General features: G+C 63.7%; 297 protein-coding genes, 5 pseudogenes and 3 riboswitches (1 of these 305 running past the window's edge). Of the genes and pseudogenes, 129 read left to right on the top strand and 173 right to left on the bottom strand.

Translation table 11 applies throughout. The features are described from left to right. Window positions 1-159 precede the first annotated feature (159 nt). Window positions 160-1,248, bottom strand: a complete 1,089-nt coding sequence (locus P3T18_RS16975) for an acyltransferase family protein (protein WP_429301065.1) — start codon at window positions 1,246-1,248, stop codon at window positions 160-162. Between the two features lie 238 nt (window positions 1,249-1,486). Continuing rightward, window positions 1,487-1,711 (bottom strand): annotated as a pseudogene (locus tag P3T18_RS16970) (alpha/beta fold hydrolase); the annotation flags it as partial. Window positions 1,712-1,928: 217 nt separating this feature from the next. On the opposite strand from P3T18_RS16970, the gene P3T18_RS16965 reads away from it, so the two are divergent. Continuing rightward, a complete protein-coding gene (locus P3T18_RS16965) occupies window positions 1,929-4,172 on the top strand; it encodes a TonB-dependent receptor (RefSeq protein WP_429301064.1) in 2,244 nt (747 codons plus the stop codon). Window positions 4,173-4,549: 377 nt separating this feature from the next. Continuing rightward, window positions 4,550-4,897: a DUF4148 domain-containing protein gene (locus tag P3T18_RS16960; RefSeq protein ID WP_429301063.1), complete on the top strand. Its 348-nt coding sequence runs from the start codon at window positions 4,550-4,552 to the stop codon at window positions 4,895-4,897. A gap of 29 nt (window positions 4,898-4,926) precedes the next feature. Here P3T18_RS16960 and P3T18_RS16955 read toward each other — a convergent pair whose 3' ends face one another. The 3 genes from P3T18_RS16955 to P3T18_RS16945 form a co-directional block, all read right to left on the bottom strand. After that, window positions 4,927-5,943, bottom strand: coding sequence for an aldo/keto reductase (locus tag P3T18_RS16955; RefSeq protein WP_429301062.1), 1,017 nt, complete (start codon window positions 5,941-5,943; stop codon window positions 4,927-4,929). Window positions 5,944-6,015: 72 nt separating this feature from the next. Next, on the bottom strand, window positions 6,016-7,266 hold the full coding sequence (locus P3T18_RS16950) for an ABC transporter substrate-binding protein (protein WP_429301061.1): 1,251 nt from the start codon (window positions 7,264-7,266) through the stop codon (window positions 6,016-6,018). 120 nt (window positions 7,267-7,386) lie between these two features. After that, window positions 7,387-8,631: a DUF1479 domain-containing protein gene (locus P3T18_RS16945; protein ID WP_429301060.1), complete on the bottom strand. Its 1,245-nt coding sequence runs from the start codon at window positions 8,629-8,631 to the stop codon at window positions 7,387-7,389. 413 nt (window positions 8,632-9,044) lie between these two features. Between P3T18_RS16945 and P3T18_RS16940 the strand changes: the two genes are divergently transcribed. The 3 genes from P3T18_RS16940 (at window position 9,045) to P3T18_RS16930 (ending at window position 12,691) form a co-directional block, all read left to right on the top strand. After that, entirely contained in the window at window positions 9,045-9,977 is a 933-nt protein-coding gene (locus P3T18_RS16940; protein ID WP_429301059.1) for a hypothetical protein, read from the top strand. Window positions 9,978-10,275: 298 nt separating this feature from the next. Continuing rightward, complete coding sequence (locus P3T18_RS16935) at window positions 10,276-11,847, top strand: phospholipase D family protein (RefSeq protein ID WP_429301058.1); 1,572 nt, start codon at window positions 10,276-10,278, stop codon at window positions 11,845-11,847. Between the two features lie 82 nt (window positions 11,848-11,929). Continuing rightward, on the top strand, window positions 11,930-12,691 hold the full coding sequence (locus P3T18_RS16930) for a hypothetical protein (RefSeq protein ID WP_429301057.1): 762 nt from the start codon (window positions 11,930-11,932) through the stop codon (window positions 12,689-12,691). 67 nt (window positions 12,692-12,758) lie between these two features. On the opposite strand, the gene P3T18_RS16925 is transcribed toward P3T18_RS16930, so the two are convergent. The 6 genes from P3T18_RS16925 to P3T18_RS16900 form a co-directional block, all read right to left on the bottom strand. Next, window positions 12,759-13,091, bottom strand: coding sequence for a hypothetical protein (locus P3T18_RS16925; protein WP_429301056.1), 333 nt, complete (start codon window positions 13,089-13,091; stop codon window positions 12,759-12,761). Window positions 13,092-13,202: 111 nt separating this feature from the next. Next, on the bottom strand, window positions 13,203-13,886 hold the full coding sequence (ligK, locus tag P3T18_RS16920) for a 4-carboxy-4-hydroxy-2-oxoadipate aldolase/oxaloacetate decarboxylase (RefSeq protein WP_429301055.1): 684 nt from the start codon (window positions 13,884-13,886) through the stop codon (window positions 13,203-13,205). 2 nt (window positions 13,887-13,888) lie between these two features. Further along, a complete protein-coding gene (locus tag P3T18_RS16915; protein ID WP_429301054.1) occupies window positions 13,889-14,914 on the bottom strand; it encodes an amidohydrolase family protein in 1,026 nt (341 codons plus the stop codon). 96 nt (window positions 14,915-15,010) lie between these two features. Next, complete coding sequence (locus P3T18_RS16910) at window positions 15,011-16,321, bottom strand: MFS transporter (protein WP_429301053.1); 1,311 nt, start codon at window positions 16,319-16,321, stop codon at window positions 15,011-15,013. Beyond that, complete coding sequence (locus tag P3T18_RS16905) at window positions 16,314-17,180, bottom strand: IclR family transcriptional regulator (protein ID WP_429301052.1); 867 nt, start codon at window positions 17,178-17,180, stop codon at window positions 16,314-16,316. The genes P3T18_RS16910 and P3T18_RS16905 overlap by 8 nt, the downstream gene beginning before the upstream one ends. 372 nt (window positions 17,181-17,552) lie before the next feature. Continuing rightward, window positions 17,553-19,643, bottom strand: a complete 2,091-nt coding sequence (locus P3T18_RS16900) for an ATP-binding protein (RefSeq protein ID WP_429301126.1) — start codon at window positions 19,641-19,643, stop codon at window positions 17,553-17,555. A 278-nt stretch (window positions 19,644-19,921) separates the two neighbouring features. Between P3T18_RS16900 and P3T18_RS16895 the strand changes: the two genes are divergently transcribed. From P3T18_RS16895 to P3T18_RS16875, 5 genes are all read left to right on the top strand, one after another. After that, a complete protein-coding gene (locus P3T18_RS16895; RefSeq protein ID WP_429301051.1) occupies window positions 19,922-20,494 on the top strand; it encodes a TetR/AcrR family transcriptional regulator in 573 nt (190 codons plus the stop codon). A gap of 198 nt (window positions 20,495-20,692) precedes the next feature. Further along, window positions 20,693-21,574, top strand: a complete 882-nt coding sequence (locus P3T18_RS16890) for an NmrA family NAD(P)-binding protein (RefSeq protein ID WP_429301050.1) — start codon at window positions 20,693-20,695, stop codon at window positions 21,572-21,574. A gap of 34 nt (window positions 21,575-21,608) precedes the next feature. Then, window positions 21,609-22,370 carry an SDR family oxidoreductase gene (locus P3T18_RS16885; protein WP_429301049.1) on the top strand — a complete coding sequence of 254 codons (762 nt, stop codon included), beginning with the start codon at window positions 21,609-21,611 and terminating at the stop codon, window positions 22,368-22,370. Between the two features lie 56 nt (window positions 22,371-22,426). Further along, window positions 22,427-23,170, top strand: a complete 744-nt coding sequence (locus tag P3T18_RS16880; protein WP_429301048.1) for a GNAT family N-acetyltransferase — start codon at window positions 22,427-22,429, stop codon at window positions 23,168-23,170. A 213-nt stretch (window positions 23,171-23,383) separates the two neighbouring features. Continuing rightward, window positions 23,384-23,554, top strand: a complete 171-nt coding sequence (locus P3T18_RS16875) for a hypothetical protein (protein ID WP_429301047.1) — start codon at window positions 23,384-23,386, stop codon at window positions 23,552-23,554. 90 nt (window positions 23,555-23,644) lie between these two features. Here P3T18_RS16875 and P3T18_RS16870 read toward each other — a convergent pair whose 3' ends face one another. The 8 genes from P3T18_RS16870 to P3T18_RS16835 all read right to left on the bottom strand — a co-directional run bounded on the left by P3T18_RS16870 (window position 23,645) and on the right by P3T18_RS16835 (window position 34,727). Continuing rightward, complete coding sequence (locus tag P3T18_RS16870; RefSeq protein WP_429301046.1) at window positions 23,645-24,559, bottom strand: ABC transporter ATP-binding protein; 915 nt, start codon at window positions 24,557-24,559, stop codon at window positions 23,645-23,647. Window positions 24,560-24,595: 36 nt separating this feature from the next. Further along, entirely contained in the window at window positions 24,596-25,567 is a 972-nt protein-coding gene (locus P3T18_RS16865; protein ID WP_429301045.1) for an ABC transporter permease, read from the bottom strand. Beyond that, window positions 25,554-27,017 carry an allophanate hydrolase gene (atzF, locus tag P3T18_RS16860; protein WP_429301044.1) on the bottom strand — a complete coding sequence of 488 codons (1,464 nt, stop codon included), beginning with the start codon at window positions 27,015-27,017 and terminating at the stop codon, window positions 25,554-25,556. The genes P3T18_RS16865 and atzF (P3T18_RS16860) overlap by 14 nt, the downstream gene beginning before the upstream one ends. Beyond that, window positions 27,014-30,649: an urea carboxylase gene (uca, locus tag P3T18_RS16855; RefSeq protein WP_429301043.1), complete on the bottom strand. Its 3,636-nt coding sequence runs from the start codon at window positions 30,647-30,649 to the stop codon at window positions 27,014-27,016. Before uca ends, atzF (P3T18_RS16860) begins: the two co-directional genes overlap by 4 nt. Continuing rightward, window positions 30,646-31,302, bottom strand: a complete 657-nt coding sequence (locus P3T18_RS16850; RefSeq protein WP_429301042.1) for an urea amidolyase associated protein UAAP2 — start codon at window positions 31,300-31,302, stop codon at window positions 30,646-30,648. Before P3T18_RS16850 ends, uca begins: the two co-directional genes overlap by 4 nt. Window positions 31,303-31,313: 11 nt before the next feature. Then, window positions 31,314-32,069: an urea amidolyase associated protein UAAP1 gene (locus tag P3T18_RS16845; RefSeq protein WP_429301041.1), complete on the bottom strand. Its 756-nt coding sequence runs from the start codon at window positions 32,067-32,069 to the stop codon at window positions 31,314-31,316. 57 nt (window positions 32,070-32,126) lie between these two features. After that, window positions 32,127-32,284, bottom strand: a riboswitch (guanidine-I (ykkC/yxkD leader). Window positions 32,285-32,745: 461 nt separating this feature from the next. Further along, window positions 32,746-33,795, bottom strand: a complete 1,050-nt coding sequence (locus P3T18_RS16840; protein WP_429301040.1) for an isopenicillin N synthase family dioxygenase — start codon at window positions 33,793-33,795, stop codon at window positions 32,746-32,748. Window positions 33,796-33,815: 20 nt separating this feature from the next. Beyond that, window positions 33,816-34,727: a sugar phosphate isomerase/epimerase family protein gene (locus P3T18_RS16835; RefSeq protein WP_429301039.1), complete on the bottom strand. Its 912-nt coding sequence runs from the start codon at window positions 34,725-34,727 to the stop codon at window positions 33,816-33,818. 223 nt (window positions 34,728-34,950) lie between these two features. On the opposite strand from P3T18_RS16835, the gene P3T18_RS16830 reads away from it, so the two are divergent. From P3T18_RS16830 to P3T18_RS16820, 3 genes are all read left to right on the top strand, one after another. Next, window positions 34,951-35,319, top strand: coding sequence for a MarR family transcriptional regulator (locus P3T18_RS16830; protein ID WP_429301038.1), 369 nt, complete (start codon window positions 34,951-34,953; stop codon window positions 35,317-35,319). An 83-nt stretch (window positions 35,320-35,402) separates the two neighbouring features. Continuing rightward, window positions 35,403-35,536, top strand: a riboswitch (guanidine-I (ykkC/yxkD leader). 260 nt (window positions 35,537-35,796) lie between these two features. Continuing rightward, complete coding sequence (locus P3T18_RS16825; protein ID WP_429301125.1) at window positions 35,797-36,768, top strand: ABC transporter substrate-binding protein; 972 nt, start codon at window positions 35,797-35,799, stop codon at window positions 36,766-36,768. A gap of 231 nt (window positions 36,769-36,999) precedes the next feature. Next, entirely contained in the window at window positions 37,000-38,043 is a 1,044-nt protein-coding gene (locus tag P3T18_RS16820) for a rod shape-determining protein (protein ID WP_429301037.1), read from the top strand. Between the two features lie 47 nt (window positions 38,044-38,090). Here P3T18_RS16820 and P3T18_RS16815 read toward each other — a convergent pair whose 3' ends face one another. The 14 genes from P3T18_RS16815 to P3T18_RS16750 all read right to left on the bottom strand — a co-directional run bounded on the left by P3T18_RS16815 (window position 38,091) and on the right by P3T18_RS16750 (window position 53,217). Beyond that, a complete protein-coding gene (locus P3T18_RS16815) occupies window positions 38,091-38,867 on the bottom strand; it encodes a GntR family transcriptional regulator (RefSeq protein ID WP_429301036.1) in 777 nt (258 codons plus the stop codon). A 34-nt stretch (window positions 38,868-38,901) separates the two neighbouring features. Continuing rightward, a complete protein-coding gene (hpxZ, locus tag P3T18_RS16810; protein WP_429301035.1) occupies window positions 38,902-39,288 on the bottom strand; it encodes an oxalurate catabolism protein HpxZ in 387 nt (128 codons plus the stop codon). A 2-nt stretch (window positions 39,289-39,290) separates the two neighbouring features. After that, on the bottom strand, window positions 39,291-39,986 hold the full coding sequence (locus P3T18_RS16805; protein ID WP_429301034.1) for a cysteine hydrolase family protein: 696 nt from the start codon (window positions 39,984-39,986) through the stop codon (window positions 39,291-39,293). Continuing rightward, entirely contained in the window at window positions 39,983-41,686 is a 1,704-nt protein-coding gene (locus P3T18_RS16800; RefSeq protein ID WP_429301033.1) for an ABC transporter ATP-binding protein, read from the bottom strand. Before P3T18_RS16800 ends, P3T18_RS16805 begins: the two co-directional genes overlap by 4 nt. Window positions 41,687-41,688: 2 nt before the next feature. Next, entirely contained in the window at window positions 41,689-42,381 is a 693-nt protein-coding gene (gene biuH, locus P3T18_RS16795) for a biuret amidohydrolase (protein WP_429301032.1), read from the bottom strand. A 61-nt stretch (window positions 42,382-42,442) separates the two neighbouring features. Further along, window positions 42,443-43,369: an ABC transporter permease gene (locus P3T18_RS16790; protein WP_429301031.1), complete on the bottom strand. Its 927-nt coding sequence runs from the start codon at window positions 43,367-43,369 to the stop codon at window positions 42,443-42,445. Beyond that, window positions 43,362-44,477, bottom strand: coding sequence for an ABC transporter permease (locus tag P3T18_RS16785; protein ID WP_429301030.1), 1,116 nt, complete (start codon window positions 44,475-44,477; stop codon window positions 43,362-43,364). Before P3T18_RS16785 ends, P3T18_RS16790 begins: the two co-directional genes overlap by 8 nt. A 53-nt stretch (window positions 44,478-44,530) precedes the next feature. Further along, window positions 44,531-45,628, bottom strand: a complete 1,098-nt coding sequence (locus P3T18_RS16780) for a BMP family ABC transporter substrate-binding protein (protein ID WP_429301029.1) — start codon at window positions 45,626-45,628, stop codon at window positions 44,531-44,533. Window positions 45,629-45,677: 49 nt separating this feature from the next. Next, window positions 45,678-47,522: an allophanate hydrolase gene (gene atzF, locus P3T18_RS16775; RefSeq protein WP_429301028.1), complete on the bottom strand. Its 1,845-nt coding sequence runs from the start codon at window positions 47,520-47,522 to the stop codon at window positions 45,678-45,680. A gap of 200 nt (window positions 47,523-47,722) precedes the next feature. Continuing rightward, window positions 47,723-48,487: a TetR family transcriptional regulator gene (locus P3T18_RS16770; RefSeq protein ID WP_429301027.1), complete on the bottom strand. Its 765-nt coding sequence runs from the start codon at window positions 48,485-48,487 to the stop codon at window positions 47,723-47,725. A 111-nt stretch (window positions 48,488-48,598) separates the two neighbouring features. Further along, window positions 48,599-49,516, bottom strand: a complete 918-nt coding sequence (locus P3T18_RS16765) for an ABC transporter permease (protein ID WP_429301026.1) — start codon at window positions 49,514-49,516, stop codon at window positions 48,599-48,601. Further along, on the bottom strand, window positions 49,513-50,613 hold the full coding sequence (locus P3T18_RS16760; protein WP_429301025.1) for an ABC transporter permease: 1,101 nt from the start codon (window positions 50,611-50,613) through the stop codon (window positions 49,513-49,515). The genes P3T18_RS16765 and P3T18_RS16760 overlap by 4 nt, the downstream gene beginning before the upstream one ends. Continuing rightward, on the bottom strand, window positions 50,610-52,238 hold the full coding sequence (locus P3T18_RS16755; RefSeq protein WP_429301024.1) for an ABC transporter ATP-binding protein: 1,629 nt from the start codon (window positions 52,236-52,238) through the stop codon (window positions 50,610-50,612). The genes P3T18_RS16760 and P3T18_RS16755 overlap by 4 nt, the downstream gene beginning before the upstream one ends. 1 nt (window position 52,239) lies before the next feature. Further along, on the bottom strand, window positions 52,240-53,217 hold the full coding sequence (locus P3T18_RS16750) for a BMP family protein (protein WP_429301023.1): 978 nt from the start codon (window positions 53,215-53,217) through the stop codon (window positions 52,240-52,242). Window positions 53,218-53,426: 209 nt separating this feature from the next. Between P3T18_RS16750 and P3T18_RS16745 the strand changes: the two genes are divergently transcribed. From P3T18_RS16745 to P3T18_RS16735, 3 genes are read left to right on the top strand one after another with little or no spacing between them, the layout of a single operon-like run. Continuing rightward, on the top strand, window positions 53,427-54,227 hold the full coding sequence (locus tag P3T18_RS16745; protein WP_429301022.1) for a cysteine hydrolase: 801 nt from the start codon (window positions 53,427-53,429) through the stop codon (window positions 54,225-54,227). Next, window positions 54,224-55,450, top strand: a complete 1,227-nt coding sequence (locus tag P3T18_RS16740; protein WP_429301021.1) for an amidase — start codon at window positions 54,224-54,226, stop codon at window positions 55,448-55,450. The genes P3T18_RS16745 and P3T18_RS16740 overlap by 4 nt, the downstream gene beginning before the upstream one ends. Before the next feature lie 10 nt (window positions 55,451-55,460). Beyond that, entirely contained in the window at window positions 55,461-57,062 is a 1,602-nt protein-coding gene (locus P3T18_RS16735) for a gamma-glutamyltransferase family protein (protein ID WP_429301020.1), read from the top strand. 15 nt (window positions 57,063-57,077) lie between these two features. Here the strand turns inward: P3T18_RS16735 and P3T18_RS16730 are convergent, their stop codons facing one another. Genes P3T18_RS16730 through P3T18_RS16720 form a run of 3 tightly spaced genes read right to left on the bottom strand, consistent with a single transcriptional unit; the run spans window position 57,078 to window position 59,374 of the window. Beyond that, window positions 57,078-57,668, bottom strand: a complete 591-nt coding sequence (locus P3T18_RS16730; protein WP_429301019.1) for a flavin reductase family protein — start codon at window positions 57,666-57,668, stop codon at window positions 57,078-57,080. Between the two features lie 15 nt (window positions 57,669-57,683). Then, window positions 57,684-58,412: a GntR family transcriptional regulator gene (locus tag P3T18_RS16725; protein WP_429301018.1), complete on the bottom strand. Its 729-nt coding sequence runs from the start codon at window positions 58,410-58,412 to the stop codon at window positions 57,684-57,686. After that, a complete protein-coding gene (locus P3T18_RS16720) occupies window positions 58,409-59,374 on the bottom strand; it encodes a polysaccharide deacetylase family protein (protein WP_429301017.1) in 966 nt (321 codons plus the stop codon). Before P3T18_RS16720 ends, P3T18_RS16725 begins: the two co-directional genes overlap by 4 nt. A gap of 372 nt (window positions 59,375-59,746) precedes the next feature. Between P3T18_RS16720 and P3T18_RS16715 the strand changes: the two genes are divergently transcribed. The 9 genes from P3T18_RS16715 to P3T18_RS16675 all read left to right on the top strand — a co-directional run bounded on the left by P3T18_RS16715 (window position 59,747) and on the right by P3T18_RS16675 (window position 68,810). Further along, window positions 59,747-60,805 (top strand): ABC transporter ATP-binding protein, encoded by a 1,059-nt coding sequence (locus P3T18_RS16715; protein ID WP_429301016.1) that lies wholly within the window; start codon window positions 59,747-59,749, stop codon window positions 60,803-60,805. 112 nt (window positions 60,806-60,917) lie between these two features. Beyond that, window positions 60,918-62,213, top strand: a complete 1,296-nt coding sequence (locus tag P3T18_RS16710) for an ABC transporter substrate-binding protein (protein ID WP_429301015.1) — start codon at window positions 60,918-60,920, stop codon at window positions 62,211-62,213. Between the two features lie 131 nt (window positions 62,214-62,344). Next, window positions 62,345-63,259, top strand: coding sequence for an ABC transporter permease (locus tag P3T18_RS16705; protein ID WP_429301014.1), 915 nt, complete (start codon window positions 62,345-62,347; stop codon window positions 63,257-63,259). Between the two features lie 2 nt (window positions 63,260-63,261). Continuing rightward, on the top strand, window positions 63,262-64,167 hold the full coding sequence (locus P3T18_RS16700) for an ABC transporter permease (protein ID WP_429301013.1): 906 nt from the start codon (window positions 63,262-63,264) through the stop codon (window positions 64,165-64,167). 158 nt (window positions 64,168-64,325) lie between these two features. After that, window positions 64,326-65,384 carry an LLM class flavin-dependent oxidoreductase gene (locus P3T18_RS16695; RefSeq protein WP_429301012.1) on the top strand — a complete coding sequence of 353 codons (1,059 nt, stop codon included), beginning with the start codon at window positions 64,326-64,328 and terminating at the stop codon, window positions 65,382-65,384. A gap of 114 nt (window positions 65,385-65,498) precedes the next feature. After that, on the top strand, window positions 65,499-66,020 hold the full coding sequence (locus P3T18_RS16690; protein ID WP_429301011.1) for an SLATT domain-containing protein: 522 nt from the start codon (window positions 65,499-65,501) through the stop codon (window positions 66,018-66,020). A 286-nt stretch (window positions 66,021-66,306) separates the two neighbouring features. Next, on the top strand, window positions 66,307-67,077 hold the full coding sequence (locus tag P3T18_RS16685) for a DUF4118 domain-containing protein (RefSeq protein ID WP_429301010.1): 771 nt from the start codon (window positions 66,307-66,309) through the stop codon (window positions 67,075-67,077). A gap of 3 nt (window positions 67,078-67,080) precedes the next feature. Then, window positions 67,081-67,968, top strand: a complete 888-nt coding sequence (locus P3T18_RS16680; RefSeq protein ID WP_429301009.1) for an alpha/beta hydrolase — start codon at window positions 67,081-67,083, stop codon at window positions 67,966-67,968. A 26-nt stretch (window positions 67,969-67,994) separates the two neighbouring features. Further along, window positions 67,995-68,810 (top strand): MipA/OmpV family protein, encoded by an 816-nt coding sequence (locus P3T18_RS16675; RefSeq protein ID WP_429301124.1) that lies wholly within the window; start codon window positions 67,995-67,997, stop codon window positions 68,808-68,810. On the opposite strand, the gene P3T18_RS16670 is transcribed toward P3T18_RS16675, so the two are convergent. Beyond that, the gene (locus tag P3T18_RS16670) at window positions 68,807-69,565 is read right to left on the bottom strand and encodes a YceH family protein (RefSeq protein WP_429301008.1); all 759 of its coding nucleotides are present in this window, start codon (window positions 69,563-69,565) and stop codon (window positions 68,807-68,809) included. The two genes, P3T18_RS16675 and P3T18_RS16670, sit on opposite strands and share 4 nt — an antisense overlap. Before the next feature lie 216 nt (window positions 69,566-69,781). On the opposite strand from P3T18_RS16670, the gene P3T18_RS16665 reads away from it, so the two are divergent. Both P3T18_RS16665 and P3T18_RS16660 read left to right on the top strand, forming a co-directional pair. Next, window positions 69,782-70,354 carry a helix-turn-helix domain-containing protein gene (locus tag P3T18_RS16665; protein ID WP_429301007.1) on the top strand — a complete coding sequence of 191 codons (573 nt, stop codon included), beginning with the start codon at window positions 69,782-69,784 and terminating at the stop codon, window positions 70,352-70,354. 6 nt (window positions 70,355-70,360) lie between these two features. Continuing rightward, window positions 70,361-70,897 (top strand): GNAT family N-acetyltransferase, encoded by a 537-nt coding sequence (locus tag P3T18_RS16660; RefSeq protein WP_429301006.1) that lies wholly within the window; start codon window positions 70,361-70,363, stop codon window positions 70,895-70,897. A 26-nt stretch (window positions 70,898-70,923) separates the two neighbouring features. Here the strand turns inward: P3T18_RS16660 and P3T18_RS16655 are convergent, their stop codons facing one another. Both P3T18_RS16655 and P3T18_RS16650 read right to left on the bottom strand, forming a co-directional pair. Further along, window positions 70,924-71,322 carry a PaaI family thioesterase gene (locus tag P3T18_RS16655; protein WP_429301005.1) on the bottom strand — a complete coding sequence of 133 codons (399 nt, stop codon included), beginning with the start codon at window positions 71,320-71,322 and terminating at the stop codon, window positions 70,924-70,926. A 228-nt stretch (window positions 71,323-71,550) separates the two neighbouring features. Then, on the bottom strand, window positions 71,551-72,183 hold the full coding sequence (locus P3T18_RS16650) for a LysE family translocator (RefSeq protein WP_429301004.1): 633 nt from the start codon (window positions 72,181-72,183) through the stop codon (window positions 71,551-71,553). Between the two features lie 737 nt (window positions 72,184-72,920). On the opposite strand from P3T18_RS16650, the gene P3T18_RS16645 reads away from it, so the two are divergent. Beyond that, complete coding sequence (locus P3T18_RS16645) at window positions 72,921-73,148, top strand: BON domain-containing protein (RefSeq protein ID WP_429301003.1); 228 nt, start codon at window positions 72,921-72,923, stop codon at window positions 73,146-73,148. 2 nt (window positions 73,149-73,150) lie between these two features. On the opposite strand, the gene P3T18_RS16640 is transcribed toward P3T18_RS16645, so the two are convergent. From P3T18_RS16640 to P3T18_RS16625, 4 genes are all read right to left on the bottom strand, one after another. After that, the gene (locus P3T18_RS16640) at window positions 73,151-74,317 is read right to left on the bottom strand and encodes an acetate/propionate family kinase (protein ID WP_429301002.1); all 1,167 of its coding nucleotides are present in this window, start codon (window positions 74,315-74,317) and stop codon (window positions 73,151-73,153) included. Window positions 74,318-74,329: 12 nt separating this feature from the next. Then, window positions 74,330-76,723, bottom strand: coding sequence for a phosphoketolase family protein (locus tag P3T18_RS16635; RefSeq protein WP_429301001.1), 2,394 nt, complete (start codon window positions 76,721-76,723; stop codon window positions 74,330-74,332). Window positions 76,724-77,193: 470 nt separating this feature from the next. Then, window positions 77,194-77,400 carry a hypothetical protein gene (locus P3T18_RS16630; protein ID WP_429301000.1) on the bottom strand — a complete coding sequence of 69 codons (207 nt, stop codon included), beginning with the start codon at window positions 77,398-77,400 and terminating at the stop codon, window positions 77,194-77,196. A gap of 57 nt (window positions 77,401-77,457) precedes the next feature. Beyond that, complete coding sequence (locus P3T18_RS16625; protein ID WP_429300999.1) at window positions 77,458-77,580, bottom strand: hypothetical protein; 123 nt, start codon at window positions 77,578-77,580, stop codon at window positions 77,458-77,460. Here P3T18_RS16625 and P3T18_RS16620 point away from each other — a divergent pair. The 3 genes from P3T18_RS16620 to P3T18_RS16610 all read left to right on the top strand — a co-directional run bounded on the left by P3T18_RS16620 (window position 77,579) and on the right by P3T18_RS16610 (window position 78,737). Beyond that, window positions 77,579-77,788 (top strand): hypothetical protein, encoded by a 210-nt coding sequence (locus P3T18_RS16620; RefSeq protein WP_429300998.1) that lies wholly within the window; start codon window positions 77,579-77,581, stop codon window positions 77,786-77,788. The genes P3T18_RS16625 and P3T18_RS16620 overlap by 2 nt on opposite strands. Window positions 77,789-77,907: 119 nt before the next feature. After that, window positions 77,908-78,033 carry a hypothetical protein gene (locus P3T18_RS16615; RefSeq protein ID WP_429300997.1) on the top strand — a complete coding sequence of 42 codons (126 nt, stop codon included), beginning with the start codon at window positions 77,908-77,910 and terminating at the stop codon, window positions 78,031-78,033. 137 nt (window positions 78,034-78,170) lie between these two features. Then, window positions 78,171-78,737, top strand: a complete 567-nt coding sequence (locus P3T18_RS16610; RefSeq protein WP_429300996.1) for an ankyrin repeat domain-containing protein — start codon at window positions 78,171-78,173, stop codon at window positions 78,735-78,737. A 130-nt stretch (window positions 78,738-78,867) separates the two neighbouring features. Here the strand turns inward: P3T18_RS16610 and P3T18_RS16605 are convergent, their stop codons facing one another. From P3T18_RS16605 to P3T18_RS16585, 5 genes are all read right to left on the bottom strand, one after another. Beyond that, window positions 78,868-79,572: an HAD family hydrolase gene (locus tag P3T18_RS16605; RefSeq protein WP_429300995.1), complete on the bottom strand. Its 705-nt coding sequence runs from the start codon at window positions 79,570-79,572 to the stop codon at window positions 78,868-78,870. 15 nt (window positions 79,573-79,587) lie between these two features. Further along, on the bottom strand, window positions 79,588-80,652 hold the full coding sequence (gene gnd / locus P3T18_RS16600; protein WP_429300994.1) for a phosphogluconate dehydrogenase (NAD(+)-dependent, decarboxylating): 1,065 nt from the start codon (window positions 80,650-80,652) through the stop codon (window positions 79,588-79,590). 347 nt (window positions 80,653-80,999) lie between these two features. Next, a complete protein-coding gene (locus tag P3T18_RS16595; RefSeq protein WP_429300993.1) occupies window positions 81,000-82,322 on the bottom strand; it encodes a sugar efflux transporter in 1,323 nt (440 codons plus the stop codon). Between the two features lie 186 nt (window positions 82,323-82,508). Further along, window positions 82,509-83,024, bottom strand: a complete 516-nt coding sequence (locus tag P3T18_RS16590) for a hypothetical protein (RefSeq protein WP_429300992.1) — start codon at window positions 83,022-83,024, stop codon at window positions 82,509-82,511. Window positions 83,025-83,112: 88 nt separating this feature from the next. Next, window positions 83,113-83,409 (bottom strand): DUF2628 domain-containing protein, encoded by a 297-nt coding sequence (locus tag P3T18_RS16585; protein ID WP_429300991.1) that lies wholly within the window; start codon window positions 83,407-83,409, stop codon window positions 83,113-83,115. A 218-nt stretch (window positions 83,410-83,627) separates the two neighbouring features. Here P3T18_RS16585 and P3T18_RS16580 point away from each other — a divergent pair, with 218 nt between their 5' ends. After that, window positions 83,628-83,948, top strand: a complete 321-nt coding sequence (locus P3T18_RS16580) for a thioredoxin family protein (RefSeq protein ID WP_429300990.1) — start codon at window positions 83,628-83,630, stop codon at window positions 83,946-83,948. A 37-nt stretch (window positions 83,949-83,985) separates the two neighbouring features. Further along, the gene (locus P3T18_RS16575) at window positions 83,986-84,405 is read left to right on the top strand and encodes a secondary thiamine-phosphate synthase enzyme YjbQ (RefSeq protein WP_429300989.1); all 420 of its coding nucleotides are present in this window, start codon (window positions 83,986-83,988) and stop codon (window positions 84,403-84,405) included. Between the two features lie 35 nt (window positions 84,406-84,440). Here P3T18_RS16575 and P3T18_RS16570 read toward each other — a convergent pair whose 3' ends face one another. The 3 genes from P3T18_RS16570 to P3T18_RS16560 all read right to left on the bottom strand — a co-directional run bounded on the left by P3T18_RS16570 (window position 84,441) and on the right by P3T18_RS16560 (window position 88,280). After that, window positions 84,441-85,463: an alpha/beta hydrolase fold domain-containing protein gene (locus P3T18_RS16570; protein ID WP_429300988.1), complete on the bottom strand. Its 1,023-nt coding sequence runs from the start codon at window positions 85,461-85,463 to the stop codon at window positions 84,441-84,443. A gap of 265 nt (window positions 85,464-85,728) precedes the next feature. Next, a complete protein-coding gene (locus P3T18_RS16565; protein ID WP_429300987.1) occupies window positions 85,729-85,980 on the bottom strand; it encodes a hypothetical protein in 252 nt (83 codons plus the stop codon). A 146-nt stretch (window positions 85,981-86,126) separates the two neighbouring features. Then, complete coding sequence (locus P3T18_RS16560) at window positions 86,127-88,280, bottom strand: ATP-binding protein (RefSeq protein ID WP_429301123.1); 2,154 nt, start codon at window positions 88,278-88,280, stop codon at window positions 86,127-86,129. Window positions 88,281-88,634: 354 nt separating this feature from the next. On the opposite strand from P3T18_RS16560, the gene P3T18_RS16555 reads away from it, so the two are divergent. From P3T18_RS16555 to P3T18_RS16530, 6 genes are all read left to right on the top strand, one after another. After that, window positions 88,635-90,188 (top strand): FAD-dependent oxidoreductase, encoded by a 1,554-nt coding sequence (locus P3T18_RS16555; RefSeq protein ID WP_429300986.1) that lies wholly within the window; start codon window positions 88,635-88,637, stop codon window positions 90,186-90,188. 124 nt (window positions 90,189-90,312) lie between these two features. Beyond that, window positions 90,313-90,501, top strand: coding sequence for a hypothetical protein (locus P3T18_RS16550; RefSeq protein WP_429300985.1), 189 nt, complete (start codon window positions 90,313-90,315; stop codon window positions 90,499-90,501). 150 nt (window positions 90,502-90,651) lie between these two features. Continuing rightward, window positions 90,652-91,851 carry an HlyD family secretion protein gene (locus P3T18_RS16545; protein ID WP_429300984.1) on the top strand — a complete coding sequence of 400 codons (1,200 nt, stop codon included), beginning with the start codon at window positions 90,652-90,654 and terminating at the stop codon, window positions 91,849-91,851. An 87-nt stretch (window positions 91,852-91,938) separates the two neighbouring features. After that, complete coding sequence (locus tag P3T18_RS16540; RefSeq protein ID WP_429300983.1) at window positions 91,939-92,229, top strand: DUF4148 domain-containing protein; 291 nt, start codon at window positions 91,939-91,941, stop codon at window positions 92,227-92,229. 61 nt (window positions 92,230-92,290) lie between these two features. Next, window positions 92,291-93,904: a DHA2 family efflux MFS transporter permease subunit gene (locus P3T18_RS16535; RefSeq protein WP_429300982.1), complete on the top strand. Its 1,614-nt coding sequence runs from the start codon at window positions 92,291-92,293 to the stop codon at window positions 93,902-93,904. Window position 93,905: 1 nt separating this feature from the next. Continuing rightward, entirely contained in the window at window positions 93,906-95,543 is a 1,638-nt protein-coding gene (locus P3T18_RS16530; RefSeq protein WP_429300981.1) for an efflux transporter outer membrane subunit, read from the top strand. 33 nt (window positions 95,544-95,576) lie between these two features. Here P3T18_RS16530 and P3T18_RS16525 read toward each other — a convergent pair whose 3' ends face one another. The 3 genes from P3T18_RS16525 to glgX form a co-directional block, all read right to left on the bottom strand. Next, window positions 95,577-97,610 (bottom strand): AI-2E family transporter, encoded by a 2,034-nt coding sequence (locus P3T18_RS16525; protein WP_429300980.1) that lies wholly within the window; start codon window positions 97,608-97,610, stop codon window positions 95,577-95,579. 65 nt (window positions 97,611-97,675) lie between these two features. Then, a complete protein-coding gene (locus tag P3T18_RS16520; protein ID WP_429300979.1) occupies window positions 97,676-97,855 on the bottom strand; it encodes a DUF2934 domain-containing protein in 180 nt (59 codons plus the stop codon). Window positions 97,856-97,998: 143 nt separating this feature from the next. Next, a complete protein-coding gene (gene glgX, locus P3T18_RS16515; protein WP_429300978.1) occupies window positions 97,999-100,215 on the bottom strand; it encodes a glycogen debranching protein GlgX in 2,217 nt (738 codons plus the stop codon). A gap of 309 nt (window positions 100,216-100,524) precedes the next feature. On the opposite strand from glgX, the gene P3T18_RS16510 reads away from it, so the two are divergent. Next, window positions 100,525-100,881 (top strand): PRC-barrel domain-containing protein, encoded by a 357-nt coding sequence (locus P3T18_RS16510; protein WP_429301122.1) that lies wholly within the window; start codon window positions 100,525-100,527, stop codon window positions 100,879-100,881. A gap of 154 nt (window positions 100,882-101,035) precedes the next feature. On the opposite strand, the gene P3T18_RS16505 is transcribed toward P3T18_RS16510, so the two are convergent. The 3 genes from P3T18_RS16505 to P3T18_RS16495 form a co-directional block, all read right to left on the bottom strand. Continuing rightward, complete coding sequence (locus tag P3T18_RS16505) at window positions 101,036-101,476, bottom strand: response regulator (protein ID WP_429300977.1); 441 nt, start codon at window positions 101,474-101,476, stop codon at window positions 101,036-101,038. A 483-nt stretch (window positions 101,477-101,959) separates the two neighbouring features. Next, window positions 101,960-103,633 carry an ATP-dependent DNA ligase gene (locus P3T18_RS16500; protein WP_429300976.1) on the bottom strand — a complete coding sequence of 558 codons (1,674 nt, stop codon included), beginning with the start codon at window positions 103,631-103,633 and terminating at the stop codon, window positions 101,960-101,962. Then, complete coding sequence (locus P3T18_RS16495) at window positions 103,630-104,766, bottom strand: ligase-associated DNA damage response exonuclease (RefSeq protein WP_429301121.1); 1,137 nt, start codon at window positions 104,764-104,766, stop codon at window positions 103,630-103,632. Before P3T18_RS16495 ends, P3T18_RS16500 begins: the two co-directional genes overlap by 4 nt. Window positions 104,767-105,022: 256 nt before the next feature. On the opposite strand from P3T18_RS16495, the gene P3T18_RS16490 reads away from it, so the two are divergent. The 5 genes from P3T18_RS16490 (at window position 105,023) to P3T18_RS16470 (ending at window position 111,513) form a co-directional block, all read left to right on the top strand. Continuing rightward, complete coding sequence (locus P3T18_RS16490; protein WP_429300975.1) at window positions 105,023-105,922, top strand: YihY/virulence factor BrkB family protein; 900 nt, start codon at window positions 105,023-105,025, stop codon at window positions 105,920-105,922. A 152-nt stretch (window positions 105,923-106,074) separates the two neighbouring features. Beyond that, window positions 106,075-106,902 carry an alpha/beta fold hydrolase gene (locus P3T18_RS16485; RefSeq protein WP_429300974.1) on the top strand — a complete coding sequence of 276 codons (828 nt, stop codon included), beginning with the start codon at window positions 106,075-106,077 and terminating at the stop codon, window positions 106,900-106,902. Window positions 106,903-106,915: 13 nt separating this feature from the next. Then, the gene (locus tag P3T18_RS16480; RefSeq protein ID WP_429300973.1) at window positions 106,916-109,246 is read left to right on the top strand and encodes a PAS domain S-box protein; all 2,331 of its coding nucleotides are present in this window, start codon (window positions 106,916-106,918) and stop codon (window positions 109,244-109,246) included. Beyond that, a complete protein-coding gene (zapE, locus tag P3T18_RS16475; RefSeq protein WP_429300972.1) occupies window positions 109,236-110,288 on the top strand; it encodes a cell division protein ZapE in 1,053 nt (350 codons plus the stop codon). The genes P3T18_RS16480 and zapE overlap by 11 nt, the downstream gene beginning before the upstream one ends. A gap of 139 nt (window positions 110,289-110,427) precedes the next feature. After that, entirely contained in the window at window positions 110,428-111,513 is a 1,086-nt protein-coding gene (locus P3T18_RS16470; RefSeq protein ID WP_429300971.1) for a hypothetical protein, read from the top strand. Between the two features lie 104 nt (window positions 111,514-111,617). On the opposite strand, the gene tkt is transcribed toward P3T18_RS16470, so the two are convergent. The 3 genes from tkt to P3T18_RS16455 form a co-directional block, all read right to left on the bottom strand. Next, complete coding sequence (gene tkt / locus P3T18_RS16465; RefSeq protein ID WP_429300970.1) at window positions 111,618-113,702, bottom strand: transketolase; 2,085 nt, start codon at window positions 113,700-113,702, stop codon at window positions 111,618-111,620. A 328-nt stretch (window positions 113,703-114,030) separates the two neighbouring features. Then, entirely contained in the window at window positions 114,031-114,519 is a 489-nt protein-coding gene (locus P3T18_RS16460) for a cupin (RefSeq protein ID WP_429301120.1), read from the bottom strand. 188 nt (window positions 114,520-114,707) lie between these two features. After that, entirely contained in the window at window positions 114,708-115,025 is a 318-nt protein-coding gene (locus P3T18_RS16455) for a hypothetical protein (protein WP_429301119.1), read from the bottom strand. Window positions 115,026-115,260: 235 nt separating this feature from the next. On the opposite strand from P3T18_RS16455, the gene P3T18_RS16450 reads away from it, so the two are divergent. Continuing rightward, window positions 115,261-115,497 (top strand): hypothetical protein, encoded by a 237-nt coding sequence (locus P3T18_RS16450; protein WP_429300969.1) that lies wholly within the window; start codon window positions 115,261-115,263, stop codon window positions 115,495-115,497. A 63-nt stretch (window positions 115,498-115,560) separates the two neighbouring features. Here P3T18_RS16450 and P3T18_RS16445 read toward each other — a convergent pair whose 3' ends face one another. Further along, window positions 115,561-115,806 carry a DUF6723 family protein gene (locus tag P3T18_RS16445; RefSeq protein ID WP_429300968.1) on the bottom strand — a complete coding sequence of 82 codons (246 nt, stop codon included), beginning with the start codon at window positions 115,804-115,806 and terminating at the stop codon, window positions 115,561-115,563. A gap of 244 nt (window positions 115,807-116,050) precedes the next feature. Between P3T18_RS16445 and P3T18_RS16440 the strand changes: the two genes are divergently transcribed. After that, on the top strand, window positions 116,051-118,426 hold the full coding sequence (locus P3T18_RS16440; protein WP_429301118.1) for an FdhF/YdeP family oxidoreductase: 2,376 nt from the start codon (window positions 116,051-116,053) through the stop codon (window positions 118,424-118,426). Window positions 118,427-118,469: 43 nt separating this feature from the next. On the opposite strand, the gene P3T18_RS16435 is transcribed toward P3T18_RS16440, so the two are convergent. Further along, on the bottom strand, window positions 118,470-119,600 hold the full coding sequence (locus P3T18_RS16435) for a porin (RefSeq protein ID WP_429300967.1): 1,131 nt from the start codon (window positions 119,598-119,600) through the stop codon (window positions 118,470-118,472). 457 nt (window positions 119,601-120,057) lie between these two features. Here P3T18_RS16435 and P3T18_RS16430 point away from each other — a divergent pair, with 457 nt between their 5' ends. Beyond that, on the top strand, window positions 120,058-121,281 hold the full coding sequence (locus P3T18_RS16430) for an AAA family ATPase (RefSeq protein ID WP_429300966.1): 1,224 nt from the start codon (window positions 120,058-120,060) through the stop codon (window positions 121,279-121,281). Between the two features lie 27 nt (window positions 121,282-121,308). After that, window positions 121,309-123,075, top strand: a complete 1,767-nt coding sequence (locus P3T18_RS16425) for a cobaltochelatase CobT-related protein (protein WP_429301117.1) — start codon at window positions 121,309-121,311, stop codon at window positions 123,073-123,075. A gap of 21 nt (window positions 123,076-123,096) precedes the next feature. Here the strand turns inward: P3T18_RS16425 and P3T18_RS16420 are convergent, their stop codons facing one another. After that, window positions 123,097-123,930, bottom strand: a complete 834-nt coding sequence (locus tag P3T18_RS16420; RefSeq protein WP_429300965.1) for a class II glutamine amidotransferase — start codon at window positions 123,928-123,930, stop codon at window positions 123,097-123,099. Between the two features lie 49 nt (window positions 123,931-123,979). Next, a complete protein-coding gene (locus P3T18_RS16415) occupies window positions 123,980-124,657 on the bottom strand; it encodes a MarC family protein (RefSeq protein WP_429300964.1) in 678 nt (225 codons plus the stop codon). A 349-nt stretch (window positions 124,658-125,006) separates the two neighbouring features. Between P3T18_RS16415 and P3T18_RS16410 the strand changes: the two genes are divergently transcribed. The 3 genes from P3T18_RS16410 to glgA all read left to right on the top strand — a co-directional run bounded on the left by P3T18_RS16410 (window position 125,007) and on the right by glgA (window position 128,620). Further along, a complete protein-coding gene (locus P3T18_RS16410) occupies window positions 125,007-125,222 on the top strand; it encodes a DUF3311 domain-containing protein (protein WP_429300963.1) in 216 nt (71 codons plus the stop codon). Beyond that, entirely contained in the window at window positions 125,219-126,691 is a 1,473-nt protein-coding gene (locus tag P3T18_RS16405; protein WP_429300962.1) for a sodium:solute symporter family protein, read from the top strand. Before P3T18_RS16410 ends, P3T18_RS16405 begins: the two co-directional genes overlap by 4 nt. Before the next feature lie 306 nt (window positions 126,692-126,997). Continuing rightward, on the top strand, window positions 126,998-128,620 hold the full coding sequence (glgA, locus tag P3T18_RS16400) for a glycogen synthase GlgA (protein ID WP_429300961.1): 1,623 nt from the start codon (window positions 126,998-127,000) through the stop codon (window positions 128,618-128,620). 13 nt (window positions 128,621-128,633) lie between these two features. Here the strand turns inward: glgA and P3T18_RS16395 are convergent, their stop codons facing one another. Continuing rightward, window positions 128,634-129,470 (bottom strand): phytochelatin synthase family protein, encoded by an 837-nt coding sequence (locus P3T18_RS16395; RefSeq protein ID WP_429300960.1) that lies wholly within the window; start codon window positions 129,468-129,470, stop codon window positions 128,634-128,636. Window positions 129,471-129,706: 236 nt separating this feature from the next. On the opposite strand from P3T18_RS16395, the gene P3T18_RS16390 reads away from it, so the two are divergent. Beyond that, complete coding sequence (locus P3T18_RS16390) at window positions 129,707-129,913, top strand: DUF1289 domain-containing protein (protein WP_429300959.1); 207 nt, start codon at window positions 129,707-129,709, stop codon at window positions 129,911-129,913. A 9-nt stretch (window positions 129,914-129,922) separates the two neighbouring features. On the opposite strand, the gene P3T18_RS16385 is transcribed toward P3T18_RS16390, so the two are convergent. The 5 genes from P3T18_RS16385 to P3T18_RS16365 form a co-directional block, all read right to left on the bottom strand. Next, window positions 129,923-131,065, bottom strand: coding sequence for a diguanylate cyclase domain-containing protein (locus P3T18_RS16385; RefSeq protein ID WP_429300958.1), 1,143 nt, complete (start codon window positions 131,063-131,065; stop codon window positions 129,923-129,925). Further along, complete coding sequence (locus P3T18_RS16380) at window positions 131,025-131,756, bottom strand: hypothetical protein (RefSeq protein ID WP_429300957.1); 732 nt, start codon at window positions 131,754-131,756, stop codon at window positions 131,025-131,027. Before P3T18_RS16380 ends, P3T18_RS16385 begins: the two co-directional genes overlap by 41 nt. A 319-nt stretch (window positions 131,757-132,075) precedes the next feature. Beyond that, window positions 132,076-132,432, bottom strand: a complete 357-nt coding sequence (locus tag P3T18_RS16375) for a cupredoxin domain-containing protein (protein ID WP_429300956.1) — start codon at window positions 132,430-132,432, stop codon at window positions 132,076-132,078. A gap of 51 nt (window positions 132,433-132,483) precedes the next feature. Beyond that, complete coding sequence (locus tag P3T18_RS16370) at window positions 132,484-133,419, bottom strand: metallophosphoesterase family protein (protein WP_429300955.1); 936 nt, start codon at window positions 133,417-133,419, stop codon at window positions 132,484-132,486. A 167-nt stretch (window positions 133,420-133,586) separates the two neighbouring features. Beyond that, window positions 133,587-134,408 carry an aldo/keto reductase gene (locus P3T18_RS16365; RefSeq protein ID WP_429301116.1) on the bottom strand — a complete coding sequence of 274 codons (822 nt, stop codon included), beginning with the start codon at window positions 134,406-134,408 and terminating at the stop codon, window positions 133,587-133,589. Window positions 134,409-134,694: 286 nt separating this feature from the next. On the opposite strand from P3T18_RS16365, the gene P3T18_RS16360 reads away from it, so the two are divergent. Then, window positions 134,695-135,780 (top strand): TIGR03118 family protein, encoded by a 1,086-nt coding sequence (locus P3T18_RS16360; protein WP_429300954.1) that lies wholly within the window; start codon window positions 134,695-134,697, stop codon window positions 135,778-135,780. 39 nt (window positions 135,781-135,819) lie between these two features. Here P3T18_RS16360 and P3T18_RS16355 read toward each other — a convergent pair whose 3' ends face one another. From P3T18_RS16355 to P3T18_RS16340, 4 genes are all read right to left on the bottom strand, one after another. Beyond that, window positions 135,820-136,794: a hypothetical protein gene (locus P3T18_RS16355; protein ID WP_429300953.1), complete on the bottom strand. Its 975-nt coding sequence runs from the start codon at window positions 136,792-136,794 to the stop codon at window positions 135,820-135,822. Window positions 136,795-137,151: 357 nt separating this feature from the next. After that, entirely contained in the window at window positions 137,152-138,516 is a 1,365-nt protein-coding gene (locus tag P3T18_RS16350; RefSeq protein ID WP_429300952.1) for a sigma 54-interacting transcriptional regulator, read from the bottom strand. Window positions 138,517-138,667: 151 nt separating this feature from the next. Then, entirely contained in the window at window positions 138,668-139,822 is a 1,155-nt protein-coding gene (locus tag P3T18_RS16345; protein WP_429300951.1) for an epoxide hydrolase family protein, read from the bottom strand. Window positions 139,823-140,044: 222 nt separating this feature from the next. Beyond that, a complete protein-coding gene (locus tag P3T18_RS16340) occupies window positions 140,045-141,190 on the bottom strand; it encodes a porin (RefSeq protein ID WP_429300950.1) in 1,146 nt (381 codons plus the stop codon). A 544-nt stretch (window positions 141,191-141,734) separates the two neighbouring features. Here P3T18_RS16340 and surE point away from each other — a divergent pair. Beyond that, the gene (gene surE, locus P3T18_RS16335) at window positions 141,735-142,514 is read left to right on the top strand and encodes a 5'/3'-nucleotidase SurE (RefSeq protein WP_429300949.1); all 780 of its coding nucleotides are present in this window, start codon (window positions 141,735-141,737) and stop codon (window positions 142,512-142,514) included. A 27-nt stretch (window positions 142,515-142,541) separates the two neighbouring features. Here surE and P3T18_RS16330 read toward each other — a convergent pair whose 3' ends face one another. Further along, window positions 142,542-143,555: a hypothetical protein gene (locus P3T18_RS16330; protein ID WP_429300948.1), complete on the bottom strand. Its 1,014-nt coding sequence runs from the start codon at window positions 143,553-143,555 to the stop codon at window positions 142,542-142,544. Between the two features lie 326 nt (window positions 143,556-143,881). After that, window positions 143,882-144,793, bottom strand: a complete 912-nt coding sequence (locus P3T18_RS16325) for a DMT family transporter (protein ID WP_429300947.1) — start codon at window positions 144,791-144,793, stop codon at window positions 143,882-143,884. Window positions 144,794-145,075: 282 nt separating this feature from the next. Between P3T18_RS16325 and P3T18_RS16320 the strand changes: the two genes are divergently transcribed. Beyond that, the gene (locus tag P3T18_RS16320; RefSeq protein ID WP_429300946.1) at window positions 145,076-147,397 is read left to right on the top strand and encodes a PA14 domain-containing protein; all 2,322 of its coding nucleotides are present in this window, start codon (window positions 145,076-145,078) and stop codon (window positions 147,395-147,397) included. Window positions 147,398-147,583: 186 nt separating this feature from the next. Here the strand turns inward: P3T18_RS16320 and P3T18_RS16315 are convergent, their stop codons facing one another. Beyond that, on the bottom strand, window positions 147,584-149,599 hold the full coding sequence (locus P3T18_RS16315; RefSeq protein ID WP_429300945.1) for a glycoside hydrolase family 3 N-terminal domain-containing protein: 2,016 nt from the start codon (window positions 149,597-149,599) through the stop codon (window positions 147,584-147,586). 265 nt (window positions 149,600-149,864) lie between these two features. On the opposite strand from P3T18_RS16315, the gene P3T18_RS16310 reads away from it, so the two are divergent. Further along, entirely contained in the window at window positions 149,865-150,929 is a 1,065-nt protein-coding gene (locus P3T18_RS16310) for a helix-turn-helix domain-containing protein (protein ID WP_429300944.1), read from the top strand. Between the two features lie 134 nt (window positions 150,930-151,063). After that, window positions 151,064-151,648 carry an alpha-ketoglutarate-dependent dioxygenase AlkB family protein gene (locus P3T18_RS16305; protein ID WP_429300943.1) on the top strand — a complete coding sequence of 195 codons (585 nt, stop codon included), beginning with the start codon at window positions 151,064-151,066 and terminating at the stop codon, window positions 151,646-151,648. A gap of 135 nt (window positions 151,649-151,783) precedes the next feature. Here the strand turns inward: P3T18_RS16305 and P3T18_RS16300 are convergent, their stop codons facing one another. The 3 genes from P3T18_RS16300 to P3T18_RS16290 form a co-directional block, all read right to left on the bottom strand. Continuing rightward, on the bottom strand, window positions 151,784-152,419 hold the full coding sequence (locus P3T18_RS16300) for a carbonic anhydrase (RefSeq protein WP_429300942.1): 636 nt from the start codon (window positions 152,417-152,419) through the stop codon (window positions 151,784-151,786). A 364-nt stretch (window positions 152,420-152,783) separates the two neighbouring features. Next, on the bottom strand, window positions 152,784-153,116 hold the full coding sequence (locus tag P3T18_RS16295; RefSeq protein WP_429300941.1) for a DUF4148 domain-containing protein: 333 nt from the start codon (window positions 153,114-153,116) through the stop codon (window positions 152,784-152,786). Between the two features lie 187 nt (window positions 153,117-153,303). Next, window positions 153,304-153,567 (bottom strand): DUF1488 domain-containing protein, encoded by a 264-nt coding sequence (locus tag P3T18_RS16290; RefSeq protein WP_429300940.1) that lies wholly within the window; start codon window positions 153,565-153,567, stop codon window positions 153,304-153,306. Between the two features lie 203 nt (window positions 153,568-153,770). On the opposite strand from P3T18_RS16290, the gene P3T18_RS16285 reads away from it, so the two are divergent. Continuing rightward, a complete protein-coding gene (locus tag P3T18_RS16285; RefSeq protein ID WP_429300939.1) occupies window positions 153,771-155,264 on the top strand; it encodes an MDR family MFS transporter in 1,494 nt (497 codons plus the stop codon). Between the two features lie 40 nt (window positions 155,265-155,304). Here P3T18_RS16285 and P3T18_RS16280 read toward each other — a convergent pair whose 3' ends face one another. Both P3T18_RS16280 and P3T18_RS16275 read right to left on the bottom strand, forming a co-directional pair. After that, window positions 155,305-156,459, bottom strand: coding sequence for an alpha/beta hydrolase family protein (locus P3T18_RS16280; protein ID WP_429300938.1), 1,155 nt, complete (start codon window positions 156,457-156,459; stop codon window positions 155,305-155,307). Window positions 156,460-156,461: 2 nt separating this feature from the next. After that, window positions 156,462-157,355: an AraC family transcriptional regulator gene (locus tag P3T18_RS16275; RefSeq protein WP_429301115.1), complete on the bottom strand. Its 894-nt coding sequence runs from the start codon at window positions 157,353-157,355 to the stop codon at window positions 156,462-156,464. A gap of 299 nt (window positions 157,356-157,654) precedes the next feature. Between P3T18_RS16275 and P3T18_RS16270 the strand changes: the two genes are divergently transcribed. Continuing rightward, complete coding sequence (locus P3T18_RS16270; RefSeq protein ID WP_429300937.1) at window positions 157,655-159,169, top strand: rhomboid family intramembrane serine protease; 1,515 nt, start codon at window positions 157,655-157,657, stop codon at window positions 159,167-159,169. An 82-nt stretch (window positions 159,170-159,251) separates the two neighbouring features. Here the strand turns inward: P3T18_RS16270 and cobM are convergent, their stop codons facing one another. Genes cobM through cbiE form a run of 4 tightly spaced genes read right to left on the bottom strand, consistent with a single transcriptional unit; the run spans window position 159,252 to window position 163,087 of the window. Further along, on the bottom strand, window positions 159,252-159,980 hold the full coding sequence (cobM, locus tag P3T18_RS16265) for a precorrin-4 C(11)-methyltransferase (RefSeq protein WP_429300936.1): 729 nt from the start codon (window positions 159,978-159,980) through the stop codon (window positions 159,252-159,254). Between the two features lie 43 nt (window positions 159,981-160,023). Then, window positions 160,024-160,764: a cobalt-precorrin-6A reductase gene (locus P3T18_RS16260; protein WP_429300935.1), complete on the bottom strand. Its 741-nt coding sequence runs from the start codon at window positions 160,762-160,764 to the stop codon at window positions 160,024-160,026. Next, entirely contained in the window at window positions 160,761-161,849 is a 1,089-nt protein-coding gene (locus P3T18_RS16255; protein WP_429300934.1) for a cobalt-precorrin-5B (C(1))-methyltransferase, read from the bottom strand. The genes P3T18_RS16260 and P3T18_RS16255 overlap by 4 nt, the downstream gene beginning before the upstream one ends. Beyond that, complete coding sequence (gene cbiE, locus P3T18_RS16250; RefSeq protein WP_429300933.1) at window positions 161,849-163,087, bottom strand: precorrin-6y C5,15-methyltransferase (decarboxylating) subunit CbiE; 1,239 nt, start codon at window positions 163,085-163,087, stop codon at window positions 161,849-161,851. Before cbiE ends, P3T18_RS16255 begins: the two co-directional genes overlap by 1 nt. Window positions 163,088-163,182: 95 nt before the next feature. Then, a riboswitch (cobalamin riboswitch) is annotated at window positions 163,183-163,383 on the top strand. A 93-nt stretch (window positions 163,384-163,476) separates the two neighbouring features. On the opposite strand from cbiE, the gene P3T18_RS16245 reads away from it, so the two are divergent. Genes P3T18_RS16245 through cobJ form a run of 4 tightly spaced genes read left to right on the top strand, consistent with a single transcriptional unit; the run spans window position 163,477 to window position 168,108 of the window. Further along, window positions 163,477-165,027, top strand: a complete 1,551-nt coding sequence (locus tag P3T18_RS16245) for a precorrin-3B synthase (RefSeq protein WP_429300932.1) — start codon at window positions 163,477-163,479, stop codon at window positions 165,025-165,027. Next, window positions 165,020-165,646: a precorrin-8X methylmutase gene (locus tag P3T18_RS16240; RefSeq protein ID WP_429300931.1), complete on the top strand. Its 627-nt coding sequence runs from the start codon at window positions 165,020-165,022 to the stop codon at window positions 165,644-165,646. Before P3T18_RS16245 ends, P3T18_RS16240 begins: the two co-directional genes overlap by 8 nt. Beyond that, on the top strand, window positions 165,647-166,378 hold the full coding sequence (locus P3T18_RS16235; RefSeq protein WP_429300930.1) for a precorrin-2 C(20)-methyltransferase: 732 nt from the start codon (window positions 165,647-165,649) through the stop codon (window positions 166,376-166,378). It begins immediately after the preceding gene. Then, entirely contained in the window at window positions 166,366-168,108 is a 1,743-nt protein-coding gene (gene cobJ / locus P3T18_RS16230) for a precorrin-3B C(17)-methyltransferase (protein ID WP_429300929.1), read from the top strand. Before P3T18_RS16235 ends, cobJ begins: the two co-directional genes overlap by 13 nt. A gap of 28 nt (window positions 168,109-168,136) precedes the next feature. Here cobJ and P3T18_RS16225 read toward each other — a convergent pair whose 3' ends face one another. The 3 genes from P3T18_RS16225 to P3T18_RS16215 form a co-directional block, all read right to left on the bottom strand. Then, window positions 168,137-168,967: an alpha/beta hydrolase gene (locus tag P3T18_RS16225; RefSeq protein ID WP_429300928.1), complete on the bottom strand. Its 831-nt coding sequence runs from the start codon at window positions 168,965-168,967 to the stop codon at window positions 168,137-168,139. A gap of 93 nt (window positions 168,968-169,060) precedes the next feature. Next, window positions 169,061-171,685: an AAA family ATPase gene (locus P3T18_RS16220; RefSeq protein WP_429300927.1), complete on the bottom strand. Its 2,625-nt coding sequence runs from the start codon at window positions 171,683-171,685 to the stop codon at window positions 169,061-169,063. Continuing rightward, complete coding sequence (locus P3T18_RS16215) at window positions 171,682-172,824, bottom strand: metallophosphoesterase family protein (RefSeq protein WP_429300926.1); 1,143 nt, start codon at window positions 172,822-172,824, stop codon at window positions 171,682-171,684. Before P3T18_RS16215 ends, P3T18_RS16220 begins: the two co-directional genes overlap by 4 nt. 9 nt (window positions 172,825-172,833) lie before the next feature. On the opposite strand from P3T18_RS16215, the gene P3T18_RS16210 reads away from it, so the two are divergent. Next, window positions 172,834-173,046, top strand: coding sequence for a hypothetical protein (locus P3T18_RS16210; protein ID WP_429300925.1), 213 nt, complete (start codon window positions 172,834-172,836; stop codon window positions 173,044-173,046). 153 nt (window positions 173,047-173,199) lie between these two features. Then, window positions 173,200-174,480 (top strand): DUF445 domain-containing protein, encoded by a 1,281-nt coding sequence (locus P3T18_RS16205; RefSeq protein ID WP_429300924.1) that lies wholly within the window; start codon window positions 173,200-173,202, stop codon window positions 174,478-174,480. Window positions 174,481-174,493: 13 nt separating this feature from the next. Here the strand turns inward: P3T18_RS16205 and P3T18_RS16200 are convergent, their stop codons facing one another. Beyond that, window positions 174,494-176,593: a TonB-dependent receptor gene (locus tag P3T18_RS16200; RefSeq protein WP_429300923.1), complete on the bottom strand. Its 2,100-nt coding sequence runs from the start codon at window positions 176,591-176,593 to the stop codon at window positions 174,494-174,496. A gap of 382 nt (window positions 176,594-176,975) precedes the next feature. On the opposite strand from P3T18_RS16200, the gene P3T18_RS16195 reads away from it, so the two are divergent. The 3 genes from P3T18_RS16195 to P3T18_RS16185 all read left to right on the top strand — a co-directional run bounded on the left by P3T18_RS16195 (window position 176,976) and on the right by P3T18_RS16185 (window position 181,087). After that, entirely contained in the window at window positions 176,976-178,943 is a 1,968-nt protein-coding gene (locus P3T18_RS16195; protein WP_429300922.1) for an AI-2E family transporter, read from the top strand. A gap of 192 nt (window positions 178,944-179,135) precedes the next feature. Then, window positions 179,136-180,830, top strand: a complete 1,695-nt coding sequence (locus tag P3T18_RS16190) for an FAD-dependent oxidoreductase (protein ID WP_429300921.1) — start codon at window positions 179,136-179,138, stop codon at window positions 180,828-180,830. 41 nt (window positions 180,831-180,871) lie between these two features. Further along, window positions 180,872-181,087, top strand: a complete 216-nt coding sequence (locus P3T18_RS16185; protein WP_429301114.1) for a hypothetical protein — start codon at window positions 180,872-180,874, stop codon at window positions 181,085-181,087. 53 nt (window positions 181,088-181,140) lie between these two features. On the opposite strand, the gene P3T18_RS16180 is transcribed toward P3T18_RS16185, so the two are convergent. The 3 genes from P3T18_RS16180 to P3T18_RS16170 all read right to left on the bottom strand — a co-directional run bounded on the left by P3T18_RS16180 (window position 181,141) and on the right by P3T18_RS16170 (window position 184,219). Next, complete coding sequence (locus tag P3T18_RS16180; protein ID WP_429300920.1) at window positions 181,141-182,124, bottom strand: 2-dehydropantoate 2-reductase; 984 nt, start codon at window positions 182,122-182,124, stop codon at window positions 181,141-181,143. A 28-nt stretch (window positions 182,125-182,152) separates the two neighbouring features. Further along, on the bottom strand, window positions 182,153-182,956 hold the full coding sequence (locus P3T18_RS16175) for a class II aldolase/adducin family protein (protein ID WP_429300919.1): 804 nt from the start codon (window positions 182,954-182,956) through the stop codon (window positions 182,153-182,155). A gap of 63 nt (window positions 182,957-183,019) precedes the next feature. Continuing rightward, window positions 183,020-184,219 (bottom strand): amino acid aminotransferase, encoded by a 1,200-nt coding sequence (locus P3T18_RS16170; protein WP_429300918.1) that lies wholly within the window; start codon window positions 184,217-184,219, stop codon window positions 183,020-183,022. A gap of 139 nt (window positions 184,220-184,358) precedes the next feature. Here P3T18_RS16170 and P3T18_RS16165 point away from each other — a divergent pair, with 139 nt between their 5' ends. Further along, complete coding sequence (locus P3T18_RS16165) at window positions 184,359-185,288, top strand: LysR family transcriptional regulator (RefSeq protein ID WP_429300917.1); 930 nt, start codon at window positions 184,359-184,361, stop codon at window positions 185,286-185,288. Window positions 185,289-185,337: 49 nt separating this feature from the next. On the opposite strand, the gene P3T18_RS16160 is transcribed toward P3T18_RS16165, so the two are convergent. The 8 genes and pseudogenes from P3T18_RS16160 to P3T18_RS16125 form a co-directional block, all read right to left on the bottom strand. Then, window positions 185,338-186,075 carry a helix-turn-helix transcriptional regulator gene (locus P3T18_RS16160; RefSeq protein WP_429300916.1) on the bottom strand — a complete coding sequence of 246 codons (738 nt, stop codon included), beginning with the start codon at window positions 186,073-186,075 and terminating at the stop codon, window positions 185,338-185,340. Between the two features lie 169 nt (window positions 186,076-186,244). After that, window positions 186,245-187,381: a hybrid sensor histidine kinase/response regulator gene (locus P3T18_RS16155; RefSeq protein WP_429300915.1), complete on the bottom strand. Its 1,137-nt coding sequence runs from the start codon at window positions 187,379-187,381 to the stop codon at window positions 186,245-186,247. 9 nt (window positions 187,382-187,390) lie between these two features. Continuing rightward, a complete protein-coding gene (locus P3T18_RS16150; RefSeq protein ID WP_429300914.1) occupies window positions 187,391-188,053 on the bottom strand; it encodes a chemotaxis protein CheB in 663 nt (220 codons plus the stop codon). A gap of 9 nt (window positions 188,054-188,062) precedes the next feature. After that, entirely contained in the window at window positions 188,063-188,908 is an 846-nt protein-coding gene (locus P3T18_RS16145) for a CheR family methyltransferase (RefSeq protein WP_429300913.1), read from the bottom strand. 19 nt (window positions 188,909-188,927) lie between these two features. Continuing rightward, entirely contained in the window at window positions 188,928-192,527 is a 3,600-nt protein-coding gene (locus P3T18_RS16140; protein ID WP_429300912.1) for a response regulator, read from the bottom strand. Window positions 192,528-192,791: 264 nt separating this feature from the next. After that, window positions 192,792-194,957 (bottom strand): annotated as a pseudogene (gene katE, locus P3T18_RS16135) (catalase HPII); the annotation flags it as partial. A 109-nt stretch (window positions 194,958-195,066) separates the two neighbouring features. Beyond that, window positions 195,067-195,909 (bottom strand): MipA/OmpV family protein, encoded by an 843-nt coding sequence (locus P3T18_RS16130; RefSeq protein WP_429301113.1) that lies wholly within the window; start codon window positions 195,907-195,909, stop codon window positions 195,067-195,069. Between the two features lie 392 nt (window positions 195,910-196,301). After that, window positions 196,302-196,826, bottom strand: a complete 525-nt coding sequence (locus tag P3T18_RS16125; RefSeq protein WP_429300911.1) for an Lrp/AsnC family transcriptional regulator — start codon at window positions 196,824-196,826, stop codon at window positions 196,302-196,304. Between the two features lie 171 nt (window positions 196,827-196,997). Between P3T18_RS16125 and P3T18_RS16120 the strand changes: the two genes are divergently transcribed. Continuing rightward, window positions 196,998-198,014 (top strand): 1-aminocyclopropane-1-carboxylate deaminase, encoded by a 1,017-nt coding sequence (locus P3T18_RS16120; protein ID WP_429300910.1) that lies wholly within the window; start codon window positions 196,998-197,000, stop codon window positions 198,012-198,014. Between the two features lie 75 nt (window positions 198,015-198,089). Here P3T18_RS16120 and P3T18_RS16115 read toward each other — a convergent pair whose 3' ends face one another. After that, window positions 198,090-198,983, bottom strand: a complete 894-nt coding sequence (locus tag P3T18_RS16115) for a LysR family transcriptional regulator (protein ID WP_429300909.1) — start codon at window positions 198,981-198,983, stop codon at window positions 198,090-198,092. Window positions 198,984-199,114: 131 nt separating this feature from the next. Here P3T18_RS16115 and P3T18_RS16110 point away from each other — a divergent pair, with 131 nt between their 5' ends. Further along, window positions 199,115-199,840 carry a pirin family protein gene (locus tag P3T18_RS16110; RefSeq protein ID WP_429300908.1) on the top strand — a complete coding sequence of 242 codons (726 nt, stop codon included), beginning with the start codon at window positions 199,115-199,117 and terminating at the stop codon, window positions 199,838-199,840. A gap of 121 nt (window positions 199,841-199,961) precedes the next feature. Here the strand turns inward: P3T18_RS16110 and P3T18_RS16105 are convergent, their stop codons facing one another. The 4 genes from P3T18_RS16105 to prpR form a co-directional block, all read right to left on the bottom strand. Further along, window positions 199,962-201,116, bottom strand: a complete 1,155-nt coding sequence (locus P3T18_RS16105; RefSeq protein WP_429300907.1) for an alkane 1-monooxygenase — start codon at window positions 201,114-201,116, stop codon at window positions 199,962-199,964. Window positions 201,117-201,495: 379 nt separating this feature from the next. After that, entirely contained in the window at window positions 201,496-203,085 is a 1,590-nt protein-coding gene (gene ahpF / locus P3T18_RS16100) for an alkyl hydroperoxide reductase subunit F (protein WP_429300906.1), read from the bottom strand. Window positions 203,086-203,236: 151 nt separating this feature from the next. Continuing rightward, window positions 203,237-203,800: an alkyl hydroperoxide reductase subunit C gene (ahpC, locus tag P3T18_RS16095; protein ID WP_429300905.1), complete on the bottom strand. Its 564-nt coding sequence runs from the start codon at window positions 203,798-203,800 to the stop codon at window positions 203,237-203,239. Window positions 203,801-203,936: 136 nt separating this feature from the next. Next, entirely contained in the window at window positions 203,937-205,907 is a 1,971-nt protein-coding gene (prpR, locus tag P3T18_RS16090) for a propionate catabolism operon regulatory protein PrpR (protein WP_429300904.1), read from the bottom strand. Window positions 205,908-206,165: 258 nt separating this feature from the next. Between prpR and P3T18_RS16085 the strand changes: the two genes are divergently transcribed. From P3T18_RS16085 to P3T18_RS16075, 3 genes are all read left to right on the top strand, one after another. Next, on the top strand, window positions 206,166-207,050 hold the full coding sequence (locus tag P3T18_RS16085; protein WP_429300903.1) for an isocitrate lyase/PEP mutase family protein: 885 nt from the start codon (window positions 206,166-206,168) through the stop codon (window positions 207,048-207,050). A 362-nt stretch (window positions 207,051-207,412) separates the two neighbouring features. Beyond that, window positions 207,413-208,852 carry an MFS transporter gene (locus tag P3T18_RS16080; protein ID WP_429300902.1) on the top strand — a complete coding sequence of 480 codons (1,440 nt, stop codon included), beginning with the start codon at window positions 207,413-207,415 and terminating at the stop codon, window positions 208,850-208,852. A gap of 26 nt (window positions 208,853-208,878) precedes the next feature. Next, window positions 208,879-209,319 carry a GNAT family N-acetyltransferase gene (locus tag P3T18_RS16075; RefSeq protein ID WP_429300901.1) on the top strand — a complete coding sequence of 147 codons (441 nt, stop codon included), beginning with the start codon at window positions 208,879-208,881 and terminating at the stop codon, window positions 209,317-209,319. A 25-nt stretch (window positions 209,320-209,344) separates the two neighbouring features. Here P3T18_RS16075 and P3T18_RS16070 read toward each other — a convergent pair whose 3' ends face one another. Next, window positions 209,345-210,208, bottom strand: a complete 864-nt coding sequence (locus P3T18_RS16070) for a 2OG-Fe(II) oxygenase (RefSeq protein ID WP_429300900.1) — start codon at window positions 210,206-210,208, stop codon at window positions 209,345-209,347. A gap of 83 nt (window positions 210,209-210,291) precedes the next feature. Then, window positions 210,292-210,771 (bottom strand): nuclear transport factor 2 family protein, encoded by a 480-nt coding sequence (locus P3T18_RS16065; protein ID WP_429300899.1) that lies wholly within the window; start codon window positions 210,769-210,771, stop codon window positions 210,292-210,294. A 332-nt stretch (window positions 210,772-211,103) separates the two neighbouring features. Between P3T18_RS16065 and P3T18_RS16060 the strand changes: the two genes are divergently transcribed. Both P3T18_RS16060 and P3T18_RS16055 read left to right on the top strand, forming a co-directional pair. Next, entirely contained in the window at window positions 211,104-211,778 is a 675-nt protein-coding gene (locus P3T18_RS16060; RefSeq protein WP_429300898.1) for a hypothetical protein, read from the top strand. A gap of 182 nt (window positions 211,779-211,960) precedes the next feature. Continuing rightward, window positions 211,961-213,325, top strand: coding sequence for a DUF2325 domain-containing protein (locus P3T18_RS16055; RefSeq protein ID WP_429300897.1), 1,365 nt, complete (start codon window positions 211,961-211,963; stop codon window positions 213,323-213,325). Window positions 213,326-213,355: 30 nt separating this feature from the next. Here the strand turns inward: P3T18_RS16055 and P3T18_RS16050 are convergent, their stop codons facing one another. From P3T18_RS16050 to P3T18_RS16040, 3 genes are all read right to left on the bottom strand, one after another. Next, window positions 213,356-213,766, bottom strand: coding sequence for a winged helix-turn-helix domain-containing protein (locus P3T18_RS16050; RefSeq protein ID WP_429300896.1), 411 nt, complete (start codon window positions 213,764-213,766; stop codon window positions 213,356-213,358). 51 nt (window positions 213,767-213,817) lie between these two features. Beyond that, window positions 213,818-214,462 carry a nitrogen fixation protein NifQ gene (locus tag P3T18_RS16045; RefSeq protein ID WP_429300895.1) on the bottom strand — a complete coding sequence of 215 codons (645 nt, stop codon included), beginning with the start codon at window positions 214,460-214,462 and terminating at the stop codon, window positions 213,818-213,820. A gap of 81 nt (window positions 214,463-214,543) precedes the next feature. Then, the gene (locus P3T18_RS16040) at window positions 214,544-215,032 is read right to left on the bottom strand and encodes a molybdopterin-dependent oxidoreductase (RefSeq protein ID WP_429300894.1); all 489 of its coding nucleotides are present in this window, start codon (window positions 215,030-215,032) and stop codon (window positions 214,544-214,546) included. A 244-nt stretch (window positions 215,033-215,276) separates the two neighbouring features. Here P3T18_RS16040 and P3T18_RS16035 point away from each other — a divergent pair, with 244 nt between their 5' ends. Further along, window positions 215,277-216,152, top strand: coding sequence for an extracellular solute-binding protein (locus P3T18_RS16035; protein WP_429300893.1), 876 nt, complete (start codon window positions 215,277-215,279; stop codon window positions 216,150-216,152). A 4-nt stretch (window positions 216,153-216,156) separates the two neighbouring features. After that, on the top strand, window positions 216,157-218,028 hold the full coding sequence (locus P3T18_RS16030) for an ATP-binding cassette domain-containing protein (RefSeq protein ID WP_429300892.1): 1,872 nt from the start codon (window positions 216,157-216,159) through the stop codon (window positions 218,026-218,028). Between the two features lie 99 nt (window positions 218,029-218,127). On the opposite strand, the gene P3T18_RS16025 is transcribed toward P3T18_RS16030, so the two are convergent. The 4 genes from P3T18_RS16025 to P3T18_RS16010 all read right to left on the bottom strand — a co-directional run bounded on the left by P3T18_RS16025 (window position 218,128) and on the right by P3T18_RS16010 (window position 222,455). Continuing rightward, window positions 218,128-219,570: a nicotinate phosphoribosyltransferase gene (locus P3T18_RS16025; protein ID WP_429300891.1), complete on the bottom strand. Its 1,443-nt coding sequence runs from the start codon at window positions 219,568-219,570 to the stop codon at window positions 218,128-218,130. A 99-nt stretch (window positions 219,571-219,669) separates the two neighbouring features. Next, window positions 219,670-220,710 carry a bifunctional nicotinamide-nucleotide adenylyltransferase/Nudix hydroxylase gene (locus tag P3T18_RS16020; RefSeq protein ID WP_429300890.1) on the bottom strand — a complete coding sequence of 347 codons (1,041 nt, stop codon included), beginning with the start codon at window positions 220,708-220,710 and terminating at the stop codon, window positions 219,670-219,672. Window positions 220,711-220,888: 178 nt separating this feature from the next. Next, window positions 220,889-222,091, bottom strand: a complete 1,203-nt coding sequence (locus P3T18_RS16015) for an AAA family ATPase (RefSeq protein WP_429300889.1) — start codon at window positions 222,089-222,091, stop codon at window positions 220,889-220,891. 58 nt (window positions 222,092-222,149) lie between these two features. Beyond that, window positions 222,150-222,455: a hypothetical protein gene (locus P3T18_RS16010; protein WP_429300888.1), complete on the bottom strand. Its 306-nt coding sequence runs from the start codon at window positions 222,453-222,455 to the stop codon at window positions 222,150-222,152. Window positions 222,456-223,962: 1,507 nt separating this feature from the next. Between P3T18_RS16010 and P3T18_RS16005 the strand changes: the two genes are divergently transcribed. From P3T18_RS16005 to P3T18_RS15995, 3 genes are all read left to right on the top strand, one after another. Further along, a complete protein-coding gene (locus tag P3T18_RS16005; RefSeq protein WP_429300887.1) occupies window positions 223,963-225,402 on the top strand; it encodes a sigma 54-interacting transcriptional regulator in 1,440 nt (479 codons plus the stop codon). 195 nt (window positions 225,403-225,597) lie between these two features. Then, window positions 225,598-227,298, top strand: a complete 1,701-nt coding sequence (locus P3T18_RS16000; RefSeq protein ID WP_429300886.1) for an MFS transporter — start codon at window positions 225,598-225,600, stop codon at window positions 227,296-227,298. A 276-nt stretch (window positions 227,299-227,574) separates the two neighbouring features. Then, the gene (locus tag P3T18_RS15995) at window positions 227,575-230,247 is read left to right on the top strand and encodes a mechanosensitive ion channel family protein (protein WP_429300885.1); all 2,673 of its coding nucleotides are present in this window, start codon (window positions 227,575-227,577) and stop codon (window positions 230,245-230,247) included. Window positions 230,248-230,301: 54 nt separating this feature from the next. Here the strand turns inward: P3T18_RS15995 and P3T18_RS15990 are convergent, their stop codons facing one another. The 8 genes from P3T18_RS15990 to P3T18_RS15955 form a co-directional block, all read right to left on the bottom strand. Continuing rightward, window positions 230,302-232,581, bottom strand: coding sequence for an ATP-dependent DNA helicase (locus P3T18_RS15990; RefSeq protein WP_429300884.1), 2,280 nt, complete (start codon window positions 232,579-232,581; stop codon window positions 230,302-230,304). Beyond that, the gene (locus tag P3T18_RS15985; RefSeq protein WP_429301112.1) at window positions 232,578-234,407 is read right to left on the bottom strand and encodes a VRR-NUC domain-containing protein; all 1,830 of its coding nucleotides are present in this window, start codon (window positions 234,405-234,407) and stop codon (window positions 232,578-232,580) included. Before P3T18_RS15985 ends, P3T18_RS15990 begins: the two co-directional genes overlap by 4 nt. Before the next feature lie 106 nt (window positions 234,408-234,513). Continuing rightward, window positions 234,514-235,098, bottom strand: a complete 585-nt coding sequence (locus P3T18_RS15980) for a LutC/YkgG family protein (RefSeq protein ID WP_429300883.1) — start codon at window positions 235,096-235,098, stop codon at window positions 234,514-234,516. Further along, entirely contained in the window at window positions 235,085-236,476 is a 1,392-nt protein-coding gene (locus P3T18_RS15975) for a lactate utilization protein B (RefSeq protein ID WP_429300882.1), read from the bottom strand. Before P3T18_RS15975 ends, P3T18_RS15980 begins: the two co-directional genes overlap by 14 nt. Then, window positions 236,473-237,216 (bottom strand): (Fe-S)-binding protein, encoded by a 744-nt coding sequence (locus P3T18_RS15970; RefSeq protein ID WP_429300881.1) that lies wholly within the window; start codon window positions 237,214-237,216, stop codon window positions 236,473-236,475. Before P3T18_RS15970 ends, P3T18_RS15975 begins: the two co-directional genes overlap by 4 nt. Window positions 237,217-237,459: 243 nt before the next feature. Next, window positions 237,460-238,206: a FadR/GntR family transcriptional regulator gene (locus P3T18_RS15965; protein ID WP_429300880.1), complete on the bottom strand. Its 747-nt coding sequence runs from the start codon at window positions 238,204-238,206 to the stop codon at window positions 237,460-237,462. Between the two features lie 148 nt (window positions 238,207-238,354). Further along, entirely contained in the window at window positions 238,355-239,578 is a 1,224-nt protein-coding gene (locus P3T18_RS15960; protein WP_429300879.1) for a pyridoxal phosphate-dependent aminotransferase, read from the bottom strand. Window positions 239,579-239,756: 178 nt separating this feature from the next. Beyond that, window positions 239,757-241,244, bottom strand: a complete 1,488-nt coding sequence (locus tag P3T18_RS15955; RefSeq protein ID WP_429300878.1) for an RNA polymerase factor sigma-54 — start codon at window positions 241,242-241,244, stop codon at window positions 239,757-239,759. 532 nt (window positions 241,245-241,776) lie between these two features. Between P3T18_RS15955 and P3T18_RS15950 the strand changes: the two genes are divergently transcribed. Continuing rightward, entirely contained in the window at window positions 241,777-242,115 is a 339-nt protein-coding gene (locus tag P3T18_RS15950) for a BON domain-containing protein (protein WP_429300877.1), read from the top strand. A 225-nt stretch (window positions 242,116-242,340) separates the two neighbouring features. On the opposite strand, the gene P3T18_RS15945 is transcribed toward P3T18_RS15950, so the two are convergent. Next, window positions 242,341-242,793 (bottom strand): PA2169 family four-helix-bundle protein, encoded by a 453-nt coding sequence (locus P3T18_RS15945; protein WP_429300876.1) that lies wholly within the window; start codon window positions 242,791-242,793, stop codon window positions 242,341-242,343. Between the two features lie 348 nt (window positions 242,794-243,141). Here P3T18_RS15945 and P3T18_RS15940 point away from each other — a divergent pair, with 348 nt between their 5' ends. Then, complete coding sequence (locus P3T18_RS15940) at window positions 243,142-243,390, top strand: hypothetical protein (protein WP_429300875.1); 249 nt, start codon at window positions 243,142-243,144, stop codon at window positions 243,388-243,390. A 98-nt stretch (window positions 243,391-243,488) separates the two neighbouring features. On the opposite strand, the gene P3T18_RS15935 is transcribed toward P3T18_RS15940, so the two are convergent. The 4 genes from P3T18_RS15935 to P3T18_RS15920 form a co-directional block, all read right to left on the bottom strand. Further along, entirely contained in the window at window positions 243,489-244,067 is a 579-nt protein-coding gene (locus tag P3T18_RS15935) for a hypothetical protein (RefSeq protein ID WP_429300874.1), read from the bottom strand. Window positions 244,068-244,099: 32 nt separating this feature from the next. After that, window positions 244,100-244,444 carry a DUF1488 domain-containing protein gene (locus P3T18_RS15930; protein ID WP_429300873.1) on the bottom strand — a complete coding sequence of 115 codons (345 nt, stop codon included), beginning with the start codon at window positions 244,442-244,444 and terminating at the stop codon, window positions 244,100-244,102. Further along, complete coding sequence (locus tag P3T18_RS15925; RefSeq protein ID WP_429300872.1) at window positions 244,441-245,010, bottom strand: DUF4142 domain-containing protein; 570 nt, start codon at window positions 245,008-245,010, stop codon at window positions 244,441-244,443. Before P3T18_RS15925 ends, P3T18_RS15930 begins: the two co-directional genes overlap by 4 nt. Before the next feature lie 279 nt (window positions 245,011-245,289). Then, window positions 245,290-245,628 carry a chemotaxis protein gene (locus tag P3T18_RS15920; protein WP_429300871.1) on the bottom strand — a complete coding sequence of 113 codons (339 nt, stop codon included), beginning with the start codon at window positions 245,626-245,628 and terminating at the stop codon, window positions 245,290-245,292. 263 nt (window positions 245,629-245,891) lie between these two features. Between P3T18_RS15920 and P3T18_RS15915 the strand changes: the two genes are divergently transcribed. Beyond that, window positions 245,892-247,121 carry a DNA topoisomerase IB gene (locus P3T18_RS15915; RefSeq protein ID WP_429300870.1) on the top strand — a complete coding sequence of 410 codons (1,230 nt, stop codon included), beginning with the start codon at window positions 245,892-245,894 and terminating at the stop codon, window positions 247,119-247,121. A 22-nt stretch (window positions 247,122-247,143) separates the two neighbouring features. Here the strand turns inward: P3T18_RS15915 and P3T18_RS15910 are convergent, their stop codons facing one another. Together P3T18_RS15910 and P3T18_RS15905 are read right to left on the bottom strand one after the other, a co-directional pair. Then, the gene (locus P3T18_RS15910) at window positions 247,144-247,380 is read right to left on the bottom strand and encodes a hypothetical protein (RefSeq protein WP_429300869.1); all 237 of its coding nucleotides are present in this window, start codon (window positions 247,378-247,380) and stop codon (window positions 247,144-247,146) included. Window positions 247,381-247,514: 134 nt separating this feature from the next. Further along, complete coding sequence (locus P3T18_RS15905) at window positions 247,515-247,805, bottom strand: hypothetical protein (protein ID WP_429300868.1); 291 nt, start codon at window positions 247,803-247,805, stop codon at window positions 247,515-247,517. 233 nt (window positions 247,806-248,038) lie between these two features. Here P3T18_RS15905 and P3T18_RS15900 point away from each other — a divergent pair, with 233 nt between their 5' ends. From P3T18_RS15900 to P3T18_RS15850, 11 genes are all read left to right on the top strand, one after another. Beyond that, on the top strand, window positions 248,039-248,566 hold the full coding sequence (locus P3T18_RS15900; RefSeq protein WP_429300867.1) for a PRC-barrel domain-containing protein: 528 nt from the start codon (window positions 248,039-248,041) through the stop codon (window positions 248,564-248,566). A gap of 172 nt (window positions 248,567-248,738) precedes the next feature. Then, window positions 248,739-249,161, top strand: a complete 423-nt coding sequence (locus P3T18_RS15895) for a DUF3175 domain-containing protein (protein ID WP_429300866.1) — start codon at window positions 248,739-248,741, stop codon at window positions 249,159-249,161. A gap of 88 nt (window positions 249,162-249,249) precedes the next feature. Then, on the top strand, window positions 249,250-250,566 hold the full coding sequence (locus P3T18_RS15890) for a cation:proton antiporter (protein ID WP_429300865.1): 1,317 nt from the start codon (window positions 249,250-249,252) through the stop codon (window positions 250,564-250,566). A gap of 275 nt (window positions 250,567-250,841) precedes the next feature. Next, a complete protein-coding gene (locus P3T18_RS15885) occupies window positions 250,842-253,748 on the top strand; it encodes a bifunctional glycoside hydrolase 114/ polysaccharide deacetylase family protein (protein ID WP_429300864.1) in 2,907 nt (968 codons plus the stop codon). Continuing rightward, on the top strand, window positions 253,723-257,706 hold the full coding sequence (locus P3T18_RS15880; protein ID WP_429300863.1) for a tetratricopeptide repeat protein: 3,984 nt from the start codon (window positions 253,723-253,725) through the stop codon (window positions 257,704-257,706). Before P3T18_RS15885 ends, P3T18_RS15880 begins: the two co-directional genes overlap by 26 nt. A gap of 105 nt (window positions 257,707-257,811) precedes the next feature. Continuing rightward, window positions 257,812-258,378: a penicillin-binding protein activator LpoB gene (locus P3T18_RS15875; protein WP_429300862.1), complete on the top strand. Its 567-nt coding sequence runs from the start codon at window positions 257,812-257,814 to the stop codon at window positions 258,376-258,378. 73 nt (window positions 258,379-258,451) lie between these two features. Beyond that, window positions 258,452-259,933, top strand: a complete 1,482-nt coding sequence (locus P3T18_RS15870; RefSeq protein ID WP_429300861.1) for a PelD GGDEF domain-containing protein — start codon at window positions 258,452-258,454, stop codon at window positions 259,931-259,933. Then, window positions 259,917-261,113, top strand: a complete 1,197-nt coding sequence (locus P3T18_RS15865) for a sugar ABC transporter permease (RefSeq protein WP_429300860.1) — start codon at window positions 259,917-259,919, stop codon at window positions 261,111-261,113. Before P3T18_RS15870 ends, P3T18_RS15865 begins: the two co-directional genes overlap by 17 nt. Window positions 261,114-261,123: 10 nt before the next feature. Continuing rightward, window positions 261,124-262,740 (top strand): GT4 family glycosyltransferase PelF, encoded by a 1,617-nt coding sequence (pelF, locus tag P3T18_RS15860; protein ID WP_429300859.1) that lies wholly within the window; start codon window positions 261,124-261,126, stop codon window positions 262,738-262,740. Window positions 262,741-262,760: 20 nt separating this feature from the next. Beyond that, complete coding sequence (pelG, locus tag P3T18_RS15855) at window positions 262,761-264,131, top strand: exopolysaccharide Pel transporter PelG (protein WP_429300858.1); 1,371 nt, start codon at window positions 262,761-262,763, stop codon at window positions 264,129-264,131. Window positions 264,132-264,143: 12 nt separating this feature from the next. After that, complete coding sequence (locus P3T18_RS15850) at window positions 264,144-264,713, top strand: FUSC family protein (protein WP_429300857.1); 570 nt, start codon at window positions 264,144-264,146, stop codon at window positions 264,711-264,713. A 44-nt stretch (window positions 264,714-264,757) separates the two neighbouring features. Here P3T18_RS15850 and P3T18_RS15845 read toward each other — a convergent pair whose 3' ends face one another. Further along, window positions 264,758-265,729 carry a cupin domain-containing protein gene (locus P3T18_RS15845; RefSeq protein WP_429300856.1) on the bottom strand — a complete coding sequence of 324 codons (972 nt, stop codon included), beginning with the start codon at window positions 265,727-265,729 and terminating at the stop codon, window positions 264,758-264,760. 114 nt (window positions 265,730-265,843) lie between these two features. Between P3T18_RS15845 and P3T18_RS15840 the strand changes: the two genes are divergently transcribed. Then, window positions 265,844-266,194 carry a carboxymuconolactone decarboxylase family protein gene (locus tag P3T18_RS15840; protein WP_429300855.1) on the top strand — a complete coding sequence of 117 codons (351 nt, stop codon included), beginning with the start codon at window positions 265,844-265,846 and terminating at the stop codon, window positions 266,192-266,194. Window positions 266,195-266,359: 165 nt separating this feature from the next. Here the strand turns inward: P3T18_RS15840 and P3T18_RS15835 are convergent, their stop codons facing one another. After that, window positions 266,360-267,409, bottom strand: a complete 1,050-nt coding sequence (locus tag P3T18_RS15835; protein ID WP_429300854.1) for an aldo/keto reductase — start codon at window positions 267,407-267,409, stop codon at window positions 266,360-266,362. Window positions 267,410-267,666: 257 nt separating this feature from the next. Here P3T18_RS15835 and P3T18_RS15830 point away from each other — a divergent pair, with 257 nt between their 5' ends. Further along, entirely contained in the window at window positions 267,667-272,199 is a 4,533-nt protein-coding gene (locus P3T18_RS15830) for a DEAD/DEAH box helicase (RefSeq protein WP_429300853.1), read from the top strand. A gap of 250 nt (window positions 272,200-272,449) precedes the next feature. Further along, window positions 272,450-274,453, top strand: a complete 2,004-nt coding sequence (gene pdeR, locus P3T18_RS15825) for a cyclic di-GMP phosphodiesterase (RefSeq protein ID WP_429300852.1) — start codon at window positions 272,450-272,452, stop codon at window positions 274,451-274,453. A 74-nt stretch (window positions 274,454-274,527) separates the two neighbouring features. On the opposite strand, the gene P3T18_RS15820 is transcribed toward pdeR, so the two are convergent. The 3 genes from P3T18_RS15820 to P3T18_RS15810 form a co-directional block, all read right to left on the bottom strand. Next, entirely contained in the window at window positions 274,528-275,415 is an 888-nt protein-coding gene (locus P3T18_RS15820) for a crotonase/enoyl-CoA hydratase family protein (protein ID WP_429300851.1), read from the bottom strand. 429 nt (window positions 275,416-275,844) lie between these two features. Next, window positions 275,845-276,984 carry a malate/lactate/ureidoglycolate dehydrogenase gene (locus P3T18_RS15815; protein WP_429300850.1) on the bottom strand — a complete coding sequence of 380 codons (1,140 nt, stop codon included), beginning with the start codon at window positions 276,982-276,984 and terminating at the stop codon, window positions 275,845-275,847. A gap of 28 nt (window positions 276,985-277,012) precedes the next feature. Further along, window positions 277,013-278,476: a M20 family metallopeptidase gene (locus P3T18_RS15810; RefSeq protein WP_429300849.1), complete on the bottom strand. Its 1,464-nt coding sequence runs from the start codon at window positions 278,474-278,476 to the stop codon at window positions 277,013-277,015. A 260-nt stretch (window positions 278,477-278,736) separates the two neighbouring features. On the opposite strand from P3T18_RS15810, the gene P3T18_RS15805 reads away from it, so the two are divergent. Further along, window positions 278,737-279,048: a superinfection immunity protein gene (locus P3T18_RS15805; RefSeq protein ID WP_429301111.1), complete on the top strand. Its 312-nt coding sequence runs from the start codon at window positions 278,737-278,739 to the stop codon at window positions 279,046-279,048. A 36-nt stretch (window positions 279,049-279,084) separates the two neighbouring features. On the opposite strand, the gene P3T18_RS15800 is transcribed toward P3T18_RS15805, so the two are convergent. The 3 genes from P3T18_RS15800 to P3T18_RS15790 all read right to left on the bottom strand — a co-directional run bounded on the left by P3T18_RS15800 (window position 279,085) and on the right by P3T18_RS15790 (window position 282,040). Continuing rightward, entirely contained in the window at window positions 279,085-279,357 is a 273-nt protein-coding gene (locus P3T18_RS15800; RefSeq protein ID WP_429300848.1) for a DUF2158 domain-containing protein, read from the bottom strand. Window positions 279,358-279,864: 507 nt separating this feature from the next. Further along, window positions 279,865-281,337 (bottom strand): MFS transporter, encoded by a 1,473-nt coding sequence (locus tag P3T18_RS15795; protein ID WP_429300847.1) that lies wholly within the window; start codon window positions 281,335-281,337, stop codon window positions 279,865-279,867. Window positions 281,338-281,368: 31 nt separating this feature from the next. After that, a complete protein-coding gene (locus P3T18_RS15790; protein ID WP_429300846.1) occupies window positions 281,369-282,040 on the bottom strand; it encodes a TetR/AcrR family transcriptional regulator in 672 nt (223 codons plus the stop codon). Window positions 282,041-282,363: 323 nt separating this feature from the next. Between P3T18_RS15790 and P3T18_RS15785 the strand changes: the two genes are divergently transcribed. The 5 genes from P3T18_RS15785 (at window position 282,364) to P3T18_RS15765 (ending at window position 288,442) form a co-directional block, all read left to right on the top strand. Continuing rightward, window positions 282,364-285,543, top strand: coding sequence for a bifunctional diguanylate cyclase/phosphodiesterase (locus tag P3T18_RS15785; protein WP_429300845.1), 3,180 nt, complete (start codon window positions 282,364-282,366; stop codon window positions 285,541-285,543). A 308-nt stretch (window positions 285,544-285,851) separates the two neighbouring features. Then, complete coding sequence (locus P3T18_RS15780) at window positions 285,852-286,319, top strand: DUF3331 domain-containing protein (protein ID WP_429300844.1); 468 nt, start codon at window positions 285,852-285,854, stop codon at window positions 286,317-286,319. 158 nt (window positions 286,320-286,477) lie between these two features. Then, a complete protein-coding gene (locus P3T18_RS15775; protein ID WP_429300843.1) occupies window positions 286,478-287,467 on the top strand; it encodes a zinc-dependent alcohol dehydrogenase family protein in 990 nt (329 codons plus the stop codon). Window positions 287,468-287,512: 45 nt separating this feature from the next. After that, window positions 287,513-288,109 (top strand): hypothetical protein, encoded by a 597-nt coding sequence (locus tag P3T18_RS15770; RefSeq protein WP_429300842.1) that lies wholly within the window; start codon window positions 287,513-287,515, stop codon window positions 288,107-288,109. 54 nt (window positions 288,110-288,163) lie between these two features. Further along, entirely contained in the window at window positions 288,164-288,442 is a 279-nt protein-coding gene (locus P3T18_RS15765) for a DUF4148 domain-containing protein (protein ID WP_429300841.1), read from the top strand. 40 nt (window positions 288,443-288,482) lie between these two features. Here P3T18_RS15765 and P3T18_RS15760 read toward each other — a convergent pair whose 3' ends face one another. Next, on the bottom strand, window positions 288,483-288,827 hold the full coding sequence (locus P3T18_RS15760; RefSeq protein ID WP_429300840.1) for an ABC transporter substrate-binding protein: 345 nt from the start codon (window positions 288,825-288,827) through the stop codon (window positions 288,483-288,485). 174 nt (window positions 288,828-289,001) lie between these two features. On the opposite strand from P3T18_RS15760, the gene P3T18_RS15755 reads away from it, so the two are divergent. Both P3T18_RS15755 and P3T18_RS15750 read left to right on the top strand, forming a co-directional pair. Next, on the top strand, window positions 289,002-290,378 hold the full coding sequence (locus tag P3T18_RS15755; RefSeq protein ID WP_429300839.1) for a TIGR00366 family protein: 1,377 nt from the start codon (window positions 289,002-289,004) through the stop codon (window positions 290,376-290,378). A gap of 174 nt (window positions 290,379-290,552) precedes the next feature. Further along, window positions 290,553-291,722, top strand: a complete 1,170-nt coding sequence (locus P3T18_RS15750) for a porin (protein ID WP_429300838.1) — start codon at window positions 290,553-290,555, stop codon at window positions 291,720-291,722. 117 nt (window positions 291,723-291,839) lie between these two features. On the opposite strand, the gene P3T18_RS15745 is transcribed toward P3T18_RS15750, so the two are convergent. From P3T18_RS15745 to P3T18_RS15735, 3 genes are read right to left on the bottom strand one after another with little or no spacing between them, the layout of a single operon-like run. Continuing rightward, entirely contained in the window at window positions 291,840-292,139 is a 300-nt protein-coding gene (locus tag P3T18_RS15745; RefSeq protein ID WP_429300837.1) for an AtuA-related protein, read from the bottom strand. A 1-nt stretch (window position 292,140) separates the two neighbouring features. After that, complete coding sequence (locus P3T18_RS15740; protein ID WP_429300836.1) at window positions 292,141-293,499, bottom strand: acyclic terpene utilization AtuA family protein; 1,359 nt, start codon at window positions 293,497-293,499, stop codon at window positions 292,141-292,143. A 25-nt stretch (window positions 293,500-293,524) separates the two neighbouring features. Next, a complete protein-coding gene (locus P3T18_RS15735) occupies window positions 293,525-294,829 on the bottom strand; it encodes a CitMHS family transporter (protein WP_429300835.1) in 1,305 nt (434 codons plus the stop codon). Window positions 294,830-294,928: 99 nt separating this feature from the next. Here P3T18_RS15735 and P3T18_RS15730 point away from each other — a divergent pair, with 99 nt between their 5' ends. Continuing rightward, the gene (locus tag P3T18_RS15730) at window positions 294,929-295,828 is read left to right on the top strand and encodes a LysR family transcriptional regulator (protein WP_429300834.1); all 900 of its coding nucleotides are present in this window, start codon (window positions 294,929-294,931) and stop codon (window positions 295,826-295,828) included. A 9-nt stretch (window positions 295,829-295,837) separates the two neighbouring features. On the opposite strand, the gene P3T18_RS15725 is transcribed toward P3T18_RS15730, so the two are convergent. Both P3T18_RS15725 and P3T18_RS15720 read right to left on the bottom strand, forming a co-directional pair. Continuing rightward, on the bottom strand, window positions 295,838-296,692 hold the full coding sequence (locus tag P3T18_RS15725; protein WP_429300833.1) for an isocitrate lyase/PEP mutase family protein: 855 nt from the start codon (window positions 296,690-296,692) through the stop codon (window positions 295,838-295,840). 92 nt (window positions 296,693-296,784) lie between these two features. Then, on the bottom strand, window positions 296,785-297,210 hold the full coding sequence (locus P3T18_RS15720) for an OsmC family protein (RefSeq protein WP_429300832.1): 426 nt from the start codon (window positions 297,208-297,210) through the stop codon (window positions 296,785-296,787). Window positions 297,211-297,573: 363 nt separating this feature from the next. On the opposite strand from P3T18_RS15720, the gene P3T18_RS15715 reads away from it, so the two are divergent. After that, a complete protein-coding gene (locus P3T18_RS15715) occupies window positions 297,574-297,897 on the top strand; it encodes a DUF4148 domain-containing protein (RefSeq protein ID WP_429300831.1) in 324 nt (107 codons plus the stop codon). A 21-nt stretch (window positions 297,898-297,918) separates the two neighbouring features. Here the strand turns inward: P3T18_RS15715 and P3T18_RS15710 are convergent, their stop codons facing one another. Beyond that, window positions 297,919-298,473 carry a carboxymuconolactone decarboxylase family protein gene (locus P3T18_RS15710; RefSeq protein ID WP_429300830.1) on the bottom strand — a complete coding sequence of 185 codons (555 nt, stop codon included), beginning with the start codon at window positions 298,471-298,473 and terminating at the stop codon, window positions 297,919-297,921. A gap of 40 nt (window positions 298,474-298,513) precedes the next feature. After that, entirely contained in the window at window positions 298,514-299,866 is a 1,353-nt protein-coding gene (locus P3T18_RS15705; protein WP_429300829.1) for an aspartate aminotransferase family protein, read from the bottom strand. A 494-nt stretch (window positions 299,867-300,360) separates the two neighbouring features. Between P3T18_RS15705 and P3T18_RS15700 the strand changes: the two genes are divergently transcribed. Both P3T18_RS15700 and P3T18_RS15695 read left to right on the top strand, forming a co-directional pair. Continuing rightward, a complete protein-coding gene (locus tag P3T18_RS15700) occupies window positions 300,361-300,645 on the top strand; it encodes a hypothetical protein (RefSeq protein ID WP_429300828.1) in 285 nt (94 codons plus the stop codon). Window positions 300,646-300,829: 184 nt separating this feature from the next. Continuing rightward, a complete protein-coding gene (locus P3T18_RS15695) occupies window positions 300,830-301,798 on the top strand; it encodes a DUF5655 domain-containing protein (protein ID WP_429300827.1) in 969 nt (322 codons plus the stop codon). Between the two features lie 120 nt (window positions 301,799-301,918). Here the strand turns inward: P3T18_RS15695 and P3T18_RS15690 are convergent, their stop codons facing one another. Further along, window positions 301,919-302,773 carry a MurR/RpiR family transcriptional regulator gene (locus P3T18_RS15690; protein ID WP_429300826.1) on the bottom strand — a complete coding sequence of 285 codons (855 nt, stop codon included), beginning with the start codon at window positions 302,771-302,773 and terminating at the stop codon, window positions 301,919-301,921. Window positions 302,774-303,653: 880 nt separating this feature from the next. On the opposite strand from P3T18_RS15690, the gene P3T18_RS15685 reads away from it, so the two are divergent. Further along, entirely contained in the window at window positions 303,654-304,391 is a 738-nt protein-coding gene (locus P3T18_RS15685) for a hypothetical protein (protein ID WP_429300825.1), read from the top strand. Between the two features lie 129 nt (window positions 304,392-304,520). On the opposite strand, the pseudogene P3T18_RS15680 reads toward P3T18_RS15685, so the two are convergent. The 5 genes and pseudogenes from P3T18_RS15680 to catA form a co-directional block, all read right to left on the bottom strand. Further along, window positions 304,521-305,202 (bottom strand): annotated as a pseudogene (locus tag P3T18_RS15680) (SDR family NAD(P)-dependent oxidoreductase). Continuing rightward, window positions 305,199-306,221 (bottom strand): benzoate 1,2-dioxygenase electron transfer component BenC, encoded by a 1,023-nt coding sequence (benC, locus tag P3T18_RS15675; RefSeq protein WP_429300824.1) that lies wholly within the window; start codon window positions 306,219-306,221, stop codon window positions 305,199-305,201. Before benC ends, P3T18_RS15680 begins: the two are co-directional and overlap by 4 nt. 61 nt (window positions 306,222-306,282) lie before the next feature. After that, the gene (gene benB, locus P3T18_RS15670; RefSeq protein ID WP_429300823.1) at window positions 306,283-306,771 is read right to left on the bottom strand and encodes a benzoate 1,2-dioxygenase small subunit; all 489 of its coding nucleotides are present in this window, start codon (window positions 306,769-306,771) and stop codon (window positions 306,283-306,285) included. After that, complete coding sequence (locus tag P3T18_RS15665) at window positions 306,768-308,126, bottom strand: Rieske 2Fe-2S domain-containing protein (protein ID WP_429300822.1); 1,359 nt, start codon at window positions 308,124-308,126, stop codon at window positions 306,768-306,770. Before P3T18_RS15665 ends, benB begins: the two co-directional genes overlap by 4 nt. A gap of 98 nt (window positions 308,127-308,224) precedes the next feature. Next, window positions 308,225-309,172: a catechol 1,2-dioxygenase gene (catA, locus tag P3T18_RS15660; protein ID WP_429300821.1), complete on the bottom strand. Its 948-nt coding sequence runs from the start codon at window positions 309,170-309,172 to the stop codon at window positions 308,225-308,227. Between the two features lie 176 nt (window positions 309,173-309,348). Here catA and P3T18_RS15655 point away from each other — a divergent pair, with 176 nt between their 5' ends. Next, the gene (locus P3T18_RS15655; protein WP_429300820.1) at window positions 309,349-310,272 is read left to right on the top strand and encodes a LysR family transcriptional regulator; all 924 of its coding nucleotides are present in this window, start codon (window positions 309,349-309,351) and stop codon (window positions 310,270-310,272) included. A gap of 69 nt (window positions 310,273-310,341) precedes the next feature. On the opposite strand, the gene P3T18_RS15650 is transcribed toward P3T18_RS15655, so the two are convergent. Then, complete coding sequence (locus tag P3T18_RS15650; protein WP_429300819.1) at window positions 310,342-312,621, bottom strand: amylo-alpha-1,6-glucosidase; 2,280 nt, start codon at window positions 312,619-312,621, stop codon at window positions 310,342-310,344. A gap of 363 nt (window positions 312,622-312,984) precedes the next feature. Continuing rightward, a complete protein-coding gene (gene gltA / locus P3T18_RS15645) occupies window positions 312,985-314,283 on the bottom strand; it encodes a citrate synthase (protein ID WP_429300818.1) in 1,299 nt (432 codons plus the stop codon). 403 nt (window positions 314,284-314,686) lie between these two features. Here gltA and P3T18_RS15640 point away from each other — a divergent pair, with 403 nt between their 5' ends. After that, window positions 314,687-315,088, top strand: coding sequence for a hypothetical protein (locus P3T18_RS15640; RefSeq protein WP_429300817.1), 402 nt, complete (start codon window positions 314,687-314,689; stop codon window positions 315,086-315,088). A 4-nt stretch (window positions 315,089-315,092) separates the two neighbouring features. Here the strand turns inward: P3T18_RS15640 and P3T18_RS15635 are convergent, their stop codons facing one another. The 3 genes from P3T18_RS15635 to P3T18_RS15625 all read right to left on the bottom strand — a co-directional run bounded on the left by P3T18_RS15635 (window position 315,093) and on the right by P3T18_RS15625 (window position 318,005). Beyond that, window positions 315,093-315,881, bottom strand: a complete 789-nt coding sequence (locus P3T18_RS15635) for an alpha/beta fold hydrolase (RefSeq protein WP_429301110.1) — start codon at window positions 315,879-315,881, stop codon at window positions 315,093-315,095. Between the two features lie 222 nt (window positions 315,882-316,103). Then, window positions 316,104-317,156 carry a rod shape-determining protein gene (locus P3T18_RS15630; protein ID WP_429300816.1) on the bottom strand — a complete coding sequence of 351 codons (1,053 nt, stop codon included), beginning with the start codon at window positions 317,154-317,156 and terminating at the stop codon, window positions 316,104-316,106. A 189-nt stretch (window positions 317,157-317,345) separates the two neighbouring features. Continuing rightward, window positions 317,346-318,005, bottom strand: a complete 660-nt coding sequence (locus tag P3T18_RS15625; protein WP_429300815.1) for an alpha/beta hydrolase — start codon at window positions 318,003-318,005, stop codon at window positions 317,346-317,348. Between the two features lie 190 nt (window positions 318,006-318,195). Here P3T18_RS15625 and P3T18_RS15620 point away from each other — a divergent pair, with 190 nt between their 5' ends. Then, complete coding sequence (locus P3T18_RS15620) at window positions 318,196-319,773, top strand: DHA2 family efflux MFS transporter permease subunit (protein ID WP_429300814.1); 1,578 nt, start codon at window positions 318,196-318,198, stop codon at window positions 319,771-319,773. A gap of 50 nt (window positions 319,774-319,823) precedes the next feature. Here the strand turns inward: P3T18_RS15620 and P3T18_RS15615 are convergent, their stop codons facing one another. Further along, window positions 319,824-320,207, bottom strand: a complete 384-nt coding sequence (locus tag P3T18_RS15615) for a cupin domain-containing protein (protein WP_429300813.1) — start codon at window positions 320,205-320,207, stop codon at window positions 319,824-319,826. A 2-nt stretch (window positions 320,208-320,209) separates the two neighbouring features. Next, the gene (locus tag P3T18_RS15610) at window positions 320,210-320,800 is read right to left on the bottom strand and encodes a LysE family translocator (protein WP_429300812.1); all 591 of its coding nucleotides are present in this window, start codon (window positions 320,798-320,800) and stop codon (window positions 320,210-320,212) included. A gap of 102 nt (window positions 320,801-320,902) precedes the next feature. Between P3T18_RS15610 and P3T18_RS15605 the strand changes: the two genes are divergently transcribed. Next, a complete protein-coding gene (locus P3T18_RS15605; protein ID WP_429300811.1) occupies window positions 320,903-321,793 on the top strand; it encodes a LysR substrate-binding domain-containing protein in 891 nt (296 codons plus the stop codon). Between the two features lie 83 nt (window positions 321,794-321,876). On the opposite strand, the gene P3T18_RS15600 is transcribed toward P3T18_RS15605, so the two are convergent. Both P3T18_RS15600 and P3T18_RS15595 read right to left on the bottom strand, forming a co-directional pair. Then, window positions 321,877-322,299, bottom strand: a complete 423-nt coding sequence (locus P3T18_RS15600; protein WP_429300810.1) for a YybH family protein — start codon at window positions 322,297-322,299, stop codon at window positions 321,877-321,879. 184 nt (window positions 322,300-322,483) lie between these two features. Beyond that, window positions 322,484-322,840, bottom strand: a complete 357-nt coding sequence (locus tag P3T18_RS15595) for a BON domain-containing protein (protein ID WP_429300809.1) — start codon at window positions 322,838-322,840, stop codon at window positions 322,484-322,486. Between P3T18_RS15595 and P3T18_RS15590 the strand changes: the two genes are divergently transcribed. Then, complete coding sequence (locus tag P3T18_RS15590) at window positions 322,839-323,114, top strand: hypothetical protein (protein WP_429300808.1); 276 nt, start codon at window positions 322,839-322,841, stop codon at window positions 323,112-323,114. The genes P3T18_RS15595 and P3T18_RS15590 overlap by 2 nt on opposite strands. Window positions 323,115-323,294: 180 nt before the next feature. After that, window positions 323,295-323,870, top strand: a complete 576-nt coding sequence (locus P3T18_RS15585; protein WP_429300807.1) for a hypothetical protein — start codon at window positions 323,295-323,297, stop codon at window positions 323,868-323,870. 6 nt (window positions 323,871-323,876) lie between these two features. Here the strand turns inward: P3T18_RS15585 and P3T18_RS15580 are convergent, their stop codons facing one another. The 6 genes from P3T18_RS15580 to P3T18_RS15555 form a co-directional block, all read right to left on the bottom strand. Beyond that, window positions 323,877-324,134 carry an RNA recognition motif domain-containing protein gene (locus tag P3T18_RS15580; RefSeq protein WP_429300806.1) on the bottom strand — a complete coding sequence of 86 codons (258 nt, stop codon included), beginning with the start codon at window positions 324,132-324,134 and terminating at the stop codon, window positions 323,877-323,879. Window positions 324,135-324,188: 54 nt separating this feature from the next. Next, a complete protein-coding gene (locus tag P3T18_RS15575) occupies window positions 324,189-325,895 on the bottom strand; it encodes a SulP family inorganic anion transporter (protein ID WP_429300805.1) in 1,707 nt (568 codons plus the stop codon). An 86-nt stretch (window positions 325,896-325,981) separates the two neighbouring features. Further along, a complete protein-coding gene (gene ppk2 / locus P3T18_RS15570; protein ID WP_429300804.1) occupies window positions 325,982-326,797 on the bottom strand; it encodes a polyphosphate kinase 2 in 816 nt (271 codons plus the stop codon). A 27-nt stretch (window positions 326,798-326,824) separates the two neighbouring features. Further along, on the bottom strand, window positions 326,825-328,267 hold the full coding sequence (locus P3T18_RS15565; RefSeq protein ID WP_429300803.1) for a TolC family protein: 1,443 nt from the start codon (window positions 328,265-328,267) through the stop codon (window positions 326,825-326,827). A gap of 2 nt (window positions 328,268-328,269) precedes the next feature. Then, the gene (locus P3T18_RS15560) at window positions 328,270-329,403 is read right to left on the bottom strand and encodes an HlyD family secretion protein (RefSeq protein WP_429300802.1); all 1,134 of its coding nucleotides are present in this window, start codon (window positions 329,401-329,403) and stop codon (window positions 328,270-328,272) included. Then, complete coding sequence (locus P3T18_RS15555) at window positions 329,403-330,047, bottom strand: DUF3302 domain-containing protein (RefSeq protein WP_429300801.1); 645 nt, start codon at window positions 330,045-330,047, stop codon at window positions 329,403-329,405. The genes P3T18_RS15560 and P3T18_RS15555 overlap by 1 nt, the downstream gene beginning before the upstream one ends. Window positions 330,048-330,480: 433 nt before the next feature. Between P3T18_RS15555 and aspT the strand changes: the two genes are divergently transcribed. From aspT to P3T18_RS15530, 5 genes and pseudogenes are all read left to right on the top strand, one after another. After that, complete coding sequence (aspT, locus tag P3T18_RS15550) at window positions 330,481-332,172, top strand: aspartate-alanine antiporter (RefSeq protein ID WP_429300800.1); 1,692 nt, start codon at window positions 330,481-330,483, stop codon at window positions 332,170-332,172. A gap of 53 nt (window positions 332,173-332,225) precedes the next feature. Next, window positions 332,226-333,875: a bifunctional aspartate transaminase/aspartate 4-decarboxylase gene (locus tag P3T18_RS15545; RefSeq protein ID WP_429300799.1), complete on the top strand. Its 1,650-nt coding sequence runs from the start codon at window positions 332,226-332,228 to the stop codon at window positions 333,873-333,875. Between the two features lie 264 nt (window positions 333,876-334,139). Continuing rightward, on the top strand, window positions 334,140-335,048 hold the full coding sequence (locus tag P3T18_RS15540) for a PadR family transcriptional regulator (RefSeq protein ID WP_429300798.1): 909 nt from the start codon (window positions 334,140-334,142) through the stop codon (window positions 335,046-335,048). A gap of 71 nt (window positions 335,049-335,119) precedes the next feature. Further along, window positions 335,120-335,941 (top strand): siderophore-interacting protein, encoded by an 822-nt coding sequence (locus P3T18_RS15535; protein WP_429300797.1) that lies wholly within the window; start codon window positions 335,120-335,122, stop codon window positions 335,939-335,941. 105 nt (window positions 335,942-336,046) lie between these two features. After that, window positions 336,047-336,181, top strand: a pseudogene (locus P3T18_RS15530) (MFS transporter); the annotation flags it as partial. A gap of 489 nt (window positions 336,182-336,670) precedes the next feature. On the opposite strand, the gene P3T18_RS15525 reads toward P3T18_RS15530, so the two are convergent. From P3T18_RS15525 to P3T18_RS15510, 4 genes and pseudogenes are all read right to left on the bottom strand, one after another. Then, the gene (locus P3T18_RS15525; RefSeq protein ID WP_429300796.1) at window positions 336,671-337,018 is read right to left on the bottom strand and encodes a helix-turn-helix domain-containing protein; all 348 of its coding nucleotides are present in this window, start codon (window positions 337,016-337,018) and stop codon (window positions 336,671-336,673) included. Between the two features lie 1,286 nt (window positions 337,019-338,304). Beyond that, window positions 338,305-338,706: an IS66 family insertion sequence element accessory protein TnpB gene (tnpB, locus tag P3T18_RS15520; protein WP_429301109.1), complete on the bottom strand. Its 402-nt coding sequence runs from the start codon at window positions 338,704-338,706 to the stop codon at window positions 338,305-338,307. 5 nt (window positions 338,707-338,711) lie between these two features. Next, window positions 338,712-338,942, bottom strand: coding sequence for a hypothetical protein (locus P3T18_RS15515; RefSeq protein WP_429301127.1), 231 nt, complete (start codon window positions 338,940-338,942; stop codon window positions 338,712-338,714). A gap of 55 nt (window positions 338,943-338,997) precedes the next feature. Beyond that, window positions 338,998-339,042: pseudogene (locus P3T18_RS15510) on the bottom strand (hypothetical protein); the annotation flags it as partial. 530 nt (window positions 339,043-339,572) lie between these two features. Here P3T18_RS15510 and P3T18_RS15505 point away from each other — a divergent pair. Beyond that, window positions 339,573-340,331, top strand: coding sequence for a type IV toxin-antitoxin system AbiEi family antitoxin domain-containing protein (locus tag P3T18_RS15505; protein ID WP_429301108.1), 759 nt, complete (start codon window positions 339,573-339,575; stop codon window positions 340,329-340,331). A gap of 266 nt (window positions 340,332-340,597) precedes the next feature. Here P3T18_RS15505 and P3T18_RS15500 read toward each other — a convergent pair whose 3' ends face one another. Continuing rightward, window positions 340,598-341,272: a hypothetical protein gene (locus P3T18_RS15500; protein WP_429300795.1), complete on the bottom strand. Its 675-nt coding sequence runs from the start codon at window positions 341,270-341,272 to the stop codon at window positions 340,598-340,600. Between the two features lie 967 nt (window positions 341,273-342,239). On the opposite strand from P3T18_RS15500, the gene P3T18_RS15495 reads away from it, so the two are divergent. After that, window positions 342,240-342,923 (top strand): hypothetical protein, encoded by a 684-nt coding sequence (locus tag P3T18_RS15495; RefSeq protein ID WP_429300794.1) that lies wholly within the window; start codon window positions 342,240-342,242, stop codon window positions 342,921-342,923. 1,030 nt (window positions 342,924-343,953) lie between these two features. Here the strand turns inward: P3T18_RS15495 and P3T18_RS15490 are convergent. Then, window positions 343,954-344,214 (bottom strand): hypothetical protein, encoded by a 261-nt coding sequence (locus tag P3T18_RS15490; RefSeq protein WP_429300793.1) that lies wholly within the window; start codon window positions 344,212-344,214, stop codon window positions 343,954-343,956. Window positions 344,215-344,742: 528 nt separating this feature from the next. On the opposite strand from P3T18_RS15490, the gene P3T18_RS15485 reads away from it, so the two are divergent. The 4 genes from P3T18_RS15485 to P3T18_RS15470 form a co-directional block, all read left to right on the top strand. Further along, window positions 344,743-345,186, top strand: coding sequence for a hypothetical protein (locus P3T18_RS15485; RefSeq protein ID WP_429300792.1), 444 nt, complete (start codon window positions 344,743-344,745; stop codon window positions 345,184-345,186). A 364-nt stretch (window positions 345,187-345,550) separates the two neighbouring features. Then, on the top strand, window positions 345,551-345,982 hold the full coding sequence (locus P3T18_RS15480) for a hypothetical protein (RefSeq protein WP_429300791.1): 432 nt from the start codon (window positions 345,551-345,553) through the stop codon (window positions 345,980-345,982). A gap of 1,183 nt (window positions 345,983-347,165) precedes the next feature. Then, window positions 347,166-348,509 carry a DNA (cytosine-5-)-methyltransferase gene (gene dcm / locus P3T18_RS15475; protein WP_429300790.1) on the top strand — a complete coding sequence of 448 codons (1,344 nt, stop codon included), beginning with the start codon at window positions 347,166-347,168 and terminating at the stop codon, window positions 348,507-348,509. 46 nt (window positions 348,510-348,555) lie between these two features. Next, window positions 348,556-348,869, top strand: partial view of a hypothetical protein gene (locus P3T18_RS15470; protein ID WP_429300789.1) — the 5' end (the start) only. It continues 775 nt past the right edge of the window; 314 of the gene's 1,089 nt are visible here — the first part of the coding sequence; its start codon is at window positions 348,556-348,558; the stop codon falls past the right edge of the window.

Raw genomic sequence — 348,869 nt, 5'->3', positions numbered from 1 at the left:
CTTTGGGGTGCCCCTGTGGGCTTTGGGCGCCCCACACCCAAAAAAAAAACCCGGCGGCTATACACCCAAAAAACGGGGGGGGGGCGGTTTCCGCCCCCCCCCCCCCCACGCCGCTTTTTTGCTGTGTTGCTGCATTCCTGCATTCGCCAGGCTGCGATCTCACGCAACCGTGGTCCGCTCCGCCATCCAACGATCGGCGCGACTCGTCAACCAGCGGCCCGCCGAACGATTCAGCGGACGTTCCAGCAGACGGTGACAGGCGAGACCCACGAGCGCCGATCCCGCTACCGCCACCACGTAGATCGCATCGCCAGGCAACGCGTGCTGACGGTCGGCCACCTGAAGCAGTTTCATGACGAACGGCAGCGTGAGGACGTGCGTCAGATAGATCGAATACGACGCGTCGCCCAGGGTGCTGAGCACGCTGCTCCAGCGAATTTTCGTTTCGAGCGCGAGCGCGACGAGGACGATGGCCAGCGCCGGGAGGCCGGACACGAAGGGTCGATTCCCCTCGCCCGGCGTGGGCGCCCATAGCACCAGAAGCGCGATCACGCCGGCCAGTATGACGAGCGCGGTCGACAGCGAAATCCGCTTGCCCCGGGCGTAATACGTGCCCACGCAGCACCCGGCGACGAACTCCAGCACGATCGGATTCGTGTAGAACATGAACGCCACGCCCGAGCCGTGCGCGAGCCGCAGTAGCGAAGTGAAGCAGAGAAACGCCGCGACGGCGACGAGCGGGCGACGTGTCACGCACATCGCTGCCGCAAACACGAGATAAAACCACGCCTCGTAATTGAGCGACCAGCCGACGAACAGCAGCGGTTCGATAAATCCCGCCCAGTTCAGCGAAGGGACGAACAGGAACGACGTCACGACATGCCAGAGGCTCACGCGCGTATTGCCGATCTGCCAGTGCGAAAACACCAGTGGCAGAATCGCGAACGAAACGACGAACACGGCGGTCAGCACCCAATACAGCGGCACGACCCGCGCAATACGCGCGGTCATGAATTTGCCTGCTGAACGAAAGCCCGGCGGCTCGCCATAGCTCACCATCGCAATGACGAAACCGGAGATGACGAAGAAGACATCGACGCCGCGGTCGCCATAACGCGAGATCGACGAGAAGAAGTGGGAGGTCCAGCCGTAGAGGGCCACGTCGCCCGCCGCGTGAAAGCCCACGACCGCCAGCGCCGCGAGCGCGCGAAGCACCTGAATGGATTCGTATCGCCGGGTTGTCGTCATTTCTCACCGATGAAATGTCTGGACGTATGCGATCCCGCTCTCTGCCAAAGCCGAGAAGCAACGCGAACAGGGTGTGATCACGGAGCAGGCGGAGAGCACGTCACGTCGCCACGAACCTGTCGGGCGCGGCACGATGTTTCGGCCTGCTATGCGTTTATCGGTCGTCTGGCTCCTGAAAGCAGTTCGATAAAAAGGGGCGAACCGTGCGTTACGTTCACGCAAGCGCGAGACTATCCCGTCAGTATTGCAACGGATATCGCGCTGGCCGATGCCGGAGAAGGGATGGCGCGACGAGGCAGGGTTTGCCGCGCGGCGTCGGCGGTGAAATGGCGTCCGCCACCACCTTCGGCTGGCTCACCATCGGCACGTGGCTCGACTCGACGTGCGTGACGGTCGCACCGATCTCCTTCGCCATCGCGTCCTGCATGCGCGGGTCGATCATGTGGTCGTGCTCCGCCACGACGCTCAAAGCGTCGAGCATGGGTTTGATCTGATCCCGTCTGCAATAGTCGTTTACATATTCATTTCCATTCATTACAATCCGCATCAACTCAAATGAGAACGGAACTCATTTACACTGCATAAGATTCTAGTTCTTCGTGTGGGAATCACCGTACGGCGCCGTTCTGACGCTGTCCGGGACACGCGCTCCCGTTTCTTTCACTTCGCCTTCATTTTCTATGTCCGCCTTTCTGAAGACGCGGCCGCGCTTGCTCGCGTCCGTCGCAGCCGTGTATTGCTCCAGCTTCCTGATTCCCGTCACCGCTGCTGCCGCCGATGCCGCCGTCGCGCAGTCCGGCACCGGCGCCGAAGCGTCAGCGACAGCAACTGCCGGCGCGACCTTGCCTGCCGTGGTCGTGACGTCGTCGTCCGATCTTCAGACCAAAACCGTGCCATCGTACAAATTCACCGCGCCGCTGCTCGACACGCCGCGCTCGGTGACGGTGATTCCCGAGGAACTCATCAAGCAGACCAACGCGACGACCTTCGCCGACGCCCTGAAGACCGTGCCGGGCATCACCTTCCTCGGCGGCGACGCGGCGGCCAATCCGTCGGCGGACCGTCCGGTGATTCGCGGCTTCGAATCGCGCAACTCGATTTTCGTGGACGGCATGCGCGACGACGGCGTGCAGAATCGCGAGACCTTCGACATCGAACAGATCAACGTGATCAAGGGACCGGACTCGGTGTATGCCGGTCGCGGCGCGGTGGGCGGCAGCATCGACATCGTCACCAAGACGCCGAAGAACGAGAACTTTATCAACGGCAGCGTGGGTGTCGGCACCGACAGCTACAAGCGCATCACGCTCGACGCCAACCACAAGTTCGGCGACGACGCCGCCGTGCGCCTGAACGTACTCGGCCACGATGCCGATCAGGCCGGCCGCACCGACATCTACAGCCGCCGCTGGGGTGTCGCGCCTTCGGTTGCATTCGGCCTGAACAGCCCGACCACCGTCACGCTGAGCTACTACCACCTGAACAGCTACGACATGCCGGACTTCAGCGTGCCGTTCCGCTCGACGGGCGGCACGCCGGCCAATGCGGATCGCGGCCAGTTCTTCGGCCTGAACAACCGCGACTACCGCCGCGGCCAGACCGACACCGGCGAAGTGCGCGTCGAGCATCGCTTCTCGGACAATCTGAAGCTGAAGAACACCACGATGTTCGGCCGCTCCACACTCGATTACATCGCCACCAACCCACAGTTCCAGAGCGCCAACTCGAACATCCTGAGCCTGCAGGCAAAGAGCGGCAAATACGCCACCAACAGTCTCGCCAACCAGACCGAACTGACGGGCAAGGCGACCCTGCTCGGCATGCAGCACACGCTGACGGGCGGCGTGGAATTCAGTCACGAAAAGAGCCTGTATGAGGGTTATCTGGTGACCGACAGCAAGGGCAACAACATCCGCTCGGGTGGTCCCTGCTCGGTCGCGTACAACTGCACCACCTTGTACGGCGGCTGGAATCCGGACAACCCGTGGACCGGCAGCGTGCTGCTCAACGGCGACAAGAGCTTCCCCGGCGCCGCCACGCACACGCAGACGAATATCGCCTCCGCGTATCTGTTCGACAGCGTCAAGCTCACCGATCAGTGGCTGTTCAACGCGGGGCTGCGTTTCGACCGTTACGACGTCACCGCCATTCAGGCCGGCGCACGCGATCTGACCAACAACGCGAATCTGTTCAGCTACCAGTTCGGTCTCGTGTTCAAGCCGGTGCAGACGGTGAGCCTCTATGCGTCGTACGGCACGTCGGCCAATCCGCCGGGCGCGAACGCGGGCATCGGCGGCGGCAACGATCAGCTCACCGCCACCAACCAGAACCTCTCGCCGGAACGCGCGCGCAATATCGAAGTCGGCGCGAAGTGGGACGTGCTCGATCAACGGTTGTCGCTCACCTCGGCACTGTTTCAGACGGACAAGACCAACGCGCGGGTCAGCGACGGCCTGGGCGGAACCGTCAACGCCGGCGAGCAACGCGTGCGCGGCGTCGAACTCGGCTTTGCCGGCAATCTGACGAACAAGTGGAGCGTGTTCGGCGGCTACTCGTATCTCGACGCGATCACGATCGACGCGGGCGCCGCCAGCCCGACCGCATCGGGTCTGCCGATGGTGATGGTGCCCAAGCACAACTTCACACTGTGGACGTACTACAACGTGTTGCCGAAGCTGTCGATCGGTGGCGGCGCGACGATTGCCAGCCTGACGTACGCGTCGGTGGCGGCCACCTCGCGCAAATGGACGCCCGGCTATGCGCGATTCGACGCGATGGCCACCTATCGCGTTTCGAAAACCGTCGATCTGCAGTTGAACGTTCAGAACATTTTCGACAAAAAGTACTTCTCCAGCGCGTATCCGATCTACGCCACCTGGGCGCCGGGTCGTTCGGCCATGCTGACGCTGAACTTCTATCAGTGAGTTCGAGGTAGCGCCCGTTTCGACTCATGATCTGCAACGCGACCGCTCCGGCGGTCGCGTTTTTTATTCCCCCACCCAACATGCGATGTTTTTGCAACACAGTGTTGTGGCAGGGTATCTGCACGATTTCACGGAAGGGGTTATATTGAGGCTGTCTCCTCCGTGTCTCCTCCTGACATGGACTCAGCCCGCCCTCGCGCGGGCTTTTTTTTTACCGCGCACGGACGAATCCGGTCCGCGGCATTGAACGACATCGAGCAACATTGATTTCCTGAATCAGTCATTTACCCCGCACATCCCGGCTTCTAGACTAAAGGCATACGTGACGGACAAACCTGCCCGTCACCCCGCAAAAAACAATTGTCGGAGGTGTCATCATGAAATCGCTCATCAACGCCGTTGCGCTCACACTCGCTCTCGCCGCACCGCTTGCCGCGTTTGCTCAATCGAACCAGCCCGCGAACCAGCCCGTCACGCGCGCCCAGGTGCGCGCGGAACTGATCCAGCTGGAAAAGGCCGGCTATAACCCCGGTATCGCGAACAACGACACGTATCCGGCAGAGATTCAGGCCGCCGAGGCACGCGTCGCGACGCAGAATTCCGCGGCGCAAACCGATACGTCCGGTGTGGGTGGTGTGGCGAGCGGTTCGGCCGCGGTCGGCGCGCACAAGTACGTTCCTGAAGCCGATCGCAAAGGCCCGCGTTCGATTTATTTCGGGCAATAAGCCTGGTCTACCAACGCAACCAGTCAGCGCTATGACGGCGTGGGCGCGTCTTCCCGGATCAATCCGCGACGCTTCAACTCGGTCCAGAACGGCGCGGGAATCTCCGTACGGAAGGTGTGAAGATTGTCCTCGAGTTGCGCGACGGTTCGCACGCCGGGAATGTTCGTCGGGATGGCAGGATGGCCGAGCACGAATTGCAGCGCAGCGGCCTTCAGCGGCACGGCAAACTCGCGGCACACCTGCTCGATCTGGCGCACGCGCTCCATGACCGGCTCCGGCGCAGGCGCATAGTTGTACTTCGCGCCCGGCACCGCGCCGGTTGCGAGAATGCCGCTGTTGTAGCCGCCGCCGAGTATCACCGAGACCTGTTTCTCTTCGCACATCGGCAGGAAGCCGTCCAGCGCATCCTGTTCGAGCAAGGTGTAGCGGCCGGCCAGTAGCAGACAGTCGAAATCCTGGCGGCGTATTGCGTCATAGGCGATCTGCCATTCGTTCACGCCGACACCCACCGCCTTCACCACGCCCTCGTCGCGCAATTTCAGCAACGCTTTCGACGCGCCCGACATCGCCGCCTCGAACATCTCGGGCTGGCGTTCGCCGTGCGTAAAAACATCGATGTCGTGGATCAGTGCGATATCGATATGCTCCAGCGCGAGCCGCTGAAGACTGTCCTCGATCGAACGCATCGTGCCGTCGTAGCTGTAGTCGAATACCGTTTCGAAGGGCAGCCCGTCCACCCACGGCGCAAAGTCAATCTCGGCGCGTTTGCGCGGCTTCAGCAGCCGTCCGACCTTGGTCGACAGCACGAACTGGTCACGCGGATACCAGCGCAGCGCCTGCCCGCAGCGCGCCTCGCTCAGGCCGTGGCCGTACATCGGCGCGGTGTCGAAGTAGCGCACGCCCGCGTCCCACGACGCTTTGATCAACGCAGCCGACTCTTCCTCGCTGATCGGCCTGAAGATGTTGCCGATCGGCGCGGCGCCGAAACCCATTACCGTCGTTTCAAGTCCCGAACGCGGCCACTTACGCTTTGCTACCGGATCCATACCTCTCCTTTTCGTTTCGTGTAGTGCGCGGCTGGACGCCTGCGCGCCCAGCTCGAGGTGACAACGTGCGCGTTATTTGACCTTTGCCGCCGCGGCCAGCTTGCGCACGCCCTCTTTCGGGTCTTCGTTCGAGTTCATGAAGTTCGTGACGGCATCGGTGATGGCCCCGGCCGTGACGGACGACTGCAGTTCGCCAAAGGCCAGCGACGGCAGAAACGAGCCCGCCTTGATGGTGGCCTGTTCATCGGTGCGCGATTTCTTGCCGCAACTGTCGAACTTGTCCATCGGCACATCGAGCCGTACGGGAATCGAGCCTTTATAGAGGCTGAACTGCTCCTGGAAGTCGGGCGACATGATCGTCTTCGCGAGCGCGAGCTGTCCTGGCGTGGCGTCCTTCTTGCCGTTCTGCTGGAAGAACACGAACGAATCCACGGTGTACGTAAATGCGTTCGACGTGCCGGGCGCGGCGGCGCAGACATAGTCGGTGTCCGCCTTCTTGCTCGCGTTGGCGAACTCGCCCTTGGCCCAGTCGCCCATGAACTGCATGCCGCCCGAGCCGGAAATCACCATGGCGGTCGCGAGATTCCAGTCGCGGCCGTGATAGCCGTTGTCGAAGTAACCGCGAATCTTCTGCACGGTCTCGAACACCTGCAACATTTGCGGCGAGGTCAGCGTCTTCTGATCGAGATCGACCAGCGCCTTGCGATAGAAGTCCGCGCCTTGCGAGAGTACGACGGTTTCCCAGATGGTCATGTCCTGCCACGGCTGGCCGCCGTGCGCGACGGCGGTGATGCCGGCCGCGCGAAACTTGTCGGCGAGCGCGAAGAATTCCGGCCACGTGGTGGGCGGCGTGCCGCCGACCTTGTCCAGATCGGCCTTGTTGATCCATAGCCAGTTGATGCGGTGAATCGAGAACGGCGCGGCGACATAGTGGCCGCCTGCCTTCATGCCGTTGTCGATTTGCGGCGGCAGGTGGGCTTTCCAGTCGGTGGCCGACTGGTCGATGGTCACGAGCGAGCCTTGGTCGGCCCAATCGCGGATCAGCGGGCCCTTGATCTGCGCGGCCGACGGCGCATTGCCCGAAATGACCTGCGTCTTGAGCGCCGTCATGGCGGCCGCGCCCGCGCCGCCCGCAATGGCAAAATCTTTCCACTCGTAGCCCTGCTTGTTCATGTCGTCTTTCAGCACGCGAATCGCTTTCGACTCGCCGCCCGACGTCCACCAGTGCAGCACCGAAAGCTGTTCCGCCGCCGACGCAGTGTGCGCGGCGCCGGCAGAGAACAAGGCAAGCGCCCATGCAATCGATGTCAGTGATTTTTTCATTGCAGTCTCCGGATTCTGATTTTTAAATCGGACGGTCCGTACGTTGCATGATGCAAGACGATGCAACGACCGGACATGCCGTTGTGATGCAGGCGAAGCGGGAAAAGCAGGAACGCAGCGCTACAGATCGAAGCCGAGTTGTGCCTTGCCGAGCGGCGTCAGATCGTCTGCGGTCGCGCGGCCGGTGAAGTCGACTTCGAAATGATCGGTCGGGAAATCGGGCGGACTTTCGCCTTTGAGAAAGCTCGGTAATTGCCGCTTCAGATAGGCGTCGTTTTTCGCGCATGCCGGCGCCGAGGCGATGTACATCACGTTGCTGTAGCCCGCGCCCTTGTGCTCGTCTTCGACGGCATGAATCACGTCGCTGTGCCAGAACACGGTGTCGCCGGCCTGCATCTGCGGAATCGAGGAAAGCGCCTCGAACAGCGGCGCATGAAATTCCGGCTTGATCGACAGTGCGCGGCCGGGCATCGCGCCGCAGAGGTCGTCGTCGGCCACGTCGTCCTGCAGTGCGCGCAACAGAATGTAGGCCATCGAATTCGCGATCGGCACGAGTTGCAGCGTGCCGTCGCCGGGACCTTGCGGCGTCAGCGCCGTCCAGCCCTGAAACGTGCGGAACATCGAGCACACGGCGGGCGAGGCGATCTCTTCCACGTCGGGGCGAAACGCGGCGTCGAAGGGATCGTAGTCGCGCCAGTTGCCGGCGAAAACATGCCGGTACACCTTGCGAAAATTGCTTTCTATCCAGCGCTCGACCGAGCCGCCGTCGCAATGCGCCGACAGCCCCAGCGACGCCGAACCCGGCGGCCGCCGCCGCAGACGGTCGGCGTAGGCCGGCACCCGCGCCGGATCGAAATGCACGCGCCCTTCGCTCTCGCTGCGCCAGAGCCGGTTGAGAAACACGCGCGCCGCCGTGAGCGAGGCCGACTGCCGCGCCAGCACCTGCGGCTTCGACCAGTACACGCCATAGATCTGCGGTTTGCTCGACGCCAGCTGGCCGAAGTACTTGTCTTCGGCGCGATGTTCGAGACGTGTGTCGAGATCGTTGCGCTCGACATAACGGGCGATGTCGTCGTCCCACGTCTCGACGAGTTTGCGCGGAAACACATTGCGGATCACGCAAGCGCCGCGCGCTTTCACCACGTCGATCTGCGCGCCGGTCACGCGTTGTTCGGTGATGTCGGAGAACTGGATTTCGGGGATCACGTCTTCGCCGCGAGCGCGCTGGGCGGCGATCCGCTTCGCTTCGGCGCCGATCGCCGCTTCCACTTCCGCGAAGACCTCGCGATAGTTCGGCAGCGCCGCGCGCAACTCTTTTTTGGCCTGCCGGATGGCGCCCGGCAAGTCGTCGATTTTCAACGCCATGATTGTCTCCGTTGCGGCTTTGATATGCCACGAGGATATGACGCGCGTGAAAATCGTGGTGATACTATTCCGGCAATTGTTTTGCGTATCCGGCCATGAAAAACGTCGTGGCGAATGCGTCGGGTCCTGGCCATGCTCTCGCTCTGCGGCGTGGTTGTGTGCAGTCGTGCTGCCGTCGTGGTTAACCCCTTTAGGGCCGACCGCCTGACGAAACCCCTCTTTCCCGCTCCCGCTTCTTGCTGTTCCTCACGCGGCGTCCCTTCGCGTACCTCCCTCTGCCGCGGCACGAGAAATGCGTCTTTGCAGACGATTCATCCAGCAGGACGTCGCTGCACTGCCGCAAGAATCGCCGCCCGAACCCGGACAGCGAAGCTCGCGGCCAGCGCCGCAATTACAGGTTATGGAGGCATTCGATGAACACGACGAGAGAGGCGGCGGCCTATGCGCTGAACCAGGACCCCGCGCTGCTGACGGACCGGCACGAGCCCGCGTTGTCATGGGCGGCGATCTTTGCGGGCGGCGTCGGCGCGGCGGCTTTTGCGCTCATTCTGTTGACCCTCGGCACGGGCCTCGGCCTGACGTCCATCTCGCCGTGGTCGTCCGCCAGTTCGAATGCCAAGGCGTTCGGCTTCGCGGCCGTGGTGTGGGTGTGCGTCACGTCGATCCTGACCTCGGGACTCGGCGGCTATCTGGCGGGCCGCCTGCGCCGTCGCTGGCTGCTGGCCGACCTGGACGAAGTGCATTTCCGCGACACGGCACACGGTTTCCTGAGCTGGGCCGTGGCGACGATCCTGACCGCCGCCGTGCTGAGTTCGGCCGTCTCGGGCATCGTGCGCGCGGGCGGACAAGCCGCGGCGGCATCGGCCGCGGCCGGCGGCGCCGTCACCATGACGAGCATGCAACGCGGCAATGCAGCCGCTGAAATCAATACGTGGCCGCTCGGCTATTTCATCGACTCCCTGTACCGGATGCCCGCAGGTGTCGCCGCCGCAACGGGCAACATCGCGCCGGCCATGAACGACATACCGCGTGCGGAAACGGCGCGCATTTTTCTCAACAGCGCCGCTAGCGGCGCGCCACTCTCGCCGGAAGACACGGCCTATCTGAGCCAGCTGGTGGCGCAGCGCACCGGTCTTGCGCCCGACGCCGCCCAGGCTCGCGTGACGACCACCTATACGCGCCTGCTCGACAAGATGAACGCGCTCGATGCCGCGGCGAAAAATGCCGCCAACGAAGCGCGCAAAGTGACCATCGGCGCGTCGCTATGGCTGTTCGTCTCCCTGCTGATGGGCGCATTCACGGCGAGCCTGATGGCCACGCATGGTGGCCGGGTGCGCCAGCTCTGATACGGACTCCACACACTTCTTCACCACGCGACTTCATCCACGCGAATTCACTCACTTGAGGCAGGAGGCGGTTATGCGCTCGATTCTTCTTTATATGCTCGGTGTTCCCATTCCCATCATCATTCTGATCGCGCTGTTCTGGCATTGAGCGGTTGAAGTCGTGACATCGGGCGCCGGTGAATGCCGGCGCCCGATGCGCGACGAATCTTTGTCGCAATCTGGTTGCCACTGTCAGGCATTCTGGCTAATGTACGCCAATGAGGTAAACACGACACCCACCTGGCGCGGCGATCGGACAATGAAAATATTTCGCACTCTTTGCGCTGTATTTCTATTCTCGCTGCTCGGCGCCTGCGCGAGTCTGCCGCCGCAAACCGGGCGCACCGAAACCCATGCACCGACCGACACCGCCGATACCCAGCTCGGCGCGGCCTTTGCGCCATCGGAGGCGCAACACCCCGACCAGAGCGCGTTTCACCTGCTGTCGACCGGCGTGGATGCGCTGCTCGCGCGCATCGTGCTCGCCGAGGCCGCGCAGCGCACGCTCGATCTGCAGTACTACATCTGGCACGACGACCTGACCGGCCGGCACCTTGCCAATGCCGTGCTGGCCGCCGCCGATCGCGGCGTGAGAGTTCGCATTCTGCTGGACGACCTGGGCACCGGCGCCGACGACCGCGTCCTGCTCGCCATCAGCTCTCATCCCAACATCGAGATACGGCTCTTCAATCCGGTGGCGAGCCGCACCTTCAAGAAGCTCGGTTCGGCGCTCGAATTCAGCCGCATCAACCGGCGCATGCACAACAAGTCGATGATCGCGGATAACCAGGCGGCCATTCTCGGCGGCCGCAATATCGGCGACGAATACTTCGGTGCGTCGAGCGAGGTCGAATTCGGCGACCTCGACGTGCTGACCTACGGCCCGGTGGTGCACAAAGTCTCCAATGCATTCGACGAGTTCTGGAACTCACAAGCCGCCTATCCCATCGCCAACCTCACCGGCCACCCGGCCGACCCGGACGCCTTGCCCACCTATCGCGCGAAGCTCGCGGCCTTCGTGGCCAGTCAGAGCAATTCGCCCTACGTGACCCGGGTGCGGCAGCGCTTCGCCGATACGCTGGCCGCGCACGAAGCCGATTTTTCCTGGGGCAAGGCCACCCTGCTCTACGACGACCCAGGCAAGATCACGCGCGCGCCGGACGACAAGCAAGGGCATCTGCTGACGCAATTCGAAGTGCTCAAGATCCAGCCGGCGAAAGAAGTGCTGATCATCTCGCCGTATTTCGTGCCGGGCAAAAAAGGCGTGGCGTGGATGCGCGCGCAGACCGAACGCGGCGTGAAGGTGACGGTGCTCACGAACTCGCTTGCCGCCACCGACGTCGCAGCGGTTCACGCGGGCTACCAGCGCTACCGTCAGGATCTGCTCGACGCCGGGGTGCGTCTCTACGAACTGAAGCCGACTCAGGACAAAGACGACGATGGCGATCACGATGGCGAGAAAAAGAAGAAATCGATTCTCGGTTCGTCGAAGGCTTCCCTGCATGCGAAGACCTATGTATTCGACCGTAGCAGCATCTTCATCGGCTCGATGAATCTCGATCCGCGATCGATTACGTTGAACACGGAAATCGGCGTGTATTGCGAAAGCGCGCCGCTTGCTGCGAAAGTGGTCGACGGGCTGGAACCGAAGCTCGACCAGATTGCGTGGCGGCTCGAAAACCGTACCGACGCCAATGGCCGCACGCGCATCGTGTGGATCGATACGGCGCCCAACGGCAAGATCAGCGAACTCGACGAACCCGGCGTGTCGGGCATGAAACGCGTCGGCATCTGGTTTCTCGGACTGCTGCCGGTCGAGTCCCAACTGTAGCCGCGCCGGCACGGCGAAAAAACGCGAGCCTCCGCATGCCTTCGCATGCATCGGCGTAACGTGGAAAACAAAGGAGCCGCGCATGGCGCAACTCACCGATCACCCGCTGATCCTTTTCGTGTTTTCGCTCGTTCTGATGTCGGCGATGGCCTGGCTCGGCGCGACCTGGCTACGCCGCGCCCGGCCGCTCAGCGACGACATGCGCGAAGATTTCGGCGTCGTGCAATCGGCCACCCTCACCCTGCTCGCGCTCGTGATCGGCTTCAGTCTTTCGATGGCCGTGGGACGCTACGATCAGCGCAAGAATTACGAAGAAGAGGAAGCGAATGCGATCGGCACGGAATTCATCCGCGCCGATTTATTGCCGTCCGCGCAGGCCGCCGAAGTGCGTTCGTTGCTGACGCAGTATCTTCAACAGCGTATCCAGTTCTATCAGGTTCGCGACGCCAGGCAACTCGACGAGATCAATGCCGCGACCGGTCAGTTGCAAACGCAGTTGTGGGCCGCCGCGAGCGGAGGCGCGAAGACTCAACCCAACCCGGTCACGGCGCTGGCCGTCGCCGGCATGAACGACGTGATCAACACGCAGGGTTACACGCAGGCCGCCTGGTGGAATCGGATTCCGCAAGCCGCCTGGGTGTTGATGCTAGTGATCGGGGCGTTCGCCAATCTGCTGGTCGGCTATGGCGCGCACAGCGACAGCGCGAGGAATCGCTTTCTGCTCATCATGCCGATCGTGATGGCGCTGTCGTTTGCCTTGATCGCGGATATCGACAGTCCGCGCAACGGCGTGATCCGCGTGGTGCCGCAAAATCTGATCAGCACCGCGCAGTCCCTGCATTGAACGGTGACTGCGCGCTTATTGGCGTGACCTAGTGGCGAGACTTATTGGCGTGACTTAGTGGCGTGACTCATTGAAGCCACTTCCGGACGTCTTTTTCCCATGCCGGGTCGCCGCAGCCTTGCGGGTTTTCGGGGCCGAGCACGGTAATGTAGCCTTTGCTTTTCATGCACGATTCGTACGCGCGAACCTTCGAGCACCGATCCGCGCCCGCATTCTTCGAGACCGCCTTGCATTGCGCAATGGTTCTGTCCATGGGACCGAAGTCCATGTCGCTCGCCTGATTGAGCATCGGCGCGTCGGCGCCGGACGCGGAAAACTCCACCGGACCGGTCTGCGCGCAAGCGCCGAGCAACAACACCGCCCACGCACCAACCAAAGAAAGACGAACACGTGTGCTCATGGAACGACTCCCGCGTTGAAGAGATCGATCCATCATAACCGGGCGCACGCGCTTTCAGCGGCGTTTCGCGCATTCGCAAAGGGCGAAACGCCGCGCGGGCGTCTTTCAGACTCAATCGACGTAGCGCAGTCCCAACGCCTTCAGCGGCTCGCGCATCTTGTACATGTCGAGGCCGAGCACACCCGATGCAAGCGTGGCGCGCTTGGCGGCCTCGTTCGCTTCGCGCGCGCTGGCTTTTTCGAGTGTTTCGAGTGCTTTCGCCGCGGGCACCACGGCCACGCCGTCCTGGTCCGCCACCACCACGTCGCCCGGCGAGACGAGTTCGCCCGCGCAGACCACCGGAATGTTCACCGAACCGAGCGTCGACTTGATGGTGCCTTTCGCCGAGATGGCGCGGCTCCAGACCGGAAAGCCCATTTCCTGCAGCACGCTCACGTCACGCACGCCGGCGTCGATGATGAGCGCCCGCGCGCCACGCGCCTGAAAACTGGTGGCCAGCAGGTCGCCGAAATAGCCGTCCGTGCATTCTGCGGTGACCGCCGCCACGACCACGTCGCCGGGTTGAATCTGCTCGGCCGCGACGTGCATCATCCAGTTGTCGCCGGGATGCAGCAGCACCGTGACCGCCGTGCCCCAGGCGTGCGCGCCGCTGTAGATCGGCCGCATGTACGGTTTGAGCAGGCCGGTGCGGCCCATGGCTTCGTGCACGGTGGCGCTGCCGAGCGCGCCGAGACCGTCGGCGACGCGGCTGTCCGCGCGTGCGATGTTGCGATACACGACTCCGAGTTCGTACATGATTACCGTCCTTGTGCTTTGAGGGTTGCGTCGAGACGCGGGTAGACACGCCGCGCGTTGCCTTCGTAGATCTTGTAGCGTTGTTCCGGGTCGATGGACGCCGCTTCGACATAGCGCTTCGTATCGTCGAAATAGTGGCCGGTCTGCGGATCGATGCCGCGTACCGCGCCGATCATTTCGCTGGCGAACAGGATGTTGTCCACGGGGATCACGTTCGTCAGCAGGTCGATACCCGGCTGGTGATAGACGCAGGTGTCGAAGAAAATGTTGTTCAGCAGATGCTCCTGCAACGGCGGCTTCTTCATTTCCTGCGCGAGGCCGCGGAAGCGTCCCCAGTGATACGGCACCGCGCCGCCGCCGTGCGGAATCACGAAACGCAGCGTCGGGAAATCGCTGAACAGGTCCGAGGTCAGGCATTGCATGAACGCGGTGGTGTCCGCGTTCAGGTAGTGCGCGCCGGTCGTGTGGAAGCAGGCGTTGCAGCTCGTGCTGACATGCACCATCGCGGGAATGTCGTACTCCACCATCTTTTCGTAGATCGGATACCAGTAGCGGTCCGAGAGCGGCGGGCTGGTCCAGTGACCGCCGGACGGGTCCGGATTCAGATTGATCGCCACGTTGCCGTATTGCTCGACGCACTTCACGAGTTCGGGAACACAGGTGGCGATGTCCACGCCGGGACTTTGCGGCAGCATCGCGGCCGGCACGAAGTTCTCGGGAAAGAGCTGGCTCACGCGATAGCACAGTTCATTGCAGATCGCGGCCCACGTGCTGGACACGTTGAAGTCGCCGATATGGTGCGCCATGAAACTCGCGCGCGGGCTGAACACGGTCAGGTCGAGGCCGCGTTCGCGCATCAGGCGCAACTGGTTGGCCTCGATCGACTCGCGCAGTTCGTCGTCGCTGATGTGCAGCTCGGAAACCTTCGGGCTTTCCGCGGGATTCGCGATGCCGGCGATCTGCCGGTTGCGCCAGTTTTCCAGCGCTTTGGGAGCGGTCGTGTAGTGACCGTGGATGTCGATAATCATGGTGTCCTCGAATCAACCTGAGCGCCGGTGGCAACTCGTCTAAATACGATTGGTGCGGTATGCCGTGCCATCCGCGGCACGACCTGTTCGCCTGGCCTAGTGGCCGGTTGCGCTGTCCGCGCGGTTGCCCGGCATCGGACCGGCGCTTTCGTTCGTGGCGGGCGTGGACGTCGCGTCGACATGCGTCAGATCGCGGCCGCGCGTTTCCGGCAGCATCAAGGCGGCGATCACCACGAGCAGATACGAGAAGCACGCGCACAGACCCATCGCCGCGCCGAGTTCGAACTTCGCGCTCAGCACGCCGACCATCGCGGGCATGATCGCGCCGATGGCGCGGCCCGCGTTGCCGCAGAGTCCCTGCGCCGAAGCACGGATGCGCGTGGGGAACAGTTCGGCGATATACGCGCCCGTGCCTGCCGCCGTGCCCGATTGCAGCGTGCCGAGCACGAAGCCGAGTACCAGCGTGATCGGCAAGGTGATCGGTGCGAGCGTATAGACGGCCACCGCGATTGCCTGAAGGCACGCAATCACGATGAACGTGCGGCGCCGTCCGAAGCGGTCCGCCATCCAGCCGTTGAGAAACGCCCCGGCGAAGGAGCCCAGAATGTTGATGGCGAGATAGCCGCCCACGTTCGTGATCGACAGATGCAACGCCAGTTTCAGATACGCCGGCAGCCACGTGATCATCACGTAGTTGCCGCCGTAGATGCCGAACGTCAGCAGGATCGCCTTGAAGGTGGTGACGCGTGTCGAACCGTCGAAGACGGCCCAGATGCTCGGGCGATCGGCCGCATGTTCGCGAAGGTTCTGCGCGAACACCGGCGCTTCTTCGATATGACGGCGAATCCACAGCACGAGCAGAGTCGGCAGCAGGCCGATTGCAAACAGCACGCGCCAGGCCAGCGACGGTTCGAGCGTGCTGAACAGCAGCGTGGACAGCAGCACGGCCACGCCATAGCCGATCGCCCAACCGGCCTGCAACGAGCCCACTGCCCGGCCGCGCACCTGCGGGCGGATCGTCTCGCTGATCAGCACGGCGCCCACCGCCCATTCGCCGCCGAAGCCGAGTCCTTGCAAACCGCGCGTCACCATCAGTTGCCAGAAGGAGTTCGTGAAGGCGGACAGCAAGGTGAACGCCGAGAACCACAGAATCGTGATCTGCAGGATGCGCACGCGGCCGTAGCGGTCCGCGAGAATGCCGGCAATCCAGCCGCCGAGCGAGGCCATGATGAGCACCGTCGTGCCGAGAATGCCCGCTTCGCCGCGCGTCATGCCCCACAACGCGATCAAGGTGGGAATGGCGAGCGCGTACATCTGCGTGTCCATCGCGTCGAGGCCCCAACCGCTGAAGCACGCCCAGTAAGTGCGCTTCTCGGGCTTCGTCAAATCGCTGTACCAGTTAAACATGTTTCTTTTCCTCAGACTTTCCGCGCGACGCGGTTCGTTCGGACTGCGCGACGGGCAGCGCAATTTGCGCGCTGTCGACAGCCTGGGTGGGTTCGTTCGTGGCCGCGGCGGCAGCAGCCGCGGCAAGCAAGGGCGCGGCATTGCCGCCTAGCGCCGTGGTCACACGCGCGGCAACTTCCAGCAGACGCGGACGGTAACGCTCCATTTCGGCGAGACCCATGCGCGTGGCCGGCCCGACGATTCCCAACGCGCCGACCAGTTCCTGCCCGACCCGGAACACGGGCGCCGAAATGCCCGAGGTCTCCGCATCGCGCTCGCCGATCGACAGGTACACGTAGCGCTGACGGATCTCGTCGTAGGGCGCGCCGGGCGTGCCGGAAAACGCGAGGATCACGCGGCCGCCCGCGCCGCGTTCGAGCGGTTGCACGTCGCCCGGATGCACTTCGGCGCGAATCGAGTGACGCGAAGCGATGCGATACAGGCAGACCCGGTGATCGCGCTCGCGCACGTGGAACGAAACCGCTTCGCCCGATTCCTCGCTCAACGACTTCATGGCGGGTAGCAGCACGTCGCGCAGATCGAACCCGGCTTCGTACACCGCGCCCAGATGCATGACCGAGGAGCCGATGCGGTAGCGCCCGTCTTCCATGCGGATCAGGAAATTGTGATGACACAGCGCCTGGGCGAGCCGCGACAGCGTGCTCTTGTACAGGCCCGTGCGGACGGAAAGCTCGGTGAGCGTGAGCGGCGGGTCGTCACGGCGAAACGCGAAAAGAATCGATGCGGCGCGATCGAGAACGTCGTTGCCGCTCGGTGTGACGCCTTGCGGCGTGCGCACGCTCTCGGCATTACGGGGCATGCTAGTCTCCTTACTGTTCCATCTGATGGAACTGATAATCACTGGATGGAACAATACTATTATGGCTATCCGGCGGCTGTCAAACGCGGGCGCATGGGGAAGTTGGAGAAATGCCTTGATGAACGGGCTGGGAAGCGGGCTGGGAAGCGGGCTGGGAAGCGGGCTGGAGAGGCGGCTTTGTCAGCGCCAGAAATGGGCTGGAACGGCCTCAGCGCAGGCTTTGCAAAAAGCGTGCAGTGAGGCGTTGCGCAGACGTGCGCAGCCTGTGTCAGGCAGACGGCGCGAAGTCGCCGGCGCGTGGGTCGGTCGAGCGTCGACGGTACGCGCCACATCGACGCGCGACACCGTCTCCGCTCAGAGCATTGGGGACAATCAGGACGAAGCGTCGACCATTTCCCGCACGCGCGCCGAGAAAGTTTCCAGTGCGAACGGCTTGGTCATGACCTGCATGCCGGGTTCGAGATGACCATTGCCGATGATCGAGTTTTCCGCGTAACCGGTGATGAACAGCACCTTCAGCCCCGGCCGAGTCTGACGTGCGGCGTCCGCCATCTGACGGCCGTTCATGCCACCCGGCAGCCCGACGTCGCTGACCAGCAGATCGATCCGGACATTCGATTGCAGCAAGCGCAGACCCGCCACGCTGTCGGCCGCTTCGATCACGGTGTAGCCGAGTTCTTCCAGCACGTCGGTGATCAGCATGCGCACGCTGGGTTCGTCGTCCACCACCAGAATCGTCTCGCCCGCTTCCGTGCCGGCAATGGGCGAATCGGCGTCGTGGTCGAGCGTTTGCGAGTCGACGTCGCCGTAAAAGCGCGGCAGATAGATGCACACCGTCGTGCCCTGACCCACCTCCGAATAGATCCGCACCTGCCCGCCGGACTGCTTGGCGAAGCCGTAGATCATCGAGAGCCCGAGCCCCGTGCCCATGCCCATCGGCTTGGTGGTGAAGAACGGATCGAAGGCCTTGGCGATGACATCCGGCGACATGCCGGTTCCGGTGTCCGTCACGCACAGCGAGAGGTATTGCCCTTCCGGCATATCGTGACTGTGCGCGGCGCTGCGGTCGATCCACTTGTTGGCGGTTTCGATCGTGATGCGCCCGCCGTTGGGCATCGCGTCGCGCGCGTTGATGCACAGGTTCAGCAGCGCATTTTCGAGTTGCCCCGCGTCGACCAGCGCGGGCCACAAACCGGCCACGCCGATGGCTTCGACCTTGATGCCGGGCCCGACCGTTCGCTGGATCAGATCGGTCATGCCGTTCACCAGTGCGTTGACGTCGGTGGAACGCGGATCGAGTGTCTGCCGCCGCGAAAATGCCAGCAGCCGGTGCGTCAAGGCGGCCGCGCGGCGCACCGCGCCCTGTGCGGCCACCACGTATTTGTCGACGTCGGCCAGCCGCCCCTGGCTCAGCCGGATGCTCAACAGCTGGAGTGAACCCGACACGCCGGCCAGCAGATTGTTGAAGTCGTGCGCGAGGCCGCCGGTGAGCTGACCCACCGCTTCCATTTTCTGCGCCTGCCGCAGTTGCTCTTCGGCGCGCATCAGTTCCGCCGTGCGCTCGATCACGCGCTGCTCCAGCGTGTCGTTCAACGCGCGCAACGAGGCGGCGGCCCGGTCACGCTCCGCTTCGACGGCGCGGCGCTCTTCGACGTCGAGCAGCACGCCCGGAAAACTGAGCGGCGTACCGTCCGGTCCGTGATCGACCCGCCCGTTCGCTTCGATCCAGTAATAGCGGCCGTCGGCGCGACGCACGCGATACTGGTGCGCATAGTGGCCGCCGCGCTGGATGACGTCGCTGATCGCGTGGATGAGGCCGCCGCGGTCGTCGGGATGGACGTTGGCAATGACTTGCGCGAGGCTCAGACCGTCGCGGCCTTGCGCCGGATCGAGGCCGAACACGTGTGCAAAAGGTTCGTCGACGGTGAAACGGTCGTTGGGCAAATCCCAGAACCATGTGCCGATGATCGCGCCCGCCGCGAGCGCGAGTTGCACGCGCTCGCTGTTCACGCGTGCGAGCGCCTCGCTGGCGCGCAACGCCTCCTCGGCTTTCTTGCGCGCCGAGACATCGCGAAACAGCACCGACACCTGCCGCAAGCTGGCCGGCTCGACGCGCGCCGCGGAGACTTCGATATGTCGACCGGCGGTCAGGAAATATCGTTCGAAACGGATCGGCTCGCCGGTTCGCAATACGCTGCCGTACAACTCGATCCAGCGGTCGGCTTCGATGGGATCGATCTCCCGCAGCGTTTTGCCGACCACGCCGGCAATGCCGGTATGCCGCTCGTAACCGGGATTGGCTTCGGTATGAACATAATCGCTGAGCGGACCGTGCGGACCGTCGAAGAATTCGATGATGCAGAAGCCGTCGTCGATTGCGTTGAATAGCGCGTGATAGCGCGCCCGCTCCGCTTCGGCGGTGGTCGCAATGTTGCGGCTTTCAAAGTCGGGAGCGTGGTTCATTCCGGTCATGGTCGAATCGGGTTTCGTCGCGGCGGTGCAGATCGAGGCGGGTGCGCGGCGGGTCATACTGTTTTTGCGAGCCGACCCGCGCGGCGAACACCATAGCCGCGCCTGCGTCTCGCTGCAAGCGGCACGACACGCTCGCAAGCCGCAGGCCTGCTCCGCGCGGCAGCCGGAATGTTTTGCGGCGTGGTTTTAGCACCGCGCTCGAACGGGCTTGCATTCCTTTTAGATGTCGACTAACATCTAATTAAGCGATCTGACGGAGCGACGCAATCATGAGGAAGTCCAAAGTAGAAACGGCTGAAACCCGGCGCCGCATCGTCGATGTCGCGGCGCGCGAGTTTCGCGCCAACGGCATCCACGCCATGGGCCTGAACGACCTGATGGCGCACTCCGGCCTGACACGCGGCGGCTTTTATCGCCATTTCGACTCCAAAGAGCATCTGGTGGCCGAGGCGTGCACGGCGGGTATCGCCGGCATGATCGGACAACTGGAAGACGCCGCTCGCGAAGCCGACGAAACCGAAGGCTTCCGTTCGATCGTGGACCGTTACGTCGGCGCCGGGCATCGCGACAACATTTCCGGCGGCTGCCCGCTCGCGGCAATGGGCAGCGAACTGGCGCGCGGCGACGAGAACACCCGCGCCGCCGCTTCGCAAGGTATCGACGATCTGGTCGACATGCTGGCAAAGCGACTGGTGCGCGAGCATCCCGACACGGCTCGCGCGGACGCCACGTTTGCCCTCGCCGCGATGGTCGGCGCGGTCACCCTCTCCCGCATCGTGGCGCAGCCAGAAGCTTCGGTCGCGCTGCTCGAGTGCGTGAAAGAACATCTCGATTCGTTGTAATTCAAGGCACTGAATTCAGTTTGATTTCAGTCTGGTCGTTCAGCTTCGACGTTCAGGCCTGCAATCTCTCGCAGCAAAATGTGTATATGCACTTTAAGTGTTGGTAGCCGTCGGCAACGAACCTCAGCGTCATGAACGGCAGCGGCAAAAACCTCCGCATTCCCGGCGAAAACCCTTTCACAACGGAGTCTCGACATCATGCAAGCACGCAAACTTCTGGTCACCGCCGCTGCCGGCAAAACCGGCGTTCATACGGTCCGCAATCTCATCGAAGCCGGTCACGAAGTTCGTGCACTGGTGCGCAAGGAAGACGAACGCAGTGCGGCGCTGCGCGAACTCGGCGCTGAAATTTTCGTCGGCGATCTGCTCGACCACGACGACGCGATCCGCGCGACCGACGGCATGTCGGGCGCTTATCTCTGCTATCCGGTGAGTCCGGGTTTCATTCAGGCCACCGCATATTTCGCCGACGCCGCGCGACGCGCCAAGCTCGATATCGTCGTCAACATGTCGCAGATTTCGGCGCGCGAAGACGCAAAGAGCCACGCGGCGCGCGATCACTGGATCGCCGAACGCGTACTCGACTGGTCTGGTGTGCCGACGGCGCATATCCGCCCCACCTTCTTCTCCGAATGGCTGGTTTTTCCGTGGGTGCGCGACGGCATCGTGAAGGAAGGCAAGATCGCGCTTCCCTACGGTGAGGGAAGCCACGCGCCGATCAGCGCGGACGATCAGGCGCGTGTGATCGCCGCCATCCTCGCGCAACCGGCCGACCATGCCGGCCAGACCTACACGCTGGTCGGCCCCGTCGAGCTCGACCAGAAACAGATTGCCGGCGTGGTCGGCAAGGTGCTCGGACGCGACGTGAAATACACCCCGACGAGCATCGAGGCGTATCGGGATCATCTGCACAAATACAAGCTGCCCGAATTCATGATCCAGCATTTCGAAGAGGTGGCGATCGATTACCAGAACGGCGTATTCGCCGGCACCAACGATCACGTCGAAAAAATCACCGGCCAGGCAGCGCAGACGCTCGAAGCGTTCGTCGAAGCGAATCGCGCGGCTTTCGCAGCCTGACTGTCACCCGAACTTTTAAAAGGGAGTACCTGAAATGAAGCTCAGCGGAAACACCATCTTCATCACCGGCGGCACCTCGGGCATCGGTCGCGGTCTGGCCGAAGCCTTTCATCGCAAGGGCAACAAGGTCATTATCAGCGGACGCCGCAAGGCGTTGCTCGACGAAGTGGCGCGCGCCAATCCCGGCATCGATACCGTGGAACTGGACGTCACCGATCCGGCGCAGATCGCGAGCGTGGCCAAGGCGCTGATCGAGAAGTATCCGGCACTCAACGTCGTGATCAACAACGCAGGCATCATGCCGTTCGACGACGTCGCCGGTCCCCTTGACGACGCGCAGGCGCTGCATTCCATCGACACCAACCTGCTCGGACCGGTGCGTGTCAGCGCTGCGTTCGTCGAGCACCTCAAGCGTCAGGCGGACGCGGTGATCGTCTACAACAGTTCGGTGGTAGCCTTCATCCCGATGGCGATGTCGGCGCTGTATTCGGCAACCAAGGCGGCAATCCACTCGTACGCGCTGACACAGCGCTTCGCGTTGCGGCAAACTTCCGTGCGCGTGCTGGAAATCACGCCGCCGTGGGTGGACACCGATCTCATCTACAAGAGCGGCGACCCGCGCGCCATGCAACTCGAACCGTTCATCGAACAGACCATGACGCTGCTCGAAACGGCCACGACCGAAGTGGTGGTCGAATCCGCGCGCCAGTTCCGCGACGGCGCGGGTCCGAACGAACACGGTTTCGTGGACTACTTTAACCAGATGCTGATCGACAATCCGCTGCCGGCACCCTGACTCGCATACTTGCCACGTCTCGACAGCACCACTGCCACGATAGAACCGGAACCGCCATGACCTCATCCGAAACGACGCATCCGATCGACGCCGACCTGATGCTCTCCAATGTCATCTGGAACTCGCTGACGGGCGCGCACGCGAGCGCTGCCGAAGGCTCGGGCGAGGTCCGGCGCTACCGGTCGGAATTCGCGCCGTTCGCCGCGGCGCGCGATTACACGCCCGACAACGTGGCCGCGCTCGCGCGCATGCTTGCGCCCGACGAACGCCTGACGCTCTTCACGCTCGAAAAGCCCGTCACGCCGCCGGGCTACGACGTCGTTCGCGAGGCGAGCATCATCCAGATGATCGGCGCACGCCGGTTCGAGGCGCCGACCGACGCGAGGATCGTCACGCTCGATGCAGGCGACGCCCCGGACATGCTGAAACTCGTCGAACGCACCGACCCCGGCCCGTTCCGACAACGCACACATGAACTCGGGACGTTCGTGGGCATTCGCGTAGACGGCGAACTCGTCGCCATGGCGGGAGAACGCATGAAGGCGGGCAGCTATGTGGAACTCAGCGCCGTGTGCACGCTTCCCGACTGGCGCGGACGCGGCCTCGGCACCCTGCTGATGACGCACCTCGCGGTCGCGATGCAGCAGCGCGGCGAGACGCCTTTCCTGCACGTGCTTTCAGGCAATCTGCCCGCGCTGCGTCTGTATGAAGAACTCGGTTTTCAACGTGCGCGCGTTTTTCATCTCACCTCGTTCGCGGCGAGCGTCACAACCACGGCCACGGCCACGGCAAGCCGATAAAGCCGCGCGGCGGCAGCCAGGCGCGAAAACTGCTCCTGTTCGATTCGATGTTCTTTTCATGCCTGCTCGCGCGTGCCGTCACTGGCCGCCGCCGCAGGCTTTCGCAACGGATGGACCCGGGTATTCTGTGGAAAACGGTCGCGCGGTAAAGCAGTAAAGTTTTCCAGAACCGGTAACCCGTTCCCATCCGCCGAATCGATTAGGAGAAAAACGATGACCCTGCTCATTTACCTCGTGGGATGGATCATTCTGATAGGCGGCGTGTGCTGGGGCCTGGTCGCCATGCACGTTGCCCAGCACACGATCGGCATTGTCGCCGTCATCATGCTCGGCGTCGCGGTGATTACCGGCGCGACGCGCGTGCGCAGCCGCGACCGGTCGTAGCGCACGAACGGATGCCCATGAACGCGCGCCGCGCATTGCGAAGCGCGCGTTCATGCTCAAGCACGTTTTCATCCACGCGATTTACACGCGTCATTCCACATCGTCCCCCACGCTCGTCATGCGGATCATGTGCGGCTTGACCACGTCGTCCTCGTCGTCGCGCGGCGCGCTGGGCGGATGAATCAAGGCTTCGAGGCGCGCCTTCGTCGCGAGAAACTCCGCTGACGTGACCTGCGAATAATCGCGCGGCCTCGGCACCGGCACTTCGATCAGTTCCTGCACCTCGCCCGGATTGGCCTTCAGCACCAGAATACGGTCGGCGAGAAAAATCGCCTCGTCGAGATCGTGCGTGATGAACAGCACCGTCACGTCGATGTTGCGCCAGATGTCGAGCAGGTGCGTCTGCATTTTCGCGCGGGTCTGCGCGTCCAGCGCGCCGAACGGCTCGTCCATCAACAGGATGCGCGGACGGTTGGCGAGCGCACGCGCAATCGCCACGCGCTGCTTCATTCCGCCCGACAACTGATGCGGATAAACGTCCGCAAAACGGGTGAGACCGACCAGATCGAGCCATTGCAAGGCTTCGCGCTCGGCGTGCAGATTGCTGTGGCCGTTCATCTTCAGACCGAACATCACGTTCTTTTTCACGGTCAGCCACGGAAACAGCGTATAGCCCTGAAACACCATGCCGCGATCGGCGCCCGGCCCTTGCACCGGCTGGCCGTCGAGCAGCACGCTGCCGCTGGTCTGCGCCTCCAGCCCCGCGAGAATGCGGATCAGCGTGGACTTGCCGCAGCCGGACGGCCCGATCACGCACACGAACTCGCGCCGGTGCGTTTTGAAATTGATGTCGTTCAGCGCCGTGCATTCGCCCTGCGGCGTCTCGAAACGCTTGCCGAGCCCGCGCACTTCGAGAATCACCTCGCGCGCCTTGAGCCGGTCGAAGCGCTCACGTACCGCTTCGGACTGGATGAGGTAAGACGGAACCGGTTGCGGATTTAACATGATCGAATTCCCTGAATACGGTGCAGTGCGAACTCTCTACGCCTTCAGCGTACGGTCCCACGGAAACAGCTTGCGGCCGAGATAGCCGAGCACGATATCGGTGCCGAGTCCGATGATGCCGATCATCATGATCGCGGCGTAGACGTTCTGAAAATGCTCGTAGCGCGCCTGCTGCGTGATGTACCACGTGATGCCGGAACTCGTGCCGACCAGTTCTGCGACGATCAGATACGTCCATGCCCACCCGAGCAGAATGCGCTGATCGCGGTACAGGTCCGGCAGAATGCCTGGAATGACGACGTGCGTGAGCAGCTTGAACTTCTTCGTGCCGAGCGTCATGGCGGCTTCGAACAGGCCGTATTCCAGCTTGCGGGTGGTGTTCGCCACGATCAGCACCTGCTGGAACAAAGTGCCGATCACGATGATCGCGATCTTCGGGCCATCGTAAATGCCGAGTATCGCCACCATCAGCGCACCGAACGCAGGTGCCGGCAAATAGCGGAAAAACTCGAAGAACGGCTCCTGCAGACGCGCAATCGCGCTATACGTGCCGCACACGATGCCGACCGGCACGCCGATCAGCGACGAAATCAGGAAGCCCCAGAAAATCACCTGAATGCTGTGCCAGAGACTCTGATGCAGCCAGACACCGTCACGCGAAGCGGGCGGCGTGGTGAACGCCGTATAGAACGCGCCGAGTACTTCGTGCGGCGCCGGCAGATAGACCGGGTTCACCGGTTCGCCGACCGGCAGCGCCGTGTGCGCGTCTTTCGCGTGTGCGAGTTCGTCGGCGAATACGTCTTTATCGACGCGCATGCCCGGCTGAAAATAATCCACGCTGCCGGGACTCGCGATCAACACCTGCGGATGCCAGACGAACGGCACGTAGCTGACGACGCACCACACCAGCAGTGGCAGCAGGAACGAGCCGGCGCCCAGCAGCCACTTGCCGCGCGTCGAGAGTTCGCGACGCACCGCGAACCATTCGGTCTTGTTAGCGACGTTCATACGATGCCCCTACGTGTGGTTCAGTCGACTCCAACGCTTCATCGCGTGCTTCATTTCGCGCTTCATCTCGCCCTTCACCCAGCCAGGCCCGCGCCAGATCGAGCAGTCCCGCATCCTGCTGCGCGCGTCCCACGAACGTGATGCCGAACGGCAGCCCCGCATGCCGTCCGCTCGTGCAGACACCGGCCGGCACCGCCAGCGCCGACAGATCGAGCAAATTGACGAAGTTCGTGTAGTAGCCGAAACGCGAATTCACGCGGATCGGATCGGCCTCGAGTTCGTCGACCGTCGCGGTTGTCGCGGACGTAGGCGTGACGATCGCGTCGATGCGTTGCCACACGCTCGCCGTCTGCATGCGCAGCACCGCCAGCCGGTCGAACGCGGCGAAGGCATCCGCGGCATTCCAGCGTGCCGCGCCGCCGATGATTTCGCGGATCACGGGATGCAGCGCGTCTGCCTGCGTTTCCACGAACTCGCGGATCGCCGCGAGCCGCTCGGCCACCCAAGGTCCCTCGTACAGCAGACGGGCGGTGGCGAGAAACGGCTCGAAGTCGATCTCGACCAGCTCTGCACCGGCCGAACGCAAACGCGTGAGCGCGGCGTCGAATGCCTGCGCATACGAGGTGTCGCCGAAAAATTCGAGCTGGCTCGCACGCGGCACGCCGAAGCGCACGCCGCGCAGCGAAGGCTCCGGCGAAAGCGGACCGCCGGATGCATCGAACGCACGCGCATAAGGATCGTTCTGCGCCACGCCATGCGCCGCGTCGAACACACGCTGCGCGTCGTTCACCGAGCGCGCGAAGATCGACACGCAATCGAGCGACTTGCACGCCGGCACCACGCCGAGCGTGCTCAACACGCCCTTGGTCGGCTTCAATCCGATCAGGCCGTGAAACGCGGCAGGCACGCGGCCCGATCCGGCGGTGTCCGTGCCGAGCGAAAACGCGGCGAGACCGAGTGCGACCGACACCGCCGACCCGGAACTGGAACCACCCGACGCATAGCGCGGATCGAGTGCGTTGCGACACGCGCCGTGCGGCGAGCGCTGACCGGACAAGCCGGTCGCGAACTGGTCGAGATTGGTCTTGCCGATCGGAATCGCGCCCGCCGCAATCAGACGCTCGACCACGGCCGCGCTTCGATCGGGCGTGTAGGCGAAAGCGGGACACGCCGCCGTGGTCGGAATGCCGGCGAGGTCGATGTTGTCCTTGATCGCGAACGGTACGCCGTAGAGCGGCAACGACGCCGCGTCGCGGCCTTCGAGCGCGCTCACGTACGCCATCATCTCGGCAAGGCTCAGCGGACGAATCCAGGCATGATGCGGGTCGTCGCCCGAGGTGCGCGCCGCAATCGCTTCGACCAGTTGCGCGGGCGTGAGACTGCCGTCGCGATAACGCGTGTGCAGGGCATCGATCGACATGGTGTCGAACAGATCGTCAGCGGAGTTCATTTGCACGTCGCCTCCTCGTTGGTATGGGCAGCATTCGCGGCATCGGCGCCAGCCGAGGCACGCATCACCATCAACCGTTGACCGGCGATCACCGCCGCGCCCGGTGCGCATTCGATCGTTTCGATCACGCCGTCTTCCATCGCCTCCACCGACACCTCCATTTTCATCGACTCCACGATCGCCACGGTTTGCCCCGCGCTCACCGGCTCGCCTTCGCCGACCAGCAGTTTCCACACGCTGCCCGACACGTCCGCGACGATGCCGAGCTGGCCCTCGACAAGACTCTCGTCAGCAGCCTGAACCGTGGACGCCGCCGCGTCGCTGCCGGGTTCGCCCACGTACTCCGCGTGACCGGCGGCGGCCCAGCGTTCGCGCTCTTCGTCGAACGCGGCCTGCTGTGCATTCTTGAACGCACCGATGGATTGCGCTTCTTCCTGCAGGAAACGGTTGTACGCGCCGAGATCGAATACCGACTCCTCGATCTTCAGACTCGCGCGTCCCGCGACAAAGTCCGCGCGCAATTCGGCCAGCTCCGCCTCGCTCACTTCGTAAAAACGGATTTCGTCGAAGAAACGCAGCAGCCAGGGTTTGCCCGCTTCGAATTCGCGCGTGGTGCGATAGCGATTCCACATCTGCACCGTACGGCCGACGAACTGATAGCCGCCCGGCCCTTCCATTCCATACACGCACAGATAGGCGCCGCCGATACCGACCGCGTTTTCCGGCGTCCACGTGCGCGCCGGGTTGTATTTGGTCGTAACCAGCCGGTGCCGCGGATCGAGCGGCGTCGCCACGGGCGCACCGAGATAGACGTCGCCGAGACCCATCACGAGATAACGCGCGTCGAACACGATGCGCTTCACGTCGTCGATGCTGTCGAGCCCGTTGATGCGTCGAATGAACTCGATATTGCTCGGGCACCACGGCGCATCGGGCCGCACGGATTGCATATAACGTTCGATGGCGATGCGCGTGGACGGATCGTCCCATGAAAGCGGCAGATGAACGATACGGTTCGGCACGCGCATGTCGGCCACCGCCGGCAACTCGCGCTCGGCCTGCTGAAGATGCGCGAGCAGGCTGTCGTGCGGCAGCACGCGCGGATCGAAATGCACCTGCAACGAACGGATACCCGGCGTGAGATCGATCATGCCCGGCAGACGGTGCGCGTCGAGCCAGTTCATCAGCGCATGCACGCGAAAGCGCAGATTCAGGTCGAGTACCAGCGGGCCGTATTCGATCAACACGTTGCGGTCGCCGGAGCGCCGATAGACCACGCCGGTGCCCTCGCCCGCCGTGGGATCGCGATACAGCACGCAGTCGTGCACGTCCTGCGCTTCGTGCGCTTGCCGTTGCGGCGCGGCGGCAAGTGCGGGTGCAACTGCAGCGGCCGGCGCGAAGCGCACCGTGTCGCCCGGCCGCAATTGCCCGAGTTTCCACAACTCGTCGCTCGTGACCGTCACCGGACACACGAAGCCGCCCAGACTCGGACCGTCCGGCCCGAGTATCACGGGCATGTCGCCGGTGAAATCCACCGCGCCGACCGCGTAGGCATTGTCGTGAATATTCGAAGGATGCAGCCCGGCTTCACCGCCGTCGGTACGCGCCCATTGCGGTTTCGGGCCGATCAGGCGCACGCCCGTCCGGCTGGAGTTGTAGTGCACCGTCCAGCGCGTGTCGTAGAGCATCGCGATATCGTCGCGCGTGAAGAAATCGGGCGCGCCGTGCGGACCGTCGAGCACGCCGAGCGTCCACTCGTGCGTCAGGTGCGGCACGCGCGCCGGGTCGAGTTGCGCGCCCGCCTCACCACGGCCGGCGTCGGCCGCGAGATGCAACACGTCGCCCTTGCGCAGGGCACGGCCCGCGTGTCCGCCGAACTGGCCGAGCGTGAACGTGGCCTTGCTGCCGAGATAGTCCGGCACCTGCAGGCCGCCCCGGATCGCCAGACAGGCGCGCATCCCCGCGCCGGTCACACCGCCGAGTTTGAGCACGGCGCCCGCCGCAGCCCGCGTCACCTGCCAGGGCACGACCGGCTGACCGTCGAGCTTCGCGGCGAATGTCGCGCCGCCGAGCACGAACAGCGTGGCCGTATTGAAGCGCAACGTCGCGCCGACCATCGCGCATTCGAGCGCGGCAGCGTCGGCGGGATTGCCGAGCAGTTCGTTGGCGAGACGGAACGAGAGATCGTCCATCGGCCCCGACGGCGGCACGCCGATGTCCCAGTAGCCGAGCCGTCCCGGTGTCTGCTGCACGGTGGTCTGCACGCCGCCGTCGAGCACGTCGATGGTATGCGGCGCGAACACGAAGCGCGACAGAAACGCCGTGGTCTGCTCGCCGCGCGCGAAGGTGGCCGAGCCGGCAATCGCGCGCAGATAGTCGAGGTTGGTCTCGATGCCGTAGAGTTGCGTATCGTCGAGCGCGGCGCGCAAGGCGGCGAGCGCGGCCTCGCGCGTCTCGCCTTTTACGATGATCTTCGCCAGCAGCGGATCGTAAAACGCGCTGACTTCGGTGCCGGCATCCACCCATGTATCGACGCGCGCGCCCGTTGCGAACGCAACATGTGTCAGCACTCCGGCGCTCGGCTGAAACTGCTTGTGCGGATCTTCCGCGTACAGACGCACCTGAATGCTCGCGCCACTGGAGGCCGGCACCAGCGTATCGAGCGGCGCGAGGTCGCCTTCGGCCTGGCGGATCATCCACTCCACCAGATCGACGCCGGTCACTTCCTCGGTCACGCAATGCTCGACCTGCAGGCGCGTGTTGACTTCGAGAAAATAAAAGCGGCGCGTATCGGCATCGAACACGAACTCGACTGTCCCCGCCGATTCGTACTGCACCGCTTGCGCGAGACGCACGGCGCTCGCATGCAGTTCGACACGTTCGGCTTCGCTCAAACCCGGCGCGGGCGTTTCTTCGATCACCTTCTGATTGCGGCGCTGCACCGAGCAGTCGCGCTCGCCGAGCGCGATCACATGGCCGAGGCCGTCGCCGAAAATCTGCACTTCGATATGCCGCGCGTTCTCGACGAACTTCTCGATGTAGACGCCGGCGTTCGCGAAGTTCGCCTCGCCCAGACGCGCAACCGACGCATAGACGCTCTCGAGTTGCTCCGCGTCGCGGCACAGCGACATGCCGATACCGCCACCGCCCGCCGTGCTTTTCAGCATCACGGGATAACCGATCGCTTCGGCCTCGCGCAAGGCCGTGGCCACGTCAGGCAGCAAACCCGTACCGGGCAGCAGCGCCACATGGTTCGCGCGGGCAATCTCGCGGGCCGTGTGCTTGAGGCCGAATTCGAGCATCTGCGCGGGGCGCGGCCCGATGAAGCGGATGCCCGCGTCCGCGCAAGCTTGTGCAAAGGCCGCGTTCTCCGACAGAAAACCATAGCCCGGATGCACGGCGTTCGCGCCGCTCGCGCGCGCCGCGTCGAGAATCGCCGCGCTGTTCAGGTAGCTGCCGGCCGCCACCGCCGGCCCGATGCAGATGGCTTCGTCGGCGAGCATCACGTGCATGGCGTGACGGTCGGCTTCCGAATAGACCGCCACGGACGCAATGCCGAGACGTTTGAGTGTGCGGATCACGCGGCAGGCAATTTCGCCGCGATTGGCTATCAGGACTTTGTCGAATTTCATTGGGCGTCCCAGATGGTGAGTCGTACCGGCGTCGGGTTGTAGCCGTTGCACGGATTATTCAGCTGCGGACAGTTCGAGATGAGCACAGTGACATCCATCTCGGCGCGCATTTCGACGTATTTGCCCGGCGCGGAGATGCCGTCTTCGAACGTCAGCTTGCCGAGCGGCGTAACCGGGACGTTCATGAAGAAGTTGATGTTGCTGACGATGTCGCGCTTGCCCAGTTGCGTGCCCACGCCGCACGTGCAGTGCGTGATCGCGTGCAGGAAGCTGTCGCGGCAACTGTGCATATGGCGTTTGTCGAGCGCATAGCGCACCGTGTTGCTTTCCGCCGCACACGCGCCGCCGAGCGTATCGTGGCGTCCGCACGTGTCGGCGACGATCGTGAGCATCGGCTTGCCGAGGTTCGACATCAGCACGCTGCCGGCCGAGAGATACAGATTGCGTTGCGCGCGGATCGTGTCCTGCGCGCTGTAGCGTTCGAGCGGATCGGCGCTGTTGTAGAACAGCGTGTCCACCGCCTGATTGCCTTCCAGGTCGAGAATGCGGAACAGTTGTCCACGTTTGACTTCATGCAGCCACGGCTCGCCCGAAGGCAGCGTGAGGTCGTAGACCGCGTGACGGACGTCGAGTTGGCTTTCGATAACAGGCATCGCGGGTCTCCTTAAACGAACAGACGATCGGTGTTGATAAAGCCGCGGCCGTTTTCGGCGCAGGCGCTGCGGCACGGATCGTCGGAAGGCACGGACTCGTTGCCTGCATAGGCGCGATACGCGATCAGCTTCACAGGGCGCGGCGCGTAACCGGATGCGGGATCGAGCGGATGCGGCGCGGTGGAGAACGCCGCGAGCGTGTCCATTTCGAAGCGCAGATCGAAGGCGGCGCCGGCCGGCGAATGGCCGGATACGAAGTCGAGCGCGCCGTCTTCGCCGATGGCGAGTTTGCTGAAGAAGTTGATGTTGGCGACCAGGTCGCGCGCGCCGAGACCATGCTTCGCGAGTTCGAGCAGCAGACTGTCGCGGCCGTTGCGGATCATCGCGTTGCGATGCTGCTGATAGCGCGCTTCGCCGTATTTTTCGGCGAACAGATCAGCGTCGCCGATGCCGCCGAGCGGATCGTGCCAGCCCACCGTGTCGGCGGTGATCGAGGCCATCACGCGGCCCATGTCCGAATACAGCACGTGAGCACGCGTCAGATGCGCGGTGTGCTGCGCTTTCAGCGTGTCGGCCATGTTGTAGCGTTCGAGCGGTTCGTCGTGACGGTAGAACACGGCGGACAGATTCGCGCCGCCCTCGATATCCACCACACGCAGCGCCATGCCACGGCGAAGAACACCGGACCAATGCGTACCGGCGGGAATCAGCGTTTCCCACAGCACGTGCGGGATTACGGGAAGATCGACTGGGAGTTGCGTCGACATGGAGGCTCCAGGTATCGGTTGGGAATAAGCATGAGAGGGCGATTGACCGACATCGCGACCTCCCGGGCTTTTATCCCTCCGTGGAGCCTCGCCGGCGCCTTGAAAGAAGGTGAACGGCAAGACCGGATTGCTCTCGGACCAGACATCGTGCGCGGTAGCGAGCTTGCCTCAGCACACTCGATAACGCGACGACCGGAACCCTAGCGATCCTGAAGATGATGCAAATTACTTCGCACCTCTCGCTGCGTAGCTAAGCGAGTTGCGTGCCAGCACTTTGCGTATGGCGCGCAAAGTGCTCTGAAACAAGGTGTCCCGCGCCATTTCCCCTGCCCGGCCAGTCTTCTTCGAGCGTGGCTGGCGCATCACGCAAGCGGCAAGGAAGCACCATATGAAGGCGCAACGGCACCACGATAGGGCTCGCAGTCGCATCATCGAAGCGCTGTGTTGCCGCTGCATATGACCTGGTCACGATGGCACGGTGGTTGCAAGTTCAAACATCACTGCCCTCACGTCCATCGTTCGACCATGCCCACGCTCGCCACGCTTCGCCGCACGCTTTACGCACTCATGTCCGCGCGTTTTATCGAATTGCAGAAACAGAAACGCCGCCCCTGATGCGCGCATCGGCGGGCGGCGTCTTGTAATCGGCACGTAGCCGGCATGTAGCCGGAAGGCGTTACGCGATGCCGGCGTAACGTGCCTGCTGGCCGAAGCTCGCGAGATCTTTCGAACCGTCCGGCAGAACCAGTTCGCCCCTGGCGAGCCGCTCCTTCAGATAAGTGAAGCTCTGCGCCGTCTGTGCGAACAGATGGTCGCCCGCCGACACCGGCGGATACTTCGCCAGCGCTTCAGGCGTGGCGAATTGCGGTAAAGGCTCGACGACCGTGTGGTAATCGCAGGCGAAAAACAGCGGGAACGAATAGCGCTCCTGCTTCACCTTGCGCACCCGGTGCGAAGTCGCCACATACGTGCCGCCCGTCCACACTTCCAGCATGTCGCCGATATTCACCACGAACGCATTGTCGATCGGCGGTGCGTCGATCCACTTGCCATCGCCGTTCATCACTTCGAGACCGGGCGCCGTGGGCAACAGGATCGTGAAGCACTCGTAGTCGGTATGCGCGCCGATGCCGGGCCGGTCTTCCGCCGACGCGTCGAGCGGATAGTGAATCAGCCGCAACTGGCTGGGCGGCTTCGAGAGGAACGCGTCGAAATGCGTTTCGGGCAAGCCGAGCGCGAGCGAGAAGCCGCGAAACAGCGCGCGGCCGAGTTCGATCGCCGCCTGATAGTAAGAACCGATATCTTCGCGAAAGCCCGGCTGATCCGGCCACTGGTTCGGCCCGAGCATCGGCGTCCCGGCTTGCACGTCGGGGTCGTCGGCGGGCAGATCGCGTCCGGTGTCGAAGGCTTCCTTGCGGTCGCGCTTGCCGCTCGCGAACACTTCCTCGCCTTCCGGCACGTAGCCGCGATGCGCGCGCGACTGTCCGATGTAATAGCGCATTTTCCAGTCGTCCGGCGCGGCGAAAAAACGCTGTGCCTGATCGATCAGCGCCGCCTGCTGCGCACGCGTGACCTGATGACCCGTCACGTAGAAGAAGCCGGCGTCGCGGGCCGCGCGATCCAGTTCGCGGGCGGTCGCCAGGCGCTGGTCCAGGTCGCTGCTGAACAGGCCGCTGACATCGACGATGGGCAGACGGTCGAAACTCGTGTGGCTCGATGAATTCATGATGGGTTCACCCTTCTCATTCAGGCCTGTTGCGATTCGAAGTGCGGCACCATGGCCGGCTCGCCCACGGATGGACTCGTTGCGGCCGCGAGAAAGCTCGCAAAATGGCGGCGTTCTTCACGACCCATCCACGTGTTGATTTCCCACAGATCCGCCACCGGCGCCCCCGTAAACGGCAGGGTATGCAGATAACCGTCGGGACCGAACTCGGGCGTCATCGTGGTGGTGGTGTAGCCGTTCGCGATCTGCGCGGTCCACAGCGCCTCCCACATGCGCTGATGCGAGGCCAGACAGTCCGCGTACTCCGGCGCGGCCGGATGCGGCACCTGCGGACCTTGCGGAAAGCCGACGCGGCCATGCACGTGATGAGCCCGCGGCGCGAGTTCGAGTATCGTCTCCCATTCGCCGCCCGCTCCGTCGAGCAGACGTTCGCAGACATTGACCCAATGGCTGAAGTCGCAGGTCAGACGAAGCTCCGGCACGGCGCGCACGACATCGCGCGTGATCCACGGATTGAAGAACGAGCGGCCACGGTGCGTCTCGAAGCTGCAGATCGCATCGTGCTTCGCGGCAATCTCGACGGCGCGCGCGAAGAAACCGGTTTGGGTCGCAAGAGGCCACGCGTCGCAACCCGCCATCACGTTGAAGAAGCGCGGCGCGAGCGGCTTGCCCCAGACGATCTTCGCTTCGAAGTCGCGCAGGTGATCGTCGGGCGTGGCCGAGCGGTCGGGCACATAGCTCCCTGCCGTGGTGATTTCGGCAATGAAACCGAGTCGCGCGTCGGCGATTTCCTGCGCGAATGTCTCACGCGCGGCGCCACTAGCGGGCACCGGCGCCTCGATGCCGTCGAATCCGGCTGCCCGCACCAGCGGCGCGGCGTCGCGCGGTCCGCCGTCGAATCCCCAGAACGTCTTGAACAGTTCGAATTTCATCGCTTCCACCTTTTGCATGTCACATTGCATTTAAATTTGCATGCAAATCAACATCTGAAATTACATGTAAATTTGCATGCAATAGTACATGTTAGCTGCAGGTGTCAATAAACTTTCCGGAAGATTGCACGTATCATGGCGCGACGCCCATCTGGTTTGATTTCGCCCATTTCCGGCCAGACAGGCACTCAAACTGTGCATCCCTCCTCCTCGTGGTGAATCGATGAAGAAGAAACTCGCGCGCAATAAAGGACAAGCCGTCGCGCGCGCCATTCTCGACATGGACTGGCAATGGTCGGCGCATTTCGCCGATCTCGGTCTCGCCGACCTGAACTACAGCGACCTGTTCTGCCGCATGTGGATGGACGACGAAGCCGCGTTCGCCAAGACCGCGCTCTACGAGTTCATGCCCGGCGTGAGCCGCCGCACGGCGGTGCGCTACGTGCAGGATCTGATCGACGGCGGCTGGTTGCTGGAGAGCAGTTCCGAGCTGGATCGCCGCATCAAGCAGGTGAGTCTCGCCGCGCCGATCGCGGAACGGCTGGAGCAATTTCTGGCCTTCGTGCATCACCGGTTCGCGGCACTGGACTGACGCGCCGCGCCGTGAAAACACACGGGCATCGCATTGGCATACTTCTCGCTCTGCTTTTTACCGAGAGGTGCGGCAGCGTCGCATCTTAGGGATGCTAGGGTTCCGGTTCGCGAGAATGTCTGGTCCGAGAGCAGCCCGGTGTGCCGGTCAGTCGGGTTCATAAAAACATGAACGCGGCGGGCGGCGCACTACACGGCGGGACAAAAGCCCGGGAGATTGGCGATAGCGATAGCTGTCGTGCCTCTCCGTGGCCGGCGTTTGTTTCCCGCAGATTCGAAGCGGTCTTCGCACAGTTCAGCGCACGTCTGATCTCGCGGAACCCGGTCATGTTGTTTTATCGCGCAGTCGCCGCGCGGTCCAACTCAACTATCGCAATTGACCGGTCTCCTGGAGAAAACGATGAAACGCCTGCATGCCGCCTCGCCTGTCCGCACGTCCCTCAAAGCATCCGCTTCCGCCCTTCTGCTGCGCAACTTCATGACGAGCGCCGCCGCGGCGCTCGCGCTCGCCGCCACCTTTGCCGCAGCGCCGGCGCAGGCGGCCGCGCCGCTCGCCATCGGCTATAGCGACTGGCCCGGTTTCGTCGCGTTTCAGGTGGGAATCGAGAAAGGCTGGTTCAAGGAGGCTGGCGTCGACGTCAACTTCCAGTGGTTCGATTACTCGGCCTCGCTCGACGCCTTTTCAGCCGGCAAGCTCGACGCGGTCGGCGCCACCAACGGCGATGCGCTCGTGACCGGCGCGAGCGGCGCGAAAAACGTCATGGTGCTGCTGACGGACTACTCCAGCGGCAATGACATGATCGTCGCCAAGCCGCCGATCCGCACGGTCGCCGCGCTCAAGGGCAAGAAAGTCGGCGTCGAAATGGGTCTGGTGGATCATCTGCTGCTCGACACGGCGCTCGAAAAGCACGCGTTGAAGGAATCGGACATCACGCTCGTCAACGCCAAGACCAACGAACTGCCGCAGGTGCTGGCCTCGTCGGGCGACATCGCGGCCGTGGGCGCCTGGCAACCGAACGCCGGCGAAGCGCTCAAGCGCGTGCCGGGCGCGCGGCCGATTTTCACGTCCGCCGACGCACCGGGCCTGATCTACGACGCCATCACGGTCAACCCGGTCAGCCTGCAAACGCGTAAGGCGGACTGGGCCAAGGTCATCAAGGTCTGGTATCGCTGCGTAGCCTACATCAACGACCCGAAGACGCAACCGGACGCCGTCAAGATCATGTCGGCGCGGGTCGGCCTCACGCCGGAGCAGTATCTGCCGCTGCTCAAAGGCACGCATCTGCTGGACGCCGCGGCCGCGAAGAAAGCCTTCGTGAAGGGCGACGGCCTCGACTCGGTGTACGGTTCGAGCATGAACGCCGACCGCTTCAACGTGCGTAACGCGGTGTACAAGCAGTCGCAGAACGTGAGCGCGTATATCGATCCGGCGCTGACCAATGCGCCCTGAGCGAGCCAGCTGAACACGGTTGAGGAGACGGCCGCCCGTCTCCTTGCCTATCCTTTCCCCGCCTCGACTCCTTCCCTGCGGCCGCCCGCGCTACATTTCGTTACCGCGTTCCCTACCCCTTAGCTGTTATTCTTCCCTCTCTCCGACCCGCCCTGGGTCGACCGCCGCCTGCGCGCGGCGTTTCCGGGCGGCGCGTTCGCGCGCCCGGCATCAAGCGATACAGGAATTTGCATGTTCGGTTTTCTGCGCGGTTATTTTTCCAACGACCTGGCCATCGACCTCGGCACGTCCAATACGCTCATCTATATGCGCGGCAAAGGCATCGTGCTGGACGAGCCGTCCGTGGTCTCGATCCGTCAGGAAGGCGGTCCGAACGGCAAAAAGATCATTCTTGCCGTCGGCAAGGAAGCAAAGCAGATGCTCGGTAAAGTGCCGGGCAACATCGAGGCGATCCGCCCGATGAAAGACGGCGTGATCGCCGACTTCAACATCACCCAGCAGATGATCAAGCGCTTCATCCAGATGGCGCATGAGTCGCGCATGTTCGCGCCGTCGCCGCGCATCATCATCTGCGTGCCGTGCGGCTCCACCCAGGTCGAGCGTCGCGCGATCAAGGAGGCCGCACACAGTGCGGGCGCCTCGCAGGTCTATCTGATCGAAGAACCGATGGCCGCCGCCACCGGTTCGGGTTTGCCGGTCTCGGAAGCCACGGGTTCGATGGTGGTGGATATCGGCGGCGGCACGACCGAGGTGGGCGTGATCTCGCTCGGCGGCATCGTCTACAAAGGCTCGGTGCGCGTGGGCGGCGACAAGTTCGATGACGCGATCGTCAACTACATTCGCCGCAATTACGGCATGCTGATCGGCGAGCAGACCGCCGAGGCCATCAAGAAGGAAATCGGCTCCGCCTTTCCGGGCTCCGAAGTCAAGGAGATGGAAGTGAAAGGCCGCAACATGTCGGAAGGCATTCCACGCAGCTTCACGGTGTCGAGCAACGAAATTCTCGAAGCGCTCACCGATCCGCTCAACCAGATCGTCTCGGCCGTGAAAATCGCGCTGGAACAGACGCCGCCCGAACTCGGCGCGGACATCGCCGAGCGCGGCATCATGCTCGCGGGCGGCGGCGCCCTGCTGCGCGACCTAGACCGTCTGCTCGCGGAAGAAACCGGTTTGCCGGTGTTCGTCGCCGAAGCGCCGCTGACCTGCGTGGTGCGCGGCTCGGGCATGGCGCTCGAGCGCATGGACAAATTCGGCGGCGCGTTCTCGTACGAGTAAGCGCCAAATCAGCAACTCGCGGCCGCGCCGCGCTCAGGAGACCGCGCTCAGGAGACGAACGGCAGCTTGCTGTCGCGCGCGGCGGCCAGCATGGAGAGCGTGATCTTGCGCACTTCGAGCTTGCTCTGCGTGATGTGAGCGCGCAGCAGGATGATCGCTTCGGTGGCGCGGTTGCGTTCGATCAGATTCAGCATGGTGGAATGCTCGTCGTATGTGGCGCTGGTGCGGTGCGGCTTGAGGAAGTCGAGCCGCCGCACGATGCGGATGCGCTCGGTCACTTCGTTATGCACCCGCAGCATTTCGGCATTGCCGGTGGCCGCCACCAGTTGACGGTGAAAGTTTTCGTCCATGCCGAACATCTTCACCGGATCGCTTTCGCGCTGCGCGGCCTCGACGCACCACACCGCCTTCAACGCTTCGAGCGCTTCGTGGGCAATCTCGCTGCCCGCACCCAGCCGCTCCACCGCCGCCACTTCCAGCACGATGCGCAAGTCGTAGAGTTGGTCGAGTTGATCGAAGTTGATCGGCGCGACTTTCCAGCCGCGCCGGAAACCGACTTCCAGATAGCCCTCGCGTTGCAGACGGAACAGGCCGTCACGCATGGGCGTGCGCGACACGCCGTAATGCTGCGCGATGCCGTTCTCCGAAAAGCGGTCGCCGGGAAAAAGGCGAAAGCTGAAGATGTCGCTCTTGAGTTGCTGATACACCTGCTCGGCCAGCGGATTGGCCGCGGCCGGCCCGGACGCCGCGGAAGCAGCGGATGCCGCCGCCTGCAGTCCTTGGCCCGCGGGTCGTTCCAGCAGATTGGTCGGCGCGTCGTTCATAGTGCCCAGGTCCTTTTTTCTTATTATCGGCGTTTCACGGCGCGGCGATAAGACTCACGTGAGCGGCAACGATTTTCCAGCCCTCGTCGGGGCCGAGCCGCGCCCACGTCTGCATCTGACGGCCGACGAGCGGCGTGGCGTCGCTGGTGAATTCCGTGCTGACGGTCGCGAAGTCCGTGCCGAAGGTGGTCACCACGGTGCGATGCAGCGTGCGCGACTTCGGCACCGGCTCGCACTGCTCGCGCCAGGCGCGGATCGCCTCGCCGCCGTGCTGGATTTCGGCGATCCCGTAGCGCACGGTTTCCGGCGTATGCCAGAACAGCGCGTTCATGGCGGCCACGTCGTTGTCGACGAGCGCGCGTTCGTACTCGACGAACGCCGCCTGCACTTCTTTCACTACTTCCGGTCGATTCACTTCCATGCTCAGGATTGTCCGTCGAGTGGCTTGAGAGAGGAAAACGGCGCCGTCCAGCCGACGATGCCGCCTTGCGAGCGCACCATGTCGAGCGTGGCCTGTTTGAAGGCCGGAAAATAGCTCGCGGTGGCGTCTTCGATCAGCAGGCTGTCGTAGCCGCGGTCGTTGGCTTCGCGCATCGAGGTCTGCACGCAGACTTCGGTGGTCACGCCAGCGAAGAAGAGATGCGTGATGCCGCGCATCGCGAGTTCTTCGCCGAGCCGCGTGGCGTAGAACGCGCCTTTGCCGGGCTTGTCGATGACGAGTTCGCCGGCAACCGGCGCGAGCGCGTCGATGATCGCATTGCCCGGCTCGCCGCGAATCAGGATGCGGCCCATCGGTCCGTGATCGCCGATACGCGTATCCGGTGCGCCGCGCGCGTGCTTCGCAGGCGGGCAGTCGGACATGTCCGGCGCGTGCGATTCGCGCGTATGCACGACGAGCCAGCCGTGGCGCCGCGCAAAATCGAGCAGCGCGGCAACGGTCGGCACGATCTCCGCGAGCAGCGTGACGTCGTTGCCGAGCGATTCGCCGAAGCCGCCCGGCTCGATGAAATCGCGCTGCATGTCGATCACGATCAGCGCGGTTCGCGCAGGGTCGAAATGGAATGGGCCCGGCTGCGCATCGATGCTGAGCGTGCCGGGTTCGAGCGAGGTATTCGTCATCCAGTCGTTTCCTTGAGCGCTTTATTCGAAACCGTGGCGGGCGCGTCACCGTTCGCGTCACCGTTCGTCTCACCGCCAGCATACTGCGGCGCGGAGGTCTCGCCGCCGTGTCCCGCCATGTGCTGTCCTAGCACGGTGCGTTCCGCGCACGCCGCCGGGGTTTCGTAGACGAGTTCGCCCTCGGCGATCACCATGATGCGGTCGGCGAGTTCCAGCAGTTCGTCGAGGTCTTCGCTTACCAGCAGCACCGCCGCGCCGGCATCGCGCGCGGCCATCAGGCGCGCATGAATGTCGGCCACGGACGCGAAGTCGAGTCCGAACACCGGATTCGCGACGACCAGCACGTCCACCGGCTGGCCGAGTTCTCGCGCCAGCACGGCACGCTGCACGTTGCCGCCGGACAGCGTGCCGATGGCCCGCTCCGGCGCGGGCGGCCGCACGTTGAATTCGCCGATCAGCTCGACGGCGCGCGAGCGCATCGCGCGACGATCGAGCCACCAGCCGGCACGCCGCAGCGGAGCGCGGTCGAAGTCGCGCAAGGCGAGATTCTGCGCCACGCTCATGCCGGCCACGCAGGCGTTTTTCAGCGGCTCCTCGGGAATCGCGAACAGGCGCCGCCCGGTCATTTCCTCACGCGTGGCGCGATAGGGTTTGCCGGCCACCTGCATCTCGCCCGCCTTCACGCGCCGCTGACCGACCAGCGCTTCCACCAGTTCCTTCTGCCCGTTGCCGGAGACACCCGCGAGGCCGAGAATTTCGCCCGCGCGCACGGCGAGCGTAGCGTTCTTCACGGCCATATGACCGCGATCGTCTTCGACGGACACGCCGTTCAGCGCGAGACGCACCTGCGCAGTTTCGTCGACCGGTTTGCGCGCGAGTCGCTCCAGCGTGGCCGCGGCCATCGCGGAAGCCGCTTCGGCGTCAGCAACGGGCGCGGCGGTCACGGCCGTGGCGTTGGGCGAAACCACCGTGCCCATCATCCACGCGGCGAGTTCGTCGCGGCTCGTGCCGGCGACGGCGCTGGTGCCGACCTGCCGCCCTTTGCGCAACACGGTGACGTCGTCGGCGTAGGCCATTACTTCGCGGAACTTGTGCGTGATCATCAGCACGGTCAGCTCACCGCGCGTGGTCAATGCGCGCATCAGGCCGAGCACTTCGTCGGCTTCCTGCGGCGTGAGCACCGAGGTCGGTTCGTCCAGAATCAGAAAACGCTGACGCAGATAAAGCTGCTTGAGAATTTCGAGCTTCTGCTTTTCGCCCGCGGCGAGCGTGGACACCGGAGCGTCGAGCGGCAAGCGGAACGGCATGCCCTGCATGAATGCGTCGAGCGCGGCGCGTTCGGCCGCCCAATTGATTTTCCACGGCAGACGGCCGCGCGCGAGCAGCAGGTTTTCTTCCACCGACAGACCGGTCGCCAGCGTGAAATGCTGATACACCATGCCGATGCCGAGCGCCTGCGCGTCGCGCGGTGAAGCGATGTGGACCTCGCGGTTGTCGGCGGCGATCTGGCCGTCGTCGAGCACGCCGTAGCCCACCAGGCCTTTGACGAGCGTGCTCTTGCCCGCGCCGTTTTCGCCGAGGAGCGCGTGTATCGTGCCGGGCGCCACCTTGATCGAGACGCCGTCGAGTGCGCGGAACGCGCCGAACGATTTGCTCGCGTTCAGCACTTCCAGGCCGAGTGCCTTCGGTGCGCTCGACATGATCAGCCGCCCAATGTCTGCAGCAAGGCGCCGGAGTCGGACACCGTGCCGAACACGCCGCCTTGCATCGTGATCATGTGCAGCGCGGCGTCGTGGTTGCCTTTGTCGGTGGCGCCGCAGCAGTCGGCCAGCACCGTGCATTCGAAGCCGCGGTCGTTGGCTTCGCGCATCGTCGTGTGCACGCACACGTCCGTCGTGATGCCGGTGAGAATCAGATTGACGATGCCGCGCGTGCGCAGGATCAGTTCGAGGTCGGTCGCGCAGAACGAGCCCTTGCCCGGCTTGTCGATCACGATTTCGCCGTCGAGCGGCGCGAGTTCGTCGATGATCTCCCAGCCCGGTTCGCCGCGCACGAGAATGCGTCCGCACGGACCGTCGTCGCCGATGCCCACGCCGTCGGTGCCGGCGCGGCGGCTGCGCCAGCGTTTGTTGGCGGGCAGATCGGAGAGATCGGGGCGATGTCCTTCACGCGTGTGGATGATCGTGAAGCCCTGCTCGCGCATTGTCTTCAGCACGCTTCTGATCGGCTCGATCGGCGCGCGCGTGAGCGAGAGGTCGTAGCCCATCTTGTCGACGTAGCCGCCGTGACCGCAGAAATCCGTCTGCATGTCGATGATCACGAGCGCCGTGTTCTCCGGGCGCAGGTTGCCGTCGTACGGCCACGGATAAGGTTTCGCTTCGACGAATCGGTTCATGGTGGTGGAGTCCTCGTTGAATCTCTTCAATGCATGGAATGAGACGTTCGGCGTTCGGCGCTTAACGGGTCAGGCTCAGTTCGCCGGGCGCGCCGGCCAGGGTGCGATCCGGACGGCAATTGACGATCATGATCAGCAGCGTGAGCACGTAAGGCGCGGCGTTATAGAGGTAGTAGCCGCTCGTCACGCCCACGGCCTGCAATGCGGGGCCGAGCGCGCCGGCCGCGCCGAACAGCAACGCGGCCCAAAGGCAGCGCAACGGCTGCCACCGCGCGAAGATCACCAGCGCCACCGCCATCAGCCCTTGCCCGCTGGAGAGTCCTTCGTTCCAGCTGCCGGGATAGACCAGCGACAGATACGCGCCGCCCACGCCGGCGAACACGCCGCCCAGCGCCGTCGCCGCGATCCGCACGCGCGTGAGCGGATAGCCCATTGCCCGCGCGGTCTCGGCGTGATCGCCGACGAGCCGCAACACCATGCCCCAGCGCGTATTGCGCAATCCCCATTGCAGAACGAAGGCGAGCACCACGCCGATCACGAACAGCAGGTTGATATGCAGCGCGTTGTGCAGTTGCGGCGACGTGGTCCACGTGCCGAGATCGATGAACGGCAGCATCGGCGCCTGCGGCTCGATGAAGGGCTTGCCGAGGTAGAACGCGAGGCCGGTGCCGAGCAGCATCAGCGCGATGCCGAAAGCGATGTCCGAGACGCGCGGCAACGAACACACGAGCCCGTGCAGACAGCCGAGCAGCAGGCCGACGAGGCCGGCCGCGAGCACGCCCAGCCACGGCGAGCCGCTCAGGAACGCGCCCGCGTAGCCGCTCATCGCGCCCGACACGAGAATGCCTTCGAGGCCGAGATTCACACGGCCGCCCTTCTCCGTCAGACACTCGCCGAGACTGACGAACAGATAGGGCGTGCTGACGCGGATCGCGCCGGCGAACAGCGAAAGCAGCAGGATAACGATGGGCGAATGCATATCAGGCATGGGTCTGCTCCAGTTGCACAGGACGGTCCGCGAGCGCCGCGGCCTGCAATGTCACGCGCCATGCGGCGATGCGTCCGCCGAGCGCTTCCCACGCGAGCAGGTTGGCGAACAGCAAGCCTTGCAGGACGAGCGTGGTGGCATCCGGCAGATCGAGACGGCGTTGCAGCAGACTGCCGCTCGCCTCGATACCGCCGATCATCAGCGCGCAGGCGACGATGGCGAGCGGATTCTGACGCGCGGCGAAGGCCACGAGAATGCCGGCGTAGCCGTAGCCCGCGAGCAGCGACGCATTCGCGCTGCCCTGCACCGCGGCCACTTCGAACATGCCGCCGAGACCGGCCGCCGCGCCGCCGAGCACACAGGCCACCAGCGCGAGCCGGTTCACCGGCAGACCGACGAGGCGCGCCGCGCGATTGCTGCCGCCCACCACACGCATGGCGAACCCTTGGGTGCTGAACTTGACGAAGACCCACGCCGCGACACACGCCACCACGCCCCAGAACAGACCCCAGTGCGTGTCGAGACCGGGAATCGAGCCGATCATCATCGCGTCGGGAACCGGCAGCGTGGACGGCTTGTTCAGACTCGCGGGATCGCGCAACGGTCCTTCGACGAGATGCTTGAAAAGCGCAATCGCGATATACGACATCAACAGGCTGCTGATCGTCTCGTTCACTCCGCGCCATTGCCGCAGCGCGCCCACCGCGCCGATCCACACGCCGCCTGCGAGCATGCCGGCCAGCGCCATCAGCGGCGTGGCGACGAGCCACGACGCGCCATGCGGCAGCATCTGCGGGACGATGGCCGCGCACATGCCGCCGAGCGCGAGCGCGCCCTCGCCGCCGATCACGATCAGCCCGACCTGCGCAGGCAACGCCACGCACAACGCGGTCAGCATCAGCGGCGCGGCACGCAGCAACGTGCTCTGCCACGCGAACGACGAGCCGAACGCGCCCTGGAAAATCAGCCCGATCGCGTCGAGCGCGGGCTGGCCCTGCACCAGCAGGAACAGTGAAAACAGCAGCAGCGTGCCGAGCACCGCCAGCGCGGTAGGCAGCGCGGGCAGGAGCGAGAGCATCACTCTCGCCGTGGGGACATTGGGGCGCATCGCGGCTCCTTCGTTCATGCACATTCATGCCGGCGCGCGCGCCGGCCACTTCGTCAGATCTGGCCGACCACACCCGCCACCAGATAATTCATGCTTTCGAGCGTGTAGTCCGTTTGCACGTGGCTCGCACCCGACGCAATCGCGACGCCGCCCTTGTTGTCCTTCATCGGGCCTTTGAAGATCACGAAATTGCCGGCCACCATGCTGCTTTTGATGGAGTCGGCGTTCTGCTTCGCGGCGGCCGTGACCTTCGCGCCGTACGGCGACATCTTCACGAAGCCTTCCTTGAGGCCGCCGCGCAGCACGTTCGGCTGCGGCGTGCCGGCTTGCGCGCCCGCCACGAGCTGCTTGTAGGGCGTCGCCCAGTCCCACTCCGCGCCGGTCAGATAACCCTTGGGCGCGAGCGCCGCCTGGCTCGCGTGATAACCGCAGCTCATCGCGCCGCGCTTCTCCGCCGTTTCCACCACCACCTTCGGGCCGTCCACGTGACAGGTCAGCACGTCGCAGCCCTGGTCGATCAGGCTGTTGGTGGCTTCCGCTTCCTTGACCGGCATCGACCAGTCGCCGGTGAAAATCACCTGCGTGGTGATCGACGGATCGACCGACTGCGCGCCGAGCGTGAACGAATTGATATTGCGCAGCACCTGCGGAATCGGTTTGGCTGCCACGAAGCCGAGCTTTTTGCTCTTCGTCATATGACCGGCCACGACGCCGTTCAGGTACTGGCATTCGTCGATATAGCCGAAGTAGCTGGTGATGTTCGGCGGGTTGCCCTGCTTCCACAAACCGCCGCAATGCGCGAACCGCACCTTCGGATATTTGGCCGCCATCTTCAGCACGTGCGGATCGAAGTAACCGAACGAGGTCGCGAAAATGAGCGTCGCGCCGTCCTGTTCGATCATCGCTTCCATGGTCTTCTGCACGGCGATGGTTTCGGGCACGTTCTCCTCTTCCACCACTTTCACATCCGGCATCTTCTTGATGACGGCGGCGGCTTGCGCCTGCGCCTGGTTGTAGCCGTAGTCGCCGCGCGCGCCGACGTAGATCACGCCGACGGTGGTCTTCGGTGCGGCGAACACGGACTGGATCGGCACGATGTTGCCGAGCGTCAACAGGCTGGCGCTCTTGATGAAGGTGCGGCGGCTGGTCATGTTGTCGGTTCCTGATAAAAGTTGGGTCGTGTGTGGGGGATGGCGGGTGTCAGCGTTTCAGGCTCTCGAGATACGCGAGCCAGCCGCCGAACGAAGTGATCTCGGTGGCTCCACTGGTCGCGTCCACGGCCGCGGGCTCGCAGATGAAGCCTTTCACCGCGCGGCCGTCAGCGAGTTGCAGCGTGCCGATGCCGAGCGGCGCGGGCACGTCCAGCACGAACTGGCCGAAGGTGCGCAGCGGCACGTCCCACACCTCGACGGCGATCGGGCCGCCTTGCGCTTCGTTCGCGCGCACGAGGCCGGGCTTCGGCGGTTGCGTGTTGGCCAGCGCGTACAGGCGGTAGTCCGAGGCGGTGTGCGTGGCCTTCACGAAACGCGCGCCGGCTTGCTGAAGCTGCCAGTTCAGCGGCTGGCCGCGCAGATGCGCGCCCACCACCGCGAGCTCGACGCTGGCTTCGTTGAAGGGCAGCGGCTCGATGGCGTTCGTTGCACCATGACGCGACGTGTCGCAGTCCCCGTCGTTCGCACTGGTCGTGCTGAACAGCGCCTGGATCTTCGCGCCGAGTTCGGCCAGACGCCGGTCGGCGCCGCTCGGCGCGATCAGCGTGATACCGGCGGCGAGACCGTCGGCGCGGCGCTGACACGGCACGGACAGCGCGCAGAGATCCAGCAGATTGACGAAGTTCGTGTAGTACCCGAGCTGGCTATTCAGCTCGACCGGATTCGCCTGCACGTCCGCGATCAGCGGATGGGTCGGCGTGGTCGGCACGATCAGCACGTCGATACGCTCGAACAGCGCTTCCGCCTGACGCTTCAGATCGGCCAGCGCGTATTGGGCGTTGAAGGCGTCGGCGGCGCTATAGGCGTCCGCCTTGCCGATCACGGTCGCGACGACCGGATCGATCGCGTCGCGTTGCGTGTCGAAAAATTCGCCGATGGCCGCGCGCCGCTCGGCCACCCACGGACCGTCGTAGAGCAAGGCCGACACCTGCCGCAGCGGCGTGAAGTCGACGGCCTGCGCTTCGGATTGCAGATGCGTGAAGAGCGTGTCGAGTGTCGCGGAAAACGCCTGGCTCGCGACGGTGTCGTCGAAAAATTCGAGGCGCTCCGGCACGCCGATCCGCGGATTGCCGCGCGGCAGACCGAGGCTCGCCACCTTGCGCGAGTAGCCGTCGAGCGCGTCGAAGGCGGCGATTTCGCTGAGCACGCGCCACGCGTCGTGAACGTCGTGCGCGAAGATGGAGATCGTGTCGAGCGTGCGGCAGGCCGGCACCACGCCGCGTTTGCTGACGAGTCCGAGCGACGGCTTGAGTCCGACGAGTCCGTTGAAGCCGGCCGGCACGCGGCCCGAACCGGCGGTATCCGTGCCGAGCGAAAACGCAACGCTGCCGAGCGCGACCGCCACGGCCGACCCCGAACTGGAGCCGCCCGAGACGCGCAGCGGATATTCGCTGTTGCGCACCGCGCCGAACGGCGAGCGCGTGCCGACGAGACCGGTCGCGAACTGATCGAGATTGGTCTTGCCGATCAGGATCGCGCCGGCGTCGATCAGACGCTGCACGGCTAAGGCCGAGACGTCCGGCGTGTAGCTGAACGCCGGACACGCCGCCGTGGTCGGCATGCCGGCAACGTCGATGTTGTCCTTGACCGCGAACGGCACGCCGAACAGCGGCATGCGCGCGAACACGGCGTCGCCCTGCCCGGCATGGAGAGCGTCGAGCGCGGCGGCACGCGCCGCAATGTCGGCGGCCGGCACGCGCGCGATCCAGACTTCGGGGCGATCGGCGGCGTCGATCCGGGCGAGCGCGGACGTGACGACCTCGGTGGACGTAAAGCGTCGGGAGGCATAGCCGTCGAGCAGACCGCCGACCGTTAAAGGTGAAGAAATAAGCACTGGCATTTCCTTGAGTTCAATCTTGAATACAAGTTTGAGCCCAACTAAGCAGAAGCTATGCCAGTTGCGTATCGCAGACGAAAAAACAGCGCGAAAGCCTTGCTGCACAAGGCTTCATGAGATGAAGACCGGAACGTTGCGCGGACAACGCGCGCCGCTTCGCCGCGTTTGCGATGGTGCAGCGCTCACCAACTCGGGGCCTAGACGCCCCGCTTTGAGACCGCGCGCGGCGACGGCGCAACCTGGCCCGGCAGCGCGGCTGGCGAAGCGCCCGCCACCACGAACGCGCGCACCATTTCGTGCGCCTGCTGCTTGTGATCCTGCTGCCATGCGTCGGCGAGCATGTCGGTATTGAAAATGCGCGACAACGTATAGGCGTTCGACTTGTGATACGAACACAGGCTCACCAGCGCAACGTAGAGGTGCAGCGGGTCCATGCCGTGGCGCAGCGACCCGTCGGCTTCGCCGCGCGCAATCACCGAACTCAGCAGCACCAGCAGCGGCGAGGACATTTCCGGAATCGTGCTCGACCGCTTCATGACCCGCGCGCGATTCAGATTTTCGAACGACAGCAGCTTCGACAACTCGGGATGCGTGGCGAAATGGCCTTCGATGAAATCGTAGAGTTGCACGATGGCCGTGACCGGTTCGATCTTGTCCACGTCGAATTTGAGGCGCAACTCCGCTTCGCGCAATCGCCCGAGTACGAACTCCAGCACTTCCAGATAGAGCGCTTCCTTACCGCCGAAGTAGTGATAGATCATCCGGATATTGACCTTCGACCGGCTCGCGATGGTTTCCACGCGCGCGCCGCTCAAACCTTTGTCCGAAAACTCGGCAATCGCAATTTTGAAAATGCGCTGACGCGTCGCGGCCGCGAGTTTCTGGCGCTGCGTGGTGTGTGCGGCGGGTGCAGCCGGCACAGCGGTGGCGGCGGCAGTCGAACGGGCGGAGACACGTGTCATATCGTTTGAAGACCTGAAGCGTTGACGTCAGCGGACCCGGCAAATGCAGCAGATGCAGCGGACACCTTCGGCAGCCGGTTCGACCGCCATTGTATGCGCGGCATTCTGCGCTTACCGGCGGAACGGTTGCGTGAGCGCAAGCGGCGCGGTTTGCCGGCCGATCAGCCCCGCCACGGCAACCAGCGCGAGCAGATAAGGCAGCATCACCAGCAGCGCAGTCGGGACATGCACGTCGATCAGCGGCAGCTGAAACTGCAGCGCGCTCGCCGCGCCGAACAGCAGACACGCGCCCACGGTGCGGCCGATTTTCCAGTTGCCGAAGATGATCGCCGCGATCGCGAGATAACCCGCGCCGCTCGTCATGCCTTCGGTGAAGGTATGAATGTCGCCGATAGAAATGAAGCAGCCCGCCGCGCCCGACATCACGCCCGAAAACAGCACCGCGCCGTAACGCAGCCTGGTGACCGAGAGGCCGGATTGATCGACCGAGCGCGGCGCCGCGCCGACCGCGTGCAGCGCCACGCCGAGCGCCGTGCGACGCATCACGAACGAGGTGCCCAGCAGAATGGCGACGCCGAGATACACGAGCCATACCTGGTGGAATACCGGTTCGCCGATCACCGGAAGCGCGCCCAGACCCGGCGGCGACCAGCGCGCCAGTCCCGGAATGACCGCGCTCGACCGTTCGCCGAACAGTTCGCGGTACGCGAGTGTCGTCGCGCCGAGCGCAAGGATGTTGATGCCGATGCCCGTCACGATCTGATTGGCGCGCAAGGTCACGCTCAGGAATGCCTGCAGCAACGCGATCGGCAACACGCCGAGCATGCCGATGGCGAGACCGAGTGTCGCGTTGCCGGTGGCCCACGCGCCCGCCGCGCCGAGAAATGCGCCCGTCAGCATCATGCCTTCCACGCTCATGTTGAGCACGCCGGCGCGTTCGCTGATGAGTTCGCCCGTGGACGCCAGCATCAGCGGCGCAGCAAAGCGAATCGACGAGCCCACGAATACCGCTGCGAATTCCGCGTTCATGCCCGCGCTCCTTTCGGTTCCAGCCACAACGAGCCGCCCGCCAGCGCGACGATCACGATGCCCTGCACCACCAGCACCAGCGCCGACGGCACGGAGGCCACCATTTCCATATTGATGCCGCCCGAGCGCATGAAGCCGAACAGCAACGCCGCCGCGCACACGCCCGTGATCGAGCCGCGCGCCAGCAGGCCGACCACCAGGCCGTCGAAGCCATAACCGGACGAGAAGCCCGCCTTCAGCGAATACTGGTCGCCTTGCAGCATCAGCGCGCCGGCGAGGCCGCCGAGTGCGCCCGCGAGTGCCAGCGCGCCGACGATCGTCGAGGTGATGGGCATGCCGGCGCGGCGCGCGGCCACGGCGTTCAACCCCACCGCGCGCAGATGCATGCCGAAGCGGCTGTACACGAGCACGACCGCCACGGCGAGACACAGCACGACGGTGACCGGCAAGCCAATATGCAGCCCGGTCGAACTCGCGCTCGCCAGCAGCGGCAGCTTCGTCGTATCGGGAATGTCCAGTGATTCCGGCAAGGTCGCGGCGTTACTCATCGGCTGACGCAACAGCGCTTCCGATTGCACGCACCAGTACAGGAACCAGACGGCGATGAAGGTCAGCAGCAAGGTGCTGATGACTTCGTTGGTGCCGGCGCGCGCTTTGAGCCAGCCGGGAATCGCGCCCCAGGTCGCGCCCGCGAGCGCGGCCGCCAGCATCGGCACGACGAACGGCAGGCCGAGCGGCAGATGCGCGACATGGCCATACAGACTCACGGCGGTCGCGGCAATGCCGCCCATCGCGATCTGCCCTTCGCCGCCGACATTGGTCAACTGCGCGCGGTTGGCCAGCACGAAGCCGCTGCCGACCAGCGCGAACACGAGGCTGCGATTGATCGACGCGCCGATCGCATAGGGCGAGCCCCAGGCGCCGTCGGCGAAGGCGGCCAGCGCGTCGCCGAGCGGCACGTGCACGAGCGCGATCAGCGCCAGCGCCGCCGCGACGGCGACGAGCGCGGCGCCCGCCAGCACGGCGGCGGTTCGCACGCGTTGCGAGCCGCGCCACGAAGCGCGCGGGACGGAAGGAATCGAAGTGGTGGGAGTCATGCTGTCTGTCCTGCCATCCAGGCGCCAATGCGCTCGCGTTGAAGAGTGAGTTGCGCGGGTTGCGTGCGCTCCGGCACGCAGCTGCCCATGATGCGTCCGCGGTACATCACGAGGACGCGGTCGGCCACGGCCAGCAGTTCGTCGAGTTCCGACGAGATCAGCAGGACGCCCACGCCGTCGTCGCGGGCGGCACGAATGTGGTCGTACACCGCCGCCACCGCGCCCACGTCGAGGCCGCGCGTGGGTTGCGCGGCCACCAGCACTTTGAGACCGTCGAGCGTCAGTTCGCGCGCCAGCACGGCCTTCTGCTGATTGCCGCCGGACAGGCCGCGAAAGGCGACATCGGGGCTCGCCGCACGCACGTCGAAACGTTGCATCAGCACGCGCGCGTCGCGCCGCATCGCACGGCGGCGCATGAAACCGCGCCGCGCGTAGTCGTCGAGACGGTTCAGAAAAAGGTTTTCGGTGAGGCTCATGTCCTGCACGCAACCTACTGCGTGACGGTCTTCCGGCACGACGCCGACGCCCGCCTTCGTCAGTTCCTGCGGCGCGGCCTGCGTGCAATCGGCGCCCTGCACGAAGAAGCGTCCCGCGCTGGCTTTCTGCATGCCCGCGAGGACCGCGCCGAGTTCGCTCTGACCGTTGCCCTCCACGCCCGCAATGCCGACGATCTCGCCACGGTTCACCACCAGCGTGCACTCCGCGAGGCGCGTGACACCGTCGGCGTCGCGCACGCTGAGTCCGTCGATCTGCAGGGCTTCGTCGGCGAGCGGGCGGCCATAGGGCGACGCGCTGCGGGACGCGGCCGCTGTTCCGCCGGATGCGACGCGCAGCGTCGCCGCTGGCTCGTCCGTTTGCCCCGGCCGCTGGATCATCGCGCGCACCAGCGCATCGACATCGGCGGACGGCGTGGCCGATCGCGCGACCACGCGCCCGCTCTGCAACACGGTGGCACGCGTCGCGATGCGACGGATTTCCGCCAGCTTGTGCGTGACCAGCACGACCGCGCAACCGCGCGCCACGACCTTCGCGCAGGTGTCGAGCAGCGCGTCGATCTCGGCGGGCAACAACACGGCGGTCGGTTCGTCGAGTACGAGCAGACGCGGCTCGCGGATCAGACACTTGACGATCTCGACGCGCTGTTTTTCACCGACGGACAGATCCGCTACCCGCGCGTCCGGATCGAGCGCGAGTCCCAGTTCGGCCACCAGCGCGCGCACGCTTTGCGCCTCGCGCTTGCGGTTCAGCACGCCATGCGAGCGGCCGAGCAACAGGTTGTCGAGCACGCTCACGTCTTCGACGAGACTGAAGTGCTGATGCACCATCGCAATGCCGTGCGCGAGCGCGTCGCGCGGACTTTGCGGCCGATATGACTCGCCGTCGAGCCACATCGCGCCGGCGTCCGGCTGATGCACGCCGAACATCACGTTGCAGAGCGTGGATTTGCCCGCGCCGTTTTCGCCGAGCAGACAATGCACCTCGCCCGCGAAAAGTTCGAGCGACACATCCTGCAAGGCCTGAAACGCGCCGAAGCGTTTGCCGACGCCGTCCATGCGCAACACGGCCACGGCGGCGGAACCCGCGACGGCCTGCGCCACGGCGGCGGGAGCGGAAGTCGCGTCCATATCAGCCTTCGGAGACCTTGATCTTGCCGCTTTCGATGTCCTGCTCGATCTGCTTCAGTTTGGTCGACATCTCCGGCGTCGGTTTGCACACCACCATGTCCGACGCTTTCGGGCCCATCGCGAGACCGAAGGCCTTGTAGCCCGGCTGCCAGGTGCCGGCCGCCATCTGGTCGATCGCGTACTGCACCTGATAGCCGACACCGGTGATCGAATAGGCGATATACAGCGGGTCGGTGCCGCAACGGTCCGTGTAGCTGCCGATCACGTGTGTGTGTTTCTCGTTGGCTGCCTGTTCCATGCCGCGCAAGCCGAGATTCAGGATGTGATAGTGCACGTCCGCGCCCTGCGAGATCGCTGCGAGCGTCGCTTCCTTCGCTTTCGACACGTTGTCGAAGTCGCCGGTATAGCTCTCGAAGTACTTGATCTTCGGATTGATGGAGCGCGCGCCGTTGCCGAATTCCTTGCCCGCGTTCACGATCGACGGAATCTCCATGCCGCCGACATAACTCACCGCGCCGTTCTTCGACAGCATGGCCGCCGCCGCGCCGGCCACGTAGGCAATCTCTGCCTGCTTGACGTCATAGCCCGCGACGTTCGGCGGCATGTCCTGCCCCTTGTTGCCGCCGACGATGGCGAACTTCACGTTCGGAAAGCGTTTGGCGATCTTCAGCACAGAAGCCTGGGTCTGTCCGCCCACGCCGATCACCAGCTGGTTCTTCGACGCCAGATTGGTGAGCGCCTGTTCCATGTCGGCGTAATTGATGTTCTCGATCACCTGCGTCTTCAGTTTCGGGCCGAGTTCTTTCTGTGCGGCGACGAGGCCGTCGTAGCCCGACTCCATCCAGCCCTTGTCCGACTTCGAACCCGGAATCAGCACGCCGACCTTCAACAGATCGGCGGCGACGGCGTGGACCGCGCCGGTCGCGGCAGCGAGTGCGACAACACAGGTGGCGAGAGCTTTGAACTTGACGATCGACATTCTGGCATTCCTTTTGCGTTGGATTTGGGTAAGTAGGTTATTCATGAACGAAACAGATGCAACTTCGATGCCATGTCGATTGGCTGGCCCGCGAAACGCGTCGTTCAAACCTGCTGCTTCCCGCCGCACGAATGCCCTTCATGCCATGCATGACGGCCTCGCGGCGGGACCCTGTTCAGCGCGCAACGAAACACTACGGAGATCGACGGATGAAACAGCACGACGCTTACGGCACAAGCGTTCCCGGCCAGTTGGGCCGCGACGGCAGGCCTCGCTGGAGCGCGAGCGACACGCTCGTGGACATGTCGTTGCCGGCGCCCGCGCCGGTCGTCGCGACCTTGCCGTGCGAGCCGCAAAACGTGCGGATCGATCTGCGCAGCACCGCGATCGTGGTGATCGACATGCAGAACGACTTCTGCACCAAGGGAGGATGGGTTGCCCAGATTGGGGGCGATTTCGAGCTGGACCGCAAGCCGATTGCACCATTGCAGCGCCTGCTGCCCGCGCTGCGTCAAAGCGGCGTGCCGGTGATCTGGGTGAACTGGGGCAACCGTCCCGACTTGGCGAACATGCCGCCGAACCAGTTGCATCTCTATAAGCCGAAAGGCGCGGGCACGGGACTCGGCGAGCCGCTCGCAAGCAACGGTGCGCACGTGCTCGAAAAAGATTCGTGGGCGGCGGCGGTCGTCGACGAACTCGCGCCGCTGCCCGAAGACATCTGCGTGGACAAATACCGGATCAGTGGCTTCTGGGACACGCCGCTCGACAGCATCCTGCGCAATCTCGGCATCCGCACGGTGCTGTTCGCCGGCGTGAATACCGATCAGTGCGTGCTGCATTCGCTCACCGACGCCAACTTCCTCGGCTACGGCTGCGTGCTGGTGGAAGACTGCTGCGCCACCTCGTCGCCGGACTTCTGCACCGAAGCAACGGTATGGAACGTGAAGAAGTGCTTCGGCTTCGTGACGGACTCGGAGCGGATTGTCGCGGCGCTGGCGGACGCGCGATGAGCGCCTTCGTTCCAGGGCCGCGCGTGCAGGTTGCGGCAAGCGCGCGCGGACCGCTCGACGGCTTGCGCTTCGCAGTGAAAGACCTGATCGACGTCGCCGGCGTGACGACCGGCGGCGGCAATCCCGACTGGCTCGCGAGCCATGCGTCGGCGAATCGCCATGCGCCGTGTGTCGAGGCGCTGCTCGCGGCCGGCGCCGCGCTCGACGGCAAGACCATCACGGACGAACTCGCCTACAGCCTCGAAGGCGCCAATCATCACTACGGCACGCCGCTCAATCCGCGCTGGCCGCATGCGCTGCCGGGCGGCTCGTCGAGCGGATCGGCCTCGGCGGTTGCGAGCGGCGCAGTGGATGTCGCGCTCGGCACGGATACAGGCGGCTCGGTACGCGTGCCCGCCGCGTTTTGCGGACTCTGGGGCATGCGCCCGAGTCACGGCGCGATCTCGCTCGACGGTGTGCTGCCGTTCGCGCCGTCCTTCGATACGGTGGGCTGGTTCGCGCGTTCCGTGGACCAACTCGCCGCCGTGGGCGAGGTGTTGCTGCCCGCTTCATCGCACGATGCGGCGTCCACGGCGAGCCGGCCGCCACGTCTCGTGCGGGTTGACGATGCGTTCGCCCTGCGCGCACGCAATGAACCCGACGACGCCCGGCGTCTCGCCGCGCTCGCGCAATCCATCGGCGCCACGGCTTCCATCGACGTATTCGGCAACGACGCCGCGCGCTGGCTCGCGTGTTACCAGCACGTGCAGGATCTGGAGATCGAGGCGACGCTCGGCGACTGGATCTATTCCGTGCAGCCGCATTTCGGCCCGTCGATTGCGAGCCGTTTCGCGCGACTCGATTCGCTCGACCGCGACCAGGCGAGCGCATGGCTTGCGATCCGGCAGGCACTGCGCGTCTCGCTCGATGCCCTGCTCGACGACGGCACCGTGCTCGTCATGCCGACCACGCCCGTCGCGCTGTTGCCGAAAGACGCCACGAACGACGCGATCGGCCGCTTCTATCAGGACGCCTTGACCTTGAACGCGATCGCCACGATCGGCGGCCTGCCGCAGATCACCCTGCCCTTTGCCGAAGAAATCGACGAAATCGATGAAATCGACCGGCCGCTGGCGCTCTCGATCGTCGGCGCGCGCGGCAGCGACCGCGCGCTGCTGCAGCTTGCACGCGAGCTTGCCGCACGGCATCCTTTCGCTCAACCCACGACACCCGATGTCCGCTAGCGGAGCCTCGATGCAGAATCAGACACTCGCGGACCGTACCGGCGGCATGGTCACCAGCCCGCATGCCCTGGCGAGCGCAGCGGGGCTCGACGTGCTGCGCGCCGGCGGCAATGCCATCGAGGCGGCGATCGCCATCGGCGCGGCGCTGTGCGTGACCTATCCGCATTTCACCGGACTCGGCGGCGACGCCTTCTGGGTGATCGGCGATCGCAGCGGCATGCTGCGCACCTTGTCGGGTGTCGGGCAGGCCGCCTCGGAACTGCCCGCGTTCGACGGGCCGATTCCGTTGCGCGGCGCGCGTGCCGCGCTTACCACGGCGGCCACGGTGGATACCTGGCAACAGGCTCATGGCATCAGCGAAACCTCGTGGAACGGCCAACGTACGTGGGCCTCGCTGTTCGAGCATGCGATCCGTCACGCAGCCGAAGGCTTCGCGGTCACGCCGTCGCAGCATTTCTGGCAGACGCTGCGTGCCGCCGAACTGCGCGATCTGCCCGGCTTCGCGGCCACCTTCGCACCACACGGCCGCGTTCCCGAGATCGGCGAACGCTTCGCGCAGTCCGCGCTCGCACGCAGTCTCGAACGCATCGCGCAGTATGGCGCACGGGAGTTCTACGAAGGCGAACTGGCGCAACGGATCGCACATGGCTTGCATGCAGCGGGCTCGCCGCTCACCGCAACCGATTTGCGCCGCACGCGCGCGCGCGACGAAGCGCCGCTGCGGGTCGCATATCGCGGCGGCGAACTGGTCAGCCTGCGTCCGCCCACGCAGGGCGTGACGACCTTGCAGATCATGGGCGTGCTGGATCGTTTCGACCTCGGCGCGATCAGCGAAGGCAGCGCCGACTATTACCACCTGCTGGTGGAAGCGGTGAAATGCGCTTTCGTCGACCGCGATCGCTTCGTTTGCGATCCGGAGTTCCATGCCGTGCCGGTCGACGACATGCTCTCTTCCGCCACGCTCGACGCCCACGCCCGCTCGATCGACACGCAGTCGGCCCGCGCCTGGCCGCACGTGTTCCGACCCGGCGACACGGTGTTCATCGGCGTGACGGATCGCGAAGGCCGTAGCGTGAGCGTGCTGCAGACGGTGTACTTCGACTGGGGCAGCGGCGTGGTGGCCGGCGATACCGGCATTCTGTGGCACAACCGCGGCGCCTCGTTCAGCACCGATCCTGCGCATCACAACGCCGTGCAGCCTGGCAAGCGTCCGTTCCACACGCTCAATCCCGGCATGTATCTGAAAGACGGCCGGCCGCGTCTGCTGTTCGGCACGCAGGGCGCCGACGGTCAGCCGCAAACGCTCGCCGCCATTCTCACGCGCCTGATCGACTACGACATGGACCCGCTCACCGCGTTGGCGCGTCCGCGCTTTCTGCTCGGCAAAACCTTCTCCGATACGCGCGACGCCCTCAAACTCGAAGCAGACGCGGGTGCCGACGTGTTCGCCGAACTGGCCGCGCGCGGCCACGAGGTGAGCGCGATCGCGGCACAAAGTCCGCTCGCCGGACATCCCGGCGTGATCCGTCTCGACGACGACGGCTCGGCTTGCGGCGCGCACGATCCGCGCAGCGACGGCCGTGCCTTCAGCGTGAACGAGGAAGCCGCTTAATTGGCGCCGGGCTACTCAACCCAGCGTAAAGCGGTCGCGCGTGGTGACGTAGTCGCTCGCGCCGAAGCGGCCTACCGGAAAGTAGTGCTGCAAACGCACGCGCCAGGTCTCGGTGTCGATCAGTTCGTCGCGCGCATGGAGCCGATGCACGCGGCCGATGAAGATTTGCCGGCTGCTCGTCTCCAGCGTCTCCCAGATGGTGCATTCGAACGCGACGGGCGCCTCGGCGATGCGCGGCGGCGCGACGTGCGAACTCGGCACCGGCGTGAGTCCCACCGCCGCCAGTTCGCTCACGTCGGGCGGCAGACGCTCGCCGCAGCGATGCATCTTGTCGGCGATGGCTTCGTCCGCGAGATGCACCACGAACTCGCCCGTGCGAACGATATTCACCGCCGTGTCCTTGAGCGTGCCGTCCGCCACGCGATTCACGCTAATCATCACGATCGGCGGTTCCTCGCCGAGCATGTTGAACATCGAGAACGGTGCTGCGTTGACGGTCCCGTTCGCGTTCAGCGTGGTGACGAGCGCGATCGGACGCGGCACGATCAGGCTCGCCATCAGTTTGTAGCGCTGGTATTCGGTGATCGCTTCGAAATCGATTTCCATGTGTCAGGGCCCGCTTCAGGTGACGTAATCGGTGATGCCGAGCAACTGGCCGAGACTTTTCTCGCCGCGCATCCGCGACGTCTCGATGCGCTCCTCGATGTGACGCAGATGCGCTTCCATATGCGCCATTGCGCCGGCGGCGTCGCGCGCTTCCAGACAGTCGACGATCGCCGCGTGCTCCGCATGCTCGCAAGGCGCGTTGCCCGGCGCCTCGTACACGCCCACGATCAGCGAGCAGCGCGAGACCAGTTCCTTCAGATAGTTTTGCAGGATCGAATTGCCCGCGAGCGCGGCGATGCGCATGTGAAAACTGCTCGCGAGCGTCGCCCACGAAGGCTGGTCGAAACGATGCATCGCCTCGTGTTCGTCGGCGAGTTGCTGGCGCAGCACCTTGAAGTCTTTCGCGCTGGCACGCTGCACGGCGAGTTCCACCAGCATGCGCTCGACCGAGCGGCGCGCCTCGAAAATCTCGCGGGTTTCTTCCGGCGTCGGCTGGGCGATCACGGCGCCCTTGTTCGGGCGCAGCACCACGATGCCGTCGTAAGCGAGCTTTTCCAGCACGCGGCGCACCACCGCGCGGCCCACGCCGAACAACTGGCACAACTCGGGTTCGGGCAGCTTGGTGCCGGGTGTCAGACGATGATTCAGCACGCCGTCGAAAATGGACTGATAAAGACGCGCGTCGGCATCGGCGTCTTCCTTGAGCGTCTTTCTCGCGGTGACCGCGCCGGCTTTCGCGTTCATGCGGCCACCTCGCGCAGCACGCCGTCGCGCTCCAGCACGTCCATCTGGTCCGCGATCGCGCCGGGCGTGGTGATCCAGACTTCGCCGCGCGCACGCGCCGCCGCGATATGTTCGAGCGCGCGGCGCAGATGACGCAGCCGGTAAGGCTGTCCCACCAGATACGGATGCAGCGCGATGCCCATCACGAGCGCCTGAGGCGCGGTGCCGCGATTGGCCTGCTCCAGCATTTCGTCGAACTGGTCCACGATCATGTCGGCGAATGCGCGGCCGTCCATATGCCGGCCGACCATCATCGGCAGATCGTTCAGTTCCTGCGGATAGGGAATCGACCACAGCGGGCCGCTGCGCGTTGCCATGCGTACGGGACGGTCGTCGTGACACCAGTTCAGCGTATAGCGGTAGCCGGTTTCCGTCAGCAGATCGGGCGTGAGATGCGACTCGGAGATCCACGGCGACAGCCAGCCGCCCGGCGCGACACCCGATTCCTCGGCAATGCGTTCGCGGCAATGCAGGAGCAATTCACGTTCGCCCGCTTCGTCCAGATCGCTCTGACGGTGCGCGTTGGTGTGGCCGTGACCGATCAGTTCGTCGCCGCGCGCCACGCATGCGGCGATCAGCTCCGGACAATGATCGTAGAGCGCGGTGTTGATGAGCGTGCCGGCCGGCATGTCCAGTTGATCGAACAGTTCGATGCAGCGCCATGCGCCGACGCGATTGCCGTACTCGCGCCAGCTGTGATTGAGCACGTCGGGCTGCGGCGAAATGGGACCGAGCGCGGCGCCGAGTCCTTCGCCGAAGGCAAAGTGTTCGATGTTGAAGCCGAGATACACCGCGAGCCCGGTATCGCCCGGCCAGCGGAATGCGTCGGCGTCGGTGATCGGCCGGTACGCAAAACGCCCGTGCGTGGCGAGCGGTTGATGCGCGCGGTGCGCTGCCGCGGGCCTGTTGCGTGTGTCGTTCATGTCAGTCGTTCAGATCGATGAGCGGTGGAAGACGAAAAGCATTCGTGCGCGTCTCGCACCGTCAGCTCATGAACCGGGATGGCCGGATCATGCCCCGAGTCGGGTCGAAGACGCACCGCGATCGCGCAAAAGAAAAGCCTTTGATTGCCGACGATCGATGCCACGGATCGTTTGCAATATGTGAGCCAACTCGTCGACGTTAGCTACGACGGCGTGTTATCGAAACTCGAACGTCGTGGCGCGGCCGATGGCACATGTCTTGCATTTGCCTCGTGCTCATCGGGCAGCGCGGCATGAGTAACGGCATCGCCGATTGCTGCGCATGCCGACCGCACGCTTTCGCCACGCGCCGTTCACGAGGACAACGCCGTCATGATTCAGCCTGCTTCAACCGTGCTCGCCACCCAGGCCGCCGACATCGAACTGGTCCACGTATCGAAGCAATACGGCGAGGCGCTCGCCGTCGACACCATCGACCTGCGCATCGCCGGTGGTCAGTACTGCTGTCTGCTCGGGCCGTCGGGTTGCGGCAAGACCTCGACACTGCGCATGATCGCCGGTCATGAATCGGTCAGCGAAGGTGACATCCTGATCGCCGGGCGCAACGTCACGCGAGCCGAACCCGCGGCGCGCGGCACCGCCATGGTGTTCCAGAACTACGCGCTGTTTCCGCACCTGAGCGCACTGGACAACGTCGCGTTCAGCCTGAAGATGCGCGGTGTCGCCAAAGACGTGCGCAGAAAACGCGCCGCCGAGTTGCTGGAACTCGTGGCGATGTCCGCCTACGCCGAACGCAAACCGGCGCAACTCTCGGGCGGCCAGCAGCAGCGCGTCGCCCTCGCCCGCGCGCTGCTCAATCAGCCTGGTTGTCTGTTGCTCGACGAACCGCTCTCCGCGCTCGACCCGTTCCTGCGTGTGCAGATGCGCGCCGAACTCAAGCGCTGGCAAAAAGAACTCGGCATTACTTTCGTGCACGTGACGCATTCGCAGGAAGAAGCCATGGCGCTCGCCGATCTGGTGGTAGTGATGAGTCACGGCAAGATCGAACAGAGCGGCACGCCGCATGAAGTCTTCAATCGCCCGCGCACGGAATTCGTGGCGCGCTTTCTTGGCGGTCACAACGTCTTCAATACGAACGGCCGGCTCTTCACTGTCCGCGCCGATCATCTGCGCGTAGTGCCGCATGGCGTGACGCCGGTTCAGAACGCGGCGGGCGAAGGCAGCCTCACGCGTATCGGCGGCGTGCCCTGCACCGTCCGCGAAGCCGAATACCAGGGTACCCATCTGCGCATGACGCTCGACCCGCTCGACGGCTCGCCCGAACTGATCTCGCTCGTCAGCGACGGCGATTACGACCCGGCGAAGCTCGGTCCCGACGCCCGCGTGGTGGTGTGGTGGAACGAGCAGGACGCGCATCCGCTGGCGGCGTGAGTTTTTCATCAAGGCGAGCGCAGTCCGGCATCGCTGCCTATAAAAAGCACGCCTGTCAGTTCGAGGCGAAAGTCAACCGCGAATCAACCGCGATTCAACTGAGGAGAATGCAATGAGTGAAGCGAACGGGAGCCCGGCAGCGGTCCCATCCGACGTGAAGGAAAAAGGCCTGTCGCGCCGCACGTTCATCAAGGGCGCGGTGGCGGCCGCCGGCATTGCCGGTTTTCCGTACGTTCACGCGCAGGAGAAAATCACGCTGCGCTATCTCGGCACCGCCGTGAATCAAAGCGCGGACATTGCGAAGAAATTCAAGGAAGACACCGGCATCGACATCCAGTACGTGCCGGTCACGACCGACGATGTCGCCAAGCGCATCATCACCCAACCCAACTCGTTCGATATCGTCGATACCGAATACTTCGCGCTCAAGAAGCTGATTCCGGCGGGCACGCTGGCCGGCATGGACGCCAAACGTATCAAGCTCGCTGACAAGATCACGCCGGTGCTCACGCGCGGCGAGGTGAACGGCAAGAAGATCGGCGATCAGGGCACCGCGCCGAAGAAGGTGATGTTCCTCACCGGCCCGCGCTCCACGGAATTCTCCGCGACACCCACCGAATGGATGACGCTGATTCCGACCACCTATAACGCGGACACGCTCGGCATTCGTCCCGACCTCATCAAGCGTCCGATCGACAGCTGGGCCGAACTGCTCAATCCGCAATTCAAGGGCAAGGCGGCGCTGCTGAACATTCCCGCGATCGGCATCATGGATTCGGCCATGGCGATCGAGGCGATGGGTCACATGAAGTACGGCGACAAAGGCAACATGACGAAAGCTGAAATCGATCAGACCATCAAGATTCTGATCGAGGCGAAACGTGCCGGGCAATTCCGCGCCTTCTGGAAAGACTTCAATGAAAGCGTGAACCTGATGGCGTCCGGCGAAGTGGTCATCCAGTCGATGTGGTCGCCGGCCGTGACGAAAGTGCGCACCATGGGCGTGGCCTGCAAGTTTCAACCGCTCAAGGAAGGCTATCGCTCGTGGGCATCGGGTTTCGGCTTTCCGCGGTCGCTGCAGGGCAAGAAGCTCGACGCCGCGTATGAATTCGTCAACTGGTTCCAGGACGGCTGGGCCGGCGCTTATCTGATGCGTCAGGGCTACTATTCGGGCGTGCTCGAGACCGCCAAATCCCATATGCAGCCCTACGAATGGGATTACTGGATCGAAGGCAAACCGGCCGCGCAGGACATCAAGGCACCGGACGGGCAGCTGCTCGAAAAAGCCGGCACCGTGCGCGACGGCGGTTCGTACAACCAGCGCATGGGCGCGATTGCCTGCTGGAACGCCGTGATGGATGAAAACATCTACATGGTGCAGAAGTGGAACGAGTTCATCGCGGCCTGACGGCGCGCGTATGACAGGTTGCCGGCGCAGCGTGTTCTCTGCGCTCCGCATGCATCACGCGCGCCGGCAGCGCCAGCCCCCGTCGCGACGCCGCCTGTGCGTCGCGCAGTATTCGTGACGATATTCCGCCCATGGCAACGATCGATCTTCCTTCGCACACAGAAGCGGCGCCCGCCCGGCATCGGCGCGCGCCCGCCTGGCTGCAGGCCACGCCGCTCTCGCTGACGTTCCTGCTGTTTTTCATCGTGCCGCTTGTCATCACGTTGATCGTCAGCTTCTGGGACTTCAACGAATATCAGATCATCCCGGCCTTCACGCTGAAAAACTACGCGGCGATCTTCAACGGCTGTTCGTCCATGACGGACGTGTGCGTGACGTTCAAGACGTACTGGTCGACGCTGAAGTTCTGCGCGATCGTGTGGACCGTCACGCTGCTGCTGGGTTTTTCGATCGCCTATTTTCTCGCCTTCCATATCCGCACGACCAGCATGCAGACCGTACTGTTCCTCGTCTGCACGATTCCGTTCTGGACCTCGAACGTGATCCGCATGATTTCGTGGATGCCGCTGCTCGGGCGTAACGGTCTCGTGAATCAGGCGCTGCTCGGCGCGCATCTGATCGACCAGCCGCTGGAGTGGCTGCTGTATTCGAATTTTTCCGTCGTGCTCGCCTTCGTGCACCTGTACACCTTCTTCATGATCGTGCCGATCTTCAACGCGATGATGCGCATCGACCGCTCGCTGCTCGAAGCGGCACGCGACGCGGGCGCGAGCGGCTGGCAGGTGATACGCGACGTGGTCCTGCCGCTGTCGAAGACCGGCATCGTGATCGGGTCGATCTTCGTCATCACGATCGTGATGGGCGATTTTCTGACCGTGGGCGTGATGGGCGGCCAGCAGATCGCGTCGGTGGGCAAGATCATTCAGGTGCAGACCGGCTACCTGCAGTTTCCCGCCGCGGCCGCCAACGCCATCATCCTGCTCGCCGTGGTGCTGATGATCGTGTGGGGTTTGACGCGAGTGGTCGACATTCGCAAGGAGCTTTGACCATGCAGACCACTCGACTCAAACATCGCGAGCATCGTCCGGCGAGTTTTTACTGGCTCGCCCTGCTGTTCGGTCTGTTCGTGCTGTTTCTGTACGGACCCGTCATCACGATTTTCATCCTGTCGTTCCAGGGTCCGGAAGGCGGCCTCACGTTTCCGATGCGCGGCGTGTCGCTGCACTGGTTCGCGGCGCTGCGCGACGGCGTGGGCGACGTCGACATCTGGGGCGCGTTCGGGCGTTCGGTGCGGCTCGCGCTCGCCGTCACGGTGTTGACGGTGGTGTTTTCGGTGGCCGCCGGGCTCGCGTTCCGCCGCCGTTTTCGCGGCGATACGGCCGTGTTCTACGTGTCGGTGGCGAGTCTCATCATGCCGTCGATCATCGTGTCGCTCGGCATCGGCCTGACGTTCCGCCTGCTCGATAACGGCGTGAAGTATCTGGCCGCGGCATGGGGCTATCAGTCATTCGCCGACACCTATACCACCTCGATGGGTCTCTTCACCTCGGCACTCGGCGCCCATCTCACGTGGACCTTGCCGTTCGGTCTGCTGGTGATGTTCGCGGTGTTCAACCGTTTCAATCCCGCTTACGAGGAAGCCTCGCGCGACCTGGGCGCCACGCCCTGGCAAAGTTTCCGGCATGTCGTGCTGCCCATCATCGGACCGTCGGTGGTGGGCGTCGCGATGTTCGGCTTCACGCTGTCGTGGGACGAAATCGCGCGCACCTCGCAGGCTATCGGCGACCAGAACACGTTGCCGCTCGAATTGCAGGGGCTCACCACATCCGTCACCACGCCGGTGATCTACGCGCTCGGCACGATGACCACGGTGCTCTCGCTCGCGGTCATGGGCACCTGCCTCGGACTCGTCGGCCTGTTGCGACGCCGACGCGCGGCGGCGGCCCTGGCGTAGCGCAAAAACGCCGGACGCCCGATGCAACGGCACCCGGCCAAAGCTCGATTTCATCGATCGATATAGGCAGAAATTGGAACACACGGGCGGCGCATCGCTCATCATTCGAGGTTCGATGCGCATGCCAATAACGCTTTACGTGTGGAGATTTCCGCTTCATGTCGACTCTGTCACCCCGCTTCGGCGTCTGGGCGCTGGTTCACGGCAGCCGCGCCGCCTTGCAGGACCCCGACGAACCCTACGACGCTTCGTGGGCCCGCAATAAAGCGCTCGTGCTCGAAGCCGAACGGCTGGGCTACGACTCCGTGCTGGTCGCGCAGCACACCGTCAATCCGCACGATCCGGAGCGGGACCAGCTCGAAGCGTGGACCGCCTCGGCCGCGCTCGCGGCGCTGACCGAACGCATCGAGATCATCGCGGCGATCAAGCCTTATCTGTATCACCCGGTCGTGCTCGCGAAGATGGCGCAGCAGATCGAGCACATCAGCGGCGGCCGTTTCGCGCTCAATCTCGTCAATGCATGGAACCGGCCGGAACTGGAACGCGCGGGCATCGGCTTCGCGGAACACGACGCGCGCTATGCATACGGACGCGAATGGATCAGCGTGGTCGACTCGCTTCTGCGCGGTGAACGCACGCGCTTTCACGGCGAGCACTTTCATGTCGACGATTACCTGCTGCGCCCCGCCGATCCGTTTCGCGAGCGTCCACGCATTTACGTGGGCGGCGAATCCGAACCCGCGCGCGGCCTCGTGGCCGACAAGGGCGACGTGTGGTTCATCAACGGCCAGCCTCTGGCCGATGTCGAGGCGCTGATCGCCGACGTCGCGGCGCGCCAGCGGCCCAGCGGGCACGCGCCGCTGCGATTCGGGTTATCGGCCTTCGTGATCGCACGCGAAACCGCCGGGCAAGCCGAGCGTCACCTCGACCATCTTTTCACGCTCGCCGCGAAGGACACGCCGTTGCGCGCCCAGCAGAAAGCCAATACCGACCCGAAGGCCGTGATGTTCCAGACCTTCGCGCAAACGCCGCGCGTCGGCTCGAACGGCGGCACGGCGGCCGGACTGGTGGGCGACTACGACACGGTGGCCGAGCGCATTGCCGCGTTTCATCGTGCGGGCATCGAATTGTTCATGCTGCAATTCCAGCCCTTCGAAGCGGACATGCGCCGCTTCGCGCAGGAAGTGATTCCGCGGGTGCGGCGGCTGCTCGGTTGAGTCATTGTGTGCCGGTACGCGTGTGGATCTGCACGCGCTGACCGCGTGCGGCCTGTGGCAAAGTATCGGCGAGTGCGTACGCAACGTTCGCACACCTGCCCAGCCGACGCACCCATGACGAACCCGACCACCGCCTACGCGCCGCCCGTCGACGAAGACCAGCTTCTGCTCAAATGGATTCGCCGCGCGCGCGAGTCCCAGATGAGCCACTACGACATGGCGGATCTGCTCTCGTCGCGCGACCGCCGCATCGGCTGGCTGGCCACCGCGCTGACGGCCTTCGTCGGCACCGCCGTGTTCGCTTCGCTCAATGAAGCCACGGTGTCGCCCGCCCTGCGGATTTTTGTCGGGCTGGTGAGCGTAACGGCGGCGGTCTCGTCGGCATTGCAAACCTTCCTGCGCTACGCTGAGCGCGCCGAAAAACATCGCGCGGCCGGAGCGCGCTACGGCGCCGTGCGCCGTCGCCTCGAAGCCGTGTTCTCGGGCGACCGCGACGCGCGCGACGGCCACTACCTCACCGCGATTCGCGACGAACTCGACCGCCTCGCGGAAGACTCGCCGAACGTGCCGCCCGAGGTGTTCTACCGCACCCAGCGCACGCTGTCGGGCGAGCGGGAACGCGACGCCGGTGTGTGACCGCTGCGTGATGCGCTGCCGCTACCTGCCTCGAACCGCACCTTAAGCGCCGCTTAAGCCAGCGTCGCGCACAATCTCCCAAACGCGCCCGGACGCATACGTTTGCGCCGTCTGTCGGCAGATTTTTCCGCTCGCCGTTCCAAACCGGCGTTCGTTAACAATTCGCCACGTATTTACATTTTCCCTGGGTTGAGCTTGCGGTGGCTTATGGTATCGTCGGCCCTGCTGATTACCGCTTATTACAAAACGCTCGCTTGGGCACGCATCAAGGCTCCCTCTAAAGATCATGCAAGTCCAAAATGCCCGTCGCTGGGCACCTCGGGGAACGCGCGCCTGGATTACCGCTGCTGCGGCATTGGCGATTGCGGCCGGCGTGCGTCTGCTGCTTCATCCCCTGATCGGCCCGATCATGCCAGGTACGGCGTTCTGTATCGCGGCCTCGCTCATCGAATACTTTTTCGGTCTCGCGCCGGCGCTCGCCGTGATGCTGGTCGGCCTGGGTCTCGCCGACTATCTGTTCGTCCCGCCCTACGCCACCATCGACGTCTTCAATCGCGCCGATGTCATCCTGATCTTCTCGTATCCGATGGTGACGCTGTTCATCATCGTCCTGATCGAGCGGCTGCGGCGCGCGCAATTCCGCGCGGAACTGATCGCGTCGGTTGCGCAGTCGCGGTATGAAATGCTGCTGCGCCACGACAACGAGCGCATGATCGCGCGCCGTGCCGTCGACGAAACGCATCGCCTGCTGCGCCATATCTCGCACCACAACAAGACTTTCGTGTTCATCCAGGCGCTGGAGCGCAACGCACTGCACGCCGCCAACGACAACCCCTTGCCCGGCGGCCTGCCGCGTCTGCCGAACCAGATCGAACCCGGTCCGCGTTTCGCGGACGTCGATCCCGACGATATCCAGCGCCTGAGCAAGGCGCTGCTGCCCGGCAGTCATCGCGCGCGCATCACGGGCAGCGACGGCACGCCCAGGCTGACCGATTGCGTCTGCGAGCGTTTCACGACCCACGCGGGGGATTTTCTCGTGCTGCGGATTGGAGACTGAACCATGGCCCAACCCAGCCAGATTTTCCTGCCCGGCGACGGCCACGCGGTCCTGATGCTGCACGGCCTGTCGAGCTCGCCGCTCGAATTGCGCTATCTCGCGCGCTTTCTGAACGCGGAAGGCTTCACCGCCTGCGCGCCGCTTTTGCCCGGCTACAGCGCGGGCTCCCAGGAAGCGGCCATGGAGGCGTGGCTCGACGCCGCCGTGCGCGAGTACGACGCGCTGGCCGCGCGCTTCGAGCGTGTGTCGATCTGCGGACTGTCGATCGGCGCGGCGCTCGCGCTGGCACTCGCCCATCGGCGGCCGCAAGCGCAGTCGCTCGTGCTGCTCTCCCTGACCCTGTCGTACGACGGCTGGGCGATTCCCTGGTATCGATTCCTGCTCAATCTCGCGTACTACACGCCGCTGCGCAAACGCTGGCGTTATCGCGAGGAAGAGCCGTTCGGCCTACGCAACGAAGCACTGCGTGCGAAAATCGCCCGCGCCATGCAACGCAGCGATTTCAGCGAAGTCGGCCCCTCCACCATTTCCCTGCCCGCCCTGCATGAAGCCAGCCGGCTGGCGGCCAGCGTTCGCACGCTGGTGCGCGACATCACCACGGATTGCCTGATCGTGCATGCCATCGACGACGAAACCTCGAGCCCGCGTAACGCGCGCTTCGTGGCGAGCAATATCGGCGCGGCGTTTTTGCGCACCATCTGGCTGGACGACTCGTATCACATGATCACATCCGACAACGAACGCGAGATCGTGGCGCGCGAAACCGCGCTGTTCCTGCGCGAGAGCGAAGCGGCACGCAGCGCCGACGACGGCGCGCGGCAACCCGTGGTATCGAAAGCGCTGGCGCGCCGGCTCAGGCAGCTCGCCACCCTCGGCAAGGAGCACGCATGATGTTCAGGTGGACGCGAAGCCGGGTCATGAAGACGGCCCGGCCGCCGTTGCTGGTCGTCGCGGGCGCATTGGCCTTGTGCGCGGCACGCGGCGCACATGCCGACGATACCGCTGCAACCGCTGACACGGCCTCGAACACCGCGGCAAGCAGCGAAAGCAAGTGGAAGATCGGCATCGGACCGGGGCTCGTCATCACGCCCAAATATCCGGGCTCGCGTCAGCTGAGCTATATCCCGTTTCCCGCGCTCGACATCTCGTACGACGAGCGGATTTTTTCGCAAGGGCCCGACGTGCTCGGCATCAACGTGCTGCGCGGCCCCGCGTACCACGTGGGCGCCGCACTGAGCTTCGACTTCCAGAGCCGCGACGAATCGGACGATCCGCGTCTGCACGGTCTTGGCGACGTCAAGGGCGGCCCGAAGCTGAAGCTTTTCGCGGACTACACCTGGTGGGCGTTCACCGGCTCGGTGGCGCTGTATCAGGACATTGCCGGCCACCATCAAGGCACGACCGTCATGACCGATCTCGTCGCGTCGGCGCCCGTCGGCGGCTGGCTGTTTTCGGTCGGCCCCGGCTTCACGTGGGCCAACGGCACCTACACGCGCACGTTCTTCGGCGTGTCGCCGCAGCAGAGCGCGGCGTCCGGTCTGCCCACCTACTCGACCAGTTCGGGTATCCGCGACATCCACATGAACGCCGTGGTGAGCTACGACTTTTCGAAGCACTGGAACGGTTCGGTGGCCGCCACCTTCGGGCGGCTCGAACACGACGCGGCGAACAGCCCTATCACTGAAAAGCGCTTCGAACTCAACACGCTGGCTTCGGTGAATTACCGCTTCTAGTCTTCGCGACCGGCTTCGCCTGCTTCGCCCGCAGCGCCGGACTCATCACCGGCTGCCTGCGGCGAAGGCTCGAAGTCGATGCCCAACTCACGCGCCATGCGCGCGACCATCGCCTGCAGCCGCGTCACTTCGCCGGCGAGCCGTTTCTGCTCGGCCCTGATCGCCTCGAACTCCGACAACGGCACGCTCTGCTCCTCGCCGCTTCCCGCTGACGCGAACTCGCTCGCGCTGACCTCGCCGCACAGCAAGTGCATCCAGCGATGCTCGCGTTCGCCCGGCGTACGCGCGAGCTTCACCACACGCGGCGGATCGTTGGCGGCCAGTTCGTCCAGAAACGCCTCTACCGACGAAATGTCCGCGAAACCGTGCAGACGCGCGCTGTTCAGACGCAGCTCCGCCGCGGTCTGCGGGCCGCGCAGAAGCAAGGTGGTTAGCAAGGCGCCGGATTGACTCGGCAGGCCCAGCACGCGGTTCATGTTCTGTTCGAAGCGAGGCACGCGACTGCTGCTGCCTTCGAAAACGAGGCTCAGCCGTTTCAGGCCGTCGATGGCGGTGAGCACTTCGGCCTCGGTTGCGTTCATGACCGGCGCGCGGCCGGTCTTCTGGTTGCAGCCCAGGGTCAACGCGTTCAGTGACAAGGGATAGCTGTCCGGTACGGTGTGCTGTTTTTCGACGAGCACGCCGAGCACGCGTCCTTCGAGCAAGGTCAGCGCGCGGATCGCGGGACGGGAGGAAGCGTCGGTGGTGGTATTCATGGGCGGTTCTTCGATGATGTCGCGGCCGGAGCCGCCAGTCTCGTGTGTGATTGGTGTGGTGTGGGCAAGGTGTGAGAAAGGCTCGCCTTGCCTAATTTGGCCTGACCCGGCACGTTCGGCCGTGGCCTGCCGAGGGTGGACATCATCATAAACGGCGCCGGGCCCAATTTTTGTTTCCTGTTGACCTATTCCCATATTCGGGATAATTTCCCTTTTATGGAAAATCAAATCAACGACGACGACACTATCGACCGTCGCATCGCCCAACGGCTGCGGTCCTTGCGCGCCGAGCGCAACTGGTCGCTCGACGATCTCGCGCGGCTGAGCGGCGTGAGCCGCGCCACGCTTTCGCGCCTCGAAAACGCCGCCGTGAGTCCCACCGCGAGCGTGTTGGGCAAGCTGTGCGTGGCGTACGGCCTGCCGATGTCGCGCCTCATGCGCATGGTCGAAGACGGTTTCGCGCCGCTCGTGACGCGCGACGCGCAGCCGCTGTGGAGCGACCCCAGCGTCGGCTTCCGGCGCCGGTCCGTGTCGCCGCCCGCGCGCGCGCTGAGCGGCGAAGCGCTGGAATGCGAACTCGATGCCAACGTGCGTATCGATTACGACGCCTCGCCGCGTCCCGGCCTCGAACATCATCTGATCCTGCTGGAAGGCAGGCTGCAAATCACCGTGGACGGCGCGGCCCACGACCTGCAACCCGGCGACTGCCTGCGCTATCAGCTCTTCGGTCCGAGCGCCTTCGCGACATTCGCCGACAGCCCGGCCCGCTACCTTCTTTTCATCGTGTGAACCAGCATGAGCCACCTTTCGATCACGACGTTTTCCGCCGACGACCTCGCCCTCCATCTGCGCGAATTCGGCGCCTTGCTGCTCGCCTGCGTTCACGACGGCGCGAGCGTCGGCTTCGTCATGCCGTATAGCGTGGACGACAGCGAGGCGTTCTGGCGCGACAAGGTGCTGCCTTCACTGCGGGACGGCGCACTGGTGCTGTTCGTCGCGCGTCTCGGCGACGCGATTGCCGGCACCGTGCAACTCGATTACGACACCATGCCGAACCAGCGCCATCGCGCCGAGGTGCGCAAGCTGCTCGTCCATCCCGACTTCCGGCGCCAGGGTGTGGCGCGCGCGCTGATGGTGGAACTCGAACGCCGCGCGCATGCTTTGCAGCGCAGTCTGCTCACGCTCGATACGCGTACCGGCGACAAGGCCGAGCCGCTCTATACCGCGCTGGGTTTTCAGACCGCCGGCGTGATTCCGGGTTTTGCGCGCGGCACGCACGACGATAGCCTCGACGCCACCACCATCATGTTCAAGGCGCTGAGCGGGGCTTAGGCGGTTGTGCGCGGGGTGAGTTCGCGTCAGTTCGACCGGGAGTATTTGAAGGTGCCTTGCGCGCTGGCGATCAGCAGCGTGTCGTCGACCCAGGCTTCGCCGCGCGAAAAGAAAATCGAGCGGCCCTGTTTCTCCAGAAAACCTTTGGCGGTGACGACAGCGCCGAGTCCTTTGTCGAGATAGTTCGTGGTGAGCGAGAGCGTGAACGCGTGCCGCGCAGGCTGCCCCGCGGGCGCGAATAGCCCGGCGTAACCGGCGGCCGCATCGAGCAAGGTGGCGATCGCGCCGCCCTGCAATACGCCCTGGCGGTTCAGCTTGCTGGCATCGATCGGCATGCGCAGTTCCGCATAGCCGTCGCGCCATTGCGTCAGGCTCACACCGAGCGATTCGAGAAACGGATTGTCGATGGAGAAACCGGTGGACATGGGCGAGTTTTCCTTGTTCGGGATGCGACTGCGTTTGTGTTTTTGGTTGTGCTTCTTTTGCGTTTTTTTGCGCTTTTTTGCGCTTCTTTTGCGATTCTGTTGTGTTTGCGGCTGTGGTTGTAACCGCAGCTTGTAATCGCGCTTTCCGCCGCGTTCGCTTGAATGGCGGCCGCGGCTTTTCGTGTCGGTTTTTCGTGTCGGTTTTTCGTGTCGGCTTCTCGTGCCGGCTTAGCGCCGCGAATCGAACGCGATCCGCACGGCCAGCCCCGCCAGCACCGTGCCCATCAACCAGCGCTGCACTTGCAGCCACACCGGGCGCCCAGCGAGAAACGCGGCGATCGAACCGGCCATGGCGGCGATCAGCGCATTGATCGTCACGCTGATGACGATCTGCACGCAGCCGAGCGCGATGGATTGCGACAGCACGCTGCCGTGTCCCGGCGAAATGAATTGCGGCAACAGCGACAGATACATCACCGCGATCTTCGGATTCGCGAGGTTCGTGACGAGGCCCATCGTGAAGAGCTTGCGACGGCTGTCGTGCGGCAGGTCACGCACCTGGAACGGCGAACGTCCACCCGGCTTGACGGCTTGCCACGCGAGATAAAGCAGATAGAGCGCGCCGCAAAAACGCAGTGCGTCGTAGGCATACGGCACCGTGAGCAACAACGCCGTGATGCCGAATGCCGCGCAGAACATGTAGAACACGTAGCCCAGCGCCACGCCGCCGAGCGAAACGAGCCCTGCGCGGCGTCCCTGACACAGCGACCGCGAGATCAGATAGATCATGTTCGGACCCGGCGTGAGCACCATGCCGAGGGAGACCAGGCCGAAGGCCAGCAGCGTTGTGATGGTGGGCATGGGGTTTGGGCTCCGCGGTGGTGAGCGGTTGATGGTAGCTGAAGTTGGGAAAGTTTACCTGCGGTTGGCTTTTTTTTGCCTGCGGTGGGGGTGTCTTTGTTTGCCTGCGGCGGTGGTGTCTCTGTTTTTATTGGTTTATTAGCGTTGCCCCTGTGCGGGGCGGCACTTACTTTCTTTGCCGCGGCAAAGAAAGGTAAGCAAAGAAAGCCGCTCACACCGCTAATGCTATTCGTTATCGGTGGCACTTCTTTGCGGCGGTGGCCCCGGAGCGTCCGGCGCGTCGCGCACTCCGCGTGAGTGACAAGGCCGTCATCAGTTCCGGCGGCGCTTCGCGCGCCGAGGGGCACATAAAGGGAAACCGAAGGTTTCCGTTGAGCATCTCGCCGAGGCAAAGCCGACGGCTCCGCTAACGGAAAACGAAGTGAGTGGTTTGTTGAAGTACCGCTCCGGCGCGCGCAGCGTCGCCGGAACGGATGACTGCTGTACCACTACGGAAAACGATCCACGGTCGGCCCTATCGGTCTCCACTCCGTGTCGTTATAAGAGATGCCCGCTTAGGGTTAGCGGTTTGAGCGGCTTTCTTTGCTTACCTTTCTTTGCCGCGGCAAAGAAAGTAAGTGCCGCCCCGCACAGGGGCAACACCAATAAACCACCAAGAAAAAAAAGCACCGCCCGCCAGCAGGCAAAAAAACTCCTAAACTAAAACACCCACCGCCCAATCGAAACACGAAAAAAACATGCACCCCTACTCCGACACCCGCATCGCCACCGAGGCCGCACGGCGTCTCGCCTGGGACGCCGCCATCCCCCGCGACACCATCACCCTGCACGTCGCCCACGGCAACCTCACCCTCAGCGGCGAACTCGCCCGCGACGCGCAACACACGGCCATGCTCGAAGACGTCACCCGCCTGTTCGGCGTGACCCGCGTCACCGACCGCACCACCATCAAAGCGAAAAAGTAAGCTCACCCCGAAGCGCCGCCATCCAGCAAATCCCGGCAATGCCTCGCGATCTGCTTTTCTTCCTCGGTGTGGATCACCCGCACTTTCCCCGCCGGATCGTTCTCGCGTAAGCCAAGAAACGCCAGTCCCTCGCAGATGCGTTTGCGCACCTCGGCGCTGTGTTCGCCGATCCCGCCTGTCAGCACCAGCAGATCGATGCCACCGAGCAACGCGGCATACGCGCCGATCGTTTTTCGCACTGCGCTGGCGAAAACCTCGATGGCGAGCGCGGCATTCGCGTCGCCGGCAGCGGCACGTTTTTCCAGCGCCTGCATATCGCTCTCGCCATCGGAGTAGCCGCTCAGTCCGCTCTCGCGATTCAGCATCGTTTCGAGCGCGGCGGCGTCGAGTTTCTCGACTCGCATGAGATACAGCAACACGCCCGGATCGAGATCGCCGCTGCGTGTGCCCATGGGTACGCCGCCGGTCGGCGTCATGCCCATGGACGTATCGACGGACTTGCCTTCGTGCAGCGCGCACACGCTCGATCCATTGCCCAGATGCGCGAACACCGCGCGCGGCGGCAGGTCCGCGCCGAGTCGCCGTACGATCGATTCGTACGACAGCCCATGAAAGCCATAACGGATCACGCCGGCCTCCACGTAGCGGCGCGGCAGCGGCAATTGCGCGGCACGCGGCGGCAGCGTGGCGTGAAAGGCGGTGTCGAAGCAGGCGAAATGCGGGACGTCGCCGAAAATCTTCATGGCCTCGTCGATCAGTGCGAGCGCCGGCGGAATATGCAAGGGCGCAAAGTGCACCGCCTCGCGCAGACTCTGCAAAACCTCCGGCGTCAAACGCTGATGCGCGCGCAGATGCGGCCCGCCATGCACGACACGGTGTCCCACCGCCGCCGGCTGCGCGTAGTGCCGCTCGTCGAGCAATTGCGAGAGCTTCTTCAACGCGTCGGTTTGCGACTCCAGCACATGATCCTGCTTCACCAGCACCTGCCCGTCGGGCGAGCCGATGCGCAAGCTGCCGTCGGGCCGCCCGATGCCTTGCGCGCTGCCTTCGAGCAGCAGCGTTTCGTCGCCATCCACCTGCGTAAAAATGCCGAATTTCAACGACGACGAACCGCTGTTCAACACGAGTATCGTCGGCGTCTGCCCGGCCGTTGGGCTATCTGTCTGCATGGCGCGCCTCGCTCAAGCCTTCCACGTCCAGTTGCGGATTTCTTCCTTGTCGATCCCTTCGGTATACGCGTAATCGAGATGCTCGATGATCTGCCCGCGCAGCCATTCCTTCGTATGATCGCCGACCCCGCGTAAAGACGGCACGCGGTCGATCACGTCGATTGCGAGCGAAAAGCGGTCCACCTGATTGATGATCGCGAGTTCGAGCGGCGTGTTGATGTTGCCTTTCTCGTGGTATCCGTGAACGTGCAGATTATCGTGATTGGTACGGTTGTACGTGAGTTTATGGACCAGCGAAGCGTACGAGTGGAAGTTGAAAATCACCGGCTTGCTAGTGGTGAACAGCGAATCGAAATCGCGATCCGACAGTCCGTGCGGATGCTCGTGCTCGGGCATCAGACGGAACAGATCGACCACGTTGACGAAGCGGATCTTCAGGTCCGGAAAACGTTCCTTGAGAATCTGGACCGCCGCCAGCGCTTCCATGGTCGGAATGTCGCCGGCGCAGCCGATCACCACATCGGGCTCGACGCCCTGATCGGTCGACGCCCAGTCCCAGATGCCGATGCCTTTGGTGCAATGCGTGACCGCCGACTCCATGTCGAGGTACTGCAAATGCGGCTGCTTGTCGGCGACGATCACGTTGACGTAATCGCGCGACCGCAGGCAGTGGTCGCCGACACTGAGCAGGCAGTTCGCGTCCGGCGGCAGATAAATACGCACGACGTCCGGGCTTTTGTTGGTCACCACGTCGAGAAAGCCGGGGTCCTGGTGAGTGAAGCCGTTGTGATCCTGACGCCATACGAGCGACGTAATCAGCAGATTGACGGACGGCACCGGTTGCCGCCAGCCGAGATCGCGCTTGGCTTTTTCGAGCCATTTGGCGTGCTGGTTGAACATCGAATCGATCACGTGGACGAACGCCTCGTAACTCGCGAACAGCCCGTGGCGGCCAGTCAGCACGTAGCCTTCGAACCAGCCTTCGAGCGTGTGCTCGCTGAGCATTTCCATCACGCGACCGTCCACGGAAAGCTCGCCGCCGTCGGCATCGCTGGGTTCGGTTTGCGCGAGCCACGTTTTCTCCGACGCTTCGTAAATGGCCGTGAGCTTGTTGCTGGCGGTTTCGTCGGGTCCGAACACGCGGAAGTTCGTCATGTTCCGGCGCATCACGTCGCGTAAAAACGTGCCGAGCACGTCGGTGGGCGACGTGTACGAGGCCGCCGGTTTTTTTACGGCCACTGCATAGTCCTGGAAGCGCGGCATGTCGAGCGTCTTGCACAGCAGACCGCCGTTCGCGTGCGGATTCGCGCTGATGCGGCGTGCGCCCTGCGGCGCGAGTTCGCGCAACTCTTCCACGAGCCGCCCGCTCTGATCGAACAGCGACTCGGGCTCGTAACTGCGCAACCAGCTCTCCACCAGCTTAAGACTCTTGCTATTCGTGACGGGGTCGAGCACCGGCACCTGATGCGCGCGCCACGAACCTTCCACCTTGTGGCCGTCCACTTCCTTCGGCCCGGTCCAGCCCTTCGGCGAGCGCAGCACGATCATCGGCCAGCGCGGCCGCGTCGCGTCGTTGTTGGCGCGCGCATGTTGCTGGATGCCGCGAATTTCATTGATGCATTGTTCGAGCGTGGCGGCCATCTGCTGATGCATGACTTCCGGATCGTCGCCTTCGACGAAATACGGCCGGTGACCGTAGCCGGTCAGCAATGCTTCGAGTTCTTCGCGCGGAATGCGCGCGAGGATGGTCGGGTTGGCGATCTTGTAGCCGTTCAGATGCAGCACCGGCAGCACGGCGCCGTCGCGAATCGGATTGAGGAATTTGTTCGAATGCCAGGACGTGGCGAGCGGGCCGGTTTCCGCTTCGCCGTCGCCGATCATCACGGTGACGATCAGGTCGGGATTGTCGAACGCGGCACCGTAGCCGTGCGAGAGGCTGTAACCGAGTTCGCCGCCCTCGTGAATGGAACCGGGCGTCTCGGGCGTGCAATGCGAACCGATGCCGCCGGGAAACGAGAACTGACGGAAAAAGCGCCGCATGCCGGCTTCGTCTTCGCTGCGGTCCGGGTAGATTTCCGAGTAGTGCCCTTCGAGATAGCAGTGCGCGAGCGATGCCGGCGCACCGTGGCCGGGACCGGCCAGATAGATCATGTTCAGATCGTGCAGCTTGATGAGCCGGTCCAGATGCACCAGCAAAAAGCTTTGACCCGGGTCCGATCCCCAATGCCCGAGCAGACGGTTCTTGATGTGTTCGGTCTTGAGCGGTTCGCGCAGCAAAGGATTGTCACGCAGATAGATCATGCCGGCCGACAGATAATTGCAGGCGCGCCAGTAGCGATCCATCTTGCGCAAGGTGTCGGCATCCAGTGTGGTGGGCGGGGTCGAACGTGAAGCTGCTTCGGCCATGGCGTCACTCCTCGAAAAGGACTGTCAGGCTGGTTGGCGGGTGGTGCAGCGAAGTCTTGCGGTGGTCAGGGCGAATACGGGTAATGCGTGTGCCGTCAGCGCGAAAAATGCGGCTTTGCGCTGTGCTGTCATGCGTGTGACACGAGGCGGGTTTAGGCACGGCGCGCGCGGCTTTCGACATACGGTGTCGGTCGTCAGCAGTGTGACAAAGTGGCCGCCGCATGGTTCGAGGCAATCGTACAACGCTTGATCTGGATGCGGGTGGCAAGTTGCCGCAATCGCGCCAGTGGCTTCGTCACGCATGCGTGGCGCGGGTGACGAATGGCGCGCTTGGCGCGAATGGCTCGGACAGTCGAGCGGCGCGTTCTTACGCGCCCTGCCCTTTGACGTTACTGCGAAGATTGAAAACCGGGCGGACACCTTCCGCAGTTAGCGATGCCTGGGTCATGTCATTGGGCGCGAATTTTGGCTTACTCCATCGCCTTGTCGTCGCCATGCGGCGGACGATAACGCCACTTACCCGCGCTCGGGTCGTTGCGGGCGTCGTCCTGTATGCGCTGTTCTGCGCGCTCGTCGTCGGCGCGACGGAGTTCCGCGCGCCGGTCGCGCACGGCTGCAGGCGTGTCCGCATGACGCGGTTGCGACGGCAGTGCCCGCACAGAAGTTGATCGATTCATGGCTATTCCCTTTATTGCACCGGCGAGTGTCGATGCTTCACGATGGAAGTTGAAAAATCAGCGCTTTTTACCCGACCAGCGCGGGTCCGGTCGGCGTGTGAAACGGTATTGGCGCAGATAAAACGAGGCTGCGACGAGGGCCGTCACGCCGCCTACGATGCCCCAGATTGCGGATGTCATGATTGTCCTTGTCTCCGTTCGTTATTTTTCCCAGGCGCGCGGCACGATGCAGTTCGCGTTGCGCGAGGCGACACTGGCCCATCATGCGCCTAATCGGCCGCTGCGTCTGTTTTGCTTTGGGCACCAGCGGGCGGCGACCAGCTGCAACGCCCGGCTCGCGCGGCAACCCATGCCGTTCCCCACGACCTGTTCGCGCAAATACGATTAAGCTATGGCGGCTGCGTGCGCGATCGCGGACCGCATCGGCCAGTCTTGCCCTGCTTCAGCCTGCTCTACATGCTTTACTTGCTTCATCACTAACCAAACCAACAGGAACGAACGGCCACCATGTCCTCCCCCAGCCGCCTCAAGGCGCTCATCGTCCTTCTTCTGTCGTTCGTCTTGCTGTTCGTCGGCCTCGCGGTCACGATCGGCGTGTTCGGGTTGCTGGTCAAACTGTTCGGCTCGCTCTGACGCTTGAGCCGTCGTGATCCCGGCGCACGCCGGCAGCGGGCACGCGCCGTGCAGCGCGTGTATCCTGACCAATGTCGAACGCACCGCGCAGGCGGCGCAGCCCGCGGCCTATTACAAGGAGGTGCAAGGAAATGACCATGAAAGACCCCGCTGACGCATCCCAGGCTGCTGGAAAGCCAGACGCCTCGCAGATCGACCCGGAACTGCTCGAACTAGCGCAACAGGTCTTCGATCTCGCCCGGACCGGCGACGCCACCATGCTGGCCGCCGTGATCGAAAAAGGCGTACCGCCCAATCTGCGCAACGACAAGGGCGACAGCCTCGTCATGCTTGCGAGTTATCACGGTCACGCGGATGCCGTGCGCACCCTGCTCGAACTCGGCGCCGATCCCGACCTGCGCAACGACAATGGGCAGACGCCGATTGCGGGCGCGGCATTCAAGGGCTTCGACACCGTGATCGAAACGCTGCTCGCGCATGGTGCCAACGTGGAAGGCGCGTCGCCGGACGGCCGCACGGCCCTGATGATCGCGGCGATGTTCAACCGCACGGCGATCGTCGACCTGTTGATCGAACACGGCGCAGATCCGGCCGCGCGAGATGCGAGCGGCGTCACCGCACTGGACGCCGCCGCGAGGATGGGTGCCGGCGACACCGCCGCCCGCCTGAAAACGCTGGCAGGTGGAATCAGCGACGGTGGCTGAAATCGCAGCGAACGCGGCGGCGGGAGTCGGGCGCGGTTTCTAATGCCGTTGCAAAGAGGGCTTCAAGCGCGGCGGCAAGCGCGCCATCCACACGCGCCGCCGCAAACAGCCAACGAGCCAACGCGCCGCCTCAGGCGCCGCCGCTCAAACCTTGATTGAGCAGCAGATCCACGTCGATCTCCGCAAGCTCGCCAATCCGCTCGACGGTGATATCCGACGGTGGATTGGCGGCGATCTCTTTCGGATCGAAAGCGTAGTGCCCCTGGCGCGGAAAAACGGTCGTGAGGTTTTCGCCCCACGCCTTTTTCATGGCCGTCAGAATGCGCAGCTTGTCGTCCACCATGACGTAATGCCGCGCCGGGTAGCATTCCTTGACCTGATCGAGCATCAGTTCCTTGTGGATGTAGATCAGCACCCGGCCGCCGACCTCTTCCCACAAGCCCGAACGGGAAATCTTGCGCGGCTGGAACACCACGTCGCCGTCGGAGAGGATGACGGTGGGACCGCGCTTGCCCAGATGCCGCAGCGTATCCAGCGCGCCGGGATAAAGCCGGTTCGCGAACGGATAGTCGATCAGGAAGGCCGAGATGGTCAGCAGGTTCGTGTCGCGCGGATGCTCGTGACGGTAACGCTGCAGTGCGCCGAGGTAGTCGGCGTAACCCAGTTCGCCGCGTAACTGCTCGAAAATTTCCCAGTAACGCGCGCTGTTTTCCGCGCCGAACTTCTGCAGCATGTGCGCGCGCAGATCTTCCAGCACATGGTCGTTGTCCAGCAAGGTGTTGTCGCAGTCGAACAGGAAGACGACTTCGTGAGGTGCTGCCTTCGTGGCATCCATGGCGGTTCCCATACGTTAGCTTTTCGGCCCGGCCGATCCGCCTGCCGCGTTCGGACCCGCAACCAGCGTGGCCGCTTTCTCGACGTGTCCGCCGAAGTCATGCCGCATGGCGGACAACACGCGGTTGGCGAAATCCGCCTCGCCGCGCGAGCTGAAGCGCGCAAACAGCGCCGCGCTCAGCACCGGCGTGGGCACGCCTTCGTCGATGGCCGCCGCGATCGTCCAGCGCCCTTCGCCGGAATCCGACACGCGTCCGGCGTAGTTCGCCAGATCGGCGTCGTTGACCAGCGAACCCGCGATCAGGTCGAGCAGCCACGAGCCGATCACGCTGCCGCGCCGCCACACCTCGGCCACTTCCGCGAGATTCAGATCGTATTGATAGAGTTCCGGGCGACGCAGCGGCGACGTTTCGGCGTCCACTTCGCGGGCATGCTTGCCGGCGTCCGCGTGATGCAAGATGTTCAGACCTTCCGCGTAGGCGGCCATGATGCCGTACTCGATTCCGTTGTGGACCATCTTCACGAAATGGCCCGCGCCGTGCGGGCCGCAGTGCAGAAAGCCCTGGTCGGCCGTGCCGGCATCCGCGGCGCGGCCCGGCGTGGCGGGCGCCGCACCGGCGCCCGGCGCCAGCGTCGAGAAAATCGGCTGCAGCCGCTGCACGACTTCCGGCTCGCCGCCGATCATCAGGCAATAACCGCGCTCACGGCCGGCCACGCCACCGCTCGTGCCGACGTCCACGTAATGCAGTTGCAGCTTCGCGAGATCGGCGCTGCGGCGGATGTCGTCGTGATAATAGGAGTTGCCGCCGTCGATCACGATGTCACCGGGCTCGAGCAGGGGCACGAGTTTCTCCAGCGTGGCGTCCACCACCGCGGCCGGCACCATCAGCCAGATGGCGCGCGGCTTGTCGAGTTGCGCGACCAGGTCTTCGAGCGACGCGGCACCCGCGACGCCCTCCTGTTTCAGCTTCTCCACCGCTGCCGGCTGCACGTCGAAAGCGATGCAATGCTGACCGCCCTTTGTCAGACGCCGCACCATGTCGGCACCCATGCGTCCCAATCCAATCATGCCTAGCTGCATATCTCGCTCCGGAAATTGCGTCGATGCGCTGATCGATTCTGTTCGTTGTACTTCGGCAATGCGCGTTCACTTTAGCGGCCGCCGCTCGTGTCCGTCGGACACACGGTAGCAGCGTATTGCTCGCTTTGCAGTGGAACGGACATCATGACGCGCAGCGTCGTCCCTCACAGCGACGATACGCTCTATTGCAGAGGTTTTGCAGCGCCGGAAGTTCCGCGCCGACGCCGAAACCCGGCAACAGATCACACTTGCGCGACGGGAAACCGCGTTGACTGACACTCCGCTTACATCGACGGCATGTCGGCCGTTGCGAACGGACGTGCATTCACAGGCATGCGCTGATGCGCTCAACGCGCCCTGGTCCGCAAGCGCGTATAACGTTCGATCGCGAAGCGCCGCACCGCACGCCACATCAACGGATAACGATAACCCGGCACGGCGAACAGGACCAGCGCGCACAAGGCCAGCAGTCCGCAGAACAGGAACGTGCCGCGATAGCTGAAGGCTTGCACCAGCAAACCCGACAACACGCCGGAAAGAATCGAGCCGACCCGCGCCGCGTTGAAAAAGAGCGCGGTGGCGCGTCCGGGCGACGCCGGCATCAGGTCCTGCACATAGGTCATGCCGAGGCAGGACGTGACGGCGACCACGAACGCGTTGAGCATCTGCATCGGGATCAGCACGTGCACACCGCCCGCCATCGACATCGCCACGAAATACACGGCGTGCACCGCCGCGCAGGCCGCGAGCCAGTTCGGCTTGTGCAGCGTCGACGACTTCGCGCCGAGCGCGAGCATCATCGGAATCTCGGTCAGTGCGCCGAGCCCGAGCATGACCGACACGTCCAGATGTGTGCCGTTCAGGCCGTGCACGATGTAAAGCGGCAGCACGATCATGGTGGCGTTGGCGGCCAGGCCGAGCAGCGTGAGCGCGGCCACCGCGCGACGGATGTCGTTGGGCGAGGCGACGCCGGGCAGGTCTTCGTGCGCGTCTTCGCCGGGCGCCGTGAGCGGCGGCACGGTGATCGACGCCGACGGCTCCGACGCGGTGTCTTCCACGGTGTGATCGCCGAGATGGCCTTGCGGCTCGCGCATGCGCCAGACGATGGTGGCGCACGCGCCGAAGCTCGCCGCGGCAAACAGGAACAGCCCGTAGAAGCTCGTGCCCGCGAGCACCAGCGCGCCCACCGACGGACCGAACACCCACGCCGCCGAGAGGATCGTGCGCAAGGTGGCGCTGGCGAAGGCGCGCTCCGCCGGGTCCGGCACCGGCAACGCCGCGCGGCTGAACGAAAACACCATCGAAATGGCCGAGCCGCCCGCACCGATAAAGACGATGCCGACCACCAGCAGCAAGCGGTAATCACGCACCACGCATAAAGACAGATAGCCGAGCGCGGTGGCGATGAGCGCCGCGAGCAGCAAGGGACGATGCCGCCCGCTGCGGTCGCTCCAGCGTCCGGCGAAGGTGCTGGCAAGCACGCCGCTGGCCGCGATCAACGTCATGAAGACACCCAGCCTGAACGGCGTCATGCCGGCGCGTTCGACGCCGAACAGCGACAGATACGGAGCGGTGAAGGACATGGCCACGCCGAGCATGAGGGTGGCGGCGGCCAGCGGCTTGAAGCCGGGAATGCGTAACAGGTCGAAAAAACGCGAAGTTTTCAACACGGGTGGCGGTGGGTCAGGGAGAGCGGGCCCGCGCGACGCTGCCGCGTCGCCGGGCTTCGTAGCCAGAGTGACCGGGGCATTATCGGCCTAGCTTGCAGGCGCGTAAACCCACGCGTCGCTGTCCCATATTCACGGCGCCCGAGGCGTCCATCGGCACGCTGTTCGTACGACGCCGAGGGAGGCGCATCATTTGCCGTCCGTGGCGCGCATCTTCTGCGCCTGTTCCTTGTAGTCGTACGTCGGATAGAACTCGGTGCGATAGCCGCCCCACGCAGTCGTTTCGATCGCGCGGTTGACTTCGCGCAAGCGGCTGGCGGGAACACGCAACGTCACCACCTGACCGACGCCCATCATCACGTACCACGACACCACTTCGATACCCGGCGGCGGGAAGGTCTTGAAGAAGCCCTGCTCGCGCAGCTGGTCGTTGATCTTCGGTAGCGGCTTGGATTCGTCGTGACGCAGGAAGATGGTGAGCAGGAAAGTATCCGACGGCGCGGACGCCGCCGACCCCGCCGACGCTTCGGCGGGTGGCGCGGCCACCGGTTCGGCCGCGCGCGCCGTAGACGTCAGCGACGCCAACGACGCAAGACAGAACAACGCGCTGAATGCCACGCCCGTCAGATTGCGGCGGACAAGGCGTGTCGGTGACAGTCGGACTGCGGGTCGGACGGCGGGTCGGACAGCGGCAACGATCGGCATGAATGGACTCCCTCGGGTCAGCACGTGGAACGACGAAACATTGTTCGCGAGCGCAAGCGGACAGCCATCCGCGCACCCGCGTGAGCCGTTATAGAACGGTGTAGCCGCGTTTTTCAAGTGTCCAGCGATGCCACTGGTTGCCATACTGGCCGCAGGCATAACCGAACAGCACGGACAGCACGAGGCCGATGATGTCGCCGGCCTCGCCCCACAGTCCGGTGAAAAACAGCAGCACGTTGATGGCCAGCATCACGAAGGCCGCAAACCACATTTTCTTCGACAGCGCCCAGACGAAGCCCAGCAGCAGCGCGCCCCAACTGAAGCCGACGCTCACTGCCACGGTTTCATCCTTGTCCGGATGACGCAGAAAAATTCGCTCTCCCATTTCCTTCCCAACATAGCGGTTAGCGGCGCGTCGCGCGCCGATGGCGATGTTTAACACAGCGCGGCGGTAAAAGGATGGAAATTGGTCGCGGCTGACGGCGTCCGGCCTTAGCTGCTAACCTTGATGCCAGGTTATGCGTGGCATGGGCATGACGGCCGCGCGACGACATCACGAGATGGTCACGATAGAACATTGATCCAGAAGACAAAGGAGCCTTCATGGCAACAGCTACCGCCTACTCACCCACCGCCCCCTCGCGCGCCGAGGTGGACGCACTCGCGGGCGCGACCGTGCTCGAATTCGGCACCGACTGGTGCGGCTACTGCCAGGGCGCGCAGGCTTCCATTACGCAGGCCTTCGAACCGCACGCACAGGTTCGTCATCTGAAGATCGAAGACGGGCCGGGCCGTCCGCTTGGCCGCTCGTTCAAGGTCAAGCTCTGGCCCACGCTGATTTTCTTGCGCGACGGCCAGGAGGTTGCGCGCGTGGTACGCCCGGCCAATGCCGGTGAGATCGTCGAAGCGTTTGCCGCACTCTGAGCGCGCGTGCGCTCTGCGTGAATTTTCTAGAACCATCATGCGACAAGCCATTCATCATCTGAGCATCAAGGCCCGCGCTCGCGGCCTCGTCGAATTCACCGATGAAGTGCGCCGCTTCGTCGGCGAACAGGGTATCGACACCGGCCTGCTGACCGTGTTTTGCCGGCATACGTCCGCGTCACTGCTGATTCAGGAAAACGCCGACCCCTCGGTGCGCCGCGATCTGGAGCGCTACTTCGACAGCCTCGCGCCCGAAGACGCCGAGCGTTACGAACACGACGCCGAAGGTCTCGACGACATGCCCGCCCATCTGCGCACTGCGCTCACGCAAGTGCAGCTTTCGATACCGGTCGAACATGCCTGCCTCGTGCTCGGCACCTGGCAAGGCCTGTATCTGTTCGAGCATCGCCGGCATACGCAGCATCGCGATATCGTGCTGCATCTGATCGGCGAATGAGCCCATGCTGTGCGGCGGGCGTCGTCGCGTGAATCTTAAAGCGGCGCCGCGCCGAACGCCTGACGCTGCGCGAGCGACACGAAGGCCTGCGCGTCGCGCGCGGCCTGCACCACCGCAGCCGTGCCGAAGAATTCGTGCGTTGCGCCGCGATAGTTGCGATGCTCGACCGGCACACCGGCCACCTGTAATTTGTGCACGAGCTTTTCGCCGTCCGAACGCAGCGGATCGATACCGGCGGTGACCACCACCGTAGGCGGCAAGCCCGACAGATCGGCACTCACTACATCGATCAACGGACTCGTCAGGTCGTTTCTGTCGTTGATCACATTTTCGACGAACCACAGCATCATGGCCTTGTTCAAGGGCTTCGCGTTGCGATTCTCCTCATAGGATATCGACACGATGTTGTTGCTGACCACGGGATAGATCAACGCCTGATGCATCGGCAAACGGAAGCCGGCATCGCGCGCGCGAATCGACACGTTGATGGCGAGATTGCCGCCCGCGCTCTCGCCCATCACCGCTATCTGCGACGGAACGCCGCCGAGAATCGCCGCGTTGTCGACGACCCAACGCCATGCCGCGAATGCGTCGTCATGAGCGGCCGGCAAGCGATGTTCCGGCGCCTGCCGATAGTGCGCGGAGACCACCAGCGCCCTGCTTTGCGCAGCCATCGAGCGCGGCGTCGCGTCGTAAGTGTCGAGATTGCCCATCACCCAACCGCCGCCGTGAAAATACAGAATCACGGGAAACGGACCTTCGCCCTGCGGCGTATAAAGACGCGCCGGATTGCCGCCCATCGCGCCGGGAATCACGAAGTCCTGCGTGCGCACGGCTTCCAGTTCGAGCGAAGGTCGCGCGCTGAATGCCGGATCGGTCATCAGTTTTCTGACGGCGTCCGCGATGGTCGGCTGTTGCCGCGCTTCTGCCACCGTGCAACGTGCGATCGGTTTCGGCTCGAGACTTTTCAGTGCGTCGAGCACCGCTTTCATGTCGGGATCGGCATGCCCGGTTGGATCCAGACCGACCATACCTTTGAGCGTATCGCCGAGTGTCATGACAGACTCCTGATAGCGGTAAACACGACACCATGAAACGCTCTGCGCTGCTCATTCGACGGTCGTGCATGCCGTCGAAATTCAGCAAGCGCTATACCCGTTTGATGCCAGGTGTGCGGCTTTCACGTTGGGCGGAAAGCCGCGTCACGACTGGGATTCGTCAGTTGATAGCGGCACGTCGAAGCATCCACAGATGCACCGAACAAAATGAAAACGCGGCGCCTGAAAATCCAGGCGCCGCGTTCTGATTTCAACCTCACGACTTTTATTGCGTGGTCGTCGTGCCGCTGTCCATCGCGGGCTTTTTGGTTTTCGAGTGATGCATTTTTTTCGACTTCGAATGCGCCATCGCACCGGAAGCCTGCATGTCGCCGCCCTCGCGGGTTGCGCCGGCGTTCGTGCCGCCATTCGGATCGTTACCGGCAGGACCACCGCCGCCACCGCCGGCACCCTGGGCCATGGCGAGCGACGAAGCGGCAAGCAGCGTGGAAATAACCAAAGCGTTTCTGATTTTCATGACGTTCTCCTGTCCGATAAGAGGTGGGTCGCATCGACCGGCCGCGCCAGTTCTGCAGACCTTATCCACTTTTCAGCAAGCACTGTGCCGCAAACGCCCGAACGACTGAAACAGACCGGAGAAAGAAGAATCCACCATCACGCCGCTTACGGTTCGCAAGCTACGAGAGCATGAAGTTCGTCGATGTTGAAGGGTTTGGCGAGTATCGCCACACCGAGACGGCGGGCGCGCTCGAGTTCATCGGCATAGCCGGTCATGAGCGCGATCTTTTGCGCGGGCCAGGCGCTCTTCACCTTTTCCGCAAGGTCGATACCGTTCAGCTTGCCCGGCATCTGGATATCGGAGAGCACGAGTTCGAAGGTCTCGCCGGAACTCAGTACGTCGAGCGCCTGGTCGGCGGTAGGTTCGTGCCGCACTTCGCAGCCGAATGTTTCCAGCACGGCCGCCACGCCTGCCGCCACGTCCTCGTTGTCTTCCACCAGCAGCACCACACCGGCGGTGCCCGGCACGGTTTGCCGCACGTTGTCGAGTTCCGGCGCGCTCGCCTTCTGACGTTCGTGATAACGCGGCAGATAGAGCCGTACTGTCGTGCCGCTGCCCGGCACGCTGTCGATCTTCGCCGTGCCGCCTGCCTGCTCGCACATCGCGAGCACTTGCGCGAGACCGAGACCCGTGCCCGATCCGCGCAGTTTGGTGGTGAAGAGCGGTTCGAACGCGCGACGCGCCACGGCTTCCGGCATGCCTTCACCGTCGTCCGAGCAGGCGATCAGCACATACTCGCCGTCCGGCAACAGCGTGTCGCTGCTGACGAGCCGATTGTTCTGGCAGCGGATCACGAAGCGGCCGCCGCGCGGCATGGCATCGCGCGCATTGACCGCGAGATTCATGATGGCGAATTCGAGGTCGGTGGGATCGGCCAGCACCTGCCAGACTTCGTCGACCATATGCAAGGCCATTTCCACGTTGTCGCCGAGCGCTGCGTCGATGAGCGGCGCGGCGGCGGGCAACCATTTGGCGAGATCGACGGCTTCCTGCTTGAGCGGCTGCTTGCGCGCGACACTCAGCAAACGCCGCGTCAACGACTCCGCCGTCGCGGTGGCGCGCTCCACCGCGAGCACTTCTTTTTCGAGGTTGTTAAAGCGTTTCAGGCGCGCGAGTTCCGTATTGGCGGACACGACCATCAGCAGATTGTTGAAGTCGTGCGCCACGTTGGCGACCAGGTTGCCGAGCGCGCCCATGCGCTGCAATTGACGGCTCGACGCTTCCGCCGAGAGACGCATGGCGACTTCGCCCTGCCAGCGCTCCCACGCGCGCCGTTCGGCCTCGAGTTGGCGCATCGAGTACACCACCAGCAGCCAGATCGCCAGACACGGCACCGCGGTCAGCGCGGCGATCAAAAGGAAGTGACTCCACCAGGCGCTCGTGATCGAACTGGTTGCGTAGGCGCTCATCACGTAAAGCGGATAGTCGCCGACACGGCGAAACGCCAGCAGACGCTCCACGCCGTCCACGGAAGAATGCAGGCGGATGTGACCGAACAGCTGTTTGTCGCGCAATGCTTCGATAAACGCGCTTTGCGGCGTGGGCTTCGCGCCCTCCGGCCAGGCCGGATAACGCACCAGCAGACTGCCGTCCTGCCGGTAAAGCCCGAGTGCGAGCGACGTGTCGCCGTTCGTGAGTTCGCGATAGAAACGCGCGAAGTATTCGTTTCGCAGCGCCACCGACACCGCGCCGAGGAATTGCCCGTTTGCGCCGGAACGTCCGATGAGCGTGTTGAATACTTTGGTCTGCGACAACGGCCCGAACATCGCCAGCGAAAAATACGGCTGCGGGCGCATGGCGCGCGCCGACGTGAAATCTTCGCGCTGACCGATCGAGAGCGCGGGCGCCGGATAGGTCCGGCTCGACACCAGCAGATTACCCGTCGAGCCGAGTACCGAGATGGACGCCACCTGCGGAAAATCGCCACCGATTTCCCGCAAGCGGTCATGCAAGGCTGCTTCGTGTGCGCGAACCTCGCCGTCGTCCTGATAGCCCAGCAATTCGATGACACGCGAAGCCATCTGCTGGTTCAGGTCCAGCACCTTGACCGCCTGCTCTTCCGCGACGCGCGCAAGCCGGTCGATCATATCGTTCGAATCGGCAATACGGCGCTGGTAATCGAAATAGCCGTAACCGGCGAGACACGCCAACGGAAATGCGATCGACACGACGAGCACGATCAGCAGCATGCGCCGCGTTGCCGCGAAGTTGCGCGTCGGCATGGGGAAATCGACTGCGACACGTTCCGCACGCTGCACGGTCACGATCTCCAAGAAAGAAAAGTAAGGGTAACGGGTGGCTTTTTCATACCGCGCGATGAGATGGCGCGCCGCGTCACAGGTTTGTTCGTGCGCCAATTCCCTTTTCACCCGGAATTTACCGCACTTCTGCGCTTCTCCATAGCGCGCATCGACATGACAACGCTTTCTGCTCGATTCGTACGCGTGTTTGGCGGCTTGCCGGCGGACCCTTTCTCTCGGGCACATGAATTGCTGACGCAGCGCATGACCTCGCGGCCTGCGCTCTGCTGCGCCGCCGCGAAAGTTGCAAACGCAGCCAACTCACGCGTTGAACGGCAAGGCTCACCTTACAGTCTCCGAAGAAGGATCATCATGTCGACTTCCGCCCGACCCGTTGCCCGACTTTCGCAATTGCGAACAGACCGCGCCCTACGTGTCGTCGTGGACGACGAGAAGATCCTGCTCGTGCGCGTAGGCGATACCGTCCACGCTTACAGCGCCGATTGTCCGCACGCCGGCGCGCCGCTCGAAGAAGGCGCGCTGTGCAACGGCCGCATCATCTGCCCGTGGCACAAAGGCACCTTCGACGCCGCCAGTGGCGCGGTGCTCGAACCGCCGCCGCTCCTCGCGCTCGACCGCTATCCGGTGGTCGTCAGCGGCGACGAGGTGATGGTGACGCCCGAGAAAACGACGCAACCGGTACGGCAGGCATCGTCACGCGAACCGCATTACGTCGTGATCGGCGCGGGAGCGGCGGGCGCCGCCGCCTGTGCCGCGCTGCGCGAGTTCGGCTTTGCCGGCCGCCTCACCCTGATCGGCGCGGAAGCGCACGCGCCTTACGATCGCACCGCCCTCAGTAAATTCGTTCCGTCTGGAGAAATGACGCCGGACGACGTGCCGCCGCTACTCCCTGAAAACTGGTACGAGCATCACGACGTGGAGCGTGTGGTCGCGCGAATCACGCGGCTCGACGTGCCCAAACGCAAGATTCACCTTGAAACAGGGGCCGAACTGCATTACGACACCGCGCTGCTCGCCAGCGGCAGCACACCGAAGACCCCGCCCATTGCCGGATGCGAACTCGGCGGCGTGCACGTGCTGCGCAGCCTGGACGACGCCGCTTCGCTCGTCGAGGCCATCGGCGATTCCGCTCCGTCAGCCACCCAGGTCGCCATTCTCGGCAGCAGCTTTATCGGACTCGAAACCGCATCGGCGCTGAAAAAACGCGGCGTTACTGTGACCGTCATTTCACCGGAAACCGTGCCCTTCGCCAAACAGTTCGGCGAACGGGTGGGCGCGATGTTCCGCCATCTGCACGAAAGTAACGGCGTGCGCTTCCGGCTCGACAGCAAGGTGTCGTCGCTCGAAGGCGAGGAAGGCAACGTCCATCAGGTCATGCTCGACAACGGCGAGCATATCGACGCCGACATCGTGCTGCTCGGCACGGGTGTCGCGCCCGCCACCGGATTCGTCGAAGGATTGCCCTTGAACAAGGACGGCGGCGTGATCGTGAATGCCGGCATGCAGGCGGCGCCCGGCCTCTACGCCGCCGGCGATATCGCCGTGTTTCCCTTGCATGAAGACCTCGAACCGGTACGTGTCGAACATTGGCGGGTCGCCCAGCAACATGCGCGCGTAGCAGCGGAAAACATGTGCGGCGCGCGGCGTCGCTACAACGGCGTGCCGTATTTCTGGACCTACCACTTCGGCAAGAACTTCGAGTATCTCGGCCACGCGAGCGAATGGGACGACGTGGTGATCGACGGCGATCTCGATCGCCAGCAATTCGTCGCGCTCTACGTGAAAGACGACAAAGTGGTCGCCGCGCTCGCATGCGAACGCGAAGCGCAAACCGCGCGGCTCATCGAAGCAATGAAAGATGGCCTGAACGTTGCACGCGCGCTTGAAATCGTCAAAACCGCTTGAGTCGCGCGACTTTTTCACACGCCTTGCCGCGTCATTCATGCAGGAATTCATACGCACGTTGCAAACAACCTGAACACACGAGACGGCCCGCGCGAATCCGCGCCAGACGCAAGGAGAAAACGCCATGAGTGATAGCAAAGAGAAGCATCCGCACGGCAACAAGTCGGAAAAGCAGATCGACAGACAGGTCGAGGACAGCTTCCCCGCCAGCGATCCGCCGTCGACCGGCGGCACGACGAAGATCGTCCCCGACAAAGACGACAAGGCGAAGGACAAATCCGGCTCGTCGAACCAAAAACCAGCACATCACTAGCGGCGCGCCGCCTCCAGTACGCAATACCTGGCAAAGCAATAAGCCATAAGCAGGAAGCAATAAGCAGCGCGCAACCGAAACGAAGCCGCCCGCCGGGCGGTTTTTCTCCGCCATCGCATCACGCATCCGGAACGACGGGAACGAATCGCCATGTCAGACGAGACCGCCTCCGCTCAGGAAGAGCACGATCAGGACGATCGCAACGAGAAGCAGAATTCGAGGGAAGAAGAAAGCAGCGGCAAGGACAGCAAGGACGATAAAAGCGGCAAAGGCGGCGACGACGACGGTAACGGCGCACAGGGCAAAAAAGGCAAAGGCCCCGGCAAGAAGCCGCTGATCATCCTTGCAGTGGTAGTGATTCTGCTCGCCATCGTCGCTTTCATCTGGTGGTTCGCCACCCGCAACGAAGTCACGACGGACGACGCTTACACCGACGGCAACGCCATCACCATGGCGCCGAAAGTGTCCGGCTATGTCGTGCAGCTTGCGGTCAACGACAACGTCTTCGTGCACAAAAACGATCTGCTGGTGGTGATCGACAAGCGCGACTATCAGGCGCAGGTGGATCAGGCGCAGGCGCAGGTGGGTCTCGCGAAGGCGCAGTTGAATGCCGCGCAGGTGCAGCTCGACATTGCGCGCGTGCAGTACCCGGCGCAATACCGGCAGGCCAGGGCGCAGACCTCGTCGGCGGAAGCCAACTTCCGGCAGGCGCAGGCGGCGTACCAGCGTCAGCATGCCGTCGACCAGCGCGCCACCTCGCAACAGAACGTCGATACCGCCGACGCGCAACGTCAGTCCGCGAGCGCCAGTGTCGAACAGGCGCGCGCCCAGCAGCAGACGGCGAGCCTCGTGCCGCAGCAGATCCGTCAGGCCGAAGCCGCCGTCGAAGAGCGCCGCCAGCAGGTGCAGCAGGCCGAAGCGCAACTCGAACAGGCGCAGCTGAACCTCTCCTATTGCGAAGTGCGTTCGCCGTCCGACGGCTGGATCACGCGCCGCAACGTGCAGCTCGGCACGTTCCTGCAGGCCGGCGTATCGCTGTTTGCGATCGTCACGCCGCAAGTGTGGGTCACGGCGAATTTCAAGGAATCGCAACTGGAGCGCATGCGTCCCGGCGACAAGGTGAAAGTGGAAGTCGACGCGTATCCGAAGCTCGATTTACGCGGCCACATCGACAGCGTGCAACTGGGCAGCGGCTCGCGCTTCTCCGCATTTCCCGCAGAAAACGCCACCGGCAACTTCGTGAAGATCGTGCAGCGCGTGCCGGTCAAGATCATCATCGACGACGGTTTGCCGCGTGACCAACCGCTCGGCCTCGGCCTGTCGGTCACACCGAAGGTGTATCTGAAATGACGATACGCATTCAACGCTACAAGACGCGGCTACGGCACGCCGCATGCTACGGAATCCTTCATGAAGGCAACACACAGGGAGGCCATCATGAACCGGAATTTACGCCGTCACGCGAGCCATGGCGCTCGCACTTTCATGCATCTTTTTGCGGCCTCGCTGCTCACCGTTGCCGGGGCTCATCTGGTGCAGGCGCAAACTCAGGCGCCCTCGCAAAGTACCACCACGCGCGCGCAGACCAAGGCCGAACTGAAGACGCTGGAGAAGAACGGCTACGAGCCTTCCGCACAAGATCCGCATTATCCGGACGACATCCAGAAGGCGGAGAAAAAGGCCTCGGCCGGCAAGGGAGCCAGCGGACCGATGGTGAATCCGCAGTAAACTTTGCGCCCGTCAACGCACGCGGCGCGCTCCTCACGACATGTCGTGAAAAGGCGGCGGCATGACTGCAGCCACCGCCGATCATGGTAGTAACAACGGTAATGGAAAAAGCGGCGATTCCAGCTGGAAGCCTGCGGCGAATCCCTGGCTGATTGCCATCGTCGTGACGCTGGCCGCGTTCATGGAAGTGCTCGACACCACCATCGTGAACGTGGCGTTGCCGCACATTGCCGGCACCATGTCCGCGAGTTACGACGAAGCCACGTGGACGCTCACCTCGTATCTGGTCGCCAACGGCATCGTCTTGCCGATCTCGGGTTTTCTCGGCCGTCTGCTCGGCCGTAAGCGCTATTTCCTGGTCTGTATCGTTGCGTTCACGATCTGTTCGTTCCTGTGCGGTATTGCCACCGATCTCTGGCAACTGATTATTTTCCGCATTTTGCAGGGCTTTTTTGGCGGCGGCCTGCAACCGAATCAGCAATCCATCATTCTCGACACCTTTCCGCCCGAACAACGCGGGCGCGCATTCTCGATTTCCGCCGTGGCGATCGTCGTGGCACCCGTGCTCGGACCGACGCTCGGCGGCTGGATCACCGATAACTTTTCATGGCGTTGGGTGTTTCTGCTGAACGTGCCCGTCGGCGTGCTGACCTCGCTCGCCGTCATGCAACTCGTCGAAGATCCGCCGTCGAAAAAGAAGGGCGACAGCAAGGTGTCGATCGATTACATCGGCATCACGCTGATTGCCGTCGGCCTCGGCTGCTTGCAGGTGATGCTCGATCGCGGCGAAGACGACGACTGGTTTTCGTCCACCTTCATTTGCGTGTTCGCCGTGCTCGCGGTGGCGGGCATCGTGGGCGCGACCTTGTGGCTGCTTTACGCGAAAAAGCCGGTGGTGGACATACGCTGCCTGAAAGACCGCAACTTCGCGCTCGGCTGCGCGACGATCGGCGCATTCGCGACCATCCTGTACGGCAGCGCGGTGCTGGTGCCGCAACTCGCGCAGCAGCAACTCGGCTACACCGCCATGCTGGCCGGCCTCGTGCTTTCTCCGGGCGCGGTGCTCATCACGCTGGAGATTCCGATCATCAGCAAGCTGATGCCCTATGTGCAGACGCGCTTTCTGGTGGCAACGGGCTTCGCCCTGCTCGCCTGCGCACTCGCCTATTCGCATCTGCTCGTGCCGGATATCGACTACGACACGCTCGTCAAGATGCGCAGCGCGCAGTCGCTGGCAATCGGTTTCCTGTTCGTGCCGATCACCACGCTCGCGTACTTGACGGTGCCACCGAGGCTGAACGACGACGCGTCCGCGCTCTTCACGATGTTCCGCAACGTCGCGGGGTCGATCGGTATTTCGCTTTCCACCGCGCTGATTCGCGAGCGCACGCAGGCTCGCATGGCTCACCTGTCCGAACACATGTCCACGCTTTCGCAGAACTACAACGACGCCGTGCAGCGCAGCGCGCAGACCATCGCCGAGATGACCGGCGTACCCTTCGCGCAGGCCATGCAAACCGCCACGGGACGCATGTACACCACCTTCATCTCGCAGTCCACGATACTCGCTTACGTCGACGTGTTCGCGATTCTCGCGGTGTTCTGCGTGCTGTGTATTCCGATGACGTTCTTCTTTTCGCCGGTCAAAGCCGCCGGCGGCGCAGGAGGACATTGACATGCAAAGCACCCTGTTCAAACCGGCACTCTCCGTGCTGACGCTCGCGACGCTGCTCGCCGCGTGCAGCGTCGGGCCGGATTTCAAGCCGCCGACAGCCGACGTGCCGTCGCAATGGCACGATATAAACCATAATGCGCGCCAAAACACCGCCGCCGCCGCGACGCCTGCAAGCGGCACGGCTCTCGCGCCCGCGCGAACGGTCACGTCCGTGCCGACGCTCGACACCGATCCCGATCCGCGCTGGTGGCGCAACTTCAACGATCCGACCTTGAACGCGCTGGTCGATCGCGCGGCGCGCGGCAATCTCGATCTGCAGGAAGCCGTGCTGCGTATCGTGCAGGCGCGCACGCAGGTGCAAAGTGCGGCGGCACAAGGCTTGCCGAACGTGCGCGCCACCGGCAGCTATCAGCGCGAACAACTCGGCATCAAGGGCTTTCTCGAATCGGACGACGTGTACGGCAAGGTCAACCAGCTAGGCGCACCGGATTCGCCGATCAACGCCATTGCGCCGGGTGCGGGCGCGACCTTGCAGAACGGCGCGAACAACGTGCTGAATCAGCTCACCGCGCCGGTCAATCTCTGGCAGGCTGGATTCGACGCTTCGTGGGAACTGGATCTGTTCGGCCGGGTGCGACGCTCGGTCGAATCCGCGCAAGCGCAAACCCAGGTTGCCGTGGAGAGCCGCAACGACGCACTGCTCTCGCTCGAAGCGGAAGTCGCGCAGACCTACCTGCAATTGCGCGGCGCGCAGGTATTGCAAGGCGTCACGAAAAATCTCGTGGACGAGCAGCAGGAAATCGTCACGCTCACGCAGAGTCAGGCGAAAGTGGGCCTCACGAGCGAACTGGATCTGAAAAACGCCACCGCGCAACTGGCGCAAACTCAGGCGCAGTTGCCGCAATACGAGCAGCAGATCGCGCAGGCGCTCAACGCGCTGGCCTATCTGGTAGGCGAGGCGCCCGGCGCGCTCGAAGCGGAACTGTCCACTCCCGCCGCCGTGCCGCCCGTTCCGCCGACCGTGCCCGTCGGCGTGCCGTCGACGCTCGCGCGGCGGCGCCCCGACATTCGCCGCGCCGAAGCAAATCTGCATGCGGCGACGGCGAGCGTCGGCGTCGCCGTGGCGCAGTTCTATCCCGACGTCTCGCTAACCGGGCAAATCGGCACACGCGCGACCAATGCGAGCGACCTGTCGCGCTGGTCGCATCTGTTCTATTCGTTCGGGCCGAGTATTTCGCTGCCGATTTTCCAGGGTGGCGCGCTGGTATCGAATCTGCGTCTGTCGAAAGCACAGGAAGCGGAAGCGGCGCTCGACTATCGCAAGACCGTGCTGCTCGCGCTGCGCGACGTGGACAACGCGCTAGTGGTGTATCGCACCGATCAGGCGCGGCGCGATTCGCTCGCGCAGAGTGTGGCCGAGCAACAGGACGCGTTCCTGCTCGCTCGGGACAGCTACAGAAAAGGCATCACCAGCTTTATCAACGTGCTCGACGCCGAACGGCAACTGGCGCAGGCGCGTCAGCAATACGCGCAGGGCACCACGCAGGTCAGCACCGATCTGGTGTCGCTGTACAAAGCGCTAGGCGGCGGCTGGCAGGAGACACCGGGCGAAGCGGCGACGTCATCGAACGGCGGCTGAGCCGCTGATTTATTGCGAGGCCATATGGGTCGGTTAACCGTTGGCGACAACGAGGTCCTTGCTGACGATTTCGCCCGCGCCGATATCCTGACCAGCTCCCGCGCGTCGAATCCGCTGGCACGCGTGCAGCATGTCCTGCAAGGAACTCGCGTACACCTCCGCGCCGATCGCAGTCTGCAGATCTGTGCTCCATTTGTCGGTATCCTGCGCGACCCATAGTCCTACCACGATGGACGCGTGCGGCAAGCGCGCCCGCAAGCGCTTGACGAGATAGCGCAGGTGCGAAGGAATGCCGTCGATCTGCAGATAAAAAATGCACACGATGCCGACATCGCTCGCATCGAGATTCTCGATCGACGCCCGCGACGCCGCTTCGTGCGGCAAGGCGCGCGCCTCGAAGCCATGCTTGCCGAGCACCTGCAACAGGATAGTCGTGGCGAGCGCATCGAGCGGACCGCGGCCGGGAATGCATAGCACGCGGCCCGGCGGCTTCCCGCGTAGTTCCGCATGGTGGTCCGCCAGTTGCGGTTCGACGGGCGCAGGTTCCGCAGGCGGAATTGCCGCCGCTTCGGAGCCGGATTCGGCAGCGGTGGGCTCCAGTGCGCTCAGGTTGTCTTCGGCGGGCTCGCGCATCGGCGCGCGATCGTCGTAACTGTCCAGTCCGTCCACGAGATCGTTGGTGGTGGCTTCGATGCGCGCGAGTTGCGCCGAGGTGACGCTGCCGCGCAGCACGTCGTTCGCGGCGAGTTGCAGACCCTTGAGCGCCACTTCGTCGTAATACGCGGAGAGCGAGCGCTCGCGCAACAGCGCCTCGGCCTGCTCGATCGCCTCGTCGGGATCGCCGGCCAGCGCGCGCTGATAGAAGTTTTCGACGGGCGTGAGCGCGGGCTGATCGCCGAGCAATACGTCGAGAAATTCGAGCCGCCGCACGTGTCGCCCGAGAACGAGCAGACACAAGGTCAGCGGTGTGGACAGGATCAGGCCGATCGGCCCCCAGATCCAGCTCCAGAAAATGGCCGCGACCACCACCGAGAACGGTGAGAGTCCAGTGCTGCGTCCGTACAGCAGCGGCTCGACCACCTGCCCCACCAGCACTTCGACACCGATGAACAAGGCCACCGACCAGATCGCCATGCTCCAGCCGGGACTGACCGCGGCGGCCAGCGCCGTGGCGAGCGTGGCGGAAATCCAGATACCGACATAAGGCACGAGCCGCAGAAAGGCGGCGAGAATGCCCCACAGGATCGGACTCGGCACGCCGATGAAATAGAGCCCCACGCCGATCACCACGCCGACACCCGCGTTCACGCCGAGTTGCGAAACGAAATAGCGGCTGAGGCGCCGCGCGGCTTCGTCCATCACCGTGGTGGTGCGATGCAGATCGCGCGAGCCGAACAGGCGTATCGCGCGGTCGCGCAGATCATCCCGTTGCAGGAGGATCACCACCATCACCACGAACACGATGAACGAAGTTTCCAGCGGACTGATGGCCGGCGACAGGACACGCCGCGCGAGTTCGAACGGCGTCGGCACCGGTTCGCGCACTTCGACCGGCACGGCGGCGGGCGCGTGCGTGGCCGAAGCCGCAGTCGAGGTCGCATCGCGTGACGGCACCGGCTGTGGCGGCTCGACTGTGGCACGCTGGAACGCCTGGCCGGCCGCGCCGGCGAGCCGGTTGAGCTTGCTGATGGTGAGGTTATGCGCGGCGTCCACCTTGCGTTCGATGGTGGCCTGATAGCGCGGAATGCCGGCCGCCAGTTCGGTGAGTTGCGTCGCGATCACCGCGCCCGCAATCACGATGACGGATATCGAAACGAATACCGCGGCAAACACCGAGGCGACATGGCCGATCCGGAACCGGCACATCCAGTCCGCGAGCGGTGCAACCAGAAAACTGAGCAGCACGGCCAGCGTGATCGGAATCAGCACGGCACGCGCGAAATACAGGCACGCCACCACCGTCACGCCCACCGCGAGCGCGACCAGCGTGTCGATGCCGAACGCGGCAGGCGGCGCCTGGATGCGAGCGGCGGGCCGTGTCACGCGTGGTTCGGGAATGTCCTTCATGGAGGCTGCATTGCTGCGATGTCGGCTGCGATGTCGGCTGCGATCAGTGGGGTCATGAGTCGCGCTTACCGCTTGCCTGAACCGTCGACCGGGCCACTCTCGACAGGCGGCGCTTCTTTCTCGATCTCCGCGCGGGCCTGTTCCCAATACTCGTCCGGCGTGCCTTTCGGTTCACTCGCCTGCTCCCACAGGTAGTAAGCGCGCGTGCGAATCTGCTCGTCGAGAGACGTGTTGTCCTGTTCCATTTGATCACCCCAGATGGGAGACGCTGAATGAGAGCCTGCACGGATGAAGGCCGCTGGTGTCATCATCGCGCGCCGGATACGTGAAGCATCCGGCGCGCGACGACGCTGACCATCGAGCAAGCGCTATTCCCGCACAGCGCGCTTTACTTGCCCGCCGAACCGTCGCTTTCGTCTGAGGTGAGTTGCTCTTCGAGGCGGTCGAATACGCGCTGCGTCGCACGGCTCGGCGCTTCGAGTGCGAACAGCAACAGCGAGCGGCCCGTGACCTGATACGCGTCACCGGACTGGAATTGCGGCAGCTCTGCGCGCACCGGCATATTGGTGTCGAGCAGACAGGTCCACACATCGCCGTCGGGAATCTCGGGCAAGGTGAAATTGACCACGTCGTGATGCGCGTTGAACACCAGCAACAAGGTGGCGTCGGAAGCCGGACGGCGAATGCCGGAGGCCTGGGCGCGGCCGTCGATCACCAGACCGAAACAGCGCATGGAAGCGTCCGCCCACTGCTCGTCCGTCAGATCCTTGCCGTCCGGCGAAAGCCAGCGCGCGTCGGTGACATCCAGCGCCTCGTTGTACTCGCCGGTGAGAAAGCGTCCGCGACGCAGCACGGGCAGACGATGCCGCAGCGTGGTGAGATTCTTGACGAATTCCGTGAGCGCGCGGCCGTCGTCGTCGATACCGTCCCAGTCGACCCAGCTGATCTCGTTGTCCTGACAGTACGCGTTGTTGTTGCCCTGCTGCGTGCGGCCGAATTCGTCGCCCGCGAGTATCATCGGCGTGCCTTGCGAAAGCAGCAGCGTGGCAAGCAGATTGCGCTTCTGACGTTCGCGCTGCTGGCGGATATCGGCGTCGTCGGTCGGGCCTTCCGCGCCCATGTTCCATGACTTGTTGTCGGAGTGACCGTCCTTGTTGTCTTCGCCGTTGGCCGTGTTGTGCTTGTCGTTATACGAGACCAGATCGTTGAGCGTGAAGCCGTCGTGCGCGCAGATGAAATTCACGCTGGCCCACGGACGCCGGCCACGATGATTGAACTTGTCGCCCGAGCCGGTCACGCGGGTCGCGAGATCGGCCACCTTGCCTTCGTCGCCTTTCCAGTACTCGCGCACGGTATCGCGAAAGCGGTCGTTCCATTCCGCCCAGCCCGGCGGAAAACCGCCCACCTGATAACCGCCGGGACCGCAATCCCACGGCTCGGCAATGAGCCGCACGCTTTCAAGCACGGGGTCCTGGCGGCAACTGTCGAGGAAACCGCCGCCCTCGTCGAAGCCGTGGGTTTCGCGGCCCAGAATCGTGGCGAGGTCGAAGCGGAAGCCGTCCACCTTCATCTCCGTCACCCAGTAACGCAAGCTGTCCGTCACCATCTGCAGCACGCGCGGATGCGAAAGATTCAGCGTATTGCCGGTGCCGGTATCGTTGATGTAATAGCGCGGCTCGTCCGGCATCAGGCGATAGTACGAAGCGTTGTCGATACCTTTGAAGGAGAGCGTCGGTCCGCGCTCGTTCCCTTCGGCGGTGTGGTTGTACACCACGTCGAGAATCACTTCGAGGTTGTTGTTGTGAAAGCGGTCCACCATCTCCTTGAATTCGCCCACCGAGTCGGTCGACGAAGCAAAGAAGCGCGGATCGGCAGCGAAGAAACCGATGGTGTTGTAGCCCCAGTAGTTGGTGAGACCTTTGTCGAGCAGATAGCTGTCGTTCACGAAGGTCTGCACCGGCATCAACTCCACCGACGTCACGCCGAGGTTGCGGATGTAATCGAGCACGACCTGCTGGCCGAGCCCCGCGAACGTGCCGCGCAGGTTCTCCGGCACATCCGGGTGACGCTTCGTGAATCCGCGCACGTGAGTTTCGTAGCAGATCACGCGGTCCCACGGCAACGCATTGCGCTCCGGATGCGACCATGAAAAGTTTGCATCGACTACCTTGCACTTCGGCACGAAGGGCGCGCTGTCGCGTTCGTCGAACGACAGATCGCCTTCTTCGGAATCGAGCGTATAGCCGAAAATCTCCGGCGCCCATTTGAGCTCGCCGATGTGCGCCTTGGCGTACGGATCGAGCAACAGTTTGTTCGGGTTGAAACGGTGACCCTTCTCGGGCTCGTAGGGACCATGCACGCGATAACCGTACACCGCGCCCGGCTTCAGATTCGGCACGTACACGTGCCAGACTTCGTCGGTGTATTCCGGCAGTTCGATCCGTTCTATTTCGGTCGTGCCGGTTTCGTCGAACAGACAGAGTTCAACCTTGGTCGCGTTGGCCGAGAACAACGCGAAATTGACTCCGCTTCCATTCCATGTCGCGCCGAGCGGAAAAGGCGTTCCTTCGGCAATGCGCGTTGCGTAACTGGCCTGGTTGGACATAGTGCTTCCTGTTGTGTGTTCGGCAGAGGGAGAGATTCGATGGCAGGTCATGAAGACCCGCGGGGCCAGCGTAGATAGCAAAATCCGGTCCCGGCCGTGCGCGTGCTACCGAACGGCACGTTCAACGCTCACGGCACGGCACTTGCAACCGTCTTTATTGGAAGCCGGCGGTGCTATGCCGCCTCGCGACGTGTAGCGCGTGGCATCGAGCGACGCGCGCCGCCAGAACATTCGACAACACTGGGAGAAAACACCATGGCCACGATCACTGCCAAAACCCGTCCGCTGATTGCGGCAACCCTCTTTCTCATGACACTCGGCGCGCAGACGGCGAGCTACGCACAAGGCGCGCCGCAAGCCATCACCGAAAAACGTACGGACGTGGTTCAGCTGGCGAGCGGTTATCGCGCGTCGAAACTCAGCGGCGTAGACGTGTACAACCGGAACAAGGACACCATCGGTACGCTGGACGATCTGATCGTCTCGCCGGGCGGCGACCGCGGCACCTATGCGATTCTTTCCGTGGGCGGTTTCCTCGGCATGGGCAAGCATCTGGTCGCCGTGCCGTTCAACGATCTTCAGGTGAACAACCGGAAAGTCGTATTGCCGGACGCGACCAAGAAATCGCTCGAGGCGCTACCTGAATTCAAATATGCGCCGGACTGAGTGACGGCGTTCCGATGACCCTGTGATGACGGGACGTGCGCGATGAAACTCGCGCACGCGCTTGTTACGAACGCCAACTCATTGGCGTAAAACTATTGGCGGAAAAACGCTAGACGTTAAGCACATTTTTCAAACGACACGGCATTCCGCCGCATCACGATGGACCTTCCGCATGCACCGCCGCGGCCGATTCGAGCACGCGCAGCAGACGCTCCGGCGTCAGCGGTTTTGCGCAGTGCGCGTCGAAGCCCGCCGCCCGTGCGCGAGCGCGGTCGTCGCGCGAAGCGAATGCGGTGCAGGCCACCAGCAACATATGTTTCGTCGACGGATTCGCGCGCAGGCGACGGGCGAGTTCGAGCCCGTCGATGCCCGGCATCTTGATGTCCAGCAGCACCGCAAAGGGCTGCCACTCGCAGGCCATGCCACATACCTCGAACGGATCGTCCAGCGCGCGGCACTCGAACCCGTCGGCGTCGAGCAGCATCTGCAGCGCGTCGGCCGCCTCGCGATAGTCGTCCACCACCAGCACGCGGCGATGCGATGCCATGGCGTACTGGATCGGCCGCCATACCACGACGTCTTCGTTGTCATCCATTCCGTCGTTCAACGTCACCCTATTCTCCTGATGGGCCGCGTTTGGGCACCGGGGCGAATACGCGCAAGATTCGCTCCTGGCGAATCGCCGGCGTCACTTTCATCCCAGGTGTTTTATTCGACCCGTGCTTCGGCGTCGCGCCTGGCGTGCGGCGCGTGCCGTCCTGCCGTCGTGCTGTCGTTGTGCTGTCTTCGTTCTGCCGTTGTAGGTGCGCCGCCGCGGACGCTTCATATGTTTCGCTTCATGTCTCTATATAGCTCAGGCTGCGCGTGCGCGCCTGCTGGTTTATGCCCATGGACGGCGCGCGAAGAGCCGGAAGAAAGCCTTCGCGACGCGCCGTCATGCCGCTCAAACGCACACCTGGCGTGCGCGCCGCCCTCGTGGCGTGCACGCGGGACGCGGCGCCGTTTATCTGCCACGAAATAAACCCTGGTATGCCGGATATGACGTAATGATTTTCTTAAAGCGCCACGCGTCTGCGGGTTATCCCGCACGTTCGTCGAGGAAGCCTTTGAGCATTGCGAGGGTGTCGGCCGCTTCAATCGGCTTGTCGGTGCGCCAGCGCAGCATGCGCGGAAAACGCACGGCCACACCCGACTTGTGACGCGGACTCGCCTGAATACCCTCGAAGCCGATCTCGAACACGAGGGTGGGTGTCACGCTGCGAACGGGACCGAACTTTTCGATCGTGGTCTTGCGGACGATCGCATCGACCTGGCGCATCTCTTCGTCGGTGAGGCCGGAATACGCCTTCGCAAACGGCACGAGCGTGCGCACGCCGTTCGCTTCGTCCCAGACGGCAAACGTGAAATCGGTGTACAGGCTCGCGCGCCGGCCGTGACCGCGCTGTGCGTAGAGCAGCACGGCATCCACGGCGTAGGGGTCGATCTTCCACTTCCACCACGTACCGGAGGCCTTGGTGCGACCCACGCCGTACATCGAATCGCGCTCTTTCACCATGAGCCCTTCGACACCGCGCGCGCGGCTCTCCTCGCGCAGCGCCGCGAGCGACTGCCAGTCCGGCGCGCTGACGAGCGGCGACACGCGCAGCAGGTCGGCCGCCAGCGTGCCGTCGAGCGACACCGCCAGTTGCTCCAGCTGCGCGCGCCGGTCGGCGAGCGGCGTCATACGCAGGTCCTTGCCGTTCGCTTCAAGCAGATCGTAGGCGAGCAAGGTCGCGGGTGAATCCGCGAGAATTTTTTTCGTCAGCGTTTTGCGCGCGATGCGCGGTTGCAGCCGCGCGAACGGCAATGGCGCCGGCTCGCCGGGCTCCCACGCCAGAATTTCTCCGTCGATCACGCTGCCGTCCGGCAACGCCTCGCCCAGCGCGGCCACTTCCGGAAAGCGATCGGTGATCAGGTCCTCGCCACGCGACCACAACCACACGCGGCCGCCGCGTTTGACCAGTTGCGCGCGAATGCCGTCCCACTTCCATTCGATCTGCCAGGCCGACGGCTCGCCCAGCGTCGCCGGATCGGCCTGCAAAGGATGGGCGAGAAAGAACGGATACGGCAAACCGAGATCGCTCTCGTGCGGCTGGTTCGGCTGCGCGTCTTCGCCCTGCGCCTCGGGCGCGATCAGACGCAGATAACGCGCGGCGCTCGGCGTCTGACGCGAGTCGGTCCACCCCACCATGCGTTGCGCGATCCGCTTGTGATCGACACCCGCCACTTCCGCGAGCGCACGCACCACCAGTTGCCGCGCCACGCCCACCCGGAAACCGCCGCCGATCAGCTTGGTCAGCAGAAAGCGCCCGCTCCAGTCGAGTTCGTCCCAGTAGCCGAGGAGACGTTCGCGCAATGCCTCGGGCGCGACGCCTCGCAAGGTCAGCACGCGTTGCTCGATCCACTGTGTGAGACCGAGTTCCGAGTCGCGCTGCGCAGGCGGCAGAATGTGTGCGATGGTCTCGGCCAGATCGCCGACGGCGTGATACGACTCTTCGAACAACCACTCCGGCAGGCCGGCGCGCTCGCGGGCGATTTCGCTGAGCAGCCGCGTCGGGACCGACTGGCGCGGCTTGCCGCCCGCCAGAAAATACGATGCCCACGCCGCGTCTTCCGGCTCGGCCGCCGAGAAATAGCTCGTCAGCGCGGCGAGTTTGTCGTGCGTGGACGTGGTCGCGTCGAGCGCGGTGTAGAGGGCGGCGAAACGTTTCATAGACGGCCCGGCGCTTCTTCGTCCGCCGCGCTGCGCTCGTCTTGCGCGAGGCGCTCCTGCGCGGCCTGGGTTGCCTCGGTTGCCTCGGTTGCGTCTTTATCCGCCACGGCGGATTCGTCCGCGCCGGCGGCATCCGCCTCGACGGTGTCATCGCCATATTGCGTCTCGAATGCGCCGGCTTGCAGCCCTTGCTCGCGCAACCAGCGCACCATCGGTTCGACCGAACCATGAGTCACGATGACACGCGTGGCTCCCGTCGACTGGATCGCCGTTTGCAGGCTGGGCCAGTCCGCGTGATCCGACAGCACAAAGCCGCGATCGACGCCGCGCCTGCGTCGTGCGCCACGCAGACGCATCCAGCCCGACGCGAAGGCATCGCTGTAGTCGCCGAAACGCTTGAGCCAGGCGCTGCCCTGCGCGGACGGCGGCGCGACGATCAACGCCTCCCTGAACACGGCCTTGTCCTTCACGGGGATTTCGCTGACCGGCCGCACCGCCGGCAACGGCACGCCCGCCTCGCGATACGCGCGATTGAGCGGCTCGACCGCGCCGTGGCAGAAGATCGGACCGATGCCCGCGTCGACGCTCGCCAGCACGCGCTGCGCCTTGCCGAACGAATAGCAGAACAGCACCGACGCACGCCCTTCGCTCGCGTTGTGACGCCACCATGAATCGACGCCGTCGAACACCGTTCGCGGCGGGTCCCAGCGATAGATCGGCAGTCCGAAGGTCGACTCGGTGATGAACGTGTCGCAGCGTACGGCTTCGAAGGGTGCGCAGGTCGGGTCGTCGTCGAGCTTGTAGTCGCCCGAGGCGACCCACACCCGGCCCGCGTGCTCGATCCTGACCTGTGCCGAACCGAGCACGTGCCCGGCGGGATGCAAGGAAACCACCGTCTCGCCGATTGCGAGCCGCTCGCCGTAGCGCAGCGTTTGCAGCGAAATGCCGGGTAGGCGCGACAGCAGCACGTTCGCTCCCGCCTCGGACGCCAGATAATGCCGATGACCGAAGCGCGCGTGGTCGGAATGCGCGTGGGTAATCACGGCCCGGTCGACCGGCCGCCACGGGTCGATGTAGAAGTCGCCCGGCGGGCAATACAGGCCTTCGGGCCGTGCAACGACGAGGTCGGCCATCTCGGAGTCGAAGTTCAAGGCTGGCGCTTTCCGCTGGACGGATGAGTGGGCTTGCGAGTGGATTTGCCGACGCGTCGGCGTGGTTTATAGAAATGTGCAAAGCAAACCGCATTCCCGTCTGGCTGCTGAGCCAAACGCACGGAATTGACGCACCTCATTTGTGACCTTGGCTGCTTTCTTGCTACACCCAAAGCGTACGCGCTGACGATCGGGGCCGCATTCCCTCGCGACCCATGAAAGCGCCGTGAGATCCGCCATGGAAACCATTCTCGACGCTCACATGCTGAACGTAGCACGGCATCCGGGCACATTTTTCCTGCAAACGCTGAAGGCTTTTCGCGCCAATCAGGGTCTGCTGCTGGCCGGCGCGGTGGCGTATTACGCCTTGCTCTCGATCGTGCCATTGATGATCCTCATCGTGATCGTGCTGTCGCGGCTGGTGCCGCAGCACGTCTTGCTCGGCGCGCTCGGGCATCTGCTGCAGTGGCTGGTGCCGGGCCAGTCCACCGCGCTGGTCCACGAACTCGCCAACTTTCTGGCGCATCGCGCCGTGATCGGCTGGGTGTTGCTCTTGACGATGATCTTCTTCAGTTCGCTGGCCTTCACGGTGCTGGAAAATGCGATGTCCCTGATCTTCGTGCATCGGGTGGTGGTGCGGCGGCGCCATTTTCTGCTGTCGGCGCTGCTGCCGTATTGCTACATCCTGTTTCTCGGCGTGGGCATTCTGATCGTCACCTTCGTATCGAGCGGGCTCGAAGCGGTCGGCGCCGAGGGCGTGGACCTGTTCGGCCTGCACGTCTCGTTGCAGGGACTCTCGCGCGTCGTGCTGTATCTGCTCGGCCTCGCCGGCGAAATTTTCGTGCTCACGTCGATCTATATGGTCATGCCGGTCGGCCGGCCGTCGCTCAAACTGGCGCTGCTCGGCGGCGTGGTGGCCGCAGTGTTGTGGGAAATCACGCGGCACGTGCTGGTCTGGTATTTCGCCACCCTCTCGCAAGTCAGCGTGGTCTACGGCTCGCTGACCATGGCGATCGTCATCCTGTTCAGTCTGGAATGGCTCGCCACCTTGCTGCTGTTCGGCGCGCAGGTCATCTCCCAGTACGAGCAATTCGGTCTCAAGGATCAGCAAGCCGTTCAGCCGATCAGAACCGGCTGAACGCGCCGTTTTTTTCTTCATGCACGGCGCGTTGCCGGATTCCTGGGGCTCCGTGGCACCACGCCACGCCTCGGGGCCAGACTGCGGTAACATTCAGCAGATGCCGGGCGCGGCGCATCCCGCCTCGCCTCCGGCACGCTTCTGGATATCCGATGAGCATCGCGCAGCGCAACAACATACGTATGACGGGCAGCGGCACGCGCGCCGCCAAACGCACCATGGTGATGGCGCACGGCTTCGGCTGCGATCAGACCATGTGGCGCTACCTGACACCGGCGTTCGAACACGACTACCGCATCGTCACGTTCGACCTGGTCGGCAGCGGTTCTTCGGATCTGTCCGCGTACGATGCCGGCAAGTACAACTCGCTCGAAGGTTACGCGGCCGACCTGATCGAGATCGTCAACGAAGTGACCGACGCTGACGCACGCGAACCGGTGGTGTTCGTCGGCCATTCGGTTAGCGCAATGATCGGCCTGATTGCCGGCGTGCGGTCGCCCGGCCTTTTTGCCGCGCAGATCATGGTGGGACCGTCGCCCTGCTACGTGAACGACGGCGACTACATCGGCGGCTTTTCCCGCGCCGATATCGAAGACCTGCTGAGCACGCTCGAAGGCAACTATCTCGGCTGGTCGAGCACCATGGCGCCGGTCATCATGGGCGCGCCGGATCAGCCCGAACTCGGCGTCGAACTGACCAACAGCTTCTGCCGCACCAATCCCGAGATCGCCCAGCATTTCGCACGCGTCACGTTTTTGTCCGACCACCGCGACCTGCTGCCGCGCGCCACCGCGCCCACGCTGATCCTGCAAAGCAGCGACGACATCATCGCGCCGTGCTCGGTGGGCGAGTACATGCACCGTATGATGCCGGCGAGCACCCTGAACGTTATCGAGAACACCGGCCACTGTCCGCATCTGAGTTCGCCCGCCGCGAGCGCCGCAGCCATCTCGGCTTTTCTCGGCACATTGAGTCTGTAACGCGATGCACAGCATGGACACGCCCATACCGTCTTCCGATGCCTTGTTCGAGCACGCCGCGTGCGGCCTGCTCGTCGCTCGCGACGACGGTTTGATCCAGCGCGTCAACGCCACCTTGTGCGGCTGGCTCGGCTACGCGCCCGGCGAACTGGCCGGCGTGCGGCAGTTGCAGTCGCTGCTCACGGCGGGCGGCAAGGTGTTCTATCAGACGCACTGGGCGCCGTTGCTGCAGATGCAGGGTTCGGTGGCCGAGATCAAGCTGAACATGGTGCACCAGGACGGTCATATGGTGCCGATGCTGCTCAACGCCGTGATGCGGCGTCACGGTGACGCGAGCTACCTGGAAGTGGCCGTGCTGATCGTGGCCGACCGCCATAAGTACGAACAGGAACTGCTGCTCGCGCGGCGCAACGCCGAGGCGTCCGTCGCGGCGCACCGGTTGGCGCAGAAAGAACTGCAGGAAAGCCGCGACATGCTCGGTCTCGCCATGCGCGGCGCGCGCATGGGCGCGTGGTCGCACGATCCGCGAACCGGGCAATTCGAATGGGGCCGCGAACTGGAAGCGCTCGCAGGTTACGCCGAAGGACACTTCGCCAGCGCGCCCGGCGGCTTCTTCGCGCTGATCCATCCGGCGGACCTGACGGCACTGAACGAAGCCGTCGATCACGCGGTGGAAACCGGCGACGACTACGTTGCCGAGTTCCGCTTCCTGCACGCGAGCGGCGACTGGTGCTGGATGGAAGGCCGTGGCCGCGCCACGTACGATCGCAACGGCGAGCCGACCATGATCTTCGGCCTCGGCATCGACATCACCGAGCGCAAGGAAGCGCAAACCGCCTTGCGGCGTCAGGCGGCGATTTTTGAACATCTGAACGACGCGATCGTCATCACGGATCTGCGCGGCAACATCACCGACTTCAACGTCGGCGGCGAGCGCATGCTCGGTTATCGCACGCGTGAAATTCTCGGCCGGCCGATCTCGATGTTCCATCCGCCCGAAGACGCCTTGCGGGTGCGCCGCGAAGCACTCTCCGCCCTCGCCGCCGAAGGCACCTGGCGCGGCGAATTGACCTTCGTGCGGCGCGACGGCTCACGCGGCGTCTGCGAAACGGTGGTCAAGCCGCTCGCCAACGCGCGCGGCGATATTTACGGCGCGGTGAGCGTGAGCCGCGACATCACGCGACGCAGACGCGCCGAGCAGCAGTTGCAGCGTCTGAATCTCGAACTCTCCAAAGCCGACCGGCGCAAGGACGAGTTTCTCGCCACGCTTGCGCACGAGTTGCGCAACCCGCTCGCGCCGATGCGCAACGTACTCGAAATACTGCGCCTGAAGGAATTCGCCGATCCGCAGCTGAACTGGTCGCGCGACGTGTTCGACCGTCAGTTGCAACACATGACGCATCTGGTCGACGATCTGCTGGAGGTGTCGCGCATCACGCAAGGCAAGCTCGAATTGCGCAAGCAGCGGCTGGAACTGGCGCGCGCGATGCAATCGGCCATGGAGTCGGCGCGGCCGACCGTTCAGGCGTCGTCGCATCATCTGAGCGTGACCTTGCCGCGCGAGGCGCTCTATCTCGACGCCGATCCCACGCGCTTGTCGCAGATGATCCTGAACCTGCTGAACAACGCGGCCAAATACACGCCGCCCGGCGGCGACATCGCGCTCACGGCGGAACGCGAAGGCAACGAGGCGGTGATCTCCGTGCGCGATTCGGGCATCGGCATTCCGCGCGAACACCTGGCGAGCGTATTCGAAATGTTCTCGCAACTCGCGCCGGCGCTCGAACGCTCGCAAGGCGGACTCGGCATCGGGCTCGCGCTGGTGCGCGGCCTCGCCGAACTGCACGGCGGCAGCGTGGCCGCATTCAGCGCCGGACCCGGCAGCGGCAGCGAATTCGTCATTCGTCTGCCGCTCGCGCAATCGGCGCTCGTGCCGGAAGACGACGCGCTGCCCGACGCGCCGCACACAGCCGGACTTCGAGTGGTCGTGGTGGACGACAACGCCGACGCCGCCGAAAGTCTCGCGATGGTGCTGGAACTCGAAGGCCACCAGTTGCGCACCGCCGGCGACGGTATCGCCGGACTCGAACTGATCCGCGAGTTCGCGCCGCATGTCGTGATTCTCGACATCGGCCTGCCGCTGCTGAACGGCTACGAAGTGGCCCGCCAGATTCGCAGCGACGACAACAACGCCGGCATTCTGCTGATTGCCGTGACCGGCTGGGGACAGCAGCAGGACAAACAGAGCGCCGAATCGGCCGGCTTCGATCACCACTTCACCAAACCGGTCGACCCGCGCGAATTGCAGCGCGTGTTGAACCGCGCCAATGTTCATGCCCGATGAAGCACGCGTAGTCGAACACCTGGCCGCGCGCGGCATCGCGCCCGACGCCAGCCAGCAACAGGCCATCGCGGCGCTCGTCGCCCTGCTTGCGGGCCGTGACGACAAACAGGCCGCGCCGCGTCAGGGCGTGTATTGTCACGGCCTGCCTGGTCGCGGCAAAAGCCTGGTGGTGGATACCGTATTCGAACTCGCAACCTGCTCGAAACGGCGCCTGCACTTTCATGAATTCCTGCGCGAGATCAATCGGCGGCTCGTCAACGAACCGCGCGGCGACGACCGTCTCGGCTCGGTGTCGAAGCAATGGCTGGACGGCGTCACGCTGCTCTGCTTCGACGAATTCCACGTGCACGACATTGCCGACGCCTTCCTGATGGGCCGCTTTCTCGACACGGCGCTCGAACTCGGCGTGCGTATCGTGCTGACATCCAACTACGCACCCGACGCCCTGCTCTCCGATCCGGAATTCCACGAGCGTTTCTTGCCCACCATCGAACAGATCAAGCGCGCGTTCACCGTGATCCATTTCGACGGCGCGCGCGATTACCGTTTCGGCGGTGAAGACGCCGAACTGCCGCATTTCTTCGCGCCGCTCGACGTGGCGGCCGAGGCGCTCAAGGCAATCTTCGAACGCTACGAGGGCAGCGAGAGCCTGCAGCCCGTCACGCTCACGGCTGCGGGCCGTCCGCTTGCCGCGCGCGCGGCGGGCGCGGCCCTGATGTGGGCGGATTTCGACACGCTGTGCGTGGCCAGTCGCTCGCATCACGACTACCTCGATCTGGCGCACGCGTGGCACGGCCTGATTCTCGACAATCTGCACACCGCGTGGCTCGCGACGTCGCACACCTTGCAGCGCTTCATCTGGCTCGTCGATATTTTTTACGATCGCAAGCGTGCGCTCTTCATCGGCTCGGACGCGCCGATCGAAGCCGCGCTCAACGGCCTGGAAGGCGCGCACGATCTGTCGAGAACCTTGAGCCGGCTGGCGGAAATGCAGTCGCGCGCCTATCGCAATACGCTCGACGGCAGCCTGAACGTAGCCTGAACCTGGTCTGAACGCAGCGGACAAACCGGCCGCAACGGCAAGGTAAGCGAGGTCGGCTGGCGGGCACCGGGTATGCCCCCTGCTACTCCGAAGCGGGCCCATTCTTCAGACGGATTGCTGCTGTCCGCTCCTTCTTGCCATGATCAGAACTGCTTCAGTTGCCGCAGCGCTTTGCGCGGCGTGCCTTACCTCGGCCTGCGTGCATATCGGACCGAGCCGCCTCAAGGCCGACCAGGTCGACTACGCCCGCGCCCTCGGCGACGCGAAAAAACGTGAAATTCTTGCCGCCGTGGTGGGACTTCGTTACGGCGACGCCCCCGCCTTTCTGACTGTCAGCAATATCATCGCCGCCTATTCCTTCGACGCGAGCGGCGGCGCCACGGCCAATGCCGGCTCGGGCAGCCAGCCGAGCTATGCGCTCGCCACCGGCAGCGTGTCCTATTCGAATCACCCGACCTTCACCTTCACGCCCACCACCGGCGACGCCTTCGCTTCGGCTTATATCCGTCCGCTCGCGCCGTCGCTCGTCTTGCCGCTTGCCGAAGGCGGCATTCCCATCGACCTGTTGCTGCGGATCACCGCGCAATCGGTGGGCGGACTGCAGAACGGCAATGCGCTCGGCGGCGAAAACAGCGCGGGCGCGCCGGGCTTTTTCGAACTGCTGCAGGCGTTGCGCCGTCTGCAACTCGCGGGCGAACTCAATGTGGAGTCGCGCCAGGCCGACAAGAAAACCGGCGTGATGGGCGTCTATCTGGTGATGGGCGCGACCACCAGCGGCGACTCGCCGCAAACCGCCGCCGACCTCGCGAGCGTGCGCAAACTGCTGCGCCTGTCGAACAGCACGCGGACTTACGAAATCGTCTACGGGCCGTCGTCGCCGTCGAAAAAAGGCGACAAGATTCCGATGGTGACGCGCTCGGTGCTCGGCATCCTGACCGACCTCGGCGCGCAGGTGCAAGTGCCGGTCGAGCGTATCGACGACGGCTCGACCAAACCGACGGTCGGCCTGATCGGCGGCGAGACGCGGCCCACGATCATCGTGCATTCGGGCAAGCAGCCGCCCAAGCAGGCTTATGTGATGGTCGCCTACGGACCGTCGGTGTACTGGGTGGACCGCAACGACTTCGACTCGAAATATGCGTTCACGGTGGTGCAGAATCTGATGGCGCTGGCCGAAGCCGATACGAGCAGCAAGGCACCGGTCGTGACGATTCCGGCCAACTGATCCGGCTGATTATCGAGTCTCGCGATTACGCATTGCGCGTCACGCGTTGAATAGAAAACAGCCGGCGTCTGAAAGACCGCCGGCTGTTTTCGTATTGCGCCCGACTACTCCCTGGTGGTCTTCGTCTTGGCCCGCTCGATCTGCTGTTTCGCCGCTTCGTACACGTGCTCGGGCGTGAAGCCGAATTTCTTCTTCAGATCGGACAGCGGCGCGGACGCGCCGAAGGTATGCATGACGATCTGTGCGCCGAGCCGTCCCACATAACGGTCCCAGCCGAGCGAAGCGGCCTGCTCGACCGCCACGCGTGCATCGATGTCGTTGGGCAATACAGATTCCTGATATGCCTCGTCCTGACGCTCGAACAGATCCCACGACGGCATCGAGATCACGCGCGCCGCGATGCCTTCGCCCTTGAGCTTTTCATACACCTCGACGCAAACCGCCACCTCGCTGCCCGTGGCCATCAGCAGCACTTGCGGCTTCTGACCGTCGGGCGCGTCGGCCAGGACATAGGCGCCTTTGCGCACACCTTCGGCCGCGCCGTAGCGCGTGCGGTCGAAAGTGGGCAGCGCCTGCCGCGACACCACGATGCACGACGGACGCAGCGGCTGCGTCATCGCCACACGCCACGCCTCGCCTACTTCGTTGGCATCGGCGGGACGCAGCACGGTGAGGCCGGGCACGCCACGCAGCGAAGCCAGCTGTTCGATCGGTTGATGGGTCGGGCCGTCTTCGCCGACGCCGATTGAGTCGTGCGTGAAGACGAAAATTGCCGGCACCTCCATGATCGCGGAGAGGCGGATCGGCGGCTTCATGTAGTCGCTGAAAATCAGGAACGTGGAGCCGTAGGCGCGTAAATTCGACAGCACCAGACCGTTCACCGCCGCGCCCATGCCGTGTTCGCGAATGCCGAAATGCAGGTTGCGGCCGCCGTAGTTGTCGTGCTCGAAACTGCCCGCACCCTCGAATTTCAGATCGGTCTTGGTGGACGGCGACAGATCCGCCGCGCCGCCGATCATCCACGGCACCCGTGCGGCAATCGCGTTGAGCACCTTGCCCGACGATTCGCGCGTTGCGACGCCCTTCGCGTCGGCCGGGAAAGTCGGGATGTCTTTGTCCCAGCCCTCGGGTAATTCGTGCGCCTCGATCTGGGCGAATTCGCGCGCGAGGTCCGGATACTTTTTCGAGTACGTGTCGAGTTTTGACTGCCAGTCGGCGCGCGCCGATTTGCCGCGCGCCCCGACGCCTTGCGCAAAACGTTCGCGCACGCCGTCCGGCACGTAGAAGAATTTGTCTTCTGGCCAGCCGTAGAATTTTTTCGTCAGCGCCACTTCTTCCACGCCGAGTGCTTCGCCGTGCGCGGCGGACGTGTCCTGCTTGTGCGGCGAACCGTAGCCGATGATGCTGTTGACCACGATCAGCGTAGGCCGGTCGGTGATGCTCTTCGCTTCGACGAAGGCCGCTTCGAGTTCTTCAGCGTTATTGGCGTCCTTGACGTGCAGCGTGTGCCAGTTGTAGCCGCGAAAACGGCTCTCCACTTCGTCGCTGTAGGCAAGATCGGTATGGCCTTCGATGGTGACGCGATTGCTGTCGTAAATCCAGATCAGGTTCGACAGTTTCAGATGCCCGGCGAGCGACGCCGCTTCGTGCGAAATGCCTTCCATCATGCAGCCGTCGCCGCACAGCGCGTAGACGCGATAGTCGAACAGCGGTGCGTCGGTCTTGTTGAAGTGAGTTTCGTACCAGCGCGCCGCCATCGCCATGCCGACGCTATTGCCGAGCCCCTGGCCGAGCGGCCCGGTGGTGGTCTCCACGCCGGTCGTCATGCGGTATTCGGGGTGACCCGGCGTCTTGCTGTCGATCTGACGGAAATGCTCGATATCGTCGAGCGAGACGGCGGGCGAGCCGGTCGGCTTGCCGTCATGGTCGACGGCCTTCACGCCCGCGAGATGCAGCACCGAGTACAGCAACATCGAAGCGTGTCCCACCGACAGCACGAAGCGGTCGCGATTCGGCCACAGCGGCTCGTCCGGGTCGTAGCGCAGATGGTTCTGCCACAGGTGATACGCCACCGGCGCGAGCGCCATCGGCGTGCCGGGGTGGCCGGAATTGGCTTTCTGCACGGCGTCCATCGATAGCGTGCGAATGGTGTTGATGCAGAGCTGATCGAGGGCGGGATCGTTTTGCATGAAGACACTCCTTTGATTCGGCGGTTGAAGACATCGCAGGGCGCGGTGAAAAACGCACCCTGCGAACCGTGTTCTGATGGAAGAACGCATGAGCAAACGCAGCCGACCCGACGATGATGCGCCGAAGCGCGCGTTTGTGCACTGGGCGTTACATTGCGCGGACCTTGCACTTCCGGGCTCGTCGCAGCTAACTTTCGGGCAGCTTGCGGCGATGGGTGGAAGCGGGCCGATCAGGCCTTACTGTGGGTCTGATTTGTGACTTGATCGTGGCCAGCTTCAGGCTCGTTCGGTGGCTCGTGCGCCGAACGCTGCGTGCAACAAGCCTACGTCAGACGGCCGTCAACCAGTTTTCGACAACCGGTCCGTGCGCACCGTCGACCGGATCGGTCGCGGGGAACGGCAAGGCCTGCATCGCGGCGAGTTCGTCGGGGGTGAGCGCATCGCGGCGGATGTCCCATTGCTGACCGGCGGGATAGCCGCCCACCACCTTGAAATGCCGCTCGAACGATTGCAGACAATGACCGGTTCCCGCCGGCAGCAGCAGCGCGTCGCCGGCCGACAGGCTGACGACGCGGCCGCCCGGTCCACCCACGATCACCTCGGCCGCGCCCGCGGCGATGCCGAGTACTTCGTGCGCGGTCGAGTGGAAATGGTGATAGTCGAAAATGCCGTCGCGCCATTGCGGCGGCCAGCCATTGTTGTCGAACAGAATCTCGAAGGCCGCGGCGAGGTCGCCGCTGTCCGGCACCAGCGCGTGCCGATAAATCACGACCGGCAAGCGGCTGTTATTCGGCACCCAGTCGTGCGGTGTCAGCATGAACACTTCGTAAGTGGCGTGTTTCGTCGGCAGACCGGGACCGTCCGGGCCGTGGTGAGCAAAGCTTTTTGCGAAGCCTTTCGCGAAGCCATGCTTCGAATCGTTGAACATATCGTGCTCCTGTGCGCCGCGAGTGAACCTTGCGGTTTAACGGCTGTGGCGGCGGTGTTGTCCTGCGAGGGCCGTGTTCAGTCGTGGCCCTTCTGCTGCGACTCGCGTCCCCCGCCTCCCGGCGGCTCGGCATGCGCGCCGGTGCCGAGCGGCACCTCGGCAGTCTGAGCGGGACGCTCGCTGGAGCGTGGCGGATTCGTCTGGACATCCACGCCCGTCTGCTCCACGGGTTCGATACCGAGCGGACTCGGCTCGACGTAATGCGTGCCGCTCGGCTTGTTGCGCGCTCGCACTTCATCGTCGATGGCAACCGTGCGCGGTTCGCTTGCGCTCGCGTTACTGGCGGCCGTTTCGTCATGACTTGCGGGGGCAGCGCTCGCGCTGCCTGAGTGCATCGACTCGTGCGTGGATTGGTTCATCGGTGCGGCGCGGGTGTCGCTTCGATCGTCTTGCATGAGGCTTCTCCTGTGAGGGCCTGGTGAGGCAATTCATAAAGAGCAGCAAAAGCCGGGCCCTCTCCCGACGCAGCGTGCCAAAACACCACCGCAGCCCACTGGGCATGCGGGTTGCGCGCATATCGGATGAGGCCCGGCTGAAGCTCCGAATTCACTTTGTAAAAAGGAGAGCATCATGACGATCACCACCATTCGCGTATCGGATACCGAAGTGCAGGTCGAGCGGACGCTGTACCAGTTCGCCAACACGGGCGACGCCGACGCTTTCCAGCGCTGTCTCGTCGACACGTCGATCGACAGCTGTTACCGCAATCACCCGCCTCTCTCCGCGCGACCCACCGTACCCGACGAACAGCCGGAAGATCCGGCGCGCGGCAGCACGATCTCGCCGTCGCTCGGCGGCATGCCTTGAATATGTCGATGTGGTGAGCGGCGGCTGGGTCATCGATTTTCCGCCCACCCCGCGCGCACTAATTCATTTCTCCGGCGCCGCTCGATCGGCCGCGACGATCTCGCGGCCATAGTCGATCGCGGCGCGGCGCGCTTCGTCGGCGGTGGCGTACGGACCGATTTCCGGCGCGCCGTCGAATGGAAACAGGATCTTGCGATCCCACTTGCGCACGACCTTCAGGCCACCTACATATCGGCCATCGCCGGTTCCGTGATAGCTGGCGAAAATTTCGAAGTCGTCGTCCGCTACATCGGCCTTGTGTCGCGCCATTTGATATCCCTTATCCCTGTGATGACTCAATGCTCGAGCATTGCCTATGCAAGATGCCGAGCAATAGCCGTTCCCACGCGGGCATCCCCGTGCCGCGCGCGTCGGCGGCCACCCGCGGAATCGCCGCGAATGCCTGTGCGCCAACAGGCCTGGTAATTGCGCACAGTGGCGCAAGGCATCGGACCGGACATCGGCTGATGAATACAGCCCAACCGCAGGAGTGCAAATGAGCACCGAATTCGACATGGAGCGCGACGTGCGTAGCGACACGCGCAATGACACGCCCGCCAACACCGCAAGCGAACTCACCGCCCCGCTGAAGGCGTACCGCAATGCCGCCGGTGGCTGGGGGTCCATCAGGGCGGTTGGCGCGATCCTGCATCACGAACACGTCGCGCTGAATGGCAGCCGGATTCTGTCGCAGCAAAACAAGCCTGGCGGCTTTGCATGCGTGAGCTGTTCATGGGCCAAGCCGGCCGATCCGCATCTGTTCGAGTTCTGCGAAAACGGCGCGAAAGCCACCGCGTGGGAAATCACCAGCAAGCGCGCCGAGCCGGAGTTCTTCGACGCTCACACGCTCACCGAACTGCTCGGCTGGAGCGGACTCGAACTCGAATCGACCGGCCGTCTGACTACGCCGATGCGCTGGGACGCCGCCACCGACCGCTATCGTCCCACCGCTTGGGAGCAGGCCTTCAAGGAGATCGCGAAGGAATTGCAGGGCATGTCGCCCAACGAAGCGGTGTTCTATGCGTCGGGGCGCGCGTCGCTGGAAACGTCGTATATGTATGCGCTGCTCGCGCGTCTGTATGGCACCAACAATCTGCCCGACAGTTCGAACATGTGCCACGAAAGCACCTCGGTCGCACTACCGCAGACGCTCGGCGCGCCCGTCGGCACCGTGCAACTCGACGACTTCGAGCACACCGACTGCATGTTCTTCTTCGGCCACAACACCGGCACGAACGCGCCGCGCATGCTGCATCAGTTGCAGGACGCGCGCAAACGCGGCGCGCAGATCATCACCTTCAATCCGTTAAAGGAACCCGGCCACCTGCGTTTCGCGAATCCGCAATCGCCGCGCGACATGCTCACGCCCGCCGACACGCGCATCAGCACGCAATACCATCAGGTGAAGATCGGCGGCGACGCGGCGGCCATCGCGGGGCTATGCAAGCGGCTGATCGAGTGGGACGACGAGGCGCAGGCCAACGGCACGGCGCGCATACTCGACGCCGCGTTCATCGCCGAACACACGCACGGCTTCGAGCAATTCGCTGCGGCCATGCGGGCCATCACGTGGGACGAGATCGAGCTTCACTCGCAACTCAGCCGCGACGCGCTCGAAGCGGCCGCCGCCGAGTATGCGAAAGCCAGGGCAGTCATGGTGTTGTACGGCATGGGCATCACGCAGCACCGCAGCGGCGTGCATAACGTGCAGATGCTGTCGAATCTGCTGCTTCTGCGCGGCAATATCGGCCGGCCGGGCGCGGGTATCTGTCCGATACGCGGACACTCGAACGTGCAGGGACAGCGCACTGTCGGCATCACGGAAAAACCGGAACTCGCGCCGCTCGACAAGCTGAAAGAACTCTATGGTTTCGAGCCGCCGCGCGATAAAGGACTCAACACAGTCGAAGCGTGTCAGGGCGTGCTCGACGGCACGGTCAAAGCCTTCATCGGACTCGGCGGCAATTTTCAGGTGGCGATTCCCGATCATCACGTGATGGACCCGGCCTGGCGCAAGCTGCGTCTGACCGTGCAGATCGCCACGCGACTCAATCGCAGCCATCTGCTGCATGGCGAAGTGGCGTATCTGCTGCCCTGCCTCGGTCGTATCGAGATCGACAGCCAGGCGAGCGGTGAACAATGGGTCAGCGTGGAAGACAGCACCGCCTGCGTGCACGGCTCGCATGGACTCGCGAAGCCGGCCGGCGACATGTTGCTGTCGGAACCGGCCATCGTGGCGGGTCTTGCCAAAGCGTTGCTGCCGCGCAATCCCAACGTGGACTGGGATGCCTGGGTGGCGGACTACGGCGCGATCCGCACGGCGATTGAGCGCACCTATCCCGACCAGTTTCGCGACTTCGACACGCGCATGCGGCAACCCGGCGGTTTTCATCGACCGGTACCGGCATGCCGGCGCGAGTGGAAAACCGACAGCGGCAAGGCCAATTTCATCGTGCCCGACACGCTCGACGAAGACGCCGATATGCCGGCGCACGGCGCCGACGTGCTGCGCCTGATGACCACGCGCGGCGACAGCCAGTTCAACACCACGGTGTACGGTCTCGACGACCGCTTCCGCGGCGTGCACGGCACGCGCAACGTCCTGCTGATGAACGCGGGCGATCTCGAACGGCTAGGTTTCGCGGAAGGCGACGCCGTCTGCATCTCAACCGTCGCGCACGACGGCGTGCTGCGCGAACTGGACGGCATGCGCGTCCACGCCTACGACATTCCGCACGGCTGCATGATGGGCTATTACCCGGAATGCAATGCGCTGATCCCGCTCGCGCATCACGCCAAGGCGAGTTTCGTACCGGCGTCGAAATCGATTCCGGTACGTTTGCGCAAGTCGGTCAGGGCTGATACGGCGGTCGAGAAAACCGCCGCCTGACACCCCGCGCAAACGTCCGGATCAGACCGGCATCAGACCCGCATCAGAACTGATGCAGCATGCCGAAATACGCGCCGGTTTGCGATTCGCCGGCCAGCGGACTCGTGTTGCTGGTCGCATCGCGCGGCGACGCTTCCAGCGAGAAGTTCGCGTTGCCGCTGTTGCGCACGTAGCCGACCGTGCCGTACAGGAAGGTACGTTTGGACAGGTTGTACGTTGTGCCGAGCACGTACATGGTGGCGTGGCCGGCCGGATCGTGGGCGGCATCGCCGCCGCCGTCGCCGACCTTGATGTAGTAGCCGCCCGCCGTCACCGCCCAGCGCGGCAGGAAGTTGTAGGTTGCGCCGAGCCAGTAGTGATCGGCCGAGTCGGCGACGCCCACGGGCGAATCCGGCGCGGCGTAATGCGTGTAGGCACCCTGGATTTTCACGTCGTCGAAATGCACGTTGGCGCCGAGGAAATACTCGCGCGAACTCTGGAAGATGTTGCTCAGGCGTCCGTTGCTGTCGCGCAGTTCGTCGTAGATGCCGCGCACGTCGAAGAGCGTCGAATGGTACGTCAGCATGATGCCGTCGGAGCGGCCGTATTCGCCGTTCGCGCCGCTGTTGAATGCGCCGGGCTGATTGCCGAACGCATACTGGCCCTGGACGTCGAAGCCCCACAAGGTCGGGCTGTGATATTCGATGTTATTGCTGGTCTGCTGCCAGTTGCGGCCACGCACGAGCGAAGCCGACGAGAACGCCTGCTGCACGAAGGGATCGAATTCCCATACGCCGTCGCTGTCGATGAACAGATTGCGGCCGGCCTGCAAGGTACCCCACTGATCGCTCTTGAGTCCGGCAAACGCGCGCCGCGACCAGAGCCGGCCGCCGCTCGTGGTGCCGTTCATGATCTGCAGACCGGTTTCGAGGTTGAAAATCGCCTTGAGTCCGCCGCCGAGATCCTCATTGCCTTTCAGGCCGAGCATGCTGGTGCCCCAGTCCCCGCCTTCCGCGCTCCAGCGGCCGGACGTGCCGCCCGCCCCGTTATTGATGTGATCGAGGTATTCGATACCGGCATCGAGACGGCCGTACAGCGACACGCTGGTCTGGCCGTACGCGATCGAACTGGTGAGCGGGCTCGCTAACGGACTTGCAATGGTCAGCGCTGCAATCAGTTTGGTAGGTAGTCTCATTGTTCTTTTGCCGTGAATATTCTTATGCTGCGGTCATGGGCCGGGCCTGAAGCGCGACGCAAAGCAACGCGCGCAAGCGGACACGAGCAGCCGCAGCGTGTCGAACTATAGGGGATCGCGGCGGCCTCACCTATCCATTCGGCGCAATAACCTTTTGCTTACTGTGTACTCGACATCGAATCGAGCGGATGAAACGACGCTTCACCTGAAGCGGCACTGGAGGAGAACGAAAGCAACTCAAGATAAGATAGTCCGTGATGCGGACTTTGGCGAGGCCGAACCCGTCGAATGAAGCGGTTGGATCGAATGGGCGCTGCTTCGATGCGGTTCATTCACGCGCTCAGTCGAGCAGCAGGTTAAGCGCCCGGTTAGCCGCCAACTTAACCAACCGATCAGGCGCACGAATAACCGGCTACCGCTTCACCGCGTATTTTGCCCATCGACATTTCCCGTTGCCATGACCACGCCCGAACTGACCGAAGACGAGAACCTTGGCCTCTACCAGCGCGCCACCGAACGAGGCGCGGAATGGTGGCGCGTCAGCGTGGCGGACCGGCCTGAGACCTATCGGCTCGAACATGGCATGGGCGACGGCCGGGGCGCGGCGGTGGATATCGATCTGGTGGTGGACGCGGAGAACCTGCGCGCCAAGCTGAAAAAATGGCGCCGCGAAGGTTTCGCGATCGACTCGGGCGACACCCCGAACGACCTTGCCTCGGCCGCCCGCATCGCGTTCATGCCGGAGTTGCAGCGGCTCGCAGCGCAGGCCGCGGCGGCGGCTTCGCACCGGCATGCGCAGCAGGCGCAGCCCACCGTGCGCATCGGCCATGTCGAGGTGCCGTGCGGCGTCGACAACCCGCTCGTGCCGCGCATCAATCCCGCCTATCTGTTCTCCGAACGCTTCAACGACATCGTCGAGGATATCGTGGAGAACCGGCGCGTCATGCTGATCGGCCACACCGGCGCCGGCAAGACGAGTCTGATCGAACAGGTCGCGGCGCGCTCGCATCACGGCGTACTGCGCTCCAATATGAATGGCCAGACCACGGTCGGCGATTTCGTCGGTTTCTGGACGGTCAAGGGCGGCGAGACGTTGTGGGTGGACGGCGTGCTGCCGAGCGCCATGCGCGAAGGGCTCTGGCTGATCGTCGACGAAATCGATTTCGCCGAGCCGTCCATACTCGCCGCGCTCACCGCCGTGCTCGAACCGCAGGGCCGCCTCGTGCTGAAAGAGAAAGGCAACGAGATCGTGGCGCCGCATCCGGCCTTCCGCCTCTTCGCCACCGCCAACGCGGTCGGCGCGATGGGCCAGTTCCGTCATCTGTATCAGGGCGCCAATCTGATGAACGAGGCGTTTCTCGACCGCTGGCGCGTCTATCTGCTCGACTACCTTTCTCCCGCCGAGGAAACCGACGTGCTGGTGCGCACACTCGCGCCGCACATGACGCGCACGCTCGCCGCCACGCTCGCGGCGATCGCCGCCGACTGCCGCGCGGCCTTCGCGCGCGAGGATCTGTCGAGCGCGTTTTCGACGCGCCGTCTGCTCGACTGGGCCGAACTGATGCTGCGCACCGGCGACCCCGAACGCGCCGCCGCGCCCGCGATCTACGCGAAGGTGAGCCCCGAAGACGCCGCGCTGATCCGCGGCATCATTCGCCATCACATCGCGCCGGCTGCCTGAGCCGGGACCGCGCGCGTCATGGGAACGATGCATCCGGCCCGCGATACGCGGGGCTTCGCGTTCGAATCCACCTTGAGCAAGGTGGCGCGCGTGCTCACCGGTCAGTACGGCGTGACAGTGGCGTTCAGTCCGGACGGGCCGCGCGTCGAACCGGGCCGCATCGTGATTCCGGATTACGCGCTGAACAGCGGCGAATTCGAGAGCGAGGTCGGGCGCGACGTGCTGATCGGCTATCTCGATCTGCTGGTGGCGCGGGCACGCTATTCATCGCTGACGCAACTCGACGCGCTGCCGGCAGACGTCACGGCGAAGCTCGCACAGGTGGTGGAAGACCGCCGCGTGTGCACGCAACTGCTCGACGCGTATCCGGGCGCGCGCTGGTTCGTCGCCCGCCTGCGCGAGCACGCCGCCGCGCAGGCACTGCAACGCTGGCCGAAGCTGCACTGGCGCGACCGGCTGGTGTGGCTGGTGGAGCGCACGCTGTGGAACGAGACGCCGACCTCCGTGGAGGCGAGTCACTCGCTGCTGGCCGCCCTGCACGCCGCCCAGGACCTGCTCGGCGAGGCGCGCGCCAGCGCCTCGACCGCCCAGAGCATCGCGGCGGCGCAGGCGCTGGTGGCGCGAATCCGGGCGCTGTCGGCGGGCGAAGCGAACAGCATGATGTTCACCGCCGACCCGATCGAGGACATCGAAACAGACCTGGCTGCGTTTTCCGCTGAGACCGAACCCGTCGATGACGCCGATGCACGTTCCGCTGACGACGCCGCCGCGCCCCCGTCCGGCGAGAACGGTGGCGCGCAATCCGACGACGCCGTCGGCATGGGCCGCTCGCCGGCGGGCGCGCAGCCGTCTGCGGCCGATCAGGACGGTCCGGCAAGCGGCAAAGGCGCGGCGCAACCGGGCGCGCGTGCGCGGCTGTCGGTTGCGCTCGCCACCGAATTCGACCAGATCGCCGACCTCACCGGCCAGGGCGACGCGCAACGCTGGCGGCAACTGCGCGCGCAGGCCCGCGCCGACACCGCGCCGCTCAAGGAAAAACTCGAACGCGCGCTCAGCGCCGACGAGCGCACACGCTGGCGTCGCGAACAGGAGCGCGGCGAAATCGACCGCGCGTCGCTGGCGAAACTCGCCACCTCGCCCGGCTATCGCACGCCGTTTCGCACGCAACGGCCGTCCAAGGGACGCGACGTGGCCGTGAGCCTGCTGATCGACCGCAGCGGTTCGATGGCCGGGCGCAAGATCGAACTCGCGCGGCTCTGCGCCACGGCGTTATGCGACGCGCTCACGCAACTCTCCTTCGATTGCGAAGTGCTCGGCTACTGTTCGCTCGAATCGGCGCCCATGAAAGCGTTGTATCAGCGGCAACTCGCGGCGGGCGCCGATTTGCGGCGCTACAACCGCTTCGTCGAACGGCTCGACCTGAAGGTCTACAAGCGCTTCGGCGCGACGGACATAAGCGGCATCGCGGAGATCGACTGCGGCCACGAGAACCCCGACGGCGAAGCGCTGGCGTGGGCCGCCACGCGGCTCGCCGATCATCCCGCCGGACGGCGCATCCTGATGGTGTTTTCGGACGGCTATCCGTCCACCGGCGACGGCGACCCGCAGGTGTTGCGCAGCGACCTGCGCGAGCGCGTCGCGGCAATCGGCAAGCGCGGCATCGAACTGGTGGGCATCGGCGTGCTCACCGACGCGGTGGAAGACTTCTATCCGCACAACGTGGTGGTGAGCCGCCTCGCGGAATTGCCCGCCACCGTGTTCTCGGTGCTCAGTTCGATGCTGCTCGCGCGCTGAACGCGGCCTGGCGGGTCGAACTCAGGCCGCCTTGGGACTGAACGCGTACTGCTCGATCACGCCGTCGCGCGACACCACGACCGTGCTTTCCGGAATCTCTTCCCACCAGCCCGGCAGATCCGCGAGCGGCTCCGAGAGCACCAGAAACGCGTTCTCGCCCGCGGCGACGATGCGCGGATCGTCCGGATACAGTTCGTGCAGATGCCGGAACGAGGTGCTGTGAAAAAGCGAGCGCGACTGCCCTTCGCTCGAATACCGCACCGCGACGATCTGCTCGCCGTCGGTGGCGCAGACGGTCATGTTCAGCGGATCGGCGATCTCGTAGCGCCGCCCGGTTTCCTCGACGAACGCCACCATCCGTTCGAGCGCGGTGACGGGCGCCAGCTCCAGCCCGAACGTGAGCGCCAGAAAAAACAGCACCTCGGAATCGGTCGAGCCTTCAAGCGAAGGAAACAGTTCGGGGTCGATCGCCAGCATCAGGTCGCGGCGCACTTTCGGGAAGTCGCGCACCAGTCCGTTGTGCGCGAACAGCCAGCGGCCGTAGCGGAACGGATGGCAGTTGGTTTCCTGCGACGGCGTGCCGGTCGCCGCGCGAATGTGCGCGACGAACATCGGGGCGCGGATCGCCCGCGCGGCCTCGCGCAGATTGCGGTCGCTCCATGCCGGCTGAATGCAGCGATAGCGGTACGGGATGTCGGTCGGATGACCGTACCAGCCGATGCCGAAGCCGTCGCCGTTGGTGGTGGTGTGGCCGAGCCGCGAATGCAGGCTCTGGTCGATCAGCGAATGTTTGGCGTTGAACAGCACCGTTTCCATCTGTATCGGATTGCCGGTATACGCGAGCCAGCGGCACATGGGTTCTCTCCAGTCGAACGTACGCGGACCCGATACACGGTGCGGCAGCCTACTTGACCACCGGCTGCATGGTCGCGATCGGGATCAGAAATTCGGAGAAGCCGGTCAGCATGATCTGCACGCCGATGCACAGCAACAGGAACGACGATACGCGCATCGCGACCTTGGTGCCTTCCACGCCGAGATATTTGGCGAAGATCACCGCGCGGCTGTAGATCAGGTAGACGGTGGCGGCCACCGCCAGCGAAATCACCACCGAAGCGATGCTCGACAGCACGAACGCCGACAGCTTGTGCGTGCGGTTCGCCGTCAGCGCAATCGCGGTGGCGATGGAACCGGGCCCGGTGGTGAGCGGAATGGTCAGCGGGAAGAACGCGCGCGACATCGCGTTGTCGGCGTCCACGCGCTTGACGGCCGGCTGCTCGGCCGGCTGGGTGTCCGGCGCATTGAGCATCTGCCAGCCGCCCACCGCCACGGCGAGCCCGCCGCCGATGCGCAGCGCCTGCATCGAAATGCCGAAGAAATGCAGGATCGGCGTGCCGATGAAGAACGCCACCAGCAGCACGCACATCACGTTGATGGCGATTTTGCGCGCGAGCGCGGTGCGCTCCTCGGTGGTGAGCGAAGCGGTCCGGTCGAGAAAAACGAAAGCAATGCCGATTGGATTGATGATGCTGATCAACCCGGTAAAGCCAAACAGGATGTCCGAGATCAGGCTATCGACCATATGCGATCCGTGAGCGTTTGCGCAGCGTGCGCGGAATGTGCGGAAGGTGCCGGAGGTGCCGTTCGCGTGGTGTGATGATATCGCGTCGCGGCGCGCGGACCCCGATAAAGCACGCCGTTCATACGCATGAAGATGGCAAGCTGCGTTGCACGGCACAGGCTCCCCGCATTTCTCCAACGCCCTTGCCGCACGCTGCGGCGCAGCAAGCGCGGCCGGAAAGATGCGTCCGCAACTTTCGGAAAGCCTACATAATTTTGACTTACTTTACGTGACCGAAGCATCAGGCATACAGTGCCCGTCGAAGCTGCACTTTCAACGAGACGTACTCACCGGTTCGAGGAGTTGCCCCATGTCGCTTCGTTTGCTCGCCGTGCTGCCGTTCATCGGCATTCTGCTCGGTGTCCCGTTTGTCAATCGTGTCGAGCCGCTCGTGCTCGGCATGCCGTTCGTGCTGGCCTGGATCGTCATGTGGGTGGTATTGAGTTCGATCATCATGGCGATCGTTTACCGTCTTGACCCGTCCAACCGTCAGATCGCCGTCGAAGGCGAGGAGGCCCGCTCATGAGCGCACTGGTCATCATTGCCGCGGTCACGCTGTTTGCGCTGTACCTCGGGGTGCGCGCGCGGCGCGGCCACGACATGAGTCTCGAACAATGGACCGTGGGCGGCCGCAGTTTCGGCACCGCCTTCGTGTTCCTGCTGATGGCCGGTGAAATCTATACGACCTTCACCTTCCTCGGCGGCAGCGGCTTCGCATATGGCAAAGGCGCGCCGGTCTACTACATTCTCGCGTACGGCACGCTCGCCTACATTCTCTCGTACTGGATGCTGCCGCCGATCTGGCGCTTCGCGAAGAGCCACCGGCTGGTGTCGCAACCGCACTTCTTCACCCGCAAATACGATAGCCCCGCGCTCGGCACGCTGGTCGCGCTGGTCGGCGTGGCCGCGCTGATTCCCTACCTCGTGCTGCAACTCAAGGGGCTCGGCATCATCGTGGCGACGGCTTCGTACGGCGCGATCTCGTCGACGGCGGCCGTGTGGATCGGCGCGGCGGTGGTGACGGCCTACGTGATCGTCTCCGGCGTGCGCGGCTCGGCGTGGAACTCGGTGGTGAAGGATCTGCTGATCCTCGCGATCGTGCTGTTCCTCGGCATCTACCTGCCGTTGCACTACTACGGCGGCTTCAGCGACATGTTCCATGCCATCGACACCGCCCGCCCCGGCTTCCTGACCTTCCCGGCCAAGGGTTCGAGCGTGACCTGGTTCCAGTCGACCGTGCTGCTCACCGCGCTTGGCTTCTTCATGTGGCCGCATACGTTCGGTTCGATCTTCACCGCCAAGGACGAGCGCATTTTCCGCCGCAACGCGATGGTCCTGCCGCTCTATCAGCTGATCCTGCTGTTCGTGTTTTTCGTCGGCTTTGCGGCGACGCTGAAGGTGCCGGGCCTGAAAGGCGGCGACATCGACCTCTCGCTGTTCCGCCTCTCGCTGCAGACGTTCGACCCGTGGTTCGTCGGCGTGATCGGCGCGGCAGGCATTCTCACGGCGCTGGTGCCGGGCTCGATGATTCTGACCTCGGCGTCCACCCTGCTCGCCAACGACGTGTATCGCGGCATGATCAACCGCAATGCCTCCGACGCTTCCGTGACCGTGCTCGCGCGAATTCTCGTGCCGGTGGTGGCGCTGGTGGCCGTGGGCTTCACGCTGCACGGCGGCGAGACCATCGTGGCGCTGCTGCTGATGGGCTACAGCTTCGTCACGCAACTGTTCCCGGCCGTGATCTGCAGCCTGCGTCCGCATAACCGGGCCACCAAGCAAGGCGCGTTTTGCGGCATCGTGGCGGGTGTTGCCGTGGTGGCGATCACCACCACCATGCACACGAGCGTCGGTCAGCTGATGCCGTTCCTGCCCGACACGCTCAAGGACGTGAACATCGGCTTCCTCGCGCTTGCCGTGAACGTGATCGTGTTCGTCGCGGTCAGCGCCGTGACGCGCCCGGCTCCGGCCGAACAGACGCACGCCCCGGTTCACTGACCAGCCGGCCGCTCCGGCGGCCGGAATGCAGAACGCGTCCCGAACGGGATGTTCCTCGCGCCAGCCGGCGCCGGAACATCCCGTTTTTCTTGGTAGAGGAAAACGTCAAATCTACACACGAATGAAAAATCCGCTTCCCGGCGGTCGGCGGCATTAAGCGTTTTCCCTGCATTGCGCCGCACCACAAAAGGCGCGAAACGCACTGCGCCGAAAATGCTCCCTCAGGCACACCCCTTGCTGAACTTCCACGTCAGCCCATCCCACCGCACTGTGCAAGTGCAAAAAACCCACCGCCTGGGGGCCGCTTTGTCACTCAATGTTCTGCTGGTCGCTTCCGAAGCCCTGCCGCTTGCCAAGTCCGGGGGCCTCGGCGATATGGTCAGCGCCTACGCCGCCGCCCTGCGCGATGCCGGCGTCGAAGTCTCGATTCTGATGCCCGCCTATCCCGCCGCGCTCGAACGCGCCGAGGGGCTAACGCCCGTCGCGCGTATGACGGGCCTGCCGGGCGGCGACGCCAGACTGCTGCGCGCGCAGATGCCGGACACGGGTATTCCGGTGCTGCTCCTGCAGATGGATCACCTGTTCGCGCGTGAAGGGCTCTATCGCGATCCGCAAGGACACGACTACCTCGACAACCTCACACGCTTCGCTTCGCTTGCGGCGGCCGCCGCCCGCGTGGCGCGTGGCGTGCGCGGCGTGAAGCGCCCCGACATCGTGCACGCGCACGATTGGCATGCAGGGCTCACGCCGCTGTATCTGCGCCTCGCCGGTGTCGCCGCAAAAAGCGTATTCACGATTCACAACCTTGCGTTCCAGGGCAATCATCCGCTCGCCATGGGCGGCTGGATCGGCGTGCCGCCCGAGTTGCTGGCGCCCGCCCTCTCCGACGAACGCAGCATCGAGTTCTACGGCTCGCTCAGCATGATGAAGGCGGGCATCGTCCACGCGGATCGCGTGAGCACGGTCAGCCGGCGCTACGCCCGCGAGATTCTCACGCCGCAGTTCGGTCACGGCATGGAAGGCGTGCTGCAGGCGCAGGCGGGCAAGCTGTCGGGCATCGTCAACGGGATCGACACGGCCACGTGGAATCCCGCCACCGACCCGCTCATCGCGCGTCCCTATTCCGTCGACGACACCGCCGGCAAGCAAGCCTGCAAGCGCGAACTGCAACAGGCGTTCGGCCTCACGCGCGACCCGTTCGCGCCGCTGGTGGCAATCGGCAGCCGCCTGACCGAGCAGAAACTCGCGGACGTGGTCGTTCACGCGCTGCCGGAACTGCTCGACCGCCATCCGCGTCTGCAATTCGCGATTCTCGGCCAGGGCGAACGCGGCCTCGAAGACGCATTGCGCGAACTCGCGGCCCAATGGCCAGGCCGTGTCGGCGTGCAGATCGGTTATGACGAAGAACGCGCGCACATGCTGCACGCGGGTGCGGACATCCTGCTGCACGGCAGCCGCTTCGAGCCGTGCGGACTCACCCAGCTTTACGCAATGCGCTACGGCACGATTCCGGTGGCCTCGCGCGTCGGCGGTCTCGCCGACACCATCATCGACTACGCGCCGCACGAAGGCCGTCGCACCGACACCGCGACCGGCTTCCTGTTCGACGGCGAGCGTCCGGAAGCGGTGATTTACGCGCTCGGCCGCGCGCTCGACGCTTTCGTTCAGCCTACGTCATGGCATGCGCTGCAGCGCAACGCAATGAGCCGCGATTTCGGCTGGGCCGCATCGACCGCGAACTATCTGGAGCTATACGCCGAGCTGGTCGACGCCCGCCCGGTTCCGCGCGACACCCGCGTTCGCAAGACAGCGGCGCGCGCGCGTTCGGAAGGCACGGCAGCGAGCGCGGCCGCAGGTGCTGCGGCGCGCCGGCTTCGCGCCGAGGATGGATTCGCGGCAGCGGGCGCCGAGATGGCGCGCAGCGCCTGATCGACGCGTTCGGTCAGGGCGTGCCCTTGCCGACGATCACGATGCCGCGTGAAATACCGCTGACGCTGTCGGGCGCCAGCGCGCCGGCGTAGAGCTGCGCCATCGGCACCCACACGGCGGGATATTTGTAGCGCGCCACGTCGAGCAGCAGCGCGCTGTCGGTCGCGGCGTCGTACGCGCCAAGCGGCGACCAGTGGCCGCCGCCCGTCTCGCCGATCTCCACACGCCGGAAATTGACCAGCGCAAAGCGATCGCTCTGCGCGGTGGTCGTGCGAATCAGGTCGCGAAACTGGGCGAGCGTCAAATCCGCTGCGTGGTACTTCGTGACGGTAACGGGAAACGCCGCCAGCGCCGCGCTCAGCTGGTCGAGCGTCATGCCTTCCTGCGACACCCGCGCGGCCGTCGCCACCTTCGGATCGACACCGCGAAAGAAGTCTTCCTGCGAGTAATACGGAAAGTCCGGATATTGCGTGGATGGCGGACGGCGCACGCCCAACGCGTTGAGCACCATCACGGACGTCGCCACCGAACAGTAAGCCTGGTTGCGCTGCGTTTCGAAGTACTGCGAGAGCGGCCAGTACGACTGTTTGTCGCCGGCGTTGAGCAGACGCGTCTGTCCCGCCGGTTGCGTCAGGGCCACGAGATTCGGCGGCACCGCGAGCGGGCCTTCGTTCGGCTGCACGGCGCTGGGCGCATCGCCGTGAAGCGCTGTCGGAGTCGCGCTGACCGGCTGGCCGGCCGTGGGCGGCATGGCGGTGCATGCGGTCACAGCGAGGCTGAAGGCCCAGGCGCCGACAATGGCGCCGAAGCGGCCGCGCCGCGCCAGGTTGATCCACGAATATGCCGACATCGAACCCTTCCGTATCATGAGCATCCTGATCACGCGTGCCGTGCGCGATGACGTCTTCACGCGTCGCGCTTCGTATCGCCCCGCAGCAGACAGGCACGCAGGCATCGGATTTTTAACACGAAACTAAAGGGCGCGTGAGAAGCCGCACATGCGACGCCGGCCGCCCTGCTCACGCCGGGCATTGCGATATACTCGCGCGCTTGCCGCCAGGCACCCACCACACGACCACCTCATCAATGACCGTTCAATCGCCCTGCATCGACATTTGCAAACTCGATGGCACCACGGGTCTATGCATTGGATGCCTGCGCACCCGCGACGAGATTCGCGAGTGGAAAAACGCGGCCGACGAACGGCGGCTCGAGATCATCGGCGAAGCCGCCGCACGGCGCGAGAAACTGACGCCCGGCGCGCTCCCGCAACAGACTACGCAAAACACCTGAGCGCACCGTTTACTGCGCGCGCGTGACGAACGCATAACCGTTCTTGCCGTTGCGCTTGACGTGGTACATCGCGTCGTCGGCCGCGGCCACCAGCCGTTGGTAATCCTCGACGAGATCGGGGAAACTCGCGATGCCGACACTGGCGCGCACGGTCTGGATCTGCATCTGTTCGTCGGTGCGCACCACGCACTCGATCAACCGTTGCGCAATCTCGGCAAGTTCCTCCTGCGTCGAAAACTCGCGTACCAGCACGGCGAATTCGTCGCCGCCGATACGCGCCACCACGTCGCTCTTGCGCACGGATTCGCGGAAGCACCGCGAGACGCCAATCAGAAACTCGTCGCCGAAACGATGCCCGAGCGTGTCGTTCACCTGCTTGAATCCATCCAGATCGATATAGAGCACGGCGATCTTGCGTATCGTCGCGCTGGCCGACCGCCGCAGCGCGGCTTCTTCCAGCGCGGCGAGCAGCATGCGGCGGTTCGGCAAACCCGTCATCGGATCGTGCAGCGACGCGTATTCGAATTCGCTCGACTGTCCTTTGAGCAGACGGGTGCGGCGCGCGTACATCGCCAGCGCCATGAAGAGCGTGCAGAACACCAGCGCCGCGAGCGCGATCAGCGTATCGGCGACATGCGCGATGCGCTGCCGTGCGTCGGCGTTATCGGCATCGCGCCGCGCTCGCCAGTAAGCAGTGATCGCGCCGAGCGCGGCGCCGGTCTCCGTGAGATCGGCCTCGGCACCGAGTACGCGCGGTGCAACCGGCGGCGCGCCAAACGGACTTGCGCCGATGATCGCCGCCAGCGACTTGATGCGATTCGCCAGTTCGACGCGCGACTGCCGATAGCCGTCGGCAATCGCCGCGTTCTCGTGCGGCAAACGTTGCCAGATGCCAGCGAGTTCATGGGCGCTTTGCGCGCGGTCGGCCGCTTCGAGCACAAGGCCCGCGTATTCCTGCTTGATCTGATCGGAGAAGATCGTTCTGATCTGCAAGGCCACGTACAGCAGACCGATGACGAGGCACAACAGCGAGGCGCCGGCGAGCGCAGTGGGACCCGGCCTCAGCCGCGTCGCGAGGTGGCGCGCCCGGACGGCGCGCGCGGCCCGTGGCTCAGGAGTGGGAGTAGATATCTTGCTGGCTTTCGTTGCCATGCTGCCGGTAATTTGCGCGGCGGAAGAACGACCCTACGCGCGCGAACAAACTGCCTTTACGGCGCTGCGTGGCGGTCTGCGCCCGGGAATTCTGCGCGCCGAGCCGCGCGTCCTGGCGATTGCGCCCGCCCTGCGCCTGCTGCGTGGTGGAATCGGCAGAGCGGTTGGCGCGGCGGAGCGGCTGATTCGCGCGGTCCGCGTCGTGGTCCACATTACTGGCTGGCGCGGCGTCGGTTGTTTGCGCGTGAGACGCCGCGGAACGGGTGACTTCGCCGGTCCACGAGGCGTGGGGTTGTCCGCGCTCGTTATCCGTCGACGTGGATGCGTCGACGCCGGCCGCAACGGGTTTGCCGGTGGACGTCGGCACCATCGCGTAATTCGCAGAAGCCGCGGGCGCCGGGCGCGTGAAAGCCAATGTAGTCTGACCGCTGGACGCAACCGGTGGCGTGGCGGCGAGCGCGAGACGCGCATTGGACATCGCTTCGGCGTAAGCGCGCTGATCGTGATTGAACCAGACGCCATAAGCGACCGTGCCGATCACGCCGAACGCCAGTGCGCCCGTGGCGGCGAAGCACAGCGCCAGCCGTCCGAAACGCCGCGACGCGAACGCGGCATCGTTTTGCGCACCGGGCACGCGTTCGGGCTCCGGGCGGTCTGAAGGCTTACTGGGAAAATCGGGTTCGCTGGCCATCGAAATACCCTCCGGAATCCTCACATCCGCCATGCCGGCAGACTTTTTGTCGGACGAATTCCGCTTAAATGCGAGAACGTTGAGAGAATGTAACTCGCCGGGAGCCGGCCCACAACTCGCCGCTGCATGCTTTAAACAATGCTTAGACAAGACGGCCCGGCTCGGGCTTTTTTCAGACGATACAACGCGACGACGCGCATCCGGACGCGCAACAAACGCGCCCGGATGGCACAAGACGTTTTACTGCCGGTTTGAAACGGTCAATCGAAGCGACCGCAGACGCAGCCGCTTTCACCAAGTATTTTGCTTACCGTTCTAGCTACTGCACAGTAATCGTTTCCTTCATATTCGGGTGAATGCCGCAAAAGACTTTATAGACGCCCGGCTTGTCGAATTTGTACTCGTACGTATCGTTCTGGTCCAGTGCCGTCGAATGAAAAATGCCTGCGTCGTTCACCACGGTATGCGGTTCGCCGTCCAGGTTCTTCCACGTGACGGTCGAGCCCGCCTTGATGGTCATAGCCATCGGCATGAACATGAAATTCTTGATCGTGACCGCATTGGGCGATTCGGCGTGCGCCATGGAAAAACCGGTTGAAGCCGCAACGAAAACCGAACCTGTCAGCACGAATCGAAGCGCGCGCCGAACAGTGTCTTGAAGGGAATTATTTTGCATGACTAATCTCCTGCCAGTGACGATGATCTGAAAACGTGAAGTGTCGAGCGCTTAGACGAGCGTGGTGTCGGCCAGCGTCGCCTTGAGCGGATGGCTTGCGATGCGGATACTTGTCACACCGAGCATCTTTGGCAGTTCGTCGCTTGCCACGGTCAGCGGACCGGGGCCAGGGCCGTTGCCGGCAGTCGGTTGGGGATAGGCAGTCGAGCGCGCGGTGTGGAAGGTGATATTGCCTTCCACCTTCGAGACGATCTGGTGAATGTGCCCGTTCAACACCGTCACCGACCCAAAGCGCTTCAGATAGCTCATGGCCTGTCCGGCGTCGCCGGTGCCCCAACCCCACGGCTCGTAGATCGTCCACATCGGCATATGGGCGAACACCACGATCGGCGTGCTCGACGAGCGGCCTTTCAGATCGTTTTCGAGCCAGGCGAGTTGTTCGTCACCCAGGCCGCCGAGGCCGTTGGGCTTGAAATGCATCACGTTGACCAGCGCGACGAAATGCACGCCGTTGTGATCGAAGCTGTAATAGCCCTTGTTGTCCGAGGCTTGCCCGAAGCGTTTGAAGTACTCCGTGCCGGGCCCGTCGGTCACGTCGTGCTCGCCCGGAACCGTATGAAGTTCCGTGATGTTCAGGCCGCCGAGCAACTGCGCCGCGAGGTCGAACTCCGATGCCTTCGAGAGATGCGTGATATCCCCCGTATGCAGCGTGAGCGCGGGTTTGACCGGCATCGCGTTGACGTATTCAATCGTCTGTTTGAGCGTGCCTGCCACATCGGGATTGGCTTCCTTGTTGAAGCCGATGTGCGAATCGCTGATCTGCAGGAACAGTGGCGTGCCCGTCATGGGCTTCGTCTCGGCCGCGAAGGCGAGATCCATGGGCGTGAGAATGCCGCCCGCGAGCATGAAGAGCGTGCCTGTCCCGCCGAATGCGAGACACTTGAGCGCGCCGCGGCGCGAGGCGTTGAACGAATCTTTTGACGACATGGCTGGTCTCCCGGCTTAAGTTTGCCGCTGGCGTGGTAGCGGTTAGCAGGGATGACTGGCGTGGCAGAAGTTTTATTCCCGGTTTGTTCCAGGTTGTTTTGCCAGGTGTTTTGCCACGCTTCGATTCAGGTTTCTTTCGCGGCCCAGGCCAAACCAGACCTTGAGGTCTAGCCGGCTACCGCGGCAACGATCCGCTCGCACATCGCCCGGTCCGGCAGCGCACCCGAACCGGCCCGCACATTGTCCGCCATGTATTGCGGACGACCCGTGCCCGGAATGACCACGGTCACGGCCGCTTGCGCGAGCACGAACTTCAGAAGAATTTGCGCCCAGCTCGTACAGCCGATTTCCTCGGCCCAACCGGGCAACGGCGTTTTCGCGACCCGCGCGAGCAGCCCACCGCCGCCGAACGGCTGATTGATGACGACGCCGATACCGAGGTCGGCCGCGAGCGGCAGGATGCGCTGACCGGCGGCGCGGTCGTCGGCGGCGTAATTGATCTGCACGAAGTCGGGTTTCTGACTGCGCATCACGGCCTCGACTTCGCCGAATGCACTCGACGTGTAGTGCGTGATGCCGATATAGCGGATCCGGCCGCGTGCTTTCCAGTCGCGCAATGTCGATAACTGCGTACGCCAGTCGAGCAGATTGTGGACTTGCATCAGATCGATGCGAGGCTGCTGGAAACGTCGCAGGGATTCTTCCATCTGCGCGATGCCGGCTTCTTTTCCTTCGGTCCACACCTTGGTCGCGACGAAGGCCTTGCTGTGCGCATCGAGCCGCGTGAGCAGCGTACCGGCCACCTCTTCCGACGACCCATACATCGGCGACGAGTCGATCGCCGAGCCGCCCGCGCCGAACAGAATGCGCAGCACGTCGGCGAGTTGCGCCTGGGCGGCGGCATCGGTGCCGACATCGAATGTGCGCCAGGTGCCGCAGCCGATCACGGGCAGACGTTCGCCCGTGGATGGAATGACGCGTTGCGACATGCGCGGCAACGGCGCGGCCTCGCTGGCGGCGCTGGCGGTGCGCGTCTGCGCATGAGCAACGCCGAACGGCAGCGCGAGCGTGACACCGGCCGCCCGCAGAAAGCGGCGGCGTGTGTCGCGGTGAGCATCGCCGTGCGCGGGATCGTGCGCATGGTCGTGATTCGGGATTGCCATCGAGTGTCCTCCCTGTGTGTGACAGAAATTTGTTTTGCCGCGAGGGAATAAAGCCGCCCGGCCGCACGTTCAAGTATCGCAACGACCCACGGTCAGACAAAGGAGTGCGGCCATGAATTCCATGCTTAAGGTATTGAGCGCCCTCGCGTGCGGAGCGGCGCTGACGACGCTTGCCGCGTGCGGCGGCAGTTCTGACACGCTCAACGCGCAGTCCTTCACTTCTACCATGCTGGTCTCGGATGGCTCCGTCCCCGCGGCGCATACCGACGCCAACCTGAAAAACGCCTGGGGCGTCGCATTCAATCCTAAAGGCTTCGTCTGGGTAGCGGACAATGCGACTTCGGTCGCGACGCTTTACGACGGCAACGGCGTTCCGCAGTCCTTGATAGTAAGCATACCGAATGGAAATGGCGGCGCCGATAATCCCACGGGAATCGTGTTCAACGGCAGCACGGATTTTACGGTCACACAGGGTGGAAAATCGGGCGTGGCGGCGTTCATCTTCGCGGGCGAAGGCGGCGCCATCACCGCGTGGGCGCCGACCGTGCTGCCCACCACCGCCGTCATCATGGCCGATAACGGCGCGAGCGGCGCCGTGTACAAAGGGCTCGCGCTCGCCAGCAACGGCACGGCGAACTTTCTGTACGCGACCGATTTCCACAACAACCGGATCGACGTGTTCGACCGGAATTTTGCCAAGGTTTCGCTGCCCGGCAAGTTTCAGGATCCATCGCTGCCGGCCGGATTCGCACCGTTCGGCATTCAGGCCATCGGCTCGAAGCTCTTCGTGACCTACGCGCAACAAGATAGCGCCGCGCACGACAACATCGACGGCGCGGGTCTCGGTTTCGTGGACGTCTTCGACACGAGCGGCAACCTGTTGCAGCACTTCGCCTCGGCGGGTCCGTTGAATGCACCGTGGGGAATTGCGCAGGCGCCGGCCAATTTTGGCCGTTTCAGCGGCGACGTACTCATCGGCAATTTCGGCGACGGCACGATCAACGCGTTCGATCCGTCGAGCGGTCAGTTCATGGGCGCGGTGAATCTGTCGAACGGCAAGACCTTCGTGCAACGCGGACTATGGGGCATCGCGTTCGGCAACGGGCTGAGCAATCAGCCGGTCAACACGCTATTTTTCGCGGCCGGCCCCAACGCGGAACAGAACGGCGTGTATGGACGCATCGACGTGAAGATGTAGCAAAGCGGGCGCGAGCCAGAGTCGCCACGTAGACCGCGCTCAGCTCTTCACGCCGCGCATCGCGCAAACCGACCATGTCGCGAGTCGCTCGACGCTCAGCCAGCGTGCGATGCGCTTGAGCGCGTGACGCACGCGGCCACGCCAATGCGCCACGCGCATCCGTCGCCAGAAACGTTCGGGGACGAACTCGGGAAAGCGCGCTTCTTTTTCCAGCAAGGCTTTACCGCCTGGCAGATGCACGAACGAGCAGCAGCGGAACCAGCGCACGTCGCGATAATTATTGCCGGGCCAATGCCGCCCCACGGCCTGATAGGCGCCCACTTCGATCAGCGTCTGGCCCTCGTCCACCAGGACGTTCAGCGCGGCAGAGATGAACGCTTCGTCGCCGTGATGACGCAGGCGCTGGCTTTCGCGCACGTAGCGCGCGTAGAACTCGCGCGCGCGCGGCACCAGCCGTCGCAAGGCGGCGGGCGTGGCGAGCAGAAACTCGCCGCCATACCAGCGCGGATTTCTCAGCGTGCGTCCAGCGACGATTTCGAGGTCGCCCACCACGCGCTCGCTGCCGTACGCGGGAAACACCTGATCGGAGATGTCGAAGGCCCCGAAACCGGCCTGCGCGCATCGCTCCAGCAGGTCGCGTGCGAGCGGCAGCAGCGCCACCATATCGGCGTCGAGCAGCAACAGCATCGTGTCGGCGGGCAACGCCGCGGCCAGCTGGTCCATCAGCGCCAGCTTGAAATGCGCGGCATAGAACGGCGTGTCCTTGGGCAACTCGATGGTTGCGGTCAAGGTCATCAGCGCGGGCCGCTTCTCCGGCGCGAGCGCGGCAAGCCGCTCGGCGACCAGCGCGGGCGCATTGGTCATGATGGTGAGCGCCGGCATTTCCACACGGCGCAAACTGTTGTTCAGACAGATCGCCTGATCGACGTACGACAGCGGGTCGCGATTGGTCGAGTTGTCACCCGGGCTCGCATCGACGTCGACATAAACCAGCGTGCAAGGAAAAAGATTCACGTTGCTCCTCAGCAGTCGTCGGAGACGGTTCGCTCTTAGCTGGCGCTGCCGTGACCTCTGGGGACGGATCTACATGTTCTTGCGTGGTACAAGCTGTGCCGCGGTTCGCGCACGATGGCGTCTCTCCCGAACCGGGAATGCTGATCTGCGGCGATGGCGTCGGACGAACCGGGGCGCAGGCATCAGGTATGCGCTATCGTTTCACGTCTTAGCATTGCCTTTCCGCCAAAACTAAGCGAGACGCTACGCGTACGCCGACGATGCGCTTTCGGCCGGTCGAAGTTACGCGGCCGCCAACATGACTCCGGCAGGCCACAGCAGAACTTACCTTGCCGCGCGCCGCCACGCGCGCGCTTCTCACAGTTCGGCTTCGCCGTCGTTGCCGGCACGCACGCCATGCGCGCTGAGCAGACGGTACAGCGTGGTCCGCGAGACGCCGAGTTCGCGCGCGGCGTCGCCGGGACGCCCGCGATGCCGCAGCAGTGCAAGCTCGATGGCCTGCCGTTCCGCGGTTTCACGCGCCTGAGCGAGCGTGAGGGGATTCGACGCGGCGTAATTCGACAGTTCGAGATCGTCCGCCGAAATGGTGCGCCCCTCGGACATCACCATCGCGCGGCGAACGCGGTTGATCAGTTCCCGCACGTTGCCGGGCCAGTCGTACTGATGGAGCGCGGCGATCGCTTCGGGCGAAAAACCGTACAGGCGGCGGCTCGCGTCCTTGCGATAGCGCTCCAGCGTGTACAGCGCGAGCAGTTCGATGTCCTTGCCGCGCGCGCGCAACGGCGGCTCGTCGATCCGCAGCACGCACAGCCGGTGATACAGGTCGGAGCGGAAGCGGCCGTCGTCGATGGCGGCGTCGATATCCACGTGCGTCGCCGAAATGATCCGCACGTCGACGTCGATCGAGCCGTTGCCGCCGAGCCGGTCGATCGTGCTCTGCTGCAGGAAACGCAGCAGGCTCGCCTGGCTTTCGAGCGGCAGATCGCCGATTTCGTCGAGAAACAGCGTGCCGCCGTTGGCCGCTTCCACGCGTCCGATGCGGCGCTGATTCGCCCCGGTGAACGCGCCGCGCTCGTAGCCGAACAACTCGGACTGCAGCAGATGCGGCGGAATCGCCCCGCAGTTGATGGCGACGAACGGCGCGTTGCGACGCGGCGAGCCCGCATGAATCGCCGCGGCGGTCAGTTCCTTGCCCGTGCCGGATTCGCCCGAGATGAACACGGGCGCGTCGGTCACGGCAATTTTGCGTATCGAGCGGAACAGCGCGAGCATGGCGTCGGATGCGCCGATCATGCTGCCCTCGGCCGCCGACGTATCCGGCTGTTCCGGCACGCCGAGCGAGATCATCCCGCAGGCGTGCCCAACCGTATCGACGATGCGTGCGTACGGCGCGGGCAGCGTGACGTAGTCGAAGCAGTAATCGCGCACGAGCCGGCGTATCGCGGGATTGTCGAGTTCGGACGCGGCCGCCATCGCCACCCAGCCGATGTTGGGCAGCGCGAGACAGGCTTCGAGCGCCGCCACTTCGCGCGTCTCAAACACGCTCGACAGATCGATCAGTCCGCCGGCCGGCGCACCGCTCTGGAGCGTTTGACGCAGGTCGCGAATCGACCCAACCACGTCGATGGTCCAGTCTGCTGCCTGAAATGCGGCCAGCACTTCAGGCAAAGGATCGCGCGTGAGATACACGACGCGCCGCGTAGGGGCCTTGATGTTATGCATTATTTTTAGACTCTCCTGGAAGGCCTGCGTCCGGCGCGCAATGCGCCAACGCCCTTCCCCGAAATCGAGCGCCGATGATACGCGGCGGCATGCTCGTCAGGTTCCCGCCTGACGATATTTGATCTTTGCCGCGAGGCGCGGCCGGCTGGCTTCAATGCCGCAGCGGACGGAAAAAGCGGCGTATCTCGGCGGCCAGCAATTGCGGCTGCTCCATCGCGGCGAAGTGTCCGCCACGCGGCATGTCGGTCCACTGCGTGACATCGAAAGTGCGCTCCAGCCAGGAGCGCGGCGGATGATTGATCTCCTTCGGAAAATGCGCGAAGCCGACCGGCGGCCGCACCCGTTGTCCTTCGGCGAAACGCATCGGCTGCAGGCGGTTTTCCCAGTACATCTGGATCGCGGGGCCGATGCTTTGCGTGTACCAGTAAAGCGAAATATTGGTGAGCAGGTCGTCTTTCGAAAACACGCTTTCCACGTCGCCGCCGCAATCGCTCCAGGCGCGAAACTTTTCCGCGATCCATGCAGCGAGTCCCGTGGGCGAATCGTTCAGCGACGCAGCGAGCGTCAGCGGCCGGGTGGCGTGCATGTGCGCATACGCGCCCTCGAGCGCGGCCCAGTCGTTTTTTTCCTGCAGATAGCGCGCTTCGTCCGGCGTGAGCGGACGAACCGCCGCGCCCTCGGCGGGCTCGTAGGAACTGGGCAGAAAGTTGAGATGAATACCGTCGACGCAATCGGCGTGGCGCGCGGCGAGCGCGACCGACACACCCGCGCCGAGGTCGCCGCCTTGCGCGCCGAAACGCGTGTAGCCGAGACCGCGCATCAGCGCCGCCCATCGATCGGCAACCTGGAACGCCGACATGCCGGCTTGCGCGGGCGCGGCCGACAAACCGAAACCGGGCAGCGACGGCACCACCACGTCGAACGCATCGGCCGGATCGCCGCCGAACGCGGCGGGATCGCATAGCTGGTCGATGAGTCCGTAGAACTCGAAGAACGAACCCGGCCAGCCATGCGTGACGACGAGCGGATAAGGCGCGGGCCCGGCGCCGCGCCGATGCACGAAGTGAACCCGCTGTCCGTCGACTTCAGCGAGGTATTGAGGCTGGCTGTTCAGGCCGCGTTCCGCGGCGCGCCAGTCGAACTGATCGGCCCAGTAGGCAACCAGCTCACGCAACCATGCCGGGTCGATGCCCTGCTCCCAGGCCGGCGCGGGTGTGGCCGGCGCCCAGCGGGTTTGCTTGAGGCGGCGGCGCAGGTCGTCGATATCGGCGTCCGGCACGGCAATCTGAAACGGCTCTGTCTGCATGGCACTCGTCCCGGCCCGTGTGATGGATAACGCGCTATTCCGTCTGGCGCTTATTGCTGCCTCTATGGCTGCTTCTATTGCTGGCTCATGTTCTTGCGCATGGTACAGAATAAGCGCGCTCACGGCATGCGGGCTGCACGAATAACAAAAAGCCCGCAAATTGCGGGCTTTTCTGTGCTTCCCTGTGCTACGGGCAAAGCGCGACGCGTGGTGTCGTTACACTCAGAAGCGGTGACGGATACCCACGGTGCCGACCACCTGCGAATCGGTCGACGAGGCGCTCACGCCGACGATGTCGGCCGTAATGCCCGAATTGCCGGTGCTGCCGACGTGCTGGTAAGCCGCTTCAGCATAGACGTCGGTCCGCTTGGACAACGCGTAGTCCGTTTGCAGCGTGATCTGATGGTACTTCGGGCTCTCGCCGTCCAGACGCGCGTCGGTGAACGTATAAGCGCCCGACACCGTCCACGCCGGCGACAACGCGTAGCGCGCGTTGACTTCGTAGTTGGTGAAGCGCGCGCTGCCGCCCGTCAGCGTGACGCCGTTCGTCTGGCCCGATGCGCCCGAACCGATCGACGTAGCGTTGTTCAGCTGGGTTTGCGTGAACACGAGGCCGACGGTTGCCGGGCCGAACGCGTAGTTGACGCCCGCGCCATACGTGCGCTGACGGCCCGCGTTGAAGGTGGAGTCGCCGGTTGCGACCGCGCCGCTCGTGTTGGTGGTCGAGCCGCCGCCGTTCAGTTGCAGGTAGCCCGCCGCGAAGTTCAGGCCGCCGAACGTGTACGACGCACCCAGGCTGTAGGCGCGGCTATCCGCGAAGCTGCCCGCTGCATTCGAAAAGCCGTACAGCGCGCCGAACTTGAAGCCGCCGTAATTGACGCTCTGGAACTTGACCGCGTTGTTGATACGCACCGAGTTGTTCAGGTTGTCGTTGTCGTACGGATGCGAGGCGAGCGTGCCGCCGTATTGCGTGCCGTTCAACGCCAGCGGCGCGAGATTGTCGACGAGACTGTCGTACTGACGGCCGAGCGTGACCGCGCCGTACTGGTTGCTCGACAGGCCGACATACGCCTGACGGCCGAATTCGCGGCTGTTCTGGCCCAGCTTGCCGGTCGAGAGATTGAAGCCGTTTTCGAGCACAAAAATCGCCTTCAGGCCGTTGCCCAGGTCTTCCGAACCACGCAGGCCCCAACGGTTGCCGTTGAGAATGCCGCTGGCCTGCTGGAAGTTGCTGCTGCCACCGGAGTTGCTGGTGTAGGTCAGGCCGGTGTCGATCAGGCCATACAACGTGACCGAGCTTTGTGCGTGGGCAACGCCGGCGGCGCCGAGCAGAGCGAGCGAGAGGCCCGACAATACGATCTTTTTCATTCAGTTTTCTCCTAATCCGAATAGCGATTGCTATCGAGCGGCGGAGAATATCCGACAAAGCAAAAAACAGTTTTTCAGTTGATTACGACGTTGTGTTTTAGCGACGCGAACCGATTTTAACTTTCAGTTCATTTCACGCCGGCCGGAAACCCGGAAAAAATGGCGAGCAGAAATGAAATGGGGCGTGTTCCTCTCGCGAACACGCCCCAAGTGCCTGATTTCAAGCCCCTCTCGGAGAGCCAGACCGGCGCAGAATAACATGCCGGTTTAATCTGGACAACGCGAATAAAACAATTTATTGTTTCACCAGGTTGCCACGCGGAATTAATCGTAATATCAGGTCAGATACTCAAACACATTCAGGCGCATTATTTCCGTCAATGAAAATAATCGTTGCGGATATCAAAAGAAAGCCGCACTTGCAATATCGCGCAATCTGATATGCGAAAAGCCGCACCGCGTCGATGCCGAGTTGAAACCCGGCTTCGCGGCAATCGCCGGATAATGCAGGCTCCTGTCCTTACCTGAAGAGGAGATCGCTGCGATGTCAGCCTACGAATCCAAAGTGCCGCGCGTGTTATTGACCAACGACGACGGTATCGACGCACCCGGCCTCGCCGTACTCGAAGCCGTGGCGGCCGAGATCGCGCACGAAGTCTGGGTGGTCGCGCCCGAGCACGACCAGAGCGGCACATCGCATTCGATCAGTCTGCACTCGCCGCTGCGCGTAAGCCGCCAGGGCGAGCGCCGTTTCGGCGTCGTGGGTACGCCCGGCGATTGCGTCGTGATGGGCGTGCGTCATCTGATGCGCGAGACGCCGCCCACGCTGATCCTGTCGGGCGTGAATCGCGGCGGCAATCTCGGTGTCGAGACCATGTTTTCGGGCACCGTCGGCGCGGCCATGACGGGACTGCTGCTGGGGCTGCCCGCGTTCGCGCTGAGCCAGACCTTCAGCAACCGCGACAACGTGCGCTGGGACACCGCGCGTGCGCTCGCACCCGGCGTGATCCGTCAGTTGCTCGCCATTCACCACGACGCGCCGACCTGCCTGAACATCAACTTCCCCGACGTGGAGGCCGCCACCGCAGGTCCGCTAACACCGACGCGCCAGGGCGTCGGTCTGGTGGAAAGCATCGAGGTGCTGCCGCAGGTCGATCCGCGCGGCCTCGACTATCACTGGCTGCGTTTTCAGCGCGGCGCTCGCGTCAACGATCCCGACACCGAAACGGCCGTTGTCGCGTCGGGGCGCGTCTCGGTCACGCCGCTCGCGTTCGACCGCACGGACGAGCCGACCTTCGCGCGCCTGGCGGCCTCGCTGAAGTAGTCGAGCGCCAGGCGTCGGCGCGCAGACTCAGGGCCGCGACGGAATGACGAGACTCGGCGCGCCGCCGGGTCCGGCAGGATTCGGGTTACCGAAGGCCGGCAGGCTGCCGTCGCTGCGCGCGCGCACGATTTCCGCACGGACCTGCGCACGCGTTTTCGGTCCGCCGTCGGTCCTGACTGCCGTGCCGCCGGCCGGATCGTTTTGCGCCAGTTGCGAAAGTTGTGACGGGGCCGGCGCGATCGACGGCGCAGGCGAAGCCTGAGCGGTCAGCGTCGACTGGTTGCGCGAGCCCGTTGTTTCAACAGGCGCGGGCGAATTCGTCACGGCCGGACCATTCGACGCGGCCGGCGCGTTGGCTTCGCGCGACACCACTTTCATCGGCGCCGGTGTCGAGGCCGGCGCGCTCGCCGTGAGCCCGGCACTCATGCCCGCGGATTTCATGCTCCATTGGTTCGTCGCCGTTGCAACGGTTGACGGCTCGGACCGGTTTTTCGCCACGGTCGACGTGCGGCCCGACACTTCGCGTACCGCCGGCTGATTGCCGCCGCGCGATCGGCCATGCCTCGTGGCGGCGTACGCGCCGTCCGGCTTTGCCGCCCTGTTGGCCGTTCTACTCGCGCCCTGCGCAGCGCCGCTGCCGTTTCGCTTGCGGCCGACGTCGGTGGTCGCGCGCTGCGCGCTCTGTCCGCGCACCGCCACTTCCTTCTGCAAGGACAGCACCTGAGCATCGTTCCTGTGTGCGGATGGCACGGCATCCAGTTGCTTTTGCGCGGCAACCACATCGTTGCGCTGCAAGCTCGTGCGTGCGGCCTGAATTCGTGCGGCGGCTGCGTCGGCGTGATTGTCAGCCACGGCGGGCCCGGCACTCACCGACCCGCTGATGACATCACCGCGCGTCCGGTAAGCCGACGCGTCGCTGCGCTCGATGCCGGGTTCATCGGCCGACAACCATGGCCGGCCCGCCTGCGAAACGTACGCAGCAACGGCCAGCGTGCCGGCGATACATCCCGCGAAGACCCTCTTCCTTGCTTCGTCATGCATGACGTCTCCCTCCCATAGCGTGAACACGCGCATTCTTCGATATGGCTGGCGTGCCCGGAATCGCCGGAAGGTTGGCGCGTCGATCGGAGAGAATGAACGGCCGCCGATCAGGCGCGCGCAACGGCCGCGAGTTTGGGCCGCGGGCGGGGCCCGCTAACAGGGTTGTACGAGTCGATACGCGTCGTGGATGCGCAAGATGCCAGCGCGTCCGATCCAGCAGGGATGAATGTCCGAAAAAGCCAGCTTCGCGGACCTGATTCGCCATTCTTATGATTATTGTTCGGCATCCGAAGCAATACGTCTAACCTGATGCGCCTCGCGCACGCTTAAACCAGCGGCCCCTCGGGCTGCTTGCCACGCATCGCGACCGCGATCGAACTGCCGACGATCAGCGCGATCCCCAGCAACGCCACCGCGCCAATCGTCTCGCCCCACGCGAGATAACCGAACAGCGCGGCCCACACGATGCTCGTGTAGTTGTACGGCGCGAGCGCGCCTGCATCGGCTTCGCGAAAGGCCATGGTCATCAGCAACTGGCCGGCGGTGGCGAACACACCGAGTAAAGCCATCACGCCCAGCGCGCCGGGCGACGGCGTTCGCCATGCCAGCAACAGGGTCGCGCCGGTCACGACCAGACCGACGCTCGTGAAATACAGCACTGTCGTGCCGGAATCGTCGGTGGCGCGGATGCGCTTGATCTGGATGATCGACAAGGCGCCGAACAGCGCGCTGGCGATCATCAGCACGGGCCCGAGCCAGTGCGTCGCACCGCCACTCGCCGCGCCGCCGGGACGCACGACCAGCAACACGCCGACGAATCCGATCGCCGCGGCCATCGCGTCGCGCGGCTTGAGCGTCTCCTTGAGCAGAAGCGGCGCGAGCACGATCACGAGCAGGCTCTCCGAGTACACGATCGACACCGCCTCGCCGAGCGGCAGATAAGGCAGCCCCGCGAAAAAGAGCGCCGACGCACCCAGCAAGGTCAGCGCGCGCAAGGTTTGTCCGCGCACATCCAGTTGCGCGAACCGCTGACGCAAGGGCTTGCCGCGCAGGCAGACGGCGAGCGCCGGCAACAGTCCGAACAGCATCCGGAAGAACGTCACTTCGTTGGCCGGATAGTCGAGCGCCACCGATTTCGCCAGCGCATCGACGAGCGCGAAACAGAACATCGAAACGAGGATCAACGCGATGCTGCGCAGCGGCACGACCCGGTGGCGAACGGCAGTGACTGGTTGCATGAAGACCCGAAGGAATCGCATCGGGCGACGTCTGAGTCGCGCGACACGGTCTGGTTGAGCAGAAACCGGATTATGCCCGGCGAGCGGCCGACCCACCGACCCACTGCACCTTTCTGGCGTTTTGCACCAAGTCGGGTAAGTACCGATACTGCTTACCGGAAGTAATAATATTATTCATACCGATTTCCGCCTTTCCCTAAGCCGATGCGCAAGACATCGGCTTTATGCTGATTTAATAATAATTATGACCATCTATTAAGCGGGGACATCAGGAGATGACAGGTGCGCAATTACCTTGTGCTTGCGGCGCTCACGATGCTGGGCGCTTGCGGCGGCAATGACGGTTCACCGGACGTAGCAGGATCAGCCAATAAACAGGTCGCCGCGGTGGATGCCGCCGCATCGTCGGCCGCTTCATCCGCGGATCTGGCGGCGGCGTCGGCCGCGGACGCCGCCAGTGTGCAGAGCGAATTCAAGGCCGCGAAGGCCATCCCGCTCGGCATGAAGACGACGACCCCGCCGCTCGTCATCGCGGACCCCACGCTCAATCTCGCGGCCTACACGCCGCCGCCCTCGCCCACGCCCGTATCGACCACGCATCTCGCGTTCGGCGACTTCACCAACTACCTCGCGCCCGGTTCGACCAACGGCTGGCGCGCCGGCGCAACCGCCTCGAGCATCACGATCGACCCGCCCGCCACCAACGGCACCGGCGCGGGCGACAAGACCGTGGCGCTCGCCAGCACCTACGCAACGGCCTCGTACGAAGCCGACGTGACCGTCAGCGCGCCGGTCGGCACGGGTGCGGCCAACGCAGGGTTCATCGTGCGCACCACCAACCCGACCGCCGGCGGCCCCGACAGTCTGACCGGCTATTACATCGGCCTCGATACCGGCTCGCACATCCTTCAGGTCGGCCGGCAGAACAACAACTGGACCAACTTCATCGCCTATCCGATGAGTTCGATCGTCGGCGGCAGCACCCATCACCTGAAGGTCACCACCAGCGGCACGGCCCTCACCGTCGACTTCGACGGCCAGCGCGTGATCAGCGTGAACGACGCCACCAACGCCCTGCCCGCCGCGTTCCAGTCGGGCAGCTTCGGGCTGCGCCGTTTCGGTGTGGGCGCCACTTTCAGCAACATCACGATTCACACGTATCCGACCGTCAAATCGCCGAGCTTCGATTTCTCGAAGGTGGTCGGCGCGGTCTATACGCCGTCGAACGCCGTGAATGCAATCGACTTCTGGGAGAACTACGACCCCGAGATCGTCAACCGCGAACTCACGTACGCGCAGACCTACGGCATGAACACCATTGCGGTGTATCTGCACTATCTCGTGTGGGCCAACGATCGCGTGGCATTCCTGAGTAAATTCGAAAACCTGCTGAAGATCGCCGCGCGCCACGGCATGAAAGTCTCGCCGATCTTCTACGACGACTGCTGGAACCCGACGCCGGCCTACGGTCCGCAACCCGCACCGGTCTGGGGCGTGCACAACAGCCAGTGGGTGCAGTCGCCGGGCACGCCGGTCGAGCAGGCGTATTTCCAGCCGACCTCGGCGAATCCGAACATTACCTACAAGGCCAGTCTCGCCAACTACATCACGGATTTCGTCGCGCCGCACCGCAACGACCCGCGCATCATCTTCTGGGAACCGATGAACGAACCCGGCTGTAGCGGCAACGGTTCGCTGCAGGAAACGCGTGCCGTGATGATGAACGATGCACGTATCGCCATCATCAATGCCGGCGCGACGCAGCCGATCAACTCGCCGCAGGTGCAGGAAGACGAAGGCTCGTACTTCTCCGACTTCTACGCCTTCCATCCGTATGGCAACCCGTACACGGGCCCGGTAAACGGCAGCAATGTCAGCGCGCTGAATTCGGAAACGCTGCAACGCGGCTTCACGGGCACGGCGGGCCAGACGATGCCGGGCATCGTGGCGAACTACGGCGGCACCACCGGCTTCATCGTGTGGGAACTGATGATCGGGCGCACCAATACGCGCTTCCACTGGGGACAGGTGCCGAGCGCGCCCGCCACGGTAGAACCGGCCACGCCGTTCCAGGGCACCATCTATCCGGACGGCCATCCGTGGCAGACCTCGGAAACGCAGGCGCTCACGGGCGGCTTCAACGTCAAGCTGCCGGTGTTGCAGGTGGGCTATTACAACGATTCGAGCTTTGCCAGCGCACCGGTCAAGACCTCGATCACGCCTTTGATCGACTTCGATCTCAACACGGAACGCGGCACCGATTCGCCCGACGCGTCGGCGGGTGTCAATGCAAGCGGCTACGGCGTGCGCTGGACGGGCGCGATCGAAGCCGACACCACCGGACTCTATACGTTCTCGATCGATAGCGACAACGTGGCGCGTCTGTGGATCAACGGCGTGAAGATCATCAACAAGAAGACGGCGTCGCAATCCACCGTGAGAGGCAGCACCTGGCTCACCGCCAAACAGCGCGCGTCGATCAAGGTGGAATACGTGCACGGCACGGGTCCGGCCAGCATGCATCTGTTGTGGTCGAACCCGCTCGCGAAGAATCCCAACGCACTGCGCATCGTGCCGTCGGACTCGCTGGTGACGTCGAACTGAGCGTGCTTCACGCGTAGTTCACGCGCGGTTCACCCAGGCGGCTAGCCGTCGAAGCATCGCGCGGCGCACAGCGAAGGCATGCTGTGCGCCGCGTTGGTGTTTCGGCCTCTTCAATGACGGCGCGCGCGTCGAATCCGACGCCGCGCTTCACGCACCTTCATTCACCACCGGGTTGATCGCCCGGCCTCAATAACTCAGGCCATATCCGAACGGATACAACGGATGCGCGGTGTCGTGCGGCACATCGGAGAGTTGCGCCTCGACCTCGGCCATCGACGAAGGCAATTCGAACGGCAGCTTGCCTTGCGGCGTGCCCTTGCCGGTCAGCACGTCGAACAGCGCCGTATCGCTCGCGCCGAAGTTGGCCAGGATGGCGGTGGCCTTGTCCTGCACATTGGTCAGAATCGCGGGGCGGTCCATATACACCGAGACGATCGACTTCGGCGCGGCGGCCGCCTGCTTGATCGCTTCGTAATCGGCATTGCCGTCCACGAACGCCAGGCTGCCTTCGTGCTGCATCGAGCCGAACATGTAGTTCGGATGCAGTGTCTCGTAGGGCGTGCTCACGCGCAGAATCGCGACGTCGGCGGCTTGCGGCGTGCTCACGACCTGATAACCGTACTGCTGCGCCACGGCCGGATCGATGCCGTACAACCACACTTTCTTGCCTGCGGCGGCCATCGGCAACAGCTTGCCGTTGTTCTGCAGCAGCACCATCGAACGGCGTTGCGCGTCGAGCGCCTGAGCCTGGAAATCGGCATTGCCGACCAGTTTCGCCGCCGCACTCGCGTCCACGTACGGATGCTCGAACAGACCTTGCTGGAATTTCTGCAACAGCACGCGATACGCGGACTCGGTCAGACGCGCTTCCGGCAGCAGCCCCTGATTCACGGCCTGAATCAGCAGGCTCGGATCGTCCTCGCCGCCGAACTGGTCGATGCCGGCATCCACCGCTCTCACGAAGCGCTGCAAACGGGTGGCGCTTTCCATGCCCCACGGCATGCCCAGCCCGACGAATGACGGCGATCCGGACGACACGCCGTTTATGCAGTTCGTGTCGCAATCGGCCGCGATCAGCCAGTCGGACACGATCAGGCCTTTGAAGCCATACTTGCCGCGCAGCAGATCGGTCAGCAACGGCTTGTCGTAGGCTGCGCCGACCTGTTCGAGCGCGATGCCGTCGATCGTCACCGGAGCGTCGGGTTCGGAATACGTCGGCATGACCGAACCCGCGTTGGCGGCGAATGCGCCTTCGAACGGCTTCAGGTGATAGGCAAAGTCGTTGCCCGGATAGGTGGCGTAACGGCCGTAGTAGTTGTGGCTGTCGAACCCCGATTTCTGCGCGCCGTAGCCCGCCCAATGCTTCACGACGGCCACCACGCCGTTGGACTGAACGCCGTTGCTGCCGCCCTGAAAGCCTTCGATATACGCCTGAACCTGCGCGCGCGTCAGAGCGGCATCTTCGCCGAACGTGCCGTTGATGCGCGCCCAGCGAGGCTCCGTGGCCACGTCGGCTTGCGGCGACAAGGCCACGGTGATGCCCACGGCGCGATACTCCTGGCGCGCGATGTCGCCGAACTTGCGCGTGAGCGCGGCATCGCCGATGGCCGCGAAGCCCAGAGTCTCGGGCCACTTCGAAAAGCCGCTGTCGCCCGCGCTCGCGCCGAGCACGTACTGGAAGTGGTTGCGCGGGTCCGAACTGATCGACACCGGAATGCCGAGCCGCGACTGTTCGGCCAGCGTCTGTATCTGGTTGTACTGGTCCGCCATGGTGCCCGCATCGGCACTCATGCGCGTGATGTACGTGCTGATGTTGCGTCCGTTGATCTGCGTCTTGAGCGCGGCCATGTCGTACGCGCTGCCGGTGCCCGCGCCGGTGGTGTCGTCGAGCACGGGCGCGGTGCCGTGCATCATCAGGCCGGCCTTCTCGGCGAGCGTGAGACGGTTCGCGAGGTCGCGCGCGCGAACGTCGGCGCTCAGGCGCCAGTCCTCATACGGTTCGAGCTGGCCGCTTTTGTCCATGTCCTTGAACTTGAGGCCGTCCTGGCTGATGAGGTTCAGCGTGGTGTAGCCGAAGTCGGGCTGCGCGACGGACGGCGTGAGCGGATCGTTGCTGCCGCAGGCGAAGAGGCCGAGCGCGAGCGCGGTGCCGGATGCCGCCAGTGCCGATTTGCGCATGACGGGCCGTGATGGAAGATGCATCCATGTCTCCTGGAATCGGGTTGTTTTGAGGTACGTCGCAAGCACGGCGAAACAGCCTTACAAATAGCCGTACGGCACTTTACCGACCCGTTTCCATCGACGTTTTACCGTCGGGTGCAGCTTTTATCTTCGTGGTGCGCGGCGCGTAAGGCGGCGCAAGAAAACTCGAACGGCATGCGAACCTTACGGCAAGCTATCGCAATTCCCGATGGCGCGAGCGGACCCGCCTGTCCATCATCGTGCGACGTCCGTCCTTCCCGAGCTCATGTCAAACAGCATGCCGGCGCGCTTTAGCGGCCATGGCCGTACCGTTTCGAATCGCATAGCCGCATTCGCCTTCGACGCCGCCGAACGCGCGGGCGTCTCGCCACACGTGTTCAGCGCCCGCACCGGCATCAACGCCTCGGAATTGCGCGAACGCGATGGCCGTATCGACGGCGTGCGGCATCGGCGCGTGGTCGAATTGATGGCGCAGGTCGGGCCGGTGGCGCGCGCCGATCCGAACGAGGCGCACACCCTCTTCCCCGACTTCCCCGTGCTCGGCAACCTGTGTCTGAATGGGCGCACGTTGCGCGAAGCGCTCGAATCGTTCCACACGTTTCGTCCGCTGATCGGCGAGTTCGATTTCCTATGTTTTCGTGAGACGCCTGAGCACGCGCAGTACGAGTACATCGCGGAATTTGCGCCAGGCAACGGCTTTCAGGCGCTCGCCAACTTTCAGGTGCTGGCGAGTCTGGTGCGCGCTTACGATGTGACGCGACGCACCGTGTTTCATGTTTCGCTGGTGGGTAGCGCGCTGCCGAGGCCGCACGATCCGGGCGAATTTTTCGGCGCGCCAGTGCGTTACGACGCCGACGCGAACCGGCTGCAATTCTCCGCCGCGCTGCTGGACGTGCCGTTCATCCAGCACAACACGGCGCTCGCACCTTTCCTGCATCAGCAGGCCGAGCATGAACTGCGGCGCATCCGACACGCGCACCGTTTTTCCAGTAGCGTCGAGCGGCTGATCGGCGAGATTCTCGGGGACACCGCGGACGAACGTCACACTTCGGCCACGCTGCTCGCACGGCTTTGCGAGCGTCTCGACACGTCGCGCTGGACCTTGCACCGTCAGTTGCAAACCGAGGGGCTGCATTTCACGGAACTCGAAGCACGCGTGAAATTCCGCGAAGCCTGCCGTCTGCTCGGCGAGACGCATTCGAGCCTTGCGCAGATCAGCGACCAGCTCGGCTTCTCGTCGCAAAGCGCCTTCACACGGTTTTTCCGCAGCCGGCATGCGTTGCCGCCGCTCGCCTTCCGGCAGCGCACGCAAACCCAAAACACTGTATAAAAACACAGTATAATGGGTGTCCGGACAGCGCCGGGCTTCCGCGGGATTAGCGCATGGTTTTAGCGTGCTTCTGGCACGCCTCCACGCGCGCTTCCGCGTGGTTAGCGCCGGCTGTCGATCCCCGAAAGGCCGGCATGTTTGAGTTACAGGACACCTTGTTTGCGCCCGAACCGCTCCCGGTCGTGACCGACGCGGAAGGCGGTATCCGCTATCTGCCGGAATCCATTGCGGCGGAGTCGGCTCGGCGCTGGTTCGAGGAGGCATTGCGCAATGTCGGCTGGCTGAGCCAGCAGCGCATGATGTACGAGCGGGAGGTCGCCGTGCCGCGCCTGCTCGCCACGTTCGCGCGCGAGTCGGCGGATTTGCCCGCGCCGCTCGGCGAGGCGTTCGAGGTGGTGCGCGACTTGATCGGCGCGCCGTTCAATCGCGTCGGCCTGAATCTGTATCGCGACGGCCACGACAGCGTTGCGCCGCATAGCGACAAGACCGAGCGCCTGATACCCGCCCAGCCGATCGCCATCGTGTCGCTCGGCGCCACCCGACGCATGTCGATCCGGCCGAAAACCGGCGCTGCGCGAACCGTGCACGTCGATCTGGCGGCGGGCAGTTGCCTCGTCATGAGCTATGCGTCGCAGTTCACGCATCTGCACGGCATACCTAAAACGCCGGGCGTGAGCGAGCCACGCATCAGCCTCGCATTTCGCTGCTTCGAGGCTTGAGTCGGACATCACGCGGGCGGCTGGATTTCAGCGAAACTTCAACCGCATTTCGACCACGTTCCGACCAGACAGCAACTCGATCGCGACTGGTTAGCAGCGAGTTCAGCCCGCTTGCCGCGTCTCGCCCGCGGAGAATCACACGGCGTAAATCTCGGGATGCTCGAGCAATGGCAGGAACTCGCCGGTACGGCCGTCCAACGCCAGCATGCCGCCGCTTTCGATATCGAAGAACCAGCCGTGCAATTGCAGCGTCTTGTTGGCAATGCCCACGGCCACCGACGGATGCGTGCGAATGTTCGACAACTGTGCCACCACGTTCTGCTTGACCATCGCATCGAGCCGCGCGCGATCGGAATCGTAGGTGCGCGATTGATTGATCGCCTTGGCGGCGTCGGCGTGACGCAGCCAGCCTGCCACGGCCGGCAAGTGCTCGAGGTTCGTGCAGCGGGTGATCGCCGTCATCGCGCCGCAATCGGAATGGCCGCAGATCACAATGTCGCGCACGCCGAGCACCGCCACCGCATATTCCACGGTTGCCGACACACCGCCCGGCTCCGGTCCGTACGAAGGCACGATATTGCCCGCGTTGCGAATCACGAACAGCGCACCCGGCTCGGCCTGCGTCAGCAATTCTGGCACGACGCGGCTATCCGAGCATGTCACGAACAAGGTGCTGGGGCTTTGCGCGGTCGACAGACGCTTGAACAGCGCAATCTGCTGCGGATACACGTCGCGCTGAAAGCGGATGAATCCTTCGATGATGTCCTGCATGGTTTTCCTATGCGGTTTGGTAGCCGATCGGCGTTGTCCTGTTCTCATGCATTGCGCGATCCCACGATGGCGAACACGTCCACGCGCAATGCGGTTCGCATCGCGGAATTCTACGCCGGGCTCGCACGCGTGAAAACCCGCCCGCCTGCGCACGCAGCCGTACACGAGCCACGCACGAGCCGCACCGCGTTACGCCATGCCGCATAAAAAAAGCCCCGGCTGTCACCAGCCGGGGCCAACTCTCTCGCTCGCACACCGGAAACCGTGCGTGCCCGAGCACTGTATCGAGCCCGGTCGATCCGATCTATATCGCGTGGTGGAAGAGTCCTTTCCACCTCAGCGGATGCTTGTGGTCATGCTGTGCTCAGTGTCCATACATGGCGAACCAGTCCGCGGCCGAGACGGCGGGACGGCCCGTTTGCGAGGCGCCAGCCGCGCTGCCGCCGTAACCGCTGGTTGCCGCCGCGCCGCCGTTGGCCGCGAGCGCGCTGCGTGCCGCCACACGTGCCTCGGCGGCCTGAATGGCTTCGGGATAATGCGCTTCGTCGCCGTCGCCTACGCGATAGCCGGCCTGTTGCAACTCTTCGAGTTCGGCGCGCACCTGGGCACGCGTGGTATGCGAATGGGATTGTGCAAAGACCGTCGCCGAAGCGGCAAGCGAAGCAACGATGACAACAGCCTTGATGAACGACTTCATGGTGAAACACTCCGGAAATTGACAGTTTTCGCGGTGCATTCAGCGAATTTCGCTGCGCTGCAACCGATGAACCCAGTCTAGGCGCCGCGCGGTCATCGAAAAACGGCCGCGCGGCGAAAGGAGTGTTGTTGGAGATAGAAAAATGAGCGAACTACGTCAGAAAAACGCGAGAAAGACGCGTGCCGGCTTAACCGCGGAAGTCCCCCGACTCCAGTTCCACCGACTTCCCGCCGTTCTTCTCCAGCACTCGCCGCGTAGCATTTTCAATCGTCGCGCGGTTCGCTTCGAACGTGCCGACGAGATCATGCGCAGACGGTCCGTCGTTGCCGAAATGGTTGTTCAACGCATCGAGCGACACACTGCACCAGACATCGGCTCCATCCACGCTGGCTTCGAAGGCAACGCGCGCTGCCGCGACTACTTCACGGCGTCCGGTGAATTCGATCCTCATAGTTCCTCCGTCTGTTAAAAGTAGGGTTTCTGCCGCAAACCCCGTGCCACGTTCACGGCCAGGGCCGAGCATGAAATCCGTGCAGGGTGCATACTCGACGTCTGCCGCAGCAGACGGCCGCGCCAATGCATTGCAAATTTCGCAACGCCATTTGCACCGCCCGGCGCACATGACACAACAACATCCTAATCCTATTGTTCCCCATGTCACGCAATCCGCAATCGTCGCGTCATCTCGTCATCGCCGCCGTCATGGCTTCGATGGCGATGGTCGCCATCGAAGCCACCATCGTTTCCACCGCCATGCCGCAGATCGTCGCGCAACTCGGCGATCTGCATCTGTATAGCTGGGTGTTTTCGTCGTTCCTGCTCACGCAGACCGCGATGACGGTGGTATTCGGCAAGCTCGCCGATCTGTACGGCCGCAAGCCGATCGTGCTTGCCGGCATCGCGATCTTTCTGGTCGGCTCGATACTGGCCGGCTTCGCCTGGTCGATGCCCGCGATGATCGCGTTCCGTCTGATCCAGGGTGTGGGCGCGGGCGCGATCCAGCCGGTCACGCTCACCATCGTGGCGGACCTCTATCCCGCGCGCGAACGCGGCAAGGTGCAGGGTTATCTGGCGAGCGTGTGGGCGATTTCGGCGGTGCTCGGACCGATGGTCGGCGGCTTCATCATTCACAACATGTCGTGGGCCTGGATCTTCTGGATGAACGTGCCGATCGGTCTCGCGTCGGCGGCCGGCTTCATCGCGTTCCTGCGCGAATCGGAACGCCACGCCCGTCCGTCGATCGACTTCGCCGGCGCCGCGCTCTTCATGGCCGCGATCGCCGCGCTCATGACCGCCCTCACCTTCGCCGGCGACGACGACATCGCCCGCGCGAGTGCGGCCGGCGGCGCCTTCCTCGTGTGTCTCGTGCTGTTCGTCCTGCAGGAGCGCCGCGCCGCCGAGCCGATGATTTCCTTCGCGCTGTGGAGCCGCCGTCCGATCGCCGCGTGCAACGGCGCGACACTGCTCGCCGGCATGATCCTGATGGGCGCCACCACGTTCCTGCCCATGTACGTGCAGGGCGTGCTGCATCGCTCTCCGGTGGTGGCGGGACTCGCACTCACCATGATGATGGTCGGCTGGCCCACCGGCGCGACGCTCGCCGCCAAGTCGTTTCACCGCATCGGCTTGCGGCGCATGCTGATCGGCGGCAGCGCGTTCGTGCCGCTCGGCGCGGTGCTGCTGCTGTTTCTCGCACCCGGCGGCTCGCCGCTGATCGCGGGCTTCTCGTCGCTCATCATGGGCTTCGGCATGGGCACGTCGAGCGTGAGTTCGCTCATGCTGATCCAGGAAATCGTGCATATGGACGAACGCGGCAGCGCGACGGCGTCGAATCTCTTTTCGCGCAATCTCGGCAGCACGCTCGGCGCGACGCTGTTCGGTGCCGTGCTCAACTTCGGGCTGAGTCATTCGAAGGGCGTGGCCGTCGTGACGTCCGATCAGCTGAAATCGCTATTGCAGAATCAGGCCGCGGCGCTGGGCAACAGCGATGCGATCCGCTTCGTGCTGCATCAGTCGCTGCATCTCACTTTCGTGTCGCTGTTCGCGATTGCGATTTTCGTGGTGGTGCTGTTGTGCTTCGTGCCGCCGATCAGCATCGGTCAGGACAGGACGATGCCGCTCGAAGCGTTGTCGCCGCTGGAAGATTGAGCGCGCGCGGGCGGCGCTCGGCGTGTCACAGTAACGCGCTTCAATGCAGCGTCGCGCCGAAGAAATCGCGCGCCAGTTTCGCCGTCTGCGCCTGGATCGCCTCGCGGTCCACGCCGGGATCGTCCTTGCAGATCGTGGCGAGATGGTGGAACGCTCGCGGGAAGCAGGGGTCGAGAAACGTGTAGTGCGCCGCGCCCGGCAGATAAACGACATCGGCGCCGGGCAGCAACGCGGCGATCCGCCGGATGTTGGTGTTCACCGGCGCCGTCACGTCCGCCGTGCCGGCCAGCAAGGTGACGGGAATCGTCACCTGCGCGAACGAATCGGTATCGAAGGCTTCGCCGAGCGCGGGCGCAATGGCGAACACGGCTTTCACACGCGGATCGCGATACGACGCCCCGGCCCGGGCGCGAGACGCCCTGGTTTGCGGCGATAACGTAGCGAGCGTCGGCGTGCGCGCCTGGTCGCCGGTCAGACGGGCTTTCTCCGGCGGATGACAGATCGCGTCCGCCGCCGGCGACGCGCAGAAGCGTTCGAGCGAGGCCGCGTCGGTGCGCGCGCCGGCCAGTTCGAGCACGGTATAGCCGCCCAGCGAAAAACCCAGTCCGCCGATTCTCTGCGGATCGACATGCGGCCCGAGTTGCGGGTCGGCGAGTATGCCGTCGATCACTTCGCTGGCGTCCGTGGCACGTTCCCACCAGAGCATGAAGCCGTCCTGCGTCAGCGGCTCCAACGCATTGTTGCCCGGATGATTCGTGCCGGCCACGATGTAGCCGTCGGCCGCGAGCGAGGCCGCCAGCCAGTCGAGACTGTCCGCGCTGCCGCCCGTGCCATGCGAAAGCACCAGCAGCGGATAACGCGCCTGCGCGGCGGACACCGGCGCATCGACGGCAGCGGGATGTCCATGAAACAGCGGCCGACCCGGCGCGCCGATGTCATGCGGCGCCTGCGGCACATCGGCATCGACGGGATACCAGACCTGCGTGACGAGCGCTTCGGTCTTCGCACCGCGCCAGTGACGCACGGCAGCCGGATGAAACACGCGCGCGGTCTCGCCGACGTGCCAGCGCGCCGCGTCGGCGGAAGCCGATTCGGCAGAAGCAGCGGACGCAGCAGAAACCGCCGGCACCGGCAGACACGCCGACGCACACAGCGCCGCCACACACGCGGCGGCCCTCCAGCAATCACGAAGCATGGTCATTCCTCGCGGATAGGAATCAGCAGATCCGTCACGCACTCGTGCGGCACGCCCGCAACGCAATGATTGCGGTACAGCTCGAGCGCGGGACGGCTGTCGCGGATGAAGCCGCTGTGCGGGAGCCAGCCCTGATACAGCGCGCGAAACGTGGGGGCGATCAACGCATACGGGCCGACCAGCCGGTGCGCCGCATACAGGCCGCCTTCGAGCCGCAACGACTCGACACCCGTGGGCAGTGTTCCATCCGGACTGGCCGCAGCACCCGTTGCCGCAACACCCGCGATATAGCGAAACCGCTCGCGCGCCTGCGGATCGCGTACGCAGATGCCGATACGCTGACCGTCGTCGGCAAGCGGCGTATCGCGCAGCAGATGGATCAGATCGCGAAAACTTTGGCCGATCGTGGCGACCGGTCCTTCGTGGCGCAAACACAGCACGTCGAGCGGCGCGACCTCGGTGAGTTCGACGCGCGGCAACACATGATCTGGCGCTTCGGGTGAGGTCGGCCCGCCAGCCGGTTGCGTGTCGTCCAGCGGCGCGGCCAGATGCTTCTGACGCGCCCTGAACTCGCTCGGCGTCACGCCGGTAAAACCGCGAAACGCGCGCGCGAAGGCTTGCGGACTGTTGTAGCCGGCGTCGTGCGCAACCGTGGTGACGGACGCCGCCGCGTCGGTCAGACGCTGCGCGGCTTGCGCGAGACGCAGGCTTTGCACGGTCTCCACCACGCTTTCGCCGGCCAGTGCACGGTAGATGCGGTGAAAGTGATACGGCGACAGATGCGCCACTTCCGCCAGGCTGTCGAGCGTATGCGGCGCGCCGGGCTCGATCAGGATCGCCTCGATCACGCGAGCGATCCGTCGACGGTAATCACGTTCGGTGCTGGGCTTCATCATCGCACTAGGATAGCGGCCTCGCGGCCGGAAAACGGTGCAGAGCTTGCCAATTTCGCCGATCGGCCGCTTCGTGACTTTCACCGTCAGCATCGTGGCGCCGACCCCGGCTCGCAAGACCGTCTGCGCTCAGCATTCAACGCTTCGACCGATAAGCGCTTGAATTTGGCGGCCAGGCGAATCAGAATGTCGCGACGCCCCCGATGCGTCATCCCAAGAAAAAATAGAGAGAAGGCGATCATATGGATCGTATGCAACCCATCCTGGCAGCGCCGGGCCACGCTGCAGGAGCGTCCCCGTTCGTGGACCGGCAACGCGCGCCCCACTTCGCGCTGCGCTACTCGATCAAACCCGCCAGGAAGCCAGGCCTGTTCTCCGCCAGTCGCTATGCCTGGGGCATAAAAGGCGAGCTGTCGTTTTCCGATCATGACATGATCCTGCGCCGCTCGGACAACGGCGCGCAACGCAGCATTCCCGGCGACCAGATTTTCGACATCGCCGTGGCCGACCAGACGCTTTCATTCGATGTGCATACGGAACACGGCGAGGTCGAACGCGTCGTGCTGAGCCTGCGCAGTATCGAAGACATGCGCGGCATCGTCGAGTTGATGCCCGTGCGCATGACACCCGAGTTCGCGGCCGCGCGTGTCGCGCTGAACACCTTCAAGGACCGGCTCGCCGCCGTCACGCCGAGCACCTGGGTCACGCATACGCTGATCTCGCTTAACGTTCTGGTGTTCCTCGCCATGGCCGTGACGGGCGCCGGCCTGCTGCGCGTCAACACGCTGAGCGCGCTCGCATGGGGCAGCAATCTCGCCGGCTTCACGCTCGACGGCGAACCGTGGCGTCTTCTCACTGCCGCGTTCGTGCATTTCGGCCTGATGCATCTGTTCTCCAACATGATCGTGCTGTACGCGCTGGGCCGCACTACGGAGCGTCTGTACGGCAATCTGCGTTTTCTCGCGCTCTATGTATTCGCCGGCCTGACCGGAAGTATCGGCAGCCTGCTCGCGCATCCGGCGCTCAACAGCGCGGGCGCGTCCGGAGCAATCTTCGGTGTAGCAGGCGGTCTGCTGGTGTTCGTGCTGCGGTTCGGCCGCGAATTGCCGCCGTCGATCGCCGCGCGCAATCGCACCGCCATGTGGGCCTTCATCCTTTTCAACCTGTATGGCGGCCTGCATCAGCATGCCGCCACGGGACAGGTCATCGACAACGCCGCGCATGTCGGCGGATTGCTCGGCGGCATGCTGATCGGCGTGCTGCTGGCGAGACCGCTCGATATGCAGGCGCGCGCGCAGCATTCGCGCAGGAGCGCGATCGTGTCATGGGTTGCCGCGTGTGTGACGCTTGCCGCTCTCAGCTATCCGCTGCTGCACTTCAGCGCGGAAAAGCGCGAGGAAATCGCGTTCAGCAGAGTGCTCGCGGATGTGAGCGCGGCGCAACGCACAGCACGGGCCGATCAGCTCGAATTCAGCCATATGCGGCTGCGCTCGCAGCTTGAGCGAGATGCGTTGTCCAACCGGTTGATCGTCGAGGCGGTGCCGCAGTGGGACGCGCTGCATGCCGCGGTGGAGAACACGAAACTGCCCGCCGGCTCGCCGCGCGAACCGTTCCGTCAAGCCCTGCTCCGCTATCTGGACGACAACCGGCAGCTCGACCGCTCGGTGGCACTGATACTTTCGCATACGAAGGATGTCGACGCGGAAACCCTCGCCCCGATACGCGCGCTGATCAGCGACGCGCATGTCCAGGCTGACCTGATGAAAAAGCTCGGCCCGAAGCTGTACGCCGAGCAGAACGCCGTGCCGGTCCTGTAGCGGCCGGCCTTCCTTGAACAGGCGGCTTCTGCACGGCCGACGCCGCGAGGCGCCGGTGTCACCGTCGCTGTGACTGCGAAGATCAGAGGTCTTTCGCGTACAGCGTCGAATCGGCGAAACCTTCGGCGGCCAGCACGCGGCCAACCAGAATCAACGCCGTGCGTTCGATGTTGCTCGGCTGCACGCGCGCCACGATATCGTCGAGCGTGCCGGTGATCTTCTCCTCGTCCGGCCAGCTGGCGCGATAGATCACGGCGACCGGACACGCGCCGCCATAATGCGGCCGCAATTCGTCGACGATACGCGCCAGGTGCCGCACGCCGAGGTGAATCGCCATGGTCGCGCGATGACGTGCGAGGTCGGCGAGTTGCTCGCCTTCGGGCATGGTCGTCTTGCTCGCGAATCGCGTGAGTATCAGCGTCTGCGAAATCTCGGGCAACGTGAGTTCGCAGCCGAGCGCCGCGGCGCAGGCGGCGGTTGCGGTCACGCCCGGCACGATCTCATAGGGAATGCCCAGCTCGCGCAAACGGCGGATCTGTTCGCCGATCGCGCCGTAAAGCGACGGGTCGCCGGAATGCACGCGCGCGACGTCCTGACCTTTGCGATGCGCGTCGCCGAGCAAAGCAACGATCTGATCGAGGTCGAGATCGGCCGTGTTGACGACCTGCTGCGCGTTGTGTCCTTCAAGCACCGCAGCGGGCACCAGCGAACCCGCGTACAGGATCACCGGGCAAGTGCGCACGAGACGCTGTCCCTTCACCGTAATCAGCTCCGGGTCGCCGGGACCCGCGCCGATAAAAAACACCGTCATTGCCTGACTCCGTGATTCGTTTCGATCGCTTTTCAGCTTCGCTTCATGCTTGAGAAAACTCGCCGAGCGCCTGCAAAACTTCGGACACCTGTGCGAATTCGCGGTCCACGTCCGGCAGCACGGGACGGCGCAACATCACCACCGGCAAGCCCAGTTCGCGCGCGACCTCGAGTTTCGCCTCGGTGGCGCTGCCGCCGCTGTTCTTGCTCACCACGACGTCGAAGGCTTCTGCGCGGAACAGCGCGCGCTCGCCTTCCAGCGTGAACGGCCCGCGCGCCGCGAGAATGCGTGCGCGTGAGTTGCCTTCTTCATGATCGAGACAGCGCACGGTCCAGAACTGATGCGGCGGAATCTCGTCCAGATGCGCGAGCGGTTCACGGCCGAGCGTGAAAAGCGGCTTCGCGAAAGGCGCAAGCGCGCCGCTGAGTTCGGCCCAATCGCCGACCATGCGCCAGTCGTCGGCGGCCTGCGGCTGCCATCCTTCGCGACGCAGCGCCCAGCACGGCACGCGCGCCGCGCGGCTCGCGTGCACCGCGTTCGCGCTGATCTGCGCGGCATACGGATGCGTGGCGTCGATCACGAGACCGATGCGCTCCGCTTCGATATAGCGCGCCATGCCATCGCTGCCGCCGAAACCGCCGACGCGCACCGTGCAACGCAGATCGTCCGGCACCTTGCCCAGCCCGGCGAGACTGTACACGTGCCCGGGCCCAAGCTGGCGCGCGATCTTCAGCGCGTCGCCGGTGCCGCCCAGCAGCAGCGCGCGTCGTGCCTGACGCATCATCGCGCCCGTCCGATCAGCGTGCCGGCGCGGTCGATCGCAAACATCTCGATCTCGACCTGCGGCGGCACGATGTCGCGCGCCACGGCAAGCGCGTGAGCGCAGACGATATCGGCGAGCGGCACGTTGCGCGCGTGTGCCAACGCCACGGCTTGCTGGCTCGTGTTCGACCCGCGAATGGCCTGCTGCAGGTCGGCGTCGGCGCCTTCCTGTGCAGCCCACGACGCCAGGCTGTCGAGGTCGATGCTCGAATGACGGCTGTGCAGATCGAGATGGCCGGCAGCGAGCTTGCTCAGCTTGCCGAAGCCGCCGCACACGCTCAGGCGCTCGACCGGCGCGCGCTTCATGTGCTTGAGCACCGCGCCGACGAAGTCGCCCATCTCGATCAGCGCGATATCGGGCAGACCGTAGTGCGCGCGCATCGCATCTTCGCTGGCGTTGCCGGTGCAGGCCGCGAGATGCGTGTAACCGTTGGCGCGCGCGACGTCGATGCCCTGGTGAATCGACGCGATATACGCCGAACACGAAAACGGCCGCACGATGCCGGTGGTGCCCAGTATCGACAGGCCGCCGAGTATGCCCAGCCGCGGGTTCATGGTTTTCAGCGCCAGCGCTTCGCCGCCCTCCACGCCGACCGTGACTTCGAAGCCGCCCGCGTAGCCGTGCTCCGTTGCGAGTTCGGCGAGATGTTCGGTCATCATCCGGCGCGGCACGGGGTTGATGGCCGGCTCGCCGACCGGCAAGGTCAAGCCCGCGCGCGTCACCGTGCCGACACCCGGTCCCGCGCGAAACACCACGCCCGGTTGCGGCAGCAAACGCACGCGCGCGAACACGACGGCGCCATGCGTGACGTCGGGATCGTCGCCGGCGTCTTTCACGGTGCCGGCTTCCGCGCCATCGTCGGTGCGTCGGCAGAACACCAGCGGCATCGGCACGAGTTGCCCCTTCGGCAACACGATTTCCGCCACGTCGCTGACCACGCCCGCGAGCAGCAGACGCGCCGCCGCGAGCGAGGTCGCAGTGGCGCAACTGCCGGTCGTGTAGCCGCTGCGGAGCGGCGCGGGCTGTTCGGGCGTTTCGTCGCGCATTACGGTTGCGGGGAAGAATCGGCGTTCGGCGCGGCGGCCGGTTTGGTGACGTCCAGCAGCGTGATCGGCAAGGCCTGACGCCAGGTATCGAAGCCGCCGAGCGGCTGCGCTTCGGCCAGCGCTATACGTGTGAGCGTGCCGCCATGCCGCTCGCGCCACGCGGCCAGCGCCGACTCGCCCTGCAAGGTGACGGCATTGGCGACCAGCCGGCCGCCTTCGCGCAAGCTGGCCCAGCAGGTGTCGAGCACGCCGGGCGCGGTCGCGCCGCCGCCGATGAACACCGCGTCCGGCACGGGCAGGCCGTCCAGAGCGTCGGGCGCGCGGCCGGCCACGAGTTGCAGACCCGGCACGCCCAGCGCGTCGCGATTGTGTTCGATGAAACGCTGCCGCTCCGAGTTGGCTTCGACTGCGATGGCGCGGCAGGTGGGATGCGCGCGCATCCATTCGATGCCGATCGAGCCGCTGCCCGCGCCCACGTCCCACAGCAGCTCGCCCGGCGTCGGCGCGAGGCGCGCGAGCGTGATGGCGCGCACGTCGCGCTTGGTCAGCTGGCCGTCGTGACGAAAGGCGTCGTCGGGCAAGCCGGCGGTGAGCGGCAGACGCGGCGCGCCCGCCGTGTGACGGCATTCGAGCGCGATCAGGTTCAGCGCGGCCGTTTCGCCGGCCGACCATTGATCGGCGCGGCCGTCGACGCGGCGCTCCGAATCACCGCCCAGATGTTCCAGCACGATCATGCGCGTCGCGCCGAAGCCGCGCGCGTTCAGCCATTCGGCGAGCGCCGCGGGCGTGCGGCCGTCCGCGCTCAGCACGAAAATGCGCGCGCCGTCGTGCAGATACGCGTTGAGCGTGGGCAACGGACGGCCCACCAGCGACACCGTGGCGACGTCCTGTAACGGCCAGCCGAGCCGCGCCGCCGCCAGCGACACCGACGACGGCGCCGGCAATACGCGCAACTCGCCCGCCGGCAATTGCCGCGCGAGCGTCGCGCCCACGCCGAACAGCATCGGATCGCCGCTCGCCAGCACGCACACCGGTCCCGCTCTCTCGGCCAGCAAGGGCGCGAGATCGAACGGACGCGGCCATGCCGCGCGTCGCGCAGCGAGCCGCGCCGGCAGCATCTCCAGATGCCGCTCGCCGCCATACACCACCGACGCCTCCAGCAAAGCACGCCGCGCGGGCCTTCCCAAACCGGCAAAGCCGTCGTCGCCTATGCCCACCACTGTCAGCCACGCCGGCATGCATCCATCCTCGTTCCGTAACGTCAAAGTATCTCTAAATAAAGCGCTGTGCCGCGCTGGTCAAAGCGTCCAAGCTCGTTGTGCTGTTCGAAAAAAGGCATAATACAGCCGCCGGTGCCCTTCGGGGCCGAAGAGGGAACACAGCGTCACTGTGGCTGCCCCCGCAACTGTATGCAGCGAGTCCGCCTGCGCTCCGCGCCACTGGTTGCATCGCGATGTCGAATCGCGATGACCGGGAAGGCAGCGGCGGACCACGACCTGCGAGCCAGGAGACCTGCCGGCCAGACTGTTCGTGCCAGCCTACATCGGGCGGGGTGTACCGATGCCGCAGCCATGCCCGCCTTGCGGGCGGCTCGGGCCGTCGCGCGACGCTCAACCCGGTGTCCGTCTTGAATCCAGCTGCGCCCTCCACTACCCGATCCGACGCTGCGCTCGCGCCGCGGCCCTCGGCATGCCCGGGGCTGCTGCGCATCGTGTCGGCGCGCGACGGCGGCATCTGCCGGATCAAGCTGGCCGGCGGCGTGCTGAGCGCCGCGCAGGCCGAAGCGGTCGCCGCTGCCAGTGAGCAGCACGCAGCCGGTGTCGTGGAAGTGACGAACCGCGCCAACCTGCAGATACGCGGGGTGCGCGAAGGACACGAAAGCGCGTTGATCGACATGTTGCTGGATGCGCAGCTTGGCCCGCTGTCCGGCTTCACCGCAGCCGCCGACGACGTGCGCAACGTCATGCTCAGTCCGCTCGCCGGACGCGATCCGGCTTGCCTGTTCGACACGCGCGACCTGTGCGCCGACCTGCTCGCCTTGCTGCAAGGCGATGCGCGCTTCGCGGCGCTGTCGCCGAAATTCGCGTTGCTGCTCGACGGCGGCGAAGCGCTCGCGAGGCTCGATCATCCACACGATATCTGGATCGCGGCCACGCCAGGCGAAGACGGCGTGCGCTTCGTGTTCGGTCTCGCGGGTGGTCCGCCGCCGGCTACGCGGCGCGATCCTGACTCGCGCGACGGGACGCCCGTGAAAGCTACCGGTCGGCTCGGGCAAGACTGCGCGCCGGATTGCAACGTCGTCGCCGCCGTCATGAATCCGCGCAGCGCCGCGCTCGTTGCCGTCCTGCCGACGCAAGTCGTGGCTGTCGTTCGCGCGTTGCTGCACATGTTTCTCGATCTCGCACCGGTTGACGCAACGCGCATGCGTCACCTGCTGGCGACCCATGCGCCGGACGCGCTTTTACAACACGCCCAGCGTTACCTCGATTTTCCTTTGACACACGACCCCGCGCTCGCCACCTGGCAACGCGCCACGCCAGTTGACGCCACGCTTCGTCTGGGCGCGCATCCACAGCGCGCGGCCGGCGAATTGCACAGGTGGCACATGCGTCAAAGGTGGCACGTCGGCGGTCAGCCGCCGCTCGGACGCCTCGACGCCGCCGCCTTGCGTGGCCTCGCCGCGCTGGCGCATCGTCACGGCGACGGCACGCTGCACATGACGCCGTGGCAAAGCGTGCTGCTGACCGACGTCGCGCGTGAGTCGACAGGCGCCGTGCTCGACGCGTTGCAAGCACTCGGTCTCGCTTGCGATGCCGGCGATCCGCTCGCGCGCGTGATCGCCTGCGCAGGCTCGGCCGGCTGCGTCAAAAGCCACGCCGACACCAAGGCCGACGCGCTGCGCGTGGCAGCACGGCTGCCCGACGGCGTCGAAGTCCACCTGAGCGGCTGCTCGCGTTCGTGTGCGGCGGCGGCTTGCGCGCCTTACACACTGCTGGCCGTCTCACCCGGCATGTATGACCTTTATCGCCGCGACACATCGCCGGGCGAAGCCTCGCTGGGCGACACCTCGCCGGGCGACGCTTCGCCAGATTTCGGCGCATCCGTCGCGCGGCAACTCACGATCGAACAGGCTGCCGCCATGCTCGAACAACTGGCCCGGAGCCCTTTAGATGCTTGATTACATTCGCGACGGTCAGGAGATCTATCGCCAATCCTTCGCGACGATCCGCGCGGAGGCCGACCTCGCGCGCATTCCCGCCGACCTCGAAAAACTCGCGGTGCGCGTGATTCACGCGTGCGGCATGGTCGACGTGATCGACGACCTGCAGTTCTCGCCGGGCGCGGGCGCAGCGGGCCGCGCCGCGCTCGCGCAAGGCGCGCCGATTCTCTGCGACGCTGGCATGGTCGCGCAGGGCATCACGCGCGCGCGGCTGCCCGCCGATAACCCGGTGATCTGCACACTGACCGATGCCGACGTGCCCGCGCTCGCGCGCGAACTCGGCAACACCCGCTCGGCCGCGGCGCTCGAATTGTGGCGCCCGCATCTCGCCGGCAGCGTCGTGGTGATCGGCAACGCGCCGACCGCGCTGTTCCATCTGCTCGACATGCTCGACGCCGGCGCGCCCAGGCCCGCGCTGATTCTCGGCTTTCCGGTCGGCTTCGTCGGCGCGGCGGAATCGAAAGCGATGCTCGCCGCCGACAGCCGCGGCGTGCCGTTCGTGGTGGTCAACGGACGACGCGGCGGCAGCGCGATGGCGGCTGCCGCGGTCAACGCGCTCGCCACGGAGGTCGAGTAAATGACGGTGCAAGGACGTCTGTTCGGACTCGGTGTCGGTCCCGGCGACCCGGAACTCATCACGCTCAAGGCGCTGCGTCTGCTGAAGGCCGCGCCCGTGGTCGCGTACTTCGTGGCAAAGGGCAAGAAAGGCAACGCGTTCAGCATCATCGAGGCGCATCTGCACGACGCGCAGCAGCATTTGCCGCTGGTCTATCCGGTGACCACCGAAGCGCTCGAACCGCCTTTGTCTTATGAGGCGATCATCGCGGACTTTTACGACACCGCCGCGCAAATCGTGGCCGGCCATCTGGACGCAGGCCGCGACGTCGCGGTGATCTGCGAAGGCGATCCGTTTTTCTACGGCTCGTATATGTATCTGCACGACCGGCTCGCCGCGCGCTTCGAAGCCGAGGTCGTGCCCGGCGTGTGTTCGATGCTCGGCGGCGCGGCGGTGCTCGGCGCCCCGCTCGTGTATCGCAACCAGAGTCTCTCGGTGCTGTCGGGCGTGTTGCCCGAAGACGAATTGCGCCGTCGTCTCGCCGACGCGGATGCCGCCGTCATCATGAAACTCGGCCGCAATTTCGACAAGGTGCGGCGCGTGCTCGGCGAACTCGGTCTCGCCGGACGCGCGCTTTACGTGGAGCGCGCGACCATGGGCAACCAGCGCATCGTGCCGCTCGCGGAAGTCGATCCGATGGCGTCGCCGTATTTTTCGCTGCTCGTGGTGCCGGGGGAAAAATGGCAAGGCTGACGCCGCCCGCCATCGTGATTCTCGGCGCGGGCGCGCTCGACACGGCGCGGCGCATCCAGAGCCGCTATCCCGGCGCTCAGGTGCACGCACTGCAGGGGCGCGTCGAGGCCGACGTGCCGTATCACGAACTCGGCGCGCATCTGCGCGAGTTGTACGGGCGCGGCGTGCCGGTGGTGGCGTTGTGCGCAGCGGGCATCGTGATCCGTTGCCTCGCGCCGTCGCTGTCGAACAAAGGCGCGGAGCCGCCGGTGCTCGCGGTCGCGGAAGACGGCAGCGCGGTCGTGCCGCTGCTCGGCGGTCTCGCGGGCGTCAACGTGATGGCGCGCGAAATCGCCGCCGCGCTGGCCGTGAGTCCGGCGATCACGACCAGCGGCGAGTTACGCTTCGGCACCTGCGTGCTCAATCCGCCGGACGGCTACGCACTCGCGGATATCACGCAAGGCAAGCGTTTCGTCTCCGATCTGCTGGCGGGCGAAAGCACGCGTATCGAAGGCGAAGCGCCCTGGCTCGACGAGGCACAGTTGCCGCGCTCGGCGTCGGCGCGTCTCGCGATTCGCGTCACGCCGCGCGCATGGAGCGGTCGCGAAGACGAACTCGTGATCCATCCACGCAGCGTGGTGGCGGCGCTCTCCATGGCGCGTGCCGGCAACGAACCGTCGGCAGGCGCGCAACTCGTCGACCGGGTACACGCGGCACTCGACGCGCACGGCCTTGCCGCGCTCTCGCTCGCCGCGCTGCTCGCACCGGCCGACTGCATGCCGGAACCCGCGCTGGCCGACGCCGCCGCGACGCTCGGCGTCCCGCTGCGCTTCGCGCAAACCCGTCCCGAAGACGGCGAACCGCCGAGCAATCTGCTGCATGCCGCGCTGCGCATTCCCTACCAGACGCTGCACGACGACGCCCACACCGGTGTCGCGCTGGCACTCGCGCCGCTCGCCATCGACGCCGCGACGATCGGCCAGGGGCGCGGCCGGCTGACCGTGATCGGTCTCGGTCCCGGTAGCGCCGGATTGATGGTGCCGGACGCCCGCGCCGCGCTCGACCAGGCCACCGATATTCTCGGCTACGACACCTACGTGAAAATGGCCGGCCCGCTGCGCGCCGATCAGCGCGTGCACGGCACCGACAATCGCGAGGAAATGCAGCGTGCGCGCCATGCCTTCGAACTGGCGAGCGCGGGACGCTCGGTGGTAATGGTGTCGTCGGGCGATCCTGGGGTGTTCGCGATGGCCGCCGCCGTGCTCGAAGCGCTCGACGAAAGCGGCGCCGATCACCCGCACTGGCACACCGTCGAACTCGCGATTCTGCCCGGCGTGTCGGCCGCCATGGCGACCGCCGCGCAAGCCGGCGCGCCGCTCGGACACGACTTCTGCATGCTGTCGCTCTCCGACAATCTGAAGCCGTGGACGATCATCGAAAAGCGGCTCGAACATGCGGCCGCGGCCGATCTGGTGATGGCCTTCTACAACCCGATTTCGCGCGCGCGGCCCTGGCAACTCGATCGCGCGCTGGAGATCGTGCGCGCGTTCCGCACGCCCGCCACGAAGGTCGTGCTCGGGCGCGACATCGGCCGGCCCGGCGCCACGCTGCGCACGGTCACGCTGGGCGAACTGCGCTCGTCCGACGTGGACATGCGCACGATGGTAATCGTGGGTTCGTCAACGACGCGCAGTTTTTCGCCCGACGGCGGCCGGACCGAATGGGTCTATACGCCGCGCTGGTACGAGTGAGCGTTCCAGGCGCGACTAACGACTGAGCCTACCCGCGCGGCCGCATGGCTTGCACCAGCGCCTGCATCTGTATGCCGTCGGGCCGCGCGAGGTCGTCGAGAATCGTGAAGTGATTGCAGCCGGCGAGCGGCACGAACTCGACCGGCTCGCCCGCCTCGCGGCACGCCGCCGCATAGTCGCGCGAATGCCGGACCAGCTCCGGCAATTCGGCCGTGCCGACTGTCACCGTCATCGGCACGCCACGGCCGATATGCCGCATCGGACTATAGGCTTCGATCTCGGCTGCACTGAGTTGCAGCTTCTCGTTGAGCCACGATAGCGCGATCGGTTCGAGGTCCACCAGCGCACTCACCGGCATGGCGTGCACCACCTGCTCGTGCGCGCGATACAGCGCGCTCAGCTGGCCGCCCGCCGAATGTCCCGCGAGACACAGCGGCGTGCGCGTGCCGAGCCCGTCGCGGTCGGCGGCAAGCGCCGCCAGCAAGGCGTCGATTTCGCCGACGATCTGCGTCATCGTGGCTTGGGGCGCCAGCGTGTATTCCGCGAGCACGACATTGAAGCCGCAGCCGAGCGGCCCGCTCGCGACGAAGGCGAAATCTTCCTTGCTGCGCGCCTGCCAGTAGCCGCCGTGAATGAACACGAACGTCGGCGCATCCGGCTGGCCGCACGGCAGCCAGTCGTAGCGCTGACGTTCGAGCGGACCATAGGCGATGTCGCGGCGATTCGGCACGCCGGCGTACAACTGCGCGCTGCGCTGCTGAAAGCCGAGCATGCGCTCGGCCACGTCCGCGACCGCCGCCACGTTGTCGTAGGCGGCCCGCAGCGCCGTCTGGTCCATGCCGCGATAAAGCTCAGTCATGCTGTTCCCCGCTTGCTGGTTTGTGCCTGGGTTATGCCTGGGTTATGCGTGCTCATGCCCGCCCGAAAGATCGGCGCGTGCCGTCGAACACGCTCACGCCGCGACCTTGAAATCGTCGATGGCCCGCTGCCTGACGCCCAGATCGTCCCATAGCTCCGGATGGCAGGTGAACACGAGAATCTGATGCCGCGTGGCGGCGTCGATCAACGCGCGCTTGATGGCGTCGCGCCGCGCGGCGTCGGTGTGCACGGCGGCGTCGTCGAGCATCAGCAAGGTGGGACGTCCCGAGGCTTGCAGCAGGTCCGCGTACGCGAGACGCGTGAGAATGCCCAATTGCTCGCGCGTGCCGAAGCTGAGTGCCTCCAGCATGTCGGCGCGACCGTGACGCTCCAGTGTCGCGGGACTCAGATCGTCGCCCAGCGCGATCGCGGACTGCGGGAAAATCCGCTTCAGATAATGGCCCAGCCGTTCGGTCAGGGGCGCGCGCAATTGCGCGACCGCCGCATCGCGTTCGTCGACGAGCACGTCGTCGAGCAGACTCAATGCGCCCGCGCGCAGACTGAGTTCGTCCTTGCGGCGCGTGGCCTGTTCGAGCGACGCCTGCACCGTGGCGAGGCGTTCGCCCAAACCCGACGCGCCCACCGTTTCGAGCTGACTGCGCAATTGCGCGATGCGCACCTGGCGCTCGTGCTGTTCCTCGCGCGCGAGTTGCGCCGAGTCGCGATAACGCTTCGCTTCGGCGGCGGGATCGTCGAGACGCGCGGCATCCAGTTCGCGCTCGCGCACGTCGAGCTGCTTTTTCAGCGCATCGAGCTGAACGCGTTGCTCGACGATTTTCGACTGCCACAGCGCCCGGTCGCGGCGAAAGACTTCGTCGTCGAGTTGGGCCTGCTTGCGCCGCACCTGATTCTCCAGCGACTCCGTATTGGCCGTGGCGGTGGACTTGCGCTCGGCCGCCTGCACCAGCGTCTGACGCGCGGCTTCCAGCGCGTCGCGCGCGATTCCGGCGTTGCGGCGCGCCTCGTCGACCGGCATCGCGGACGACACGTCGGGCAGCGCCGCCAGCCGCTCGTTCGCGGTCTGCAGACGCGCGGCGACCGAGGCCGACGCGGCCCGCAGCGCATCGATACCTTGCGGTGCGTGCACCTCGAGAATCTTCGCCTGGCTTTTCTGCTGCGCGACGAGCGTCTTCCACTGCTCGTGCCGCGCCTCGGCGTCGCCCAGCGACGCGACGCCCAAGGTCTGCAACAGTTGCGCATGCTGGGTGTCGAGCGCGGCGAGTTCGGCGAGGCGCGCGGGCAGATCGGAGACGCCTGGAATCACGCGCAATTCGCCGAGTTCGCCGAGCCCGATACGCTTGGCCTCGTCGACGCGCAACACGCCCTCGCCGGTCAACGGCGTGTCGTCCACCGTGACGCGTCCGTCCAGGCGATATTCGATGCGCGTCATCGCGGCGTCGGTGCGGGCGCGCAGCACGGTCAGTTCGGCGTCGAGCGTTTGCAGGCGTTTGAGTTTCGCGACGTCGATTTCGAGCGACGCCGCCGCGCGGGTCGCTTCCAGCACGGCTTCGTTCGCCGACGCCGCAGCGGCGATCGCCGCCTCCAGACGCTCGCTCTCGGTGCGGTGCAGACTCAGTTGCGCGCGCAGGTCAGCGGCGCTCACGGCTGCGTTGGCCAGCTCCAGCGCGCGGTTGGCGTCGGCGAAAGCCTGTTCGAACTGCGTCACGCTGGCTTGCGCCTGAGCGTGTTCGTTATGCAGCGACACGACGCTGCCGCGCGCCGCGTCGAGTTGCGCTCGCTCACGCGCCACGGCGGCTTCGAGTTCGTTCGCGGCCTGCTCCCGCTGCAAGGAAAGCGCGAGTTCGGCGTCGCCCAGTTTCACGGACTGCGCGAGGCCCTGCAGGCTGCGTTCGAGTTCGGCGGCGGCGTCGGCGCGTTGCTGCGCCTGCACGGCTTTCTGCTCGTGAAGCTCCCACGCGCGCTTGCGCTGCGCGTCTTCGAACGCCTCCTGCTGGGTGGCCAGACGCGCGATGTTTTCCTCGAACTGCACACGCTGCGCTTCGAGTTCGTCGCGCTCGGTGGTCAACGCGGCGAGCGTCTGTTCGGCTTCGGCAAGCGGCCCGGTGGATTTCTGCGTGCGCGCCGTGAGCAACTGCCGCAACTCGCGCTGCACGGCGGCGATCAACGCGTCCTCGCCGGCCGACTCGGCGCCGCCCGACAATTGCGACAACGCGTCGCGCAGATATTGCGCCGCGTGGCCGGTGGAATCGCGCATCTCCTGCGTGCCGCCCTGCTGTACCCACAGCAGACCGGGCACCCCCGCGTCGGCCGGCTTGAGCGCGCCGCGTGCCGCACGCGAAAAACCGAGCAGCGCGGCGAGCCGGTCTTCGGCCTCGTCTTCGCCGAGCACCGTTTGACCGATCTTCAGTTCGCAGCGTTGACGCGTGACGAACTGCTTCGACAGACGGCATGCGGCGCCGTCGAGTTCGAACGTGACTTCCACCGACGGCTGTCCGCTCGCCTTGCCCCACGGCAGCAGGTCTTTCAGATGCGAGGCCTTGTAGCGTTCGAGAAACACCGCGCGCACCGCTTCGGCGATGGTGCTCTTGCCGGCCTCGTTCGGGCCGGTAAACAGATTGAGTCCGGGCTGCAGATCGTCGATGACGATGCGTCCGCTGAACTGCTTGAATTCCTGAATCGCAATACTTTGCAGCTTCATACAGACCTCGCTTCGCGCGGCATGTCACGTTGAAAACGGGCCAGCAGCAGCAAGGCTTCCGCCGCGCGCCTGACCTGTTGCGGATCGGCCTGCGGATCTTCCTGCAAGCCACGCAGACGCGCCACCACCTTGGCGAGATAGCCGCTCTGCGCGCCGAGTCCGGCGAGATCGTCGGCGGTGGGCAGCACCTGCAGGCCGCTCAGATCGACGCGCAGCGCGCGCACCCGCGCACGCGCTTCCTCCACCGCCACGTGGATCGCCTCGGCCTCGGCCAGCGCAGTCGTGCCGCCGACCGCGAGGCGCAGCACGTCGCGGTCACCGAGCGCGGCGAGCCGCTGCCGGAGCGCGTCCACGTCGGTCGGCACGGAGATCGTTTCTTCCCAGCGATGCCACTGGTATTCGCCGATCCGCACCGGCTCGACCACCGGCAGCGCGCCGGCTTCACTAATCGTCACGTCCAGCGTGAAGCCCGGATCGTTGCCGCGAAAGCGGTCCTGCTCGTGCGTGCCGGCATACCAGGTGCGCTCGTCCACTCGCAGATGACCGTGCCAGTCGCCGAGTGCGAGGTAATCGAGACGCGCGGTGGCCGCGCGCGTCGGCGCGATCGGGTTCGACGAATCGATACCTTCCTGAAGAATGCCGCTCACGCTGCCGTGCGCGAGGCCAATGCGGTGATAACCCGGCGGCGACTCCGCTGTGTCGAAGAATGCGGTGGTGTCGTCGTACGTGATGCGCTGCGTGAGCGGCGCGCACAGAACGGCGGCCTGGCAGGCGTCGAGCAGCAGCACGCCGGGCGTGAGCGCGAGCCGCACGTTCGGCGTCACGCAGTTCAGACGCTGCGCGCGGGTCCAGACGCTTTCCACCAGCGCGGCGTCGTGATTGCCGGGCAGCATGATCCATGCGCCGGAAAATCCCTGCATGGCGCCGAACAAACGGCGAATCACCGTGTCCGAGACGGTTTGCAGGTCGAACACGTCGCCGGCAACCAGCACGGCGTCGACCTTGCGAGCGGCGGCGGCTTCGGCGATCCGGCGCACGGTGTCGAGGCGCGCCTGCGCGAGATGCGCGGCTTCGTCCGGCTCGAACTGGCCGAATTGCGTGCCGATCTGCCAGTCCGCGGTGTGCAGAAACCTGATCACTGTGCCTCCATGGCGTTCAATGGCGTGTTGTTGGTTGGCAAGCTGCGGGTGCGGGCTAACGTGATTCACACGCCGGGTTTTGCCCGATGCCCGCGAATCACGCTCACCCTGCAGCCGAGAGCAGGATGTTACCGTGCCGGCATCATGGTCGCCGCGCCAAACGTCGACAAGGCGGCAAAGATCGCAGCCGGCAACGTGACAAAGACCTTAACCGCCGCATGACGCATCGTGGCGATGGCGGCGCTACACTCGCCTCTGCGAAGTTCGGCCTGCTTCTTTGGCCTGCTTCATCGGCTTCTTGCGCAGCGCAGCACGCGCAATGCCGCCGCTTTGCCCGATTCACCGTAGCAGCCGCCGCAAACCATGCCACCGCCCATGACCAAAGCACTCGAACTGAAGAAGGCCAAACGTACTCCGCTCCTGCTCCTGCTGGCTGCCGCCTGCGTGTTCGTCGTGACCGCGTTCATGCCGCGCGGCGTGTGGGTCGACGGCGTCAAGGCGGTGGCCGAGGCCGCCATGGTCGGCGCGCTCGCCGACTGGTTCGCGGTGGTCGCGCTGTTCCGTCGCGTGCCGATTCCGGTCGTGGCACGGCACACGGCCATCATCCCGAAGAACAAGCACAAGATCGCCGACAACCTCGCGGTGTTCGTGCAGGACAAGTTTCTCGACGTGCCCTCGCTGGTCGGTCTCATCAAGAAGCACGATCCCGCGCAAAGCATCACGGCATGGCTCACGCAACCGGCCAACACGGCGCGTCTGGGCGACTACGTGGTCAAACTGACGGGCGGCATCCTGGAGTTGACCGACGACGTCCGCATTCAGGTGTTCATCAAGGACGCGTTGCGCGACGTGCTGGCCAAAGTGGATCTGTCGCAATCCATGGGTTCGATTCTCGACACGCTCACCAAGGACGGCCGTCATCAGGAACTGCTCGACGCGGGTATCGGACAGGTGGTGAATCTGCTGGGCGAACCGCAGGCGCGCGAATTCATCGCGGCGCGTATCGTCGACTGGGTGAAGAGCGAATACCCGAAAATGGAAAAGATTTTGCCGTCGGCGTGGCTGGGCGAAAAAGGCGCGGAAGCCATCGCCAAAGCGGTCAATCGCATGCTCGAACAGATCAGCGAAAATCCCACGCACGAGTTGCGTCAGAAATTCGACGAGGCCGCGCAGAAGCTGATCGTCAAACTGAAAAGCGACCCGGCGTTTCTGCAGAAAGGCGAGGAACTCAAGCGCTATCTGGTGGAAGGCGACGCGCTCAGCAGTTACGTGAAGGACATGTGGGGCGATCTGCGCGCGTGGCTCAAGCGCGATCTGGAAAGCGCCGACTCGGCGCTGCACGCGCGCGTGATGGCGATGGGTCAGTGGGTCGGCCGCGAACTCTCGAACGATCCGGCCTTGCGCCAGTCCCTGAACGACCATCTCGAAGACGCGGCGCGCTCGATGGCGCCGGACTTCGCCCAGTTCCTTACGCGTCATATCAGCGACACGGTAAAGAACTGGGACGCACGCGAGATGTCGCGGCAGATCGAGCTGAACATCGGCAAAGACCTGCAGTACATCCGCATCAACGGGACGATCGTGGGCGGCTTTATCGGCCTGCTGCTCTATGCGAGTTCGCAACTGTTCGACCTGCTGCGGCTGCATATCGGCTGAGGGCCGTGCGCGTTCAGAACGTGGTGCGCAATCCCACCATCACACTGCGTCCGCCTTCGGGCGCGATGTCGCGCACCACGGAACTCGCGTAGCGAATCTCCTGGTTGGTCAGATTGTCGCCGCGCACGAACGCGAGCCAGTTCGTCACGCCGACGCGGAAGTGGTACGTCAAGGTCAGACCGAGCGACGTATAGCCGTTGGTGGGCTCGTCGTTATCCGGCACGCGATGCTGCGCCCACGCATGCACGACCTCGGCGCGCGCGCCGAACGGACCGTAGCCGTAATCGGCGGCGAGCGTGGCGCGCAGCGGCGCGATGCGCGGCAGCGGGTCGCCTGTTTCGACATTGCGTGCATGCGTATAGTCGCCGAGCAGTTCCACGTCCACCCGATGCGCGCCCTTCTGGAACACGCGCCACTTCGAATCGAATTCGAGCCCATAAAACTCCGCCTTCACGCCGCGATAAACCGCTTCGTTCAGGGCGTCGTCGGTGCCGGCGGGGACCGGCTGATCGCTGTCGTCCACCAGACGGCCGGTGTTGAACTCGGTCAGATAGTTCTTGAAGCGGCTATAAAAAACGCCCGCGCTCGCCTTGTTCGGACCGCTTGCGTAGCGCAACGACAGGTCCGTTGAAATGGCCTTTTCCTTCTGCGCGTTGGCATTGCCGATCAGATACTGGCCGGTGGCATCGTGCGGTCCGTTGGCGTACAACTCGTAGAAGGTGGGCGCGCGTTCGATATACGCGACATTGCCCGCCACCGACCACGCCGGCGCCAGCTTGTAGAGCGCACCGAGCGACAGATTGCCCGCCGTGAAATCGCGCGTGCTCGCGCCTTCGAAGCGTTCGTTGCCACCGGCGTTCGGGTCCAGCCGCGTGTATTCCAGGCGACCGCCGAGGCTCAGTTTCAGCGCATCATTCACGGCCCATTCTTCGAGCGCGAACAGCGCGGCGTTGTTGGTTTCGGTGGTCGGCACCAGCGCTTCGTCACCCAGCGCGGAGAACGTGGCTTGCGAGAGTTGCACGCCGAACACGCCTTCCAGCGGACCGAGTTTCGCGTGCGTGGCCTCCAGACGCGCTTCGTAACCGTGATTCTTGAACGTGGTGCCGGTCACGCCGTCGTCGATTTCCTTGTGCTCGTAATCGGTGTAGCCGAAGTCGAACTTGAGCTTCGTGATCGGGCCTTGCAGATTGCGCACTTCCGACGCGAAATTCAGGCGCTGCTGGCGCATCTGCAGACGCACCGTATCTTCCGCCACCGAGCCATAGTTCGACTGAAAGCCGCTATACGAGAGGCCCGCGTAGCCGTCGGCCCACGTGTAGGACGCGCCGGCCGAGCCGCCATGCGAACGGCCGTCGCTATTGGGGATGCTGCCTTCGGGTTGCGCGGCGTCGGGGCCGTCGATGGCACGTTGCTGCGCGGAATGCGCGAAGCCCGGAATGCGCAGATCGCTGGTGGTGCGATCGAATGCGTCGACGTGGAACGCGAACTGGCCGTTGCCGCCCTCCACTTCCGCGGCGCCCGCGCGCGCGGAGTTGGCGCCGCCATAACGCGCGTCGACCGCGCCGGTCACGCCGGTGATCGCTTCGCGCGGGATGCGATTGTCGATCGTATTGACCACGCCGCCGATCGCGTTGCCGCCATAAAGCAGCGCCGCCGGTCCACGCACGATTTCCACGCGTTCAATCGACAGCGGATCCTGCGGCACGGCATGGTCGTACGAGAGCGACGAGGCGTCGAGCGCGCCCACGCCGTTCTGCAGGATGCGGATGCGGTCGCCGTCCATGCCGCGAATGATCGGCCGGCCGACCATCGGCCCGTACGTAGTGGTGGACACGCCGGGCAGACCGTTGAGCGTTTCGCCGAGCGAATCGGCCTGCCGCACGCTGAGCGCGTCGCCGTGCAGCGAGGTGCTGGGCATGACCGTATCGGTGTCGCCGAGCGGATTGCCGGTCACGAAGACGGGTGCCAGCGTGGGCGCGCTGGTGGTGTCGCTGCCGGCTGCCGCGGCGGGTGCATCGCCCTGCGCGTGCGCCAGTGCGGCCCACAAGGCCAATGAAAGCGGCGAGAGCCGGACGATCCGCGCGCGGCGGCGATTTCCCCTGGTTTTGAGCATGACTGTTCTTATCGATACGTCGCCGAGCGACGGGAAACGCATAATATGTTATAACATAACACTCATGCAAGACCCTTTGTGTTTCGCGGTCACCGTCGCCGTCGAATGCGGCGCATTGCACGGCGCCTCCGGCGCGTCCAGAGCCGATTCATCAGCACGCCTATCTAATCCACTCGCGCGTCACGTCCGGAAAAACAGCCGCGCACGTCGCCTTTTTACAAACGGCAAGCCGCAGTAAGACACCGAAAACCCGCCACCCTGCGCTGGGACGCCTACAATTCAGGCATATGAATTGCTGGTGCGTTTCTCTGCCCGCCGCGCGGCCCCTCCTGCCGTGAGTCCGCAGCCACGCGCCGGCGCCACTACCTCGGAAAGTCTGCCCATGAAAATCTCGCTACCGCCGCCGCACGGACGGCCGAACCGCGTTTACCCGCCGGGTACGCCCAGTCTGCATGGTTTGGCTTCCGTCATCACCGGCGTAGTCGTGGTGTGCGCGCTTTATTTCGGACGGGCGGTGCTGATCCCGATCACGCTCTCGGTGCTGCTGAGCTTCCTGCTCGCGCCGCTCGTGCAGGCCTTGCGGCGCTTGCACATGGGTCAGCTGCCATCGATCTTCATCGCCGTGCTGTTCGCGCTGGCCTCGCTGCTCGCGGTCGGCGCGCTGATCGGCGCGCAACTCGTGCAACTCGCGGGCGACTTGCCGCAATACCAGGTGGCGATCGAACAGAAGATCGAGACGGTGCAGGAGAAAACCGTCGGCCGCGCCGACTCGCTGATGAGCCGCGCCGCCGCCACCTTGCAGCGGGTCGCGCCGACCAAGCCGAATCCGCCCCGCCCGACCGGGCGCGCCGCGCGCAACGCGCCTGCCGTGCCGACGCCGGTCGAAGTGCACGAGCCGTCGCCCACGCCGATGCAACTCGCCCAGCGCGCGCTGTCGCCCGCCATCGCGCCAATCGAAACCACCTTCATCGTGCTGGTGGTGACCATCTTCATCCTGTTGCAGCGCGAAGATTTGCGCGACCGGCTCATCAGCCTGTTCGGCTCGCGCGACCTGCACCGCACCACCACCGCCATCAACGACGCCGCCGTGCGCCTGAGCCGCTATTTCGTCGCGCAACTCGGCGTGAACCTCAGCGCGGGCGGCATCATCGCGATCGGGCTGGCGATCATCGGCGTGCCGGGCGCACTGTTGTTCGGCGTGATCGCGGCCCTGCTGCGCTTCGTGCCGTACATCGGCATCTGGATCGCGGCGATCCTCGCCGTGTTTCTCGCCGCCGCCATCCAGCCGCAATGGACCATGGCGGTCTATACGCTGATCCTGTTCATCGTGGTCGACGTGGTGGCCGGGCAAATCGCGGAGCCGCTGCTCTACGGCCATCGCTCGGGACTCTCGCCGCTCGCGGTGGTGGTCGCGGCGATTTTCTGGAGCTGGCTGTGGGGGCCGATCGGTCTCGTGCTGTCCACGCCGCTCACGCTCTGCGTCGTCACGCTGGGCCGTTACGCCGACCGCCTGAACTTCCTGACCGTGCTGCTCGGCGACCAGCCCGCGCTCACGCCCGCGCAGAATTTCTATCAGCGGCTGCTGGCCGACGACCCGCACGAAGCCATCGTGCAGGCGGAACGACTGTTGCGCGAAATGTCGCTGATCGATTACTACGACAAGGTCGCGCTCGAAGGTCTCAAGCTGGCCCGCAACGACGCCATGCGCGGCGTGCTGATGCCCGACCAGCTCGCGCGCGTCAACGATGCGCTGGTGGATATCGTCGAAAACCTTGAAGTCGCGGACGGCCTGCCCGACCGCATGACGCGCGCGGAGTCGCCCGATACGGCGGCGCTGCACGCGTCGGCGTCCGCCGATCTCTCCGAGCGGCACGACGAGCGCGGCTCGCATCCCGCCGCCGAACGGGCGCCGCACGACAGGACGTCGGTGCTATGCGTACCGGGACGCGGCGCCTTCGACGAAGTGACCACCGCGATCGCCGTGCAGTTGCTCGGGCGTCAGGGCCTCGCGCCGATGATGGCGACGCACTCCGGCTATCGCAGCGCGCGCGCCGACGAGCCGAGTTTCCGGGACACGCCGATCATCTGCATCGTCACGCTCGACGCCCCCGAGTCGCCGCCGTATCTGCGCAACATGCTGCGGCGCACTCGCGAATGGCGGCCGCGCGCGACGCTGGTGGTCGGCGTCGGGCAAGCCGCGCCGGAAGGCATGCACGAAAGCGGTTCGACGGCCGCCTCGCATGCCGCGCCGACGTTCCGCGCGATGATCGAGGAATGCAAGCTCGCCGCCAGCCTGCAACACATGCGCCAGCCGGCTTCGCACACGGCGGGCGCCGGCCAGACGCCCTGATCGGGCGGCTCCATCGGGCAACTTGATCGGCCAGCGTCAGCCGAAGCCGCTCTCCGCGACGCGCCTTGTACCCAAAATGAGGACAGACGCGTCGCGGCCCTCCCGCATACTTCACTCCCGATTCGCACCGTCACCGAAAAGCCTTGAGGCCGCGGCGGGCGATCCATCGGCAGCGGAAAACAGGAGACATGCATGAGCCGCAGTTTCAAACCCTATCCCTTCACGGCGCGCCAGTATCCGGCCAGCGTGCCGCCACTCGTCGATGGCCGCGATCCGGCCCGACGCGCGGTGGCGATCGTCGGCGGCGGGCCGGTCGGCATGACGCTGGCGCTCGCGCTCGCGCGCCAGGGCGTGCGTTCGGTGCTGATCGAAGCCGACGACAGCGTGTGCACCGGCAGCCGCGCCATCTGCATCTCGCGGCGCAGCCTCGAAATCTTCAAACGGCTCGGCGTGGTGGACGGCTTCCTGAAACACGGTTTGCCGTGGACCGGCGGCCGCAGCTTCTATCGCGACACCGAAGTGTTCCGCTTCGCGATGCATCAGGACGAGGAGCAATCCCTTCCGCCGATGGTCAACATCGCGCAGTATCAGATCGAACAGTTGCTGCTCGACGAAGTGGAGCGCCACGCCGACCTGATCGAGATCCGCTGGCAGACCCGCGTCACCGCCATCGACACCCACGACGATGACGGCGCCACGCTCATCCTTCGCACCGGCGACACCGCCTGGCAGATGGACGTGGATTGGGTCGTGGCGTGCGACGGCGGGCGCAGCACGATCCGCGAGGCGCTCGGCCTCAAACTGACCGGCACGACCTACGAAGGCCGCTACGTGATCGTGGATATCGAACTGGACAGCGAGCGCGCCACCGAGCGGCTGGCCTACTTCGATCCGCCGTCCAATCCGGGTTCGACGGTGCTGGTGCACAAGCAGCCCGACAACGTCTGGCGTATCGACTATCAACTCCGCGACGACGAAGACCCGGAAGCCGCTATCCAGCCCGACAACGTCATGCCGCGCGTGCAGAGCGTGCTCGACGCGATGGGCGAAACCGGCGACTGGTCGCCGATCTGGATCACGGTCTACAAGGCCAATGCGCTGACGCTCGAACGCTACCGGCATGGCCGCGTGCTGTTTGCCGGCGACGCCGCGCATCTCGTGCCGATCTTCGGCGTGCGCGGCGCGAATTCCGGCATCGACGACGCCGACAACCTCGGCTGGAAACTCGCCGCGGTGGTCAACGGCATCGCATCGGACCGTTTGCTCGACACCTATAGCGACGAACGCGTGTTCGCCGCGCGCGAAAACCTGAGCTACGGCATGAAGAGCACGGAGTTCATGGCGCCGCCGTCGTTTGCTTTCGAGCTGATGCGCAAGGCCGTGCTCGGTCTGGCCGTCGAGCATCCGGCGGTGCGTCCGCTGATCAATCCGCGTCAGACGCACGCGATTGCCTACACGCAGTCGCCGCTCAACGCAGTGGCTACGGACGCATCGACTGGTTTCACGAAAGGCGCCGCGCCCGGCTCCGTGTTGCCGGAGTGCCGCCTGCAACACGCGGCAGACGGCGCGAACCGCACGAGCAGCACCAGCAGCACCAGCAGCACGACGCACCTGACCGATCTGCTCGCCCCGCGCTTCACCGCGCTCTGTTTCGACGTGGACGCGGCAGGCAGCCGCGAATGGCAGGACTTGCGACAATCGTTAGGGTCACGAAACATTCCGTTCCAAGCCATCGGCATCGGTTCGAACCATGGTCTGGACGAGCGGCTCGACGCAGCGCCCGGCACCGTCTACCTGATCCGGCCGGACGGTCACGTGCTGGCGCGCTGGCGCAACGGCACCGCCGCCGAGGTACTGCGCGCCATCGACGCCAGCCTCATGCTCTAACGCCAGGAACCGCCATGACCAACATGCCCCACATGACTCACATGACCGATAGCGATCTCGATCTCGTCTACACGACGCTTTGCAAAACACTGACCACCGAAGGCGAAGCGCAGGCGCCCCTGTATCTCGCGCGCCTCGTGCTGCTTTGCATGACCGAGCTCGATGACCCGCAGCGCGCCTTGCAGTTGATCGAAGCGGCGAAACTCGCGCCGTCGACCGCCGTGACCGCGGTCGATCGAGTGGATTCGAAGGCGTAAAAAAACCGTCCCGTTCGCTGCCGAACGGGACGGTCGACGGGTTCGCAAGACGCCTAGTGTTGCGGATACAGACCCAGCGTGCTCGCATGCAGACGCGCAAGACCCAGCAACGCATCCGTATAAGGCGTGGGCACATCGGTGATCTGCCCGAGTTCGCGCACGGCGGCCACCAGCGCATCGAGTTCGACCGCTTTGCCCGCCTGCACGTCCTGCAACATCGAGGTTTTCATGGCGCCCAGCTTCAGCGTGACCTCATGACGGTCCGCCGGTTCCTGCGCAATCGGAATGCCGAAGCGCGCGCCGATTTCCTTCGCCTCCAGCATGATGTTCGTGACGAAGTTACGCACCAGTTCGTCGCTGAGAATGCGGTCTGTCGTGGCGCCCGTGATCGCGCTGATCGGGTTCATGGTCATGTTGCCCCACAGCTTGTACCAGACGTCGCGTTGAATCTGCTCCGACATGGTCGCGTTGAAGCCCGCTGCGGCAAGCGTGGCGGTGAGTTGCCCGACACGTTCGCTCGGTTGCCCGGACGCCTCGCCGACGATCAGCCCATTGCCCTGGTGATGCCGGATCACGCCGGGTGCATCGACCAGACAGCTCGCATGCACGACGCAGCCGACCGTTTGCGCGACCGGAATCGCGGCGGCGATCGTGCCGTCCGGGTCGATCGATTCGAGCCGCTTGCCGGCGAAGTCGCGGCCGAGGCCGTCGCAGAACCACCACGGCACGCCGTTCATCGCCGTCAGCACGATGGTGTGCGCGCCGATCAACGGCGCGATGTGGGCGGCCACGGACGCCATCGCCGGTCCCTTGACCGCCACCACGACGAGATCCTGTACGCCGAGGTCCGCAGGTTGTGCGCTCGCCTTCACCGGCACGGCATGCGTCACGCCGCCTTCGATCAGGCGCAGCCCGTGTTCCTGTAACGCGGCCAGCGTCGCGCCGCGCGCGACCACGCTCACGTCGTGGCCCGCCTGCGCGAGTTTCACGCCCATCCAGCCGCCAATGGCGCCGGCACCGTAGATCACTGCTTTCATCGATTCGATCCTCGTCTGATTCCGTGCGTCATTCTTTATAGCTTGCGTCGATGCGGTCGACACGCCGCACCAGCGCGTCGAACACGTCCTGTCCCGCGCCGTGCCGCGGATCGAACTGCAAGGCGTCGCGTGAACAGCGGATCGCCACGTCTTCCGGAACCGGCCGCGCGCGCCCCATCGAAAAGGTCGCCATCTGGATTTCGCAGGCACGGTTCAGCGTCCAGAGAACCGCGAAAGTTTGCGGCAAGGTGTGGCCCCATGCAAGCAGGCCATGATTGCGCAGAATCACCGCCTGACGATTGCCGATATGTTCGAGCAGACGCGGCCCTTCTTCCGCATGCACCGTGATGCCCTCGAAGTCGTGATACGCGACACGATCGTGCAACTGCGCGCTGTAGAAGTTGGTCTGCTCCAGACCGTTTTCCAGACACGCCACCGCCACGCCCGCCGTGGTGTGCGTGTGCATCACGCAATGCGCGTCGGCGAGACCTTCGTGAATCGCCGCATGCACGACGAAGCCCGCGGGATTCACAGGATACGGCGAGTCGTCCAGCACGCGGCCCTGCGCGTCGATTTTCACCAGATTGCTGGCGGTCACCTCGCTGTAGTGCAGGCCGAACGGATTGATGAGGAACTGCCGCTCGTCGCCGCACACGCTAGACGGAACGCGCAAGGTGATGTGGTTGTAGATCATCTCGGTCCAGCCGAGCATGTCGAAGATGCGATAGCACGCGGCCAGTTGCACACGCGCCTGCCATTCGTCGGGATGCATGGCGGCGTGTTTCGCAGATTTTTGCGGCGGGCTGGCGGTCGGCGTGTCGAGGGTGGTCATCAGGGTCTCCATGGTTGTTATGCGAAAAAACGTGACTGACGTGACGTAGACGACGTCGGCGACTCAGGCGCCCGCGACCACCGCCGCGATGGACGACGCCACGTAACCGGCGTTGCGCGCATTGAGTCCGGCGACGCACATGCGTCCCGAACGCAGCACGTACACCGCGTATTCGTTACGCAGACGTTCCACCTGCGCCTCGCTCAGGCCGGTATAGGTGAACATGCCGCGCTGCGCGACATAGCGCGCGCGCATGACTTCGTCGACCCGTCCCGCGAGCGAGTCGTGAATGGTGTGACGCATGGCGAGAATCCGCTCGCGCATGCCGCCGAGTTCGGCTTCCCACGAGGCGCGCAAAGCGGCATCGGCCAGCACGTTCGCGACGAGACGCGCGCCGTGGGTCGGCGGATTGCTGTAGTTGGCGCGCACGGCGGACATCAATTGACCCAGCATGCGGACGGCTTCGTCCGCGCTTTTGCACACCACGCTCAGCGCGCCACAGCGTTCGCCGTACAGGGAGAAATTCTTCGAGAACGAATTGGCGACGATCAGCGGCACCTCCGCCTCGGCCAGCAGACGCACGCAGGCGGCGTCGTCTTCGAGACCCGCGCCGAAACCCTGATACGCCATGTCGACGAAAGCGATCAGCTTGCGACGTTGCAGGACGGGCACCAGTTCGGCCCACTGCGCCGGGTTCAGATCGACGCCGGTCGGGTTGTGACAGCACGCGTGCAGCAGCATGATGCTCTGCTCCGGCAGACGGCCGATGGCGTCGAGCATGTCGGCGAAACGCAAGCCGCCGGTGTGCTCGTCGTAATACGGATAGGTGTTGACGGTGAGCCCCGCGTTCTCGAACACGACGCGATGATTTTCCCAACTGGGATCGCTGATCCAGATCTGCGAGGCCGGGAAGTGGCGCTTCAGAAAATCGGCGCCGACTTTCAGCGCGCCCGAACCGCCAAGCGTTTGCAGCGTGGCGATGCGTCCGGCCGCGCGGGCTCCGCTGCCGGCGCCGAAAACCAGCGCCTGGGTGGCGTCGCGATAGCCGGGCAAGCCCGCCATCGGCAGGTAGGAGCGCGGGCCGATCGCGCCGAGCACGGCGGTTTCGGCGCGGCGCACGGCGTCGATCACGGGCAGCTTGCCGGCGTCGTCGAAGTAGATGCCGATGCTCAGATTGACCTTTTCAGGCCGCGGATCGAGCTGGAAATCTTCGTTGAGACTCAGGATCGGGTCGCCCGGATAGGCGGGAATGTGGTCGAACATGGCTAGTCCTCGTAGGTGGCGTTGCAACGGGCCTGCGAAGACGCAGACGCCCGGCGTTGCAGGAAGTGTCCGTCAATGGCGCGCGGCACACAATCAATCGATTGTGCACGATTCGTAAGTTTTTCTTTAGAATCGACGCATGCCACTTACCCGCGTCACGATCCGTCAGTTCGAAGCGTTCCTCGCCATCGTCGATCTGCATAGTATCGGCGCAGCGGCGGAGCGGCTCGGACTGACTTCATCGGCGGTCAGCCAGCTGCTCGCCGAGCTGGAAACGGAACTGGGCTTTCGTCTCTTCGACCGCACCACGCGGCGCGTAAATCTGTCGAGCGCGGGACAGGACTTTCTGTCGTCGGCGGAATCCGTGCTGCGCTACGTGCGCGCCGCCGCCCAATCCGCCGACGACATCCGCAACCGTGCCGCCGGCATCGTGCGGGTAGGCGCGCCGCTCGTGCTCGCGGCCACCGCGCTGCCCGCCGCTATTGCCGAGTACGCGCGCGACAAACCGAAGGTGGTGGTACGCATCGTCGATACCGTGGTCGAGCAACTGGTGGAGCGAGTGGAAAGCGGCGACGTCGATCTGGCCATCGGCCCGGACCGCCAGAGCGGCACACGCGTGCGCTGCGACGCGGCGTTCGCGAGCCCGTGGGTCATGTGGTGCGCGCCCACGCACGCACTGGCCGCACGCCGGCGGGTGTTCTGGCAACATCTGCGCGACGTGCCGATTGTCGCCACCGGGCGCGATCACGAACGCGCGGTCGAGCAGATGCTGGCGAATCTGCCGCCCGAGGCGCGCATCATTCCGGTGGACGTCGTAGACAACGTCACCACGGCATTCGGCCTCGCCTCGCAAAAGCTGGCCGTCACGCTCGCCCCCGCTTACGTGGCGCCGCTCGCGCGCACCTTCGGGCTGGTGATGAAACGCATCGTCGATCCGGAAACGATTCGCGAAGTCTGTGTGTATCGCTCCACCGAACGCGCGCTCTCGCCGCCCGCCGACGGTTTCGCGGATTTCGTCATGCCGTGGCTCAAACGCTGGGACCGCGAAACGCAGGCAAAACGCCCATGACAGCGCCTGCCAGCGCCCGGCTGCGAGGCTCTATCCTGACGCTATGGACTCAGGCCGGCTCTGCCTGCACGCACAGCGCGAATAGCTGCCGCTGGCCGCTCACCCCGAGACGCGCATAGGCGCGCTTCTGGTACGTCACCACGCTGGCCGGCTTCACGCCCATCTGCAGCGCGATCTCCTGCGCGCTCAAACCGTCCAGTGTGCCGCGCAGCACGTCGAGTTCGCGCGGCGTGAGCGCGGGACAAAGACGCCGCAGACGCGCCAGCATCGCCGTGGCGCTGCCCTGCTGATGCTGCCCGTTGAGCGCGTAATGCCCCTTGGCCGCCTGCGCGAACAGCGCGGCCATGCCTTCCACGCGCTCCAGTTCGCCTGCCTGAAACTCGCCGTACGCGCTATCGCGATAGAGGTTGATCGACAGCCACACGCTCGCCATCGGCTGCAGCAGCACCGACAGACGATCCGACACGTTCGGCTGCGCATAGCAGGCCGCGCGGTAGGCTTCGTTTTCGATTTCGGCGCTTTGCTGCTGGTGCAAGACCAGCGCGCCCTGCGATTGCGGACGGCCGATGATGGCGCGATTGCCGTCGAGCGCGTAGAAATGCGTGGCGTAATGATCGGCGACGTCGCGCAGAAAGCGTCCGCCGCGATGGTCGGCTACGGAAACCGTGCGCGGCCGCGCGTCGAACTCGTAGGCGAACACCGTGCACTGCGAAACCGGCACGTTCTCGCCGACGGTTTTCAGAATGCTGGCGGCAAACAGATCGGGATCGGCATGCGAAATCGACATGACGAGGTCGGTTGCACGCGCGGTGCTGATCTGGCTGCTCGGGGCAGCGGACGGTATGCGCCAGAAACGCATGATGGTGTGGAGTGCAATGCGTGGGACGGGTGGCGACTAGCGTAGCACAGCCGTCCGATTGCTTCTCCCTCGACGTTTTTCGCGCCGCTCGATCGGACTACCGGCCGGTGAACGAGCCGCGCGAACCGCGCGCGAGCGACACCATGCGCGGCAATTCGATCGTGAAGACCGTCCCCGTCGCGTCGTCCGAGTTCACGCTCACATTGCCACCATGCATGCGGGCAATTTCCTGCACGATATGCAGCCCCAGACCCAAGCCTTCGCGCGATCTCGCGCCGCTGCTGTTCGGGCCGAACGCCTTGAACAGATGCGGAAACACTTCGGTGGGAATCGTGCCGCGATTGGCGACCTTCAGGCGCACCGTTTCGACCGCCGAGCCGTCCACTTCCACGCCGATATCGCCGCCCGGCGCACCGTGGTGCAAGGCATTGCTCACCAGATTCGACACGGCCTGCCAGACAAGATCGGTGTCCCACGCGCCCGCCGTATTGCCGTGACTCGAAAACACGATCCGCTTGCCGCCTTCGCGCGACGCGAACTCGTCGATCACGGAGCGGCACAGGCTGGCCAGTTCGATGGAACGCGGCTGCAACGGCAAGCGGCCGCCCTGCAGACGCGCCAGATTCAGCAGCTGATCGACCATGCGCGCCATGCGCAGCGAGCTGTTTTTCACGCGCGTGGCGACGGTGGCCGACTGTTCGTCGGCGGCGGTACGCATGAGATATTCCGCCGACGCGAGCACCGCGCCGAGCGGCGTGCGCAGGTCATGGCTCAGCACGGCCATCAGCATCTCGTTGGCTTCGAGCATCTGCTGCGTGGTGACGAGTTGCGCGGCCAGCTGGCGCTTCTGCTGCTCCAGCTGCACGAACACGTCCACCTTCGACTGCAGGATGCGCGGGTCGAACGGTTTGTAGAGAAAATCGACCGCGCCGGCCTCGTAACCACGGAAGGTGCGCGACGCGTCCTGCGCCGTGGCCGTGAGGAAAATGATCGGCACGTGCGAGGTGCGCGGGCTGCCGCGCATCAGCGCAGCCAGTTCGAAGCCGTTCATGCCCGGCATGTTGACGTCGAGGATCGCCAGCGCGACTTCGTGCTTGAGCAGCAGATCGAGCGCCGCGGTGCCCGAATCGGCCACCAGCACGGTGAGTTCCGGGCGCGACAGCAAGGCTTCGAGCGCAGTAATGTTGTGGACGATGTCGTCGACGATCAGGATGTTCACGGGTGAGTTCGTCATGGCATCGGGTCAGAGAGGGGCCGGCAATGCTGCAAGCCGCCTGGCCATAGTTTCGGGAGAGTAAATGCAATCCGCGACGCCGCGCTCGATCGCGGCACGCGGCATTTCGGGCGAGCTGGCGGTGTCAGGAATCTGCACCCAGCTCGTGCCGCCCAGGGCGCGCACGCGCCGCAGGCCCTGCACGCCGTCGTCGTTCGCGCCGGAGAGCAGGATGGCCAGCAGGCGGTCGCGATACACCTCGGCGGCGGATTCGAACAGCACGTCGATGGACGGCCGCGAAAACCGCACGGCCGCGTCGGTGGACAGCGCAACTGTGCGGTCGCTCTCCACCAGCATGTGATAGCCCGGCGGCGCGACGTGCACGCGTCCGGGCAGAATGCGTTCGCCGGCGTCCGGCTCCATGACCGGCAGCGCGCAACGGTGCGAGAAAGCCTGCACCAGATAGCTCGGCGGATCGGGCGGCAAGTGCGACACGATCATCACCGCCGGCGCGAACGCAACCGGCAGCGCGCCGAGCAGCACGTTCAACACTTCGATGCCACCGGCCGAACCCCCTATCACGACGAGTTCGTAGCCGCGCGCTGTCGCGTCGCCGGACGCGGGTTCCTGGGCCGAAGCCGATGTTGAACCCGGCGCAGAACCGGCGGTCGATCTGTCAGTCGAGCGAGACATGGGCCTGTCCTATCGCTTCTGATAAATGCGTTCGCTCGAACGGAACTCGTCGAACGCTTCGTAGTGACGCGAAAAACGCAAACTTTCCTTGCTGCCGAGCCCGAGGAAGCCGCGCCGCACCAGCGCGTTTTCGAACAGCCCGAGCGCGCGATCCTGCAACCCGCGATCGAAATAGATCAGCACGTTGCGGCACGACACCAGATGCGCTTCGAGAAAGACTTCGTCCGTCGACAGACTGTGATCCGCGAACACGACGCGATCTTTTAGCGAACCGGCGAAACGCGCGCCGCCGTACGCCGCATGATAGTAGTCGGACAGCGAGCGTTTGCCGCCCGCCGCCAGATAGTTTTGCGTGAAACCCTGAATACGTTCGAGCGCATAGATGCCCGACTCGGCGCGCGCGAGTGCGTCCGGGTTGATGTCCGTCGCGTAGAACAGCGTGCGCTCGGTGAGCCCTTCTTCGTCGAACAGAATCTTCAGCGACCACAATTCCTCGCCGGTGCTGCACCCGGCCACCCATACCTTGATGGACGGATAGGTGCGCAGACGCGGCAGCACGTGTTCGCGCAGCGCCAGAAAGTACGCGGGATCGCGAAACATGTCGCTGACCTGCACGGTCAGGTACTGGAACAGCCGCGAGAATTCGTCGCCGCTGCGCATGATGCGGTCCTGCAACTGCGAGAGCGTCTTGAGCCCGAACTCCTCCAGCGCCTGCGACAACCGACGCCGCAGCGACGACATAGCATAGTGCCGGAAGTCGTGCTGATACTTGAGGTAGATCGCCTCCAGCAGCAATTTCAACTCGATGTCGAAATCGCTGATGCGTTGCGGCGCGTCGAATTCGGACTGGCTCATCGTGGTTCCGTGTTTCTTACTAGCGCTGGCGCAGCCATACGCGGCACAAGGCCACCAGCTTGTCCACGTCGATCGGCTTGGAAACGTAGTCGTCCGCGCCGGCTTCGAGACAGCGGGTGCGGTCGTTCGCCATGGCCTTGGCGGTCAGCGCGATGATCGGCAGATGCGCAAAGCGCGGGTTACGGCGAATCTCGCCCATCGCGGTCAGACCGTCCATCTCCGGCATCATGATATCCATCAGGATCAGATGCACTTCCGGGCCGTTGTCGAGCGCTTCCAGCGCCTCGCGCCCGTTGCGCGCAATTTGCAGTTTGGCGCCGAGCGGCTCCAGCACGTGCGAGAGCGCGAAGATATTCCGCACGTCGTCTTCGGCGAGCAGGATGGTGCGCCCTTCGAAAGCGTTGTCGCGCTGCCGCACGGTGCGCAGCATGCGCTGCTGCTCCGGCGCCAGCGACGACTCCACACTGTGCAGGAACAGCGTCACTTCGTCGAGCAGGCGTTCCGGCGACTTCGCGCCCTTGATGATGATCGACTTCGAATAACGGCGCAGACGATGCTCTTCCTCGTCGGACAGCATGCGGCCCGTGTAGACGATGACCGGCAGCGCCGCGTGCGCCGTGTTCGCGGCGAGCCGTTCGAGCAGGTCGTAGCCGGTGCCGTCGGGCAACGCGAGGTCGGTCACGACGCAGTCGAAGCTGAACTTCGAGAGGTAATCGAGCGCTTCGGCCAGCGTGGCGACGGCCACGATTTCCGTATTTTCGCTCTGCAGCAAGGCGCGGATGCTCTCGCGCATCGGCGCGTCGTCCTCGATCACCAGCACGCGTTTGAGACGCTGCTGCAGGCGCGCTTCGAGACGGCGGATCGCGGCTTCCATCGTGCTGCGCGCCGTCGGCTTAAGCGTGTAGCCGATCGCGCCGAGATGCAGCGCCTTGTCGGCGTGGTCGGTGGCCGAGACGATGTGAATTGGAATGTGGCGCGTGAGCGGATCGTTCTTCAGCCACTCCAGCACCGTCAGGCCGGAGCGGTCGGGCAGGCCCACGTCGAGCAGCACCGCGGCCGGGCGCATGTCGCGCACCAGCGCCAGACCCATCGCCGCATTGCTGGCGTGCACGAAGTCGAAGTCGAGTTCGTGCGTGAGGTCACGCAGAATTTCGGCGAACGCGATGTCGTCTTCGACCGCCACGATGAGACGACCGGCTCGGGTGCGATTGTCGCGGTCGTCGGCAATCGACTCGACGGCCGCTTCGGCACCGTGGCCTCGGGACAAGCCGTTTGCCGCGGTAATGACGGCGCTCTGACCGTCGCTCGCAGGCGCGCGGGTCAGAAGCGGTTCGCTGGTGGACTGGCCCGACGAAGCGGTATAAGAAGTCGAAGCCTGCGTCGACTGCAACTGCTCTTGCGCCGCCGCATCCGCGGCCTTGTCGACGTGGCGTTGCGGCGCCTTGCCGGCTTCGGCGGCCAGCGCGCTCGCTTCGCCGTCGCGCGGCAGCCACAAGGTGAACGTGCTGCCCTTGCCCACTTCGCTCGCCACCGTGATGCGCCCGCCCAGCAGACGCGAGAACTCGCGCGAGATCGACAGGCCGAGACCGCTGCCGCCGTACTGACGGCTGGTCGAGCCGTCGGCCTGCTGGAACGCTTCGAAAATCATTTCCAGTTTGTCGGCCGCGATGCCGATGCCGGAATCGCGCACGTCGATACGCAGCATGTTGGCTTCGGCGGGCGCGACGCTCAGCGAAACCTCGCCGCGCTCGGTGAATTTCACCGCATTCGACAGCAGGTTGCGCAGGATCTGCGTGACACGCTGACCGTCCGTGACGAAGGTGTCGGGCGTACCCGGCTGACGCTCGAACGCGAGGCGCAGGTGCTTGGTTTCCGCGAGCGGCGTGAACATTTCCTGCAACGCCTGCAAGGTGGCGTCGATCGATACCGTTTCGAGTTCGACCGTAACCTGACCCGCCTCGACCTTCGATAGATCGAGAATGTCGTTGATGAGCACCAGCAGGTCGCTATTCGACGCGTGAATGGTTTCGGCGTAGCGCACCTGCTCGTCGCTCAGATTGCCGGTGCGGTTCTGTTGCAGCAACTTGGCGAGAATCAGCGAACTGTTCAGCGGCGTGCGCAACTCGTGCGACATGTTGGCGAGGAATTCCGACTTGTAGCGGCTCGACTGTTCGAGGCGCGCGGCGTTGGCGGCCAGATCGTCCTGCGCGCGCAGCAGATCGGATTTTTGCCGCTCCAGACGCTGCGCGTATTCTTCCAGCTGTACGTTGGTCTGTTCGAGTTCCGCCTGCTGCGCTTCCAGACGCGTTTGCGATTCCATCAGCGCACGGCCGCGTTCTTCGAGCCCTTCGTTGGAGACGCGCAGTTCTTCCTGCTGCACCTGCAATTCTTCGTTCAACTGCTGCGTCTCGGCGAGCGCGTCCTGCAGACGTTCGCGATACAGCGCCGCTTCGACGAAATCGCCCATGGCGTTGCCGACCAGTTCCACGAACTCCTGGTCGCGCGGCGTCAGTTCGCGAATAAAGCCGAGTTCGATCACGCCGTTGACTTCGCCGTCGTTCTGGATCGGCATGATGAGCAGATTCTTCGGCGCGCTCCTGCCGGTTGCCGACACCACTTGCACGTAGTTGGCCGGCACGTCGCGCAATACGATGGTGCGACGCGCAACCGCCGCCTGACCGATCAACGTTTCCGAGTCTTCGAAATTGCGCGCGGTGGCCTGCTCGCTTTCGCGGCTGAAGCCGTAGGTTGCGATGCGGCGCAACGTGCCGTGCCGTTTGTCGCGCACGTAAAGCGCGGCGACGGCGGCTTCGAGATACTGCGCGAGGAAGTCGAGCATCGCCCGGCCGACGAGTTCCGGTGACGTCTGCCCGACCACTCTCTCGGCGAGCAGGCGCTGGCCGGAACGCAGCCACACCTGCTCCTGAAGACTTTCGGTCTGTTCGGTCTGATGACGCAGCACGCCGTCGTAGGTGGACGAGAGACTCAGCAGTTCGCGCCGCCCCACCCACGCGAGCAGGCCGCTCACGATCAGACTGAAGGCCAGGAAGACGCCGACGAGCGTTGTCGTGACATTGCGCGTTGCGTCGGTGCGCTCCTGGCGCAGACGTGTTTCCACGCCGAGAAAGTCTTCGAAGACGCGGCGCATTTCGTCGAATTCGGTTCTGCCGCGCCCGTTCGTGACCGCGCTGTCGAGCGTCTGGTTTCTGCGCCGAAGGTCGATCGCCTCTTCGGCGAAACGGGTCCAGCGCTGCTGCGCGGACTCGATCTGCTTGAGCTTGTCGACTTGCGGCGGGTTGTCGGAGACGAGCCGCTGCAACTCTTCGATCTGCGTCTTGAACTTCGAACCGCCCGCGTCGTACGGCGAAAGCGAGGTCTCGTCGCCGGTAATCAGAAAGCCGCGCTCGGACGACTGCCGCTCCACGGCAAGACGCATCAATTCATTGGCCTGGCCGATCACGCGTTCGGAATGCTCCGCCCAGTTCATCGTGGACACGAGATAGGCGATCAGCGCGACGAACACCGCCATCGTGACGATACCCATGCCGAGCGGCAGCGCGATATTGCGGCGGATGATGCTGCGAAAACGATTCTGATCGACGGCCTGAGATGCGGTCATTTTTTCTGTCTTCGGCGTGGTGAGTCCGAATTATTCGGAATATTTTTCAGGTTTTACGCGGCATTTCGAAGTCGCGATGCGACGGGCGTAATCATACAGGATGAGCCGCTTTTTCGAGGGCTATAGCGGCGGTCGCGCCTTGCTGGACGGGGCGTCGATCCCTATTGCCGGAACCGCGCCGCCTGCGTGCGCACGTGAAACTGGCCGGGTTGAACCGGCCAGTTTTACTTCGTGGGGGAGCCGACTGCAGCCGACTGCGACAGGCTACGCTGGTACGGTTTCCGCCTGCGCGGCACGCGACCACACCCGATGTTCGCCGGCGGTCTCGATGAACGCCTTCAACACCTCGGCCGACTGCTTGTCGTCGCCGGTCGCCACGCCGTCCGCGTGGTCGGGCAGATGCGCGGCGCTGAGCACGTCGCGTCCCGCGCCGATGGCGGCGATCGCCTTCAGATGCTTGAACGCCTCCAGCACGAAATGACGCGCGTCGCCGGATTGCGCCAGCAGCTTCGCGCCCGCCGCGCCGCCGGCCACGATCACCGCGTCGAACATGATCGACGGCAAACCGGCGATCGTCGCGTCGGGCACGAGGCCGTCGATCGGCGCGAGCGTCGGCGCAATCAGCATGGGCGTGGCGCCCTCGCTCGTCAGCGCTTTTTGCAGCTTGCCGATCGCGGCGCTGTCGGAACCCGGGGCGGCCAGCAAGGCGATCTTGCGCGTCTTGATGCCCGGCACGACCCGGTTGACGAGGCTGAGCGCAGGCGACGCTTTCGGGCCGCTGAGCTTCGCCGTACCCTTCTTCGGCGCGGGCAGTCCGAGCCCTTCGGCTACGGTCGCGGCAAGGCCTGCGTCGAAGTTAGCAAGAATCTCGTTCACCACGCGTGCACGAATCTCCGGCTTGGTCACCTTGCCGAGTTCGAACTGATAAGCCGCGGCGATATGATCTTTCTCGGGTTGCGACATGCTGTTGTAGAACAGCGCGGCCTGCGAGAAATGATCGGCGAACGAGTCGCTGCGCACGCGAATCTTCGTACCGTCCACGCGTTCCTGATACGTTTCGAAGCCGCCGTCGGCGGGCGCCGGATCGGTTTCCTTCGGCCAGCCGCCGCTCACGCTATTGGGCTCGTACGACGCCTGCCCGACATTGATTGCCTGGCGATGCATCGCGTCGCGCTGATTGTTGTTGAACGGCACGACGGGACGATTGATCGGAATCTCGTGGAAGTTCGGCCCGCCGAGCCGGCTGATCTGCGTATCCGTGTACGAGAAGAGGCGTCCCTGCAAAAGCGGGTCGTTCGAAAAATCGATGCCGGGCACCACGTGACCCGGATGAAACGCGACCTGCTCCGTCTCCGCGAAGAAGTTGTCCGGGTTGCGGTTGAGCGTCATCTTGCCGACGATCTTCACCGGCACCAGTTCTTCCGGAATCAGCTTGGTAGGGTCGAGCAGATCGAAGTCGAACTTGTGCTCGTCTTCTTCCTCGACAATCTGCACGCCCAGTTCGAACTCGGGATAATCGCCGCGCTCGATCGATTCCCACAGATCGCGCCGATGAAAATCCGGGTCCTTGCCTGCGAGTTTCTGCGCTTCGTCCCACAGCAGCGAATAGGAACCGAGCACCGGACGCCAGTGGAATTTGACGAAGCGACCCTTGCCCTGCGCATTCACGAACCGGAACGTATGAATGCCGAAGCCTTCCATGCTGCGCAAACTACGCGGAATCGCGCGGTCCGACATGGTCCACAACACCATATGCGCCGATTCGGGCACGAGCGAGACGAAGTCCCAGAACGTGTCGTGAGCCGAGCCGCCGGTTGGCATTTCATTGGGCGCCTCGGGTTTCACGGCGTGAACGAAGTCCGGAAACTTGATGGCATCCTGAATGAAGAACACCGGCATGTTGTTGCCGACGAGGTCGTAATTGCCTTCCTGCGTGTAGAACTTCACGGCAAAGCCGCGCACGTCGCGCACGGTATCGGCGGAACCACGCGGTCCCTGCACCGTGGAAAAACGGACATATACCGGCGTCTGCACGCCCGGGTCCTGCAAAAACGCGGCCTTGGTGTAGTCGCGCATCGATTCGTACACCTGAAAGACCCCATGCGCCGCCGAACCACGCGCATGCACGATGCGCTCGGGTATCCGCTCGTGGTCGAAGTGCGTGATCTTCTCGCGCATGATGAAATCTTCGAGCAGCGAGGGACCGCGCGGACCTGCGCGCAACGTATTCTGGTTGTCGGCGATCTTCACACCCTGATTGGTGCGCAACGCCTGACCTTCGGGGCTAACGCGAAACTGTTCGAGATCTTTCGATTTCGGGTCGCTGGCCTGCGACGATTTTCCTGCTGCTTTTGCAGCCTGATTTGAAGCCTTATTTGCCGGCTTCTCCGTGCTCTGTTTACCTGCCATGGGGATCGACTCCTTGAATTCAGGCGCGCCGGAGGAACTCCGGCCTCACGCGCATCAGGAGTCGAGCAAGCGATATACCCGCGAATACGGCACGAAACCCGCGCACCGTATCCCGCCAGTTTTTACGGCATCAGAAACGGTAGTTGATGGAGATGTCCGCGACACCGTTGGCCTTGCGATGGGTCACCGGACTGTTGCCCGCGCTGCCCACCAGTTGTTCGAACGCGCCGTCGGCGGTGGCGAACCAGTGCTTGTCGAAGAGCCATACCGCGCTAATACCGAAGCCGACCGATTTGACACCCGCGCTGGCGTGGTAGCGCGAGTAGCCCGAATTGACCGATTGCGTCTGATTCACGCCGTACCAGCTGTTCATGTAGGTCGAGTCGGCGAGCGTCATGTTCGGTCCGGCGAACCAGAAGAACTTCTTCGAACTTCCTGGCATCGGCATATACGCGCCCAGATCGCCGGTCCAGCCGTTCGAACCGCCGAAATAGCGCCGCACGTCCGCGCGTAACACCAGCGGGAAATCTTGCGACACCACGTATTCGCCCGACAGTTTCACGCCCGGCGCCGCATTGATATTGCCGAGTCCGTTCAGTTCCTGCGGGTCGTCGTGCGCGCGACGGCCGAGGTCGTAGACGGCGGCAATGCTTGCGCGCCAGTTTTTGCCTTGCGCGAAGTTCATGCCGAAACCTTCGCCGCTGGAGAGAAAGAACAGGTCCTTGTAGCGCACGTCGATACTCGGACCCGCCATGATGTGATAGCGGTCCGAGCCTTCGTAACGCGGCTGGAACGACGAGGCCGCGCCGAAACGCACTTGCCAGTCGGGGATATTGGGTTGCCACATCTTCTGCAGCGGAATGCCCACCGAGTATTGCCACTCGCCGAGCGGCGAAGGCGTTTGCGCCAGAGCGGACCCAGGCAGACCGGCGAGTGCGCCCAACGTTACGGCCACTAGAGACGTTGCCGCGATTCCTGTTTGTTTATTGCGAAGCGTGACGCCCCGCTTTCTACGGCTGATGGACACCGGAAGCCTCCGTTTCTCGCGTATCGCGAAGAGTTTTACGTCTGTGTCGATAGTTGCAACGGTCTGCGACGACTCGCACGAGCGGTCGCATTGCCGGTCGCATAACTACTTACGACATGTAATTTTTTCAGCAGACGACACGCGCTGCCCGGCAAAGCGCACAGTTCGCATCGGCCCAAGTGGGTAAAACCGGGCTTTTGTCTGAACAGATACGCGCGAAAGAATTGCCGACGCAGCCACCTGTGCAAAATACGGGCCTAATCGGTGGAACGAACACTCGGAAGGGAAAACCGACACCGCGCGGCAGTTCTCTCCGCGGCATTCGGCGGCCGGGAGCGCTACAGCGGGAAACGCGTGGTCGACAGAATTTCCTTGAGCACCATAAAGGAACGGATCTGCCGCACACCGGGGAGATAGAGCAGCTGTTCCGCGTGCAGACGGTTGAAGCTCTCGCTGTCGCGCGTGCGGATCGTCATGAAGTAATCGAACTCGCCGGTCACGACGTGACACTCCATGCAGCCCGCGACCTTCTGCGCCGCTTTCTCGAAGTCGGCAAACGATTCGGGCGTGGAGCGGTCCAGCACGACGCCGATGATGACCAGCATGCCCGCGCCGACCGCTTTTGGATCGATCAGCGCGACCACACCGCGAATCAGCCCCGCCTCCTTCAGCCGCTCGACGCGCCGCAAACACGCGGGCGCGCTGAGCTTCACCCTGGCCGCCAGCGCGACGTTCGAAATGGACGCGTCGGCCTGAAGCTGCCGCAGGATCGCGCGGTCGATACGGTCGAGCGCTTGCGGCGCCGCTTCACGCGTTAGCGGCGCGGCCGCTCTCGATGACGAACGAACTTTTGTTGCGCTCATGGTATTCCAGACAAATTTTTATTAGGTTCATTGGATAAACGCCATGTTTAAAGTAAGCCGTTGGCATTTTTTTCGCAAGCTCATTTCTGGCGCTTTTCCCTAAGATGGTTTGAACGCGAAGCCGGCCATTCACGGTTCGCCGCTCGCGTCCCACCCCTCACCGGAGCTGCCATGAACCTGCAACGATTTCCCCGCTATCCGCTCACTTTCGGACCGACGCCGATCCAGCCGCTCAAGCGCCTGAGCGACCACCTCGGCGGCAAAGTGCATCTGTATGCGAAGCGCGAAGACTGCAACAGCGGCTTCGCGTTCGGCGGCAACAAGACGCGCAAGCTCGAATACCTGATTCCCGAAGCGTTGGCGCAAGGCTGCGACACGCTGGTGTCGATCGGCGGCATCCAGTCGAACCAGACGCGTCAGGTCGCCGCCGTGGCCGCGCATCTCGGCATGAAATGCGTGCTGGTGCAGGAGAACTGGGTGAACTACTCCGACGCCGTGTACGACCGCGTCGGCAATATCCAGATGTCGCGCATTCTCGGCGCGGACGTGCGCCTCGTCGAAGACGGCTTCGATATCGGCTTTCGCAAAAGCTGGGAAGACGCGCTCGACAGCGTGCGCGCCGCCGGCGGCAAACCCTACGCGATTCCTGCGGGCTGCTCCGACCATCCGCTCGGCGGACTCGGCTTCGTCGGCTTCGCGGAAGAAGTCCGCCAGCAGGAAGCAGAACTCGGCTTCAAATTCGACTACATCGTGGTGTGCTCGGTGACAGGCAGCACGCAGGCCGGCATGGTCGTCGGCTTCGCGGCGGACGGCCGCGCCGATCGCGTGATCGGCATCGACGCGTCGGCGAAACCGGCGCAGACCCGCGCGCAAATTGCGCGCATCGCGAAACAGACGGCGGAACAGGTGGACCTCGGCCGCGATATCACCGACAAAGACATCGTGCTCGACGAGCGTTACGGCGGTCCCGAATATGGTTTGCCGAACGACGGCACGCTCGAGGCGATCCGCCTGTGCGCCCGGCTCGAAGGCGTGCTGACCGACCCGGTGTACGAAGGAAAGTCGATGCACGGCATGATCGACATGGTGAGGAACGGCGAATTCCCGGCCGGCTCCCGCGTGCTCTACGCGCATCTCGGCGGCGTGCCGGCGCTCAACGGGTACAGCTTTATTTTCCGCAACGGCTAAGCGCTACGGTAGCCTGGTCGAGCGGTGACTGAGCGGTGACTGAGCGGCGACTGAGTTGCGCCGCTCGGCCTGAGATTATGCGGGCGCCAGCCCCTTGCTCATGCGCTCGCGCAGAAAACCCACGAACGCGCGAATCGTCACCGAGCTTTGCCGATGCTGCGGGTACACCGCGTAGACCGTTGCCGCCGACGGCAGGAACGCGTCGAGCACGGGCACGAGCAGACCTTCCTGAATCGTACGTGCGACAATAAAATCAGGAAGCCGAACTATACCGAGACCGGCCACCGCCGAATCGCGAATCAGATCGCCGTTATTGGCGCGCAGCGGTCCGTGCACCTCGACGCCCTTCACCGCTCCGTCGATCACGAAATCCCAGCTCACCGCGCCGCCGTGTCCGTACAGCAGACAGTCATGGCGTTCGAGATCCGCCGGCACCTTGGGCTTGCCGCGCCGCCGCAGATAACCAGGGCTGCAGCACACCACCATTCTCACGTCGACCAGCTTCTGCGCGATCAGCGTGGAGTCGGCCAGCGTACCGATGCGAATCGCCATGTCGAAGCCCTCGCCCACCACGTCGACGGTGCGGTCGCTCAACTCCATGTCGAAACGCACTTCGTTGTGCTCGCGCAGAAACGCGGCCACCAGCGGCGAGAGATGCATCATCCCGAACGACATCGGCGCGCTCACGCGCAGCAGCCCGCGCGGCCCGGCGCGCCGCAGCGACATGGCCTGCTCGGCGTCCTCCACTTCGCCGAGAATGCGCCGGGCGCGCTCGTAGAACTCCTGGCCGAGTTCGGTCACGGCCAGCTTGCGCGTATTGCGGATCAGCAACTGCACACCGAGCGCCTCTTCCAGCGCCATCACGCGGCGGCTGACGAACTGTTTCGACAACGAGAGCCGGTTGGCCGCCGCGGTGAAATTCCGCGCATCCACCGTGGCGACGAAGATTCGCATGTCGTCGAGTTGCATATTGATTGTCTACTCCATCGTGACAGTGTTTCGCATCTGGCATTGATTATAACCATCTGGATTGACCTACACTGTCGTTCATGGATCGCGGACAAACCACTTGCCCGGATCGCACAACCAAGGAGAAGAAGATGCTTGAAATCAGACACGCCAATCAACGCGGTCGCGCAGAGCACGGCTGGCTGAGCTCGCGTCACACGTTTTCGTTCGCGAGCTATCACGACCCGAAGCAGAATGGCTTCTCGGACCTGCTCGTCATCAACGACGACCGCGTCGCGCCGTCGCAAGGTTTCGGCAAGCACCCGCATCGCGACATGGAAATTTTCTCGTACGTGCTGGAAGGCGCGCTCGAACACAAGGACACGATGGGTACGGGTTCGGTGATCGTCCCCGGCGACATTCAGTTGATGAGCGCGGGAACGGGCGTCGCGCACAGCGAATACAACCATTCGAAGACCGAGCCGGTGCACTTCATGCAGATCTGGATCGCGCCGTCGAAGATGGGTACGCCGCCGCGTTACCAGCAGCGTCACTTCGGCGCGGATCAGAAGCGCGGAAACTTGCGGCTCGTGTTGTCGCCGGACGGCGCGAACGATTCACTCCAGGTGCAACAGGACGCACGCGTCTACGCCGGTCTTTTCGACGGTGACGAAACCGCGCGGCTCGAGCTGGCGAAAGATCGCTACGCGTACATCCAGGTGGCACGCGGCAGCGTCACGGTGAACGGCGTGGAACTCGGCGAGGGCGACGGCGCGCGCGTGCGCGGCGAGGAAGCGCTGACCTTCTCGCAAGGCCGCGACGCCGAAGTGCTGGTGTTCGACCTGCGCAACATCGAAACCTCGGCCATGTGGGCCTGATCGACTGAAGCCGGCACGGCGAGCCGCCAGGCTCGCCCTGTCGCTCTACCTGCAAGGCAGAAAAAAAGCCGCCGGGCTCGGGCCCAGGCGGCTTTTTTATGGGCGGTTCGCAACCGGCCGGCTAACCGGCAAACTCGGCCAGCACACGCTCGCGGATCGCCGGACGGATATTCGACTGCGCCATATCGCCCCGGTAATGCGCCACGACGCGCGGATTCATCACGCGAAACCAGATTGGCGGCACGTAGGCCAGCATGATCATGGTCGCGTAACCGGACGGCAACTGCGGCGCGCCGTCGAAATGCCGCAAGGCCTGAAACGAGCGCGTCGGATTCGCGTGGTGATCCGCGTGACGTTGCAACTGATAGAGAAACAGGTTCGTCACGATGCGGTTGCTGTTCCACGAATGCTGCGGCTGGCAGCGTTCGTAACGGCCGCTCGCGAGCTGCTTGCGGCCGAGTCCGTAATGCTCAAGGTAATTGACCACTTCGAGTAGCGAAGCGCCGTACACAGCCTGGATCAGCAGGAACGGAATCACGACTTTGCCGAACAGCGCCACCATCGCGCCCCACAGCACCGCCGTCATCGCCCACGAGTGCAGCACTTCGTTGCGCAGGGTCCACGGCGATTTGCCCAGACGCTCGAGCCGATGCTTCTCGAGCCGCCACGCCGACGCAATGCTGCCACCCACCGTGCGCGGCAGAAACGCCCAGAACGATTCCCCGTAGCGCGCGCTCGCCGGGTCGTTGGGCGTCGCGACGCGCACGTGATGGCCGCGATTGTGCTCGACGAAAAAGTGGCCGTAGGCGACGGGCGCGAGTGTGATCTTCGCGAGCCAGCGCTCGAAACGATCGGTCTTGTGACCCAGTTCGTGAGCGGTATTGATCGACACGCCGGTGGCCGCGCCCAGCGAGAGCGCGAAGCCCAGGTAGTCGTACCACGGCAGCGAGTGCGTGCCCACGATCCATAACGCGCCGAAAAACGACACGTATTCGATGAAGGTGGCGAGGTAGACGATCCGGCGGTAGTAGCGCTCTTTTTCGAGCGTCGGGACGATGTCTTCCGGCGGGTTGTTCGGGTCGTCGCCGATCAGATAATCGAGCACCGGAATGATGCCGAACACGAAGATTGGCCCGAACCACCAGAAGAAGTGCCAGCCGGTCAGCATGGCGAAATTCGCGGCATGCAGCGGCAAGGTGATGGTGAGCGCGCCGAGCAGCCACAGATAACGCTTGCCGTCGACCCAGCGTGCGGGGGCCGCTTGCGGTGTTGCCATTGTCTCCCTCCTTGTTTTATGCCGTCCGTTGCCGGCCAGGCCGCCTCTGTCGGGCAGCCCGTTACGCATGCCGGCACGAGCGTGTCCGGCTTTCCCATTTATATGGCGTGACGCGCGGATCGCCAAGGAATCGCGCCAGGTGCGAGGCTCCAAACGATGCGGGTCGCGCGGTTGCGGGCGCACGCTGCATCGAGCGGATGAATGAAACGGATGTTTACGGGCGTGCTGCGTTGCAGTACGCGCGACGTATGCGGAATGCCTGAACGGAGGCGCCGGTTTCGCGCGTTGCTCGAATCGCGTGAACCGTGAGAATCGCGCGAACCGTCCGCGCAAAAAAAACGGCGGCCCGAAGGCCGCCGTTCATTACTTTCCAACTAGCTCACACAGCTTCTGCTTCGACTTCACTCACCACCTCAACTTCTTCGCTGTTGCGGATCAGGTGATCGAACGCGGAGAGCGATGCCTTCGCGCCTTCGCCCACTGCGATCACGATCTGCTTGAACGGCACCGTGGTCACGTCGCCCGCAGCGAACACGCCCGGCACCGACGTCGCGCCGCGTGCGTCGACCACGATCTCGCCGTGCTTCGACAATTCGACCGTGCCCTTGAGCCATTCGGTGTTCGGCACGAGGCCGATCTGCACGAATACGCCTTCCAGTTCGACCTTTTTCGATTCGCCCGAACGCAGATCCTTGTAGACCAGACCGTTGACCTTCTTGCCGTCGCCGGTGATTTCCGTGGTCTGCGCTTCGGTCACGACCGTGACGTTGGCGAGACTGCGCAGCTTGCGTTGCAACACTTCGTCTGCGCGCAGTTGTGCGCCGAATTCGAACAGCGTGACCTGACTCACGATACCGGCCAGATCGATCGCCGCTTCGACGCCCGAGTTGCCGCCGCCGATCACCGCGACGCGCTTGCCCTTGAACAACGGACCGTCGCAGTGCGGGCAGTACGCCACGCCGTGATTGCGGTACTCGCGCTCGCCCGGCACGTTGATTTCGCGCCAGCGCGCACCGGTCGCGAGAATGACCGTCTTCGCCTTCAGCACCGCGCCGTTGGCGAGGCGCACTTCGTTGATCCGGCCAGGAATCAGTGCGTCGGCGCGCTGCACGTCCATGATGTCGACTTCATAGCTCTTCACGTGCTGTTCGAGCGCCGTGGCGAACTTCGGCCCTTCCGTCTCGGTGACGGAGACGAAGTTCTCGATGGCGAGCGTGTCCAGCACCTGACCGCCGAAGCGCTCCGCCACCACGCCCGTCGCAATGCCCTTGCGCGCCGAGTAGATCGCGGCTGCCGCGCCTGCGGGACCGCCGCCGACGATCAGCGTGTCGAACACCGGCTTCTTTTCCAGTTCTTTCGCAGCACGTGCACCGGCGTTGCTGTCGAGCTTCGCGAGAATTTCCTTCACGCCGCTGCGGCCCTGGCCGAACACTTCGCCGTTCATGAACATGGTCGGTACCGCCATGATCTGGCGCGCTTCGACTTCGTTCTGGAACAGCGCGCCGTCGATCGCGACGTGACCGATACGCGGATTGATGAGCGCCATCACGTTCAGTGCCTGGACGACTTCCGGGCAGTTCTGGCATGACAGCGAGAAATACGTTTCGAAGGCGTAGTCGCCGTCGAGATTGCGGATCTGTTCGATCACCGCGTCGTCGAGCTTGACCGGATGGCCGCCGACCTGCAGCAGCGCGAGGACGAGCGACGTGAATTCGTGGCCCATCGGAATGCCGGCGAAGCGGATGCCGGTTGCCTTGCCCGGCTCGCCGATCGAGAACGACGGCTTGCGTTCTGCGTCGTCACGGCGTTCGATCACGGCCACACGCTCCGACAGCGAAGCGATATCGTTCAGCAGTGCCAGCAGCTCCTGCGATTTCGCGCTGTCGTCGAGCGACGCGACGATCTCGATAGGCCTGCTAACCTTTTCGAGGTACGTTTTCAACTGGGTCTTGAGATTGGCGTCAAGCATGGCGATTCGATTCCGTGACGAGGGTGTTGGGTCCCGGGCACTGCGCCTATCCGGATAGGATGCGCGCAGCCCGGGGGCGTGCGGATCGCTGTAAGAAGCGCTCCGCACGGGATGCGCCGCGAGGCGCGTGTACGACTCGATGCAGTGAAGCTTAGATCTTGCCGATCAGGTCCAGCGACGGCGACAGCGTTTCTGCGCCCGGCGTCCACTTGGCGGGGCAAACTTCACCCGGGTGTGCCGCGATGTATTGCGCAGCCTGAACCTTGCGCAGCAGCTCGCCTGCGTCACGGCCGATGCCGTTGTCGTGCACTTCGCACAGCTTGATCTCGCCTTCCGGGTTGATCACGAACGTGCCGCGCAGTGCCAGACCTTCTTCTTCGATCAGCACGTCGAAGTTGCGCGAGATTGCCAGGGTCGGGTCGGCGATCATCGGGTATTCGATCTTCTGGATCGTGTCCGACGTGTCGTGCCATGCCTTGTGCGTGAAATGCGTATCGGTCGACACGCTGTAGATTTCCACGCCGAGCTTCTTGAATTCCGCGTAACGATCAGCCAGGTCGCCCAGTTCGGTCGGGCAAACGAAGGTGAAGTCAGCCGGGTAGAAAACGAAAACCGACCACTTGCCCTTCAGGGTTTCTTCAGTGACGGTCACGAAATCGCCATTGTGGAAAGCCTGTGCCTTGAACGGTTTGACTTGACTATTGATGATCGGCATTTGCTGAGTCCTCTTTCTGAGTGGTTGGAAAGTGGAGTCAGTATGTCAGACGACGCTTAATAGGTAAAGCGGATTGTTTTAATCATAGTGATAGCCTGACACTATTTAACGCCTTGGCGGCGCCTATCAAAGGGGTCTATTCCCTGAGAAGCCGCCAGAGCGTGGTGCGGCCGATGCCCAGCGCCCGGCTGGCCGCCGCGCGGTTTCCGCCGGCGGCTTCGAGCGCCTGCAGAACCGCTTCGCGGCTCGGCGCGGCACGGGCTGGGCCGCTGCCGTTCGGCGCGACCGCCGCGCCGTTTTGCGCCGGAACCGCCTGATGCGCCACCCGGTTCATGCGCGCGAACTCGGGAAAAACGGCGTGAAGGTCGTCCGCGGCTTCGGACGCGGCGTCGACGGAATAAATCGCGGCGCGCGCCAGCAGATTTTCCAGCTCCCGCACGTTGCCGGGCCACGCGTACTGCTCGAAGAGCGGCGCGAGAAAGGCCAGCACGCGCTCTTGAGCCTGCTCCGACAACCCATATTGGGACGCGCTGCGGCTCAACAAGTGCCGCGCCAGTTGCGCCAGGTCGGCGCGCCGCTCGCGCAACGGCGGCAATTCTATCTGAAGCAGATTCAGCCGAAAATACAGATCCGCGCGAAATGCGTCCTGCTCGACGAGCGCGTGGAGATCGCGATGCGTGGCGGCGATCACCCGCACGTCGATCGGCGTCGCCCGTCCGGCGCCGAGTTTCATGACTTCGCGCTCCTGCAAGACCCGCAGCAGCCGGCTTTGCAGCGAAGCCGGCATCTCGCCGATTTCGTCGAGAAAGATGGTGCCGGTATGCGCGATTTCGAACAGCCCCGGCTTGCCGCCGCGCCGCGCGCCGGTGAAGGCGCCTTCTTCGTGGCCGAACAGCTCGCTTTCGATCAGACCTTCCGGCAGCGCCGCGCAGTTGAACGCGACGAACGGATTGCCGCGCCGCCGGCTGGCGTTGTGGATGCCTTGCGCGACCAGTTCCTTGCCGGTGCCGCTCTCGCCGGTGAGCAGCACGGTGGCGTCGTGCGCCGCGCCCGCCTGCGCGAGGCGCTTCACGCGTGCAAGCGCGGCCGAGTCGCCGATCAGATCGTCCAGCCGGTGCCGCGCAACCAGATGTTTCGGCCGCTGACTGGTGCGCAGCGTCCGGTCGATCCGCTGCGCGACCAGCGCGTCCTGCACGGTCACGACCGCGCCGGCGCGCGCGCCCTGCTCCATGACCGGCAGACAGTTGACGATCACCGAACGCCCACCGAACTGCTCGACGCGCTCGTCGGGCGCTGCGCCCGTGGCGCCGACCTCGCGCAGTAGCGGCCCGAGCGCGCGAACCAGTTGAGCCGACGCATCCTGCTCCCGGTCGAGGGCCAGCAGATCGAGCATGGCCGGATTGACGGCTTCGAGCTGACCGGCTTCGTCGAAGGCGGCCACGCCGTCGCGCAGGTGCGCGACGATCGTATTCAGCCGAACGCGCTTCGATTCTTTCTGACGGCTCACGCGCGCCAGTTCCACCGAGCGCTCGAACGCTTCCTCGACTGCACCGAGCGAGTAGAGAAATACGCTCTCGAGCCCGGCGCGCTGGGCGAAGTCGCAGGCCATGCCCGGTCCGATGATGACGCCGCAGCCATCGGCGGCGAGGCTTGCCACGGCGAGCCGGACTTCGTCGACGGAGCGGTAGGCGCGTTGCTTCAGCCCGACGCTCAGCCAGCCGCTCAGGTCGGCGAGTTCGTGCGAGATCGTTTCGTGCAGCACCAGTCCGATCGACGCGCCCGGCCAGTTCGACGTGGCGCGGGTAATCGCACTCAGCACATCGAAGCCGTTCACCTTGACCATGACCACCGGCACGCTGAGGTTGTCGCGCAGATAGGCGCCGTTCGAGCCCGCAGCCAGCACGACATCGACCGCGCCGGCGTCGACATAGGCCTGCAAGGCCGTGACCGCCGCGCCGTAGCCCTCGCGCACCGGGAAAAAGCGCGCGCGGTTCGCGTAGCGCGGCGCGACCGTTTCGCACAAAGACTGCAGACGGCTGATGCTGACCAGCGCCACACCCGGCTGGCCGCTGCTGGACGAATCGAAAGACGGCGAAAAGGCGCTCACTCGGACACTCCTTCGGGATAAACGCGTTCCACGAAACGTCTTGCGGAACGTTTCATGAAACGTTTCCTGGATTGTGCCACGGCGCAACGCCGCGCACCCGTTCGCCCACTCGAGCGCCTAAGCTTCTGATTAGCCTATGAATCCCGGCTTGGTGGGTCGCATGGCATGCTTTCTGCAGAAATCCCGCCCACGCGCGCGGTCGAGACTTACGCGCCGCGCCGGCTTTTCCCTTCATTCCAGACACCGGAGACCTACGTCATGAGCACTTCTTCCGCCAATCGCCGCGCCGCCTTCCGCGCCAAAGTCAACGAACGCCGCGGCCTGCTGCTGCCCGGCGCGTTCAACGCCATGAGCGCGCGCGTGATCGAAGACGCGGGCTTCGAGGCGATCTACATCACCGGCGCCGGCGTCACGAACATGTCGCTCGGCCTGCCCGATCTCGGCTTCATCGGACTCGCGGAAGTGGCGGAACACACGGCGCGCATCCGCGACGCGGTGGCCCTGCCGCTGGTCGTGGACGCCGACACCGGCTTCGGCAACGCGCTGAACGTCCGCCAGACGGTGCGCGTGCTGGAGCGCAGCGGCGCCGACGTGATTCAGTTCGAAGACCAGATCATGCCGAAGAAATGCGGCCACTTTTCGGGCAAGGAAGTGGTGAGCACCGCCGAAATGGTCGGCAAGATCCGCGCGGCGGTCGACGCCCGCGAAGACGGCAATCTGCAGATCATGGCGCGCACCGACTCGGCGGCCGTGCACGGCATCGAAGACGCGATCGAGCGCGGCCACCGCTTTATCGAGGCGGGCGCGGACATTCTGTTCATCGAAGCCACCGAATCGCTGGCCGACATCGAGCGTCTGCCGTCGCTGTTCGACGCGCCGCAACTGATCAACATCGTGATCGGCGGCAAGACGCCGGTGCAATCGCGTGAAGCGCTGGCGAAACTCGGCTACGGCGTGGTGCTGTACGCGAACGCCGCGTTGCAAGGCGCCGTGCTCGGCATGCAGCGCGCGCTCGGCACGCTCAAAACCAACGGCCGCCTCGACGAAGACGCAAGCCTCGTCGCGCCGTTCAGCGAACGCCAGCGGCTCGTCAACAAGCCGCTCTACGACAAGCTCGACCGCGAATACGCCGCGAAAGATTGAGCAAGGCGGGTCAGAGAAACGGGCCGAACGCACGAAAAGCGCGGCGTGCGCCGCCTGACCCACGGGGAAGGCGGCTGTCGCGCACACGCTTCGTGCGGTCGACGGTGATATGACGCGAATTGTTGCGTTACGATTCAGGCTGGGCCGGACATAGCACGCTGTGGAACGCGAGCCATGTCCGGCCGCCATCGCATCGCGTCACGTCGACATCACGCGGACCGTGTCTTCGCACTGCCGCAGGCGGGCGCGATCTTCCCGTTTTCGAAAGGTAGTTGCACGCCCATGAAGTTCACGCTTTCCTGCCACGCCAGCGCACGCTGCCGTCCGACGGATCAACCGCCTCGTCCGCCGAGGATCGCGGCATGACCGATAACACCACGCGCGCCTCGCATGTCGGCTGGTTGCCGTATATCGTCGCGGCAACGTTCTTCATGGAGTATCTCGACACCACGGTGATCGCCACGGCGCTGCCGCAAATGGCGCATTCCTTCGGCGTCGGCCCGAACAGCCTGAGTCTCGGCATGACGGCCTACATGCTGGCGCTGGCGATCTTCATTCCCGCGAGCGGCTGGGTCGCCGATCGCTGCGGATCGCGCACGGTGTTTTTCAGCGCGATCGGCGTGTTCACGGTGGCGTCGGTGTTGTGCGGCCTCTCGCAAAACGTCGTCGAGTTCACCGCGGCGCGCCTTCTGCAAGGCATGGGCGGCGCGATGATGGTGCCGGTCGGCCGGCTGATCGTGGTGCGCAGCACCGAGAAGAGCCGCATGATGCAGGCCATCTCCACGATCACCTGGCCCGCGATCGCCGCGCCGGTCGTCGGTCCGCCGGTGGGCGGTTTCATCACGACATATGCGTCGTGGCGCTGGATCTTCCTGCTGAACGTGCCGTTCGGTCTGGCGGCCATGGCCATCGCGCTCGCGCTGGTGCCGAACCTGCGCGGCAGCGAACGCAAGCCGCTCGACGTGGTCGGCCTGCTGCTGAGCGGCGCGACGCTCACGGCCATCCTCTACGGCGCCGAACTGGCCAGTCAGCCGGGCGAAAACCCGTGGGTGGCGGGCGCCTTCGTGCTCGGCGGACTGATCGCTGGCGTGGTGGCATTCCAGCACGCGAAGCGCCATCCGCATCCGCTGATCGACGTGTCCACGCTGAAAATCCCCACCTTTTCGGTGACGGTCGTGACCGGCTCGTTCACCCGCATCGGCATCGGCGCGGTGCCGTATCTGATGCCGCTGCTGTTTCAGGTCGGCTTCGGTTTGTCCGCGTTCAAATCGGGGCTGCTGCTGCTCGCGAGCGCGCTCGGCAATCTCGGCATGAAGGCGCTGACCACGCGCATCCTGCAGCGCTACGGTTTTCGCATGGTGTCGATCGTCGACGTGACGGTGGCCGGGATTTTCATCATCGCCTGCGGACTGCTGACACCCAACGTGCCGCTCGTGCTGGTGCTGTTCGTGGTGTTCGTCTACGGCGTGGCCCGCTCGATGCAGTTCTCGACGCTCGCCACCCTCGCCTACGCCGACGTCGCGCAACCCAAGATGAGTGCCGCCAGCACGTTGTGGAGCGCCGCCGCGCAGATGACGATCGGCCTCGGCATCGCCTTCGGCGCGGTGTCGTTGCGCGCCGCCGCATTCTTCAACGGCGAAAACAGCGGTCATGTGTTTACGCTCGACGACTTCCGTCTCGCGTTCCTGTTCGCCGGCGTGCTGACGCTGGTGTCGGTGCTCGGCTACGTGGGTCTCGCGCGCGACGCGGGACAAAGCATCGGCGGCGGCTCGCGCGGCGCCGAAGATCCGGCCAAAAGCTGAGCCGCTCATTTTCCCGGAGACATGGCGTGCAAGCAGTCGACCTGACGATCTCGACAGATAAAGACAAACTCGACCTCGAGATGACCTACGCGTTTCTCTCGCAGGAAACGCCGTGGGCCAAAGGCATGCCGCGCGAGACTTTCGATCGCGCGGTGGCGGGCTCGCTGTGCTTCGGCGCGTACCTCGACGGCACGCAGATCGGCTTCGCGCGACTTATCACCGACGAAGCCACCTTCGCCTACCTGAGCGACGTGTTCGTGCTGCCGGCGCATCGCGGCAAGGGCGTCGCGTCGGCGCTGATGTCGGCCATCGCCGCGCGCCCCTCGCTTCAGGGAATCCGCCGGATGGTGCTGGTCACCACCGACGCCCACCACGTCTATGCGCCGCACGGCTTCACGCCGCTGGAACATCCCGAACGTTACATGGAACGCCACGACCCGCACGTGTACGCCACCGGCCAGCCATAAAGCAGCGGACGCGGGGCACGGTGCATCAGCCGTAGGCGCGTTCGCGCATCCACTTCGTCATGATCCATTTGTCGCCGCCGAGCACCGGCGCGCCGCCGTGCAGGGTCAGCGGATCGAGCTGACGCTGGCCGTTCATATAGCGGAAATACACCGCGCCGCCCTGCTGCGCCGCCACCGACAAACCGGCCTCCGGAAAGATCGTTTCGCCACCGTCCGGCACGTCGTTCAGATAGATGACGAGCGTCGCGACACGTTGACCGCCTTGCGCCGTGTGGACCGCGCTGCCGGGCTGATCGGGCGGAAAATAATCGAAATGCGGGCGATATTCGCCGGTCGTGTTGTAGTGCAGGATCTGCAGACCCTCACCGTTTTCGACCGGCCAGTTCATCAGGCTCGAAATGCGCCGATCCAGCATCTCGATGAAAGAATCTTCGCCGCGCTGATACCACACGCCCTCGCTGGTGCGGTTGCGGATCACGTCTTCCTTGCCGGTGTCGGGATTGACCGTGGTCGAACGTTTCAGCCGATGGCGCGAGCGCTCGATCATCTCGGCGCACTCGTCCTTCGACAGCACGTCGCCGAACACGATGACCTGCGGCCGCTCGCTGCGCATCAGCACGCGTACGTCGCGGTCGTGCGCGCGAATCACGTTGCCGCTCGCCACCGGCGGCTCGTCGTACTGAAAGGTGCGCGGCGCGGACTGCGCCAGCGCAGCCTCGGTCGCGACCGACGCCGACGGCGGCTCGCCGAAGGCCCGATGCACGGCCGACTGTGCCGCCTGCGTGGCGAACCCGGCCTGCACCATTGCGTCGATCATCGAATCCGGACTGCACCCGCGCGCCACGTTACTGCTCAGCCACTCTTCCCATGCGGCGTCTACTACTGGCATAGCACTCCCCGTCGATCGGTATTCCAGCATGCTGCATCAACTGACTGAATTCTGGCAAGGACGGCGCCGCTGCGGCCGCCGCGTCACCCGCGACCCTGCCGACGGCGGTACAGCGCGAGGCCTTTGCGCGCCTGCGCGCGGATCGCGCGTTGCACGAACGGCGTCCATCCGAGCAGCGTGCCGCGCGCGCCGAGCGCCTGGCGGGTCCAGCTCCACAGGTCGAAGCTGTCGTGATGTTCGACGATGCGGCCGTCGCGAAACACGAACCGCGCGGCGATCCGGTTGACCACCGGACGACCGGTCTGACTGAACAGATAGCGCGCGACCCAGCGGGCCCGGCCGCTACGCTCATCCGCTTCGACGCCGTCGAATTCCAGCGAAAAATCCTGCGCCCGCGCGACCAGCATGCGCCACATGTCGCGCGCCTCTTCGCCGCGCAACGGGCCGAATACGGGGTCGCTGAACAGCACGTCGTCCGCGTAACAGGCGGCCATGGCTTCGGCGTCGCGTTGCTGGAAAGCGGTGTAGAAGCGCTCGATGAGTTCGGTGTTGGGATGGCTCATGGTTCGCTCGTTGTTAGTATTTTGAGTTGCCGGAACGGGAAGCGGCGTCGAAACGCCGTGCGGGCGGCCTGGCACGCCGGTCTCGCGGGATGCGCACGTGTTGGCCCGGTGTCTGGCCGGCGTTGCGTTCCCTCGCGCGCCCGTGCCGCACACGATATCGGAAATTCGGGTCGGTGTGGGACGCCCGCCGGAGCGCAGCGCTGCTCACGACCAACACCCGGACCGGCTTTCGTTATATCCTGTCGGATATTACGGTAGGCTCCCTGAAGCGTCGCGCCACGTCTGGCCGCGGCTTTCCACGGAGCACAACGAAGAGGCAGGAGCCAGAGGCAGTGCGCAGTCGATCCACCTTGAGCCAACCGGCAACGCGCGTCGAGCGCGTGCCGAACGAGATTTCGTCGACCATCGTCGCCGTGAAGTCGGCGTCCGAACGCGGGCGCGCCGAGCTGATCCGCGATGTCGTGGACGCTTACCGCCGCCTGTACGGCAGCGTGCAGCGTTTCGTCTCGATGCTGGGCGCCGATCCGTTGAGCCTGACATCGGTCGGCACGACCGGCTCGCATACGCTGAACCAGTTGCTGTCGATGCTGGCGGAACGCGCAAGGGCAAGCGGCTTCGCGCGTCTGCGTGACTTGAAGGCGGCAATCGAGGAAGCGCGCTCGGCCGAGCAACTGCGCGACGCGATCTTTTCCGACGCGCTCAGCAACGATCTGGCCGCGCTGCGCAAGGTAGTGGCCGAACTGGAGCGGCTCGACGCGGCATTCATCGGCCTGTGCGTCGGTCACGTGCTGGAACAGCATGCTCGTGACGCGAACGGGACAAATGCGACGAATGTCCCCAACGGCTCGAACGGCACGAGCGCCGCAGGCGGAGCGAGGCGCGCCGCGGCCCGTTCCGGCGCGTCCGCGCCGGCCCGCGGCATCGCGCGTGCTTCAGGCGCTCCCCATACATCAGGCACGTCGCGCAGGTCGAACCGCGCGCCCGCGCTCGCCGGCTCGACCGAGTAGAGCGGATTGAGCGACATGAGTCGGTAAGCCGAACCACGAACGAAGCTGTTTTTTATCCGGCAACAATCCGGGCAATACGCCCAGCGTTATATCGCAACAAACATAGCGTTACGATTTTTTGACATGCCGAGCTTGCCCCGCGCGCTCGCACGGCCAATCTGACGATCCGGATCGAGGTCCTCATGCACATGCCACCGTTTCGCCTCGCGCAGACACAGCGTCTCAAACTCTCCGGCGACGACGCCGCGGGAACCGGCTTGCGTGCCGCCGACGCATGCTGCAGCGCGCCGTCCAAAGCCGTCGCGCCGAATACGAAACGCCGCGCGCGTCTGACGGAACTCGACAACCATTTGCACTGCTCGATCATCGGCACCTGTCTGAGCACGCACGAACTGCGCAAGCTGGTGCCGAAATTCACCGGACTCGACCGGCGCGACGCGACCGACCTGGAAATTCATCACTCGGCGGTCGAACTGGCGATCGACGGCGGCGCGGGCGCGAAAGCGCTGCACAAGTCGCTCGACGAACACTATGCGGCCGCGATCCGCCGTTTCGACCAGGCCGCCGACGACGTGGCGCTGCTCGCGCTGTGGGACGAAGCGCTCAAAAACGGCGACATTCCGCCCGCCTACTGGGCGCTGATGACGCACCCGTATGCCACGCTGTACGTGCGTCAGAAGGCGTTCGGCGATCTGCACATGCTCTCGCACCTGGTCGGCGCGGCGAACCGCGCGGACATCCGGCGTCTGGTGGCGCTCGAAGCGGAAAACGCCGAACTGAAGGAGAAGATCGAGCGGCAGCAAAGCCGCTTGCAGGAAATCGGCACGCAGCGCGATGCGACTATCGCCGCGCTCAACGAACAGATCGTCCAGCTCACGGCGTTGGCCACGCGCCAGATTCCCGCCGACGACGCCGACCTCGAAGCGCAATTGCAGCGCCTGCGCGAAAAACTCGCCGACGCCGATCAGCGGATCGCGCTGCACACCAGCCGACGCGAAGCCGCCGAACAGCGCGTGGCGCAGGAGCAAGGCGCGGCGGCCGCGCTGCGCAAGAGCCGCGATCAGGCGCTGGCGCTGCTCAAGGTGGCGCAGAGCGAATGCGACGCGCTGGAACAGGCCACGCTCGACGCCTCGGACACCTCCGGCAATACCGACGGCGGCCGCGCCAGTCTGGCGAGCGTGCGCGGCAAGCGGATCGTCTATGTGGGCGGGCGGCCGGGTTCGAACGCGGCGCTCAAGCGACTGGTGGATGCCGCCGGCGGCGATCTCGTGCTGCACGACGGTGGCGTGGAAGACCGCAAGGGTCTGCTCGCCGCCGCGCTACCCGGCGCGCATATCGTCGTATTTCCCGTGGACTGCATCGATCACGATTCGATGAACACGCTCAAGCGCGTGTGCGAAAGACATCAGATCGACTATCACCCGTTACGGACGGCCAGCGTGGCGAGCTTCGTGGAATTGATGGCGCGGCTGCATCCCGTGCATCTGGAGCAGCTCGCTCAAGGCGGTCATGCGCCGGCCTCGGCGTTCTGTCTGCGTCACGGGTAAGCGGCCAAAACGGGTGAGGCGAACGAGGTCTCAGGACCGGATCATTCGGGTGAGTTCGCTGATCTGCCGTGCGCAACTGCGTTGCGCCTCGGCTTCGACCTCGCGGTACAGGCGAATGATGGATTCGCCCACCGGCGTCAGCGTGCAGCCGCCGCCGCTCTGACCACCCTGCTCCGATGCGGTGGCGGGCATCTTGAGCGAGCGGTTCAATTCGTCGATCAGTAGCCAGGCGCGCCGGTACGACATGTTCAGGCTGCGTGCGGCCGCCGCGATCGAGCCGTGTTCGCGCACGGCTTCGAGCAGTTCGACTTTGCCCGGCCCGAGTGCCACGGCGTCGCCGCTGCGAATGCGCATTCTGAAGCGCACTTCGGGACGGCTCTTCGCAGTTCGGGTCGCGCTTCGAGGCGTGGCTTTGGGGATGGTTTTTGCGGTGTCGGCCATGCGCGAAAGCATACACGAACCGCTTTGCGCTGCCAGCCCGTCGGGCTGTCTTCAGGCGAGCAAAGAACGCGCGCCGGGAAAGCAGTGCCCATAATCTTCGCAGCCGGGACAACCCGGCGCGGGACCAGGTTCCAGACCGAGCGACAGCGCGCGCTGCTGCGCGAGGAATTTCTTCCAGCGCAGATTGTCGACGTTGCGCGCGACCAGCGCCGGGAAGTAGCGCGTCAGCATCCACGTCACCTCGTCGCGGCCGGCAAGACCGAGGTCGCGCCATAAATGGTCGGGCCGCAAGCACGCATGCGCGATGATCGCGGCCAGACAGCGGGCGTCGTCCGGGTCGACTGCGCGCGCGGCTTCGGTCATCAGCAGCGTATGCAGCGAGTCGACGAACGCGGCGTGCTCGCCCTCCAGCAACGTGGGCGGCGGTGACGCCGTCACTGCCGTGCCGAAGTGACGCGCCATCAGCGCGCGCCAGTCCGTCGCGGACAAACCGAGCAGCGCCAGTTCGTCACGCACGTCGCGCGCGGCGATCAGCTTCGCGAAAAGCCGCGTGTCGGGCGAGGCGGGATCGCGTGCGGCCGCGAGCCACGACGCCGCGCGCTCGGCGGCTCGCGCGTCCAGCGAATCCTGCGGCAGGGCCGCAGACGCGCCGCTCAAACCCGGCGCAGCGGGAAGCGAAAGTGGATCGTCAGGCATGGCGTTGAAAGATGAACTCGCGAAAACCTCATGCTACGCCCTCGCGTTACGGCCGTACGCCTTGCCCCCAGCGCCACGCCGCTACGCCGATGCGGTGAGAACATGCGCCTCGATACGCGCGAGACGTTTCACATGACGCGGCGCGGGCAGCATGTCCGAACCGGAAAACAGGATCGGCGCGCCCTCTTCGGCGCTGAGCGGGCGGCCGGCGCATTCGTACGCCACCAGAACGCTTGCGCCCACCGGTGTGTTGAACAGCTCGTGCCATGAAAATGTCACGGCATAGCCGTCGTGTCCGACCGCGACGAACACCGTGCGCTTGAACTCGCCGTGCACCGAGTTCGGCAGACCGGCTTCCAGCAGCAAGGTGGTGAGGCGTACGCCGCGATACGGCTCGACGCTGCGGATAAAGCGGTTGGTCGTGTAGCAACGCAGGTCGAACGGCTCGGCGAGCATGCTCTCGTACTGCCTGAGTTCGTCGAGCCCGAACGACAGATGCCGCTGGAAACGTCCGCTCAACCGGAGCACACCGTCGACGGCCGTTGCCGCACTCATATTCATCGTATCCATACGCGCCTTTCTCCAGCCTCGAAACCCATCCTGCGTCATCACTCGCTATGTACGAACGGATATTACGCCGCCAGCGCGCTTTCAGCACGAAAACGCCGCGATACGCACTATATCGCCCGACTTATCGGCGTTCCCGCGTGTTCGCCCGAGCGTGGTTTTTTCCGCCGGATCGAGGACGCCGCACTGCAATAAACGTCGATGGCGTCGTAATATAACGCTCTTAATAACGAACCGGGGTTTTCGCATGATTCGCAAGTTGCTCGCATCTCTCGTCATCGTCAGCGGCGTGACGGCCGCCATGCCCGCCTTCGCGCAGGACGACACCGTCAACGTGCTGTATGCCGGCTCGCTCGTGAACCTGATGGAACGCAGCGTCGGCCCGGCTTTCGAGAAAGCCACGGGTCAGCATTTCCGCGGCTACGCGGCCGGTTCGAACAAGATCGCCAACGAGATCAAGGGCAAGCTGCGGCGCGGCGACGTGTTCATCAGCGCGAGCCCGAAGGTCAACAGCAGCCTGATGGGCGAAGCGAACGGCGATCACGTGACGTGGTACGTGAATTTCGCGGAATCGCCGCTGATGATCGGCTACAACCCGAAGAGCAAATTCGCTGCGGACTTCAAGACGAAGCGCTGGGATCAGGTGCTGCAGGAACCGGGCATCCGCATCGGCCGCACCGATCCGAAGCTGGACCCGAAGGGCGCGTTCACTGTCGAGATGATGACCAAGGCCGCCGAGCTTTACCATCAGCCGGACCTGGTCCAGAAAACCCTGGGCGCGCCGGAAAATCCCGAGCAGGTGTTGCCTGAGGAAACCCTGGTGGGCCGTCTGCAATCCGGCCAGCTCGACGCCGGCTTTTTCTACTCGACCGAAACCTCGGACCTGAAGATTCCGGCGCTGCGTCCGGCGCCCGAATTGCAGGCCAAGGCCAGCTATACGCTGACCATCCTGAACGACGCGCCGAACCACTCGGGCGCGAGCAGCTTCGTCGATTTCCTGCTGAGCGCACAAGGCCGCACCCTGCTCAAGCAGCACGGCGTGGACATCGTCAAGCCGACCATCACCGGCAACGTGCAGGCCATGCCGCCTTCGGTTCAGGCCGTGATCGACGCCGCCCAGTAACGCTGTGCCGCGTACCGTCGCGCGACCGCTACTGTGGCTGGCGGCGCTGCTTGCCGTCTATCTGTGCGCGCCGTTCGTCGCCAGCGTGCCGCAACTCGGCGCGGCCGACTGGGCCAGCGTCGACTGGCGCGAAACGTGGTCGGCGGTGGCCGTCTCGGCGGGCAGCGCCAGTGTCGCCACGCTGGCGATCCTGCTCGGCGGCGTGCCGCTCGGCTATCTGCTGGCGCGCTCCACCTCACGCAAAATGGCGCTGCTCGGTTTTGTCGTGCAGTTGCCGCTCGCCCTGCCGCCGCTCACCAGCGGCGTGCTGCTGCTGTTCCTGCTCGGTCCGTATAGCTGGGTCGGCCGGCTTACGGGCGGCGCGCTGACGGATTCGTTCACCGGCATCGTTCTCGCGGAAGCCTTCGTCGCCGCGCCGTTTCTCATCATCGCCGCGAAGTCCGCGTTTAGCGCCGTCGATCCCGTGCTCGACGACGTCGCCGCGACGCTCGGTCATCGTGCCGGCAGCCGTTTCCTGCGCGTCATGCTGCCGGTGGCGTGGCCGGCGATTCGCGCCGGACTCGCGCTCGCCTGGCTGCGCGCGTTCGGCGAATTCGGCGCGACCGTGATGGTGGCCTACCATCCGTATTCGCTGCCGGTCTATACCTACGTAGTGTTCGGCGGACAGGGCCTGCCCGCCATGATGCCGTTGCTGCTGCCGACCCTCGCGATCGCGGTGGTCTGCGCCGCGCTGTCGATCTACAGCCTCCGGCAAAAGCCGCTGATCGAGCAGACCGAATCGGGCGACGAAACGCTCGCGCCCCCCACGGATCTAACAGCAAGCCGTGGCGACTCGGCCCGCCTGCGCCTCGCCTTCCAGTTGCGCCGCCGCCTCGGCGCGTTCGATCTCGACCTCGCCTGGGCGCCGACCACGCGACGGCTCGCGATCATCGGACCGTCTGGCTCGGGCAAGTCGCTCGCGCTGCGGCTGATCGCCGGGCTTGAGCGCAACGAAGTCAGCGACGCCGGCGCGGTCCGGCTCGGCACCAAAGACCTCGGCGCGCTGCCGCCGGAGCGCCGGCAGATCGGCTACATGCCGCAGGACTACGGTCTGTTTCCGCATATGACCGTGGCCGAACAACTCGCCTTTCCCGTCGACGCCGATCCCGCCAGCGCGCGCTACTGGCTCGATCACCTCGGTCTCGCGCAACTGGTGGCGCGCCTGCCGCGTCAGTTGTCGTTCGGACAGCGGCAGCGGGTGGCGCTCGCGCGCGCGCTGACGCGGCACAGCGAACTGCTGCTTTTCGACGAGCCATTCGCCGCGCTCGACACACCGCGCCGGCGACGCTTGCAGCAGTCGTTGCGGGCGCTGCAACGGGAGATCACGGCGGTCACGATCATCGTCACGCACGACCCGGACGAAGCCGCGCTGCTCGCGGACGAAGTGCTGGTCGTCGAGCAGGGTCGCGTGCTGCAAGCCGGCGATATCGACGCGGTTTTCGAGCGGCCGGCGTCGATGCGCGTCGCCGAACTGCTCGGCTTGCACAATGTCGGCGAAGGCGTGATGGTGACGCCGGGACTTGTGAATCCCGGCAACGGTCTGGCGTTCGCCACCGCCGATTGCGGTTTCGATTTTGCCGCCGGGCAACACGTGATGTGGCGGGTCGCGTCGCAGTCCGTGGTGGCGTCGGCGGTGGGCGCCTTCGAAGGCGTGGTGGAAGGCGTCGAGTTGCGACGGGGCGAACGGTTCGTGCGGTTGAATCTCGACGGCGTGCGTCTGGACGTTCCGGCTGCCAACGGATTTGCACTCGCGCAGGAAGGCAGCGTCTGGCGAGTCGACGTGCGAGCTTCCGGCGTGGTGGTCTGGTGCCGGGAGGCTGGACGCAGCGACGTTTGACAACGGACCTGCCCGCGGTGCGATGACCGCAGGCAGGCGCCGCCGCGAAACGTCACGCATCACTCATCACCCATCACCCATCACCCATCGCGCACGGGTTTAGCCCTCGGCCGCGTGCGCCCTTTCCCGTACCGCCGCAAAGCTCACGTCGACCAGCAGCTTGCCGGATTCGAACACGGTCACGAGCGCCTCTTCCCATTCGCTTTCGACCATCCGGTCGTCCCACGCGAGCGGCAACGTGACGGTGCGGTATTCGCCGGTCCGGCGATTGACCAGCAAGGTGAGCCGCCCTTTCATCGAGCGCTTGCCGGCGTCCGTCACGGGATCCTTGCGCACGTCCTGCCATGTGTCGCCGATGCGGATCGCCGAGCACTTCATCGCGAAGCGCTGCGTGTCGCGGTTGATCTGCTGAAGCAGCGCGCCGCCCATGCCGAACACGATGTTGTCCGCCGCGAAACCGGCTTCGTCCATCGCGGCGAGGATCGTCCCGATCGACTCGGCGTTCACGCCGTCGCCCTGAATCACGCGGACGTTATTCAGCACGCGCCGCCCCCGGCCGTTCACCGTGGATCCGAACGACGCCTCCAGCGCCCGCATGGTCTGCAGGACGATGCTGAGCGGGTCGCCGGAATCGGGGCGAATCACCAGCGTGCCGCCCGAGTCGAGCACGGCCTGCTTCAACTCCGTGCCCCACACTTCGAGCGCGGCGAACAGGTCGTACGAGTCGGACACCACCGAGACGATTGCGCCGGGCTTGCCGAACTGCGCGATCATGTTGCGGAACGCGTCCGTCTCGCGCTCGCGGCCCCACGACGTGATGGTGCTGTGCTCGGCGGCCGGCACGGAAAACGCCGCCATCGGATCGTTGTAGTAGCGATTCGCGGCCACCACGCCGAGCACCGTGTCCGAACCCATGAAACTCACCAGATGCGCCGCGCCGCCGATTGCCGCCGACTCCGCGCTCGACACGCCACGCGCGCCGAAGTCGTGCAGTTTGAACGGCAGTTGCGAGAGGTCGTCGCTGCTTTTTTCGAGGTAACCGCGAATGGTCTTGCGCAGGTGCCAGCTTTGCGTGGCCACCGTGATCGGATACCACACGCGCAGCAGCATGGTTTCCAGATACGACGCCAGCCAGAACACGCGCGGGTCGTCGCATTCCACCGTGACCAGCACGTTATGCGTCGGCACGACCGAGCCTTCGGGGACGGCGCGTATCCGCACCGGCAGATAGCCGCCGTATTGTTCGACGATGTAGCGCCAGCCCGCTTCGTTGAACGGCTCGCCGTGCGCGGTGAAAAATGCTTTCGCCTCGTCGATCATGGCGGCCGTGATCGGCCGGCACAGATATTCCTTGATCAGCATCTGCAGACCAAAGAACACCGTGCGCTCGTAGCGTCCGCCGCGCGATTCGATGTACGAGAACATCGCCGTGGCTTCGGGCGGATATTGCAGATAGTGCGACGCCTTGTACGAATCCGTGTTGAGGATCGGATTGGACAGGATCGACGCCATGTCGATGAAGCCGGTGTTTTTGTCTTGCATGGCTAGAACTCCTCTAGGCCGTTGAATCGCCGCCAGGTCTATCCCGGCGGAAGGAACTGCTAAATGGCTAAACGCGCGCGGCGCGCGTCCCAAGGCTGCTTAAAGCTTGCTCAAAAAATGATGCGCGATATCGAAGTGATCTTCGAACATCACGTTGCGCATGGTGGCGAGCACGTTGAGCGGAATCCATTGCGCCTTGTCGGCGTCGTCGCTGCCTTTGACGCGCGGCAACTCGCCCACCGGAAAATGAAACAGGAACGCATGCGTAATGGTACGTCCACGCAGCGATCGCTGCGGATGATCGAACACCTGACGATCTTTCAGCGAACCGCGCATGACGGGCTCGGGAATCTTCAGGCCGGTTTCTTCGCGCAATTCGCGCACGCAGGCGGCTTCGAGCCGCTCGTCCTGATTCACGAAGCCGCCGGGCAAGGCCCACAAACCGCGGCCGGGCTCGCTACGGCGACGCACCAGCAGAATGTGTCCGGAATGCACCACGAGTGCATCGACGGTCACGAAAGTGACGGCATACGGCGCCGCCGCCCACTTCCGCTTATAACCGGCAATGAATTCCGCTTCCGACTTCAGTTGCGCGAATTCGGGCCGCTTGCGGAACTGCTCCAGCCACGCGAAAACCGGCGCGGGCACGGCCCATTGCACGAAGCTGTTGCTGCGCTCGGCAAACAGCTGCTCGCGGATTTCGGTGGCGGAGATGTCTTCGGTGGCGTCGGCCTCGATCAGCTCCCACTGCGGGAACATGCGCAGGTAGTAAGAGGACGCGTCTTTCTCGTGGCCGATCAAGGCGATTTTGCGGCCTGCCGTTTCGCCAAGCTGCGCCGCGACCGCGTCCTGAGTCCAGCGCAGCCAGTCGTTGTCGTTGTAGGTGGAGTCTTGCACCGCCGCGATGGTGATGCGCGCGCGTTCTTCTTCGCTCAGCATCGAGGCCAGCATTTCGCGGCGCTCGTCGAACGAAAACGGATCTTTGATGGTGCGGGGTTTGTCGGTGGAACCGATCAGGATGCAAACCTGGCTGGCCGATGCGAGCGCCTGACGCAGCACCTGAAGATGCCCGCGATGCGGCGGCTGAAAACGGCCAATGAAAACCGTGGCGTCGAAACGCCTTATTGATGCTGGGCTCATGAGGCTCCCTCAAGAGTAAGGTGGCGGCTGCGGGTCTTTCCCTTTGCCGTAAGACGATTCTATGAGTTGCAGGCCGCGCCGGTCAATGGCATGGCGCGAGTTTCTTCGTGTTTTTCGCATGGTGCGTGCGTGCCGGCAACGAGCTTGCCGGCACGCCGCAACGCGTCGCATCTCTGCCTTACAGACCCGGCTTGAGCCGCGGCGGCGACGCCGGCCACGTCGAGAGAAACCGGCCGAGCACGCTTTTACGACGCTCGACCTGCGCTGGCCACAACATGTCGGCAAGCAGACTGATGCCTTGCGCGAGCGCGCTGTCTTTCGCCGATGTCACGAGCGGCACGCCGCGATTGAGCGCGTCGTTGGCGTGTTTTTCGTCGAGCGGCAGTTGATGCGCGACCTTCGCGCCGAGCGTTTTTTCCAGCGCCGTCAGATTGATGCGGGCGTTCTTGTCGTACTGATTCACCACCACGCGCACCTTGCTCGCCGGATAGCCGAACTCGCGAAAAATATCGAGCATGCGGCGGCCGCCGTGCAGGTACAACAGGTTCTGCCGCACGATCATGCAGATGGAGTCGCTGTGGTCGAGTGCGTGGATGGTCAGCGGATTGAGTGTTTGTCCGACGTCGATCAGCACGGCGTCGTAGCGCTCCCGCGCCAATGTCAGGATGCGCGCGAGTTGGCCGGGAATCAGTTCGGCCGCCTTGAGCGGATCGCCGGCGCCCGCGAGCACGTCGAGATTCGCGTGCACGTGCATCAGGCACGAGTCGAATAGCGACGCATCCAGACGCTCGGCATGCGAGCACAGGTCGGCGAGGTTGGTCGGCGGCGGTTTGTCGGCCATCAGCAGACTGGCGTCGCCGAATTGCTGGCTCAGGTCGATCAGCAGCACGCGACGGTCGCGCAGCGCGGCCAGCGAATAGGCAAGATTCACGGCGATCAGCGTCGTGCCGCTTCCGCCCTTGCACGATGCCATCGACACCACGCGTGCCTGGCGGCGTTTGACCGTCCCCTTCTTCGCGTCGATCTGCGCGAGCGCCGTCGACACTTCCTGCGTATCGAGCGGCCACGCCAGCACGTGACGGATGCCGACCCGCATCGCGGCGCCGAGCAGCGCCGTCGAAGGCGACGGGGTGACGAGCATGCAGTGCAGATGCGGATTGCAGGCGAGCGCCTCTTCCACGCTCACCAGCTCACGCAAGCTGAGATCCGCATCGTCCACAATCAGAAGATCGGCGCGCGCGATGGCGGCGCCATGTTCACGCAACTGACGCGCCGAGCCGTAGCCGACGCGCAAACGGTACGCCACGCCGCTGGCTTCGAGACGCGCCATGATGTGCGGCGTGCGCTCCGCGCTGGAAGAAATCAGGAAGATGTCGATCATGTCGGGTCTCCGCCGGCCCGCCGCCAGTCGGTCGGGTCACGTCTGTTCTGGTCGACGCTCAGTCGTAGTCGTCGGGATCGAGCGGGCGGATATCCGCGCCGCGTTCATGGCCTCGCCCAGGCGAAGCCGGTATCTCGTACAGCGCGTCGCGCAAGGCTTCGCGTTGCAGTTCTGCCTGTTGTTTGCGCTTGATCGCGTCGGCAATCACGAGCGTCGTCAGATCCACCGGCGGCGTCGCGAATAACGCGCGCGGCGCGGCCTGAATACGCTTCCATGCGAAAGCGCCCGACGGTTCGTCGCAAAATGCTTCGCGAGCGACGCGACGATCCATGCGCAGCGCGCCTGGCTTGTTGATTCTGTTCATGACAACCCCCGCTTGATGGTCCCGGCTGATTGTTCGTTGCAGCTTGCCGCGCAGTGTCTGCGACGGCTCGAATCCTTATAGCCCAGCCTTATCGGCAGCTGGTGTCCATCTCATGTCCAGGTGAGCCGTGTCCGCGCGACAGCGCGAACACGGCGCCCGGTCCACCTCGTAACGTGCGCCTCTCTTTGAAGGCTCAGGCCATTTTTCTCCCCGCTTCATCGCGCCGGTCGGTCCTTACCGGCGCTGCCCCGTCGCTGCCCTGTATTGCGCTGTCATGCGTTGAATTGCTCTGATCGCGCGTTTGTTCTGATCTGAATTGTTCTGTGCTGCGCACGCCTCGTATGCGTGCCGCTCCCTGACTTCCCCCGCCCCCCGCTTTTTTGCCCCGAGGACAAAAAAGTGGCGAGGTCATCGCTTTACGTCGTCGGTTACGAACGGCCGGTACGTCAACCCATAAGCCGTACCGATCGTTCGCACCTTTTTTATTGACGTCCGTTTTTCAGTGGCCCCGCCGCACCCTCGTAAAACGTATTGGTTTCCCCGACCACGCTTTACGGAGTTCCTTCATCACCGCCGGCTTTTTATCTTCAGCGTATTGGTTGCTTCGCTGTATCTGCCTGCGCCGGCGGCAAAATAAACACTCGTGCAGGACATATTGCAACGGCCATGCCATGAGGCCTCAAAGCGTTGTCGCACCGTGATTTATGCTGCAACGCACCGTATTTCGAGGGGGCTCGCAGCACGGCTTGTTTCGTATTCGAGACGCATCGAACCACGCCTGAAAGCCGCCGAAAGCGAATCGTCGCATTTGCCGCGCGACAGCACCGGCGGCCATCTCCCGGCAGGCAAAGGTTTGCGAGGCGCCACGGTCAAATATGCCGACGCCTTCCGGCGAAAAAAGGCAGTAAAAGCCCATGCCCGATATGTCGCAAGCATGAGACGCGCTAATTACGCAGACTCGATCCATCACACGATTAAGGGACTACGAAATAATGCCGTTAATGTGGGATGGACCTCATAACCCGTATTGACGCCGACGCCGGCAGGCCTGACAAAATGAGTCAATCAGGACGTCAATCCCAAGACCATCGATGCAAAACACTTGGGAAGGGTTCTGAATCCTTATTTGTTTGTATGGCGCTAGAAAGGACTTTCGCTTATGGTTAAGCTATGCGCCAAATAGAGCGTTTGTATCAGGCCAATGAGGTAAGCGGCAATTGTGATTCGGGGATGAAATCGATCAGCCGTGCACAGTGTTTCATGCTGTCACGCTATCCGTCCGAGGTGTAGCAACCAGCGGCTCGCGCCGCCTGCTCCATGCCCCCGAAATCGTCACCGCCGTAAATTGTCTTGCCATCGGGTTCGTCGCAACGAGTCCGGCGGTGAGAAATGACATCGCCAGATTCATGTCGACGGGTAAGTCCGGCCGGCATGCATCGGCACTGTCCGCCGAGCCATGCAAATCGTCGAACAGCAGTCGAGAGCGCAGCATCGAACCGGGGGTAACATGAACACCAATTGCACGCCTGTCGACACGGAACGCACCGTTCTGTACGTGTCGAACTCGCCCGATCAGGAGTTGGCCAGATTTCTGGCGGCCTCGGGCTGGCAAGCAGTGCATGCCAAGAGCACGGCAATCGCCGAACGCATGATCGAGCGCGGCAACATCAAGGTCGGGCTGGTCGAGCTGCCGGGCGAGTGCACCTCCCTGCATCTGTCGGCGCTCGCCAACTGCATGCGTCGCGTGGAAACCAACTGGGTCGCGCAGATCGCGCCGGGCCAGGCTGAAAACGAACTCGTCAGCCGCTTTATCCTCGACTACTGCTTCGACTTCGTCACCCGTCCCTGGCTGAACGACCGGCTCGTGTTCGCACTCGGCCACGCGCACGGACTCTCCAGCCTGCGGCAAACGCGCGTGGTGCCGGAACCCTCGCTCGGCCGCCACGGCATGGTCGGACAATGCGAAGCCATGCAGCAGCTGTACCGTCGTATCGACAAATGCGGCGTCACCGACGCGCCGGTGTTCGTCGCCGGGGAATCGGGCACGGGCAAGGAGCTGACCGCCCGCGCGATCCACGACCGCTCGCCGCGCTCGGCCAAACCGTTCGTCGCGATCAATTGCGCGGCGATTCCGCCGAGCCTCCTGCAAGCCGAACTGTTCGGCCATGAACGCGGCGCTTTCACGGGCGCCTTGCAACGCAAGATCGGCCGCATCGAAAGCGCGCACGAAGGCACGCTCTTCCTCGATGAAATCGGCGATATGCCGCATGAATGTCAAGCCGTGCTGCTGCGATTCCTTCAGGAAGGCACGATCGAACGGCTGGGCGGCAACGGTCCGATCAACGTCGACGCACGCGTGATCTCCGCCACCCACGTCGATCTCGACAAGGCCGTCGAAGAAGGCCGCTTCCGCTCCGACCTGTATCACCGTCTGTGCGTGCTGCGCCTCGTCGAACCGCCGTTGCGCGAACGCGGCGGCGACATCAAGCTGCTCGCCAACTTCGCGCTCAGCATGTACAAGCAGGACGGCGCGCGCAAACTGCGCGGGCTCTCCAGCGACGCGATCGTCGCGATGTCGAACTACCCGTGGCCAGGCAACGTGCGCGAGCTGATCAACTGCGTGCGCCGCGCCGTGGTGATGAGCGAAGGCCGCTTCATCACCGCCAGCGACCTCGGTCTGCCCGCCGCCGACAACGGCCCGGCCGTGACCCTCGCGGAAATCCGCAGCAAGGCCGAGAAAGACGCGATCGAAAACGCCTTGCAGCGGCACGGCTACAAGCTGTCGGAAGCCGCCGCCGAACTCGGCATCTCGCGCGCCACGCTATACCGCCTGATGCACGCGAACCGGCTGCATCAGGAACCGGCCGCCGCTGGGCGCACGGCCCAATCCAACGGCGGAGCCGATGCCGACGACGAGGCAGAGCGGCAAGCGCCGTCGCTGGTCTGAGATTGCGCGCGGCGGGCGCCGACGCACGAGCGGCGCTCTTTGCGCTGACTCCGCATGCGGCGCTCGCGCAGCCCTTTCACTTCATGCCCGCAGCACGCGCCGCTTTGCCGCCCCGCTGACCGGTCGCGTCTGCCGGTCCACGCGCGTCACTTACGCTGACTCGCCGTGCCGGTCCGGCGCACCGGGCCTCGCCCGATGAGCACCCGTCACGACGCGACGCCGCGCCGCGCCTCCGCCACGCTGCCCGCCCAGGCCAGTCCGTGCGACACGCTGGCGATCCGCGCCCAGCCGCTCAGCTTCGATCACCCTTGCCGCCGCAAGAAACTCGCGCTCGCCGCGACGATCCTCGGATCGAGCATGGCCTTCATCGACGGTTCGGTCGTCAACGTCGCGCTGCCTTCGATCCAGACCGAACTCGGCGCCAGCGTCGCGGCGATCCAGTGGGTGGTGAACGCCTATCTGCTGTTTCTCGGCGCGCTGGTGCTGGTGGGCGGCTCGCTCGGCGACCGTCTCGGACGCCGCACGGTGTTCATCGCGGGCATCGGCCTGTTCACGCTAGCGTCGGTGGCGTGCGGCCTCGCCCCCGGCGTGGGCGCGCTGATCGCCGCACGCGCCGTGCAGGGCGTGGGCGCGGCGCTGCTGGTGCCGAGCAGCCTGTCGATCATCGGCGCGGTTTTCGACGACGAAGAACGCGGCCGGGCGATCGGCACGTGGGCCGGCGTCGGCGCGATCACGTCGGCGCTCGGGCCGGTGGCGGGCGGCTGGCTGGTCGACGCCTTTTCCTGGCGCGCGATCTTTTTTCTCAACGTGCCGATCGCCTGCGCGACCATCGCGCTTGCCGCCGTCGCCGTGCCGGACAGCCATCGCGAAGACCCTGCCGGTGCAAACGCGCCGCCCCGTCTCGACTGGGCCGGCGCCGTCACGGCCGCCGCCGGTCTCGCCGCGCTGACCTACGGCCTGACGCTGGCATCCGCGCGCGGCTTCGGCGACCGCTGGGTGCTGGTGTCGTGCATCGGCGGCGTGGTGGTGCTGGCCGCCTTCCTCGTGCTCGAAGCCAGAACCCGCAATCCGATGATGCCGCTCGACGTGTTCCACTCGCGCGACTTCGTCGGCGCCAATCTCGTCACGCTGCTGCTCTACTTCGGGCTGGGCGGCGTCCTGTTCTTCCTGCCCTTCACGCTGATTCGCGCTTACGCGTACAGCGCGACCGAAGCCGGCGCGGCCCTGCTGCCGGTGCCGGTGACGATCGGCCTGCTGTCGCGCTTCACCGGCGGACTGACGAGCCGCTACGGCGCGCGGCGCCTGCTGAGCGTCGGCCCGGTGATCGCCGCGCTCGGCTTTGCCATGCTGGCCTTGCCGTGGACCGGCGGCGCTTACTGGCGCGGCTTCCTGCCGGCGCTCGTGGTGCTGGGACTCGGCATGACCATCACCGTCGCGCCGCTGACCACGACCGTGATGGCGTCGGTGTCGGCATCGCGAACCGGGGTCGCGTCGGGCATCAACAACGCCGTGGCGCGGGTCGCGAGCCTGCTGGCGATCGCCGTGCTGGGCATCGTGTTCGTCTGGTCGCACGACGCCGCGCTGCAGACGCGGCTCGCTGCGCTGCATTTGCCGTCGGCAGCCGGCGACTCCGCTAGTCTGACGCAGCCTGAACCCGACAATGGCGCGGACCAAGGCACAAACAAAAGCACGAACGACGCCGCGATGCCGTCGAACCCGACGCGATCCGCCCAGCCTGCGACGCCCGCCGCCGCGCCGACGGCGGACGTGGCGCGCGCCGCAGCCCAGGCCGACGCATTGGGTGCCGCCTTGCACGCCGTGGCGATCGTTTCGGCGCTATGCTCGCTGGCGGCGGCCGCGCTAGCAGCGGCGACGATCCGCGCTACCCAAAAGTAGCACGACACCCGCTTCTCGCCGCGGTTGCGACGCCGTGCGACCCTCGGGCAAGCTTTCTGCTACCCGACACAGCGCGCCGCGGACGCCCACACGCGCGCCGCCGGCCTCACCCGACGCCTCGCGGCCGGCCATGTCTGGCCACGTATGGCGGAACTTGTATGACCATAACGCTGTCGGTTCAAGGTCTACGCGTCTTCGCGAGCGTCCATGCGCGCGGTTCCGGCCGCCGTCTCCGCCTGTTTTCCGCCGTTTCCTGCATTCCCCGCTTTACAACCTATGCGCAAAATCACACACGTCTGGCTTTTCATTCTCATGCTTGCCGGGGCCGCGCCGGTTCTGGCCGCGACCACGCCCGCACCCAAGGCCGCGTCGAGCGCCACGCTCAGCCTGACGCCGGAGCAGGCCAAACAGGCGCTCGACGTCCTCAACGACCCCAAACGCCGCGCGCAGGTCACCGACACGCTGCACGCCATCGCCGCAGCCGGCGCGCTCGCCGCACCTGCCGCCTCTGAACCTGCGGCCGCGACGGGCGCCTCGGGCGCGTCGGCGCCCGCCGCCGCGAGCGGCGCCGCTTCGCTGGTGCCGGCCGCGTTCCAGTCGAACGGGCTCGCGTCGCAGCTCGCGCGTCAGGGCGCACACTGGGCCGTGCGCTTCGGCGATTCGATGCGCCGCTCCCTCGCGGCGCTGCTCGACGTGGCGTCGGTGCGCGCCTGGTGGAACTGGCAACTGAACAATCCGCAAGCGCGCAGCGTGCTGGCGCATGTCGTGTGGTCGCTGCTGGCGGCGTTGCTGCCCGCGCTCGCGCTCGAATGGCTGGCGCGCCGGCTGCTGCGCCGCGCGTATCGCGCGCTCGCCGCGCGTCGCGAACTCGGTGACGAAGACAGCGCGCCGCAAGCGGACCTGCCCGTCGACGTGACGCCGCAACCCGCCGACGCGCCGAACGCCGCGCCGCCTTTGCCGGTCTCGCCGGCAGCCGACTCAGCGGCATCCACGACAGCCGGGGTGACGCCCTTGCCCGGCACCGCCGGCAAGGCCACCGAAGCGAAAGGCAAGCAGAACGCCGTGCATCACTGGACGTTGCTGCAACGCCTGCCGCGCGCCCTGCTGACGATGGTGCTGCGCTTGCTCCCGCTCGCGGTGTTCGTGGGCACGGCGAGCGCGCTCATGTCCTTCTTCACCGACGACGGCACGCCGCAAGATCGCGCACTCGATTCGCTCATCGACATCTACGTGCTGTGCCGCGTCATCGTCATCGTGTGCGGCTTCTTCCTGCAGCCGGGTGCACCGCGCCTGCGGCTGCTGCGCATGAGCGACGCCTGGGCCGCGTTCGTGCAGAACTGGGTCGTGCGCATCGTCGGCGCGGTGGGTGCGGGTTCGGCGATCGCCGAGGTCGCGCAGTCGCTCGGTCTGAACGATGCCGCGCATCTCGCCTTGATGAAAGTGGTCGCGCTGATCGGCCACGTCATGATTTCCATCCTGCTGCTGCAATGCGCGAAGCCGGTCGGCGAACTGATCCGCAAGCGCTTCGCGGCACGTCCGTCGCTGGAGATGTTCGGCAACGCGCTGGCCGACACGTGGGCATGGCTGTCGGTGTTCGTCGTGATGGCGCTGTGGTTCATCTGGGCGCTCGACGTGCAGAACGGTTATCACGCGCTGCTGCATCTCGGCGGCATTTCGCTGGCGGTGCTGGTCGGCGCGCGGGTCGTGTCGATCGTCATCTTCGGCGCGCTGGCGCGACTCTTCAACGTCGAAAGCAGCGCCGGCGAATCGCTGGTCCATCAGCACGCGTACCGCTACTACCCGCTGCTGCGACGGGTCATCTCGTGGATCATCGGCGTGGTCACCGCGCTGGTGCTGCTGCAGGTGTGGGGCGTCGATCTGAGCGAACTGTTCCGCTCGGGCACGGTCGGTCACCGGCTCGCTTCGGCGGTCGTCACCATCGCCGTCGCTGCCGTGATCGCGCTGCTGGTGTGGGAAAGCGTGAACGTCGCGATCGAACGGCGTCTCGACCGCTGGACCACGAGCGGCGACCTCGTGCGCGCCACGCGTCTGCGCACGCTCCTGCCGATGTTGCGCAGCGCGCTCTTCTGCGCGATCGCGCTGGTCGTGGTGCTGACCGGTCTGAGCGAACTCGGCGTGAACATCGGGCCGTTGCTGGCGGGCGCGAGCATCTTCGGCGTGGCGCTCGGTTTCGGCTCGCAGAAACTGGTGCAGGATTTCATCACGGGCATTTTCCTGCTGATGGAAAACGCCTTGCAGGTCGGCGACTGGGTGACGGTGGCGGGCGTCTCCGGCACAGTCGAATATCTGTCGATCCGCACGGTGCGTCTGCGTGGTGGGGACGGCTCGCTGTTCACGGTGCCGTTCAGTTCGGTCACGACCGTGAACAACACCAATCGCGGACTCGGTAATGCCGCGGTGAAGGTGAGCATCGTCTTCGGCGAGGACGTCGATCTGGCGATCAACACGCTCAAGGAAATCGGCGCGGCGCTGCGCGAGGACGACAAGTTCAAGGACGGCATTCTGTCCGACTTCAGCTTCTGGGGCGTGGACGCCGTGGACGGTTCGGCCGTCGCGCTGGCCGGCCAGATCCAGTGCCGCGACAGCGCGCGCTGGGGCGTGCAGCGCGAATTCAACCGGCGCATCCTCGACCAGTTCAGTGCGCGCGGCATCGAAATCGCCAATCCGCAGCGTCAGCTGCTGACATGGGACCCGGAGAGCGCCGCGGCCCGAATCGAGGCAGGTGGCCCGGCCCAAACGGAGGCGCCGGATGGTTCGTCGAGGCCGGCTGCGCCGGACGCGCCCGCCGCCGACGCAAAGACCACGGCCGCCAGCGAGCAAGGCGACGCGCCGGCGGAGGATCAGTTGCCAGTCGATCCCAAACCAGCGGGCGGCTCAGGAACGCCGGCTAATCCCAACCCTGCTGCCCCGGCTTCGCCGCACAAATAACCCGCATGACCTGAGCGCCGTCGCGCCATGCCGCGGCGCGCACGGCGCGCCGCGCTATCGCACGTCCCACCAGCGCGGCAACAGACGGCGAACTTCGGGACGCCGGTAGCGGTCGTCGATCAGATGCACCACGCCGCGATCCTGTTCGGTGCGGATCACGCGGCCCGCCGCCTGGACGACCTTCTGCAAGCCCGGATACAGATACATGTAGTCGTAGCCGTTGCCGAATTTCGCTTCCATCGTGCGGCGCATCTGTTCGTTGATGTCGTTCATTTGCGGCAAACCCAGCGTGGCGATGAACGCGCCGATCAACTGCCGCCCGACCAGATCGACGCCTTCCGAAAATGCACCGCCCAGCACCGCAAAGCCGACGCCTTCGCCGGCAGTGCGAAAACGCGCGAGAAAGGCGTCGCGCGCCGCTTCGTCCATGCCCGGTTCCTGAGTCCAGATCGGCAACGCCGGATGACGCTCGCGCATCAAGGCCGTGACCTGTTGCAAATATTCGAAACTACTCAGGAATCCGAGGTAATTGCCCGGCTGCGCCGCGTATTGTCTAGCGATCAGATCGACGATCGGCAACAGCGAACGCTCGCGGTCGCGCCAGCGCGTCGACACATTGCCCGCGACGCGCACCTGCAACTGCTCGGCGCGAAACGGTCCGTTCACGTCGAGCCAGTGAGTCTGCTCCGGCAATCCCAGCGTGTCGCGGTAAAAATGCTGCGGATCGAGCGTGCCCGAAAACAGCACCGTGGTGCGCGCGGCGGCGTAGCGCGGCGCGAGGAACGGCGCCGGGATCACGTTACGCACGCAGAGCGTGCTGCTGGTTTTGTCGCGTGGCGCGTATCGGTCTTCGCTGAGCGTGATGTCGAAGATCGAATGTTCGCTGAACTGCTCGGCCAGCGCGACGAAATGCATGGCGTCGAAGAAAAAACGCAAAGAGGCATCGTCGATGGACAGCGGTGCGTCGGCGAGTTGATCGGTCACGGCGCCGATCAGATTCTGCGCCGCCGAGAGCAACTTGCCGGGCACGCCGGGATACACCTGATATTTCGTGGACGCGACGACCTGCGCGCGCCGCGCCGCGTTCCATTCGCGTTGCAGCCGTTCGAGCGGCTTGCGCAAACTGGTGGGCGCGGTCTTGCGCGCGAGCCGCAAAGCCGCCTGATCGAGCGACGCCGAGTACATGCGGCGCGCCCGTTCGAGCAGGTTGTGCGCCTCGTCGACCAGCACGCCCACGCGCCACTGATTGATCTGCGTGAGCGCATGCAGCATGGCGCTGCTGTCGTAGTAGTAGTTGTAGTCGCCCACCACCACGTCGGCCCAGCGCGCGAGTTCCTGCGTCAGATAATACGGGCAGATTTCATGCGCCAGCGCGGCTTCGCGCACCGCCGCGCGGTTCAGCCGGGGCCCGGCAAGCGCGGTGGCGCGGGCGGCGTCGAGACGGTCGTAGAAGCCGCGCGCCAGCGGACAGGATTCGCCGTTGCAGGCTTTGTCGGGATGCTCGCAGGCTTTGTCGCGCGCCACCAGTTCGAGGGTACGCAACGGCAAGGCGTTGGCGTTGGCGTTGGCATGCAGCGTGGCGATGGCGTCGAGCGCGAGCGCGCGGCCCGGTGTCTTGGCGGTGAGAAAGAAGACGCGATCGATCTGGTCCGACGCACACGCCTTCAGCAGCGGAAAGATCGTAGCCAGAGTCTTGCCGATGCCCGTCGGCGCCTGCGCCATCAAAGGCTTGCCGTCACGCGCCGCGCGATACACCGAGACCGCCAGTTCCCGCTGCCCGCTGCGGAACTGCCCGTGCGGAAACTGCAGCGCGCCAAGCGCGGCATTGCGCGCGGCGCGATGCGCTTCTTCCTGTACCGCCCAATCGAGAAAGCGCTCGCATTGCTCGACGAAAAACATCTCCAGCTCGCGCGCCGTGTGGGTCTCCGTCAACACCGATTCTTTCTGGGTGCCGACGTCGTAATAAACCAGCGCGACGGTCAATTCACCGAGCCCGCGCGTGCGGCACAACAGATGTCCATACACGAGCGCCTGCGCCCAGTGCAACGCGCGGTGATTCGCGGGCATGCGTTCGAGCGAGCCGCGATGGGTTTTGACTTCCTCCAGCCGGTTCGCCGCGCGGTCGTAACCGTCGGCGCGGCCGCGCACGGTGAGGCTGCGATGCGTGCCGGTCAGCGTGATCTCGGTTTCGTAAGCGCTCGCGCGCCGACCCGCCACGGCGATATGACCGGCCATGCCTTCCAGCGAAGTGGGCGCGGGCGTGAAACGCAGATCGAGGTCGCCGCGCCGGGCGGTGAATTCGCACATCGCCCGGACGGCGACCACGTAAGTCATGCCGACGCCCCGGCGATGCTGGATGTAAGCGGTTGTGTTCCGACTGCGCCCTCGCCCGCTTCTTCGTCTGCACACTCGCTCGACGCGTCCGCCTCGGCCCAGCGCACGTCCAGCACGCGCACCGGCATGCCGTGCTGCACGCAGTACGCGAGCCAGCGAATCTGGTTGTCCTGCAGACGGTCGCCCGGCCCCTTCACTTCGATCAGTTCATAGCGGCGCTGTGCCGGCCAGAACCGGATCAGGTCGGGCAAACCGGAGCGATTGCCGCGAATGTCGCCGAGCAGCCGTTCGAACCACAGCTTCAGATGCGCGGCCGGCAGACAGTCGAGCGCGAGCGTGACCAGTTCCGGCGTCAGCATGCCCCAGTACACGAACGGCGATTGCAAGCCGTGCTTGGTCTCGAGGTGCCGCAAGATGGTTTCGCAATACGCCTCGCTTTCCAGTTGCGCGAGGCACGCGGCGAACAGCGGCGCGCGGCGCAGATGAAAATCCGGCGCATGCAGATCGGCCGGGCCGCGCTGGAACGGATGAAAAAACGCGCCCGGCAATGCCGCGAACACCGGCTCCCAGCACAGCAGGCCAAAGAGCGAATTGATCAGCGCGTTTTCGACGTAATGCACGGGTGCGTCGTCGGTGCCCAGATGATCGCGCGCCACGTATTCGACGGCCAGTGCAGTCTCGGGCTTCGGCAGAACGAGCGTACTGCGCTCGACGGCGCGAGCCGCGGCCGCACGCGTCGCCGGCAGGCCGCATTTGCGTTGCAAACGCGGCAGCATGCGCGCGACGCGCTGCGCTTCCTCCTCGCTTTCCGGCGTGACGCTGGCCTGCGTGGCGAGCGCGAGCGCCTCGCTGTAACGTTCGCTGCGCTCCAGCACTCGGATGCGCCGATGCCGTGCGCCAGGCCACGCGCAGCGCTCGTAGACCGTCAACGCCGTGCCCCAGTCGTGCCGACGCTCGCAGTGATAGCCGATGCGAAACAGCAGCTTCGCGCGGCGCGTGTCGAGCCACGCGTTGCGGATGGCGATTGCGCTGACCCGCTCGACGAGTTCGCCGACCGACGGCTCCGGCGCGTCGAGCCAATCCAGCGAATCGAGCATGTCGCGGCAGGCCTGCAAGGTGAGATAGACGTCCACGTCCTCGCGCTGCTGGAAGGCGCGCGACGACGGCGCGAACGCCACGGTTTCATACTGGAATACGCCGAGGTCGGCGAGCACGAACTCCGACCAGTCCTGCTGCAGGTTGCCGAAGAACATCAGCCGCAGCCGTTCGCAAAGCGGCGCGATGACGACATGCAGGACGTGGTCCGTCGTCTCTTCATGCCAGACCGACAGCGGATAGCCGCGCGGCTCGTCCTCTTCGCCGGCGTTCCTGCCGGGTTGCGAATAGAGCGGCTCATACAGCGCCCGCAGCGTTTCCAGCAGTTCGGGTTTGCGCAGCGTTCTGGCGCCCGGAATTGCGGCGACGGCGTCCGCGAAAACGAGCAGCAAGTCGGGGCGGGTGGTGAGCGCGAACAGGTCGTCGAGCGTCAGGCGGGGTTCGATGTCGATCCAGCCCAGCGCCACCAGCGGCGCCGCGGCCTGCAAAGGACAGCCGATCTCGTCGTAGGAAAGCCGGCTGGCGCGGAACAGCGTGCCCTTGCGCATCAGCAGACGCACCAGCAAGGCACGCGAAGCTTGCGGCATGAGCGCGAATTCGCGCAGAAAGCCGAGTTCCGCGGCGTTCAGCAGATCGGCGTAACGCTCGGTCAGCCAGGCGAGCGCGCGCTCGAAATTCAGCAGGTAATAAAGGGCGCCGGAGCGGTTCTCCGGCGGAAGATCAGTTGCCACGGTGCTTTCACGGACCTGTATGTTTATACAGTGATGATAGCAAAGCTCGCGAGCAACTCGTAGCAGGCGCGGCCGGACCGCCGTCACGGCCTGCCGTTGCGGCCTGTCAGGCCGGCAGCCAGACCACCGTCAGCGACCGCACGCCCTGCGCGCCGCGAATCAGCACGCCCTCGATGTCTGCCGTGGCCGACGGTCCCGTTACGAGCGCGGCATAGCGGGCCTCGCGGAAGTCGTCGCGCCGGTAGACGTCCTGCAAACCGTCGATCAACTGCGCGGGGTCGAGCAGCACGACCAGATGCTGCACGATATAGCCCAGCGCGTTCACCACGTACTCGCGTTCGCTGAACCAGACCGAACCGGTTTCGGCGACACCGAAACGCGCCCGCACCACGCCCACGTCGATATCCTGCAGCGAAGCCGGCTCGGTATCGGCCGTCAGTTCGCGTGTGCCCGGCACCTCGTTCGTGGCGGATGCAATCGACGCTTCGCTGCCGAAGCGCTCGCGTATCGTCGCGGCGACCTCGGCGGCCGAGGCCGCATCGATACAGGTGCCGCCCATCGCCTGCAACGCGGTCGTGAAGCGCGCGCGCAAGTCGCCGCCGACCGGTGGGAACAGCGGCACGTCCGGCCGCGCCCGCACCGGCGGTTGCGCGGCGCGCACTTTCGCCAGGAATTCCTCACGCGTCGCCATCGCCACCTCCACGATTTTTCTTGTACCAGGCATGGAAGGTCAGCTTAGGCGCCTCCGGCAAATCGCGCTGCCTGCCCCAGATATTCAGCGGGTTGTAGAGCACGAAATTCGGCAGCCGACGCAGCGCGCCGCCCATCGACGAAACCGTCGCGCGGTACAAGGTCGGACTGGCAAGCAGACGCCCCGCCATTTTCAGCACTTCCTGCTTCACGAACGGTACTTCGTGCTGTTCGCTGATGACCGTGCGCCACTTGTAAATCTGCTCGTGAATATTGATCTTCACGGGACACACATTCGTGCAGCTGCCGTTGAGTGTCGACGCAAACGGCAGCGCACTATAGCGCTTGAGATCGAAAGTCGGATTGATGATCGCGCCGATCGGCCCGGAATACGTGCCGCCATACGAGAGCCCGCCGCTGCGCCGATACACCGGGCAGGTATTCATGCACGCGCCGCAGCGAATGCATTTGAGCGAGTACCAGAAGTCTTCCATCGCGAGCCGTTCGGAGCGGCCGTGATCGACGAGGATGAAATGCATCTCCGTGCCCGGACGCGGCGCGCGAAAGTGCGACGTGTATTGCGTGATCGGCGAACCGAGCGCGCTGCGCGACAGCATGCGGACGAATACGCCGAGGTCCGACACTTTCGGAATCAGCTTCTCGATACCGATCGACGCGATATGCAGCGGCGGCACGTTCGCCGACAGATCCGCGTTCCCCTCGTTCGTGCACACCACCACCGTGCCGGTTTCGGCCACCGCGAAATTGCAGCCGGTCATGCCGGCGGTTTTCTCGCGCACGAAGTACGGCCGCGTGTTCATGCGCTGGCTTTCCGCGAGATAGTGAATGTCGCTGTTCTGCGGATCGGTGCCGATCGTGCGGCCGAACAGTTCGGCCACGTCGGCCCGCAGTTTGTGAACCGCGGGCACGACCATATGACTCGGGTCCTGATGATCGAGTTGCTGGATACGCTCGCCGAGATCGGTTTCCATCACCGTGATGCCGCGCGGTTCCAGATACTCGCGCATCTTGCATTCGTCGGTGAGCATCGACTTGCTCTTGACGAGCGTGGTCATGCCGCGCTCGGACATGATCTTGTGAACCAGCGTATTGTGCTCTTCGGCGCTTGCCGCCCAGTGCACAGTGACGCCGTTTGCTTCGGCCGCCGTAGCGAACTGTTCGAGGTAGCCGGACAGATACGAGAGCGTGTGTTCCTTGATACCCGACGCCAGTTCGCGCAACGTCTCCCACTCCGCGATGCCGTGCGCCTGCGCGTCGCGTTTCTCGCGCAAATCCCACAGCCGTTTGTCGTGAAACGCCACATGCTCGGTCTTGCCGATGAAAGCGCCCGCCGCTTTCGCGTGATCGATGCGACTCATGCGCGTGCTCCGTTGAGTACCTGCGCAATGTGAATGAAGCGCGCGTCGGCTTTCATGCGCTCGGCGCAGCCCTGTTGATGCATCAGGCAGGACATGTCGCCGGACACGATGTACTCGGCGCCTGCCTGCAGATGGTCGCGCACTTTGTCCTGACCCATGCGTACCGACACGGGTTCTTCCGTGACCGAGAACGTGCCGCCGAAACCGCAGCATTCGTCGGGTCGCGCGGGTTTGACGAACTCGATGCCCTTCACGCCTTCGAGCAGAGCGCGCGGTTTGGAGAACGGCACGGCGGCGATCTCGGAGACCGAGGCCTCCTTCAGATGCCGCAAGGCGCTGCAACTGTTATGCAGGCCGACGCGATGCGGAAACTCGGCCCACGGAAACTCGCGCGCGCCGACTACGTCGTGCAGAAATTCGACCAGTTCGTAGGCGCTGGCCCGCACCTTCTTGACTTCGTCGGTCTGCTCGATGGCGAACAGGTGTTCGCGCACATGATGAATGCAACTCGCCGACGGCCCGACGATGTAGTCGTAACCCGCGAAGTTGCGCGCGAATACACGCTCGGCGCCGGCCGCGTCGGACTGCGCGCCGCTATTGGCCATCGGCTGTCCGCAACAGGTCTGCTCCTGCGGATAGTCGACCTCGATGCCGAAGCGTTCGAGTAATTCGAGCGTGGCGATCCCCACTTCAGGATAAAACGCGTCGATGAAGCACGGGATGAACAGGGCGACTTTCATAAGCTCTTTGAAAAGAATACGGCGCCGTCGATCCACCTACTCTACTGCGGAACGCGCGCAGGCAGGCGTTGATCACGCAGATTCCGGCGACGGGCCAGCCGGTCGCAGCAAAACCGGCGGAAATCCGATTTTGTATGACTGGTCATGTTGGTCTGACCAAGAATATAAGGAAGTCGCTCTGACGTGTCAATGCCGCCTGGCGGCGTTCAATTCAAGTGGAAAGCCGCGGCGAGCGGCAGAAAGTCAGGAAACGACGTTCGACGAAGGTCGGGCGGCGTCTTCCCGATACATCTCGCGCACGAACGCGAGATGACGCTCGGCGGCCTTGCGCGCTTTTTGCGCGTCGCGCGCCATGACGGCGTCGTAGATGGCCTGATGCTGGGTCATCAGCTGCTTTTCCATCGCGTCGTCGTAATCGATCAGGCGATGGTATTGGCGCATGCCTTCGTGAATCAGCGTGTGAATGCCGTGCATGACGTGCGCCAGCGCGATGTTGTGAGTGGAATCGGCGATGGCGAGATGGAACGCGGCGTCGAGTTCGGCAAGACTGGCGCGGTCCTGAGTGAGCGAGGCGGCCTTCAACGCATCGAATGCCTCGGCGATTTTTTGCCGGTCCACGTCGGTGGCGCGTTCAGCGGCGTAGACCGTCGAGATCGCTTCGAGTCCCTGCCGCAATTCGAGAATATCGGCACTGGTGCGCGGATTCTGTATCAGCAGTTCCGCGAGCGGCTTGGAAATGATCGGCGCCGTCACGTCCACTACTGTAAAACCGCCACGGCCCGAGGTCTCGATGTAGCCGTCCGCTTCGAGTCTGATCAGCGCCTCGCGCAGCGAAGGACGCGACACGCCCAGTTGCGTGGCCAGATCGCGCTCGGCGGGCAGGCGGTCGCCCGGCATCAGCGTGCCGTCCGAGATCAGCTGCTTGATCTGATCGGACACGACGTCGGAGAGTCGTTTGCGCGTGAAGGACTGGATCGGGCGAAATGGCATGGATGCAAATGAAAGACACAGTGAGCAAGGCGAAAACGGGCGCTTAAGCACGGCTGATGCAACGGCAAACGGCTCCGGCGAATGCGCCGCAGCCGGCATCAGCAACGCCGTCATCGACATCGCAACGAATGCCGCAGAAGCCGCCCGATTATACCGGTCGACGCTTCGCGTCCGTCCGATCCGCCGCGCCCGAAGCCGGCGCCGGCAAGCTCGCGACGAAGGCCGCGATCCGTTCGCAGGCGTCTTTCAGGCGCGCTTCGTCGACCACGAAACCGAGCCGCACGAAACCGTTCGCAGTTTCGCCGAAGGCGCTCGCGTCGAGCACCGAGACGCCCTGCGCGCGAAACAGCTGCCAGGTGAAATCGACGGTATCGAGCCCCGTGCCGCTTACGTCGACCATCATGAACATGCCCGCTTCCGGCAACAGACAACGCAGGCGCGGCACGCAGCTCAGCCGTTCGAACACCACGTCGCGCCTGCGCCGGTAGATTTCGCGCATCTCGGCCACCACGGCCGCGCGGTTCTGCACGGCCGTGAGCGCCGCCTGCTGGATGAAACCCGGCAAGCCGTACAGCATGGCGAGCGCGAGCCGCCCCATGTGTTCGATCAGCACGGCGGGTCCGATCGCCCAGCCGACGCGCCAGCCGGCCATGGCGTGCGACTTCGACAGACTGCCGAGCGTAACCGTGCGTTCGTTCATGCCGGGCAGCGCCGCGATGCTGACGTGTTCGCGCTCGAACGTGAGGTCCGCGTAGACCTCGTCCGACAGCACCCACAAATCGTGCTGGCACGCGATACGGGCGATGCGTTCGAGGTCGGCGCGCGGCATCACCACGCCGGTCGGGTTGCAGGGCGTGGCGAAGAAAATTGCCTTGGTGCGCGGCGTGACGGCGGCTTCGAGCGCGTCGCAATCGAGGTGAAACGCGCGCACAGGATCGACCGGCACGGCGACTAGCGTCGCGCCCGCCGCCCGAATGCAAGCCTCGTAGGTGAGATACATCGGCTCGGGAACGATGACTTCGTCGCCGGCTTCGAGCAGACAGAGCGAGGTAGCGAATACGCCGTTCTGCGCGCCCGCGGTGAGAATGACGTTAGCCGCGCTCACCGTGCGCCCTGCCGTGCGCGCATGTTCCGCGGCAATCGCTGCACGCAGCGGTTCGCGTCCGGATACCGCGCTGTAGTGCGTGTCGCCGCTGCGCAGCGCCGTGATCGCGCGCTCCACGATGGGCGCGGGCGTCGCAAAGTCGGGGTCGCCGACGCTCAATACGATGACGTCTTCACCGCTCGCGGCCGCCTGTTGCGCGACGCGATGAATTTCCCATGCCGAGGTACGTCTGCCCTGCAACCGCTCGACCAGATTCGAATACTTCATTCACCCGCCCTTTCTCTACCGGAGTCGCCAATGTAAAGGGGCGGCCGCAAAACGTCCAGCTACGGAAAAACGCGGGCGCAAAAACACAAGGGCCATGCGGGCGGTCGGCCTCGCATGACCCTTCATGGTCTGCGTGTGCATTTCAACGGACGCTCACCCGCCGCGCCCGTTCAATCCTTCACAGCTGACGGCGCAACTCTGCCGGCGGCACCTTCATCAGATGACGGTATTTCGCCACCGTGCGGCGCGCCACGAGCACGCCCTGATCGGCGAGCATCTTCGCGAGCGTCACGTCGGACAGCGGATCGCGCGTGTTTTCTGCGGCGATCATTTCCTTGAGCAACGCGCGCACGGCCGCGGCCGAACAGGTGCCGCCGCTTTCCGTACCCAGTTCGCGCGGGAAGAAATGTTTGAACTCGAAAATACCGCGCGGCGTTGCCATATATTTGTTGCCGGTGGCACGCGAAATCGTGGATTCGTGCAGGCCGAGTTCGTCGGCGACATCACGCAACACCATCGGCTTCAACGCGATTTCACCGTACTGGAAGAACGCCTTCTGATGCGCGACGATGCATTCCGCCACGCGCTGGATGGTGTCGAAACGTTGTTGCGCGTTGCGGATCAGCCAGCGCGCTTCCTGCAGTTGCTGGGCGAGCGGTGAACGGCTGGCGCCGGCCGATTGCGCGAAAAGCTCGGCATACATGCGGTGAATACGGGCGCGCGGCTGCACGGCCGGATTGATCGCGACCACCCACTTGTTACGCACCTGACGCACGATCACATCGGGCACGACGTAGTTGTCTTCCGTGCGGCCATAGCTGTTGCCCGGCTTCGGATCGAGCTTGCGGACCAGCGCGCAGGCCACGCGCAGTTCTTCCGCGCTGCAGCCGATCTGCTTTTGCAACTCGGCCTGTTCGCGACGTGCCAGACGTTCGAGATGATGCTGGACGATCTGCTTGGCGACGTCACGTCCCGGCGTGTCGTCAGGCAGTGCATTGACCTGCAAGGACAGACACTCGGAGAGCGAACGGGCGCCGAGTCCCGGACGATCCAGCGATTGCACGAGACGCAGCGCAACCAGCAGTTCTTCTTCCGTGAGTTCGGGTTCGAGGTCGACGCTATCGGCGAGGTCGCAGAGTTCCTGGCGCAGATAACCGTCGTCATCCAGTGCTTCGATAATGAAGCGTGCTACTGCGCGATCGCGGTCGTCGAGACGATAGAGGCGCAGCGAGTCGTGCAGCTGTTCGCGCAACGTCGGCTGCGAACGTGCCCACTCGGCGGGATCGCTGCTTTCGGAATCGCCGTTCTGGCGCGACGAGCTGCGGCTGCTGTAATCGCCCGAGTAATCGCCGGGCATGTCGTCGGGGCCATCCTGGCCCGCGCTTTCCATCGTGTCGCTGCCGCCTGCGTCCGAGGGCAGCGAATCCGGCTCGGCCGCGGTGACGGTATCCGTCGCGGGCATTGCCGCTTCGTCGCCGGACGACGCCGTCGAGAGTGCGACGTCTTCCGTGTCGGTAGCGTCGTATTCGAGGAACGGATTGGTGTCGAGCGCAGTGCGTAATTCCTGCTGGAATTCGAGAGACGACAACTGCAACAGTCGCACGGATTGCTGAAGGCGCGGCGTGAGTGCGAGAGACTGCCTTGTGCGAAGTTCGATGGAAGGCATTGTAGTGAGGTCCCTTGAAAGCTGAAAATTGATCGAGTGACCTCATTAGAGCAACTGTCGTACCAGGTCGCGCAAGCTGCTGTTTTTTCTACGCTTTGCTTTTTCAGGCCCGCCAATTGCGCATCGGTTGAACGCCATTTTTACAAGTACCCGGCAATTTCCGGTCCCAGCTTTCCCCGCCGTTCCCGCCCCGTCGTCACCGCTCGCAACAGTCGATTCATCAGCGTAAATACCTGCTACACAACGATTTTCGCCACGCGCCAGCATTAATTCGCCAGGGCGGGCACAACGCTTGCGCTAGCCGTTGTGTGTGGACGGATGTCGTTCTCTGTCTGTCGACTCGATGTGAGCGGCCTGAATCTCTCACGGCGAATCGCAGCGAGTCACACGCAGAGAACGGCATCCGGTGTCGATAACGGGCCCGGACGGAACCGTAGCGGCAACGATCCCACGCGAGTCATCAACGGTTCGCACCGTGACCGACCGCAGGCAAACAAGACCGCAATTTACATCAACACCCGAAGGAGAAACCATGAAGACCATCCAGATTCTGAAGACTGCAGGCTCGATCGCTTGTATCGCATTTGCCCTGAACGCAACGGCGCAAACCAGCGCGTCGGCACCGTCGTCGGCATCCGAATCGATTACGCAGCACGTCGATGACGGCACCATCACCACTAAGGTGAAGGCTGATCTGCTCGGCGCGAAGAACGTCAAGTCGACCCACATCCACGTGAAGACGCGCAAGGGCGTGGTCTATCTGTCGGGTTCGGTGCCGTCGGCCGACGACAAGACTGCCGCTCAGCAAGTGGTCGAAAACGTCAGCGGCGTGACGAGCGTGAAGAACCACCTGAAGGTCGTTGCCGACTAAGGGTAGCGCGTAGCGCGTCGTGGGAAACTGCTTCGTGTAGTCTCCCGCGCAGTTCACCTTACGCGCTCGACAAATGAAAAGGCCATCTGCGTTTTGCGCAGATGGCCTTTTCTGTTTCCGTTTCCATTTCGATATCTGCCTGCATCACCCTCGCTCTAAAAAAACGGGCGTCCCGCATTGGGACGCCCGCTCTGCTACTCGGTCACTACAGCATTACGTACGGAATCAACGCTTGGCCGCCGCATACTGGTCACGCAGATCACGCACACGGTCGTGATTCTGCAGCACGCCTTGATACTGACGCTCCACGATTGCACGAACGTCCAGCGGCAGATCCTTTTCCAGCGCATCGTGGTAACGCTTCTTCGCCACGTCCTCGCCCTTTTCGCACTCGGCAAGAATGTCGTGGTCGCTGCGGTCGGTCACGGCCGACTTGACGTCCACCCAACCGCGATGCAAGGCGCCGCTCATGCTGCCGCCGGTTTCGGGCTTGCCGCCCAAGGTTTGCACGGCGTCCTGCAACTCGCGTGCGCCACGCGTGCAATCTTCTGCGCGCGAGAGAAACAGTGTTTTCAGTTGCGCGTCGTGGGCGTCGTCAGCTGCTTTGCGAAATCCCTTCTCGCCATCCTTCGACGTTTCGACCAGATCGTTCAGCACGGAAACAACGTTCGTAGCCATCAGATACCTCCAGGGGTTTCAGTGAAGTGGAATCCGCCGCTCGCGAGCTCGATGCGGCGACGGGGTTCTCCGTTATCAACGCATGTCGCGTGCCCAACGCAATGCGCTTGCCGAATAAAAACAGCGTGCAGCCAAGTTTGCCGACGCTCGTAAATTTTGCCCGGCAAACCACACGGCGAAGCGCGGAAAGCGCCAGCCGGCGGCCTTTTCGCGGATGGCACAACGGTTGCTTAATAAGCTGCGCCCGACAACATCCCAACGAGGCGCCGCGCGGATTCAAGGCACGGCTGCCAGATGTACAGAGGAATTGAAAACAACGGGCAAGCAACGACGACAGGGAGCAATACGATGAAAAAGAAGATCAGAAGCGCAGAATTCCTCGTGGCCGTGGCGATCGTGACATCGGCCGCCGTGATGCAGATTCGCGAGCACGTCCTGCAGGACGCGTCGGCCACGACCACCACCACGGAACAGACCACCACATGCGGCGCGGCCCACGAAGGGCTCGTGCCCGCAGGCTGTGAAGCGACGCGCGGCGAAGCTCAACCGGAATCGGCTGCTCACTCGCCGCACGGCGCACCGCGCATCTGGGTTTGAAGACGGGTTTGAATAATCGCTTTCAGGCCTTTAAATAAGGCCTGGAATGAAAAACGGCCCGACTCACGTCGGACCGTCCCGGTGAAGCAGCCGGAAACTCAGGCGTGCTTCTCAGCAAACTCGTTTAGCGGCTGAGGCTGCTTGAGCGGATCGAAATCAGCCCAACGCCCCTGCTGCCAGCGTCCGCTCGCGCGCTCGATCGCCACACCGCCCGCATCGCGCAGAATTCGCGCGGCGTCGAACTGGTTGTCGGGCGACACGTGGACGGCTACCAGCACACCTGAGTCGCGCACTTCTTCATGAAAACGCGAATGGTGCGCGGCGTTGCCGTCGCGAGTACGCGCCATGGCGCCGACCAGCGAGCCGACATAAGCGCCCACGCCCGCCGCAATCAGCGAGACGATGATCGGTGCCGAGAAAGCCGCGAAAATCCCCACACCTACGACCGCCCCGGCTACGGCACCGAGCGTCACGCCCATACCGGCGCCTTTCGATGCATTCTTCGAACCCGCATCGGTGTGCGTGTCGCCGCCGATCGGATAGCGTGCGTGCTGACCGCGCGGATTGACGAAAAACAGCGTCACGTCTTCTTCGACGAACCCTGCACTGAAGAGTTTCCCCGCCGCATCTTCTGCGGTGGGAAACGTGGTGAAACGTGCTGCGACGATGAGTGACATGAAGCCTCCTTGCATCGTTGACTGGCAATAAGTTACGACAGGCTGCCGCGATCCGACTCCATTCCCTCCACCCGGAATAGTCCGCTATGCAGCACGACGCCCGAGCCTTCGCTCTGGTCGAGTGCTTCTGCGCAGACTGAGCGGATGCGTTGGCGTCCCTTGGAAAACGCGGAAATCAGCGCGGATTCGAGCGCCGAGTCGGCGCCGAAATGATCTTCGAGCGCTTCGGCCGTAATGGCGCACACAACCTGCTCTCCGTCCACGCGCGCCAGAAAACGCACGGTCAGGTTCGATCCGTCGAAGTCGGGTTGGTCGTCGGGAAAGGTGATGTGCATAAGGGAATCCTCATAGGCCGGACGTGGCAGGATCGCGTTCATGACGAGCCCTTCATGGCACCGGCAAGTTGCTGCGCCATTGCAAGATGATGTTTGATCGTCGGCAGTGCATGCGCGGCCGCCGCCTTGAGTTGCGAGTCAGTGCCGCTCTGACTTTCCTGCGTGAACAGATCGACTGCGCGCTGATGAGCCTCCAGACCAATCTGCTCGACGTAGGCCTGATCGAATTCCTTACCCTTGAGCGATTGCAGCTTGCCCACCAGCGCGGAATCCGCCGACGCCTCCGGCTTCAGGCCTTTTTTCGCGACCAGTACAGCCATGCCGTGCGACAGTTTTGTGTGGTCGGTAATCATCTGTTGCGCGAATTTCTTGACGTGCGGATCGCTCGAATTCTTCAAGGCAATCCGGCTCGCGGCAATTTCAGTCGCGTCCGCCTGCGAAGCATCCTGAACGAACTGCTGATCGGCCGGCGAGAGTTTCGTCTCGCTCATCGGCGCGTCGCTTGCGGGCGCATCGCTCGCCTGTGCATAGGCCACGCCGCCGAACCCCGCAGTGAGGCCGAGTCCGAGCGCGACGCTCATCACTTGTAGGGAATACCGGAATTTCATGCACTTTCTCCCTGTTCCACTTCGCAATCGAAACCAGAATCACCGCCGGCCTGCAGCATGACGCACTGGCTTGCGTGGCGCAGCGCTTCGCGATGGACGCGGCCGGATTTCCATTCGGTTCGTCTGTAGCGCTGCGCTCGCCACTTGAATCTACTGAAGTACAAACAGCAAAACACGTGCCTATGAAGTTGCTACTCGGACTGCTGGGTCTGGAGCGCGTGAGCCTGCCGGGGTGCCTTTGGTGCGCACCCGGCCGGTTCAGCGAGAACACTCGCTCGCTCATAGCCCCTGCGGGTCGTCGTCAAGACCGTCGTCGTCATCGGCCGGATTGATGACGCGGTCGGGTTCGATGTCGGCGTCTTCGATGAGCGTGGAGTCACCGTCGGCTGCCGCGCGTTCGCCCGTGCCGTAGCGGTCGGTGTCGCTGCCAAGTTCGGAGTCGCCGGTTTCGAGCGCGTGATTGTCGAGTTCGGTATCGACATCGAACTCGTGCCGCTTCGCGCCTGCAACGTCGCTGCCGCTGTCAGAAGAGTCACTCGGTCCTAGCGCGCCCGTCGTGCCGGATGTCTGCTTGACCTGTTGTTGCGGCTCTTCATCGGGATTTAGCGTGCTGCTCATGATGTGCTCCTTGGTTGTCCGTCGGTTTCAGTGGTTCTTGCGTGATTTGTCATCACTCACATCCGGATTCGCAAGGACCGTTCCGCTGCAATCTATAACCTGACGACGCCAGACAAAACCGCGACATCGCGACTCGGAAGTCTTGCCTACGCGGGCACCGCCCTTGCTTTGACGTTTCCATATGACGCGTCACCGGAAGCCGACTCGCCGAACACGCATAAGCTCGGCGACCCATAAGCCCGTAACAACTTCTACTCACGACCATGCCAGCGACGACCCGCCCCACTCAACGCAACGAAGCCGCCAGCGAACCGGCGCTTGCAGTCATGCCTCCCGGACTGCGGCATGCGGACGACAGCAAACCCGGCTACCGGCGTCAGCGCGAAAAGGACCGGTTTATCTATCTGGACGTGAAAGGCCAGCGGATCGACGACGAGGAAGAAATCAAACGCATCAATGCCCTCGCCATTCCACCAGCCTATGAAGATGTGTGGATCTGTCCCGACGCGCGCGGTCATATCCAGGCAACGGGCCGCGATGCGCGCGGACGCAAACAGTATCGCTATCATCCGCGCTGGCGCGAAACGCGCGACGCCGACAAGTACGAACGCATGGCCGAATTTGGCCGCGCACTGCCGAAGATACGCGCGCGTGTTGCGCGTGATCTGAAATTGCCGGGCATGCCCTGCGACAAGGTCATGGCAGCGATCGTGTTGTTGCTTGACACGACGTTGATCCGCATCGGCAGCGTCGAATATGCGCGCGATAACCAGTCGTACGGATTGACGACCCTGCGCAAGAAGCACGTCAAAATCGAAGCCGGCAAGCTGCGTTTCAAGTTTCGCGGCAAGAGCGGTATCGAGCACGATGTCACGGTGAACAATCCGCGTATCAAGCGCATTGTGCGGCGCTGCGCGGAATTGCCGGGACACGACCTGTTCCAGTATCTCGACGACGACGGCACACGCCACACGGTAGGCTCCGCTGATATCAACGACTATCTGCGCCGCGCCAGCGACGCCGACTTCACCGCAAAGGATTACCGCACGTGGGCCGGCAGCGTCTATGCGCTGGCCGCGTTGCGCCGGCTGATCTGCAGCAGCGCAGCCGAAGCGCGCCGTCATATCGTCGCCACAGTAAAGGACGTGGCGAGCCTGTTGCGCAACACGCCGGCTGTCTGCCGACGCTGCTATATCCACCCCGCCGTGATCAGTGCATTCGAAGCAGACGAATTGCAAACTTTGCCGCCCGGTCAGGCGCGCCGCGGTTTGCGCGTCGACGAGGTGGCGTTCGCCGCCCTGCTTGCGCATGCCGAAAAGCGCGCGATGAAGGCAGCACGCCAGGCCGGCGCAAAGGGACGTAAGGCACGCGAATCGGCAATCGAAAACAGCATCGATGAATCTTTGACGACGCTGCTGAAAAAATCACGCGTCGTGCGCAAGGCAGCGGCCGCGAAGACAGCGGCGAAAGCGGGCGTGCAAAGCGCGCGCTGAAGTCTGTCTGCGGGAAGCCTGCTTACTGGCTGGCGCCCGATGCGGTCGTCGCCGCCTGGGCTGCTGCCGCGCCGCTACTCGTATCGGCGGTGCTGCCGGTGGCCGCATTACCATTCATCGTGCCACTGCTGCTCATCGCGCTGTCGGCGGCACTGGTGGGCGTGTCGCCGGAACGTTTGCAACCTGACGCGCACGCTAACGCCGCCACTGCCAGAACTACAAGCGCCTGTTTTCTCCAACGGCTGGTTTGATCGATCATGGCTTTCTCCCATTTCATTGGCATGCCGAACCAGTTTCGGCGCAATGCATTTTCATTAGCAATCGCGGTAAAAGAGGCGAGTCGGAAAACCTGCTCCGACTCGCCTCCTACTTTACATCGTTAAACCGCCCTGCTTATTGCCCCTTCGTATCGCTGCTCGCGTCCGCGCCGGGCATGTTGGTCGAGTCGGTCTTGGGCTTTTTCGTCTTCGACTTGGACGTGTGATGCATCTTCGACGACCCCGCCATCGCGCCCGAAGCCGGATCGCCACCTGCCGTCGGTCCCGCCGTGGCGGCGCCGTGTGCGTTGCCCGAACCGCCCGTGCCGGCTCCGCCACCATTGCCGTTGCCGCCGCCAGCCTGCGCGAAGGCGGCACCCGACATGACGAGAAGTGCGGAAACCAGCAGTGTTTTTGAATAGCTCATCGAAATCTCCCTCATTGATTGGCCGATGCAACAGGTCAGCGCGAACTGTCCGCACGGCTGAAGCCGCTCGCGTTCGCACTGCTAAACCGCTGCTGATGAGATCGCAGCAAGGGCTATGCCGCAGCGCGCGGGAGCGCCTTCGACGCTTCATTCGATACCGAACCTGCGAATTCATCCGCAAGGTACGGCGGTTGCTGCAAGCTCATTACATCCATCCGTTTAGGAGTGACATCATGCTCAACCAGAACCAGACGCAAGCCGGAATGAGCCAAGGCCAGGGCGCTCGCATCGTCGGCGAAGGTCGCGCCAACGCGCAAGGGCCCGGCCCCGATGTGATGGCCGCGTCGACGCTCGACGGCGACAAGGTCATGAGCAGCGACGGTCAGGACATCGGCAAAATCAAGGACATCATGCTGGACGTCGGCTCCGGCCGCGTGGCGTATGCGGTGCTGTCGAGCGGCGGCTTTCTCGGCATCGGCGACAAACTGCTGGCGATTCCATGGCACGCGCTGACACTCGACACCCAGCAGAAATGCTTCGTGCTCGCGATGACGGCCGAACGTGTCAAGAACGCGCCCGGCTTCGACAAGGATCATTGGCCTTCGATGGCGGATCAGACGTGGGCGACTTCCGTGCACCAGTACTACGGCAGCGAACCTTATTGGGGACGTGACCGCTACGAGCGTCGTGACGACGTCGGCGTGGGTGACATCCCCGCAGGGTCGTCGGATGCGCCGGAAGCCGGTGGTCTCAAGCTGTAATGGTTGACCGAACGACGGGTGCGGTGCGCAGGCATCGCACCCGAACACGTCAGCATGTCCAGTTGAAGAAAGCTCGGTTCAACGCCGCGCGTTAATCGACAAACACAAATTCGACAAACACAAATAGTCCGCATTAATTGCGCGCATAAAAATAGCAGCGAAGGAACGCATCATGGGAGCGCGAAAATCGTCATCGAAGAAAAAGAAGGCGGCGCCGAAGCGGCCTGCCGTTCGCGGCCGCAACGGACGTCCCGCGAGGCAGCGTCATGCACGCGCTCATGCGCATGCTGGCTCGGGACGTCAGCGCAAAAAGCCGGCAAGCAAGAATCGATGGTCCCACCACGTGATGGAGACCAGCGACGCCATGGATATCGAACACGACATTTTCAAAACCGGCAGCGCGCAGGCTATCGCCGATTCGCTGAAGCGTTCGTCCACGCATAGCCGTCGCCGTAAGGGCACGCCTTTCCAGTCTGCCATGTCGATGCTTAATTTCTATATCAACCGCGGCGGCAAGAATCTGCCCGAAGGACGTCGCGCCACCCTGCAGCAGGCCAAACGCAAACTACGGGAAGCATTCGGACGAGCGCCTTGATTCTTCCGCTGTACTATTCACGCTGTACTTCCCTACAGGCAGCGACGAGCACCCGAAGCGGCACCCTCCACCCTCTTACCGGATGCTCATGCACGAAACTCTGTGGTTTCTGATCGTCGGCGCCGTGCTCGTTTTCATGGGCATCGCTTCCACGACCTTCCGGCGTCTGCCCGTCAGCGCCGCCATGTTTTATCTCGCCATCGGCTATGCGCTGGCGCCGCCCGCACTCGGTCTGCTCAAGCTTGATATCGCTGCCGACGCGCATCTGCTTCGCACCATCACCGAAGTCGCCCTGCTCGTGTCACTCTTCGCCATCGGCCTGCGGCTACGGCTTGGCGTGCTGGAAAAGCTGTGGACGGTCCCGCTGCGGCTCGGCTTCCTCGCCATGCTCGCGACCATTCCCTTGCTGATGCTATTCGGCGTCTACGTTCTGCACCTGGGCTGGGGGCCCGCGCTATTGCTCGCAGCGATTCTCGCCCCCACCGATCCCGTCCTCGCGCACGACGTGCAGGTCCATGATCCCGGCGACCACGATCTGCTGCGTTTCGCGTTGTCCGGCGAAGGCGGCCTGAACGACGGCATCGCCTTGCCCTTCGCCCTGCTCGGACTCGCCCTGTGCGCCGCGCCGTCCACGAATGCCGGCGCGACCCTGAGCTTCGGCTTCGTCGGCAGCGTGGTCTGGGGCGTGGCGGGCGGCATCGCGATCGGCGCGCTATTCGGCTGGGCGACGACCCACGCCGTGACATGGTTGCGCACTCGTCATGCGCAGGCGCTCGGCCTCGAAGGATTCTTCGCGCTGGGTCTGATCGGCGTGTCGTTTGGTGCAGCGCAACTCGCGCACACGTATGGTTTTCTGGCGGTGTTCGCGGCAGGGGTCGCAATGCGCCGCGTCGAGCATCGTGCGAGTGGCGGCGTCTCGCCGCGCAAGGCCATCGGCACGGTGGATTCGGAAGACGTCGAGGCAACTGCGGCAAATCCCAGCAAGGCCCACGCGTACATGACGGAATCGGTGCTCGGCTTCACGATTGAACTCGAACGCATTGCCGAAGTGGCCGTGATGGCGATGGTGGGCAACGTGCTCGCCACCATGCAGGTGCCGCTCGTCACCTGGCAGACGGTCGCGCTGATCGTCGTGCTGTTCGTGGTCGTCCGCCCGGTTTCGGTGGAACTGTCGCTGCTCGGTTCAAACGCCACGCCGACCCAGCGCCGTTTGATGAGCTGGTTCGGCATACGCGGCATCGGCTCGTTCTACTACCTGACGTTCGCGCTGGAATACGGCACCACCGCCGACGTGCAACCCCTCGTGCCGCTTACGCTGGCGGTGGTCACGGCATCAATAGTGATTCACGGTGTATCGTCTACGCCATTGATGAACTGGTATCACCGTTTGAGAAGCCGCGAGTAAAAGCGTTTAAAACAATTCATTGCGCATCAATTAGAAAAAGATCCGCCCGCATTCATTCACGAGAGATAAAAAAGCCTAAATCGAGGCTAGTCGCCTTACGCATTCTTATCTAAGATAGCCGTCAACTCATCGGAGAGAGCGGGAAGACGTCGATGCGTAAGTGCCGGGTCAAAAATGCCGTTCCACGCGAATGTCACGTATAAATGACTCAACGTGGCTTGCGTTTTCCAAACCGTAAGAATTATCACGCCCTTCGTCTCAGCGAGCCGAATGGCGTGAGCGGTTTTGTTGCGCAGCGGCCATTCATGGCACGGCTCGGGCACGGCGCGCGGCGCCTGCTCCGGCATGCCGCGTTAGCTTCGATATGCGGCGCCTTATCGGCATTGCTGCCGGCCGCAGCCATTGCAGCGGAACCCGCGGCGGCCGCGCCGGGCACGGTTATGCCGGCGCCGCCTGCCCCATCATTTGCGCTGTATTACGGCAAGAATCCGCCTGTCGAGCTTCTCTCCGCTTACGACGCGGCGGTGGTCGAGCCGGACACCGGTTTCAATCCGCTCGCGCACAAGCTGCCGCACACCACATGGTTTGCCTACACCAGCGTCGGCGAGATCCAGCCGTCGCGCAGCTATTACGCGGCGCTGCCCAAACAATGGCTGGCGGGTCATAACGAAGCCTGGGCGTCGCGCGTGGTCGATCAAAGCCAGCCGGATTGGCCCGCCTGGTATGTCGATCACGTCATTACGCCGCTTTGGGATAAAGGTTATCGCGGCTTTTTTCTCGACACGCTCGATTCCTGGCAACTCGTCGCTAAATCCGATGAAGATCGCGCGCGCCAGCAAGCCGGTCTGATTGCGGTAATTCGCGCGATCAAAAGCCGTTATCCGGATGCAAAGCTCATTTTTAATCGCGGATTTGAAATTCTTCCGCAAATTCACCAGCTGGCTTATGCCGTGGCATTCGAGTCTTTATATCGCGGCTGGAATCAGGCGCAGCAGCGCTATACAGAAGTCGCCCCAACCGATCGCGACTGGCTGGTCGCACAGGCCAGCACGATTCGCGACCAGTATCACCTGCCGGTCATTTCGATCGACTACTGCGAACCCGCCGACCGCGCCTGCCAGCGCGACGCCGTCACGAAGATCCGCGCGCTCGGCATCGTGCCGTACGTGACCGACGGCGCGCTCGCCACCATGGGCGTCGGCGCCGTCGAACCCGTGCGCCGGCGTATTCTCGTCATCCAGGACCCACCCGCGCGCACCGATCTGAACGTATCGCCGGGCGTGCGCTTTCTCGCCATGCCGCTGAATTATCTCGGCTACCGCATCGATTACGCCGACGCCCGCGAGCCGTTGCCGTCGGGCGACCTGCGCGAGCGCTATGCCGGCATCGTGCTGTGGATGAACAACGACGTGCCGCGCGCCAAAGATTATCGCGCGTGGCTCTCGGCACAGATCGACGCCGGTCTGCCGATCGCGGTGTTCACGTCGTTCGGCACGCAGCTCGATCCGGCGCTCGCGCAAAAACTCGATCTGCAACTCGTGCCCGGTCAACCGGTGAACGGCAAGCTGGAAGTGGAGTCGGCCGACCCGCAACTGATGGGCTTCGAAATGAAGCCGCGTCCCGATCCGCACGACTACACCGCGGTGCGCGTCGGCTCGCATAGCCGATCGCTGCTGCGGCTGCGCTCGGGCAACTTCGTGATCGACGGCGCGGCGCTCACGCCGTGGGGCGGCTACGCGATGCGGCCGTTCGGCGTGTTCGATCTCGGCGCGGTCAATCAGGCGCGCTGGGTCACGCAGCCCATCGCATTCCTGCAGGCGGCGCTGCGTTTGCCCGCCGACATGCCCGCGCCCGACACGACCACGGAAAACGGCCGGCGTCTGCTGATGTCGCATATCGACGGCGACGGCTTCGCCTCGCGCGCCGAATTCAGCGACCACGGCACGCCCAACACCGACGCATCGCCGCAGTATTCCGGCGACGTGCTGTTGCGCCTGCTGCGCGACTCCGGCATGCCGACCACGGTCTCGCTGATCGAAGGCGAAGTGAGCGACGAAGGTCCCTACAAGGCCTTCGCCGCGCATCTGCGCACGCTCGGCCGGCGCATGTTCGAGCTGCCTAACGTCGAGGTGGCGACGCACACCTACACTCACCCGCTGCAATGGATGCGCGTCACTGGTCTTGGCGTGTCGAACGACAAGGACGCGCCCACCGAAGGCGGCAGCCAGACCAACAGCACCGGACTCTCGATCGACATTCCCGGCTATCGCTTCAATATCGACCGCGAGGTGGACGGCTCGATCAGCTATATCGACAAACAGATCGCGCCCGCCGATAAACCGGTGCGCATGGTGTTGTGGAGCGGCGACTGCCAGGTGCCCGCGCCGGTCCTGAAGGCCGCATACGAAGCGGGCGTGCTGAACATGAACGGCGGCGACACGCTCATCACGAAGCGCTATCCGAGCTGGACCGCGATCGCGCCGCTCGGCGTGATGAAAGACGGCTATTACCAGGTGTTCGCGCCGAACCAGAACGAAGAGTTGTACACCGACCTCTGGCACGGCCCGTACTACGGCTTCACGCGCGTGCTCGAAACTTTCGCGATGACCGATCAGCCGATCCGCTTCAAGCCGATCGACATCTACTACCACATGTTCTCCGGCACCAAGCTCGCCTCGGTAAAGGCCTTGCAGGAAGTGTTCGACAGCGTGCTGCGTCAGCCGGTGAATCCCGTGTTCGCTTCCGAATACGCGCGCAAGGTACTCGATTTTCTCGACATGAGCATCGCGCGCGACGGCGACCGCTGGGTCGTGCGCGACGCCGGCCAGTTGCGGACCGTGCGCCTGCCGGCGGGCAAGGTGCCGGACATGGCGAGCGCCGTCGGCGTGGCGGGTTATCTGCCGGGACCGGGCGGCACTTACGTCCACATGAGCGGCGCCGAAGCGAGCTTCGTCGTGATCGACGCCGCCGCTGCGCGCGCCGCGTCGCATACGCCCTATCTTGCCGAGGCCAACGGCCGCATCGACCATTTCGAGCGCACCGCCAGCGGCCTGTCTTTCGATCTGCGCGCGCGCGTCGCTCCGCAATGGCGCTTCGCCAATGCCGGCGCGTGCCGCGTAAGCCGCCACCCGATTTCCAACGACGCCCACCATCTGCATGTCGAGCTCGCCTGCGATACCTGAGCGCCAACGGCTCTTTTCGCCGGCGCTCATTCTCGTGCTCGGTGCACTCACTGCGCTGATGCTGGTGCTCGCCTTTCCGCGCGAAAAGCTCGAAGGGCGGTTGCTCAACGGCGCGAACGCCGACGGCCTGACCATCGCCTATCTGGAAGCGTGGCTGCGCATCGACCCCGACAATACCGACGTGCTGTCCGCGTTGACCCGCGAGTACCTGAAGGGCCAGCGGATCGCCGACGCGGCCCGCGTACTCGAACGGCTCCAGCACTCGAACGACCCGGCCGCGCGGCAAGGCGCGCTGGCGATCCGCGTGTCGATCGCGCAGCAGCGTCTGTATGCGCTCAAGCCGAATGATCCCGCGCGCCCCGCCCGGCTGCGCGAACTCGACGCGGTGCTGCGCGAAGCCGCGGATTACCGCTGGGATAACGAACAGCTGGCTGTTCTGGCGCGCCAGGCACGCGGGCTGAACGACAGCGAACTCGCGGCGCGTTACTACCGCCAGTTGATCCAGCGCGACCCGGCTCACGCGAGCGGCTGGCTCGCCGATCTCGCGCAGACCGAACTCGGCAGCGGCCACTACGCCGCCGCGGCCGACGCATGGTTTGACGCACAGAAACACGCGGGCAACCTGGAACAGCGGCGCACGCGCTTCATGGCGGGCGTGCAGGCGCTGCAAGCCGGCAACGATCCGGCCGCCGCGCTGCAGGCGGCCAACGCGCATCTCGGCGACCTCGCCGACGACCCCGACACCTTGCGCTACCTCGCCAATCTCGCGCTCGCCGCCGGACGCCCCGATCTCGCGGAACGCTACGTCAAGCGGCTGCTGAAAATGTCGGCGGTGGCGCCGCATGACGGACCTGCATCCGCCGACACGACGCTCGTCGAATATCACGGCGCGCACGGCGTCTGGTTGCGTCCCGCGTGGTATCGCGCGCCGCGCAAAACGCACGATGCACGCACGGCGGTGTGGTCGCGCAACGCGGACATGAACGCGCATTCCGGCAGGAACGGAGTCTGGCGCGCAGCGCCGATCGACGACACGCGCATCGCGCTTCGACATGAAGGCTTTCTGCGAATCGCCGCGAGCCTGCCGGCAGCACCGAACGCACCGTCGGCACCCGCAACACCCGCCGCCGCCAACGACGACGAACTCGCCTACCGCGTGTTTCTCGCCAACGGCGACGTCGCCAACGCCCAGCGCATCGCCCAGTCCGCGCTCGACAAAGACCCGCATTCGGCGCTCTGGCGCGGCCGCCTTGCCCAGGTCGCCGAATGGAATCATCAGCCGCAGGTGGCCTTGCAGAGCTATCTCGCGCTCGCGCAGGGCGGCGGTGACGCCAACGCGTGGCAACAGGTCGCGCGCCTCGCGCCGGGTCTGAACGACAATGCCGCGATGCTGGCCGTCACGCTGCATCAGTCCGCGCAACAACCCGGCAATCTCAAGCTGATCGACGCCGTGGTGTTCTCGTACGAACAACTCGGCGACCCCGACAGCGGGCTGCGTTTTCTGCAATCGCGCATGCAGGGTCCGCAGCGTCGCGCGGTGATGGAGCGTTACGCCGCGCTCGCGGACCGCAAGGGCGACGACGAACTCGCGCTGCGCGCCTACCGCGATCTCGAACGTGAATTCGGACCCAGCAGCGCCTACGGTTTGCAGATCGCGACGCTGCTCTACACCCGTACGCAGTTCGACGCCGCGCTGGCCGCGATGAACGAGGCCAAACGCGCCGCACCGAACACCGACACCGACTTCTGGCGCTTCTACGCGCTGCTTGCCAATACGATCCAGCATCCGCAGGAGGTCAACGCGGGTTACCGCGAACTGATTGCGGGCGGCAAGGCGCAGCCCGACGACTACGAAGCCATGACCGGCTTCTACAGCGACTCGCCGCTCGACGCCGGCCGGCTCGCCGAATACGCGTACCGTCATGGCGGACCGCCGCGCGCACTGCCGCAGGCGCTCTACAACTATCAACGCGCCCGCGCCTGGGGCCGCATTCGTGCGCTGCTCGCATCGCTCTCGCCGCAGGAGCGCGCCGCCGCCGAGCAGTCCGCGACTTTCCTGCTGGCACGCGCCGACTTCGAACGGCAAACCGGCTCGGTCGAAGACGCCGCGCGCGACACGCGGCGCGCCGCCAGCATCGCGCCGGATAACACCGAAGCGCGCGCCGCCTATCTGTGGATGCTCATCGATCGCGGCACCGACGCGGAACTGCGCGAAGCGATGCGCCGCTATTCGGCCGACGCCGAAGACGACGCGCCGCTCTGGCCGCCGTATGCCGCCGCCTCGATGCGGCTCGGCGACGGCCGTGCCGCCCTGCACTATCTGCACAAACAGGCCGGCCCAACCGGAGGGCCGGCGCAGAATCCGCTGTGGCGTCTCACTTATGCGGACGCGCTGGAACTCAACAGCCGGGTCGACGAAGCATGGCGCGTGCGTCGCAGTGTCTGGCTCGAACTGGCGCGGCGCGCGCGCGATCCCTTGCAAACGGCCGCGCTTTCCGCCGCCGACCAGGACGATCTGCGCGGCCGATACGTCGCGCTCGCCACGCTGTTCGACAGCGGCGATCGCTCGCGTGCCGTGCTGATCGAAATGCTGCGCGCCGACCGCAACGGCGACGCACAGGCAGCGTCCGCGCAAACGTCCGAACTCGGCGACATCGGTTTGCTGCCGCCCGCGCAGCAGGAGTCGATTACGCGAGAGCGGCGCGTCTATACGGCGATTGCGCGCGAGGCCGCGATCTCCTGGGCCCAGGCGCAGGACGAGCCGGACATGGAGCGTGCGTGGCTCGAAAAGCAGTACATCCAGAAGAGCACGCGCCCCGTGTACGCCGAAGCGCAACTGGCGATCAACGATGGCGACGTCAACGAACTCTCGCGTCTGCTCGACACCCTGCCCGATCTGATTCCCCGGCAAAACAGGGTGGATGCGCAAACGCTCACGGGCCGCAACGCCGCCGCGCAGAGCACCGCGTTCGACTCGCTCACGCGTCTGCCCGACGACAGCGTGATGCACGGCCAGTTGCACGACCGGCTGCTCAGCAACGCGCAGGCAGTGGCGCCCTCCGTGCGATACAGCGACCAGGGGCCGCTGCGTTTCAGCGAGGAATCGATCACCGGCGGCGTGCGTCTGACGCCTTCGCAGGCGCTGCAATTGCGCTACCGTCAACGCGACCAGCAAACCGACGCCGCCTCGCTGCCCAACGCGCCGAATCACGACCGTCTGCTCGAAGGCGTCTACCAGCACAAAGGGCAATACGACGAAGAGCACGTGATCGTCGGCCGTCGCGAGGCCCTGAAAGATTTCGTCACGGCGCGCGTGGAAGGCACGTATGCCGTCAATCCGAAACTCACGCTCACCTACGCCGCCGGCTACAACCAGGCCGCCACCGAAACCACGCAACTGACGGTGGCCGGCGTCAAAGATCTCGCCTCGGTCGGCTTCAACTACCGGCCCGATTCGCACTGGTTCGGCGGCGGCCGCTACGAATACGCGCGTTTTCACGGACAGGACCGCTCGTATCTCGGCGACGGTCATCTGGTGGAGCTGAACGCCGGCTACAAGATCAAGGCCGATTACCCCGACTACACAATCCGCGCGGTGTTCTCGCACGGCCAGTACAGCGCCAACGGTACGCCCGGCGACGCGCTGCGCAATCTGCTGCCGGCCGGCGCCAGCTTCGACGCGCAGTCGTACATGCCGCAAACCTTTACGCAGGGCGGCCTGCTTTTCTCGTTCGGCGACGACCTGCCGGAGAACTACTCGAAGGGCTGGCGGCCGATGTTCTCCGCCGGACCGCTGCGCGACTCGCGCGCGGGCTGGTCCGGCCAGGTGATGGCGGGAATCGTCGGCAGTCTCTTCGGCACCGACCAGGTGCTGATCTACGGCCTGTATCAAGGGGCTTCGTCGAACCACTCCACCTCCGTGAAGGAACTCGGCGCGCGGTATCAATGGCTGTACTAACGACCCTGACGATGGAATCCGCCTGAAAAAAGCGGCATGAAAGCAATGGCACGACACGAGCCTGAACGACACAAGTCTGAACGAATGTCCGACTGGGAGAGCAAGATGGAGCAAGCGAATCAATTTCGAACCGCCGCGGCCCGTGGACGCAGCGCCGTGTTGTCGATCGTGCTCGGCACGGCGCTCGCCACGCTGGCCGCCGGCTGCTCGGTGATCGACCGCAGCGCGGCACCCGCCTTCTCGAAGAGCGACACCTGGGCGATCCTGCCGATCGCCAACAACACCGAAACGCCGCAGGCGGGCCAGCGCGCGGCGTCGATCGCGCAGAGTCTGCTCGCCACCTACGGCTACGCGAACCTCGCGCGCTATCCCGCCAGCGCCGACGACGAAACGCTGTTCGATCCCGCGAAACCCGACGCGCAGCAGAATGCGCTGAACTGGGCTCGCCAGCAGAACGCGCATTACGCGCTCACCGGCGCGGTCAACGAATGGCGCTACAAGGTCGGCGTGGACGGCGAACCGGCCGTCGGCCTCACGTTGCAGGTGCTCGACGTGCAGAGCGGCAAGGTGGTGTGGACCGGCAGCGGCAGCCGCACCGGCTGGAGCCGCGACGCGGTTTCCGGGGTCGCGCAGAAACTCGAGCGCGATCTGCTGAGTCCGCTGGCACGCTGAAACTACCCGCGCCGCACCTGCAGGCACCCACGTCGACCCATGCGAACCTAACCGATACCAGGAAGCCATCGCCATGAACACGCGCGCCCCGGATCAATTCGCGCCCCGCGCCCGGCTCAAGCGCCGCCAGGCGCAAAGCGTCGGCGGCGGCTCGCTGTGGGCCAGACTGATCGCGCCGCCGCGCGGCTCGGTATACCGGCGCGCCATCACCACGGTCGAGTCGATCCTCGCCACGCTGCTGGCGATCGCCCTGTGCTGGCTGTTCCGCCCGCAGAATCCGCTGCTGATTCACGTCGGCTTCGTGTGGATCTGGATCGTGCCGATCGTGCTAGCGCTGCGTTATGGTTCGATTGCGGGTGCGTTTTCCGGGCTGATTTTGCTGGCTGCGTGGTACGTGCTCTATCCGGGCGCCGATCCTTCCGCGCTCGGCTCGATTGCGCACACGCTCGTCGATCCGCTACCGCAGGTGCAGCCGTTTCCGGTCGGCTTCTTTTTCGGCGGCTTCGTTTTCACGCTGCTGTGCGGCCAGTTCGGCGACGTGTGGATCACGCGGCTCGGCCAGGCGCGCATGGCCAACGACTACCTCGCCGAGCGGCTCTCCATTCTCACGCGCAACCAGTTCCTGCTGCGGCTGTCGCACGAACGTCTCGAACAGGACCTGCTCGGCCGCCCCGCCACCTTGCGCGATTCGCTTGCACGCATGCGCGCCGTGACGATCGCTCAGGAGCCGGGCAATGCGCAGCGTGGCGTGGTCGATCTGCGAGGCGCGCAGCAGTTTCTCGACACTGCCGCGCAGGCCTGCCAGCTCGAATGTGCGCGTCTTTATGCGTGGCGCGACGGCAAGCCGCATCCGGAAGCCGCCGCGTGGATCGGCACGGCCTTCGATCTCGACGCCGGCGACCCGCTCGTGCTCGAAGCGCTCGAAGCGCGCAGCCTCGTGCACATCGAGTCCGCCACGCAGCAGGCCGGCTCGCCGAGCCGCTATCTCGCCTGCGTGCCGCTGGTGGATGCGCTGAAGGAGCCGGTCGGACTGCTGGTGATCGAACGCATGCCGTTTCTCGCCCTGACGCGCGACAACCTGCAATTCCTGCTGGTGCTGTGCAACTACTACGCCGACGGCGTGCGGCACGCCACGGTCACGCGCGACACGATCGACGCGTTTCCCGATTGCCCCTACGATTTCGCGCTCGACTACGCACGGCTCGTGCACATGTACCGCGACACGCGGGTGCAGTCGTCGATGGTCGCGCTGGTGTTCGACGGCCGCGAAGTCAGCACCACGTGGTACGAACACGTGCTGCGCACGCGGCGCGCGCTCGACGTGCAATGGGCGCGCGGCGACTCGCAGCATCGCGTGATTCTGACCTTGATGCCGCTGTCCGGCGAAGGCTCGATCGACGGCTATCTGCTTCGGATCGAAGACAACCTGCGCGCCCAGTACGGCGTGGATTTCGAATCCGCGCGCATCGCCGTGCACGCCATGGTGATCGCCGACGACGACCCGGTTGCCGCGTTGCGGCGTTTGCTGGAGCGCTGCGATGCCCGCCACGCCTGACACACCTGAGACACCCGGTCTGCCGGAGCGGGACACGCCGCCGGCGCACCGACCGCCCCGCAGCGGCGCCGCGCTCACCGTGCTCGCTGCCCTGTCGGGGCTGTGCGGCCTCGTCTTGCAGCTCGGCGTATTCATGCTCGCCACGCACGGCGCGCCGGATACTTCCGCGCAGTGGCTCGGCGGACCCGCGGACGAAGCGCCGCTCGCCGCCGGTCAGTCGAACACGCACATCCTGCTGATGTGTCTCGCGCTACAGGCGCTGGCCGCGTTGCTGATCTCGCTCGCCATCGCGCGGGCCATGCCGCCGCGCTACCACCAGCCGCGCAAAGGCCTGCTTGCGGCGCTGTGGTTCCTCAATTTCGCGGTGCCGCTCGGCGGCATCGCCTGCACGCTCGGCGCGCTCGTCATCGCCCGCATTCTGCCGAAGCCGCCCGAGCGTTTGCCGGTCACGCAGATCGACGAACCCGAATTCGCCGCCAATCTGATCGGCAATGTGTCGTATGGACGCGGCGCGCGCCTGAAAGCCGAATTGCAGAATGCCGACGCCGGCACCGCGTTTCGCATGACCGCGCTGCTGGCAATGCAATCGATGCCAGCGCGTACCGTGTCGCCGTTGCTGCAAGGCATGCTCGCCGATCCGCTCGACGACATCCGCCTGCTCGCTTACGGCATTCTCGATAACCGCGAGAAGCTGCTGACCCAGCAGATTCTCCAGCAGCGCCCGCGACTCGACCGGAAGCTGCATCCCGAACTGAACGACGCCGACCGCCGCCGCGCCAACAAGCGGCTGGCCGAGTTGTACAGCGAACTGATCTACGAGCATCTCGTGACCGGCGACGTCTATCGCAACGCCGCCGACCAGGCCGACGGCTATGCCGCCGCCGCGCTCGCCGCCGATCCCGACGACGCTTCGCTATGGCGTTTGCGAGGCCGCCTCGCGCTCGACCGGCGCGACCTCGACGCCGCCGACACGATGCTGCAACGGGCCATCGACTGCGGCTTCCCGCGCGAACGCATGCTGCCGTATCTCGCCGAAGCCGCCTATCTGCGGCGCAATTTCGCGCGCGTGCGTCGTCTGCTCGGCGAAATCGACCGGCGCTCGGGCAGCTCGACCATGCATGCCGTCCTCAGCTTCTGGCAGGCCCATGCCTCGCCGGACGCGCGGCGCGCAACTCAATGAGACTTCGCACATGAAAGCATCGAACAGCGCGGCTTCGTCTTCGTCATCCGCTGCGCGCGCGCCGCAGTTGCCGCGCGCCGCACAAGCCGACATCGGACTGCTGCTCGAAGGCACCTTTCCGTACGTGAGCGGCGGTGTGTCGAGCTGGGTCAACCAGATCATCCGGGCATTTCCGGAGTACACGTTCGCGCTGTGTTTTCTCGGCAGCCGTCCGCAGGATTATCCGAAGATGTCGTATGCGCTGCCCGATAACGTGGTGCATCTGGAGAATCACTATCTCTACGATTTCGCGCCGCCGCCGATGATCCAGCAGCATGCGGGCGACCCCGCCGCCTTCATGCAGGCCGCGCAGATGCACGACAAGCTGCGCAATCCCGCCATGCGTCAGGCCGCCGGGCGCATGCTCAAGGACATGCTCGACGACCTGCGGCCCGGCGGCGCACTCGGCGAAGAAGCGTTCCTGTATTCGAAGGAATCGTGGGCGTACCTCACCGACCAGTACCGCCAGTTCTGCACCGATCCTTCTTTCGTCGATTACTTCTGGACCGTGCGGATCATGCACAAGCCGCTCTGGCAACTCGCGCGCATTGCCGAGGGACTGCCCAAGGTGAAGATGTTCCATACGGTGTCGACGGGCTACGCGGGTTTTCTGGGCGCGCTGCTGCGCTACCGCAACGGCCGCCCTCTGCTGGTTTCGGAACACGGCATCTACACGAAGGAACGCAAGATCGACCTGTTCCAGAGCCAGTGGATTCGCGATAACCGCAGCATCTTCGAGCGCGACGTCTCGCAGATCGGCTATTTCCGCGACCTGTGGGTGCGTTTCTTCGAAACGCTCGGGCATGTGTGCTACGACGCGGCCGAAGACATCATCGCGCTCTATGAAGGCAATCGCCGCCGCCAGATCATCGACGGCGCGCCCGAACACAAGACCGCCAACATTCCGAACGGCGTGAATCTGCCGCGTCTCGCGCCGCTGCGCGCGCAACGTGCCGCACAGGTGCCGAAAACGCTCTGTCTGATCGGTCGCGTGGTGCCGATCAAGGACATCAAGACGTTTATCCGCGCGATGCTGACCGTGGTGCGTCAGATGCCCGAGGCCGAAGCATGGATCGCCGGTCCCGAAGACGAAGACGAGTCGTACGCGAACGAATGCCGCGCGCTCGTCGAGAGTCTGGGTTTGCAGGAGAAAGTGAAGTTTCTGGGTTTCCAGAAGATCGACGAGTTGCTGCCCAAATGCGGCGTGCTGATCCTGAGTTCGATTTCCGAAGCGCTGCCGCTCGTGGTGCTCGAAGGTTTCGCGGCGGGCGTGCCGTCGGTCACCACCGATGTGGGCTCCTGCCGTCAGCTGATCGAAGGACTGGAAGGCGAAGACGCGGCGCTCGGCACGGCCGGCCGCGTGGTGCAGATCGCCGATCCGCGCGCGCTCGCCGAAGCCGCGCTCGATCTGCTCGACGAAAAGAACTGGTACGCCGCGCAGCAGGCCGGCATCAAGCGCGTGGAACGCTTTTACACGCAGGATCAGATGGTCGGCTCGTATCGCGAGTTGTATGCGCGGCTCACCGCGCAGGCGGATATCGCCGAGCCGGATGCGCCGCATCAGGCGTTCGCGTCGCTCGCGCACTGAACTCACACGGAACAGCCATCATGGCCGGAATCGGATTCGAACTGCGCAAGATGCTCCGCCGCAATACGCTGCTGGGCTTGATGCAGGCCTACACGTACGCGGGATTGATCGGCGCCGGGCCGTGGGTGCTGTCGATCGTCGGCATTCTGCTGATCGGCGTGCTGAGTCTGCCCTTCGTTCTGCCGACCGGCCTCATCACGCAATTCCAGGTGTCGGTCACGTATCTGATTTCGCTCTCGCTGATACTCACCGGTCCGCTGCAACTCGCCTATACGCGCTTCACGTCGGATCGGCTGTTCGAAAAACGCGACGACCTCGTCCTGCCGAATTATCACGCCGTCGTGTTCGTGGTGACGGTGGCCGCCGCAGTGCTCGGCGCGCTCGCCGTGGTGCTGCTGTTTCCGCAGCAGACCGTGGCGTACCGGCTGTTGATGCTCGCGGGCTTCGTGGTGATGAGCAACATCTGGATCGCGACGATCTTTCTGTCCGGCATGAAACAGTATGTGTCGATCATCGTGGTGTTTTTCATCGGCTACAGCTTCACCACGTGCGCCGCGCTCGCGCTCAATCGCTTCGGTCTGACGGGTCTGCTCTCCGGCTTCGTGAGCGGCCAGACGATCCTGCTGGTCGGCCTGCTTTCGCTGATCTACCGCGATTACCGCAGCGATCATTTCATCTCGTTCGAAGTGTTCTGGAAGCAGTACCGCTACCCTTCGCTGATGCTGACCGGCCTGCTCTACAACCTCGCGATCTGGGTCGACAAATTCATGTTCTGGTATTCGCCGGGTACGGGGCAACCGGTGATCGGACCGCTGCGCGCATCGCTCATCTACGACATCCCCGTGTTTCTCGCTTACCTCGCGATCATTCCCGGCATGGCGGTGTTCCTGATGCGTATCGAAACGGATTTCGTCGAGTACTACGACGCCTATTACGATGCCGTGCGCGAAGGCGCGTCGCTGCAACACATCGAACGCATGCGCAATGCGATGGTGGAAGCGCTGCGCAACGGCATCTGGGAAATCATCAAGGTGCAGACCATCGCCGCGATGATGCTGTTCGCGGCCGGCACGGTGCTGCTCTCGTGGCTGAAGATTTCGACGCTCTATCTGCCGCTGCTGTATATCGACGTGATCGCGGCCAGCATGCAGGTGGTGTTCATGGGCACGATCAACGTGTTCTTCTATCTCGACAAGCGCAAGATCGTGCTGTGTCTCGTCGCGGGCTTCGTGCTGCTCAACGTGATCTTCACGGCGATCACGCTGGCGCTGAATCCGGCGTTTTACGGCTACGGCTTCGCGGGCTCGCTGCTGGTGGTGGTGCTGGCAAGCCTGTATCTGCTCGACCGCAAACTGGAGTCGCTAGAATACGAGACCTTCATGTTGCAATAGCGTCTCTCCCCGATGAGCTTACCGACCGATTCCGAACGCACGGCACGGGCCAATGCGGCCAATTCGCTGTTTGCTTTTCTCAAGGCGCTGCCGCTCGGCGACAGGCTGATCGAAGGTAGCGTCATGGCCGTGCAGGCCGTGGCGGGCGCCAGCCTCGCGTTCGGCATCGGCCACTGGCTGCATGCCGAGCAGGCTTTCTGGGCGGCGATTACCGCGATTGCCGTCAGCCAGCACAGCTATATCGACACCCGCAATCTGTCGCGCGACCAGTTTATCGGCGCGATGGTGGGCGCGATCTGCGGGCTGGTCGGCGCCGCGTTCGGCGCGGGCCATTTCGCGGCCTACGCGGCGACCGTCGCCGCGGCGATCCTCGTATGCTGGACGGTCAACGTGGGCAGCGCCGCGCGGCTCGGCGGCATTACGGCGACCATCATGCTGCTGGTGCCGGGCATCGGTTCGCCATGGGACCGCGCGCTGTTGCGTCTGGGCGAAGTCACCCTCGGCACGATCTGCGCGCTGCTGGTGACCTTCATCATGGCGAGCATCGAAAAACGCTGGCTGGGCCGGCCGGAGAAAGCCTGAGGCTCGCGGCCGCAGCCGCAGCCGGAATAGCGACGCCGCGCGCGTCAGTTCACGCTGCCCGCTTCGTCGTCCCCGTTCGTATCCTGCGGCTGGCGCCGGTAACGTCCCGGCGTCACGCCGATACTTTGCTGAAACGCCTTGCCGAACGCCGCTTCGGATTGATACCCCACCGCCTCGCCGATTTCCGCCGAACTGCGCTGCGTGCGGCGCAGCAGATCGCAGGCGATCGTCATACGGATGCGCGTCAGAAAGTCCATGACGGTCATGCCGGCGCGTTCGCCGAAATGCCGCGCGTAAGTGGCGCGCGACATGGCCGCGAGATCGCCGAGTTCGGCGATGGTCCAGGGGTGTTCGGGCGCCGACAGCATGCCCTGCACCGACGCGCCGAGCCGTGGGTCGGCCAGCAAGGCAAGCACGCCCGACGCCGCGGCATTCTGCTCGCCGTACACCCGTAACGCCATCGCGAACAAGGCATGACTGAGCGCCGTGACGATGGCGAGCGCACCGGGCAAGCGCCGCTCTGACTCCGTGCGCATGAGCGCGATGACCGTTTGCAGCGCGTCCAGCGTGTGGCTGCTGCCGAGCGAGACGTGGAACGGATCGGGCAGCGCATTCAGCAGCAACGCGGACGACCCCGGCGCGTAAATGAAGCGGCCGCACAGCAGGTCGACATCGGCGGAATTCGCGGCGGCCGGATCGGCGTCGACGCTGTTGCGCCGTACCGGCAACATGCCGTCGTGGCCTAGCGTGAGCGACGCCCCGTGAGTCGAGCGCTGCGCGTCGCGTATGCGGTGCGCGGCGCCACGCGGAAACAGCATGAAGTCGCCTGCCCGCAGCGGCACCTGCGTACCTTCGGTGGTCTCGACGACACAGGTGCCGTCCAGCACGAGGTGAAACGGAGCAATGCCCGCTTCGAGCGGAGCGTGGTCGATATCGAAGCCGCCTTTGAGCAGGCAGCGCAAATCGAGGCTGCCTTGAGGGCGCGCCAGGTCGATCAATCGGCTAAGCGTATCCATGAGACGATCGCGCTAAATGTTGAGCAAAACGAGTATTCAGGATATCGGCCGACAGCGCAATACTTTCTCCATGGCGCAAGCAACCGCGGCGCCCGGCAAACAAGGAGCACTGTCATGTTGAACTGGATCGATTACCGTAAAGAACTCTATGGCCGCATCGGCGAGATCGCAAAACTGTCGCCGGATACCGTCAAGGCGTATCAGGCCATGTCGGGCGCCGGTCAGAAAGCCGACCTGCTCGGCGCGAAAACACGCGAACTGATTTCGCTGGCCGTGGCCGTCGCGCTGCGCTGTGACGGCTGTATTACCGTCCACACCGCCGAAGCCCTCAAGCACGGCGCGACCCGCGAGGAAATCGCCGAAGCGCTGGGCGTGGCCATCGCCATGAACGCGGGCGCGGCAATGGTGTATTCGGCGCGCACGATGGACGCCGTGGCCGCGTACACCACGCAGACTGCCGCGTGATGATGGCCGAGGGGCGGCTGATAGCTGACTGACGTTGACTACAACCGCCGGCGCGTCAACTGGCTGGCCCGAAGGTTTTTAGGCTGGCCAGTTCGGACGGAGAATTCGGTCGACCGGCCGGGCGCGCGGCTTGCCGCTTATGCCGAGCCCCGCCGTCCGACTCACTTACTTCGCAAAGCGCGCTTCTTCCAGCTGTTTGCGACGTCCCTCGCCCTGGCGCGCCAGCATCCAGCCAGGATATTCGGCCGGCAGCGTGCTCACCTGATCGAGCTTCGCCAGATCGTCGGCGGTGAGCGACACGCCGGTTGCGGCGATGTTGTCGTCGAGCTGCTCGACCTTTTTTGCGCCGACGATCACCGAAGTCACGACGCGCTGATGCAGCAGCCAGGCCAGCGCGATCTGCGCAACCGACACGCTTTTCGCCTCGGCGATGTCACGCATCACGTCGATGCAGTCGTACGCGCGCTCGCGATTCACCGGCGGAAAATCGAACGTGGTGCGGCGGCTGCCCGCTTCGCCCTGCTGCTCGCGTCCGTACTTGCCGCTGAGCAGGCCGCCCGCGAGCGGACTCCACACCATCAGACCGAGCCCTTCCGAATGCAGCATGGGCACGAGTTCGCGCTCCAGGTCGCGGCCCGCCAGCGTGTAATACGCCTGCAGGGTTTCGAAGCGCGCCAGACCGTGACGCTCGGCAATACCGAGCGCCTTGACGATTTGCCAGGCAGCCCAGTTCGACACGCCCACATAACGCACGTGGCCGTGCTGCACCAGCGTATCGAGTGCGCGCACGGTTTCCTCGATCGGCGTGGCCGGATCGAAACCGTGGATCTGGTACAGGTCGACGTGATCGAGTTGCAAACGCTTCAGGCTTGCCTTCACGCCTTCGATGATGTGATAACGCGAAGCGCCGCGCGCGTTCGGAAAGTCGGCCATCGGACCGAACACCTTGGTGGCGACCACCACCTTGTCGCGCGGCACCTTGAGATTCTTCAGCGCCTGACCCGTGATCTGCTCCGACAGGCCTTCCGCGTAGACGTCGGCGGTGTCGATGAAATTGATGCCGGCGTCGAGCGAGCGGCCGATCAGCCGTTCCGCGTCCGCCTGTTGCAGATCGCCGATCTGCTTCCACATGCCTTCGCCGCCGCCGAAGGTCATCGTGCCTAGACATAACTCTGAAACAAACACACCGGTACGGCCCAACTGGTTGTATCGCATCGTTCGAAACTCCATCGTGGATTCGTGGACGGGTGAGCCATAAAGAGTACTGTAGTTGGCCGCTTCGAGCAGCGAGCCCCGCGTGCCGCTTACGGTTAGTAAGGGCATCGCGTTTGCGCACGAAACCGGCAAACGGCTAAACGCCCTGGCGCTGACGGGCAGACGCGAAACCTGCGAAACTGGCTTCTGCCCACGGATTGTCGTGCAGGTCCTGCGCGACTCTGGATATGGCGCGCCACGCCCCCATCTATGCGCGTATGAGATCAGTGACGGCTTCGGCCACGACCCAGTCTTCGAGTTCCGCCGCGCCGCATGCGGCCGCCGGCACCTGCGCGCAGCAAGGGCCGCAGCACGGCGACGGCCCGGCGCAAAGCCCGGACACGTCGGCTGCTCTGGACGGCTTCCACCCCGCCGTCGCGAACTGGTTCCGCAAGACTTTCGCGACGGCCACCGGCGCTCAGGCCGCCGCGTGGCCGCACATCCGCCGCGGCCGCTCGACGCTGGTCGCGGCGCCCACCGGTTCGGGCAAGACCCTCACCGCGTTCCTGTCCGCGCTCGACGACCTCGTGCAGCAAGGGCTCGCCAATGGCGGCAGCTTGCCCGACGAAACGCTGGTGCTGTACGTCTCGCCGCTCAAGGCGCTCTCGAACGACATTCGCCTGAACCTGCAATTGCCGCTGCAAGGCGTGGCCGCCGAACTCGCGGCGCTCGGTCTGCCGCAGGTCGAAATTCGCACGGCCGTGCGGACCGGCGACACCACGCAGCAGGAGCGCAACGCACTGAAAAAGCGCGCGCCGCATATTCTCGTGACGACGCCGGAATCGCTTTACGTGCTGCTCGGTTCGGACTCGGGACGGCGCATGCTCGCCACGGTGCGCACCGTGATCGTCGACGAAATTCATGCGCTGGCCGGCAGCAAGCGCGGCAGCCATCTCGCCCTCAGTCTCGAGCGGCTCGACGCCTTGTGCGAGCGCCGTTTGCCCCGCATCGGCCTTTCCGCGACACAAAAGCCGATAAGCGCGGTGGCGCGTTTCCTGGTGGGCGGCGCAGGCATCGACAGCGGCATCGGCTTCGATGCACCCGAGACGTGCGCGATCGTGGACGTCGGCCACAGTCGCGCGCGCGATCTGGCGCTGGAGATTCCGCCCGTCCCGCTCGAAGCGGTCATGCCCAACGAAGTGTGGGAACGTGTCTACGACCGCCTCGCCGAACTCGTCGCGCAACATCGCACCACGCTGATTTTCGTCAACACGCGACGCATGGCGGAGCGTGCCGCGCGTCATCTGACCGAACGGCTCGGCAAGGAAGCGGTGGCCGCGCACCATGGCAGCCTCGCGAAGGAACAGCGTTTCGACGCGGAACAGCGCCTGAAACGCGGCGAATTGCGCGTGCTGATCGCCACGGCGTCACTCGAACTCGGTATCGATATCGGCGACGTCGATCTGGTCTGCCAGATGGGTTCGCCGCGCGCCATCGCGCCGTTCCTGCAGCGCGTGGGCCGATCGGGGCACCACGTCGGCGGCACGCCCAAGGGGCGGCTTTTTCCCACCTCGCGCGACGATCTGATCGAATGCGCGGCCCTGCTCGACTGCGTGCAGCGCGGCGAACTCGACGCGCTGCGCGTGCCGCGCGCGCCGCTCGACGTGCTGGCGCAGCAGATCGTGGCCGAGGTGTCGAGCCGCGAATGGCGCGAAGATGCGTTGTTCGAACTGGTGTGCCGCGCCGCGCCCTACGCCGGCCTGCAACGCGAGCAATACGACGCCGTGCTGCGCATGCTCGCCGAAGGCTATACGAGCCGCCACGGTCCACGCGGCGCGTACCTTCATCGCGACGTGGTGAGCGGCACGCTGCGCGGCCGGCGCGGCGGCAAACTGGTCGCCGTGACCTCGGGCGGCACGATTCCCGAGAACGCCGATTACGCCGTCGTGCTGGAACCGCAAGCGGTCAATATCGGCTCGGTGAACGAAGACTTCGCGGTCGAAAGTCTGGCGGGCGACGTGTTCCAGCTCGGCAACGCGTCGTATCGCATTCTGCGTATCGAAAGCGGCCGGGTGCGCGTGGAAGATGCGCAAGGTCAACCGCCGAACATCCCATTCTGGCTCGGTGAAGCGCCGGGGCGCAGCGACGAGTTGTCGTTCGGCGTGGCGCGTTTGCGCGAGCAGATCGCGCATCGGCTCGACGAAGATCCGGACGCGGCGCAGCCGGCGTCATCCATGGCCGCGCGCATCGACGATACGATCGGCTGGCTCGTCGCCACGCTCGGACTCGACGAAGCCGCGGCGCGTCAGATCGTCGAGTATCTGGCGCGCGCCCGCGCCGCGCTCGGCGCGCTGCCGACGCAAAACACGCTCGTGATGGAGCGTTTCTTCGACGAATCCGGCGGCACACAACTGGTGATTCATGCGCCCTTCGGCAGCCGCGTGAATCGTGCGTGGGGCCTCGCGCTACGCAAGCGCTTCTGCCGCACCTTCAATTTCGAATTGCAGGCGGCCGCCACCGAAGACGCGATCGTGCTCTCGCTGACCGGCAGCCATTCGTTCGTCCTCGACGATGTCTGGCGCTTCCTGCATTCGAACAGCGCGGAACATCTGCTCATCCAGGCCGTGCTCGATTCGCCGCTGTTCGGCGTGCGCTGGCGCTGGAACGCCACGACGTCGCTGGGTCTGCCGCGTTATACGGGCGGCCGTAAAACCGCGCCGCAACTGCAGCGCATGCGCAGCGAAGATCTGCTGACCAGCGTGTTTCCGGAACAGGCGGCGTGTCTGGAAAACGTAGTGGGCGAGCGCGAACTGCCGAGCCATCCGTTAGTGGACCAAACGGTCGACGACTGTCTGCACGAAGCGATGGACAGCGAAACCTGGCTCGCACTGCTGCGCCGCATCGAGCGGGGCGAACTCGCGCTGGTGGCGCGCGATCTGCCCGCGCCCTCGCCGCTCGCCGCGGAAATCCTCAACGCGAAGCCCTACGCCTATCTCGACGACGCGCCGATCGAGGAGCGTCGCACGCAAGCCGTGCTGAACCGTCGCTGGACCGATCCCGCTTCCGCCGACGACCTCGGCGCGCTCGACGCCGACGCGATCGACAGCGTGCGCGACGAAGCCTGGCCGCAAGCGCGCAACGTCGACGAAATGCACGAGGCGCTGACCGGTCTCGCCTGCATCACGGCGGCCGAAGCGCGCGATCAGGCAGACTGGCCCGCCTGGCTCGATGCGCTCGCGCAGGCGGGCCGTGCGGCGCGCCTGAACGTGGCACCCGACACGACGCTCTGGCTGCCGGTCGAACGGCTGCAGTGTTTCGCCGCGCTTTATCCAGGCATGGCGTTCGATCCGGCGCTCGCCGCGCCGAAGGGCTACACCGCCGCGTGGAGCCCCGACGACGCGCTGCTCGACGTGCTGCGCGCGCGGCTCACTGGCTTCGGTCCGTTGCCGGTGCGCGCCATCGCCGATGCGCTGAACCTGCCGTCAACGGTGGTCGCGCAAACGTTGACGCGTCTCGAAAGCGAAGGCTACGTGATGCGTGGACGCTTCACGCCGGGTGCCGACGAAGAGGAATGGTGCGAACGCCATCTGCTCGCGCGCATACATCGATACACCGTGAAACGTTTGCGGCGCGAGATCGAACCCGTGGAGCGCCACGATTTCATGCGCTTTCTGTTCGCCTGGCAGCATCTGACACCCGACACCCGCAGCGAAGGACGCGATGCGCTCGCCGCCGTGCTCGATCAGATGGAAGGATTCCAGGCGGCGGCCGGCGCATGGGAAGACGACATTCTGCCCGCGCGGGTCCGCGCTTATTCGAACACTTCGCTGGACGAACTATGTCGCGCCGGCAAGATCGTCTGGACCCGTCTGACCGATCGCGCGCGCGGCTCGGCGGGACCGGTGCGCAGCACGCCCGTCGTGTTGCTGCCGCGGCGTCAGGTGAATAGCTGGAGCGCACTGGTCGATTCGTCGAAACCGGCGGAACTGTCGGCGCGCGCGCAGAGCGTGTACGACGCGCTGTCGCAACACGGCGCGATGTTCTTCGACGAATTGCTGGGCGAATTGCACGTGCTGCGCATCGAACTGGAGAACGCCCTCGGCGAACTCGTCGCGGCGGGACTCGTGAATTCCGATAGTTTCGCGGGCTTGCGCGCGCTGCTCAAACCGGTGGCAAAACGCAACGCGTTTTCCGGCAGTCGACGCGCCCGCGCGAATTCGAGCGCGCTGATCGGCGGCATGGACGACGCCGGCCGCTGGGCGCTGGTCAACCGTCGCAGCGCGGCACCCGTCGCGACCGAAGCCGCACCGAACGCCGCCGCGTCGCGCGAGCCGCGCCGGCAACTCGCGCCCGACGTCCTCGAACATGTCGCGCTGACCCTTCTGCGACGCTACGGCGTGGTGTTCTGGCGCCTGCTCGAACGCGAGGCACCGTGGCTGCCGCCATGGCGCGATCTGCTGCGGGTTTATCAACGGCTCGAAGCACGCGGACTCGTGCGCGGCGGCCGCTTTGTCAGCGGCCTGGCGGGCGAGCAGTTTGCGTTGCCGGAAGCGATTCCCGTGCTGCGCGAAATACGTCGGCATGCGAACGATAGTGCTTTTATCTGCGTGGCCGGCACCGATCCGCTGAACCTCGTCGGCACCTTGCTGGTGGGCGACAAAGTGCCGGCTGTCACAGGCAACCGCGTGCTGTTTCGCGATGGCGTGGCGGTGGCGACGCTGGTCGCGGGCGCCTTCTGGTTTCAGCCCGACGTGGAAGCGAATCCGGCGCAGCGCGAGCAGGCGCGCGCCCTGCTCGCGCGTCGTTTCTGAATCGCGGCAAGGCGATTCATGATGCGGCACGCGGCAACGCCGACGGCGCGCGCTCGTGAAACCATTGCAAAAGCGGTTTTTTCATCGAAAACCCGCGCGGAGCCCTAAAGCCTGAGGCTTTCGGACCGTTAATGTTTATAAGCCAGAACCCCGGCCGCTTCGCTACAATGGGGTCAGTCTTACGTCTGATGAAGACTGTCTGCCGGCGCCGCCTATGCGGAATGACCGGCATACACCGCCCGGGGATCACATGAACGACGACCAACACGAACAGGTGCTTTTTGCCCAGTTTGGCACTAGCAGCCCATGCTGGCGTTTGTCCACCGACAGCAACGCGCTGGAACTCACGCCCGTTAACGGCGACGCGCCCGCCAACGTCGCCATTCCGCTGAATCCCCAGCAGGCCGCGCAAATCCGCTGCCTCACCGGCATCACCTCGCACGTCGTGCTCGACGTGCGCATGTTCGGCGAACCGCTGCGCCTGCATCTGGTGGGCAAGAAACTGTCGGGCAGCACGTGGGCCGGCACTGCCTCCGCTTATGACGACACCGAATCCGTCGCGCGCGATCTGATGCACGGTCTCTCGTTTGCCGAGCAGGTGGTGTCCGAAGTCAACTCGGTGGTGGTGATCGTCGACCGGCATGGCCGCATTCAACGCTTTAACCGGCTCGCCGAAGAACTCACCGGCGTCAAGGAAGAAGACATCGTCGGGCGCAACGTGTGGGCGCTCTTCATGAGCACGGAGTCGGGCGCGGCGTCGAGTCAGAACATCACGGGCTTCTTCAATCGCGGCGTGTCGTATGAAGTCGAACGCCGCGTGAAAACCATTCACGGCGAACGGCTGTTCCTGTTCCGCAACAAGTTCGTGCAGAGCGGCAGCGGCGTCGAAGAACAATTCCTGATCTGTTCCGGCACGGACATCACCGAGGAACGGCTGGCGCAAAACCGCCTCACCGAACTGGCGAACACCGACTCGCTCACGGGCCTCGCCAACCGCAACGCGATCCAGGACCGGATCCGCGCCGCCATCGAAGAGGCACAGGAAGGCGAAACGGTCGGCGTGCTGTTTCTCGATCTCGACAACTTCAAGAAGGTCAACGACCACTACGGCCACGTATTCGGCGACCGCCTGATCCGCGACGTCTCGGCCACCATCAGCGCCTGCCTGAACGAAGGCGACACGCTCGCGCGCCTGGGCGGCGACGAATTCATCGTGCTGGCCGCCAAAGGCACGGCGCACGAACTCGAAGCCACCGCGCAACGCATTCTGGAGCGGCTGCGCACGCCGTTCAGCGTCGGACTCGTCGAGGTGTACACGGGCTGCTCGATCGGTATTGCCGTCTGTCCGGAACACGGCGACAGCCTCGAATCCCTGATCCGCTCGGCCGACACCGCGATGTACGTCGCGAAAGACGAAGGCAAGCGCACCTACCGCGTGTTCTCGCCGGACATGAACCGCAAGGTGGCCGAGTACATGTGGCTCGACACCAACCTGCGCCGCGGCCTCGAAGAAGGCCAGCTCACCCTGCACTATCAGCCCAAGCTCGCGCTCGCCACGGGCGTCGTGCAGGGCGCCGAGGCGCTGGTGCGCTGGAACTCGCCGGAACGCGGGCAGATCATGCCCAACGAATTCATCCGTTACGCGGAAGAATCCGGGCTGATCGGCGTGCTCGGCCGCTGGGTGATGGAAACGGCCGCGCGGCAGGCCGCCAAATGGAAGGCGGACGGCTACAACCTGCGCATTGCCATCAACGTCTCGGCGCGGCAACTGGTCGACACCGCCGTGGTGCGGCATTTCAACGAGGCGCTGCAACAGGCGAGCCTCGACCCGTGTCTGATCGATCTCGAACTCACCGAAAGCTGCCTGATCGAAGACGAAGCGGCCGCGATCGATCTCATCAAGCAGTTCCGCCAGCTCGGCGCGCAAGTGCATCTCGACGACTTCGGCACCGGCTATTCGTCGCTCTCGCAACTCGGCCGCATTCCGCTCGACGTCATCAAGCTCGACCGCAGCTTCGTGCGCTCGATCAACGCCGACACCAAGGCGCAGGCACTCGTGCGCTCGATGGTGGCGGTCGCGCAGGAACTCGATTTCAAGGTCGTCGCCGAAGGCATCGAAACCGAATCGGAAGAAGTGTTCATGAAGGGGCTGGGCGTCGAATACGTGCAGGGATTCCTGTACGGTCAGGCCATGCCGGCCGCGGATTTCGAACGCTGGCTGCAGGACAGGCAGAAGCTCAGACTGATCGCCTGAGCTTCCGTGCGGCGGGTGGTGATGCGTTCATGCGGTCATACGGTGTGGTGTGAAGCAGTTCGCCCGGTAGCGGTTCAGGCGAAGTTAGCGGCGGTCACGGCCGTTTGACGCAGGTTCGAGGTGCGGCGATTCTGCAGCATCACCAGCCGTTCCATGAAGGCCAGATCCTTCTCTTCGATGGTGAAGGCGGCGTCCACCCAGTCCTCGGTAATTTCCATCAGCTCGGCGCGCGAGAGCTGCAGAACGCGCTGGCGGGCGCGCAGCATCGCTCGAATGCCGTTCATTTTCGGCCGCAGCGTGTCGATGAAGGTGCGCGTAGCCACGTACGCATCGCCCGGCTGGAACAACTGGTCGACCAGACCCTTGCTGTGGTGCCACTCGGCCGTGTGCGATTCGCCCACGCCGATCAGTTCCTCGGCGAGCCGCATCCCCGCCTTGCGCGCCACCAGCGAATAGCCGCCCATGCCGGGGAACAGGTTGAAGGCGATCTCCGGAAAGCCCATGCGCGCGTCGGTTTGCGCCAGCAGGAAATGGTGCGCCAGCGCTGCCTCGAAGCCCCCGCCGAGTGCCGTGCCCTCCACCATCGCAATCGAAATCGCCCCCGTGTCGAAGCCGCGCGCTGCCGCATGAACACAATCCACACAGGCGCGCGCATACGACATCAGCGCATGACGGCGACCCGAGCGGATCGCGTCGGCGAAGAAATCGAGGTCGCCGCCCACGTTGTACATGGTCGGAATCAGCGAGCCCGTCACCCAGAAATCGATCGGCAATCCGGACTCCCGCGCGGCCTGCGCGAGACCCAGAATGTCATGCACTAATTCCAGATTAAAACAGGGGCGTGGTTGCGCCCGCAACATCATCCACATGACGTTGCGTCCTTCTTCGTAATAGGCGGAGACTTGCGACAGATTGCCGGCTTCGAGGAACGGGCGGCAGGCGTGGTGGTTATGCAGATTCATTTTGGCGGTCCTTTTGAGGTTAAACACTGGCATTGCAATGTGAGCCTAAATCAGACCGCTTTGAGTTGGGAGCGGGGTAACTAACAGAAGAATGCAAAGCGTCCTTGAATCCCCGCCAGATGGCGCTTTGCGGGCAGCGTGGCCGCGCGCGAGGCGGTCCGCAGCGATCACGCGAGCGCAAACGATTGCGCACTGAAAATGGGCGAAATTAGCCCGGAATTGGGCAAACGCCGTTAAAGCGGCTGATTGGCGGATCGAAGCGGAATTTATTGCTGCCAGCCAAAAAAGGCTGAAACGTCTTTCAGGAAAATACGATCGAAATTATTAATATTGGATAATTATTTTTGTCGTTCGTGGTCTGGCAGACGGAATATCTAATTCGCATATTCAAACGCGGACGACAGCGACGCCGTCCGCGCTCGAAGCGATTTATTGCAGTTGCGCCGACCAGTCGTCAGCCTGTTGCGCGCTCATGCCGACCGCGAGCGCGGCCGCGCGAATCTGCGCCCAGGTGGCCGGATCGACGGGCACGCCTTCGGCTTCGCGCTGCGCGCGCTTCACCCGCTCCGGTTCGCCCGGCTCGTAGATATGATCGGTGCCCGCGGCCAGCGGCGACGCCTTCACCCATTCGATGAACGCATCCGCTTCGGCTTGCGCGTCCGGGGCATCGAACGCGGCGGGATCGATGATCACCGAGAGCATGCAATTGATGATCGCGTTGGTCGTACCGAGCGTGCCGGTGTGCGTGGTGAATCCGCCCGACAGCGCGCCGCCGAAAATCTCGCACATCGCGGCGAGCCCGAAACCCTTGTGGCCGCCGAAAGGCGTGAGCGAACCGAACGGCGCTTCGTGCATCACCTTGGGTTCGAGGGTCGGGAAACCTTCGTGGTCGATCAAGGCGCCGGGCGGCACGTGCTTGCCCTGGTTATAGGCGACGCGCGTCTTGCCGTACGCCACCGTGCTGGTGGCGAAGTCGAGCACGAGCGGCGGCTTGCCGGGCCGCGGATACGCCGCGCAGAAGGGATTCGTGCCGATGCGGCGGTCGGCGCCGCCGAACGGTGCGACGAGCGGATCGCCCGCCACGTTGACGAAATGAAACGACACCAGCCCGGCGCGTGCGCACTGCTCCGCCCAGTGACCGATCCGGCCAATGTGATGCGCGTTGCGCAAGGCGACGGCGCAGATGCCGAGACGCTTGGCGCGCTCGATACCCTGCTCCATCGCCTCGTAGGCGACCACCTGACCGAAGCCCTTGCCGCCCTCGATCGTCAGCACCGCGCCCGCGTCTTTCACCACTTGCGCGTGCAGGTTCAACTGCAACTGCGCGTCGCCGAGCGAATCGACGTAACGCGGAATCATGCCCACGCCATGCGAGTCGTGACCGGTGAGATTGGCGGCCACCAGATGATCGGCGACCAGTTCCGCTTCGCGTGGCGCACTGCCCGCCTGTTCCCAGATTGCCCGCACATAGGCATGCAGCTGGTCGGCCGGAATCCGCAGAGCGGCGGGTTGAGGACCGGGTTGAGCCGCGTCTTGAGCGTTGGCGTGAGCAATCGGGTTGTCGGTCATGGGCAATCGATCAGTTGTGGTTGGGAAATCAGGGTGCGGCGGCGATCACGTCGGCAACGGCGGCGGTCAGTTTCTTGCCGTACGGCACGTGAAGGAATTCGTTCGGACCATGCGCGTTCGACTTCGGACCGAGCACGCCGCACACCATGAACTGCGACTTCGGGAAACCGGCCTTCAGCACGTTCATCAACGGAATCGTGCCGCCCTGACCCATGTAGGCAACGTCTGCACCGTAGTGCTGGCGCGACGCGTCGTTCAGGGCCGTGGCCAGCCACGGCGCGAGATCGGGCGCATTCCAGCCGCTCGCCGCGCCCGCGTCCGGCTTGAAAGTGACCTTGGCGTTGTACGGCGGGTCGAGTTCCAGCAAGGCCTGCAATTCGGCCACGGCCTTTTCCGCTTCGATCATCGGCGGCAGGCGCAGCGAGAGCTTGAACGCCGTGCGCGGACGCAGCACGTTGCCGGCGTCGGCAAGCGCGGGCAAACCTGCCGCGCCGGTCACGGAGAGCGACGGACGCCACGTGGAATTGAGCAGCGCTTCTTTCGGATCGGTGGTGGTAGGCAGTACCTGACGTCCATCTACGCCGCAAGCCCACGGCAGTTTCTTCCAGACGTCGTCGCCGAGAATGGCGGCGGTGGCTTCCGCTTCGCGCAGGCGGTCGGCGGGAATCTGCACGTGAAAACCCTTCGGCAGCAACGTGCCGTTGGCGGAGTCTTCGAGACGGTCGAACAATTGACGCATGATGCGGAAGCTCGACGGCGCGATGCCGCCGTAGCCGCCCGAATGGATGCCTTCGTCGAGCACCTGCACTTCCAGATCGCCGGCGACGAGTCCGCGCAGCGACGTGGTGAGCCAGAGCTGATCGTAATTGCCCGCGCCCGAATCGAGACACACGACGAGACCCACGTTGCCGAGGCGCTCGCGCAATGCGTCGACGTACGGCAGCAGATCGTAGCTGCCGGATTCCTCGCAGGTTTCGATCAGGCCCACGCAACGCGGACGCTCGATACCTTGCGCGTCGAGTGCGGCGAGCGCCGTGATGCTCGCGTAGATCGCGTAGCCGTCGTCGGCGCCGCCACGACCGTACAGCTTGTCGTTTTCGAGCTTCGGCGTCCACGGGCCGAGGTCGTTGCGCCAGCCGTCGAACTCCGGCTGTTTATCGAGGTGACCGTACAGCACGATGGTTTCGTCGCTGCCCGAACGGGTTGCCGCGGATTCGAAGAAGATGACCGGCGTGCGGCCCGGCAAACGGATCACTTCGAGCTTCAGTCCGCGCACCGGTTGCTGTTCGGCCCATTGCGCGGCGTCGGTAATCACGCGCTCCAGATAACCATGCTTGACCCACTCGGGATCGAACGCCGGACTCTTGGCCGGCACCGCGATGTAGTCAGTCAGCGCCGGAACGATCTCGTCGTTCCATTTGCGGTCCACGAATTCGCGCAGCGTGTCGTGATTGATGCGCTGCGTCTGCTGGGTCGTATCGTCGGAGATCATGGTGGCGTCCGTGTCGGATCTGTTCAGTCGAAACGTCCATGATAGTCCTGATGAAGCGACTGCTGAACCCCCGCCGCCTTCGAAGCATGCGCGTGCGCGCACCACGCGTCCGGCCCGATCGCGCCACGGCAGGTGCGGATTCATTCCATTCGCGCGACAATCGCCTGATTGGGCGCGTGCGATTTCGTAAGACGCCCGGCGAACCGGTCGCACGGGCCGTGCGACTAATGGGGAGGAACAACGTTGTGAATGGCAACAGCGTGGCTGGCAACATCGTCGTTCAGGCGGTCGCCGCGGTAATCGCGTTGGGACTGTATTTTCTGCCGTCCATTCTCGCGGACCGGCGCAAGCGCCACGACCTGCTCACGATCGCGTTGTTCAACGCGTGCATCGGCTGGACCGGGTTCGGCTGGCTGCTGGCACTTTACTGGGCGCTGCAGCCGAATCCGCCGAAAAACATTGCCGGCGAAGTGGTCGAAACGCGCAAGCTGGTCAGAATGCGGGCCTTTTCATCGGCCCTGCTGGTGCGCGTGCAACGGCGTGCCGCGTCGCGCGACAGTGTGAAGAAATAAGCGTGAAAAACCGATAGAAAATGGATGCGGCGGCGCTCAGGCCGCGCGACCCATTCTGCCCCACACCACGGAGCCGGCGGGAATCGTGCGCGGTTCCACTCGCACGCTTTCCGGCGAAAACATTTCACGGCGCAATTCGCCGCGTTCGTCGAACCACTCGCAAACCAGCCAGTCGCCCGGATTGAGCGCAACCGGACCTGCGTACGTGACGGTCATGCGAGGACCGCCTTCTTTCAACGTGACGACGTCGCCGACATTGAACCGGTCGGCAGGCGGAATTTGGAGTCCATCAAGGGTGGCGGTCAACATATTCAATCCCCCAGATAACCGTTGAGCGTTATTAAGCCTTTTCGTCGTACTTTTCGACTTTGAAATGGAGCAAAGTTCGAGGCTGTTTGCCTCCTGAAGGAAAGCTCTAAAAGTCCGACCAGATTAACAATCGAATTTAAGCTGGGCAAGTGCTTTTTTATTGATAGCGTTTTCATCGGCAATAGAAAGCTTTCTCCACGACCGAGAAACGCTGATATATCGGGAAAACCCGTAAATACCCCGCCGGAAGCGCTACCCATGCGGCACCGCACGATAGAAACAATTACGGCGACGCTGAAAAACGGTGGGTAGAAAATGCTCGCGCCGTTTGCGGCCTCATAGAAGCGCTTCCACCCGAATAGGGTTTATTCGAGTCGGCGAACAACCCAGGTTACCTATGAACAGGTAAGTCACCGGTAAATTCAGCTTGCCGCTAAATAGTTCTGTTTAAAGTACATAATAATTTTTTACGCAATATTTCTGAAAACGATTTCCGCGAGCCGATTTTTAAACCGGCAGCACCGCGGCACGCAGTACCCGCTGCTGATGCTGCACGAGAAGCACGCTCAGACCGATGCACACGAACATCAGCACCGCGTTGATGGCAAGGCTCACCTGGAAGGCTTGCGCATAGTGCGCGGCGCTAGCGTGGCCGCCGAGCGCGCCGAAAAACGCGCCGCTAATCGCCGCCGTGCCGAAGGCCGAGCCGATCTGCAAGGTCGAGGACACCACGCCGGACGCCAGTCCCGCCTTCTCCGGCACCACTTCCAGCAGGACAATGCGCATGATCGAGGGCAGCAGCAGACCATGCCCGACCCCGGCGCACACCAGACCGCAATAGAACAGCAGGTCGGGGCTGACGGCGCGAGTGGCGGACCAGCCCGTCACCGTGAAGCCGATCGTCATCATCGAGAAACCGAGCGTCAGCACGTGTGCGCCGATCCGCTTGACCACCGCGGGCGAGGTCAATGGCCCGATCACGAAGCCGATGGCGAACGGCATGATCGCGATGCCGGACGCGAGCGGCGTCCAGTGCAAACCGGTCTGCAGGAAAATGCCGTACGTCAGAAAGAACGCGCTGTTGCAATAGAACAGGAACGCGAGCACGAGGCCGAGAGCAAACGCCCGGTTACGGAACAGTTGCAGGTCTACGAGCGGATGACCGCCCGCCCGCTCCACCTGCCGCTCGGTGGCCACGAAAAGCGCGAATACGGGGACGGCCAGCGCGAACATCACGAAGGTCCACGCGGGCCAGCCGGCTTCGCGGCCGTGCGTCATCGGATAGATGACGAGCAGCAGCACGGCGGACAGCAAAGCCACGCCCTTCAGATCGATGCCGGTGTGCGTCGCGGGCTGATTCTCAGGCACGAACTTCCAAGTCCCGATGAAGGCCAGCACGCCGATCGGAATGTTGATCAGAAAGATGATGCGCCAGTCGAGCCCGAACGGATGGTAAGTAATGAGCGCGCCGCCGCCGAGTTGCCCGACGATCGACGACAGGCCGAACACGAAGCCGTACAGGCTCATCACCTTGGTCTGCTGATGCAGCGGCACGACGGCCCGGATGGTCGCGAGCACTTGCGGCGCCATCACGGCCGCGGCGATGCCCTGCACGATGCGCGAGATCACGAGCATGTGGCCGCTCGTCGCGAAACCGCACAGCGCCGACGCCACCACGAACGCGGCCATGCCGGTCATGAACATGCGGCGCCGTCCGAACAGGTCGCCGAGGCGGCCGCCCGTGATCAGCAGCACGGCATAGGCCGAGGCGTAAGCGGAGACGACCAGTTGCAGCTGGGCGTCGCTGGCGTTCAGGCCGGTGCGGATGGACGGCAGCGCGAGGTTGACGATGAAGTAGTCGAGCGGCGCCAGAAACGCGCCGACGAACAGCACGGCCAGCGCAAGACCCTGGCGCTCGAAGCGCGGCGCGGCGCCAATGCCGGATGACGATGGACAGGACTTGATCGACTCAGAATTCATGACTGACCATTCAAAAATTAGGTAAAAAAATTTAGACCAACGCCCGCATGGCCACATCGACGATGCCGGTCAGCGCGTCTTCTTTATGGGCGACGCGGCCGAGCACGCGCAGCCCTTGCATCACGCACAACAGAAAATCGCCGACGGCTTTTTCGTCGAGTGTCGAATTGAATGCGCCGCTCGCCTGGCCGCGAATCACCGAGGCTGCGAGCAAAGTTGCCATGCGGCGCTGGATGGCGGCGACGCGCACGCGCAGTTCTTCGTCGCCGGGCTGCATTTCGAGCGTGGTGTTGGTGATGAAGCAGCTGCGCTCGCCGTTGAGCGCACTGGCGACGCGCGCGTAGTGCAGCAGCGCGTTGCGCAACGCCTCGTCGGCCGGCACGGGCGCGTTGAGGCGCTCGGCCAGTCGCGCAACCGACCCTTCCGCGTAGTGGTCGAGTGCGGCGAGCATGATGCCGTGCTTGTCGCCGAATACGCCGTACAGACTGCCGCGCAGCAGACCGGTGGCCTTGCAGAGGTCATCGATCGAGGTGGCGTGATAGCCGTGATTCCAGAACACCTGGCTTGCGCTGTTCAACACCGTGTCGGTGTCGAACTCGCGCGGCCGCCCCCGCGCGCAGACCTCGCCGCCTTTTTTGGGCGAAGGCCGGGGCGCTCGGACGGCGGATTGCTCCGCCTTCGCCGGTTTCACAGATTTCGTCATGAGGCGGATATTATGACTATCCGTTCAATAAATCAAGGCAGCCCGAATCGCCCTTCCAGCAAGCGGGTTTTGACCCGGCCCGAGACTGGTGCGCGACCGTGCAAAAGCGCGCAGACGCACCGTCTTGCAGCGTTTCCAGCACTGCCGTGGGGCGTTTTAAGCAAAAGCTAAAGAAGTTTCTACGAGTGGTCGATAGTGAGTTCAGGGGCTTTTCCCGCCGTCGGACTGGATCGAAATCCGACGTTCCCTGCTCGGAGAAACGCAGTGACACGTCTCGTTAGCCACCTTGTTGATGCCAGCTTCGCGATCGCGCGACCACGGCCATGAAGCGCAACCTGTTCTTCCGATTTCTCGGACGTCTGCGCGTCGGCCGCAAGCTGGTCCTGATCTATCTGCTCGATCTGAGCGCCGTGCTGTACATCAGCGGCATTCTGATTCACGAGAAGTACATTGCGATCGATTTCTCCAACAAGGAGTTGATCGGCAACGCCTACGTCGGGACCGTTCAGGCCGCGCTCGTCGATTTCGCGCTTGCCGGCGCGGGTCAGCCGCAATCGGCCGAGCGTCTGCAGACCACCGCCGACCGCCTCGCCGACGCCGAGAAACGTTATGGCGCGAATCTCGAAAGCGCGGCGATCAACCGGCGCGTGCTCGACTCGCTCGCCGCCAGCGCGCAACCGCATGCCGGCGCAACGACGGTGGACGAGGGCCTCGAAGCGACGCGCGCGCTGGTGACGCGGGTCGGCAACCAGTCCAACCTCATCCTCGACCCCGATCTGGACAGCTACTACTCGATGTCGCTGTCGATCCTGCGCTATCCGGAACTGCTCGGCGACGTGAACCGGATCGGCCGTCATCTGCACGACGCAGGGTCGAGTCTGCGCAGTGTCCACACCGGGCGCGACGAGATGCGCACCCGCTATCTCGTGCTGGAAGGACAACTCGATGCCGTATTGCAGGGACTGCGCTCCGACTACGCGGAAGCGTCGGCCGCGAACGGCACCCTGACCGGCACGATCGGGCCGTCGGTGGAACGCATGCTCGCGGCCATCGACGCCTATCGGCGCGCCGCCGGCGCGGCCGTCGATGCGGGTCCCGATGCCGCCGCGCTGGCCGCGCTCGACGCCGCCCAGCAGCGCGTGGTGCTGAGCGTCAGCGACGCCTGGACCGTCACCGGCAGTCAGCTCGAAACGCTGCTTCACGAACGCGTGCGCGGCCTCTTCGAGCGCATGTGGCTTCATCTCGGCACGGCCCTCTTCCTGCTGTGCGCGATCCTGAGCATGGTGTATTTCGTCGCGCAACAGATCTCGCGTCCGCTGCGCCAGCTCGCCCGCGTGATGGACACCGTGCGCCGTACGGGCGACCACTCGCTGCGCGCCGACTGGCACAGTCAGGACGAGATCGGCCACCTCGTGCGCGGCTTCAACGACATGCTCGAACAACTCGACCGCGAGCGCGACGTGCAGAAGGAACTGGCGGCCACCGCGCGCGCCTCGGCGGCGCAACACGCGCTCGTGGAGGCAACGCCGGTTCCGATGGTGGTGACGGCCATTCCGGGACACGAGGTGCTGCACGCCAACGGGCCCGCGCTGGCGTGGCTGAACGGATGCGCCGTCGATCCGTGGGGTTTCGGACTCGACTCGGAAGTCCGCGCGCGCTTTTTCCAGCAACTCTCCGACCGCGACGCCGTGGACGAATTCGAAGTACGCTGGAAAGCAGGCAGCGAGCCGACGTGGGCCATGTTGTCCGCGCGCCGGCTCGACTTCCAGGGACGCGACGCCGTCTTGACCGCGTTCACGCCGATCAACCAGATCAAGCTGATGGAGCAGCGCCTCGAGTTGTGGGGCAAGGTGTTCGAAGCCTCGTCCGAGGCGATCCTGATTCTCGATGCACAGCGGCGCCTCGTGACCGCCAACGCATCCTTCTATCGCGCGACCGGTTATCGTGCCGACGACGTTGCCGGCAAGGAGCCCGCCTTCCTGTTCGGCGTGCAGGACCAGGGCGATATTTTCCCTGGCGTGATCGATTCCGTGGACCGCCTGAGCGCATGGCACGGCGAAGCGCATGTCCGCCGCCGTGCGGGCAGCGATTATCCGGCGTGGCTGATGGTCAGCGCCGTGCGCGACCGGCGCGCGAACCTCTCGCATTACATCTGCACGCTGATCGATATCACGGACCGCAAGAAGAGCGAGGCGCGCATCCAGTTTCTCGCCGAGCACGACGTCCTCACGGAACTGCCGAATCGCGAACTGTTCGTCAAGCGCCTCGGCGCCGTGCTCGACAACGCGCGCCGTACGAAGCAGCGCATCGCCGTGCTGTTCATCGACCTCGACCGCTTCAAGAACATCAACGACTCGCTCGGCCATCACATCGGCGACAACCTGCTGCGCTCGGTGTCGCGGCGGCTCCTGCAAGCCGTGCGCAGCAACGACACGGTCAGCCGGCTCGGCGGCGACGAATTCACCGTGATCCTCACCGGCGTCAACCACGCCGCGGATGTCGCCCGTACTATCGAGGAACGTCTCATGCCGCTCGTGCGCCAGCCGCACGAACTGGGCGGCGTCGCCCTGCCCGTGTCGTGCAGCGTCGGCGTGGCGCTCTTTCCGGACGACGGCAACGACATCGAAACGCTGATGCAGAACGCCGACGCCGCGATGTATCAGGCGAAGGCGGCGGGACGCAATCTCGTCAAGTTCTTCGCGCCCGATATGGCCGAGCGCGCCCGCTACCGCCTGACTCTCGAAGCCTGCCTGCGCCAGGCGATCGAGCAGCATGAACTGAAGCTCGCGTATCAGCCGTGCGTCGACGCGCATACGGGCGAACTCGTAGCGGTAGAAGGATTGCTGCGCTGGAACAGTGCGCAGATCGGCATCGTCTCGCCCGCCGAGTTCATTCCGGTCGCGGAAGATACGCGGCTCATCATTCCGATGGGCGCGTGGGTGATCGACCAGGCATGCCGGCAGCTCGCTTCGTGGACCGAAGAAGGTTTGCGCCACCTGCGCGTGTCGATCAATCTGTCGGCCATCCAGTTGAGCGACCCCGACCTGATCGGCACGCTGGCGGGCAGAATCGCGCACTATCGCATCGCGCCCGAGCGGCTGGAACTCGAAATCACCGAGACCGTACTGATGGACAATGCGGAAAACTATCTCGCCACCATCAACGCGATCCGGCAACTCGGCGTAAAACTGTCACTCGACGATTTCGGCATCGGCTATTCGAGCCTCAGCTATCTGAACCGTTTTCCGCTCGATCGCCTCAAGATCGACCGCGCCTTCGTGCACACCATGCTCGATGCGCCGGCCGACCTCGCGATCATTCGCGCGATCATCGAACTCGGTCACGAACTGGGTCTCAGAGTGGTGGCCGAAGGCGTCGAAAGCGAGCATCAGGCGCACATTCTGCGCAGCATCGGCTGCGATGAACTGCAAGGCTTTCTGTTCGCAAAGGCGTTGTCGCCCGAAGATTTCTGGTTGTGGCGCACGGCACGCATGGCCGCTTGAGTGCGAAAAAGACGGATGGTGAATCGGGTGTGTCGTGCTTCGCGCTCGAAAACTGAAACACACTGATTCACTGCATCGAACAATCACGGCAATTGCATCAAGTGCCAATGGGCTGCGAATGTTCGGTGCATGTCTTTGATTTGCGCGTCCGGCGGGCAATTTTTCGCTTTACCGGACGTCGACGCCGGATTGTTCGCGATTAACAAACTGAGTGTTTGAGAAGCTTTGGTGTATTTTCTGCTGCAGCCCCGATAGCATGCGAACTTCACGTCCAATCGATCACTGGACAATTCCACGGAGAATTCGACATGGGCCACATCGGATCGGCGTCCCTGCGGATAAGCGACCGCCAGATTTCTAACCGCTCAAGAGAGTACCCACAACCCGACACCCATGGATCGTTCCGCGATCCGTGGGCGGCCACCATTTCCTGGCTGCAAGCCGACGTCTCGTCCGATTCGGACGCCGCCACCGAGGCAAGCATCATTGCCCCGGATAGCGACGCATTGCGCTCGGATGCGAGCTCGGCCATGGTGACTTTCGTCGAGCGATTCGGTGAGAAGTCCATTTCGATTACCTGGCGCGATGCCACCGGCGCGAACTACAGCGAGCAACTCTGGATGCGTCGCAATTCCCGGTGTGCGGGCGTCTGCGCGCTGACCGGCGCCAAAATAGCTCGTGGCGATGCGGTGTACGCACCGTCCACCCGGCCCGCGGTTCGCCCTGCCAATATCGGACAAATGATTCGCGCAGAGTCCGTCGACAAGCTCGGTTGAGTCGACACCGTTTGCTTTGTACCGCAATCCTAAACAGTGATTTCAGAATCCGCGCTTTAATCTCGATGCAGTGATCGCTACGATCTGGTCTGTTCGGACGTCTCGATGCAAACGAGCGTTTCCATCCCGTACCAGCAGCTATCCTGATTGAGGTTCACATGTCACGCATTGTCAGCTTTTCTCGCTACGGCGGACCGGAAGTTCTCGAGTTCAAGAACATCGAGGTCGCCGCACCTGCCGCCAACGAGGTTCGCCTCGCGGTAAAAGCCATTGGACTGAATCGCGCCGAATCGATGTGGCGTAGTGGCAATTACGTCGAGGAAGTGAAGTTACCCGCTCGGCTGGGTTATGAAGTGTCGGGCGTGGTCGAGTCGGTTGGCGCGAGTGTCACGCACGTCAAAGTGGGCGACGTGGTCAGCACGGTGCCGTCTTTCTCGATGAACGACTATGGCATGTACGGTGAACTCGTTCTTGCGCCGGCTCACGCGGTTGTCAAACATTCGGAGCCGATCTCCTTCGAAGACGCCGTCGCGATCTGGAATGTCTTCATCACGCCCTATGCCGCCTTTACGCAAGGCAACCGGCTCTCCCCCGGTCAGACTGTGCTGATTACGGCTGCCTCCAGCGGCGTGGGCGTCGGTGCAATCCAGATCGCCAATGCGCTGGGCGCCGTGCCGATCGCGCTCACCCGCACGAATGCGAAGCGCGAGGCGCTACTGGAACTGGGCGCCGCACACGTCATTGCGACGGACGAACAGGACGTTGCCGCCGAAGTGGCACGCATCACCAACGGAAAAGGCGCCGACCTCGTATTCGATTCCGTTGGCGGCCCGCTCTTCCCGAAACTGATCGAAGCCACCGCCGCGGGCGGCAATGTACTGGTTTATGGCGAGTTGAGCACCGACGTCACGCCGTTGCCCATGCTCACCGTTCTGGCCAAACGCATCACGATTCACGGCTTCAATCTGTTCGAGACGACGACCACGCCGGAACTGCAAAGAGCCGCGGTGAAATTCATTCTCGATGGCGTGGCATCGGGCGAACTCAAAACCGTCATCGCACAACGGTTCGCGTTCAACGACATCGTCGAGGCACATCGGGTTCTGGAGAAGAATCAGCATCTGGGCCGACTCGTCGTCAACGTGTGAGGTTCTGTTCGGAACACCTGGCTGGGCGTTGCGATGCCATGTTTTATGCAACGCCCGACCAGACTTTTTCCCCGTCCTCACGCATCGCCCGAAATTGTTCAGCAACTCGCACTTGTGTTGTTCGAACAATGCGCTTTTTCGTTCTCGCCGACCCGGATACTCTTTAACCAAGAGATCTTTTCCCGAGCGGCGTTTAATCTTCGCCCGCCATTTTTTTACGCATTTATCAGGTCTGGAATGAACAACGTGGCGACGCCGACGATTAGTAGCAATTTACGCGAGGGCAACGGCAGCCGCCCGCAGCATTACGTCGAGTTCATCTTCCGGCTGACGGGAGATCAGGTCGCCTCGTTCACTTGCAATCCGGCCCGCCTGAATGATCGTTCGTACTCGACCGCCGATGCACCGGCCTACCTCACGCCGGTCTATTTCGATAAAGCGGTGCTCGATAAATATGAAGCACTGCCGCGCGACTATTCGATCAGCGACTCGCTGCTGAGTTGCCAGACTCACTGGGGCTTGATGATCGATGCACCGGCGTCGAGTCGAACCGTGTGCGTCTGGCTCGGTGATTTAGGTCTGGATCTTCCCTACGAAGAACAACTCCATTGGCGGCGATTCAACGTGCTGCCCAACGACTGAACGCCGGGCGGAGTCGTTCGCCGAACCCTTCTTATTTTAAAGGTCGTAGATACCATGCAATACCTCGTTAAAGTCGCCGTTGTCGGCGCGATCCTCGCTGCGCCGGTTATTTCGTTCGCGCAATCGAATCAGCCGCTCACCCGTGCTCAAGTGCGTCAGGAACTCGTCGAACTGCACAACGCGGGCTACAACTCGCTGGACGACCGCAATAGCTGGCCGACCCATTATCAGCAAGCCCAGGCACGCATTACCGCGCAGAAAGACGCCCAAGCCGGTCAGGCTGCCGGGTACGGATCGACAACGTCGGGCTCGACCGAATCAGGCCAGCACTGAAGCGAATATCCATCAGGCAGAAGAAGGCTGCAAAAGAAGCCTACTTCCATAGTGCGCACCGGCTTTGCGACTTGCGGTTGAATGCCTGATCGCCCGGTATCGTCGCGATGACCTTGTAGTAGTCCCACGGCTCTTTCGATTCGGCCGGCGTCTTCACCTGCAGAAGAAACATGTCGTGGATCATGCTGCCGTCTTGCCGGATGTAGCCTTTCGCGTAAAAGTCGTCGACAGGCATCTCGTGCAACCGGGCCATGATCTTGTCCGGATCGGTCGAGCCCGCGGCTTTCACGGCCTTGAGATAAGTCGTGACATGTACGACGCCTGCTTTTTGGCGATGCCCGCGGACGTCGAGTACGCGACCACTGTCAGCGCTTTTTCTCCGCAACGAATCGACAAATCAACGCAGACTCTCCCCACCTGCCGGACTCCCGGCACACCGCCGCGAATTCCGGTATCGTCCCATTCCTGCCAGCCGACGCGCAGTCTGTTGTTGCGATAAATGCACCACTTTGCGCATTGTCTTAGAGTAGCGACGTCGTACCCACGCAAGAGATAAACGATGAAAACGAGACCAGCCTCCATTTCTTCCGACCCTGAACAGAGAAGTGTCGTGACCGCTCTGGTCTATCTGTTCGAACGGGTCATGCCGGACCCGTTTGTTCTTTCGATAGGGTTGACCTTTGTTGTCATTCTGCTGTCGGTTTTTCTCGCCCCTAAAGCAGGTTTTGGCAGCATCGTCACGGCCTGGTACGGCGGTGCGTTCGGTATTCTCGGCTTCGCGTTGCAGATGATCCTGATCCTCGTCACCGGCTATGCCATTGCGGACGCGCCGGTCGTTCAACGCCTGCTGCGTGCATTGGCTTCACGCGTGCAGACGCCGGCAAAAGCCGCGCTCGTCGTGTTTCCGATGGTCGCCGTTGCCGCGTGGCTCAACTGGGGATTGGGGCTCGTCGTGGGTGCGTTGCTCGCGAAAGAAATTGCCAGGCGCGTCAAGGTCGACTTTGCGTGGCTGGTTGCCGGAAGCTACTCGGCGTGGTCGATCTGCAATAGCGGCTTGTCCAGTTCGATCGCGCTCTCTCAGGCTTCGCACGGCAATGCGCTCAACCTCGTGGAAAAGGCAACGGGTCAGGTCATTCCGTTGAGCCAAACCGTCTTCGCACCGTTCGTATTCATCCCCACTATCGCCGTGGTTGTTTTGATGACGGCGATCTTCATCAAAATGCACCCGCGTGAAGCCGACATCACGCCCATCCGCGAAACCGAAGCGCCTGCCGCCACGGACGACCCGCACGCGCGAGCAGCGGGCACGGATTCGCTGGCGTCGAGAATGGAGCAGTCGGTGATCGGCACGCTGTTTCTATTGGCGCTGGGAATCGGCTATCTCGCCGTTCAATGGAGTACCAAGGGATTCGAACTGGACATCAACACCACGATCCTGATCTTCCTGCTATTGGGCCTTGCTCTGCAACGCCGCCCTATTGCGTATGCCGACGCAATCCGTCGTGCCGCGCGTCAAACCGGCTCGATGCTGCTGCAATATCCGATGTACGGCGGCGTGATGGGCATCATGAGCGGAACCGGGCTCGCCGCCGTCATCGCCAAAACGTTTGTGGCGATTGCCAGTACGTCGACACTCGCGCTGTGGAGTTACCTGAGTTCGCTGATCATTACCCTGCTGATTCCGAGCGCCGGCGGTCACTGGGCGGTTCAGGGTCCGTTCGTGCTGCCGGCAGCGCTGAGCCTGCATGCCCCGGTCGCACGCGTTGCCATGGGTGTGGCGATGGCGGAAAACGTCTCGAACATGCTTCAGCCATTCTGGGCCGTGCCCGTGGTCGCGATTGCCGGGATTCGCATCCAGCGCGTCATGGCATACACCGCGGTCACCTTCCTGGTTTCGCTTTTTGTCTACGGTTTGGCGCTCTGGCTGGTGCCGTAACGAAGACGGAAGGCGCGCGGGTGAGCAGGCGTTTTTTTATCCGTAAGAATAGCGTTGTCGTCCGTTCCGGCAACCTTGCGGAAATTGTTCACGTACCGAGTTTTATTCCTCAGCGCTCGCGCTGCGGGTTCTAACGGGGTTTAACGGCAGTCGAACGTCTACCTGGAGGAAAGAATGAAACTGAACAAGCCTTGCCTTATTTCGCTCACCGCGTTGGCCGCCGCCAGCACCGCGCATGCGCAAAGTAGCGTCACGCTTTACGGCAGTATCGATACGTCCCTGACATTCGTTCACAACGCCACGGCGGACGGCAAGAATCTCTGGTCGGTCGGCAACAACAGCGGCGGCGATCTCTCCGGCACCCGGTGGGGCCTCAAAGGTCAGGAAGACCTGGGCGCCGGACTGAAAGCCATCTTCCAGCTGGAAAACGGCTTTAATCCATCCACTGGCGCCTTGGGGCAAGGCGGACGCGAGTTCGGCCGGCAGGCATTTGTCGGACTGGCGAGCGATCAGTACGGAACGCTTACATTGGGACGGCAATACGATCCGCTGGTCGATCTGGTGCAAGCCATCACCGAAGACAATTACCTCGGCAGTGTCTTCGCCACCGTCGGTGACGTCGATAACTACGACAACAGTTCGCGCACCAGCAACGCCATCAAGTACCTGTCGCCCACTTACGCCGGTCTGCAGATCGAAGGCATGTATGCGTTCGGTGGCGTGGCGGGTCAAACCGGCTCCGGCCAGACCTGGTCTGTTGCCGCGGCGTACAACAATGGGCCGATCTCCGTCGCCGCCGGCTATTTCGTCGCGAACAATCCAGCAGGCACCGTGGCGCAGCGCACGACATGGGGCGGCACGTCTGACGGCACCTTCGACGGTTCGCTGGTGAACCTCGGATATCAGACGGCGAAGTCCATCAATATTGCGCGCGTGGCCGCGCAATACGTGGCCGGGCCTTTCACCTTCGGTGCCGGCTATAGCAACGCGCAATACAAATCGGACGCGCAGTCCGCGTTTTCCTCTTCGGAAAAATTCAACACCGGACAAGGATTCGTGAACTATCAGGCAACGTCGGCGTTGCTCGTCGGGGTGGGCTACAGCTATACGAAGTCGAGCGGCAATACCGGCGCCACGTACCATCAGGTGTCACTCGGCGCCGACTACAACCTGTCCAAACGGACCGACGTTTATCTGGTGGGCGCGTGGCAACACGCCAGCGGCGAAACACTGGACGCGGACGGAACCGGCGTGGTCAGTGCGCAGGCATCGGTTGGCTCGTATGGCTATCCCGGCACCAATACGCAGGAACTGGTCAGTCTCGGCATACGCCACAAGTTCTGACCGTCGTTTCGCGCCTGGATGAAACAACGGGGTGCATGTTTGATCTGTTCATGAAGGCCCATCTCTCGTGATGGGCTTTCTTCTTCCCGTAATTTTAATTCGGCATTCTAACGATATTCAAACATCCATGCCCATCAACGCGGAACTCAGGGACTTGCCGTGCGCGTCGAGCGCCAGTGAACGCGTCACCCCGCCTCCCAACGCATTGCCGAGCACGAAGTTGAAGGCCGCGAGACGCGGCAATTCATAGCGGACCACGTCGCCGAGTACGACGTCGCCTAGAAACGCTTTGACGCGCTCGGCGGTCAACGCGTCACGCAGATAATCGTAATGCTGCGCGTCGTGACAGATGACCGATATGTTCAGCGTGTTGCCTTTGTCGCCCGTACGCGAATGAGCAAGTTCACGAAGTTTCATTTCATGCCTCCACGAAGGTATACGTCGGCTTGACGTGCTCGCGCGGCAGCAGCACCGATTGCACCGCCAGCACTTCACGCGTCGATTTCGTCACGCCACCGCCGCCCGCAGGTCCGTTCGTGTAAAGCGTCTCGACCTCGTTGCCGATCCGCACGGCCTGCGCCGCCGACGCGGTGCGGCCCGTCACGCGCGCGCGCACTTCATAGGGCGCGCCGCCTTGCGATCCAATGGTGTCGCCATGCAAGGCGTTCACGCCGATCACGTCGAAACGCAACTCGCTCGTCTGCACACCCGTGAGAGCCAGCCGTTCGCGAACGATATCGAGCGCAAGCCGCGCGCGTTCGACCGCGCCCGGGCCGCCATACGAAATTTGCCCTTCGCCGATAAAGCCGTCGACATAAGCAACCGACACCTTCAGCGTGCCGGTACGCGGCGTGCCGCGTCCGCCGGTAACGCGCACCCGGTCCGGCGCTTCTTCGCTCACGGCGACCTGCGTGAAATCGGCGACGACGTCGGGCTGCAAATAGCGCTGCGGATCGTGGATCTCGTAGAGCAACTGTTCCTTGCAGGTCGCCTCGGTGACGCGGCCACCGGCGTGCGGGACCTTGGTGATGACCACCGACCCATCGGCCGCCACTTCGCCGATCGGGAAACCCAGACGGGCGAGATCCGGCACGTCCTTGAAGCCCGGATCGGCGAAATAGCCGCCCGTCACCTGCCCCGCACATTCGAGCAGATGCCCGACGACGGTTGCCTGCCCGAGTGCATGCCAGTCGTCCATGAGCCAGCCGAATTCGTGGATGAGCGGCGCGGCGAACAGCGAGGGATCGGCCACGCGGCCGCTCAACACGATCTGCGCGCCTGCCGCCAGCGCATCGACGATGGCCGACGCACCGAGATACGCGTTCGCCGACACGATGCGGTCCTTATACGACGCGACGGGCTCTCCCGATTCCTGAAAACGGAAATCGCCATGCAACACGACGTCGAGCACGTCGTCGCCCGTCACGGCCGCGACCTTGATGTCGCCCACACCGAGTTCACGCGCGATTTGCGCGGTCTTTTGCGCGGCGGCCAACGGATTGGCCGCGCCCATGTTCGAGATGATCCGCACGCCACGACGGATCGCGGCGGGCAGCACGGCGTGCATGCGCGCCTGCAGCAGCGGATCATAGCCAAGTTGCGGATCGCGCCGCCGCGCCTGTTGCGCGATGGCGATCGTCCGTTCGGCGAGGCATTCGAAGACCAGGTAATCGAGCGCGCCGTGTTCCGCGAGTTCGACCGCGGGTTCGATGCGATCGCCCGAATAACCGGCGCCCGCGCCGATCCGCACGCGGCGCTTGTCCTGAGTGGCAGTCATGCTGATGTCATCCGTTCGGTGAAGCTCAAAGAGAAAAGATGCCGAGCGCGACGCACGCGATCGTCATCACGATCGACGCGGCGAACAGCAAGGGAAACGTGAATTTCTGGTGATCGGCCAGATCGATACCGCACAGGCCGACCACGAGAAACGTGGCGGGCGTGAGCGGGCTCACGGGAAAGCCGGTCGTCATCTGACCGAGCAGCGCGGCCTGCCCCACGTGCACGGGCGCCACGCCCAACTGGCCCGCCACTTCCGCGACCACCGGCAGCACGCCGAAGTAGAACGAATCGGGATCGAACAGCATGCTCAGCGGCATCGATATCAACCCAAGCGCGACGGGAATGTGGCCGGCCATGGCGGGCGGCACGAAGCCGACTGCCGCCTGGGCCATCGCCTTCAGCATGCCGCTGCCTTGCAGCACGCCGGTGAACACGCCCGCGGCGAGCAGAATGCCGGCCATCATCAAGGCGGCGCGCGCGTGTGCGTCGATTCGTTTTCTCTGCATGTCGACGTTCGGGTAGTTGACCATCAGCGCGACGCAAAGCCCCACCATGAACATGATCGCGGGCGGCACCTTCTCGCCCATCACGACCATCGTGCCGAGCACGAGCACGGTCAGCACGATGTTGAACCAGAACAGCCTGGGCCGCCGCAACGCCTGTTCCTCGGGCGTGAGTTCGCGTTTGGGGACCGGCACGGAAACACTCGTGCGCGCGAGGCCGAGGCGCTTTTCTTCACGCCGTCCCAGCCTGTACGCGACGCCGAACACGAAGACGAGGCCGATCAGTTGCACCGGTATCAGCGGATTGAAGAGCGCCGAAACAGGCAGATGCAATGACGCGGATGCGCGGATCATCGGCCCGGTCCACGGCAGAAAATTGATGCCCGCAGCCAGCGACACGGCCGCCGCCAGCACGCGCCGGTCCATCTTCAGACGGTCGTAGAGCGGCAGCATGGCCGGAATGGTCACGAGAAAGCAGACGGCGCCCGAGCCGTCGAGGTGAATCAGCAGCGCGAGCAGTGTCGTGCCCATCACGATACGCGTGGGCCGCGTGCCGACCGCGCGCAGAATGCGGTCGATGATCGGATCGAGCGTGCCGGCATCCGTGATGGTGCCGAAGTAGAGAATCGCGAACACGAACATGCCGACGACCGGCGCGAGGCTTTTGAGTCCGTCGATGACGAACTTGCTCGTCTGGAATCCGAATCCGCCGATCAGCGACGCCGCGATCGGCACGATGATCAGCGCGACCAGCGGCGACATTCGTTTCGACAGGATCGCGCCGAGCAGCACGGCGATGGTGGCCAGCCCCAGTAAAGGCAGCATGTGTTTGTCTCCAATGTTATCTTTTAGTGAGGCCTAGCGTAAGTTCGTCACTGCAATAAAACAATTGAAATGATTTGATTGCAGCCATTACAAACCATCATGGATCTGAATCTTCGGGACATTCGCGCGTTCATCGCCGTGGCGCAGACGGGCAGCTTCACGCGCGCGGCAACGCGGCTTCATCTCTCGCAACCGGCGTTGACCGTGCAGATCCGGCGGCTGGAAAAAACGGTCGGCGTGCGGCTGTTCGATCGCAACAGCCGAAGTGTCGCGCTGTCGCCAACCGGGCGCGAACTGCTGCCGCTGCTTCAGAAGTCGTTGCACGACATGGAGCACGTGCTGATCGATGCGCGCGCGCTCGGCGACGGTTCGAGCGGCGTGGTGCGAATCGCGTGTCTGCCCACGTTCGCGGCGAGCGTGTTGCCGGAACTCGTGCAGCAGGTCAAGGCGTCGGTGCCGCGCGCGGGCTTCTATGTGCGGGACGTGGTCGCCAGCATGGTCAACACGCTGGTGCGCAACGACGAAGTGGATATCGGGCTGACCGGCGGCGAGTTCACGGACCCTGCCTTCGACGTGCTGTATGCGGGCGTCGATCGCCTCGTCGCGGTGTTTCCCAAACGCCACGCGCTGGCGCGGCGCAAGCGCATCACGCTCGCCGATCTCACGAGCGTGCCGCTCGTGTTGACGGCGCAAGGCACCAGCGTGCGAGCGGTGGTCGACAGCGCGTTCGCCAACGGAAACTGCACGCCAGACATCGCCTGCGAGCCGACTTACATGATGACGGCCGTGGCCATGGTGCGCGCCGGACTCGGCGTGACGATCCTGCCGGCGTCAGCGCGCGAGGTACGGGCCGAGCCCGATCTACAGGTTCGACCGGTCGACGACCCGGCTTTTCTGCGGCCGATCGCGTTGATCAAGCGGCGCGGACGGACCCTGCCGCCCGTCACCGAAACCTTCGTTGCCGCGGTGATCGACAAACTCGGCAACGGGTCGACGTAGACGCACGCGTCAGCCGCCGTGCGGCTTGCCCCACATGCGCTCGGCATCCGTGAACATCTGGTTCAGCTCGTTGCCGCTCGCGGCTTCGCTCGTGAACGTGAAGGTGCCGTGATCGCGCATCTCGTGCGCTGCCCGCAGGAAAGCGCCCAACGCGGCCCGCGCCAGCGAACCGCCCACGCTCACGCGCCGCACGCCGAGCGCCCGCAATTCGTCGAAGCCGAGCAGCACGCCCTGCAAGCCCATCAGCACATTGACCGGACGATCGAGCGCGGCGACCACGGCCGCGATGTCCTCGCGCGACTTCAAACCGGGCGCATAGAGCACGTCGGCGCCGGCTTCCTGGAAGGCCTGCAAACGCCGGATCGTATCGTCGAGATCGGGCCGGCCGTTGAGGTAGTTCTCGGCGCGTGCGGTTAGCGTGAAAGGAAACGGCAATGCGCGCGCCGCTTCGACGGCAGCACGCACGCGCTCCACGGCGGCGTCGAAGGGATAGATCGGCTCGTCCGCGCGGCCGGTTGCATCTTCGATCGACCCGCCGACCACCCCCACGGCGGCAGCCTGCCGGATCGTTTCGGCGGCCTCTTCCGGCGCGTCGCCGAAACCGTTTTCCAGATCGGCGCTCACGGGTAGATCGGTGGCGGCGGCGATCTCGGCGAGATGCACCATCATCTGCTCGCGGCCGATCGAGTTGTCCGGCAAGCCGCGTGAAAACGCGTAGCCGGCGCTGCTAGTGGCAAGCGCCTTGAAGCCGGCGAGCGCGAGCAGCCTCGCGGAGCCGATGTCCCACGGATTGGGAATGATAAAGGCGTCGCCCGACGCATGATAAGACTGGAATTGCCGCGCTTTTTCGCTTTGCGTTGTCATCGACGGCTCCATGGAAAAAAGCATAAGAGGCAGAGAGAAAGCGCCGCGCGCCGCATGCGCGGGCATGCGGCGCGACGACCGTGATCGCTAACTCAGCTTTCCAGCTTCGCGTCCATCGTGATGGTGGCGTTCAGCACTTTCGACACCGGGCAACCTGCCTTGGCGTCCGCCGTGGCCTTGTCGAAAGCAGCCTTGTCGCCGCCGGGAATCTTGACGGTCACGTCGAGATGCACCGCCGTGATCGCGAAACCGCCGCCGTCCTTGTCCAGCGTGACGGCTGCCGTGGTGGCGATCCGCTCCGGCGTGATGCCGGCCTTGCCCAGTTCCGCGGACAACGCCATCGAGAAACAGCCCGCGTGCGCAGCCGCGATCAGCTCTTCCGGATTCGTGCCGATGCCGTCGGCGAAACGGGTCGAAAACGAGTACTGAGTCTCCTTGAGGACGCCGCTGTCGGTGGAAATCGAGCCCCTACCGTCCTGCAGGCCGCCTTGCCAGACTGCTGATGCCTTGCGCTTCATCGTTCTCTCCTGATTGTGCCTGCGTTGCGCGCTGCCCAACCGGCGCCGATGCCGCCGCAACGGTCCCACCCAGGGGTTTGCGGTTGAAGCATCGGTTGCGGGTTCCCACCGGGAACCCGTTCGGGGCGTGCCGCGCGGTGTCACAAGCTCGGGCGTGGACCGAGCTTCATGATAGGCCCTTCTGTGTGCCAGCGTCATGACGGCACCATTAAAGGGCAACCCACCCCGACTATCTCAGAACGCGTAACAATATTTCCATATAACGCCGCTTTTTCGTCGACCTTACGAGAAATAAACTGGATTCAACGGATCGGGACACGACATTCAAACCGGTCTACTCAACAATCCATAACGGAGGTCACCATGAAAACGCTTCTTTCCACCATCGTGCTTGCATCGGCTCTCGCTATTCCGGCTGTTTCGTTCGCGCAGCAGAGCAACGGCGGACTGACCCGCGCCCAGGTGCGCGCTGAAATCGTCACCGCGCAACAGGCGGGCCTGCTGAACCAGAACGACACCAACTATCCGAAGGCCGTGCCGTCGGACAGCGCCACGGCCGTCGCCGTCAGCGCCCAGGCGCAGGATGTGGGCGGCTCGCGTTCGGGGTCGTCGGCGGCCGGCGTACGGGGCCCGGCGTCGGGCACGTCGGTCCAGGATCGCCTGTTCTCGACCTATCGCGGCCAGTAATACGCGGCCAATAAGCCGCCGCTACTCCGCGAAAGGCAGGCTGTCCTGGCCGAGCGCCCGCATGCCGAAGACGTTCAATGTCATCGCGACCAGCGCGTAATAGCCGAGCAAACCCACGAGGTTGATCACCACCTCGTGGCCGAAGCGCTCGACCGCCCGCGCGTAAGTCGCGTCGCAGACGCGCTTCGTTTCGTATAGCTCGATGGCGAAGTCGTGGATCAGGGCGTCGTCGGCATCCGCGAAAACGGGACGGCGGCCTTCGCGGATCGCTTCGGCGTCGGATTCGCTGACGCCAGCCTGCAACGCGATCGGATAGTGGATGTACCACTCGGCCTGAGCCTGCCAGCGCGCCGCCGTCACCAGAATCGCCAGTTCCGACAGACGCAACGGCAAGCCCGTGCGATAACGGCAGAACGCGCCCAGACGCTGCGCCTGCTGCGCGAGTTCCGGGCTATGAATCCAGCCGAGAAAAGGCCCGTTCAGATTGCCGCGCGGGCCGGACAGAATTTCGTCGAGCACCGCTTTCTGCTCGGGCGTGGCATGCGCGGTGTCGAAAGGCGGCAGGCGTTCGGACATGGTCGGTCTCGCGGTCGGTCTGTTTGAGGTGAAATGACATTCAGGCGGCGTTTGCAGCCGGGAGCGCCGCCGCGATCGCATCGCTCAGGCGGCTCACGATCTCGTCGATGTTGTCCGCGGTGCAGATGAACGGCGGCGCCAGCAAGACATGATCGCCGATCTTGCCATCCACCGTGCCGCCCATCGGATACACCATCAGGCCGCGCGCAAACGCCTCGCGCCGGATCGCCGCGTGCAGCTTGAGCGAAGCGTCGAACGGCGTTTTGCTCTCGCGGTCTTTCACGAGTTCGACGCCGACGAACAGCCCTCGCCCGCGCACATCACCGATATGCGGATGCTGCGCATAGTGACTGCGCAACTGGCCGCGCAACTGCTCGCCGCGCGCCTGCACATTGACCAGCAGATTCTCCTGCGCGATCACGCGCTGTACTTCCAGCGCGGCCGCGCACGCGGTGGCATGACCGATGTAGGTATGCCCATGCTGGAAAAAACCCGATCCGCCGACGATCGTCCGATAGATGCGGTCGCTCACGAGCGTCGCGCCGATCGGCTGGTAACCCGCACCTAGCCCTTTGGCGATGGTGAGAATGTCGGGCGCGACATCGTCTTCCTCGCAGGCGTAGAGGTAGCCGGTGCGTCCCATGCCCGACATGATTTCGTCGAGAATCAGCAGCACGCCGTAACGATCGCACACCGCGCGAATCTTGCGAAAGTACTCGCGCACCGGCGGCACCGCGCCCGCTGTTGCACCCACCACGGTTTCCGCGACGAACGCGGCGACGCTGTCCGCGCCGAGTTCGAGAATCTTCTGTTCGAGTTCGTCGGCAAGGCGCTGCGCGAACTGTTCTTCGGTTTCGCTGACGTGCTGCTCGCGATACGCGTAACACGGGCTCACGTGATGCGCTTCGATCAGGATCGGCAGGAACGGTTCGCGCCGCCACGCATTGCCGCCGATAGCGAGCGCGCCGAGCGTGTTGCCGTGATAGCTCTGACGCCGCGCGATGAAATGACGCCGCTGCGACTCCCCCTTTTCCACGAAGTACTGCCGCGCGAGCTTGAGCGCCGCCTCGATCGCCTCCGAGCCGCCCGACACGAAGTACACATGCTCGAGCCCCGGCGGCGCGCTCGCGACGAGTCGGTCCGCGAGTTCTTCGGCCGGTTGCGTCGTGAAGAAAGACGAATGCGCGTACGGCAGTTGCTCCGACTGCCGCCTGATTGCATCGATCACGCGTGCGTTGCTATGACCGAGACAGGACACCGCCGCGCCACCGCAGGCGTCGATATACCGTTTGCCGGTCGAATCGATGATCTCGATGCCGTCGCCGGCCACGGCGACCGGCAGCGATTGCCGGGGCGTGCGGTGGAAGACGGTGGTGGTGGGGTTGGTGGGCATGGGGGTCTTTTGGGGTGGGTGGACTTGTGTGGGTTGCTTTCTGGAAGCTCGAGCACAAAACAACAATCAGAACATATTTATACTTTATAACAACGTTTGTTGTTTTTCAATGCGGATGTGGGGGATAGGGATTGGTTTGAAGGGGGCAGCGGCCTCTTTTTCAGGCTTGGGCTGCGGGTGCGGGAGACGGCTTGGGAAGGTACCGTTTGATGGTTCGCACGGTGTTGATGGGGAGGCTACCGGCCGCTACTCCCACGCCGATCTCACTTAATCATGCAAAAGGCATAGAACAGGGCCAGGTGATAACTTCTTAATTCCAAAGATAGACTGTCGGAAGTTTTCGCCATCATTGTCTACTGCACCACCTGCTCACGTCGCATCTTGATAACCTAATAAGGGTTGATCTAGTTAAGGTAAATTCAGCGTGCAGTCAAACCAAATAAAACACACCTGACGCAGTCAGGTCTATTGTTTAGATGTGCGGGGGATGAATCATGAATAGAGGGGAAAAACTGCTCTACGCGTTGGGGAAGTACAGCGCTCCCGGATTATTGGCCTGCTATGCATTGATCGGCCTGTACCGGGCGTTTGTTGAAGGCGGTGCGCTGATATGTTCGGGCGGACGATACCAGCACTGCCAATGGGTCTGGGCAGACATGGATCCGGAACAGATTCAGTCAACAATCACATTAGACTGGTGGCTACTTGCGGCCAGCGTGGTTTTGGCATTTGTTTTCTGGCGATTTCAGCCCAAGCGGGAGGACGACTCCCGAGAATGAAACATTCGGGCCTTTCTGATCATCGCGGGCAGAACTATTGTGTAACTATGGATTGCCCCGCTTTAGCCCGGCCTTGGCGCCGCAGGCTGGCTGTCCCGCCATTTATGTGACTGCTCTGTGGATCGCCTCGTCCGAATTCGCGATAATGGTGGTCATACATTCTCGAATAAACACAGGGATCCTCATGAGTGACATTCAGCTGTTCCGTATCTCGAACGAAACAGCGAAAGAACTACCAAGCCAGGCCGCGAAGCTGGAGAAGGATCTGCAACGCTTGATGGAAGCGAACATGCAAACGTTACTCGGCGTGCGCTTCCTCGCCACCGAATACACAACCGGCAAGACCCACCGGGGCCGCGTCGATTCTCTTGGCCTGGACGAAAACGGATGCCCGGTCATTGTCGAGTACAAACGGCATAGCAATGAGAACGTCATCAACCAGGGGCTGTACTACCTCGACTGGCTGCTCGACCATCAAGCGGAATTCCGCTGGTTGGTAATGGACAAGCTCGGAAAAGAAGAGGCCGACAAGATCGAATGGGCTGGCACACGTCTGTTGTGCATCGCGGCCGATTTCACCCGTTACGACCAGCATGCCGTTCAGCAGATCCCGCGAAACGTCGAACTGATTCGGTACAAACTGTTCGGAGATGACTTACTGCTGCTGGAACTGGTCAACGCGCAAAGCACCCCTGAAAGTGCAACAAACAAATCCGCGCCGGCCGTCGCAACCACTCCCGTTGCCCCTGTCTTTGCGATGGAAGTAGGCGCTATACCAGACATCACAAAATCGCCCGGAAAGGACAAGACAGTTGAAGAGCAACTTGCGCTTGCTTCTCAAGAAATACGCGATCTCCATGCAAATGTCGCGAGTTTTTTGCTGAGCATGGGAGACGATGTACAGGAAAAGCAGCTAAAGCTCTACACGGCGTTTCGTCGCCTGAAGAACTTTGCTTGTGCGATTCCGTATCCGAACAAGATACTGATGACTTTGAAGCTCGACCCCGTCTCGGTCGCGCTGGAGGAAGGATTTTCTCGGGACATCAGCCAGATCGGCCACTGGGGCACTGGAGACGTCGAAGTGACATTGCGCAACCAGGCCGATTTCGATCGAGCCAAGGCATTACTCGAACGCAGCTATACCGAGGCCTGAGCAACGCCATGCGCGAAGATTGGTCAGTTCCGTACGGATATGGACTGACCGCCTTCACAACGACATAGCCAAATTCGGCGCGGCAAACACGGTCAGCCTAATCACGCCAATTCCTCACCCTCACACCACATAAGCCCCTTTCGCATGCAGCGACTGCTCGGCAATACCCAGTTGCTCGACCGCGCCCGCACCTTCCAGCGCAAGCAAGTGCGCCACCAGCGATTCGGCGATCGCCGTTGCCGCCACCAGCGAAGGGAAAAACGATGGGCTTTCGTGCGAGAAGATCAGTACTTTGTCGGCGTTCAGTGCGATCGGCGAGACCGCGCTGTCCGTGATGGCGATCAGTTTGCTGCCTTTCTCCAGCGCGGCCTCGGCGACCCGCGCTGCTTCCACGGAATACGGCGCAAAACTGATGACGATGGTGGCGCTATCGCGCTGCACGGTGCGCAATTGCATTTCCAGCGTGCCCGCTTCGCCGTTGAGCAGTGACACCGAAGAGCGGAACAGCCGGTAGCCGTACACAAGACCGAACGCCACGGCGTAACAGGAACGAAAGCCGGCCACGTGGACATGCGGCGCGCGCCGCAACAGGCGCGCCGCCTCGACGATCACACGGCTGTTGTGCGCGGCCGTCACTTCGAGATTGTGTTGCTGTGCAACGAGCAGATCGTTGGCCAGCGCATCCTTCGACTTGACGAGCGACCGCGCCCGGCTCGTGAGCGGCTCGGGCCGCGTGCGCACTCGCGCGACGAACAGGTTGCGCAATTCGTTCCAGCCGGGAAAACCGAGTTGCTGCGACAAACGCACCAGCGAGGCGGGTTGCACCTGCGCCCGCTCGGCCACTTTGCGCATCGACGAGACCGCGACTTCGTCGGGATGATCGAGCAGGAAGCCTGCTCCCATCTGGAACTGCGGACTCAGTTCGGAGAAGCGCGCCCGGATCAGGGCGGCGAGCTGGTCGAAACTGTCTGGCATGCGATATACCGGGCGAACGGTCGGTGAAGGTGACAACAAATGTTACCACCGGGCGCGCCGCATCCAACACGCGCCTGCCATTGTGGGAGCGCGCAAGCCATCCTTGTCCGGACGCAATCAAAACTGTCCCGGTGGTTTCTTCGCAAACGAATGTCCACAGCAGGAAGGTGTAGGCCAACTCATTCTGGAGCGCTGTGTCGATTAGCCGAACGCCAGTAGGAGCAGTGACAATCAACCAAGATCGGAGAGCTATTCGAATCCTTTGCGTCCGATTTGAGTTGAAAAAGGAACCGACCTGCACCGTCCTTCCGGTATCCGTCACATCCTTGACGCGCGTCGGACGGACAACAAAAAAATTCCGATGCTCGCCGCTAACCCGTCGGGAACGCGAGGTTCAACATGAGCGTGAGGAATATCGCCGTCGGCCTTCTGGTCGCGAGCGCGGCCTTGTGGACGTCATCCAGTGAGGCCGCAACCTGCAAGAAAGCTGGCACGGTAGTCTGCCACCATGGCAGAACCCTATCGGTGAAGCATGTCTCCAGCAAATCGCCATCGCAACCGCTGGACCACAACGACCGTGAAAGAGACAGCATCAGCCCGCAGTTCCGTGGCGGCTGATGAAGGTCTTGCGGCCAGACATTGCTTACGCGCGCGAACTGTCGATAAGACTGCCGGCCCGGCGCAAGCTGGAAATCCTGAATTTTCACACCCGGCCCGCGCACACCGCCGGCCTGTTCGCTGACGCAACCGTACGTCCCGATTGCCGACGGTGGCGAGGCTAAAACCTGTCGGCGTTGGTGTCGAACTCGCAGAAGGATGAAACCAGAAACAACCGGCGATGAAAACCTGCACCATTGAATCGCACGCAAAGGTGAAAACGATGAGCACTGACTTGCCAACGCTGATAGCCACCGCGCGGCGCGGCGCAATCGAGAGGGCCGAGAAAGAGTACAAGCTCCAATGCGATGTTTTCGACTCTGCCGACCGCAAAGCTCAGGGAACGACGACGATTGCGGGCGCGCTGCTTGCAGCAGACCTGGGCTTTGTCTCAAAGCTGACGGACACGCCGAGCCCGCAAGCAATTTTCGTGTTGGTTGTGATAACCGTTGCTCTCGGCTGCAGTGTCCTCGCGGCGATCTGGGCCTTGTTCGCGCGAGATTCCGAGGTTCCCGCGACGGGTAATGAATGCAACCCGGCATACTCAAACCTGGTATGCCAGGTATCAGTCGAAACATTCTCAGCGGCGGAAACCGCACTGCTGGACTTTGTTATCGACAAAATGAAATCAGCCAACGACTCAGTGACGAGGGTCGCCGCCGATAAAGCAAGATGGGTTCATCGTTCGCAGCAGGCGCTGATAGTGGCAGCGGCGGCAACCATCGTGCTAACCATTCTTTTGATTTTCAATCCAAAAATGCTGGCCTTGAAGACTGACGTTCAGGTAACGTCGGCCGCGGCATCCATACTCGAATCCCCTACGACGGCCACTCTGGTCGCCGCAGCCAGGTCTGCATCATCGACTCCGGCGAAATCGCCCCCTATTGCATCGGCACCTGCAAGCGTTCCAGTCGCAAACACATCGACCGTTCGCGCCGGTTCCGAAGCGAATGCGCCATGAGATGCCAGCACGGGCGACATTCCGCCCTCTCTCGCGCCGGCCTGGAATAGCCCGTATGCGTACTCGCCATGAGCCACCACAACACCGACCGTCCCTCCCGAACCCCCGCTGCCCCGAACGAACGGCCGGTCAGCCCGTGTCGCCGCCGGCTACCGGCAACACGGTGCCGGTGATATAGCCCGCCTCGTCCGACGCGAGAAACAGGATCGGCGCGGCCTGCTCGTCGATACTGCCGTAGCGCTTCAGAAAGGTCGATTCCGTGACCTGCTTCACGGCTTCGCCCATCCAGCGCTTTTCCTGGTCGCTGTCGCCGGCGGCATTGCGCGGCACGCGTCGCGGTGGCGCATCGGTTCCGCCCGGCGCGGTGGCCACCACGCGGATGTTGTGTTCGGCGTACTCCATGGCGAGCGATTGCGTCATCGCGTTGACGCCGCCCTTGGCCGCGGAATACGGCACGCGTCGGCATGAGCGAGCGACGGATTTCCGCGTCGATCTGCGCAGGCTCGAACTCGGCGAAGGGCCGCATGCGGATCGCGCCGCCCACGCCGTTGATCAGAATGTCGATGCCGCCGAAGGTGCGCGCCGCGAAGGCCATCGCCGACGCGGCGCCGTCGTACGTTTCGAGGTCGGCAATGAAGCCCGCGGCGTTCGCGCTACCCGCTTCCGCCGCGACTTCCGCGACGAAATCGGCGCGATCGACGAGCAGTACCTTGCCGCCCTCGGCGGCTGCGCGCAACGCAACCGCGCGACCGATACCCTGCGCGGCGCCGGTCACGACCATGACCTTGCCGGCGAATCGTTGCGTAGTCATGCGGCCCTCGGCACGACGTTAGGCGTGAACTTCTCGTAGTGGAAGCTGTTGGGCTTGATCCCGTTGGCATCGAAATACTGACGCACGGCGTCCACCATCGGCGGCGGCCCGCACAGGTACACGTCCACGTCGCCGTCGTTCACGGACTCGGCCGGCATGTGCTGCGTGACCCACCCTTTGCGCGGATGACCGGACTGCGCATCGGCCACGACGGTGCTGTAGGTGAAGTTGGGCAACCTCGCCACATAGGCCTCGATCGCCTCGACCTGCACGAGATCGAGGTCGCGCGTCACGCCGTAAATCAGATGCACTTTCTGCTGCGAATTCGTGCGTGCGAGTACTTCGAGCATCGAGAGAAACGGCGCGAGGCCGGTGCCGCCGGCAAGAAACAGCAGCGGCCTTTCGACGGCACGCAAATAGAAGCTGCCGAGTGGTCCGCTCAACTCCACCTTGGCGCCCGGCTGCGCGGATTCGAGCCACGTGCTCATCACGCCGCCCGGAATCTTTTTGATCAGAAAGCTGATGGCCGCCTCGCCCGGCGCCGACGAAAACGAATAGGAGCGATGCTGCCCGCTGCCCGGCACGTCGATATTGACGTACTGGCCCGGCAGAAAGACCGGCGCGGCTTCGTCCACCTGCAATTCGAGGACGATGGCCGCATCGTTGTGCGCCTCGACCTTCGTGACGGTCGCCGCGAATGTGCTGTGCCCGGTCTTGCACACAGTAGATGACGCCGGAACCGCGATGACGCAATCGCTTTGCGGCACCATCTGGCAGGTCAGCACGAGCCCACTGTCTTTCTCGTCTTCGGTGAGCGCGTCGTCGATGTAATCGTCGCCGAGATCGTAGCGTCCGCTTTCCGCGCGACACTTGCAGGTGCCGCACACGCCGTCGGAACAATCCATCGGCAGATTGATCTTCGCGCGAAAGGCCGCGTCGAGCACTTTTTCGCCGGCCTTGCAGGTCACGAAGCGGGTCACGCCGTCTTCGAAATTCAATGCTACGTTGTAGCTGGACATCTTGCCTCCTGTGCTTCTCTTTTCTGCCGCGTTCCGCGGCCTTCGCTAGCCGGTATTCACATCACACGTGATAAACGTCGAGCACCTGACGGATGTAATCGTCCTTCAGCGCAATCCGCTTATAAGCAATCAGCAGATCGCCGTTCACCTTGCGCAGCGTCACGAACATCGTGCCGAAAAACTGGTCCGTAGCCTTGTAGCGATGACTGAGCGTATTGAAGTTGTAGCGCACGTCCACTTCGTTTTCGCGCTCGGCCAGGACTTCCACGTTGGTGACGTTGTGACTCGTGCGCGGCTCGGGCATCGACGCGCCGCTGCGCTCGGTCTTGATGCGGAACACGCGGTCTTCCAGACCGCCGCGGTCTGGGTAATACATCAGCGAGATCTGGCTTTCGTGGTCGTCGGTAAGCTGATCGTCGTCGTCCCATGCCGGCATCCAGTAAGTGACGTCCTCGGTGTAGCAGGCCAGCCACTCGTCCCATTGCCGGTCGTCGAGCAGACGCGCTTCGCGATACAGCGCCGCACAGATAGTCTGGTAGTCGAAGCTCATGCCAGTGCCTCCCCGGCTTCCTTTTTCACCGCGTCGCGCATCACCTGCGCCCAGTATTCGTGCTGACACACGAAGAGCCCTTCGTCCTCGCTGCGCTCGCCGGAAATGAGCGGCTTCAGACCCATGTTCTTCGCATTCGCGTCGGGTCCTTCGACCCACAGCGGCGCGCCGCGCGAGAGGTCGTTCCAGAGCGCGGTCGTGCCGGCATAACCGGCCTGGCAGGCGCGGAACTCTTCGAGATCGTCCGCCGTGCCCATGCCGGAGACGTTGAAAAAATCTTCGTACTGACGGATGCGGGTGGCACGGTCTTCCGCGCTTTCGCCCTTGGGCGCAAAGCAGAAAATGCTGACCTCGGTCTTGTCGACGCTGATCGGACGCACCACGCGAATCTGCGTACTGAACTGGTCCATCAGAAACACGTTCGGGTACAGGCAAAGGTTTCTCGTCTGGTTGACGATGAAATCCGCCTTGACCTCGCCCACGCGCGCCTTGATTTCCTCGCGATGCCGATAGACCGGACGCACTTCCGGATTCATGGTGCGGGTCCACAGCAGAATGTGGCCATGCTCGAATCCGTAGACGCCCGCCACCGACTTGCTCCAGCTATTCGCGTCCACGGCTTTGGTACCTTCCACCTTGCGGCGATCCATGGTCGCGGCGTAGTTCCAGTGCACGGTGCTCACGTGATAACCGTCGCAACCGTTTTCCATCTGCATCTTCCAGTTGCCGTCGTAGATATACGAGGAATTGCCGCGCAGAACTTCGAGGCCGTCCGCCGCCTGATCGACGATCTGATCGATGATCACCTTCGTTTCGCCGAGGTACTCTTCGAGCGGCTGCACGTCCGCGTTAAGGCTGCCGAACAGAAAGCCGCGATAGCTCTGGAAACGCGCCACTTTCTTCAGATCGTGCGAGCCGTTGGTATTGAATTGCACGGGATACTCCGTGGTCTTCACGTCCTTCACTTTCAGCAGCTTTCCGGTGTTGGCAAAACTCCAGCCGTGAAACGGGCACGTGAACGTGCCTTTGTTGCCGTGCTTCTTGCGGCACAGCATCGCGCCTTTGTGCGCGCAGGCATTGATCACCGCATGCAGTTCACCATTCTTGTCGCGCGTCACCACGATGGGCTGTCGGCCGATCCATGTCGTGTAATAGTCGTTGTTGTTGGGAATCTGGCTTTCATGCGCGAGATAAACCCAGTTGCTCTCGAAGATGTGTTTCATCTCGAGTTCGAACAGACTGGCGTTGGTGAAGATGTCGCGGCGGCAACGGAATACGCCGTTTTCACGGTCGTCCTGAACGGCGGTGTGCAGCAGTTCGTCCAGTTGCGTGGTGTGATCGGGATGAGCAGACATGTGTGTTCTCCTGCGCGTGCCCGGCGAGGGGGCATGCGCATCGGTGTCGAAAAGGTTTTTCGGAACGTGAGCGGCGGCCGCGCTAAATGGCCAGGCGGCTACGCGGCCGCGGCCAGGGTGACGGCAACCCGTGGGCGATTGACGAGCTGGTTGTCCTTGCCCTGCACGAGCGGAATCAGCGCAATGTCGAACTCGATTTCCTTGTACGCATCGGTCTTCATGCCCAACGCAGCGCCGCCGGACTTTTCGACCACGCGAGGAATCAGGTCTTCACGCGTCGCGTAGGCGAAGTCGTCCCAGATGAGCGGATCGCCTTCGATATTGATTTGCGTGGTCAGCTTGCGGTGCTGGTCGCTCGTGACGAAAAAGTGCACGTGCGCCGGACGGTTGCCGTGGCGTGCGAGCGCATTGAGCAGTTGCTGGGTCGCGCCCTGCGGCGGACAACCGTAGCCCACCGGCATGAGCGTGCGGAATTCATAGCGGCCATTGGCGTCGGTCGTGACGGCACCGCGCAGGTTGAACCCGCTTTGTGCGCCGGTCGGATCGAAGTGCGAGTAGAAGCCCTTCGAGTTGGCATGCCAGCACTCCACCAGCGCGTTGGCAACGGGCTTGCCGTCCGTCCCTGTCACGACGCCGCGAATGACCAGCGGACCCGCCTCGGCGTCCGGATCGACGTCGATCTTCGAGACGCCGGCGCGCACGGGCGCACCGGCCACATACAGCGGACCTTCGATGGTCCGCGGTGTGCCGCCGGCGATCTCGGCCGCCTTGTCTTCGGCGTCCATGCGGATGTCGAGAAATTTTTCCAGCCCGAGGCCGGCGGCGAGCAGTGCCGCTTCGCCGTCCTGACCCAGCTTGTTGAAGTAGTGCACGCCGGCCCAGATTTCATCGGGCGTGATGTCGAGATCGTCGATGGCCTTGAACAGGTCGCCGAGCAGGCGACCGACAATCTGCTTCGCGCGCGTATCACCGTCGTGGCCATCGAGGTTCGCAGCGGCCTTCAGCAGGTCTTGCACCTCTGCCGTATCAAACACCTGGACGCTCATGTCTGCTCCTGAATCACTCTAATTATGGTGGGGTTAACCCTCTATCCGGCACCGAGCTATCTATCCACTGAAGGTATAATCAAGTGCTGAAACAGAGTGTGAATGCAGGATAGTTCACGCCAGGAAGGCCCGTCCAACACCGTTTTAGTATCGGTCTATATCCAGGAGGTATAGAGATGGAACTGCGGCACCTACGTTATTTCGTCGCCGTGGCTGAAGAGCGAAACTTCACGCGCGCGGCGCAGCGGCTGAACATCGCTCAGCCGCCGCTGAGCCGCCAGATCCAGCAACTCGAAGAGAATCTCGGCGTGCAATTGCTGGAGCGCAATTCGCGCCCATTGAAGCTGACGGAAACGGGCAAGTTTTTTTATTCGCACGCGGCGCAGTTGCTATCGCAAACCGCCGAACTCGAATCCATGACAAAGCGCGTGGGTAACATCGAGCGCAGTCTGTCGGTCGGTTTCGTGGGCTCGACCCTGTACGGCATGTTGCCGAAAATCATCCGGCGTTTTCGCGACGAGAACACGACGGTCGAACTGAGCCTGCACGAGATGTCGACGATGGATCAGATTCGCGCGTTGAAAGACGGCCGTATCGACGTCGGCTTCGGGCGCATCCGTCACGAAGACGCGAACATCCGCCGCGTGATCCTGCGCGAGGAAAAGATGATCGTGGCCTTTCCGGAAGGCCATCCGCTCTCGGTGGCGAAACCGGTTGTCGCGTTGCGCGATCTGGTCAACGAAACGCTGATTATTTTTCCGAAGGCTCCGCGACCCAGTTACGCAGACCAGGTGTTGTCCGCGTTCGACGACCGCGGCCTCAAGCCTCGCAAGATTTACGAGGTGCGCGAGTTGCAGATCGCGCTGGGTCTCGTTGCGGCGGGTGAAGGCATAGCGGTAGTGCCGAGCAGCGTGTACGGCCTGAAACGCGACGACGTGAGCTATCGGGAACTGGACGATCCGACGCTCGTGTCGCCGATCATCATGAGCATGCGCGCGCTGGACGAGTCGCGCGATATTCGCGAGATGCTCGAACTCATCTACCGGCTCTACGAAGAAGCACACATCCCGTTCACGCCACGTACCGACCGGCCAGGCTGAAGGCTTCGATTGGACGCACGGCCGGGCCACCGTCGACGATGACCCGACCGTGCATGACGACGCGCAAGCTCAGAGCAGCGCCACCACCCGCACGTCGCCCTGCTCCGCCGACGCCACGACTTTCTCGCCGATGCGCCGGAACGTGATCGACACGGACGAGTCGCCCACCTTCATATCGCCCACTTCGAGCCAGTCGATACCTTCGGGCAGCATGGGCTGCTCGATCAGCACTTCCTTGCGGGCGGCGTCGATCGTGATGCCGAGACAGGCTTCGAGCATCATGAACGGCGAGCCTGCCGCCCAGGCCTGCGGCAGACACGCCACCGGATAGGCGGTAGGCGGCTCGCCGCGCCGGCGCGGGAAACCGCAGAACAGCTCCGGCAAGCGCATATCGAAGTTGACCGCGGCCTGGAACAAGGCCTGCAACAAACGCACGGCCGCCGCCTTGCCGCCGTAACGCGAGAGGCCGCGCGCGCAGAGCGCATTGTCGTGCGGCCAGACCGAGCCGTTGTGATACGCCATCGGATTGAAACGCGCCTGACTGGCGGCCAGCGTACGGACACCCCAGCCGGTGTGAAACAGCGTGGAGTCGAGCGCATGCACGACCGCTTCGCCACGCTCGCGCGAAGGCAAACCGAACGCCAGCAGATGCCCCGCATTCGACGCCATCACGCGACACAGTTCGCCGTGGCCGTCGAGCGCGATGCCGTAGAAGCCGGCCTCTTCCATCCAGTACTTTTCTTCCACGCACTGACGGATTTTCTTCGCGCGCTCGCTGTAGGCGGCGGCCGGTTCGTGCAGGCCGCGCAGCCTGGCGAAGTGCGCCATGGTGTCGAAGGCGGCGCTTGCATAAGCCTGCACTTCGACCAGCGCAATCGGGCCGTCCGGGAAGCGGCCGTCGGCATGGAACACCGAATCGTGGCTGTCTTTCCAGCCCTGATTGGCAAGACCGCCGTCGGACTCGCGCTGATAGTCGAGCAGGCCGTAGCGGTTTTTATCGCATACGCCCGCCACCCACTGTGCCGCGCGCTCCAGCGCCGGCCACAGCTCGTCGATCAGCGCGAGGTCGCCCGTGCGAGCCACATAGGCGCCCGCCAGCACGATGAAGAGCGGCGTGGTGTCCACGCCGCCGTAGTAGAGCGCGAACGGCACCTCGCCCGTGGCGGCCATTTCGCCCTTGCGCATCTCGTGCATGATCTTGCCGGGCGCGGCGTCGCGGAACGGCGAATTCTCGCGAGCCTGGTGCTCGGCGAGAAAGCGCAGCACGCCGGCCGCCAGCTCGGGTTGCAGCCACAAGGTTTGCAACGACGTGATGACCGCATCGCGGCCGAACGGCGTGGAGAACCACGGTATGCCCGCGTACGGATAAGGCCCGGTGGCGAGATCTGTGGTAAGCAGACCGAGATCGGCAAGCGACCGGTCGATCCACGCGTTGAAGAGCGGATTGCTCGATCGCACGCGCGCCGTGGCACGGCGCCGCTCGCGCATCACGAGGTGCGCGTCGACCAGCGCGGCGCGCACTGCGGCGCGGCCTACGCGCGGGCGCTCGGCGTCGATCTGCGAAAGATGCGCCTCGCTCAGCGAATGCGTGGGCTGCGCGACGCCCGCGCCCGGCTTGTCGGCCTGTGCGACCACTTTCACCGCCACCGACAGATAGATGGACACGCATGCCTGCGCGGGCAGCTTCACCGTGTAGTCGGCGCGGTCGGCGAACAGCTTGTCGGGTTCCGGCGAGAAGGCGATCTGCACGTTGCGCGCGACGTCGTCGAGACCCACGTAACGCAGCACCACTTCCCTGTTTTCGACGCGCGCCGGTTCGATGCGGCCCTGCTTGTCGCGTTTCAGGCCGCGCACTTCGAACATGTCGCGGAAGTCGCTGGCGAACGAGATGGACAGCGGCACGACGGCGTCGCTCGTGCCGTAATTGGTGAGTTCGATGGCTTCGTTGAGCACTGTGCCCGAGAGCACGCGCACGCGCTCGACGTGAATCACGCCTTCGGGTGTGCTGTCGCCGCCGAGCGGCGGCAACGGACGATTCGTGAGGTGCGCGGTGAACGAGGTATTGTCGCTGCTGACACTGCCGGACAGCAGCGAAGGCGCGCGGCCGCCGAAGGTGAGGCGCAGCGCCGAAAGCACGCGTGTGTCGTTGACGAACAGACCGTCGTCGCGACCGGTGATATCGCCGAGCGGGTCGTTGACGATGAAGGTATCGCCCGACTTCAGCACATGCTGGGCCGCGCTCGCGACATTGAGATTTTCCGTCGGGATGAATGCGCCGTCCGGCTCGGGTTCGCGGTGATCGATTCCGCCCGAGTGGGTCAGGCCGCCGAGGGCTTCTGGCTGCTGCATCAGGGTCGCTCCTATGGTGTTCGCTTGGCGAGTACGGTTGCGGCCGCGCCGCGCATGCGGGATGCCGGCCGGTCGCTTCCGATTGTAGAGGGTCTGTGGGCGTCAGACGACCTTAACACACAGGAGTTCGCGTTTATTCACGCGCGAGTGTGGGCACGGTATGTGCAGGAATTTTCGGCATGATGACGGGGTGTGGCGCTACACGCGGCGCTACGTTTTTACCGTCATCCGATTGCCTTAAATCAGAACAACGAGCGGGCGCCACCAATGAAAACTGCGGGCCCCGGCGCTGACAGACATGTCAGACCAGGCACCCGCAGCATGCGCGGCATCGGCTGCCGCGCGAGAAAGGCTCAGACTGGATCAGCGCTGAGCGATCGGCTTCGCTTCACGTTGCGTCTCGCCGACAAACAGCTGACGCGGACGGCCGATTTTCTGTTCCGGATCGGCGATCATTTCGTTCCATTGCGCAATCCAGCCCACCGTGCGCGCCATCGCGAAGATGCAGGTGAACATGGCGGTGGGGATGCCGAGCGCGCGTTGCACGATGCCCGAGTAGAAGTCGACGTTCGGGTACAGCTTGCGCGACACGAAGTATTCGTCTTCCAGCGCGATTTTTTCCAATGCCATGGCGAGCTTGAACAGCGGGTCGTCGTGCAGACCCAGTTCTTCCAGCACTTCGTGGCAGGTTTCGCGCATCAGTTTGGCGCGCGGGTCGTAGTTCTTGTAGACACGATGACCGAAGCCCATCAGCTTCACGCCCGAGTTCTTGTCTTTCACCTTGGCGATGAATTCGGGAATGTTGTCGACCGAGCCGATTTCTTCCAGCATGTTCAGCGCGGCTTCGTTCGCGCCGCCGTGCGCCGGACCCCACAGGCAGGCAATACCCGCTGCGATACACGCAAACGGATTCGCACCCGACGAACCCGCCAGACGCACCGTGGAGGTGGACGCATTCTGTTCGTGATCGGCGTGCAGGATGAGGATACGGTCGAGCGCGCGCACCAGCACGTCGTTCACTTCGTATTCTTCGGCCGGGTTGGCGAACATCATGCGCATGAAGTTCGCGCTATACGACAGGTCGTTCTTCGGATAAACGAACGGCTGACCGACCGTGTACTTGTACGCCATCGCAACCAGCGTCGGCAGCTTCGCGATCATGCGGATCGCGGAAATCTCGCGGTGCTGCGGATTGTTGATGTCGAGCGAGTCGTGATAGAACGCCGACAGCGCGCCGACTGCCGCCACCAGAATGGCCATCGGGTGTGCGTCGCGACGGAAGCCGCGGAAGAAGAAATGCATCTGGTCGTGCACCATCGTGTGTTGCGTGACGGTGTGCACGAACTCCGCTTTCTGCTGTGCGTTGGGCAACTCGCCCTTGAGCAGCAGGTAGCAGGTTTCGAGGAAGTCGGCGTTCTGCGCGAGGTTATCGATCGGGTAGCCGCGATACAGCAGTTCGCCCTTGTCGCCGTCGATATACGTGATTTCGGAGTTGCATGCCGCCGTGGACATGAAGCCCGGGTCGTACGTGAACTTGCCGGTCTGGCCGTACAGCTTGCGGATGTCGATGACGTCCGGCCCAAGCGAGCCTTGATAGATCGGTAGATCGATAGTCTGATCGCTGTCGGAAAAGCTCAGCGTTGCGTGTGTCTTCGAGTTCATCTACACAGTCCTTTTACTTTCACATCGCACACGTGCCGGCATGCTCGATCGTCGCGTGGCATGCTCAGGCTCCGCTCGCCATTTTAAGGTCCAGGAGGCCTTTCATTGCGACGATTGGTCGCAACAATCCATCTCGGCTGGCGCAACATTCGTTGCCTGAAATATCCCGAAACACAAGATACGAAGCGTTATCCCAACTTCGTCCCGCGGTCCCGGTCAAACGAAAGTAAGCACGCTTACTGCAACAATGTTTTGCTGCCAGCGGGCAGCGAAAGTGCGGCGACTCTGCAATACTGAAGTGGTGTTTTGCTTCCCCTGCAAGCACATCGCTGTCTTTGGCCCGCCGTTACCGGCGGGCCTTTTTACTCGGCTGAAAACCCAGCTGAAAGAACAGGAAAAACCGATGAACGCCTCGCTCGAAACACTTTTTCCGGACCACGTCCATACCGAAGACAACATCGTCACTGCGCTGAATCATCAGGACATCGTCGTCGCTCTGTCGGCCGCCTTGAAAACGCAGGACGTCGCGGTACTCCACATGCTCTACCCGCGCACCGACGCTCGCACGCATCGCAGCCTCGATGCACTCGTGAACGCGCTGCATGGTCATGGCCTGCATGAAGTCGCAGATCTCGTCGCGCACGAAGCGCACTATCTGCTGTTCAAAGACCCCGTGAAGGCATGGAAAGCGTTTCACGAAATCCGCAACGACTCGCTCGCGATCGGCGTGCATCTGTATTACCACGGGCTCGTCGGCGAAGCGGCGGAAGTCGCGCTCGATAAAGACGCGCACCGCAAGGCGTGAATGCCTAAGGCGTTTTAGTCGACTGGATAAACTCGTCCACGTAACGATTGAACGCCGCCGGATGCGCCAGATTCATTCCGTGCGACGCGCCGCGAACCGTTTCGCGGCGCGCATCCGGCAACCAGCTTTGCAGCGCCGCCGCCGTGCGGCGAAACATGTCGGGGCTTTTCTCGCCGTCGATCAGCAGCACCGGCGCGCGCAGGTCGGCCGCTTCTTCCTGCACATAAGCCGGCAACGGATCGCGAAACTGCCGTGCGAGCGTGTGCGCGTTATCGGTTGCCATGCGGCGAAAACCCGGCGTGCTCATCGCCCAGAACCCCGGCCGGCTCACCGAGTCCACGAATAGCTGCAGACCCGCCTCCACTTCGCCCGTTTCGATCAATTGCGCGGCTTTGGCCCGCAAGGCGTTGACCGTTTCCGGCAGCCGTGCGTCCGCCCGGCCGGCAATCTGCAACGGACCGCCCGGGTCGGCCAGCGTCAAGGTGCGCAGGTGCTGCGGATAGCGCCGCGCGAAGTGATACGCCACGCATCCGCCGCGCGAATGACCCACGACATGCGCCGCTCCCGCACCGAGACACTCGATGAACTCGCCCACTTCGTCCGCGTGACGACTCCAGCTGAACGGCAGATCCGGCTTCGTATCGGTCGCGGGCCAGTAATGCGTGAGGCTCACCGCGACGCAGCGATACTGTTTCGACAGTCCGGCCAGTTGCGGCTGCCAGTAGCGGTAGTCGCACAACGAGCCGTGAACGAACAGCAGAAGCTCGCCCTCGCCCGCTTCGACATAAGGCATGCGCAAACCGCTGCGCAGTTCGATAAACGACGGGGACGACGTGGCGGCAGAGGAAGTCACGGATGGTTCGCAGACGGCGCGGCGTCGCCGTGAAATTCAGCGGCGCCGGCAAAAACAGATTGGGAAGAAAGCGCGTTTCGACGTCCCGACACATGGGACCACGCGTTCATTGTCACACAGCGGCCGATCTGGCGTGCCCGGCGGCACGCCCGGCGCGGTGCTTCATTCGCTGGCGAGTTCGTCGATCAGACCGGCCGCGGCGGCTGCACCCGCGCCGCGTACCGCGCAGGTGAGCGGTTCGTCGGCCACGCGCACATCGAGTCCGAGTTCGTTCGACAGACGGCGCCCGAGGTTGCCGAGCAGCGCGCCGCCGCCCGTCAGCACGATACCGTTGTGCGCGATATCGGTGACGAGTTCGGCCGGCGCCGTTTCAAGCGCGCGCTTGACCGCGCCGATCACCTGACGCAACGGGCCGTCGATCGCGTCGGCAATATCGTGGTTGCTCAGTTGTACCGTGCGCGGCAGGCCGTCGTCGACACTGCGGCCGGTGGCGTTCATCTGCTCGATCGGCACGTCACGCATCGCCGAACCGATGCTTTTCTTCACGTGCTCGGCGGTTTGCTCGCCCAGCAGCACACCGTACAGATTGCGCACATACGCGACGATCGCCATGTCGAACGTGTCGCCGCCCACGCGGATCGAGCCGCTGTACGCCGTGCCGCCCAGCGAAATCACGCCGACCTCGGTGGTGCCGCCGCCGATGTCGACCACCATCGAGCCGGTCGCTTCCGCCACCGGCAAGCCCGCGCCGACCGCCGACGCCAGTGATTCCCCGATCAGGCTCACCTTCCATGCGCCTGCCGCGACCGCGGCTTCCTTGATCGCGCGGCGCTCCACCTGCGTGGCTCCGGCCGGCACGCAAAGCGTGAACGCGGCGCGGCGGCTGAACAGCGGCCGCGGACGCGCCATGTCGACGAATTTGCGGATCATCTGCTCGGCGGCGGAGAAATCGGCGATGACGCCGTGACGCAGCGGACGGATGGCTTCGAGATTTTGCGGGGCGCGGCCGAGTAACTGGCGCGCTTCGGTGCCGACCGCGGCCACGCGTTTCTGGCCGGCGGCGGGTTCTTTCTGGAAACACACCACGGACGGCTGATTCAGCACGATGCCGTCGTGGTCGGTGTAAATGAGGGTGTTGGCCGTGCCGAGATCCACCGTCACGGATTGCCGGAAGAGTCGATCGAAAAGCGGGTAATACGGCGTCGGTCTGGCCATAGGAAGGCTCTGTATGTCGTTATCCGCCCTATCCGGGCAGTCTGGAAAATGCGCCCCCGGTCACCCGAGCCGCTTGGCACGCCTGGTCGGCGTTGCGCAGTCCGCGCGGCGGGGGTGATTTTCATACTAATGAGCAGTTAACGGCAAGCAGATCACAATCTTTAGGGCCACTTTTCATTCGGGGCCGTGTCAGTCCCGCGACAAAGCGCCCAAAGCGTGCTCCAGCGCCTCCTGGCCGAGCGCCACGCCGTCTGCGCTGATGGTGTGTCCGACACCCGGCAGCGCGTAGGCGTCGACGGTGTAGCCAGCATTGCTGAATGTCTGCGCGGCGTACTCCAGTTCCCGCACCGGAATCACCGTGTCGTCCTCGCCGTGCAGCAAGGTGAGCGGCGTGCCGTTCTGCACGACGATCGTCGAGGCGAGCCGCCCCGAATACGCCACCACGCCGGCCGCGCCTTCCGCACTCGTCGCGACGTGATGCATCGCCATGATCGAGCCTTGCGAGAAACCCACCAGTGCAAGCCGTCCGAAAGGCAGGCTGAGGCGCGCCAGTTCGGCTTCGAGCACGCCGCGCAGGGCCGGATAAGCGGCCTCGACGCGCGCCTGACGATTGCCTTCGTTGACGTCGCGCAGGCTGAACCATTGGCGTCCGCCGAAACCGCCGTCGAATTCGTCGGTGCCGTCGAGCGACACGAACGCGACGTCCGCGAGGCTCTCGCTCCAGATATCCGCGAGCGGCATCAGATCGCGCGCGTTGCTGCCCACGCCGTGCATCAGCACGACGAGGCCCTTGGCCGGCGCGGTGAGCGGCGCGCGGCGCCAGCCGTGTTCGAATTGTTCCCAGCTCATAGACGTTTCCTTTGTTTTTCGGTGCGATTCCGGCCCGCCTGGCGTGCCTCGTGCCCGGCGTTTCATGGTATCTGGGCGCGAGGATACGCCAGCGAAATTGTTTTCGCCGCCAAACCTGCCGCCGCCGACGACGCCCGAACGTGAATACAGGTATGCTTTTGCGAGCATTCGACGCCCGGAGAACTCCCGTTTGAGCCAGCCCAACGCCACGCCCGCCGCCACGCCGCCCGCACCGCCACCGCCCCTGCAGGGCGGCCAGCTCGTGCTGGCGACCATCGCCGTGGCGCTCGCCACCTTCATGAACGTGCTCGACACGTCCATCGCGAACGTGGCCATTCCCACCATTTCGGGCAATCTCGGCGTGTCGGTGGACGAAGGCACGTGGGTCATCACCGTGTTCGCCGCGGCCAACGCCGTGTCGATTCCGCTGACCGGCTGGCTCACGCAGCGCATCGGCCAGGTCAAGCTGTTCGTCGGCGCGATTCTCTCGTTCGTGCTGGCTTCGTGGCTGTGCGGTATCGCGCCCACGCTGCCGATCCTGCTGGTCGCGCGGGTCTTTCAGGGCGCCGTGGCCGGTCCGCTGATTCCGCTCTCGCAGGCCATTCTGCTCGGCTCGTATCCAAAGGAAAAGTCGTCCACCGCGCTTGCCCTATGGGCCATGACCGCTACCGTCGGCCCGATTGCGGGTCCGGCGCTCGGCGGCTGGATCACGGATAGCTACAGCTGGTCGTGGATCTTCTACATCAATATTCCCGTCGGGATTTTCGCGGCCGGCGTCACGTGGATGATCTACCGCACGCGCGAATCGGCCACCCGCAAGCCGCCCATCGACGTGGTGGGTCTGGGCCTGCTGATCACCTGGGTTGCCTCGCTGCAGATCATGCTCGACAAAGGCAAGGACCTCGACTGGTTCTCCTCGCCGGTGATCGTGATTCTCGGCATCACGGCGCTGATCAGCTTCGCGTTTTTCCTCGTGTGGGAATTGACCGAAGAGAATCCGATCGTCGATCTGCGTCTGTTCCAGCAGCGTAATTTTCTCGGCGGCACGATTGCGATTTCGGTCGCCTACGGCGTGTTTTTCGGCAACCTCGTGCTATTGCCGCAGTGGATGCAGGAGTATCTGAACTACCGTTCCGTGGACGCCGGTCTCGTCACCGCGCCGCTCGGCGTGTTCGCCGTGCTGCTCGCGCCGGTCATGGGCCGCGTGCTGCCGCGCTCGGATGCGCGCGTGATCGCCACGCTGGCGTTCATCGGCTTCGCGATCGTGTTTTACATGCGCTCGAAATACGTGGTGGAAATCGACACCTGGCATCTCGTGATTCCCACGCTGCTGCAGGGCATCCCGATGGCACTCTTCTTCGTGCCGCTCACGTCGATCATTCTGTCGGGGCAACCGCCGAACAAGATTCCGGCGGCCGCCGGCCTGTCGAATTTCGCGCGGGTGTTCTGCGGCGCGGTCGGCACGTCCATCGCCGGTAACGAGTGGAACAACCGCACGGTGCTGCATCACGAGCGCCTGACCGAGCACGCCAACGTCGACAACCCGTTGTTCAACCAGCAAATCGACTCCACGCAATCGCTGCTGCACATGAACACGCAGTCGGCGCATGCGCTGTTCGATTTCACGGTGAATACGCAGGCCGCGATGATGGGCCTGAACGACATCTTCTTCGTGTCGGCCATTATTTTTATTCTCATCATTCCGCTGATCTGGATCACGCGCCCGGCCAAGGGCGGCGGCGGACCGGATGCGGCCGGCGCGCACTGAGAGAACCGTCGGCGGCGGCCGGCGCTAACGGCGGCACGTCTGGGCCGCCGTTAGCGCAACTGCTCGCCGATCGTCTTCGTCAACGGCGACTCGACATCGCCCGTGTGCTTCGTCTCTTTCGGCTCGATGAGCACGATCCAGCATTCGTTTTCGGCAATCGGGTTGTGCAGCGTGGCGCGCGGCACCACGTGCATCGATCCGGCCGGCAAATCGACCACGCGACCGCCTTCGTATTCGATCTTCAGATGTCCGCGCACGACGAAGAACAGCTCGTCCTCGTGCGCATGGTCATGCCACACAAGTTGGCCGCGCACTTTGGCGACCTTGACGTACTGATCGTTGACCTGCGCGACGACTTTCGGCGACCAGTAGTCGGACACGTCGGCGAACGCGGCTTCGAGGTCGAACGACTCGGCAAAGGGATGGACTGACACGTTTATCTCCAGGTTGGAATGATGGATGCCGCGAGCAGCGCGCCCATCGCAAGATTGAGGATGCGCCAATGCAGCGGCGTGCGCAAAAGCCGCGCGAGCAGCATGCCGAGCGCGCACCACAGCGCGAGCGACACGCACGCGGCGAGGCCGAACGCCGTACCGAGCAGAAGCGCGAGCCGGCTCGGGCTGCTCGCCAGCAATGCAAAAGACGCCGCGGCGCCCACCGTCATCGCCCAGCTTTTCGGATTGAGCCACAGCAGCAGGAAGCCGTTCACCAGCGTGATCGGTTTCGCGGGGCCGCTGCCGGCGCTTGGCGCGTCGCTTCGCGCGATTCGCCAGGCAAGCCACAACAGATACGCGGAACCGAGCGCTTTCACCCCCGTCTGCAACGCGGGCAAGGCGAGCAGCAGCCTGCCGAGCCCGAGCGCGGCAACGGCGGCGAGCGACGCGAGCGCCAGAGCGATGCCGAGCATCAGCGGAATCGAGCGCGCAAAGCCGAAGCGGCCGCCCGACGCGGTCGCGAGCATGGTCGCGCCACCGGGCGTCACGGTCGCGACGGCGACGAACAGGAGAAGCGGCAGGATCGAGGTCATCGGTACAGGTCGGAGTGGTTTCGCCTCGGCACTGTACGGATTGCGCACGCATCAGAAAAGGCAATAATATTGATGCCATCCATTACGGCGCATAATGCATCGATGAGCAGAAACCTCGACCTCGATCTGATCCGCACCTTCGTCACCGTTGCCGACAGCGGCAGCATGACGGTCTCCGCCAATCTGCTGCACATGACGCAAGGCGCCGTCAGCCAGCAGGTCAAACGGCTCGAAGAGGGACTGGACTGCCTGCTGTTCGTGCGCAAGACGCGCAAGCTAGAACTGTCGCGCCAGGGCGAGCAGTTTCTCGTCAAGGCGCGCCAGATGCTGCGTCTGAACGACGAAATCTGGGCCGACATGACGGCGCAGTCGCTGGGCGGCAGCTTACGCGTCGGCGTGCCCTACGATCTCGTGACGCCGCTCGCGCCGGCCATGAAAGCGTTCGCCGAGGCGCATCCGCGCGTGGAGATTTCGCTCGTGTGCGCGGCGTCGCCGGAACTCGATGAAGCGGTGACGAGCGGACGCGTCGACGTGTCGCTGGTCGAGTACGTCGCGAGCGAGGCCGAAGGCGAAGTGATCCGCGTCGAACCGCTGGTGTGGGTGAAAGGCCGCGGCAGCGAGGCGTGGCAGAAACGGCCCTTACCGCTCTCGATGGTGGACGAACGCTGCGCGTTCCGTCCGGTGGTGCTCGGCGCGCTCGCGAACCGGGACATTGCGTGGCGCACGGTGTTCGAGAGCGGCAATATCGAAGCGACCGCCGCCACCGTGCGCGCGGGCCTCGCGGTCACGGCGTGGCTGGTCTCGACGGTGCCGTCCGATCTGGAAACGATCGCGCCGCACACGGCTGGCTTGCCGCCCTTACCGCCCTTCGCGATCTGCCTGCGACTGCCTTCGGCGGTCTCGCCCGCGGCGCTGGAATTCGCGCGCCACGTGCGCGAATCGATGTCGAACAAGGCGGCGGCCACGCATTCGAGGCTCGCGGTTATCGGCTGACGAGTCGATTGTGAATCGCGCAGACGGGTGGCTTCCGGCTGGCGAGACACGCGCTCGGCTTCGTGCTCGGCTTCGACGCAACCTCAACGGTCTCTCAGAACAGTTTCACCCGTACGGGGATTCGTCAGCGTGACGTTTTCGAGCGCCTTGATGCGCCATTCGCCAGACTGCCGCGTCAACACCGCGAGAATCAGCGTATCGACCACGTGCGGGCCGGCCGGATGCGCCGCGCCGGCTGCGAGGCGGCTCCAGAAATGCACGATCGCGGCATCGTCGCCGAGCGCAACCACGTCGATCAGTTCGTTCGTCAGCGTGGAGTCGCGATAAATGGTTTCATGGATCGGCGCGTGCAAGTCGATAATCGCTTCGACGCCGCGCACGTAATGCCCGAACCGGTTCACGAACGTGGCGTCCTCACAGAACAACGCGCCGAGCGACGGCATGTCGTGACGATTCCATGCGTGTTGAAACGCATGCGGCGCGTCGTCGGGATGGGTCATTGGCATGTCGGGTCCTCGCGAATGCCGCGTCGTTTCGTTCGCGTCCGGAAGGGCGCGAAACGCGCGCGGCGAGACAAAATCTTACCGCAGCGCGACCCTGCTCTCCGGCTCATGCCGGTTCATTTTGCCTCGACAAACGCGTGCGTTCGAAACGCCACGGCGCGAGTCCACATGACGCCGCTCTTAGCTGCTAACCATTCCCGCCATGCCATAGCGTCAGTTTGTTCGACACGACGAGCACGCCCGGCACGGCCCGCGTGATCTGCTCGGCCAGATGTATCTGATCGGCGCTATGCACGGTTCCGCTCAGGAAAACCGCGCCGTCGTGCGCGCGGACGAACACGCCCGCCGCGTTGAAGCCGGGCGCCTGCGCCAGCGCCCGCCGCACGGCTCTCGCGAGGCCGCCGTCGGTGCGGGTATCGATGTCGGCGCCAGGTAATTGCGGCGGCGCCGGTCCGGTGTAGGTCGGCCCGGTCTGCACGCACGCGGACAACACCAACGCGACACCCGCGCTTGCCCACAGCATCCGTACGAGTTTGCAGGTCATGAGCTTGATCCGGTGGCAAATCGCGGCACGCGCCACGACACTGCGCAGAAAGACCTATCGAAGCGGCAGCGACGCGTTCGATACGCAACTGCACGCGCGCCCCGTCAACTATCGCTGCGCCGTCGCGACACCATCGAGTTTTGCCGGGGACCGCCACAAGCATACGCTGCCTGACAAGCCGTGCGTATCCAGGCGATACGCGGCTCGCCTGCGCCGGATCTCAGAACGCGAACAGAACCCGCTTGCCATTTTGAAGGCAGACAAAAAGCGGTAAAACAAAACAGCGATGTCCATGCCGATGCATCGCCCGACGTCCGTATTTTGCGTCCGCCGTGCTGTATAAAGACATTATCGAAGACACCCGTCACCGACCATGCAAGCCGAAAAAACCGCGAGGCGCGCACGCGTGCTCGACCCTGTGGAGCGAGTCACCGAGGTTGTTTTCGGTGTCCTCATGGCGCTGACATTCACCGGCACACTGAGCGTTGCCACGGCCGGTCGCGAACAGGTTCGTACGATGATGTTGACGGCGCTCGGCTGCAATCTCGCCTGGGGTCTCGCGGACGCGGTGATGTACCTGATCCGCACATTCATCGCGCGGCGCCGGCAGCTTGCCCTGCTGCTGCAACTGCGCGCGACCGGCGAGGAGACTCGCGCGCACCGGTTGATCGTCGACGTGCTTCCGCCCTTGCTCGGCGAGAACATGGAGCCGGTGGCAATCGAGTCCTTGCGTCGACGCCTGCTCGCCGCGCCATTGCCGGGAACAGGTCTCGTCTCCCGCGATTATCTCGGCGCGTTCGGCGTATTCGGCTTCGTCGTGCTGGCGACGTTTCCCGTCGTGATACCGTTTATTTTCGTCGGTCAAACGGCGCTGGCGCTGCGGCTATCCAATCTTCTCGCCATCTGCACACTGTTCTTCTGCGGCCGCGCGCTCGGCCGGCACACCAGCGGACGACCCTGGGCTTACGGCCTCGCGATGATGTGCATCGGCGCGGCGCTGGTTGGCAGCATCATCGCGCTGGGCGGCTAACCGCCGTCAGTGTCCGTACTCCCGCATGATCGACACATTGATCGTGCGGCCTTTCCAGAACATATTCTGTATGCGCGGCTGCAGCGCGCGCAATGCGGCTTCGTCCAGATCGTTGAACGTGAGCAGCACGCCGGGGCGTGAACCCGTACCGGGTACGTGCTTTATCTCATCGAAAGCGGGGAATCCGTACTTCGTCACGAATTCCCGAATTTCGTCATCCGACGTGCCCTCTTCGATGTTGCCTATCATCAGGTCGGCCATCATGTTCTCCTGCGAGTCGTCGACATAAGCTGGACATGCGCCACGCGGTCCAGGCGGTCATGGACCAGCTTGCCGCCGCCCTTCCCGATATCGGACAACGACCTGATCCAGGTTGTAAAACATTCGCTCGCGGCCGAGTGTGTCGCCGAGCGGCGAACGTTGCACCATGGCGAGCACGCCGGGGTTGAGTCCGGCCAGCCACAGCGCGACACCCGCGTTGCGCATTCGCTTCTCGGCGTCCATCAACATGCGCAGCGCCGTGTATTCGATATCGAAGACGCCGCCCATATCGAGCACGACAATCGACGGCTTCGCCACCGCGATGCGCTGGCGGATTTTCTGGGCGATGTTGTCTGCGTTGGCGAAGAAAACGCGTCCCTCGGGGCGCAATAACAGCATGCCGGGAAACGACTCGTCGTCCGGATGCGCGACCGAAGCCGGACGAAAGACGTTGCTGTCGCGTTTGCGCACGAGTTCATGAACGGGCGGATCGGACACCTGATACGCAAGCGCCGCCAGCGACACCACGATCGCGACAAGAATGCCCTGCAACGTGCCCAGCAGCACCACACCCGCCAGCGCGACCAGCGCCCAGATCAGCTCGGTGCGCCGTACCGCGAGAATCGCGCGGAATTCCGCGGGTTCGAACAGGCCGATCGAATACACGATCACGATGGCGGCCAAGGTCGCATGCGGAATCATGCCGATCAGCGGCGCCAGCAGCACCATCACGCCAAGCGCGACAGCCGCCGTCACGCAACCGGCGGCCTGACTGCGCGCGCCCGCGCTGCGGTTCACCGCCGTCTGCGTGGTGCCGCCACCGGCGGGCATCGCGCCGAATAGCGCGCCGCCCAGATTCGCGAGACCCGTGGCGAGCAATTCGCGGTTGGCGCCCGGCGTGGGTTCGCCGTCTCTCACGAAGGCACGGCCTGCCGCAATGGTCTCGGTGAAACTCATCAAGGCCGTACCGAGCGCGACGGGCCACAACTCGCCGATCAACGCGAGATCGGGGATGGTCAGCGACGGCAAACCCGTCGGCACATAACCGACCGTGCCGACGCCACGCGCTGCCAGCCCGAACAGACTCGCGCAAGCGATAGCGCCCGCCACGGCAATGAGCGGCGCGGGAGCACGCGGAAGAAACCGCTTCATGCCAATGAGGACGACTAGCGTGAGCGCGCCGACGAACAGGGTCAGCGGCGAAGCATGCGGCAAACCCTGGGCGATCGCCACGACGTTGTGCAGAAACGAAGCCTTGGGAAAATGAATGCCAAGTAGCTTCGGAAGCTGATCGACCACGATGACAATGGCAATGCCCGCCTTGAATCCAATCAATACGGGTTCCGAAATAAAATTCGCGGTAAAACCCAGCCGCAAAGCGGAGGCCAGTGCCAGGATCACGCCGACCATCGCGGTCAGCGTTGCGGTCGCGACGATGAGCCCGGCGGCATTGCCGTCCGGCACGGCTCGCGCCAGTGCAGCGGCGACGAGAATCGCGAGGGTGGTGGTCGTGCTGACGCTCAGCGGTCTCGACGTACCGGTGAATGCGTAAATGAGCATCGGCACGAATGCCGTGTACAACCCGACCTGTACCGGCAATCCGGCCACCGTGGCGTACGCGAGCGCCTTCGGAATCACGACGGCCGCCGCCGTACAACCCGCAATCAGGTCCGGCTTCGCCCATGCCCTGTCGTAATGGACAATCCATTCCGGCATCAGATGAGGCGGCCTGCCGGTGGAATGCTTCGACGTGTCGTCAGCCATCGTACTTTCCCGCTACCTGCTCGAACTCGCCTCTCCCGGCCGCGCGTGCAGCAAACCATGCAGACGTGGCGAGGCGAGCGGTCTCATCAGTACTTCTCCGGAACGAAGCGGTACGGGTAATCGGGTTCGGTGTAGTCGCCAGCTTTCTGCCGTTTGGGCAAGGTGATTTTTTCACGCGGCAGCGCCTTGTACGGCACGCTGTCCAGCAGATGCCGGATGATATTCAGGCGCACACGACGCTTGTTATTGGAATTGGCAACGAACCAGGGCGCGATATCGGTGTCGGTGGCCTTGAACATGTCGTCTCGTGCGCGCGAGTAGTCGTACCAGCGGCTATAGGAATCGAGGTCCATTTTCGAGAGCTTCCAGTGTTTGCGCTCGTCGTGAATCCGCGCTTCGAGGCGGCGGGTCTGCTCTGCTTCGCTCACTTCGAGCCAGTACTTGAGCAGAATGACACCCGATTGAATGATGGCCCGCTCCACGAGCGGCACCGCCTTCAGAAACTCCGCCACCTGCGCTTCGGTGCAAAAGCCCATCACGCGCTCGACACCCGCGCGGTTGTACCAGCTGCGATCGAACAGCACCACTTCGCCGGCCGCCGGCAGATGCGGCAAATAACGTTGCACGTACATCTGACTCTTTTCGCGTTCAGTGGGCGTCGGCAAGGCAACCACGCGAAAAATACGCGGACTCACGCGCTCGGTGATCGCCTTGATGGTTCCGCCTTTTCCCGCGCCGTCGCGTCCTTCGAAAACAATGCATATCTTCGTGCCGGTCTGCACGACCCACTCCTGCAATTTGACCAGTTCTCCGTGCAGGCGCGCCAGTTCCTTGTCGTAGTCTTCGCGCGACAAGGGCGCCTGCCCCGCTGGGTCTTCGGACTTTTTGCGTCGATCGGCCATTGCTCTCACTCCGGTAAAGACCCGCCACTACTGCGCAGGCACCGACGGCCCCGAAGTACTCGCGGGAACCGTGGCACTCTGCCTGGGTGCGGGCGTCAAGCCGCCGCCCAGCGCCAGATAGAGATTGGCCAGCTGCATGCGCTGCTCGCTTTGCACGCGTAGCAGCGTCGAACGGGACGAGACGTACACCAGCTGCTGTTGCGCCACGCCGCGCAGATCGCCCGAGCCCACCTTGTAGCGCACCGTCTGCAACGCGAAAAGCCGTTCGTTTTCCGTGGCCGCTTGCGAGAGCAGCAGTTCGCGCTCGCGCAGCGCGGATTCCGCCGACAGCGCATTTTCGACTTCCCCGAACGCCTGCAGCGCGATCTGTCCGTAACTCGCGAGAGCCTGATTCTGTTCGCCGGTCCGGAGGTCCGCCTGCGCCTGAAGCGCCCCGCCCTGAAACAAGGGCAGAAGAATGCCGGCGCCGAGACTCCACGTCGGATTGTCGCGATCCGCGAGCAGGAACAATTCGCTCGACACGCTGAGCAGACCCGCGCTCAGATTCACGCGCGGAAGCCGCGCGGCATTGGCCTGCTTCTGCAGATCGAAGGCGGCCGCGATGCGCCGCTCGGCGGCAATGACGTCGGGACGCCGCTCCAGCAATTCGGACGGCACGCCCGCGGGCAGCACGGCGGGCAAGGGCCCGAACTTGCCCGGCACGGCCAGTTCGGCGGCGGGATAACGACCTACCAGCAACTCCAGCGCGCGGATCGACTGGTCGCGTACCAGCTTCATCTGACGCGCGGCGTCGCGATAGGTCTGCGCGGAGACATCGGCATTGCCGACATCGATCTCGGTGCCGCCGCCGATCCGCAGACGCTGCCGGGCAAGCTCGCGGAGCTGGTCCGCGTGACGGATCATTTCCGTCGCCAGATCGTATTGCTGCTGCGCTTCGATCGCGCCGAACCATGCCTTCACCACCAGCGCCGCAATCGACTGCCGCGCGTATTGCGCGTCCGCGAGTGCCGACGCGTACTGGTCCTGCGCGGCCCGCACGCCGTAGCGCACACGTCCCCACAGATCGATCTCCCACGACGCCGACACGATCCAGCCCTTCAGCCCGGAACCGTCGCCGCCCAGTTTTCCGCCTGGCCGCGCGAGAAAGGTCGCCGCCGGATACAACTCGCCGCCGGCCACGCGCACATAGGCCGCCGCCTGCTCGACCCGCGCGGCAGCCACCCGCAGATTGGCGTTGTAGACGAGCGCTTCGTCGACCAGCGCAACCAGCGCGGGATCGCCGAAGCTCGCAACCCAGTTGCCCTGCACGCTGCCGGCCACGGCGCCGTCGGCCGTCCAGGCAGCGGGCACGTTTGCATTGCTCATGCTGTCGCGCTGGATATCCGAGGTCACCGGCGGGTCCTTGAGCGCACACGCAGCCGCCAGCAACAGCGGCGCCAGAGCGGGAAGCTTGTGGCGAAGCGCGCGCATCGTCACACCTTCAGCACGAGATAATTGACGTACGACCCGACGCGAATGATGACCTTGCGGAGAATCTGGATTTCCTCGATGTGGTCCGTATAGATCGCGGCATGACCGCGTGCGCCGGCCGCGAGAAAGAGGTCGCGGTCTTCGGGGAGAATCTCGAGCCGCACCGCGAATCTGCCGGGCGGCGTCGGCTCCGCGCCCGTCAGCGGAAGCAGACCGCCCGGCGTGAGTTGTCCCTGCCCTTGCGCCCAGACGATCGAGACAACCTGCGCCTTCAGCACTTTGCCCGGAATGGTCTTGAGCGCGATCTCCGCTTCGTCGCCGGGCGCCACCATCCGCAATTCGTTCTGATCGAACAGCGCGATGACCTGATAGTCGTTCTCGACGAAACTCATGGCCGGGTTCTGCAGTAGCGGCGTCACGATCGAACCCGGCCGCAATTGCAGATTGATGACGACGCCATCCGCCGGCGCGACAACCGTGGTTTGCGACAGATCCCATTTCGCCGTTTCGAGCTGCGCGCGAATCTGCGCGACCTCGGCCTGATCGTCGTCGACGGTGGCACCCAGCAACGCACGAACCTGCGCTTCCTGGGCTCTCGCACCGGCGAGATCGGCCTGCAACGACTTGAGCGTTGCCTCGGCCTGTTCGAGCGCGAAGCGGTCACCGGCGCCGTGCGCGACGAGTTCGCGATTTTCGGCCACCCGTCGGGTCGCGAGATCGATCTGCGAACGTACGGCGGTCGATTTCGCCGTCGCCGCCACCAGATCCTGCGTGCGTTTGTTCGCCGAACCTTGCGCGTTCACGAGTTGCGCCTCGAGCGCCTTGACCTGAAGCGCGAAAGGCGTGGGATCGATCTTGAACAGCACGTCGCCTTTATGAACCGGCGTATTGCCGGTGACCGGCACTTCGATGACGCGGCCTCTCACCTGCGGCACCACCTGCACGACATACCGGATCACGCGCACGTCTTCCGACGACGGCGCAATCACGTTGAGCGTCAGCACGAGTACCGTCAACGCGATGATCGGCAAGACGATCGTGATCGAACCTGTGATGATGTTCCAGGGCAGCAGCCTGAATTTGGAAAAAATCAGCCACGCGATGAAGGCATAGATCCCGAGCAGGAGCAGTTCCATCAGGCAACTCCTTGCGCTTTTTGCTCCCCGGCCAATGAATTGGACTGAAGCTTGTGGAGCTCATCGCGTACTTGCTGCAATTCGGGTGGAAGAATTCTTTTGGTGGCGATCGAGTCGAGTTCCCAAAGGATATAGCTCAGTTCCTGGGGTGGGAGTTCGCCACGTTCCGCGCGAACGCGTGCTTCGATGAAGTAGTCGTCGTGTTTGTCGGTGCCGTAGGCAATCCGGTAGCCGAGCGGCTTCGTGAAGACCCATAGCCAGGCAAGCGGCCAGAGAAGACCGCCGAATACGAGTGAAAGAAAACACAGGGTCTGGATTGCCGCTTTCTGCGGATGATGATTTCGCTCCGCGATCTTTTCCGGCAGCACGTGAATGATCAGCACGAGCGCAATACCCGCGATCGGCACGACGATGATGACAAAAATGGCAAGCCAGTCGGCAATCCTGTCGATTGTCTGGCTCGATGCGTGGGCAAGTGCAATCCCCGGCATCAGGAACAGGAACGCAACGACACCCTTATGGATCGCTCTCATTCTGCACCCTTGGACGGACCCGGCTTTTGCGGCCGGCCCTGTTCTGAAACGACGAAGCGCCTCTGGCTTCCAATCGACCAACACGCGCAACACGCCCACACGCGTGCGCACGCCCGGCACCCGACGCCGTCAGCTCAAGGATTTTTGTCGCTCATTCGTGACCCGATGGCGGATTGAACCTGGGCGACGGCGTGGCCAATTAAGGATACGTAAAAAAAGCCAAATGGGAAGAATCAATCGTACGCGGGGAAACCCGAGCCGCTGTTTGATTGCGCTGTTTGATTGTTATAAGCGCCTAACACCGATTTCTCAACCCATTTCGTTGTCCGGCCCGGACAGGGAGTCGTGCTTCGCCAGTCGAGCGCCTGATTGAGCCTGAATGACACAGTTTGAAACAGTGGATTCCGCGCGTTTTTATCCTAGACTGAAGTCGCAAAAATACTTCCATAAGAGATTTCTTGTTCTCCTAATCTTCCTCACACCTGACATCACCTTACGGCGCGACCGTAACCACGAAACGACGTGTCACTCGACGGGGGTCACTATGTCCTGGTTCACCGCAACGCTGCGTAGCTATCCGGAAATAGCTATCTTTCTTTCACTGGGCATTGGTTATTGGGTGGGCGGAAAAAGCTACCGGGGATTCAGCCTCGGCGCGGTGACGGCTACGCTGCTCGCGGCCATCGCGATCGGGCAACTCGGCATCGTCATTTCGTCGAACGTCAAATCGGTTTTCTTCCTGATGTTTCTGTTCGCGGTCGGCTACGGTGTCGGCCCGCAGTTCGTTCGCGGCATTGCCAAGGACGGCTTGCCACAAGCAATCTTCTCGGCGATTCAATGCGTGCTGTGTCTCGCGGCGCCGGTCATCGCTGCGAAACTGGCCGGCTACGACGTCGGTTCCGCGGCGGGTCTCTTTGCCGGCTCACAAACCATTTCGGCTTCGATGGGACTGGCGACGGACGCCATCAATCGCATCGGCTTGCCGGCCGACCAGGCCAAGCAACTGCTCGACGCCATGCCGACCGCCTACGCCGTCACGTACATTTTCGGCACCATCGGTTCCGCCGTGATTCTGGCGACGCTCGGACCGAAGTTGCTCGGCATCGATCTCGTCGCGGCATGCAAGGAATACGAAGCCTCGCACGGCGGCAATAGCGAACTCGGCGGCGCCGGTCAGGCCTGGCATCAGTACGAACTGCGCGCGTACAAGATTGCCGCCGGCGGTCCGGTGGTCGGCATGACCGTCGGGCAGGCGGAAGCGCAGTCGCCCGATGGCGCGCGCATGTATATCGAACGTATCCGACGCGGAAGTACCGTGCAGGACGCCAAGCTCGACGACGTGCTCGAAGCCGGCGACGTGGTCGCGGTAGTGGGACGCCGCGATCTGCTCGTGACGATGCTCGGCCCGCGCAACGCCGAAACCGACGACCCGGAATTGCTGGCCGTTCCTGCCGAAGGCGTCGACGTGTACGTCACGTCCAAAGAAGTGGACGGCAAGACGCTGGCGGAACTCGGCAAACTGCCCGCTGCGCGCGGCGTCTTCCTTCGCAGGATCAAACGCGGCGCAACGGAGACGCAGATTCCGGTGCTGGCCAGCACGAAGCTGCATCGCGGCGACACGGTGACGTTGATGGGCCGCACCCAGGACACCACGGCCGCCGCCAAGGCGCTCGGCGTGCTCGATCGGCCCACCAGTTCGGCGGACGTCGCGTTCATCGGCATGGCCATTACGCTCGGTGCACTGGTCGGCGCGGTCGTGATCAAGGTCGGCGCGGTGCCGATTACTTTATCGACCGCCGGCGGCGCCTTGATTGCCGGCATTGTGTTCGGCTGGCTGCGCGCGATTCACCCGACCTTCGGCCGCATTCCGGAGCCAACCATCTGGTTCATGAACTCAGTAGGCCTGAACGTATTTATCGCGGTAGTCGGTATCACGGCCGGCCCCGGTTTTGTGAAGGGACTGCAGCAACTCGGCATCAGCCTGTTTCTGTGGGGCATCTTTGCCACGGCCATCCCGTTGATCATCGGCATGTTCATCGCGAAGTACGTGTTCAAGTTTCATCCCGCGCTGTTGCTCGGCATCTGCGCGGGTTCGAGAACGACCACGGCCGCGCTCGGCATGATCTGCGACGCGGCGAAAAGCCAGGTGCCGGGTCTGGGCTACACCGTGACCTACGCAGTCGGCAATACCTTGCTGACCATCTGGGGCATGGTGGTCGTGATGCTGCTGACCTGAAACACCGCGCCGAATTCATCCCGCAACGAATGGCCTGCTACAGGAGACACGTCATGGCTAAATCCGAACATAAGGGCGAGGATCATTCCGCGCTCGCCTCGCTCAGTCCGTTCGAATTGAAGGACGAACTGATCAAGGCCGCGGGCGGCGCCGTCGCGCGTCCGGCCAACGTTGCCATGCTCAATGCCGGGCGCGGCAACCCGAATTTTCTCGCGACCATTCCCCGCCATGGATTCTGGCAACTTGGTCTGTTCGCGATGCGGGAATCGGAGCGCTCCTTTGCCTATATGCCGGAAGGTGTCGGCGGCTTTCCGAAACGCGACGGGCTGGAAGAGCGCTTCGAACTTTTTGCGCGCGACAACGCGGGCACACCGGGCATCGATTTTCTGCGCGGCGCGGTCTCTTACGTGCGCGATCAACTCGGGCTGAATGCCGGCGACTTCCTCTACGAAATGTGCGAGGGCATTCTGGCGTCGAACTATCCCGTACCGGACCGGATGCTGAAGCTCTCGGAGATCATCGTCGGCCAGTATCTCAGGCGCGAGATGATCGGCGACCATCCGTTCGTCGGCGAATTCGACGTATTCGCCGTCGAAGGCGGAACAGCCGCGATGACGTACATCTTCAACACGATGCGCGAAAACCACCTCATCAAGCCCGGCGATACGATCGCGCTCGGCACGCCGATCTTCACGCCGTACATCGAGATTCCGCGCCTGAACGACTATCGGCTCGAGGTGGTCAACCTCGAAGCCGACGTCGCGAACGGCTGGCAGTACTCGAAGCAGGAACTCGACAAGCTGCGCGATCCCAAGGTGAAGGCATTTTTCCTCGTCAATCCGAGCAACCCGCCCTCGGTGAAGATGAATACGGAGAGCCTCGCGTACATCGCGGAAATCGTCGCGGAACGCCCCGACCTCATCCTGTTGACGGACGATGTCTACGGCACTTTCGCCGACGACTTCGTTTCGCTGTTCGCCTTGTGTCCGAAGAACACGATTCTGGTCTACTCGTACTCGAAATACTTCGGCGCGACCGGTTGGCGTCTCGGCACGATTGCCACGCATCGGCACAACCTATTCGACGAACAGATCGCGGCCCTGCCGAAAGAACAGAAGGCCGAATTGCACGAGCGCTACGAGTCCATCACCACGGAACCGGAAAAGCTCAAATTCATCGACCGTCTCGTTGCAGACAGCCGCACGGTTGCCCTGAATCACACGGCCGGTCTGTCCACGCCGCAGCAGGTGCAGATGGTGCTCTTCTCGCTGTTCTCGCTGATGGACACACCCGACGCCTACAAGAACGCGCTGAAGCGTTTGATTCGCGATCGCAAGGACGCGTTGTATCGCGAGATCGGCATCAGCTTTTCCGATGACGACGAAAACAAGGTCGATTACTACGCGATCCTCGACCTCGAATTCCTCGGCGAGCGTGCGTACGGACGCGAGTTCGTCGAGTGGATCATCGGGAATACGGAACCGTCGGAACTGCTGTTCCGGCTCGCGCGCGACGCCCGCGTCGTGCTGTTGCCCGGACGCGGCTTCGGCACGCAACATCCGTCGGGACGCGTCTCGCTCGCCAATCTGAACGAAAGCGATTACGTGCAGATCGGCCGGGCCATCAGAACGCTGCTCGGCGAGTACGTGGACCGCTACAACGCGGCGTCGGGCAAGAAGCTCGACAGGAATAAGGTTCTTTAGGCGACAGCGCACTGCGACGAGCATGAAGTACAGCGCTCCCGATCGGGCGGTTGGGAGCGCGTGGCGCGTCGCAGTGAGCGATTTTTTGCAGTTTCCCCGCCCGCCTGTCTCCCGTCCAATCGCCGCACAAAACGCCTTCTCCCTTATTTCCATCCGGCGCCCCGCCAAGCATCCCGCTCGATCCTCCCCCCAAATATCAGTTTGACAAACTATCTTTAGATATATATCTTAAGACACATCTTACGACACAACGGAGTTTCCGAGATGCGTCATCACCACCGCTTTTCCCATTCGCATAACGCGGACGACACCTTCTCCACCGGCCACGACCGCCCGTCCCTGCACGACCTCTGGCACGCCTTCGCCCGTCGCTATCACGCGCACGGTCATCGCTCCGACGCATACGGCGCGGGCGATTTCGACTCAGACTTCGCGCAGACGGAACGCCGTCGCGACGCCTTCGGGCACCGTCACGGTCATCGCGACATGGCCGCCGGCCGCGAGCGCGCCTTCAATCTGCACGCGCTCTGGCACGCCATCGGCCGTCATCACGAGCATCGTGGCGGCGGACGCGGCGGGCGTTTCAGCGGCGGGCCAGGCGGCCCCGGCGGTTTCGGCGACGGCGAAGGTTTTCCGCGCGGCCGCAAATTCACCTCCGACGATCTGCAACTGCTACTGCTTTCGCTGATCGACGCGCAGCCGAGCCACGGCTACGAGTTGATCAAGGCGCTCGAAACGCGCTCGAACGGCTTCTACAGTCCGAGCCCCGGCATGGTTTATCCAGCGCTCACGTATCTGGAAGAACTGAACTACGTCACCGTGCAACTCGAAGGCAACCGCAAGCGCTACGAACTCGCCGAAGCGGGCCGCGACTATCTGAACGCGAATCGCGAACGTGTCGAACTGATGCTCGCCAAGCTGACGCATATCGCCCGCAAGATGGATTCGGTGCGTCGCGCGTTCGCCGGCGAGGAACCCGCCGACATCAGCGAAGGCGGCTGGCTGCCGGAACTGAGCAATGCGCGCCGCGCGCTCAAGCACGCCCTGCTGCGCCGCGATAACGCGTCGGCCGACGAACAGCGGCGCATCGCCGCGATTCTGGCGCGCGCCACCCGTGAAATCGAAAGCGACGGCAAGACCGGCAGCTCGAGCGAAGGCGAGCAATCCGTCTGAGCGTGCAGCGCCGCTCATGGCAGCTGGCCGGGCGCCTTGGCCGGCGCTTTCAACCAACAGGAGAAACATCCATGCAGAGCATCAATCCGGCCGATCTGGCCGTTCATCGCGTCCGTCATCCGCTGAAATTCCGTCTGCTGCAGGTCAAGCAGGTGCACGCGCTCACGCCGCATCTGATCCGCGTCACGTTCACGGGCGAGGACCTGCACGACTTCGTTTCCGCCTCGTTCGACGACCACATCAAGGTCTTCTTTCCCGAACCCGGCGCGGACAAGCCGGTGCTGCCGCAAGCCGATCCGGAAGGTCCGGTGTTCCCCGAAGGCAAGCGCCCGACGGCACGCGATTTCACGCCGCGCCGCTTCGACCGCGACGCGCGCGAACTCGACATCGAATTCGCCATGCACGAAGCGGGACCGGCAGCCAGCTGGGCGGCGCAGGCGAAGGTGGGGCAATATCTCGGCGTCGGCGGCCCGCGCGGTTCGCTCGTCATTCCGACCGGCTTCGACTGGCATCTGCTGATCGGCGACGACACGGCCTTGCCCGCCATCGCGCGCCGTCTGGAAGAGTTGCCGGCCGGCACACGCGCGGCGGCGGTGATCGAAGTGGGCGATCCGTCCGCGAAAATCGAATTCACGACCCAGGCCGAACTGCACGTGGTCTGGTGTTATCGCAACGAATCGGACTGCCGTGGCGAGGCGATGCTGCAAGCAGTGCGCGATCTGTATCTGCCCGAAGACGGCGAAGGCTACGTCTGGGCCGCCGGCGAATCCGCTACCATGCGCGCGGTGCGATACCACCTGTGCACGGAGCGCGGCGTCGACAAAACGCGCATCCGAGCGGCGAGCTACTGGAAACAGGGCGCTCAGGCGGTCCACGAAAATCTGGACGACTGAGCGCGCGGGCCGCTTGCCACGCCTGGTCGTTTCAGGCGGGCTGGACACATCGGGCCGCCGGCGGCTGCCGCTGAGCTTATTCGAAAAACAACAAGGAACCGATCGATGTATTCACTCAGCACGAAACACGAGCGCCATCTGCTATGGCTGCTCGCGCTGACGCAGTTCACCATCATCATGGACTTCATGGTGATGATGCCGCTCGGCCCGCAGATCATGCACGCGTTCAGCATCACGCCTGGTATGGGAACCATTAAACTTTAACTTTGGAGATTAATGGTTCCAATTGGACCCCGGGCCCGCAATTTCCAGCACATCGAGCACCAAAGATGTGCCATTTTTTACACAAACCATTCAGAAATCATTCACGGCGGCCGAGTAGAAATCTTTGCGTAAGACACACCCATCGCTACCTTTCGCTACGCCGCGCGTCACCAAACTTGCAGAGCCAAACGCGAACGTAGGCCCTCCAGCAATCCTTCCTCAATCAAAGGCTGCTCTGCGCGACAGTTCGTAAACTATCCGCACGGGTCATCGCGGAACCTCGCGCAAAAGCTGGTTGCGCCAGTGCGCTCAATGGTCTTTCGTTGAAAGCGCGACAAAGCTGACTTGACGCAGCCACGAGTAGAACCGCAATCTGCGTTCAACGGAAAATCCTGTCCGCCTGTCCGGGTGACTCGTGGGAAATGCGTCTCTAAGCGCTCGCCTTCGCTGAATAGAATCGGCAAATCACCGCTTTTGATTGAGCCGTTGACACATCTCCATTACCCAGCGTCGAACAAACTCGCGATTTTCAGGCTGCAGCCTTTTCAGCATCATGGCAATTTCAAGGCCGTCGTCCGCTGCCCTATTTGTGGTGCCCCTGACAAGATTATCAAGGGGGATATCAAATACATCCGCAAGCTGCAGTAGCCGTTGAAGAGGTGGAAGTACAGTTCCTCTTTCAAAACGACTTATCGTCTCCTGTGTTACACCAAGGGCACGCGCGAGTTCCTCCTGCGTAAGTCCCATCGCAGCGCGCTCTCTTGCAATGGCCTTGCCTAGACGTTGCTCAACGGACTCTGTGTGCTTTGACATCCCGACTCGCTGTGTCGTCAACTATGTGTAGTATTGGGCGGCCCCCTGAAAGAGGTACGCGAATGCATTTGAAGAAACTTGTGAGCAAGCTTCGTAGAGCTGGCACTTGCTAGGCCGACTGGTATTCGCCCTTCCTTGCAGCAAGCCCCCTGCCTTTGCAATGAGGAAGAGCAACGTCACTCACCCGGTCGCTCAGATGCCCGACACTGTGTCATATGAAACATCGACCCGCTCGATCATTGTGGTGACAAGCGCTGGGGGTGAAATCGGAAGGAATCGCCAGTCTTGTTTGGGCGTAACCACACTAGACACGTACCTCGCGAATCGCAGTCCCGCCGGGTGGTTCAATCTGACATTATCGATCTGAAAACTAAACCGCAAGTTTCGACTAATAGCAAAGCTATCTCAACAACATATATGTTGATTTTTACTATCAGGAGCCGATGGATGCGGCGGACGCTTCAGGCAACGCACGCCCCGTCGGGCAAGATGCGTGTTGCGGCATGATGTGCGGAAAACGTCTCATGGGTGACGTTGCGCGGATACGAAGTAAGGCCGATGGCAAGTGTCAACGCTAGCCCCATTGCCTCAGTTCCCGCCGATTTGCTCCAAATCTGCGTTAGCACGCAGCCAGAATGCCAATCGCGATGCATCAATCACGTCGCACTTCACATCTGGCAAGCTTTTGCGGCGTTGCGGATCATTCTGCGTTTAATCACGCCGCCCGAAGGTTTGCGCGATTACGTTATTCCGGGATGGGTTGTTTTGTATCCTATCGGAATGCGCCTGATTGGCCGCGTCAAAACGAAATTTTAGATTGATTCGGCCAATCTTTACGAATCAACGAGTTAAGCCCCTTGTCGTGTGTTCCCGCCTAACCGAGCGGCACGACGACAGTGCTCATTGCTCGCGGTCAAATAAGGCTGTGACTCAGTCTGTCGGGCGCATCTGTCGCAATTTCCTCAAATGCCGAGTCAACAGCCGCGAACACATCCCCTCGGCTCGCGCTCCGCTGACTGGCGGTCTTATCTATGACAAGTAACTCAAACTCGTCCTCGCGTTTGCCTTTCAATAACTGCTACCCATGCGACCGCTCGGTTCTCGAAGTTATCGTTTTTCTTCGGACCGCGCGGCGGGGGTCGTAGCGTGTGTTCGAGGCCGGTCTTGACCTGCAGTCGGAACGCGAGCGTAGCGTGCGCCCCGCATTGACACTCCATCGCGGAGGCTAAAACGAAAACTCATGAAGGGAGGCATGAGCGTGGACGACAAACAGATTAAGAGGAGCGTTACGAAATCGCTGTGTCTGGCAACGGTGAGACGCTTTTGATCAATGGACATGACGGCTTGTCCTGGGCGCGCGACATGCAGGCGATTTCGCGCCAGCGACGACGTTTACAACGCCGACGTCGGTCGTGCCGTTCTCGTCGGTTGCCGCCAGTCGATGCCCCTTCTAGCAGCATCGATATTTGGGCCGGGCTCAGGCAGATAACGCCACCGTCGGCTTGTGGCCAGACGAAGCGCTTCTTCTCGAGTCGCTTCATCAGCAGGCGCATGCCATCGCCGCTCCACCAAAGCACTTTGAGCAGGTCGCCGCGTTTGCCGCGAAACACGAAGACGTGCCCGCAGAACGGATCGCGTTCCAGTACGGTCTGCACCTTGGCCGCGAGACTGTTGAATCCCGCCCGCATGTCGGTCACGCCGGCAGCCAGCCAGACGCGTGTCCCTGACGGCACGCCAATGACGACGACCGCAACGTTGCCAGTACCGTCCGAAGCGCGCTCAGGTCAAGTGGTCCGTCGAAGCGGACTCGCACGGCGCCGCACTCGACGACGATAATCGACGTCAATTGCGCCGGCACGGGCAAATGCACCGGAATGAACGTCTGTGCGGGCTGCGTTTGCATAATCGATTTGGGTGCGCTCATGAGCACGACGCCAGCGCACGATCATGTTGGCGTTCAAACTGTGCTCCTGTGCTACGTCCGCGATCGAACGGCCCGGATCGTTTGATTGCGCTACGACCATCGCCCAGAATGCCTTCGAGTAGTTCTTGGATCCCACTCGTCGGCCTACTGCCTTCGTTTCCATCGTTCTGGTTCGCGCTTGATCTGGTGGGAACCAGGTTGCCGAATGCGCGCACCTATGAACAGACGGTTGTGAAGCAACGCTTACCGGTGAAAGCCACTGCGTACATAAAAAAACGAGCCTCTGAAGCGAGGCTCGCAGAAATCACGTTCCAGTCATGATTGCCAACACGTCTGCGGTACGGGTAGCGCATTCGTCAATGGGCTACCAGATTCAACGTCCGCGTTGGGCGAAACTGCTGAACTTCAAGCCTTGTGCTTGGCATTCGCCTTTGGCTGCCGGGATAATCACGAAAAATGTCGCGCTATTTTCTCTGCGCGAGTTGACGTTTTGTGGAGCTTCACGCAGAATAAATAGCATTCGTTCACGCTTTTAAGTCTGCACGAGCTAACGTCTAGCGCGATATCCGCCCCTTGAATAGCCTACACACAAGCAGCCATTCCAGCCTCGAAGCGCTAAAAAAGCTCCAGATGGGCGCACGCTACTGCTTCAGCTCGAAAGATTTTGAACTGCTCACTGGCCGCAATACAGCTGCGACGCGAGCCGCGCTCGTGCGTTTGCATGCGCGAGGGCTGATCACGTCCTTGGCTCGTGGTTCGGGACTTTGGCTAATCGTACCGCCCGAGCATGCTGACCGTGGCGCGCCGCCCGTTTGGTGGTGGCTTCACGATTTTCTCTCCAGGAAAGAAGAGTCATACCATTTGGCCCTGCTGTCCGCAGCACAGGCACACGGGTCTTCGCATTTCGCCGTTCTGGAAACACAGATTTTCGTACCCTCGTCGCGTCGGGTTCTCCAAGTAGGTCCTTTTCGTTTGCGGTTTTTCGTCAAACAGTCACTCGCACAATCCCCAACAGTAGCACTGCCAACCGAGAAGAGTCGTGTCCGGGTGAGCTCGATGACCACGACACTGCTTGACCTGCTCAGACATGCGCCCGTAATTGGCGGCGTCGAACGGGCAGCACTCATTCTTGGAGACCTCGCCCCAAAGCTCGACCCGGAAGACATCACCGAATCACTGAACGCGGCAAGTGACGTTGCTGCTGCTCAACGATTCGGGTACCTCCTCGACCTGTATGGCCACACCCGGCACGCCAATCGCGTTCACAAGTGGCTAAGTCAGCATCGAGCCCAGCGCACTCGTCTGGATACGTCCAGTTGTGCCAACGATTCTGAAATTGCTCAGCGCTGGAATGTTGTCGTTAATACCAATCTGGAAAGTATCGCTTGACTCCCTTGCAAGACTTGGATTTCGAGGATGCTGGAACCAAGATTTTGTCTCCCGTAAATTTTTCCAGCAAATGTGAATCTTTCGAAACAGAGTGCTTACAGCAGACTCGGAAAACTCAGCCTCGGTTTACCAATACCTTTGTGGTTCGGGTAAAGAAGAATCTCCGGGACTCCACAATTACGATGTATTGATCTAGCGCCTCTCACGCTGGCAAACCTTCCTGCTCGTAAAGAGGCTACGATTTCGGCGACTTGGCTAGAACCCAATCACTGAATCCTTCCAGGAGCGGTCACGACGGTATTGGACCTCATCAGCGTCTGCGCCGACGCAGCTGACACGGAAACATCGAGGGCGCCCATCTCCGCCAGCTTTGCTCTCACCCGAGTCGTACCGAGGATACAAAGACGATAGTGATTGACGTCAATGCCCGGTCGCATGGTGCCGAACGTTTCCGCTGGGTCCCCGTACGCAATTAACCCCATCGAAGCCTCGACAAACGCCCGGTCCTTTCGGCCAATCTCACTCCTGAACCGTTCAAGAATATTTGTCCTGTCCTGCGTCTCGTACGGTACGAACCACGTGTGCTCGCCCGACCTGAACGCGAATCCACACTGCATGGTCTTCTGGTACGCATCTAGCGCACGCCATACATCCTGGTCAGTCGCGTCTGCCAGCCAAATAAACTGGGTATCGCTGAACTGCACGCGAAGGAAAAAAATAACTCCGCCTGTCGGAAGCGGAATGGCTCCAATACGGAGAATCGCTCGGCCGGTCATATGGTCTCCGAGCGTGTCATCAATCGGGGCAACGAACACCGGGGCCGATGCGCGCAACTCTGCCGCTTCCCTGCAATATCCAGCGTAGTTAGCGGCCCGGTCCAAGGCGCCAATCGGAAGAGCCGCGTGGGCGACGTCGCTCTTCGATTCAAAAGAATGATTCATTATCTGGCACGTATAAAATGAGTTACCACTTATGTGGCGAATGGCCTGCATATCGTATAGCCATTCAGTCACGAATTGCAAGATATTTTTTCATTCGCCTCGACCGTATAAAAACCGATAGAACTTAATGTCAAAATGACACAAAGTCTATTTACACAACATCATGATTTATCGACGTTTTTTGTCTTCTAACGTTTCTAATTTTCAATGCCCATCACGGTGCATCGACTCACTCCACAATCTTGTTTATTCACCAACATCAGCCAACACCTTTGATAATTTATGAAGAGTGAAAATCGAATAAGGGCATTCTGAACACGAGTTGTTTGCGCAACTGCGGAGTGCAAATCCAATCTGTCATGATGTGCACATATGCCACCGCTCCGGTGCAGCGCCTTTGCGGAAATTCCTCCATATGAACTGCAGCCATGTTCTTGAAAGTGCATCGTCAGGGCATATCAGAATGTTTTGAGAGAACGAAACGTCCGTTGCTTCGACCGATAGCAACGCGAACTGTGTCGCTCCTTTACAAGTTCAGGCAACCCCCACCTCATCGGGCGGAGATTCAGGAGCGCGTACTGCGCACACAACGACTAAAAGAGAGCTTGCTCGCGCGTTGATGACGTACATCAGATCTACGCATTGAGTACATGGCGCACGCACCAGACCGGATTTCTTCGAGCGCACCGAGCCCCTCCAGCCGCACTCGGCTAAACGCCTCGCTATCTGAAGCGTCAATGTCTCACCTCCCTTCGTGCGGCCTGTACCCTGGTTTTAACGCGGATAAACAGAATGCCTGCACTCCGTATCAGCCCAACGTCGAGTCTCAGCGCGAGATGACCACACAGGTCATGGGCCAAGCGAATGGCTGCTTTTTTGTTCGTCCTTCTGGGTTAAGACTGACTGCCAAAAACAAGCAACACCGGCGTTCCCGCCGGACGATTTTTCACTTACTTTTCAAAACCTTATGAATTCTGACCTGAGCAATCAAAACATCGTAACCATTCCGCTTGGCATCAACGACGTGAATCAGGCATTCGCCTTCCAAATCATGGAGGACTGTCGACAGGCGTGCGAGCCGTCGTCCTATAGGACCATTGCGGATGCCATCTTCGTACGTCCCGATTTAATAACAGACGAACCGTGTATCGTCATTGCTCTTCCGGGAGTTGAGTCGGCCGCTGTATCGCCCTCGACCGAAGAACCGCAGGCGGGTGTTTGGAGAGGAGGAAATCCCACCGGTAAAGGAACGGCCTACCTGCAACTGCGACGCGGGCTCGTTATGCTCCAGACCTACACCTTACGGGCATCGGAAAACGGCTCACGGTATCTGGTGTTATATCTCTTCGAGGACGGTGTCGCTCTCGACATCATCCCTGCGACCGAGGCCCTTCAGACAGATATGTGGATACATGAGATGAACGCGCAATCGCGACATCCAGTTGATGACGACACGTCTGATGACGGAACAGAAAACGCATTTGCGCTTCCCATTGTCATCAAGCGGGCGATTGAAGTAGTAGAGCGTCCAGCAACATCTAAAGACGACGAAAGCGCTACCGCCGCCGACAACGACGAAGGCATCCCCTTTTTGACGTATCCGACACTACCGTCGCAGATGTCACCGTCCGGCGCCACACGCCCAACCTAGCGTGAGGCTCGCGGCATCGGCGTGCCGCCTCCGGAAGCTCAAATCAGGCTCCGAATTTCATCTGGCACCTTATAACAAATTCGATGTTATAGGTTGATATGACTCAGTCGAGTCGCCGTTCAGCGAGCCCCACACGGCGGAAGTTCGTCGGTCCGTTCGCGATTAACACAACACGCTGCGCATCGTGCGTGACCTCACTGTAACTTTCGTCGCGTGGCTCGAACGCGTGAGGATACCGCACGCTGTACGCGGCACCGGCGCACCTTCCGCGCTCGTGGGTCCAAGCCTGTGTGGGAACAATCACATCAAAACCTCATCGGACTCCGTTAAGTCGGCGTAATCGTCGAGAAAAAGAACTATGCTGTCCGGGTCGACCTTTTCGAGCAGGACCCTTAGCTCACGCACATTCATCGCTCGTCTCCCTCAATCTATCCAGCTGCATTCAAAATCAAAAACCGTGAAGATCGGGAGCAGTCGCGGACCAATCCGCCTACGCATAGGTGGTCATCGAAGTTGTCCTAGCACAACCCTCACAGACTGCGAAATTCGGAACTTTCTACGCGGCGTCGGGGTAACGGAATTCAGCCTCCGAAACTAAGACCAAAGCGCATGAGGCTCCGACCATCGGAAAGCTTTGCGCGGAGCACTCATGGTCAAACGGAACGGTGGTTATGGAAAAACTCATGTCACCTTGTCTCCCAAGAGATGCAACAGCCGTCTCTCGTCCCGGCATGCAAGGAGCGGTACTACCCTGCCATGCACTCAACGTGTAGATGACCTACCCCTGACTGATCAAGATGCTCGTGAATCGGACTTTCAGGGAATTGCCTTGTTTTGACCGTTTTCTGCAAGCGAAGCTGATTCGTCACGCTTTTGCGCCAAAACGAAGTGCACTTGTTCCGATATGAAGCAACACCGTCGAGGTCAGAATTAACAAGACTTTTCCGTCGTTGCGACGCTCCTCTCCGAAAGCTTGTGATGAATACATCAAGTCTTGTTCGAGACCACATAGCTCTCACTGTGGAAAACGTTATTTCTCGAATAACTTTCCTATCTCGTCATTGGTCTGGTCGATGTTGTCGGGAACATTAAACTTGCTCTTTGCGACTCCGATCCGTCTTTCATGAATGCATCTGGGTGCTGGAACGCCATCACCGTTTGACGAATTGCCGCCCTCCAGTGAGTTCAGAAACTTGAACGCGTCACCGTATCTCCCTGCGACAATATCTCGTTGGCCAATCTCAAGAAGCATCTTTAGCGCACGAAGTTGTGCGGCCCACTCATCTTCCATTGCTGTCACCTCGCAGACTTGCAGGCGCCTTCAATTCAATATATATATTTAACAACAATGTACGCCACGACAGGGGATTGTGCAAGGAGCATCCACCTCGACCGCTGCCGACCACTCGAGCAAATGCGTTTTGAGGGGCACACGTCCGCTGGATGGCCTGGTGCGATGACAGGGACAGGTATGAAACCGCCAGACGAATTCCGCACGATACTTCGGCAACAAGCTGTCCAGGCTCGTCGGGCCATGGTGAAATCTGGCGAACTCTTAACAGACACAATATTTCGTGAGCGACTCGGAGTCGATAGCCGTCGCCTTGGGCACCTCGTACGACGAGGGAGCGTTTTCTCGATAGAGGTCGACGGTGAACCATTTTTCCCCGCCCTTCTGGCAGACACATCCATTGATCAAAAGAGGCTGCATTCCGTTTGCCGGATTCTAGTTCCCGCACCGCCCGCCGCGCGGCTCGATTACCTGACATCAACGCACGGAAACCTGGGCGGCCTCACGCCACTCCAGACGTTAGCCAACATGAAAAGCTATCGTCACATGAAAAGCATGGCCCATGCATATGCCGCGAGTTGGTCACGAACAACGGTCACGATTTATCGCGGGGTACAACAAACGCTCCCGAAAAAAGAAGAACCTGTTATTACAGTGGTGGAAGAAGCTGATCCGAGAATAAACGTCTGGGTACGCGCTGCCTCTGCATTAAAAAAATCCGGCTACATACACCCGGACGCCCCATTTCCATTCGTCGAGTCCGCTACCGTATTCATCGCCCGCAGTGGCGGTGGTAAGCCGGTCAGCATTGAGGCACGTGTCGAGGTCTATATTGGAAGCGCAACTGTCAGTGCACGATTTTTTCCTGGCGGAGAATTCCGGTTCGAAGTAACAACTATTGCAGACGCGAGTACCTCCATTACAGACATCATCTCACGACTCATCATCGAACGCAGAGCTTCACGCCGATAATCGTATGCGAAAACGCCACCTTTCTCGTATGCGAAAACGCCACCTTTCGCCCCCTTGAACCCAATAAAATCGCATAAACCTTCCAACGCGTATAAATACTTGGATATTTTTATCGAATCCATTGTTTTATACGTAGATCATAAATATGATTCACACATCGAAATTACTACGCCCCTTTTCCGGGCTCGTCTCATCGGATATTTAGATTATGAAAAGTCATTCAACTCACAGCGCCGAAATCAAAACATTCCGAACCCAGGCTGAATCGGGACCTGCTCGACTGGCATCTTTCGTTGGTGAGCCCTATGTGTTTGTGAGGACGCAATCTCCTCGATGGGCGCGATACGTCGGCCAAGAGCACCAGTTGTCACTACTCACTTTTCACACGCCCGATGGACCACTGTTGACGATGTGCTTTCGTCATCACGAATGTTTCACGTTCGTTGTTTGCGACTTTGGCGAACCTGACGTTCGGCGCATGCTGGACTCCTGGAGAAAGCAGCGCGGCCTGCAGATTCAGATGGTCCTAGGCAACAAACTGGTATGGCACCTCGAACCGGCGCGCGATTCGGAGATTGAGGAACTTGACCGCTTTCGGGAGGAAGTCAAAACCAACGACGAACTTGCGTTTGTACGAAGCCTTGCCTTCGCACGAGAGAACGGCCTGCTTGAAGAGTATGCGGCCCAAGAAGCCACCCAAAGACCCCGTCGACTTCCGAAGGAAGGGCTCGTAATCGAAGTGAACATGCTCTACACCGAGAGGTTTGTCGACGCAACCGTTGCATATCTTAAGTAGTCTATGCCACAGGCGCTTACCACCGACCGGTCAGCAGTGAACTCGGACTAAGGCGTCCACCGGCCAGAGTCTCCCTGACACGGGCCGATCCGGCCGTCCCTCATAAGTAGACCAGGAAATCAATCATCTCTCTTTGCATAGATTCGTCTGCTGCGATACATGTCACAGGCCGATATCGCAGAAGCGTTTTTTTCAGAGCATACCAGGCACTCAGCAATTGATGAACGCTTCAGCAAGGGTATCCCATACAGATAGCATGACGGATAATATTTTCCGCGAGGCAACGCGAACTACATGTCAACACACAACACCTGCCCTCAACCGGGTCTGGCAACTCTCGCGGACCCACCGCGACACATGTTTTCTTGTCCGTTGCTCCGACTTGCCACCCGAATTGGCACATCGAACAACCGAAAATCGATGTCTCGTCGTCGCTGCCAAAATGCAATGGGATCTCGATGCCGCATCTGCTTGCTGCGATATGACAATTCGATGCGCCGAGCTTGCATTAGTGTCTGATGATAGCTCTCTGCCAAATGAACTCAGGGCAGTGCTCGCATTTGACAACAACAAACTACTCCTCGACTTTAGCGGGCTTCGCGGATGTCTATGTCACGCATTTCAGTCTGAATTACCCATCGTCTATACGGGTCATGGCTCGAGCGTTCTTGTTGTGCATCCTTATATCGCACGTGAAATCGATGCGTTGCTCGCAAGCGCAAACGCGCGAATTGGTGCTGACTGGCACAACGCCGGAATGTCATTCGAAGATGAGATTCGACGACGACTGCGTTCCAATCTTCCGCGCGACGTCATTGTCGTCACAAACTGCATTGATCTCACTAGCGTAGCCGCGTCTAGCTGACCACATTTCGACCGGGCTGAACCGGTTCCGCCCCAGTCGCACCTCTGCTCTGCTTCTACGAAGTCAGGGTTGCCCCCTCTCGTGCAAATTCGTAGATGGTCGACGCTCTCGCGTTGAAACGACTCTTCGCTCCAACGCTCTCTTGAATCGCGCCTCCGTGCGACTTCCAGGCTCCTGCACCGAAATTAGCTAAGCCGAATCATCATCGTCCGCCCCTCCCGTCCTTTTTTTCGCAAACTCAAACTTTTTTGCTTATTTCAGCAAAAAGGCTAAAACCGCTCGCTGTACGTGCTTCCACCAACGCAACAAGGAAGCACGATGTCGTCACAGGTCACAACAGCACTCAAGGTCACAGAACTTTTCGCAGGTGTCGGAGGGTTCCGTCTCGGCTTGGAATCAATACACGGCAAACCATTCGAAGTCACACTGAGCAACCAGTTCGAGCCAGCACGGAAGGTCCAGCATGCGAGCAACATTTACGACGCACGTTGGCGCGATGGCAAACACATCAACGAAGACATCTTTGCGGTTCTCGCCTCCGAGACCGGCCGGCAGACGATTCGCGACGCCGCTCCGGACCTGCTGGTCGGAGGATTCCCATGTCAAGATTATTCAGTTGCAAAGCCACTGTCGCAATCCAAGGGTCTGGTTGGCAAAAAGGGAGTCCTTTGGTGGTCAATTGCGGAACTGCTGCAACAACGCAATGCCGATGGCGAACCTGTCAAATATCTCCTTCTCGAAAACGTCGACCGCCTGATTACGAGCCCCGCAACTTGCAAAGGGCGGGACTTCGCAGTCATCCTCGCTACACTCGCGTCCTTGGGATACGCAGCCGAATGGCGCGTCATCAACGCGGCCGATTACGGTTACCCTCAACGTCGCCGACGCGTTTTCCTGGTCGCATACCACCGTTCAACCGCTGTCTATCGGGCATTGCGAGCCAACGTAGCTGACGCAACCGATTGCTCGTGGTTTTCCAGGACTGTTATCAATAGCGCCTTTCCTGCCGTTGCGCGTAACCCGCTTGATGGCGCGATGCCAGCACTACACATCTCCAATGAGCCATTCGATGAACAGCTCAGATATCGACCATTATCGAATGGTAAATCGCAGTTCTCGAACTGTGGAGTCATGTTCGACGGAGACGTACGCACTCTAGCTGTCGATACGCCGAGCATCAGCGACTTCACCGAATATACCGGTCACGCAGCCCCACTCACGCTTGGCGACATCGTCAGAAACAGTGGCCCTGTTCCTTCCAGCTTCTATGTCAGACCGGAGGATGAGGAACGGTGGTATGGCGCAAAAGGCGCGAAAAATGTCCCGCGCGTGAAAAATGGCTTCACGTACAACTATAGCGAGGGAGCGATGCCATGTCCCGACCCGCTGGACCGACCGAGCAGAACCATCATCACCTCTGAAGGCGGAACGACACCTACGCGCACAAAACACATCATCCGCGAGCCGGGTGGTCTGCTGCGTCGTCTGACGCCCGAGGAACTGGAGGCTCTTAACGGTTTCCCTGGCGGTCATACCGCAATACCCGGAGTGTCTGATGCTACCCGCGCGATGTTAATGGGAAACGCGCTCGTCGTACCGCTCGTGACACGAATCGGCGAGGCACTCCACAAGGTTCACACTCAACATGCGAGTGCGGGCTAAAACGAACAGCTATACAAAATCAACGCTAAACCTGTCAAGGACTAACATGATTGTCGACCCGCAACCCGTCATTCGCTCGACCAACGATAGTGACTCGCACCATTGCCAGTCGTACGAAGATATGGCGGAATTCGAAGATGCATGTGGGGATTATCCGGCTCGAACCTTGGAGCGCCTCCTGGGTGAAGCAGCGCGACTGATTAGCCTCCACGACGATGGCAGTCCAGCCTACTATCAATCTCTTAATCCAGATGTCATCGGACGGTGGGTCATCGGAGACGCGTGGCATGCCCCCGACCGGTATGAATCTAAAAATACGGCCTTGCTGCGAGATATTCTGACGCGCCATTGCGACACGAT

This window comes from Paraburkholderia sp. GAS199 (assembly GCF_050436585.1).
GTDB lineage: Bacteria > Pseudomonadota > Gammaproteobacteria > Burkholderiales > Burkholderiaceae > Paraburkholderia.
Note: the sequence above shows the minus strand (reverse complement) of the source record. Positions and strands in the feature narration are given on the sequence as shown.

Coding starts and splice junctions, on each gene's coding strand:
- P3T18_RS16715 (WP_429301016.1), top strand. CDS start 59,747: ATGATTCAGCCTGCTTCAACCGTGCTCGCCACCCAGGCCGCCGACATC.
- P3T18_RS15720 (WP_429300832.1), bottom strand. CDS start 297,210: ATGAAGCGCAAGGCATCAGCAGTCTGGCAAGGCGGCCTGCAGGACGGT.
- P3T18_RS16010 (WP_429300888.1), bottom strand. CDS start 222,455: ATGAACAGAATCAACAAGCCAGGCGCGCTGCGCATGGATCGTCGCGTC.
- P3T18_RS16295 (WP_429300941.1), bottom strand. CDS start 153,116: ATGAAGTCGTTCATCAAGGCTGTTGTCATCGTTGCTTCGCTTGCCGCT.
- P3T18_RS16385 (WP_429300958.1), bottom strand. CDS start 131,065: ATGGCAACGAAAGCCAGCAAGATATCTACTCCCACTCCTGAGCCACGG.
- P3T18_RS16200 (WP_429300923.1), bottom strand. CDS start 176,593: ATGCTCAAAACCAGGGGAAATCGCCGCCGCGCGCGGATCGTCCGGCTC.
- P3T18_RS16405 (WP_429300962.1), top strand. CDS start 125,219: ATGAGCGCACTGGTCATCATTGCCGCGGTCACGCTGTTTGCGCTGTAC.
- P3T18_RS16910 (WP_429301053.1), bottom strand. CDS start 16,321: ATGTTTAACTGGTACAGCGATTTGACGAAGCCCGAGAAGCGCACTTAC.
- P3T18_RS16120 (WP_429300910.1), top strand. CDS start 196,998: ATGAACCTGCAACGATTTCCCCGCTATCCGCTCACTTTCGGACCGACG.
- P3T18_RS16055 (WP_429300897.1), top strand. CDS start 211,961: ATGCACATGCCACCGTTTCGCCTCGCGCAGACACAGCGTCTCAAACTC.
- P3T18_RS16520 (WP_429300979.1), bottom strand. CDS start 97,855: ATGGAACAGGACAACACGTCTCTCGACGAGCAGATTCGCACGCGCGCT.
- P3T18_RS15790 (WP_429300846.1), bottom strand. CDS start 282,040: ATGACGAAATCTGTGAAACCGGCGAAGGCGGAGCAATCCGCCGTCCGA.
- P3T18_RS16005 (WP_429300887.1), top strand. CDS start 223,963: ATGAACACCAATTGCACGCCTGTCGACACGGAACGCACCGTTCTGTAC.
- P3T18_RS15765 (WP_429300841.1), top strand. CDS start 288,164: ATGCAATACCTCGTTAAAGTCGCCGTTGTCGGCGCGATCCTCGCTGCG.
- P3T18_RS16480 (WP_429300973.1), top strand. CDS start 106,916: ATGGACACGCCCATACCGTCTTCCGATGCCTTGTTCGAGCACGCCGCG.
- P3T18_RS15605 (WP_429300811.1), top strand. CDS start 320,903: ATGAGCAGAAACCTCGACCTCGATCTGATCCGCACCTTCGTCACCGTT.
- P3T18_RS16460 (WP_429301120.1), bottom strand. CDS start 114,519: ATGCTGACACCGCACGACTGGGTGCCGAATAACAGCCGCTTGCCGGTC.
- P3T18_RS15545 (WP_429300799.1), top strand. CDS start 332,226: ATGGCTAAATCCGAACATAAGGGCGAGGATCATTCCGCGCTCGCCTCG.
- P3T18_RS16785 (WP_429301030.1), bottom strand. CDS start 44,477: ATGCGCCCCAATGTCCCCACGGCGAGAGTGATGCTCTCGCTCCTGCCC.
- P3T18_RS16780 (WP_429301029.1), bottom strand. CDS start 45,628: ATGACCAGCCGCCGCACCTTCATCAAGAGCGCCAGCCTGTTGACGCTC.
- P3T18_RS15925 (WP_429300872.1), bottom strand. CDS start 245,010: ATGAAATTCCGGTATTCCCTACAAGTGATGAGCGTCGCGCTCGGACTC.
- P3T18_RS15785 (WP_429300845.1), top strand. CDS start 282,364: ATGAAGCGCAACCTGTTCTTCCGATTTCTCGGACGTCTGCGCGTCGGC.
- P3T18_RS16655 (WP_429301005.1), bottom strand. CDS start 71,322: ATGTCCACCGGTTTCTCCATCGACAATCCGTTTCTCGAATCGCTCGGT.
- P3T18_RS15625 (WP_429300815.1), bottom strand. CDS start 318,005: ATGAGCTGGGAACAATTCGAACACGGCTGGCGCCGCGCGCCGCTCACC.
- P3T18_RS16190 (WP_429300921.1), top strand. CDS start 179,136: ATGAGCCGCAGTTTCAAACCCTATCCCTTCACGGCGCGCCAGTATCCG.
- P3T18_RS15575 (WP_429300805.1), bottom strand. CDS start 325,895: ATGGCTGACGACACGTCGAAGCATTCCACCGGCAGGCCGCCTCATCTG.
- P3T18_RS16770 (WP_429301027.1), bottom strand. CDS start 48,487: ATGACACGTGTCTCCGCCCGTTCGACTGCCGCCGCCACCGCTGTGCCG.
- P3T18_RS15655 (WP_429300820.1), top strand. CDS start 309,349: ATGGAACTGCGGCACCTACGTTATTTCGTCGCCGTGGCTGAAGAGCGA.
- P3T18_RS15585 (WP_429300807.1), top strand. CDS start 323,295: ATGGCGCTGACATTCACCGGCACACTGAGCGTTGCCACGGCCGGTCGC.
- P3T18_RS16110 (WP_429300908.1), top strand. CDS start 199,115: ATGCTTGAAATCAGACACGCCAATCAACGCGGTCGCGCAGAGCACGGC.
- P3T18_RS16165 (WP_429300917.1), top strand. CDS start 184,359: ATGCCACTTACCCGCGTCACGATCCGTCAGTTCGAAGCGTTCCTCGCC.
- P3T18_RS16735 (WP_429301020.1), top strand. CDS start 55,461: ATGCAGAATCAGACACTCGCGGACCGTACCGGCGGCATGGTCACCAGC.
- P3T18_RS15935 (WP_429300874.1), bottom strand. CDS start 244,067: ATGTCACTCATCGTCGCAGCACGTTTCACCACGTTTCCCACCGCAGAA.
- ligK (WP_429301055.1), bottom strand. CDS start 13,886: ATGTACGAACTCGGAGTCGTGTATCGCAACATCGCACGCGCGGACAGC.
- P3T18_RS15810 (WP_429300849.1), bottom strand. CDS start 278,476: ATGATCTCCGACGATACGACCCAGCAGACGCAGCGCATCAATCACGAC.
- P3T18_RS15745 (WP_429300837.1), bottom strand. CDS start 292,139: ATGAAACTTCGTGAACTTGCTCATTCGCGTACGGGCGACAAAGGCAAC.
- tnpB (WP_429301109.1), bottom strand. CDS start 338,706: ATGCGGGCGGGATTCAACAGTCTCGCGGCCAAGGTGCAGACCGTACTG.
- P3T18_RS15900 (WP_429300867.1), top strand. CDS start 248,039: ATGCTCAACCAGAACCAGACGCAAGCCGGAATGAGCCAAGGCCAGGGC.
- P3T18_RS16575 (WP_429300989.1), top strand. CDS start 83,986: ATGCGACAAGCCATTCATCATCTGAGCATCAAGGCCCGCGCTCGCGGC.
- P3T18_RS16525 (WP_429300980.1), bottom strand. CDS start 97,610: ATGAAGGACATTCCCGAACCACGCGTGACACGGCCCGCCGCTCGCATC.
- P3T18_RS15730 (WP_429300834.1), top strand. CDS start 294,929: ATGGATCTGAATCTTCGGGACATTCGCGCGTTCATCGCCGTGGCGCAG.
- P3T18_RS16150 (WP_429300914.1), bottom strand. CDS start 188,053: ATGTCTCGCTCGACTGACAGATCGACCGCCGGTTCTGCGCCGGGTTCA.
- P3T18_RS16765 (WP_429301026.1), bottom strand. CDS start 49,516: ATGAACGCGGAATTCGCAGCGGTATTCGTGGGCTCGTCGATTCGCTTT.
- zapE (WP_429300972.1), top strand. CDS start 109,236: ATGCCCGATGAAGCACGCGTAGTCGAACACCTGGCCGCGCGCGGCATC.
- P3T18_RS15485 (WP_429300792.1), top strand. CDS start 344,743: ATGAAAAGCTATCGTCACATGAAAAGCATGGCCCATGCATATGCCGCG.
- P3T18_RS16965 (WP_429301064.1), top strand. CDS start 1,929: ATGTCCGCCTTTCTGAAGACGCGGCCGCGCTTGCTCGCGTCCGTCGCA.
- P3T18_RS15850 (WP_429300857.1), top strand. CDS start 264,144: ATGAGCTTACCGACCGATTCCGAACGCACGGCACGGGCCAATGCGGCC.
- P3T18_RS15735 (WP_429300835.1), bottom strand. CDS start 294,829: ATGCTGCCTTTACTGGGGCTGGCCACCATCGCCGTGCTGCTCGGCGCG.
- P3T18_RS16000 (WP_429300886.1), top strand. CDS start 225,598: ATGAGCACCCGTCACGACGCGACGCCGCGCCGCGCCTCCGCCACGCTG.
- P3T18_RS15980 (WP_429300883.1), bottom strand. CDS start 235,098: ATGGCGACGCGTGAGGAATTCCTGGCGAAAGTGCGCGCCGCGCAACCG.
- P3T18_RS16160 (WP_429300916.1), bottom strand. CDS start 186,075: ATGTCGATTTCGCATGCCGATCCCGATCTGTTTGCCGCCAGCATTCTG.
- P3T18_RS16020 (WP_429300890.1), bottom strand. CDS start 220,710: ATGAGCCCAGCATCAATAAGGCGTTTCGACGCCACGGTTTTCATTGGC.
- P3T18_RS15770 (WP_429300842.1), top strand. CDS start 287,513: ATGCAACGCCCGACCAGACTTTTTCCCCGTCCTCACGCATCGCCCGAA.
- uca (WP_429301043.1), bottom strand. CDS start 30,649: ATGAAATTCGACAAAGTCCTGATAGCCAATCGCGGCGAAATTGCCTGC.
- P3T18_RS16255 (WP_429300934.1), bottom strand. CDS start 161,849: ATGCGCGACGAAACGCCCGAACAGCCCGCGCCGCTCCGCAGCGGCTAC.
- P3T18_RS16530 (WP_429300981.1), top strand. CDS start 93,906: ATGCAAAGCACCCTGTTCAAACCGGCACTCTCCGTGCTGACGCTCGCG.
- P3T18_RS16555 (WP_429300986.1), top strand. CDS start 88,635: ATGTCGACTTCCGCCCGACCCGTTGCCCGACTTTCGCAATTGCGAACA.
- P3T18_RS16085 (WP_429300903.1), top strand. CDS start 206,166: ATGAGCACTTCTTCCGCCAATCGCCGCGCCGCCTTCCGCGCCAAAGTC.
- P3T18_RS16305 (WP_429300943.1), top strand. CDS start 151,064: ATGTTTGAGTTACAGGACACCTTGTTTGCGCCCGAACCGCTCCCGGTC.
- P3T18_RS16410 (WP_429300963.1), top strand. CDS start 125,007: ATGTCGCTTCGTTTGCTCGCCGTGCTGCCGTTCATCGGCATTCTGCTC.
- P3T18_RS16935 (WP_429301058.1), top strand. CDS start 10,276: ATGAAAATATTTCGCACTCTTTGCGCTGTATTTCTATTCTCGCTGCTC.
- P3T18_RS16805 (WP_429301034.1), bottom strand. CDS start 39,986: ATGACGAATACCTCGCTCGAACCCGGCACGCTCAGCATCGATGCGCAG.
- P3T18_RS16535 (WP_429300982.1), top strand. CDS start 92,291: ATGACTGCAGCCACCGCCGATCATGGTAGTAACAACGGTAATGGAAAA.
- P3T18_RS16685 (WP_429301010.1), top strand. CDS start 66,307: ATGCAAGTCCAAAATGCCCGTCGCTGGGCACCTCGGGGAACGCGCGCC.
- P3T18_RS15820 (WP_429300851.1), bottom strand. CDS start 275,415: ATGAATCTGCATAACCACCACGCCTGCCGCCCGTTCCTCGAAGCCGGC.
- P3T18_RS15895 (WP_429300866.1), top strand. CDS start 248,739: ATGGGAGCGCGAAAATCGTCATCGAAGAAAAAGAAGGCGGCGCCGAAG.
- P3T18_RS16670 (WP_429301008.1), bottom strand. CDS start 69,565: ATGAATACCACCACCGACGCTTCCTCCCGTCCCGCGATCCGCGCGCTG.
- P3T18_RS15560 (WP_429300802.1), bottom strand. CDS start 329,403: ATGGAACTGCTCCTGCTCGGGATCTATGCCTTCATCGCGTGGCTGATT.
- P3T18_RS16070 (WP_429300900.1), bottom strand. CDS start 210,208: ATGCCAGTAGTAGACGCCGCATGGGAAGAGTGGCTGAGCAGTAACGTG.
- P3T18_RS15700 (WP_429300828.1), top strand. CDS start 300,361: ATGAATAGAGGGGAAAAACTGCTCTACGCGTTGGGGAAGTACAGCGCT.
- cbiE (WP_429300933.1), bottom strand. CDS start 163,087: ATGCCGGCGTGGCTGACAGTGGTGGGCATAGGCGACGACGGCTTTGCC.
- P3T18_RS16925 (WP_429301056.1), bottom strand. CDS start 13,091: ATGAGCACACGTGTTCGTCTTTCTTTGGTTGGTGCGTGGGCGGTGTTG.
- P3T18_RS16730 (WP_429301019.1), bottom strand. CDS start 57,668: ATGGAAATCGATTTCGAAGCGATCACCGAATACCAGCGCTACAAACTG.
- cobJ (WP_429300929.1), top strand. CDS start 166,366: ATGGCAAGGCTGACGCCGCCCGCCATCGTGATTCTCGGCGCGGGCGCG.
- P3T18_RS15915 (WP_429300870.1), top strand. CDS start 245,892: ATGCCAGCGACGACCCGCCCCACTCAACGCAACGAAGCCGCCAGCGAA.
- P3T18_RS15595 (WP_429300809.1), bottom strand. CDS start 322,840: ATGACCTGCAAACTCGTACGGATGCTGTGGGCAAGCGCGGGTGTCGCG.
- P3T18_RS15830 (WP_429300853.1), top strand. CDS start 267,667: ATGAGATCAGTGACGGCTTCGGCCACGACCCAGTCTTCGAGTTCCGCC.
- gltA (WP_429300818.1), bottom strand. CDS start 314,283: ATGAACTCGAAGACACACGCAACGCTGAGCTTTTCCGACAGCGATCAG.
- P3T18_RS16825 (WP_429301125.1), top strand. CDS start 35,797: ATGACGAGCGCCGCCGCGGCGCTCGCGCTCGCCGCCACCTTTGCCGCA.
- P3T18_RS15650 (WP_429300819.1), bottom strand. CDS start 312,621: ATGCAGCAGCCAGAAGCCCTCGGCGGCCTGACCCACTCGGGCGGAATC.
- P3T18_RS16360 (WP_429300954.1), top strand. CDS start 134,695: ATGAATTCCATGCTTAAGGTATTGAGCGCCCTCGCGTGCGGAGCGGCG.
- P3T18_RS15960 (WP_429300879.1), bottom strand. CDS start 239,578: ATGAAGTATTCGAATCTGGTCGAGCGGTTGCAGGGCAGACGTACCTCG.
- P3T18_RS15640 (WP_429300817.1), top strand. CDS start 314,687: ATGAACGCCTCGCTCGAAACACTTTTTCCGGACCACGTCCATACCGAA.
- P3T18_RS16620 (WP_429300998.1), top strand. CDS start 77,579: ATGATTGTCCTTGTCTCCGTTCGTTATTTTTCCCAGGCGCGCGGCACG.
- cobM (WP_429300936.1), bottom strand. CDS start 159,980: ATGACGGTGTTTTTTATCGGCGCGGGTCCCGGCGACCCGGAGCTGATT.
- P3T18_RS16550 (WP_429300985.1), top strand. CDS start 90,313: ATGAGTGATAGCAAAGAGAAGCATCCGCACGGCAACAAGTCGGAAAAG.
- P3T18_RS16485 (WP_429300974.1), top strand. CDS start 106,075: ATGAGCATCGCGCAGCGCAACAACATACGTATGACGGGCAGCGGCACG.
- P3T18_RS16830 (WP_429301038.1), top strand. CDS start 34,951: ATGAAGAAGAAACTCGCGCGCAATAAAGGACAAGCCGTCGCGCGCGCC.
- P3T18_RS16145 (WP_429300913.1), bottom strand. CDS start 188,908: ATGAGCCAGTCCGAATTCGACGCGCCGCAACGCATCAGCGATTTCGAC.
- P3T18_RS16850 (WP_429301042.1), bottom strand. CDS start 31,302: ATGCCTGTTATCGAAAGCCAACTCGACGTCCGTCACGCGGTCTACGAC.
- P3T18_RS15815 (WP_429300850.1), bottom strand. CDS start 276,984: ATGACCGACAACCCGATTGCTCACGCCAACGCTCAAGACGCGGCTCAA.
- P3T18_RS16490 (WP_429300975.1), top strand. CDS start 105,023: ATGGAAACCATTCTCGACGCTCACATGCTGAACGTAGCACGGCATCCG.
- P3T18_RS15920 (WP_429300871.1), bottom strand. CDS start 245,628: ATGAGCAGCACGCTAAATCCCGATGAAGAGCCGCAACAACAGGTCAAG.
- P3T18_RS16895 (WP_429301051.1), top strand. CDS start 19,922: ATGAGGAAGTCCAAAGTAGAAACGGCTGAAACCCGGCGCCGCATCGTC.
- P3T18_RS16365 (WP_429301116.1), bottom strand. CDS start 134,408: ATGTCGCAACGCGTCATTCCATCCACGGGCGAACGTCTGCCCGTGATC.
- P3T18_RS15775 (WP_429300843.1), top strand. CDS start 286,478: ATGTCACGCATTGTCAGCTTTTCTCGCTACGGCGGACCGGAAGTTCTC.
- P3T18_RS16235 (WP_429300930.1), top strand. CDS start 165,647: ATGACGGTGCAAGGACGTCTGTTCGGACTCGGTGTCGGTCCCGGCGAC.
- P3T18_RS16035 (WP_429300893.1), top strand. CDS start 215,277: ATGATTCGCAAGTTGCTCGCATCTCTCGTCATCGTCAGCGGCGTGACG.
- P3T18_RS15715 (WP_429300831.1), top strand. CDS start 297,574: ATGAAAACGCTTCTTTCCACCATCGTGCTTGCATCGGCTCTCGCTATT.
- P3T18_RS15565 (WP_429300803.1), bottom strand. CDS start 328,267: ATGCGCGCGCTTCGCCACAAGCTTCCCGCTCTGGCGCCGCTGTTGCTG.
- dcm (WP_429300790.1), top strand. CDS start 347,166: ATGTCGTCACAGGTCACAACAGCACTCAAGGTCACAGAACTTTTCGCA.
- P3T18_RS16195 (WP_429300922.1), top strand. CDS start 176,976: ATGAAAATCTCGCTACCGCCGCCGCACGGACGGCCGAACCGCGTTTAC.
- P3T18_RS15975 (WP_429300882.1), bottom strand. CDS start 236,476: ATGAGTCGCATCGATCACGCGAAAGCGGCGGGCGCTTTCATCGGCAAG.
- P3T18_RS16610 (WP_429300996.1), top strand. CDS start 78,171: ATGAAAGACCCCGCTGACGCATCCCAGGCTGCTGGAAAGCCAGACGCC.
- P3T18_RS15965 (WP_429300880.1), bottom strand. CDS start 238,206: ATGCCATTTCGCCCGATCCAGTCCTTCACGCGCAAACGACTCTCCGAC.
- P3T18_RS16690 (WP_429301011.1), top strand. CDS start 65,499: ATGACGAACCCGACCACCGCCTACGCGCCGCCCGTCGACGAAGACCAG.
- P3T18_RS15685 (WP_429300825.1), top strand. CDS start 303,654: ATGAGCACTGACTTGCCAACGCTGATAGCCACCGCGCGGCGCGGCGCA.
- P3T18_RS16590 (WP_429300992.1), bottom strand. CDS start 83,024: ATGCCGATCGTTGCCGCTGTCCGACCCGCCGTCCGACCCGCAGTCCGA.
- P3T18_RS15990 (WP_429300884.1), bottom strand. CDS start 232,581: ATGACTTACGTGGTCGCCGTCCGGGCGATGTGCGAATTCACCGCCCGG.
- P3T18_RS16745 (WP_429301022.1), top strand. CDS start 53,427: ATGAAACAGCACGACGCTTACGGCACAAGCGTTCCCGGCCAGTTGGGC.
- P3T18_RS16875 (WP_429301047.1), top strand. CDS start 23,384: ATGACCCTGCTCATTTACCTCGTGGGATGGATCATTCTGATAGGCGGC.
- P3T18_RS15755 (WP_429300839.1), top strand. CDS start 289,002: ATGAAAACGAGACCAGCCTCCATTTCTTCCGACCCTGAACAGAGAAGT.
- P3T18_RS15950 (WP_429300877.1), top strand. CDS start 241,777: ATGAAGACCATCCAGATTCTGAAGACTGCAGGCTCGATCGCTTGTATC.
- P3T18_RS16630 (WP_429301000.1), bottom strand. CDS start 77,400: ATGAATCGATCAACTTCTGTGCGGGCACTGCCGTCGCAACCGCGTCAT.
- P3T18_RS16940 (WP_429301059.1), top strand. CDS start 9,045: ATGAACACGACGAGAGAGGCGGCGGCCTATGCGCTGAACCAGGACCCC.
- P3T18_RS16695 (WP_429301012.1), top strand. CDS start 64,326: ATGTCGACTCTGTCACCCCGCTTCGGCGTCTGGGCGCTGGTTCACGGC.
- P3T18_RS16340 (WP_429300950.1), bottom strand. CDS start 141,190: ATGAAAAAGATCGTATTGTCGGGCCTCTCGCTCGCTCTGCTCGGCGCC.
- P3T18_RS15750 (WP_429300838.1), top strand. CDS start 290,553: ATGAAACTGAACAAGCCTTGCCTTATTTCGCTCACCGCGTTGGCCGCC.
- P3T18_RS16505 (WP_429300977.1), bottom strand. CDS start 101,476: ATGGATGACAACGAAGACGTCGTGGTATGGCGGCCGATCCAGTACGCC.
- P3T18_RS16260 (WP_429300935.1), bottom strand. CDS start 160,764: ATGATGCGTCAGGCACGACGCGCGCTGCTGCTGGGCGGCACCGGCGAC.
- P3T18_RS16440 (WP_429301118.1), top strand. CDS start 116,051: ATGGAGCGCGACGTGCGTAGCGACACGCGCAATGACACGCCCGCCAAC.
- P3T18_RS15505 (WP_429301108.1), top strand. CDS start 339,573: ATGGGCGCACGCTACTGCTTCAGCTCGAAAGATTTTGAACTGCTCACT.
- P3T18_RS16650 (WP_429301004.1), bottom strand. CDS start 72,183: ATGCCCACCATCACAACGCTGCTGGCCTTCGGCCTGGTCTCCCTCGGC.
- P3T18_RS15580 (WP_429300806.1), bottom strand. CDS start 324,134: ATGATGGCCGACCTGATGATAGGCAACATCGAAGAGGGCACGTCGGAT.
- P3T18_RS16425 (WP_429301117.1), top strand. CDS start 121,309: ATGCATCCGGCCCGCGATACGCGGGGCTTCGCGTTCGAATCCACCTTG.
- P3T18_RS15845 (WP_429300856.1), bottom strand. CDS start 265,729: ATGGATACGCTTAGCCGATTGATCGACCTGGCGCGCCCTCAAGGCAGC.
- P3T18_RS16905 (WP_429301052.1), bottom strand. CDS start 17,180: ATGCCCCGTAATGCCGAGAGCGTGCGCACGCCGCAAGGCGTCACACCG.
- P3T18_RS15890 (WP_429300865.1), top strand. CDS start 249,250: ATGCACGAAACTCTGTGGTTTCTGATCGTCGGCGCCGTGCTCGTTTTC.
- P3T18_RS16915 (WP_429301054.1), bottom strand. CDS start 14,914: ATGATTATCGACATCCACGGTCACTACACGACCGCTCCCAAAGCGCTG.
- P3T18_RS15695 (WP_429300827.1), top strand. CDS start 300,830: ATGAGTGACATTCAGCTGTTCCGTATCTCGAACGAAACAGCGAAAGAA.
- P3T18_RS16210 (WP_429300925.1), top strand. CDS start 172,834: ATGGCGTTCAATGGCGTGTTGTTGGTTGGCAAGCTGCGGGTGCGGGCT.
- P3T18_RS16185 (WP_429301114.1), top strand. CDS start 180,872: ATGACCGATAGCGATCTCGATCTCGTCTACACGACGCTTTGCAAAACA.
- P3T18_RS15780 (WP_429300844.1), top strand. CDS start 285,852: ATGGGCCACATCGGATCGGCGTCCCTGCGGATAAGCGACCGCCAGATT.
- P3T18_RS16750 (WP_429301023.1), bottom strand. CDS start 53,217: ATGTCGATCGTCAAGTTCAAAGCTCTCGCCACCTGTGTTGTCGCACTC.
- P3T18_RS15725 (WP_429300833.1), bottom strand. CDS start 296,692: ATGACAACGCAAAGCGAAAAAGCGCGGCAATTCCAGTCTTATCATGCG.
- P3T18_RS15525 (WP_429300796.1), bottom strand. CDS start 337,018: ATGTCAAAGCACACAGAGTCCGTTGAGCAACGTCTAGGCAAGGCCATT.
- P3T18_RS15930 (WP_429300873.1), bottom strand. CDS start 244,444: ATGAACGCGATCCTGCCACGTCCGGCCTATGAGGATTCCCTTATGCAC.
- P3T18_RS16680 (WP_429301009.1), top strand. CDS start 67,081: ATGGCCCAACCCAGCCAGATTTTCCTGCCCGGCGACGGCCACGCGGTC.
- P3T18_RS16025 (WP_429300891.1), bottom strand. CDS start 219,570: ATGCAAGACAAAAACACCGGCTTCATCGACATGGCGTCGATCCTGTCC.
- P3T18_RS15490 (WP_429300793.1), bottom strand. CDS start 344,214: ATGGAAGATGAGTGGGCCGCACAACTTCGTGCGCTAAAGATGCTTCTT.
- P3T18_RS16105 (WP_429300907.1), bottom strand. CDS start 201,116: ATGGCAACACCGCAAGCGGCCCCCGCACGCTGGGTCGACGGCAAGCGT.
- P3T18_RS16870 (WP_429301046.1), bottom strand. CDS start 24,559: ATGTTAAATCCGCAACCGGTTCCGTCTTACCTCATCCAGTCCGAAGCG.
- P3T18_RS16300 (WP_429300942.1), bottom strand. CDS start 152,419: ATGCAGGACATCATCGAAGGATTCATCCGCTTTCAGCGCGACGTGTAT.
- P3T18_RS16175 (WP_429300919.1), bottom strand. CDS start 182,956: ATGACCACCCTCGACACGCCGACCGCCAGCCCGCCGCAAAAATCTGCG.
- P3T18_RS16325 (WP_429300947.1), bottom strand. CDS start 144,793: ATGCAACCAGTCACTGCCGTTCGCCACCGGGTCGTGCCGCTGCGCAGC.
- P3T18_RS15590 (WP_429300808.1), top strand. CDS start 322,839: ATGAGCTTGATCCGGTGGCAAATCGCGGCACGCGCCACGACACTGCGC.
- P3T18_RS15705 (WP_429300829.1), bottom strand. CDS start 299,866: ATGCCCACCAACCCCACCACCACCGTCTTCCACCGCACGCCCCGGCAA.
- P3T18_RS16950 (WP_429301061.1), bottom strand. CDS start 7,266: ATGAAAAAATCACTGACATCGATTGCATGGGCGCTTGCCTTGTTCTCT.
- P3T18_RS16015 (WP_429300889.1), bottom strand. CDS start 222,091: ATGATCGACATCTTCCTGATTTCTTCCAGCGCGGAGCGCACGCCGCAC.
- P3T18_RS15665 (WP_429300822.1), bottom strand. CDS start 308,126: ATGTCTGCTCATCCCGATCACACCACGCAACTGGACGAACTGCTGCAC.
- pdeR (WP_429300852.1), top strand. CDS start 272,450: ATGAACGACGACCAACACGAACAGGTGCTTTTTGCCCAGTTTGGCACT.
- P3T18_RS16570 (WP_429300988.1), bottom strand. CDS start 85,463: ATGACACTCGGCGATACGCTCAAAGGTATGGTCGGTCTGGATCCAACC.
- P3T18_RS16380 (WP_429300957.1), bottom strand. CDS start 131,756: ATGGCCAGCGAACCCGATTTTCCCAGTAAGCCTTCAGACCGCCCGGAG.
- P3T18_RS16605 (WP_429300995.1), bottom strand. CDS start 79,572: ATGGATGCCACGAAGGCAGCACCTCACGAAGTCGTCTTCCTGTTCGAC.
- P3T18_RS15940 (WP_429300875.1), top strand. CDS start 243,142: ATGAAAAAGAAGATCAGAAGCGCAGAATTCCTCGTGGCCGTGGCGATC.
- P3T18_RS16840 (WP_429301040.1), bottom strand. CDS start 33,795: ATGAATTCATCGAGCCACACGAGTTTCGACCGTCTGCCCATCGTCGAT.
- P3T18_RS16415 (WP_429300964.1), bottom strand. CDS start 124,657: ATGGTCGATAGCCTGATCTCGGACATCCTGTTTGGCTTTACCGGGTTG.
- pelG (WP_429300858.1), top strand. CDS start 262,761: ATGGCCGGAATCGGATTCGAACTGCGCAAGATGCTCCGCCGCAATACG.
- glgX (WP_429300978.1), bottom strand. CDS start 100,215: ATGTCCAACCAGGCCAGTTACGCAACGCGCATTGCCGAAGGAACGCCT.
- P3T18_RS16640 (WP_429301002.1), bottom strand. CDS start 74,317: ATGCAGACAGATAGCCCAACGGCCGGGCAGACGCCGACGATACTCGTG.
- P3T18_RS16760 (WP_429301025.1), bottom strand. CDS start 50,613: ATGACTCCCACCACTTCGATTCCTTCCGTCCCGCGCGCTTCGTGGCGC.
- biuH (WP_429301032.1), bottom strand. CDS start 42,381: ATGAACCGATTCGTCGAAGCGAAACCTTATCCGTGGCCGTACGACGGC.
- P3T18_RS16155 (WP_429300915.1), bottom strand. CDS start 187,381: ATGACGAACTCACCCGTGAACATCCTGATCGTCGACGACATCGTCCAC.
- P3T18_RS16945 (WP_429301060.1), bottom strand. CDS start 8,631: ATGGCGTTGAAAATCGACGACTTGCCGGGCGCCATCCGGCAGGCCAAA.
- P3T18_RS16390 (WP_429300959.1), top strand. CDS start 129,707: ATGACCGTTCAATCGCCCTGCATCGACATTTGCAAACTCGATGGCACC.
- P3T18_RS16585 (WP_429300991.1), bottom strand. CDS start 83,409: ATGGGAGAGCGAATTTTTCTGCGTCATCCGGACAAGGATGAAACCGTG.
- P3T18_RS15875 (WP_429300862.1), top strand. CDS start 257,812: ATGGAGCAAGCGAATCAATTTCGAACCGCCGCGGCCCGTGGACGCAGC.
- ahpF (WP_429300906.1), bottom strand. CDS start 203,085: ATGCTTGACGCCAATCTCAAGACCCAGTTGAAAACGTACCTCGAAAAG.
- P3T18_RS16700 (WP_429301013.1), top strand. CDS start 63,262: ATGCAGACCACTCGACTCAAACATCGCGAGCATCGTCCGGCGAGTTTT.
- P3T18_RS16890 (WP_429301050.1), top strand. CDS start 20,693: ATGCAAGCACGCAAACTTCTGGTCACCGCCGCTGCCGGCAAAACCGGC.
- P3T18_RS15910 (WP_429300869.1), bottom strand. CDS start 247,380: ATGATCGATCAAACCAGCCGTTGGAGAAAACAGGCGCTTGTAGTTCTG.
- P3T18_RS16725 (WP_429301018.1), bottom strand. CDS start 58,412: ATGAACGCGAAAGCCGGCGCGGTCACCGCGAGAAAGACGCTCAAGGAA.
- P3T18_RS15795 (WP_429300847.1), bottom strand. CDS start 281,337: ATGAATTCTGAGTCGATCAAGTCCTGTCCATCGTCATCCGGCATTGGC.
- P3T18_RS15880 (WP_429300863.1), top strand. CDS start 253,723: ATGTCGAGCTCGCCTGCGATACCTGAGCGCCAACGGCTCTTTTCGCCG.
- P3T18_RS16345 (WP_429300951.1), bottom strand. CDS start 139,822: ATGCAGACAGAGCCGTTTCAGATTGCCGTGCCGGACGCCGATATCGAC.
- P3T18_RS15610 (WP_429300812.1), bottom strand. CDS start 320,800: ATGACCTCGATCCTGCCGCTTCTCCTGTTCGTCGCCGTCGCGACCGTG.
- P3T18_RS15515 (WP_429301127.1), bottom strand. CDS start 338,942: ATGAGCGCACCCAAATCGATTATGCAAACGCAGCCCGCACAGACGTTC.
- P3T18_RS16310 (WP_429300944.1), top strand. CDS start 149,865: ATGTCAAACAGCATGCCGGCGCGCTTTAGCGGCCATGGCCGTACCGTT.
- P3T18_RS15710 (WP_429300830.1), bottom strand. CDS start 298,473: ATGTCCGAACGCCTGCCGCCTTTCGACACCGCGCATGCCACGCCCGAG.
- P3T18_RS16500 (WP_429300976.1), bottom strand. CDS start 103,633: ATGAAACGTTTCGCCGCCCTCTACACCGCGCTCGACGCGACCACGTCC.
- P3T18_RS15800 (WP_429300848.1), bottom strand. CDS start 279,357: ATGTTGACCGCCACCCTTGATGGACTCCAAATTCCGCCTGCCGACCGG.
- P3T18_RS16080 (WP_429300902.1), top strand. CDS start 207,413: ATGACCGATAACACCACGCGCGCCTCGCATGTCGGCTGGTTGCCGTAT.
- P3T18_RS16545 (WP_429300984.1), top strand. CDS start 90,652: ATGTCAGACGAGACCGCCTCCGCTCAGGAAGAGCACGATCAGGACGAT.
- P3T18_RS16845 (WP_429301041.1), bottom strand. CDS start 32,069: ATGTCGACGCAACTCCCAGTCGATCTTCCCGTAATCCCGCACGTGCTG.
- P3T18_RS16045 (WP_429300895.1), bottom strand. CDS start 214,462: ATGCCTGACGATCCACTTTCGCTTCCCGCTGCGCCGGGTTTGAGCGGC.
- P3T18_RS16435 (WP_429300967.1), bottom strand. CDS start 119,600: ATGAGACTACCTACCAAACTGATTGCAGCGCTGACCATTGCAAGTCCG.
- P3T18_RS16125 (WP_429300911.1), bottom strand. CDS start 196,826: ATGAGCGCAACAAAAGTTCGTTCGTCATCGAGAGCGGCCGCGCCGCTA.
- P3T18_RS16565 (WP_429300987.1), bottom strand. CDS start 85,980: ATGAAAATCAGAAACGCTTTGGTTATTTCCACGCTGCTTGCCGCTTCG.
- P3T18_RS16370 (WP_429300955.1), bottom strand. CDS start 133,419: ATGTCGTCAAAAGATTCGTTCAACGCCTCGCGCCGCGGCGCGCTCAAG.
- P3T18_RS16955 (WP_429301062.1), bottom strand. CDS start 5,943: ATGGATCCGGTAGCAAAGCGTAAGTGGCCGCGTTCGGGACTTGAAACG.
- P3T18_RS15500 (WP_429300795.1), bottom strand. CDS start 341,272: ATGAATCATTCTTTTGAATCGAAGAGCGACGTCGCCCACGCGGCTCTT.
- P3T18_RS16180 (WP_429300920.1), bottom strand. CDS start 182,124: ATGAAAGCAGTGATCTACGGTGCCGGCGCCATTGGCGGCTGGATGGGC.
- P3T18_RS15690 (WP_429300826.1), bottom strand. CDS start 302,773: ATGCCAGACAGTTTCGACCAGCTCGCCGCCCTGATCCGGGCGCGCTTC.
- P3T18_RS16900 (WP_429301126.1), bottom strand. CDS start 19,643: ATGAACCACGCTCCCGACTTTGAAAGCCGCAACATTGCGACCACCGCC.
- P3T18_RS16275 (WP_429301115.1), bottom strand. CDS start 157,355: ATGATGAAGCCCAGCACCGAACGTGATTACCGTCGACGGATCGCTCGC.
- P3T18_RS15870 (WP_429300861.1), top strand. CDS start 258,452: ATGAACACGCGCGCCCCGGATCAATTCGCGCCCCGCGCCCGGCTCAAG.
- P3T18_RS16285 (WP_429300939.1), top strand. CDS start 153,771: ATGTCACGCAATCCGCAATCGTCGCGTCATCTCGTCATCGCCGCCGTC.
- P3T18_RS16790 (WP_429301031.1), bottom strand. CDS start 43,369: ATGCCTGATATGCATTCGCCCATCGTTATCCTGCTGCTTTCGCTGTTC.
- benB (WP_429300823.1), bottom strand. CDS start 306,771: ATGAGCTTCGACTACCAGACTATCTGTGCGGCGCTGTATCGCGAAGCG.
- benC (WP_429300824.1), bottom strand. CDS start 306,221: ATGTCCAGCTACAACGTAGCATTGAATTTCGAAGACGGCGTGACCCGC.
- P3T18_RS16645 (WP_429301003.1), top strand. CDS start 72,921: ATGCACCCCTACTCCGACACCCGCATCGCCACCGAGGCCGCACGGCGT.
- P3T18_RS15945 (WP_429300876.1), bottom strand. CDS start 242,793: ATGGCTACGAACGTTGTTTCCGTGCTGAACGATCTGGTCGAAACGTCG.
- P3T18_RS15740 (WP_429300836.1), bottom strand. CDS start 293,499: ATGACTGCCACTCAGGACAAGCGCCGCGTGCGGATCGGCGCGGGCGCC.
- P3T18_RS16885 (WP_429301049.1), top strand. CDS start 21,609: ATGAAGCTCAGCGGAAACACCATCTTCATCACCGGCGGCACCTCGGGC.
- P3T18_RS16220 (WP_429300927.1), bottom strand. CDS start 171,685: ATGAAGCTGCAAAGTATTGCGATTCAGGAATTCAAGCAGTTCAGCGGA.
- P3T18_RS16350 (WP_429300952.1), bottom strand. CDS start 138,516: ATGCATAACATCAAGGCCCCTACGCGGCGCGTCGTGTATCTCACGCGC.
- P3T18_RS16720 (WP_429301017.1), bottom strand. CDS start 59,374: ATGAACGACACACGCAACAGGCCCGCGGCAGCGCACCGCGCGCATCAA.
- P3T18_RS15540 (WP_429300798.1), top strand. CDS start 334,140: ATGCGTCATCACCACCGCTTTTCCCATTCGCATAACGCGGACGACACC.
- P3T18_RS15865 (WP_429300860.1), top strand. CDS start 259,917: ATGCCCGCCACGCCTGACACACCTGAGACACCCGGTCTGCCGGAGCGG.
- P3T18_RS15840 (WP_429300855.1), top strand. CDS start 265,844: ATGTTGAACTGGATCGATTACCGTAAAGAACTCTATGGCCGCATCGGC.
- P3T18_RS16065 (WP_429300899.1), bottom strand. CDS start 210,771: ATGAGCCATCCCAACACCGAACTCATCGAGCGCTTCTACACCGCTTTC.
- P3T18_RS15635 (WP_429301110.1), bottom strand. CDS start 315,881: ATGCCTTATGTCGAAGCGGGCGAGGGCGAGCTTCTGCTGTTCGTTCAC.
- P3T18_RS16315 (WP_429300945.1), bottom strand. CDS start 149,599: ATGCATCTTCCATCACGGCCCGTCATGCGCAAATCGGCACTGGCGGCA.
- P3T18_RS16975 (WP_429301065.1), bottom strand. CDS start 1,248: ATGACGACAACCCGGCGATACGAATCCATTCAGGTGCTTCGCGCGCTC.
- P3T18_RS16330 (WP_429300948.1), bottom strand. CDS start 143,555: ATGCATGACGAAGCAAGGAAGAGGGTCTTCGCGGGATGTATCGCCGGC.
- P3T18_RS16140 (WP_429300912.1), bottom strand. CDS start 192,527: ATGACCGCATCTCAGGCCGTCGATCAGAATCGTTTTCGCAGCATCATC.
- P3T18_RS15905 (WP_429300868.1), bottom strand. CDS start 247,805: ATGAGCTATTCAAAAACACTGCTGGTTTCCGCACTTCTCGTCATGTCG.
- ppk2 (WP_429300804.1), bottom strand. CDS start 326,797: ATGGCCGATCGACGCAAAAAGTCCGAAGACCCAGCGGGGCAGGCGCCC.
- P3T18_RS16455 (WP_429301119.1), bottom strand. CDS start 115,025: ATGCACTCAGGCAGCGCGAGCGCTGCCCCCGCAAGTCATGACGAAACG.
- P3T18_RS16835 (WP_429301039.1), bottom strand. CDS start 34,727: ATGAAATTCGAACTGTTCAAGACGTTCTGGGGATTCGACGGCGGACCG.
- P3T18_RS16290 (WP_429300940.1), bottom strand. CDS start 153,567: ATGAGGATCGAATTCACCGGACGCCGTGAAGTAGTCGCGGCAGCGCGC.
- P3T18_RS16865 (WP_429301045.1), bottom strand. CDS start 25,567: ATGAACGTCGCTAACAAGACCGAATGGTTCGCGGTGCGTCGCGAACTC.
- P3T18_RS16280 (WP_429300938.1), bottom strand. CDS start 156,459: ATGCTTCGTGATTGCTGGAGGGCCGCCGCGTGTGTGGCGGCGCTGTGT.
- P3T18_RS15630 (WP_429300816.1), bottom strand. CDS start 317,156: ATGGCCAGACCGACGCCGTATTACCCGCTTTTCGATCGACTCTTCCGG.
- P3T18_RS16205 (WP_429300924.1), top strand. CDS start 173,200: ATGACCAAAGCACTCGAACTGAAGAAGGCCAAACGTACTCCGCTCCTG.
- P3T18_RS15955 (WP_429300878.1), bottom strand. CDS start 241,244: ATGCCTTCCATCGAACTTCGCACAAGGCAGTCTCTCGCACTCACGCCG.
- P3T18_RS16615 (WP_429300997.1), top strand. CDS start 77,908: ATGTCCTCCCCCAGCCGCCTCAAGGCGCTCATCGTCCTTCTTCTGTCG.
- P3T18_RS16710 (WP_429301015.1), top strand. CDS start 60,918: ATGAGTGAAGCGAACGGGAGCCCGGCAGCGGTCCCATCCGACGTGAAG.
- P3T18_RS16755 (WP_429301024.1), bottom strand. CDS start 52,238: ATGGACGCGACTTCCGCTCCCGCCGCCGTGGCGCAGGCCGTCGCGGGT.
- P3T18_RS16420 (WP_429300965.1), bottom strand. CDS start 123,930: ATGTGCCGCTGGCTCGCGTATACCGGCAATCCGATACAGATGGAAACG.
- P3T18_RS16050 (WP_429300896.1), bottom strand. CDS start 213,766: ATGGCCGACACCGCAAAAACCATCCCCAAAGCCACGCCTCGAAGCGCG.
- atzF (WP_429301044.1), bottom strand. CDS start 27,017: ATGAACTCCGCTGACGATCTGTTCGACACCATGTCGATCGATGCCCTG.
- P3T18_RS16540 (WP_429300983.1), top strand. CDS start 91,939: ATGAACCGGAATTTACGCCGTCACGCGAGCCATGGCGCTCGCACTTTC.
- P3T18_RS16240 (WP_429300931.1), top strand. CDS start 165,020: ATGCTTGATTACATTCGCGACGGTCAGGAGATCTATCGCCAATCCTTC.
- P3T18_RS16225 (WP_429300928.1), bottom strand. CDS start 168,967: ATGACTGAGCTTTATCGCGGCATGGACCAGACGGCGCTGCGGGCCGCC.
- gnd (WP_429300994.1), bottom strand. CDS start 80,652: ATGCAGCTAGGCATGATTGGATTGGGACGCATGGGTGCCGACATGGTG.
- P3T18_RS15535 (WP_429300797.1), top strand. CDS start 335,120: ATGCAGAGCATCAATCCGGCCGATCTGGCCGTTCATCGCGTCCGTCAT.
- P3T18_RS16450 (WP_429300969.1), top strand. CDS start 115,261: ATGACGATCACCACCATTCGCGTATCGGATACCGAAGTGCAGGTCGAG.
- P3T18_RS15835 (WP_429300854.1), bottom strand. CDS start 267,409: ATGCGATACAACCAGTTGGGCCGTACCGGTGTGTTTGTTTCAGAGTTA.
- P3T18_RS16880 (WP_429301048.1), top strand. CDS start 22,427: ATGACCTCATCCGAAACGACGCATCCGATCGACGCCGACCTGATGCTC.
- P3T18_RS16495 (WP_429301121.1), bottom strand. CDS start 104,766: ATGGCCGACCTCGTCGTTGCACGGCCCGAAGGCCTGTATTGCCCGCCG.
- P3T18_RS16635 (WP_429301001.1), bottom strand. CDS start 76,723: ATGGCCGAAGCAGCTTCACGTTCGACCCCGCCCACCACACTGGATGCC.
- hpxZ (WP_429301035.1), bottom strand. CDS start 39,288: ATGGAAGTGAATCGACCGGAAGTAGTGAAAGAAGTGCAGGCGGCGTTC.
- P3T18_RS16395 (WP_429300960.1), bottom strand. CDS start 129,470: ATGTCGGCATATTCGTGGATCAACCTGGCGCGGCGCGGCCGCTTCGGC.
- P3T18_RS16675 (WP_429301124.1), top strand. CDS start 67,995: ATGAAGACGGCCCGGCCGCCGTTGCTGGTCGTCGCGGGCGCATTGGCC.
- P3T18_RS16580 (WP_429300990.1), top strand. CDS start 83,628: ATGGCAACAGCTACCGCCTACTCACCCACCGCCCCCTCGCGCGCCGAG.
- P3T18_RS16815 (WP_429301036.1), bottom strand. CDS start 38,867: ATGAACGACGCGCCGACCAATCTGCTGGAACGACCCGCGGGCCAAGGA.
- P3T18_RS16430 (WP_429300966.1), top strand. CDS start 120,058: ATGACCACGCCCGAACTGACCGAAGACGAGAACCTTGGCCTCTACCAG.
- P3T18_RS15600 (WP_429300810.1), bottom strand. CDS start 322,299: ATGCCAATGACCCATCCCGACGACGCGCCGCATGCGTTTCAACACGCA.
- P3T18_RS16040 (WP_429300894.1), bottom strand. CDS start 215,032: ATGGATACGATGAATATGAGTGCGGCAACGGCCGTCGACGGTGTGCTC.
- P3T18_RS16625 (WP_429300999.1), bottom strand. CDS start 77,580: ATGACATCCGCAATCTGGGGCATCGTAGGCGGCGTGACGGCCCTCGTC.
- P3T18_RS15995 (WP_429300885.1), top strand. CDS start 227,575: ATGCGCAAAATCACACACGTCTGGCTTTTCATTCTCATGCTTGCCGGG.
- P3T18_RS16445 (WP_429300968.1), bottom strand. CDS start 115,806: ATGGCGCGACACAAGGCCGATGTAGCGGACGACGACTTCGAAATTTTC.
- P3T18_RS16115 (WP_429300909.1), bottom strand. CDS start 198,983: ATGCAACTCGACGACATGCGAATCTTCGTCGCCACGGTGGATGCGCGG.
- P3T18_RS16470 (WP_429300971.1), top strand. CDS start 110,428: ATGATCAGAACTGCTTCAGTTGCCGCAGCGCTTTGCGCGGCGTGCCTT.
- tkt (WP_429300970.1), bottom strand. CDS start 113,702: ATGCAAAACGATCCCGCCCTCGATCAGCTCTGCATCAACACCATTCGC.
- P3T18_RS16660 (WP_429301006.1), top strand. CDS start 70,361: ATGAGCCACCTTTCGATCACGACGTTTTCCGCCGACGACCTCGCCCTC.
- P3T18_RS16930 (WP_429301057.1), top strand. CDS start 11,930: ATGGCGCAACTCACCGATCACCCGCTGATCCTTTTCGTGTTTTCGCTC.
- P3T18_RS16705 (WP_429301014.1), top strand. CDS start 62,345: ATGGCAACGATCGATCTTCCTTCGCACACAGAAGCGGCGCCCGCCCGG.
- P3T18_RS16820 (WP_429301037.1), top strand. CDS start 37,000: ATGTTCGGTTTTCTGCGCGGTTATTTTTCCAACGACCTGGCCATCGAC.
- P3T18_RS15970 (WP_429300881.1), bottom strand. CDS start 237,216: ATGAAAGTCGCCCTGTTCATCCCGTGCTTCATCGACGCGTTTTATCCT.
- P3T18_RS16960 (WP_429301063.1), top strand. CDS start 4,550: ATGAAATCGCTCATCAACGCCGTTGCGCTCACACTCGCTCTCGCCGCA.
- P3T18_RS16740 (WP_429301021.1), top strand. CDS start 54,224: ATGAGCGCCTTCGTTCCAGGGCCGCGCGTGCAGGTTGCGGCAAGCGCG.
- P3T18_RS16510 (WP_429301122.1), top strand. CDS start 100,525: ATGACACTCGGCGCGCAGACGGCGAGCTACGCACAAGGCGCGCCGCAA.
- catA (WP_429300821.1), bottom strand. CDS start 309,172: ATGAGCGTCCAGGTGTTTGATACGGCAGAGGTGCAAGACCTGCTGAAG.
- pelF (WP_429300859.1), top strand. CDS start 261,124: ATGAAAGCATCGAACAGCGCGGCTTCGTCTTCGTCATCCGCTGCGCGC.
- aspT (WP_429300800.1), top strand. CDS start 330,481: ATGTCCTGGTTCACCGCAACGCTGCGTAGCTATCCGGAAATAGCTATC.
- P3T18_RS16375 (WP_429300956.1), bottom strand. CDS start 132,432: ATGCAAAATAATTCCCTTCAAGACACTGTTCGGCGCGCGCTTCGATTC.
- P3T18_RS16170 (WP_429300918.1), bottom strand. CDS start 184,219: ATGTTCGACCACATTCCCGCCTATCCGGGCGACCCGATCCTGAGTCTC.
- surE (WP_429300949.1), top strand. CDS start 141,735: ATGTCAGCCTACGAATCCAAAGTGCCGCGCGTGTTATTGACCAACGAC.
- P3T18_RS15495 (WP_429300794.1), top strand. CDS start 342,240: ATGAATTCTGACCTGAGCAATCAAAACATCGTAACCATTCCGCTTGGC.
- ahpC (WP_429300905.1), bottom strand. CDS start 203,800: ATGCCGATCATCAATAGTCAAGTCAAACCGTTCAAGGCACAGGCTTTC.
- P3T18_RS16665 (WP_429301007.1), top strand. CDS start 69,782: ATGGAAAATCAAATCAACGACGACGACACTATCGACCGTCGCATCGCC.
- P3T18_RS16800 (WP_429301033.1), bottom strand. CDS start 41,686: ATGTCGAGCGCACCGAAGGCACTCGGCCTGGAAGTGCTGAACGCGAGC.